The organism is Pradoshia sp. TA40_28 (assembly GCF_059694525.1).
Map to the genome: position 1 here is coordinate 1 of NZ_JCATZO010000003.1, position 395,250 is coordinate 395,250.

At 38.5% G+C, this 395,250-nt stretch carries 376 protein-coding genes, 1 tRNA gene, 1 other RNA gene, 1 pseudogene, 1 riboswitch and 7 other annotated features; of the genes and pseudogenes, 73 read left to right on the forward strand and 306 right to left on the reverse strand.

The genetic code is table 11. The annotated features are described in order from the left end of the window. The coding region (locus AC58NB_RS04090) for an MBL fold metallo-hydrolase (protein ID WP_497425553.1) at window positions 1-611 on the reverse strand (611 nt) is incomplete at its 3' end. Between the two features lie 218 nt (window positions 612-829). Between AC58NB_RS04090 and AC58NB_RS04095 the strand changes: the two genes are divergently transcribed. Next, entirely contained in the window at window positions 830-1,003 is a 174-nt protein-coding gene (locus tag AC58NB_RS04095; protein WP_497425554.1) for a DUF2759 domain-containing protein, read from the forward strand. A 95-nt stretch (window positions 1,004-1,098) separates the two neighbouring features. On the opposite strand, the gene AC58NB_RS04100 is transcribed toward AC58NB_RS04095, so the two are convergent. From AC58NB_RS04100 to AC58NB_RS04120, 5 genes are all read right to left on the reverse strand, one after another. Further along, entirely contained in the window at window positions 1,099-2,265 is a 1,167-nt protein-coding gene (locus AC58NB_RS04100) for a M14 family metallopeptidase (protein ID WP_497425555.1), read from the reverse strand. A gap of 21 nt (window positions 2,266-2,286) precedes the next feature. After that, the gene (locus AC58NB_RS04105; RefSeq protein WP_497425556.1) at window positions 2,287-2,484 is read right to left on the reverse strand and encodes a hypothetical protein; all 198 of its coding nucleotides are present in this window, start codon (window positions 2,482-2,484) and stop codon (window positions 2,287-2,289) included. Between the two features lie 298 nt (window positions 2,485-2,782). Next, complete coding sequence (locus tag AC58NB_RS04110; protein ID WP_497425557.1) at window positions 2,783-3,829, reverse strand: DUF2332 domain-containing protein; 1,047 nt, start codon at window positions 3,827-3,829, stop codon at window positions 2,783-2,785. A 367-nt stretch (window positions 3,830-4,196) separates the two neighbouring features. Further along, entirely contained in the window at window positions 4,197-5,171 is a 975-nt protein-coding gene (locus AC58NB_RS04115; RefSeq protein WP_497425558.1) for an ROK family glucokinase, read from the reverse strand. A 5-nt stretch (window positions 5,172-5,176) separates the two neighbouring features. Continuing rightward, on the reverse strand, window positions 5,177-5,398 hold the full coding sequence (locus tag AC58NB_RS04120) for a YqgQ family protein (protein WP_497425559.1): 222 nt from the start codon (window positions 5,396-5,398) through the stop codon (window positions 5,177-5,179). Window positions 5,399-5,619: 221 nt separating this feature from the next. Here AC58NB_RS04120 and AC58NB_RS04125 point away from each other — a divergent pair, with 221 nt between their 5' ends. Next, complete coding sequence (locus AC58NB_RS04125) at window positions 5,620-6,495, forward strand: hypothetical protein (RefSeq protein ID WP_497425560.1); 876 nt, start codon at window positions 5,620-5,622, stop codon at window positions 6,493-6,495. Between the two features lie 7 nt (window positions 6,496-6,502). On the opposite strand, the gene AC58NB_RS04130 is transcribed toward AC58NB_RS04125, so the two are convergent. From AC58NB_RS04130 to AC58NB_RS04160, 7 genes are all read right to left on the reverse strand, one after another. Next, window positions 6,503-8,038 carry a rhomboid family intramembrane serine protease gene (locus AC58NB_RS04130; RefSeq protein ID WP_497425561.1) on the reverse strand — a complete coding sequence of 512 codons (1,536 nt, stop codon included), beginning with the start codon at window positions 8,036-8,038 and terminating at the stop codon, window positions 6,503-6,505. Window positions 8,039-8,120: 82 nt separating this feature from the next. Next, the gene (locus AC58NB_RS04135; protein ID WP_497425562.1) at window positions 8,121-8,285 is read right to left on the reverse strand and encodes a hypothetical protein; all 165 of its coding nucleotides are present in this window, start codon (window positions 8,283-8,285) and stop codon (window positions 8,121-8,123) included. A gap of 59 nt (window positions 8,286-8,344) precedes the next feature. Beyond that, complete coding sequence (locus AC58NB_RS04140; RefSeq protein WP_497425563.1) at window positions 8,345-9,301, reverse strand: L-lactate dehydrogenase; 957 nt, start codon at window positions 9,299-9,301, stop codon at window positions 8,345-8,347. Between the two features lie 50 nt (window positions 9,302-9,351). After that, on the reverse strand, window positions 9,352-10,140 hold the full coding sequence (locus AC58NB_RS04145; RefSeq protein WP_497425564.1) for a DUF92 domain-containing protein: 789 nt from the start codon (window positions 10,138-10,140) through the stop codon (window positions 9,352-9,354). Next, complete coding sequence (locus AC58NB_RS04150) at window positions 10,133-10,696, reverse strand: 5-formyltetrahydrofolate cyclo-ligase (protein WP_497425565.1); 564 nt, start codon at window positions 10,694-10,696, stop codon at window positions 10,133-10,135. Before AC58NB_RS04150 ends, AC58NB_RS04145 begins: the two co-directional genes overlap by 8 nt. 70 nt (window positions 10,697-10,766) lie before the next feature. Then, complete coding sequence (gene rpmG / locus AC58NB_RS04155) at window positions 10,767-10,916, reverse strand: 50S ribosomal protein L33 (protein ID WP_497425566.1); 150 nt, start codon at window positions 10,914-10,916, stop codon at window positions 10,767-10,769. 60 nt (window positions 10,917-10,976) lie between these two features. Next, on the reverse strand, window positions 10,977-11,549 hold the full coding sequence (locus AC58NB_RS04160) for a hypothetical protein (protein ID WP_497425567.1): 573 nt from the start codon (window positions 11,547-11,549) through the stop codon (window positions 10,977-10,979). 222 nt (window positions 11,550-11,771) lie between these two features. On the opposite strand from AC58NB_RS04160, the gene AC58NB_RS04165 reads away from it, so the two are divergent. Then, on the forward strand, window positions 11,772-12,134 hold the full coding sequence (locus tag AC58NB_RS04165) for a hypothetical protein (protein ID WP_497425568.1): 363 nt from the start codon (window positions 11,772-11,774) through the stop codon (window positions 12,132-12,134). Then, on the forward strand, window positions 12,131-12,592 hold the full coding sequence (locus AC58NB_RS04170) for a hypothetical protein (RefSeq protein WP_497425569.1): 462 nt from the start codon (window positions 12,131-12,133) through the stop codon (window positions 12,590-12,592). The genes AC58NB_RS04165 and AC58NB_RS04170 overlap by 4 nt, the downstream gene beginning before the upstream one ends. A gap of 41 nt (window positions 12,593-12,633) precedes the next feature. On the opposite strand, the gene AC58NB_RS04175 is transcribed toward AC58NB_RS04170, so the two are convergent. Next, window positions 12,634-13,026 carry a hypothetical protein gene (locus tag AC58NB_RS04175; RefSeq protein ID WP_497425570.1) on the reverse strand — a complete coding sequence of 131 codons (393 nt, stop codon included), beginning with the start codon at window positions 13,024-13,026 and terminating at the stop codon, window positions 12,634-12,636. Window positions 13,027-13,229: 203 nt separating this feature from the next. Between AC58NB_RS04175 and AC58NB_RS04180 the strand changes: the two genes are divergently transcribed. After that, the gene (locus AC58NB_RS04180) at window positions 13,230-13,862 is read left to right on the forward strand and encodes a LysE family transporter (RefSeq protein ID WP_497425571.1); all 633 of its coding nucleotides are present in this window, start codon (window positions 13,230-13,232) and stop codon (window positions 13,860-13,862) included. A gap of 84 nt (window positions 13,863-13,946) precedes the next feature. On the opposite strand, the gene phoU is transcribed toward AC58NB_RS04180, so the two are convergent. The 9 genes from phoU to AC58NB_RS04225 all read right to left on the reverse strand — a co-directional run bounded on the left by phoU (window position 13,947) and on the right by AC58NB_RS04225 (window position 23,664). After that, window positions 13,947-14,609 (reverse strand): phosphate signaling complex protein PhoU, encoded by a 663-nt coding sequence (phoU, locus tag AC58NB_RS04185; protein WP_497425572.1) that lies wholly within the window; start codon window positions 14,607-14,609, stop codon window positions 13,947-13,949. Window positions 14,610-14,636: 27 nt separating this feature from the next. Then, entirely contained in the window at window positions 14,637-15,437 is an 801-nt protein-coding gene (gene pstB, locus AC58NB_RS04190) for a phosphate ABC transporter ATP-binding protein PstB (RefSeq protein ID WP_497425573.1), read from the reverse strand. 34 nt (window positions 15,438-15,471) lie between these two features. Further along, window positions 15,472-16,386, reverse strand: coding sequence for a phosphate ABC transporter permease PstA (gene pstA / locus AC58NB_RS04195; RefSeq protein ID WP_497425574.1), 915 nt, complete (start codon window positions 16,384-16,386; stop codon window positions 15,472-15,474). After that, on the reverse strand, window positions 16,383-17,270 hold the full coding sequence (gene pstC, locus AC58NB_RS04200) for a phosphate ABC transporter permease subunit PstC (RefSeq protein WP_497425575.1): 888 nt from the start codon (window positions 17,268-17,270) through the stop codon (window positions 16,383-16,385). The genes pstA and pstC overlap by 4 nt, the downstream gene beginning before the upstream one ends. A 77-nt stretch (window positions 17,271-17,347) precedes the next feature. Further along, window positions 17,348-18,229 carry a phosphate ABC transporter substrate-binding protein PstS family protein gene (locus tag AC58NB_RS04205; RefSeq protein WP_497425576.1) on the reverse strand — a complete coding sequence of 294 codons (882 nt, stop codon included), beginning with the start codon at window positions 18,227-18,229 and terminating at the stop codon, window positions 17,348-17,350. 670 nt (window positions 18,230-18,899) lie between these two features. Beyond that, on the reverse strand, window positions 18,900-20,981 hold the full coding sequence (locus AC58NB_RS04210; RefSeq protein ID WP_497425577.1) for a peptidoglycan D,D-transpeptidase FtsI family protein: 2,082 nt from the start codon (window positions 20,979-20,981) through the stop codon (window positions 18,900-18,902). Between the two features lie 94 nt (window positions 20,982-21,075). Further along, window positions 21,076-22,284 carry an MFS transporter gene (locus AC58NB_RS04215; RefSeq protein ID WP_497425578.1) on the reverse strand — a complete coding sequence of 403 codons (1,209 nt, stop codon included), beginning with the start codon at window positions 22,282-22,284 and terminating at the stop codon, window positions 21,076-21,078. Between the two features lie 165 nt (window positions 22,285-22,449). Next, window positions 22,450-23,058: a superoxide dismutase gene (locus AC58NB_RS04220; protein ID WP_497425579.1), complete on the reverse strand. Its 609-nt coding sequence runs from the start codon at window positions 23,056-23,058 to the stop codon at window positions 22,450-22,452. Between the two features lie 123 nt (window positions 23,059-23,181). Beyond that, window positions 23,182-23,664, reverse strand: coding sequence for a DUF456 domain-containing protein (locus AC58NB_RS04225; RefSeq protein WP_497425580.1), 483 nt, complete (start codon window positions 23,662-23,664; stop codon window positions 23,182-23,184). 154 nt (window positions 23,665-23,818) lie between these two features. Between AC58NB_RS04225 and AC58NB_RS04230 the strand changes: the two genes are divergently transcribed. The 3 genes from AC58NB_RS04230 to ispG all read left to right on the forward strand — a co-directional run bounded on the left by AC58NB_RS04230 (window position 23,819) and on the right by ispG (window position 26,397). After that, the gene (locus AC58NB_RS04230) at window positions 23,819-24,610 is read left to right on the forward strand and encodes a DUF1189 domain-containing protein (RefSeq protein ID WP_497425581.1); all 792 of its coding nucleotides are present in this window, start codon (window positions 23,819-23,821) and stop codon (window positions 24,608-24,610) included. 255 nt (window positions 24,611-24,865) lie between these two features. Continuing rightward, window positions 24,866-25,159 carry a protein YqfZ gene (gene yqfZ / locus AC58NB_RS04235; RefSeq protein WP_497425582.1) on the forward strand — a complete coding sequence of 98 codons (294 nt, stop codon included), beginning with the start codon at window positions 24,866-24,868 and terminating at the stop codon, window positions 25,157-25,159. Between the two features lie 116 nt (window positions 25,160-25,275). Then, on the forward strand, window positions 25,276-26,397 hold the full coding sequence (gene ispG / locus AC58NB_RS04240) for a flavodoxin-dependent (E)-4-hydroxy-3-methylbut-2-enyl-diphosphate synthase (protein WP_497425583.1): 1,122 nt from the start codon (window positions 25,276-25,278) through the stop codon (window positions 26,395-26,397). Between the two features lie 45 nt (window positions 26,398-26,442). Here the strand turns inward: ispG and AC58NB_RS04245 are convergent, their stop codons facing one another. Then, window positions 26,443-26,811: a hypothetical protein gene (locus tag AC58NB_RS04245; protein ID WP_497425584.1), complete on the reverse strand. Its 369-nt coding sequence runs from the start codon at window positions 26,809-26,811 to the stop codon at window positions 26,443-26,445. Window positions 26,812-26,972: 161 nt separating this feature from the next. On the opposite strand from AC58NB_RS04245, the gene AC58NB_RS04250 reads away from it, so the two are divergent. Further along, complete coding sequence (locus tag AC58NB_RS04250) at window positions 26,973-27,569, forward strand: 5' nucleotidase, NT5C type (protein ID WP_497425585.1); 597 nt, start codon at window positions 26,973-26,975, stop codon at window positions 27,567-27,569. 25 nt (window positions 27,570-27,594) lie between these two features. On the opposite strand, the gene AC58NB_RS04255 is transcribed toward AC58NB_RS04250, so the two are convergent. From AC58NB_RS04255 to AC58NB_RS04265, 3 genes are read right to left on the reverse strand one after another with little or no spacing between them, the layout of a single operon-like run. Beyond that, window positions 27,595-28,026, reverse strand: a complete 432-nt coding sequence (locus AC58NB_RS04255; protein ID WP_497425586.1) for a Fur family transcriptional regulator — start codon at window positions 28,024-28,026, stop codon at window positions 27,595-27,597. A 14-nt stretch (window positions 28,027-28,040) separates the two neighbouring features. Next, window positions 28,041-28,874 (reverse strand): metal ABC transporter permease, encoded by an 834-nt coding sequence (locus tag AC58NB_RS04260; protein WP_497425587.1) that lies wholly within the window; start codon window positions 28,872-28,874, stop codon window positions 28,041-28,043. 15 nt (window positions 28,875-28,889) lie between these two features. Continuing rightward, window positions 28,890-29,645 carry a metal ABC transporter ATP-binding protein gene (locus AC58NB_RS04265; protein WP_497425588.1) on the reverse strand — a complete coding sequence of 252 codons (756 nt, stop codon included), beginning with the start codon at window positions 29,643-29,645 and terminating at the stop codon, window positions 28,890-28,892. A 147-nt stretch (window positions 29,646-29,792) separates the two neighbouring features. Between AC58NB_RS04265 and AC58NB_RS04270 the strand changes: the two genes are divergently transcribed. After that, the gene (locus tag AC58NB_RS04270; RefSeq protein ID WP_497425589.1) at window positions 29,793-30,050 is read left to right on the forward strand and encodes a DUF2624 family protein; all 258 of its coding nucleotides are present in this window, start codon (window positions 29,793-29,795) and stop codon (window positions 30,048-30,050) included. Window positions 30,051-30,086: 36 nt separating this feature from the next. Here AC58NB_RS04270 and AC58NB_RS04275 read toward each other — a convergent pair whose 3' ends face one another. Together AC58NB_RS04275 and AC58NB_RS04280 are read right to left on the reverse strand one after the other, a co-directional pair. After that, window positions 30,087-30,983, reverse strand: a complete 897-nt coding sequence (locus AC58NB_RS04275; RefSeq protein WP_497425590.1) for a deoxyribonuclease IV — start codon at window positions 30,981-30,983, stop codon at window positions 30,087-30,089. Window positions 30,984-30,997: 14 nt separating this feature from the next. After that, on the reverse strand, window positions 30,998-32,296 hold the full coding sequence (locus AC58NB_RS04280) for a DEAD/DEAH box helicase (protein WP_497425591.1): 1,299 nt from the start codon (window positions 32,294-32,296) through the stop codon (window positions 30,998-31,000). Window positions 32,297-32,509: 213 nt separating this feature from the next. Here AC58NB_RS04280 and vrrA point away from each other — a divergent pair, with 213 nt between their 5' ends. Next, window positions 32,510-33,109: a VrrA/YqfQ family protein gene (gene vrrA / locus AC58NB_RS04285; RefSeq protein WP_497425592.1), complete on the forward strand. Its 600-nt coding sequence runs from the start codon at window positions 32,510-32,512 to the stop codon at window positions 33,107-33,109. A 147-nt stretch (window positions 33,110-33,256) separates the two neighbouring features. Further along, window positions 33,257-34,198 (forward strand): 4-hydroxy-3-methylbut-2-enyl diphosphate reductase, encoded by a 942-nt coding sequence (locus AC58NB_RS04290; RefSeq protein WP_497425593.1) that lies wholly within the window; start codon window positions 33,257-33,259, stop codon window positions 34,196-34,198. Between the two features lie 362 nt (window positions 34,199-34,560). Here AC58NB_RS04290 and AC58NB_RS04295 read toward each other — a convergent pair whose 3' ends face one another. Beyond that, on the reverse strand, window positions 34,561-35,682 hold the full coding sequence (locus AC58NB_RS04295) for a Nif3-like dinuclear metal center hexameric protein (protein ID WP_497425594.1): 1,122 nt from the start codon (window positions 35,680-35,682) through the stop codon (window positions 34,561-34,563). Next, window positions 35,682-36,389, reverse strand: coding sequence for a tRNA (adenine(22)-N(1))-methyltransferase (locus AC58NB_RS04300; RefSeq protein ID WP_497425595.1), 708 nt, complete (start codon window positions 36,387-36,389; stop codon window positions 35,682-35,684). The genes AC58NB_RS04295 and AC58NB_RS04300 overlap by 1 nt, the downstream gene beginning before the upstream one ends. A gap of 201 nt (window positions 36,390-36,590) precedes the next feature. Between AC58NB_RS04300 and AC58NB_RS04305 the strand changes: the two genes are divergently transcribed. Genes AC58NB_RS04305 through AC58NB_RS04315 form a run of 3 tightly spaced genes read left to right on the forward strand, consistent with a single transcriptional unit; the run spans window position 36,591 to window position 39,303 of the window. Next, entirely contained in the window at window positions 36,591-37,394 is an 804-nt protein-coding gene (locus AC58NB_RS04305; protein ID WP_497425596.1) for a GDSL-type esterase/lipase family protein, read from the forward strand. Between the two features lie 3 nt (window positions 37,395-37,397). Beyond that, a complete protein-coding gene (locus AC58NB_RS04310) occupies window positions 37,398-38,318 on the forward strand; it encodes an ABC transporter ATP-binding protein (RefSeq protein WP_497425597.1) in 921 nt (306 codons plus the stop codon). Then, the gene (locus AC58NB_RS04315; RefSeq protein ID WP_497425598.1) at window positions 38,311-39,303 is read left to right on the forward strand and encodes an ABC transporter permease; all 993 of its coding nucleotides are present in this window, start codon (window positions 38,311-38,313) and stop codon (window positions 39,301-39,303) included. The genes AC58NB_RS04310 and AC58NB_RS04315 overlap by 8 nt, the downstream gene beginning before the upstream one ends. Window positions 39,304-39,344: 41 nt before the next feature. On the opposite strand, the gene cccA is transcribed toward AC58NB_RS04315, so the two are convergent. From cccA to gpr, 33 genes are all read right to left on the reverse strand, one after another. After that, a complete protein-coding gene (cccA, locus tag AC58NB_RS04320) occupies window positions 39,345-39,701 on the reverse strand; it encodes a cytochrome c550 (RefSeq protein WP_497425599.1) in 357 nt (118 codons plus the stop codon). A gap of 385 nt (window positions 39,702-40,086) precedes the next feature. Beyond that, the gene (gene rpoD, locus AC58NB_RS04325) at window positions 40,087-41,220 is read right to left on the reverse strand and encodes an RNA polymerase sigma factor RpoD (RefSeq protein ID WP_497425600.1); all 1,134 of its coding nucleotides are present in this window, start codon (window positions 41,218-41,220) and stop codon (window positions 40,087-40,089) included. A gap of 37 nt (window positions 41,221-41,257) precedes the next feature. Then, the gene (gene dnaG, locus AC58NB_RS04330; protein WP_497425601.1) at window positions 41,258-43,075 is read right to left on the reverse strand and encodes a DNA primase; all 1,818 of its coding nucleotides are present in this window, start codon (window positions 43,073-43,075) and stop codon (window positions 41,258-41,260) included. A 41-nt stretch (window positions 43,076-43,116) separates the two neighbouring features. Next, the gene (locus AC58NB_RS04335) at window positions 43,117-43,608 is read right to left on the reverse strand and encodes a YaiI/YqxD family protein (RefSeq protein ID WP_497425602.1); all 492 of its coding nucleotides are present in this window, start codon (window positions 43,606-43,608) and stop codon (window positions 43,117-43,119) included. Between the two features lie 245 nt (window positions 43,609-43,853). Continuing rightward, entirely contained in the window at window positions 43,854-44,660 is an 807-nt protein-coding gene (locus AC58NB_RS04340; protein WP_497425603.1) for a pyruvate, water dikinase regulatory protein, read from the reverse strand. A 42-nt stretch (window positions 44,661-44,702) separates the two neighbouring features. Further along, the gene (ccpN, locus tag AC58NB_RS04345) at window positions 44,703-45,341 is read right to left on the reverse strand and encodes a transcriptional regulator CcpN (protein ID WP_497425604.1); all 639 of its coding nucleotides are present in this window, start codon (window positions 45,339-45,341) and stop codon (window positions 44,703-44,705) included. 137 nt (window positions 45,342-45,478) lie between these two features. After that, entirely contained in the window at window positions 45,479-46,861 is a 1,383-nt protein-coding gene (locus AC58NB_RS04350) for a glycine--tRNA ligase (RefSeq protein ID WP_497425605.1), read from the reverse strand. 292 nt (window positions 46,862-47,153) lie between these two features. Further along, window positions 47,154-47,906, reverse strand: a complete 753-nt coding sequence (recO, locus tag AC58NB_RS04355) for a DNA repair protein RecO (protein ID WP_497425606.1) — start codon at window positions 47,904-47,906, stop codon at window positions 47,154-47,156. 29 nt (window positions 47,907-47,935) lie between these two features. Next, window positions 47,936-48,079 (reverse strand): YqzL family protein, encoded by a 144-nt coding sequence (locus AC58NB_RS04360; RefSeq protein ID WP_497425607.1) that lies wholly within the window; start codon window positions 48,077-48,079, stop codon window positions 47,936-47,938. A 700-nt stretch (window positions 48,080-48,779) separates the two neighbouring features. Beyond that, on the reverse strand, window positions 48,780-49,700 hold the full coding sequence (gene era / locus AC58NB_RS04365; protein ID WP_497425608.1) for a GTPase Era: 921 nt from the start codon (window positions 49,698-49,700) through the stop codon (window positions 48,780-48,782). A 302-nt stretch (window positions 49,701-50,002) separates the two neighbouring features. Further along, window positions 50,003-50,386, reverse strand: a complete 384-nt coding sequence (locus tag AC58NB_RS04370; protein ID WP_497425609.1) for a diacylglycerol kinase family protein — start codon at window positions 50,384-50,386, stop codon at window positions 50,003-50,005. Then, a complete protein-coding gene (ybeY, locus tag AC58NB_RS04375) occupies window positions 50,370-50,840 on the reverse strand; it encodes an rRNA maturation RNase YbeY (RefSeq protein ID WP_497425905.1) in 471 nt (156 codons plus the stop codon). Before ybeY ends, AC58NB_RS04370 begins: the two co-directional genes overlap by 17 nt. Before the next feature lie 14 nt (window positions 50,841-50,854). Continuing rightward, window positions 50,855-53,005 (reverse strand): HD family phosphohydrolase, encoded by a 2,151-nt coding sequence (locus AC58NB_RS04380; protein WP_497425610.1) that lies wholly within the window; start codon window positions 53,003-53,005, stop codon window positions 50,855-50,857. A gap of 152 nt (window positions 53,006-53,157) precedes the next feature. After that, the gene (locus AC58NB_RS04385; RefSeq protein ID WP_497425611.1) at window positions 53,158-54,135 is read right to left on the reverse strand and encodes a PhoH family protein; all 978 of its coding nucleotides are present in this window, start codon (window positions 54,133-54,135) and stop codon (window positions 53,158-53,160) included. Window positions 54,136-54,138: 3 nt separating this feature from the next. Further along, window positions 54,139-55,326, reverse strand: a complete 1,188-nt coding sequence (yqfD, locus tag AC58NB_RS04390; protein ID WP_497425612.1) for a sporulation protein YqfD — start codon at window positions 55,324-55,326, stop codon at window positions 54,139-54,141. Between the two features lie 16 nt (window positions 55,327-55,342). Then, window positions 55,343-55,627 (reverse strand): sporulation protein YqfC, encoded by a 285-nt coding sequence (gene yqfC, locus AC58NB_RS04395; protein ID WP_497425613.1) that lies wholly within the window; start codon window positions 55,625-55,627, stop codon window positions 55,343-55,345. 556 nt (window positions 55,628-56,183) lie between these two features. After that, window positions 56,184-56,738 (reverse strand): YqfB family membrane protein, encoded by a 555-nt coding sequence (locus AC58NB_RS04400; protein ID WP_497425614.1) that lies wholly within the window; start codon window positions 56,736-56,738, stop codon window positions 56,184-56,186. Between the two features lie 37 nt (window positions 56,739-56,775). Beyond that, complete coding sequence (gene floA / locus AC58NB_RS04405; protein ID WP_497425615.1) at window positions 56,776-57,774, reverse strand: flotillin-like protein FloA; 999 nt, start codon at window positions 57,772-57,774, stop codon at window positions 56,776-56,778. A gap of 30 nt (window positions 57,775-57,804) precedes the next feature. Then, window positions 57,805-59,121 (reverse strand): NfeD family protein, encoded by a 1,317-nt coding sequence (locus tag AC58NB_RS04410; RefSeq protein WP_497425616.1) that lies wholly within the window; start codon window positions 59,119-59,121, stop codon window positions 57,805-57,807. A gap of 133 nt (window positions 59,122-59,254) precedes the next feature. Further along, window positions 59,255-59,704 (reverse strand): GatB/YqeY domain-containing protein, encoded by a 450-nt coding sequence (locus tag AC58NB_RS04415; RefSeq protein WP_497425617.1) that lies wholly within the window; start codon window positions 59,702-59,704, stop codon window positions 59,255-59,257. Between the two features lie 14 nt (window positions 59,705-59,718). Continuing rightward, entirely contained in the window at window positions 59,719-59,892 is a 174-nt protein-coding gene (gene rpsU / locus AC58NB_RS04420) for a 30S ribosomal protein S21 (RefSeq protein ID WP_066105253.1), read from the reverse strand. Between the two features lie 249 nt (window positions 59,893-60,141). Continuing rightward, window positions 60,142-61,494: a tRNA (N(6)-L-threonylcarbamoyladenosine(37)-C(2))-methylthiotransferase MtaB gene (gene mtaB, locus AC58NB_RS04425; RefSeq protein WP_497425618.1), complete on the reverse strand. Its 1,353-nt coding sequence runs from the start codon at window positions 61,492-61,494 to the stop codon at window positions 60,142-60,144. A gap of 5 nt (window positions 61,495-61,499) precedes the next feature. Continuing rightward, complete coding sequence (locus AC58NB_RS04430; RefSeq protein ID WP_497425619.1) at window positions 61,500-62,246, reverse strand: 16S rRNA (uracil(1498)-N(3))-methyltransferase; 747 nt, start codon at window positions 62,244-62,246, stop codon at window positions 61,500-61,502. Window positions 62,247-62,452: 206 nt separating this feature from the next. Next, on the reverse strand, window positions 62,453-63,391 hold the full coding sequence (gene prmA, locus AC58NB_RS04435) for a 50S ribosomal protein L11 methyltransferase (protein ID WP_497425620.1): 939 nt from the start codon (window positions 63,389-63,391) through the stop codon (window positions 62,453-62,455). Window positions 63,392-63,413: 22 nt separating this feature from the next. After that, entirely contained in the window at window positions 63,414-64,535 is a 1,122-nt protein-coding gene (gene dnaJ / locus AC58NB_RS04440) for a molecular chaperone DnaJ (protein ID WP_497425621.1), read from the reverse strand. 156 nt (window positions 64,536-64,691) lie between these two features. After that, entirely contained in the window at window positions 64,692-66,515 is a 1,824-nt protein-coding gene (gene dnaK, locus AC58NB_RS04445) for a molecular chaperone DnaK (RefSeq protein ID WP_497425622.1), read from the reverse strand. Between the two features lie 36 nt (window positions 66,516-66,551). After that, window positions 66,552-67,073 (reverse strand): nucleotide exchange factor GrpE, encoded by a 522-nt coding sequence (gene grpE / locus AC58NB_RS04450; RefSeq protein WP_497425906.1) that lies wholly within the window; start codon window positions 67,071-67,073, stop codon window positions 66,552-66,554. Between the two features lie 123 nt (window positions 67,074-67,196). After that, window positions 67,197-68,231: a heat-inducible transcriptional repressor HrcA gene (gene hrcA, locus AC58NB_RS04455; protein ID WP_497425623.1), complete on the reverse strand. Its 1,035-nt coding sequence runs from the start codon at window positions 68,229-68,231 to the stop codon at window positions 67,197-67,199. Window positions 68,232-68,334: 103 nt separating this feature from the next. Beyond that, complete coding sequence (gene hemW / locus AC58NB_RS04460) at window positions 68,335-69,465, reverse strand: radical SAM family heme chaperone HemW (protein ID WP_497425624.1); 1,131 nt, start codon at window positions 69,463-69,465, stop codon at window positions 68,335-68,337. A gap of 97 nt (window positions 69,466-69,562) precedes the next feature. Beyond that, entirely contained in the window at window positions 69,563-71,398 is a 1,836-nt protein-coding gene (lepA, locus tag AC58NB_RS04465; protein WP_497425625.1) for a translation elongation factor 4, read from the reverse strand. Between the two features lie 155 nt (window positions 71,399-71,553). After that, complete coding sequence (locus tag AC58NB_RS04470; RefSeq protein ID WP_497425626.1) at window positions 71,554-71,886, reverse strand: DUF3679 domain-containing protein; 333 nt, start codon at window positions 71,884-71,886, stop codon at window positions 71,554-71,556. Window positions 71,887-71,905: 19 nt separating this feature from the next. Then, the gene (spoIIP, locus tag AC58NB_RS04475) at window positions 71,906-73,084 is read right to left on the reverse strand and encodes a stage II sporulation protein P (protein ID WP_497425627.1); all 1,179 of its coding nucleotides are present in this window, start codon (window positions 73,082-73,084) and stop codon (window positions 71,906-71,908) included. A 70-nt stretch (window positions 73,085-73,154) separates the two neighbouring features. Continuing rightward, entirely contained in the window at window positions 73,155-74,246 is a 1,092-nt protein-coding gene (gene gpr, locus AC58NB_RS04480) for a GPR endopeptidase (RefSeq protein ID WP_497425907.1), read from the reverse strand. Window positions 74,247-74,508: 262 nt separating this feature from the next. On the opposite strand from gpr, the gene rpsT reads away from it, so the two are divergent. Beyond that, window positions 74,509-74,775: a 30S ribosomal protein S20 gene (rpsT, locus tag AC58NB_RS04485; RefSeq protein ID WP_497425628.1), complete on the forward strand. Its 267-nt coding sequence runs from the start codon at window positions 74,509-74,511 to the stop codon at window positions 74,773-74,775. Window positions 74,776-74,918: 143 nt separating this feature from the next. On the opposite strand, the gene AC58NB_RS04490 is transcribed toward rpsT, so the two are convergent. The 3 genes from AC58NB_RS04490 to AC58NB_RS04500 form a co-directional block, all read right to left on the reverse strand. Beyond that, complete coding sequence (locus AC58NB_RS04490) at window positions 74,919-75,680, reverse strand: hypothetical protein (RefSeq protein WP_497425629.1); 762 nt, start codon at window positions 75,678-75,680, stop codon at window positions 74,919-74,921. 312 nt (window positions 75,681-75,992) lie between these two features. Continuing rightward, window positions 75,993-76,145 carry a hypothetical protein gene (locus AC58NB_RS04495; protein WP_497425630.1) on the reverse strand — a complete coding sequence of 51 codons (153 nt, stop codon included), beginning with the start codon at window positions 76,143-76,145 and terminating at the stop codon, window positions 75,993-75,995. A 170-nt stretch (window positions 76,146-76,315) separates the two neighbouring features. Continuing rightward, on the reverse strand, window positions 76,316-77,803 hold the full coding sequence (locus AC58NB_RS04500) for an MFS transporter (RefSeq protein ID WP_497425631.1): 1,488 nt from the start codon (window positions 77,801-77,803) through the stop codon (window positions 76,316-76,318). Window positions 77,804-78,020: 217 nt separating this feature from the next. On the opposite strand from AC58NB_RS04500, the gene AC58NB_RS04505 reads away from it, so the two are divergent. Then, window positions 78,021-79,304, forward strand: coding sequence for a glycoside hydrolase family 18 protein (locus tag AC58NB_RS04505; protein ID WP_497425632.1), 1,284 nt, complete (start codon window positions 78,021-78,023; stop codon window positions 79,302-79,304). Window positions 79,305-79,372: 68 nt separating this feature from the next. On the opposite strand, the gene holA is transcribed toward AC58NB_RS04505, so the two are convergent. Next, a complete protein-coding gene (gene holA / locus AC58NB_RS04510) occupies window positions 79,373-80,383 on the reverse strand; it encodes a DNA polymerase III subunit delta (protein ID WP_497425633.1) in 1,011 nt (336 codons plus the stop codon). Window positions 80,384-80,689: 306 nt separating this feature from the next. Here holA and AC58NB_RS04515 point away from each other — a divergent pair, with 306 nt between their 5' ends. Then, the gene (locus AC58NB_RS04515; RefSeq protein WP_497425634.1) at window positions 80,690-80,824 is read left to right on the forward strand and encodes a YqzM family protein; all 135 of its coding nucleotides are present in this window, start codon (window positions 80,690-80,692) and stop codon (window positions 80,822-80,824) included. 48 nt (window positions 80,825-80,872) lie between these two features. Here AC58NB_RS04515 and AC58NB_RS04520 read toward each other — a convergent pair whose 3' ends face one another. The 3 genes from AC58NB_RS04520 to AC58NB_RS04530 are packed head-to-tail and all read right to left on the reverse strand — an operon-like array spanning window position 80,873 to window position 84,438. Further along, window positions 80,873-83,209, reverse strand: a complete 2,337-nt coding sequence (locus tag AC58NB_RS04520; protein ID WP_497425635.1) for a DNA internalization-related competence protein ComEC/Rec2 — start codon at window positions 83,207-83,209, stop codon at window positions 80,873-80,875. Continuing rightward, on the reverse strand, window positions 83,175-83,744 hold the full coding sequence (locus AC58NB_RS04525) for a ComE operon protein 2 (protein WP_497425636.1): 570 nt from the start codon (window positions 83,742-83,744) through the stop codon (window positions 83,175-83,177). Before AC58NB_RS04525 ends, AC58NB_RS04520 begins: the two co-directional genes overlap by 35 nt. Before the next feature lie 46 nt (window positions 83,745-83,790). Then, entirely contained in the window at window positions 83,791-84,438 is a 648-nt protein-coding gene (locus tag AC58NB_RS04530) for a helix-hairpin-helix domain-containing protein (RefSeq protein WP_497425637.1), read from the reverse strand. 85 nt (window positions 84,439-84,523) lie between these two features. On the opposite strand from AC58NB_RS04530, the gene comER reads away from it, so the two are divergent. After that, window positions 84,524-85,354: a late competence protein ComER gene (gene comER, locus AC58NB_RS04535; protein WP_497425638.1), complete on the forward strand. Its 831-nt coding sequence runs from the start codon at window positions 84,524-84,526 to the stop codon at window positions 85,352-85,354. 111 nt (window positions 85,355-85,465) lie between these two features. Here the strand turns inward: comER and AC58NB_RS04540 are convergent, their stop codons facing one another. From AC58NB_RS04540 to AC58NB_RS04575, 8 genes are read right to left on the reverse strand one after another with little or no spacing between them, the layout of a single operon-like run. Beyond that, entirely contained in the window at window positions 85,466-86,218 is a 753-nt protein-coding gene (locus AC58NB_RS04540; protein ID WP_497425639.1) for a class I SAM-dependent DNA methyltransferase, read from the reverse strand. Then, window positions 86,215-86,568, reverse strand: coding sequence for a ribosome silencing factor (rsfS, locus tag AC58NB_RS04545; protein ID WP_497425640.1), 354 nt, complete (start codon window positions 86,566-86,568; stop codon window positions 86,215-86,217). The genes AC58NB_RS04540 and rsfS overlap by 4 nt, the downstream gene beginning before the upstream one ends. Further along, window positions 86,569-87,141 (reverse strand): bis(5'-nucleosyl)-tetraphosphatase (symmetrical) YqeK, encoded by a 573-nt coding sequence (yqeK, locus tag AC58NB_RS04550; RefSeq protein WP_497425641.1) that lies wholly within the window; start codon window positions 87,139-87,141, stop codon window positions 86,569-86,571. Beyond that, window positions 87,119-87,697, reverse strand: a complete 579-nt coding sequence (locus tag AC58NB_RS04555; protein ID WP_497425642.1) for a nicotinate-nucleotide adenylyltransferase — start codon at window positions 87,695-87,697, stop codon at window positions 87,119-87,121. The genes yqeK and AC58NB_RS04555 overlap by 23 nt, the downstream gene beginning before the upstream one ends. A 33-nt stretch (window positions 87,698-87,730) precedes the next feature. Next, on the reverse strand, window positions 87,731-88,024 hold the full coding sequence (gene yhbY / locus AC58NB_RS04560) for a ribosome assembly RNA-binding protein YhbY (RefSeq protein ID WP_497425643.1): 294 nt from the start codon (window positions 88,022-88,024) through the stop codon (window positions 87,731-87,733). Further along, window positions 88,025-88,855 carry a shikimate dehydrogenase gene (gene aroE / locus AC58NB_RS04565; RefSeq protein WP_497425644.1) on the reverse strand — a complete coding sequence of 277 codons (831 nt, stop codon included), beginning with the start codon at window positions 88,853-88,855 and terminating at the stop codon, window positions 88,025-88,027. It abuts the gene before it with no gap. Between the two features lie 12 nt (window positions 88,856-88,867). Beyond that, window positions 88,868-89,974, reverse strand: coding sequence for a ribosome biogenesis GTPase YqeH (gene yqeH / locus AC58NB_RS04570; protein WP_497425645.1), 1,107 nt, complete (start codon window positions 89,972-89,974; stop codon window positions 88,868-88,870). 2 nt (window positions 89,975-89,976) lie between these two features. Beyond that, the gene (locus AC58NB_RS04575) at window positions 89,977-90,492 is read right to left on the reverse strand and encodes a YqeG family HAD IIIA-type phosphatase (protein WP_497425646.1); all 516 of its coding nucleotides are present in this window, start codon (window positions 90,490-90,492) and stop codon (window positions 89,977-89,979) included. Between the two features lie 385 nt (window positions 90,493-90,877). Here AC58NB_RS04575 and AC58NB_RS04580 point away from each other — a divergent pair, with 385 nt between their 5' ends. Then, on the forward strand, window positions 90,878-91,009 hold the full coding sequence (locus AC58NB_RS04580) for a sporulation histidine kinase inhibitor Sda (protein ID WP_066105330.1): 132 nt from the start codon (window positions 90,878-90,880) through the stop codon (window positions 91,007-91,009). A 64-nt stretch (window positions 91,010-91,073) separates the two neighbouring features. Here AC58NB_RS04580 and AC58NB_RS04585 read toward each other — a convergent pair whose 3' ends face one another. From AC58NB_RS04585 to sigK, 3 genes are all read right to left on the reverse strand, one after another. After that, window positions 91,074-91,853, reverse strand: a complete 780-nt coding sequence (locus AC58NB_RS04585; protein ID WP_497425647.1) for a phosphatidylserine decarboxylase — start codon at window positions 91,851-91,853, stop codon at window positions 91,074-91,076. Between the two features lie 167 nt (window positions 91,854-92,020). Further along, window positions 92,021-94,147, reverse strand: coding sequence for an MMPL family transporter (locus AC58NB_RS04590; RefSeq protein WP_497425648.1), 2,127 nt, complete (start codon window positions 94,145-94,147; stop codon window positions 92,021-92,023). 207 nt (window positions 94,148-94,354) lie between these two features. Next, the gene (gene sigK, locus AC58NB_RS04595; RefSeq protein ID WP_497425649.1) at window positions 94,355-95,071 is read right to left on the reverse strand and encodes an RNA polymerase sporulation sigma factor SigK; all 717 of its coding nucleotides are present in this window, start codon (window positions 95,069-95,071) and stop codon (window positions 94,355-94,357) included. A 169-nt stretch (window positions 95,072-95,240) separates the two neighbouring features. Between sigK and AC58NB_RS04600 the strand changes: the two genes are divergently transcribed. After that, window positions 95,241-95,408 (forward strand): hypothetical protein, encoded by a 168-nt coding sequence (locus AC58NB_RS04600; protein ID WP_497425650.1) that lies wholly within the window; start codon window positions 95,241-95,243, stop codon window positions 95,406-95,408. A gap of 460 nt (window positions 95,409-95,868) precedes the next feature. Here AC58NB_RS04600 and AC58NB_RS04605 read toward each other — a convergent pair whose 3' ends face one another. The 6 genes from AC58NB_RS04605 to mtnN all read right to left on the reverse strand — a co-directional run bounded on the left by AC58NB_RS04605 (window position 95,869) and on the right by mtnN (window position 101,832). Continuing rightward, entirely contained in the window at window positions 95,869-96,003 is a 135-nt protein-coding gene (locus AC58NB_RS04605) for a hypothetical protein (protein WP_497425651.1), read from the reverse strand. 334 nt (window positions 96,004-96,337) lie between these two features. Continuing rightward, on the reverse strand, window positions 96,338-98,023 hold the full coding sequence (locus AC58NB_RS04610; protein WP_497425652.1) for an amino acid ABC transporter ATP-binding/permease protein: 1,686 nt from the start codon (window positions 98,021-98,023) through the stop codon (window positions 96,338-96,340). Further along, window positions 98,020-99,744, reverse strand: a complete 1,725-nt coding sequence (locus AC58NB_RS04615; RefSeq protein ID WP_497425653.1) for an ABC transporter ATP-binding protein/permease — start codon at window positions 99,742-99,744, stop codon at window positions 98,020-98,022. The genes AC58NB_RS04610 and AC58NB_RS04615 overlap by 4 nt, the downstream gene beginning before the upstream one ends. Beyond that, a complete protein-coding gene (locus AC58NB_RS04620; protein WP_497425654.1) occupies window positions 99,741-100,121 on the reverse strand; it encodes a YbaN family protein in 381 nt (126 codons plus the stop codon). Before AC58NB_RS04620 ends, AC58NB_RS04615 begins: the two co-directional genes overlap by 4 nt. Before the next feature lie 600 nt (window positions 100,122-100,721). Continuing rightward, the gene (locus AC58NB_RS04625; protein WP_497425655.1) at window positions 100,722-100,934 is read right to left on the reverse strand and encodes a YrhC family protein; all 213 of its coding nucleotides are present in this window, start codon (window positions 100,932-100,934) and stop codon (window positions 100,722-100,724) included. Window positions 100,935-101,136: 202 nt separating this feature from the next. Next, window positions 101,137-101,832, reverse strand: a complete 696-nt coding sequence (mtnN, locus tag AC58NB_RS04630; protein ID WP_497425656.1) for a 5'-methylthioadenosine/S-adenosylhomocysteine nucleosidase — start codon at window positions 101,830-101,832, stop codon at window positions 101,137-101,139. A 151-nt stretch (window positions 101,833-101,983) separates the two neighbouring features. On the opposite strand from mtnN, the gene AC58NB_RS04635 reads away from it, so the two are divergent. Beyond that, on the forward strand, window positions 101,984-102,190 hold the full coding sequence (locus AC58NB_RS04635) for a DUF2536 family protein (protein ID WP_497425657.1): 207 nt from the start codon (window positions 101,984-101,986) through the stop codon (window positions 102,188-102,190). A gap of 819 nt (window positions 102,191-103,009) precedes the next feature. Here the strand turns inward: AC58NB_RS04635 and AC58NB_RS04640 are convergent. Both AC58NB_RS04640 and AC58NB_RS04645 read right to left on the reverse strand, forming a co-directional pair. Further along, on the reverse strand, window positions 103,010-103,696 hold the full coding sequence (locus AC58NB_RS04640) for a YrrS family protein (RefSeq protein ID WP_497425658.1): 687 nt from the start codon (window positions 103,694-103,696) through the stop codon (window positions 103,010-103,012). Window positions 103,697-103,781: 85 nt separating this feature from the next. Next, a complete protein-coding gene (locus tag AC58NB_RS04645; RefSeq protein WP_497425659.1) occupies window positions 103,782-105,563 on the reverse strand; it encodes a peptidoglycan D,D-transpeptidase FtsI family protein in 1,782 nt (593 codons plus the stop codon). Window positions 105,564-105,701: 138 nt separating this feature from the next. On the opposite strand from AC58NB_RS04645, the gene AC58NB_RS04650 reads away from it, so the two are divergent. The 3 genes and pseudogenes from AC58NB_RS04650 to AC58NB_RS04660 form a co-directional block, all read left to right on the forward strand. Further along, the gene (locus AC58NB_RS04650; RefSeq protein WP_497425660.1) at window positions 105,702-105,998 is read left to right on the forward strand and encodes a transposase; all 297 of its coding nucleotides are present in this window, start codon (window positions 105,702-105,704) and stop codon (window positions 105,996-105,998) included. Window positions 105,999-106,058: 60 nt separating this feature from the next. Next, window positions 106,059-106,268 carry a hypothetical protein gene (locus tag AC58NB_RS04655; RefSeq protein ID WP_497425661.1) on the forward strand — a complete coding sequence of 70 codons (210 nt, stop codon included), beginning with the start codon at window positions 106,059-106,061 and terminating at the stop codon, window positions 106,266-106,268. Then, window positions 106,232-107,095 (forward strand): annotated as a pseudogene (locus AC58NB_RS04660) (IS3 family transposase); the annotation flags it as partial. The gene AC58NB_RS04655 and the pseudogene AC58NB_RS04660, both read left to right, overlap by 37 nt. Window positions 107,096-107,164: 69 nt before the next feature. Here AC58NB_RS04660 and greA read toward each other — a convergent pair. The 15 genes from greA to AC58NB_RS04735 form a co-directional block, all read right to left on the reverse strand. After that, window positions 107,165-107,641 (reverse strand): transcription elongation factor GreA, encoded by a 477-nt coding sequence (gene greA, locus AC58NB_RS04665; RefSeq protein WP_497425662.1) that lies wholly within the window; start codon window positions 107,639-107,641, stop codon window positions 107,165-107,167. A gap of 258 nt (window positions 107,642-107,899) precedes the next feature. Continuing rightward, window positions 107,900-108,532, reverse strand: coding sequence for a uridine kinase (gene udk, locus AC58NB_RS04670; protein WP_497425663.1), 633 nt, complete (start codon window positions 108,530-108,532; stop codon window positions 107,900-107,902). Window positions 108,533-108,535: 3 nt separating this feature from the next. Next, window positions 108,536-109,804 carry a peptidase U32 family protein gene (locus AC58NB_RS04675; RefSeq protein ID WP_497425664.1) on the reverse strand — a complete coding sequence of 423 codons (1,269 nt, stop codon included), beginning with the start codon at window positions 109,802-109,804 and terminating at the stop codon, window positions 108,536-108,538. 24 nt (window positions 109,805-109,828) lie between these two features. Further along, the gene (locus AC58NB_RS04680; protein ID WP_497425665.1) at window positions 109,829-110,758 is read right to left on the reverse strand and encodes a peptidase U32 family protein; all 930 of its coding nucleotides are present in this window, start codon (window positions 110,756-110,758) and stop codon (window positions 109,829-109,831) included. Further along, the gene (locus AC58NB_RS04685; RefSeq protein WP_497425666.1) at window positions 110,755-111,414 is read right to left on the reverse strand and encodes an O-methyltransferase; all 660 of its coding nucleotides are present in this window, start codon (window positions 111,412-111,414) and stop codon (window positions 110,755-110,757) included. The genes AC58NB_RS04680 and AC58NB_RS04685 overlap by 4 nt, the downstream gene beginning before the upstream one ends. Before the next feature lie 156 nt (window positions 111,415-111,570). After that, complete coding sequence (gene mltG / locus AC58NB_RS04690; protein ID WP_497425908.1) at window positions 111,571-112,662, reverse strand: endolytic transglycosylase MltG; 1,092 nt, start codon at window positions 112,660-112,662, stop codon at window positions 111,571-111,573. Window positions 112,663-113,013: 351 nt separating this feature from the next. Continuing rightward, window positions 113,014-113,289, reverse strand: a complete 276-nt coding sequence (locus AC58NB_RS04695) for a DUF1292 domain-containing protein (protein WP_497425667.1) — start codon at window positions 113,287-113,289, stop codon at window positions 113,014-113,016. Between the two features lie 15 nt (window positions 113,290-113,304). Then, entirely contained in the window at window positions 113,305-113,724 is a 420-nt protein-coding gene (gene ruvX / locus AC58NB_RS04700; protein WP_497425668.1) for a Holliday junction resolvase RuvX, read from the reverse strand. A gap of 1 nt (window position 113,725) precedes the next feature. Next, entirely contained in the window at window positions 113,726-113,992 is a 267-nt protein-coding gene (locus tag AC58NB_RS04705; RefSeq protein WP_497425669.1) for an IreB family regulatory phosphoprotein, read from the reverse strand. Window positions 113,993-114,156: 164 nt separating this feature from the next. Continuing rightward, complete coding sequence (gene alaS / locus AC58NB_RS04710; RefSeq protein ID WP_497425670.1) at window positions 114,157-116,796, reverse strand: alanine--tRNA ligase; 2,640 nt, start codon at window positions 116,794-116,796, stop codon at window positions 114,157-114,159. 352 nt (window positions 116,797-117,148) lie between these two features. After that, window positions 117,149-118,201 carry an AI-2E family transporter gene (locus AC58NB_RS04715; RefSeq protein ID WP_497425671.1) on the reverse strand — a complete coding sequence of 351 codons (1,053 nt, stop codon included), beginning with the start codon at window positions 118,199-118,201 and terminating at the stop codon, window positions 117,149-117,151. Between the two features lie 167 nt (window positions 118,202-118,368). Next, window positions 118,369-118,500 carry a YrzQ family protein gene (locus AC58NB_RS04720; protein ID WP_497425672.1) on the reverse strand — a complete coding sequence of 44 codons (132 nt, stop codon included), beginning with the start codon at window positions 118,498-118,500 and terminating at the stop codon, window positions 118,369-118,371. 33 nt (window positions 118,501-118,533) lie between these two features. Continuing rightward, window positions 118,534-118,722 (reverse strand): YrzR-like zinc ribbon domain, encoded by a 189-nt coding sequence (locus AC58NB_RS04725; protein ID WP_491075946.1) that lies wholly within the window; start codon window positions 118,720-118,722, stop codon window positions 118,534-118,536. Between the two features lie 88 nt (window positions 118,723-118,810). Then, a complete protein-coding gene (recD2, locus tag AC58NB_RS04730; protein WP_497425673.1) occupies window positions 118,811-121,237 on the reverse strand; it encodes an SF1B family DNA helicase RecD2 in 2,427 nt (808 codons plus the stop codon). Window positions 121,238-121,253: 16 nt separating this feature from the next. Beyond that, on the reverse strand, window positions 121,254-121,910 hold the full coding sequence (locus tag AC58NB_RS04735; protein WP_497425674.1) for a tetratricopeptide repeat protein: 657 nt from the start codon (window positions 121,908-121,910) through the stop codon (window positions 121,254-121,256). A 280-nt stretch (window positions 121,911-122,190) separates the two neighbouring features. On the opposite strand from AC58NB_RS04735, the gene AC58NB_RS04740 reads away from it, so the two are divergent. Next, entirely contained in the window at window positions 122,191-122,898 is a 708-nt protein-coding gene (locus AC58NB_RS04740; protein WP_497425675.1) for a GDSL-type esterase/lipase family protein, read from the forward strand. A gap of 422 nt (window positions 122,899-123,320) precedes the next feature. Here AC58NB_RS04740 and AC58NB_RS04745 read toward each other — a convergent pair whose 3' ends face one another. The 4 genes from AC58NB_RS04745 to cymR form a co-directional block, all read right to left on the reverse strand. Then, complete coding sequence (locus AC58NB_RS04745; protein ID WP_497425676.1) at window positions 123,321-126,008, reverse strand: cation-translocating P-type ATPase; 2,688 nt, start codon at window positions 126,006-126,008, stop codon at window positions 123,321-123,323. Window positions 126,009-126,098: 90 nt separating this feature from the next. Continuing rightward, window positions 126,099-127,214, reverse strand: coding sequence for a tRNA 2-thiouridine(34) synthase MnmA (mnmA, locus tag AC58NB_RS04750; RefSeq protein WP_497425909.1), 1,116 nt, complete (start codon window positions 127,212-127,214; stop codon window positions 126,099-126,101). A 20-nt stretch (window positions 127,215-127,234) separates the two neighbouring features. Further along, on the reverse strand, window positions 127,235-128,377 hold the full coding sequence (locus tag AC58NB_RS04755) for a cysteine desulfurase family protein (protein ID WP_497425677.1): 1,143 nt from the start codon (window positions 128,375-128,377) through the stop codon (window positions 127,235-127,237). Between the two features lie 37 nt (window positions 128,378-128,414). Beyond that, complete coding sequence (gene cymR / locus AC58NB_RS04760; RefSeq protein WP_497425678.1) at window positions 128,415-128,837, reverse strand: cysteine metabolism transcriptional regulator CymR; 423 nt, start codon at window positions 128,835-128,837, stop codon at window positions 128,415-128,417. 260 nt (window positions 128,838-129,097) lie between these two features. Here cymR and AC58NB_RS04765 point away from each other — a divergent pair, with 260 nt between their 5' ends. Further along, window positions 129,098-130,384: a replication-associated recombination protein A gene (locus AC58NB_RS04765; protein WP_497425679.1), complete on the forward strand. Its 1,287-nt coding sequence runs from the start codon at window positions 129,098-129,100 to the stop codon at window positions 130,382-130,384. A 141-nt stretch (window positions 130,385-130,525) separates the two neighbouring features. Here the strand turns inward: AC58NB_RS04765 and AC58NB_RS04770 are convergent, their stop codons facing one another. The 5 genes from AC58NB_RS04770 to AC58NB_RS04790 form a co-directional block, all read right to left on the reverse strand. After that, window positions 130,526-131,287 (reverse strand): tRNA threonylcarbamoyladenosine dehydratase, encoded by a 762-nt coding sequence (locus AC58NB_RS04770; RefSeq protein ID WP_497425680.1) that lies wholly within the window; start codon window positions 131,285-131,287, stop codon window positions 130,526-130,528. 337 nt (window positions 131,288-131,624) lie between these two features. Then, window positions 131,625-131,811: non-coding RNA, 6S RNA (gene ssrS / locus AC58NB_RS04775), on the reverse strand. Window positions 131,812-131,849: 38 nt separating this feature from the next. Further along, a complete protein-coding gene (gene aspS, locus AC58NB_RS04780) occupies window positions 131,850-133,628 on the reverse strand; it encodes an aspartate--tRNA ligase (protein WP_497425681.1) in 1,779 nt (592 codons plus the stop codon). Between the two features lie 14 nt (window positions 133,629-133,642). After that, window positions 133,643-134,917: a histidine--tRNA ligase gene (gene hisS, locus AC58NB_RS04785; protein ID WP_497425682.1), complete on the reverse strand. Its 1,275-nt coding sequence runs from the start codon at window positions 134,915-134,917 to the stop codon at window positions 133,643-133,645. A 99-nt stretch (window positions 134,918-135,016) separates the two neighbouring features. Next, window positions 135,017-135,251: a binding site (T-box leader), on the reverse strand. Between the two features lie 55 nt (window positions 135,252-135,306). After that, window positions 135,307-135,483, reverse strand: coding sequence for a hypothetical protein (locus tag AC58NB_RS04790; RefSeq protein WP_491075958.1), 177 nt, complete (start codon window positions 135,481-135,483; stop codon window positions 135,307-135,309). A gap of 138 nt (window positions 135,484-135,621) precedes the next feature. Here AC58NB_RS04790 and AC58NB_RS04795 point away from each other — a divergent pair, with 138 nt between their 5' ends. After that, the gene (locus AC58NB_RS04795) at window positions 135,622-136,875 is read left to right on the forward strand and encodes an N-acetylmuramoyl-L-alanine amidase family protein (RefSeq protein WP_497425683.1); all 1,254 of its coding nucleotides are present in this window, start codon (window positions 135,622-135,624) and stop codon (window positions 136,873-136,875) included. Window positions 136,876-136,956: 81 nt separating this feature from the next. Here AC58NB_RS04795 and dtd read toward each other — a convergent pair whose 3' ends face one another. From dtd to AC58NB_RS04830, 7 genes are all read right to left on the reverse strand, one after another. Next, entirely contained in the window at window positions 136,957-137,400 is a 444-nt protein-coding gene (gene dtd / locus AC58NB_RS04800) for a D-aminoacyl-tRNA deacylase (protein WP_497425684.1), read from the reverse strand. Between the two features lie 11 nt (window positions 137,401-137,411). Beyond that, the gene (locus AC58NB_RS04805; protein WP_497425685.1) at window positions 137,412-139,607 is read right to left on the reverse strand and encodes a RelA/SpoT family protein; all 2,196 of its coding nucleotides are present in this window, start codon (window positions 139,605-139,607) and stop codon (window positions 137,412-137,414) included. Window positions 139,608-139,844: 237 nt separating this feature from the next. Next, window positions 139,845-140,357 carry an adenine phosphoribosyltransferase gene (locus AC58NB_RS04810; protein WP_497425686.1) on the reverse strand — a complete coding sequence of 171 codons (513 nt, stop codon included), beginning with the start codon at window positions 140,355-140,357 and terminating at the stop codon, window positions 139,845-139,847. Next, window positions 140,348-142,717 carry a single-stranded-DNA-specific exonuclease RecJ gene (recJ, locus tag AC58NB_RS04815; RefSeq protein ID WP_497425687.1) on the reverse strand — a complete coding sequence of 790 codons (2,370 nt, stop codon included), beginning with the start codon at window positions 142,715-142,717 and terminating at the stop codon, window positions 140,348-140,350. The genes AC58NB_RS04810 and recJ overlap by 10 nt, the downstream gene beginning before the upstream one ends. Window positions 142,718-142,787: 70 nt before the next feature. Next, complete coding sequence (locus AC58NB_RS04820; RefSeq protein WP_497425688.1) at window positions 142,788-143,078, reverse strand: LapA family protein; 291 nt, start codon at window positions 143,076-143,078, stop codon at window positions 142,788-142,790. Between the two features lie 268 nt (window positions 143,079-143,346). Then, window positions 143,347-145,614, reverse strand: coding sequence for a protein translocase subunit SecDF (secDF, locus tag AC58NB_RS04825; protein WP_497425689.1), 2,268 nt, complete (start codon window positions 145,612-145,614; stop codon window positions 143,347-143,349). A gap of 236 nt (window positions 145,615-145,850) precedes the next feature. Then, a complete protein-coding gene (locus tag AC58NB_RS04830) occupies window positions 145,851-146,159 on the reverse strand; it encodes a post-transcriptional regulator (RefSeq protein WP_497425690.1) in 309 nt (102 codons plus the stop codon). A 133-nt stretch (window positions 146,160-146,292) separates the two neighbouring features. Here AC58NB_RS04830 and spoVB point away from each other — a divergent pair, with 133 nt between their 5' ends. Next, window positions 146,293-147,858: a stage V sporulation protein B gene (gene spoVB / locus AC58NB_RS04835; RefSeq protein ID WP_497425691.1), complete on the forward strand. Its 1,566-nt coding sequence runs from the start codon at window positions 146,293-146,295 to the stop codon at window positions 147,856-147,858. 9 nt (window positions 147,859-147,867) lie between these two features. On the opposite strand, the gene AC58NB_RS04840 is transcribed toward spoVB, so the two are convergent. Further along, window positions 147,868-148,518 carry a DUF421 domain-containing protein gene (locus AC58NB_RS04840; RefSeq protein ID WP_497425692.1) on the reverse strand — a complete coding sequence of 217 codons (651 nt, stop codon included), beginning with the start codon at window positions 148,516-148,518 and terminating at the stop codon, window positions 147,868-147,870. 191 nt (window positions 148,519-148,709) lie between these two features. Between AC58NB_RS04840 and AC58NB_RS04845 the strand changes: the two genes are divergently transcribed. After that, on the forward strand, window positions 148,710-149,066 hold the full coding sequence (locus tag AC58NB_RS04845) for a TIGR04086 family membrane protein (RefSeq protein ID WP_497425693.1): 357 nt from the start codon (window positions 148,710-148,712) through the stop codon (window positions 149,064-149,066). Between the two features lie 42 nt (window positions 149,067-149,108). On the opposite strand, the gene yajC is transcribed toward AC58NB_RS04845, so the two are convergent. The 10 genes from yajC to safA all read right to left on the reverse strand — a co-directional run bounded on the left by yajC (window position 149,109) and on the right by safA (window position 157,545). Beyond that, a complete protein-coding gene (gene yajC, locus AC58NB_RS04850; RefSeq protein ID WP_497425694.1) occupies window positions 149,109-149,390 on the reverse strand; it encodes a preprotein translocase subunit YajC in 282 nt (93 codons plus the stop codon). 37 nt (window positions 149,391-149,427) lie between these two features. Further along, window positions 149,428-150,567: a tRNA guanosine(34) transglycosylase Tgt gene (gene tgt / locus AC58NB_RS04855; RefSeq protein ID WP_497425695.1), complete on the reverse strand. Its 1,140-nt coding sequence runs from the start codon at window positions 150,565-150,567 to the stop codon at window positions 149,428-149,430. 23 nt (window positions 150,568-150,590) lie between these two features. Continuing rightward, the gene (gene queA / locus AC58NB_RS04860) at window positions 150,591-151,619 is read right to left on the reverse strand and encodes a tRNA preQ1(34) S-adenosylmethionine ribosyltransferase-isomerase QueA (protein WP_497425696.1); all 1,029 of its coding nucleotides are present in this window, start codon (window positions 151,617-151,619) and stop codon (window positions 150,591-150,593) included. Then, entirely contained in the window at window positions 151,616-151,738 is a 123-nt protein-coding gene (locus AC58NB_RS04865) for a hypothetical protein (protein WP_497425697.1), read from the reverse strand. Before AC58NB_RS04865 ends, queA begins: the two co-directional genes overlap by 4 nt. Window positions 151,739-151,786: 48 nt before the next feature. After that, window positions 151,787-151,993: a DUF2905 domain-containing protein gene (locus tag AC58NB_RS04870; RefSeq protein WP_497425698.1), complete on the reverse strand. Its 207-nt coding sequence runs from the start codon at window positions 151,991-151,993 to the stop codon at window positions 151,787-151,789. Then, on the reverse strand, window positions 151,990-152,991 hold the full coding sequence (gene ruvB, locus AC58NB_RS04875; protein WP_497425699.1) for a Holliday junction branch migration DNA helicase RuvB: 1,002 nt from the start codon (window positions 152,989-152,991) through the stop codon (window positions 151,990-151,992). The genes AC58NB_RS04870 and ruvB overlap by 4 nt, the downstream gene beginning before the upstream one ends. Before the next feature lie 13 nt (window positions 152,992-153,004). After that, entirely contained in the window at window positions 153,005-153,616 is a 612-nt protein-coding gene (gene ruvA / locus AC58NB_RS04880) for a Holliday junction branch migration protein RuvA (RefSeq protein WP_497425700.1), read from the reverse strand. Between the two features lie 154 nt (window positions 153,617-153,770). Then, entirely contained in the window at window positions 153,771-154,319 is a 549-nt protein-coding gene (locus AC58NB_RS04885) for a BofC C-terminal domain-containing protein (protein ID WP_497425701.1), read from the reverse strand. 593 nt (window positions 154,320-154,912) lie between these two features. Further along, window positions 154,913-155,881 carry a phosphotransferase gene (locus tag AC58NB_RS04890; protein ID WP_497425702.1) on the reverse strand — a complete coding sequence of 323 codons (969 nt, stop codon included), beginning with the start codon at window positions 155,879-155,881 and terminating at the stop codon, window positions 154,913-154,915. Then, on the reverse strand, window positions 155,878-157,545 hold the full coding sequence (gene safA / locus AC58NB_RS04895) for a SafA/ExsA family spore coat assembly protein (RefSeq protein WP_497425703.1): 1,668 nt from the start codon (window positions 157,543-157,545) through the stop codon (window positions 155,878-155,880). The genes AC58NB_RS04890 and safA overlap by 4 nt, the downstream gene beginning before the upstream one ends. Before the next feature lie 172 nt (window positions 157,546-157,717). Between safA and AC58NB_RS04900 the strand changes: the two genes are divergently transcribed. Further along, entirely contained in the window at window positions 157,718-158,251 is a 534-nt protein-coding gene (locus AC58NB_RS04900; RefSeq protein WP_497425704.1) for a transcription repressor NadR, read from the forward strand. A 113-nt stretch (window positions 158,252-158,364) separates the two neighbouring features. On the opposite strand, the gene pheA is transcribed toward AC58NB_RS04900, so the two are convergent. The 30 genes from pheA to AC58NB_RS05050 all read right to left on the reverse strand — a co-directional run bounded on the left by pheA (window position 158,365) and on the right by AC58NB_RS05050 (window position 184,990). Next, window positions 158,365-159,213: a prephenate dehydratase gene (pheA, locus tag AC58NB_RS04905; RefSeq protein ID WP_497425705.1), complete on the reverse strand. Its 849-nt coding sequence runs from the start codon at window positions 159,211-159,213 to the stop codon at window positions 158,365-158,367. Window positions 159,214-159,284: 71 nt separating this feature from the next. Further along, a complete protein-coding gene (locus AC58NB_RS04910) occupies window positions 159,285-159,737 on the reverse strand; it encodes an ACT domain-containing protein (protein WP_497425706.1) in 453 nt (150 codons plus the stop codon). Window positions 159,738-159,776: 39 nt separating this feature from the next. Continuing rightward, window positions 159,777-161,066: a GTPase ObgE gene (obgE, locus tag AC58NB_RS04915; protein ID WP_497425707.1), complete on the reverse strand. Its 1,290-nt coding sequence runs from the start codon at window positions 161,064-161,066 to the stop codon at window positions 159,777-159,779. A 41-nt stretch (window positions 161,067-161,107) separates the two neighbouring features. After that, complete coding sequence (locus tag AC58NB_RS04920) at window positions 161,108-161,638, reverse strand: Spo0B C-terminal domain-containing protein (protein WP_497425708.1); 531 nt, start codon at window positions 161,636-161,638, stop codon at window positions 161,108-161,110. 227 nt (window positions 161,639-161,865) lie between these two features. Beyond that, on the reverse strand, window positions 161,866-162,156 hold the full coding sequence (gene rpmA / locus AC58NB_RS04925; protein WP_066105513.1) for a 50S ribosomal protein L27: 291 nt from the start codon (window positions 162,154-162,156) through the stop codon (window positions 161,866-161,868). A 15-nt stretch (window positions 162,157-162,171) separates the two neighbouring features. Beyond that, window positions 162,172-162,495 (reverse strand): ribosomal-processing cysteine protease Prp, encoded by a 324-nt coding sequence (locus AC58NB_RS04930; protein ID WP_497425709.1) that lies wholly within the window; start codon window positions 162,493-162,495, stop codon window positions 162,172-162,174. Between the two features lie 10 nt (window positions 162,496-162,505). Continuing rightward, complete coding sequence (gene rplU, locus AC58NB_RS04935; protein ID WP_497425710.1) at window positions 162,506-162,814, reverse strand: 50S ribosomal protein L21; 309 nt, start codon at window positions 162,812-162,814, stop codon at window positions 162,506-162,508. A gap of 13 nt (window positions 162,815-162,827) precedes the next feature. Continuing rightward, window positions 162,828-162,901, reverse strand: a sequence feature (ribosomal protein L21 leader region). A gap of 48 nt (window positions 162,902-162,949) precedes the next feature. Beyond that, window positions 162,950-164,446, reverse strand: a complete 1,497-nt coding sequence (locus AC58NB_RS04940) for a ribonuclease E/G (RefSeq protein ID WP_497425711.1) — start codon at window positions 164,444-164,446, stop codon at window positions 162,950-162,952. A gap of 57 nt (window positions 164,447-164,503) precedes the next feature. Beyond that, a complete protein-coding gene (locus AC58NB_RS04945) occupies window positions 164,504-165,346 on the reverse strand; it encodes a M50 family metallopeptidase (RefSeq protein WP_497425712.1) in 843 nt (280 codons plus the stop codon). A gap of 16 nt (window positions 165,347-165,362) precedes the next feature. Then, a complete protein-coding gene (locus tag AC58NB_RS04950) occupies window positions 165,363-166,154 on the reverse strand; it encodes a peptidoglycan DD-metalloendopeptidase family protein (protein ID WP_497425713.1) in 792 nt (263 codons plus the stop codon). A 110-nt stretch (window positions 166,155-166,264) separates the two neighbouring features. Further along, on the reverse strand, window positions 166,265-167,068 hold the full coding sequence (minD, locus tag AC58NB_RS04955) for a septum site-determining protein MinD (RefSeq protein WP_497425714.1): 804 nt from the start codon (window positions 167,066-167,068) through the stop codon (window positions 166,265-166,267). A gap of 2 nt (window positions 167,069-167,070) precedes the next feature. Beyond that, window positions 167,071-167,754 (reverse strand): septum site-determining protein MinC, encoded by a 684-nt coding sequence (minC, locus tag AC58NB_RS04960; protein WP_497425715.1) that lies wholly within the window; start codon window positions 167,752-167,754, stop codon window positions 167,071-167,073. Window positions 167,755-167,831: 77 nt separating this feature from the next. Next, window positions 167,832-168,347: a rod shape-determining protein MreD gene (mreD, locus tag AC58NB_RS04965; RefSeq protein WP_497425716.1), complete on the reverse strand. Its 516-nt coding sequence runs from the start codon at window positions 168,345-168,347 to the stop codon at window positions 167,832-167,834. Further along, window positions 168,344-169,216, reverse strand: a complete 873-nt coding sequence (gene mreC, locus AC58NB_RS04970) for a rod shape-determining protein MreC (RefSeq protein ID WP_497425717.1) — start codon at window positions 169,214-169,216, stop codon at window positions 168,344-168,346. Before mreC ends, mreD begins: the two co-directional genes overlap by 4 nt. Window positions 169,217-169,269: 53 nt before the next feature. Next, a complete protein-coding gene (locus tag AC58NB_RS04975; protein ID WP_497425718.1) occupies window positions 169,270-170,286 on the reverse strand; it encodes a rod shape-determining protein in 1,017 nt (338 codons plus the stop codon). Between the two features lie 162 nt (window positions 170,287-170,448). After that, entirely contained in the window at window positions 170,449-171,138 is a 690-nt protein-coding gene (gene radC, locus AC58NB_RS04980) for a RadC family protein (RefSeq protein WP_497425719.1), read from the reverse strand. A 38-nt stretch (window positions 171,139-171,176) separates the two neighbouring features. Beyond that, on the reverse strand, window positions 171,177-171,737 hold the full coding sequence (locus AC58NB_RS04985) for a Maf family protein (protein WP_497425720.1): 561 nt from the start codon (window positions 171,735-171,737) through the stop codon (window positions 171,177-171,179). Between the two features lie 171 nt (window positions 171,738-171,908). Beyond that, the gene (locus tag AC58NB_RS04990; protein WP_497425721.1) at window positions 171,909-172,862 is read right to left on the reverse strand and encodes a hypothetical protein; all 954 of its coding nucleotides are present in this window, start codon (window positions 172,860-172,862) and stop codon (window positions 171,909-171,911) included. A 95-nt stretch (window positions 172,863-172,957) separates the two neighbouring features. Further along, a complete protein-coding gene (locus AC58NB_RS04995; RefSeq protein ID WP_497425722.1) occupies window positions 172,958-173,437 on the reverse strand; it encodes a type II secretion system protein in 480 nt (159 codons plus the stop codon). 31 nt (window positions 173,438-173,468) lie between these two features. Further along, on the reverse strand, window positions 173,469-174,245 hold the full coding sequence (locus AC58NB_RS05000) for a hypothetical protein (protein WP_497425723.1): 777 nt from the start codon (window positions 174,243-174,245) through the stop codon (window positions 173,469-173,471). Continuing rightward, window positions 174,242-174,880, reverse strand: coding sequence for a hypothetical protein (locus AC58NB_RS05005; RefSeq protein ID WP_497425724.1), 639 nt, complete (start codon window positions 174,878-174,880; stop codon window positions 174,242-174,244). The genes AC58NB_RS05000 and AC58NB_RS05005 overlap by 4 nt, the downstream gene beginning before the upstream one ends. Further along, complete coding sequence (gene pilM, locus AC58NB_RS05010; protein WP_497425725.1) at window positions 174,880-175,875, reverse strand: type IV pilus biogenesis protein PilM; 996 nt, start codon at window positions 175,873-175,875, stop codon at window positions 174,880-174,882. Before pilM ends, AC58NB_RS05005 begins: the two co-directional genes overlap by 1 nt. A 23-nt stretch (window positions 175,876-175,898) precedes the next feature. Beyond that, on the reverse strand, window positions 175,899-176,648 hold the full coding sequence (locus AC58NB_RS05015) for a prepilin peptidase (protein ID WP_497425726.1): 750 nt from the start codon (window positions 176,646-176,648) through the stop codon (window positions 175,899-175,901). Continuing rightward, the gene (locus AC58NB_RS05020) at window positions 176,648-177,106 is read right to left on the reverse strand and encodes a prepilin-type N-terminal cleavage/methylation domain-containing protein (RefSeq protein WP_497425727.1); all 459 of its coding nucleotides are present in this window, start codon (window positions 177,104-177,106) and stop codon (window positions 176,648-176,650) included. The genes AC58NB_RS05015 and AC58NB_RS05020 overlap by 1 nt, the downstream gene beginning before the upstream one ends. Window positions 177,107-177,220: 114 nt before the next feature. After that, window positions 177,221-178,429, reverse strand: coding sequence for a type II secretion system F family protein (locus AC58NB_RS05025; protein WP_497425728.1), 1,209 nt, complete (start codon window positions 178,427-178,429; stop codon window positions 177,221-177,223). After that, a complete protein-coding gene (locus tag AC58NB_RS05030; protein ID WP_497425729.1) occupies window positions 178,430-179,470 on the reverse strand; it encodes a type IV pilus twitching motility protein PilT in 1,041 nt (346 codons plus the stop codon). 14 nt (window positions 179,471-179,484) lie between these two features. Further along, entirely contained in the window at window positions 179,485-181,146 is a 1,662-nt protein-coding gene (locus AC58NB_RS05035; RefSeq protein ID WP_497425730.1) for a GspE/PulE family protein, read from the reverse strand. Between the two features lie 35 nt (window positions 181,147-181,181). After that, complete coding sequence (locus tag AC58NB_RS05040; RefSeq protein WP_497425731.1) at window positions 181,182-182,564, reverse strand: VanW family protein; 1,383 nt, start codon at window positions 182,562-182,564, stop codon at window positions 181,182-181,184. An 18-nt stretch (window positions 182,565-182,582) separates the two neighbouring features. Further along, window positions 182,583-183,440: a PRC-barrel domain-containing protein gene (locus AC58NB_RS05045; protein WP_497425732.1), complete on the reverse strand. Its 858-nt coding sequence runs from the start codon at window positions 183,438-183,440 to the stop codon at window positions 182,583-182,585. Between the two features lie 29 nt (window positions 183,441-183,469). Further along, the gene (locus AC58NB_RS05050) at window positions 183,470-184,990 is read right to left on the reverse strand and encodes a hypothetical protein (protein WP_497425733.1); all 1,521 of its coding nucleotides are present in this window, start codon (window positions 184,988-184,990) and stop codon (window positions 183,470-183,472) included. A gap of 137 nt (window positions 184,991-185,127) precedes the next feature. On the opposite strand from AC58NB_RS05050, the gene AC58NB_RS05055 reads away from it, so the two are divergent. The 3 genes from AC58NB_RS05055 to AC58NB_RS05065 are packed head-to-tail and all read left to right on the forward strand — an operon-like array spanning window position 185,128 to window position 187,818. Continuing rightward, window positions 185,128-185,595, forward strand: a complete 468-nt coding sequence (locus AC58NB_RS05055; protein ID WP_497425734.1) for a prepilin-type N-terminal cleavage/methylation domain-containing protein — start codon at window positions 185,128-185,130, stop codon at window positions 185,593-185,595. Beyond that, on the forward strand, window positions 185,592-186,215 hold the full coding sequence (locus AC58NB_RS05060) for a pilus assembly FimT family protein (protein WP_497425735.1): 624 nt from the start codon (window positions 185,592-185,594) through the stop codon (window positions 186,213-186,215). The genes AC58NB_RS05055 and AC58NB_RS05060 overlap by 4 nt, the downstream gene beginning before the upstream one ends. Before the next feature lie 10 nt (window positions 186,216-186,225). Continuing rightward, the gene (locus AC58NB_RS05065; protein ID WP_497425736.1) at window positions 186,226-187,818 is read left to right on the forward strand and encodes a hypothetical protein; all 1,593 of its coding nucleotides are present in this window, start codon (window positions 186,226-186,228) and stop codon (window positions 187,816-187,818) included. 38 nt (window positions 187,819-187,856) lie between these two features. Here AC58NB_RS05065 and AC58NB_RS05070 read toward each other — a convergent pair whose 3' ends face one another. The 5 genes from AC58NB_RS05070 to AC58NB_RS05090 all read right to left on the reverse strand — a co-directional run bounded on the left by AC58NB_RS05070 (window position 187,857) and on the right by AC58NB_RS05090 (window position 198,581). Further along, window positions 187,857-188,759 (reverse strand): ankyrin repeat domain-containing protein, encoded by a 903-nt coding sequence (locus tag AC58NB_RS05070; protein ID WP_497425737.1) that lies wholly within the window; start codon window positions 188,757-188,759, stop codon window positions 187,857-187,859. A 74-nt stretch (window positions 188,760-188,833) separates the two neighbouring features. After that, the gene (locus tag AC58NB_RS05075) at window positions 188,834-192,298 is read right to left on the reverse strand and encodes an Ig-like domain-containing protein (protein ID WP_497425738.1); all 3,465 of its coding nucleotides are present in this window, start codon (window positions 192,296-192,298) and stop codon (window positions 188,834-188,836) included. 384 nt (window positions 192,299-192,682) lie between these two features. Beyond that, entirely contained in the window at window positions 192,683-194,404 is a 1,722-nt protein-coding gene (locus tag AC58NB_RS05080) for a sensor domain-containing diguanylate cyclase (RefSeq protein WP_497425739.1), read from the reverse strand. A gap of 116 nt (window positions 194,405-194,520) precedes the next feature. Then, window positions 194,521-195,831, reverse strand: coding sequence for a bifunctional folylpolyglutamate synthase/dihydrofolate synthase (locus tag AC58NB_RS05085; protein WP_497425740.1), 1,311 nt, complete (start codon window positions 195,829-195,831; stop codon window positions 194,521-194,523). 98 nt (window positions 195,832-195,929) lie between these two features. Then, window positions 195,930-198,581, reverse strand: a complete 2,652-nt coding sequence (locus AC58NB_RS05090) for a valine--tRNA ligase (protein WP_497425741.1) — start codon at window positions 198,579-198,581, stop codon at window positions 195,930-195,932. A gap of 68 nt (window positions 198,582-198,649) precedes the next feature. Then, window positions 198,650-198,888 (reverse strand) — a binding site (T-box leader). 216 nt (window positions 198,889-199,104) lie between these two features. Here AC58NB_RS05090 and AC58NB_RS05095 point away from each other — a divergent pair. Continuing rightward, window positions 199,105-199,296, forward strand: a complete 192-nt coding sequence (locus AC58NB_RS05095; RefSeq protein WP_497425742.1) for a YszA family small membrane protein — start codon at window positions 199,105-199,107, stop codon at window positions 199,294-199,296. Window positions 199,297-199,411: 115 nt separating this feature from the next. Here the strand turns inward: AC58NB_RS05095 and ysxE are convergent, their stop codons facing one another. The 8 genes from ysxE to hemA all read right to left on the reverse strand — a co-directional run bounded on the left by ysxE (window position 199,412) and on the right by hemA (window position 208,668). After that, a complete protein-coding gene (gene ysxE / locus AC58NB_RS05100; protein ID WP_497425743.1) occupies window positions 199,412-200,440 on the reverse strand; it encodes a spore coat protein YsxE in 1,029 nt (342 codons plus the stop codon). 192 nt (window positions 200,441-200,632) lie between these two features. Then, the gene (locus tag AC58NB_RS05105) at window positions 200,633-202,108 is read right to left on the reverse strand and encodes a LysM peptidoglycan-binding domain-containing protein (RefSeq protein ID WP_497425744.1); all 1,476 of its coding nucleotides are present in this window, start codon (window positions 202,106-202,108) and stop codon (window positions 200,633-200,635) included. A gap of 300 nt (window positions 202,109-202,408) precedes the next feature. Beyond that, the gene (gene hemL / locus AC58NB_RS05110) at window positions 202,409-203,698 is read right to left on the reverse strand and encodes a glutamate-1-semialdehyde 2,1-aminomutase (RefSeq protein WP_497425745.1); all 1,290 of its coding nucleotides are present in this window, start codon (window positions 203,696-203,698) and stop codon (window positions 202,409-202,411) included. A 27-nt stretch (window positions 203,699-203,725) separates the two neighbouring features. After that, complete coding sequence (hemB, locus tag AC58NB_RS05115; protein WP_497425746.1) at window positions 203,726-204,715, reverse strand: porphobilinogen synthase; 990 nt, start codon at window positions 204,713-204,715, stop codon at window positions 203,726-203,728. 16 nt (window positions 204,716-204,731) lie between these two features. Continuing rightward, window positions 204,732-205,511, reverse strand: coding sequence for a uroporphyrinogen-III synthase (locus tag AC58NB_RS05120; protein WP_497425747.1), 780 nt, complete (start codon window positions 205,509-205,511; stop codon window positions 204,732-204,734). Further along, a complete protein-coding gene (gene hemC / locus AC58NB_RS05125; RefSeq protein WP_497425748.1) occupies window positions 205,512-206,444 on the reverse strand; it encodes a hydroxymethylbilane synthase in 933 nt (310 codons plus the stop codon). A gap of 13 nt (window positions 206,445-206,457) precedes the next feature. Beyond that, a complete protein-coding gene (locus tag AC58NB_RS05130) occupies window positions 206,458-207,288 on the reverse strand; it encodes a cytochrome C assembly family protein (protein ID WP_497425749.1) in 831 nt (276 codons plus the stop codon). A gap of 18 nt (window positions 207,289-207,306) precedes the next feature. Beyond that, entirely contained in the window at window positions 207,307-208,668 is a 1,362-nt protein-coding gene (hemA, locus tag AC58NB_RS05135) for a glutamyl-tRNA reductase (protein ID WP_497425750.1), read from the reverse strand. A 284-nt stretch (window positions 208,669-208,952) separates the two neighbouring features. Between hemA and AC58NB_RS05140 the strand changes: the two genes are divergently transcribed. Then, window positions 208,953-209,438: a hypothetical protein gene (locus AC58NB_RS05140; RefSeq protein ID WP_497425751.1), complete on the forward strand. Its 486-nt coding sequence runs from the start codon at window positions 208,953-208,955 to the stop codon at window positions 209,436-209,438. Between the two features lie 128 nt (window positions 209,439-209,566). Here the strand turns inward: AC58NB_RS05140 and yihA are convergent, their stop codons facing one another. From yihA to lonB, 3 genes are all read right to left on the reverse strand, one after another. Then, window positions 209,567-210,148 carry a ribosome biogenesis GTP-binding protein YihA/YsxC gene (gene yihA, locus AC58NB_RS05145; protein WP_497425752.1) on the reverse strand — a complete coding sequence of 194 codons (582 nt, stop codon included), beginning with the start codon at window positions 210,146-210,148 and terminating at the stop codon, window positions 209,567-209,569. Beyond that, window positions 210,145-212,469 (reverse strand): endopeptidase La, encoded by a 2,325-nt coding sequence (gene lon / locus AC58NB_RS05150; protein WP_497425753.1) that lies wholly within the window; start codon window positions 212,467-212,469, stop codon window positions 210,145-210,147. Before lon ends, yihA begins: the two co-directional genes overlap by 4 nt. Window positions 212,470-212,710: 241 nt before the next feature. Beyond that, a complete protein-coding gene (gene lonB / locus AC58NB_RS05155; protein ID WP_497425754.1) occupies window positions 212,711-214,375 on the reverse strand; it encodes an ATP-dependent protease LonB in 1,665 nt (554 codons plus the stop codon). A 506-nt stretch (window positions 214,376-214,881) separates the two neighbouring features. Here lonB and AC58NB_RS05160 point away from each other — a divergent pair. After that, the gene (locus AC58NB_RS05160) at window positions 214,882-215,004 is read left to right on the forward strand and encodes a hypothetical protein (RefSeq protein ID WP_497425755.1); all 123 of its coding nucleotides are present in this window, start codon (window positions 214,882-214,884) and stop codon (window positions 215,002-215,004) included. Window positions 215,005-215,076: 72 nt separating this feature from the next. On the opposite strand, the gene clpX is transcribed toward AC58NB_RS05160, so the two are convergent. The 13 genes from clpX to AC58NB_RS05225 form a co-directional block, all read right to left on the reverse strand. After that, a complete protein-coding gene (clpX, locus tag AC58NB_RS05165) occupies window positions 215,077-216,342 on the reverse strand; it encodes an ATP-dependent protease ATP-binding subunit ClpX (RefSeq protein WP_497425756.1) in 1,266 nt (421 codons plus the stop codon). A 402-nt stretch (window positions 216,343-216,744) separates the two neighbouring features. Then, on the reverse strand, window positions 216,745-218,034 hold the full coding sequence (gene tig / locus AC58NB_RS05170; RefSeq protein ID WP_497425757.1) for a trigger factor: 1,290 nt from the start codon (window positions 218,032-218,034) through the stop codon (window positions 216,745-216,747). Between the two features lie 165 nt (window positions 218,035-218,199). Beyond that, entirely contained in the window at window positions 218,200-219,207 is a 1,008-nt protein-coding gene (locus tag AC58NB_RS05175; RefSeq protein ID WP_497425758.1) for a tetratricopeptide repeat protein, read from the reverse strand. 135 nt (window positions 219,208-219,342) lie between these two features. Further along, complete coding sequence (gene leuD, locus AC58NB_RS05180; RefSeq protein WP_497425759.1) at window positions 219,343-219,933, reverse strand: 3-isopropylmalate dehydratase small subunit; 591 nt, start codon at window positions 219,931-219,933, stop codon at window positions 219,343-219,345. A gap of 1 nt (window position 219,934) precedes the next feature. After that, window positions 219,935-221,359 (reverse strand): 3-isopropylmalate dehydratase large subunit, encoded by a 1,425-nt coding sequence (gene leuC, locus AC58NB_RS05185; protein ID WP_497425760.1) that lies wholly within the window; start codon window positions 221,357-221,359, stop codon window positions 219,935-219,937. A 44-nt stretch (window positions 221,360-221,403) separates the two neighbouring features. After that, complete coding sequence (gene leuB / locus AC58NB_RS05190; RefSeq protein ID WP_497425761.1) at window positions 221,404-222,513, reverse strand: 3-isopropylmalate dehydrogenase; 1,110 nt, start codon at window positions 222,511-222,513, stop codon at window positions 221,404-221,406. A 21-nt stretch (window positions 222,514-222,534) separates the two neighbouring features. Beyond that, window positions 222,535-224,073 (reverse strand): 2-isopropylmalate synthase, encoded by a 1,539-nt coding sequence (locus AC58NB_RS05195; RefSeq protein WP_497425762.1) that lies wholly within the window; start codon window positions 224,071-224,073, stop codon window positions 222,535-222,537. After that, entirely contained in the window at window positions 224,060-225,094 is a 1,035-nt protein-coding gene (gene ilvC, locus AC58NB_RS05200) for a ketol-acid reductoisomerase (protein WP_497425763.1), read from the reverse strand. The genes AC58NB_RS05195 and ilvC overlap by 14 nt, the downstream gene beginning before the upstream one ends. Before the next feature lie 27 nt (window positions 225,095-225,121). Continuing rightward, a complete protein-coding gene (gene ilvN / locus AC58NB_RS05205; protein ID WP_497425764.1) occupies window positions 225,122-225,640 on the reverse strand; it encodes an acetolactate synthase small subunit in 519 nt (172 codons plus the stop codon). Continuing rightward, window positions 225,637-227,364, reverse strand: a complete 1,728-nt coding sequence (gene ilvB / locus AC58NB_RS05210; protein ID WP_497425765.1) for an acetolactate synthase large subunit — start codon at window positions 227,362-227,364, stop codon at window positions 225,637-225,639. Before ilvB ends, ilvN begins: the two co-directional genes overlap by 4 nt. Before the next feature lie 93 nt (window positions 227,365-227,457). Continuing rightward, window positions 227,458-227,700, reverse strand: a binding site (T-box leader). Window positions 227,701-227,982: 282 nt separating this feature from the next. After that, window positions 227,983-229,839, reverse strand: a complete 1,857-nt coding sequence (locus tag AC58NB_RS05215; protein WP_497425766.1) for an ABC transporter ATP-binding protein — start codon at window positions 229,837-229,839, stop codon at window positions 227,983-227,985. Further along, window positions 229,829-231,562 carry an ABC transporter ATP-binding protein gene (locus AC58NB_RS05220; RefSeq protein ID WP_497425910.1) on the reverse strand — a complete coding sequence of 578 codons (1,734 nt, stop codon included), beginning with the start codon at window positions 231,560-231,562 and terminating at the stop codon, window positions 229,829-229,831. Before AC58NB_RS05220 ends, AC58NB_RS05215 begins: the two co-directional genes overlap by 11 nt. Before the next feature lie 182 nt (window positions 231,563-231,744). Further along, complete coding sequence (locus tag AC58NB_RS05225) at window positions 231,745-233,094, reverse strand: APC family permease (RefSeq protein ID WP_497425767.1); 1,350 nt, start codon at window positions 233,092-233,094, stop codon at window positions 231,745-231,747. 330 nt (window positions 233,095-233,424) lie between these two features. Here AC58NB_RS05225 and AC58NB_RS05230 point away from each other — a divergent pair, with 330 nt between their 5' ends. Beyond that, on the forward strand, window positions 233,425-234,237 hold the full coding sequence (locus AC58NB_RS05230; RefSeq protein ID WP_497425768.1) for an SDR family oxidoreductase: 813 nt from the start codon (window positions 233,425-233,427) through the stop codon (window positions 234,235-234,237). A 177-nt stretch (window positions 234,238-234,414) separates the two neighbouring features. Here the strand turns inward: AC58NB_RS05230 and AC58NB_RS05235 are convergent, their stop codons facing one another. Further along, window positions 234,415-235,449, reverse strand: a complete 1,035-nt coding sequence (locus tag AC58NB_RS05235) for an LLM class flavin-dependent oxidoreductase (protein ID WP_497425769.1) — start codon at window positions 235,447-235,449, stop codon at window positions 234,415-234,417. 162 nt (window positions 235,450-235,611) lie between these two features. Here AC58NB_RS05235 and AC58NB_RS05240 point away from each other — a divergent pair, with 162 nt between their 5' ends. From AC58NB_RS05240 to AC58NB_RS05250, 3 genes are all read left to right on the forward strand, one after another. Continuing rightward, window positions 235,612-235,881: a DUF1292 domain-containing protein gene (locus AC58NB_RS05240; protein WP_497425770.1), complete on the forward strand. Its 270-nt coding sequence runs from the start codon at window positions 235,612-235,614 to the stop codon at window positions 235,879-235,881. 535 nt (window positions 235,882-236,416) lie between these two features. After that, window positions 236,417-237,979, forward strand: coding sequence for a lipase family alpha/beta hydrolase (locus AC58NB_RS05245; RefSeq protein ID WP_497425771.1), 1,563 nt, complete (start codon window positions 236,417-236,419; stop codon window positions 237,977-237,979). A gap of 183 nt (window positions 237,980-238,162) precedes the next feature. After that, a complete protein-coding gene (locus AC58NB_RS05250) occupies window positions 238,163-239,380 on the forward strand; it encodes an NAD(P)/FAD-dependent oxidoreductase (RefSeq protein ID WP_497425772.1) in 1,218 nt (405 codons plus the stop codon). 65 nt (window positions 239,381-239,445) lie between these two features. Here AC58NB_RS05250 and AC58NB_RS05255 read toward each other — a convergent pair. The 11 genes from AC58NB_RS05255 to AC58NB_RS05305 form a co-directional block, all read right to left on the reverse strand. Next, window positions 239,446-239,519 (reverse strand) — tRNA-Arg (locus tag AC58NB_RS05255). 175 nt (window positions 239,520-239,694) lie between these two features. Continuing rightward, window positions 239,695-240,207 carry a metallophosphoesterase family protein gene (locus AC58NB_RS05260; protein WP_497425773.1) on the reverse strand — a complete coding sequence of 171 codons (513 nt, stop codon included), beginning with the start codon at window positions 240,205-240,207 and terminating at the stop codon, window positions 239,695-239,697. Then, window positions 240,204-240,809, reverse strand: a complete 606-nt coding sequence (locus AC58NB_RS05265) for an XTP/dITP diphosphatase (protein ID WP_497425774.1) — start codon at window positions 240,807-240,809, stop codon at window positions 240,204-240,206. The genes AC58NB_RS05260 and AC58NB_RS05265 overlap by 4 nt, the downstream gene beginning before the upstream one ends. A gap of 46 nt (window positions 240,810-240,855) precedes the next feature. Continuing rightward, complete coding sequence (gene rph, locus AC58NB_RS05270) at window positions 240,856-241,593, reverse strand: ribonuclease PH (RefSeq protein WP_497425775.1); 738 nt, start codon at window positions 241,591-241,593, stop codon at window positions 240,856-240,858. Between the two features lie 145 nt (window positions 241,594-241,738). Continuing rightward, window positions 241,739-242,809 carry a GerMN domain-containing protein gene (locus AC58NB_RS05275; protein WP_497425776.1) on the reverse strand — a complete coding sequence of 357 codons (1,071 nt, stop codon included), beginning with the start codon at window positions 242,807-242,809 and terminating at the stop codon, window positions 241,739-241,741. 149 nt (window positions 242,810-242,958) lie between these two features. Beyond that, window positions 242,959-243,777, reverse strand: a complete 819-nt coding sequence (gene racE, locus AC58NB_RS05280) for a glutamate racemase (RefSeq protein WP_497425777.1) — start codon at window positions 243,775-243,777, stop codon at window positions 242,959-242,961. 278 nt (window positions 243,778-244,055) lie between these two features. Further along, complete coding sequence (locus tag AC58NB_RS05285) at window positions 244,056-244,280, reverse strand: helix-turn-helix domain-containing protein (protein ID WP_066108719.1); 225 nt, start codon at window positions 244,278-244,280, stop codon at window positions 244,056-244,058. A 115-nt stretch (window positions 244,281-244,395) separates the two neighbouring features. Beyond that, window positions 244,396-244,866 (reverse strand): acyl-CoA thioesterase, encoded by a 471-nt coding sequence (locus tag AC58NB_RS05290; protein ID WP_497425778.1) that lies wholly within the window; start codon window positions 244,864-244,866, stop codon window positions 244,396-244,398. Window positions 244,867-245,306: 440 nt separating this feature from the next. After that, entirely contained in the window at window positions 245,307-246,068 is a 762-nt protein-coding gene (gene sdhB / locus AC58NB_RS05295; RefSeq protein ID WP_497425779.1) for a succinate dehydrogenase iron-sulfur subunit, read from the reverse strand. A 2-nt stretch (window positions 246,069-246,070) separates the two neighbouring features. Further along, window positions 246,071-247,831: a succinate dehydrogenase flavoprotein subunit gene (sdhA, locus tag AC58NB_RS05300; protein WP_497425780.1), complete on the reverse strand. Its 1,761-nt coding sequence runs from the start codon at window positions 247,829-247,831 to the stop codon at window positions 246,071-246,073. Window positions 247,832-247,887: 56 nt separating this feature from the next. After that, the gene (locus AC58NB_RS05305) at window positions 247,888-248,505 is read right to left on the reverse strand and encodes a succinate dehydrogenase cytochrome b558 subunit (RefSeq protein WP_497425781.1); all 618 of its coding nucleotides are present in this window, start codon (window positions 248,503-248,505) and stop codon (window positions 247,888-247,890) included. Window positions 248,506-248,911: 406 nt separating this feature from the next. Here AC58NB_RS05305 and AC58NB_RS05310 point away from each other — a divergent pair, with 406 nt between their 5' ends. Next, window positions 248,912-249,373, forward strand: coding sequence for a YslB family protein (locus AC58NB_RS05310; protein ID WP_497425782.1), 462 nt, complete (start codon window positions 248,912-248,914; stop codon window positions 249,371-249,373). 241 nt (window positions 249,374-249,614) lie between these two features. Here the strand turns inward: AC58NB_RS05310 and uvrC are convergent, their stop codons facing one another. The 11 genes from uvrC to zapA all read right to left on the reverse strand — a co-directional run bounded on the left by uvrC (window position 249,615) and on the right by zapA (window position 262,571). Continuing rightward, window positions 249,615-251,402, reverse strand: coding sequence for an excinuclease ABC subunit UvrC (uvrC, locus tag AC58NB_RS05315; protein WP_497425783.1), 1,788 nt, complete (start codon window positions 251,400-251,402; stop codon window positions 249,615-249,617). 126 nt (window positions 251,403-251,528) lie between these two features. Beyond that, window positions 251,529-251,843 carry a thioredoxin gene (gene trxA / locus AC58NB_RS05320; RefSeq protein ID WP_497425784.1) on the reverse strand — a complete coding sequence of 105 codons (315 nt, stop codon included), beginning with the start codon at window positions 251,841-251,843 and terminating at the stop codon, window positions 251,529-251,531. Between the two features lie 181 nt (window positions 251,844-252,024). Continuing rightward, window positions 252,025-253,005, reverse strand: a complete 981-nt coding sequence (locus AC58NB_RS05325; protein WP_497425785.1) for an electron transfer flavoprotein subunit alpha/FixB family protein — start codon at window positions 253,003-253,005, stop codon at window positions 252,025-252,027. 86 nt (window positions 253,006-253,091) lie between these two features. Beyond that, window positions 253,092-253,865: an electron transfer flavoprotein subunit beta/FixA family protein gene (locus AC58NB_RS05330; protein ID WP_497425786.1), complete on the reverse strand. Its 774-nt coding sequence runs from the start codon at window positions 253,863-253,865 to the stop codon at window positions 253,092-253,094. 126 nt (window positions 253,866-253,991) lie between these two features. Further along, complete coding sequence (locus AC58NB_RS05335; protein WP_497425787.1) at window positions 253,992-254,765, reverse strand: enoyl-CoA hydratase; 774 nt, start codon at window positions 254,763-254,765, stop codon at window positions 253,992-253,994. A gap of 37 nt (window positions 254,766-254,802) precedes the next feature. Beyond that, window positions 254,803-255,384, reverse strand: a complete 582-nt coding sequence (fadR, locus tag AC58NB_RS05340; RefSeq protein WP_497425788.1) for a fatty acid metabolism transcriptional regulator FadR — start codon at window positions 255,382-255,384, stop codon at window positions 254,803-254,805. A gap of 126 nt (window positions 255,385-255,510) precedes the next feature. Next, window positions 255,511-257,214, reverse strand: coding sequence for a long-chain-fatty-acid--CoA ligase (locus AC58NB_RS05345; RefSeq protein WP_497425789.1), 1,704 nt, complete (start codon window positions 257,212-257,214; stop codon window positions 255,511-255,513). 346 nt (window positions 257,215-257,560) lie between these two features. Next, complete coding sequence (locus tag AC58NB_RS05350; protein ID WP_497425790.1) at window positions 257,561-259,915, reverse strand: endonuclease MutS2; 2,355 nt, start codon at window positions 259,913-259,915, stop codon at window positions 257,561-257,563. 28 nt (window positions 259,916-259,943) lie between these two features. Further along, a complete protein-coding gene (polX, locus tag AC58NB_RS05355; RefSeq protein ID WP_497425791.1) occupies window positions 259,944-261,659 on the reverse strand; it encodes a DNA polymerase/3'-5' exonuclease PolX in 1,716 nt (571 codons plus the stop codon). Between the two features lie 107 nt (window positions 261,660-261,766). Next, on the reverse strand, window positions 261,767-262,309 hold the full coding sequence (locus AC58NB_RS05360) for a CvpA family protein (RefSeq protein ID WP_497425792.1): 543 nt from the start codon (window positions 262,307-262,309) through the stop codon (window positions 261,767-261,769). A gap of 7 nt (window positions 262,310-262,316) precedes the next feature. Further along, complete coding sequence (gene zapA, locus AC58NB_RS05365) at window positions 262,317-262,571, reverse strand: cell division protein ZapA (RefSeq protein WP_497425793.1); 255 nt, start codon at window positions 262,569-262,571, stop codon at window positions 262,317-262,319. Between the two features lie 171 nt (window positions 262,572-262,742). Here zapA and rnhC point away from each other — a divergent pair, with 171 nt between their 5' ends. Further along, window positions 262,743-263,696 carry a ribonuclease HIII gene (gene rnhC / locus AC58NB_RS05370; RefSeq protein ID WP_497425794.1) on the forward strand — a complete coding sequence of 318 codons (954 nt, stop codon included), beginning with the start codon at window positions 262,743-262,745 and terminating at the stop codon, window positions 263,694-263,696. 588 nt (window positions 263,697-264,284) lie between these two features. Further along, window positions 264,285-264,911, forward strand: a complete 627-nt coding sequence (locus AC58NB_RS05375; RefSeq protein ID WP_497425795.1) for a hypothetical protein — start codon at window positions 264,285-264,287, stop codon at window positions 264,909-264,911. Window positions 264,912-265,519: 608 nt separating this feature from the next. On the opposite strand, the gene pheT is transcribed toward AC58NB_RS05375, so the two are convergent. The 3 genes from pheT to AC58NB_RS05390 form a co-directional block, all read right to left on the reverse strand. Further along, the gene (pheT, locus tag AC58NB_RS05380) at window positions 265,520-267,934 is read right to left on the reverse strand and encodes a phenylalanine--tRNA ligase subunit beta (RefSeq protein WP_497425796.1); all 2,415 of its coding nucleotides are present in this window, start codon (window positions 267,932-267,934) and stop codon (window positions 265,520-265,522) included. A gap of 22 nt (window positions 267,935-267,956) precedes the next feature. Next, on the reverse strand, window positions 267,957-268,994 hold the full coding sequence (gene pheS / locus AC58NB_RS05385; RefSeq protein WP_497425797.1) for a phenylalanine--tRNA ligase subunit alpha: 1,038 nt from the start codon (window positions 268,992-268,994) through the stop codon (window positions 267,957-267,959). 380 nt (window positions 268,995-269,374) lie between these two features. Beyond that, the gene (locus AC58NB_RS05390; RefSeq protein WP_497425911.1) at window positions 269,375-270,106 is read right to left on the reverse strand and encodes a TrmH family RNA methyltransferase; all 732 of its coding nucleotides are present in this window, start codon (window positions 270,104-270,106) and stop codon (window positions 269,375-269,377) included. Window positions 270,107-270,235: 129 nt separating this feature from the next. Here AC58NB_RS05390 and sspI point away from each other — a divergent pair, with 129 nt between their 5' ends. Continuing rightward, window positions 270,236-270,445 carry a small acid-soluble spore protein SspI gene (gene sspI / locus AC58NB_RS05395; RefSeq protein ID WP_497425798.1) on the forward strand — a complete coding sequence of 70 codons (210 nt, stop codon included), beginning with the start codon at window positions 270,236-270,238 and terminating at the stop codon, window positions 270,443-270,445. Between the two features lie 58 nt (window positions 270,446-270,503). Here sspI and AC58NB_RS05400 read toward each other — a convergent pair whose 3' ends face one another. From AC58NB_RS05400 to AC58NB_RS05510, 23 genes are all read right to left on the reverse strand, one after another. Then, complete coding sequence (locus AC58NB_RS05400) at window positions 270,504-271,592, reverse strand: M42 family metallopeptidase (protein WP_497425799.1); 1,089 nt, start codon at window positions 271,590-271,592, stop codon at window positions 270,504-270,506. 269 nt (window positions 271,593-271,861) lie between these two features. Continuing rightward, window positions 271,862-272,545, reverse strand: coding sequence for a TVP38/TMEM64 family protein (locus AC58NB_RS05405; protein ID WP_497425800.1), 684 nt, complete (start codon window positions 272,543-272,545; stop codon window positions 271,862-271,864). Then, window positions 272,505-272,777 (reverse strand): DUF1294 domain-containing protein, encoded by a 273-nt coding sequence (locus AC58NB_RS05410; RefSeq protein ID WP_497425801.1) that lies wholly within the window; start codon window positions 272,775-272,777, stop codon window positions 272,505-272,507. The genes AC58NB_RS05405 and AC58NB_RS05410 overlap by 41 nt, the downstream gene beginning before the upstream one ends. Window positions 272,778-272,837: 60 nt before the next feature. Then, window positions 272,838-273,197 carry a 50S ribosomal protein L20 gene (gene rplT, locus AC58NB_RS05415; RefSeq protein ID WP_066108802.1) on the reverse strand — a complete coding sequence of 120 codons (360 nt, stop codon included), beginning with the start codon at window positions 273,195-273,197 and terminating at the stop codon, window positions 272,838-272,840. Window positions 273,198-273,229: 32 nt separating this feature from the next. Continuing rightward, on the reverse strand, window positions 273,230-273,430 hold the full coding sequence (gene rpmI, locus AC58NB_RS05420; RefSeq protein WP_049669916.1) for a 50S ribosomal protein L35: 201 nt from the start codon (window positions 273,428-273,430) through the stop codon (window positions 273,230-273,232). Between the two features lie 22 nt (window positions 273,431-273,452). Beyond that, entirely contained in the window at window positions 273,453-273,956 is a 504-nt protein-coding gene (infC, locus tag AC58NB_RS05425) for a translation initiation factor IF-3 (RefSeq protein WP_497425912.1), read from the reverse strand. A gap of 66 nt (window positions 273,957-274,022) precedes the next feature. Then, window positions 274,023-274,153: a sequence feature (ribosomal protein L20 leader region), on the reverse strand. A gap of 316 nt (window positions 274,154-274,469) precedes the next feature. Further along, complete coding sequence (thrS, locus tag AC58NB_RS05430; protein WP_497425802.1) at window positions 274,470-276,398, reverse strand: threonine--tRNA ligase; 1,929 nt, start codon at window positions 276,396-276,398, stop codon at window positions 274,470-274,472. Window positions 276,399-276,771: 373 nt separating this feature from the next. Then, window positions 276,772-277,626 carry a putative sporulation protein YtxC gene (locus AC58NB_RS05435; RefSeq protein WP_497425913.1) on the reverse strand — a complete coding sequence of 285 codons (855 nt, stop codon included), beginning with the start codon at window positions 277,624-277,626 and terminating at the stop codon, window positions 276,772-276,774. Window positions 277,627-277,884: 258 nt separating this feature from the next. Beyond that, window positions 277,885-278,826, reverse strand: coding sequence for a primosomal protein DnaI (gene dnaI, locus AC58NB_RS05440; RefSeq protein ID WP_497425803.1), 942 nt, complete (start codon window positions 278,824-278,826; stop codon window positions 277,885-277,887). Between the two features lie 18 nt (window positions 278,827-278,844). Continuing rightward, a complete protein-coding gene (locus tag AC58NB_RS05445) occupies window positions 278,845-280,221 on the reverse strand; it encodes a replication initiation and membrane attachment family protein (RefSeq protein WP_497425804.1) in 1,377 nt (458 codons plus the stop codon). 72 nt (window positions 280,222-280,293) lie between these two features. Continuing rightward, complete coding sequence (gene nrdR, locus AC58NB_RS05450; protein ID WP_497425805.1) at window positions 280,294-280,752, reverse strand: transcriptional regulator NrdR; 459 nt, start codon at window positions 280,750-280,752, stop codon at window positions 280,294-280,296. Window positions 280,753-280,915: 163 nt separating this feature from the next. After that, window positions 280,916-281,296: an adenosylmethionine decarboxylase gene (gene speD / locus AC58NB_RS05455; RefSeq protein ID WP_497425806.1), complete on the reverse strand. Its 381-nt coding sequence runs from the start codon at window positions 281,294-281,296 to the stop codon at window positions 280,916-280,918. Between the two features lie 298 nt (window positions 281,297-281,594). Beyond that, a complete protein-coding gene (locus tag AC58NB_RS05460; protein ID WP_497425807.1) occupies window positions 281,595-282,623 on the reverse strand; it encodes a glyceraldehyde-3-phosphate dehydrogenase in 1,029 nt (342 codons plus the stop codon). Window positions 282,624-282,806: 183 nt separating this feature from the next. Further along, on the reverse strand, window positions 282,807-283,403 hold the full coding sequence (gene coaE / locus AC58NB_RS05465; RefSeq protein WP_497425808.1) for a dephospho-CoA kinase: 597 nt from the start codon (window positions 283,401-283,403) through the stop codon (window positions 282,807-282,809). A 16-nt stretch (window positions 283,404-283,419) separates the two neighbouring features. Next, window positions 283,420-284,058, reverse strand: coding sequence for a sporulation membrane protein YtaF (gene ytaF, locus AC58NB_RS05470; RefSeq protein ID WP_497425809.1), 639 nt, complete (start codon window positions 284,056-284,058; stop codon window positions 283,420-283,422). A 68-nt stretch (window positions 284,059-284,126) separates the two neighbouring features. Further along, window positions 284,127-284,957, reverse strand: coding sequence for a DNA-formamidopyrimidine glycosylase (gene mutM / locus AC58NB_RS05475; protein ID WP_497425810.1), 831 nt, complete (start codon window positions 284,955-284,957; stop codon window positions 284,127-284,129). A gap of 14 nt (window positions 284,958-284,971) precedes the next feature. Further along, complete coding sequence (gene polA / locus AC58NB_RS05480; RefSeq protein WP_497425811.1) at window positions 284,972-287,599, reverse strand: DNA polymerase I; 2,628 nt, start codon at window positions 287,597-287,599, stop codon at window positions 284,972-284,974. 293 nt (window positions 287,600-287,892) lie between these two features. Then, complete coding sequence (gene pnpS / locus AC58NB_RS05485; protein WP_497425812.1) at window positions 287,893-289,659, reverse strand: two-component system histidine kinase PnpS; 1,767 nt, start codon at window positions 289,657-289,659, stop codon at window positions 287,893-287,895. Further along, window positions 289,656-290,375 carry a response regulator transcription factor gene (locus AC58NB_RS05490; protein WP_497425813.1) on the reverse strand — a complete coding sequence of 240 codons (720 nt, stop codon included), beginning with the start codon at window positions 290,373-290,375 and terminating at the stop codon, window positions 289,656-289,658. The genes pnpS and AC58NB_RS05490 overlap by 4 nt, the downstream gene beginning before the upstream one ends. Window positions 290,376-290,555: 180 nt before the next feature. Next, entirely contained in the window at window positions 290,556-291,494 is a 939-nt protein-coding gene (mdh, locus tag AC58NB_RS05495) for a malate dehydrogenase (protein WP_497425814.1), read from the reverse strand. Window positions 291,495-291,557: 63 nt separating this feature from the next. Then, on the reverse strand, window positions 291,558-292,829 hold the full coding sequence (gene icd, locus AC58NB_RS05500) for an NADP-dependent isocitrate dehydrogenase (protein WP_497425815.1): 1,272 nt from the start codon (window positions 292,827-292,829) through the stop codon (window positions 291,558-291,560). 154 nt (window positions 292,830-292,983) lie between these two features. Further along, entirely contained in the window at window positions 292,984-294,099 is a 1,116-nt protein-coding gene (gene citZ, locus AC58NB_RS05505) for a citrate synthase (RefSeq protein WP_497425816.1), read from the reverse strand. A 318-nt stretch (window positions 294,100-294,417) separates the two neighbouring features. Next, window positions 294,418-294,876, reverse strand: a complete 459-nt coding sequence (locus AC58NB_RS05510; RefSeq protein ID WP_497425817.1) for a DUF441 domain-containing protein — start codon at window positions 294,874-294,876, stop codon at window positions 294,418-294,420. Window positions 294,877-295,037: 161 nt separating this feature from the next. Between AC58NB_RS05510 and ytvI the strand changes: the two genes are divergently transcribed. After that, entirely contained in the window at window positions 295,038-296,168 is a 1,131-nt protein-coding gene (gene ytvI / locus AC58NB_RS05515) for a sporulation integral membrane protein YtvI (protein ID WP_497425818.1), read from the forward strand. Between the two features lie 52 nt (window positions 296,169-296,220). Here ytvI and AC58NB_RS05520 read toward each other — a convergent pair whose 3' ends face one another. From AC58NB_RS05520 to accD, 5 genes are all read right to left on the reverse strand, one after another. After that, a complete protein-coding gene (locus tag AC58NB_RS05520) occupies window positions 296,221-296,613 on the reverse strand; it encodes an FxsA family protein (RefSeq protein ID WP_497425819.1) in 393 nt (130 codons plus the stop codon). Window positions 296,614-296,742: 129 nt separating this feature from the next. Continuing rightward, on the reverse strand, window positions 296,743-298,503 hold the full coding sequence (gene pyk / locus AC58NB_RS05525) for a pyruvate kinase (RefSeq protein WP_497425820.1): 1,761 nt from the start codon (window positions 298,501-298,503) through the stop codon (window positions 296,743-296,745). Between the two features lie 29 nt (window positions 298,504-298,532). Beyond that, complete coding sequence (gene pfkA, locus AC58NB_RS05530; protein WP_497425821.1) at window positions 298,533-299,492, reverse strand: 6-phosphofructokinase; 960 nt, start codon at window positions 299,490-299,492, stop codon at window positions 298,533-298,535. Between the two features lie 284 nt (window positions 299,493-299,776). Further along, window positions 299,777-300,754 (reverse strand): acetyl-CoA carboxylase carboxyl transferase subunit alpha, encoded by a 978-nt coding sequence (gene accA / locus AC58NB_RS05535; RefSeq protein ID WP_497425822.1) that lies wholly within the window; start codon window positions 300,752-300,754, stop codon window positions 299,777-299,779. Next, entirely contained in the window at window positions 300,754-301,617 is an 864-nt protein-coding gene (accD, locus tag AC58NB_RS05540) for an acetyl-CoA carboxylase, carboxyltransferase subunit beta (RefSeq protein ID WP_497425823.1), read from the reverse strand. The genes accA and accD overlap by 1 nt, the downstream gene beginning before the upstream one ends. A 115-nt stretch (window positions 301,618-301,732) precedes the next feature. Between accD and AC58NB_RS05545 the strand changes: the two genes are divergently transcribed. Further along, window positions 301,733-301,897: a hypothetical protein gene (locus AC58NB_RS05545; RefSeq protein WP_497425824.1), complete on the forward strand. Its 165-nt coding sequence runs from the start codon at window positions 301,733-301,735 to the stop codon at window positions 301,895-301,897. A gap of 136 nt (window positions 301,898-302,033) precedes the next feature. Here the strand turns inward: AC58NB_RS05545 and AC58NB_RS05550 are convergent, their stop codons facing one another. The 3 genes from AC58NB_RS05550 to dnaE form a co-directional block, all read right to left on the reverse strand. Beyond that, window positions 302,034-302,675 (reverse strand): FadR/GntR family transcriptional regulator, encoded by a 642-nt coding sequence (locus tag AC58NB_RS05550; RefSeq protein WP_497425825.1) that lies wholly within the window; start codon window positions 302,673-302,675, stop codon window positions 302,034-302,036. A gap of 6 nt (window positions 302,676-302,681) precedes the next feature. Then, window positions 302,682-303,920: an NADP-dependent malic enzyme gene (ystJ, locus tag AC58NB_RS05555; protein ID WP_497425826.1), complete on the reverse strand. Its 1,239-nt coding sequence runs from the start codon at window positions 303,918-303,920 to the stop codon at window positions 302,682-302,684. Window positions 303,921-304,022: 102 nt separating this feature from the next. After that, entirely contained in the window at window positions 304,023-307,379 is a 3,357-nt protein-coding gene (gene dnaE / locus AC58NB_RS05560) for a DNA polymerase III subunit alpha (RefSeq protein WP_497425827.1), read from the reverse strand. A gap of 183 nt (window positions 307,380-307,562) precedes the next feature. On the opposite strand from dnaE, the gene ytrH reads away from it, so the two are divergent. Then, window positions 307,563-307,898, forward strand: coding sequence for a sporulation membrane protein YtrH (gene ytrH / locus AC58NB_RS05565; RefSeq protein WP_497425828.1), 336 nt, complete (start codon window positions 307,563-307,565; stop codon window positions 307,896-307,898). Next, entirely contained in the window at window positions 307,868-308,395 is a 528-nt protein-coding gene (gene ytrI, locus AC58NB_RS05570; protein WP_497425829.1) for a sporulation membrane protein YtrI, read from the forward strand. The genes ytrH and ytrI overlap by 31 nt, the downstream gene beginning before the upstream one ends. A 47-nt stretch (window positions 308,396-308,442) precedes the next feature. Here ytrI and AC58NB_RS05575 read toward each other — a convergent pair whose 3' ends face one another. Continuing rightward, window positions 308,443-309,387, reverse strand: a complete 945-nt coding sequence (locus tag AC58NB_RS05575; protein WP_497425830.1) for a DHH family phosphoesterase — start codon at window positions 309,385-309,387, stop codon at window positions 308,443-308,445. 158 nt (window positions 309,388-309,545) lie between these two features. Here AC58NB_RS05575 and AC58NB_RS05580 point away from each other — a divergent pair, with 158 nt between their 5' ends. Further along, a complete protein-coding gene (locus tag AC58NB_RS05580) occupies window positions 309,546-309,848 on the forward strand; it encodes a YtpI family protein (RefSeq protein WP_497425831.1) in 303 nt (100 codons plus the stop codon). Between the two features lie 78 nt (window positions 309,849-309,926). Here the strand turns inward: AC58NB_RS05580 and AC58NB_RS05585 are convergent, their stop codons facing one another. From AC58NB_RS05585 to AC58NB_RS05595, 3 genes are all read right to left on the reverse strand, one after another. Next, window positions 309,927-311,234 (reverse strand): DRTGG domain-containing protein, encoded by a 1,308-nt coding sequence (locus AC58NB_RS05585; RefSeq protein ID WP_497425832.1) that lies wholly within the window; start codon window positions 311,232-311,234, stop codon window positions 309,927-309,929. A 59-nt stretch (window positions 311,235-311,293) separates the two neighbouring features. Continuing rightward, complete coding sequence (locus tag AC58NB_RS05590; RefSeq protein WP_497425833.1) at window positions 311,294-311,542, reverse strand: hypothetical protein; 249 nt, start codon at window positions 311,540-311,542, stop codon at window positions 311,294-311,296. A 202-nt stretch (window positions 311,543-311,744) separates the two neighbouring features. Further along, window positions 311,745-312,422, reverse strand: a complete 678-nt coding sequence (locus tag AC58NB_RS05595; RefSeq protein WP_497425834.1) for a metal-dependent hydrolase — start codon at window positions 312,420-312,422, stop codon at window positions 311,745-311,747. 132 nt (window positions 312,423-312,554) lie between these two features. On the opposite strand from AC58NB_RS05595, the gene AC58NB_RS05600 reads away from it, so the two are divergent. The 3 genes from AC58NB_RS05600 to AC58NB_RS05610 all read left to right on the forward strand — a co-directional run bounded on the left by AC58NB_RS05600 (window position 312,555) and on the right by AC58NB_RS05610 (window position 314,779). Next, entirely contained in the window at window positions 312,555-313,646 is a 1,092-nt protein-coding gene (locus AC58NB_RS05600) for a M24 family metallopeptidase (RefSeq protein WP_497425835.1), read from the forward strand. Between the two features lie 252 nt (window positions 313,647-313,898). Beyond that, entirely contained in the window at window positions 313,899-314,369 is a 471-nt protein-coding gene (locus tag AC58NB_RS05605) for a universal stress protein (protein WP_497425836.1), read from the forward strand. A 215-nt stretch (window positions 314,370-314,584) separates the two neighbouring features. Next, window positions 314,585-314,779: a hypothetical protein gene (locus tag AC58NB_RS05610; protein ID WP_497425837.1), complete on the forward strand. Its 195-nt coding sequence runs from the start codon at window positions 314,585-314,587 to the stop codon at window positions 314,777-314,779. 174 nt (window positions 314,780-314,953) lie between these two features. Here the strand turns inward: AC58NB_RS05610 and argH are convergent, their stop codons facing one another. Then, window positions 314,954-316,327 carry an argininosuccinate lyase gene (gene argH, locus AC58NB_RS05615; protein ID WP_497425914.1) on the reverse strand — a complete coding sequence of 458 codons (1,374 nt, stop codon included), beginning with the start codon at window positions 316,325-316,327 and terminating at the stop codon, window positions 314,954-314,956. Continuing rightward, entirely contained in the window at window positions 316,324-317,532 is a 1,209-nt protein-coding gene (locus AC58NB_RS05620) for an argininosuccinate synthase (protein ID WP_497425838.1), read from the reverse strand. Before AC58NB_RS05620 ends, argH begins: the two co-directional genes overlap by 4 nt. 228 nt (window positions 317,533-317,760) lie before the next feature. On the opposite strand from AC58NB_RS05620, the gene AC58NB_RS05625 reads away from it, so the two are divergent. Next, a complete protein-coding gene (locus AC58NB_RS05625) occupies window positions 317,761-318,075 on the forward strand; it encodes a hypothetical protein (RefSeq protein WP_497425839.1) in 315 nt (104 codons plus the stop codon). 122 nt (window positions 318,076-318,197) lie between these two features. Here AC58NB_RS05625 and AC58NB_RS05630 read toward each other — a convergent pair whose 3' ends face one another. From AC58NB_RS05630 to sppA, 8 genes are all read right to left on the reverse strand, one after another. After that, window positions 318,198-319,034, reverse strand: coding sequence for an EcsC family protein (locus AC58NB_RS05630; protein ID WP_497425840.1), 837 nt, complete (start codon window positions 319,032-319,034; stop codon window positions 318,198-318,200). A gap of 457 nt (window positions 319,035-319,491) precedes the next feature. After that, entirely contained in the window at window positions 319,492-320,679 is a 1,188-nt protein-coding gene (locus AC58NB_RS05635; protein ID WP_497425841.1) for an acetate kinase, read from the reverse strand. Between the two features lie 204 nt (window positions 320,680-320,883). Then, window positions 320,884-321,870, reverse strand: coding sequence for a class I SAM-dependent methyltransferase (locus AC58NB_RS05640; RefSeq protein WP_497425842.1), 987 nt, complete (start codon window positions 321,868-321,870; stop codon window positions 320,884-320,886). A 177-nt stretch (window positions 321,871-322,047) separates the two neighbouring features. Next, complete coding sequence (gene tpx / locus AC58NB_RS05645) at window positions 322,048-322,548, reverse strand: thiol peroxidase (RefSeq protein WP_497425843.1); 501 nt, start codon at window positions 322,546-322,548, stop codon at window positions 322,048-322,050. A gap of 128 nt (window positions 322,549-322,676) precedes the next feature. Next, window positions 322,677-323,147 carry a GerW family sporulation protein gene (gene ytfJ / locus AC58NB_RS05650; RefSeq protein WP_497425844.1) on the reverse strand — a complete coding sequence of 157 codons (471 nt, stop codon included), beginning with the start codon at window positions 323,145-323,147 and terminating at the stop codon, window positions 322,677-322,679. Between the two features lie 35 nt (window positions 323,148-323,182). Next, on the reverse strand, window positions 323,183-323,809 hold the full coding sequence (locus tag AC58NB_RS05655; protein ID WP_497425845.1) for a DUF2953 domain-containing protein: 627 nt from the start codon (window positions 323,807-323,809) through the stop codon (window positions 323,183-323,185). Window positions 323,810-324,321: 512 nt separating this feature from the next. Further along, window positions 324,322-324,807: an RDD family protein gene (locus tag AC58NB_RS05660; protein ID WP_497425846.1), complete on the reverse strand. Its 486-nt coding sequence runs from the start codon at window positions 324,805-324,807 to the stop codon at window positions 324,322-324,324. A 12-nt stretch (window positions 324,808-324,819) separates the two neighbouring features. Beyond that, window positions 324,820-325,821, reverse strand: coding sequence for a signal peptide peptidase SppA (gene sppA, locus AC58NB_RS05665; RefSeq protein WP_497425847.1), 1,002 nt, complete (start codon window positions 325,819-325,821; stop codon window positions 324,820-324,822). Window positions 325,822-325,946: 125 nt separating this feature from the next. Here sppA and AC58NB_RS05670 point away from each other — a divergent pair, with 125 nt between their 5' ends. Next, a complete protein-coding gene (locus tag AC58NB_RS05670) occupies window positions 325,947-326,747 on the forward strand; it encodes an NAD kinase (RefSeq protein ID WP_497425848.1) in 801 nt (266 codons plus the stop codon). Between the two features lie 45 nt (window positions 326,748-326,792). On the opposite strand, the gene mbcS is transcribed toward AC58NB_RS05670, so the two are convergent. The 5 genes from mbcS to ezrA form a co-directional block, all read right to left on the reverse strand. Continuing rightward, window positions 326,793-328,379 carry an acyl-CoA synthetase MbcS gene (gene mbcS, locus AC58NB_RS05675; protein ID WP_497425849.1) on the reverse strand — a complete coding sequence of 529 codons (1,587 nt, stop codon included), beginning with the start codon at window positions 328,377-328,379 and terminating at the stop codon, window positions 326,793-326,795. 193 nt (window positions 328,380-328,572) lie between these two features. Continuing rightward, window positions 328,573-328,773, reverse strand: coding sequence for an alpha/beta-type small acid-soluble spore protein (locus AC58NB_RS05680; RefSeq protein WP_066109002.1), 201 nt, complete (start codon window positions 328,771-328,773; stop codon window positions 328,573-328,575). 87 nt (window positions 328,774-328,860) lie between these two features. After that, window positions 328,861-330,063 (reverse strand): tRNA uracil 4-sulfurtransferase ThiI, encoded by a 1,203-nt coding sequence (gene thiI / locus AC58NB_RS05685; RefSeq protein WP_497425915.1) that lies wholly within the window; start codon window positions 330,061-330,063, stop codon window positions 328,861-328,863. Further along, window positions 330,063-331,208, reverse strand: a complete 1,146-nt coding sequence (locus AC58NB_RS05690; RefSeq protein WP_497425850.1) for a cysteine desulfurase family protein — start codon at window positions 331,206-331,208, stop codon at window positions 330,063-330,065. Before AC58NB_RS05690 ends, thiI begins: the two co-directional genes overlap by 1 nt. 130 nt (window positions 331,209-331,338) lie before the next feature. Further along, window positions 331,339-333,033, reverse strand: coding sequence for a septation ring formation regulator EzrA (gene ezrA, locus AC58NB_RS05695; RefSeq protein WP_497425851.1), 1,695 nt, complete (start codon window positions 333,031-333,033; stop codon window positions 331,339-331,341). Window positions 333,034-333,225: 192 nt separating this feature from the next. Here ezrA and hisJ point away from each other — a divergent pair, with 192 nt between their 5' ends. Then, window positions 333,226-334,038: a histidinol-phosphatase HisJ gene (gene hisJ / locus AC58NB_RS05700; protein ID WP_497425852.1), complete on the forward strand. Its 813-nt coding sequence runs from the start codon at window positions 333,226-333,228 to the stop codon at window positions 334,036-334,038. A gap of 16 nt (window positions 334,039-334,054) precedes the next feature. On the opposite strand, the gene refZ is transcribed toward hisJ, so the two are convergent. Beyond that, entirely contained in the window at window positions 334,055-334,687 is a 633-nt protein-coding gene (gene refZ / locus AC58NB_RS05705) for a forespore capture DNA-binding protein RefZ (protein ID WP_497425853.1), read from the reverse strand. Window positions 334,688-334,902: 215 nt separating this feature from the next. Here refZ and AC58NB_RS05710 point away from each other — a divergent pair, with 215 nt between their 5' ends. Further along, window positions 334,903-335,382, forward strand: a complete 480-nt coding sequence (locus tag AC58NB_RS05710; protein ID WP_497425854.1) for a GAF domain-containing protein — start codon at window positions 334,903-334,905, stop codon at window positions 335,380-335,382. A 46-nt stretch (window positions 335,383-335,428) separates the two neighbouring features. Here the strand turns inward: AC58NB_RS05710 and AC58NB_RS05715 are convergent, their stop codons facing one another. After that, window positions 335,429-337,300: a sensor domain-containing diguanylate cyclase gene (locus AC58NB_RS05715; protein WP_497425916.1), complete on the reverse strand. Its 1,872-nt coding sequence runs from the start codon at window positions 337,298-337,300 to the stop codon at window positions 335,429-335,431. Between the two features lie 414 nt (window positions 337,301-337,714). Here AC58NB_RS05715 and rpsD point away from each other — a divergent pair, with 414 nt between their 5' ends. After that, window positions 337,715-338,317: a 30S ribosomal protein S4 gene (gene rpsD / locus AC58NB_RS05720; protein WP_497425855.1), complete on the forward strand. Its 603-nt coding sequence runs from the start codon at window positions 337,715-337,717 to the stop codon at window positions 338,315-338,317. A gap of 302 nt (window positions 338,318-338,619) precedes the next feature. On the opposite strand, the gene AC58NB_RS05725 is transcribed toward rpsD, so the two are convergent. The 3 genes from AC58NB_RS05725 to tyrS all read right to left on the reverse strand — a co-directional run bounded on the left by AC58NB_RS05725 (window position 338,620) and on the right by tyrS (window position 342,287). Next, window positions 338,620-339,405: an FxLYD domain-containing protein gene (locus AC58NB_RS05725; protein ID WP_497425856.1), complete on the reverse strand. Its 786-nt coding sequence runs from the start codon at window positions 339,403-339,405 to the stop codon at window positions 338,620-338,622. An 879-nt stretch (window positions 339,406-340,284) separates the two neighbouring features. Next, window positions 340,285-340,821 (reverse strand): dihydrofolate reductase family protein, encoded by a 537-nt coding sequence (locus tag AC58NB_RS05730; protein ID WP_497425857.1) that lies wholly within the window; start codon window positions 340,819-340,821, stop codon window positions 340,285-340,287. Window positions 340,822-341,021: 200 nt separating this feature from the next. Then, a complete protein-coding gene (gene tyrS / locus AC58NB_RS05735) occupies window positions 341,022-342,287 on the reverse strand; it encodes a tyrosine--tRNA ligase (protein WP_497425858.1) in 1,266 nt (421 codons plus the stop codon). Between the two features lie 52 nt (window positions 342,288-342,339). Next, window positions 342,340-342,573: a binding site (T-box leader), on the reverse strand. 148 nt (window positions 342,574-342,721) lie between these two features. On the opposite strand from tyrS, the gene AC58NB_RS05740 reads away from it, so the two are divergent. Next, window positions 342,722-345,649: a transglycosylase domain-containing protein gene (locus AC58NB_RS05740; RefSeq protein ID WP_497425859.1), complete on the forward strand. Its 2,928-nt coding sequence runs from the start codon at window positions 342,722-342,724 to the stop codon at window positions 345,647-345,649. Window positions 345,650-346,131: 482 nt separating this feature from the next. On the opposite strand, the gene AC58NB_RS05745 is transcribed toward AC58NB_RS05740, so the two are convergent. After that, window positions 346,132-346,455, reverse strand: coding sequence for a GNAT family N-acetyltransferase (locus AC58NB_RS05745; RefSeq protein ID WP_497425860.1), 324 nt, complete (start codon window positions 346,453-346,455; stop codon window positions 346,132-346,134). Window positions 346,456-346,631: 176 nt separating this feature from the next. Then, complete coding sequence (gene acsA / locus AC58NB_RS05750; protein WP_497425861.1) at window positions 346,632-348,350, reverse strand: acetate--CoA ligase; 1,719 nt, start codon at window positions 348,348-348,350, stop codon at window positions 346,632-346,634. Between the two features lie 273 nt (window positions 348,351-348,623). On the opposite strand from acsA, the gene AC58NB_RS05755 reads away from it, so the two are divergent. The 3 genes from AC58NB_RS05755 to AC58NB_RS05765 are packed head-to-tail and all read left to right on the forward strand — an operon-like array spanning window position 348,624 to window position 351,081. Next, on the forward strand, window positions 348,624-349,256 hold the full coding sequence (locus AC58NB_RS05755) for a GNAT family N-acetyltransferase (protein WP_497425862.1): 633 nt from the start codon (window positions 348,624-348,626) through the stop codon (window positions 349,254-349,256). A 35-nt stretch (window positions 349,257-349,291) separates the two neighbouring features. Next, window positions 349,292-349,939, forward strand: coding sequence for an acetoin utilization AcuB family protein (locus AC58NB_RS05760; protein ID WP_497425863.1), 648 nt, complete (start codon window positions 349,292-349,294; stop codon window positions 349,937-349,939). After that, on the forward strand, window positions 349,936-351,081 hold the full coding sequence (locus AC58NB_RS05765) for an acetoin utilization protein AcuC (protein WP_497425864.1): 1,146 nt from the start codon (window positions 349,936-349,938) through the stop codon (window positions 351,079-351,081). Before AC58NB_RS05760 ends, AC58NB_RS05765 begins: the two co-directional genes overlap by 4 nt. Window positions 351,082-351,296: 215 nt before the next feature. Here the strand turns inward: AC58NB_RS05765 and ccpA are convergent, their stop codons facing one another. Then, window positions 351,297-352,295, reverse strand: coding sequence for a catabolite control protein A (gene ccpA, locus AC58NB_RS05770; protein WP_497425865.1), 999 nt, complete (start codon window positions 352,293-352,295; stop codon window positions 351,297-351,299). 335 nt (window positions 352,296-352,630) lie between these two features. Continuing rightward, window positions 352,631-353,716, reverse strand: coding sequence for a bifunctional 3-deoxy-7-phosphoheptulonate synthase/chorismate mutase (locus AC58NB_RS05775; protein WP_497425866.1), 1,086 nt, complete (start codon window positions 353,714-353,716; stop codon window positions 352,631-352,633). 204 nt (window positions 353,717-353,920) lie between these two features. Between AC58NB_RS05775 and AC58NB_RS05780 the strand changes: the two genes are divergently transcribed. Continuing rightward, complete coding sequence (locus tag AC58NB_RS05780; protein ID WP_497425867.1) at window positions 353,921-356,098, forward strand: cell division FtsA domain-containing protein; 2,178 nt, start codon at window positions 353,921-353,923, stop codon at window positions 356,096-356,098. Window positions 356,099-356,118: 20 nt separating this feature from the next. On the opposite strand, the gene ytxJ is transcribed toward AC58NB_RS05780, so the two are convergent. Genes ytxJ through AC58NB_RS05795 form a run of 3 tightly spaced genes read right to left on the reverse strand, consistent with a single transcriptional unit; the run spans window position 356,119 to window position 357,690 of the window. Further along, window positions 356,119-356,445 carry a bacillithiol system redox-active protein YtxJ gene (gene ytxJ, locus AC58NB_RS05785; RefSeq protein ID WP_497425868.1) on the reverse strand — a complete coding sequence of 109 codons (327 nt, stop codon included), beginning with the start codon at window positions 356,443-356,445 and terminating at the stop codon, window positions 356,119-356,121. 40 nt (window positions 356,446-356,485) lie between these two features. After that, on the reverse strand, window positions 356,486-357,157 hold the full coding sequence (locus tag AC58NB_RS05790; protein ID WP_497425869.1) for a YtxH domain-containing protein: 672 nt from the start codon (window positions 357,155-357,157) through the stop codon (window positions 356,486-356,488). 29 nt (window positions 357,158-357,186) lie between these two features. Beyond that, window positions 357,187-357,690: a DUF948 domain-containing protein gene (locus AC58NB_RS05795; protein WP_497425870.1), complete on the reverse strand. Its 504-nt coding sequence runs from the start codon at window positions 357,688-357,690 to the stop codon at window positions 357,187-357,189. A 166-nt stretch (window positions 357,691-357,856) separates the two neighbouring features. On the opposite strand from AC58NB_RS05795, the gene AC58NB_RS05800 reads away from it, so the two are divergent. Then, window positions 357,857-358,972 carry an aminopeptidase gene (locus tag AC58NB_RS05800; RefSeq protein ID WP_497425871.1) on the forward strand — a complete coding sequence of 372 codons (1,116 nt, stop codon included), beginning with the start codon at window positions 357,857-357,859 and terminating at the stop codon, window positions 358,970-358,972. Window positions 358,973-359,020: 48 nt separating this feature from the next. Here AC58NB_RS05800 and murC read toward each other — a convergent pair whose 3' ends face one another. From murC to AC58NB_RS05825, 5 genes are all read right to left on the reverse strand, one after another. Next, window positions 359,021-360,322, reverse strand: coding sequence for a UDP-N-acetylmuramate--L-alanine ligase (gene murC, locus AC58NB_RS05805; RefSeq protein WP_497425872.1), 1,302 nt, complete (start codon window positions 360,320-360,322; stop codon window positions 359,021-359,023). Window positions 360,323-360,628: 306 nt separating this feature from the next. Then, complete coding sequence (locus tag AC58NB_RS05810; RefSeq protein WP_497425873.1) at window positions 360,629-363,700, reverse strand: DNA translocase FtsK; 3,072 nt, start codon at window positions 363,698-363,700, stop codon at window positions 360,629-360,631. A gap of 116 nt (window positions 363,701-363,816) precedes the next feature. Then, window positions 363,817-364,626, reverse strand: a complete 810-nt coding sequence (locus tag AC58NB_RS05815; RefSeq protein WP_497425874.1) for a DUF1444 domain-containing protein — start codon at window positions 364,624-364,626, stop codon at window positions 363,817-363,819. A gap of 89 nt (window positions 364,627-364,715) precedes the next feature. After that, window positions 364,716-365,048 (reverse strand): thioredoxin family protein, encoded by a 333-nt coding sequence (locus AC58NB_RS05820; RefSeq protein WP_497425875.1) that lies wholly within the window; start codon window positions 365,046-365,048, stop codon window positions 364,716-364,718. 43 nt (window positions 365,049-365,091) lie between these two features. Continuing rightward, window positions 365,092-366,294, reverse strand: coding sequence for an MFS transporter (locus AC58NB_RS05825; protein ID WP_497425876.1), 1,203 nt, complete (start codon window positions 366,292-366,294; stop codon window positions 365,092-365,094). Between the two features lie 229 nt (window positions 366,295-366,523). Here AC58NB_RS05825 and AC58NB_RS05830 point away from each other — a divergent pair, with 229 nt between their 5' ends. Continuing rightward, entirely contained in the window at window positions 366,524-366,967 is a 444-nt protein-coding gene (locus AC58NB_RS05830) for a YtoQ family protein (protein WP_497425877.1), read from the forward strand. 245 nt (window positions 366,968-367,212) lie between these two features. Here AC58NB_RS05830 and AC58NB_RS05835 read toward each other — a convergent pair whose 3' ends face one another. Then, on the reverse strand, window positions 367,213-367,737 hold the full coding sequence (locus tag AC58NB_RS05835; protein ID WP_497425878.1) for a DUF84 family protein: 525 nt from the start codon (window positions 367,735-367,737) through the stop codon (window positions 367,213-367,215). A 69-nt stretch (window positions 367,738-367,806) separates the two neighbouring features. Further along, window positions 367,807-368,883 (reverse strand): M42 family metallopeptidase, encoded by a 1,077-nt coding sequence (locus tag AC58NB_RS05840; protein WP_497425879.1) that lies wholly within the window; start codon window positions 368,881-368,883, stop codon window positions 367,807-367,809. A 199-nt stretch (window positions 368,884-369,082) separates the two neighbouring features. Between AC58NB_RS05840 and AC58NB_RS05845 the strand changes: the two genes are divergently transcribed. Then, window positions 369,083-369,403 (forward strand): hypothetical protein, encoded by a 321-nt coding sequence (locus tag AC58NB_RS05845; RefSeq protein WP_497425880.1) that lies wholly within the window; start codon window positions 369,083-369,085, stop codon window positions 369,401-369,403. A gap of 52 nt (window positions 369,404-369,455) precedes the next feature. Here AC58NB_RS05845 and AC58NB_RS05850 read toward each other — a convergent pair whose 3' ends face one another. Beyond that, window positions 369,456-370,307 carry a YtnP family quorum-quenching lactonase gene (locus tag AC58NB_RS05850; protein ID WP_497425881.1) on the reverse strand — a complete coding sequence of 284 codons (852 nt, stop codon included), beginning with the start codon at window positions 370,305-370,307 and terminating at the stop codon, window positions 369,456-369,458. A gap of 66 nt (window positions 370,308-370,373) precedes the next feature. Beyond that, window positions 370,374-371,009, reverse strand: coding sequence for a tRNA (guanosine(46)-N7)-methyltransferase TrmB (gene trmB, locus AC58NB_RS05855; RefSeq protein ID WP_497425882.1), 636 nt, complete (start codon window positions 371,007-371,009; stop codon window positions 370,374-370,376). Between the two features lie 147 nt (window positions 371,010-371,156). Here trmB and AC58NB_RS05860 point away from each other — a divergent pair, with 147 nt between their 5' ends. Next, complete coding sequence (locus AC58NB_RS05860) at window positions 371,157-371,459, forward strand: YtzH-like family protein (protein WP_497425883.1); 303 nt, start codon at window positions 371,157-371,159, stop codon at window positions 371,457-371,459. Here the strand turns inward: AC58NB_RS05860 and AC58NB_RS05865 are convergent. The 6 genes from AC58NB_RS05865 to pepV all read right to left on the reverse strand — a co-directional run bounded on the left by AC58NB_RS05865 (window position 371,447) and on the right by pepV (window position 378,762). Beyond that, the gene (locus AC58NB_RS05865; RefSeq protein ID WP_497425884.1) at window positions 371,447-372,223 is read right to left on the reverse strand and encodes a phosphotransferase; all 777 of its coding nucleotides are present in this window, start codon (window positions 372,221-372,223) and stop codon (window positions 371,447-371,449) included. The two genes, AC58NB_RS05860 and AC58NB_RS05865, sit on opposite strands and share 13 nt — an antisense overlap. Before the next feature lie 143 nt (window positions 372,224-372,366). Beyond that, window positions 372,367-374,502 (reverse strand): type I pullulanase, encoded by a 2,136-nt coding sequence (gene pulA / locus AC58NB_RS05870; RefSeq protein WP_497425885.1) that lies wholly within the window; start codon window positions 374,500-374,502, stop codon window positions 372,367-372,369. A gap of 5 nt (window positions 374,503-374,507) precedes the next feature. Then, window positions 374,508-375,470: a diacylglycerol/lipid kinase family protein gene (locus tag AC58NB_RS05875; RefSeq protein ID WP_497425886.1), complete on the reverse strand. Its 963-nt coding sequence runs from the start codon at window positions 375,468-375,470 to the stop codon at window positions 374,508-374,510. Continuing rightward, window positions 375,448-376,446, reverse strand: a complete 999-nt coding sequence (locus AC58NB_RS05880; protein ID WP_497425887.1) for an NERD domain-containing protein — start codon at window positions 376,444-376,446, stop codon at window positions 375,448-375,450. The genes AC58NB_RS05875 and AC58NB_RS05880 overlap by 23 nt, the downstream gene beginning before the upstream one ends. 108 nt (window positions 376,447-376,554) lie before the next feature. Beyond that, window positions 376,555-377,118 (reverse strand): RNA 2',3'-cyclic phosphodiesterase, encoded by a 564-nt coding sequence (gene thpR, locus AC58NB_RS05885; RefSeq protein WP_497425888.1) that lies wholly within the window; start codon window positions 377,116-377,118, stop codon window positions 376,555-376,557. 234 nt (window positions 377,119-377,352) lie between these two features. Continuing rightward, the gene (gene pepV / locus AC58NB_RS05890) at window positions 377,353-378,762 is read right to left on the reverse strand and encodes a dipeptidase PepV (RefSeq protein WP_497425917.1); all 1,410 of its coding nucleotides are present in this window, start codon (window positions 378,760-378,762) and stop codon (window positions 377,353-377,355) included. 387 nt (window positions 378,763-379,149) lie between these two features. Between pepV and AC58NB_RS05895 the strand changes: the two genes are divergently transcribed. After that, entirely contained in the window at window positions 379,150-379,371 is a 222-nt protein-coding gene (locus AC58NB_RS05895) for a DeoR family transcriptional regulator (protein WP_491076163.1), read from the forward strand. 56 nt (window positions 379,372-379,427) lie between these two features. Here the strand turns inward: AC58NB_RS05895 and AC58NB_RS05900 are convergent, their stop codons facing one another. Then, window positions 379,428-380,144, reverse strand: a complete 717-nt coding sequence (locus AC58NB_RS05900; protein ID WP_497425889.1) for a pseudouridine synthase — start codon at window positions 380,142-380,144, stop codon at window positions 379,428-379,430. Between the two features lie 72 nt (window positions 380,145-380,216). Here AC58NB_RS05900 and AC58NB_RS05905 point away from each other — a divergent pair, with 72 nt between their 5' ends. Beyond that, window positions 380,217-380,432, forward strand: coding sequence for a hypothetical protein (locus tag AC58NB_RS05905; protein WP_497425890.1), 216 nt, complete (start codon window positions 380,217-380,219; stop codon window positions 380,430-380,432). A gap of 63 nt (window positions 380,433-380,495) precedes the next feature. Here AC58NB_RS05905 and AC58NB_RS05910 read toward each other — a convergent pair whose 3' ends face one another. Beyond that, entirely contained in the window at window positions 380,496-382,118 is a 1,623-nt protein-coding gene (locus tag AC58NB_RS05910; protein WP_497425891.1) for a putative polysaccharide biosynthesis protein, read from the reverse strand. Window positions 382,119-382,321: 203 nt separating this feature from the next. Between AC58NB_RS05910 and AC58NB_RS05915 the strand changes: the two genes are divergently transcribed. Further along, a complete protein-coding gene (locus AC58NB_RS05915; protein WP_497425892.1) occupies window positions 382,322-383,581 on the forward strand; it encodes a BaiN/RdsA family NAD(P)/FAD-dependent oxidoreductase in 1,260 nt (419 codons plus the stop codon). A gap of 19 nt (window positions 383,582-383,600) precedes the next feature. Continuing rightward, window positions 383,601-384,062, forward strand: coding sequence for a VanZ family protein (locus AC58NB_RS05920; protein ID WP_497425893.1), 462 nt, complete (start codon window positions 383,601-383,603; stop codon window positions 384,060-384,062). A gap of 185 nt (window positions 384,063-384,247) precedes the next feature. Here AC58NB_RS05920 and AC58NB_RS05925 read toward each other — a convergent pair whose 3' ends face one another. From AC58NB_RS05925 to AC58NB_RS05945, 5 genes are all read right to left on the reverse strand, one after another. Continuing rightward, window positions 384,248-384,433: a sporulation protein Cse60 gene (locus AC58NB_RS05925; protein ID WP_497425894.1), complete on the reverse strand. Its 186-nt coding sequence runs from the start codon at window positions 384,431-384,433 to the stop codon at window positions 384,248-384,250. Window positions 384,434-384,491: 58 nt separating this feature from the next. Next, window positions 384,492-384,800 (reverse strand): rhodanese-like domain-containing protein, encoded by a 309-nt coding sequence (locus AC58NB_RS05930; RefSeq protein WP_497425895.1) that lies wholly within the window; start codon window positions 384,798-384,800, stop codon window positions 384,492-384,494. Window positions 384,801-384,866: 66 nt separating this feature from the next. Continuing rightward, window positions 384,867-387,278: a leucine--tRNA ligase gene (leuS, locus tag AC58NB_RS05935; RefSeq protein WP_497425896.1), complete on the reverse strand. Its 2,412-nt coding sequence runs from the start codon at window positions 387,276-387,278 to the stop codon at window positions 384,867-384,869. 76 nt (window positions 387,279-387,354) lie between these two features. Further along, window positions 387,355-387,576 (reverse strand) — a binding site (T-box leader). Between the two features lie 582 nt (window positions 387,577-388,158). Continuing rightward, on the reverse strand, window positions 388,159-388,284 hold the full coding sequence (locus AC58NB_RS05940) for a hypothetical protein (RefSeq protein ID WP_497425897.1): 126 nt from the start codon (window positions 388,282-388,284) through the stop codon (window positions 388,159-388,161). 112 nt (window positions 388,285-388,396) lie between these two features. Further along, window positions 388,397-388,660, reverse strand: coding sequence for a YtzC family protein (locus tag AC58NB_RS05945; RefSeq protein WP_497425898.1), 264 nt, complete (start codon window positions 388,658-388,660; stop codon window positions 388,397-388,399). A gap of 179 nt (window positions 388,661-388,839) precedes the next feature. On the opposite strand from AC58NB_RS05945, the gene mnmL reads away from it, so the two are divergent. Continuing rightward, a complete protein-coding gene (mnmL, locus tag AC58NB_RS05950; RefSeq protein ID WP_497425899.1) occupies window positions 388,840-389,814 on the forward strand; it encodes a tRNA modification radical SAM protein MnmL/YtqA in 975 nt (324 codons plus the stop codon). Further along, window positions 389,804-390,370, forward strand: a complete 567-nt coding sequence (gene mnmM, locus AC58NB_RS05955; protein WP_497425900.1) for a tRNA 5-(aminomethyl)-2-thiouridylate-methyltransferase MnmM — start codon at window positions 389,804-389,806, stop codon at window positions 390,368-390,370. Before mnmL ends, mnmM begins: the two co-directional genes overlap by 11 nt. Before the next feature lie 40 nt (window positions 390,371-390,410). Here the strand turns inward: mnmM and AC58NB_RS05960 are convergent, their stop codons facing one another. The 5 genes from AC58NB_RS05960 to AC58NB_RS05980 all read right to left on the reverse strand — a co-directional run. Further along, complete coding sequence (locus AC58NB_RS05960; RefSeq protein ID WP_497425901.1) at window positions 390,411-391,202, reverse strand: ABC transporter ATP-binding protein; 792 nt, start codon at window positions 391,200-391,202, stop codon at window positions 390,411-390,413. Further along, on the reverse strand, window positions 391,196-392,248 hold the full coding sequence (locus AC58NB_RS05965) for a FecCD family ABC transporter permease (protein WP_497425902.1): 1,053 nt from the start codon (window positions 392,246-392,248) through the stop codon (window positions 391,196-391,198). The genes AC58NB_RS05960 and AC58NB_RS05965 overlap by 7 nt, the downstream gene beginning before the upstream one ends. A gap of 177 nt (window positions 392,249-392,425) precedes the next feature. Beyond that, a riboswitch (cobalamin riboswitch) is annotated at window positions 392,426-392,569 on the reverse strand. Between the two features lie 40 nt (window positions 392,570-392,609). Further along, a complete protein-coding gene (locus tag AC58NB_RS05970; protein WP_497425918.1) occupies window positions 392,610-393,614 on the reverse strand; it encodes an LLM class flavin-dependent oxidoreductase in 1,005 nt (334 codons plus the stop codon). Between the two features lie 46 nt (window positions 393,615-393,660). Then, on the reverse strand, window positions 393,661-394,734 hold the full coding sequence (tbcS, locus tag AC58NB_RS05975; protein ID WP_497425903.1) for a tetraprenyl-beta-curcumene synthase: 1,074 nt from the start codon (window positions 394,732-394,734) through the stop codon (window positions 393,661-393,663). Between the two features lie 24 nt (window positions 394,735-394,758). After that, the coding region (locus AC58NB_RS05980) for a serine aminopeptidase domain-containing protein (RefSeq protein WP_497425904.1) at window positions 394,759-395,250 on the reverse strand (492 nt) is incomplete at its 5' end.

Sequence of the window (395,250 nt, forward strand, 5' to 3'; positions counted from 1 at the left end):
TTCATCTCATCTTCAATAATTGTTTCCGGTCCATGCCCTGATAAACAGAGCGTTTCTTTTGGTAACGTACATAATCTTGTACGAATGCTATCCATCAATTGTTGATGGTTTCCTCCAGGTAAATCCGTTCGGCCAATGCTCATTTGAAAAAGTGCATCACCTGAAAACACAAGCGCTTCATCTTCGTCATAATAAGAAATACTGCCCGGTGAATGTCCTGGTGTAAACAATACCTTCAATTTAAAATCGCCAATCTCCAGGAGACCTTCCTCTGAAATTAACTCCTCTGCGGGAGCAGCTTTAATCTCACCCATTTGGAAAAATTGAGAACCGTTCAATGCCGGATTTATTAACCACTCAGCTTCTTTTTTATGTACATAAGCCGGAATGTCAAAGACTTCTCTAATCCTGTCAATTGCCCCAATATGATCAAAATGGGCATGTGTTAACAGGACCGCAATCGGATTCCATTTCTTTTCGCGAATGATCTGAATCAGCTTTTCAGCTTCTTCACCTGGATCGATGATTAAACACTCGCCATTCGGCTGAGCATATAAATAACAATTTGTTTGCAATGGTCCCAAAGGAATCCGTTTCCACGTTTTTTTCATGTCTTTCCCCCTGTTAGTATCAATCAGTTTCTTTTATTTTACACAACTAAAGCTTTCGTATAAAGAGTCTTACATGCTATTACCATCTCTTTTTGGTTAATTTATAATATCTCGACAAATTGTCTGAAAAGAATTAAACTATTATTGAATGCATTTATTTTACAATTTAAAGATTTATTGGGTTTTATTACCTGGTAATTCCAGAGGGGGTAAGTAAAATGGGCTTGGTAATCATTTTTGGTTTAGTTGCCATTCTGGCTATCTTCGCATTAATCAGCGCCTTTAAAAACAAAAACTTTCTTGGAATAGTTTTCGCCTTAGGTACTGTTGTTGTCTTTGGCTGGTTTGCCATCATGACCTTCCTTAGGGATGGCTATCCTGCAGTACATTAATGAATACGCTTCACCACCCATTACAAAAGAGGAATCCATTAACCTGGATTCCTTTTTTACAGCCTACAGAACAACATTCCCAACTTTTGAACAGACTATAAGTAAAGACAGGCATTTAAAATCGGCTTTGTATCTTGATAGATTTGATTAAATTGAGATAGTGGAAGTGGATTTATCCCTTTTCCCAGCTCTAACGTAAAACCAGGCTTTTTATAATGGTCAATAAACCAATCCTTAAAACCGGCATGGCTATCAATATAACGAACAGCTTTGTAGCCGGAGCGAATGACAAACTCCCTTGCCATAATAGAAGCAATCTCTGGTTCCTGCCCCTCATATCCCCAGTAAAACTCTTCGCCCTGAGTGTGCAATGAAACCACACGATCAAACTGCTCATTCTGTACAAGCGCCACTAATGATTTCACTTCACTTTCCGTCAATGGTTCTTTACCAGGAAAGTCCCTTGCTGCCGGTCCTGTTGGCTTCTTTCTCTTTTTTTCAATCTCCCAGTTCGCCGGAAATTGATTATTTAAATCAACGCCCCTGATATTCGCTTTCCAGCCTAGAAATTCTTCTTTACCATTATTCATCTTCTTTAAATCTTCTTTTAGTTTTTCCGGTGGCCCGTTTAAAACTAAATCCACACCATCTGGATTGGCCATTATAACCAGCGACAAATTGCACTCTTGAAAAATCTCCAGTGCCGTACATACTCCGAAAGTAGAACCGGTCGTCAAAGCTAATAAATATTCATTCAGCCATTTCATTAAAATCAAACTGGTAATCCATTCATTAGCATGCATGGATGCGTTCATATGAACTTTTTTAGGACCAATTCCAATACGCAATTCCCATATATCCTGGCCTAGTTCAGATTTCCCGATTGATTTCCTACTCAAAAATGGATAGATGGTTCCGAGAACCTCCATATCATTTATACATTTACTTGATGGATAAGGACATGTCTGATCAACGATACTGTGTTGAATTTTAACAGGTAGTCGAATAGATTGGTTAGCATTCTCACCCTCATTCATCATAGGATTGGCTATCTGAATTCTTTCAAATTCATCAGGCTGCGTTAAATCCAATGAAGAAACACTCTCTTCCCTTGTCCAATATCCAGGTATATGAACCATATCGTCCGGTAGCAATTCATTTCCACTGATATGTAAATTGCATTCACGCAAAACAGAAATCGGGATTGTAAATAAAACGGCCAATCTGGATAATAAGTCAGGTTTTTTTATGATGACTTTCATTGAATCACATCCTTTTTATATTCATTTTATGAATACTACCAACAAAAAATTCAGATGCATATGATTATGTATAGATTGGTTAATGACAGGTCCATCATTCATTTTATTCATTTTCACCGTTAGCGAGCTAAAAGATGCATCTTGGTGTGCATTAAACTTGGTATAGGTAATTCTTGGGTGGTGCATAAACGCTTCGTAGCTGGGATATAACCGTTCCATAGGCGGGGCTTTCTCCTGGACTTCTCCTGGACTTGACATGCCTTTACCTCGGTATAGCCTCTCCATAGGCGGGGCATAGCCTCTTTACACTGGACTTCTCCCGGACTTCATCAGCCTTTAATACACCTATTCCTCACCCTTCACGTACCTTTGCCAAGTATGGATATAACCTAGTATAGGTTTGAGGATGGGGGCCATAAAAAGAAGACATTCATCCTCTACGGATCAATGCCCTGTTTTATGGTCTATCAAGATTATTATCTATATAGATCAGCTGCCCCAAAGCAATATCTTTTTACTACTGATTTATGGTCAGCTTATTTTCCAAAAGCCATTCAAACCATCGTCCGTGTCCGTCGGTGGCTGCAATGATATTTTGGCTTTCCATGCCCTCGAAATAATAATCCAGGTGCAAAAACTGATCCTGAATATTATTGTAAAGGTGGAATACATCTCTTTTCTCTCCAATCGCTTTGACAGCTTGCAGCAAATTCTCTTTTACTTCTAGTGGCATTTGGTTTGCAACGTGCGTATGAAAAATACAAACCACACTTTCCTCTGGAATCATCTCAACATACTTAGATAATAAACGTATTCCGTCCCCTTCAACCAAATTTACTGGACATTCTTTTATATAGCTTGCCGCTTTTTCAAACATAAATAATCTTTCTTTATGTTCGGGCCATATTAAAGATTTAAGCCATAATTTCTCTTTTTCATCATTTAAATGGATAGGATTTAAATCCAAGCCAATTCTGGTTGAAACCGGAGGTGGGGTGACTTGGAGGGTTGGTATATAATTTCCTTTTATCTCTGCGGTAATTGTAAGTCTGGAATCTGTATTGCTGTAAATGCCATTTTCCCCGTATGTATATGAATAGTGATCAAAAAGAAGTTGTAACCCTGCACTTGTACCAATTTCGACAAGGGCTAATGGTTTCTTCGCTATCTCATAAATTTCACAAAAAGCAGGGTAAAGATATGCGCATCTTCGAACTTCATTTGTTTGAACTAGTCTGGTTTTCAGAATCGATTCAATTTCCTCTTGATAGGTCATGCAAAAATCCTTAAAGTGTCCAAATGACACCTTATATGATTTTGGATGCTCTACGATACTGGGATAATACTCTTTTAGCGCGTGTTCTTTTCCTTTTAATAAAAGATAGTGGACTGCTCCAAATAGAAGGTTTGGAATAGGTTGTTCATCTCGTGCAGTTTTGGCTATCTCAAGGATAGGATCATCCATAGCAATTTTTATAGATAAATACTCGTATAATCTGCTGGAGCCTTTACATTCCCTTTCCGCAAAATTCAAAAAGGCTTGAGAAGCTACTCTATTAAACAAATCAAATCCCCCTTCAAGGCTAAATTATCAAAATTCCCCACCTTCACTTCATCTTTTAAAGCTCATAATCAACAAGACTTTAGTTAATACAATCTCTTCTTGTTCATTTTATATAATCGTTGCTTCAGAAATAATATGCTTCGGTATATTCTCTATATAAACCCTCCCATCGATTAATCCAGGTCATACGCAATTCTAAAATTAAATTCGTCAATTCGTTTTCAATATCCTTCTTAATCAAAGAATCAATTCATCCGAGCCAAATAAAAAAAAGCACTTCACCAAAATAGTAAAGTGCTTTGCAAACGTATATTGTATGAACGTTTAATCATCAGGGTTAACCTGCTCCATAAAAGGGTTGTTTGACTTAGATCTCTTCACCTAATTGCTGCATCATTAATCCGGCTGCGCCGATAACGCCCGCATCATTTCCAAGAGAAGCTACTCTAAGTTTAGTCGATGCCGCTACACGTGGAAAGGCAAATTGCTTAAAGTATTTTTCAATTGGTTTCAAGATAATATCACCGGCCCTTGAAACACCGCCGCCGAATACGATGATGTCCGGATTGATTATATTGCCGACATTGGCTGCCGCAAGACCAAGGTATTTGGCAACCTCATCGAGAACATCGAGACTTGCCTGGTCTCCCTTTACAGCACACTCAACCACGTCTTTAGATGTGATTAAGCCTTTATCGTTAAATACAGCTGAAATAGCCGAATCTGGATTTTTCTTAACCATTTCTAAAGCGAGTCTTACAATGCCAGTCGCTGAGGCAATCGTTTCAACACAGCCTGTCTTTCCACAATTACAAGGTGCTCCGCCTTCTGGTTTAACTGTGATATGACCTAACTCTCCCGCTGCCCCGCTTGTACCATGGATTAAATGTTTATTAGTAATTACACCGCCGCCGACACCGGTCCCAAGAGTGATACAAACAAAATCATTTGTCCCTTTTCCTGCTCCCTTCCAAAATTCTCCGAAGGAAGCTACATTTGCATCGTTGTCCACGATTGCCGGTATCCCCAATTCTTTTTCAAGCAATTCTTTTAAAGGATAGTCCTGCCAGCCAATATTCACAGCCACATAGATTGATCCAGTTTCAAAATTAACCGGCCCAGGTGCTCCCATACCAACACCTATTAAATTACCATCTTGCCATTCTTCCAGTTTCAATCTGACCGACCTGCCGATATCAGAAACGATATGAAGGCCACCTTCTTCTTTTCTGGTCATGATTTCCCACTTATGTACAATGACTCCTTCTTTGTCAATGAAAGCAAGTTTAATCGTCGTACCGCCAATATCAATCCCAAGTAACCAATCTTGTTTCCCCAACATTTGATTCACCTTTTCGATTGTTTTAGTTTTTGTTTTTCCTTTTCATATGCTATCTCTTGTTTCAAGATTAAAATGGCCGTTTGATAATCTCTGATTTCAATCAATTGAGAGTGAAATAGCTCCCGTACTTCTGCTTCCATCATTTCAAGATCAGCTAAACGATCACCCATGTATATGATAGTTCCAAACCTCTTTAAATATTGTTGAATTTCATATACAGATTTCATTATGTCTCATTCCTTCCTGATTCTCTCTAAGTATAGCTGAATTTGATTGTTCTCCTCAAGATACTTTCTGTCATTCCAGTCATTTTGACATTTATAAACAAAGCATATGTAGTTGGTGTTGAACATATATTCTAGGACAAAGCATCAGGTTATCTTCATTTTGTCTTCCTTTTTTCAGATATATACGTGAGGCTAATTCATAAAGTGGGGAGAGAATCCTTTTGAAAAAATATATTGGTTATCTAACTGTCGGTTTATTACTGTTGTTTACCTTTACTTGGTGGGAACATCTTTATGTACAAAAAGACTTGGCTATCATTAAGTATTTTCCGCTTAATCAAGAGGCTATGTTTAACAAGACGGATTCTTCCTTGACCTTGCAAAAACAGGGTCAAGAGAATGAACAATATGAAGTTTTACTCTCAACTGAGTCAATTTTGAATCAAAAAAGTTATCTAAGACAGGATTTTTCACTTTTATTTCAGAATGGTCGGTTAAAGGAATATACAAAGGATTGGGAGCAGAATACTGATCGAATTACACAGCAGAAAACAGTGAAAGCTCAAGAATCTTCCTTATTTCAATCCATTACGATTCATTATGCGGAGATTCATACAGATAACGATACGCCAACCAGTTCATTTAAATTAACAGATAGCAACCTCTTTGTAATTGCTTCACGCTACGGGCCCATTAAATCATTTCAGAACCCGGAAACCGACGAACAAAAGGAATGGGCATTTACTTTATCTTCAGTAAGCAATTCCAGGCTCGCTAAAGTACTCGATCGTTATACAGGCGACAAAAAGCTCGATATTACAAAGTATCAGGTTATCCCCCTGACAAAGTTGCCGACCGAAGGAAAAAAACTATTAGCCGGATATACAGATGAGAAGCGACTGGAGATTACGGAGAAGCTTTGGGAAGCCTTCTATACGATTTATATTTCAGGAATCAAAAAACAAGATGGCACTATCATTGATCCAATTGACAGTACCATCCCATTGATTTTGCGCAAACAAGATACAAATAAGCTAATCATTCTTATTCAGGATAAATCCGGCTATATACATGAATTTTATCAACTTCTCCCTTAAAGATAGATTATAGGGATTTGAGCGTATTCAGTATAGCTTTATAGTCTTCATTATCCGGTTCCTGATCGACTGCTTTTTGGATATACTCTTTCGCTTTATCCATCTGTCCCCACTGCCAATAAATCAGTCCAACATCATAATACGCTTCAGGGAATATTTCTCTTTGCTCAATTGCTTTTAGAAAAAGCTGCTCTGCCTTCACTAAATCTTTATCCTGATATTTGATATATCCCGCCAGAAAATAGGCTTCTGGAGCATTTTCTTCATCAAGATAGTCATCAAGCAGGTCGTATGCTTTGTCATATTCCTTTGAATTGACATATTCTTGGGCAAGCGTGACATCATTTTGATAATTATGTCCATCTTCATTTGCGGCATAACCATATCTCACAAAACCGATTGTTAACAACACGGTTAGCACCAATGCAGCTAGTTGGAAAGGCAACTTACGGTTTTTCGGCAATCTGACAATAGCCGCTGCAAGAAAACCTCCAATCAAGCCTCCTATATGACCGGCACTATCAATGGCATCTGCGGAAAAAGTAATAACCAGGTTTATAATCAGAATAACGATGACATTCCATCCCATTGTTCTAAAAAAGAGAGTGGGATGGAGAATACCAAACAATAATAAGGCCCCAAGCAATCCAAATATCGCCCCGCTGGCACCCGCAGACAAATTGGGCACCAAAATAAAACTGGCTACTGAACCAATAAAGCCGGCGAAAAAGTAAATGATTAAAAATCTAAAGCTCCCATAAATCCGTTCCACAATAATCCCAACAAAATATAAGCTTAATGTATTCAACACTAAATGTGTAAGTCCAATGTGAAGAAAAATAGGGGTGAAAAATCTCCACCACTCCCCTTGCATAATCAGCGGGTTATATTTTGCACCAAACTCGATGAGTGTTTGAGGATTTGTGCTTCCACCCCTCATTTCCAGTAAAATAAATATGAGGACTTGAATGGCCATTAATAGATAGGTGAAGATTGGTTTTCCATAGGAGAAAATTTGTTCATCCTGCTTCACTTTTTGATAAGAAACAGACATGGCTTCCTGTTTTAGGTCTTTTATTTCCTCCTCAACTATGGAATGATAATCCCTATCAGCTAATTCGAGTGAAAAGCCAAGAAATTTTTCTACATCCCCTATATGCTCTTGTGCAGAACCCGTTTGAAAAATCAGAGTGTCAACTGTAACTTTTGCATGTTTGGCATCTGAATACCTTCCAACAATATCCGAATAATCATCTACCGGAGCATATTGACTTATATAAAGTGACTTAACGGTCAGTTCCTTTTTGGAAAGAAACTTACGAATCTTTTCAGCATTATGCAGTACAAGATTCCGATCTTTCTTCACTTGATTGGACCAGCCCAAATCCTCCCTTTTTATACGGATAACTGGGTCTACCCGACTGGATTGATTTTCAAGCCATATTTCCTTGTGGTCAGTGGAAGCAGATATAAATCGATATCCTTTCTTTATAATCAATTGATTAATAAAGGACCAATAGATATATTCTTCTTTAAAACTCACTTATTCCCCTACTTTCTCTCCTCTTATAAGCTCTCTATGTCTATTTTATCATTACGCCATATGAACGGAAATACTACATATCTTATGATTGATTTGATTGATTTTGAACCGTTTTAAAAATCGGCAGTTCCATTAAAACAGCTAAAATCATATTACGCATTACTTTATTTTTCATAATGGAAGACCTGTTTTGAAACATCATATACCCTATTATGCCAGAGACAAAAACAATTAAAAAATTCTTCATAAAAAAATCCCTCCTGTATTACCATATAGTTTGGAGAACAGGAGGGATTTTTATTCTACTTATAATAATTCATTAAGAATCGGGTTCATCGTTTCCTTCAATACTTTAACAGAATGAGAGAACTTTTCTTGTTCATCAGTTGATAATTTCAACTCAAGTATATCTCCAACGCCCTCACGATTTACAATTGCAGGAACACCGACATACACATCATCTTCTCCATATTCCCCATCAAGGAAAGTGGATACTGTTAAAATGCTATTTTCATTCTGAAGGATGGCTTTCGTAATCCGAACCAGACCCATGGCAATCCCATAGAATGTTGCGCCTTTACGATTAATAATTTCATATGCTGCATCACGCACATTTATAAATATCTTATCGAGATCTTCCATAGATTGATCAGATTTACTGCCAATTAGTTCACTTATGTTCTTTCCTCCAACATTTGCGTGGCTCCATACCGGCAATTCTGTATCGCCATGCTCCCCAATGATATAGGCATGAACATTTCGAGGGTCCACTTCAAAATAGTCACTTAACATAAAGCGGAATCTGGCTGTATCGAGGATTGTACCGGAACCAAGAACACGGTGTTTAGGAAGCCCTGAAAATTTCCATGTTGCATAAGTAAGAATATCAACCGGGTTAGCAGCGACAAGAAAGATCCCATTAAATCCATTGGCCATAATTTCTCCAACAATAGATTTAAAGATTTTCATATTTTTTTCAACTAAATCGAGACGTGTTTCACCAGGCTTTTGATTCGCTCCTGCAGTGAGTACAACAATATCTGCATCTTTACAGTCAGAATAATCTCCAAACCAAATTTTCGTTCTATTCGGAGCAAATGGAGTTCCATGGTTTAAGTCCATTGCATCGCCTTCAGCTTTATCCTTATTCAAATCAATTAAAACAAACTCTTCCGTAATCCCCTGGTTTAACATAGCGAATGCATAACTGCTTCCAACAAAACCTGTACCCACCAGAACAACACGATTTACATTTTTTTTCATTACAAAAACCACCTTTTTTCCAATACATATAAACTCTTTATACTGTAGTATTATGTGAAACTATGCCAAGTTATTATACATAGAACACTGCTAATAACAATCGAGCTTATATTCACAATTTCATTATCAATCCAGTTAATTCCCTTTCTTTTAATGGTTTGGTGATTACAGTGTTGAGTTCTCTCCGTATGGACTGAGCATACCGGGCATATATATTCGACTTGTAAGAAGGCACCTATAAGGGTATCAAGTAGGCTTCCCATAAATCCGAACACACCCAGCAAGATAAGCATTGGCAGTGACAGATTAAACATAATAATGGCTGCTAATGCAATAAATATAGAGCCTCCAAGCCCAGCAAGAGAACCAAGCACTGAAACTGCACCTGAAGTACCTGGCTCGCATCTTTTCAAACTGATCAAATGAATTGGATTGGATTTACTGAGCACCCCCAATTCCGATGACCATGTATCAGATGTAGCTGCCGCAATCGATGCAATAAAAGCAATTAACCAGATTTGAGAACCGTCAGATATAAAATAAAGAAGAGAATATATTCCAGCAGGAACACCATTAGCGGCCACCTGAGCCCAATTCCGCCTGCTTCCGTTTGTTAGTTTTTGATCAAGCACCTGTTTCCTTCTCTTTTTATAGCTTGAAAAAAAACTTGATGAAGAAAAAAACAATCCTATAAGAAACAACCCTTCCCATCCAAAACCTATCACAATGGAGACACCTACTAGAAAGGCTGCCAAAGCACCTGATTTATTCAGGGCATTAAGCCGATAGGCTCCGTACGAGCATAAAGCAACAAGCACATAGATGATTAAATCAACCACAATTTATTACCCCTTGATCTGTAAATATATAGTCAACCGGAATATCAAATTCTTCCGTCGGAATATCGTCCCTTACTTGCATCGTAAAGGCAAGCGATATTTTTATTCTCTGATAAGAGGCTAGGTAACGATCATAATAGCCCCCTCCAAATCCAACACGATATCCCGCTTTTGAAAAAATAAGTCCTGGAACTACCATGACATCAATTTTTCCAGCCTCTACCTTTTGACCTTTATCCGTTTTAGGTTCTTTTAAACCATGATATACGGATTCCAATATCGTACTTGGATCATACTTATAGAAATCCATCTGTTTGTTGTACGGTTCGCATTTTGGTATTACGATCCTTTTCTTTTCTTTCCACGCTCTTTCGATAATCCCGTGCGTTTCAATCTCAGGAAACCTAGAAATCGTGATTCCAATCGTATGAGCCTTTTTCCATATGTCATGTTGAAATAATGAATCAATAATTTGGTTCGTATATGTATCACGCTCGTCTGTCGGACATTCCATAAGCAAACGACGATAAGTTGTTCTCAACTCTCCCTTTAACATTACATTAAATCCCCTTATGTTCTATATTATTCCATAAAAAAAAACAACAGGAGAGTACCTCCTGTTGCTTTTATTTTGTTTCGCGGTGCGTAGTTGTACGTTTCTCTCTTGGGCAATATTTTTTAAGCTCAAGACGATCAGGATTATTACGTTTATTTTTTGTGCTGATATAATTACGCTCACCGCACTCTGTGCAAGCTAAAGTAATGTTTACACGCATGTGAGTCCCTCCAGTTCATTCAAAACTTCATTTTATACGACTTTTCTATAATATCACCTTTCATTCATAAATGCTAGTCTGATTTTTAACCAAGTAATCAAGAAGCATCGCTTCCTCTTTATTGCTGCCCGTAATCATCCAATTGGAAACGCCTTTTTTCACTCCTGGTTCCAACGAAAATTTGTACATTGTTGTGCATATAACCAGACCTCTAGCTAAAGGGGAATGAATGATTTGGCCGTCCTCCATCGATTGATATACCGCTTTTTTATGTTTCCTCTCCATAATCGAAATAGACGCATAGTTACTTCCATTTAGTAAACTAATGGTCTGTTTACCGTACAAATAAATAAAAGAATCTGCAGGACTATAAAAACTTGCTGAAACTTCCTGAAAAGCCTCATGGACAAAAAATATTTTTATTTCGTGTTCCTGATCGCCATCATTTTTACAGATTACATCTACTCTTTCAAAATAATCATTATTTGTTAATTGAACTGCAGTCGAAATCTCACTATGCTGTGCAGGATCTTTATGCCACAAATAAGGGACAATGGATCCAGAGGCATCATCAGCAAGCTTTGTACACATAGTCCTTTTTGTATTTTGATATAAATAGTTTAACTGGTCCAAGCAGTCCCACCTCTTTCATTCTTCTTACACGTTCATATATCCACTAATATCTTCCATTAAATCCTAACACCCTCTGAACCGTATGACAATGAACGCATATTGTCGAAGAACAACTATCTACCTCCAAATTATGAGCAATCTTTCCTTTTTCATAAATTTTTACCAAATCAGGGAGAGAATTGTTGTAAAATAAGAGGTGGAGTTTGAATTGGGAGGGACATCATGTTAATCACTATCATAAGTTTATTTTCTCTTTCCACTTTACTGTTTGTCATTTCGCTATTTTATAAAGGGCGGGATGTAAAAGTTGAAAAAGAGATTGAACAGCTATCACTGGATTATATACAGGAAATGTATCAAATAAAGAAACGTCTTCGGGTCTTAGAGGAAGAAATCATGCATGAGGATACGGTAACGGAATCCTCTTTTCTAAACACTTCCTTACCCATACATGAAGTCATTCAAAATCAAGTCGTCCATTTATCCAAACAAGGATTATCGATTGATCAGATTGCCAAGCAATCTGCCTTACCGATAAACGAGGTCATCCAAATCCTGGAGAACCAGGGAGGCGATTTCCAATGAACCGATCATACGTTTCAGGAACCGCTGCTGGTATTTTTATAGCCACAAGCATATTTACGGCTTGTTATCTTTTTGAAGAGCAATCAGTAGATAAAAGGGAGCCTCTTACAAAAGAGGCAGCCCAAAAGATATTACTAGAGGATGGGAATCATATTTTGTCCAAAAGAGATTGGGAAACCTATCAAACGGATCTTCGCACTCTTTCGAAACTAAAGTCAGAAATGGATCAAAACAAGAAAGAAGAGACTGCGTCCGTTATTTTGACTGTAAAGCCCGGAATGTCTTCGACGGAAATGATCAGTCTATTAGAAAAGAAACAGGTAATACCGGATATCAAAACCTTTTCCGATTATCTTGACAAACGAGATCTCACCAAGAAGATTCAGGCAGGAACCTATACGGTCTATCAAAACATGGACTATGCAGCTTTAGCTGCCGTTTTAACGAAAGGAAAATAGCTTTTAGGTACAGGTCACTTTCTATTATTTAATCAGCTCTGTTAGACTGGGATGACCTTTGCAATCGCATCCCAGATTTTTCTGTTCTGATCGATACTCTCTTCCCCTGAATCAATGATATCTGTCTTTTTAATCAAATCATTCATTGCCTTATCAACAAAGTCAGGTAAAGGCAATGTTTTAATGGCCTTGGCGATTTTTTCAGGATAGATATGACCATAGATTTCTATAGCCATAGAAAGCTCGGACACAGATAACTCACGTCCGTATTTCTGCTGATAGTTCTCTTTTAATTTCCTCGCCAGTTGAACGGCTGCTTTAGGATTTGGAATGACAGTTTTTAATGATTCATTATTGTCTATATGAACAGTCTTATCACTGAGAAAGTAGTTTATCGATATTCCTCCCACTGTTACCGTATCTCTTTTCTTCATCTTGACCTTCCCTTCTTTTTATAAATTGTTATTTCCTTATATCCAAGTTAAGAGGATATAAACCTTTTTACTAGTTGCCTAAAAATAAGCTAAACTGCGTCTTACATTACGATCTATTTATAAAATCAATAAATTTTGTTATACTTCTCCTCTTTTCCTCATAAATATGTACAAGTTAAAGACACATAAGATGGAGTGAAAGCGTGAGCGGACATATTTTATTTAGTTATTTTGTATTGGGAATAACATTGGCGGCACCCATTGGTCCAGTTAACTCAGCCAGAATAGATAAAGGCATAAAAAATGGCTTTTTTCATGCTTGGATTGTTGGTTTAGGGTCTATGATTGCGGATGGAATATTCATGCTATTGGTCTATTTAGGTTTTGTACAATTTATTACGATTCCGTATGTCCAGATTTTCCTGTGGCTCTTTGGAGGATTTGTCCTAATTTATACCGGAATAGAAAGTATCATGAGGGTAAATACTCTTACCTTTGATGATTATCGTACGAAAGATACGCTGGCAAGGTCCTTTTTAACAGGATTCATCATGTCTATTACAAGCCCGCTTTCTATTCTTTTTTGGATTGGAATATATGGTTCTGTTCTCGCAAAAACTGTCACGACCTATGGAACAAGCTCACTTATTGTTTACAGTTCTATGATTTTTCTTGGTTTAACCTTTTGGGATATTATCGTTGCCTTTTTAACAACCGGATTTAGAAGATTCTTAAATGAGACAAGCCTGAAAGGAATATCAGCAATCTCTGGTCTATCTCTATTGGGGTTTGGGGTCTATTTCGCTTATCAGGGCATCAAAGCATTATTTTTGTAAAAGCCCCCTTCTAAATGGCATGCTTATAAAAAAAATGGAGTTCCTATTATAGGAATCTCCATTTTTTATAATCATGAACCATGATCAGGATTCATTTAAATGATAATGTCTGCCCTTAATCATATAGAGGGTTTCTTCAGCCATATTTGTAATATGATCACCAATTCTTTCATAATGGCGGACAATAAACAATAACTGAGAATTTTCATTAACCGTAGTAGACTCAGGATGCTTCATCTCAAGTATCTTACGAATTTCCTGTCCATATAAATCATCTACCCTGTCATCGAGCTCAGCCAGTTCCTTAGACAGGAGAATATTCTCCTCCATAAAGGATTCATTAAACATGTTGAGCATCTCCATACAAGTGTCATGCATTTCTTTTACCGCTTCATTGACAAACGGCTTTTCTTCTTTTGATAGGCGGATAGCCGTTTTGGCAACGTTCTTTCCATAATCTCCAACACGTTCGATTTCAGAAGCAATTTTAATAGCTGAAACAATATGTCTTAAATCTGTTGCAACAGGTTGTTGCTTGGCAATCATCAGGATAGCCAGTTCATCAAGCTCTTCTTCCATTTTATCAAGTTTCTTATCCTCTTCTATAACGGATAAGGCCAGCTCTACGTCTTTTGTGAGTAACGCTTTGTATGCTCTGTCCAATGCAGATGAGGCAAATCGTTCCATTTCAATGACTTTTAGCTTTAATTCCTTAAGCTCACTCTCGAATTTTTCTCTTAAAACCATTTTCATTCTCCCTTCGAAATGATTTGCTTATCCGAAACGTCCTGTTATATAATCCTCTGTTCGCTTGTCATGTGGATTCGAGAAAATTTTATCTGTCTTATCATATTCTATGACTTCTCCATTTAAGAAGAAGGCTGTTTTATCAGATATACGTGCAGCTTGCTGCATATTATGTGTAACGATAATAATACTGAATTTCTCTTTCAATTCCTGTACAAGTTCCTCAACTTTTAAAGTAGAAATTGGATCTAATGCTGAAGTCGGTTCATCCATCAAAATGACATCAGGAGAAACTGCTAGACATCTTGCTAAGCAAATACGTTGCTGCTGCCCGCCAGAGAGTCCGTTGGCATTTGTATGCAACCGATCCTTAACCTCATCCCAAATTGCTGCACCACGTAAGCTTTTTTCTACAATTTCATCTAGTTCTTTTTTATTTTTAACGCCATGAATTTTTGGTCCATATGCTACATTTTCATAAATTGACTTTGGAAAAGGATTCGGTTTTTGGAACACCATCCCAACATTCTTTCGTAATTCCTCAACCTGATAATTCTTATCAAATATATTCTGTCCTCGGTATAATACATTGCCTGAAGTACGTACACTTGGAACTAGTTCGATCATTCTATTTAATACTTTAATGTAAGTAGACTTCCCACAACCCGAAGGACCAATGATGGCTGTTACTTCATTCTCGTTAACGGCAAGATTTATATTCTTTAATGCATGGTTCTCACCATACCATAAATCTAAACCTTTTGTTTCGTAGACAAGTTTGCTATTGTTTTCTTTCACTGCCGGTTTAGCTTCTTTTACTTCTATCATCTAAAGTCCCCCCTAGGTAAAATGATGATTTCACTTATAACACAGATGCTTTTTGTTTTCTTTTACTTCTTCCGCCTTCAAAATGTCTTTGAATGACATTTGAGAATAGACGTGCAAGGATATTAAAGATTAATACCATAATAATTAATACGGCTGCAGATTTTGTTGCAATTTCTGCTGCATCCGGAACAATTCCTTCAGAATTCAACTTCCAAATATGCACTGCCAATGTTTCCGCAGGTCTGAAAATATTAAAAGGGTTAACCGGGCTTGTCAAATCGGCTGCCGTATTCAATATCGGAGTTGTCAACCCAGCTGTAAAAATCAACGCTGCTGCTTCACCAAAAATACGGCCTGCTGCCAAAATAATACCTGTTATTATTTGAGGCATTGCTGTAGGCAAAGCAATTTTTACTATCGTTTGCCATTTGGTTGCCCCAAGCCCGAGACTCGCCTCTTTAATACCAGCTGATACTTCAGAAATAGCTGCTTCACTGACACGTGTTAAACTTGGCAAATTCAAAATCGTTATGGCAAGTGCTCCTCCAATGATGGTGTAGCCCCAGCCCGTAGCAGTTACAAATACTAATAGGCCAAACAAACCAACTACAATAGATGGAAGTGATGCCATTGTATCAATACATAAGCGGATAAATGATAGTAACTTTCCTGGTTTAGCGTATTCCGCTAAATAGATACCTGCCCCAAGTCCAAGCGGTACCGAAATAATCAAGGTAATGACTAACATGTAGAACGAGTTAAACAATTGATATCCTATTCCACCACCAGCAACCATATTACTGGATTTTCCCGTTAGAAAAGCAGGATCCCAAAAGCCCCAGCCCTCTTTAAGAATTTGAAAAACTAAGAAACTCAATAAAATAACAACAAAAACAGCTACTATATAAAAGATGCTCGTCCATATTTTATTTACCGTTCTAGCGTTCATTTCTGGGCACCTCTATTCCCGATAAATCGAATAATCATGATGAATAAGAATGACATGAATAAAAGAATTAGTGCCAAACTCCATAGCGCATTATTCCAAGCAGTTCCATTCAGCGTGTTCGACATGTCCATCGTTAAGATACCTGTAAGTGTTGCCGTCGGATCAGTTAAACTGCCAGGTAATTTTATCGTATTTCCGATAACCATCTGAACAGCCAACGCTTCACCGAAAGCACGTGCAAGCCCAAGGACAATCCCTGAATAAATTCCATTCTTTGCAGCTGGAATAATAACTCTGCTGATTGCTTGCCATCTAGTGGAGCCAAGTCCATAGGATGCCTCCAAAAGTTGTGCAGGTACATTTTTCAATGCATCAGCTGTAAGTGTTGCAATAGTAGGTAAAATCATAATACTTAGTACAATAATACCCGCTGCCAAGCTGAATCCCACTCCACCAAATGTGTTTCTTAGGAATGGAACTAACAAAGTCACACCAAGCAAACCATATACAACAGATGGGATCCCCACTAGCAATTCAAGGACTGGCTGCAGAACTTTCTTACCAAATTTAGGAGAGATAAAATTCATGAATATTGCCAGTGCTATAGCAATAGGTGCACTAATAAGGATTGCACCCAATGAAACAAGAATGGAGCCGACAATAAAAATTAATGCCCCATATTTCCCTTCACTTGGACTCCAATTTGTTGAAGTTAACATTTCCACTAAGGAGATATTACTAGTTGTAAATGACTGTATGCCTTTTCCAGTTATAAACACTATGATTGCCATTGTTGTTATAACAATTAATAGACCACATAATGTGACTAGAATTCGTCCGATATATTCACTTTTCCAATAGTTAATTGGTTTATGATCCTTCAAAGATTTCCCTCTCCCTTCCAGCAAAATGACAGGAACAGGACTGACTTAATCAGTCCTGTCTTTTCTTTAGGGTTGATTTATTTTTCAAGCATTGTCATTGGAATATAGCCCAATTTTGTAACAACTTCTGCAAATTCATCACTCTTTATGAACTCTAAATATCCTTTTACAGCTCCGTCTGCTTCACCTTTCGTTACCATGTATTCATAAGACCAGAAAGGATAGCTTCCAGCTGCTACATTTTCAGCAGTAGGTTCCGCTCCATTTATTTTGACTGTTTTTAAGGATGTATCTTTTCCTTCAGTCATATAGCTCATAGCAAGATAACTAATAGAACCAGGTGTGGATTGAATAGCTTTTTCTACTGCCCCGTTGGAATCTTGGTTTGTTCCTATAGAATCATTAATGTTAACATCTTGCATAATGGTTTTTTCAAATGCATAACGTGTACCTGAAGATCCTGGTCTGTTGACAACATTAATATCCAAATCCGCTCCGCCAACTTCTTTCCAGTTTTTGATCTTGCCAGTAAAGATTCCTTGAATTTGTTCAATTGTTAATTCTTCAACGTTTGTATCTTCATTCACGACAATTCCATACGCAATACCAGCAACTTTATGGTCTACCAACTCTTTTGCCAATGCTTCATCTTCAATCTTATCTGCTGAAGGAAGATCAGAGTTACCAATATTCACTGCACCACTTGCTACTTGATTAATACCTGTTCCGCTTCCCCCGCCTTGAACAGTTACCGAAACATTCGGGTTGTTAGCCATAAATTCATTTGCTGCTTCATCAGCCAAAGGCTGTAAAGCTGTAGAACCGGCTGCATTTATTGTTCCTGAGTACCCTTCTTGAGAGGAACCACCTTTTTCATTTTCATTATCGTTTCCGCAAGCCACCAGCAATCCTATCATTAATAATAAAGTGATTATAAATGTTGGTTTTCTTTTAAACATTTTAATCCTCCTGTTTACTCTTTTTTTAAATTTAAGTACTTTATCCTACACATTCAATAGTAATAGCCGAATTTAAATACGGTATTAAGGAATTGTAAATTCTGTGTAAAGATACGATTATTTATTGTAAATGATTGTTTCCATAATCCAGTCCTAACAATCACGTAACGTTCGATAACCTCCTCTAATCCCTCATTCATTTTATTGGGTAAGTTAAATACATCCTTTTATGAACTACCTAACTGATCGTGATAACAGCTTACTTATATATTGGTTATACGATTTTTTATACTGATTCACTTGTAGATATACTCTCCTTATAAAGAGATTTCATTCTTTAATTTAGGTTAAAGATTGAGGGGAAGATATCTTTTTTGGGAGTAAATAATATTTATAAATTCAATTACGTCGGGGAAGAAAATACAAGTCATATCATGATTTGTCGATATCCTTGAGCGCTAAGCGTATTCTTTTGTTATTAATTAAACCGTAAACCACTAAAAAATACTTATAGAGGGGAGTATTTGAAGTTTTTTAATCAAATAGATAAAAAAATGACTAAACGGCCTTTGCAGGAGTGCATCGGTAGTTTAGTCATTTTCTTTATTCCAAATATCTGCTTAATAGATTAGTTCACACGGGTGAAACTTCTCTATTAATCTACTATTTATTATTGTTTAGCACGTTCTTCTTTTAAATCAAAGTATTTTTCGTAAACTTCTTTCGCGATCTCAAGGTTCATCTTATGACCTGAAGAATTTTGATAAGCCCATGGTACTACAACGCTCATGGCAATTTCCGGATTTTCAGCTGGAGCGTATGTAACAAAGGTTATATTATAGGTTTCTGGCTGTGTAGTGCCCGCTTCCCATTTAGGACCATCGTAGAAGGCTTCTGCTGTACCCGTCTTACCGGCCGGCTTATAGTCAGCATTTCCAAAATAAGAATAAGCTGTTCCCCCAGTAGATTGGGTTACTTGCCTGAACCCTTCTTGTACACGTTCAATCCACTCAGGTTTCATAGGAAGAGTATTCAGCACTTCCGTTTTGACCTCTTTAATAACCGGTCCAAGTGTCTCACCTTTTTCATCATCCACTGGTTCACGTACTTGTTTTAAAACATGTGGTTTAATACGGTTCCCGCCATTGGCAATAGTTGAGACGTATTGAGCCAGCTGTAATGGTGTATACGTATCGTATTGGCCGATGGAAAAGTCCATTAATAGACCAGGGCCCTGCGATGATCCTTTATAGCCAATTTGTTCACCCGGTAAGTCTATTCCTGTTTTCACTCCTAAACCAAATTGGTTGTAATAATTCCTCATTGTAGCAAATGCTGAATTATCAACTCTTAAGGATGCTCCCGGAACATAATTACCGTTACCTAGCGCAATCGCAGTTTTAAACATGTATACATTGGAGGAAACTTTAAGTGCTTCAATATCGCTAATATTACCAAAGTTCTTCCATGATTTTTTGTCAGGTGTTCCTTTAATTTTCATTGGACCATCATAAAGGACTTGTCCAGGTTTTATAGCACCCGTTTGATAACCTGTTAAAATGGTGGCTCCCTTAACAGAAGAACCCATGGCATAGGAGGAAGTAAATGTTCCCAAAGCCATATCATTCATTTGCATCTTCCCGTTATCATCTGCAGCATATTGCTTACCAGCCAAGGTTAGAATTTCCCCGGTATTTGGATTTGTTACAACAACAAACGCACGATCCAGGTATTTTGTATTCCCGCTTGCTTTCTTTTCTTTCAGTTGCTTTTCAATAATCTCTTCAGTAGCTATCTGAAGGTCCATATCAACCGTTAATACAAGATCTTTACCTCTTTGCCCTTCGGATATAACTTCCGTACTGACAATATCACCGGATGAATTCGTTACATTCCTAATTTTTTCCTGCTGTCCGCGTAATAAATCTTCGTACTGCTGTTCTAAGTATGATGTACCAACTCTATCATTTCGACTATAGCCTCTCGCTAAATAATAGCTTGTTTTATCAGATGGCAATCCTTCACTCGAACTTGATACTTTACCTAAGACAGATTTAAGAGTATTCCCATACTCATATTTACGCTCCCAATCCGTTGTTGTATCAACACCTGGAAGAGATTCAATCTGTTCATTTACTCTTGCTACTTCTTCATACGTTGTTTCATTATTCTTAACAATTTGCGGAGTTAAATAATAGCCGGAAATAAATTTACTATAGATTGCCAGCACTTCTAATTCACTTTCACTGTAATCGATTTCCTTCTCAGTAATGCGATCGAGCTGCAATTTATAAATATCATCATCAGTGAGCTTTCCATCACTTAGTTGTTGATATTCTTCTTCCGTAATTTTCTTCTTAGCCGCTTCAGGATTATTTAGAATCCAGAAATCTTTCATATCTCGTTCACGAACTTTATCTGTACTAACCTCAATTAGCTTGGACAGTTTTTCAGCTGTTTCTAGCATTTCTTCACTTGACGTTTTTTGTGTTCGTGTGTACGTTATGGCATATAAAGGTTGATTATCTACAATGGTTTTTCCATAACGGTCATAAATTTTTCCCCTCGGCACAGAATTGCTTACTGTTACATCTTCTGTCCGCTCTATTTCACGTTTATAGTCATCTCCATAAACAATCTGAACGATTCCTAAACGGAGTATTAATGCAGAAAACATCACAAACACTGCAAAAAATAGTAAATTCAGGCGAACAGGTACATGTTTTTTCTTTTTCTTTTTTCTGACTTTCAATGTCCCCATCCCTTCTAACAACGCATTTCTTATCATTTTATTATCAATTTTTAAAGATTAACAGAAGTAAAAGATTCCAGCAATAAAAAATAACTTACATCTTAATATCCTTCATAAAATAATAAACAAAGATATGTCCGGACCCCAATAACAACAATAATATTTTAATCCCCGTACTTTCAGGCAAGGTTTTTATAAATAAAATAAAAACGAGAATCGAGACGGCTCTTCCCAAATTTAAAAATAACTCACGGACTACGATATATTCAATCCGGTGTTCTCTCGCTTTCCATGACCGCCCTATTACATCATACGTGACAGACATGTACGGGACAAGCAATAAGGGATAGGCAACAGCGAGAATAGAACCATATGTAAGTAATTTAGGGAATGACACCTGGTAAATCAGAAAAAAGATAGCACCGTACAGAAATAAGGCTCCAGCCAGCATGGACCATTTACGGTAGGGAACCTTTAAATACCTGCTGACTAAAAAATAGGCCACAAACGATATGGCTGAATTAATGAGACCGAATGTGCCTAGAGCCATTTCACTGCCCGTTTCGACAAATACAAAGACAGATACAATAAATAGAAACGTCCCTTCTCTGAGCCCTTGCGAAAAATTGGCGTACGTGATTCTACCCCAGTCCTTGTTATGTTTTCGTTCTTCTAAAATACGTATCAGCCTAAACTTTCCATCCGCTGGTCTGCCTTTTAATAAGAAACTGATAAGGACGGCCACGATAAACAAACATAACGAAAATCCAAAAATGAGCAGATAACCATTATTATCAGTGAAAACGGTAATGACATACCCGGCAAAAAAAGGACCGATCATTCCTCCAATTGATCCAGTTATCCCTTGGAGTCCATTAAATGTATCTCGCGTCTCAGGTTCAGTAATTTCAAACGTCAGTAAGTTATAGGCAAGCCAATAAAAGCCATATCCTACTCCAAGTAATCCACCAATAATAATTAAATAAAGTGGAACCGTGGAACTTAAGGTAAGGACCGCTAAATAAAATGCAGCTAAAAATAAAATCCCTAACCTAAGGACAATAATACGATCAATTCGTTTAGCTAATTTTCCGGCCAGTATAAAGGTAAATCCCTGAAGGAAAACAACTGATAAATTATAAATTCCCAGGTTGATTAGAGCCTCTGATTGTTTCCATAAATAAATATTTACGAATGTGTTTGAAAGTGCTGTACTTAACGAATAAAGGGCTCCAATTAACAAAAGTATGTAAAGTTCCTTATTGGCTTTTATTTTATTGACAAATTGATTATCGATTTTCATAAAAAACTCCCCTTCAGTTAACGGTTAGTTTTCCAGTAGATAATCGTGTTATGTAGGTTAAAGTTATTTGGTAATTCTTAACAATCCTGTTTGTTATTTTTAGAACACAAAAGGGATACAGAAAACGAAGCGAGTCCGTTTTCTGTATCCCTTTGAGTTAAGCATTTATTTTGCTGCTTTATAGCGTTTAGAAACTTCATCCCAATTTACTACATTCCAGAAAGAATTAATGTATTCAGGACGACGGTTTTGGTAGTTTAGGTAGTATGCATGCTCCCAAACATCTAAGCCAAGAATAGGAGTTTTTCCATCCATTAATGGGGAATCCTGATTAGCAGTACTGTAAAGATCTAATTCACCATCTTTAACTGTTAACCAAGCCCAACCGGAACCAAAACGAGTAGTTGCAGTTTTAGCAAACTCTTCTTTAAAGTTTTCAAAAGTTCCAAATTTAGCTGCAAGAGCTTCAGCTAATTCTCCAGTAGGTTCTCCACCGCCGTTAGGAGATAGAATTTCCCAGAATAATGTATGGTTAGCGTGTCCACCACCATTATTTCTAACAGCCGTACGAATGCTCTCGGGTACAGAGTCAATGTCAGCTAGAAGATCTTCTAAACTTTTAGCTGCCAATGCTTCCTGTCCTTCTAAAGCATTGTTTAAGTTAGTTACATACGTGTTATGATGCTTTGTGTGGTGAATATTCATTGTTTCTTTGTCGATATGAGGCTCCAGTGCATCATATTCATACGATAATTGTGGTAAAGAATAAGTCATAATTCTCTTCCTCCTAATAATTGAATGTAAGCACTTTCGAGCAATTATGTAAATTAATATGTTACGAAAGTCTATACCTTTAGATTAGCAATTGAATCCGTTTATTTCAACCTTTATGCCTTATCATAATACACGGATAAAGAAATACACAATCATGATAATCTGAATAATAAATTTTGTAATCACACTGCCGACAAATCCAAGAACGGAACCTGTACCGATTTTAAGAGCATTCTTTAACGATTGTTTGTGCACCAACAATTCAGCTAAAACGGCACCTAAAAACGGACCTATTACAATGCCGAGAAAAGGAATCACAAACGGACCAACCAGTAATCCTATTGTACTACCCCATACCCCTGCTTTTGAACCTCCGAATTTTTTTACTCCATATAAATTAGACAAATAATCGGCTCCAAACAAGAGTAAAACGAACATTCCCTGTACGATCCAGAAAAACCAAGAAAATGGTTCAAATGAGAAGAATACACCATATAAAAGCATTCCTCCGACTATAAATAGGACACTCGGAATTACAGGATAAACCAATCCGATAAAACCAATAATAAACACCAGCCAAACTACTAACCAATACAACCATTCCATCTACATCACTCCTCTTTTGCATAATTAAATACCCAATCCATAAAATCTAACACATTTTTTCGAGTTCATTCGTCAGTAAAGCAGATCCTTCTTGTCATCTCGACATAACCCGGATAGAATAAAGAATGAAACTCAAAAAAAGGTGTTGTAGCCCATGAATATATTCTCACAATTTATTAAAAGCCTATACTCGCCGAAGCATATTGCTTCCTTCCGCTTTCAGGGTATTGGCAAAACGATCCTCTATGCTTTTTTACTATCTTTGTTAACTATTTTACCATCTGCTACTTATCTTACGAATTATATCCTTGAGGGGACAGATCGTATGGCAGAAGCATTAATCACAGATTTCCCTGATTTCGAAATTAAAGATGGCAGACTATACTCAGACGAGAAACTGCCTGTCATTATTGAAAAGGACACAGTCACATTTCATTTTGACAGTACTGGCAGCCTAAAGGCAAATGATATTACTAATATGACTGATATCGATATCGGAATTCTCCAGGATGAACTAGTCCTCTCTGCAAATGGCCAAACACAAACTCTTCCTTATTCAATGATATCAGGACTCGAATTGAATAATGAGAAGACAAGCGATTTTATTAAATCTTCAAAAGCATCCCTTTACATACTAATCGGCCTTTGCATTATCATGATGTATCTGTTTACAACGGCTATCTTCTTCTTGGAGATTACACTTCTGGCCTATATCGCCGGACTATTTATCACTTCTATGGATAGGAAAGCTACCTTTGGACAACAGTGGAGATTGGCCACCTACAGTTTTACTTTAGCGGTTACGTTCTTTACCTTTATGAATTTTATTCAGGTACCGGTGATTGGAGACGTCTATGTTAAATGGTTTATCACATTAATGATGATCTACCTTTCTGTAAAAGAAATGCCAATTCCAAAAAGTAAGCAAAAAACAATACAATCTTAAACTAAGAAACCCTTCCGAATTCCTGCGGAAGGGTTTCTTTATGTCCAGAAATAGAATGATATGGATGAAGCTGATAGGTTTAAGTTATTAACAGAATACTGAACCCCTACGGAAATTCTACACTTACTTATAAATGTATTTACTGGCTATGCTACCAAAAGTAAAAAGGACTAAAAGGAATTTTCAAAAAAATTAATTCTATTATCTCTACTAACTTCATATAATCTAGTAAACGATGGAAGGAGAGCGATAAAGATGAAGAAAATACTCCTTTTTGTTGGCTTTTGTTTAGTAGCCTACTCCATTTATTTTGATATAAACATCGGTACACTCCCTGCCTATTCCTCCGAGAATATGGATAAAACAGACGAAAACTACTATAATATAAAAGTAGAGCCTGGAGATACTGTTCTTTCTCTAGTAGAAAAAAAAGAAGGGACACTTCCAGTACCGATTGATCAAATTATCGAAGACTTTACGGTATTAAATGATGGCATAAATCCTGAAGAAATAAAGATTGGACAAACTTATCGTTTCAAAAATTACTAAAAAGCCAATTCATAATCCACTTTATTGTTATTTTAGCCTAAACGCTGATACAATAATTTAGAAGTTAATATATATATTGGTATTGAGGCAAACAGCCTAAAAGGAGAGAATGACCAGTGAATGAACTAATACATCGTACAAAAACCCGCCCTGTAAAAGTGGGTCCACTAACAATCGGTGGCAACGATGAAGTTATTATACAAAGTATGACGACAACGAAGACACATGATGTAGAAGCGACTGTCGCGGAAATTAATCGCTTGGAAGAAGCGGGATGTCAAATTGTACGCGTGGCTTGTCCTGATGAACGCGCTGCCCATGCAATTGCAGATATCAAGAAGCGTATTAATATACCTTTGGTAGTAGATATTCATTTTGACTATCGTCTGGCCTTAATCGCGATTGAAGGCGGAGCAGATAAAATCCGTATCAATCCCGGCAATATCGGAAGACGTGAAAAAGTGGAAGCTGTTGTGAAAGCAGCCAAAGCAAAAGGAATTCCTATCCGCATTGGCGTCAATGCCGGGTCATTGGAACGTAAAATCCTTGAAAAATACGGGTATCCAACAGCTGATGGTATGGTTGAGAGTGCTTTGCACCATATAAAAATACTTGAGGACTTAGACTTCCACGATATTATTGTATCTATGAAAGCATCTGATGTTCGCTTGGCAATTGAAGCCTATGAAAAAGCAGCACAGGCCTTTGATTATCCATTGCATCTTGGAATTACTGAATCAGGAACTTTATTCTCCGGAACGATTAAGAGTGCAGCAGGTATTGGTGCATTATTAAGTAAGGGAATTGGGAATACACTGCGTATTTCTTTAAGTGCTGATCCGGTTGAAGAAGTAAAAGTAGCCAGAGAACTCCTAAAGGTTTATGGTTTATCAGCTAATTCAGCTACGTTAATATCTTGCCCTACATGTGGACGTATTGAGATTGATCTAATCTCCATTGCCAATGAAGTGGATGAATATATTCAAAAAATTAAAGCCCCAATTAAAGTGGCCGTATTAGGTTGCGCTGTTAACGGGCCTGGTGAAGCCAGAGAAGCCGATATCGGTATCGCTGGAGCACGTGGAGAAGGCTTATTGTTCCGTAAAGGAAAAATTGTCCGCAAAGTACCAGAAGCAATTATGGTTGAGGAACTAAAAAAAGAAATCGATGTCCTTGCCGAGGAGTATTACGAAAAACAAAGACTTGAAAAAGAAAAAGCAAGCTTAATACAAGAATAATGAAAGGAGCTGGTAATACCAGCTCCTTTTATCATGCTCCACTGTTTAGAAAAAGGGATATACCAATAAGCCCGCTATAACTGAAAAGCCACCAATCACAATGGCAGTAATCCCCATAAAGCGTGAATCCGCTTTTGTCGCAAAGATTCCCACAACAATCCCAACTGTCCCAAAAATGACAGGCAGAATAAAGAGAGAGGCAATGGACAAGGCTAACGCCAATATACCAAAGCTGTTTACAGTCTTAGTGGCTCCGTTGCCATCTTTTTTGTGACTATGGCGGTATTCGGCAGGATGGATGAATTCAGCTGAAGTTTCCTCGTTACAGTTGAGTTTCTGATAAGCTGATTCATTAAGGCCATTCATACTATTTCTATTGTGCTGTGAACTTGTATGTCTTTTTGAGGTTGACAATTCAAATCCCCGCCTTCCTATAATGGAGCTTTTATAGTTTACTCCAATAGACGTGAACTCATAAGTAAGGATTGTTTCATGAATCTACAAATTTTAGAAAAGCAATTTGTCGCTTTTTGATGTAAACTACAGACAACTATATTTTCTGGAGGAAATGCTTAATGTCTAAACCCATACGCTTTGGAATCGATATTGATGGAACTGTCACATGTCCGGATTCCATGCTTCCTTATATTAATAAATCCTTTCAACTAGAACTTACTTTAGAGGATATTACCCAATATGAACTATACCCATTTGTAAATGTACCCGTGAATGAATTCGATCAATGGTTTCAAAAACATGAGCCCATCATCTATTTAGAATCTCCTATTGCAAAGCATGCAAAACAGGTTTTACAGGAGTGGAAAGATGTATTTGAATTGTATTTTATCAGTGCGAGAAACGAAACCTTATTACCCGTCACTAAACAATGGTTCAGCAAAAATGATCTGCTTTACCACCATATTGAACTAATTGGTACACATAATAAAATTGCAACCGTAAAAAAACATAAGATTGATCTATTCTTCGAGGACAAACATGATAACGCTGTGGCCATTGCAGAAGAATGTGGAATTCCAGTCATCTTATTTGATACCCCCTATAATCGGATGGACATTCCGAAGAGTGTCATCCGTGTAGACAATTGGATGGATGCCTATCAGTGGGTAAATGAGTGGACAAAGGGATTGGATAACGAAAAAGAGCCATTCTAGAATTTAAAGAATGGCTCCTCAATTTTTAGGATGGATGTACATTTTCTTCTAAACAATCCGGACATTTTCCGTATATTTCAAATTTATGACCTGAAATATCATATCCTTTAAAGTCCTCTGTGATTCTTTCCATAGGACATGCATTTACATTACGGGTTTTCCCACATTCCATACAGATGAAATGATGATGATGATGATTCCCAACACAAGCAAACCGGAATCTTTTTTCTCCTGAAAGTTCAGTTGTTTCCAGAATCCCTAAATTTGCATACAATGATAAATTCCGATAAATTGTATCATAGCTCATACCCGGGTATGAGCTTTTTAATTGTTCAAGGACTTCTTTGGCTGTTAAGTAACGATTGCTCTTCGAAAAGAGTTCTAGCATATCTTCACGCTTCTCAGTGTATTTGTAGCCTTTATCTTTCAAAAGTTGCATTGCTTCTTTAACATCCATCTTATGATACCTCCTTACGCTGTCATTCTCCATTTCTTCATTAAAATCGTGATTAAAAGAATGATGATTGCCAATACAACGATTGTACCACCGGGAGCCAGATTTAGGTAATAGGATGTAAATAATCCTCCTATCACTGCCAATTCTCCAAAAAGGATGGAAATAAAAATGGTTTGTTTAAAACCCTTTGCTACTTTTAAAGCAGCTGCAACCGGTAAGGTCATTAAGGAAGAGACAAGCAGAACACCCACAATTCTCATGGATATGGCAATAACTAAAGCAACGAGAACGATAAAAATAAAGTGAATGGCTTTAGCTGGGATTCCGGAAGTTTTGGCATGCTCTTCATCAAAGGATAAAAGGAATAATTCCTTATATAAAAATATAACGAGTGCGATAACAGCAATACTGATCGCTAGAACAATCCATAAATCTGTTCGGCTTACTGCACTGACACTGCCGAATAAATAGCCGAATAAATCTGTTGTGAATCCATTTGCAAGCGAAATAAAAATCGCTCCCAACCCTACTCCTCCGGAAAGAATGATGGGAATAGCTAGTTCCTGATAATGCTTGTACACAGAACGAAGTCGTTCTATAAAAAGGGATCCCGTTACCGAGAAAGCCATTCCCATATATAAGGGGTTCATCGTACCAAGAGCAGGTACTTCCTTACTTAGTAGCAAACTGAACGCAATTCCAGTCAGGGTAACGTGGCTAAGAGCATCGGCGATCAAAGAAAGTTTTCGAACTACAATAAATACACCCAGCAACGGAGCGATAATCCCGATGACAATCCCCGCAAGGAAGGCGTTTTGCAGAAATTCATATTGAAACATTGATAACATACTACTTCCTCCAAATTAATGGTCATGTGTTATGGTATAAACATCATGGCCATAAAAAGCTGACATATCCTTATCATCCAAATGTTCATATTCACATGTATTCCCATGAAAATGTAATTGTTTATTTAGACAAGCAATATGAGTGACCTTTTCCGTAATCGTACCTGTATCATGAGTGACCAGAATAAGTGTCAATCCAAGGTTACGGTTTAAATCGTATAGTAGGTCATAAAAATTAGTAACATTCTTTACATCTACACCAACTGTAGGCTCATCCAAGATCAGCAAGGCAGGATCGCTGACCAGTGCTCTTGCAATAAATATCCGTTGTTGCTGACCACCCGATAATTCTCCAATTGGTCTCTTGATGAAATCCTGCATTCCCACTTCTTTAAGCGCTTTTACTACTTTTTGACGATGGGTCTTGTTATAGAAACGAAAAAGTCCTATTTTTTTCGTCAACCCGCTTGCTACCACTTCTTCCACTGTAGCCGGAAAACCACTGTTAAAGGAGTTGGCTTTTTGTGATACATAGCCAATTTTCTCCCAATTTTTGAATTTGTTTATTTTCTCACCGAACAAGAAAATTTCACCTTGCTGTACTTTATTTAACCCAAGCATCAGTTTCAGCAATGTTGACTTGCCCGACCCATTGGGCCCGACAATAGCGAGGAAATCTCCATCCTTTACGGATAGATTAATATCCTCAAGGACGTTTTCTCTCTCATATTTATAACTGACATGTTCTATTTTAATTAAGTCATTATTCATAATCGGCCACCTGTTAATAAGAATGATTACGATTTATCTCCAGTAGTATACAGGACAATTACAGTAAAGTAAACCCATTTACTTAATATTGTATAATTTAGTTCACTTTTTTCTTGTCTATTCATATGGTAAAGATGGGGTGGTAATTTGAAGCTATTTGAGAGCATTGTCAACTTAAAGATCAATCGTATCACTGCCAGTGAATTGCTAGATTTTGCAGGGCAGCAGGGTCTAACTTTATCAAAAACGGAAGCCGAGGATATAACTAAACTAATCCGTGGAAAATCCATTAATATTTTTGATCAGACTGAACGAAAACAGCTCCTAACAAAAATAGAAAAAATTACAGGCGCTAAGAAAGCTAAACAAATCGAGAAAATATTTCATAACATGACTGGAAATTAAAAAGGAAGCAGTACAGATTACTGCTTCCCCCTTTTTTTATACCGTTTGCCCCAGTATGGAAGCTTGAAAATCTACCCAAGCTCCATCTCTTAGCATTTCAATTTCATATTTATACGGTGCTTTTTTGTTTGTTTTATCCGTTCCGACAAATGGAGTCTCCAATATTTTGGGAACAGAGCTTAATTGCGGATGATGTACAATGTAATGAAGAGGTTGAAAACCAATCTTTCCATAACCGATATTTTCATGTCGATCTTTTCTCATTCCACATTCGTTTTTACTATCATTAATATGCAGAACTTTAATACGATCTACTCCCACAGTTTTATCAAAATGGTTTAAAACGCCATCAAAATCATTCACAATATCATAACCCGCATCATGTGTATGACAAGTATCAAAGCAAACACTCAGCTTATCGTTGTGTGTAACGCCATCGATAATCATCGCCAATTCTTCAAAACTTCTTCCACACTCTGAGCCCTTACCAGCCATTGTTTCTAATGCGATTTGGACTTTTTGATCCGGGGTAATCACTTCGTTTAGTCCCTCGATGATCTTTTTAATACCTACTTCTGAACCTTCTCCAACATGAGCACCTGGATGCAATACTATTTGGTAGGCTCCCAGAGCTTCTGTCCGTTCGATTTCCGAACGAAGGAAATCAACACCCAATTGGAAAGTAGCGGGATTTACTGCATTACCGATATTGATAATATAAGGAGCATGGACCACGATATCACTCATCCCATTTTCCTCCATATGCAATAAACCTGCTGCAATATTTAAATCCTCGATTTTCTTTCTTCTTGTGTTTTGAGGAGCGCCTGTATAAATCATAAAAGTATTGGCACCATAAGAAGCTGCTTCTTCACTTGCGCCTAAAAGCATTTTCTTTCCGCTCATGGAAACATGTGATCCAATTTTTAGCATCCATCTGACCCCTTTTATCTTTTCTTTAAGCGTCTTTCTCTCTTTTTAATTTTTTCTACTTCAGCTTTCACTTTCTTTTTATAGCCAGGCTTTACTTTACGCAAATGCTTAGAGAATTTGCCATATTGCTTTACTTCGCCGGCTGCTTTAGCTGAACTAGTTTTGCGTTTTTTACGCTTATTACGATCGTCAATTTCAACCCATTCGCCTTTTACAACATCACGGTTACTGAATTTCACACCCATGGATTCGAGTTTATTCAGAGCTTGGTCATCCTTCTCTTCATAAAGGGTAACCGCCACTCCGGACATCCCTGCACGTGCTGTACGACCGCAGCGATGAATATAGAAATCCAAATCCTGAGGAAGTTCATAGTTAATCACATGGCTTACACCTTCAATATCAATTCCTCTTGCTGCTAAGTCTGTCGCTACAACATATTGATATTTAAGCGCATTGATCTCTTTCATAACCCTTTTTCGTTCTCTCGCCGGCAGGTTACCATGTAGTCGGCCAACCTGCATTCCTTTTTCTAGCAGAGCATCTGCCAGCTCATCTGCATTTTGTTTTGTGTTTGCAAAAATTAGCACTAGGAAAGGATTTTGAAGTTCAAGAATTGCCTTAACCAATTGAACCTTTTCACGGTGTCTGACAGGAACAAGAATATGTTCGAGTTTTTCAACAGATACTTTTGTCGGATCCACATGGATATGTTTTGGATTGTTCATATACTTTTTCAAGAATGGTTGGAGTTTTTCTGGAATCGTAGCAGAAAATACAAGCATTTGCAGCTTAGGCGCCATTCTTGCAGCGATTTTATCCACATCTTCCATAAATCCTAAATCGATCATTAAATCAGCTTCATCAACTACTAAAATATCGGCAGAAAAAACGCTCAACGCATTTTCTTCCGATAAATCTTTAATACGACCAGGTGTACCGATCACAAGTTGTGGTTGAACGGTGAGCTTCTCAATTGAACGTTGTTTATCTGTTCCACCTACATAGCTTTTTATATGAATTTGTTTATCTTCAGGAAATTTCTCATTCAAAGAAACAGCAGCTTTATAAATTTGGGCCGCTAATTCTCTCGTCGGTGCCGTAATTACAGCCTGTACTTCCATCTTTTCCTGATTGATTTTAGCCATGATCGGCAATAGAAAAGAATGGGTTTTTCCAGTGCCAGTTTGTGACTGCCCTATAATACTCTTACCGCTAAATACAGCTGGAATGACTCTTTCCTGTATGATTGTCGGCTCCTTAAATCCTACCTTCTCAACAGCTTCCAATACATATTCGGGTAACTTAAACATTTTAAATGAACTCATTTTTTACCAACTTTCTGACATGCTTACACGCTTTTTAGCAACTATCCTTCTCATATTACCTTATGTGAAGGACTAATAACAAGTTTTTGTGGATTAAAAGCCTATTCTTTCATATATTCGCACTTTACCGTCCCTGCCTGACATATTCTATTATGTGTACCTAAGTAAAATAGACCAAAAAAAGAAAGGAGGGAAAGTATGCCACCCATGAGGCCACCTATTTTTGGCCCGCCACGAGCCGGTTTTATGAGAGGATCTGCACCACAATTTAATACAAGAGGATTTTTTGGCCCCCCAATGCCGAGAGGAGGAGGGTTTCCCCTCGGAGCAACTAGAGCACCTAAACAAAGCGGGGGATTCCTGGCATCGTTATTTGGCAGAGGCGGAGGTTCCGGTTTAGCACAACAGGGTGCCAGTACAGTCGCAAAAGCAACCGGCGGTGGGTCTACTCTGTCCAATTTCATGAATAGTACACAAAAGGTATTGGCTGCAGGTGAACGAGTTGTCCCAATGGTTCGCCAGGTTCAGCAATATGGACCGCTTATCAAAAATCTACCATCCATGTGGAAAATCTATCGTGGATTAAGCTCGACTACAACGGAAGAAAGTGTTGAGCATTCAGCTGAATCAAGCAAAATAGAGTCATCCAGTCACTATGAAACCTCTTCTTCTTTTAAAAGTTCTAAAAAAACAAGGGATGAATCCAGCCATATGGAAGTATCAACCGAACTTCCAAAAAGCTCATCTGAGAAACCTAGAGCTCATGTAAAGCCATCCGTTCCAAAACTTTTTATCTAATCATACAGCGCCCCTAAAGAGGAGCGCTTTTTACATAGGCTCTATCTTGAGGATTTCTTTTTGTAAGTTTTCAATTGCTCGCTTATAATATATAGAAACACTCCATCTGTTAAACAGACCAAGGAGCAAGGAGGCTTTTTTTAATCAATGAAAGTAGTTAAAATTTCCCCAAGAGGATATTGTTACGGCGTTGTTGATGCGATGGTTATCGCCAGAAATGCCGCTTTAGATAAAACTTTACCCCGACCTATTTATATTTTAGGCATGATTGTCCATAATCAGCATGTAACGGAAGCATTTGAACAAGATGGGATTATCACACTTGATGGTAAAGACCGTAAAGAAATTATTGAGAAGGTTGATTCAGGTACCGTCATCTTTACTGCCCATGGTATATCCCCTGAAGTACGAGAGATTGCTAAGAAAAAGGGACTTGTAACGATTGACGCAACCTGTCCGGACGTTACAGCTACTCATAATTTAATTGAAGCAAAAGAAAAAGAAGGCTATGATATCATTTATATCGGTAAGAAAGGACATCCTGAACCTGAAGGCGCTGTTGGTGTAGCACCCGACATTGTACATCTTGTGGAGCACAAACAAGATATCGATGACCTTACCATTAATAATGAGAAAATCATTGTGACCAATCAAACAACCATGAGCCAATGGGATGTTGCAGACTTAATAGAAGAAGTGAAGAAAAAGTATCCTGCAGCAGAAATTCATAAAGAAATTTGTATGGCCACTCAAGTACGTCAGGAAGCTGTAGCTGAGCAGGCAAAAGATTTGGATGTGCTCATTGTAGTTGGAGATCCTAAGAGTAATAACTCCAACAGATTGGCACAAGTATCTGAAGAAATTGCCCATACCAAAGCGTACCGGATTGCTGATGTCAGCGAGTTGGAAATAGATTGGATCAAAGATGCTCAAGTAGTTGGTGTAACAGCAGGAGCATCCACGCCAACACCGATTACCAAAGAAGTCATTACATTCTTGGATCAATTCGATTCGGCTGACCCCTCAACATGGAAAACAGAAAAGAAAGTACCTCTTTCCAAAATATTGCCTAAAGTAAAAGTGAAATAAAAATTATTTGTGAAAATAGCTAAAAAGAAAAAAGGACCAGGGGGTCCTTTTTCTTTTGTTTAATCTAGTTCTGGGCCTAACCGCTCGAGTCATAAGTGTAGCTGCTGCGGAGGCCAACAGGACGTTGGTCACAAAGGCGTTGCCACACAACGTGGCGTTCTTAGCCTTTGTTCCTTGATTCACTCCCTACGCACCTCCTCTTATGCTTGTCGCGGCTGAGCAAGGCCCTTCAGCCTTTTATGTAATCTAGCTTCTACGGCTAGAAGTTCAGGACATAAGCATGACCTCTTCAGGAGGAAAGTACACCTCCTTCCGAGCCCCTGTCTTATGCTCCTCGCTCCTGAGCAAGGCCCTTCAGCTTTTTAAATTACCCGAAATGGATTTGTATCGATTGCGGATGAAATAAATTCAACTTCATAGCCAGAGTCTTTGCATAGGGATGTCATTTTAGTGGAAACGCCCTGTTTCATAATTTTTTCTACATTATGGCCTGGGTCAATGATGTTCATGCCTTCCTGCTTAAAATCAACAGCTGTATGGTAATAAATATCACCGGTAATAAAGACATCCGCACCGGCAAATTGTGCTGTTCTGACAAATTTATCACCGTCTCCGCCTAACACTGCCACCTTTTCCACAGTGGCATCGAGATCACCGATTACTCGAACAGAAGTCACATCCAGTGCCTGTTTGACATGCTCAGCATACTCTCTTAAAGACATAGCCTTTGAGATGGCTCCAATTCTACCCAGTCCATATTCCTTGCCTGTCTCATTTTCAAGAGCATATAAATCATATGCTACTTCTTCATATGGATGAGCTTTCAACATCGCTTTTACTACTTTGTTCACAGAAGGCTCCGGTACCACAACCTCTACCTTCACTTCTTCCACCTTTTCCATTTCTCCAGCAGTACCGATGTACGGATCGGCCTCTTGCTCTGGCTTAAATCTACCTGTACCAGAAAGCGAAAAGCTGCAATGACTGTAATTGCCCAAATTACCCGCTCCAGCTTTTCCTAATGCTTCACGAACCTTATCTTCTGCTGAAACAGGTACATAAACAGCTAATTTATGGAGCTTTTCCCGACGGGTCACTTTCAACACAGAAGTATTCTCAAGTCCCAGCGCATCTGCCAGCATATCATTGACCCCGCCCTCAGCGATGTCAAGATTCGTATGCGCCGCATAGAGAGCAATATCATTTTTTATTAATTTTTCAATCGTTCTCCCAGCCGGCTGATCAGGAATAATTTTTTTTAATGGACGAAAAATTAATGGATGATGGGCAATGATTAAATCAATGCCATGATGAACAGCTTCGTCAACCACTTCTTCCGTTACATCTAATGCTACCATAACTTTCTTTATCTTCTTGCCAAGACTGCCGACCTGCAATCCGATTGGGTCTCCATCCTCAGCTAAATATTTGGGAGAAAAGCTTTCAAAAAGCTGGATGACTTCATAACCATTTGGTGTCTTCATTATTGAAGCGCCTCCTCTACCAACTCTATTGATTTTTGAATTTCTTCTTTCTTTTCCTGAGTTCGTTCGTTTTTACTGGATTCTATTTGTTTCACTATCCTATTCCAATGCTTTAACTCCATTGTCCACTTTTTCATAAAGATTGAATTCTTTTCCTTTAATAAAAATGGTCCCATTAATTCTGCTGCTTCAAAAGGCAATCCTTGATAAGAATTCATAGGTTCTCCTTTTTCTGCCACTAAAATTTCATATATTTTTCCGTCCTCTTCCAGGATTTCTTCCGCCTTCAATTCCCATCCCTCAGCAATCAGCCATTTTCGAATAAACTGAGCACCAATATTAGGTTGGAGAATTAACGTCTCTCTCCCTGAAAGGTTTAATTTTCCATTTTCCAAAATACTCGCTATTAAAGAACCGCCCATTCCGCATATGGTTATGGCTGTCACTTCTCCAGGAGATATAACTTCCAACCCATCTCCTTTACGAACAGAAATAGCGTCTTCTAGCTGAGATTCCCTCACTTGGCTTAACGCAGACTGAAATGGACCTTCCACTACTTCTCCTGCAATGGCTTTTTGCACGATGCCTTCTTTAACCGCATAGCAAGGGAGATAAGCATGGTCAGATCCAATATCGGCCAAAACACTTCCCTTTGGTACATAGGAGGTTACACGCGTTAATCTTTTTGATAATTTATCTACATTCATTACTTCATACTCCACTCTTAATAGGAATTCATTTATTTCTTTAGTATAAGAAAACTCATCCCCTAATGCAAAGGACTTTCTTTAGAATACATATTTCAGCTAAAAATTCTCCTGCTTATTCCAATATTTTGGTTTAATAGAGATAGGAACGTGAAAACTGAAACTATATCAACATCTATACTAGCTAAAGCAGGTGATTAAATGAGAAAAAGGTGGGTTACCGGCACAGTCCTCATCATTAGTTTACTGACAACTGTTCTATTAATCGCAGGATTTATTCAGGGTACTCAAGCAGTTATACACCCTAAGGAGATTACTCAACATAAAACGGAAAAAGAGAAAGAGCCACTTACTAAAAAGGACAACGAAAAATTAACTATTGTTGCTTTTGGCGATTCTTTAACTCGAGGTGTTGGCGATGATAGCGGAGATGGATATGTAAAAAGATTAACCACTAAATTAACAGAAGACTATAATCAAAAGATTAGCCTATCCAACCTCTCAGTCAGCGGAGCTAAAACAAACGATTTACTAACTCTTCTTAATACTTCAGGCACCGAGCATACTCTTAAAAACGCTGATTTAGTAGTTATGACAATTGGAGGAAATGATCTCTTTCCCGGTGTCGAAACATTAACAACTAACCTCGCTGAATATACACCCGATACAAATACTTTTGTTACTAATAGCAAGAAAATTATCGAGACTATCCGCTCTCATAATACGGATGCACCCATCTATTGGATCAGCCTGTACAATCCTTTTGAAGAATTTAAAGAATTAGGTGATACGTCAAAGTTTGTTATTGATTGGAACCACCAATTGCAAATCCTTGCTACGCAATATCCAGAAATACATATCATTCCAGTCTTCGACTTATTTCAAGGCCAAGGAAAAAACTTTTTATACACGGACCATTTTCATCCAAATAAAAAAGGCTATGAAGCTATTTCAGAACGATTAATTCAGTCCATAGCAAGTCAACAACAGTTGGGAGAGGATTGATTTATGAGTCAACCTGTATTGAAAGTCGATCATTTAACCAAAGTCATTAAAGGAAATCACCTTGTTGAGGATATCAGTTTTGAAGTTAAGCATGGAGAGGTTTTTGGATTTTTAGGTCCTAACGGCGCTGGTAAGACTACTACGATCCGCATGTTGGTCGGTTTAATCAAACCGACCAAAGGAACTATTACAATCGATGGTTACAACCTACGAACATCATTTAAGGAGGCCATGCGCCAGGTAGGGTCCATTGTTGAAAACCCTGAGCTGTACACCTATTTGACCGGCTGGGAAAATCTCAAACAATTTTCCCGTATGCTTGGTGATATATCGGATAACAGAATTGAGGATATTATTCGGCAGGTAAATCTTGAAAGCAGAATACATGATAAGGTTAAAACCTATTCTCTAGGCATGAAACAGCGCCTTGGAATCGCACAAGCTTTACTCGGAAATCCGCAATTATTAATCCTTGATGAACCTACTAATGGGCTGGATCCATCAGGGATTCGAGAATTGCGTGAATTTGTCCGCAATTTGGTAGAAACAAAAGGAATCAGCGTATTTATTTCCAGTCACTTATTAAGCGAAATTCAATTAATGTGTGACCGGGTAGCAATTATCAATAAAGGAAAAATGATTACTGTCTCTACCGTTAATGATTTACTTGATCAATCCAGAGACAGAGTCGAGTGGAAGGTTACTCCCCTCAATAAGGCATTCGATTTATTAAAAACAAATGAACACATCCATGATTTACAAATAAAAGAAGATTTGCTTGTCTGCAGCTTACCAGCGGAGTTAATCAGTACGTATAATCGATTCTTGATTTCTAGTGGGATTGATGTACATTCCGTATACAAAAAAACGTTAACCTTAGAGGATCTATTTATGGAGCTGACAGGGGGGAACAATCATGATTGAATTCGGTAAACTCGTATTTAACGAAGCAGAAAAAATAATTAAAAAGCGGCGTATTGCGGTCATCATCTTAATCCTGCTCGTGCTGATTCCCATTTTCCTTTATGCTCAAAACCAACAAATAAAAGAAACGGAAAAACGCCTAGGAACTGATGACTGGCGCGTAGTTCTTCAGCAAAGAATTGTCGAAGGCCAGAATCGTCTCAGCAGTACCGGTATATCAGAGGAATGGAAGCATTATTTAAGCATCCAGGTTAAACAGCAGCAATACTATTTAGAACATGATATCAATCCCAGCTCTCCTGGTGCCCCGACGTTTGTCAGGGAGTTTCTAAAACAGGGGATTGGCATGTTTATTCCTTTACTTGTGATGATTGTAGCGATTGATATGATCAGTGGGGAGCGCAGTGATGGTACGATTAAATTACTGTTAACCCGTCCTGTGAAAAGGTGGAAGATTCTTCTAAGCAAATACGTGACTTTGCTTCTTTTTATTTCCCTCATTGTTTTAATTGTTATAGCCATGGCTTATTTGTTAGCTGGAGTATTCTTTGATTTCTCAGGCTGGAAATTACCGATTGCCACGGGGTTCGAATTTGTTAACGGTAATTTAATTACCGATTCGATTCAGCTTATTCCTCAATGGCAGTATATATTAATGTCAGCAGGACTTGTGTGGTATGTCAGTGTAATCGTCGGTACAATTGCTTTCATGGTCTCTGTACTGATTCGCAATACACCGGGAGGTATGGGCGTGATGTTTGCCTCCCTCATAGCAGGAGCTATTTTAAAAGGATTTGCGACAGCTTGGGACGGAGCAAAGTATATTTATAGTGTGAATATGGAATTAATCGACTATCTTTCAGGAACCATGCCTATGATTGATGGAATGACCTTGCCGTTCTCCCTTTCCATTTTAGCATTATGGGGACTCGGCTCTCTCCTTATCTCCTTTATCGTGTTTACACGGCAAGATATGCTTAGTTAATGCATAAAAAAAACCCATTGCCTCTGCAATGGGTTTTTTCCTTATTTTAAGCCTGCAATAAATTCGACCATATCGTCGACCTTATCTTCAGGTACAAGCCCACCAGGCATCATTCCTTTACCGTTCACGACACGATCTTTAATGTGTTCTTTGTCCGTAACGCCTATTAATTTAGGACCGGCTGCACCTTCATAATTACCGCCATGACAGGAAGCACATTGTTGCTTATAAATATCTTCCGGTTTATCAGAACTTGCTGTTTGTTCTGTTTTTTCGCCGCCTTCTTTCTCTTTGGCCATTTTATCAGCGTCACCAAGGCCTTTAAGTGATAAGAAAAAGACTAATGTAATACCCATTACCATAATTAAAATGTATGGCATAAATGCATTGTTTTTCATAGTAGTTCCCCTCCCCTATGTAAATACTTTAACCATCATCTTACATTTACCCTTCTCCATTTTACTGTAAAAACCAAATTTGGAAAAGTTATAACTTTTATTTTCTGCAAAGTTTTCCAAATATTAAAAAGCTCAGATCAAAATTCGCGAAAGTTCATCAATCATAAAGATGAGTAATCCCTCCAGGTTTTAAATATATCTTTTTAGAATTCCTTGATAAATACCATTGATTCTTTATTATCTGATTACAAGTAAAATGACCCTCCTACCGTATTGATTCAGTTATTTACGCAAAGGGTTACCCTAAAAATGCCTATCAAATAAAAAAACAGCTCCATCCCAATTTCTGGGTGGAGCTGTTTTTTATATCTATTTATGATATATTCTATTCTAAGAAATCCTTAAGACGTTTACTGCGACTCGGATGACGTAATTTACGAAGAGCTTTCGCTTCGATTTGTCGAATACGCTCACGTGTTACGCCAAATACTTTACCAACCTCTTCCAATGTGCGGGTTCTGCCATCATCTAACCCAAATCGTAGACGAAGAACATTCTCTTCACGGTCTGTTAAAGTATCCAATACATCTTCCAGCTGTTCTTTCAGTAATTCATATGCCGCATGATCAGAAGGAGATGTAGCGTCTTGGTCTTCTATAAAATCACCCAAATGAGAATCATCTTCTTCTCCGATTGGCGTTTCTAAAGATACAGGCTCTTGAGCAATTTTAAGAATTTCACGAACTTTTTCTGGTGTTAAATCCATCTCTTCAGCTATTTCTTCCGGTGATGGTTCACGTCCTAAATCCTGAAGGAGTTGTCTTTGAACACGGATTAGTTTATTAATGGTTTCTACCATATGCACAGGAATACGGATCGTTCTGGCTTGGTCAGCAATTGCACGAGTGATGGCTTGTCTGATCCACCATGTTGCATACGTACTGAATTTAAACCCTTTACGATAGTCGAATTTTTCAACCGCTTTGATTAATCCCATGTTCCCTTCCTGAATTAGATCAAGGAACAGCATACCGCGGCCTACATATCTCTTAGCGATACTGACTACTAGACGAAGGTTTGCTTCCGCCAGACGTCTTTTTGCTTCTTCGTCGCCTTCTTCAATACGCTCTGCTAAAACAATTTCTTCTTCCGCAGATAATAAATCAACGCGACCTATTTCTTTAAGATACATGCGTACAGGGTCATTTATTTTAACACCTGGAGGAACGCTTAAATCATTCAAGTCAAACTCTTCCTCTTTTTCAAGCTCCTGAGTTCCTGGATTATCATCATCACTTTCGTTCACTATATCAATACCTTGCTCTCCAAGATATTCATAAAATTCATCCATTTGTTCAGAATCAAGTACGAAGCTGGAAAGTCTTTCTGCTACATCCTCATAAGTAAGTTTACTGCGCTTTTTCCCTAGCTCTGTAATAAATTCTTTTACCTGATCTAATGTCATTTCTGTGTTGGTATCTACTTCTTTTTCTTTGGAACGTGCTGACTTTTCAGCCATTTGTTCCCCTCCTTCTCAATCCACTTCTTATTTCACGTCATAAAGAATTTCTTAACGAAATGAGCTCGATTCCCAATTCGACGGCACGTTTTGTATCCTGTCTTCTTGTAGCTTCGAGTTGTTCCGCCTCCTTTTCTTTAATGACTAGTAATTTTTGATATCTGGTAATTTGGTGGACATAATCATATAGTTCCTGTTCGCTTGGATCGTGATTATACGTCATCATTTCAATTTCTGTAACAATTTTACGCAAATTCGGATCTGGCAGGAAGTGCAGAAACAAACTTGTATCTGCTTCATGATCTTCCTCATAAAATGCGAATAAATACGTAATGATTGCCTGATGATCATCTACAATCATTTGATTTTCTCCAAGCAATTTTTGAATACGAAATGCGAGTTCACGATCATGGAGCATTAAGGCCAGTAATGTTTCTTCTGCTTTTACATAAGCAGGTTTCATCCGAGTTTCTTTACGCATTGTTGGATATGTTTGCTTTTGAACATTCGGACTTGGAGAGTTTTTTGCCTTTTTATTATATTTACCCACTTTGCTCTGTTGATTAAGCAAAGAATCGAGAGAAAGTGTGAATTCTGTAGCAATTTGCCTTAAATAAAATTCTCTTTCGACTTCACTATCAAGTTTTGCTGTTTCACGAAGGACAAGATCGATATAATCCATCTTATCGCCTTCGTTTGCAAAGTTTTTCCCTCTTTTATGGTAGATCATTTTAAAAGAGATATACGTATGTGCGGCCCCTATTATATCATTTTGGAATTTTTCTTCTCCAAATTCCTTGATATAGTCATCGGGATCATACCCATTTGGCATGATTGCGATTTTTACCTGACAGCCGCTTTCCCGGATCAAATCAGCTGTTTTATTTGCTGCCTCTATCCCAGGAGCATCCGAATCATAACAAACGATTATGGTATCTGTACTGCGCTTGAGCAATTGAAGATGCTGTTCAGTTAAGGCTGTCCCCATGGTTGCAACACCATTATTGACCCCTGCACGGTCGGCAGATATACAATCAGCGAATCCCTCAAACAAGATAGCTGCCCCTTTCTTTCGTATAAAGGGGCGAGCAAGATGATAGTTGTATACTATTTTGCTCTTGTTAAATAGAGGTGTCTCGGGACTATTCAAATACTTTGGTTCATCTCCGGCTGCAAGAGCTCTTCCAGAAAAAGCGATTGTTTTACCTTGCCGATCAAAGATCGGAAACATAATTCTGTTCCTAAACCGATCAAAATATTTTTGTCCGTCTTCTTTTTTAACCAACAATCCCGCCTTTTCCATGCGTTCGATTGAGAAATTCCGCTTTTTTAAGAAATTATGCACATAATCCCAGGAATCAAGTGAATACCCTATCTGGAACTTTTCTATGGATTCCATTGTAAATCCGCGGCTAAGCAGATATTCAAGGGCTTCCTGACCCTGTTTTGTATTTACGAGCAAATGATGGTAAAATTTCCTTAAAAGCTCATGAGCTTCCTTCATATCGTCCAGTTCATGGCGAGGCTTTGTCCCATCAGGAGATTCATTTTCATGAATATCTAGAGGAATATTAGCCCTTTCAGCCAGACTTTTTGCAGCTTCAGTGAAGGAATATCCTTCTATGTCCATTAAAAATGTAAATACATTCCCTCCGGCTCCACATCCAAAGCAATGGAAGATTTGCTTATCCGGGGCGACAGAAAACGATGGACTGTTTTCATTATGAAATGGACATAGACCAAAATAATTACGACCTTGTTTTTTCAACTGAACATATTCACCAACGACATCAGCGATATCATTTTTAGTGCGTATTTCGTTCACTATCTCTTCTGGAATTAATTGGTTTTTCAAGTTTTAACACCTATTTCATAATAAGCATGAATAAATTAATTCTATATCGGTCCCTGAAATCCTTCAATTTTCGACAATATTTTTTTAAATTCCGCCGAAAATTTTATTTTATCCGGGTTTTTTATTTTCTTTGGCCCTTTTTCATATTTACCGGATCTTCTCGCTTTTGCATTCAAATGTCTGGTTTCAAGAAATGTATCAATTTTATCTTCTGTTATCTCTATTCCCCTTGAGGTTAAAACATATGCATGCTTAGCAAGACATCCTGCTGCCAGTCCAATATCTTCTGTTATAACAATATCATGCCGCTTTAAATGATTTAATATATATAAATCTGCCGCATCTCTTCCGGGTTCTACCCACTTCCAGGTGACATCGGGATAACGGTCTGTAGTATTCGTATAGGCTGCCACGAAGTTAATCTCTACTTCATATGGTTTGCATACGCTCAAAACCTCTTCTTTAACCGGGCAGGCATCCGCATCTACAAAAACCGTAAAATGACTCTTCCTTTGTATTTCTACATCTCTCATCTTAATCCTTCTTTTTTCTAGACTGATTATACGTTTGTCGAATTATTTTTTTTAGGACTTCTTGACTTTTTGTTTTTTAAAAGCTTATTCTAGTTTATTCCTTTATAAATAACTCTAAACCTGATGAAGGGCATTTTATCACAATTTTTTATTATAGAATAAAACTTGTCAAATTGCTACACTTTTCACTCGGAAAATAAAAATGTATATTTTACATGTAAAAAACATGCTTCCGCATGCTCTTTTTATCGTTGATTATTAATGATATTGACAATAATGTTCGCTGTTTCTTCAACTGCCTTATTGGTCACATCAATAATCGGACAATTAAGCCTTTTAACAATGGCTTCGAAGTAAGCCAACTCTTCTTTTATGCGATCCATATTCGCATATACCGCACTATCGTTAAGTCCTAAAGATTTTAAACGCTCTCTTCTGATATTGTTCAATTTTTCACTGCTAATATGTAACCCAATGCACTTATTAGGATTTACCTGGAATAGTTCTTCCGGAGGTTCAACTTCTGGAACAAGCGGGACATTTGCAACTTTAAATCGCTTATGTGCCAAAAATTGTGATAAAGGAGTTTTTGAGGTTCGTGACACACCCAACAGCACGATATCAGCCTTGATAATTCCTTTTGGATCTCTGCCATCATCATATTTCACTGCGAACTCAATCGCTTCTACTCGCTTAAAATAATTTTCGTCTAACTTTCTTACCAGTCCTGGTTCATTTAACGCTTGCTCTCCAAACTTATTTTCAAGTGTATCAATAAAAGGACCAATGATATCATAGGCAATCACATTTTTTTCTGCTGATTTTTTAGCCATATACTCTCGTATTTCCGGCTTTACCAAAGTATATGCAATGGCTGCTTGATCCATTTCTGCCAAGCTTAATACCTCATCAATTGTAGAAATGTCTTCCACAAATGGAATTCGCTTAAGCGTTATATTTAAATTGCTAAATTGACTCACTGCCGCCTTTGTCACAAGATCAGCTGTTTCTCCCACTGAATCCGAAACCACGTATATGATAGATTGATTCATTGTCTCCTCCAGTAATGAATAATTTCTTTTTATCAAAATTGGTTAATGGTCGTCTCGAGCCAAACCAACAAACGCCTTCGTAATGTTTGTTTTAGTTAGTCTCCCTATAACTTCTAAGCCTTTGGGACTTTTCTTAACAACCGGAAGGGCATCAATTTGCTTTTCGATCAATTTTTCAGCTACATCAATTAGCAAATCTTCTTTTGTACATACCGTAATATTTGGCATCCGTGTCATAATAATATGTACGGGTATACTGCTTAATTCCTGTTGACCGAGACTAGCTCTTAATAGGTCTTTTCTGGAAAGGACACCTACCAGAAGCGATTCTTTATCCACAACAAATAATGTACCCACATCTTCCAAGAACATGGTGCATATCGCATCATACACAGAAACCCCATCGCTGACGACGATCGGAATCGATTGATAATCTCCTACCAACAATTTTTTTAGGTTATCAGTAAGCAGCTGTGTTTCTGTCCTGCCTGTATAGAAATATCCCACACGTGGTCTGGCATCCAAATAACCGGCCATTGTCAAAATTGCTAAGTCCGGACGTAAGGTTGCCCGAGTTAAATTTAGTTGATCAGCAATATGCTCGCCGGTAATAGGTCCATTGTCCTTAACAATTTGGAGGATTTGTTCTTGTCTTTTGCTTAGTTCGATCTTATTCACCACCCTAAACTGCCCTTATACAAAATGATATATAAAGTTTATTATAAACTATTTATCCATGATGTGTAATAAATCATCTTAATTTAAAATAGCCTGCCCAATAAGGGAATACCGCATTCCCTCATTGAGCAAGCTTTAGGTTAAAATTTGATTTTTGATTGTAAAAAGACTGGAAGTTCTTCGATACTGATGCGTGTTTGCTCCATTGTATCACGATCACGTACGGTTACTTGATTGTCCTCTACTGAATCAAAGTCATATGTGATACAGAATGGTGTACCAATTTCATCATGACGACGGTAACGTTTACCAATGGACCCAGCTTCATCATAGTCTACCATGAAGTCCTCTGAAAGTTTTGCAAAGACCTCTTTTGCTCTTTCAGAAAGCTTCTTGGACAATGGGAGAACAGCAGCTTTAAACGGAGCCAATGCTGGATGTAAATGCATCACTGTACGGGAAGTGCCATCCTCAAGCTGTTCTTCTTCATACGCATCAATTAAGTATGCCAATGTTACACGATCAGCTCCCAAAGAAGGCTCTATGCAATAAGGAATATATTTTTCATTTGTTTCTGGATCCAAATAATTGAAGTCTTCTCCTGAATACTCCATATGTCTCTTCAAGTCAAAGTCTGTACGGGACGCAATACCCCAAAGCTCTCCCCAACCAAACGGGAATTTATATTCGAAGTCAGTAGTTGCATTGCTGTAATGAGAAAGTTCTTCGTCTTCGTGGTCACGAAGGCGGAAGTTTTCTTTTTTCATTCCTAATGATAGCAACCATTTCTCAGCGTAATCTTTCCAAAATTGGAACCATTCCAATTCAGTTCCTGGTTTGCAGAAAAACTCTAATTCCATTTGTTCAAACTCACGAGTACGGAAAGTAAAATTCCCTGGTGTAATTTCATTACGGAAGCTCTTCCCAACTTGGGCAATTCCAAAAGGTAATTTCTTTCTCATTGTACGTTGTACATTCTTAAAGTTAACAAAAATACCTTGCGCCGTTTCTGGACGGAGAAAAATTTCATTTGTACTGGATTCTGTTACACCTTGGAATGTTTTGAACATAAGATTAAATTGTCTGATTTCTGTAAAATCCTTCGCTCCGCAATCAGGACATGCAATATCATTCTCTTGGATTAGTTCTTGCATTTTGTCAAAAGATAATCCATCAACAATCATTTCTGTGCCCTTAGCCTGCAAAGCATCTTCAATCAATTTATCCGCACGATGACGAGCTTTACATTTCTTACAATCAATCATCGGATCATTAAAGTTTCCGATATGACCGGAAGCCTCCCACGTACGTGGATTCATTAAAATAGCAGAATCAAGACCTACATTGTATGGAGATTCTTGAACAAACTTTTTCCACCATGCTTTTTTAATATTATTTTTCACCTCTACGCCAAGAGGGCCGTAATCCCAAGTATTCGCAAGACCTCCATAGATCTCAGAGCCCGGGAAAATAAATCCTCTGTGCTTTGCGTGTGACACAATTTGATCCATCGATACTGTCATATTCGTATCTCTCCTTTATACAAAATAAAAAACTCTCATCCCTATGCTTTAATAGCATAGGGACGAGAGTTAACCCGCGGTTCCACCCTATTTGCCGGATTTCCGGCCACTTTGTAATGCGTTACTCCAGAGTGCCTTCTTTGGTTGATATGTTCCGGCTTACACCTTCCCGGACTCGCTTAGCATATCGTACTCCAAATACTACTTTCCTTCACTGTAACTACATATTAATTTATCTCACATTCTATACAATAATGACCATCATTGTCAATACAATCACTAAAAGCAATGGTTAAATATCACCTTTGAATTTATTCATTTGCTTCAGAAAACGCTTTGCTTTAAATTCGACACCTAAATACTCTCCATAATATGCATCAAGGACTTTTCTGATTTCCTGTTTGGTCTCTTCTTTTATCGAAATTGTGCCCAGTCGATTTAAATCCATATAATACAAGATACGCAAAATCCGCACAACAGCCGGCGATATCTTAATTTTATAAGGATCTATATGGTCACACCGGTGGCACAATAAACCACCTTCTCTTACAGAGAAGACAAACGTTCCATCCTGCGCTCCGCAATTTACACAACGGTTTAACTCAGGAGCGAATCCAAAAACGTTCAGCATTTTCAATTCAACAATATTCATGATAATTTCCGGATCATATTCTTCATCAATGTAATGGAGCGATAAATAAAAAAGATCATACAAAGATGAATGAGGTTTTCTCTCTTCTGTACCTTTATCCAATAATTCCGCAATAAAGGCTGCATAGGCCGTTAAGAAAATATCCTCCCGGATGGAACGGAAGGATTCAATGGTTTCAGCCTGCTGTAATTGCCCCAGCCCACGGCTTCCTTGAAATAAATATGTACCATAATGGAATAATTGAGTGACAGCTGCAAAGCGACTATTTGGCTTTTTCGCTCCTCTTGCCATCACTCCAATTTTCCCAAACTCTCTGGTATACAACGTAATAATTTTATTTGTCTCACCATAATCAGTACTGCGAATGACTATTCCTTCGCATTTTGTCAGCACGTCACTCACTCCAATATGACGGCAAGTTATTAATTTATAGGGATTTCCACTTCTTCGTATTCCTCTTTAATCACTTCAGATTGGCCTTCATTCTGTCTTTCTAGTTCCTTAAAAAGAAGATAAGTATCCACACTGCCGGTTTGTCTAAAAACATTCCAGGTAAAGTTAATCATACTTATACCACCTTTCGTTGATAAAGATTACTTTCGTCCTTATCTACGATTAGCTTCACCAACCTGAATAAAATCATGTGATTAAAAATTTACTAATTGAATTTCCCCCTCATTGCCGAATAAAATTAATTTTTTCAAATATGCAAACAGAATGTTGGTTAGGAAGACTTTTCCATATTTTGGTGTTGGTCTTTGTTCCTTGATACATGTTTCTGTCTTATCTCTAAAACTCCTGCTTGTCGAGAGTAAGGGCAAGGTCATCCTGCCCTTTATGCAATCAAGCTTCGACTCCTAGCTCCTCGAGGTCATAAGTGTAGCCACTTCGGGAGGAAAGGTCACCTCCCTACGTGCCTCCTCTTATGCTTGTCGGAGGCCTACAGGATGCAGGTCACAAAGACGTTGCCACACGATGTGGCGTTCTTAGTCTTTGTTCCTTGATACAGCCGTCTCAGCATCTTAATTAATCGAGCTTCAGGGCCTAGGAGCTCGAGTCATAAGCAAACTCTACGGGAGAAGGACCCTCCCTTCGAGTATTCGTCTTATGCTTTTCGCTCCTGACCAAGGCCCTTCAGCATCTTTATTCAATCGAGCTTCGACGGCTAGGAGCTCAGGACATAAGCATAGCCACTGCGGGGAAGAACCCATCCCCTACGTGCCTCTGTCTTATGCTCCTCGCTCCTGACCAAGCCGTCTCAGCATCTTAGTATTCATCCTCCCTAAATCCGATATCTCTTAAATGGGAGGCTTTGTTTCTCCAGTCTTTTTGGACTTTTACCCATAGTTCAAGGAATACTTTTGATCCTAATAGGTTTTCGATGTCTGTGCGTGCGCGTTGTCCGATTTCTTTAAGCATAGCCCCTTTTTTGCCAATAATGATTCCCTTTTGAGAATCACGTTCGACAATAACGGTTGCCATAATGTGGACTGTTTCTGATTTTTCTTTTCGCTCGATTTTATCAATCACAACTGCCAGAGAATGAGGTACTTCTTCTCTTGTTAGATGCAGCGCTTTTTCACGAATCATTTCAGAAATAATGAACCGTTCGGGGTGATCTGTGATTTGATCAGCCGGATAATAATGAGGTCCCTCTGGTAAATAAGCATTTATTTGCTTGATCAATGTTTCAATGTTATTTCCCTCAAGTGCGGAAATCGGTACAATTTCTGCAAAATCATATTTTTCTTTATATGAATCAATAATTTTAAATAATTCATCTGGGTGAACTAGGTCAATTTTATTAATGACAAGGAAAACAGGTGTTTTATATGATTTTAACTTTTCAATAATGAATTCCTCGCCGCGTCCAAAACCTTCTTCTGCATTCACCATAAATAGAATGGCATCTACTTCCTGCAAGGCGTTAGAAGCTACCTTCATCATAAAATCACCAAGCTTATGCTTTGGTTTATGGATTCCCGGTGTATCAATAAATATGATTTGACTATCATTCGTTGTCAGTACACCTTGAACTTTATTGCGTGTGGTTTGAGGCTTATCACTCATAATCGCAATTTTTTGTCCAATGACCTGATTGATAAAAGTTGATTTGCCCACATTTGGTCTTCCTATTATGGAGACAAATCCTGATTTAAACTGTTTAGTATTGGTTGTATTAGTCATGTAAATCCTCCGGTGTAAAGGCTTTTAGGCAGCAGCTCTTGAACTATAGTTTTCACTAGATAGCTTAAATATTTGTTCAATAATTTAGCATATCATCTGTCGACATGCGCTTGCATAGCGAAAACAGACGCTCCGTATAGCCACTTACCGCCAATTATTTTTATTTGTTCGTCCATGAGAAAAAGCCGAAAAGCAGCTATTCTTTCAGCGGTATTTTTCAATGCTCCAGCCAGGAACAAACAGCACTCTTTTTACTCATTCCATAACATCTAATTATCCATATCTTACTTTCTCTTCTTCATTTAAACAAGCATATACCAAATCTTTGGCAGAAAAATAATAAGACCCACGATAACAGAATAAATAGCATACACCAATACCGCTCCGGCAGCTAAATCCTTTGCTGTCTTCGCGAGAGGATGATACTCTCCTGTTACAAGGTCAACCACCTTTTCAATGGCTGTATTAATAAGTTCCAGCATTAGCATTCCAACAATCGCTGTGAGCACAAATAACCACTCTATCTTACTAATCGAGAAGTAAAAAGCCGCTATACAAACCATGATAGCGGCAGTCAGATGGAACTTAAAATTCGCTTCTTTTTTTGCTCCATATATAATTCCCTGCCAGGCATACGTAAAGCTTTTAAAAAATCGATACAGCGTCTTCTTATCTTGCAAGCCCATACTGATCCAATAATTCTTTTTGTCGTGAGAACATTACTTTCTCATCTTTTTCGTTCATATGATCATAACCTAGCAAGTGAAGGAAGCCGTGGATAGCTAAAAAGCCTAGTTCACGTTCATAAGAGTGGCCATACTCCTCAGCCTGTTCTCTCGTACGGTCAATCGAAATTATAATATCCCCAAGGACGGCCGGGACATCCGTGCCCTTAATTTCGATTTCTCCCTCTCCCATTTCCTCCATAGCAAATGAGATAACATCCGTCGGAGCATCTTTTTGACGATATTCTTTATTAATTTCATGAATTCGTTCGTTATCCACAAAAGTTATAGAGACTTCACTGCCCTCTTTTACCTTTTCCTGAATGGCTGCAAATTCAAGCAGATTTGTGACAAACTCTTGTTGTTCTGCAGTTACTTGTTCTGTTTCATCTAAAATATCAATAGTTAGAATCAATTCATCCACCTTCTCTACTCTTTTTCTAATTCTGGATATTCAATCCGGTTATGAAAGATGCCAGCTAACGTTTCACAGAATGACTGGCTGACCTTCTCCAGTTCCTTAAACGTTAAATCGCATTCATTTAACTGTCCATCATTCAGTCTATCAGCAATTATTGACTTTACAAGCTTTTCGATTGTTGCTTGCGTAGGGGATTTCATCGATCGCACAGCCGCTTCCACACTATCAGCAATTCCAATAATAGCTGCTTCCTTCGTTTGCGCTTTTGGTCCCGGATATCTAAAGTTTTCTTCCTTAACCTCAGCTCCCGCTTCACATGCCTTATGATAAAAGTATTTTAGCAAAGTTGTCCCATGATGTTGCTCTACAATATCTACAATCTCTTTAGGCATCTTATATTTTTTTACCATTTTGGCGCCATCTGTTACATGTGACACAATAATCTTTGTACTTTTCTCTGGCGACAAATGCCCATGAGGATTCTCGATATTGATTTGATTTTCGATAAAATAATACGGTCTCTTTGTTTTTCCGACATCATGATAATAACAACCTACTCTGGCAAGTAAACCGTTGGCACCAACCGCTTCACAAGCTGCTTCTGCCAGATTGGCCACCATGACACTATGATGATATGTCCCTGGAGCCTCCGTCAATAATTTTCGTAAAAGTGGATGATTTGGATTTGATAATTCAATCATCCTAATAGAAGAGAATATACCAAATCCTGTTTCTATAAAAGGAAGAATACCAATGGTAAAGACTGCTGAGATTACTCCTGAAGCAATCGCTGCTACATGTATCATAATATAATTAATGCTGCTTCCGCCAATCCACATCAACCCTAAGACCATGACTAAATTAATAATTGAATTAATCAGGCCAGCTCGGAGTATACTGGTACGCTCTACTCCTTGTTTTAAAAGAAGGATTCCCGATATACCGCTTACAAGAATGTAAATGCCCATGGTCACATTCACGGTCCCTGACAATTCCTCTTTAAACATAATGCTACCGATCACAGAAAGTACGACCGTTATTCCCACAGCATAGCGTTCTCTCATTAGAATTGTGACTAGCATCGCAGACATCGCAGCCGGAAAAAAGTAAGCAATGGTTTCATGACTTAATCCAACAAATATATGAATAATCTTCATTACTAGTAATGCCAACAAATAAATGATACTGAAAATGTATAGATTATCCCGATGTTTCACATTCACATGTTCAGATTTTGTAATCGTAGGTCCAAACATGATATATACACCCGCAAAAACCACGATAATAACAGCTGCCAATCCAACATAAGGAAGAAGCGAATTTTCACTATTTAGGAGACCTACCAGCTTTAACTGGCGATAGACTTCTGTATCAATTAAATATCCTTCCTCGACAATAATCTGCCCTTGAAGAATTCTGACTGGTTCAACAGATTCACCAGCATTTTCTCTTGCTTTCTCCGTTGACTCAGGATCAAAAAAAACATTTTGAATAATGGCATATCTTCCCAAATCAATGGAGGCTGATTTCAATTTAGCCGGAAGACTTGTGTATTTAATCCCCTCTTCGACTTTCTTTTTGGCATTTTCCACCTCATTGGCCCTAATGCCATCTTTCATCATTTCATTGATGCTCGTGATTGTAATGTCTTTAGCAATGGATAGATCAGATAAGGTTGATCCAAGGAGATTAATCAACGTTTCATCTGATAAGTCTTTATTGACATTGTCAGTTAATTTCCCTCTTAAATCAGCCACATAATCTGCAGGCTTTGATAATGTAAGTGCCGCATTCTCCTGCCCTTTCTTCACCTCTTGATTTTTCAAACCGGCAGTAACTACACTCTCTGCAGACGAGTAAATGTCATTTATTAATTTGACTCTCTTTTTTACATATTCCTTATTTACTGTATAAACATCTTCAACACTATTTATAGCTTTTTGCTGTTTTTCTTTTGTCTCAACAGGATCTTCTATTGTTTTTGGAGACCGAATAGTCGTTTCAGCCACATTATAGAGTTCAACATCTAGTTTTTCCGGTTTGACGCTCCCGAATAAAAAAATAAAGGAAACGATCGTCATTAATAGAAGCATACTTATCTGTAAAGCTGGCTTAGATACCCAATTTTTGATAGAGCTGACTATGTTTTTAAATTTCATACGTTCCCCTTTCTGACGGAGAATATTTATCTATGTATAATTTTCTAACACTTTATGTAATAATAACAGGTTTTACGGTTTGTTTCACTCAGAACTGTATAATTGAAAGATAATAATAAAAAAGCCACAGTTGATCTGTGGCATGTTTATTCTTATTTTGACTCGTGAGTTTGTTCAACGTTTTCATATGCCTGGATAATTTTTGCTACGAGCGGATGTCTAACCACGTCCGTTTGGTCTAAGTGGATAAACTTAATGCCTGAGACATCTTTTAAGATTCTTTCAGCCGCCCTCAATCCAGATTGCACACCACGCGGCAGGTCTATTTGTGAAGTATCACCAGTTACCACTATTTTTGAGCCAAATCCAAGTCTTGTCAGGAACATTTTCATTTGAGCCTGAGTTGTATTTTGTGCTTCATCAAGAATGACAAAAGCATCATCAAGTGTTCTGCCCCTCATATAAGCTAAAGGTGCTATTTCAATTGTTCCGCGTTCAATAAGCCTAGTTGTTTGCTCCAATCCAAGTATATCGTGAAGCGCATCATACAAGGGCCTTAAATATGGGTCTACTTTTTCCTTTAAATCTCCTGGTAAGAAACCCAGACTTTCACCTGCTTCGACAGCAGGTCTTGTTAAAATAATTCGTTTAACATGGCCATTTTTCAAAGCAGTTACAGCCATGACGACAGCTAAATAAGTTTTCCCCGTTCCAGCAGGACCAATCCCAAATACTAAATCCTTGCCTCTTATAGCAGAGATGTATTCTTTTTGACCTAAAGTTTTTACACGGATCGATTTACCCTTAGCACTTCTCGCAACTTCCTCATCATATAAATCAGCGAAGTACTCCAAAGTACCGCTATTCGATAAATTAATGGAATAGACAACCTCGCGAGGGCCAACCTTAATTCCTTTACGAATGATAGCTAATAGCGTTTGCAGTATATTATCTGCTTTTTCCAAGTTCTCTGGGATACCGGACACACTGATTGTTTCACCTCTGGAAACAATATTGACATCCAGCTCGCTTTCCAATATTTTTAGATTGCTATCATTTACACCAAACAGTTCAACAGCCTCATTTGGTGATTCTAATTGTAGATTAATCAATTTAGACTTTTCTGACATGCCTTAGTCTCCTTGAATCATCGGTTGTCCGATTGCAATATTTTCTAAAACTTGATAATGTATAGTCATTTTAACTTTACCATTGTCAAGCCGGTTTTTCAAAATTTTTTTATTCATGATTCTGGCTCCATCAGGGGCAATCTTGAGAACATCTTTTTCCCCCATCTTCAAAGCCTGCTTTTCTGCTTCAGGTTTCGTATATACTCGGGTAACCTTTTCCTTACTGCGATATATTTTTTTATGATAGGTGATTGGAAGGTCCCACTTAAAAAATTTAAATCTTTTTCGGTCTTCTTCCACTTCATACTCTTTGAAATCATGATGACCAAATCCCCATATGGGCACTTGAACGTTACCAAAGCTAAGATTGTATTTATTCTTAGCATCACCATTAAACACATATAAATTCGTCTCAAGCGGTACTTCCACACTTGTTTTATACCAGGCTTCCGCCATGACTTTTCCTTTAGCCCCAACAAATTTCTGATTGTCTTCTTTTCCAATAAATCCACTGACAAGGATTTGCCCTTCGGTGACAACCTGGTTCTTTTCAACCAGCCCTTGTCCCCTTTCAACCATCGTTTGAACAATTGTTGCTTTTTTGGACGAAACAAGATTTACATATAAATCAGCAGGATTTTTTTCGGGTTGCTTTTTTTCAACCACCTGAAAATGAAAGGTCGTCCCTTCCAACTGCACACCTATCCAGGTGATAGCAGGCACCCGTAAACTGAGTTCTTTTTGAATGTCTTCCATATCACCCACCGTGAACTGGAGCTTGCCTACTTTTATATTCATTTTATCCAATTCTCTTTTTACCTGATGTTCAATCGCTGGACTTGCGCCTTCTATTTTGATTCCCCAAATCATATTGGATAGAATAAAAATAATAATAAAAAACATCATAACTCCAACAACCAAGCCACTATATTTTTTTAACTTTAAGGCAAAAAAAGGCCCTCCTTTCCTTTCTAAAAAAGAGACCTTGCACTCACTATTCCTAACCGACCTCCTTAACTTAGGAAGATCCTGCAGCTTCATATAAAAAATAACCGTTTCCGTGCCCATATTTTTTGCATTCCAAACTTGAATCCCCTCTTTGATCATTTTGTTAATTAATCGTTCTATGCCTCGTCCTTTTATTTGCACCTTAATATACCCAGTAATCGTATTCGTCCAATGATTTTTCATAAGAACCTCCTATAGGTTATTCTTCAAGAAAGTAAACCTGATCAATTTTCCCTTCAAGTAAGATTTCTTCCGGAAGAATCGTTTTTAATACAAAGTCGTGACCTTTGACAAGGAGTTGTCCGTTCTTAAGCAGTAATCTTAATTCCTGGTCCGAAAACGTAAGTAAGCCTTTATGATTTTCTATGTAAATATGGATTTGACCCACCATTGTGATTCTCGGTAAATCCATCATGATATCCTGGGGCAGGTCCATTGCGGCCGTGACCCACCTTTTTAAACGATAACCCCATGCACGAGCCATAAAGAAACCTCCCTCTCCCCATACTAATTCTGGTCATTAGTTATAAGCTATGGTCAGTAAAATCACTTCATTATCATACCTATTCTAAAAGAGCCCATAAAATGCTAAATTAAACATTCCTTCTCCATACTACATATGTTGAAAAAGGATTCCCCAGTCATTCTTTTCAATCTAAATACACTTAAACCGCAATCATAATATGCGACTACAATTGGGTAATTAGATCAATAAATAGTAAAAGAGAGGTTTTTGAAAGGAAAATTCTATCTATTTAATCCACGAAGGTTTAAAGCGAGGCATAGATCGGTCTAATTTTTTTAAATATAATAATATAATTAAACCTATATCTTAGAATGGAATATCGAGAGAAGGATTTGATATTAAGAGGTTACTACCGTCAAAAATCTTACAAAATACAATATAAAAAATACTGGTATAACATATACCAATAAACGCGGGAAGTGCCAAAACCTGCGTTTTTTTTGTACTTCTAGTATCATTAGCTAAAAAAAAGCTGCAGACAAGAACTCCAAAAAGGTTCTGTCTACAGCTTTCTTTATCTAATCTGTTTTCTTCTCGAACGAGGCGGACCCAAGATTTCCGACATAATAAACGCTTCCTGCAGGTCGATGTTACGTACATCAAATCCCTGCTTGACAGGCTTTACGTGTGTTTGTTGAGTTGCCTGTTTTACCGCTTTCTGAACCAATGGCTTGAATTCCTTTGGAACACGTATCTCAGCCTGTGTTTCTTTTATAATAACCGGCTTCTCAGCTTGTTTTACTTTTTTCTGCTGTGCCTCATATTGCTCTTTAATCGTTTGAGCAAGAGAGGTTGCTTCTTTTTCAAAATCAGGACGTTGGCTTACGGACTTTTTAAGTTCCCCTTCACGTTCCTGGATTTTTTTGCGAATGTCTTCATCATGATTGCGTACGACTGTTTGCGCTGGGCCCCTAACAGGTTCGCTTTTGTTTATTGGAGGAGACGTATATTTTCGATTCGGTTTTTCGTCAGGCTCCTCCGTTCCTTTATTCCTTTGAAAAAACCAACTTATTAAAGATATTATCAAAAACAAGATAATGGGATTATCCCAAATAGCTCCTATAACCATGAATAGGACCTCCTTTTCCGGCTTTCAGATAGGGACATTAATCATTATCCGGATTGCGATCGTCCTTGTTGGCTTTGCCGATGGATTCTCTCATATGCGTATCAGAAGCAAGGTTTTGATAGTTCATATAATCCATAACGCCCATATTGCCCGCTTTGAAAGCGTGAGCGATAGCAAGCGGTACTTCAGCTTCAGATTCAACAACTTTCGCTCTCATCTCTTCTACTCTTGCTTTCATCTCTTGTTCTTGCGCAATTGCCATGGCACGACGCTCTTCAGCTTTCGCTTGGGCAATCTTTTTATCTGCTTCTGCTTGTTCTGTTTGCAGTTCTGCACCAATGTTTTTGCCGATATCCACATCAGCTATATCAATGGATAAAATTTCAAATGCTGTTCCAGCATCCAGCCCTTTACTCAAAACAGTTTGAGAGATACGTTCCGGATTTTCCAAAACAGTTGTATGGCTTGCACTGGAACCTATCGTGGAGATTACACCCTCACCAACCCTGGCGATAACAGTCTCTTCCCCTGCACCCCCAACCAAACGTTCAATATTGGCACGTACAGTGATTCTTGCCTTCGCTTTCACTTCAATACCATTTATAGCTACACCTGCAATAAACGGCGTTTCAATGACTTTAGGGTTTACACTCATTTGTACCGCTTCTAGTACGTCACGGCCAGCTAGATCAATTGCAGCACAACGTTCAAATGTTAAATCAATATTGGCACGATGCGCAGCGATTAATGCATTAACTACCCGATCAACATTACCACCCGCTAAATAATGACTTTCCAATTGATTTGTCGTTACGTTTAAACCTGCTTTAGATGCTTTAATTAAAGGGTTGATTACACGGCTTGGAGATACGCGACGCAATCTCATCCCCACTAATGTAAATATACTCACTCGTACTCCGGCAGCAATCGCAGAAATCCAAAGCATAACCGGTACAAATGTAAATAGTACTGCCAATAAAATGATTACTAATGCGATGGCCACAAGAGTAAATATAGATGCTGATGTTAATACCATTACGTTAAAACTCCTTCCATACTTTTATTATTATGAATCTAATGGTCTTACTACTATACGGGAACCTTCTGTTTTAATTACTTTAACATGTGTTCCCTTTATGATAAAGCTACCTTCACTTACTACATCAATTCTTTCTCCTTCAAGCAATAGCGTTCCGGAGGGTCTTAAATCAGTGACCAGAATACCTACTTTTCCAATTAACTCATTACGATTAATATTTGATACATAGCCGCTCTCTGTATCCGTCGAATCAGTGAGAATGATTTTATCAAAGGCCGTCATTCTTTTCCCGAATACTTTAATTAAGAGGACAATTGCTATAAATCCTGCAATCAAGGCAATTAATATAGCTATTGACATATGCTCCACATCTCCCGCAGCAAGATAGAAACTTGCTATTATTGCTATAAAACCAATGACGCCTACAATACCGCCAGGAAGGAATATTTCCAGTAAAAGTAATCCTATACCAACTATAAATAGAATGAGCGATTCATATCCGGCCAAACCTGAAACCATATGTCCATAAAAGAACAATAAAATAGATGTTAAACCAGCAAAACCAGGTAAGCCAAATCCAGGCGAATAGAGTTCAACAATAAGGCCTATGGTTCCGATTGACAATAGGATAGGGATTACAATCGGATTCGTAAGAAAACGTGCAACTTTATCAGCAAAGCTTTCTCCAAAATGAATCAGCTCTGCATCTTTATATCCTAATGTTTTCAATAAATCCTTCTGGTTTTCAACCGTACCTTCACTATAGCCAACCTTTAAAGCCTGATTTGCTGTTAGTGTAAGCAATTTCCCTTTTTCAGCTCCATACTCTGGCAAATCAATGTCTTCATCTGCCATTGCTTTCGCATAAAGAGGATCCCTTCCACTGGATTCAGCAGCCTTTTGCATATTCGCAAGCCAATAGGACTGTGCTTTTTTATCGGCTGCATTACCATCAGATGTGATAACAGCTGCCGCACCCATTGTACCACCGGGCACCATATAGATTTCATCAGCGTTCAAAGAGATAAAAGCACCTGCAGACAAGGCTCGGTTATTGACAAAGGCGACCGTTTTTAATTCGGTATTTGCAAATATCTCACCAATTTCATCGGCTGCATCTACCGCTCCGCCAGGTGTATTAATATCAAATATAATTGCCTTCGCTCCATCTTTTTCTGCAGTTGCGATCGCTCGTTTTAAGAAATTAGATAGCCCTTTTTCCACCTCATCCTGCAGAGGTACTATGTATACTTTATCTGTGTTCGCATTTCCTGACGGTGGACCTAAGATTCCAGTTAAAAAAAATGCAAAGATGAGGATAAATGTCCACCATCTTTTCCTCATACCTTTTCACCTCCTATCCTCTATTTTTTTGTCTATAATTCATTATACGTTATTATTATGCATAAGTTTCACAATACTTTTAGTTAATAGGATATAAAAAACCCGCAAATAGAATTTGCGGGTTTTAAACGTCTTATTTTGTAAGATTTTGCAGTACAAGTTTATTGACTAAAGATCCATCAGCTTTACCCTTCACTTTTGGCATGACTGCGGACATTACTTTGCCCATGTCAGCCTTGGAAGTGGCATTCGTCTCGGCAATCGCTTGAGTAACAATCGCATTTAACTCATCCTCGGATAATTGCTTTGGCAGATATGCCTCCACAATTTCGATTTCTGATTGAAGCTTTTCGACCAAATCCTGGCGTCCTGCTTTATCAAATTCCTGGAGGGAGTCTTTGCGTTGCTTTAATTCGCGAGAAAGTACGGTTAACTCTTCATCTTCGGATAATTCTTGTTTACCAAGCTTTATTCCTTCATTTTGAAGAGTAGCCTTCACCATTCGGATGACGGAGAGCTTGTCTTTTTCTCTGTTCTTCATAGCTTGTTTCATATCGCTGTTTAAACGCTCAACAAGACTCATTAAGGGCACCTCTTTTAGAACTTGCGTTTTCTCGCAGCTTCAGACTTTTTCTTACGTTTTACACTAGGTTTTTCATAGAATTCGCGCTTTCTTACTTCCTGCATAGTACCTTGCTTGGAAACTGTGCGTTTGAAGCGTCGAAGAGCATCTTCAAGCGATTCGTTTTTCTTAACGACTGTTTTAGACATCTCTTTCCCTCCCTCCGAGCACAACAACTCTAATTTCCTACACATAGAAGGAAACCATGTACCATCAAATTATAATATATGTCTCATTCAAGGTCAACTGTTATTCCTATATTCGTGTAGGTTAATTAGTTAATAATTTTTAAACAGATTAAAATAGTTTAAATCTGTCATTAATTATATACCTCAACCGAAAAATATCAAAACGGGCGGATACAAAGAATTACTCTGTATCCGCCCGCCTTTTAATCATTATGAATTAACGACAGCTTGTTCGACCGTGTCATCCAGAACTCGCACAAATTGTCCTTCATTGTACGGATAGCCAGCTTTCGTGATTTTTACTTTAACTATTTTCCCTACCATTTCTTCTGTAGCAGGGAACACTACTTTCAGATAGTTATCTGAATAGCCTTGGTATAAGCCCTTTGCCTCTCCATCTTCAAATGGTTCCTCTGGAATCACTTCCAGAACTTCATTTTCATACTGAGAAGCATATTCTTTGGCAAGCTGCTCTGATAAAGATATTAAACGGTGTACACGATCATTTTTTACATCTTCGTCTACTTGATCTTCCATACGGGCAGCCGGAGTACCAGTCCGTTTTGAATAAGGGAAAACATGCAGTTCAGAGAAACGTTGATCCTTAATAAAATTATACGTTTCCATAAACTCTTCTTCTGTTTCACCTGGAAAACCAACAATCACATCTGATGTTATAGCTAAATCAGGAAGAATCTCACGCAATCTATCTAATCGCTCCGCAAAGAATTCAGAAGAATATTTACGGCGCATACGCTTAAGAACAGTATTTGAAGCTGATTGTACAGGAATGTGCAAGTGAGGAACCACTTTGTCAGATTCGCGCAATACTTCAATGACTTCATCTGTTATTTGAGAGGCCTCAATGGATGATATCCTGATACGTTTCAGTCCATCTACCTTTTGATCCAATTCTCTCAATAACATAGCCAGATTATAATCCTTCAAGTCTTCACCATAACCACCAGTATGAATACCGGTTAAGACTATTTCTTTATAACCTGCTGCGACAAGCTGCTGTGCCTGGCGAACAACTTCCTGAGGATCACGAGAGCGCAGCAAGCCGCGTGCCCAAGGAATAATACAAAATGTACAGAAATTATTGCACCCTTCCTGAATTTTAAGAGATGCCCGCGTCCGATCTGTGAATGCCGGCACGTCCATTTCTTCATAAACTCTCGTTTTCATGATATTTCTTACGCCGTTAATAGGTTGTCTTTCAGTTAAATACGTATCAATATAACCTATTAGTTTATCACGATCCTGCGTACCCACTACAATGTCCACGCCGGGAATTGCCATAATTTCTGCCGGTGAAGTTTGTGCATAACAGCCTGTTACGCAAATAACAGCATCCGGATTCTTCCGTACTGCCCTTCTAATAACCTGTCGACTCTTCTTATCCCCAGTATTTGTAACGGTACATGTATTAATCACATAAACATCTGAGCGTTGTTCAAACTCTACTCTTTCGTAACCTGACGCTTGAAACAGCTGCCATATTGCTTCTGTCTCATAATGATTGACTTTACATCCTAATGTATGGAACGCTACAGTTGCCATTCCCTTCACCTCGCTAATTCTAATTGATAAGATATGGCTGACAAAGCGTATAAAGGCGCCGTTTCTGTACGCAAAATACGAGGGCCAAGACCGCATGTTTGAAAGCCGTTTTCTAAAAGTAGATTTATTTCTGCAGAATCCAAGCCACCTTCAGGGCCAAATACAATGATAAGCGATTGTCCAGGGACCATCCTTCCAATCGTATTAACCAATTGAGCTGCTTCCCCTTGCTTTGCATCCTCTTCATAAGCTACCAGCTTATAATCATAAGCCTTGGCAAGGTCAAGCAACCTGCGTAAGTCTACAGGGTCAGATATCTCAGGGATTTCTGTCCTATGAGATTGTTCTGCAGCTTCTTTCGCTATTTTCCGGAGACGTTCTGTTTTTTTTCCAGCTTTTTTAGAATCCCATTTTACAATAGAACGAGTTGCATTAAAAGGGATAAAGGAATATGCACCCAGTTCTGTCCCTTTTTGGATAATCCATTCTAGTTTATCCCCTTTAGGCAAACCGTTCACAATGGTTACATGTATCGGCAATTCTTTTGATTCCTCTATCCAATCTATGATGCGGCCAGTCAGAGCTTTTTCGTGAATGGATTCTATTTTAACGATCGCCGTCTTTTGATCAATCACCACATAAAACGTATCTCCCTCAGACATACGCATTACCCGGGTCATATGGTGAAAATCATCTCCGGTTATCGTTACTTCGTATTGATTATCTAATTTCTCGATAAAATATCTCTGCATGGCCAGCACCTTTCTGTCCTTTAAAATCAATAGTGTCTAAGGTATTACTTCAAAAAATTCACATAGGCATCAGCCTACTCAATGCGAATCTGCTGGAGACTTATAACTTCATTTCAGTCGGAGTTTAAACTCCGACTGAAATGTTTATCAGATTCCTTACATTCAACTCCATGACATTCCCTAAAGGCGGGAGATGAATGCTTTATTCAAGATTTACGAGCTGTGATAGAAACCCAGTCTTCCATCGTCATAACGTCTTCAATTACGAGTCCGGATTGCTTAATAGCTTCTTCTACTTCATGACGTTTTTGTTGGATGATACCGGATGATATGAAAGTACCACCCGGTTTAAGCACTCTGGCTACATCATCTGTACAACGAACAATGATTTCAGCTAAGATATTGGCTACCACAATATCGGCTTCAAAATCAATCCCTTTTAAAAGATCATTTTGTTTGATCGTAACCTTATCATGGACTTTGTTTAATTTACAATTCACACGGGCACTATTGACAGCGACTTCATCTAAATCAAGAGCCAAGATTGAATCGGCTCCAAATTTAGCTGCCGTAATGGTGAGGACACCTGAACCTGTTCCCACATCAATAACCTTCATACCTGGTTTGACCGTTTTTTCAAGCGCTTGAATACAAAGTACAGTTGTTGGATGTGTCCCCGTACCAAATGCCATACCAGGATCCAATTCAATGATTTTCTCATCCGTGTTGACTGGAGTATATTCCTCCCAAGTTGGGACAATAGTTACCTGTTCAGAGACCTTTACTGGATGGTAATACTTTTTCCATGCAGTAGACCATTCTTCCTCATTAACCTCACTGATTGTTACTTCGTTATGACCGAGATCGATATCATATTTGATCAAATTATTGATAAGATCTTTGATCCCATCTACTGTGTCCCCAAGGAAACTTGTGACAGGAAGATAGGCTTTTACAATTACGCCTTCTGTAGGAAAATCAGCAGGATTCAGTTGATAGATTTCTCCGAATACATTCTCCCTTTCACGAACCAGTTCAAGCGGATCCTCAATCACTACCCCACTTGCCCCAGCCTCATGTAATATATTCGATATTGGTTCGATCGCTTCATTTGTTGTATGAATACATAATTCGGACCATTTCATCTTCTACCAACTCCTACCTTTATTATTCACCTTTTATTGCTCTTTTCACTTTCGCAAAGAAACCTTCATCATTTTCATCCAATTGACCATGACCACTGATTTCTGCGAATTCGCGAATTAGTTCTTTTTGTTTATCGGATAATTTTGTTGGTGTAACAACTAAAATGCGGATATGTTGATCACCCTGTCCATATCCTCTTACATTTGGAACACCTTTTCCTTTTAAGCGGAAACGAGTACCTGTTTGTGTCCCCGCAGGAACTTTCAGCTTCACTTTGCCATGCATGGTTGGAACTTCGATCTCATCACCCAACGCAGCCTGCGCAAAAGTAATTGGCATTTCACAGTAAATATCGTCTCCGTCACGTTCAAAGAATTCATGCGGTTTGATTTGGAATACCACATATAAATCTCCTGAAGGTCCGCCATTAATACCAGGCTCACCTTTACCAGGAACGCGCAGCTGCTGACCATCATCTACACCGGCAGGCACTTTAATTTGAATTTTATTGCGTTTTTTCACAACGCCTTTACCATGACAAGTACCACATTTATGTTTAATAAATTTACCTGTACCGCTACAGTGCTGACATACTCTTCGATTGACAATACGTCCGAATGGAGTATTTTGCTCTACATTTAATTGGCCTGTACCATTACAATGTGTACATGTTTCGGGTTTTGTACCAGGTTTGGCTCCGGATCCTTTACATGTATCACATTCTTCTTCTTTTGGAATTTCAATGGTTGTTTCTGTACCAAACACAGCCTCATCAAAAGTCAGCGTCATTGTATATTGCAGATCTGCACCTTGACGCGGTGCATTTGGATCTCTTCTTCCGCCTCCGCCAAAGAAGGAATTGAAAATATCTTCAAAGCCGCCGAAGCCTTCAAAGCCGGCTCCGCCTCCGCCAAATCCCTGTGTAGGATCCTCATGACCAAATTGATCATATCTTGCTTTCTTTTGGTCATCGCTTAACACTTCATAAGCTTCCTGAATCTCTTTGAATTTATCCGCTGCATCTGCTTCTTTATTGAGGTCAGGGTGATATTGCTTGGAAAGGCGGCGATATGCTTTTTTCAACTCATCCTTCGAGGCATTCTTGCCAACCCCCAACACCTCATAATAATCCCGTTTGCTCATTCCTCACACTCCTGATTCTATATAGTCCGTCGTTTCACATAAAAAACATTTTACCACTTGACTTAGCCGTGGCGCAATATAAACAAAAAATGGCGAATCCGTTAAAAAAAGCCAAAGTCAAGGCTAGCCTGACTTTGACTTTTTTACGTTCAATGATTATTTTTTGTCGTCGTCAACTTCAGTAAATTCTGCATCTACGACATCATCAGCCTTACCAGCACCATCTTGGCCTTGTTGTTCTGCAGCTTGAGCAGCTTGCTCATATAGTTTCACGCTAAGAGCTTGTACAATTTCTTGTAACGCTTCTTTTTTCGCTTTCATTTCCTCAAGATCATTTTTCTCAATTGCTGCTTTTAAAGCATCCTTAGCTTCTGTTGCTTTTTGAACTTCAGCTTCGTCAACTTTACCTTCAAGATCTTTAAGTGTTTTTTCTGTTTGGAATACTAAAGCATCAGATTCATTACGTAACTCTGCTTCTTCCTTACGTTTCTTATCTGCTTCTGCGTTTTCTTCCGCTTCTTTAACCATACGTTCGATTTCTTCATCACTTAAGCTTGTAGCGGATTGAATCGTAATCGCTTGTTCTTTATTAGTGCCTAGATCTTTAGCACGTACATTAACGATACCATTATTATCGATATCAAATGTTACTTCAATTTGTGGAATACCACGTGGTGCCGGTGGAATATCAGTCAATTGGAAACGGCCAAGCGTTTTGTTATCTGCTGCCATTTGACGCTCACCTTGAAGAACATGGATATCAACGGCTGTTTGGTTATCAGCTGCTGTAGAGAAAATTTGAGATTTGCTTGTTGGGATTGTTGTATTACGGTCGATTAAACGAGTAAATACTCCACCCATTGTTTCAATACCAAGAGATAAAGAAGTTACATCAAGTAATACAACATCTTTAACGTCACCGGAAATAACTCCACCTTGGATAGCAGCACCCATAGCTACCACTTCATCAGGGTTTACACCTTTATGAGGTTCTTTACCAGTTTCTTTTTTAATAGCTTCCTGAACAGCAGGAATACGCGTAGAACCACCAACTAAGATAACTTTATCGATTTCAGCTGGAGAAAGGCCTGCATCGCGAAGAGCCTGACGAGTAGGTCCCATTGTTCTTTCAACTAAAGAAGCTGTAATTTCATTAAATTTCGCACGTGTTAACGTTATATCCATGTGTAATGGACCAGCTTCACCGGCAGTAATAAACGGTAAAGAAATTTGTGTGGATGTTACACCGGATAAATCTTTTTTCGCTTTTTCAGCAGCGTCTTTCAAACGTTGAAGAGCCATTTTATCTTTAGAAAGATCAATACCATTTTCTTTGCGGAATTCTTCGATTAAATATTCCATTACAGCGTTATCGAAGTCATCTCCACCCAGGCGAGCATCACCAGCTGTGGAACGTACTTCAAATACTCCATCACCCAACTCAAGGATAGATACGTCAAAAGTACCGCCACCAAGGTCAAATACTAGGATTTTTTGATCTTCATCTGCTTTATCTAAACCATAAGCAAGTGCAGCTGCTGTTGGTTCGTTGATAATACGCTCTACTTCTAAACCGGCAATACGGCCAGCATCTTTAGTTGCTTGACGTTCAGCATCATTGAAGTAAGCAGGAACAGTGATAACTGCTTTTGTTACTTTTTCTCCTAAGTATTCTTCAGCGTAGGATTTTAAATATTGAAGGATAATCGCAGATACTTCTTGTGGAGAATAGTCTTTTCCTTCGATATTTACTGTATAGTCAGTACCCATGTGGCGTTTAATGGAGCTGATTGTATTTAAGTTTGTAATAGCTTGACGCTTTGCTACTTCCCCAACTTGACGTTCTCCGTTTTTAAAGGCAACAACGGATGGAGTAGTTCTATTACCTTCAGGATTTGGAATAACTTTTGGTTCTCCGCCTTCTAATACGGATACACAAGAGTTAGTCGTTCCTAAGTCAATACCAATAATTTTGCTCATTTACTTTTACCTCCTATAATATGTAGCACTGTTTGTTTATTGATTCACTTTTACCATTGCTGGACGAATGACCCGGTCTTTTAATTTATAGCCCTTTTGGAATTCTTCCACAATAATATTTGAACCATATTCTTCGTTATTATCCTGCATAATTGCCTGATGAACATGAGGATCGAATTCTTTACCTACGGATTCTATTACCTCTACACCCTCTTCTTGCAAGGCCGTTAAAATACTAGTTAAAACCATATTCATACCTTGCAGGATAGGCTTAGTTTCATCGGTTTCTGTTGTACTTTGAATCGCTCGATCAAAGTTATCGATAGCAGGCAATAGATTAGTAACAAGAGATTGTGCTCTGTACTTTTGCGCTGCTTCCGCATCTAACTTGACACGGCGGCGGTAGTTTTCAAAATCTGCATAAAGGCGAACATATTTACCTTCAGCTTCTTGTAATTTCTTTTCAAGTTCAGCTACTTTGCTATCCCCATTATTTTCAGAAGCTTCCTCAACGGTTTCACTTGTTTCAGCGGTTTCCTCTGAGGCTGTATCATTCATTTCATTTTTTCCTGCTTCATCAAAAATCTCTTCAATTGTTTCATTTTTATTTTCAGACACTGCTTCTCACCTCCCTGAAAGTATTGATGTATATACGTTAAAGCAGTATTACTACTATTACCGTTACTTTTTATTTTGATACTGTTTTGTCAGCATCTCAGTTAAATCATTCGAAAAGAATGATAATAAACTCATTACTCTGGAATAATCCATACGAGTGGGACCAAGAATTGCAATTGTTCCTAAATTCTCGTCTCCAATGGAATAGGTTGTACTGATAATACTGCAATTTTCGAGCGCCAGATTATTATTCTCGGTGCCGATTCTCACATTAATTCCTTCTCGTGTTTTGCTAACCAGGTCATACAAATCTCTTCCTTGTTCCATAATATTGAAAATTGCCTTCACTTTTTCAATATCATGAAATTCAGGTTGACTGAGCATATTCGCTTTCCCACCAAAGAACAGTTTTTCATTCTCAGGTAATTGCAATGAAGTTGCTAACATTTGTAGAACCATATCGTAATTTGTAATATGCTGTTTTAATAAAACAGCCACTTCCCTGAATATCTTATCTTTGAGTTGCAGCAAAGGTACACCGCTCAATCGATCGTTCAGGATATTAACCACTCTCTCCATTTCATTCATATCAAATCCAGGAGGAAGATGAATCATTTTATTTTCAACATGACCAGTATCAGTCACGATGATCGCAATTGCCTTAGTTTTATCAAGCGGTACAATTTGGATTCGACGTAAGTGGTTCTCTAGAACAGCAGGTCCAAGCACGATTGCCGTGTAATTCGTAATTTCCGATAGAATACCGGCCGAACGTTGCACAATTTTTTCTAACTCAAATAATCTCTCTTTAAAAACAGATTTAAGCTTTAGAATATCATCCTTTTGTAGCTGCTGCGGTGATACAAGATGATCCACATAGTACCGATACCCTTTTTCAGAGGGAATACGCCCTGAAGAGGTATGTGTTTTTTCGAGATACCCCATTTCCTCTAAATCAGCCATTTCATTTCTGATTGTGGCAGAACTTAGTGAAATACCTTCTTTTTTGGAAATATTTCTGGACCCCACAGGTTGGGCGGTAGAAATAAAATCATCGATGATCACCTGTAAAATTGCCAGTTGTCTATTTGTTAACATCGATAATCACCTCTGTTAGCACTCTTTACTGCTGAGTGCTAAGTCTATAAATAAAGTATCAAAACCGTCGTTAAGTGTCAACGGTTATGATTATGTTTTTTAACTATAATAAAAATGCTTGAAATACTTCATTACCCATTAATTTACCGGACTGGGTTAATTTAATTCTTCCATCCGAAAGCTCCAATAATCCCTGCATAATCATCTTGTTTATTGTTTCCCCAAATACATCGTTTATGTCTGCAGAAAATCGTTTTTGGAACAATTCAGGGGAAACCCCCTCCATCTTCCTCAGTCCCAAGAACATTTCTTCTTCCATTTGTTCCTTACGTGTTACCGTAATTTGTTCAATAATAGGCTTCCTGCCATCCTCTATAGCATTCATATATTTCTTCAATGGTCCATGATTATGATAACGGACAGCTTCCAGGTATCCATGTGCACCTGCACCAAGGCCATAATACTCTTCATTATTCCAATATACGAGGTTATGTCTGCTTTCATATCCTTTTCTTGCAAAATTGGATATTTCATATTGACTATAGCCAGCTTCCTCTAATCGTTGCATCACGTATTCATACATTGAAGCTTCAGCATCCTCACCCGGCAAGGATAATTTGCCTTTATTGAGCATAATATAAAATACCGTCTTCGGTTCAATGATTAAAGAATAGGCCGAAAAGTGAGGAAGATCTAACTTTAAAGCCCTGTCAATTGTATCTTCCAGGTCACCTAGAGTTTGTCCAGGCAAGGAGTAAATCAGGTCAATGCTAATATTTTCAAACCCTTCTTCTCTCGCCATGTCAATCGTTTCATACACATCTTTCACATTATGTGCACGGCCAATCTTTTTCAATAATTCCTCATTGAATGATTGCACACCTAAACTTAGTCGATTAACACCAGCTTCCTTCATGATCCTTAGCTTCTCTTTTGATAAATCACCAGGATTAGCCTCAACCGTGTATTCATAATCAGCACTTAGCTTTATTTTTTCCTTCATGGAAAACAGCAATTGTTCAAGCTGTGAAGGTTCCAAAGCAGAGGGTGTACCTCCTCCAATAAAAACAGTGGACAAAGGTTCATTTTGAGACAAATCATATAAATCCATTTCCTTTAATAAGGATTGGATATATCCATCCACTGGCTGATTTTGAATAAAAAATTTATTGAAGTCACAGTAGTGACATATTTGTGTACAAAATGGAATGTGGAGATATAAACTTTTAACCAATTCCAACACCCCTTTCTTATTTCAGCGAAAAACCGCTATACCTATCATAATAAAATAGAGGCCAGAACAAAAATGTCTGGCCTGCTCATTTGATATTTTATTTTTTCGAATTGGAGTCATCCATCTTCAGAACAGCCATAAACGCTTCTTGTGGAACTTCTACAGAACCAACTTGCTTCATGCGTTTTTTACCTTCTTTTTGTTTCTCCAATAATTTACGTTTACGTGAAATGTCTCCACCGTAACATTTTGCAAGTACATTCTTCCTCATTGCTTTAATTGAAGAACGCGCAATAATTTTATTGCCGATTGCAGCCTGTATAGGCACTTCAAATTGTTGTCGAGGAATAAGCTCCTTCAACTTTTCTACAATAATCTTACCACGTTCATACGCAAAATCTCTATGAACGATAAAGCTCAATGCGTCAACGGTTTCACCATTTAATAAGATATCCATTTTAACCAGTTTAGATTCTTGGTAGCCAATTAACTCATAATCAAAAGAAGCATATCCTTTTGTATTTGATTTTAATTGATCAAAGAAGTCATAAACAATCTCGGATAATGGAAGTTCATAAATAATTGTCACGCGGTTCTCATCAGCATATTGCATATCGATGAAATTCCCACGCTTCAATTGACATAGCTCCATAATCGCACCGACAAAATCATTTGGTGCCATCAAGGTAGCTTTTACATATGGCTCCTCAATACTTTCAATCTTTTGTGGATCAGGCATATTGGATGGATTATCAATATTAATCTCACTGCCGTCTGTCATTTTAACCTTATAAATTACGCTCGGAGCTGTCGTAATCAAGTCAATATTAAATTCACGTTCAATTCTTTCCTGGATAATTTCCATGTGCAATAACCCTAGGAATCCGCAACGGAATCCAAATCCAAGTGCTTGGGAGGTTTCAGGTTCATATTGCAGAGAAGAATCATTAAGCTCTAATTTTTCAAGCGCTTCTCGTAAGTCGTTAAATTTTGCAGTATCAATTGGATATAAACCGCAATAAACCATTGGATTCATACGGCGATATCCCGGTAATGGTTCTGTCGCGCCATTTTTGGCATTCGTGATTGTGTCCCCGACTTGTGTATCGCCGACATTTTTAATTGCCGCAGTCAGGAATCCAACATCACCCACTGTTAATTCATCGCATAATGTTGCTTTTGGAGTGTGGACACCCACTTCGAGAACTTCAAATTCCTTACCAGTTGCCATCATTCTGATTTTATCGCCTGGTTTAACCGTTCCCTCCATTACACGAATGGATACAACGACTCCACGATAGGCATCATAAAGTGAATCAAAGATCAATGCTTTTAAAGGAGCCTCTGGATCACCCGTTGGAGCAGGTACTTTTTCTGCAATTTGTTCAAGAATTTCTTCAATCCCGATACCAGCTTTTGCAGAGGTAAGGACAGCTTCTGATGCATCCAGACCAATCACATCTTCAATTTCACCTCGAACACGTTCCGGATCTGCACTCGGCAAATCAATCTTATTAATAATCGGCAAAATCTCTAAATCATTGTCTAAGGCCAAATAAACATTGGCCAAGGTTTGTGCTTCAATTCCCTGTGCAGCATCGACCACTAACACAGCGCCTTCACAGGCAGCCAAACTTCTGGATACTTCATACGTAAAGTCTACGTGTCCTGGAGTATCAATTAGATGATAAATATATTCTTCACCATCTTTTGCCTTGTATTTTAATTGAACAGCATTCAATTTGATTGTAATTCCGCGCTCTCTTTCCAAATCCATAGAGTCAAGAAGCTGGTCCTTCATCTCTCTGGACGTTAGAGCATTGGTTTTTTCTAAAATTCTGTCCGCTAAGGTCGATTTCCCATGGTCAATATGGGCAATAATCGAAAAGTTACGGATCTTGCTTTGTCTCTTTAGCCGTTCCTGATTATTCATTCTGTTCACTCCTGTTACTTTCAAACACAGATATTACTGATTATAGCAGAAAAAAATTCAAACCGTAAACGGTTTAGGAAAAATGAGGGGAATTAAATACAAATAAAGAAAGCTCGCGGAGTATAAAAGCGGTCCGTACGAGCTCTATTCACTCATTATTCCTCTGATATAATGTCGGCCATTCCTTGGAATAGACCAGTAAAAGCATTAGATATTCCTTTCCCCGCACTCGATAAAACATTAAATGCTTTCCATTCTTCCATTTCTTTCTTCTTTTCTTCCAGGTCAGTTGTAGATACCTGGTTTCCAAGAACAGTGGCATTAATCTCTCCATCCTCCTGTTTATCGATTGTAAAAGCTTCATACATTTTGGGGTCATCATACCCTTGCATTTTTTTCATATTTTGATTAGCCAATTGCATTCCCAGTATGACCCCGAAGAGAAGGAGAAAAAAAAGCATACTTACTTTTAAAATAAATTTACCCATCTCAAGCAATCTCCTTTACTTATTCTGCCACTTCCCCCTGTACAGACTCGGCATTCCAATAGTGCTCAGCCAATGCACCCGCCAATACGTCCATTGATGCATTTAATTCATTTAATGTATTGTCTACTCCGCCAGCTTCCACTAACATTGCATTTCCAGATAAATCCTGATTAAACTTTCCATTCGTTCCTGCGCCTCTTTTTTCAAAGACCCCGCGGCTTAAACCGGGATATTTCTCGGAGATTTTCTTGTGTATTTCCTTAGCCAGCTTTAAGTTCTGTTCATAATTAGGGTTTTCGCCACCAATAATGAAGCATAATCTAGCATATGCTTTGCCATCGATCGTGACGGTCGTCACTTTTTTTCGCTGTGAATCACGATGAACATCAATAAAATATTTGATATTTTTATCCGTGGCTATTACTTCTTCCACCAGATTTCGAGCTTGGCTGTAAGAACTTCCATATTGCAGCCCTTTCTTGTTCAATATGGCATTAACATCCGTCTTATCTACCTTTGACAGAATGCCTTTCGCTTCCAAAGACTTTTTCAGTTTTTCACCCACAAGCGTTACATTTGCTTTCGAATGAAAGGCTGAATCAGGATTAGTTACTCCTTTTAATAAAGGAAGGTACGATTCTCTTGTATGTGAAAAATAAATATACATGACTTCTTCTTTTGTTTTTTGTAGAGGAGATTGAGATGGATTCGTCTTTTCAGGCTCTTCTTCCTTTACAATCTCCTCAGTCTCTGTATCTTTTTCCATAGCTTCCTCTGATGGACCAGATTCAATTGGCATATTTGTATAATTGGTTCCTTCGCCTGCTACTAATATTTCTCCATCGAACAAGGAATATCCCGGTAACTCATGACCTAGTAAACTGCGCGGATCATTCAATGAAATATTTGTTAAAGATTGAAATATTTGAGTCGTAACTGAATCCGTTTCTTCATCTGGGTAGGATTGTAGGAAATACATATTCCCTTTCCCTAAATATTTGTACAAGAATTTCCCTGGAACTTGTCCGGCTGCTTCATTAACCGAATCGGAGCTAGGTCGATATTCCGGTTTGAGTGATGTCAGTAATCCAGTTATCAAAAAAAGTACAATCATTGTAATAAGAATGAAAATGATTAAACGAATAGTGGTGGCTGCTTGAAGTGCTACTACGAAAAAACTAGTTTTTTTGGCTTTCATGGTTCCACCCTTTCAGGAAGCATTCTAGTAAATTGTATGCTTTGATAGAGTAACTAGAACCATAACTAGATTAATGTGTGTAATAGCCCGTATTATCTTGATTTATTGCCTCATGTAATGCCGCATTCATTCCATTAGCTATAAGATTTGCCATTTCTTCTATGAATACATCGACTTCCTTTGGCGTAACCATTAAATTATGTCCCAAAGGGGAAAGCACTTCACGTATCAGCATTCTCTTTTCTTCATCGGAAAGTGTACCTACAATACCAAGAAACGTCTTTTTGTGCTCCTCTTCAGGCAAATCTTCTTCCGTTAATTTACGTTTCTCTCCAAAAGTCATCCCAGCTGGAGTAAGAGCACGAGAAGGACGGTCTCCTTCTTTTAACTCTCGTCCAAAGTGTTTCAAAATATAATCAATCGTATCTGAGGTGATGGATACGGCATCCACTACTGTCGGTACACCGATTGAGATAACCGGTACTCCCAATGTTTCCTTGCTAAGTTCTTTCCGCTTATTACCCACGCCGGATCCGGGGTGAATCCCGGTATCTGTAATTTGAATCGTTGTATTTACACGCTCTATCGAACGAGCGGCCAACGCATCGATTGCAATGATAAAATCTGGCTGTATATTTCCTACGATCCCTTTGATAATATCGCTTGTTTCAATTCCCGTAACACCCATAACTCCCGGAGATATAGCGCTGACCGGACGAAACCCTTTGGAAACAGCTTCAGGTTGAAATTTAAAAAGGTGTCTAGTCACAATCAGATTATCCGTCACCGTCGGCCCTAGCGCATCTGGCGTTACATGCCAATTTCCCAACCCAACAACAAGACAATGCGCTTCTGAGGTTAATCCCATTCTTTCGATTAGATAAGCCAGTTGTTTAGCAAATACAGCTTCCACTTTTTTTTGGAGCTCGGAATCCTGTTCACGAATCCCCTGAACTTCCATAGTTATATAAAAACCCTCTTTTTTCCCTACTTGTTTTTCGCCTTCTTTTGTTATTTCAACATGCGATAATTTAATTCCGTCCATTTCTTTCTCTTTTAAAATGACTCCTTCAATATTAGATTTGTTCGGAGCATCTGAGAGTGGAATAGCCAGTTCACGTGCCTCTATAGCTAGATCTGTCCTAACTTGATACTGACTCATATCTAAATCTTTATTCAAACGATTACCCCCTGTAATGATCTATAAGAGGTATTTTTACCTTATTACTTCTTTCTCATTCTTTTAATTATGTAAAGATCCCATGCTTAACAGGAAAAACCATTTATTCTAATGGTTTTTTTCGATTTGATGCATCTGAGTATTGCATAAAGACATACATTTTGATAGAATATCATATGTTGTGAATGTTATTTGATTAGAATATCGAGTTGACATAATCTCGGTTCTTCTGGAGGTGAATAGAATGGCTAATATCAAATCAGCTATTAAACGCGTTAAAACTAACGAAACTGCTAGAGCTAACAATATCGCTCAAAAAAATGCAGTACGTACAACCGTTAAAAAAGTAGAAACTGCTATCGCTACTAACGATGCTACTACTGCTAACGAATCTATCGTTGCTGCTGTTAAAGGACTTGATAAAGCTGCAACTAAAGGCTTAATCAGCAAAAATGCTGCTGCTCGTAAAAAATCTCGTCTAATGAAAAAAGTAAACCAACTAAACGCTTAATGAAACGTACCCTCTAGAGGGTCGTTTTTTTTTATGTCATATGATGAAAAATATTTACGTACTTCAAAACAGAATCCAGCAAGGATAACCCGCCTTTTATATAACAAAAACCGCCTATCATTAGGCGGTTTAATACTTTATATTCAATTATTCTCCCCTAATTCATCAAATATTCCAATCTTAAACTTCACTTTTCCATTGTCATTTTCATACACATCTAACACAAACATTTTGTAACTGCCGTAATTTTCATCAAAGAAATCTCTTGCGCTTTTTGGCATATAACAAATTTCCTCAAAGCCTATTTCTAACGTGTCCTTTTCCTTCTCAAAATCATGGTCCATATTTACTTCATCACCCACGTTATAGATCTCTGTAATGGCATATTCATCCTTATGCGTGACAGTGAATGTTTTAACGGGTTTATCGTCTTTGTAATAGTCCCATTCCGTTCTATCAGCTTCATTACAATAGTTGCATTTTCTATAGCCCATTTTCTCTGCCTCATCTATTGTTGTTACTTTCCAACCCTCAAAATTTTCTTGATATTTTGCGGGCCAGTTTTTAAAACAATTAACGTGTGTATGATAAGTTTTTCCGCCGTCAGATATCAAGCAACTATGGGTGTCATTAAGTGTTAAGTTAAGATTATATTCCTTAGTAGTTCCATCAGGAATTGTAACTGTAACGGTTTCTTGTTTCGGCTTTTCAATCGGCTTTAATTGTTCAACAGGTTTAACGGGCTTATGCTCTTGTATTACGGTTTCACCCTGTGTAGTTTCTAGTTTCATTGATTCAGTATCAAGCTCCGTTTGTTGATTTTGATTTACTGCGCGTTCTTTTGAGCGCTTAACATATAGATAAGTAACCAAACCCAAAAACAAAAGTAAAATAACTCCAAGCATTTATAACATCTCCTCGAATATAATCAGACTGAAAAAGCGATTCTGTTATTTATTATTGCTTATTATATCGAGTCTTATAAGTTCTTTTATATAGCCCTGTTTGTTTGATACTTGGTTAAGCTTTACCAATCAAAAAATCAACCACTCCAATTATAGGTCCAATATAAAAAGGCACCAATTTCGTCTTTTTTTGCAGTATTTTATATCCTTTTTCTGCTAACCTAACCCTTCGTATTATCAGGTTGACCAAGGTAATTGGTTGACCTTATATTGTTGTTCTTTCAGCTTTTTAAAATCTTAATAACTTTTACACTATGGACGTTCGTTTCTCTTTTTAATCTCATCACTTATCTCCATCAAGGTAAGCAAAATTAAGAAGAGCATCATAAAATTAACTAGTTCTCCTGTAAAAAATGCCAATATAGCAATCAACGAAATCCAAAGCCAGAAGTATTTTCTGTTCATAAGACCCATCCCCATTTTTCTTTATTAACTTTTAAATTCGACACTAAATAAGCAACATCCTTCTTCCGCTAAATGCCCGTTAGTTAAAGACAACTTATTTAATATAAAATCTAAGCTTTTTAGGCGTATAAAAAAACAGGAGCCTGACAGCTCCTGCTTAAAGATTCTATTTATCCCTCAACACTCTCTTTTACAGTATCCGATTTCGGTTGCTTTGCCTGCACATACATAACCATTGCACAAACAAGCAGGATAACTCCAATTAAGCTGAATTGCACCGTTATGGAAACAGGTAGTAGACCAAGACCTGAAGATCCAGCCACAACCCCTAATGAAAATAACGCATAAAAATAGCCATATGCCTTTCCACGCATCCTCTCAGAAGTCGATTGAACCAATAATGAATTGATGGCAGGAAATAAGAAAGCAAATCCTACCCCATATAAAACCATGATAGAATAAAGGCCAATTAATTCACTTGATTGTCCCAGTAAAACTTGGCTGATTCCTAAGCATGCCAATCCAATCGAAAAACTGACTAACGGTGGAATTCGATCAAAGAATTTATTCGTCGGCAAGATAAATATTGCAACAGCCACCACTCCAAATATACTCATTAACGTACCGCTTAACCGTGAACTATAACCTAGTACATCAACGTGTAAGGGCAATAAATAGGCAAGGGCCCCTTGCGAAAACATTAAAAAGAATGCTCCCGTATAAGCTTGTAGGATTCCTTTATTGAAGATGAGTTTTTCCCTATTCTCCGCTTTATGCTGTTTCGATCCAGCACGGGTTCTCAAGAACAACAACGTGGCAAGCAAAAGAACAATCCCAACTACAGCAATGGTTGTAAAAACAAATGGCACGGATGTCTTGCTGGCCATAATACCGCCATACGCAGGGCCGCAAATGGCTGCCAATCCAATAAATGAACCTGTCACTGCACTTTGACTTCCCTGTTTCTTACTATCCATTTGGTTCGCTAAGTATGTAAAAGCAGCAGGTACAATTAATCCTCCAAGAAAACCATGAAGGAAACGCACGACAATCAGTCCAGGCACATCGTTTACGAAATTATAAAGCAGTAAAGAAACGCTTGTTGTAAGCAAGCCTGTACATAGTACAATAAAAACTCCATATTTATCCGTAAAAATTCCCGAAAGTACATTCCCGAAAGTATTGGTCAATGAATACATTCCCACAACAAATCCTGCCACCATTACACTTGCTCCAAGTGAGGTAGCATATGTACTCATAACTGGTAGCTGTGTAAATAGATCAATAAACGTAAACATAATAATGGCATATACAATCCACAACTTTGGAAAGGGCTTTACAGTGTAAAATGATTGATTCTTTTTCAACCAAACATCAAAATAAAAATTACCGAACGGGATGAACGCAACTAATAGGGCCAATAAAGACCACCCAATATTCCACTGTATACGAATTTGGGTATAAGCTATAGCTATTAAATATCCTATAAATATCCCACCATGAATGGAACCGGCAATCGTGACGGCAAAAGGCAAATCCGCCCAATATTTAAGCGGCATAGCTATTCCCAATAACACGAGTAACGAAATCCCGTCTATGATTCCCAAAATCCGTAAAAAGGTAATTGGGTGTAATATGATATTCTTCTTACTCAACATGACTTCACTCCTCAACGATGCAACAATCTATTCATTAATAAAATTATAATCTATTCGTTATACTAAATTGAATTAATTCGCAAACTTTCAAGTTAAAAACGTGAACAAATAAAGAACTTTCTGTTTTCTATCTCACTAGCGCCAATAGCCATTTTGGTTATTCTTATTCCTTTCTCTACATACATTGAATAAAGAGACACTGAAAGGAGAATAAGGAATGCAAATACATGTTGTCAGACAAGGAGAGAGTGTTTATTCCATTGCGCAGACCTTTAACACGACAGCCGAACAGATTATCTCTTCAAATGACTTAGAAAATCCAAATGATTTGGTTATAGGTCAGGCACTTGTTATCCCGATTACAGGGAGCTATTACTTTGTGCAGACAGGAGATAGCCTATATACAATTGCCCGGAGGTTTGGTACGACTGCTCAACGACTTGCAGAAATAAATAATATTTCTTTAAACACGCCATTAACTGTCGGGTTGAGACTGTATATCCCTCCAATCCCTAGACGCGAAGCTGAATTTAATGCCTATGTGGAACCAAGAGGAAACACTGTTTCCCCCAATTTGGAACAACAAGCAAGGATTGCAGCACCTCATCTTACATACTTATCGCCATTCAGCTATCAAGTTCAACGCGACGGTACGTTAAAAGCCCCTCCCTTGGGTGAATTTCCGACGATTGCTCGGGAAAATAATAACGTACTGGTCATGGTCGTGACCAATTTAGAAAATGATGCATTCAGCGATGAATTAGGTGCACTTATTTTAAACAATACGGATATTCAAAATAAATTGCTTTCCAACATTGAAGATACTGCCAGAGCTCAAGGATTTAGAGATATTCATTTTGATTTTGAAAGTCTTAGAGGTGAAGATCGGGAAGCTTATACAAACTTCTTAAGAAGGGCAAAGGAAAGATTTTCACCGCAAGGATGGCAGGTTTCAATTGCGTTGGCTCCAAAAACAAGTGCAACCCAAACAGGTAAGTGGTATGAAGCACATGACTATAGGGCGCAAGGAGCAGTAGTAGACTGGGTTCTAATCATGACGTATGAATGGGGTTACAGCGGCGGACCTGCCCAGGCAGTTTCTCCAATAGGCCCTGTTCGCCAGGTACTTACTTACGCAATTTCTGAGATTCCTTCACGAAAAATAATGATGGGACAAAATTTGTATGGGTATGATTGGACACTTCCGTTCGTACAGGGCACCACGGCCAGAGCGGTATCACCCCAGCAGGCAATTGACATTGCACGGCGGAATAACGCACGTATTCTATATGATAATAATGCACAGGCTCCCTATTTTAGATACCGGGATGCAGACGGGAAAGAACATGAGGTTTGGTTTGAGGATGCCAGGTCCATTCAAGCCAAGTTCAATCTTGTAAAGGAATTGGATCTACTGGGGATGAGCTATTGGAAATTGGGATTATCATTTCCTCAAAACTGGCTTTTACTAGAAAATAACTTCATAACCGTTAAAAGATAGAATTATCCATACAAAAAGGTATCATGCAATAGCATGATACCTTTCGCTTTTTACCTGCTCGATCGTATTTAAGATTTTAATATAAACAATTCTAAAAGGATTTCTTTATCTCCGGCGCCACTCTTCATTCTAAAGTCAAGTTCGGCCAATTCAGCCAGAGCACGCATAAGCTTCATTTCAGAAAAATCATTTACACGCTTCAAGGCAAGTTTAACCGGATAAGGACTCATTTTTAATTTAGAAGCGATTTGCTGGGCACTATATCCTTGGCCCGATAACTTTTTCACCTGCAAAATAATTCGATATTGGCGAGCGATCGCAGCCAGTATTCGAATAGGCTCTTCTTTTAATATCAATAGCTCTTTGTATAAAAGAATAGCTTCTTTTTTCTGACCATTCATAATGTAATCAACTAGATCAAAAACATTCTGGTCAAAGCTTTTCGGAACAAGTTTGTTGACCATTTCCTTGTCAATTTCCTGTTCGACAGTCGCATACAAAGCAAGCTTTTCCAATTCTCCGGCCGCCATCATTAAATGGTTCCCGGTCAAAGATAATAAGGTTTCCACCGCTTCAGGTGAGATTTTCACTCCCAAAGATTTAGCATTTGCCATTATCCATTTAGATAATTCCTTTTCATATAAAGGTTTCGCTTCCAGGACGGCGGAATTACGTTTCAATTCCTTCGTTATTTTCTTACGCTCGTCCAGTTTTGGATATGGAGCAATAAAGATGGCAATCGAAGTTGGTGAAGGATTGGTCAAATAACTTTCCAATCGCTTTAAATCATGATCCACCTTTTCTTTTTTTCTTTCAGCCGTCAAAAATGTAGGATTATGTAAAATAACAACCCTGCGCTCCCCGATGAATGGTAAAGTCTCCAATTCCTCTATGGCTAATTCTACAGGAGTTTCCTCTAAATCAACTGTTGCCAAATTGAACTCTGCTTCATCCGCTGATAAAGCATGCTCACAGATTAATGCTTTTGTCTTTTTTATAAAATAATCTTCTTCTCCATATAATAAATAGACAGGACTAAACCGTTTACTTTTAATTGTATTCCATAAATCTACTACCACAATAATCGCCTCTGTTTATAATTTGCTCCTTTCATCCTAATCGTAGCCATCCATTTTGACAAGTATTACAATAGGAACCGGAAAAAATTAACCGGTTCCCAAAATCTATATCAACGCCTTCTTGCCGGTCCCGGAATGCCAAACAAGAAAGCGAAAAAGCGCTATAGATCAACCTCAACTCAAATTTTTCTTTTTTTATGAAATATCTATTTGTAAAATATAAGGATAAATTTATATAAATTTGGATATTGTGGATTTTTTTACCCAAATGTTCTATACTGAAAAAAGTAGTCGGGGGGTGGATTAATGAACGAGTTTGAAAAGAATGTACAATCAAAGACAAATGACGTATCAGATTCCATCGTGGGATTTGTTGTATCATTTGGTTTTTTCGCTACAATGTTTATTGTCGCCATGGTTATACAATTAATCGGTAAATAGTTCATTTTTCAGGCGGCCTCTTGGCCGTTTTTCATTTCTTAGCATATTCTATGGCCTTTGAGTAGAAAGCGTTCCTTCTTTTTTTACCTTATACTTATACTGAATGCTGCCCTGCATATCCGTTCTGTAAATGCTAATTTCTTCATTATTAAGTAACTCAATGACTTCCTCATGCGGGTGCCCAAAACGATTATTCCTACCTGACGATATCACAGCTATTTTTGGATTAACCGCTTTTATAAACTGTTCTTTAGAAGAGTTTCTGCTGCCATGGTGGCCCACTTTTAATATATCCGCTTTCAATTCCGTCTTATTTTCTAGAAGAATGCTTTCACCGGGTTCTCCCAGATCTCCGACAAACAACCAATCTATTTGATTGATGTGCGCTTTTATAACAACTGAAGACTCATTCTTTTCTTCAACTTTATCTAACGGCGAAATAATGGTGAAGTTAGCGTCCCCTGTACTCCAACGCATCCCAGCTTGGACTTCTTTAATGGGGATTTGATCATTAATTGCTTCTTTTATGATATCCGTCTCCAAAAACTCCTTACGTTGTTCAAATGGAATCAAAATCTCCTGAACCTCCAATGCTTCTGCGATAGCTAGTGCGCCTCCTACATGGTCTTGATCCGCATGTGTAAGGATTAATTTATCAATCACCTTAATCCCTTTACTTTTTAGAAATGGCAAAATAATATCTTCTCCAGGATCGAACTGCCCATTTTGCAAGGCCCAATCCTCTTTCCCAAACAAAGTGGCTCCACCTGTATCAATAAGATATGTCCCACCATTTGCAGGTAATTGAATGAAAATAGAGTCTCCCTGCCCCACATCTAAAAAGGTTATCTCCCCTTCCTTTGAAAAACGTTGATCATTATATTGATAACAGAGTAATAGAGACGTAATCAGGCAGACTGTGAATAGCCATTTCGAACGGATCTCTATTACAATTAAAATGGTTACAAAACAAAGTACGATTAATGCCAAGATTAGATTGGGAGGTTTTCCAAATAACAGCGTCGTAACAGGGAAAGCAGACATAAACGCAGTAGATTTCTCCAATAAATGATAGATAGAGTCCAGCAGCAGCAATGCAGGTTGAGATAGAACACCCAAATGAACAAACAAATAAACCCCAATGGTTAGCGGAAACAATAAATAGGTAAACAATGGAACATAAATCAAGTTGGAAAGGAAGCCAATGAGGGAAATTTCATAAAAATGATAGAGGATAATTGGAAGGGAAATCATTTGGCATATTGCCGTCATAACCAGCAGATTTACAACAGGTGAATGATACCTTCTCTGAAAAATTCTAGTTGAAAGTATCAAACCATACGTCAGCAAGAAAGATAGCTGAAAGCCTATTTGGAATACTTGAAAGGGGTTTATGAGTAAATAGCCCATTAAACAAATCGTTATTGTTTTAAAAGCCGTCAAACGCAATCCGAAAAATTGACCGAACATAAATACGGCAGCCATTACGCATGCTCTGACAATCGACGCTGATAACCCGGTGATGACCGCATAAAAAGGGAGTAAACAAGCCAGCAATAAGTATGTATGGCTACGAGTTAAACCTAACCGTAAAAAGACGTAAAATAAAATAGCTGTCACTAACGCAACTTGCATTCCAGATAAGGCTAATATATGAACAATCCCAAGCTCTTTAAATTGATTATATAAATCCTCCGATATATCCGCCTGTTCTCCAAATATAAGCGCTTTAGTAAAGCTGGCGGAGGTACCTGAATACAACTGGTCAATTCGCTTTAACTCACCCTCTCTCATTTGAGCCAGTTTCACAAACAAATTACTGTTTTCTCCGGAAATATCTTCTTTATTCTCTATATCCAATATCCAATGGGCTCTATTAAATCTTAAATAGTTAAAAAAATCAAATCCATTCTCAACTGTCGCATGAGTTGGTTTTTTCAGTTTACCGGTTACACGGAAGGTTTTACCGGTAAGAACCATATTATTAAGTTCATTTGCCTCATCTTCATGATTCAATCGATAGGTAATCCAGATATTTTCCTTATCTGAAAGTTTTGCGAGGCCGCTAACACGGTCCCCATTTATTTCAGGATAGGAAGAAAAAGTGATTTGGAGTTGGGTTTCTTTCCCTGTCAAGAGACTGGTATTTGTATGGTTCCAATAGGAGCTATGCGCGTAGAAAATAGCGAAGATAACAAACAGGATTATAGAATGCTTAATCGAAAATCTTTTTAGGATAACACAAAATAAAAGGACCAGTAAAAGAAAGAAGAATTTATTGAAATAAATGGGTGCTGTAACCGCTGAAATAGTGATCACAGCACAATAAAATAAAAATCGATTGCTCATATCAGTCAAATTGCGGGAATAAATGGGCCGTCTCATCCATATAACGAGCAATTTCCGAGTCAGAAGCGCCTCTTTCTTTCAGCTCATTAATCAGATCCATGACAAAGTTCATTTTCTTTGTATCATGGAAATCAACCCATTTTTCATCGACAATTACTTGTTTAACGAGTACACCTGCCTGCTCAAATAATTCTTCAGCATATGGATGATTCTTATAGGCTTCCGCATAATAAATTGTTTTAATTCCAGCTTGGATTAAAGCTTTGCAGCATTGCAGACAAGGAAAGTGCGTAACATAGATTTCTGCACCCTCAGTTGGTACGCCAAATTTAGCACACTGTAATAAGGCATTCATCTCAGCATGAATGGTCCGAACGCAATGATTGTCAATAACATAACATCCCTCATCCACACAATGGACACCGCCGGCAATGGATCCGTTGTATCCACCGGCAATAATACGATTATCTCTTACGACTGTAGCTCCTACCATTAATCTCGTACATGTACTTCTTAATGCGAGTAAGTGGCTTTGCGCCATAAAATATTGATCCCAAGAAATACGTTCCATCTCTCTCTCCTCCAATGAACTTTCCTACACTTTAACAAAAATTTAATTACTTTACAGTTATTAATTCCTTTAGCTTTTCGAATGTTTTATCTCCTATACCTGTCACTTCTTTTAAATCTTCCACATTTTTAAATGACCCAAGCTCTTCTCGTTTCTGCAAAATAGCAGTCGCTTTGCTTGGACCAATTCCCGGAAGTTCCTGCAATTCTTCAGATGTCGCTTTGTTTAAATTTATTGTACCATCTGTTTGATCCGCTGCAACATTTCCGGAGCTTTCCGCTACCGTTTGATTGGAGGTATCCACCTGTTCTCCTTTAGTTGGAATATAAATGACCATCTCATCTTCAACAAGTTGTGCCATATTCACTTGTTTACTATCAGCTTCATTTTTAAATCCTCCTGCCTTTTGAATAATATCTGTCACTCGATCTCCTGTTATAAACTCATACACTCCAGGTTTTTGTACGGCGCCTTTCACATCAACCTTATAAGTATTAATTACTTCAGGCTCTGCTGTCGTGAGCTTTTCAGCTTCCTCATTCTTTACTTCACTTTCTTCCGTCCAATTGATTGCACTTTCCGGTTGCTCTTCCTCGGATTGTGTATTCCAAAAAAAGAGTGCTCCACAGGCTACTCCTGCTCCTGCTAGCAAAATTCCATTTCGGCGGATAAACTGTACGATTTGATCATTCATTTATTTTACGCTCCTCTTCATAATTATTTGTTGTTTGCATAAATTGGTTAGAAGATCAGGATATTCTTTCATAAGGAGGGGTTATATGATTACCGGTATTATTGGCACTGGTAATATGGGGACCATCTTGCTTCAAAGCTTTATTGAGTCTTCTGCAGTGAGAGCACAAGATTTACTAATATCGAACCGAACTCTACATAAAGCCCAGTCCTTGGCTGCTGGATTTCCGGGAATTAATGTGTCCCAATCAAGTAGTGAACTTGCAAAAGAGGCTGATTTACTATTTTTATGTGTAAAACCACACGAAATGTTTCCCTTAATTAAGATTCTTGAACCTCATTTAACATCAGAGAAATGCTTAGTATCCATCACAAGCCCAATCTCCATTAAGCAATTGGAAGCTACCGTTCCCTGCTCTTGTGCTAGGTTTATTCCATCCATCACAAATCGAGCTCTAGCAGGTGCGACACTTCTGACATTCGGTGAATCCTGTAGTCCATCGTGGCGGAATCATCTACAGAATATGGCATCTGTTATTTCAAAACCCTTGGAAATTGATAACGACTATACACGAGTTTCTTCTGACATTGTAAGTTGCGGACCGGCATTTTTCAGCTTTATTGCAAGGCAATTCATTGAAGCAGCAGTCGACCATACGGGAATAAGCACTGAGGCAGCCACCCAATTAACCGAATCTATGCTCATTGGGCTCGGCGAATTATTGTCACAAAAGCACTATTCGTTACCTGCTTTGCAAGAAAAAGTTTGTGTTAAAGGCGGAATTACGGGTGAAGGAATCAAAGTATTAGAGAATGAGTTAGGTGATGTTTTTAAACATGTCTTCCAGGCTACACATCGCAAATTCGAAGAAGATTTAAAGGGGATTGAAAAACAGTTTGGGGCTTCATACTATTAATTAATTCTAACAAGGTTTATAAATATCCTTTACGAAAATACATGTAATTATGAATTTATTGTGTCTAATACAATAAAAAACCAGGGACAATTTGTCTCCTGGTTTTTTACCTTATTTTCTTTTACAAACGAAAAATATTCTTTCCGCTTCCTCAAGGGAATTCCCTCCGAAATCACCCATCAATTCAACGATATTGAATCCAATTTCATCAAGCCATGCTTTATACATCTCGATAGGGTATGTACGTTGAAAATGGTCTTCGTCAAATCGGCTATACGCCTCAGTATCCTGATCATATACAAAGAAAGTTAACTCATGCACGACACTGTGTGGCACATCCACACCCTTCCAGGCATTCCAGATAAACGAAATATCATCTCCGTTATCTGCATAAGTCTGATCATTAAATAAAGTAGCCATTTTATGAACCGAATGGACATCGAATATAAACAGCCCATCCTCTTTCATATGATTCAATACACCTGAAAAAGTAGCCTTCACATCATTTTCATCGGCAAGATAATTTAAGGAGTCACAAAAGATGACAACTAAATCGTATTTCTCGAGTCCATCCAAAGCTCTCATATCCTGGTGATAAAAAGGGATATCCAGCTGCTTCTCATTTGCTTTTTGAATCGCAACAGCGAGCATTTCTTCTGATAAATCAACGCCAGTTGGATGAAAGCCAGATTCTTTCAAGCGGATCGCAAGTTCTCCAGTACCACATCCAATATCAAGAATGGTTCTATCATCTAATTGATATTTTTGAGTGATTTTTTTTACAAACTCTACCCATTCTTGATAAGGAGCGTCTTTCATTAAATAATCATAAACATAAGCAAAGTTTTGATAACTCAAATTCATATGTTAAGTTCCTGTAAAGAAACTTGCGGGGCATCTCCCCATAACCTTTCCAATTTATAATAGGAACGATCATCTTTATGGAAAATATGTGCTACCACATCACCCATGTCTACAAGAACCCAGCGTGCTTCATCAAAACCTTCCATTCTGCGGACTGTAGCTCCAGTTTCTTCTACCTTTTCCTTCATTTCACGTGCTATAGCTTGTACTTGTTTGTCTGAATTCCCGTGGCAAATAATGAAGTAATCAGAAATTAAAGAAATACCTTTCATATTTAAAATAAGGATTTCTTCTGCTCTTTTATCATCAGCAGCTTTTACAGCAACTTGTAATAATTCTTTCCCATTCATTTAGTTGTTCCTCCCTATCTGCATTGCAAGATCGTTATAGGCATGGAAGGTGTCCGGATAGATCATTTGATTTTTTTTAATCAAAAATGTGATCGTATTTCCCATTGCCTGAAGCACAGCTTGATCCAGGCTTTTCATCGCCATCGCCCTCACTTCTTCTACTCCAGGGAAACTTCTCCCAGGCTCTATATAATCAGCTAAATAAATTATTTTATCAAGCAAACTCATTCCGACACAGCCAGAAGTATGGTTTCTGATAGCTGAAAGGACTTCCTCATCATCAATATCTGCTTCTTTCTGAACTAAAACAGCTCCGACCGGTGCATGCCATAATTCTGAATTATAGTCCAAAAGGTCCTGTGGCAGATTCTCATTTTTAATGATTCCTTCCATTTCATCCAAAGGGCGATATTTAGCGTAATCATGCAGGATTGCTGCCAATTTCGCTTTCTCTGTATCAGCTCCATAACGCTCTGCCAATTCCTGAGCACTTTCCATAACACCCAATGTATGAATATATCTTTTGTCAGGCAATTGCTTCCTAACCAATTCAAGTGCTTTTTTTTGATCCATATAAACGATTCTCCTCAATATATAGCTTTACCGCTTCAGGCACCAAATAGTTGATTGTCTTTCCCTTGCTTATTTTTGTACGAATCCAAGAAGAGGAAACAGCAATTTCCGGAACATCCACCATTTTGACTGGATAGGATGTTTCAGTACTGTACCCCGGCCGTCGAACACCAATAAAACGGACTAATTGACTTAATTCGTCTATATCTTTCCACTTAGGTAAGTATTCAATCATATCGGCACCGATAATGAAATATACTTCTGAATCGCCTTCCCGTTCTTTAATAAGTTTAATGGTATCTATTGTATACGATGGCCCAGTTCTTTCCCATTCAATCGTATCAATGGTCAAATATGGATTCGTACCAATTGCTAACGTAAGCATATCAAAGCGTTCTTGATTTGTCGTTGATGTCTTCGTTTTATGAGGGGGCACATTATTGGGCATAAAACGTATCTCATCCAAACCCATATACTCCCTGACTTCATCAGCAATGATTAAATGTCCGATATGAGGTGGATCGAACGTTCCGCCCAAAATGCCAATTTTCTTCATAAATTTAGACCCCCCTCCTAAAAAGTAATTGGGTTATGATGGTAGAATAATTTGTTTGTTTTCTTTTGACTCTTTATATAAAACAATTGTATTGCCGATAATTTGAACCAATTCCGCTTTTGCACCTTTAGAAAGCTGTTCAGCCACAGTATCACGGTCTTCTTCACAGTTTTGAAGTACGCTTACTTTTAAAAGTTCTCTTACTTCCAAAGCTTCGCCAATTTGTTTAATCATATTTTCATTCACGCCGCCTTTACCAACTTGGAATATTGGTTGAAGAGAGTGTGCCTTTGCACGTAAAAATCTTTTTTGTTTACCTTTTAACATTTATGATCCTCCTAATTGTTGTAACACTAATTGTTTCATTCTATTTGTATCTGGTGTAATACCTGTCCATAACTCGAAAGCAAGCGCTCCCTGGTTCACAAACATATCCACACCGTTTTGAATCTTATTGCCGCGCTCTTTTGCCTCTTTCAACATTTTAGTTTGAAGAGGATTATAAATAATATCACATACAATAGCGTCCTGGCTCAATTCTGCCAAAGAAAGTGGTGATACATTTCCTTCTGCCAAGCCAACCGAGGTTGTTTGAATAATAATATCATACTGGGCGAGAGAACGTTCCGCCTCTTTCAGGCTAATGGCACTTGAACTTATTGAACCCTGATAATCAGACAACAACTGTTCGGCAGAGGAGACCGTCCGATTGGCAAGATCAAGTTTAGCAACACCTGTTTTGGCTAAAGCAAAATAAATTCCCCTGGCTGCTCCGCCAGCTCCAATGATTAACACGTTTTTATCAGCTATTCTCTCTGCTATGGAGAGGAGGCCTTTCACAAATCCAGGTCCGTCTGTATTGTACCCGTATAAACGCCCGTCTCTATTGACAACAGTATTAACAGCTCCAACCTCACCTGCAAATTCGTCCAATACATCGATATAAGGAATAATACGACTTTTAAAGGGAACCGTCACATTAAAACCACCAGCCCCCAAAGCTTTTAGTCCTTGAACCGCTTGTTTTAAATCAGTATCCTCCACACAAAAAGGCAAATAAACTCCATCGATTGAATGTTTTTCAAATGCATCATTATGAATGAGCGGAGACATTGAATGCTTGATAGGATTCCCTAACACGCCGAACAGTTTAGTCATTTTACTCTCCCTTTAAATCAATGATTTACGAATTGTCACTTGTACCCCTTTTGGAACATGCGCTGCTATTACTGCACCCGGCTTATTAATTGTCACCCAGCCCAGACCTGAAAAGACGATATCTGTTTTTCCTTCTTTTATAGAGAATTGATGAGCAACAAGTGGTGGGAATTCATCTAATTCAGAAGGGTTCGGCGGTACCAATAAATCGCCTGCATGTGTTTTATATAATTCATCCGCTTTTTCCAGTTTCGTCCGATGGATATTAAGATCATTGGACAAATAACAGGTAAACGAATTTCTTTCACCCTGGATAAAATCAAATCGAGCCAAACCACCGAAGAAGAGTGTTTGCCCTTCATTTAATTGAAATACTCTTGGTTTTATCTCTTTTTTCGGAGTAATTATTTTCAAATCTTCTTTCCCTACATAATGGGCCATCTGGTGATGATTAATGATTCCTGGCGTGTCGATCAGCGCTTTTTCATCATCTAATGGGATTTCAATGATATCAAGAGTTGTTCCTGGGAAATACGAAGTTGTGATCACATTTTCTTCTCCGCTTCCCTGCTTAATAATACGATTGATAAAGGTTGATTTCCCTACATTTGTACAACCAACGACGTATACGTCACGTCCCTCACGCAATTCCTCAATACGCTGCATCGCTTCTTCAATACCATGTCCCTTGGCACCGCTGACAAGCATGACATCCACAGGCTTTAAGCCTAATTCAGCCGACATTTGTTTCATCCAAGCAATAAGCTTTTTAGGTTTTACTGATTTAGGTAGCAAATCACTTTTATTACCAATTAAAACTACCGGATTATGGCCGACAAATCTCTGTATACCAGGAAGCCAGCTTCCATTAAAATCAAAAATATCAACTAATTTTACAATCAAAGCCTCTTTGCTTCCAATTCCATTCAGAATTTTCAAGAAATCGTCATCCGTTAGGGATACATCCTGAACTTCATTATAGTGTTTAAGTCGGAAACATCTTTGGCAAATGATTTGTTCTTTTTGAAGAGAGGAAGCAGGTGCATATCCTAAATCATCAGGATTCTCCGTTTGAATGGAAACACCGCATCCTACACAACTTATTTGTTCCTTTTCCAATTCTAGTCCTCCCATGTTATCTGTCCCTTTTTACGGAACCAGGTTAATATTCTGCGTTCAATTTTACGATTTATTTTAGTAGTCCATGCATCTGTTTGAGCAACAGGAACTACAAGGATAGTTTGAAATCCATTACGATTACCACCCAGTACATCTGTTAAAAGCTGATCACCAATTACCACTGCTTCTTCTCTTTTAATACCCATAATATCTACAGCTCTTCTAAAAGCAGCACCCATAGGTTTCTTTGCTCTAAAGATAAATGGAATTTGTAGTGGGTCGGCAAATGATTTTACACGGAGTTCACTGTTATTGGAGACAATTGTCACTTGTATGCCGTTTTTCTTCATCATTTCAAACCAAGTTATCAGTTCAGGCGTGGCAAGTGGGCGGTCCCATTCCACAAGAGTATTATCAAGGTCTGTAATAATCCCCTTTATTCCCTTATCTTTTAGTTCCTGAGGTTTAATATCAAAAATACTTTTAACATGTTGGGAAGGTAAAAATGCTTTTATCACTCTATACACCTCTATTATTCTTTATCACCGCTATCCATCATAACGGAAATTTTAATTTATGTCATAGCTAATTAGCTAAATTTGATGAAAAGTGTGGTCAAAATGAAAAACCTTTCGACATATTACGTCAACGTTTAAAATTGTGGATAAGTTTATTCACATCACTAACATACTGCACTTCCTATATTCAGTACGATTTCCTCAAAAACTTACAGATACACACATTTTATCCACAAGTTATACACTAATCATTGTGGATAACAGAACGGTTGTTCCACTCCCCTGATTCTGTTAAATTAAGGATACACCAAGGCAAACTACTAATATACTGTCGTTGCCACCCGTTTAGAACAGTAAATTGGAGGTGAAGCCGCAAGGCAAAAAAATGCAAAAATTACCAGATGATCTATTGATTGAATCGTACTACAAAGCGAGGCATTTAAACTTAAGTCAAGAATTTATCCGTCTTATCGAGAGAGAAATTGACAGGAGATCCTTATCTTATAAAATATTTTAAACTAAAACCACCGAACAAATGGTATCTAATGCCCTGGTTTAAAACCAGGGCGAGATCTTTTTATTTATTTTATATACCCTATTGTTTCTCCAACATGTACCGGTTGTGGTAATTCACCAGTTATAGACGGATTGAAGGTATTCTTTTCAAACAAAAGAACTACAGTAGAACCGAAAGAAAAATAGCCGATTTCTTCCCCTTTACGTAAAGTATCTCCAGAATGTGTTCTCTCTATTGAATTTACAAACATGGCACCGACTTTTACTACTGACAGAAAACCTCCAGTATGCCGGACTTCTGTGATCTCACGATAATTTTTTGATAAAGGTTGTTTTCCTAACGTCATACCCCACTTATTAACTGGATATGACTTTTGACCAAGAGTAGAGATACGCGTTACCATTCCATCCACAGGAGAATGGATACGATGGTAATGACTTGGACTTAAATAAAGAACCATATATCTGCCGCCCAAATATTTATCGGCCTCCTTAACATTCCCAAGCATTTCCTCTACCGAATATACCTTTCCTTTTACTTTAAAAGAGGAATCTTCACGGATAATCCCACTGTCTTCCAATACGGCATCTACTGGACTGACAACTGTCCCTTCAGCATGATTTATTTCGCGCGCCCCCTGTATTAAAGATCTGGTAAAAAAGTCATGCAGGGATGTATATTCATGGATAGGGCGATCCATTTCATCTAGATTGATTTTATATTGCTTAGCAAATGATGGGACAATTTTTCTGCTTACGTTTGAAGTAGCAAATCTCCTTAAAAGCGAAGAAGTCCATTTGCCATTCGTCAATTCGATTAATAATTGATATAATTTTTCCTTCACGTTCTTCACCTATTTCTTAGTAATGAATGGGCATTTATGTTGGATAGAGAATTAACAAAAACACCCATGACGTTTCAGGGTGTTTGTCTCTACTTAGTTTACTATTCCTTGAAAGGAAGGGAAAGATTTTTCTTTCTATTATGCTAAGTATATGATCTCGAATATTCCTATCTCCTCTTTGTAGGCAGCGGAATCCACCAATTCCATTTTCCCATCATCTTCAATAATATGGGGACGAGGATTAACCGAATAATCGTGGCATCCAATAAAACTGCAACAGCCAAAGTAAAACCCAATTGCTTAATCTCTAATACACGCGTCAGGATAAATGAAGTGAACACGATCATCATAATGAAAGCAGCCTGGGTAATAAAGGGGCCTGTATATTCGATTCCCTTTGCAATGGACTCTTCATTATCGAAAGAGGTTTCCCATTCCTCTTTAATTCTCCCCACTAAAAACACTTCATAATCCATAGATAAACCAAACAATATAGCGAATGTCAAAACTGGTAAATAAGACTGTAAATATCCAGGTGATATAAACTGGAACCCGCTCTCTCCCCATCCAAACTGAAAGAAAGCCACCGTTATTCCGCATGCTGCTGTTACACAAAGAATATTTAATAGGATAGCTTTTACCGGTATGAGTAAACTTTTGAAAGCAATCACCAAGAAACAATAGGATATCAATAAAACAATAACGATAACGATGGGTGTTTTTTGCATTGTTTCTTCATGCAAATCATTTATTTGAGCTGTAAGTCCGCCAATATAAAGAGACTCTTCATTTATTTCTTTTTGGAAACGTTCACTTATTTTAGTGACAAATGCTTTTGCTTCAGCGGAATCAGGGGCATATTTCAAGGTAATCATGACAGGCGCTACATTAAAATCCTCATTCACCAAGAACTTGGTATACGGTTTTAGTTCAGGTATTTTGATTAATTCCAATAACTCACTGGATTGTTGACTGCCTGACACGTGATTGGCTAAATCTGTTATAGAAGATACCACTTGGACCTCATCATAGGTTTTAAGGATATCCGTCACCGCGGCAATTTCCTGTAGCTCGTCCGTACTAAATTGCTTCTCAGCAGCTTTTTTAACCAAGAGAACCGGTGAATACAACCCAGAAACAAACTCTCTCTCTAATAGTGCATTTCCCTTACCTGATGGATAATCCTTTAAACCGTCTTGATTCAGCCCTATACCTAACTGGATCTTTAATAATGGTGCCGTTAGTACTACAAGGATTATAATCGTGCCAATTAAATAGGGGATGGCGTGCTTCATAATATGTTTTGTCCATCGATACATATAATTTCTTGTCTGATTCGATTTTTTCTTTATAAATGGGATAGAAAAGCTATTCAGACGATGCCCAAACAAACACAATAATGAAGGTAAAAAAGTGAGTGTCAGCAGGATTAATATGAATAAAACAGCAAACGTGCCGACTGTTAAATTCAGAAATAATTTAGCATGAACAAGAGGTAGCCCGATTAACGAAATCATTACCGTCATACCTGATAAAAATATGGACTTTCCACTTGTGGCGATGGCTATGGCGATTGCTTCATGTAAATCTGTCTTCTGGAGTTCCTCCCTGTATCTCATAATCAAAAATAATGAATAATCAATTCCGATCCCAAGTCCTATCATCGTGACTACACTTGGTACAATAATATCGAAATCCTGATACCCTGAAACACTTAAACATCCAAAGGTAATGACCACAGACATTACGCCCATAATAATTGGAATTAATGCTGCTGTTAGGGAACCAAAGGCCAGTAAAAGAACCACCAGGACAAAAGGCATGCCTATCTTTTCAGCATAGGAAAGATCCCGCTTTTCCATATGGGTTAAATCTTTTATCGTCGGAGTGGCACCTGTCAAATATTGCTCCAAGTCACCTTTATTCGATTCCAAATAGGTACGGATTTCATCAATTGTCCCTAATGTTTGATCTTTATTTCCTTCAATGAAAAGTACAGCATAACATGTATGCAAATCTAATGAAATTTGGTCTGCCCCGTCTATAATCTGATCCTCCAGCGGATTTGCAAGGACTGTTACCCCATCTATTTTTTGAATATCTGCCAGCACATTGTCTACATGATTATAAAAATTATTTTCATTCACATCCTGCTTATCAGAATGGAAGATAAGAAAATTTTGTTCACCCATATCTTTTGTAAATGCGTGTTCCATTAAATGATGAGTTCGTTCAGATTGTGAGCCACTTACATTCAACTGCGGAGGAGTGAGATGATTAAAAAAAGAAGGCATTAAGGTTATGCCACCAATGAATAGCAGCCCCCAAATAAATAAAATTATTTTATAGTATTGGGTTACCTTGCAGCCAAATCGGTAAAAATAGGATGCAGAGTTCGGAGGTTTAAACCTTCGCATATTGACACCTCGATTTCTTATAAGCGTGTCACTATTATTTCCTATCATAAAAAAAACTGAGCAAGTATCTTTTGCCCAGTTTTACTATTTTTTCTTCCTTTTTTCCTTCTCTGCCCGATAAAATTCATGGAACATTTTCATTAATGCTCTTTTTTCAATTCTCGAAACATAGCTGCGGGAAATCCCCAGTTCTTTAGCAATCTCTCTTTGCGTCTTTTCTTTTTTTAAATCCAGGCCAAACCTGCCAACGATTACTTCTTTTTCACGGTCATCAAGTATGTCAATATATTGCTTTACTTTTTCGAGTTCCATATTAAGTTGGATCGTGTCAATGACATCCTCAGACTCAGATTTTAAAATATCAAGTAGGGATATTTCATTCCCTTCTTTATCCTGGCCAATTGGGTCATGTAGAGATACATCTTTCTTTGTTTTTTTAATCACCCGTAAATGCATCAAAATTTCATTCTCTATACAACGCGCCGCATATGTAGCAAGTTTGGTGCCTTTACCTGAAGAATAAGATTCAATGCCCTTGATTAAGCCAATTGTTCCGATTGAGATCAGATCTTCTGTATCCTCCCCGGTATTTTCAAACTTCTTCACAATGTGAGCTACAAGCCTCAGATTATGTTCGATTAGTAAATTCCTTGCCTCCGCGTCTCCTTCCGCCATCCTTTCAATACATTCTCTTTCTTCCTTTGCTGATAAAGGTTGAGGAAATGCATTATTTTTAACATAGGAGACGAGAAATACTAATTCCTTAATAAAATACCCAAACGCTGCCAAAACCCCTGCCATTAAAGATCAGCTCCTCACTGTTTCAAACAGGTAGATTATTAGAATGTATGACAACAGCCTCTATCCCTTGCATGTCCTTTATGAAATAAGATATTTATTTTATGCCCAATCCCTTAAGATATTTCCCCATACAATAGTAATAATCTTTAGTATATAAGGAGGTGCATTTATGTACCCTTATCCTTATGGGGGACCCAGATACGGCTGGGGCTGTCCTCCGCCGCCCTGCCGAGGTGGATTTGGAGCCGGATTTGCCATTCTAATCATCTTGTTCATCTTATTATTTCTCTTTGGTTTTTGGGGTTTCTGTAGCGGCGGTTACTTTGGACCAAAATAAAGAAAAAACTTATGCTCTGCATAAGTTTTTTCTTTATTTATAATTCTATTGTTGTTATATCAGCTACAATGACAAATGTGATGGTAACAGCAGTAGCAACACCCATTACAAATAATAACATGGTAACCAACCCCTTATCTTTTCTATTAAACTAAATTTAACATATAGAGGGTTAGTCCAAATTAGCATGATGTGAAGAATAATTGACTAACTATTTACAGTAATGTGAACTTATAAGTTATGCACTATCTTTATTAATCCAGAAATATTTAGATACTTTTAAAATGATATTATTCATCACATTTTACCCCTACTTTCCGATTGTTTTATATTTAGCAATTTATATGAATCTTTTAGGATACAGGTTGTTTCTCTTTCAGTAAAACAACTTGCTTTTAAAAGAACATTACATACAAATGAACAAGCACACTTTGTCCAAGCTGATGAAAATTGAAAATGCTTAATAAAATTTATTAAGCATGGTCATTTTACGGTCAAGCATTTCATTTTCAGCTTGACGCATTGAAACATAGTCAGAATGGTCCCATTTATTAGATTTAATTGTGACAGTGAACAGAATCATATTGATGGTCACTTGATTACCTCCTTGAACTTTACCAATGGTTGTTTTTTAGCACACTTTGTCAATATATTCATCACATCCTCAGGATAGAACTAAAATATATAAAAATCCTATAGGTATATTGCTTATTTTTACCAAAACAACTCCATTACAGACTTATGAGTAAAAGTATCTGTGATAAATGTCCATATTTCAGGACTTATATCATTACAAAAAAGCTGCAGAGGATGTTCTGCAGCTTTTATCACTTTATCCTTATTCTGTTATTTACTGCATGGATTAGACCATGCAAGTTCTTTAATGAGGCTAAGTACTCCACTATAGATTTTCTTCCCGGTATTATTGGTTATGCATCTTTTTTATAGGACTGGTATTCCATTTCGGTAATCTGACCATCACTCACCTCAAAAATACGATCTGCCATAGCCAGAACCTCCGCATGATGGCTGATAAGTATAACCAACTTTCCACCAGCATGAGCCTTAATTGTCTGGAGAATATAAGATTCATTCAGTGCATCAAGATTTGTTGTAGGCTCATCCAAAATGAAAACAGGCGCATCATCCAGAAACAATCTTGCCAAAGCTAATCGTTGCTGCTGACCACTTGAAAGATTTTCACCGAATTCCTGGAGATGAGTTTCCAAACCATCCGGAAGATCTTTTACAAATTGATCTAATCCAGCCTTCTTACAAGCATCCCAAATCTCTCCATCAGTATATTCCTTATAAACAGCCAGATTCCTTCGTAATGTATCCGAAAAAACGATTGTATGAGCATCAACCATACTGAACTGCTTCCGATAAGATTCGGCACTATACTTCTGTATCGATATTCCATTCACTAAAATAGCACCATGAGTAACCGGAATATCACGTAATAGCAATGAAATCAAGGTTGATTTACCAGTACCGTTATCTCCCTTAATCCCAATGATTTCTCCCAATCTCCATTCCAGATTAACATTTTTATATAAAGGATGGTTCTTGTCATAGCCAAATTGGACATGTTCATATTTAATATCGTCAATAACTGTAAGTTCCTTGGAACCTTCCTCCATTACTTCCGGAGTAAGATTAATGATTCCCAATACTCGCTTGGCACTAGCAAAAGTATGAACCAGGCTTGCACTAAGCTGCGATAAAGCAAGCGCGGGGCCAAACGAAGAAAAAAGCAATAACATAGCCAAAAGCCCTGTATCAGCATCAACTTTGCTTTGTCCATACAAATAAACGGTCATACCAATTTGTAAAAATACCGAAAGATATAAGGCCCCATCCGTCAAAGCTTTAAGCAAACCTTCATGTTTCTTAAGTGACAATGTAGAATCATTTAAATCCTCACTATATCTATCAATTTGATTCATCGTCTGCTTTTCCTGGCCAAAAATATATAACTCTTTCAATCCCTTTAATCGGTCAAGTATATATTGACTTTGTATGCCAAAGTGAACTCGATATGATTCACCAGCATTTCTACCGCTCCGGTATATACTTTTTGGTACGATATAGCTGATCAACACATAAGAGAATAAAGCTACAACGGCGTACAATGGATGCAATGTCCAGAAAATCGCTAAATAAACAATCCCTGTTGTCAGGCTAATGCATACAGGGGCGACCGTATGCGCATAAAACACTTCCAGCAGCTCTACATCCTTCGTGATGACATTCATAAGCTCTCCTTTTTGAAACCCCATTAACTGCCTATTCCCGAGCTTCCCAAGAGCAGTAAATATATGAGATCTTATAGTTGCCAGAAGCCTGAAAGCAATATAGTGGGTCATATATTGCTCACAAAGACGAAAAACGGCGCGCAGTACACCTGCCGTAATAATCATGATCAATAACAACTTGCCATCTCCATAATCCTTAAGTCCCATGGCATCCACTAAGGCCATACCTCCAACAAGGCTAATAGCTGAAACCGCCAAATATCCTAATGTACCAAGAAGAATGGTCAGCATCATATGCGGTAGAAGCGGTTTTAATATTTTCAATAATTGGATTAGATTTTTCCCGCTTTTTATCATGCTAAACACCTTCCGACTAATTGTTGCTCTCTAAATAGCTCTGCATATACATGTCCATTATTCATTAGTGTTTTATGATTACCTTGTTCAGCTATTTTTCCATTGGAGAACACATAAATTTGATTTGCCTCAACCAATCGTTGCAACTGGTGGGTGATTACGATGACTATTTTCCCTTGGCTGCTGATTTGCTTAATTATAGAAAAAATATCATCCTCACTTTTACGATCGATATTTGCAGTTGCTTCATCAAAAATAAGTACTTTGGGATTTTTCAATAGCATACGGGCTATCGCTAATTTTTGGCGTTGACCACTTGATAGATTAGTCCCCCCACTTTGGATTTGATAATGAAGCTGTTCTGCAAACTGATTCAGCTTTACAAACCTAAGAATTTCTTCTGCTTCTTCTTCCTCCAGTGTTGATTTTGCCATCATTAAATTAGAGAGAATTGTACCTTCAAAGATATGTGAACGGTTACTGACACAGCCAATTATCCGATGCACCTGATCAATCGGCATTCCTTCCAGTGTTGTTCCACCTATTTTGATTGATCCCTCGTCTGGCTCAATGAACCGTTGGAGGATATGTGTAAAGGTCGTTTTTCCTGCACCAGAAACTCCTGCAATCCCCGTCACTTCACTCTGTTTGATAATGAGATTGCAATCCTGCAAAGCAGACTTATCAGACTCTGGATACATATAGGATATATGATTAATATATAAATCTCCTGAGATTTCTTCATCAACAGATGATACCTCTTTTGGAGAGTCAATCTGTAGAATAGAGGACAACAAATTCAACGCACTGGTTCCATTCATCCCAACATGAAAATAGGATCCCAGCAAACGAAATGGTACAAAAAATTCAATCGACAGCAAGGCAAATCCTATAAAACCTGTTAGACTTAAGTTTCCATTTTTATACGCAATAATAGAACAGACTATCCCCATAGCTGCTCCCAAATAGGCGATCAAATCCATGATCGTGATAGATTGCAATTGCATTCGGAGCACCTTCATGGTCATACGGCGGAAATCCTCTGCTTCCTTATTCATGATTTCTCCATATTCATGCTCTCCATTATAAATTTTCAATGTGCGCAGCCCGTCTACACCTTCAACGAACCTTTTACCGACATCCAAGTATTTGTTCCAATATGTTTTAAAAATCCTCTTGCCAATTTTCACACCAGCTACAATAGCTACGGGTATTAAAAACCCACTAATCAACAGCATAAGTGCAATTTTCCAATTATACCTTGCCATTATGACAAATAGAAGGACCGGAGTCAGCAGACTATAAAAAAATTGAGGCAAATAGCGACTGTAATATACATCTATATTCTCAATACCTTCAACCGCCAATTGGCTCACTTTACTGATTTCCAGTTTGGTAATGTCCTGGGGAGTTAATGAAAAAAGCTTCTCAAACAGCTCTCCCCTTACCTTATGTTTAAGCTCAAATGAGGTATAGTGAGTTAATTTCGTCGAGTAATAGTGACAGACGAATTTTACAGCTAAAATTAACCCAATATATAAAATATAATACATGTCTAAGTCAGTCTCACGAGTGTAAAACAGGGCAGTAAATAAATGAGCAATCTCAAATGAAAGCACAATATTTATTGCCACATTTAATAATTGTAATAGCGTGATTTGAACCAAAACAGGTATGATTCCATACTTTTTTGCATAAATCATCATTTCTTTTTGGATCATAACTTCACTTCCTCTTGATTCTTTACAGTAGGAATTTTTATAAAGACAATCAATTTAACAACGGCCAACACACAAAGAATAATGCGAACGTGCAAATGATCCACCAATAAACCGCTGATAACCAATAAAACATATACCGTCAGCAAAATTTTTAATTTTCTTTCTAAGGTGAGCCCTCCCTCTCTCTGGTAGCTCACAACATATTTTTCATAGAATGCCTGTTTTTTTAACCAGACTTCACATTTTGCTGAATTACCAGCAAATAAAAATGCTGTAAGCAATAGAAAAGGAGTGGTAGGTAAGATCGGAAACACAATCCCAATTAGACCAAGCAGTAGACTTAGCCATCCTAATCCTAGCAGAATAATTTTTTTCATCTTTCTCTCTCCTACCAAATATGAATGAGTACTAGCCAAACGATAGAGCTTAATGCTGATGCAGTATGAATGGCAGTAGATTTTTTTTGTTTATATGCAAAAGGGATTAGCGCAGTCAGAGCCATGATAAGCATATAGATTATGTATCCAAACTTATCTGAATTCATTTGAAATAAGTATATAAATATACTTATTAATGTTATAATCCCACTCCATTTGTGAACAAATTTTATTCGTACATTTTCTTTAAATAAGTATACGACTCCAAAAACTAAGCATATTAAAAGAGAAATCTTATGTATAGCCAGTAACATCAATCAAAACCACCTATTTTATTATTTTAATATAATTATATTAGTGATAATGATTATCAATGTCAATAATAGATTTACCATACAGCGACAAAAGATGATCGGAATTTACCAAGATACAACTTTGCTGATATCAAAAACTTTACTGTAAGCCTCAATCAATGATTATCGATTTTATTTGATAGGCTAATCCTTCCAATTTAGTTTTCAAATTTAACAGACATACCTTTTTATTTTTACAACAAAAAAGCCAACTCACTATATGGAGTTGACCTATCATTTATAAAAACTATTCTTCATCTTGTATTAATTTCCCATACTTTTTCGATAGAGCAAAAAATAACGTGGATAATGCCAATACTCCTGCAGTAGCAAAAGTTAAATATTCTTTCACAACTTCACTCATATCTTCTTTTGGTAATATGGATCCCAAAAAAAGAAAAACAGCGAAAATAAGGAGCGTTGTACCAAAACGTTTATAATCTATCATTTTTTCTTTCAAGGGAACTACCACCTTTCTATTAAAACTAGTAATACAGTAACATGTTATCTCCTATACTTCTAATATAAATATATGGAAGACAAACCATTGCTCATTGCACGATCATACTATTCAACTAAGTTGTAAGATTAACCAACCGTTTAGTATCTGATTAGTGAGTATTAAAAAACTCTGTCTCGGGTGTAAGACAGAGTTTTTGATATTAGGCTAATTCTTTTACAATACCCATTGCCAGTTGAGCTGAATGCAGAGCAGCTTTTTCCAAGAATTGATCAAATGAGAGGTCGGATTCTTTCCCAGCGATATCACTTAATGCTCGTGTGACAACGAATGGAATATTAAATTGAAAAGCTACCTGAGCAATAGCTGCCGCTTCCATTTCAACAGCCTGTAATTCTGGAAACTTTTCTCTGACAAAACGTACACGCTCAGGATCAGACATAAATACATCACCAGTCGCTATTAAGCCTTTTCCAACGCCTACTCCCTCAATACTTCCTGCAACTTTCTCCGCAAGCGCTACTAGGCTTTCATCTGCAATAAAGGCTGCTGGCAATTGAGGAACCTGACCATACTCATAGTCAAATGCCGTAACGTCCACATCATGGTGACGTACCTCAGTTGAAATAACCATATCTCCTACGTTTAAGTCGGGATTATAGCCACCTGCAGAACCTGTGTTTATGATATAGTCAGGCTTGTATTTTTCAAGCAGGACTGCTGTCCCCATTGCTGCGTTGACTTTTCCTATACCGGATTTCAATAAAACAACATCAACCCCATACATCTGCCCGGATGTATATTCAGTATTGGCAATGACAACAGACTCGGCATTCTCTATATTCTCACGCAAATATGCAACTTCTTCTTCCATTGCACCTATGATAGCAATTTTCATCTATATAGCTCCTTTAAAATTAAAAGTTAATGACAATAGTATCATAATACCACAATTCTTCCTCAGAAACAGGTACTCATTTCTGTCTCGGAACTAGTGTATTCGTTGTATTTTTGATAGACTAAATTTGAAAATGAAGGAGGCATAAAACGTGGAATTTAAATTAGACCTGATCGAAGACAAAGTGGAATTTTTTGAGGCTTCCTCTCTTCAAGACCTTGAAAAGAAAATCCAACAAAAAATAGATCAAAACAAAGCAATCATGCTATCTGTACATAATGTATCCCACCAAATCTACACCACCCCCGAAGGCAAACCAACCTACACAGCAGCAGTACACTATAAACTAAAAAGCTGAAACGGCTCGCCCAGAAGCGAGGAGCATAAGACAGGGGCTCAGAGGGAGGTGTTCTTTCCTCCCGCAGAGACCATGCTTATGTCCTAAGCTTCTAGCCCGTTGAAGCTAGATTAACTAAAAAGCTGAGGCGACTGCTCAGGAGCGACAAGCATAAGACGAATACTCGGAGGGAGGGTTCTTCTCCCGCAGAGTATTTGCTTATGACTCGAGCTCCTAGGAGCCGAAGCTGGATTAACTAAAAAGCTGAAGGGCCTTGCTCAGGAGCGAGGAGCATAAGACAAAGGCACGTAGGGGATGGTCTCCCCCGCAGTGACTTTGCTTATGTCCTGAGCTCCTAGGCCCTGAAGCTGGATTAACTAAAAAGCTGAAGGGCCTTGATCAGGAGCGAGGAGCATAAGACAAAGGCACGAAGCGAGGTGCTCTTCCCTCGCGCAGAGTATTTGCTTATGTCCTGAGCTCCTAGGCCCTGAAGCTAGATTAACTAAAAAGCTGAAGGGCCTTGATCAGGAGCGAGGAGCATAAGACAAAGGCACGTAGGGGATGGTCTCCCCCGCAGTGACTTTGCTTATGTCCTGAGCTCCTAGGCCCTGAAGCTAGATTATCTAAAAAGCTGAGGCGACTGGGCAGCTCCGACAAGCATAAGAGAAGTCACGTAGGGAGGGTTAAGGGCCAAAGACTAAGAGCGTCACTTCCTGTGTCAACGTCTTCATGGCCTACATCCTGTAGACCCTCGAGGGAGCATAAGACAAGCCTGTATTAAAGCTAAATAAAACAAAAAGGGCTGCCATTTTTGGCAGCCTTTTAAAGTAGTGTAATAGGTTAACTTGCTTTATCATTCTTAAGAAGTTTTTCTACCTTCGTTGGTTTCCATCCTTCTCCATCAACCCATTGGATATATACACGATATGTGCTTGATCCATCTTTAGGAGATACGGTTCCAATGGCTTTATTTGGTTCACCGCCATTTTCTAAATACCATAGAGTCATATTGCTTTGGTCGATGCCTGCACCATAAGCAATAGCACGTTCCATTTCATTCCAATCTGTGGAACCTTTTTCATATTGCGTCACATGCTCTCCGCTTTGTTCTGTCCCAACGGGTTTCCATGAAGGATCAGAGTATGCTTCTTCAACGTTTTCGTCAGATCCTTCTTCTTCAACTTTCTCTGATTCTACTGTATCCGTATCTTCTTCTGATTTTGAAGAGTCTTGATCCTTCTCTTGATCCTGACTTCCTTCTTCCTCATCCTCAGTGGATTGCTCATCCTCATTAGTTGCTGTTTCCTGGTTGTCCGCTTCCTCTTCTTTATTACTTGCCGATTGTTCATTCGCAGAATTTGCATTTGTTTTCTGACTTACCGGTTCATCATTGTTTCCTAAAAATATAGCAGCTCCAACCACGATAATAAGGAGAACGACAACTGTAATTAGTATATTGTAGACTTTATTTACCTTTTTATCCTTACGTTTAGTCATACGCGAAGAATATTTATCTTGCCTATCCATATACACTTCCCCCTAATATTTTTAATAAAGATTATTTTAACATGGATAGGTAAACACTAAAAGTTATTCTATTTTTCGCCATATATTATTCTGTTCCTCTTTTTTGATTAATGGCATGGATTCCGTTGACCATTTGCAAATACAAAGGGGTTACTGCACCTGAATTTCCAACAGTATCTAAATTGACAATCACCATAGCATACTTTGGTTGGTGAAATGGAAAATATCCAGCAAACCATTTATTATACATTTGTTTTGATTTATCTTCTTTTACACCAATTTCAGCTGTCCCTGATTTACCGGCAACCTCATACTTGGCCGTATTTAGATTTCCTGCAGTCGCATACTTCCCGGTCGTTGTAACGACCCCCCTTAATAATTGCTGTACTTTACTGGCTGTCATTTTCGAAATGGTTTTACCCTCTATCCCCTTTTCTTTAAATGAGGCAATGGTTAATCCATCATGGTCTACTGCCTTTGATGCAGCCCTCGCCATTTTCCTTTCACCCCCTCTGGCAATCGTGGCCATCATATTGGCGATGGCTAGAGGAGTCACTTTAACATTTAATTGGCCAATCGAAGTATTAGCTACAAAATTTTCGTCTTTATTCATGGATGATTCTGACCATATAACACCGACTTTTTCCTCCGGCAGTTGTTTAATGACAGATGTATGGAACACACTCCCTGTCCACCCATTAAGATTGATTAAACCGAGTCGTTCGGCATATTGTTCCATGAGATTTGGATTTTTTTTTGCCAATTCTTTTCCCAATACTCCAAACACCTGATTGCTGCTTAAGGCAAAGCCAGTTTTAAAATCGATACTTCCGAGTAACCTTCCAGAATTTATATCTACAGGCCGATCTAAATGATCTAAATTACCGTTAAATTGTCTGCCATTCAGAGGCAACCCTTCTTCTATGGCAGCCGCCGCGATAACCGTCTTAAAGACTGAACCGGGAGTCTGAGGCATAATCATTAGATTATGGTTGCCCATACTATTTGTTTTTTCATGCCCGCCCGTCACGGACGCCATGGCCAAGATATCATTGGTCTTTACATCTAGAAGGACGATTCCACCTTTTTTCATTCCATTATTTTTAGCTATTTGCTCTGCAAGTCTTTGATAATCCTGATCGAGGGTAGTTTGAATATTAATTCTTTCACCAGATTGACTTTCATCTAAATATCGGATATCTACCCCAAACATAGGCAGGCCATTAGCTGCTTTATGATAAACCAATTTTTTACTTCCATTTCCTTGTAAAAAAATCTGAAAAGCTTTTTGCAATCCAGTTTTCCCCACTTTTGTTTGATAATTTACTGGAGTAAATCCATTTTCATTTGCAGTATCAATGTCTTCCTTATTTAATGTTAAGGAGCCAAGAAGATGTCCTGCTGGCGGATTAGAAATTTCTCCTTTCTTCTTTACGCCAATAATTCCCGGAATATGAAGATTGTTAATTTGTACGATTTGACCTGCTGTTAATTCTTTTATGGTTTCATTTTCAAAAATAAATGGTTCTTCTTCTTCCTCAAGCCTTTTCAACAATACTTCTTTATCGACCCCAAGAATGGCTGCCAATTTATCTGCAGGCCATTGTAAATGTTTAACGAATGGGAACATCACCAGAACCGATTTTTCTTGATAAGAGATTGGCTTACCCTCTCGATCAAGGAATCCACCTCTTCCATCGTCCAAAGTAATTTCATCTATTCTTTGTTTCACGCTATTTTCTAATAAATTTATCCCATGCTTAGAATATTCCTTTGGCTTTACTAACTGTATATGAATGAGCTGGGCTGTTAATAAGCTAAACAGTACTAGAAAAACAATTCCAATCCCTATTATTCTTTTTTTCATAAACACACCCCTTACCCTACCAGTTTCGACGGGGCAAGCTTATTTCAAACCAGCTAGAATAAAATAAAAAAGCACCCTTAATTGTGCTGCACCCCAAAAGTTAGAGTGAAAAAAATCTAACTTTTGGGGTGTTTATTTATGGCTAAATATGATGAGAGTTTTAAATTACTGATTATCAATGAATATCTAGAGGGAAAATTAGGATATAAGCTTTTGGCTCGAAAGTATGGCGTTAAGTCTCATACCCAGATTGTAAGATGGGTGAAAATCTATGAAAGATTCGGAGAAGAAGGATTGAAAAGGAAGAAACAAAAGAGTGGTTATTCTGTTCAATTCAAGGTAGATGTATTAAGCTTTATGAAAAGAAAAGGTTTTTCAGAAATAGATACTGCCCTGCATTTCGGAATCACGAATCCTCCAATGATTAATATGTGAAAGAAGGCTTTGCATGAGGGTGGAACTGAAGCACTGGATAAACCGAAAGGACGGCCACTCATGTCTGATAAAGCAAAGAATAAGAGGATAAATAAAAACAAAGAACAAAAAGATATGACGTACGAACAAAAATTGGAGCGAGAAAATGAACTCCTTCGCTTGGAGAATGATTACTTAAAAAAGTTGAGAGCTTTTCGGATGGATCCGGAAGGCTATCTCGAAAAGCACAGACGGCGTTATCATTCGAACTCAAAGAAAACTACCGATTAAAAGATGTGTTACAGATTGTTGATTTACCTGAGTCCACTTATCATTATCATATAAAAATGATGGATAAAGAGAATCCAAATCAGGAACTTGAAGAATGCATTCAAACTATTTTCGGAGAGAATCATGGTAACTATGGATACCGTCGAATCCACTTGGAATTGAGGAACAGAGGAATTCAAGTGAATCATAAGAAGGTGCAGCGTCTCATGAAGAAACTTGGGCTCAAAGGAGATAAATTCCGAAGGAAATCACGCCGGTACAGTTCTTATAAAGGAAATGTTGGTACCGTTGCTAAAAACCGTATTCAACGACGTTTTCACACGAATGTTTGCCATCAAAAATTGACCACAGACATGACCGAGTTTAAATGTAAAGGTGGCGTAGAGCTTTACCTAAATCCCATCATGGATTTATTCAATGGCGAAATACTTTCTTATGGAATAGGCCAGCGTCCAACCTTAGAAATTGCCTTTAAGCCTCTTGAAGAAGTGTTGGAAATTGTAAAAGGCAATCCCTACAGAACAACAGTTCATTCTGATCAGGGATGGCACTATCAACATAATGCATGGGTGAAAACTCTTAAGAATAACAAGGTATTCCAAAGTATGTCCCGGAAAGGGAACTGTTTGGATAACGCACCAATGGAAAACTTTTTTGGTTTATTGAAACAAGAGATGTATCACGGAGAAGCATTATGTTCTTTTGAGGAACTTGAAAAGATGATTAAAGAATATATCCATTATTATAATTACAGACGTATTAAAGTAAAATTGGCTGGCATGAGCCCGGTTGAATACCGTCTTCACACCAGCCAATTAGCTGCTTAATAAAAACTCTAACTTTTAGGGGTCACATCATAATTGGGCGCTTTCTTGTGATTTTCTTTAAAGTTTAGATTATTGAACGGAAACGATAACGACTTCCATATCACCACCAGGAGTTGAAACTGTTACTTCATCACCAGGTTTTTTACCCATTAGGCTGCGGGCAATGGGAGAATCGTTTGAAATTTTAGACTCAAATGGGTCTGCTTCAGCAGAACCGACAATTGTATAAGTTTCTTCTTCACCGTCAGGCAGTTCTTTAAATGTTACCGATTTGCCCAATGTTACTTTTCCATCCTGTGTTGCATCGGACTCAATAATTTGCGCATTTCGAATCATATTTTCGAGTGTGGTAATACGTCCTTCTACAAATGCTTGCTCTTCCTTAGCAGAATCATACTCGGAGTTTTCAGATAAGTCCCCAAAACTGCGGGCAATCTTAATCCGTTCAACTACCTCTTTACGTTTAACTGTTTTAAAATGTTCTAATTCTTTTTCTAACTTTTCTTTTCCTTCTTTAGTCATAGGAAATACTTTTTCAGTACCCAAAAAATTTCACTCCTTCTGTACTTTCACCCTGCACGATCTGCTTTTAGGTGATCCATGTGTATATATATGCACTTAACAACTATGTATATACCGTATTGTTGGTATAGGAATTGCGCGTTCATATTCGAACGCGCAATTTGCACTCATTGTTAGCTTAGTTTCTTTTTATAGATTTGTCTATTGATTTTATCAAAATTTTTTCAAAAATGGATAACTTTTTTGTTATTTTACTGGTAATCCATATAAAACAATACTATCTTAGATCATTGATTTTTGTTCTAATATGGTTTGGATTTTAGTTACCATTAAATCAATAGCCACATGATTGTGTCCACCCTCAGGAATGATAATATCCGCATAGCGCTTAGTTGGCTCTATAAATTGATTGTGCATAGGTCGAACCACAGATGTGTATTGTTCAATCACAGAGTCAATCGAACGGCCTCGTTCTTTTATATCACGCATTAGGCGACGGATAATACGAAGATCTGCATCGGTATCTACAAATAGCTTAATATCCATTATATCGCGTAATCGCTCATCTTCAAGTACTAAGATTCCCTCAAGGATAATAACATCCTTTGGTTCAACCCGAATGACTTCACTGGAACGTGTATGCATAGCATAGTCATAGACTGGCTTTTCAATTTCTTCGTATTTGAGCAGTTTGTTAATATGCTCCAGCAAAAGATCATTATCGAAAGCCAATGGGTGATCATAATTCGTTTTTAATCGTTCCTCAAAAGGTAGATGGCTTTGATCTTTATAATAATAATCTTGTTCAAGGATCATGATGGAATGGCCCTTGAATTGTTCATAGATTGCTTTAGTTACACTCGTTTTCCCCGAACCCGAGCCTCCTGCAACCCCAATTACAATTGGCTTAGTCATTTTTTAGTTCTCCTTCCTCATCATATCATATGGATGAACCGGTTGATTTACCTTCAAACGGACTGTCATAAGCGGGTGTCTGGCAGCATCTAATTCATTGCCATCCTCATCCCAGATTGTACCGACTGTTTGAGTGAAGTTTTCGATATTAGGTCCGAAAAATTCAATTTCATCTCCCGGTTTAAAGTAATTTCTTTGCTGTAATGTGACTATAGATGTATGCTCATCATACGATAAGACAAGTCCAGCAAAATCATGTGTAGTTTTATTATTATGATTGCCAAACATTTGCTCTTTATGGCTTGGTACACCTTCAAAGAAAGCAGGAGCTGTTTCACGATTCGCACACTTATCGAGCTCTCTAATCCATTCTTCTTTAAAGACGAAGTTGTCTGGGTCTGCACAATAGGCATCAATGACCTTACGATATACACTGACAACTGTTGCGATGTAGTGAATGGATTTCATACGCCCTTCGATTTTTAAGCTGTCAATTCCCATTTCAATCATTGTTGGAATCGATTCAACCAGCTTTAAATCCTTAGGACTCATCGCAAACGCTTCATCTTCTTCTTCAAATAATGGTTTCTCACCATCTTCAGTATTGGCATATAAGTGATAATCCCATCTGCATGATTGACAGCAGCCGCCTCGGTTAGAATCACGAGCTGTCATATGGTTAGATAGCGTACAACGCCCGGAATAGGCAATACACATGGCTCCATGAATAAAGGTTTCTATTTCAATATCCACCTTTTCTTTCATAAGCTTTATTTCTTCCCCACTTGTTTCACGCGCCAACACGACACGGTCCAGCCCTTCTTCTTTCCAAAACTGTACAGCTTTCCAGTTTGATAAAGATTGCTGTGTGCTCAAATGAATCTCCAGCTTTGGAGCAGCCTTTTTACATGTCTCTATGATTAATGGGTCAGCCACAATTATACCTGTTACACCAGCCTCCTCAATACCTTTTAAGTACTCAGGAAGACCTTCGATGTTCTCATTGTGTGCAAAAATATTAGTTGTTACATAAATTTTTGCCCCATATTGCTTGGCGAACTCCACGCCTTCCTTCATTTCTTCTAATGAAAAGTTACCGGCATTGGAGCGCAGCCCATACTCCTGACCACCGATAAAGACGGCATCAGCACCATAACGGACAGCAATTTTCAACTTTTCCAGGTTACCGGCAGGAGCCAGTAATTCCGGTTTTTTTATAATAACGCGTTTCCCGTCAATGACTTGAGAAATTCGATTTTCTGACACGGACATTCTTCGGTCATCCTCCATTCCCTGTTAATATACAGTCTCTTTAAAAAAGAAACCTGTATCCAGCATTCTGTTTGCCGGTTGAAGTTCTTCAGCTTTTTGCAGCAGGTCATCCTTTTTATCTTCGTATAGATCCGGATTTACCGCATATAAATCAATCGCTTGGCGATACAATTTAGTAACCTCGATAATATAGTCAGAATCTTTTAGGATCCCGTCAATTTTAAAGGAGTCCACACCAGCTTCGAGCATTTCTGCCAATTCATCGATAATGCAAATGTCATTTGGACTCATAATATGAGTGCCATTTTCATCTTCAAAGATCGGATACTTGGCATTACGCTCCGGATCATGTAAGAATAAACCTTTATCATTCTTTAAACTATCCACTTTCATATTGCGACCCTGATAATTAAAATAATTACCGATAAGGGTACGCTTTGATTGGAACATCGCTGTCATTCCATGCACCTGTACTTCAATTTCAACTTCTGCATGTTCTTTGATTTCCACGATGGCATCCATATTAATTTCCCGGGCAAGGACCGCACGTTTGGCCCCTTTAGTTCCCCAGTAATTACAAGTGAACCAGTTAGTGGCCGTCGTTTCTGTATTCCAGTGAAGAGGTAAGCCTGGTGCTACTTCACGCGCTGCCATCAAGACAGCAGGGTCGCCAAATATAACCGCATCTGCATGATTTTCATCCAGAAATCGTAAATAATCGGATAACTCGTCCACTTTCTCATTATGAAAAATGGCATTCATGGCCACATATACTTTTTTACCTTTTGAATGAGCAAGACGGATTGCTTCTTTAACAGCCTCTCTGTCAAACTCTCCTGCTAATCTAAGCCCATAACGCTGTTCACCAATAACAAATGCATCTGCACCTGCTTCAATTAATGGAATTATATCTGCTGTCGTTTTGGGTGTAACTAATAGCTCAGGTTTTTTCATGCCCTTTCACCTCGTTTAATACTGATAGCCAATCCATCCCCAACTGGTAGTATAACTGTATCAAAGTCTTCTTTGTTCATGAGCCATTCATTATAGCCTTTAATTTTATTAACTAAGTTCTTTGTGCGCTTTGAATCAATCTCTTCCTGGTCAAGAGCAACCAAGCCTTTAAACAAAACATTATCAGAAAGGATGATGCCCCCCTGATTTAAATATTTTTCATATATTTCAAAGAAGCGTTTATATTGTCCTTTAGCAGCATCAATAAATATACAATCAAAAGGTCCCTCGGGAGATACGAGCGTCTCAGTCTCAAGCGCATCGCCTTTCACAATGTTAATTCTGTTACCCATGTCTGCTCTTTCAATAAATTGGTGCGCTTTTTCTATTCGTTCTTCATCTCTTTCGATTGTAAGTATAGAAGCACCTGGCAGAGCGTACGCCATTCGTAAAGCAGAATAACCGATGGCCGTCCCGATTTCCAAAATAGTACGTGGTTTTTGGATTTTTAGAATCTGTAACATAGACTCCATACCGGTTAACTCCATAATCGGAACACCATTATCCTTAGCGTACTCTTCCATTTCACTCAACAATGCATTACGAGAAGGTACAAGAGTCTGTATATATTCATCAAGATTCTTATTCATCCTCATTCCTCCAAACCCTTTACTTTGCTTAATTCAAAAAAATGAGAAAGCCTCCTGGCTTTCTTTACATACAAACACTATTTTAGGCACTTTGAATATTTTAGCATATTTAGGGGAAAGAAGCGAAACGTTTCTTTATATCCATCGTTCCCCTCAATATGGTTAATTATTCGTGATATGTTCGGCTTTATCTTTATTATGCTCTTCCAGTGTTTTGTTAAAAAGTACTTCTCCTGATTTCGTTGCAAGGAAGTATAGATCATCGATATCAGCAGGCTGTAATGCTGCCTGAATCGATGTTTCACCTGCATTGGCAATAGGTCCCGGAGTTAACCCTTTATTACGATAAAGATTATAAGGTGAATCGACTTCTAAATCTTTGTAGGTAACCCGATCCTTATGTTCACCCAATGCATACAGAACGGTTGGATCTGTTTGCAGGGGCATATCTTTTTCTATTCTATTTTTAAAAACAGCAGATATTTTATCCCGATCCACTTTTGCCGTTGCTTCTTCTTCAATTAAGGAAGCCATTGTTAATAGAGCGTGCGGTGTCCATTTCCCCTTAGCCATTTGATCCTTATACTTCATGATGATATCGTTGGACTTTTTGATCATTTGGCTGACAATTGACTCAACACTTGGGTCTTCCTCATAGAAGGAGTAGGTTGCCGGATATAAGTATCCTTCTAATGGATATCTGATATCTTTATTAAGGATTTCATCCGTTAATAAATCCGGATAAGTATTCATCATTTCCTTTATAAATCCATTTTTATTGATGACGGCTAAGACATCTTTAGACTTTTTCCCTGTTTTATCAGCGATAATTTCCGAAATTTGTTGCAGGTCTCTACCTTCAGGAATGGTGATCCGATAAGTTTCGGCCACTCTTCCATTTTTGATATAATCGATAATTTCCTGAATCGTCATGGATTGTGATAAATCATAGGTTCCGGCTTGGAAACCAGATTCATTTTTAAACTTAACATAGTATTTAAATACTTTTGCATTTTTGACGACTCCATTATCCTCTAATGTCTGAGAAATCAAACTGATTCCGGATCCGCGCGGAATTTCCACCTTAATTACATCTTTATTCTCCGGATCTACAGGTTTTAATGCAGAGGAAATGTACAAGTATCCGCCAAGTCCAGCCAATGCCAAGATTAAGATGCCCACGGCCAGCGAAATAGCAACAATCTTTCTCACAACTTTAGCTTCACTTTGTCTCTCAAGAAGCTTTAACCTCATTTGTTCTTTCTTCCAATTCTTTTCGTTATCCAAAAGTGATGCCCCCTTAAGGCATTTTATTACAATAGCCCTCTTTATTTATTGCAAATATTAGCGGAATCTGTCAATGCTTATCATAATACATTTTCCGAGAAGTGCAAGATAATATTAAAATACTTCATGAATAGACATTTACTTTTTTATAACATAATATCTTTTCTATCATTAATTGTCGACCATTCGCATACATAATTCCCCTTAATTATAAGGGTCTTCATTTGTTCATTTATAATCCTTAAATTATTCTGCAAAATTTGCATTATCCATAAAAAAACTCTCCCGACAAAGTCGGGAGAGTTTTTTTATGGATGTTTATTCTTCTTCGTCGTCAAAGAACGTGTTAATAACTTCTTCAACCATAGCCCATTCTTTATCATCTTCTATATCATTTAAAGTTCCAACTTCACCTGTTTCATCAGGAATAAAAGAAGCTACATGGATGAGGTCATCATCTTCTTCGCCTTCATTTCCTACTGGTGCGAATACTACGTATTGTTTATCATAATCATCTAAATCAAAAGTAAGCAAAATTTCATGTAACTGTTCGTTACCGTCTTCATCAATAATTGTTATCATATTCTCTTCCATGTGATCACCTCAAAATTATTTGCTGCCGCTGTCTAAATATCCTTGCAGAATAAGTGTAGCGGCCATTTTATCTATTACTTTTTTACGTTTTTTACGGCTGACATCCGCATCCAATAAAACGCGTTCTGCGGCCATTGTGGTTAACCGTTCATCCCACAAAACGACTGGTACCTTATATCGTTTCTCAAGCTTTGAAGCATAGTGTTGGCTCGCCTCGCCTCTCGGACCGATTGTCCCATTCATATTCTTAGGCAAACCTACGACAAATTTGTCCACTTTATAAGGTTTTAGAATTTCATCTAAACGTTTCAGGCCTAATTGATTTTTCTCTTCGTCTATTGCTATGGTTTCCAAACCTTGGGCAGTCCATCCCATTTCATCACTGATGGCGACTCCCACAGTTTTACTCCCCACATCAAGACCTACAATTCTCATATTATCCCTCTCGTTGGTGCTCTAAATAAGATTTGACCAGAACTTCTATAATCTCATCTCTTTCAAGCTTTCTAATAAGATTCCGTGCATCTTTATGACGCGGAATATAAGCAGGGTCTCCTGATAAAAGATATCCTACAATCTGATTAATAGGGTTATAACCTTTTTCATTCAAAGCATTATAGACTTCCATTAAAACATTCCTTACATCATGTTCGAAGGAATCATCCGGGAAATTAAATTTCATTGTTTTATCAAATGAACTCATTTCAACGCACCCCGCTTTCATTCAAAAAAGCTATATTACCTTGTTCCTCTTATTGTACACTAATTAAACCGAATAATAAAATTCGAATGATTACTTGACTAACCTGAGATAGGCTGCCCTTCGAATTTTAATAAATGAAGGGGGAAAACTGTTTGCCCCCCTTTTTAGCGGTTAACCAATTCTTTTACCAACTCAAGCGCAGCATCTAAATCAGCAGGGTTTTTACCGCCTGCCTGTGCCATATCAGGACGTCCGCCTCCGCCGCCTCCGCAGCGCGCAGCAACCTCTTTAATAATTTTTCCTGCATGATATCCTTGATCAATTAAATCTTTCGTCACAGCCGCAATCAGGTTTACTTTATCTCCTTGTGTACTGCCAAGGACAATAATAGAAGAACCAAGCTTTTGTTTTAATTCATCAGCCATATTTCTCAGATTATTCATATCCTGTGCTTGTACCTTTGCAGATAAGACCGTTACACCATTGATTGTTTCAGCTTTGGATTGGATATTTCCTGCTTCTATATTCGAAAGTTTTGCTGCTAAAGATTCGTTTTCTTTTTGCGAATCTTTTAGTTCACCTAATAAGGAATCAATTTTTGCCGGCAAATCTTTTGGATTTGCTTTTACCTTAGCGGCTGCCTGACGAAGAACACCAATTTGTTCTTTTAATTGCAGGTAAGCAGATTCGCCAGTTACGGCTTCAATTCTTCTTGTACCTGCGCCAATTCCGCCTTCAGATACAATTTTGAAAAGTCCGATCGTTGACGTATTAGGTACGTGGCAACCTCCGCATAGCTCCAAGCTATAGTCTCCCACTTGAACAACACGTACAATATCACCATATTTCTCACCGAATAGAGCCATTGCACCCATTGCTTTTGCTTCGTCAATCGCTTTATTTTCTATCGTTACGTCTATACTCTTCCAAATTTTATCATTAACGATTTGTTCAACTTGTTCAAGTTCATCTTCCGTGACTTGTCCAAAATGAGAAAAATCAAAACGAAGTCGATCCGGTCTAACTAATGAACCAGCCTGGTTAACATGCGTTCCCAGTACATCTTTTAATGCCTGATGCAAGAGGTGTGTTGCCGTATGATTTTTAATGATCTTACGACGATTAGCTTCATCCACTATCGCTTTGCCTTGCATACCTTCCTTTAGCAGTCCGTATTCCACAATAACTGTATGCAGGTTTTGACCATTCGGCGCCTTTTGAACATCTTTTACGAATACTCTTAGATCATCGCCTTCAAAGAATCCCTTATCCGCAATCTGACCGCCGCTTTCCGCATAAAAAGGCGTTTGATCCAATATGATTTGAACTTCCTCTCCAGCCATGGCGTCATCTACTTTTTCACCATTTTTGATGATAGCTTCCACTTTGGCAGGGCATTGCAGAGTTTCATATCCGACAAATTTACTTTGTACTTTGATGTCTCCTAAGATACCGCTTTGTACCTGCATAGAATCCACATCTTGGCGTGCAGCACGCGCACGTGTCCGTTGAGCGTCCATTTCCATTTCGAAACCTTTGCGGTCAATCTTCATGCCCTCATCTTCAGCGTACTCTTCTGTCAGTTCAACAGGGAATCCATAAGTATCATAGAGACGGAATACATCATATCCATTTACTGTATCGCTTCCTCTTTTCTTCTCAGCTACAATAACTTCAGAAAGAATCGCTAAGCCATCATGCAATGTTTCATGGAAACGTTCCTCTTCATTACGGACAACCTTCGCAATAAAATCTTTTTTCTGTTGAACTTCCGGATAATAATCAACCATGATCTCTGCCACTACTGGTACCAATTCATACATAAACGGCTTATTAATGCCAATCTTTTTAGCAAAACGAACCGCTCTGCGTAGTAATCTGCGTAATACATACCCGCGACCTTCGTTTGATGGAAGCGCCCCATCACCTATTGCAAATGCGACGGTACGAATATGGTCAGCAATCACACGAAACGCCACATCTTTTTCTGGGCTTGTTCTGTATGTTTGACCAGAAATTTCTTCTGTTTTATGAATAATTGGCAGGAATAGATCCGTATCAAAGTTTGTGTCACCATTTTGGAAAATGGATGCCATCCGCTCAAGCCCCATGCCTGTATCTATGTTTTTCTTCGGCAATTCTGGATATTCGCTGCGCGGGATTTCAGGATTTGCATTAAATTGAGATAACACAATATTCCAGATTTCAATATAGCGGTCATTTTCAATATCTTCTTCTATTAAACGAATTCCAATATCTTCAGGATCGAATTTTGTTCCGCGGTCAAAGAAAATTTCAGTATCAGGTCCAGATGGGCCCTCACCAATTTCCCAGAAGTTATCTTCAAGCGGAATTAAATGATCATTTGGAACCCCTAAGCTTCTCCACACATTATAGGTATCCTTATCGGCCGGATAGTAGGTAATATAGAGTTTATCTTTTGGCATTGCAAACCAACGCTCATCCGTTAATAATTCCCAGCCCCACTTAATGGCATCTTCTCTGAAATATTCACCGATTGAAAAGTTACCCAGCATTTCAAAGAAAGTATGGTGTCGTGCTGTTTTCCCAACATTCTCAATATCGTTTGTTCTAATCGATTTTTGAGCATTCGTTATCCGAGGGTTATCTGGGATAACTCGGCCATCAAAATATTTTTTTAATGTCGCTACACCGGAATTGATCCAAAGCAGGGTCGGATCTTCTACCGGTACTAATGATGCACTCGGTTCAATTCTGTGACCCTTTTCCTGAAAGAAATCTAAAAACATTTGGCGAATTTCTGCCCCAGTCATATACTTCATTTGATTGACTCCTCCTTTTTTATACACAAAAAAGCCCTCATCCCAAAAACAGGGACGAGAGCTTGACTCGCGGTACCACCCTGATTACGAAACATGATTGTTTCGTCACCTCAGAAACCTTAACGCGGTTTAAACGGCGGGGTTTGCCCGCACTCCGGATTAGCGTTCTGCTTCTCTTCTTCCAAAGTCTCTTTCAGCCAGGGAGACTTCTCTCTTCATGTAAATAGAATTTACATTACGGAAGGGTTTAAGCATACTCGGTCCATCAACATATTTTAAATATATCCGTTATAGTTTGGATTATAGTCATAAGTGTTTTCTTTGTCAATGTTTCACAGCGATCGATTAAGAATTATTCATCTAACATTTTACTATGAATAATGGCAACTTTTAAAAAAGCCAAGATAGGAACAGCCAGAATCAAACCAAGAGTCCCGCCAACCTCTCCACCCACGAGTAAAGCAAAAATGATAATAAGCGGATGAAGTTTTAGCGTTTTCCCCATTATGATTGGTGAAATGACGTTCCCTTCAAGGAATTGAAGTACAATAATGATAATCGCCACCTTGATGACCATACTCGTTGAAATGGTAACAGCTACAAGCAATGCCGGGACAGCACCAATCAATGGTCCGAAATAGGGTATAATATTTGTCACTCCAATTATTATCCCCAGCAGTAAAGGATAATTCATGCCAAATAACCAAAAGAGAATAGCTGCGAAAGTTCCTATAATGGAACATACTAACAACTGTCCCCGAAGGTAACCACCTAATGAATGGTCAATATCTACTAAAAACTTTTTGATTTTGCCTCTTGTATTTTTAGGAAATAGCTTCAATCCAAAGGTGATAATCCGATCAGCATCTTTCAACAAATAAAAGGATATGAGCGGGATGAGTACCACTAATAAAAAAAAATCTGAGAGTCCACTTAACGCTTCTATCAACACAGTAACGAACGAACTTAATTTCATTTCCATGGAATTGATGATTTGCTCCAAGCGTTCATGCAATCCAAATGGCCAGCTCGATGTTTGTGAATTAAAACGAGTAATATAACTTCGATATAATTCTGCCATTTCGGGCGCTCTTTCAGCCACGTCAATCATTTGGTTAATGAACACAGGGATCCCCTTGTATAGCCCATACCCAACCGCACCAAAAAATACCAGGTAGATCAAACCAATAGCGAACCCTCTATGAATTCCTTTTCGGTGCACTTTCTCCACAAGAGGGTGAAGGAGGTAACTAATAAAAGCAGCAACAATAAATGGGGCTAATGCAGTCATAAAGATATGTATAATCGGAAGCCAGATCGGCCTGAGCAAGTAAAAAACAAATAAGACGATGAATAACAATAGTAAGAAGCCGAGTCGATAAAACCATTTTACCTGTATGTTCACATTTCCCACCTCCATTCTATTTTCCTTATGTTAGAAGAAAATATGTATTGGAGTCTGTGGAATCTTATTAATTTCTGTTTATCCAACTGTCTAAGAGTGCAAGCAATTTATAAAAAAAGGTTTAAAAGGCGGAATATCTCCTACCTTTTAAACCTTTATAAAGTCACTTAAAAAGACTTCATGATTGTTCGTTTTATCTTTTTCATGTTGCGACCTGAAAGCATTCCATTATTGGACATGCTTCGATAAATCGCCACTCCTGCACCTAAGGTTATTAACGACGAAACCATTTTGTTCATTGCAATTCACCTCATATTTATAGGAAGTACGAATCAAAGACTCATTTGTCGATCTTCTTCACTAAACAAATCATCCAAGGAACTCAATAGCCCATCTTCTTCCACCTGATGGACATGCATGATTCCTTTTTGGATGGATAATTCCACAAAGCAATTCCAGCAATAATATTGATTAACACCAATTTTACCAATATCTTTACTGGAGCAATTAGGACATTTCATAACAATCACCTCATAAAAAAATTATGTGTATTGTCAGTTTGTCCATTGAATGCAGAATTCATTCAGATTAAAGACCAACATTTGTAGTTTATCCACTTACCATAAAATCATAAGGTGTAATGTTTTCCATTCCAATCATCGGATCAGTCTGAAATAGCTTTTGCTCATATGTCATTTTACTTTCATTAGAAGTCTCTTCTTCCCCGTTCTGATGTTCAGATTCGACCACCTTTTCCTCATCTCGGAACCCTTCTTGCAGTTTTTCTAGCAACGTTGTTCTCCGTTCTTCCTCACCACTGCGGCCAACACCATAACGCAAGGCATCCTCTTCACCACACAAAATCAAGAAATTTTTACTCCTCGTGATTGCTGTGTAAATTAGGTTTCTCCTTAGCATTCGGTGATAGCTCTTTACAACCGGCAAAATGACGATTGGGAATTCACTCCCCTGTGATTTATGAATCGAACAGCAATAAGCATGGGTAATTTGATTAAGTTCCTGGCGCGTATATTTTGCTTCAATCCCGTCAAAAGAGACAAAAATTTGATCTTGCTTATCTTCGTTCTCTTTTGCATAAATAATCGCTATAATTTCACCCATATCGCCATTGTAAATCCCATTCTCTGGCTGATTCACTAATTGGAGTACTTTATCTCCAACACGGTACACGACATCTCCAAAAGCCAATTCTCTCTTTTTCTTATCGCGATTATCATTGAGGATTTCCTGAAGCAGCACATTTAGAGCATCAATTCCGGCACTTCCCCTGTACATGGGGGCAAGGACCTGAATATCACGCGCCGGGAACCCCTTTTGACGGGCATTGGCGACTACCTGTCTAATTACATCAGCAACCTGGTTTGTGGAACAAGAGAAAAAGGAGCGATCGCCTTGTTGTTTCCGTATGTCCGGGGGCAATTGCCCATTCTTAATGGCGTGCGCAAGTTGAATAATAGAAGAACCATCTTCCTGCCTAAATATAGATTGCAAGCGTGTCACAGGAATGACCGATGATGCAAGCAAATCCTTCAAAACCTGGCCAGGTCCTACAGAAGGCAACTGATCCTCATCACCTACGAGAATAACTTGCATATCGTCAGGCAAGGCTTTAAAAAGTTGGTTGGCCAGCCAAATATCTACCATGGACATCTCGTCGACAATTAAAAGCCTTCCGCTGATTGGATTATCTTCATCACGCTGAACATCGGAACCATTCCAGCCAAGCAAGCGGTGGATGGTCACTGCCGGAAGTCCTGTAGATTCCTTCATCCGTTTTGCTGCACGCCCTGTTGGAGCCGCTAGTACAAATGGAAATGGATTTTCATTATTATAATCTTTCGGATCAAGGGATAAACCATGCAATTCCGAATAAAGTTCAACAATACCTTTAATAACTGTTGTTTTCCCGGTACCAGGTCCTCCTGTCAGGATCAGCATGGGTGAATGCAAGGCTTTAAAGATTGCATCCTTTTGCTCTTCAGCATATTCCATCCCAATCCGCTCTTCAAGCTTCCCAAGCTCCAGCAAAAATTCAGATTCAGGGAATTGATCGGCATACGAGTCCTGGGACATAATCCGCTTAATATTCGTTACGATCCCTTTCTCTGAAAAGTAGAGAGACGGCATGTAAAATCTCTTCTCTTCCCCAATAATTTTGCCTTCCTCACCAAGTATGATCAATTGTTCGGTAATTTGCTCAAAGCTGATGGTCACATTCTGATTTTGTTCCAATAAGGCTTTTACACTAATCAGCAGTTCTTCAGCCTCCGTATACGAATGCCCATCCTGTACACAGGATCTATCCAATGTATAGAGGATCGCTGCTTTAATACGTGAAGGATGGCTTCCTCCAATGCCGAGCTGCAATCCAATTTCATCCGCGCGAGTAAATCCAATCCCTTCAATCGTTTCGACCAATTGATAAGGATTTTGCTCAATGATTGTCATCGCGTCCTGTTTATAAACCTGATAGATTTTCATAGAAAGCTGAGGACCAAACCCCAAATTGGATAGATGAATCATAATTTGTTCAAGACCCTGATTGGCAGCGAGTGTATCATACAAATGCTTCGCTTTCTCACCGCTCAGCTTAGGGATGTCATCCAATAGAGATGGATTAGCTAATATTTTAGAAATAGCTTTCTCCCCGAGTTTATCAACAATCGCTTCAGCAATCTTTTTCCCGATGCCCTTAAAAAGAGAGCCGGATAAGTAGGCAATCACCCCATCCTTTGATTCTGGAACTTCACGCTGAAAACTATCGACATGAAATTGAATCCCAAACCTGGGATGCTCTTTCATTTTTCCGTAAAACGTGTATATTTCTTCCTCGTGGATAGGCGGAAAATATCCGGTAATCACCGCTTCTTTTTCGTCATAATTAAGATTTGTTTCTTTCACTCTGATACGTACAACTGAGTATAAGTTTTGTTCATTATGAAAAATGGTAACCAATTGCGTTCCTTTGATGAAAGGTTTGTCATTGTCAGAAAGGACGAACGACTCTTGTTCCACAGGAAGCACCTCCCGTTTATAACAGTTCCTTCATTTGTTTTAGTCCATTCAAAGCAAGGATATGGTCTGGCTGAATCTCAATTGCTTTTTCAAAATAAGAGATCGCTTTATCCGCATCTCCCTTAATTCCACCATAAGCCACACCTAAATTAAAATACGCATCTGCATGTGACTCATCAATTTCAAGCGTCTTATTCCACGCATCAATCGCCATATCATACATCTCAGCACCTGCCAAAGCCAATCCATAATGGAACTGAGCTTCTGCATCCGATGCATTTAGTTCAACACTTCTTTGAAAATAAGGTAAAGCCAGTTTTGGCTGGTCTAAATGAAGAAGACATAATCCCAGCATAAACATCACATCCGCTGTTTCAATTCCTTTTTTAATAGCCAATTCAAATTGATCCTTCGCTTTCACCAAATCGTCTAGCTCATAATAAATACTGCCCAAACCGTAATAAGCAGTCGCAGCATCTGCATCAAGTTCGATTGCCTTTTCAAAAAACTTAATCGCTCGCTGATTATCGTTCATTGATGCCAGTACATTGCCGAAATTGATGAATCCAACTGGGTCATTTGGATTTTCTTCTATCATTTCAGTGAAGACCTTTGCAGCATCCTCCCATTTTCCTTGTTCCATATATTGAATACCTAATTTGTTTTTGTCCATAACGTTCACTCCTACATTCCTAACTGAATGGAAATAGTATACCACAAAGTAACAAACAGTTGACCTGCCCTGCTGGCACGATTCTTGAAAGATTAGAAAATGAGACTACATATAGCATCCTCCATTAATAACCAGATACTAATCACTTTTATATTCTAAAAGATCACCGGACTGACAGTCTAATTTCTATCTGGATAATTAAAATACACATTTTGTTCCAAAACTAAGTTTTTTGGGTAGAAGTATTACTTAGCGGGAGAATGATATAGGAGTGAAGGGTATGAGAAAATTTTATTATGCAGCAGGGCTTTTGCTCATCATTGGATTGGTGTATATGGGATATGCCTACTTTTTAGATGAAAAGATTAAGCCCAACGAGGAACACGTCATTTTGGCTTTGGGTGATTCCTTAACTTATGGGGTGGGAAATCGCAACGAGGAAGGCTATGTCGGTCAGCTTGAAAAAATATTGAAGGGGGAATCTTTTAATGGCGAGTATCAAATTAATAACTATGGAATCCCTGGCCAAGAGTCAGAAGGAGTAATAAAGCAATTAGCTAATCCTAAAATAAACGAGAAAGTGAATGAAGCGGACTCTATCATTTTATTTATAGGTACCAATGATTTACGTACAAGTTTAGGCGGAGATTTTCAAACCATCGATCAGAAAGTTATAAAAAGAGAAAAAGAAGATTACCTTGATAATATCATGACCATTTTGAAAGGCATTCGTCAGCTCGATGAAGATGTCCCATTTATTGTGGTCGGATTATATAACCCTTTTCCGAATGATAAACAACTGGATTCAATTTTAGAAGACTGGAATCATAACTTAAAAGAAACAACTAGCCATTATCCATCCATTACCTTTGTACCAACAGATGATTTATTTCAGGATAAAACAAAAAAAGACTATTTCAGTGATGCTCTCCATCTAAATCACAATGGATATCGTCTTATTGCTAATCGAATCAGCAAGGAAATATAGAAGGTTATAGAGTTAGTCTATAGTCTTAGATTGTAGACAAAAAGGAATTCAGAATGGCTGTAGGGAGCCGTTTTCTGAATTCCTTCTTTATTTTTGGCTTTTTCATGATGGATATAACTAGCCTCCATCTATTTTTTAGGCCCTATATAGTTAATTATATTTGTTAAAAACACAGAGAATTTCTTTCGTACACCGAAAAATCTCATATAGAACGCAGTGTCCTATTTTCTGCAGAATGGGTGAGACTCCTGCGGGAAGAACAAGCGTATCAAGACCCCACAGCGCTTAAGCGCGAGGAGGCTTGATGCTTGCCCGCGGAAAGCGAGCCCATTCTGCAGAAAATAGTGTTAACGAAAAAGGAAAAAACTGCAGACCACGTCTCCCTAATATAGGGATTTTGTCTACAGTCTGTTGCTATGGAGTTACTCCATAGCTTTTCTTCTGTCATAGAGCCTTAAGAAGCCCTTAACAATTTCATTTACGACAATAGTTCCAAGTGTACAGAAGAAGATTAGGATCCATTCTCTCAGGCCAATCGGTTCAATCTTGAGTAATTTGGCAAAAGGCTCGATATAAACAACTGCCAATTGCAATAAGATGACCCCTATGACAGACCAATTTAAATATTTATTGCTAAACACATCTGTTTTCCAGATTGGTTTGCGTAAATGTCTGACATTATATACTTGCATGTAGCTAATAAAGGTTAGTGCCATAAAGGCAACCGTTTGTCCGACTCTTAGTTCATGGGCTGTAAGCTCATTAAATTGTAAATTAAATATAGAATCAATTCCAGTAGCCCATTTCAATCCAATTAGGAAGGCTAGGAGAGAGGCTACACCAATCAACAAACCATTTAAAATCAGAAAGATAACTGAATCCTTGGTGAAAATCCCTTCTTTCTTGGGCCTTGGTTTATCCAGCATAACATCCTTATTCTTATCTACACCAAGCGCAAAGGCTGGAATAGAATCACCAACTAAGTTCAGCCATAAAATATGGACGGTCAGTAATGGTGTCGGCCAGCCAAGCAAGATGGCAAAGAAGAGCACAAGCACTTCACCAAAGTTACTTGTAACAAGGAAAAGAACCGATTTTCGTATATTAGCAAAAATATTCCTGCCCTCTTCAACCGCCTTTATAATCGTGGTGAAATTATCATCCATTAAAACCATATCAGAGGCACCCTTGGCAACATCTGTACCGGTTTGCCCCATAGCAACCCCAATATCAGCTGTTTTTAAGGAAGGCGCATCATTAACACCATCACCGGTCATGGAAACAATATGCCCATTTTCTTTAAAGGCCTGTACGATTTGGACTTTATGCTCCGGTGATACCCGGGCGAATACGCGTGTATCGACCGCAGCTTCCTTCAGCTCTTCAGGTGTCATTTGATTTAATTCTGCCCCCGTGATAACTTTATCAGATTCCGTTATTCCCAAACGCTGCGCAATCGCAATCGCTGTTTGCGGATGATCACCCGTAATCATCGTTACTTCAATTCCTGAACGGTGGGCTCTTTCAATTTGAAGCTTTGCTTCTGGACGAGGCGGATCCATTAAGCCTACCATTCCAAAAAACGTCAACCCATTTTCTATTTCTTCTTCATTCAAATTAGTAATTGCTTCAGCCGTAACTTTTTTTCCTGCCAAAGCCATGACACGAAGAGCGCGGTTGGACATCTCCATCACAGCTTGATTGATCTTATTTATGTATTCTGGCGTCATTTTTACTATTTGGCCATCTAGTTGAATAGTGGTTATTCTCTCTAGCAGGATATCTACTGCACCTTTTGTCAGTACCATGTATCCATCGCCATCTTTATGTATCGTCGTCATTCTTTTTCTCGTTGAATCAAACGGAATTTCAGCCACACGCGGAAATTCTTTGTCTAAACTAGACTTTGTGTAACCATTCACATGTGCAGCTTTAACAAAAGCCACTTCTGTCGGGTCACCGGTTTCTTCCGGTTCATAAGTGGCATCCGAGCATAATGCCAATTGATTAATCACCCTCTGGTCATCCGCAGAATAGGGTACATCTTCCTCTAAAACTTTTAAATTAACATAACGCTCAACGACACTCATTTTGTTCAAAGTCAGTGTTCCTGTTTTATCTGAACAGATCATGCTGACCGAACCCAAAGTTTCAACTGCCGGAATTCTTCGTATAATTGCCCTTTGCTTAATGAGACGCCTTACCCCAAGCGTTAAAACAATGATTACCATAGTCGATAAACTCTCAGGTATCGCTGAAACAGCCAGGCTTGTGGAAATCATGAACATTTCTCCAGGATTTCGTCCCTGCATTAACCCTACAATGAACATAACGACACAGACGGCAATGGCACAATAGCTTAATTTTGTCCCGAGCTGATCTAAATTTTTCTGTAAAGGAGTTTTGCTGGATTCAGTGCTGTGAAGCATTTCAGCTATTCTCCCCACCTCTGTGTTCAATCCGGTGGCAGCCACAATACCAACGCCTCGGCCATTTGTAACCTGAGTAGACATGAAGGCCATATTACGAAAATCGCCAAGTGGCTGATCAGGGTTTTCCAGATTCCAATTCTCATCCTTATCTACCGGAAGACTCTCACCTGTTAAAGCAGATTCTTCAATTTTCAAGGAATGGGATTGAATGATTCGAATATCAGCCGGTACTGTTCTCCCGGCTTCCAGTAAGACACAGTCACCGGGTACGAGCAAGGATGCATCTATCTCTCTGACATTCCCTTCTCTTTTTACCAATGCTTTCGGTGCTGCCAACTTTTTTAGTTCGTCTAATGCATTTTCTGCTTTTCTCTCTTGGACTACACCAATAATAGTGTTGATTATAATCACAAATGTAATAATTAAACCGTCACTCACTTCACCCACTACAAATGAGAATAAAGCGGCAACCATCAATATGTAATTAAGTGTATTATGTAATTGCAGTGCAATCATTTTCAATAATGAATTTTTTTGCTCTACCCCGAATTCATTTTTTCCATATTCTTTTAATCTTGCTTCTGCCTCTTTTTCTGTTATCCCCCTTTCTACATCCGTATCGAATACTTGGAGAACTTCTTTTTTGGAAAGTGAATAATCGTACTTCTTCACATCCATCTTTCATCACCTGCATATGTATATTTTAGAGAACGTAAATAGCCTGTTTCTTTACGAAACAGACTATCCACATTCAATTAGCTATTTTATTTACCCAACATAATCAAGCTTTAAACCTTTTTTATAAACTTTATCGATGGTACCTCCACCCAGACAAACTTCACCGTCATAAAAGACTGCGGCTTGCCCCGGAGTCACCGCTCTAATAGGTTCAGCAAAAATAACTTCTGCTTGATTGTTATCCAGTACTTTCACGGTTACTTTATTATCTGCCTGACGATATCTGAATTTAGCCGTACATTCAAATATATCACCTGGTTTTCTTTCAGAGATCCAGTTCATTTTATCTGCGATAATGGAATCGGAATAGAGGCTGTCATGGTGAAAGCCTTGCTCGACTAGGAGAATATTTTTTTCTAAATCCTTCCCAACCGCAAACCACGGTTCGCCGCTTCCGCCAATTCCAAGTCCATGGCGCTGTCCCAATGTGTAATACATAAGTCCATCATGCTTACCTTTAAGTTCCCCGCTCATCGTTCTCATCTCGCCAGGCTTGGCAGGCAAATATTGACCAAGGAATTCCTTAAAGTTACGCTCACCAATAAAACAGATTCCTGTGGAATCTTTCTTAGTAGCCGTTGGAAGACCAGCTTCCAGAGCGATTTCTCTGATTTTCGGCTTATCATATTCACCAATCGGGAACATGACTTTGCTTAATTGTTCCTGAGTTAATTGGTTAAGAAAATAAGTCTGATCCTTATTTTCATCCAATCCTCTCAACATTTTATATTCTCCATCCAAATAAGCTACACGGGCATAATGTCCTGTCGCCAGATAATCTGCCCCCAAATTCATCGCATGCTCAAGGAAGGCTTTAAATTTAATTTCTTTATTACACATAACATCAGGATTTGGTGTGCGACCCGCCTTATATTCTTCAAGGAAATAGGTAAACACTTTATCCCAATATTGTTTTTCGAAATTGACCGCATAGTAGGGGATTCCGATGTGGTTACAAACACGGATGACATCTTCATAGTCTTCCGTAGCTGTACAAACGCCGTTTTCATCAGTATCATCCCAGTTTTTCATAAAAATTCCTACAACGTCATAGCCCTGCTCTTTTAACAGATAGGCTGCAACAGAAGAATCCACTCCACCGGACATTCCGACAACGACTCTAGTTTCCGCTGGGGATTTCATTATATACTTCACCTCGAACCTTTCTACTTCACTAATCGATTAATAACACCTACAGCAATCTTCGCTGCTTTTTCTACTTCTTGTTCCGTATTTCCCTGGCCAAAACTGAAACGTATTGAATTTTTCGTACGCTCGGAATCTTTGCCAAACATAGAGACGAGCACATGTGATGGTTCAATCGAACCAGCTGTACAAGCAGACCCACTCGAAACAGCTACACCCGCCAAATCCATATTGACTAAAAATGCCTCGACATTCGATCCTGGAAAACTAATATTCAAAACATGCGGCAAGGAATCGTCCAGCTTACCATTAATGGAATAGGCAATGCCTGATTCATCAAATACCTGTATCATGATTTTTTTAAAGTTTTGGTATTGCTTTGCTTTCGTATCCCGTGTGTGAGATATCAACTCAGCTGCCTTTGCAAAGCCAACTGCACCAGGCACATTTTCTGTTCCAGCCCGGCGTTTTCTTTCCTGTTCGCCACCAAGAAGCAATGGTTTAAATGGTACGCCTTTTCGTGCATATAAGAAGCCAATACCTTTCGGACCATTAATTTTATGTGCGGAGACACTTAAGAAATCGACAGCTAGTTCACGAACTGAAATAGGAATGATTCCATATGCCTGTACTGCATCAGTATGAAATAATGCCTGATGATTTTCTAATAGCCGGCCTATTTCCTGAATCGGCTGTATGGAACCCACCTCATTATTTCCGAACATAATTGTAACTAAAATCGTATCCTCACGTAAAGCTGATTGAACGGACTCAACCGTAATTAACCCCTCTTCATTGACAGGCAGATACGTAACCTCGTATCCCTCTTTCTCAAGTGCCTGACATGTATGGAGGACAGCATGATGTTCAATCTCTGAAGTGATAATATGCCTTCCTTTATCCTTCATGGCTTGTACACTGCTCATTATTGCTGCGTTATCCGCTTCAGTACCACCGCTGGTGAAGATGATTTCATCTATTTGCGCACCAATACTTTCAGCCAATACTTTTCTTGCATCATCAATTAGCTTTCTCGATTCTCTGCCGAATTGGTGAATGCTTGATGGATTTCCGTATGTTTTCTTCATAATCTCCGTCATCACATCAATAACTTCTGGATGCATAGGCGTTGTCGCTGCATGATCCATATAAATCCGTTCCATGGCCTATACCTCCTTTGCCAAACAAAAATTCTTTATATTAAATGTAGAACATATATGATTGAGTAGCTTCATCATCCTCTTCATAGGATGCCAAATCTTCCAAAGTTGTATGATCCAAAACATCCTTAACAGCATCTCTGATTTTAATCCATAATTGCCGTTTAACGGGTTCTTCATCCTCAATGCCTTCAACCGGTGTAATCGGGCCTTCAAGGACTCTAATCACATCACCTGCTGTAATCTCATGTGGATCTTTCGTTAATTTATAGCCGCCATAGGCGCCCCTGACACTTTTTACAAGTCCTGCATTACGCAAGGGGGTAACCAATTGTTCCAAATAGTGTTCGGACAAATCATTTGATTGTGCTATTGATTTCAGGGAAGTAGGACCTTCTCCATGTTTCTTAGCTAATTCAATCATTATGGTAAGTCCATATCTTCCTTTGGTCGATATTTTCATTTCTTAGCACCTCAGCCTTACATTTAGTCTACAAAAGTATACCATACCTTAATTCATTGCCCATATTCAATGGCTCAACACAATTCTTATTCATTTTTTTCTCTTTTCTCTTTAATCATAGTAAAAAAAACCAATCTCGACTATAGGAAATCTCATGAAAGAGTGAAATTCTCTACTTTTTCACACAAACGAAAATATAGGAATACGATCGGTTTATCGATATAATGAAATCATCTGGAAGCAAAGTGGAGGTAATTTAGGTGAACACTGAACCACTCGCATATCGTATGCGCCCCAAAAACTTAGATGAAATCATTGGTCAAAAAGATTGCATAGGCAAACAAACCAGTTTATATAAAATGATTAAAAACGGACATGTCCCTTCCATGTTGTTATACGGTGAACCCGGAATTGGAAAAACATCTATTGCTTACGCGATAGCTGGAACAACCAAAATACCCTTTATTGCATTAAATGCAACCACCGCTGGCAAAAAAGACATTGAAGCAGTTGTGGATGAAACGCGTCTGACCGGACAGGTTATTCTATTTCTCGATGAGATCCACCGATTCAATAAGGCACAGCAGGATTATCTTCTTCCCCATGTTGAACGAGGAGATATTATATTAATCGGAGCCACAACAGAAAACCCCTTCCATGATGTCAATCCGGCTATACGGAGCCGTTGCGGTCAAATCAAGCAACTTAAACGGTTATCTGTAGAAGAAACCATCACATTGCTTCAAAGAGCTTTGGCTGATGAAAAAAACGGACTGGGTAAAATGGATATTAGAATCACTGATGAACAAATAAAAAAAATGGCCCTTAACTCAAATGGAGATGCCAGAAAAGCACTGACACTGCTGGAATCTGTTGTGTACTCATCAACGAGAGATGAGGATACCTATATCATTGAGGATGAAATCATTGATGATTTAGGTGGAAATATAGGGGTTTATGGCGATAAAAAAGGATCAAACTTTTATAATCTGTTATCTGCCCTGCAAAAGAGTATAAGGGGAAGCGATGTTCATGCTGCTTTATATTATTTGGCTCATCTTCTTGAAATCGGTGACTTGGTCGCAGTCAATCGTCGGCTCCTAGTCATTGCCTATGAAGATATCGGTCTCGCTAATTCTTCTGTCGGAAATAATGTATTGGCAGCTGTAACCGCGAGTGAACGACTCGGGCTTCCTGAAGCTCGAATCCCGCTTTCAAATGCGGTCGTGGAAATGTGTCTGTCATCAAAATCTAATTCCGCCTATAAGGCACTGGATCAAGCAATTGCCGATATTCGAAATGGCAAAGTTGGAGAGATTCCTAAACATTTACGTGATACCCATTATTCCGGTTCCAAAGAGCTCGGGCATGTTGGATATAAATATCCTCATGATTACCCGATCGGTACATTCGGCGGCTGGGTAAAACAAGACTATCTTCCGGACAATTTAAAGGGAACAACCTATTATGAACCGATTGAATCCGGCGAGGAGAAACGATTAGCCGCCATTTATGAAAGACTGGAACAATTTAAACATAAACAGTAAAAAAGATTGGCTTCCATTGTACTGCACCCCAGAGTTTGAATCTCTTTTTGGGGGTCACAACAACATGGAGGCCAATCTTTTTTATGCGGAGGAAATATCGCTCTTTAGTTAGCCATACTTCCATCCTACCTTATTATTTCGTTAATCATTTACACGTTTAATTTTTACTTCTTTCAGCGCTTCTCTTACGACCCAGCTTGCTGCAATCAACCCTGCTGTAGATGGAACAAATGCATTGGATGAAGGAGGAAATTTAGCTTTACGTATATCAGCATCCTGATTACCGACCACTTTTGTTACTTCATCAAATGGTACGATTGGGCTTTCGTCAGAAAAGACAACTGGAATCCCTTTTTTGATTCCTTCTTTCTTTAACCTCGTACGAATGACTTTCGCTAATGGATCTGTATGTGTTTTGGATATATCCGCAATTTTAAAGCGAGTTGGATCCATTTTATTGGCAGCGCCCATACTAGAGATAATGGGTATATTCCTTTTTAAACATTCTTTCATCAAGTGGATTTTATAAATAATAGTATCAGAAGCGTCAACCACATAATCAGGTTTATACGTAAAGAAATCCTCATATGTTTCCTCTGTATAAAACATCTTTAATGCAATCACTTCACAATCCGGATTGATATCTAGAATACGTTTTTTCATCGCATCTACTTTTTGTTCGCCAACAGTGGATAATAATGCATGAATTTGCCTGTTAACGTTTGTGATATCAATATCATCTTTATCTACTAATATTAAGGTACCTACACCGGAACGTGCCAAGGCTTCAGCGGCAAAGGAACCTACACCGCCAACACCGAGAATTGCTACAGTTGTGTTTTTTAATATTTCCAGGCCATCTTTTCCGATCGCCAATTCATTACGTGAGAATTGATGCAACATGAATAGCTCCACTCCAATTTCATTTTCATATTTATTTGTTTTAATTTCCTATAATTTCTTCCCTAAACATTTTGAGCTTTTTCCAAGCGAATCTTTTACCTTGTATTTTATACGACCCGTTTTACTGTCGTAAAATACAGTTCTGCTGACTAATCAATGCACTGCTCACTATTCGTACTTTTCCATACAAACGTTTCAACTTATCGATTTATAATACCATACTTTCCTACTAGGAATGAATGGATTTATTATTCAACAGTATACAGGGACAAATATTTTTTAAATAAAAAACCCATTGCAGCAGATGCAATGGGTTCAACCATTCGTTTGTATGTATAGACGTCCCAAATTGTGCCGTTTGATGCCTGGTGCTTTGGCCCGCCCTCGGCAGGTGGGTGTCCTGTTCCTCTATATTGCAAGTCCTCCACGAAAAAGGCATTTGCGCAAGTGGTAAACCCGGACTCCCGTTAATAGAAATGTTCGGTCAAAACAAAAAGGATGCATAACGTACACTTCAGGACGTCTATTTGATTGATTTTATTTTATCAAATTCAGATTATTTTTACAAGTTTGTTTTCGTTTTTGAGACCTTTAGACTAAGTTCTTTAAGCTGGCTGTCTGATACTTCACTAGGCGCATTAGTCAACAGGCAGCTGGCACTTGCAGTCTTAGGAAACGCGATGGTATCACGTAAGTTGGTACGACCTGCGAGCAACATAACCATACGATCCAATCCTAATGCAATTCCACCATGCGGAGGAGTCCCGTATTCAAATGCTTCCATTAAGAATCCAAATTGCTCATTTGCTTCTTCAGGCGTGAAACCAAGCACTTTAAACATTTTTTCCTGGATATCCCGTTCAAAGATACGTAAGCTTCCGCCACCCAATTCATACCCATTTAACACAAGGTCATAGGCAATCGCTTTTACTTCACCAGGATTTTCATCAAGCAATGGAATATCTTCTCTAACAGGCATCGTAAACGGATGGTGTGCTGCATAATATCTGCCATCTTCTTCTTTATATTCAAGCAACGGCCAGTCTGTTACCCATAGGAAATTAAATTTACTTTCATCAATTAAGTTTAAGTCTTTACCTAATTTATTTCGTAAATTACCTAGAGCGTCAGCTACAACAGATTTTTTATCAGCAACAAATAGCAGCAAATCTCCTGCTTCAGCACCAGTAACCTCGATTAAACCTTTACCATCTTCATCTTGGAAGAATTTCGCAATAGGTCCCTTAAGACCTTCTTCTTCCATCTTCATCCAAGCAAGACCTTTTGCTCCATAACGGGCAGCAAATTCACCCAAAGCATCAATGTCTTTTCTGGAGTAATTGGAAGCAGCACCTTTTACGTTCAGTGCTTTAACCTGCCCACCAGATTCCACAGCACCTGCGAACACTTTAAAGCCAGAATCTTTAACGACATTACTCACATCAATTAATTCCATTGCAAAACGAGTATCTGGTTTATCAGATCCATAACGGCTCATTGCTTCGTCATATGTCATCCTTGGCAATGGCAAAGTAAGATTCATACCCTTTACATCTTTCATCACTTTTGCCATCATGCGTTCCGTAAGGTCCTGGATATCTTCCTGACTCATAAAGCTTGTTTCAATATCGATTTGTGTAAATTCTGGCTGACGGTCTGCACGCAAGTCTTCATCACGGAAACAGCGCGCCACTTGATAATAGCGTTCGATTCCAGAAACCATCAACAATTGCTTGAAGATTTGTGGAGATTGTGGCAATGCATAGAATTCACCTTCATGTACACGGCTTGGCACCAAGTAATCACGTGCGCCTTCCGGTGTGCTCTTTGTTAAGATTGGTGTCTCAATATCTAGGAAACCTTCTTCGTCCAAAAAGTCTCGCATAGCTTTGGTAGCTTTATGTCTCATTTTAAATGTCTCAAACATGACCGGACGACGAAGATCCAAATAACGATAAGATAAACGAAGATCCTCAGATACTTCTTCGTTATCCGTAATCGCGAATGGAGGGGTTTTGGATTCGTTAATAATCGTTACCTCTTCCGCCTGCAATTCAATGCTGCCCGTTTTAAGGTTACTATTTATCGTACCCTCTTCACGCGCCACAACTTTTCCTCGTACGCTCAGTACATACTCACTTCTAATTTTTTCAGCTAGACTTAAGGCTTCAGGTGATAAATCTGGGTTAAATACAACTTGGACAATCCCTGTACGGTCTCTTAAATCGATAAAAATCAACCCGCCAAGGTCACGTCTTTTTTGGACCCATCCTTTGACAGTGATTTCTTCCCCGATTGCTGTTACCGGTACTTCTCCGCAAAAATATGTTCTTCCGTACACTGTAATTCCTCCTCTTATTTTCCCAGTTTAGTATTTAATTCTGCTACTAACTCAGCGAGACCCACTTGCTGTTGCTCACCGGTTTGCATATTTTTTAAAGATATTTTATTTTCTTTCAGCTCATCTTCTCCAAGGACAGCCACAAATTTGGCATTTACGCGATCAGCCGCCTTAAATTGGCCTTTTGCTTTTCGGTCGGAATAATCTTTTTCAGCTGAAATTCCATTGCTTCGCAACTCATCTACGAGTTTCACAGAGTAATCCTTTGCTTCATCGCCAAGCGATACAATAAAACAATCCACACTTTTTTCTACTGGCAGCTCTATCTTTTCAACTTCAAGAGCGGATAACAATCTTTCAATACTTAAGGCAAATCCAATACCTGGAGTTTCCGGTCCTCCTACTTCCTGTACAAGCCCGTTATAACGACCGCCTCCACAAAGGGTTGTTATCGCTCCAAATCCTTCAGAGTCCAGCATAATTTCAAAAGCTGTATGATTATAATAATCAAGCCCCCGAACCAAGCCCGGATCCACGACATATGAAATTCCGATTGCATCTAAGTATGCTTTCACCTTGTTAAAATATTGAGTAGACTCATCATTCAAATAATCAATAATGGAAGGTGCGTTTGCCATTAATTCGTGATTGCGGTCCTCTTTACAATCCAGTATTCGCAAAGGATTTCGTTCCAATCTATTCTTACAGTTCGGGCAAAATTCCTCAATACGAGGCTTAAAGTGTGCAATTAAGGCTTCTCTGTGTTTCGTACGGCTTTCTTTATCTCCAAGACTGTTTATGACAAGCTTTAGATTTTTTAACCCTAGCTTTTTATAGATATTCATCGCTAATGAAATAACTTCTGCATCAATCGCTGGATCAGAACTACCCAGAGCTTCTACACCAAACTGTACAAATTGTCTGAAGCGCCCTGCCTGTGGACGCTCGTATCGGAACATTGGTCCAATATAAAATAATTTAACAGGCTGAATCGCATTCCCATACATTTTATTTCCGACAAAGGAACGAACAACAGCTGCCGTACCTTCCGGGCGCAACGTTAAGCTACGGTTTCCCTTATCCGTAAATGTATACATTTCTTTTTGCACAATATCCGTCGTATCTCCTACACCTTTTTCGAATAACTCTGTACTTTCGAAAATCGGCGTGCGTATTTCTTGATACTGATACACGGAACAAATTTCTTTAGCTACTTCTTCAATATACTGCCATTTTTCTGATTGACCAGGAAGGATATCCTGGGTACCCCTTGGTATTTGGACGGCCATATCAAACTTCCTCCTTAAACTGCAATCTATAACAAATTCCAATTGGCATGGCTTGGTAATTTTAGGTAAAATAAAAACAACTCCCAGTCCCATGCATATGCAAGGGACGGGAGTTGTTGCCCGCGGTGCCACCCTAGTTGGAGCATAAAAAAAGCTCCCACTTTTACAGTTAACGCCTGTTTAACGTTCATCCCCTACTAGAACTTACGTTTTTTCAGGGCGAAACCTACGGTGTGTTCGTTCATAAAGGCACATGTAGAAGTGTTTTCAGCCTAAGACACTTCTTCTCTGATCATGTGTAATCTAAATTACTCTTCACCATCATTGGTCTGTAATATATGTATTTTCATTTAATTAATATTACGAAGTAACTTCCTTATTGTCAACCCTTAAGAACGCTCAAGTTTCTTTTTTAATTGTTTTACATCTCTGATGGACAAGCCAAATTCTGAAGCAAGCTCCATCATGGAATTATTCTGTTCCTTAATTAAAAAATCATGAAAATCTACACCAAATATTTGATTACTTGCATTTTGTGTGATGGATCCTTTTTCACTGTATCTCATAACAATACACCCCTTATTGGTTTAACTACAAATGGTCTTACTCAGTATTCCCGACTGTCTAATGTATCTTTCATAAAAAAAATATTTTTCTTTTTTAAATGACCATGATTTGATTATTAAGAAAAGGAATGATTCATATTGAAAAAAACCATATTCATTTTTTTAGGTATCGCACTCCTATTTACACCGTTGAAAAATAGTACGATGATTGCACAAGCAACAATGGAAAAAGCTGTGGTTAATGGGCAATCCGCTTATGTTCGGACTGGACCTACAATAACCGATCCAATTATCGATGAGATTTATTCAGGCAGCGAGTACAATGTTGTTGATACAAAGGGAGATTGGATCAAAATTAAACAAAGTGGCTTAAAATCAGGATGGGTTTTTGAGCGGCTTGTGACAGGCTATGAGAAAGCAGACCTCTCGTCCGATTCAGGCATTGTTACGGCAGATGGTCTGCGGATTCGGACTGGCCCCGGTACTGAGTTTAAGGTACTTGGTAATCTTCCCATTGGCACAGTCATTCGGATTTCAGAGGTACGAAATGGTTGGATCTCTTTCACCTATGAGGACAATCAGGGTTGGGTTAACAGCCAATACATAGAGCAGCATCTCTCACAAGAATCATCAAAGAAAGTTAGGATTACAGCTTCGGAATTAATGGTTCGGAAATCTGAAACATCCTCTAGTCCAACCATTGGAAAGGTACAGAAGGATCAGGTCTATACTGTACTCGACCAAAAAGATAACATGTATAAGATTAAGCTTCCTTCTAAAAAAGCTGGATGGATTCCAAGTTGGTACGCAGGTTCTGAGGGCGAACAGGATATTATTCTTCAAAGAGAAGGATTAAAGGGGAAAACCATCATACTCGATGCTGGACATGGAGGGACTGATAGTGGAGCATCCGGACCAGCCGGTACATTGGAAAAGAATCTAACGCTTTATTCCGTAAACCTTGCCTATGAAAAATTGAAAAGAGCGGGAGCAAATGTCATCATGACACGCTCAAGCGATCGATATGTCACATTAAACGCCAGAGCTAATCTTTCCTATATGAATTCAGCCGATGCCTTTATCAGTTTTCATTATGATAGCAATCATAACGGCAATAAAAGTGGTATAAAAACGTATTATTACTATTCCTATCAAAAGAAACTGGCCGCAACCATCCAAAAGCATTTACTTCAAAATAATATCGCCTTAAACAATCAGGGCATTAAGCAGAGTAGCCTTTTTGTGTTACGCGAAAACCGGCAGCCGGCTATTTTACTGGAATTAGGGTATATCAATAATCCTGCAGAGGAAGCTTTTATGCAAACGGAACATTATCAGGAGACCATCACAGACGGTCTTGTAAACGGGCTTGCTGCTTACTTTACTAATTAGGTTACATGCAAAAGAAAAGCACTCCATTCATTAGATTTATATCTAAGAAATGGAGTGCTTTAGAGTCGAGCTCTTTTTGTTTTAATTTTTACTTTCTAGGATAAGTGTTACAGGTCCATCGTTGATAAGCTCTACATCCATCATTGCCCCGAATTTACCCGTCTCAACTTTTATCCCTTCTTCTCTTAACATCGCATTAAATACTTCATATAATCTTGCGGCTTCATCCGGTTTGGCAGCTGCCATAAAGTTTGGACGTCTTCCTTTGCGGCAATCACCATACAACGTAAATTGTGAAACCGATAAAATTTCGCCGCCCACATCAAGCAGTGAATGGTTCATCTTCATATTGTCATCTTCAAATATTCGAAGATGGACAATTTTATCAGCAAGGTAGCGGCAGTCTTCTTCCGTATCTTCATGCGTGACTCCAACTAATAACACCAATCCTGAAGTGATTTCACCAACTGTTTCACCGTCGACACTCACTGATGCAGCCTTTGATCTTTGTAATACCACTTTCATTTCCTTGGCCCCTAACTCATAATTCGTCTTACAGAATAAATGTCAGAAATCTGTTTAATACGATCTACAACCCTTTGTAAATGGCTAACATTAAAAATGGCTATAGACATGGTAATGGTTGCACTTTTATTTCGGTCTGTGCGTCCTGAAACGGCCGTAATATTTGTTTTTGTTTCATTTACTGCCTGAAGTACTTCATTTAGCAAACCGTTGCGGTCAAATCCATTTATTTCGATGTCCACATTATATTCTTTGCGAACGCTCTGACTGCTTTCCCATTCAACCGGGATGATACGTTCTTGGCTTTCTTCATCCAAAACATTAACACAGTCTGCTCGATGGACTGAAACACCGCGTCCTTTAGTGATGTATCCAACAATTTCATCACCCGGAACCGGATTACAACAGCGTGATAATCTAATTAGCATATTGTCAATGCCTTTTACACGTACTCCGGAATCTTTCTTCTTCGTTTTCGGGATCATTCGCAATTCTGATACGGCATCAACCAAACTTACTTCCTGATCCTTCTCTCTCTTTTTACGAAGCTTATCCGTTAACCTCGTCGCAATTTGAGCTGCTGTGATACCGTTATAGCCTACAGCTGCATACATGTCATCTTCATTCGCAAAATTGAATTTTTCTGCGACTTTACGCAAGTTCTCAGTTGTACAAACTTCTTTCACATCAAAATCCATTGCCTTAACTTCTTTATCAACCAATTCTTTGCCTTTTTCAATATTTTCTTCCCTGCGTTGCTTTTTAAAGAATTGTCTGATTTTATTTCGTGCCTGTGAAGTTTTAGCCAGCTTCAGCCAATCCTGACTTGGACCATAGGAATGTTTAGATGTGAGTATTTCAATAATATCCCCAGTTTTCAGTACATAGTCCAATGTAATCATTTTCCCATTTACCTTGGCGCCTATCGTTTTATTCCCGATTTCTGAGTGAACACGGTAAGCAAAATCAATCGGTACAGATCCTTTAGGAAGCTCATACACATCGCCTTTTGGTGAGAAAACGAAAACCATATCCGCAAATAAATCCAATTTAAGAGATTCCATGAATTCTTTTGCATCGGTGGAGGCATCCTGGAATTCGACAATCTCTCTAAACCAATCCAGCTTCTTATCCATACGTTCTGTAGAGGTTAAATCTTTGCCTTCTTTATATGCCCAGTGTGCTGCAATCCCAAATTCAGCTGTTCTGTGCATATCTGTCGTCCGAATCTGCACCTCTAAAGGTTCACCCTTTGGACCGATAATTGTCGTGTGAAGGGATTGGTACATATTTGCTTTCGGCATGGCTATATAATCTTTAAAACGACCAGGCATTGGCTTCCAGCATGTATGAATGATCCCAAGAACTGCATAGCAATCTTTAATACTATTTACAATAATACGAACGGCCATCAAATCATAAATCTCTTCAAACTGCTTATTTTGAATAGCCATTTTTCGGTAGATACTATAAATATGCTTCGGTCGTCCAAAAATATCGGCCTGAATAGAAACTTCAGTTAGCTTTTCTTTCATTCGGATAATGACATCGGATAGATATTCTTCCCGCTCCGCCCTCTTCTTTTTCATCAAATTCACAATACGATAGTATTGCTGAGGGTTTAAATAACGGAGAGCTGTATCTTCGAGTTCCCATTTAATCGTTGAAATACCGAGTCTATGCGCAAGTGGAGCAAATATTTCAAGCGTTTCATTGGCAATTCGGCGCTGCTTTTCAACAGGCAAATGCTTCAAGGTCCGCATATTATGCAGCCGGTCCGCCAATTTAATCATTATCACACGGATATCCTTAGCCATTGCTATAAACATTTTCCGATGATTCTCAGCTTGTTGCTCTTCCTTCGACTTATATTTAATTTTCCCAAGTTTCGTTACACCATCAACCAAAAGGGCTACTTCGTCGTTAAATGTTTCCTCAATGTCTTCCAGTGTTACAGATGTATCTTCTACTACGTCATGCAAAAATCCGCTCGCAACCGTAAATGTATCCATCTCTAAACCAACCAGGATCGCAGCAACTTGTATTGGATGAATAATATAAGGCTCACCTGATTTACGATATTGCTCCTTGTGAGCTTCTTTTGCGAATTCATACGCTTTTTCTAAAAAAGCCACATCTTTTTCATTCATATACTTTCTTGCATTATCAAAGACCTGCTCAGCCGTATAAATTTGCTCATTTGCCATGAAATCACCTTTTACTCCGTATTTCCACGTTTCCGCTTATAATTTATTATCTATGTTAAATTATTATCTATGTTAAACCAAATAGGTTAATCGTCAAAAAAAGAGGATTGGTTCTATTATCGTCAAAAAAAGTTTTCTTGTAAAGTAACGAACAAGATTTAATCTGATGTTTCGCTATTATTCGCACGTAAATAATATAAAAAGCGTTCTAATAAATAGAACGCCATTACTATATGCTTAATATTCCATTAATGTGAGGATATCATAACCGGCAAGTTTTTCTCTGCCTTCAAGGTATGTTAACTCAACTAAAAATGCTAATCCAGCCACAATTCCGCCAAGACCTTCAACTAACTTAATAGTGGCTTCCATTGTACCGCCTGTCGCCAATAGATCATCTGTAATCAAAACTCTCTGACCTGGTTTAATTGCATCTTTATGGATAGCTAACACATCTTTACCGTATTCTAAACCATATTCAACCTTAATCGTTTCTCTTGGAAGCTTACCTTCTTTACGCACTGGCGCAAAACCGACTTCCATAGCATAAGCAACCGGGCAGCCAATAATGAATCCGCGTGCTTCCGGCCCTACAATAATATCAATTTCTTTTTCCTTAGCAAACTTTACAATTTGATCGGTAGCATATTTATATGCTTTCCCATTATCCATAAGCGGAGTAATATCTTTAAATTTAATCCCCGGCTTCGGCCAATCCTCTACAATCTGTATATATTGTTTTAAATCCATTGCTCAGTTTCCTCCTTGTTTTCCTTACGGGAACGAATCAGGTTGCTGAAGTATTGAAAAAGCTGATTGAATGGCGCATATAAAAGTTCTTGTTCCAAAGCCATTCTTGCTTGTCTTTCCTGATAGGTTTTGGATTCCTGCAGATCCCGTTTCATACTACTTCTTACCAAATCGATGAGTCCGTTTCTTATTGTAACAAACTCTAGTTCAAAAAACACCTTTGTCATAAAATCAATATTTTCTTTAGACCAGCCCTTGTGAATAATCAGCATGGAACGCAAATCCTCAAATTGAATAGGTCCTTTTTTGGCCAGTAAGGCATAATACCATTTAAATTGGTCTCTTGTTGGAAATGCAGAAAAATAATCATTTTGAGTGGTCCGAAAGTAAATATACACTCTATTTGGCATTTCTCCAATAAAAAGTGCTTCTAATAAATCTTTTTGTGGTGGCAAATCTGCTAATATCACCTGATAGCCGTCTAATGATTCTTGTTTAGCGGCTTCCAAAGATGGTATATAGACAATTCGATCATTCTCTTTAGTATATTCCGGTAACCACTGTTTACTCTCTTCCTGGAAGAGAATGATTTTGCGTTGCTCCGGTACTGCCTGCAATTGAATTTTTCCATTTCCACTTCTGCAATCAAATAATTGCCAATTCTTCACGGCTATATCCTGTAAAAATAATTGTGGCTTTTTCACATTATTCCACTCATTTATAGCTAGTTCACCGATCACAGAGACGCTGGCTTGCGGAGATAAATGCTCCATAATTTCTCCCAGTCCAAACCCAATGCTGTCCAGGTCAATTCCGTTTTGCTCAATCTGAAGTTTAAGGTGCGTCTTATCCGCCCCAATTTTTCGGGAAGATGTCACCAGCGCATCCTCAATTAAGATCTTTGGTTTTGGATTTTGCATTCCATATGGAGCAAGCTGGGTCATTTGTTGAATGAGAGTTAATGATATTTCTTCGAGTGAAATTAAGCCATCAATCTCTGTTACAGGCTGGAAATCATCTTCCGTTAGAGTCTGATTGGCCTGGTCGATCAAGCGTTTCCTTAATACATCAACATCTTCTATTTTTAAAGTCATACCAGCTGCCATTGGATGCCCGCCAAAATGAGGAAGCAATTCTCTATTTAAAGATAAGTTCTGAAAAAGGTCAAAACCTCTAATGCTTCGTGCAGAACCTTTTGCCGTTCCCTTTTCACGATCGATACTTAAGACAATCGTCGGTCGATAATATTTTTCTACAAGCTTACTAGCTACAATCCCTACAACTCCAGTATTCCAGCCTTCATGAGCAATAACGAGCACCGGATTATTTTCAGGTGGATAATGCTTTTCAACGATCTCGATGGCTTCCATTGTCATTTCTTTAACAATCGATTGCCTCTCTTTATTCAGCAAGTCTATTTCATCTGCAATTAAATCTGCTTCTGCCTGATTTTCTGTAAGTAAAAGGTGTACAGCTGGATCCGCTGACTCCAATCTTCCTACAGCATTTATTCTTGGCGCTAATCCAAATCCGATGGAATCCTCATTAAAAGCTTCTCGCTGAATGCCTGCTTTTTGACAAAGTGCAATAATACCTGGTCTTGTTGATTTTTTTAACGCCTGGATTCCTTTAATGGCGATCAATCTATTTTCATCGTGAAGAGGAACCAAGTCTGCCACCGTTCCAATTGCAGCGATTCCAATCAATTCATCCGGCAATTCACCTAATAAAGCATGGGCCAGCTTCATCGCCACACCGGCACCGGCCAACTCAGAAAATGGATACGTTTCACCGGGTTTCTTCGGATGAAGGATTGCTAGTGCTTCCGGTAAAACCGGACCCGGTTCGTGGTGATCCGTTACAATATAATCCATTCCTAATTCTTTCGCTAACTGGGCTTCACTAATACCTGAGATACCGCAGTCTACCGTTATAAGCAAAGTCGTACCCTGTTCTTTAATGGTTCGAAAGGCCTGGTCATTTGGTCCATAACCCTCTGTAAATCGATTCGGAATATACCATGACACCTGCTCAGCTCCCATTAGTTTAAGAGCAAGCATTAAAATCGTTGTACTGCTGACACCGTCTGCATCATAGTCTCCAAATATAGTGATTTTTTCATCATTTTTTACAGCTTTAACAATCCTCTTTACAGCCTCTTCCATCCCAGAGAGTAAAAAAGGATCGTAGAAATCTTGCTGGGCTGCATACAAAAAAGACCGTGCCTCTTCAACGGTCTTTATACCTCTGTTGACCAATAAAGTAGCCACAATACGCGGCTGTTTTAGTTCATGCATAAATAAATTTATAGTTGTTTCATCGGCTTTCTTTACAAGCCAACGAGTTTTTGATTGTAACATATTGTCACCCCTGACCTATCTATTATAAAAAATTTCAAACAAAGGTTCAATGAGTGATTCTAAATAAATATTATTTTGGCTGAATATAAGAATCATCTTCTGGTGTCTCCTCATTCAAACTTTTATGTTCTTTTTTTAATTCTTTCATCTGTTTAGTTAAAGTAACAATCCGAACAGCCATTACAGAACCCACAATAATTCCACCCATGGCAACAGACCCTAAAATGACCAGGATCAAAGGCCAATGTGCCGTTCCAATAACATAATTAACATCTACTTTGTCCACATTGACAACGGCAAAAACAGCCACAATAATGGAAAAAACAATCCCAAGTATCACATACCATTGAAGTTTTTTCATGATCTCGTACTCCTTTTTTATGAAGATTTTATTTGGATTATGACAATTTAGATTAAGAATAAACGTATATAGTTTTAATTCCCTTATCTCCAAGGGAAAAAACAAATTAGAATAAATCTTTTCAAGTCTATTAATCACCTAATCATTTCTTATATACAGAAGAGAAAAGCAAAAGCTTTATCTAATGACGGATGTGTTTTGTTTGGCAATCCTTATAAAAAACAAAGCCCTATTCCAAAAGTATGGAATAGGACTTTGTTAAATATCATTATACTTGCGGTTCATCGGTATTAATACGTTTTTCTTTGTATGTTTTGATAATCCCTTTCTTCTTCAACTCTTTGCCTTTTAAGATTCCATAAATAGGTGCTGCAAGCAGAATAGAAGAATACATACCTGTTACCAAACCGATTAATAGAGCAAGGTTAAAATTAAAGATTGATTCGCTTCCAAGGAACATCATCGCCAACACAGTAACTAACACGGTTAGAACTGTATTGATAGACCTTACCATTGTTTGGCGAACACTGATATTGATAATCTCATTAATTTCTTCCTGAGTCTTGATGCGTTTTTTCATTTGCATATTCTCACGAATCCGGTCAAACGTAACGATTGTGTCATTAATTGAATACCCAATGATCGTTAAAATAGCGGCTATAAAGGTTAAGTCCACTTCGATTCTAAAAATACTAAATATCGTTATAATCATAAACGCATCATGCAAGAGTGCCAATATAGAAGGAAGAGCCATCCTCCATTCAAAGCGGAGCGTCGCATAAATGACAATACCAACTGAAGCGATTGCTACGGCAATCATCGCATTTTTGGCTAACTCCTTACCAATTGTAGGGGATACCGTACTGATATTTGGATTATGCCCGTACTTGGAATCAAAGTAATTGCTTAATTCTGCAATTTCATCTTTTGTAAAGACATCTTTCGTCCGCACGACAGCCGACTTATTACCCTCACCTGCCATAACAATATCTTGCGAATCAATTTTGTTCTCAGTAAGATCTTTTTGGATTTCCTCTACTGATAGTTCTTTATCAGCATTGATTTGAATTCTGGATCCGCTGGAAAAATCGATACCTGTATTTAATCCATTTATAAATAAGGATCCAATTCCAATAATGGTTAACAGAATGGAAAAGATAAAGAATTTCTTAGCAGGCTTAATGAAATCCCATTTATCAAATTTGGTAGGTAAATATTTATCCTTTTTAAATTCATTTAAATCATGAATATCGTGTTTCTTAACTCCGAACCAGCCTGGGCGATTGTTAAGGAAGTTACTGTTCACCCATAAGGACATAATCAATCTTGTACCGTACACAGCTGTTATAAAGCTGACTAATATACTGACAATCAAACTGGTTGCAAAGCCTTTGACTGAACTTATTCCGAAAAAGAATAGAACTGCCGCTGCAAGCAAGGTTGTAATATTAGCATCCATGATTGTGGCTAAAGAGTGTTTATTCCCCTCTTTATAGGCTGCTTTGATGGAACGACCCTTGCGAATTTCGTCCCGAATCCGTTCATTTGTAATAATATTCGCATCTACTGCCATCCCTACCCCTAGTATGAGAGCAGCAATACCTGGCAGTGTAAGGACTGCATTCATCCAATCAAATACGAGAATGACTAAATAAATATAGGCAGACAATGATACAACCGCAATCACGCCTGGGAAGCGGTAATAAGCAACCATAAAGATAAAGATTGCCAAGATCCCAACAATTCCGGCTAAAAGAGTATTATTTAATGCTTCTTCCCCAAATTTAGCACCGACAGATGTTGAATAAATCTCATTTAATTTAACTGGAAGGGCACCTGCATTTAAAATTTCTGCGAGGTCTTTAGCCTCTTCTACAGTGAAGTCACCTGAAATAACGGCTGTATCTGAATTGATCACTTGATTCACGTTTGGTGCTGAAATAAATTTAGGATCTTCTTTTGTTATCTCTTCTTTATATGAATCTTTTCCCTCTTCAAAATCCAGCCAAATAGCCAATTGATTCTCTGGCGCCATGGCTAATATTTCACTTGTTACTTGTCCAAATTTTTTCGCATCTTTTAATTGGACCTGTACAATCGGTTGATTGGTTTGACTATCAAAGGATTGGCTCGCTCCACCTTCTTTTAAGTCCCCGCCATCCATTCTCACTTTATCGTTTACATCACGAAAAGTTAAATTAGCTTGCGTGGAAAGAAGTTCCCTTGCCTTCTCTTGATCATCTACACCTGCAAGCTGTACACGAATTCTATTTCCGCTTTCAACTTGAATGCTTGGCTCACTGACTCCGAGAACATTGATTCTTCGGTCCAATGCGCTGGCAGTAGCCGCCATTGCTTTTTCATCAATCTTTTGTCCATCTTTTGCCGGCTCCACTTTATAAAGAACTTCAAACCCGCCCTGTAAATCAAGACCCAGCTTGATATTTTGCATAATATTAGAAGTTGTTCCAACAAAAGTAACTCCTAATACGATTACAATAAGGAAGAAAGCCAGGATTCTACTTCTTTTAACCATTATGTAAATAGCCCCCTAATCAAAATTTCCCGATTGAAGCAGCATGGAAGGACGCTACTTTAATAAAACGTGATTATCCGAAATACTTCGGTTTCTATGTTTTATTCCAGTTGTTTCAATCTTTTAAATTTAATTTTACCGTTCTTATTATGAAAGATAGAATACAAAGTGTCAATTTGATTCCGTACAATTTGGTAATTAATGTATGTAAATCACTATGTAATCTTACCGAAAAATTAAGAAAATAGATCCTTGAATTCTTCCAGGCCTGAAGCCATATTTTTCTTCATAGCCTCTCCTTCTCGCAATGCCTCTATCGTGGCATAATTCATATAATCTGCCACTTTAATACTCATGATATCCTGAAAGACCTCATGTGATCGTATTTCTGGATTAGGTTTCTTCCACTTTTTCTTCGTCAAATACATCCAAATATCGTTTCTTTTAACTTCCGGATAACCTAACAACTGAAATTCTTCCTGTTTACTTTTTAAAGCGGGTAACATCTCTGAACGAAATTTTTCATACGGATGCTGTTTATCCAATTTCATCTTCCTCCAACCTTCAATTTCATGGATTTCACACTTTATTGTGTGAAGCTTGTCATGGTTAGTCCATTTGCATGCATATAAATTAATTGTATATGATTGTGGCTTGTTTGAGAAGGAGGGGAATTGAATGTCCAAGTTTATAAGGGGAACTGTCATCTTATTGATTGCAGGATTCATTACGAAGATCTTAGGATTTATTAATCGAATTGTGATTGCCCGCTTTATCGGAGAAGAGGGCGTCGGTCTATATATGATGGCATTGCCATCATTATATCTGGTGATTGCAATCGTACAGCTTGGAATGCCCATTGCTATCTCAAAATTTGTGGCAGAGGCATCGGCAAAAGGGGATCATCAAAAAACAAAGAAAATACTGGTTGTTTCCTTATGTGTGACCGGAAGCCTATCGCTTATTTTCACTCCTCTGTTATTTATGCTTGCTCCCTATCTATCAACTCATGTATTTACAGACTCCCGTACTTTACTGCCGTTATTGGCAATTGCACCTATCGTTCCAATTACGGCTGTTTCAGCTGTCTTGCGCGGATACTTTCAAGGGAAACAAAATATGAAGCCGTATGCGATCTCAAATATTATTGAACAAGTTGTACGCATTTCGATGATCGCAGCAATGACGAAAGCCTTTTTGCCCTATGGAATTGAATATGCTGCTGCAGGTGCCATGATTGCTTCTGTCATTGGGGAAATTGCCTCTTTGCTCTATTTAATGATGATGTTTAAATTCAAAAAGAAATTTAAGCTTAGAAATCAGTTTTTCAGCTATGTTTCATCTGGTAAAGATACACTAAAGGAGCTTTTATCAATTGCTATTCCTACTACTGGGGGCAGAATGATAGGGTCGATTACGTGGTTTATCGAACCGATTGTTGTGGCAAGAAGTCTTTTGGCAGCAGGGGTTGCGACAGGCATGGCAACTGCACAATATGGTGAACTAGCAGGATATGCTGTACCCTTACTCATGCTCCCTTCCTTTATCACCCATTCCTTGGGAACCTCATTGGTTCCTGCTGTCAGTGAAGCCTATTATAAAGGCAATATTAAACAGGTAATTCATCGATTGCAGCAATCACTGCGATTTGCTTTTTTAAGCGGTTCTCTTGCCCTCGTTACTCTGTATGTATTAGCTGAACCAGTCATGCAGGTCATGTATCATAATAGCCATGCCAGTATATATGTAAAATTTATGGCTCCCTTTTTTTTACTCTTCTTCTTCCAGGGGCCCCTACAGGCTACTTTACAGGCCCTAAATATGGCTAGAGCAGCGATGTTTAACAGTCTAATTGGCTCAGTTATAAAGATTATCCTTATTATAACGCTTGTAACCCAGCCGAATATCGGGATTATGGGAGCTGCCATCGCCATTTGTGTATCTACAGTTTTAGTTACACTTTTACATTTTGCTACCGTTATGAAGAAAATCCACTTAACGATTTATTTGCACGAATACATTATGGCCCTCGTCGTTATGACCATTTCTGGATTAATTGGACATATGCTCTTTGAACAATGGTCAGACGGTTTCCCATTAATCCAACGTTTAATTCTGTCTGCAGCTGTTATTGTATCTGTCTTTGCTATAGGCTGTTTATTGACAGGCTTAATACGTAAAAGAGAAATCAGAAGAGTCCCTATTATCGGTCCTCTTTTATCAAAATTTGCTTTATTTCCTTAATAACCCATACTAATCCTGCTTAATAATAAATAATTCACCATCTTCTATACTGCAAAAGAGGATTTGTTTAGGATTTGAATATCCTTTTTTATCCAACTCTTGCGTGAGCCAGCTTTCTGACTTTCCGATCTCTTTTAAATTTTGGTTCTGGATGATCCCATCTTGAATGAGAGGAAAGATGAGGCCTGGCTTACTATTCTTTTTGTTTGATTCCTTTTTATAAATTGATAATTTTCCGGAAGGCTCAAAGATCGCGTATTCAACATCACTCATTTTCTCCACTTGCTCGTTGCGTAATTGCATAAGCAAATCATCAAAGTTATACCGAAGCTTTCTCATTGCGTTTTTATCAATTCTCCCTTCATGAATAATAATAGATGGCTTTCCATCAACCAGTTTACGGAAGACTGGCCATTTAAGTGCTATAAAGGCAAACATAATTTGTATGACAGATAAAGTCGCTATTGGTAAAATCGATTTCCACATACCATCGTTTGGATTTTCAATTGCTATAACCGCTATATCCGCCATCATCATAAAAACAATTAAATCAAGTAGACTAAGTTCCCCTATTTCCCGTTTTCCCATAATCCGGAAAACAAACAAAATAATAAGGTATATAAGGCCCGTACGACCCATGATTTCAAGAAATTCAAGCATATCTATTCTCCCCTTTAATGACATACTCCAATTAGTGTGCTGTTAAAATGCAAAAAATAGTCATTTAAATAACTGGTTGTACAAAAAAAACATTCTAAAAAAAATAAATCAGAATAAATTATGTATTAAGACATGAATAGATTTAAAAGGGGTTGATTTAAATCGGAACAAAAAACTTTGGTTCAGCCATCATGTATGGAGTTGTAACCATCTTTATTATGGCTGCTTTATTTAGCTTATTATTTTCATTGCTGCTCAGATTCACCAGTATTTCCGAATCATCATTAACGTACATCATCATGGCGCTCTCCTTTTTAACATTGTTTATTGGAGGATTTATTTCCGGTGGAAAAGGTAAAAAACAAGGATGGCTGCTTGGAGGTGGTACAGGCCTTATGTATACCTTAATTGTTTTCCTCTATCAATATCTTGGTCTTGACACCGTTTTCACATCCACCCAGCTTATCTATAATGGTTGTTTTATAATTACGGCAATGATGGGTGGAGTATTAGGTGTAAATATGAGCGGAGGGCCTGCAAGAGAGTAAAAAAAGAACCTAGCCATAAGGCTAGGTTCTCTCTTTTACATATTAGTTTTCTGTTACTGGGCTCTCTTTTTTCTCAACTAATTGAGAAATACTTCTTCTCTCAAATGTTAGACGAGAACCGTCTGGACTCTTGATGATAACAGTGCCTTCATTAATAGAATCAACAGTTCCATGAAGACCGCCAATCGTCACGACTTTATCTCCTCTTTGCAATGCTGCTTGCATTTGGTCAGTAGCTTTTTGTCTCTTTTGTTGAGGGCGAATTAATACAAAGTAGAAAAACACCAACAGTAAGATTGGTAACAAAAATTGTGATAGTACCATATTATTTTCACTCCTTTCAATACTTTAATAGGAATGGTTAGAAGTTTTTTGCATTTGGTTTATTGAACCCATAGTTCTCAAAAAATTCTTCCCTAAAGTCTCCAAGCCGATCTTCTCTGATAGCTTGTCGAACTTGCTCCATTAAGTTTAGCAGAAAATATAGATTATGATAAGAGGTTAAGCGAATTCCGAATGTTTCGTCACATCTGATAAGATGGCGAATATACGCTCTTGAGTATGTTTTACATACATGGCAGTCACAATTCGGATCCAATGGACCAAAGTCCATAGAATATTTAGCATTCTTAACCACTAATCTTCCTTCAGAAGTCATCAATGTGCCATTGCGGGCAATTCGTGTCGGCAATACGCAGTCAAACATATCAACCCCACGTATAGCTCCATCGATTAAGGAATCCGGAGAACCCACACCCATTAAATAACGTGGCTTATCAGACGGTAATAATGGAGTCGTGAATTCAAGAGCACGGTTCATAACATCCTTCGGCTCACCAACACTCAATCCACCAATAGCATATCCAGGGAAATCCAATGATACTAAATCTTTGGCACTTTGACGGCGAAGATCTTCATATTCTCCCCCCTGCACGATACCAAATAATCCTTGATCATTTGGCCTTTCATGTGCCTTTAGACATCGTTCTGCCCATCTGGATGTTCGCTCAACCGATTTCTTCATGTATTCGTGTGAAGCTGGGTATGGTGGACATTCATCAAATGCCATCATAATGTCAGAACCTAAAATATTTTGGATTTCCATCGCTTTTTCAGGGGATAAAAATAATTTATCACCGTTTAAATGATTTCGGAAATGTACGCCTTCTTCTTCAATTTTTCTGAATTGACTCAGACTGAATACTTGGAAACCGCCGGAATCAGTTAAAATCGCACGATCCCAGTTCATAAATTTGTGCAGCCCACCGGCAGCTTTAATGACTTCTGTCCCAGGGCGTAGCCAAAGATGATACGTATTTCCCAAAATAATATTTGCACCCATTTGCTTCAATTCTTCCGGTGACATCGTTTTAACTGTAGCCAAGGTTCCTACAGGCATAAAAGCAGGTGTTTCAAAAGTTCCATGTGGTGTATGGACTCGTCCCAAACGGGCTCCTGTTTGTTTACATGTTTTAATTAATTCATAACGGATTGCTGTCAATCGTGATACTCCTCTCAAAAATCTTACTTAATAAACATTGCGTCGCCAAAGCTGAAAAATCTATATTGCTCACGAACGGCTGTGTTGTACGCATTTAATACATGTTCACGCCCTGCAAGAGCACTGACCAACATAATTAATGTGGACTTAGGCAGGTGAAAATTCGTGATCATTCCATCAATTGCTTTAAATGTAAATCCTGGGTAGATAAAAATATTAGTCCATCCACTTGCTTCTGCAAATACACCATTATAATCCCGGGCAATTGTTTCAAGCGTACGCGTGGATGTTGTTCCTACCGAATAGATTTTGCCGCCCTCTTCTTTAATTCGATTTAGCAGCTCAGCTGTTTCAGCATTCATTTGATAAAATTCTGAATGCATATCATGTCCTTCAATGGTGTCGGATGAAACCGGACGAAACGTTCCAAGTCCAACATGAAGCGTAATAAAAGCTAAATGAACGCCCATTTCTTTAATCTCGGTAAGAAGTTCTTCCGTAAAGTGAAGTCCAGCTGTTGGCGCTGCTGCCGATCCTTCTTCTCTCGCATATACAGTTTGATAGCGGTCTTTATCAGATAATCGCTCTTTTATATATGGAGGTAACGGCATTTCACCTAATTCTTCTAATACTTCATAAAAGATACCTTCATATTTGAATTCAAATTCTCTGCCGCCATGCTCCATCTCTTTAACACAAACTGCTGTAAGCTGGCCATCTCCAAACACTACCTCCGTTCCAACACGTATACGTTTGGCTGGCTTGGCAAGTGTTTCCCATACATCTCCTTTAATTTGTTTTAAAAGAAGCAGCTCTATATGGGCACCCGTATCTTTTTTCTCACCATGCAATCTAGCCGGCAATACTTTTGTATCGTTTAGGACAAGGCAATCTCCAGGTTTTAAAAATTCTTTAATATTCTTAAATTGAGTATGGTTAAGATGACCTGTTTCTTTATCGAGGACCATTAACCTGCTTTCTTCACGATTTTCAAGCGGGGTTTGAGCAATTAATTCCTCAGGTAAATGAAAATCAAATAAATCTACTTTCATGGTGACACTTCCATTTCTTTACTAGTAATCAAGCAGCGTGTATGGTGGGGGATACTTTCATATCGATCCATAAGCCAATCTGCTTCATGCTTACCATTTATGGGAACTGATCTCTCCATCCATTCCTTTTGCAACCTTGGTGCAATGGGGAATCTCGGAACAAACATTCATTTAAAACGGTTGATGATATAGAATAATCCAGATAATACAATACTGACAATAATAGATGTCATAATCGGAAAATAAAATGTAGTATTACCTTTTTTCATCAAAATATCACCAGGAAGACGTCCAATTTTAATGAATTGCATGAGAAAACCAACCACAAAAATGGCCACACCTATCATCATAATCGTTTTTGGCAAATGATTCATGAATTTGGCACTTCCATATTGAAGTGGCGATAGACATGTTCCGTCACAATTCGACCCCGCGGGGTACGCTGCATAAATCCAATCTGCATCAAATATGGCTCGTATACATCTTCTATCGTGCCAGATTCTTCACCTATAGTGGCTGCAATTGTATCCAATCCCACAGGTCCGCCTTTAAATTTCTCTATGATACCCAGCAATAATTTTCTATCAATCTGGTCAAGGCCAACTTTATCAACCTGCATTAGTTCCAATGCATAATCAGCTAAACCAAACTGAATATCTCCATCGCCTCGTACCTGTGCAAAGTCACGCACTCTTCTAAGCAGCCTGTTTGCGATCCTTGGAGTCCCTCTAGAGCGACGGGCAATTTCGTTCGCCGCTGATTCTTCAATCACGGTGTCGAGTACTTGGGCAGTACGTGTAACAATCTCCTGCAATTGGTTCTCCGTATAATACTCCAGTCTCGAAATGACTCCGAAACGGTCACGCAACGGCGCGGATAAAGCCCCAGCCCTTGTTGTTGCTCCCACAAGGGTAAAAGGAGGTAAATCCAATCGCACAGAACGCGCCCCCGGTCCCTTACCGATTACGATATCTAGACAAAAATCCTCCATCGCAGGATACAAAACTTCCTCAACAGACTTTGGCAGACGATGAATTTCATCAATAAATAGAACTTCACCAGGTTGAAGAGAGCTTAAAATAGCCGCTAAATCACCTGGACGCTCAATAGCTGGTCCTGAGGTTGTTCGAATTTGTACTCCCATCTCATTGGCAATGATGGTAGCTAAAGTTGTTTTCCCGAGCCCCGGTGGCCCGTACAACAATACATGATCAAGCGCCTCTTCTCTCATTTTGGCTGCTTCAATAAAGACACGGAGATTTTCCTTTACTTTATCCTGCCCAATATATTGTTCAAGTGTATGGGGTCTCAGACTAAATTCAAACGCCTCATCCTGATTTTGAGCTTCCAGGTCCATGATTCGTTCATCCAAGTTTCTCCACCTCCTATTTCAACATTAGCTGTAATGCGCCTTTAATATATTCCTCTGTCGTTTTCTCTTCTTTTTCAAGCTTCGGCACTACTTTTTTAACTTCCTTCTCAGAATAACCAAGTGCCTGCAAGGCAAGCAACGCTTCCTCTAATGCTATATTCTTAGTTGAATAGCTCAATTCTTTGCCATCAGCAGTTTGGAATAAATCAGGGAATGCATCCGGAGAAACATCCTCCAGTTTTCCTTTTAAATCAAGTATCATTTGTCTAGCTGTTTTCTTCCCAATACCCGGAAATTTAACAAGGAATTTTTCATCTTCTGCTTCAATAGCCTCTACGACCTGATCGACTCTTCCGCTCGCAAGTACAGCCAACGCACCCTTTGGACCGATGCCTGTAACATTCAATAATTTAATAAATAATTTCTTTTCTTCTCTTGAATTAAAGCCGTACAGTGCCTGCAAATCTTCCCGTACATAATAGTGTACATAAATTTTCTTTTCCTCGTTTGTATTGGAAAACACAAACGGATTGGGGGCATGAATTAAATAACCAATCCCATTCGCCTCAACTACTATATATTCAGGACAGACATAGTCTATCCGACCTTTAATAAAATCGTACAATGTCTACCTCTCCTCTAATTCGACTGTAAACCATTGTACCACACTACAATTAACCATCATACACCAGTAGCACAAATGTTTGATTTTTAAGGAATGATTTTTAGGTGAACGACCAAAAGAGCTGTCGCTAAAGTGACGATCAGCTCTTTTAATATTATTGAAGCGTTTTGGAAGCCGGTGTGGAATAGGCTTTATACACTTCTAAAAACTTAAGGTATCTTTCTTTGTTTACGACTTTGACTCCGCTCTGCAATTCCGATTTTTTATTGGTCTCCAGCTTCTTTAAATCAATTTGATAGAAAGATTGAATGATTTGTTCCTTCGCTGGCTTACCATTGAAAATCGTAATCGTTCCATCAGACTTAATCCCAAAATATCCGTTTCCCTTTAACAAAGGGGAAATATCATCAACATAGGTTTGAAATACAAGCTGCTCATCATTTTGATCTACCAATAGCCACTTATCATATTTTCTCCAAAAATCATCCATTGAAATAATGGTTTCTTCAATTTTCTCTTCGCTCATCTCTCCATCCAAATAAACACGCTGAAGTATGACTGTTCGCTGGATTGGAGCCTTACCAAGGACCGAACTATCCTGACCAGAATCGATTCTATCCGCCACACTTACGTGATCATTCATACCTGGGATAGCCATCAAACAAAACAAACACGCCACCAGGAAAAAGTACCGCCCATTCATCTAACCCACCTCACTAAGATGTATAATCACAACTCAGTATCCCCAAAAAATAGAAAATAATACAAAGTGCTGAGGCGACTGTACAGCTCCGACAAGCATAAGGAGAGGCGCGTAGGAAGGTGCCCTTTCCTTCCGTAGTGGCTATCCTTATGACCTCGAGGAGCTAGGAGCCGAAGCCGGATTATACGAAAAGCTGAAATGGCTCGCCCAGGAGCGAGGAGCATTAGACGGGGGCTCGGAAGGAGCTGTTCTTCCCTCCTGTAGAGACCATGCTTATGTCCTGAGCTCCTAGCCATTGAAGCTGGATCTCACGAAAAGCTGAGGCGACTGTTCAGGCCCGACAAGCATAAGAGGAGGTGCGCAGGGAGAGCGTCTTTTCTCTCCCGTAGTGGCTATCCTTATGACCTCGAGGAGCTAAGCGCCGAAGCCGGATCTTATGAAAAGCTGAAGGGCCTCGCTCAGCCTCAATAAGTATCCTAGCCTTCAGGCATTTTTTTATCAGTTCCCCACAAAAAAGATGAACATCCACGATGCCCATCTTTCAATCATTATTGGTTCCTTCACTGTTCCTTACGTTTTTGCGCGATTCTTTTTTACAAAAGCCCTATCTTCGACTTTAATTCTCTAAAAAAATAGATTCTCTTAGGTAAATCTTCCACGGTAATATCCCAAAGGGAGTCGAGACGACGGTTGGAGCTCCATAATTGATCACGACAGATGCGATTCCATTCCCTGTATATATCAGTTGGAAAACATAGTCCTAATAGAAAAAAAGGATTCTTTCGATATTTTTTAAACTGAGGAAAAGAAAGGATCTCTTTCAATGAGCAATTATTATAAATTAGTAATCTGTTCGCATACTGTAAATAATCAATCATAGGCGGAGCTTTTGCCATTAAATCAAAATCGATAAGGAGAAGCTCTCCATCATCTTTTCTGAAAAAATTATGATGGGCCAGGTCACCATGTATAATGACTGGTTCTTCCTCCACATCCTCCAGTTCATATGGTCCCATCTTATTTAAGACCCATTCTCCCATTCTTAAATATTCTATTAGCACAGATTCAGGAATGACTCTCTTCAAAAGTTCAATATTCGATGAAAACTCTTCTATTCTCTCTCTCCATTTCGAAACTTGCGAAAATGTATACTTTTTCATCGTTAAATCATTGATTACTAATTCAGATGCCTCATGCATCTTCGTTAACAATGCCAAACCCTCTAAGCGTTCAGAATAACTTTCATACGTAAAGGACCTTGGATGCTTCGTTAAATACTCCAGAAATCCGATTGATTTCTCTTTACACCCAAACGGCTTTATTTTATCCGAAAATGTATAGGCTCCTTTGAATCCCGTTTTTTGTAACTTCTGCAGGAATTCAAGTTGCATAAGTAATCTTGTTTGATTCACAAATTGTTTGGCCATAAATATTCCCTTATTCGTGCTCACCTTGATGAGCTTTGGCTTTATTGTCTCCATCTCATAAACTTCAATTTTTTGCTGGTTCAAATAAGTAAGGAGGCAGCCTTTAAGACTGCCTCCTTCCTGAGCTCCCATCATGATTGACCTTCTTGCTCACTACTTTCTTCCTGTGTCCTGGGCATATCAAATGCTGCCGGTTCGATATGCGGTATCACATACTGAGCATCGGGATTAAAGGAAGGAGATACTGATTCAAACTCCTGACCCCAATATCTTTGGTGAAATTGAGCATCCTGGTAATACGGTTGTTGAGCAGCCTGCTGGTACATCGGCTGTGTCATGCCTTGTTGTGTGAATGGGTTCATTGAATGAGACATATCTTGCCCTTGTTGTGAAAATTGGTTCATCGATTGAGGCATATCTTCTTCTTGCTGTGAAAATTGGTTCATCGAATAAGACATATCTTGGTCTTGCTGTGAAAATTGGTTCATTGAATGAGTCATATCTTGCCCTTGCTGTGGAAATTGGTTCATTGAATGAGACATATCTTGCCCTTGCTGCGGAAATTGGTTCATCGAATGAGTCATATCTTGCCCTTGCTGCGGAAATTGGTTCATCGAATGAGTCATATCCATTCCTTGTTGCTGGAATTGATTCACCGGCTGATAAAAGGTTCCCTGTGTTCCTGAATCTGTACAGCCGCACCCTTGTGGTACATAGCCATCAAACGGAACATATTGCTGTTGTTGCTGATGATGATAATCCATCATATGACTTGAAGATTCCATCCCATAGGGTGATGATTCAAAACCATAATGCCCATATCCCGGCTGTTGATAGTAGCCTTGTGTGCCTTGTACAGGGTATTGACCGTAAGGGGACATAGTTCCGAATGGATAAGAACCTTGCTGTTGATGATAGTATTCTTTCTGCATTCCCATCATATGGCTTGATTCATGGTGTCCATGGTGGAAACTGGAGCTATCATCCATATCCTTACCATGCCCCCAGTGAGACTGTTGAAAATTGGGTTGCTGATAAGTCGGTGCAGCCATATATGGTTGATTGAAGTAAGGTGTTGGATAGCTCATAGTTGGATACATCATAAACGGCGCGCAGCAAGGATCATAATACGGAATTATTGGCGGGCAATACTCTGGCATATACTGAGGCATTGGCGTACAATATTCCTGTTTATATTGCGGCATTGGCATTGGTTTTTCCATCTTTTTCGGTTTCTCTTTTACGATTGGTTTTTCTTTGAAAATTGACTTCTCTTTGACTTTTGGTTGTTCCTTAATAATCGGCATAGGAGGTGGTGTCTGCAATTCCATTTTAGACATGTTCATTAAATAATAGTTATTGATATCAATTTCAGGTATGACAGGCTTTACGCTGGCCTGTGGAGCAACGTATGGCATTTTGGGCATTTCTTTAATAGGCTTTTCTTTTTTAATATCCATCTGTTGAGTTGGCATCTCCTTCACTGCTTGTGGTGTCTCGATTGGCATTTCTTTTGGCTTGCTTGGAGCTGTATTCATCTCGGGCTTTATGCTTTCTTTCACATTTGCACTCCCGCTTGTAATTGGAGCCTCTTTAATTGTTCCAAAATTTACTTTCGTATCGTTCCACTTTTTTACTGATGCAGATGTATTTTCAGGTATCTTGATTTTCATGCCGGCCATTAGCATTTCCGGATTGCTAAGCTGCGAATTCATTTTCTTTAGCGTTTCATAACTCACTCCATATTTCTTAGCAATCTTCCATAATGTATCACCCTTTTGGACGATGTGTATCTTCACGCATAATCCCTCCTTACGCATATGTCCATACATACTATGATTGATTGGGCAGATTGCCATTGATTCATGAAAATTTATGCGAATTTGTTTCTGTTTATGAAGGAAATTCCATATGGTACAATGTAGATAAGCATATTGTTAAGGCTCATCAGGAGATAAGGGGGCAAAGAAGATGCAGAAAAAATACACGACAGAAGAACGACGCCAAGCCATCCTAAGCATTTTAAAAGATCGTCGCGAACCCATTACGGGCAGTGAGCTTTCCGCTATTTGTTCAGTCAGCCGTCAAATAATAGTTGGGGATATTACTGTGTTAAAAGCACGGAACGAACCGATCATTGCCACACCAAGCGGATATATTTATATAAATAAAATTGATCCAAGTATGGAACGGAAAACATTGGTTATCGCAAGTTTGCATACTGCCGAACAAGCGGAAGAAGAATTATTGCTGTTAGTGGATTGCGGAGTTACGGTGAAAGATGTCAAAGTAGAACATCCCCTATATGGAGATCTGACCGCTCCTATCATGGTCAGCAATAGAGACGAGGTTCGACAATTTATCTCCAATCTAAAAAATACGAACGCCACTCTCTTATCCCAGCTAACCAATGGGATCCATCTGCATACAATCGAAGCGGCGAGTGACGAAAAGCTTCAGCAAGCTGTACGCGCATTAAAAGAAGCAGGATTTTTGAAAGAGTAAGTGGAACAATTCGTTTACGGACTAAAACACAGGCAAATTTAAGAAAAACCTATACGTTAAGGACCCCTGCTAATATGTAGCAGGGGTCCTTATTTCATATAAATGAAGGCCTATCAAAAACTATAATAACTGCCCATAACTTTCACTTTACAGCCTAAGGCTTCCATTTCAGCAATGGCACCTGGCAGCAGAATATCATCCAGCTTCTGATCGACATCTATGATAAAGAAATAATTGCCTAGACCGGTTTTTAATGGTCTGGACTCTATTTTGGAAAGATTCAGCTTCCTCCAGGAAAAAGCCGATAACACTTGGTGTAAAGCGCCGGCATGGTCTGCTGGCAACAACACCATAATCGTCGTTTTTTCCCCTTTTTTTTGAATCGTAACCAGGTTATCCGGTAATGGCTTATGTCCAAGAATAACAAACCGTGTTTGATTATGAGAATAGTCATGAATATCCCACTTAACAATCGATAGACCATATTCTTCAGCTGCCATTTCATTTGCAATTGCCGCAGTCAGTTCCTCCGGATGCTCCTGAATATAGCGTGCAGCTGCAGCAGTGGAGGTTACATTTTCACAGCGTACACCTTTCATATCTCCATGAAGATATTTATGGCATTGAGCAATCGCGTGGCTATGCGAAATAATCCGCTCCACTCTATTTAACTCATTGACATAGGTAGGGTGAACCATCATATGCTGACGGATAGGAGCTAAAAACTCTCCGACAATGGGAATGCGCACTTCATGAATTAAATAATCAAGCGTGATGTTGACTGATCCTTCCAATGCATTCTCCAATGGAACAACAGCATAATCAGCCAGATTGTTTTCCACTGCGTCTATGCATTCAGGTATTGTCATAAAAGCCTGCCTTTGTCCATCTGGAAATAGTTTTGATGCTGCTAAATCACAGAATGTTGCTTTTGGCCCTAGATAGGCAACTCTTACGTGCATAACGTTCTCCCCCTGCTTTTTAGCCTCTCTGTCTATCTGTCTATGTATATTACTTTGTTAAATCTACTCATTCAGGCTCCGGAACCTAAAATTTCAACCTTATCCACGAAATCCAGTCTTTTTAAACGGTTAATGAATTCATTCATTTCCATATGCATCTCACCAGTATTTAACGACAAGGTTACATTTGCACGTCCCTGAATCGGGATAGTCTGATGGATGGTCAGCACGTTGCATCCTGAGGATGCAACGATACCGAGTAATTCAGAAAGCGTGCCTGATCTGTCTTCCAAATGGAAAAATAGCGTAATAATTTTTTCTTTTACAACAGAATGAAATGGAAAAACCGTATCTCTATATTTATAAAATGCACTTCTGCTCAAATCAACGCTTTTAACAGCATCCCAAACAGAAACGGCTCTTCCTCTTTCTATCATCTCTTTAGCCTGCAGGGTTTTCTGCATTGCCTCAGGCAACACATCTTCCCGGACTAAAAAAAATTTCTTATCAGCGTTATTATGCAAGCAAGTTCACCCTCTTTGAAACCATCCTAAGCTTTATGTTTAATCGACAAATTCAAATTCATATTCCATTAAACGAACAATATCTCCATCTTCTGCACCGCGTTTTCTGAGTGCATCATCTACACCCATTGCTCTTAATTGACGGGCAAAACGATTAACGGATTCATCACGGCTGAAATCTGTCATCTTGAACAGTTTTTCCAGCTTATCACCAGTTACGACAAAAGTGCCATCCGGTTCTCTCGTAATAAAGAATTCTTCTTTTTCAGCCTCGTGTTTATAAAGGACACGATGGATACCACCTGTTTCTTCTTCATGCTCAAGCGGGAATTCAGGAGTCTCTTCAATCTTATCAGCAACGGCAAATAACAATTCACGCAAGCCTTCGTGAGTAACAGAAGAAATCGGAAAAACTGGAACATCGTCTTTCAGCTGTTCTTTGAAAGCTTTTAGATTCTCTTCAGAATCTGGCATGTCCATTTTGCTTGCTGCGATAATTTGAGGCCTTTCTGTTAAGCGTAAATTATACTCTTCAAGCTCTTTGTTAATAGTTACATAATCTTCATAAGGATCGCGGCCTTCTTGACCTGACATATCAATAACATGGACGATTACGCGTGTCCGCTCTATATGGCGCAGGAATTGATGCCCAAGCCCAACCCCAGCGTGTGCTCCTTCGATAAGTCCAGGTAAATCTGCCATAACAAAGCTACGACCATCACCTGTTTCCACAACACCCAGATTAGGAACAATTGTGGTGAAATGATACTCGGCAATCTTCGGTTTTGCAGCTGACACAGAAGATAGCAATGTTGATTTTCCTACACTTGGGAAACCAACCAAACCTACATCTGCCAATAACTTCAGTTCCATGATAATATCACGCTCTATACCCGGTTCGCCCTTCTCAGATAATTCTGGAGCTGGGTTAGCTGGTGTAGCAAAACGAGAATTTCCACGTCCGCCACGTCCGCCTTTTGCAATAACGGCACGTTGACCGTGTTCAGTTAAATCGGCAATGATTTCTCCTGTATTAGCATCTGAAACAACTGTACCTGGAGGAACTTTTACGATCATGTCAGGTGAATTCTTACCATGCTGATTCTTAGACATCCCATGTTCCCCACGAGGAGCTTTAAAATGCCTTTTATATCGGAAATCCATTAATGTACGCAGTCCTTCTTCTACTTCAAAAACAACGTTCGCTCCATGACCGCCGTCTCCGCCAGCAGGACCGCCTTTAGGTACATACTTTTCTCTACGGAAAGCGACCATTCCATTGCCGCCATCTCCACCTTTAACGTAAATCTTGACCTGATCCACAAACATGGTGGTAACACCTACTTTCTGCTTTTACAACTCTTTGTTTGTTATCTTACCGTGATTTCAAAATAAAAAGAATTAATATCCTCTGTAATACCAGATATATTTAAAGGTTCTGTCACCTGTAAACTATTTATCAACTCTTCTTTATTGTTTACCTGTCCCTGAAAATCAAAACCAAACTTTAATGCAGCTTCGTCTGTCTTGCTGATTAGTATCGTTAAATGAAGAATATCAAATGTATCCATTCGCTGATTCACTTCATTGAAAAGAGTCTTCATCCAGTTAGTTATTAATTCATCATATTCCGGATAACCTTTTAGATCGTCCACCATCTCATATGTAATATCAAACGTGTAATGAAGCCAATTACCTGTTAACAATAGTTCAGCCAGCAATGGCATATTTAGATTTGAAATTTTCGCTTCCTGCTGTGCTTCTATAATTATTTCATCCACAAGACCCGAAACTCTATCCATTTTACCTAATGCCATATTTCCTTTGATCAGCTGTATTTTATTTAGCCAATCATGACGTACATGCCTCAGTAATTCTACAGTCGTCCATTTTGTTTCCATCTTCATACATTCTCCTGTCGGATTGGAATAATGAGGTCCTGAATGATTCGCAAGTCATCTTTTACAGTATAACAAATTTAACGAAATCTCAGGAGAGGAATTTATTCGCGCGTCAGTAAATAACTTTGGGGTAAATACGGGAGTATAATGGCTTCAACCAAAAAACTCATATCTAAAAAAGAAAACTCCAACCAACAAGGTTAGAGCTTCTTTTGACTGTTACTTTATTATGCTTCTTGTGCTACTGGGTATACGCTGACTTGTTTCTTGTCACGACCCAAACGCTCAAATTTAACAACTCCATCAATTTTAGCGAAAAGAGTGTCATCTCCGCCACGGCCAACATTCAAACCTGGATAGATTTTAGTACCACGTTGACGGTAAAGGATAGAACCACCACTTACGAATTGTCCATCAGCACGTTTAGCGCCAAGACGTTTAGAAATGGAGTCACGACCGTTCTTTGTGGAACCTACTCCCTTTTTGGAAGCGAAGAACTGAAGATCCAATCTTAACATGTATTCCACCTCCTGTTAGCTAATAATAATTTTCATGTATTTACCATAGTCACGTTCAATCGTTTGTAAGGAAACAAGCATGCCTTCAAGCAGTAATTGAACCTTGTCATCGCTCTCCGTTTCCGGAAAACGGACTTCAAGGAATCCGCCATCTTTACCTGCTTGTTTAATGATCGGCTCAACAGCAGTCAAGCTCATCACGGCATTCACAGAACCAAAGGCTACTGCAGATACCCCCGCACAAACGATATCCTGACCCTTTTGTGCAAAATCGGCGTGTCCTGATATACTGAACGAAGCTATTCGTTCACCAGTTCGCACTACCTTCACTTTAATCATACGCGTCGCCTTAGAAGCTAATCTTTTCGATTGTTACTTTTGTGTAAGGCTGACGGTGACCTTGTTTTTTACGGTTGTTCTTTTTCGCTTTGTATTTGAAAACGATGATTTTCTTTTGTTTGCCGTGTTTTTCAACTTTACCTGTTACAGTAGCGCCTTCAACAACAGGGCTTCCAACTTTCACATCTTCTCCACCTACAAAAAGAACTTTATCGAAAGTAACGACGCCACCTTCTTCAACGTTTACTTTCTCAACGTAGATAGTTTGACCTTCTTCTACTTTCACTTGCTTTCCACCAGTTTCGATAATTGCGTACATACCTGCACCTCCTTAATTGTCTAAGACTCGCCAACGACAGGCGCCATAATAGGACTTACTACCTGGCATGAGCGGTTGTAGCATGCGGTGCTACAAACATAACATAAAAATTCTATCATAATCAGACAAACATTGTCAATCATGATTTATTAATAGAGCGATAACGGGTTTTGTTTTATTCTGTTCCTCTGTTCGTTTAATGCGATTTTCAAGATCCTCCTGATTACCTAAAGCCCGAATTTCAAATAGATTGGCCCCTGTCACGCTGCCTTCTGTCACCAAAATATTTTTACTATACGATAAGATATGCTCCTTTAACTCGTGGACATGGACAGAAAGATAGGTGTATAAAGAGGGAGCAGCTACAATCCATACAGAATCATCCATACTGTATTTTACCGTTTCTAACTGACGCTCCAGTTCATATATGGCTCCCATGCGATTTTGTATTAAACCCGTTCCTCTGCACTCCAAACAGTCCTCTAGCATCAATTCATATAAGTCCGGTCCTTCTTTTTTACGTGTGATTTGCATAAGCCCGAGCTCTGTAAACCCAATGACTACAGAACGTAACGGATCGTCCTTTAAAGCATCTTCCATAACCGCCGTCACTTGATTTCGATCGGCCATTGATTTCATGTTAATAAAATCAATCACGATAATTCCGGATAAATTGCGCAGAATGATTTGTCTTCCGATTTCTATGGCCGCTAGTATGTTCGTATCAAGAATGGTTTTATTCAGATCATGCTTTCCGATAAACTTGCCGGTATTCACATCGATGACATGCATAGCTTCTGTTTTTTCAAAGAGTAGATAGGAGCCATTTGAAAGCCAAACCACTTTCTTAACGGCCTTTTCCATTTCTCCGGCAATGCCCAGTGAATCAAACAAATCTATTTTATCTTTGTGAAAATGCAGTTCCCAGTTTTCGGGCAGAACAGTGCGAGCGAGCTGCATACCTTCTGTGGAGTTCGTCCATAATTCCCCGTTTGAATCATTTGACCAGCCTCCCACTAAGCTCAGGATGCGGTTCTGATTACTTATGAGCGCCGGCGCTTTACTTTTAGATGCAGTTTTCTGTAATTGCTCATACCGTTCACGCAATCCAGTAAGTTTGGCAACAAATTCCGCTTCATCCACATCAAGAAATTTGGTTCGTATAATGACCCCTTCATCTCTCTGCAGATGCTTGGCTGTTATCTGCTTCCACTTCTGGACAGTCTTCTTATCCGCCTTTTTAGAAGTGCGCACAAAATGCTCTCCCTTTATGTAAACCATTTCCGGAGAAGAAATTTCAATTAAGGCACTTATCTTAGCTCCTTTCGTCCCCTCCGGATCTCGAAGAATACGTACAAGCAGCTTTTCACCTTGCTTCACAAACACTTTCGCTTGACGATCCATATGATATTGCGGCGTCTCTTCAAATGGCAGATAAGCATTTTTCTCAAATCCAATATCAACAAAGGCAGCATTCATACCCGGTACTACTTCACGAACGATTCCATTATAAATATTACCTGCAAAAGGTCCCTGCCCTTCTCTCTCAATATGAATTCTCATTAGTTTATCAGTTTGTAATAAACTGAGACGTCGCTCCGCCCCTTTATAATCCAGCACTATTTTATTCATAAGAAAAATCCTCTCATTTGCTCATTAATCTTACTTTAACGAGTCATGAGAAGAGCGTCAATAAGGATACAATAGTTCTCCGATGGGCCGATGAGCAAGTTTTGTGGTAAAACAAGCATGCAATAATTCTGATTCATCAAGTTTCCCTACTTCTTCATCCTTGTGTTTCACAATAATAATATGCTTATTGTCCCTGCGAAAATCCTCCAGTATTTTGTAAATCAACATATCCTTTTCGGCTTCCAAACGCGATATCCCTCGAATATCCAGATTATGTCCGTAATGCCTTTCCATTAAAAATCGCATAAAAACAAATTGGCGGTGTTTCCACTCCTTCCAAAGTGAAAAGATAAGAAAACCAAAGACCATCCACCAATTCACATTAAGTGGATTAACAGCGAGTAATCCAATCAAAGCAAAGAGCAGACTTACCCCGGATATCATAATAATCAGGCGGTGTGCATGCAAAAAAGGCAAGCGCTTGCTTAATAAAACAAACAATGCTTTTCCTCCATCAAGAGGCCAAATGGGAGCCAAATTTACAAATAAAACAATGAAATTAAAAAGAATTAAACTCGTATACATATATTCAGAAATAAAACCATTTACATAGAAAATATAGGTGATTCCCAGAATCCATATATGCTGCACGGGACCAGCGGCTAATACAATCAATTCCTCCTGCCAGGGACGGTTTCCATGTTCATCCGTCTCCAACTCTCCTCCAAAAGGCAAAAGTGTAACAGATTTTATTCTCCAACCAAATAGCTGCGCTGCAAATGCATGACCCAGCTCATGACATAACACAACCATAAACATTAAAAGCAATTCAGTAAATCTTGCTGTTAGCACACCTAAAGCAAGTAAAGCCCATGTCAGAGGATGTATACGTATTTTCATCAGCACAGGCCAGATGTTATTCAAATGAAATCACCTCATTAGGGTCAATAAACTTTCCATTAGCTTTTAATGCAAAGTAAAACTCCCCCTTATCCGGCTCATCTGACGGTGATACTCTCCCTACCTTGGCACCCTTCTTAATCTCCTCGTAAAGACTCACATTTATTTCTTGGAGGCGAGCATACCATGATTCACTTTTATCTGGATGCTGGACAATGACCGTTTTTCCGTGTGTCTCCTTTTCCCCGGCATATATGACAACCCCCTCTTTAATGGTATCAACGGAGGCACTATTAGATGTCTTAATTAAGACCCCCTGTCCATCCTTGACAAAGCCCTGCATAATTGTGCCTGTAGCCGGTGTTGCAAAACGATTATCAGAAGCGGAGTTATCAGACCCATTAAGCGAATCTTCCGGCAAGAAAGCAAATGGTTTACCAATGGTATCCTCAAACCAGTTAGATACTGTAGCAAATTGAAATTCCTGTTGATAAGCCTTTTCCAGAGCGATTTTCGCTGTCTCTGTCCACGGAGCGGATGTCCGATAGATAATGGCCATACATAAAACCAGACAAACAGAGGCGAGTATACGAAATAATATCCAATCTTTGTTTATAAAAGGCGGTTTTGTATGTTGATGGATTCCCTCTTCGTATACAAAGACATTTTCAGCTCCCCATTCTTTTTCATCTTCCACTTCGGGCCAGGAAGGTCGTTCATTCTTATTAACCGTAATCATTCTTTCCCGGTTTTTCCTTCTCTCTGCAATACGTTTGCGGACATCTGAGCTATTTCGGCTGCCCATCATTTCACCTCTCCATACAGCTCTTTTCTAAAAGATATGTAGGATTGGACCAAGCTATGCTATTAAACACACAAAAAAAGGATCTCTAAAATGATTAGAGATCCTTCCCGATATTACTTAACACCAAATAATTTTTTTATACGCGTAAACATTCCTGTTTTTTCATCTTCAAGCGGTTTAAGCGGTATAGACTCACCCAGGATACGACGGGCAATGTCTCGATAGGCAATAGATGCTCTATTATTTGGATCAAACACAATTGGCTCTCCCTGGTTCGATCCTTTTATCACATCATCGTCATCTACTACTATTCCAATTAAATCGATAGATAGATGAGTTGTTATTTCATCAATATCAAGCATATCGCCCATTTTTAGCATATGGTTACGAATACGATTTATAACCAATTTTGGAGATTCAACATTAGGTTCTTTCTCCAATAAACCAATAATCCGATCTGCATCTCGGACAGCTGAGGTTTCCGGTGTCGTTACAACAATCGCCTTGTCAGCACCGGCTACTGCATTCTTATACCCTTGTTCTATACCGGCCGGACAATCAATTATAATATAATCGAAATCCTGCTTTAGAGTATCAATTAATTGTTTAACCTGCTTTGGATTAACTGAAGTTTTATCCGCTGTCTGTGCTGCAGGCATTAAATATAGACGGTCATCAAAACGTTTATCTTTCACGAGTGCTTGATGGATTTTACATCTTCCGTCAATTACATCTACCAAATCGTAAATAATACGATTTTCAAGACCCATTACCACATCCAGATTTCTCAACCCAATATCTGTATCAACCAGACAGACTCTTTTCCCCATTAACGCTAAGGCAGTTCCAACATTGGCTGAAGTAGTTGTTTTCCCTACTCCACCTTTACCGGATGTTATTACTATGGCCTCTCCCATGGCTATACGCCCTCCTCAAAAAAGGATAAATTAGGTCTCACTTTACATAAAACTTGTAATCTATCAAAAATCATCTCACCAGATTGATTTAAATAAGCACATTCCATTTTGTGGTCATCATGCTCATTATAATCAAAAGAGTTATATAAAACATCTCCAATAACGATTTGGGATGGCCTGAATACAGATGCAGATACGACGCATTCCTTATTCCCATATATACCTGCCTGAGCCTTCCCTCGCAGTGTTCCCATAATGAATATATTACCGCCGGCTCTAACAGTCGCTCCAGGATTCACATCTCCAATTAAGAGCAAGTCACCCTTTACTTCCATAATTTGACCCGATCGGACCATTTTCACTACTTTTGTCACAGCGACTTCTTCAGCCAACCTCTTGGATTCTTCAAGTAGAATAACATTCGATTGAACGTTTTTTACAATCATATATCCCTTTTTTTCTACTAAATCCACAAGCACTTTCGCTTGTTCATCCGACAAATATCGATTACCGGTATGTATCGTAACATGAATACTCGATGTTGGCTCAATCGTTGAATTATGAATAGACAATTTTTCATCCAGATCTTTTAGTGCATCAGAAAGGGATGAATGATCATCAATAACAATCGTTAAACCTTGTTTACTTCCTTTGATCATAACATGCTGAACATTTTTCTTTCCCATGACGTCGTGCTCACCTCAATGCAATTTAATTCGACATGAGCGCTGACAAATCCTTTTTTTAAAAGAATCATTCCCGTTTAAATATCTTCTTCAACAGTCCATTTCTTAACCCATTTCGCTAATACATAAGCAAGGAGGATTAGGAAGATCAGATTCAAAATTAGGGTAGGCAGCAATCTCATACGTGCAAATTCAATGAACGTCAACGAAGTATAACCAATTAAGGTATTTACCTCATAGACGATAATTTCTAAAACAGATATAGCAAGCAAACATACAGATGAGACAATTCCTAGATTATGCTGCAGTACTTTCATCAATTGACTTGATAAGTACACTACTAACGGCAAAGTGAACAAATATACACCCAGCACTTCTGTATATACGACATCATAGAAGATACCCATTACAAAAGCATACAGGATTCCGAGGTTCCTCTTTCCATAAACACTTAAAAAGACTAAAAAGATGACAATAAACCTCGGTACCAATACGAAGGGTGTTGTATATAATTTCGCCGAAAAGATTTCAACAAAAATCCCCTCGGATATAAAAACAAGAACAGCTAAAAGGAAGATTTTGAACCTTATCACAGGTCATCCCCCTCATTGCTATCTGTTTCTACAGTAGTCATTGTACGTTTGACAATCATTACATTATTTAGATCATAGAAATTCGCTGCTGGCTTAACCAAGGCGGTTTGTGTCAATCCATATTGATCAATGATGACTTCCTCTACTTTCCCTATAACTAATCCTTCTGGGAAAACACCGCCAAGTCCGGATGTTGTAACATTCTCACCTTTTTTAATTTTAGCATCATAGTGAAGCCCTGTTAATAATAAGGCTTGCTTATCTTCGTCATATCCCTGAATAAAGCCATAAGATGGCGTTTTGCCCTGTACTTTAGCAGAAATACGATTTTGCGGATCAAGAGCAGTCATCAATTGTACCGTAGAGGTAAATTGAGAAACACTTTTGACTTTTCCGATTAATCCTTCCGCGGTGATAACAGCCATGTTTTTCTTAATGCCATTTACACTGCCTTTGCTGACAGTTAATGTTTCATGCCATCTTTCCGGGCCTCTGCCAATGACAGTAGCGTGAGCGACAGTATGATCACTTAAATCTTCTTTTTTCTTCAGTATATTACTTAATTCTTCATTTTCTTTTTTCAAATCATATATTTCTGTTTCAAGCTTCACATACTCTTCCAGGCGTGATTTAAGATTCTTATTTTCTTCATATGTATTCCTTAAATCAGATAGATTCTCAAAAAAGCCCGCTACAGCAGAAGCGGGCTTATGGAATACAGTTTGAACCAAGCCGGCTGAATCCTTCATAAACTGTTCAGGCCAGCTCAAATCATCCCTTTCCCGAAGTGAGAACCCAATCAAAGCCACCAGAAAGATGATGCTAATCAGCAAGATAATCAATTTTTTGTTTAAGAAAAATTGCGGCATTTCCTTGCTCCTCTGTCATTATTATCCTCTTTCAGGATTTGTGCGTTCTATTTTTATCTTGAATCTTTAACTTTTGACTTGAACAGATGAATATGATCAAGAGCCTTACCAGTACCGATTGCTACACAATCCAATGGATTTTCAGCAATAAGAACAGGCATTTTCGTTTCTTCACTAATTACTTTATCTAAGTTACGTAATAATGCTCCACCACCTGTTAATACAATACCGCGATCCATGATATCAGCAGCAAGTTCCGGCGGAGTTTTTTCAAGTGTGTTTTTAACTGCATCGACAATCGAATAAACCGTATCATGTAAAGCCTTTGCAATTTCATCCGGCGTGATTTCAATCGTTTTCGGAAGACCTGTTAATAAGTCACGGCCACGAATCTCCATGTTCTCAATACCTTCCGGCTCTCCAGCAGAACCAATTTCAAGCTTAATAGCTTCAGAAGTTCTGTCTCCGATCATCAGATTGTAATTCTTACGGATAAAGTTAATAATCGCTTCGTCCATCTCGTCCCCTGCGATGCGAATAGATTGGCTAGTCACAATACCGCCCAGAGAAATGATAGCTACTTCCGTTGTACCGCCACCGATATCAACAACCATGCTGCCTGTAGGTTCCCAAACAGGTAGGTTTGCCCCAATTGCAGCTGCAAATGGTTCTTCAATCGTATAAGCATCACGTGCACCAGCTTGTCTTGTTGCATCAACAACAGCTCTCTCTTCAACAGCTGTAATTCCGGATGGAACGCATACCATTACATATGGTTTACGTGCAAACAAGCCTTGATTCTTTAATGCTTGTTTCATATAATACTTCATCATCGTTGCAGTTGTATCATAATCAGCAATAACGCCATCTTTCATAGGGCGAAGCGCCACTACGTTACCAGGTGTACGACCGATCATGTTTTTTGCATCATTTCCTACAGCAACAATCGATTTTGTATCCGTTTGAAAGGCAACAACTGAAGGCTCACGGACTACGATGCCTTTTCCTTTTACATATACAAGTGTATTGGCAGTTCCTAAATCAATTCCTAAATCTCTATTTCCCAGCATCTTTTAATATCTCCCTTTCTGAAACATATTCCATATTAGGTACGAATTTTTTATTTTTCTTTTTCATGTCAAAAAGTCAATTTCTTTCGGCAATATGATGAAAAACAATTCTATAAAAAGCATACGTAATATTATAGCTTATCCTCATTTGAATTCCTAGTATTATAAATATCCTTTTTCTTTAAGACTTACATATTTTTTCTCTCCGATTACCAAATGATCCAAAAGTTCTATTCCCATAATTTTTCCGCATTCAGCCAGACGTTTTGTTACTTCAATATCTTCACGACTTGGAGTGGGGTCTCCTGATGGGTGGTTATGCAGACATATAATAGATGCTGCAGATCTGCGGAGAGCTTCTTTGAAGACTTCACGGGGATGGACAATAGAGGCGTTTAAACTGCCGATAAAGACGGTCTGTTTATGGAGTATTTGGTTTTTCGTATTCAAATAAATACAAACAAAATGTTCCTGCGATAAAAAACGCATATCATTCATACAATAATTAGCACAGTCCTCCGGCGAACGAATCACATAACGCTCTTCATTCGTCAAATTGTTAATTCTTCTGCCTAATTCCATTGCTGCAGCAAGCTGCACAGCCTTTGCTTCCCCAATACCTTTAATGCTGGTCATTTCTTCTATGCTGGATTCTTTCAAAAGCCGTAAACCGCCAAACTTAGCTAACAGCTGATTGGCAAGATTCATGACGGAATCTTCTTTTGTTCCAGTTCTTAAAAGCAGTGCCAGTAACTCTTGGTTTGACAAACTTTCTGGTCCAAATTGGATAAATCGCTCTCTTGGGCGGTCATCCTTTGGATAGTCTCTTATCATAATTTGCGTTGTATCCATCCATATCCTCCATTCCACTGACGGAGTGAGGTTGTTTCTTAAGGATGCATTAATTTTTCAAGTTCCCTCTTAAGTCTGGAAACCGGGAGCCCTACAACTGTGAAGTAATCACCTTCTATTCTCTTCACCAGCAAGGAACCAAATCCCTGTATACCGTAGGATCCCGCTTTATCAAACGGTTCTCCGGTCAATACATATTGTTCGATTTCTTCTTTTTTTAGCGGCCAGAACTCTACATCTGTTTTCTCATAAAACAAGATAGAATCTTGACCTCTTAATAAGGCGACTCCTGTATAAACTTGATGGACATTACCGGATAGTCGAGTCAGCGTGGAAATGGCTTCTTCTTTATTCTTCGGTTTGCCCAGGATATCACCATCCATAACTACAATAGTATCTGCGCCTATCACTACGGAATCACGGTTAGTTTCAGCGACAACAGTTGATTTTATGCGTGCCAATTCCATCACTATTTCGTGTGGTTCCATTCCATCCTGATAGGTTTCATCTGCGTAACTTACTTTCACCTGAAAAGGTATATTCAGCATTCCAAGTAATTCTTTTCTTCTTGGGGAAGAAGAAGCTAAGATTAAATCCATTTCGCCACCTGCCATAAGAATTTGTATAGATAGGGAGATACATATTCATCCTAACAGAATACGACACCATTCTCAATTCCGGATTACTTTAAAAGCAAATAAAAAAGAGTGCCTTTTTTATCAGGCACTTTTTAGCGTACGAAATGTCTTAATTATTTCCCGGAAAATACATTAGAGCTTATACCATTCATTATGAAATTGAAGAATACATTTTTGAAGCTGCATTAAGGTTGATTCCTCAGGGTTAGATTGATAGGAAGACCATGTTTTATTCATACTTTCACTTAAATTATGCAAATTTTGTAGTTCTTTCGGAATATTTTCGATTTTAATTGATTTAATAGCAACCTTTCCACTTGTTTCATTATGTAAAAGTGCGCCTGATACTAATTTAGTATAAAGACTCGTATTATCAATCATATTTCGGATGATTTCCGCTTCTTTACCAGAATAGGATTTTTTTGTTTCTCCTTGAAAATGTATTTCTTTCCAATACGTTTCGACGCCTCCTTCTTTATATAAGAGAGCCAGCTGTTTCGTCTCTTCTAGAGTAGAAGCTGCTCCTATATAAATGAAGTATTTATCCTCCTGTTCAAAAATGATGGTTGGAATCCCGTCATTTTCAATAAGGGTGGCGCGTTGTTCAGCTGCCTGTTTACTTGAATATACCCCTCCCTGTACGACAAAGGCATTTAAATCTTTATTTATTTTTTGTTGGCCCTGCGGCACTGTTTTTGAACCGACCGCTGGAATAGATTCCTGTATTTTTACGGTCTCCTCTTCCCCTCCAAACAACACAATTTTTAAAACGACAACGCCAAAAAATGTTCCTGTAATAAGAGCAATCAGGACAGGGATCCCTGTTGCCAGTACACGTAATTTATTCAGTTGAACATACTTAATAAAAGCCGGTTTTTTTGAGGACTTTGATTTTGGCTCTTTTTTTTCAATCGATTTATCATCGGGCACTATCCAAAGAGGCGGCTGTTGCTCCTCTTCAACAGTGCTGGCGATTTCCTCAAAGACATCCAATATATCTGGATCTTCACTTGGAATCCATTTATATTCTTTTTTTTCGCCATTTACGTTTACTATAATCGTTCGTTCCCGGGTTGGCTTATCCATTCCATTGCCTCCGCGTTTTTTGTTCATCTTATCATTCCGTCAAAAAAAAAGAACAAGACTCTTGTCGTCTTGTCCAAAAAGGTTTCGCCAAATTTCTAGTTATCCCTATCCTCTACATTTTCTTCTTTTATGTCAGCGATAGGCAAAGGCAGGTAAGCGTCATCTTGCTTTTCTCCGCACAATTTACGTTCAATGCCCATTAAACAAATAGATACGGCTTTTCCATCTTTAAAGGCTACATAAGAATCAGCAGAACTTTCCAACCCCCATTTTTCACCAGTATCTGGATCTATAATAACATCCAAAAACCCAGAGAGTACGAGTTCCGTATACGTTACGATCTCGTTAACAGGTTCCTTATGGAATTCTTTATTTTTGTAATAGACTGTACCGGCATTGCGCATGATATACGCATTGGAAACAAATGCCTGAGTTCTTGCCTTTTGGATGACATTCCCAATCACCAGGACAGTAACAGCTGCTATGATCCCCAGAATGACAATAACCGCCAGCAACTCAATTAATGTAGCCCCATTCTCGCTTGATTGCCATTTGCCGTTCTTTTTATTTACCATTTATGTCACGACCTGATTGTTTTCTATTAAATTACTCATTGTCTATTTTTGTATCTTCATAAACATCTGGAGCAATACTTAACGGATTATTTTTATCTGCCGGAAGCGGTGTCTCCATATCAGGCAAATGTTTTTGCAGATCTATCAAATCCGGAGAATAAAAAGCAGATAGGCCTAATGTATATACAAGGGGCTCCATGTTCTGTTCGATGGATGTTACTTCTTCAGTACCTACAAAATCTATGCTGTCTACTTTTATTATTCTTTTGGAGGATTCCATTGTCTCAATAAATGATTCAATTTCGGTATAGGTATCCGCCTGAACTGTCACCTTAACTGCTAACTTTTTAACACCTTGCGGCAAAGGTAATGGAGCTTCTGTCATTTCTTCTTCTGGATTTGCTGAGTCAGCTGTATCGGGTTCTCCGGTGGCATCAGCTGTTTGAGCAGACTCTGTTTCTTCTTCTGCTGTAAGGTCTTCCTCTTTTACTTCCATTTTTAAGATCAAACTAGCAGAAATAACTTCTGCTTTTTCTAAATCAAGGATTAATTGATCACCCAAGGGTTTGACCGGTAGTTTTTTTTGCAACTCCATCGTTGATTGATAGGTTGTTCCAGCTGAATGGTTCATCTTTGCAGATAAAGAATCTAATACAGTTTGCTGCAGCTCCAATTCGGTCTTCTTTGTTTCAACGCTAGATTTCATAGGAGCAATCTGCAGATTATATAAACCTGTAAATAGTAATAGAATGGCGGTACATACTCCAACCAATAAAAATACTTGTATTTTACTTAATCGCCAACTCATTCAGACTTCACCTCTTCTTCAGAGGGCAGGTTACCGTCAGCCTTCAATTTTTTTACTTCCAGTAAATTAAGAGTAAGCTCAAACGTCCCAATATATCGAGGATCATAGTTTAGTTGATCTGTGTTACCATCTTCACTTTCTTCTGCCTCTTCTTCCACTGGTGCTGCTTCAAGTGAGTTGACCATCGCATTACTAATGACACTAGTTGATGATAGTTCCTTCAGATAATAGGCAGCTTCTTCAGCCTTATCAAACCTTACCTCAATTTTAATCGACCCATTCTCTGCATATGAAAAAGATTCGATAAATCCGCGTGCCGGTAAGAATCCAATTAAATGCCTTAAAAGCGGTACCGTTTTGGTGGGGTATTGATTTGCCCAATTAACCTTTTCAGTTAATAATGTTACAGAATTGCTGTTTTCCTGAGATACTACCTTCTGTTGTTCCATTTCAATGGTTTGAGCGGTCATTTCATATTCTTGATCCAACGCATTCAATTGGCTTTGATTAGTTTGATATTGCCAAAAATAGAGAATTCCGCAAAGAATTCCAGCAAAGACTGCTGTTAGAATAATTAAGATGACCCCCAGGCTTTTGCGCTCTTTTTTTGGCAGTAAGTTAATTTCTACAAGCATCATCTCACTCCTTTAAGAGCCAATCCCCCTGCTAAATAAAAGGGCTCCGGCAATTCAGGTTCCTTGTTGGATTGTAAATATCCCTTTGGAATAGTCACCACAGTTTGTTCATATCTCTTTTTTATGTCAGAGATCACTTCATCCAGAAATGGGTGATCGCCTGTTATAACTATTTTAGTAACTTTATGCTGCTCCAGACTCAATGAATACTGATAAAAGCTCAAAACACGATCAATCTCTGTATACGTATCCTCTAACAATTGCATATAATCTTCCGTGTCTCCCCTGAATGCCATGATTTCTTTCTCTGCTTCTACACGTGAAGGTTCCCATTCACCACTCGTCCCCGTAATAGGGATATTTTTCATAAATATCGGCTTATCATTTATAAAAATACTGGAATTAACGGTTTGAAGATTAAATTCAATTAATAAAAGATGGTCGTCTGATTCACTTTCTCCTGCATGGTAAAACAGTCTGTACAACGACAATGGAGATATATCTGCTTCTATAGGGTAAAGCTGGGATTTTTCAAGTAAAGCCGCGTACTCAGATACTACCTCTTCTTGCGCTGCAAAGAGGAGGATTTCCTTTTTTTCCTCTGTCTCATTAAATAGAACGATATCAAAGACAGGCTCTTCAAATGGGAGATGAATGCTCGTTCCCATTTCTAAATACAGATACCCTCTTATTTCATCCTCTTTAATATCCTTAGGAATGGAAACCTTACGTATAACCAAGCGGGAGTCCGGCACTAAAAATCGTACCTGACGCTTATGTATTTTCCATTTGGCAACACAATCACTCAAAATATCCTTAAGAAGGTCAAAATCAGTAATAATGCCATCCTTTATAACACCGGCAGGTAAAAAATGCTCACCGCATTTGTGGACAATCGGTGGGTCTAGCTGCTTAAGTTCTACATAACGAATCACATGGTCTTTTAACACCAGGTTCACAACCCGATTGCTGCCTGAAAATAAAGTTAAAGCCATCATAACTTCTCCCTTCTATCCAATCATAAAAATTGTATATACCAGTCTAACAGGGACTCCCCAAAAAAGTAGGCCACCAGCGTGCCAATGACGATAAACGGGCCAAATGGAATCGGCTTACTGCGTTTCACAAGACCGAGCAGCATGCCAATCACACCAAATATTGCCCCAAAAAAGGCCGAGAATAGAAAGGCAAGAATAACTCCCTTTATGCCCATAACAAAACCAATCAAAGAGAATAATTTTATATCTCCGCCACCCATGCCACCTTTGCTGACCACAGCGATCAATAGCGGGATTCCAAATCCAGCGATTGCCCCTACTAAACCGTCCCACCATGGGTCCAACGGTATAAATATCCGGATAAACAAAAAAACAACTGTAAAAAACAGCAGAATTTTGTTCGGTATAAGCATGTATTTCAAATCTGATATAAAAATGATGACCAGCAGGGAAATAAGTGCCCATGCCGCAAACAATTCAATAGTCCAGCCAAGCAGCATCGGAGCTGCCAAGAATAAGCAGGCTGTTGTCAGTTCCATAATCGGATAAATAGGAGAAATGCCTGCTTTACACTCACGGCATTTCCCCCCTTGAAACACATATGAAACTACTGGGATGAGCTCTAACGGTCTCAAGGTATGACCGCAGGTCGGACAAGCCGACCTTGGAGCCACAATCGATTCTTTCGCTGGAATCCTCAATCCTACCACATTATAAAATGAACCAAAGATGAGGCCGGTGAGGAAGATTAAGAGATAGAGAGTAAACATTATGGTAATGTAATATCTCCTCTTTCAAGTTCACCTGCGACTTTTCCTGCAGAAGCAGCTTTGATATAACTATGGTCGGCAGCTGATTTTAATACAACAATATACTTAGGAGCTTCCGTACCAGTTTTTTTGGTATAAGTTACAGTAGATTTGGCTTTATCATATGTTACTGATTTGTTACTTGGATCAAGTAAATTCTCTAAATAACCGCCTTTTTCAAGCTGGTCAAAGGTAGCAGGTACAGAATCTGCATTTCCATTCTCCGCCACATACATTCTCATTGCATTGGCCGCTTGCTTTGCATTTACCACATGCGCATCCTTCTCACTGTTTTTCATAATCGTTCCAATCGCTGGGATGGCAATCGCAGCAATAATTCCAAGGATGACAACAACTGCTAAAAGCTCAACAAGCGTAAAGCCTTTTTCGTTCTTCACGTGCTTTTTGAATAATTTCATTTTAATTTTCCTCCTAAAAGCATTTAGTATAATAGTCCAAACGTTCTATATATCTTACAATATATACTATATTTTGGTAGAAATAAAGACATATTTTTATATTTTTGCATATATTTACCCGCTTATTTGATTAAACATAGTAAACATCGGTACGATAATAGCTAGGACAATAGTACCAACTAAGGAGGCAAGGAAAACAATCATCAAGGGCTCTATCAATGCCTTCAATGTATCTGTGCTGGCTTCGACTTCTTTTTCGTAAAACTCCGCTACTTTTGTAAGCATCGCTTCAAGCGACCCGGTTGTTTCCCCTATGGAAATCATCTGCGTGATCATCGGCGGAAATGCCCAATGTTTTTTCATTGGCACTGTAATTGACTGGCCTCTTTCCAATGAATCTCTTGATGCCAGTACAACCCTTCCGATTACTTCATTCTCAACCACCTGTTCCACCAACGTCATCGATTCCAATATTGGCACGGAACTGGAAAACAAAGAACTAAGCGTTCTGGTCATACGGGCAAGTGCCGCTTTTTGCAGCATGCTGCCAAAGATGGGTACCTTCAATAAAAAATAATCCAAATAATACTTAGACTTCTTATTTTTCTTAATTAAGAGGATGGCCCCAGCAAATAAAAGAATAAAGAGGACAACAAAGTACCAGCCTGTTTGCATCATATTGCTGGCATTAAGGACAAATTGCGTTATCGCAGGAAGTTCTCCGCCAAAATCGGCAAACATACTTACATATGTAGGCACAACTTTCACTAGCAAAAAAATCACAACTGCAATCGCTACGATGGCGATCACTATTGGATAGGCAAGCGCAGATGAAATCTTTCTCTTTGTGTCATGCTGTTTCTCATAATGAATGGCTAAACGGTCGAGCGTATCATCAAGATTACCGCCTATCTCTCCTGCACGAATCATATTGATGACCATAGGCGGAAATATTCTTTTATGTTTTGCTGCCGCTGTCGATAGAGGCTGTCCATCGCGAAGATCTGTCTCAATGTTTTGCAAGGTTCTAGATAGTGCCTTACTATCTGTTTGCTGAGAAAGAATATTCGTAGCTTCGACTACCGAAACTCCAGCTTTTATCAACGTGGAGAACTGGCGTAAATAAATAACAAAATGCTGAAGTTTAACAGGATTACCAATGGCAATATCCTTTGTTAGCAGTGTTTCAGGCATCTGAGCTATTTCAATCACGCGTACATTTTCTTTTTTTAGCTTCTCCATCGCTTCGCGTCTGTTTACTGCATTTATCACGCCAGACCGCTTGCCTTTTACATCACGGCCGGTATATTTAAACCTCGCCATCTACTCCACCTTTTCCTTAAGAAATGGAGCAGCGGATTCTCTTGTGATAATCCCGGCTGTTACCAGTTCCCGAATATTGCTATCGAGCGTATGCATCCCCTGAGCTTTTGATGTCTGCATGATATTCATGATTTGATGAATTTTTTCACTTCTAATTAGATTCGAGACAGCTGAGTTATTCATAAGAATTTCTGTTGCAGATCGGCGTCCGCTTTTATCTGCAGTCGGAAATAATCTTTGCGAGATAATCGAAATAAGCACATTGGCAAGCTGAATACGAACCTGCGCTTGTTGGGCTGATGGGAATACGTCAATTACCCTGTCAATTGTCGATGATGCAGAAGAGGTGTGGAGCGTTCCGAGTACCAAATGGCCCGTTTCCGCTGCTGTAATAGCTGTATGGATTGTCTCCAAATCTCTCATTTCTCCTACTAAAATGACATCAGGATCCTGCCTGAGCGCAGACCTCAAACCATTGGCAAAGTTATTAGTATCAAATCCAATCTCACGTTGGTCGATGATACACCCATTATGCTTATGCAAATACTCAATCGGATCTTCCAGCGTAATAATATGCTTTCTCATCGTTTGATTCATATACTGAATAAGCGCTGCCAGCGTCGTTGATTTACCGCTGCCTGTCGGACCCGTCACTAACACAAGTCCCTGCGGTTTATGGGCAATTTGTTTTAAAACCTCCGGCAGCTTCAATTCTTCCATAGTCGGAATCTGGGTAGGCACAATTCTGATGGCCATTGCTACACAGGAGCGCTGAAGATACGTATTAATCCGAAAACGGGATAATCCCGGAATGCCGTATGAAAAATCGAGCTCTCCCTTTTCTTTAAAACGGTCCCACATCTCCTCTGGCACAATCGCCCTTGCCATTCCTTCCGTATCCTCTGGACGCAACGATTCCTTACTGTATCGCTTTAATTCCCCATTAATTCGCATGATCGGGGGAACACCAACCGTTAAGTGAATATCTGATGCTTTGAACTCATATCCAGCTCGAAGCAAGCTATCAATCTTTTTATCCATCTATTGCCACCCCCCTATTCAAGAACAGCTACACGCAACACTTCTTCCGTCGATGTTAATCCCTGTTTTACTTTAAGCAGGCCGTCATCAATCAGGAAAACAGTCCGATGCTTGATCGCCAGTTCCCTTAGCTTTGTAAAGGATTCTCCGTTCATGATCACTCTTTTCATCTCATCGTTTAAAACGAGAATTTCATGAATGGCGATCCTTCCTTTGTATCCGGTCATATTACACGAAGAACACCCTTTGCCTCTTTTAACAGAATCTATTTTCATGCCTCTTTTCGCAAAGATCTCAATCTCTCTTTTCGTAGGTTGATGGTTCTCACCGCAATCCCGGCAAACACGCCGAACCAAACGCTGTGCCACAATACCACTGACCGATGAAGCAATTAAAAATGGTTCCACTCCCATGTCCATTAATCTGGTTACCGTGCTGAGTGAATCATTGGTATGGATTGTGCTTAATACGAGATGGCCGGTTAAAGAGGCACGTATCGCGATTTCAACCGTTTCCTTATCCCTTATTTCACCCACCATGACGATATTGGGATCCTGCCGCAGGATCGATCTCAACCCAGCGGCAAACGTCATTCCGACATTTGTATTAACCTGAATCTGATTGACACCTTCGAGTTGATACTCGACTGGATCTTCAATCGTGATAATATTAACCTCTTCAGTATTTAATTCGTTTAAAGCCGCGTACAATGTGGATGACTTCCCTGAACCAGTGGGTCCTGTTATTAACACAATTCCAGCTGGCTGCTCAATCATTGTTTTAAACCGTTGCATATTTAAATTGTTAAACCCAAGACGGTTCAAATCATTTAACGAGCTTCCCAAATCGAGAATCCTCATGACGATCTTTTCTCCAAATACCGTAGGCAAGGTCGATACACGTAAATCGACAGGGTGGAAATCTAAATTTATTTTCATTCTTCCATCCTGTGGAATTCTGTACTCAGTTATATCTAAGTTCGCCATAATCTTTATTCGAGCCGCCAAAACACTTTGCATGGATTTGGGCAATGTTCGCTCTGTCCGGAGAACTCCATCTACACGATAGCGGATCATCACTTTTGTCTCATGAGGATCCAAGTGAACATCACTTGCTCTTTGTGAAACAGCATTGGATAAGATCTGATTAACAAGCTTCACAATGGGCGAATCCTGATCCGTAATCTTATCATCTTTGCGAATATCGGTATCATTTAAATCTCCGAGCAGTTCCTCAATCCCTTCATCCTCGTCATAATATTTGGTAATTGTCCGCAGAATATCGTCTTTCGTAGCGATCGCTGCAATGATTTGAAAACCTGTCGCTAACCGTAAATCATCTATCGCATAGAAATCCATTGGATCAGCCATCGCCACATATAATTTTTCTCCTTCTTTTTTTAAAGGAATAAGAAGGCTTCTTTTCGCAATTTCCTTTGGTACTATCGCAAATAAAGTCGGATCGAACGGGTATCTGAATAGACTAACATGTGGTATGCCTAACTGAAATTCAAGTACTTCTATTAATTGCTGTTCCGTAATATATCCTTTTTGTAAAAGAACATCTCCAAGCTTTTCACCTTTTGTCTTAATCTCCAGCGCATTTTGAAGCTGGTCCTCTGTAATTAAACCCGCTTCCACTAACAGATCACCTAAGCGTTTTCGGGTTTGTGACATGATCCCATCTCCAATTTCATTAAATTTCCGTTAAACTATTCATTCTTTTTATCTGAAGCATCCTGTCCTTCTTCAACATCCTCTTCTATTGGTTTCGTATCCTCATCCTCTGCAGGTTCGTCTTCTTCAATCGGCTCTTCATCATTTTGTTCGCCATCTTCAGCCGGATTCTCATCCTTACCTGATTGTTCTTCCTCCGATCCCTCAGGAGCGGATTCTGAATCCTCTGCGTTATCTGATTCTTCTGGAGGCAGCTCTACCTCAGGTTCCTTTAATCCTGTGACGATTACCCGATGAATCGGGCCATAGAAATCATCAGAAAGGACTTCAGACAGAACTTCTTTCCCTTTTTCATCAATCGTCTTTCTGACGATCTTGATGAGCAATCCATCTGTACCTTCAACAGATACTTTACTGTCATTCTCCTTAAGCAAGGCACTGTACTGTTTGATCGTTTTTGGTTTGAATTTTGTTTCATCTTCCTTCACAAGATTGTATGTATATAAGAAGGAATGACCTTTCAAAGTCACAACCAGTTTACTCCCCTCCAGGGAAAAATGAAGAGTATAGGTTGTATCATTCGGGTTGGAAAATATCAGATCTACCTGCTTATCCAGATCCATTCTAGCTTCATACCCCAACTTGGCGTAATCTGGTAATTCACGGCTGATATTCCTCTCCAGAATAGCAAAGTTAGTAGGCATGATTGCTTCATATACAGCAGATGCAAATATGCTGGATGAAACCTTATCTTTTTTTGTTATATTGGCAGCTTTAATCGTCTCAATAAGGGACACTTGCGTTTTAGACGGTATTTCAATTTCAGGAACTGCTGTAAGTAAAAGACGGATTTCTCGTTCGCGGTCCTCTACACTAACGCTTGCCTTTGAAATTGTCTCCATCTGTTCAGAAGACCCCTCCAGATACTTTTCCATTTGAAAAACCAGCGGGCCCTGGTCAAGCATGGCAGCACTGGCCAGTAAATCAGCCGACAGTTTGTCCTTATCAATATGTTCGATCGCAAGCTTACTAGATAAGATGGGAATGAAGTCCTCAATCGCATTCTTCCTAAGCTCTACCTTCATTCCATTCTGTTGTCCTGAGTGTGCCTGTTGAAGTGTTTTCTCTCTATTAAATAGGAAGGAATCTGTGTTAAAAACAGTCTTTGTTTCCTTATAGGTAAACTCGATAAGACTATCTTTCATCCACTTTTCTGTCTCTTTCGTAATTAAATCATTTGCCTCAGCTATCGTTTTATTTGAAACATCTACAGAACCTACTGTTGTATTTGCCTCAAAATCATGCTCCGTATCCATAATGTTGTTGATTGCCAGCGAGCCATAATGAGAGAATCCAAGCATATATGCAGTAGAGAACAGTAAGATAATAAATACTTTACTAATGTGCTGCTTTCTCATAGCCAGGCTCCTCTCTAGTTAGCTAATGACATTCATCGACAATTCAACTACTACGGATGGCCCTTCGTTTTGAGCTGTTTCAACATCCGTTGCAGTTAGGTTTGTTCCTTTTGCAAATAAAAGTTCACCTTGGCCATTTAGAATATCCTTGCTTACCGTTTTCCCTTGTAGTAATTCTATTTGCTTTTCCTTTAGAGCTTTTTCGCTTTCAGATAACTGCTGATACAAAGATACACTTGCCTCTGCTTCCGCTTCCGTTTTTACAGCTGACACATCGGCCTGTGCTTCGTTTATTTCTACAACAGGTATTTTTTTGGGCTCAATTACTTCAATTGCCTCTTCGATTTTCCCTACAATTGGCTCTATTTCTTCGCCCACTTCTAACTCTTCAAGATGTTCAATATAAAAATCAGATGCATTTTCTACAACTACTAAAATATCTTTTCCAAATGTTAATACAGCTTCGGCTTTCAGAATGACATCCTTACCGCCAATACCGAGCTGCATACCGATGATATTTCCATTTTCTTCATCAATGAAATACTCAGAAATCTCACCGAGCAACTGTCCTTTTCTAGTCATAACCTTTGTATTGGTAATTTTGATTTTTTTATTCACCAACGTGTTTGCGATAGGAATTTCATTCAAATCAATCACGGCATTATCATTTTCAACCGTAATCGCATATTCACCAATCCCAATTACCTTTTTAAATGGAATGGCTTTTACACTTACTTGCCAATCCTCATGTTCAATCGTAAGAAAATCAACAGAACCCTTTTCCGGATTAATAACGATTGATTTAACATTCCCAATTTGATTGCCTTCGGAAATACTGATAATTGGTTGACTAATAATTTCTAAACTGTTCTTCATTAATGAGACACTTCCCTATCTGTTTTGTTTTATTCACAATATGTTTGGTATAAATAATCGAGTTGTTCAGCGAGAATAGGATACTGTTCAAACCGTTTCCTCAGTTTGAGCAGACTATGCTTCAAATCCTCCCATTTTTCCTGGGCGATATAATGATCGAGTAGTAATGTACTAAATTGGTAATACGTTTGATCCGGTAATTCATCTGTTAAATATCCTTTAAGGAATGATTCATATTCATTCTCCGAATAAGTCATTTTTGCCAATTTCATTTGATAAAAGAATGTATCAAACAATTGCCCCTGCAGTGCACTTTGTTCAGCTGTTGGTTGAGTTACCTCAAGCTCCTCAATATCCTCCAAGTGAATGGGTTCAGCTTCCATTTCAGGCGAATCACTGTCCAATTCATTATCTTGTGTTAATTCCTCTTCCAGAGTCGCTGTATGATTGTCAGAAAGAGATTCTTCCTCTTCTTCCTTACTCAGTAGTGGCCATTCAGCTGTTTCAACGTTCTCCTCCGCCTTCATTTCCTCAGCATTTACAACCAGCTCTTCTCCCTGCTTCGCGACTAGTGGGGATACGACCTCATCTGAGTGTTCAAGGATTGTCTTTTCATCAGTAGAACGATCTTCTTCTATTTCATCAATGATCAGTGGTAAATCCTCTTCAAATACATGAATAATCGGATCTACTGCCGGTTCTTCTACTATCAAGTCTGTAGATACTTTCAAATCCTCGTCTTCATCCTCTATATAGATTTCAATATCATCCATATAATGAACTGATAAATCATCCGATGGTGTCAATTCATCTCTATTCAAAAGAAAATCGACCTCGTCTTTCGTCAGCGATCCAAATGGTTCCGTCTTATCAGGACTTGAAATTTCTTTCTCCTCCCTATATATCGGATCGGAAATCTCAGATTGAATGGTTTCATCATTTACATTTCCACGATCCATCTCATCATCGTTCTCCAGTACTGGTTCTTTCTGAAGCAACTCAATGTCTTCATCCCAATGGATAACCGGTTGATCCATCTGTCTAGTTGTTTCTTTCGGTTGCTCCATCTCCAGGTCCATTATCAGATTTTCTGGCGAATCCAAAAAGTCACTCTCTGAATGAATGACATCTTTCATGACTACCGTATCACTATCTTCTGATTTTTTTTGTTCAGGCCGGACTTCCAGATGATCACTTCCATCTTTTGAAAGCTTTTGAAGCCCAATGTTATGTATCAAATCATCTCTTTCGTCTACTTCCACCTGAGGTTCATCACTTTTATAATCTGTAAGATCATTTCCCTCCTGGTCAAAAATGAGCCCTTCAAATTTTTCTCCCATAAAAAAAGTCATAACAAGAACGATAAGAAGCAAGATCCCTGCCGTCTGCCAGAGGGGGAAATTCATATTTGTATATATCCCAGTTAAAGCGATAATGATAGCTCCAAATATAATGATCATTTTCCCTTTAGACGTCATTCCCAGTGGCAAATACATAATGATTGGAATTAACAAAATCAACGATGCTAAAACCAATAAATAACTCTCCAATCCCACCACTCCTTCTTTTGACAATATCTTGCAAAACATATTATTTTTATAAATATAAGAAATAATACCTATTAATTACAAATATTTACTAGAATCATTGTATAATAAAGTAAGAAATATTAAAAGAAGGTGTGCCGATGAAAAACAAGAATATTTTTTATATCGAACGCGGTTTTACATTGGTAGAGGTTCTTTTGTCCGTTACCATTCTTGGTATTATTTTTTTAAGCATAGTAGCCTTGTTCAACAATACGTACGACTATAGTAAACGAAATGAATCCAAAACGGTCGGCATTAATGTAGCCAGGAATATACTGAATTATATAGAAAACCAGGACTTTAATACTATTAAAAATACATATTTTCCTACCAATGGTGGAACTGAAGAAATTAAGATTACAAGAAGTTCTTGTGACAAAAGCCCTCTTCCTGCAGATTCATGTGAAAACATGTTGAAAACGGTCGTTAATAATGTGACATTTGAAGCCACTATCACACTGACAAAACATCCTGAAGCTAATCTGCAAAATTATTTAATTCCGGTTGAAGTAAAAATAAACTGGAACGATCGTGAAACAAGCGTGGAGGGAGTATTGAAAAAGTGAAAAAATTCATTTTATCGGAGCGCGGTGTTACCCTTGTCGAATTACTAGTAACGATTTCTCTTATTTCATTGTTTGGCACAATTATGTACTCAGTGTTTTTAACCGGTGTAAATCTTTATCAAAAGATTGAGGTAGAGGGACAATTACGTGATGACGCTGATTATATTGCAACGGCTATTTTAAATGAAATGTACAGCAATTCTCCGAAATCAGTGAAAGCCTTTAAGGATTCTTCTACCGGCAAAGAGGGAATTATCCTGGTCAGAGCCAATCAGAAAAACGTAGATGGCTACCTCGTTGAGGAAGATACATCACAGCCGGAGAAAACAATTAAAATCTACTTCGATCAAGATAAATTTGTCATTGAGAGCAATAGCGGAACAACCCAGGAGATAAAAACAGTGGATATTGAATCGAAGTTCACTACGATCCATAACGGCTCATCAAATCCGACCAAATCTATGATTACTCTCGGTTCGGATGGTCAATGTAATGCAGGTTCCACGGAATGCCAACATGGTACGATTCAATTAAAGCTCGCCCTGAAAGGCAAAAATGACTTCAAAAATTCCCTTATTAATTCTAAACCGCTCGTACTGGAGAGCTCGTTTGGCTTTTAGGAGGATCCAAATGATACTAAAAAATGAAAAAGGCTCTACATTAATACTCGTTTTATTAATCTTCCTAGTCCTTACCACCCTCGGTTTGGCCATAGCCAGTGCCACGATAAACAGCGGCAAGCGGACAGAACTACGAGAAGAAGATATCACCGAAAATCTGGATGCTCTGCGCGATTTAAAAGAAGGTGTGGCAACCGTTGAGTCCTTTGTAGCTATGAATGGCGCTGATTTAATTAATCTCCCTGCGAAAAAAGATTACGACATCGCAATTGAAAAGTTTATAAAGGACGAAAATGCATCGAAGAGTAACCTTTATAAAATCGAGGATAAAACAACAGATCAAAGTAGTTATACAAAAATTTTACAGATCAGCAGTTCCGCCTATTCTCAAAAAGTATATATCACAGCAACACCGAGTTTTCTTAAGTACGCACTCGGATCAAGAGAAAGCCTCACCTTAAACGGCTCCCCATTAATCGAAGGAAATATCTATTCAAAAAAGACACTCTCGATTAGTAATGAAGCCAATTATATTTATGATTCAGTACCTAACAGCGAAGATACTTCACTGCCCGCTATTAAATCAGCGTCAAAAATCCACCTTGGTAATAAAATGCAGCCGATATCCTTGTGTTCTTCCGGCGATTGTTATACTGAAAGCCTCCAAGGTCAGCTTCCAATCTTTGAAAAAAACAGTACATACTGGAGTAATTTAACGATTGATCATTTGGAACAGGCATTCTCATCAGATGAAAAGCCTATATACGAAGATGAAACCATTCAATTTATCGATGTGGATATCCATCAATCCTTTATAGAAAAGCTAAGTGTAGCCGGCTTCTCCCCACAAGCCTTACAGGGGACTACAGATGGGGAAAAGAACAAGCATATTATCAATCAAATTAATGCTGGGCAATCAAATTTAGGTATTAAAAAAATCGATGATTTTCAATCGCTTGATAAAGATCATACATCCACGGCATTTTTGTATGCAGGTGATGCCCGAATAGATGTGGATGAAATCAATCTACAGGATCATCAATGGTTGATTATTGATGGAAACTTGTTTTTAGAGAGCGAAGGAAACAAAACCATGAATGTGAAAGGTAATATATTGGTAACCGGGAATATCAGTATAATAGGCAATTTAAGCTTTAATTCCGTCATCTATTCACTTGGTGATACAACGTTAAATAATATTAATATAACATGTTATCAGAATAGCTGTGACCAAGGGAATACCGGAGAAGTCCTCATCTTGATGACACAGGGCCAATTAGAAGTTTCTATCATCAATCCATTCAAGGATGAAGCTGATCAAATTAATGGGTATCTATATACAGCTTCGGAAGCAAATATCTATGCGGTCGGCTCTCTTCTTCGCGTGGAGGGAGGTATATTCTCCAAGGATAATCTGGTTATAAACAGCTATCGGGGGAGTGCAAAGGAAACAGGCCGTATTAATTTTACGTCTAATCAGGATAAACTGATCTCAAGGTTACAGGTGACAAACAATAAACGATTATTTTTAAATCAAACACAAGGACTTCCAAAGGTTAATGGATTAGAAGTCATTACAGACAGAATTGAAAAGATAAAATGACCTAACTAAAAAACCCGTTGGTTCCGCACCAACGGGTTTTACTGTTCCACTAAATTCACGATTTCAGTATGATTCCATTCCTTCGCCCAGATAGCAGCGGTCTTATTCTCCTTATCTTGAATAGATGGATCTGCCCCTGCTTTAAGCAGCATCTTTACAAAATCAATCTCACCATATTCACTGGCATACATGATTGCTGTTTTTCCTTCATTATTTTGTTCATTGATTAATCCGGGTATTTTTTTTAGAAGCACATCCAATAATTCTTCCCGCATATTGATGACAGCAGCCGTAATAATCGTATTTCCTTCTTGATCTTGCACTCTCAGCAATTCAGGATCCTTCTCTTCCAATAGAGTAATAACCTCTACATGTCCCTCCTGCGAGGCAATATAGGCAGGTGTTTCCCCCTCATGATTAGCTTGGCCCGGATCCAAACCTTCTTTCATCAACAACCCAGCGATATTCTCTACTCCACGCAAAGCGGCTATATGCAAGGCTGTATTACCGCTACTATTCGTATCATCCAGTTTATCTTTATGATTCTTGATGGCTACAAGAAACGTATCATAGGCTTCTTTATATGCCTTTTCATCGTCGGGATCGCCGATTGAAAAGACAAGCATAACAAACAATGGATTGTCAGAGTGGGGTGATACATCTGCTCCGTGCTCCAAGAGTACGCCGGCGATTTTATAATTCTGATTCATAATGGCTAAATCAAGTGGTGTTATTCCCTCTTTATTCGTCTTTAAGGAAGTATGTTTATTTGAAACCAATTCTTTTACTCGATCTAAATTACCATTGGCAATGGCCTCTGTCAGTTTCTCCTCATTCTCTTTTTTCACTTTTGCATTACTTTTTTCAGTAAAGCTGAAGATACCAATAACGACAGCCAATAGTAGGATTGCAGATACCGATAGAATGATCTTCCTTTTCATATAAGTTGTCTCCCCCGAGCTCTTCCTTAAAGAAATGGACTCACTCTAACATGCAGAATGAGTCTTCTCCTTAATTAATATTTTGAATTGCCGTTTCCATTTTCTCCGCTTCCAGGTGCTATAACATTCACTTTAAGATCTGCCGTATAGTGGATTCCTAAATCATCTATAAGTGTAATCTTAACCACTGTTTGACCGATTCGATTTCCGGTAAATTCGCCATCTGCGTTAATGGATACGTAATAATCATCCGCACTCTTATATATTCTGGATGTAATGTTTGTTGCGTCTTTAGGTACAGGATCATAATAATTAATGATAGAAAGAGTTTCACCTTTTTCTATTTCAACTTCCTCTAGAACACTAATTCCTTTAAGAGGCTGCCCGACATTTACAGTTACCTCTGTTGAAGCATTACCATCCTCAGAGGATACTAATACCATACCTTTTCCGGTACCTACTCCTTCAACTTTGCCATTCTCATCTACGCGTACAATATCAGGATTCAAAGACTTCCAAATAAGTTTCTTATTTGTAGCATTATCTGGACCTACATCATACGTAAGCTGATATTTATCAAATTTATTGATTGATAGAGGGTTTGGTGTGATTTCAATCCAGCCTACTTGTACTGAGGTAACCTTAATGGCTGCTGTTTTTCTAATCAATTCACCGTCTTTTGTTATGCCAATGACAGTTAGAATTGTATCTCCCTGTTTCAGACCTGTAATAGTGAAGTTTTCTTTATCGATGGATGCAATCGTTGGATCACTCAAAGTTAAGGTAAGGCTGTCTCTGTTTTCAGCGGGATCTGTTTTAATGGATAAGCCTTTTGTTTCCCCAACTTGTACATCCATATCTTCTACACTTATACTGTTCACATATTTGCGAACCGTAACATCTGCCTCTTTTTCCATTACTTTTCCAAAGACATCCGTTACTTTTACTTTTACCTTCGTCTTCCCGTCTTTTAAAACTTTTGCTGCACCTGTCTCAGGGTTAATGCTTATAATGTCTCCATTACTCCCTTCTGACCATTCGATACTTTTAATCCCTGCATTACTCGGAACTAAATCAAGATCAAGCGAAAAATTCTTATCTACATCCTTACTTAATTCAAACGTTGCAGGGAAAATAACTTTCTCTAGACCATTTTCAGCAACAAGTGTTAACTGGTTAAACTGGACATTCTCATCTTTTTTGAGAGCATTCTTATAACGTAGCGTCGAATCCTTTAATATATATTCTTGTTTCTCAGTTGGTTTTACATTAACCGTAAACGTAACAGGTTCCGCTCTAAAAATAGTTCCTACTTTTTTATAAACGATATTATTTAATGTTTGTGTATAGATTAGTCCTGACGTAAGTGTGCCGCTTGTTTTTCCTGACCCGCTGACTTCCATATCCGCAGGCAGTTTTTCCGTTAATGTCACATCATTTAAGGTGACAGTTGTTCCACTAATTGCTTTAGCAAGCTCTCCTGTTATATCTTGTGGCGTAATTGTATAGGTAATCTCCGTATTCTCATTAACCTTAATTGGGTTAGAGGCTTGAACAGTCCGGTTAACTTGAAGATTCGTCTTCAGCTTGACCACTTTCACAGTTAACTCTTTAGTTGCTTTGGCACCTTTGGCATCAATCGCTTCGATTCGGATAGCAGCATTTCCTCCCTCAGGTAAACCATGAGGGATTGGCTGAACGATCGTCGTACCATTACTTACATTCTTTTGTTCAAATACAAGCTTGTTATTAACATAGACCTTGGTTGCAATCTTTTTATCCCTCAAATCAAAATCCTGTATATTATAGGCAAGTTCAATATTTTGATTAGATGGAATTAGATCATTCTCATTTGGAGAAATAACCGTTATCATTGGCGCATGGTTCGATCCTAAAAAGGCCCGATACATGGTGTTTATGAATAGCTTCTGCTCCCAATCAGGAAATCCCGTATTTGTATGACCGGTTCCAGAATACGTAATATTCCCTTTGGAATACGTATAGTAATGATTCCAGCTGTCATTTTCATCGCGGATATTACTGGAATCCTTATTTGGTGCCTGATCACTTTTAATGTTATACCACGGGATGACACTCATATCTTCAAGATTTAAGGTAAAGTATTGATTATGTGTAAGAGCAATATCTTTTGCGTAAGGTTTTTTTTGACTTCTTTCTTTTTCCATATTATATGGATAACTTGTCATAATTCCGCTATTTACATTCGCAGTGGAAGTAGAAGGATACGGGGCATTATAGCCCAAATTCGTTTTGGGATCGATTTGGCCTGATATTGCTTTAAAATTATTCAGCCAACGGTTATTTGAATTACTACCCCTACCTTCTTTTTCAAAAATCGTATCATGCGTAAACATAACGCTTTGTTCCGAGCTAATAAATGTCTCTAATGAAGTGGATGAATTTTCATTTAAGTTGGTATTGTTATACTCATCACCAAATCCAAAAATAACCATATCGTATTTTCCGTTAATTTGCGTATGCGAATTGGTACCCGTTGAAGCATTAAACTTCTCCATGTTAGTGACATCGATATTAATTTTATATTCGTTCGTTTTCTCTAAGTAGGATTGGTTCATGTTGCCGGGCTTTAACAAACTGCTATTATAATTAGTATTCGGGGTAACCTGCAGGACTTTCAGTTCAACGGTTTGATCGACAAACTTAATCATTCCTTTTTCATAGTCCTTAAATCCCGTACCATTATCGATTAGTTCAAGCTTCCAATAACGGACTCCTGAATAACCCTTCGGTAATTGAAACGTGATTACGCTATTTTGTGAGGTGACTGGTATTTCTTTGACAATCTCATCAGTACTATATTGATCATTAAAATCAGAATCAATCGATAACCGAGCCTTTAAATCCCTGGACTCAATATTCACAGGCTTTTGCACCGTAAAATTAAAGCCTAGATTGTCACCATCCTGATAAGCAGTTGTTTCACTTGGTTTTGTGGTGAGTGAAAACCTCGGGCCCGTTGAGTTAGTATTACCTAGAAATGAATTTATCTCTTCTCTGGGAAAATCGTGCCAGAGTATGAACCGGGTATAGGTAAATACATTTGGTTTATTTAGAAAAGATTCTAACTGCCCCAATATTCCCTTATGAGAGTATATAGTATTACTATTTAATATGACCGGCTTGCCCTTATTGATAAAACTATTAATAATTTCCTGTAATTTTAAACTAGTAATATCGTTCTGTATGGATGTTGTATTATGATTTTTATCTGTCACTTTGGTGTGCGAATATGTTCCTTCCATAATAGCAATCATGTCATATTTTCCATCTAACTCTTCTCGTAATGCCACAAATTTTTTCATAGGCATTGACGTATACTCATAATTGCTCGTTCCTAAAAAATCTTTCAGTTTAGAAGGGTAATTATTTATATTGTCGTATATCTCCAAAACTCTTATTTTTGGAGTACTTTTCGCTCCCTCCGCGACATGAGGAGCCTGAATTACAGTTGAAAATAAAATGAAAAAAATGATCACGAGCCTTAGCCCTCTTTTCATAAAGCCACCTCCTAACTTGTTTTTTAAATAGAATCTATTACGCAACTCATACAATTTACCTATTTTATTACTTATCATTATACAGTCTTTACCATTATTTTGTATATTTTTCAAAAATATTTTATCCCTCTTTTATAGATGTAGATAAACCTTTATCCATTTGATTTACAAAGAATGGATCGGACAACTATTCGTTATCTAATAATAGTAAAACTACTCGATGTGAGCATTAGTTTAATAGACTCTCCAGCTCGCTTTCATATATAAATATAATCAATTGTTTGATATATAAAACAATTGATTATGATGCTCTCCCAAAATTAATCGTTTTTATTAACAAAACAAGACGTATTCTCCATCCTAAATAGGCAGAATACGTCTTGTTTATTTACTATATTGTGCAACCTTGTTACGGCCAGCCTGTTTTGCTCCTGTATACATGGCTCGGTCTGCATGGCGGATTAACGATTGAGGATCATCCGCATCAAATGGAGCCGTTGACACTCCAATGGATGCCGTCACTCTCACTTTAATCTTTGTGCGATCATTGCCCAAATCTGATACTAGTTCATATGGTTTTGTACCAATTTTTTGACGTGCCAGTTCGGCAAATTGATAGCCTTCTTCAATGCCCGCACCAGGGAGTACGAGCACGAATTCTTCACCGCCATATCTGGCTGCAATCCCCTTATACCTAACAAGAGAGGTTAAACGTTCTGCTACCTGGCATAGCACATCATTTCCACTCAAGTGCCCATAAGAATCATTTATTGCTTTAAAATGATCCAAATCTATTAATATAAGGGTCAATTTATCTAATTTTTTATCCCTAATCAAGTTAAACTGGTCTTTTAAGTAATCTTCAAGGTAATAGGTATTATAAAGCTTCGTTAATGAACAGCGTTCGCTTTTTGCTTTTGTTTCCTCATAATGTTTTGCATTTTCATAAGCTGAGGCAAGATAGGAGGAAAGGATATCAGCAATCATTAGCTGATTTTTTTCAAAGAAGTTTTTTCTCGAAGAAATATAGAGAACAATCCCTTCCATTTGCTCCCCCTTTAAAACAGGGACAATTAATATACTTTCTGCCCAATCCGGCATCCCATTATTTCTATATTTCTTTAAGGAGGCAGAGTTGTGAATTAATAAGGATTGTTTCGACTTCCATACTTCCCCTATCAAACTGTCGGTTGCGGAGATTAAATTTAAGTGAGGCGTACTCAGCTCATTCTTACTTTCAAAGCGTAGCATACGAAGGTGATTATTTGTCTTTGCATCTATACCAAAAATATAGGTTTCCTCCACTGGAAAAATCTCAGTAGCTTCATTGATAAATAAATCTAGTACTTGCTTGATTTCCAATCTATCCGTTAACCTGTGGCCAATTTGGCTGGCTTTTTGCAAATCTTCATTTACTTTTCCAGCCTGATAATACAATCTCATTACCATAGCCAGGCTGACAAGCGGTATACCGACAATTATGATGGATACCAAACCCAATTCCTGATAGGTTGAATACAATAATAAACCGATCGGAAAGATGATAATACTGGATACTATATCTGCAACCTGATCTTTTGCAACGAACTCTACTTTTGTTTCGTATACAAATAGGTCTATTAATAAAGCACATACAAAATTCGATAGAAACCAAACTATTTGATGAATGACAATCAATGAGAATATACTCAAATCCAATAAATTTAGATCGGAATGCTGACCACCAAGCCAATAGTATATTAAACCGCTTGTTACTGAATTGATGAAAAACATCAGGGAATTCATAGGAATGCGGAAAAATTCCTCTTTATTTATTTTTATTCGATAAAGGATTGTCATTACCCCGATTTGCGAAAGGACAATCTCCACAAACAGTCCGTACTGAAGGAAGATAGCCAACGATACTCCCTGAAGGAGAAAAATCGGCATTCCATTTATCATAATAGGATAGTAGGTAATAATGCAAAGCAGTAATAGGAACAAAATAATATCTATTGAAAATAGGTTTCCTATTACTGGGTACTCTGTATAAGAAATAAAAATACCTGTAGGGACGATCAGAAGCCACAGTATCCAAATAATGAAGCGTTTTTGTCTAGTAACCATTACCGTCCCTCCTTGCAGGTAATTTTATCCATCATATGTCACATGTTATCAAAAATTCTGACATTTGTCATATATATATTGGGGTAAACAGGTCTTATGGAGGATTGTTGTTCATTTCAAGATTTATGGCTGAAATTGCTTATCAGATAGGGACGTATAGCCGCTAAGAAATATAAGGAACCTGTGACTAACACCATGTCGTCCTTTTCCATTTTAGCTACTATTCTATTCAGACCTTCTCTCCAATCCTTTTGGATAGCTTTATGCGGGTGCCCGCTATTTGAGAAAAGCTCCTCAGCCTTATTCATTCGTTCTAATGGCATTTCCGTAAAGGTTATACTGGCAGCCCTCTTTTCAATCAAATGGATCATTTCCTTATAGTCTTTATCTTTTAAGGCTGCAAATAAAATATGTATATTCCGTTTTGGATAGCGATCTTCAATAGTCGATAGCAAGGCCTTTATACCTGAAACATTATGGGCACCGTCTAAAATGACAAGCGGCTTGCTTGATACAATTTCAAAACGACCTTTCCATCTGGCAGATGCCAGTCCTTTCCTGATACTTTCCTCTCGTATTGGAAAGCCACACGTCGTGCTTAACACCAATGAACTGATCACAGCAAGTGCCGCGTTCTCAACTTGATGGCTCCCAAGCATACCAATGCGCAGACTTTCCAATAGATGCCCCTTCCATTCCACCGTAAATACTTCCTCATCCATAGGCTGCATATGATTTAGGACTTTAAAATCTTTTCCAGAAGCATATAAAACTGCATTCATATGTTCTGCTTTTTTTACTATCGGATCAAGGGCTTCTTGAGCTCTTACACCAGTAATAACAGAGATTCCTTCCTTGATAATTCCAGCTTTTTCTGTTGCAATTTCACTTAATGAATTCCCCAAAATATTCGTATGTTCTAACGAGATACTCGTAATTACTGATATAAGCGGTTCAATTACATTTGTGGAATCGAGCCGCCCACCTAGACCGGTTTCAATAATCAGGATGTCCGGCTGCTCATTCTTGAAATGTAAAAAAGCCAAGAGCGTGGTTACTTCAAAAGCGGTCAAATAATCTCCGTTTTCCTCTGCTTCATTTAATACGGGAATAACTGAATTCAGTAAATCTACTAATTGATTATCTGTAATCATTTCTTCATCAATCATAATTTGTTCATTTAACTTTTCAAGATAGGGAGATGTAAAAGTACCGACCCTGTATCCTTCTGAATTCAGGATATTTTTCAAATAGGTAAGTGTAGATCCTTTTCCATTGGAGCCCGCAATATGTATACAGGGGATGCTTCGTTCAGGATTTGACAACTTACACAGAACCTTTTCCATTCGTTCCAGTCCAAAATTCATTCCAAGTTTAGCAGTACGATTTGCAAGGAATTCCTCTGCCTGTTGATAATTTTGTATCATTTTTTCACTCCCTAACCATTTTTGGCTTCTATAGTAGTATGACATCATTCAACAAAAACACCCTGTTCAAATGCTTCGAACAGGGTGCAGTCTGATTTTTAAGCCAATTCTTCTAAATCTTTTAGACGAGCTTCCACAGCCTCACGTTTTTCAACATAGTCTGCCAGTTTAGCTCTTTCCTCTTCTATTACCTTTTCAGGCGCTTTTTTCATAAAGCCTTCATTCGAAAGCTTTTTCTCAATTCGTTCCACTTCTTTTTTCCATTTATCAAGTTCTTTTTGAAGACGTTTTTGTTCTTCTTCAATATTTAATAGACCTTGCAACGGAAGAATTAATTCAACGCCGGTAACGATAGCTGTCATTGCTTTATCGTCAACTGGGATATCCGTACCGATTGTTAATTCTTCAGGGTTACAGAAGCGTTCAATATAGCTGCTGTTCTTTTCTAAAACAGCCTGTGTTTCTGCATCTTTGGCTTTCAAAGAAAGTTTGATTTTTTTGCTGAGTGGAGTATTCACTTCTGCACGTATATTACGAACTGTACGAATGATTTCCACAAGCAATTTCATTTCATCAGAAGCTTTATCATCTGTTAAGTCTGGATTTACAACAGGCCATGCAGCTGTTGTGATGGACTCACCCTGATGAGGAAGGTTCTGCCAAATTTCTTCCGTAATGAATGGCATGAACGGATGTAATAATCTCATTGTTTGATCCAGTACATAGGCCAAAATAGAACGTGTTGTAAGCTTAGCTGCCTCGTCTTCGCCATACAGAGGAAGTTTCGCCATTTCAATGTACCAATCACAGAAATCATCCCAAATGAAGTTGTACAAGGCACGACCTACTTCACCGAATTCGTATTTATCTGCCAATCTTGTTACGGTTTCAATGGTTTCATTTAAACGAGTTAAAATCCATTTATCAGCAACAGATTTTTCACCTGTTAAATCGACTTCTTCATACTTCAGACCATTCATATTCATTAAGCAGAAACGGGAAGCATTCCAAATCTTATTGGCAAAGTTCCAAACAGATTCTACTTTTTCATAGCTGAAACGTAAATCCTGACCAGGTGAGCTTCCAGTTGTTAAGAAATATCTCAGTGAATCCGCACCATATTTCTCAATAACCTCCATTGGATCTACACCATTGCCAAGTGATTTACTCATTTTTTTACCATTTTCATCACGTACAAGGCCATGAATCAATACATCTTTAAACGGACGCTCTCCAGTAAACTCGATTCCTTGGAAAATCATTCTTGATACCCAGAAGAAAATAATGTCGTATCCAGTTACAAGCGCTGCTGTTGGATAGTAACGTTTAAAGTCTTCTGAATCTGTATCTGGCCAGCCCATTGTGGAAAACGGCCATAACGCAGAACTGAACCATGTATCCAACACATCATTATCCTGAGTCCAGTTTTCGATATCTGCAGGGTCTTCCATTCCAACGTATACTTCACCAGTTTCTTTATGGTACCAAGCTGGAATACGATGTCCCCACCATAGCTGTCTAGAAATACACCAGTCATGAATATTATCCATCCAGTTCAAGTACGTTTTTTCAAAACGTTCCGGTACGAATTCTACTTTACCTTCTGTTGATTGCAATTCAATTGCACGCTCAGCCAAAGGTCCCATTTTAACGAACCATTGTGTGGATAGATAAGGTTCTACTACGGCACCGCTTCTTTCAGAGTGACCAACCTGATGGATATGCTCTTCAATTTTGAACAATACCCCTTGATCCTGAAGATCTTTAACAATTTGCTTACGGCAATCGAAGCGATCCATCCCTTCATATTTACCTGCTTTTGTATTCATTGTGCCATCTTCATTCATCACTAGAATACGTTCAAGATTATGACGGTTTCCTACTTCAAAGTCATTAGGATCATGTGCCGGTGTAATTTTAACAACACCGGATCCGAAATCCATTTCAACATACTCATCGCCAACGATTGGAATTTCTCTTCCTACAATCGGCAGGATAACTGTTTTTCCGATTAGGTGTTTATAACGATCATCTTCTGGGTGCACAGCAACTGCTGTATCACCAAGCATTGTTTCCGGGCGAGTCGTTGCCACTTCAATATGTCCGCTGCCATCAGCAAGAGGGTAGCGCATATGATAAAAGGCACCTTTAACTTCTTTATGAATTACTTCAATATCAGATATCGCTGTTTTTGTGCTTGGATCCCAGTTAATTATATATTCACCGCGGTAAATAAGCCCTTTTTCATAAAGTTTAACGAAAACTTCACGAACCGCTTTTGAAAGCCCCTCATCCAGAGTAAAACGTTCGCGTGAATAATCGAGGCCTAAGCCAATTTTTGCCCATTGTTCACGGATATGGGATGCGTATTCTTCTTTCCATTTCCATGTCTCTTCAACGAATTTTTCACGTCCTAAATCATAACGAGAATTACCTTGATTACGAAGTTTCTCTTCTACTTTTGCCTGGGTTGCAATTCCGGCATGGTCCATACCTGGCAGCCATAAAACGTCATACCCTTGCATTCTTTTCATTCTTGTCAAAATATCCTGTAATGCCGTATCCCATGCATGGCCCAAATGAAGTTTACCCGTTACATTTGGAGGAGGAATGACAATCGTATACGGTTGTTTTTGTTTATCCTGTCCTGCTTCAAAGAATTTGCCCTGTAACCACCAGTCATATCTTCCTTTTTCAATTGACTGCGGATCATATTTGGTTGGCATTCCAATATCCGTTTGGTGCTCCATATTTCATTCTCCTTTTTATTCATACTTTGGTGAAAAATCCAATAAAAAAAACCGTTTCATCCTCTGTAAAAAAGGACGAAACGGTATGTCTCGCGGTACCACCTTTGTTCCAACACAAATAACAGTAGTGTTGACACTTCATTCCTTTAACGGTTCTTCACCGGTTATCCGCTACTGGTTTACACGTTCACAGAAAACAGCTCCTGGGCGACCTTCTGCGATTACGGTCACTGAAGGAATCTTGCAGCCGATGGATTCCTCTCTCTTACAGTCTTCATCACATACTCTTCCCGTTCAAAGCTTTTACTCGATATTCTATTTAGTTAGAAATCATTTTTTTAATACTGTTATCATACATAAGTATACATCTACTCGTCAATCATTGTTGACCATTTTTTTATTTTTTATTCAGCCGCTTGACGCCTGCAGCTGCATCAAATTTTGGAATGATGTAGATTCGTTCCTTATGGACAGTCACCCATTAAGGCAATATCTTATAACCTATCATAAAGGGGGAATTTACATGCGAAAAAAGGTGAATCAATATAAGATGCCTCCATGGGTCCGGAATACAAGAAATATCCTACAGCAATTCTCAATACCATTCGCTGTCTTTCAAGGGATCAGAACCTTCTTTTTTCCAACCACTTTTGATATATTCCTTTTATTTTTACTGATTGGTCTTGCATTAGCTTTTCACTTTGACATTCTCTAATCTCTTTAAATCTTTAGTTTAGACCAGGTGGAATCAACCTGGTTTTTGTATGGTGTGACTATCATCAGCTCGGTAAGTGGGGGATTAATATTCCTGTGCAATCCATTCATCATCTTTATTGATTCGTTTCAACCTTCGACTTTTTACTTTCTTCTATCTGCTCCATTCTCATGATAATATATTCAATATTTTTTAATAACCAATACTGCCTTTGGAATTTCCGACAAAATTGCAGCTCATCCTGTTTATCTTTTTTTCTCGCATATTGTTCAACCACCTTGATACAATTAGCTGGATAAGCCAAATAAGATAAAAATAAGTTCAATTCTCCTTCCTTAAACGGGAAATACCTCAGATACAGATAAATCCAATCCACGATTTCCTCCCCCTGGATTGGATACGTTTTTAACTGTTTAACCACGAACGGTAATAGGTCAAAATAGGGAGGAGCCGTTTTCGTTTGTTCAAAATTGATAAAATGACCATATCCATTTTCGCTATATAAAAAATGGTGAATCGATACGTTTCCATGTGTGACAACACTGCGTACTTTTTCTTCTTCCTTTGTAATCTCAAACCAAACCTTGAGTTTATCTAATGAATACGTCAAAGCCTGGGATAAGTCATAAAAGCACATACAAAATAATTGTTCAAAAGGGGACATATACCATTTCTTTTCGATTGAAATAACCATTTCACGGATAAATTCCTTCTGTTCTTCCCATTCCTTGACTGTTTTTTCGAAATGCTCTTCCCTTTCTTCTTTCGTCGTGCTAATCTCCTTAACGGATAATGTGTGCATTCTAGCCAGTTCCCTGAACATTTGCTGATGTCGTTCTGTTCGTTCCTCCACATGTTCATCCGGCAGCCAAGGCATAAGATAACTGATTTTATCACGTGTTAATACGCCATATCTTCCATCTTTTGCAGGAAAGATGGGTACAATACGGTTATATCCGTTTTGATAAAGGTTCTGTACATTTTTGATAAAATCGAATCCTTTGGTAGCCGGGATGGTTTTAACTGCAAATATACCATTATTCGTATATACTTTCTTTACCTTTCCAAAATCCTCATAAAATTCAAGTTCCAATTGATAATTTTTCAGAAAATCAGTCATCCATTCCTGATCTTTTCTTAACATCCCTATGGCACCCTTTCTGCTTGTGCCTTTTTGGAAATCTAGCTAAATCAACAAGGCTCTAGTAATTGTCTAAAAATCAGTACGCATATACTCTTTTCTTTTAAAAAAACACCTGAACATCAGCTCTACTTTATAGATATCTACTAAAAAAGCAGAGCCATTAATGCTGTGCTCTGCTGTTAACTGAACCTATTATTTATAAGAAGCAGCAGCTTCAGGTATATAAATCACCTGACCAGCTTTAAGATCAGTTGCTAATTCCAGTCCATTTATTCTTGAGATATGCTGGACACTTGTTTTATATCGGTTGGCTAGAAGTTCAATACTGTCCCCGTGCTGAACAATACATACTCTAACTTTTGCTCGCTGGGTTTCTTCCTGCTGTGTAAATAAATCATAGAGGGGTGAATTAGGTTTATCTTCCGTTTGATCTGTGTTCGTATTTTCATTTTCTCTTTTTTTCTTTTCTGAAGAGTGTTCATTTGAACGGTATTGTTTCTCAGCATACTTATTGTATGCCTGCTTTTCTTTCGTTTCACGTACCTTGGATACACTCGTTTCCGCTTCTTCTGTAGATTCTGTTAAATCCGGCTGTTCTTCCATGTGAGATTGTGGATGGTGTACTCTGTTATCCACTGAACTTTCCTCAGATTCAGATAGGTTATTCAAGGACGATCCTTCATTTAATTTGGGCGGCTCTTCGTCAAATGCAGGATCACTTGGAATTGAAAACGATTGCTTTACATCCTCCTGATTCTCTCGATTAACTACTGGTTCTCGTTCAAACGCAAAAGGAGAGTATTCCTTCCCCTCTGATTCTTCATCTGACAGGACCTCATCATCTGTTTTTTGTTGATTAGCTTGGGGTGATAGTTTTGTTTCCACATAAAAATGGTTATCTAATTCATCATAAGGATCTGCAGGCGGCGTAAAAGGAGTATAACTATCGAGAAATTGTTCAGATGGTTCAATCTGTTTTTTTGACTCATGCCCATCTTCTACTCTATCTTCAACAGAATTCAATCGGTATAAAGGTTCTTCCTCCTGTTCGTCCTCTTGCTCATAATGAATGTCTGCCTGAATGGTAATTTCCTCTGCAGACTCTTCTTCCGCTTCAACCGCTTCATTCCATAGATGCGGATGCTGTTCTTCCACGTATCTTTGTGATGTTTCATTTTGATAATGTGATGTTTCCTCTCGTTCCTCTGTCTCTGCCACTTGCTGCTGTTCATGAGGAAGATCCTCATATACTCCCCCAATCCACAAATCTGCTGTAATCTGTAGATATCCTTTTTCCGGCAGCTTATAATCAAATGTATGAACACCTACATTAAGTTCATCCATATCCCGGACTCTTTCTGCAGGAATCGTAATATCGACTGGAAATTGCTGGTGAAATTCATATAAATGGTGCTCCCCTTGGTCGATTACAGAAACATAACGCCGAAACGGATCATCCTCTCCCTCTTCCTGTTCATTTGCTTCAGCCGGCTTATACTCCCCCATTAAATCCAGAGTACCTTTAAGAATGATATACTGTTCTACTTGATGAGCTGAAACATTTGGTTCAAGTGAGATCGAATAGAGTTCATCAACTTCCTGTCCTCTTTGGAACCACACACTCTCTTCTAATGAAAATCGTAATAACGATGTATTTTCCTCAGACACACATTTTCCTCCTTCCAGCCCTTTTCATCTAAATGCCATTATCAACCTATGCGTAAGATGCAGAAAATATGTTCTTTCTTAAACGTATGCCCAAAAAAATAAAAAATCTCCAGAGTTAACACTCTGGAGATCCACTAGATAAGTCATTTTATCCCGTTCACACTAGCCGTTATGACTCCTACTTCAAACGTTAGCAGAAGCACAATAACGGGTAAGTGAGAGATTAACGCCAGTAAGAACCCGGGTTAGTTTAACTAATGCACGAAAGGGATGAAAGCTCCGCCATACATTAGTTGAACTTTATCGTTTAATTGCTTTAAACGCTTTTTGAGCTGCCTGTATAGTTCTTTGAATGTCTTCATCACTGTGTTCAACAGAAAGAAAGATTCCTTCAAATTGCGAAGGTGGTAAGAAGACACCATTTTCCGCCATTTCTTTATAATACTCCGCAAAAAATTGAAGATCCGATTGTTTAGCAGACTCGTAATCTGTAACAGGTTCATTCGTGAAAAAGAAGCCAATCATGGAGCCTGCACGGTTACAAGTTAATGGTACATCATACGTTTCAGCTGCTTCTTTAAACCCTGCCTCTAAGAAGTCCGCTTTCTTACCAAACTCTTTATACGTATCTTCAGTTAGCTGTATTAATGTTTCATACCCTGCAGTCATCGCAATCGGGTTACCTGATAATGTTCCGGCTTGGTAGATCGATCCACTTGGTGCAATTTGACTCATAATTTCTTTCTTACCGCCAAATGCTCCTACTGGAAGTCCACCACCAATTACTTTTCCAAGACAAGTTAAGTCTGGAGTGACATCAAAATGCCCTTGTGCACATTGATAATCAACACGGAAACCAGTCATAACTTCATCAAAAACTAATAAAGATCCGTGAGTCTCAGTGATATCTCTTAATCCCTGCAAGAAACCTGGCAGTGGAGGTACCACTCCCATATTGCCTGCAACTGGTTCTACAATAACGGCTGCGATATCATCACCAAATTGCTCAAAGGCAACTTCGACACTCTTAAGATCATTGTACGGAACCGTAATCGTATTCCGCGCAATACCTTCCGGAACTCCCGGGCTATCAGGCAAGCCTAATGTAGCAACACCAGAACCTGCTTTAATGAGCAATGAATCCCCATGCCCATGATAACATCCTTCAAACTTAAGGATTTTATCTCGACCGGTGTACCCTCTTGCCAAACGAAGTGCACTCATGGTTGCTTCTGTGCCCGAGGACACCATTCGTATCATTTCAATGGAAGGCACACGATCAATGACTAGCTGTGCCAATTTATTCTCCATTAGTGTTGGCGCACCAAAGCTTGTCCCTGTTTCAGCAACCCGTTTAATAGCTTCTACTACCCGATCGTTTGCATGGCCAAGAATTAGAGGGCCCCAGGAAAGAACATAATCTATATATTCATTGCCATCAATATCATAGATTTTTGATCCTTTTCCCTTTTCCATAAAAATCGGATCCATATTAACTGATTTAAAAGCACGAACCGGACTGTTTACACCGCCTGGTAATAAATTTATAGATTCCTGGAATGCTTTCTTAGAATTTTCATATGAACGCATATGCTGCAATCTCCTTTATATATGGAATTAATTAGATTCTTTTAACCATTTAGCTGCATCTTTTGCAAAGTAAGTAATGATTAAATCTACACCGGCACGTTTCATACCAGTGAGCATTTCCATTACAATGGCTTTTTCGTCGATCCAGCCATTTGCACCTGCCGCTTTAACCATCGAATACTCTCCACTTACATTATAAGCTACAAGAGGCAGATTTACTGTATTCTTCACATCACGAATGATATCAAGGAAAGCAAGAGCCGGCTTCACAATGAGGAAATCTGCCCCTTCTGCGACATCAGATTCAGCTTCACGCAGCGCTTCAATACGATTCGCATAATCCATTTGATAGGATTTTCTATCACCAAATTGGGGTGCCCCGTTTGCCGCTTCACGGAATGGACCATAAAATGCAGATGCGTATTTAACCGCATAGGACATGATTGGAATGTGCTGGTAGCCTGATTCATCAAGACCCTGGCGAATCGCAGCCACAAATCCATCCATCATATTAGAAGGAGCAATAATATCAGCCCCAGCTTCTACCTGGCTGATAGCTGTTTTTACAAGCAACTCAAGGCTTTCATCATTTAAGATTTCACCATTTTCAACCATTCCACAGTGACCATGACTTGTGTATTCACATAAACAAGTATCCGCAACAACCAGGATTTCAGGATAATTTTCTTTTACGAATCGAATGCCTTTTTGGACAATTCCATGTGTATGAAATGCGCCAGTTCCACATTCATCCTTATTTTCCTCATTCGGTACACCAAAGAGAATAACAGATTTAATGCCAAGTGAAACCACTTCATCCATTTCCTCTTTCAAGCGATCCATTGAAAATTGATAGATTCCAGGCATGGAAGAAACTGGATTTTTTTCATTTGTTCCTTCTGTAATAAAAATTGGATAAATAAAATCATCTACATGCAAATGAGTTTCGCGCACTAGCGCTCTCATTGTTTCATTTCTTCTTAATCTTCTGTGTCGATTAAATTCAATATTGGCCATTTTAGGAGCCTCCTTATTATGAGTAGTACTGCGCTAATTCTTTCAACATATCATCAATGGTATATTGCTTTGGACATAAAGTGACAGTCATACCAAACTCTTCTGCTCTTTTTTTCGTGACCGGCCCAATGGCGACGATTACTTTATCTGTCATAGAGGTAAATAAATTATGTTTTTTCGCGATTTTCACAAAATTATTAACAGTCGAAGGGCTAGTAAATAAGAGAATATCAACCTTTTTATTGATAAGTGAATCTACTAATGCTTGTTCACTTTCAGCGGGCATACGGTTAGAGTAAATAATTGACTCTTCTGTATGTATTCCCGCAGCTTTCAATCCATTAAATAGGTAATCCCTCGCCAAGTCACCCTTTAAAATAAGGACTGATTCCCTCTTGTCCACTACTTCCATAAACGAAGGCAAAAAGGATTCAGCCACATATTTCGGCGGGATAAAAGCAACCTCCAAGCCATGTTTTTCTAAAGCTGCCTTTGTTTTTTTTCCTATAGCAGCTATTTTTGGATAGATTCCTTCGTAATCCATCTCGTTCATCATCTCACAAAATAGATCAACTCCCGGCTTGCTTGTAAAAACGAGCCAGTCAAAGGAATTTAGTCTATTCAACTTTTCCTTAGCCAACTTAAGCTGAACTGAATCAGGCTTTTGAAACGAAATAAGAGGTACCTTAATTGGTACCCCTCCATGCTCAGCAATCATGGCACACAATTGTTCGGCCTGCGATTCTTCTCTTGTAACCAGTACACCTTTATTCCGAAGAAACATGGAATGCTTCATTTAGCTTTCCATCTCCTCTTTAACCTTTTCAATTAATTCCTTTGCCCCTCGCTCGATCAGACGATTGGCTGCGGTCGTACCTAATGTCTCAGGATTATTACCGGAAATTTGTTCACGATAAATGGTACTTCCGTCAGGCGATCCGACAAGAGCCTGGAATTGTAAAGTTCCTGTCCCATCTTTAAATGCAAACCCTGCAATTGGGACCTGACAGCCACCCTCCATTTTATTCAGGAAGACTCGTTCTGCTGTAACAGCTTCTTTTGTATCCTGACAAGTCAATTTAGCTAATTCCTTCAATAATTCATGGTCATCCGCTCTGCATTCAATTGCCAGTGCACCTTGACCGACTGCTGGAATGCACGTATCTTCATCCAGGAAATCACTGACGATATCTTTTTTCCAGCCTAATCTAGAAAGACCAGCTGCCGCCAAGACGATAGCATCATAGTCTTCGTCCTTTAATTTTTGGATACGTGTATCTACATTTCCTCTAATCCACTTAATGTTTAAATCCGGACGTTTAGCTAATAATTGAGCGCTCCTTCTTAAGCTGCTTGTCCCAACAATCGCACCTTCAGGCAATTCTGCGAGTGTAAGATTATTTTTTGAAATGAGCACATCACGATGATCCTCACGTACCGGAATACAACCAATCGTTAGTCCTTCCGGAAGTTCTGCAGGCATATCCTTCATACTATGGATGGCCATATCAATTTCACCATCAAGCATGGCTTGCTCAATTTCTTTTACAAAAAGGCCTTTTCCTCCCACTTTAGAGAGAGTCACGTCTAATATTCTGTCACCCTTTGTCACGATTTCTTTCAATTCGAATTCAAACGGTAATCCAAGATTCTTCAATTGGTCGATGACCCAATTAGATTGTGTCAATGCCAATTTGCTTCTACGTGAACCAATAATAATTTTTCTCATGATTTACCCTCCATCAATAGACATGAAATGCTGATATGCTGCCGAAAAAGAAGAAATTCACTAATACTAATAAGAATGAACCAATATTCCAATAGGCAAGTGATTTTCCATAAATCCGGTTGTTAACTTTGAGATATAAATAGATTCCATATATGATTAGGCAGGCAAATGAGCCAAGAATTTTACTATCATACCAATTAATATCCGAAACTATTATATAGGCCCATTCAAGACCCAGTATTAATGATAATAATAACATTGGTACACCGATTGCTACCAGTATATAAGACAGTTGTTCCAGTTTCGCCAGATCTCCCAACCTGTTCAGCCTTTTTCCCCATTTCTTTCGCTTTAACAGATCGTACTGTATTAAATACAAAATAGAAAAGACAAAAGAAAGAGCAAACGCTGCATAAGATAGAATGGCAACTGTAATATGAATCATAGAAAGCTCAGATAACACCTTTGTTTGCGCTTCTGCCGTAGAATAGGACTCTAATGTTGAGAATATATGAATAACCATCAACCCAAACCCTATCACGTTTGTAAAAAACATAAAAAAATCTGTCCGTAAGAACTGGTTTAGGATGAGTGAAAAGGTAATCAATATCCACACGTAAAAATATAATCCTTCAAATAAGGTTAGAACCGGGAATCTTCCCACTTCAAACATATATAGACACAAAAAAATTGTTTGCATCAACCAAACAATCGAAAGAAACCAGAAGGCTGCCTTATGAGCCTTCCGATTATTTTGTAAAAAATCTATGAAATAGAATAAGACACTAAGTCCATATAATATAATTGTAATTTCTTGCAATCTATTTAAATTGATATCAATCATATATCCCATCCTTGCTTATTATGGATGTGACACCATTTTTAAGACAGGTCTACTTTGCTGCGCCGTTTTTTTTGATTCAAAAGGCACCGGAGTCTTCTCTTCCTGATCTTGTATAAGTTCATCAATTTTAAAGATTGAGACAAATGCCTTTAAAGCAGCCTCTGGATTACCCATTTCTGCAATGTCTTTCGCATAAAGAATCGGGTCCTTAAGCATCTGATTGATTATACTCTTCGTATGCTTATTAATAACCTTCCATTCTCTTTCGCTTAACCCAGGTAATTTACGATGCATACTTTCCATTGTTTCCGCTTGGATCTCCAACGCTTTCTCACGTAATGCTGAAATAACCGGAACAACACCAAGCATTTTGAGCCAATGATTGAATTCAACAATCTCATTTTCAATCATAATCATAATTTGTTCTGCTGCTTCTTTTCTTTCTGCCAGGTTTGCCTGTACAATTCCCTCTAAATCATCTATATCATAAAGAAAGACGCTGTCAAGCTCCATCAATTTAGGATCTAAATCACGTGGAACAGCAATATCAACCATGAAAATAGGTCGTCCTTTTCTCAAGATATTAATATTCTCCATCATTTCTTTTGTAATCACATATTCTTTTGATCCAGTCGAACTGATTAAAATATCTGCATCAAGCAGGGCACATTGCAGTTCCTGAAGCTTTTTTGCCTGACCCGAGAATCTGGAGGCTAATTTTTCGGCTTTTTCTAAAGTTCTGTTAATAACAGTTACTTGATTGGCACCACTGCCATATAAGTTTTCAATAGCAAGCTGGCCCATTTTGCCTGCACCAACAATTAAAATTTTCTTATCCTGAAGCGAACCAAATATTTTTTTACCGAGTTCAACCGCTGCATAGCTGATTGAGACCGCATTTTTATTAATTTCCGTTTCAGAATGAGCTTTTTTGGCAAGCGTAATCACTCGTTTAAACAGATTATTAAACAATACACCAATTGTATTTTCTTCCTGTGCCTGCTGGAAGCTCTTCTTCACCTGCCCAAGAATTTGAGTCTCTCCCAACACCATGGAGTTCAATCCACAGGCAACCTGAAATAAATGATTGACTGCCCCATCCTGTTCATAAACATATAAATAGGAAGAAAGTTCATTTTGATCGATTGAGAACCATTCTGCTAAAAATTCTTTCAGATAATATCTACCTGTATGTAGTTGATCAACTACTGCATATACTTCCGTCCGATTACACGTAGAAATGATAATATTTTCTAAAATACTTTTTTTGTTACTTAATACTTTCATTGCTTCCGGCAGTTGTTCCACTTCAAAGCTGACTTTCTCACGGATTTCAACAGGAGCGGTTTTATAATTAAGACCAACAACAATTATATGCATTTCCCCTGTCACACCCCCATCTGAGCATATTCTTTTGCAAGTATATCATTGGCGTACTTGTAATATTTTACATAATTGTGAACATTTTCGTAACTTTTTATCAATGTATTCATTTAAATGAGAAATTTCATGAAATAAAAAAAACTGATATAATCAATATATAATAGATTCAATCTTCATTACCAAATAGTTTCTCACACTGTAGTATGTGTAAATTAAATCACTAATTGTACATTATCAAAGATTAGAATAATTATCAATAATAATAAACCGGGAGAATACAAATGAAAGAATACCGTTATTTTTCAAGCATTATTTTCATTGGTTTTGGTCTTTTTTATTTTTTAAAGTCGATCAACTATCCCCTTTTATCACCTTATTATTCATGGGGATCTCTTTGTATTATTATCGGCATAGCCTTCCTTGCCGAAAGTAAGTTTGGCAATCAATCTGACTTTATATTGCCTGGGATACTGTTTACGGGATTTGGTTTACACCAATACATAGCAGCACAACTGGAATATTGGCCTGCTGAGCATACTGTTCTATTTTTATTGATTAGTTTGGGGTTTCTATTGATTTCTTTAAAGAAGGGAATCGGAAAGGGATCTGGGATTTTATTTCTAGTTGTAGCCATCATCTTTATATTTCACGAGAAATTACTCACCACGCTCGGCTTGGTCGGTTATATCGATTTCTTTAATCATTATTGGCCAGTTTTCCTGATGCTCATTGGAGGCGTCGTTTTATTTAAAAAGAAGAAAAAATAAAACAGCTTGCACGGCAACTCAACTTTAAGGTTGAAGGAAAATCGAATTAAATTTTTGGGCAAAACCTACATGGTCAAAGCTAATAAAAAGAGCTGCATGATTAACATGCAGCTCTTTTGGCATCTATTTTATATGCGCGCCTGTATTGCGTTCCAGGCAGTATCTTTTCCAAGACCAGTTTCTGAAGAGAACAAAATCACTTCATCACTTTTAACCATATTCAGTGTATCTTTCACGATTTTCAGATGCTTTTGCCATTTACCTTTTGGGATTTTATCCGCTTTTGTTGCAATAATAATGCAAGGAATTTCGTAATGTTTCAGGAAATCATACATCATTACATCATCCGCAGATGGTTTATGGCGAAGATCAACGATTAAAAGCATCGCACGTAAAGGCTCACGTGTAGTGATATATGTCTCTATCATCTTTCCCCAGGCTGCACGTTCAGATTTGGATACTTTTGCGTATCCATAACCAGGAACGTCTACGAAAAATAATTGTTCATTAAGCTTATAAAAGTTCAATGTTTGTGTTTTACCTGGTTTAGATGATGTACGAGCCAACCCTTTTCGATTAAGCATTTTATTAATAAAAGAAGATTTTCCTACATTAGAACGTCCAGCAAGAGCAAATTCCGGAAACCCTTCTGTCGGATATTGCTCCGGTTTAACAGCACTCATCACAATCTCTGCTTGAGTAATTTTCAACTTTTTCCACCTACCAATGCATGTTGCAGCACTTCATCAAGTTGTGATACAAATACGAATTCTAATTCTTCACGAACACTTTCCGGAATATCATCAATATCTCTTTCATTATCAATCGGACAAATGATTTTCTTTAATCCTGCCCGGTGAGCACTCAATGATTTTTCCTTTAATCCGCCAATCGGCAATACTCGGCCACGCAATGTTATTTCACCGGTCATCCCTACTTCCTTACGGATTGCTCTACCCGTAAGCGCTGAAATTAAGGCAGTCGCCATTGTAATACCTGCAGATGGGCCATCTTTTGGAACAGCTCCTTCAGGAACATGAATATGAATATCATATTTCTCATAGAAATCCTTGTCAATGCCAAATTCTTCAGCCTTGGAGCGAACATAGCTAAATGCCGCCTGTGCTGATTCCTTCATGACGTCGCCAAGTTTACCGGTTAACACAAGTTTGCCCTTACCTGGAGATAAAGAAACTTCAATCTGAAGTGTATCTCCGCCAAATGTTGTGTAAGCTAGTCCAGTCGCTACTCCAACCTGGTCTTCACGCTCTGCTTCCCCATGACGGAAATAAGGTTTACCCAGGAATTCTGTTATGACTTTTTCAGTGACAATTACTTTTTTCTTTTCGCCTGATACAATTATTTTAGCCACTTTGCGGCAAACAGCTGCGAGTTGCCTTTCCAACGTACGAACCCCGGCTTCTCTTGTATATTGCCTGATGATCTTGATAATGGCATCCTCTTTCATTTGGAGCTGGCTTTTTGTTAACCCATGGGCTTTAATTTGTTTAGCCAACAGATGATCTTTAGCAATATGGAGCTTTTCAATTTCAGTATAACCAGAAAGATTAATAATCTCCATACGGTCGCGCAAAGGCGCTGGAATCGTTGCTAAATCATTGGCTGTTGCAATAAACATGACATTGGATAAATCATAGGTTTCCTCAATATAGTGATCGCTGAACGTATGATTTTGCTCAGGGTCGAGTACTTCAAGCATAGCTGAAGAAGGATCTCCACGAAAATCATTGGACATCTTATCGATCTCATCCAGCAAGAAAACTGGATTAATGGTTCCCGCTTTTTTCATCCCTTGTATAATACGTCCAGGCATAGCACCTACATATGTACGGCGATGTCCACGGATTTCTGATTCATCGCGGACTCCCCCAAGAGAAACACGGACAAAGTTACGATTCAGAGATTTGGCAATAGATTTTGCCAAACTTGTTTTACCCACACCAGGAGGTCCTGCCAGGCAAAGAATAGGTCCTTTTAAGGAATTAGTTAGCTTTTGAACCGCTAAATATTCAAGAACACGCTCTTTAACCTTTTCCAAACCATAATGATCTTTGTTTAGGATGTTTTCAGCCTTCTTTATATTCAGGTCATCTTTTGTTGCATTAGACCATGGAATCGCAACAAGCCATTCAATATAATTACGAACAACCGCACTCTCAGCAGAGGTGGAAGGAATTTTTTCATAACGATCCAGTTCCTTAAGAGCTGTTTCCATTACTTGGGCTGGCATGCCTGAATCCTTTATCTTCTCAGCCAATTCGGCGATTTCAGCAGCCTTTCCTTCTTTATCACCCAACTCTTTCTGGATCGCTTTCATTTGTTCACGTAGATAATATTCCTTTTGCGTACGTTCCATTGACTTTTTAACACGAAGACCAATTTTCTTTTCGAGATTCAATACTTCTTTCTCATTATTGATTAAACTAATCACTTTGTTTAATCTTTCTTTTACATCAATGGTCTCGAGTATTTCTTGCTTTTCTTTCAGCTTAATTGGCAAATGAGATGTCACAATATCAGCCAGTCTGCCGGGTTCTTCTATATCTTCAGTTGAATTATATGTTTCTGTTGTCACTTTTTTTGAGATTTTTATGTACTGTTCAAAGTAATTCAACAAAGTTCTCATCAAAGCTTCTGTTTCTGGATCCTTTTCCGTTGAATCTTCTATGAGTTCCAGCTTTGCCGTGAGGAAATCACCATCATCCTCATAGGATACCATTTGTGCTCTCGATAAACCTTCTACCAATACACGAATTGTTCCATTCGGGAGTTTAAGCATTTGTTTTACTTTAGTGAGCGTACCCATTTCATATAAATCATCTTCACTAGGTTCATCTGTAGATGCTTCCTTTTGAGTCGTTAAAAATATCAAATGGTCATCTACCATCGCTTTCTCTAGCGCCTGAACAGATTTTTCCCTTCCAACATCCAGATGGAGAACCATCGTCGGGAAAACAAGCAATCCGCGAAGCGGTAGGAGGGGAACGTTTTTGTCCATAGTGTTTGCCATTTGTTGCACCTCCAAAACATGCTAATATATGTATTATTCATAGACCTTTTACCAATTTTATCGTATTTACTGGTTTGTGTCTATTTGGGACGATAAACGTAACCATGTTACTTTTCTTCCCTATTTCCAAGTGTATGTAACATCTTTTATATTAATTTTAAGATAACATCCTTTTCCTGAAAATATGCAATGTAGACGAAAAAAAGGCTCGCTCTATGCAAGCCTTTTAATTTTTGCTTTATTAGCCGCTTTCCCTTTCGGATCGTGGCATATTTTCGATGATGTTATCGATGGCAGCTGTTCGATCGAATACGTGTTGAAAAACTTCCTTTAAGTGCTTAACTGGTCTGATTTCAATATTTTCAACTTGGTTCAACAGAGCTTGTGTATTCTCTTCAGGTATGAGAACGACATCTGCACCCGCTAACTTAGCTGCCGTCACTTTCGTAAACACACCACCCACTGGTTTAACCTTCCCGTGAATACTAATTTCGCCTGTCATCGCCACATTATTTTTCACCGGTATTTGATAAATGGCGGAGTAAATACCAACAGCCATAGCTACACCTGCCGATGGACCATCAATCGGTATTCCACCGGGAAAATTAACATGGATATCATATTGATCAGCTGGGACGCCAATCGTTCTTAAGACGGTAACTACGTTTTCAATCGAGCCCTTAGCCATGCTTTTTCTTTTAATCGATTTACCGGCACTATTAATACTTTCTTCTTCTACAATCCCTGTAATATTAACAGATCCTTTTTCCTTCGCATCAATAACCGTCACTTCGATTTCAAGCAATGCCCCTGTGCTCGGTCCAGTTACGGCAAGACCATTCACAACCCCAATAGCTGATTCTTTCGCAATAAAGCTTTGATATCTTGGAGACATTTGGCTTGATTGCACAATCCACTCAATGTCTTCATCTTTAATATAGTCTCTATTTTCTGTAATCGCTAAACCTGCAGCACTTTGAACCATATTTACTGCTTCACGCCCATTACTGGCAAAATTACCTATCGTATTAAGCCCATCAATATTAATATCCAAAGAAACGCGCTTTGCAGCATTTTCAGCAACCCGCTTCAATTCTTCTTGATTTAACTCACGAAAGAAAATCTCCAAGCATCTGGACCGGATTGCCGGTGGAATTTCAGAAGGCGTCCTCGTAGTAGCTCCGACAAGTCGAAAATCAGCTGGTAAACCATTTTGAAAAATTTCATGTATGTGTTTAGGAATATTCGGATTCTCTTCATTATAATAGGCACTTTCAAAATGAACTTTTCGATCTTCCAATACCTTCAATAATTTATTCATTTGTATATTGTGCAGTTCTCCGATTTCGTCAATGAATAAGATACCGCCATGAGCATTCGAAACCGCCCCCTGTTTAGGCTGAGGGATTCCTGCCTGCCCCATCGCTCCAGCGCCTTGATAAATAGGATCGTGGACAGAACCAATAAGTGGATCCGCAATTCCTCTTTCATCAAACCGTGCTGTTGTAGCATCCAATTCTACAAACGTAGCTGTTTGCCTGAATGGAGATTTCATATTTGATTTGGCTTCTTCCAAAACAAGTCTAGCAGCGGCTGTTTTTCCGATTCCAGGCGGTCCATAAATCAATACATGCTGTGGATTTGGGCCACAAAGTGCTGCTTTTAACGCTTTGATTCCATCCTCTTGCCCTATAATATCTTCAAAACGTGCTGGTCTTACTTTTTCAGAAAGCGGTTCAGTCAAGGAGATAGACTTCATTCGATGAAGCTGATCCATCTCCTTCTTAGCTTCCCTATCAATCGATACCTTCTGTACCCTTTGACCCTTCAACAAATTTAAAAAATACAATCCGATCACTATCCCAAAAAACAACTGGATAATGATAACCACACCCGTCCAACTCATATAAGCACCCTCCTGAAATCACATCGTTGAGATACAAGCTAGTATCTCCCTAGAAAGGAAGGAATAAACACTAAAAAGTTGAAACGACTGTACTAAGGAACGAAGACTAATTCGCCACATCGTGTGGCAACGTCTTCATGACCTACATCCTGTAGGCCTCCGACAAGCATAAGACAAATGCTCGGAGGGAGGGTTCTTCTCCCGCAGAGTATTTGCTTATGTCTCGAGGAGCTAGGAGTCGAAGCTGGATTGACTAAAAAAGCTGAAGGGGTACGTCAAGGAACGAAGACTAATTTCGCCACATCGTGTGGCAACGTCTTCATGACCTACATTCTGTAGGCCTCCGACAAGCATAAGACAAATGCTCGGAGTTCTTTCCTCCCGCAGAGTATTTGCTTATGTCTCGAGGGACTAGGAGTCGAAGCTGGATTATCTAAAAAAGCTGATACGATTGGTCAGGAGCGTTGGCCGGATTTTGAGCAGAATCGGCTGGATTAGCGTGAGGTTTGGCTGGATTCTTGGCTGAATCGGCTGGATTAACCGAAAGTTTGGCTGAATTCTTGTATAGTTTGGCTAAATTCCCATCCACTTCAGCTCTTTTCACAATTTATATCAGCTTTACTCTATAAAAAGTTTACTCCATTTAACAAAAAAGAGGCCAATCACATTGTGATTAGCCTCTTTTACAGATTATATCTTTATCAAGCGGATGTTTTCTTCTCAACTGTTTCAGTTGTTCCATCAACAAGAACAATTTTTGGGGATTTGCCTTCTGAGATTACATCAGCTGTAATGATACATTTTTTAATATCATCACGAGATGGAAGTTCGAACATTACATCCAGCATGATTCCCTCAATAATGGAACGAAGTCCACGGGCACCAGTTTTACGCTCAATTGCTTTTTTGGCAATTTCCAATAACGCTCCATCTTCGAATTCAAGTTCAACATCATCAAGTTGAAGCATTTTTTGGAATTGCTTAACAAGAGCATTTTTAGGTTTTGTAAGGATTTGAATTAATGCTTCCTCATCTAATTGCTCAAGCGTCGCAATTACCGGCAAACGTCCGATAAATTCTGGAATTAATCCAAAACGAAGCATGTCTTCAGGAAGAACTTTTGTTAATAAGTTCTTATCTTCAACTTCTTCTTTAGCTGCTCCTGATCCAAAACCGATAACTTTTTGGCCAAGACGGCGTTTAATAATCGGTTCAATTCCATCAAATGCGCCACCGCAAATAAATAGAATATTCGTTGTATCAATTTGGATAAACTCTTGATGCGGATGCTTTCTTCCACCTTGTGGCGGTACACTCGCAACCGTACCTTCAAGAATTTTTAACAATGCTTGTTGTACACCTTCACCTGAAACATCTCTAGTAATAGATGGATTTTCAGATTTACGTGCAATTTTATCAATTTCATCAATGTAGATAATACCTTTTTCAGCTTTCTCTACATCATAATCCGCAGCTTGAATTAGTTTGAGTAAGATGTTCTCCACATCTTCACCCACATAACCAGCTTCAGTCAATGAAGTAGCATCAGCAATGGCAAATGGTACATTTAACAATCTTGCTAAAGTCTGGGCAAGAAGGGTTTTCCCACTACCTGTAGGTCCAATTAAACAAATATTAGATTTAGATAATTCTACATCTTCAATTTTGCTATTGGAATTTACACGTTTGTAGTGATTATAAACAGCTACTGCTAAAGATTTCTTAGCATCTTTCTGTCCAATGACATACTCATCTAGGATATCTAAGATCTCCATTGGTTTTGGTATATCTTTAAGCTCAACTTCTTCTTCAGTACCCAATTCTTCTTCTACAATTTCAGTGCATAGCTCTATGCACTCATCACATATATAAACACCTGGACCCGCTACGAGTTTTCGGACTTGTTCTTGAGTTTTTCCACAGAAAGAACACTTTAATTGTCCTTTCTCATCATTAAATTTAAACATAGTTTCACCCCTTGGTATTATGGACTCTATCATGAAATCTGCAATTTTCTACGGTCAGATTAACAAATGAAGGGTATGTAAGGATTGTAACACACATTGCCCCATTTAAGGTAAGAAAAAGGCCGTACTCATTTTCCATACTAAATGTCCCTTATGTATATGTACATAATATCCATTCTTGACTTCTTTCAACCCTAAAAATCAAAAATGGAAGAGTTTTAAATCCTATTTATTTAGTTAATCTACACTGAATTCAGGAAAAAAGCAATTATGTATGTGTTAAAATATTTCGATTCGAAAAGTCGAATCATCTCGAAGCGTGGCCTCTTAATTATGTAAGGATAGTATGTATAAAACAAGGCACGATAAAATCGCACCTTGTTAAGTTAACCTTTATATTTATTAAGCTTCTACAGTTTTGCTGTTTTCAACTAATACGTCGATTGCTTTTCTTACTAAAAGATCACCTTTAACACTTTCAGTACCGCCAAGCGCTTGGATGATTTGTTCAGCAGACAAACCGTATTGCTCAGACATTGCTTGTACTTCTGTGTTGATTTCTTCTTCAGTTACTTCGACATTTTCTGCTTTGCCAATTGCTTCAAGAGTTAAGTTGATGCGTACACGCTTTTCAGCTTCCTCTTTCATTTGCTCTTTAAGTGCATCTTTATCTTGGCCAGAGAATTGGAAGTACATATCAAGAGTCATACCTTGAGCTTGAAGGCGTTGTTCAAACTCTTGAACCATACGATCTGTTTCAGTTTCGATCATGGCACCTGGAATATCGATTTCAGCATTTTCTGCAGCTTTTTCGATAACAGTGTCTTTTACATGATGTTCTGCTTGATGTTTTTTAGACTCAACTAGACGAGTTTTGATTTTTTCTTTAAGAGCATCCAATGTTTCTACTTCTTCATCAACATCTTTAGCAAATTCGTCATCTAATTCAGGAAGTTGTTTTGTTTTGATTTCATGAATTTTCACTTTGAATACTGCTGGTTTGCCTGCTAATTCAGCAGCATGGTATTCTTCAGGGAAATTAACTTCAACGTCTTTTTCTCCGCCTACTTCAAGACCAACTAATTGATCTTCAAAACCTGGGATGAAAGAGTTGGAACCAAGTTCTAAGGAGTAATTATCTGCTTGTCCGCCTTCGAATGCTTCGCCATCAACGAATCCTTCGAAGTCTAAAACAACAGTATCACCTAGTTCAGCTTGTCCTTCTTCTTTAATTACAAGCTCAGCGTTACGTTCTTGTAAAGTTTTGATTTCTTGGTTAATGTCTTCTTCAGTTACTTCAGTATCAACTTTAGTTACTTCAATACCTTTGTATTCGCCAAGTTTAACTTCTGGTTTAACTGTAACAGTTGCTTTAAAAATAAGAGCTTCGCCTTTTTCCATTTTCTCGATATCGATTTCTGGACGGTCAACTGGCTCGATGTTAGTTTCTTCGATCGCATTAGCGTATGCTTCTGGAAGAATAAAATCTAAGGCATCTTGATAAAGAGATTCAACACCGAATTTCTTTTCAAATAATGCACGAGGCATTTTCCCTTTACGGAATCCTGGCACTTGTACTTGTTTAACCACTTTTTTGAATGCTGAATCTAAGCCTTCGTTTACTTTTTCAACAGGTACTTCAACAGTTAATACACCGCTGTTACCTTCAAGCTTTTCCCATTTTGCAGACATGGTTTTCCCTCCACTATATATATTTCCTAATAATCGTCTTCTCATAACACTTTTGTTATGTGCAACCAGATTTATTGATTTTAGGTAGTACAGCCATACTGTACCTATGCATATTGCAACCACTATATTATAACATAGGTTTCCTACGTTTCAAGACTTGGACCCTCAAATAACAGGGAAAGTCATCCCCTCTAAATTCCTTATTTCTTCTATTATTGTATTTACACTCGAATTGGATTCCTTCAACTGTAAACCATACGCCTCCGAAACAATTCGGTAATAGGCTTCTGACCAATCCCCAAGATTGGTTATGTTCATTGGGTAAAGCAAGATATTATGTCTTTTGACCATATCCATGGCTTGCTCAAACATAATCGGATTATTATTTTCCAATCTATCACTTAAATCCTTATGTATTTCCGACAAAAAAAGCGTTTGCTCTATACTCGGTAAATCCATAACATTTACTGTTAGGGTTTGTCCGAATTTATCCACCTCGACAACCCGATCAACTTCCTGCTCTATTAATAACGTTAAAGCAAAGGTTTTCAAAAATGGATGTTTTTCTTCTATTAGAAATTGGCAAAGCAATCCTACCCATGGTCTAATATTTTGGCCGGCTAGTGTAGATAACATAAAAAATTGCTCTTCAACTGTTCCATTTCCGAGGATATGTGTCAGTTCCTCTTCTTGGATTTGTTTAGATTCATCTTTAAATTCCTTATATTCTTGTTCTTCTTCTCCGCCCTGCTCAACAATCCGTTTACTCATGGCTAAAAGATGCTCTAACGATTCAACCCTACCCGCGGGTACTTGATCTTCCTCCAACAATGCTTCCACAACGGAAATAATCTCCCGATGCTCATTCAACTGGAGAAGTATCATTAAATAGATATTGATAACATGAAAATATTCCCCGATTCCATTACCCATCATCTTTTTCACTATGGCTTTTGCATCTTGATAATGACCCAGCTGTACCAATGATAGCGCTAAACCAATATTGATATCTTCATCGTCCGGTTCTATGTCATAAGCCTGTCCAAAAAATTCACGGGCATTGTTAAATTTTTTTTCCTCCATGGCTTGCATCCCCTTTTTCAGGAGCAATTGTGCCAGATTAGGAAAAGGAACTACCTTTTCATTCCTTGGTTCAATCTTTGTGTTCTTCATAACAAACCGCCTTGATTTTTGAATTGATTGTCGTTAGTTTAGCATGCATTTACACGAAAAACAAAACATTCCCATATTATAAGCTTTCTATCATTTAAAAATATAGAAAACAGGCATAGACCGTAACCTCATGGTCTATGCCTGTTTCCTTTGTTCATATTGATCAATTTCCTCACTATATTGCAGTGTTAAGGAAATCTCATCCCATCCATTAATCAGCATATTCTTCCAGTATGGGTGTATATCGAATCTAGCTATGACTTTTTCCCGCGCTCTCAATTCTTGATTAGGCACATCAACCGTCAAATGGATGGCTACTTCCCTTCGTATAAATTCTTTAAGAGAACTCAAAGTTCCCTTATCTAAGGTAATAGGCAAGATCCCATTTTGGAGACAGTTTTGGTGAAAAATATCTGCAAATGATGAAGCTACAATGACTTTAAAACCATAGTCACCAAGTGCCCAAGGCGCATGTTCACGAGAGGATCCGCAACCGAAATTATCACCTGCGACTAAAATGGTTGCCCCTTTCGTCTCAACTTGATTCAGCTCAAAATCTTCTCTTTCTGTCCCATCTGCCTTAAACCGCCAATCAAAAAACACATACTTTCCAAAGCCGGTGCGTTCAATTCTCTTTAGAAATTGTTTCGGAATGATTTGATCTGTATCAACATGATCCCGATCGAGAATGACGGGTTTCCCTGTATACACTGTCATCTTTTCCAAACTAATGACCTCCTTTTCCGAAAACCAAAGGCTTCGCTGACCCTCTGACATCTACAAATTTCCCGTAAATTGCCGCCGCTGCTGCCATACGAGGAGACACTAAATGCGTTCTTGCCCCACTGCCTTGTCTACCTTCAAAATTCCGATTTGATGTAGAAGCACAATGTTCGCCCGCCGGCACAACATCAGGGTTCATACTTAAACACATGCTGCAGCCCGCTTCTCTCCATTCAAATCCAGCTGCTTTGAAAATGGTATCCAATCCTTCTTCCTCTGCTTTTTTCTTAACGGCCTGTGAGCCCGGTACCACCATTGCTCTAATTCCCGCAGCAACCGTTTTGCCATTAATGACCTCAGCCGCTTCTCTTAAATCCTCTATTCTGGAATTCGTGCAGGAACCGATGAAAACATGCTGAACAGGGATATCTGTAATTGCTTGACCTTCTTTTAATCCCATATATTCAAGTGCACGTTGTAAAGTTTTGGCTGCTATCGGCTCCAGTAAAGTTGAAACTGGAATATTCCCGGTTACTGGACTGCACATCCCTGGATTTGTTCCCCAGCTGACCATCGGAGAAATATTTTCTCCATTTATGTAGATTACTTTGTCATATGTTGCATCTTCATCACTGGCCAATTCTGACCAATGCTTACAATAGTCTTCAAAATCCTCCGGCTTTGGTGCATATTTACGCCCCTTCATATAAGAAAAAGTCGTTTCATCCGGACTAACCAACCCAGCACGTGCACCGCCTTCTATTGACATATTACACATGGTCATTCGCTCTTCCATCGACATATTCCGTACAACTTCTCCTGCATATTCCAGAATATAGCCATTGCCAAAATGAGTACTGTTTTGGGAGATGATATAGAGAATGACATCCTTTGCCGTAACCCCTCTATGGAGCTTACCGTTTATTTCGATTTTCATCGTTTTAGGCTTGCTTTGCCAGATTGTTTGTGTTGCCAAGACATGCTCCACTTCACTTGTACCTATTCCAAATGCCAAGGCACCGAATGCTCCATGGGTAGATGTATGGCTATCGCCACACACAATCGTTTTTCCTGGCCACGTTAAGCCCAAATCTGGACCGATAACATGAACGATTCCTTGATCTTCACTATCCAGCCCAGCTAAAGGAACAGCAAATTCCTCACAATTTCGTTCCAGAGCTGTCATTTGCCTTTTTGCAACCTCATCTGTAATGACATAGCGATTAACCGTGGGGACATTGTGATCCATTGTTGCAAAGGTTAAATCGGGCCTGCGTACCTTTCTTTTCTTTAGGCGAAGACCCTCAAATGCCTGAGGAGATGTCACTTCATGCACGAGATGCAGATCGATGTATAATAAATCTGGTTTCCCCGCCTCCTTGTGTACTATATGATTTTCCCAGATTTTATCCACTATCGATTTACCCACATAGATCCCTCCTCATTTTAATGATTACTCTTCTTATTACACGATTACGCGTACGCTCCCATAATGTGAAAGATAGCGTCCTTCTGCAATATTTCTTCCCTAATAGCTTTAGCCATTTCCGTTGTTGATAAGGCTTTGCTGTCGCCTGATAAATCCATGGTATGTTTACCGGAGTCCAATACATTTTTAACTGCTTGCTCCACCATGTTTGCCTCTTTTTCCAATTGGAAGGAATGACGAAGCATCGATGCAACAGACAGAATCATGGCAATCGGGTTAGCTTTATTTAGACCTGCAATGTCCGGGGCAGAGCCATGAATTGGTTCATATAGATGCAGACCATTTTCAGAAAGACTTGCGGAAGGGAGCATTCCAAGCGATCCTGTTAATACACTCGCCTCATCACTTAAAATATCTCCAAACATGTTCTCCGTCACAATCAGGTTAAACTGCCTTGGATTACGGATAAGCTGCATCGCCGCATTGTCTACAAGCATATGTTCAAGTTTCACTTCCGGATACTCTCTCGCTACTTCCTCAGCTACCTCTCTCCACATTCGGCTTGATTCCAATACATTTGCTTTATCTACAGATGTCACTTTCCCTTTTCGTTCCTTTGCCAATTCAAACGCGAGTGTGATAATCCGCTTTACTTCTTCCCGCTCGTAATACAAGGTATCAACAGCAGCTTCCATGCCATTATGATAGCTACGTTCACTCGGTTTACCAAAATATAACCCGCCTGTTAGCTCTCTCACGATTAAAAAGTCTGTCTCCTCAATAATTTCCTTCTTCAAAGGTGAAGAATCCTGGATGCTGGCGTAATAATTAATAGGACGTATATTCGCGTATAAATTCAACTCTTTTCGAATCTTTAATAACCCTTGTTCAGGACGCATTTCCGGTGGGTTATGATCCCATTTAGGACCTCCGACAGCGCCGAGCAACACGGCATCATTTCGTTTGCACAATTCAATCGTTTTACTTGATAAAGGAGTTCCCTCCGTATCAATGGCTGACCCGCCAATATGTCCATATTCAAAGGTGAATTCATGCCCAAATCGTTCACCAATAGCATTGAGGATTTCGAGGGCTCCCATCATAATTTCCGGTCCAATCCCATCACCCGGCAATACAGCAATGTTCTTTTTCATTATCGAAATCCCCCTTATTGATTAATTTGTTATGGCCATCGATTGGTGTTCTTCTGTTAAAATTACGCGGTTAATAGCATTTAAATAGGCTTTAGCCGACGCTTCCAAAACATCCTGAGCTAATCCGCGTCCGCTCGTTTCTACTCCTCGATAATTAACCTTTACAAACACTTGTGCCAATGCATCTCTGCCGCCGCCAACTGATTGAATACGGTAATCCTGCAGCTTTACTGGTTTCTGGATGCAGCGTTCCAGCGTATTGTATAAGGCTTCAATACTTCCTGCTCCAGTTGAAGCTTCCTGAATTCTGTCATTATTTACTCCTGACAACGTAACGGTAGCTGTTGGAATTTGATTGGTGCCATATTGTACTTGAATTGAAATTAATTCATAATAACGATCCTCTTTCGTTACTTTTTCCTCCAAAACTAGCGCAACAATATCTTCGTCTGTCATTTCCTTTTTACGATCAGCCAGGTCTTTAAAGACTTTGAAAAGCTGATTGACTTCTTCATCTGATACATGGAAGCCCAACTCATCCAATTTTGTACGGAATGCATGTCGGCCAGAATGTTTACCAAGTACCATGGAATTAGAGCTTAATCCAACTAACTCCGGTTCGATAATTTCATAGGTTGTTTTCTCCTTTAGCACCCCATCCTGGTGTATTCCTGATTCATGCGCAAAAGCATTCTTTCCGACAACTGCTTTATTTGGTGGAATTACCATTCCTGTTAATTTACTGACCAGTTCACTTGTTCGTTTAATTTCACCAAGCACGAGGCTTGTTTCTGCCTGATAAAAGTCCTTTCTTGTATATAAACCAAGCGCGACTTCTTCTATGGAGGTGTTTCCGGCCCTTTCACCTATTCCATTGATCGTTCCTTCAATTTGAGTCGCTCCAGCCAGAATGGCTGCCATGGAATTGGCAGTTGCCAATCCTAAATCATCATGACAATGGGCAGATAAGGTCACTTTATCAATTGATGGAACATGATCTATCAAGTATTGGAATACTGCACTGTATTCTTTCGGTGTGATATATCCGACTGTGTCTGGAATATTAATAATTTGCGCACCCGCTTTGATAGCTTCTTCTACAATCCGAGCGAGGAATGGGAGCTCCGTGCGGCACGCATCCTCAGCTGACCACTGAATAACCGGAAAATACTTCGCTGCATAGCGAATCGATGCCACAGCAGCCTCCACTACCTGATCCTCTGTCATTTTCAGTTTATACTGTCTGTGTATCGGTGAGGTTGCTAGAAAAACATGTATTCTCGGATCGATGGTTTGCTTCAATGCTCCCCATACTGCATCGATATCCCTTTCCACCGATCTTGCAAGACCTGTGACCGTTGAATTTTTGATTAGATCAGCAATTTTTTTAACCGATTCAAAATCTCCTGTAGAAGCAGCGGGAAATCCGGCTTCAATAACATCCACACCGAGTTTCTCCAATTGTTTGGCTATCTCCAGCTTTTCTGTCAAATTTAGAGTAACCCCTGCAGACTGTTCTCCATCGCGCAATGTCGTATCAAAAATGCTAATTTTTTGCACTGCTGACCACTTCTTTCTGTTTCTTTTGTTGTTGCTGCTGAATGAATGGCATCATTTGACGAAGCTCTCTTCCAACTTGTTCGATTTGATGTTCATTTTCCTGAGCCTGTGTTGCGTTAAAGACTGGTCTGTTCACTTGATTTTCAAGCAGCCATCCTTTTGCAAATGTACCATTCTGGATTTCTTTTAATACTTGCTTCATTTCTTCTTTAACTGCAGGACCGACTACACGTGGGCCTGATACAAAGTCTCCCCATTGAGCTGTATCGGAAATAGAATAGCGCATCCCTTCCATTCCGCCTTCATACATGAGGTCAACAATTAATTTCAGTTCGTGCAAACATTCAAAATAAGCAAGTTCAGGCTGGTAGCCTGCTTCAGTCAATGTTTCAAATCCCGCTTTAACTAAAGATGTTAAACCACCGCATAGAACTGCCTGTTCACCGAATAAATCTGTCTCTGTTTCTTCTTTAAAGGTTGTTTCAAGTGCTCCTGCCCTTAGTGCTCCAATTCCTTTTGCATAGGCTAGTGCCACCTCAGTCGCTTCCCCTGATCTATCCTGGTGGATGGCAAACAATGCCGGAACGCCAGCCCCCTGTTCAAAGGTCCTTCTTACTAAATGACCTGGCCCTTTTGGTGCCACAAGAGATACATCAACAAATGTCGGAGGAACAATTTGATGATAATGGACGTTAAAACCATGAGCGAACATAAGTGTGTGACCTTCCCGCAAAACTGGTTCAATTTCTGCTTTATATACTTTTGTTTGATGTTCATCCGGCAGGAGAATCATGATCACATCCGCTTCTTCACTTGCTTCCCTTACAGACTTAACTTCGAAGCCATCTTCCACTGCCTGATTCCATGATTTCCCTTCACGTAATCCTATTACTACATCCGCACCACTATCCCGTAAGTTTTGTGCATGAGCATGACCCTGTGATCCATATCCAACAACCGCTATCTTTTTATTTGATAACACTGCTTCATTTGCCTCATTTTGATAGTACATTTTTGCCATAATTGTTCTCTCCCTTATCTTTTTTATTTAAACAATGGAATAATTCTTTGTTCCTTGGTTCCCCATTTGAGTGGAACGGGCAAAAGCGGTCGTACCGGTTCTCGCCAATTCCTTAATTCCATACGGCTTGATCAATTCGATAAATGCCTCAATTTTATTCGATTCGCCAGTTATTTGGATCACAAGGCTTTCCTTGCCAATATCAATAACAGAAGCTCTGAAAGGTTCTATGAGAGAGTAAATCTCATTTCTCGATTGAGGAGTTGCTGTTACTTTTACAAGCGCCAGCTCCCGAGCTACAACGGATTGATCCGTTATATCCTGTACCTTAATCACATCTATTTGTTTATTTAGTTGTTTGGTCATTTGTTCAGCTATCTGGACAGATTCAACATGTACGATACAGGTTATTCGCGCCCTTTCTTCCATTTCTGATTGCCCTACCGTAATACTCTCTATGTTATAATTCCGTTTTGAAAATAAATTGGTAATCCGGTTCAGCACACCCGGTTTGTTTATAACGGTTAAAGTGATGATTCTTTTCAACTTTTCTTCACCCCTACCATTTCATTAATTCCCTTTCCAGGTGCAACCATTGGATATACATTTTCTTCAGGTTCCACAAAAACATTGATTAGGACTGGGGCGTGTTTACTGAATTCTTCACGAAAGATATTTTCCGCTTCTTCTTCTGTTCGCACATCATATCCTTTTATCCCATACGCTTCTGCTAACTTGGCGAATGATGGCTGGAATTGGAATACACTTTCTGAGTATCGTGACTCATAGAAAATTTCTTGCCATTGACGAACCATCCCGAGAGATCCATTGTTTATAATGATAATTTTGACCGGCAAATTATGTTCGGCTATAACAGCAAGTTCCTGAATGGACATTTGTATACCTCCATCACCATTTACAGATATAACCAAATCATCCGGTTCAGCGATTTGTGCACCAATGGATGCCGGTAACCCAAAGCCCATTGTGCCAAGTCCTCCAGAGGTTACCCATGCATTTGGCCGTTTAAATGGATAGTACTGAGCCGCCCACATTTGATGCTGCCCAACATCCGTTGTCACAATGGCATCCCCTTTACTCATTTCATAAATCATTTCCATCACTCTCTGTGGCTTAATATACTGACCGTTCCCCTTTTCATAATAGAAAGGTGCGTCCTCTAGCCATGACCGGATTTGTTGCCTCCAGGCCTCGTTATCAGATTGTTTGCCATTCTGCTTGATTAACTGTTTCAGAGCATGTCTGGCATCTCCTACAACCGGAATGGCAGTCGGAACATTTTTACCGATTTCAGCAGGATCAATATCAATATGGGCAACCATTGCATAGGGAGCAAATTTTGATAGATTGCCTGTTAAACGGTCATCAAATCTAGCCCCAATATTGATTAATAGATCACTTTCAGACAACGCCATATTGGCTGCGTATATTCCGTGCATTCCGCCCATCCCAATATATAAAGGATGATTAGGAGGAAAACTGCCAAGACCGAGTAATGTATGGACAATCGGGATGTTCTGCTGCTCTGCATATTCTAGTAAGTACTTTGAGGCTTTCGCATGAAGGATTCCTGCTCCTGCCAGAATAACTGGTTTCTTCGAAGAGCTGACAGCCTCCACAAGTTTTCTGATTTGTAGATAATTTGGTTCATACTTTGGCTGATATCCCGGCAGATGAATCGTTTCGGGTTCCTCCTCTACCACGATGAGCTGAGCCATATCTTTCGGGATATCGATAAGGACTGGCCCCGGCCTCCCAGTTGCAGCAATATGAAAGGCTTCTTTCACGATTCTTGGAATATCTGCTGTATTTCGAATTTGATAGTTATGCTTTGTAATTGGAGTTGTAATTCCTAAAATATCTGCTTCCTGAAAAGCATCTGTTCCAATTACTCCTGTACCAACCTGACCAGTAAAGACCACTAGAGGCAAGGAATCCATCATGGCATCTGCAAGCCCTGTAACAATATTGGTTGCTCCCGGACCTGAAGTTGCAATGACAACCCCAGGCTTTCCACTTATCCTTGCATATCCTTCAGCTGCATGGATGGCACCTTGCTCATGTCTCGGTAATATGTGTTTCATGCCTGCATTGAAAAGCGCATCATAGATGGGCAGAACGGCGCCTCCCGGATATCCAAACAGAACCTCCACTCCTTGCTTTTTTAGAGCGTTGACCAACATCTCGGCTCCGCTGATTTTCATTTCAGTTACTATTTTTTTCTCAGCAAGAGCTGTTTTCTCCAACATGGAATCTACCTCCTGATTAGTGATAGGCTCATTTGCCAGGTTCGTTTTAATAAAATAAAAAAGCCTCCTCATCCCATACGTTTCTAAATGAAACGCAGGGATGAAAAGGCTTGTTTTCCCTTCCATGGTACCACCCTAATTCACGATCGCCATTTCGATCATGCACTCTTTGATTTTGATAACGGGTTAATCGGTCAACCCGGCCTGCATTACTAAAAGGTTTCATACAGACGCTCTAAGGGGAGTTCATAGTTGGAAACAGCTCCGATTCTCAGCACCATCGGCTCTCTGTACCTGTTCAACCCAATTATTACTTATCCTTATCATTGCTTGTTCTTATTAAATTTTATTTAGATACCCGATTAAAACACTTCCAAATACCACCTGTTTTGTTATCTTGTTGAAATTTATAATACGACCTTCTGGACATATAGTCAACTGATTTTTCTAAATTATTAGACTATTTAATTTATTCTGAATACTTGTATGCGCTTTCATTGTCTTCACCTAGCGTTTTTCTGTTTTTTATTTTTTTAGAGCTTATTCATATGTTTATATGTCTAAGTGGCTGTCATTTAAATAAAAAACCTGCGAACGATTTCCGCAGGTTTTATCAGTCTATGAAGTTTGGATATTTTTGTACTGGCTTTCATACATTTCGCTATATCGACCATGATGACGCAGCAATTCTTCATGCGTTCCACTCTCTTTTACTTGACCATCGTCGATAACCATAATCGTATCTGCTTCACGAATTGTACTTAACCGATGCGCAATGACAAAACTGGTACGACCTTTCATCACTTTACGCATAGCATTCTGAATCGCTAGTTCTGTTCTTGTATCGACACTGCTGGTTGCTTCATCCAGAATCAAGATAGCCGGATCCTTCAATATTGCCCGGGCAATAGCTAGCAGTTGCCTGTTTCCCTGGCTTAAATTGGCTCCATTTTCCGAAAGTATCGTATCATACCCATTTGGTAATCTCGTAATAAAATAGTGAGCATTTGCTGTTTTAGCAGCCCTGATCATTTCTTCATCTGTAGCATCCAATCGGCCATATTTAATATTTTCTTTAACGGTTCCCGTAAATAAATACGTATCCTGCAGCACAATCCCAAATGTATCTCTTAAGCTCTCTCTTGTATAATCACGAATATCTACTCCATCGATTAAGACGCTCCCCTCAGATACCTCATAAAACCTGGTTAAGAGATTCGTAATGGTAGTCTTTCCTGCACCAGTTGGTCCGACTAAAGCGTTGTGGCTGCCCGCCTTAGCTTCAAAACTGATATTTTTCAAAATGGGATGGTTCTGATCATAACCAAAGGATACATTTTTAAAAACTACATTTCCCATTGAATGCAGGAGAGGGACCGCATGCTCGCGATCTTTTGTTTCTTCATTTTCATCAATCACCTGAAATACACGTTCCGCACCTGCCACGGCAGATTGAAATACATTAAATATATTAGCCAAATCATTTAACGGTCTAGTAAACTGTCTAGAATAACTGACAAAACTGGCAATGACACCTATCGTTACAGCCTCGTTAACAGCAAGTACCCCACCCACAATTGCAATCGCAGCAATCCCTAAATTATTTATGGCATTCATTAGGGGCATTAAATAACCAGACCAGATTTGCGCCTTCCTGCCTGATTCAAACAGGTTTTCATTTATCGCCTCAAAAGTCTCAACTGCTTGTTTTTCACGGTTGAATGCTTTAATGATCAATGTTCCGGATATGGATTCTTCTATATGTCCATTTAACCTGCCTAAATGCTTTTGTTGCTCGCGAAATAAAACACGCGTCCGCTTGGCTATCATTTTGGTCAATAGATACATAAACGGAACGGTAATGCATGCCGCGACAGTCAGTATAGGACTTAAAGTAAGCATCATAATAAATGATCCTGTAATGGTGATTACTCCACCCATTAATTGCGTCGTAGATTGTGAAATACTGCTAGAGACATTGTCGATATCATTGGTTACTCTGCTCATCATATCCCCATGGGCATGTGAATCAAAATAACCAATTGGCAATGTAAGAAGTTTATGAAATAACGTGCTTCGGAGTCCGTGGACCACCCGCTGTGAAACTTTAGCCATCATCCAGCCTTGAAAAAGATTCGATATTCCGTCTGTTACGTAAACTGCTGCTAAAATGAGAATCATAATATGCAGCAGGTTTAAATCAATTGGTTCTGTCGCAATCAGATCGACGGTCTTTCCAATCCAGTAAGGTACAAATAGGCTAATGGAAGAACTAATAACAACAAACGCAAAAATAATCCAAAGATTTTTCTTTTCTGTCCCAAAAAAACCCCATATTCGTTTTAGAGTTCCCGTAAAATCCTTTGGTTTTTGCACAGGAGCAAAACGACCCGCACCGTGGCCATGGCCTCTGCCTCCGGCTTTTGGCATCTCAGGCTGTGAAGGCTCGCTGCCATTCTCCATTTTATTTGCCATGGCTCATCATCTCCTCACCTATTTGTGAACGTATAATCTCTTGATAAACAGGATTATGGTTCCTAAGCTCTTCATGATTCCCAATCCCCGCGATTCTTCCATTCTCCATAATGATAATTTTATCCGCATCCATAACAGAAGTAATTCTTTGGGCAATTAAAAAAATAATTGAACCTTGCGTTCTTTCCTCCAATGATTCCTTCAATTGTTTTTCTGTAACCGCATCTAGCGCGCTCGTTGAATCATCCAAAATTAATACAGAAGATTTTTTCAATAATGCCCTTGCAATCGATAGTCTCTGCTTTTGACCACCTGATAGATTGATTCCGCCCTGTCCAAGATGTGTCTCGTATCCATCTGGTAAAGCCTCTATGAACGAATGAGCACATGCGGCCTTGGCGGCCTGAACCACTTCTTCCATACTGGCATCTTCCTTACCCCAAAGAATATTTTCTTTAATCGTCCCTGTAAATAAGACCGATTTCTGAGGTACATACGCGACAGACTCTCTCCATATGGCCGGATCGATTGTTTGAATATTTATTCCATCCTTATAAATGGCACCTTTAGACGGTTCATACAAACGTGGGATCAGCTGAACCAGACTACTCTTTCCTGAACCTGTAGATCCGATGATTCCCACTGTTTCCCCAGGTTTCACATTAAATGTAACATCTTTGACTACATAATCTTCCGTTCCAAAGTATGAAAAACTGACTTGGTTAAAAAAGATGCCTTCATTATGGTCATTTTTCTCTTCCATATCTGGATTTTTTGGTACATCTTCTGTATTAAACACTTCTCCAATTCTTCCGGCTGACACCCTTGCCCGTACAAAGAAATTGAATATCATTGAAATCATCGATAAGGAAAACAATATTTGAGTCATATAATTCACATAGGCAACAATTTGTCCAACCTGCATTTGTCCATTATTAATATTCCATCCTCCTACTAAAAGGACGAGTACGATGCCAAAATTCACTGTTAGCATAATCCCTGGATTAAAAATAGACATGACCCGATTCGCTTTAATAGAAGTGGCAGCCAAATCATCATTACGTTCTTCAAATCGTTCTTTCTCAAACTGAGAACGATTGAAAGCTCTGATGACACGAATTCCAGATAAATATTCTCTCATCACGCCATTCAGTCGATCCGTCACTTTTTGTACTCGGATAAAGAAAGGAAAACTGAGTTTCAGATTCAGCATTATGATTCCAGCAACAATCGGAATAATAATTAATAGAATCCACGAAATAGAAGCATTTAAACGGACTGCCATGATAATGCTCCCTATACAGATTAATGGTGCCTTCACCATAATTCTCATCAATCCATTCACAAAAACTTGCACTTGTGTTACATCATTTGTAAGCCTCGTGACAAGAGTGGCCGCTTCAAACCGGTTCATTTGCACAAGTTTTAGAGATTGAATTTTTTTATATAAATCGGAGCGAAGTTCGGCTCCCATTTTTTGCGAAATATTGCTGGAGATTATATTCCTGCTTATTGCCCCCAATGCACCTATTGCCGTAACAACTAGCATCACTCCGCCCATTTCCAATACAAATGAAAGGTCTTTATTTGCTACACCTTTATCAATCATCGTTGCTAATATCGTAGGCAGAAGCAAATCACAAATGGCCTCAACCATTAAAAATAGAATCGCAACCGTAAATAAAACTCCATATTTCTTTATATACTTGCGTAAATATCCCATACCTTCACCTTTTTTCATATACAGACATATGACTACATCCTTATTTTGCTAAAACCTTTTCAATCATACAAGCAAAATGCCCAGTTTACCTCTACTTTTAAAAAAGCAGACTAAGAGCCATGTAAAAGTAAAGATAAAAAAACACACGGAATTTTCATAGTGAAATTCCGTGTGTTTAGTACTTACATATTTGATTTCTTTAGATAAAGATATACCGGGTACCCCAATGCCGTAATGGCTAAACCAATTAGAGAATATAGGGTATCCGTAAAGACCGTACATACCAATATATATACTCCGCCAATGATTCCGACAAGCGGAACAACTGGGTAGAAAGGAACCCGATAAGTGGGAACCAAGTCCTTACGCTTTTTACGAAGAATGAAAACCCCGTAAATGGCCATAACAAAGAAAATCCAAGTAGCAAATAAGGCCAGTGTAGATAATGTATTAAATGATCCAGATAAAATATAAATAATCGATAAGGCCACTTCAAAAATAAAGACATTAATCGGTGTACTTGTACGGCTTTCAACACGCCCCATAACATGATGGAAAGGGAAAATTTTGTTTTGTGCCATCGCAAATGGCACTCGGACACCTGTCATTAAATATCCGTTCAATGTACCAAAGATAGAGATTAGAATTCCTATCGAGATAATCGCTGAGCCGCCGCTACCAAAAAGTATGAGAGCAGCATCCGTTGCTACTTTTTCTGTCGAAACAATCTCCTGAACAGACATGACAGAGAAAAAGGCTACGTTTATTAGGACATATGCAGCAATAATAATCGTCATTCCAAACAAAATAGAGCGTGGTAAGTCGCGCTGAGGATTTTTCATTTCTCCAGCCATATTTCCAACACTCACCCAGCCTTCATAGGCAAACAACGTTCCTAGGATTGCTGCACCAAAACTGGTTAGGGTAAAGCTATGAACAGATTCTTCCGAGAATAGTGACGCTGTTTCTTTCCCCATTCCATGAATGATTCCAAACACGATAATAGCAATAATTGGAATCATTTTAGCTATCGTAGAAATGAACTGAATCCTGCCTCCAAGTTTAGTTGAAATGATATTTAGTGCGGCCACAAATACTAAAATACCAATCGCTAACAATTTTTGTTGGAGGTCTGTCATAGGCATAAAATACGTTGCTTGTGTAGCAAAAACAATGGACAGCGCCGCCAAAATACCTGGTATATAGATCAACGCTTGAACCCATCCAAATAGGAAAGCAACTTTTTCTCCATAAAGCTCCTTCAAATAAGCAAATACCCCACCTGTCTCCGGTATAGCTGAGCCAATCTCAGCCAACGTAAGAGCAGCTGCCAGGGTAATTAATCCTCCAAGCAGCCAAGCTATAATAGCTGCAATTGGAGAACCGGCGCTTTCCAATACTGGAGTAGCTTTAAAAAATATACCTGATCCAATTACAACCCCAACTACAATGGTTAAGGCTTCTTTCAAACCAATTTCCTTCTTTAAAACAGCTCCCGCTGCATAGATGTTCTTCTTTTGATGTTTTGCCATGGCTAAAGTTATCCTCTCAAATTAAGTTCCTCATTTCACATATTCAAAATGTTATCTGAAAGAGAGAAGTTATTCAAGAGGATATTGATGAATTGATGATATTAATATAGCAAAAATCCAATAATTTAATAGATGTCTCCTAAATTATTCTATACTATAAAATTTATAACAAATCATTGCACCTTCCTCTATTTACCACCACATATTTATTACCATATTATTTAGCAGAAAAAAGAACGCTTCCAATAATCACAAAATTCGTTCACTTAAGTGTTCGCTTCCTTCTAAAAAAGTTATAATAAAATTGAATAACAAACAGGGGGTTTAATCATGGAAAAACAAGTTTATGTCATCACAGGTGGATCAGGCGGAATGGGCAAAGCTACGGCTGAATTAGTCGGCAAGAAAGGAACTGTTCTTCTGGCAGATGTTTCAAATGAACGTTTAGTTCAAACAAAAGAGGAATTAGCCACAAAAGGAATTAAAGATGTACATATCCAAACAGTTGATATTACTTCCAGAGAAAACGTAGAAGCTTTAGCAGAAAAAGCTGCTGAACTTGGTACTTTAAAAGGATTGGTACATACAGCCGGACTATCGCCTACAATGGCAGATTCTAGACGAATTACAGAAGTTAACCTCGTAGGTACAGGTATTGTTTTAGAAGCTTTCCTCCCTTACGCTACAGAAGGAACAGCTGTTGTATGTATTTCATCCATGAGTGGATATATGCCTCCACGCCAAGGTCCTTATATTGATGTACTAAAACAGCCATTAGCAGAAAATGTGGTGGAAACAATGGAGCAATTTGCTCAAGGGAACCCAGGAGCTGCATACAGCTTATCTAAATTAGGTGTACAATTAATTGTGGAAGAACAGGCATGGACATGGGGAGAAAAAGGAGCACGTATAACTTCTCTATCTCCTGGTACAATCAATACCCCAATGGGCCGCCAAGAAGCATCTAAACAAGCAGAAATGAAAAAGATGCTTGAAATAACACCTTTACGTCGTGAAGGAGAAGCCAAAGAAATTGCTACTGCTGTAGAATTTTTACTAAGCGATGCAGCTTCTTATATTACAGGCATCGACTTACGTGTAGATGGTGGTACCGTAGCTAATCTAGCAAAACAAAATAAATGATATGACTAATTTTAGATTGCCCTAAAGTTCATAATAGATAAATGATAAGAGCCTCTGTTACACTCATCGAAACGTAACAAGGCTCTTTTACATTACCAATAAATTCAATTATCACATTGAAAATAAAAACATCGTACCCAAACGGTTTAATGAACCGTCAGATACGATGTTTTTTATTTATTTTTCGTCAACGACTTCTTTTAATATTTCGTAGGAACGCTTTTGTTTGTCCTCATCAAAGATATAGGATACAGCCATGATTTCGTCCACATTATATTTTTCTTGGAATTGGATTAACTGTTCACGGATGGAAGCCTTTGATCCCAGCAAAGTGACACTGGACATCGATTGAGCCATTTGCTTTTCAGGACCCCGCCATAACTCATCCATATTTTCAACTGGAGGACTTAATGGATTTTTTGTCCCACGCACCACGTTTAAGAAAAATTGTTGCATAGTTGTAGATTCCAATTCTGCTTCTTCATCACTCTCGGCAGCAATCACATTCAGGCAGACCATCATATAAGGAGCACTTAGGTATTCAGATGGCTGGAAGCGACTTCTATAAATGGAGATAGCCTCTTCTAAATAAGTTGGAGCAAAATGAGCTGCAAATACATATGGCAGACCCAATTTAGCTGCAAGTACAGCTGATTCCGTAGAAGAACCTAAAATATAGATAGGTATATTTGTATCGACACCAGGGTACGACCTTACGTAACCCTGCGTCTCTTCCGGTCCCAAATAGGTTAATAAGGAATGTACGTCAGAAGGAAACGTGTAAACGGAATCCTTTTGCGAACGTCTTAGGGCATTAGCCGTCATCATATCTGTACCAGGAGCTCTACCCAATCCTAAATTTAATCGATTAGGATAAATTGTAGCCATCGTACCAAATTGCTCGGCAACAACTAACGGGGAATGATTAGGCAACATAATTCCACCGGATCCCACCTCTATTTGATCTGTGTGTTCCAAAATATGTTTAATTAATATGGACGTCGCAGAACTAACCATAGTCGGTGTATTATGGTGCTCAGCCACCCAGTACCGCTTATATCCCATTTTCTCCGTAGCCTGCGCAAGATCCACCATAGAATCAATCGCACCTTTTGAATCCTGACCTTTTCGAATAGGTGCTAAATTTAATACTGAAACAGGTATATTTATATTAACAAGTGTATTTGACATGATTTGTTTGAATCCTTTCATAATAAAGTTTCCATTTAATAGTAACAAGGAATTCGTGATAAACAAATAATATTGCTTGAACAAGCATTTTGGCTACAATAAATCCTAATGACTCAATAGTTGTTTTTCATTTCAATAATCGATATACTAAGCGGACAAGTAATAGGATAAAGGAGTAATCAAATGGCTAAAATTGAAGTAGGAGAAATCCTCATATTAGAAGGCGAAAATGGGCAAGAGGAAGAAATTGAAGTACTTGGCACACTAGAGATAGATGATTCTGAATATGCAGTTGCCGGCCTTGTAGAAGAAATTAAACGCGAAACAGAAGAAGATATGGAAATATTCTTCTTCAAAATTGACGAAGACGGTGAACTTCACGAAATCGAGAGTGACGAAGAGTTCCAAAAGGTTGCAAGCGCACTTGAAGAGAATATGAAACACTCTCATTAATTTGCAGAAGAAAGGTTGTCAAAGTGCTTAAGCGCTTAAGGGCAACCTTTTTTTCTTCTTAAAAATATGCCAATAAAAATGACTGAACACAGTAATGAAGCACCCAACATCCTTGCTTACTTCTCCCCCCTCCATAGGTTAATCAGAAAATACCTATCTCAATTCACTACTTAGCATTAGAAAGATAAGGTTATCATCCCCTTTGATCAATGACTTTAGTAGAGAATCGAACTATAAGCCTACTTACTATCTAATCACACCAGTAAATTTAACCCGACTCTTTTAAAAAATAAAACAATTTTGTGTTTTTATTTGATAATGATGTATATTTAAAAGAATAAGAGCAGACTTAACCGCCTCGTACTAACACTTTTTTGATAAATGTAATTCATCAAACAGTAGAAGCCCTCTATGAATCTAGCAACAAACCCACATTAAAACTTATGATATCCTTTGAGCCATTTGCTCCAGAATAAGCAGCCTTAAGTCATCATAGAATTTTTGTATTAAAACCTCACTTGAATGGAGGAATATTATGAAAAATAGTGTCAAGAAGCAATTTGGAGTTATATTATCAGCAGCTCTACTTTTTCTGCCCCTCAGCCAGCCTACCAAAGTCATAGCCGGTAAGCTAAAGCCACCTGACGAAACCTTTACACCGGGCCAATGGTTCTTGGGTGATAAGCCGCCAAATTATAACTCTGCAAAACCTCCGATTGTTTTTATCCAAGGGAAAAATGGCAGTTCAACCAGTTGGTACGGTGAAACGGAATATCATGGCGTGAATGATATGTATACAAAGGCGTATGAAGCCGGATACCAAACTGCTTTTGTTCAGCTGTATGATGCAGCCGGAAACGGGTCAGAAAATCAGTATACGAACGGAGAATTGCTTGCATCGATGCTGGCCGATATCTCGCGCCACTTTGACGGTCAGAAAGTCAACATCATCGCTCACAGCAAAGGCGGACCAGATACTCAGGCAGCGCTTATCCATTATGGTGCCCACCCCTATGTTGGCAGGGTCATCACATTAGGCTCACCACATCGTGGCTCGGAGCTGGCAGACTTATCAAATAGCTGGTATGCAGGTTGGCTTGGGGATTTGCTAGGTCAAAATGATGCCGGAACTTACTCTTTACAGGTTGGCGAAATGGCCAGATTCCGTTCTGTCACAGACGGCCATACGAACAGAAACAAGAATAAATACTATACCGTGGCAGGAACGGACCATGGACCGGCTTTATCTGCTCTATCCTTAGGAGGTGCCTATTTATCTTCCTACGGTGCTAATGATGGATTGGTCACCGAAACAAGCTCCAAACTACCCTACGGTACACATCTGTTCACGGATAGCTCGATTGACCATGATAATATCCGAATGGGCTCTAAGGTATTTTCACGAATTGAACCTTACTTGCGTACGGCTACTGTCACACAAACTAAAATCACAACCGATCTTCCCAATCAATATGAAGCGGCCATCCAAAACACATCTTCCCACTACATTCATGGGGATGCCTTAGCCAAAAGTCAACTTGTAAAAAAAGAGATCTATATCCCAGAAAAAACAACCGGTAGAATCTCGATCTATACGGCCCGCTCATCTACAGGTATTGAATTAATTTCACCGAATGGTACCGTCGTTCCCGCCTCCAAGCCGATTGTCGATCAGATGCTCTTTTCCGGTGCTAGCTTATATACCTTTAATAATAAAGACTTCACCCCTGGTATATGGGCTGTACAAATACAAGCAAAGGAAGCGGATGATGCCTATCTATTGGCCTCTACCTTTGACGAAAAGGATGTATATAAACTAGAGATGTCCGGAACAGGCAAAGCAGAGCAAACTGGATTCACCATTCACACTCCTAAAAATGCAAAAACAAGTAGTATGACTATTAAAGTAATTGATAAAGATGGGGTTGAGTTAACACAAGACATCTTGCCGAAGGCCACTATCGGAGCCGATTTCTCTGCTACACTGCCAAAGGTTCCGACACCCGGTGTATATAATATGACGATTGATATCACGACCAAACACCCTAACGGAGAAGAATCTATACGTACCTTAGTGAGATCTGTTTACATTGATTAATTAGAAACACCCTCTTATCTTTATCAGAGGGTTGTTTCTTTTTTACTTATTCAGATTATAAAGTGATATGTTGCAATTCTTCACATTTCAATCCATATCATAACTCGGCATTTTACTACGGGAATATTTTGATTTCACGAGGGAATTCTATGCAAATCATCCCTATTTAAAGGAGCAAGAATTATGAATCTACAGAATGGCAAATTTTATTGGCAAACAACTTATCCTGATCCTCCTTCATACCCACCCTTGGAGGAAAATCTAATTTGTGATGTTCTGATTATTGGTGGAGGAAGTTCAGGGGCTCAGTGCGCATACCTTTTATGCAATAAAGGACTTAAGGTAGCAGTAGTAGATAAACGAAGGATTGGCACCGGCAGCACAATGACCAACACCGCCCTCCTTCAATACTTAGGAGATAAGATGTTGTTCGAATTGGTCCATTCCTTTAGTGAAGAATCAGCCATTTACCATACAAAATTATGTGAACAAGCCATATCTGAAATTGAAGCAACGTCGAAAAAACTAAATATAGATTCCGAGTTTAAACGAAGGGATAGTCTCTATTATGCCAGCGATCCTCAAGGAGAGGAGAAATTACAAAATGAATACAAATATTTGGCCAAGCACGGCTTTGATGTGGATTTGCTTAACGAAGAACAAATTAAAGAGCGATACCCTTTCTCCAAACAATCAGCCTTGTATATTCATAAGGACGGGGAAATTAACCCATTTAAATATAATCACGGCCTGCTTCAGGCAGCTCATCAAAATGGCGTACAAATATTTGAGGATACAAAAATAACAAGGAAAGAATTCACTGATGATCATGCTATATTTCATACTGATCGCAATCATTCCATTACAGCAAAAAATGTTATCATTGCTGCTGGCTACGAAGGGCTTGAGTTTAAAAAAGATAAAGATTGTCTTCTGACCAGCTCATATGCTGTTATTACCAAACCGGTTGAGAATCTTCAGCAATCTGAATGGTACAAGCAAACATTAATTTGGGAAACAGCACGCCCATATATCTATATGCGCACAACTGCAGATAACCGGATTATCATTGGAGGACTGGACGAAAACACAATCTATCCTGAGAATCGTGATTCAAAAATTATTCATAAAAAAAAGAAACTGATTGAAGAATTTAACAAACTATTTCCCAACATAAGAGTTGAACCTGAATATTATCTTGGAGCCTTTTATGGCGGTACACATGATGGACTTCCTCTTATCGGTCAATATGATGAATTTCCTCACTGCCATTTTCTATTAGCCTATGGAGATAACGGACTTATCTATAGCAGTATCTTGTCTACAATTATCACAGAAATCATCACAAAAGGTTCCCATCCAGCCTTTCCTTTATATAGTTCTAAACGAAGGGGTAGTTAATCCATCTTATAAAATGCAAAAGAGGCAAAACCCTTTATAAAGGTTTTGCCTCTTTCTTTAGTTAGCGTCCCAGGAGAGATTCGAACTCCCGACCGACGGCTTAGAAGGCCGTTGCTCTATCCAGCTGAGCTACTGGGACATGTTATAATTTTTTTACGTTGTCCTTAAGACATTTATTATTATATAATCACTTTCTTTTTAAGTCAATAACTTTTTTAAAAAAGTTTTTTAAAAGTTTTTAGTAGTGAAGGGAAGGGATACTCACAATCCTGATCTGAATATTCCCTTCACTTACTATACAACTTTTTTTGAATTTAGGAAAGTGTTGTTTTCAATTGCCAGCCTGGTAATTTTTCCCCCGACAGCGTGTAAAAATCAACGATCGCATTCTGGCCTTGTTTTTCTAGAATGACATAGGTTTTATACTGACTTCCTCTTGGCAGACGAATGCTTCCGGGATTAATATATAGGCAGTTATCAATGTTTTCAGCTCCTGCTACATGCGAGTGGCCAAAACAGATGACATTTGCACCCAGTTCTTTCCCTTTCAAGCTAATATTCATCAGCGTAGATTTAATATTGTATAAATGCCCATGTGTCACGAGTATCGACCAGTCTTCAAGATGTGCAGTTAAATCTTCCGGAAAATCTTCGCCGAAATCACAATTTCCCCGCACAGTTTGGTAACCCTGAATAACTCGATCATCACGTGATAGCTCTGAATCGCCGCAATGAATAAACAAATCCACCTCATCTTTATGTCTCTCATGCAAAACGTTCAATTCTTCCTCTAAGCCATGACTGTCACTGACAATTAAACATTTCATAGGAATTCATCCGCTTTTTCATTTATTACTTTTTCTAATTCTCTCAAAGCATTCGCACGATGGCTGATTTTATTTTTTTCTTCCGCTTTCAGGTTAGCCATCGTTGTTTGTTTTTCCGGCACAAAGAATACAGGATCATATCCAAAGCCATTTACGCCATCCGGAGCCTCAGCAATGGTTCCCTCACATGTTCCAGATACCGTAATTGGGTCCATATTCGGTCCAACCAATGCAATCGCACAATAAAAACGTGCAGTTCGTTTTTCAGCGGGAACACCCTTTAATTCTTCGAGAATCTTTTCATAATTGGCCCGGTCATCTTTTTCAGGTCCTGCATAACGGGCTGAAAAAATACCTGGACGGCCATTCAACGCATCAATGATCAAACCAGAGTCATCAGAGAGAACAGGCATATTCAGTAGCTCAGAAATAGCATTTGCCTTTAAAAGAGCATTCTCTTCAAACGTACTTCCCGTCTCTTCCACATCGATTGCATTTTCAATATCCAACAAGGTTATAACCTTTATCCCTTTCGGGGAAAATAAAGCTTCAAATTCTTTTGCTTTTCCTTTATTTTTGGTAGCAATTAAAACGGTTTTCATATTCACCTTCTCCTCCCAAGAGAAAAAGCGTATACATGGGTACGCTTTATTGAATTTTGGCTGCTATTTCTCCCAACGCCTCTTGTTGTACAGTGAATAATTGCTTCATACCTTCACTAGCAAGGTCCAGCAATTCATTTAATTGATTTCTGGAGAAAGTAGCTTCTTCACCAGTTCCCTGAAGTTCCACGAATTCCTCTGCACCTGTCATAATGACATTCATATCCACCAAAGCCTGAGAGTCCTCATGATAATTCAAATCAAGAACCGCTCCAAACTCTTCAATCATCCCGACGGATGTGGCAGCAAGATAGTTTTTAACTGGATAGGAGTTGATTTTCCCTGACTCCTGAAGCTTATGCAATGCAATGGCCATCGCGACGAATGCACCCGTAATCGAAGCTGTTCTCGTTCCGCCATCTGCCTGAATAACATCACAATCAATCCAGATTGTTCTCTCCCCAAGTGCTTCCAAATCCACTACCGCACGTAATGCACGCCCGATTAAACGCTGAATCTCCATCGTACGCCCGGTTACTTTTCCTTTTGTTGATTCACGCATAGTCCTTTGTTCTGTTGCTCGTGGCAACATCGAATATTCGGCAGTAATCCATCCCTTACCTTCTCCACGCATAAATGGCGGTACACGGTCCTCTATACTGGCGGTACAAATCACCTTTGTATCACCAACACTGATTAACACCGAACCTTCCGGGTGTTTAATATAATTTGTTTCTATATGTACGGGTCTTAAATCATTTTTCTCACGACCATCAAATCTCATAAGTACCTCCTAAACTGTGTGCATCATGCTAAGTGTAGCATACCCTAATTTAATAAAAAAGCACCCTGTGCAAACATCATAGCCAATTTTGTCCAAATTAAAAACAGGCAAGTTCCTGTATGGAACTTGCCCATCTTTCTGATTATTAGTATTTTCCAGTGTTAACGGTTTCAGGACGTGTCACTGGTTCAGTCAGCTTCTTGCCATCTTCCTTAAGAAGTTCTTTCTCTCCGTTTACCTGGATGGCTACTTTTTTAATGTCGCTTTGTTCAGTCAAGGATAGAACTAACTCATTCAATAAATGGCCGGAAACAATTTTCTCCTCGTCATCAAAGCTTGAATAAATAGATTCATTGAAATTAAGCGTCACTACGCCGTCTTCTATTTTAGGTTCGTCCAATAGAGCTGCATCTGGCCTGAATTCAGTTACAAGCGGTGAGGAATAACCAGGACCTTTAATCAGACTGCTGACAACAGCTTCCACATTATCTTTTTCCTGATTGCTGATCCTTTTTGTCACCGGAACATAATAATAGTGATCTGTTTCACCTGACATATAATAAACTGTAACGGGACGAGTATTCATAATATCTGTCGACTCTGTATGGTCATTGTTAATTCCCATCAATCTTGAGGTACCGTCTTCAATGGCTGTTTTGTTAACAGGCATTTCTTTTAATGCTTTCCCTTCAATTTGTAAATTTACTTTATCTACGTTATCAAATTGTGTTAACGTCCATGTCACTGATTCTAGTATTTTCTTTTCATCCTCTGCCTTATATCCCTTAAACTCTTTAGAAAAATCAACCGTGGCTGCTCCATCTTTAATATCTACACTTTTCACAGCTGTATCTGCCGGTAAAACTGCTTTAAATCCATTTGGAAGCATTTCTGTTACCGGACCGTTCGCCACTAAATATTCAATCGCCTGTTTCGCTACACTTTCTGTATTGGGCAATGGAATCGTTTGAGGCACAATAAATCCATTTGAGTCCATTAAATATAATTCCGTTTGGATCTGCCCTGCTTCTTCAGCCGTATTCGCATCTTCCGAGTTCACGGCTTTTTCACCTTCCCCCTCTTCCTTTAAATACGTAACATCCTGCGGCGGATCAATTTCTTCCTTTTTTGGTAAATCGAACAAGCCGCAACCTGACACTAAAACAGATGAGATGAGTACCGTAGCGACTAACATTGATTTCGTACGTAAAGGCATACACCATTCCTCCTAAGACTGTTTGTACTACATATATACGGAGCTTGGCTCATTTTATACCTTTATAAGCAGAAAAATTCAAAAACCCCTATGCAATACAGAAAGGCTTTTCAACACTTCTGGATGTGCATAGGGGGCTATATTATTCTTTATCCTAAGAACAGCTCTAGCTTGGCATGTTCTACTGTTTCAACCGCTTCTCCTAGCCATGAGTAGGCAATGGATTTAAACATTCTTCTGGAGCCTGTCGTATAGAACTTATAGGTTGGTTGATGATTTCCCTTGTTGAGCATACCTGCATGCTCTAATAAGACACTTGCTTCTCTCGCCGTTTCTTCACCGGATGATATAACCGTCACATAAGATCCCATATAATTTGAAATAGGTTCTGTAAGCAATGGGTAATGCGTACAGCCTAAAATTAATGTGTCCATACTTCTATTTTTTAATGGCTTTAATGTTTCGGCTACAATTTTTTTAGCAATGGCACTGTTCCATTCACCACTTTCAACCAGCGGGACAAATTTAGGACATGCAAGACTTTCAATATGAACTCTTGGATGAATGCTTAATAATGCCTTGTTATAAGCTTTGCTTCGTACCGTTCCCTCTGTTCCAATGATACCGATATTTCTTGATTTTGATACATCAATCGCTGCTCTTGCACCAGGTTGTATAACACCCAGAACCGGAATAGGCAATGTTGCCCTCATTTCCTCAAGCACCGCAGCTGTTGCAGTATTACAGGCTATAATTAACATTTTTATATTCTTCATTTTCAAAAGGAAATTAGCCATTTCCCAGGTAAACTTGCGTACATCCTCCATAGGCCGAGGCCCATATGGACATCTAGCAGTATCACCTAAGTATACTAAGTTTTCATTTGGGAGCTGCCTGATAAATTCTTTAAAAACCGTTAAGCCGCCAACACCCGAATCTATAAGTCCTATTGGGTTTTCTCTATCCAAATCAGATCGCCTCTATCTATCTTTTGCTTACACTCTAGCTCTATTTTTTAAAACGGATTGTCTATAACTTTATCATTAGTTTGTCCGTTTTCCAATTATAATTAGACACAAAAATAGAGTAGAGAGTCAAACCACTCACTTTGCATTTTACAATGACATGTATAGTGATTTGCTATTCGCTACTCTTCCTAATTTATGGACTCATAAAGGAATTGTCAAGAACAATGGTAATTAGATCAATTGCTACATATACTTTTAAATAAGACCATCAAATGATCTTATAACTCCAATTCACCCATTCGAAGTAGTTCTACGACCGCCTGTGAACGGCCCTTTACGCCCAATTTTTGCATCGCATTGGAAATGTGATTTCTCACAGTTTTCTCACTAATAAAGAGGTCCTTGGCGATATCTTTCGTTGTTTTGTCCTGTACCAATAACTCAAATACTTCTCTTTCTCTTTTTGTGAGTAAAGGTTTATGAGTGAAATCGTTCTCCTTCAACTATTGTAACCCTCCTTGCTACCAGCCATAACCTTAGGATTGGGTATATATTTAGTCACGTTAGTGTATGTAACTGGTCGATCAGGAGTGACTATATTTAAGATTGAATATGCTTTTAAGATTGATGCTGTTTCTTCAATTTAGCAGAAAATAACTCCTTCATTTCATCGGTCCAAGCTACTGGCTTACCGGTGAACCTGGAAATTTGGACAACCGTTCCACGTCCTGTAAAACAAGGTACCTCGTCCTCTCGTACACCGAGATAATGAATATCAACCGAAGAATTGCCTATTTTATATGCCTTCACTTTAATATCCAGTTTCTCATCGAAAAAAACTTGAGAAAGATAATCACATTGAAGATCCGCCACAACTGGGATTGTTTCCTGTTTTGTATCCACCCAATCCTGCATTAACCCAAGACTTTTAAAATACTCAATTCGAGCTTGTTCAAAATACGTAAAAGGAACCGTATTGTTCAAATGCCCAAACATATCAGTCTCTGAAAATCGTACCTTTACTGGAGATGAAAAAGTAAATTCTCCTAACCATTCCTCCATATTTTCGATATATGTAATTTTACTCATACAAAACACACCTTCCCACAATAATGAATGACTATTCATTCATTATACAGAAAAAATTACCATATGTAATTATTTTACTGACAAATAGTGTATGTTTTTACCGATAACTAGGTGAATGCAGTAAATAAGTTAATTTCCAGTTATGGTAGTTAAACACTACACGGAAATATATATTAATAATAGATTCGAGTTCATAAGCTATTGAAATCATGAAAGCAAATTAATCAACCCTAACGAAAAGGCCGTCTTTCACAATAGGAAAGACGGTCTTTTCGTTATTCTACTCTTATTTCAGTATGTCTGGTTAATGGTGACTGTAAGTCTATTGTGAAAAACGAACAATCTATCATATAGGTTATCTACTATTTGGACCAACAGATTCATACCATATGCTTTTATCATTTCTCTTGCAGACAGCTTAGACAACAAAGATAATAATCTTAAATTTTGTCACTTCCAAAGAAATTTTTGAAAGCTTGGACATTCGTGTCACGATTTAATGCCGCAATCGATGTAGTCAAAGGAATCCCTTTCGGACAAACTTGGACACAGTTTTGAGAATTACCACAATCCTGGATTCCTCCATCACCCATCAATGCATTCAGACGTTCTGCTTTCTGCATCTCACCTGTTGGATGAGCATTAAATAAACGAACCTGCGATACAGGTGCCGGTCCTATAAAATTGGACTTACTATTTACATTCGGGCAGGCTTCCAGACATACCCCGCAAGTCATACATTTAGATAATTCATAGGCCCACTGACGTTTTTTCTCAGCCATACGAGGTCCTGGACCCAAATCATATGTACCATCGATTGGGATCCATGCTTTTACTTTTTTAAGTGAGTCAAACATTCTGCTACGATCTACCTGAAGGTCACGGATAACCGGGAACGTGCGCATAGGTTCAAGCACGATTGGCTGTTCAAATTGATCAACCAGGGCTGTACAGGATTGACGCGGCTTTCCATTAATCACCATGGAACAGGCACCGCAAACTTCTTCCAGACAGTTCATATCCCAAGTAATCGGGCTTGTTTTCTTGCCATCTTTTGTTACCGGGTTACGGCGTATTTCCATTAAAGCGGAGATGACATTCATATTAGGTCGATAAGACAGCTCGAATTCTTCAAAATAAGGCTCAGAGTTCGGGTTGTCCTGGCGTTGTACTTTAAATAGCACTTTACTTTCAGTTGCCATGATTAATTTGCCCCCTTGCTCTTAGAGTAGTCACGTTTACGCGGCTTAATAAGTGAGACATCAATGTCTTCGTAATAAATATTTGGTGCAGATTTACCATCTACAAAGTCAGCCATTGTCGTTTTCATAAACTCTTCGTCATTTCGTTCAGGGAAGTCCGGTTTGTAATGAGCACCGCGGCTTTCATCACGCTGCAGAGCACCCAGTGTAATGACACGTGCAAGTTGAAGCATATTGTATAGCTGGCGTGTAAAGGATGCTCCCTGATTGCTCCACTTAGCTGTGTCGTTAATATTGATATTTTCCCATCTTTCAATCAGTTCCTGAATTTTTTCATCCGTTTTTTGAAGCTTGTCATTATAACGAACGACCGTTACGTTATCTGTCATCCATTCACCCAGTTCTTTATGGATGGAATACGCATTTTCTGTTCCGTTCATGGACATGATCCGATTCCATTTTTCCTTTTCAACATTCTCATGTTGTTCGTATAAAGAATCAGGTAAGGAATCAGCGCTTCTAGCAAGTCCATTTACATAACGTACAGCATTTGGTCCTGCAACACTTCCTCCATAAATGGCGGATAATAAGGAGTTCGCACCTAAACGGTTAGCCCCATGTTGGGAAAAATCACATTCACCAGCTGCAAAAAGACCAGGTATTTTCGTCATTTGATCAATATCAATCCACAATCCGCCCATCGAATAATGGACAGCCGGGAAGATTTTCATTGGCAATTTACGAGGATCTTCACCAGTAAATTTCTCATAGATTTCAATAATTCCGCCTAATTTAATATCGAGCTCTTTTGGATCCTTATGAGAAAGATCCAAGTAAACCATGTTCTCACCGTTGATTCCCAGTTTTTGATTCACACACACGTCAAAAATTTCACGCGTTGCGATATCACGAGGTACAAGATTTCCATAAGCAGGATACTTTTCTTCAAGGAAGTACCAAGGCTTCCCATCTTTATATGTCCAAATACGTCCGCCTTCTCCACGAGCAGACTCACTCATCAAGCGAAGTTTGTCATCTCCTGGAATTGCCGTTGGATGGATTTGAATAAATTCTCCATTAGCATAAGTTGCACCCTGTTGATATACAATCGCCGCTGCTGAACCAGTATTAATGATGGAATTCGTTGATTTACCAAAAATAATACCAGGACCTCCAGTTGCCATAATAACGGCATCCGCGCGGTAAGATTTTATTTCCATAGAAGTTAGGTTTTGAGCTACAATTCCTCGGCATACCTGTTCATCATCAAGTACGGCTCCAAGGAACTCCCAGCCTTCATATTTCTGAACAAGACCTGCCACTTCATAACGGCGAACCTGCTCATCCAATGCATACAGTAATTGCTGACCTGTTGTAGCGCCTGCAAATGCCGTTCTGTGGAATTGAGTCCCTCCGAACCTTCTAAAGTCCAGTAATCCTTCCGGCGTACGGTTAAACATAACACCCATACGGTCAAACATGTGAATGATGGATGGAGCGGCATCACACATTGCTTTTACCTGTGGCTGATTAGCCAGGAAATCACCGCCATAAACAGTATCATCAAAGTGTTCCCAAGGTGAATCTCCTTCACCCTTTGTATTGACCGCTCCATTAATACCGCCTTGGGCACAAACGGAATGTGATCTTTTAACGGGTACGACTGAAAAAAGTTCTACTTTATGTCCTACTTCGGCGATTTTGATGGTAGCCATTAAACCAGCAAGACCGCCGCCGACTACGATTATATTCCCTTTACTCATAAACCGACCCTCTCCTTATTAAACTAGCAGACTTACCTGCTAAGCTATTACATTGTTTAAGCCATGTTGATAAATGCCAGCAGTGTGCGAATGGACATAAAAGCTAAGAATACAAAAACTCCAAGAGTTATATATGTAAATATTCTTTGGGATTTTGGCGTTACGATAAGTCCCCATCTTAACGCAAATGACCATAGCCCGTTTGCAAAGTGAAATATTGCTGAAAGTACACCTACCATATAGAACACAATCATAAATGGATTAGAAAAAATTTCTACCATCATATCCGCATTCGCTGTGTCACCTAATGCTACCTGTACTCTCGTTTGCCAAACATGCCATACGATAAAGATAACAGTTAGGATACCTGTAATCCTTTGTAAAGCAAACATCCAGTTACGGAAATAGCTGTAACTTCCCACTGAATATTTTGCCGTAAATGCAATATGAAGACCTAATACAGCATGGAAAAGGATTGGCAAATAAATTACTACAATTTCCATTAAAAGCCTAAAAGGTAAATCATGCATAAATTCAGCTGCTTTGTTGAACGCTTCAGGCCCTCTTGTCGCAAAATAATTGACCAATAAATGCTCAATCAAAAAAAGCCCGATTGGTAATACCCCTAACAACGAATGTAACCTGCGTAAATTAAACTCGCGACGACTCTCCATAGTTACCCTCCCTCTGAAAATGAAAAAATAAAAGTATAGCTTTGGATAAGGACTTAGCCTTAAATAATTGCTAGCAGGTTTTCATTATTGCCGCAACCATCTAACTTACCATCCATCTAAGATGCCAAAAACACTTTCCTGCAAAATTAATAGATGAATAGTATAAAAAAATAAATAATTCCACATATTCTTACAATTATGTGACGGTTTTATTGTACTCCTTTCTACCAAAATGCGTCAAGAAAACGGATACAGAGATTTCCTTTTTCTCCTGATAAATTGAAAAATTTGGATTTTTTTCTATTTCTATATATTACCTATCAAATACTTAGTAGAAAATGTATATTTATCCTTGCATCCACTCCCCTATATATAGCTATAATAATGTATGGAAAGAGGGGGAAGCATGGCAAAAGAAGATAAGTTAGAGTCAGAGGAAATGACACCTGTCACCGACAATGAGCCGTTAATACCTGCATTCGGGTATGAGATAATAAGAGAGTTTCTTTTGGAGGATTTACTAGGAAAAGAAGGCCCTCAAATTCTATATTGGGCTGGCAAGCAACTTGGACGTAGATTTCCATTATCAAGTCCAGAAGAAATTATCACATTTTTTCATAACGCCGGATGGGGAGATCTCCAACTTGTAAAGGAAACAAAAGATGAATTAAAGTGGGAGCTTTCTGGTGAATTAATCCAACGTAGATTTTCAATTAACGAAAACACCAATTTTCAATTAGAAGCAGGCTTTCTTGCCTATCAAACAGAGTATCAAAGAAGAGTGGTCTCCGAAAGCTATGAGGAACAGAAGAAACGAGCGAAATTAGTTTACTTCACCGTGAAAAGCGATAATAAAGATATGATCTAAACTAGGCTTTATTTCATCAAAGTACCTATGCCAGTTAATCATGTATGCTAAGTAAAAGGGGAACTCTTGCAGGGGTTCCCCTACTATTTTATCGTTTAACCTCTATTTCCCTTCAGGATGAAGGTGGTAAATAACTATATTATCTTTCGTGTTAAAATTCTCCATAAAAACACCCCTAAATCTCGCTAACCATTTAGGGGCAGTTCCGTTTGCAAAATCCAAACGTGTTACAATTCTATTTTTAACTATTTTTTTGTTCATCATTTAGTTTTTCCAATAAGGCTTGTGCACTCGCTGCAGGAATTCCAAGCTGAGTAATTTCCTCAAATGTGGCTTCCTTCATCTTTTTAATGGATCCAAAATGCTTAAGCAATTGTTTTTTCCTCTTCTCACCAATACCAGGTACCCCATCGAGTAAAGATTGGAAACTGGATTTCCCCCTGATCTGGCGATGGAAGGTAATTGCAAAACGGTGTACTTCGTCTTGGATTCGCTGCAAAAGATAAAATTCCTGGCTCGACCTGCTGAGCGGAACAAATTCTAAAGGATTTCCGTATAGCAATACAGATGTCTTATGTTTATCATCCTTTGCCAAGCCTGCGACCGGAATTTCCATTCCATACTCATCCTCAATCACTTCACGAACTGCTTCAATATGGCCCTTGCCTCCATCGACAATAATCAAATCAGGAAAAGGAAGATTCTCCCGGAGTACTCGGGCATACCTTCTTCTGACGACTTCTCGCATAGAGTCATAATCATTTGGACCAATGACCGTCTTAATTTTATATTTTCGATATTCCTTGCGTTCAGGTTTCCCATCAATAAATACAACCATTGCGGAAACAGGATCAACACCCTGAATATTTGAATTATCAAAGGCCTCAATTCGATGCGGTGTATGGATTCCCATGATTTCCCCTAGGTTTTCAATGGCCTTAATGGTACGTTCTTCATCTCTTTCAATTAAAGAAAACTTCTCCTGCAGAGCGATTTTTGCATTTTTAACGGCAAGCTTCACTAAATCCTTTTTCGCTCCACGCTTTGGCTGGGCCACTTTTACATCAAGTAATCCTTCTGCCAATTCTAGATCAACATCATCAGTCAGGAGTACTTCCCTTGGTTTAAAATGATTAGCTTTTGAGTAAAATTGTCCTAAAAAAGTAAGCAACTCATCAGAAGGATTATCATAAATAGGAAATAACGATACATCTCTCTCAATCAATTTTCCTTGGCGGACGAAAAAGACTTGGACACACATCCATCCTTTATCGACCGCATACCCAAATATGTCTCGATCTGTTAAATCACTGAAAACAATTTTTTGCTTTTCCATCGTTGCTTCAATATGAGCAATTTGGTCCCTTAATTCTTTAGCACGTTCAAAATCTAATTCTTCAGATGCCTTATACATATTAGCTTGCAAATCTTTCTTAATGTCCTTAAAACCGCCATTTAAAAAGCTCGTAATTTCATCTGTAATCTGTTTATATTCATCTTCTCTGACCACTTTTTCGCAAGGCGCCAGACATTGGCCAATATGATAATACAAGCATGCTTTAGCAGGTAATGTCGTACACTTCCTCAGTGGATACAGCCTATCCAATAGCTTTTTAGTTTCATTCGCTGCGTATACATTTGGATATGGACCAAAATATTTCCCCTTATCTTTTTTCACATTTCTAGTGATAATCAATCTGGGATGCCTTTCCGAGGTTAACTTAATGAACGGAAAGCTTTTATCATCCTTAAGCATGATATTGTATTTGGGGTCATATTTTTTTATGAGATTCATTTCTAATATCAATGCTTCCATATTAGAAGATGTAACTATATATTCAAAGTCTTCAATTTCCGAAACAAGACGTTGTGTTTTCCCATCATGAGAACCAGTAAAATAGGAACGAACCCTATTTTTTAATACTTTAGCTTTTCCGACATAGATAACGACATTTTGTCGGTCCTTCATTAAATAACAACCAGGCTGATCAGGTAACAAGCTAAGCTTATCTTTTATGTGTTGGTTCAAAAGGGTCCCCCCTCTACAAAAGTTTAAGTTTCTATTATTATAAACGGATTTTACAATTAAAGGAGGTAATAATACTTTCCATAAGAAAAAAGACTCCGGTCGTCCGAAGTCTTTTTACATTAAACCTTAAGAATGCTTGGTAATCAAATTAACAAGTGCTTCTTTTGGTTGGAATCCGATCACTTTATCTACCACTTCTCCATCTTTAAACAGGATAAGCGTAGGAATACTCATAACACCAAATTTAACAGCAGTTTCTTGATTTTCGTCAACATCTAGTTTAACGATCTTGATTTTGCCATCTAATTCAGCATCAATTTCTTCTAATACAGGTGCGATCATTTTACAAGGTCCACACCAAGGTGCCCAAAAATCAGCTAAAACCAAGCCTTCGCTTGTTTCCGTTACGAATGTTTGATCTGTTACATGAGAAATTGCCATGTTTGTTACCTCCTAGTACTTACTTTAAGTAAACTATAAGTGAGTATACCACTGTTCTATTTAGGATGCTACTGTCCTGCTTAATTATCCTTAATTTCTACCTATTATCGGCAGCCCATTTGATCATTAATCGGAAAAATAGGGCGGCACATAGGCCACCCTGTTTTTGCCGACTTGATGATTAAGATTTTACCAGAAGATTTTTGACCTCTTCTGTTAATAAAGGAACTACTTCAAACAAATCCCCAACAATGCCGTAATCAGCCACTTTAAATATATTGGCCTCTGGATCTTTATTAATAGCGACAATCACTTTGGAATTGGACATTCCTGCTAAATGCTGAATAGCACCCGAGATACCACATGCAATATAAAGATCTGGTGTTACAACCTTACCTGTTTGGCCAATTTGCAGGGAATAATCACAGTAATCAGCATCACAAGCTCCGCGTGAGGCTCCAACTGCACCACCAAGAACATTTGCCAATTCTTTAAGCGGTTCAAATCCCTCTTCACTTTTCACTCCACGGCCGCCTGCAATGATAACTTTCGCTTCAGACAAGTCTACTCCCTCAGTTGCTTTTCGTAATACTTCCTTAATAACAGTACGCAAATCCTTAATATCTACAGATAAAGATGAGACATCACCAGTACGGGATGGATCATGCTCGAGCGGGTCAATATTATTCGGACGAATCGTTGCAAATACTAATCCATCTGTTACGATTCTCTTTTCAAATGCTTTTCCGGAGTAGATTGGACGTGTAAATACAATATTACCACCTGCTTCTTCTACAGCAATTGCATCTGAAATAAGACCTGAACTTAATTTACCGGCGATACGTGGCGCCAGGTCTTTCCCTAACGATGTATGTCCAAATATAATTCCCTCAGGAGATTCCTGTTCGATAATAGCTAATAAGCCCTGAGTATAGCCGTCTGATGAATATTGTTTAAGCTGCTCATTCTCAACAACAATTACACGATCCGCTCCATAATGAATTAATTCTTTGCCGATCTCTGCAACAGATTCTCCTCCGAATACAACGCCTACAACCTCTCCACCCTCAGCAACTGTCTTAGCTGCCGCAATTGCTTCAAAGGACACATTACGAAGAGAAGAGTCTCTTGTTTCACCTAAAACTAAAATCTTTCTAGACATAATTTTACCTCCCGTTATTTTTCCCTTTGTGTTCGTTGCTATCTGTCACTTTCATCAATGAAATGAAAGATCCCTTTTAATCTTAGTTAAATGACTTTTGCTTCCGTACGGAGAAGGGTAACCAGTTCCTTCACTTGTTCAGGAATTTCTCCTTGTAGGACTTTACCTGCCTCTTTCTTAGGCGGCAAATAAATCTCGATACTCTTTGTTTTAGCCTCAACATCATCTTCATCAAGGTCAAGATCATCTAATTCCAATTCTTCAAGCGGCTTTTTCTTCGCTTTCATAATGCCCGGTAAGGATGGATAGCGCGGCTCATTTAATCCTTGTTGAGCTGTGATTAATAAAGGTAGGGAGGTTTCAATAATTTCAGAATCACCCTCAACATCTCTGGTAACGGTTACATTTTCACCGTCAATTTCAAGTTTAGTTACTGTTGTTACATAAGGAATATCAAGCAAGCCGGCTACACGCGGTCCAACCTGACCGGAACCCCCATCAATTGCAACATTTCCTCCAATAATCAAATCAACCTCTTGTTCTTGCAAATATTCAGCCAATATTTTCGAAGTTGTATATTGATCTCCATCTTCCACATCATCTTCGACATTTATAAGAACTGCCTTATCAGCTCCCATCGCAAGTGCAGTTCTCAGTTCCTTCTCAGCATCTTCACCGCCAACAGTCAAGACAGTCACTTCACCGCCTTGTGCATCGCGGACCTGGATGGCTTCTTCCACTGCATACTCGTCGTATGGATTAATGATAAATTCAGCACCGTCTTCTTGAATACGGCCATTCGATAATGATATTTTCTCCTCTGTATCAAATGTCCTTTTTAGCAAAACATAGATATTCATGTAAGGCCCTCCTATTGTTCGTATTAATTTTGAAGATTAAGAAAATATAATATATAAAACTCCTACTCTCCAAAGTTTTCACTTCGAAGAAAAGATGTTACTCCAAAAAGATTCGCTATCGGATGCTTATTTTCCTTTAAATACCGGTAAACGTTTTTCTAAAAATGCCTGAATCCCCTCTTTAGCATCTTCAGTCACAAATATTTTACCGAATTGAACCGCTTCCTCATCTACCCCTTTGTAATACTGTTCATGTTTGGCATAGTTAATCAGATGAATCGCTTTTTCAAGGGCAATTGGGCTTTTTCTTGCCATTTTACCGGCAATCTCTTTAACAGCTTCCATTAGCTCTTCATCCTTAAAGGAATGATTTGCAAGTCCTGCAGCAACGGCCTCCACACCGGAGATTGGTTCAGATGTAAACATCATCTCAGCAGCTTTGGCAGTTCCCACATAACGAGTGAGCCTTTGAGTTCCTGCAAAGCCAGGAATAAGGCCTAATTGCAACTCTGGTAAGCCTAGCTTAGCTGACTCAGTTACGTATCTCAGATGACAGGACATGGCGAGCTCCAGCCCGCCACCTAATGCAGCCCCATGAATCGCAGCTATAACAGGCTTCTTAAACCGTTCAATTCGTTCGAATAATTCTTGGCCTCTTTTAGATAACGTAGAAAAATCTCCTTCAGTTGTAACTGTTGTAAATTCTTTAATATCAGCACCTGCTGAGAAAAATTTTCCTTTCCCATAAAGAACAACTACCCGAACATCATCCTTTTGCTCTATTGAATCAAACATAGCAGATAAATCATGGAGAAGTTCAGAAGCTAGTGCATTAGCAGGCGGCCTGTTTATTGAAACATAGGCCACCTGATTCTCCTCGTAAACATGTAGTGTATTCATGTGATATTACCCCTTTATATGACATGGTCTATCTCATTTAAGCACCCAACCCATTGATTATTAATTGATGAACTGGTTCAGCTTGCTCGTTTAGATTATATTTTTGTTCATTCATTATCCAAGTCGTAACAATTTCGTCTAAAGTACCGAATACCATATGGCGCGCCAGACGAACATCTAGATCATTCTTAAATTCACCTTGTTCAATACCAGTAATCAGAATTGAATCAACAAGCTTTAAATATCCCTTTAGAACATCGTTAATTTTGTACCTTATTTCTTTATTGGATTGCCGTAACTCCAGCTGCGTGACGATAGCCAAGTGCTTATCCTCAGAAAGAATCTCAAAATGCTTGCGTACAAGCACCAACATTTTTTCTTTTGCACTGGATACCCGTGACATCTCTTCTTCAATACTGGATATGAAAATCCCCAATTTATCTTGAAACATGGAAATCAAAATATCTTCTTTATTCTTGAAATACAAGTAAATCGTACCGTCTGCTACACCCGCCTGCTTTGCTATCTTGGAGACTTGTGCTTGATGGTAGCCGTTTTCAGCTATGACAATAACGGCTGCATCAATGATCTGTTTGTATTTTGGGCGGTCTTTTTTCATTTCTTTCTTCCTCCTCTAAAATGAATGAATAATCATTCATATTTTTATATTAGAGTGGGAAAATTATAAAGTCAAGTGAAATCACTTCTTATCCACTTGATGATAAGAAAAGTACGTATGATCTAATTAAGCTTCTCTTTTATCGATTTTTTGTTGGTTTTGTTTTTCTTCCTCAACCAAAACACGCCGCAGAATCTTACCAATTGCTGTTTTTGGCAGTTCATTACGGAATTCATAAACACGAGGTACCTTAAAGGAAGCCAAATGCTTACGACAGTACTCATTCAGTTCTTGCTCGGAAGCTTTAGCATTTTCCTTCAGCACGATGTATGCTTTGACTGTTTCTCCGCGATACGGGTCAGGCACTCCGGCTACTACGACTTCCTGAATCGCTTCATGCTCATACAAGACTTCCTCAATCTCACGTGGATATATATTAAAACCACCTGCAATAATGATGTCCTTCTTACGATCTACGATATAAAAGTATCCTTCTTCATCCATATAACCCATGTCTCCAGTTAATAACCAGCCGTTATAGAAAGAGCTTTCTGTTTCTTCAGGGCGTTTCCAATATCCTTTCATGACTTGTGGACCCTTGATCGCCAATTCACCGACCTCTCCCGGTGGCAACGGCTCTAAAGTTTCAGCAGAAAGAATAGCTGCATCTGTACTTGGCCACGGCAAACCTATACTTCCCTTCACACGCTTATTACCCCATAATAGGTTTGCATGAGTAACCGGTGACGTTTCTGTTAATCCATATCCCTCCACCAATTTTCCACCAGTGAGCTTTTCAAATTTCTCCTGGACATCTACTGGAAGTGCTGCTGAACCGCTTATACAGGCATCAATAGATGATAAATCATAGTTTGAAATATCCGGGTGATTCAACAAACCGATATACATGGTTGGAGCACCTGGAAATAAGGTCGGCTTTTGTTTCTGGATGGTCTTCAAAGTCGTAACCACATCAAATTTCGGCAATATAATCATTTCATGACCTTTCATAATTGAAAGAATGAGAACGGTAGTCATCCCATAAACATGAAAAAAAGGTAATATACCGAGGACTTTTTCTTCTCCTTCTTTATATTTATAAAGCCAGGCATCGCACATTTTTGTATTGGCTACAAGATTATCGTGTGTCAGCATGACTCCTTTAGGAAAACCTGTTGTTCCCCCTGTATATTGAAGCAGAGCAAGGTCTTGTTCCGGATTGCCTTCATATTCTATTTCCGTTTTAGGGGATGTTTTCAGAATTTCTGACATGAGGTGATGATTGCCTTTATGCTCAACCTTGACGACCATACTATATTGTTTCTTTTGTACATACGGATAAAATAAATTCTTCGGAAATGGTAAAAAATCTCTAATGGGAGCTATGATGATATGTTGCAATTCTGTATTTTTCATGACACTCATGACGCGCGGAAATAAAATATCCAATGTCACTATGACCTTAGCACCAGAATCCTGCATTTGGTATTCAATTTCTCTTTCCATATACAAAGGATTCGTTTGAACCACTACAGCACCCGCAATTAATGCTCCATAATAACTAATGACCGACTGGGGTGTATTGGGCAGCATGATGGCTATCCGGTCGCCCTTTTCAATACCTAATGTTTTCAAATAATGGGCAAATTGCAGGGCATACTCATACAATTTCTTGTACGTAATCGACGTTCCCATAAAGTGAATAGCTTTCTTCGTTGGATATTTGCGAGCAGACTGTTTTAAATAATCCTGTATTAAATTATGTCCATACTCGATGCTTTTCGGGATTTCTTCTGGATAATGCTTAAACCATGGTTTTCCTTCCGACAATGTAAAAACCTCCCTTAAAAAGCTAAATCTCCTAGTTAATTATAGTATAATGATTTTTACGTGACAATATTTTACTAATATTCTGTCAACTTAATTTCATTTTTCTGGTACTTTTCGCCTAAACTAATGAAACTCATGCAATTAGGACATACATCTTCTATATGCTTGCTGATGCCTTTTTGCCTATTGTATAAAAAAAGAGCTTAAACAGTGGGTTTCCCAACTGTTTAAGCTCTTTTCATGCGTAGAAAGCCATGTATATGATCCCGACAAGGATAAATAAAGCAGATACCACCAACAAAATCTTCCCCAGTGTTTCCATGGTTTCCTCCCACATACTTCTCTCTTATTTCAGTTCTACAATTGTTACTCCAATTCCGCCTTCAGATGCTTCCCCAAATCTCATCGATTTGACGGAACGGTGATTTTTTAAATAGTCTCTGACTCCCTGCCTCAGAGCACCTGTTCCTTTTCCATGAATAATGGATACACGCGGATAACCGGCAAGCAGGGCATCATCAATATATTTTTCTACCCTTGATAAAGCATTTTCGTATCGCTCACCGCGGAGATCAAGCTCCAGATTTACGTGAAAGTCTTTCCCTTTAATCTTAGTAATGGTCTTCGTCTCAACTGGCTTCGGACTCTTTTTAAATTCGAGATCCTTTTCATTTACTTTCATTTTCATAATACCCACTTGAACATTCCATTCATGATCAGATACTTTTTCAAGTAATTGACCGATTTGTCCCCATGTGAGCACTTTAACTTCGTCACCAGGTTTCAGTACCCTCTCCGTTGAAGTTACTTGTTTTCTGACCTTTTTGGATTCTTCCGGTTTAGCTTCATTCAGTCTTCTCTTAGCATCAATTAATTCATGTTCTTTTACTTCAGCGCTTTTTTCAATTCGGAGTTGTCGCAAATCCCGGATGACTTCCTCCGCTTCTTTTTGCGCTTTTTCTATCAGTTGCCTTGCTTCCTGTTTAGCTTTTTCAATCAGAGCGTCTTTTTTATCCTGATACTCCATTAATTGTTTTTGCAAATCTGTATGCAAACGTTCTGCATCCTTCAAGTATTCTTCCGCTTCCTGCCAGTCCTTTTCGGCTTCTTTACGGGAGGTTTCTAATGATGCAATCATGTTTTCAACCTTATTGGACTCTGCTCCGACCATTCCGCGAGCATTGCGAATAATCCGATCGTTTAATCCTAACTTCGTAGAAATCTCAAAAGCATTGCTTCGCCCTGGTACTCCAATCAAAAGACGATATGTTGGACTAAGCGTTTCAACATCAAATTCCACACTCGCATTTCTGACACCTTCTTTATTATATCCATAGGCTTTTAATTCAGGATAATGAGTAGTAGCAATGACTTTTGCTCCACGTGTATGGGCTTCATCCAGAATAGATATAGCAAGTGCTGCCCCTTCTTGAGGGTCCGTTCCAGCACCAAGCTCATCAAATAATACGAGCGATTCATAATCCAAGGTCTCAAGGATTTCAACAATATTTACCATATGAGAGGAAAATGTACTCAAGCTCTGCTCAATAGACTGTTCATCTCCGATATCAGCATATACGGATTTGAAAACAGCTAATTCAGAACCGTCCATAGCTGGTACATGTAAACCTGCCATTGCCATCAATGTACAAAGACCGACCGTTTTTAACGTGACCGTTTTACCACCTGTATTTGGCCCAGTGATCACCATAGTCCCATAAGTCTCTCCAAGGATGATATCGTTAGCAACTACTTCTTCTCTTGGAATAAGTGGATGTCTTGCCTTTTTAAGCTTAATGATTCCCTGATTGTTCATAATCGGCATGGATGCATGAATGGCTTTGGCATATTTCGCCTTCGCAAATGCAAAATCAAGCTTAGCCAGAATCGAGACATTCAGTAAGATGTCCTCCGCATGCTCTCCCACCACATTTGATAGCATGGTTAGGATACGTTCAACCTCTCTGCTTTCTTTCACACGAATGTCCTGCAACGTATTATTTAATTGGACAATGGACTGCGGCTCAATAAACAGCGTTTGTCCTGACGCAGATTGATCATGAATAATCCCGCCGTAATGACTTCTGTACTCCTGTTTGACAGGAATAACAAACCGATCATTTCGAATCGTTACAATCGTATCTGATAACATCTTAGCAGCATTACTGGAACGAATCATACTTTCCAGCTTTTCTCTAACTCTGGCTTCATTTGTACGCAATTGCTGACGTAAATGTCTCAGCGTATCACTGGCTGAGTCCAGAACCTCTCCATTGTCGCCAATTGCCATATTTATATCTTTTTCTAAATCATTTAGACTTACTAATTGGTCTTTATATTCATAGAGAATAGAAAGTTCAATCTCCGCTTCCTGCATATCTTCCAAAAATCTGCGTAAATTTCGACCTGCTCGAAGTGTACTGGAGGTTTCCATTAATTCTACTGGACTAAGGACCCCGCCTATACGCGCACGTTTAATATGAGAACGAATATCAAATATTCCCCCAAGCGGTACATTGCCCTTTAAGCGGTACAACGTCGCTGCCTGGTCTGTTTCAAATTGAGAACGCCTCACCTCTTCTAAATCGGTGTTCGGCGTTAATTGTTCACTTAAATTCTTTCCCAAGCTGGAAGATGCATGCTTTTGTAATTGAGCAATGATCTTTGTAAACTCGAGTGTTTTAAATACTTTATCTTGCATGGAGAAAGATCCTCCTTACCTTTTTCTGTTAGTCTCTACCGAGGAATCTTAAAAAGTCATCCTCCGATTGAGTGTTTAATACGGTTTCTTTCTTTAACCAACCACGCTGGGCATTCGCTACACCCACATCTATATTCTCCAGCATATCAATGCTGTGTGCATCTGTATTAATAATGATCTTCACACCGGCATCCTGAGCTTTTTTAACATTCTCCGCTGCTAAATCAAGACGATTGGGATTTGCATTTAACTCAAGCGCTGTATTGGTTTCTTTAGCCAGTTGAATGAGTAAATCCATATCCACTGCATAACCGTCTCTGCGCCCAATAACTCTGCCTGTTGGATGTGCGATAATATCTACGTGTTTATTTCTTAATGCTGTTTTCAAGCGTTCCATAATTACTTCCTGCGGCTGTGAGAAAGAGGAATGAATAGAAGCAATCACAATATCCAATTGTTCCAGGATCTCATCATCAAAATCTAAGGTTCCGTCTGGAAGTATGTCCATTTCAATCCCAGATAAGATCATGATGTCATCATATTCCTCATTCAATTTCCTGATTTCTTCTTTTTGTTTCAGAACTCTCTCAGGTGTCAACCCGTTTGCCACTTTTAAATATTGAGAATGATCGGTAATTGCCATATAGCGGTATCCTTTGGCACGACAAGCCTCCACCATTTCCCTTAATGTATGGGAGCCGTCACTCCAGGTCGTATGCATATGAAGATCACCTTTTATATCCTCCAGAGAAATCAAATCATAATCAGCATGAAACTTTTCAATTTCAGTTCCATCTTGTCTAATTTGCGGAGGAATATAAGGCAAGCCAAAATGGCCGAATAATTCTTCTTCACTATCAAATGTTTTTACTTCCCCAGTTTCTAAATTCTCAACGCCATATTCGCTTACCTTTTCACCGCGTTCTTTCGCTAATTGTCGTAAACGTACATTGTGGTCTTTAGAACCGGTAAAATAGTGCAATGCTGTTGCAAACTCAGCTGGCTTTACCATTCTGAAATCGACTGCAATTTCATAATCATATGCTAAAGCAAGAGACACCTTAGTATCACCTGCTGCAACAATATGGTCAATATTTGTAAGGGAAAGGATCTGCTCCTTCACACTTGATGGATTGTCCGTCGCTATAATGAAGTCCAGATCTTTTATCGTCTCGCGTCCACGCCTTACACTGCCGGCTCTCGAAAAGCGAATAATATCTTCCATTGCCTGCAGTTTCATTTCGATATCTTCCACAATCGGAAGCATAACAGCCAAAGGCAGACGATCTGGTTTGGTCCCCATTGTTTTAATGGCTTCTAATATATTTTCTTCAGACTTCTTACCAAAGCCGGCCAGTTTACTGACCTTCCCTTCCTCACAAGCTTTTTGAAGTTCTTCAGCATTTGTTATATTTAGTTCTTTATAAAGCTTGGCAATCTTCTTTCCACCAAGGCCTTGCAGACGTAGAAGAGGAATTAACCCTTTCGGCACTTCCTCTTGCAGCTCTTTGAGTACCTCTGAGGAGCCTGTTTCGATATATTCTGTAATGACAGCTGCTGTTCCTTTGCCAATACCGCTCAATTTTGTAAAATCATCTATCTCAGTCAAACTTCGCTCATCCACTTCCAGCGCCTGTGCCGCTTTCCGGAAAGCAGATACTTTAAATTGGTTTTCTCCCTTTAATTCCATATATATGGCTACTGTTTCCAATAATTTTATGACATCTTTTTTATTTACGCTCATATCTGGCACCTACCCGTTTATTCATTTTAAAAGATACCTATACCCCTCATTATATACAAGCTAAATTCAGATACTAAAAAGAATGACTTCCCTGTTGGAAGAGGAAGTCATGAAAATGGATGGAACCACAACTTTGTTACCCAATCAGATAAGAATGGAGTGTCCATAATAATTGTTTTCGCTAAAGAAGAGTTTTGAATCATATTTTGCAAGGATTCAATAGGCAGCATAGCAAGAATAAATAGAATAATAAACGCACCTAAATAGGTTTCTACAAAACCTAAAGCCCCGCCCGCCAATTGATTAAATTGTCGTAAAAGAGGCAAATGTGCAAGAAAGTCCAGCATGGATCCTATTATTTGCAAGACGATTTTAACAGCTATAAATAAGATGAAAAACGCAATTGCATTATAGAAGGCTGAGTCTAAATCACCTATATTGAACAGCATGTTAAGGGTCGAATCAGAATCTGCAGATGATGGAAATGGGACCCACATTTCAAGCTTCGGACCAAGATCTTTATAAAATAATTTAGCTACTACCAAGGCAATAATAAAACTTAACAAGTGAACGAGCTGTAAAATCAGTCCCCTTCTTAAGCCAATAAAAAAACCCATGGTCAAAGCTATTAATATCAATAGTGTAACCATAATATCCTCATTTCTTCTGTTGTTTTAATTCTAATTCTAATCCTTCAATTTTCTCTAATAACTTATAATATTCATGCATGGCATTAACCGCAGTTAATACAGCCAATTTTGTCGTATCCAAGTTCGGGTTTTTTTGACCGATTTCGCGCATTTTATCATCCACCGAGTGGGCAACTTGTCGTAAATGAAAAGTTGATTCATCCCCTACAATGGTGTATTGTTGTCCATATATCTCAACGTTTACCCTGTTTTTATCAGACAAGGTGATTGCCTCCAATCATAAACATAAAAATCCTGTCTACTATCATAACATGAAAACCAAATTCTTGGTATTACTTGATAAAAACTACTATCATTCATAAAAATATCATATACATAAAGTTCCGTCCTTTTATTTGAAAGGACGGAATTTTAGCTAAAGAGGAGTAGAAAAATGGCGAATACTGTTATTGTTGTATCAAAAGAAACTCTCTTAAAAATGAAGGCCCATTATATTGATTCTCTAGTACCCAAAACACCACCCGGAGCGGTTTTCTCAGCTAAACGGAATGGAATGACGATAACTGGCTATCAATCAGGTAAGGTTTTATTCCAAGGAGCTGTTTCTGATTCAGAAGTAAGCAAATGGAGTAATGGAACAGTCAGTGCTACTAAAAAAAATTCACCAGTTAAAAAAAGAAGTGTATCCGACCATATCTATCGGCCTCCCCATACAATCAATGAGTTAAGTATTATTGGAACGGATGAAGCGGGAACTGGCGATTACTTCGGTCCGATAACAGTTGCAGCTGCCTATGTTAGCAAGGAACACATTCGGGAACTTGAAAACATGGGAATACGTGATTCCAAAACAATACGCGATCCACAAATATTAATCCTCGGTAAAAAAATTACAGGGATGATCCCATACAGTCTGCTTGTGCTAAAAAATGAGAAGTATAATAGCCTGCAGCAAAAAGGGATGAGCCAGGGAAAAATGAAGGCCATGCTCCACGAGCAAGCCATCACCCACTTACTAACCAAATTAGAAGGAACAAAACCAGACGGTATTCTCATTGACCAATTTTGTGAACCCGATATTTATTTTCGACATACCAATACGAACGGAAAACGTGAAGTGCCTTTATATTTCAGTACAAAAGCGGAAGGTATATCCACAGCTGTTGCGGCCGCATCCGTCATTGCCCGCTATGCTTTCTTAAAGCATATGGATCTTCTTAGCGAGCAGGCAGGAATGACCATCCCAAAAGGAGCCAGCTCAAAAGTCGATGAAACTGCTGCTGTCTTTATGGCTAAAAAAGGAGAAAGCCAATTAAACGCCTTCGCTAAACTCCATTTTGCTAATACAGAAAAGGCACGAAAACTCGTAAAACGAATCGGACTATAACCAAAGACTCGGCCAGAAGCATGATTGCTTTAGGACCGAGTTTTTTTATGCTGAAATTGATTAGAAACGATTTTTCCAGGTCCTGGATAGGCTGTTTTTTCTAAAAACTAACATCGGATAGACAGCTTGAACTGATCTTACAAATAATCGAGCCAACTTCAACCATAATCCAGCCAATCTTGGTTGAAATCCAGCCGATCTCCACCTGATTCCGGCCGATTCAACTCATAAATCGGCTAATCGCCTTATAGAGAGATAAAAACCACCCTGCATATAGGTAATTTCATATCATGGATCCTTTTTAGCTGAAAAATTAATCTACACAACCCTGCTTTATGATATCTAACTTCAAATAGACGGCTATCGAGCCGAACTTACAAATAATTGAGCCAACTTCATCCATAATCCAGCCAATCTTGGTTGGAATCCAGCCGATCTCCACCTGATTCCGGCCGATTCAACTCATAAATCGGCTAATCCTCAACCATTTAGTAAACTCGATTAAAAACAAAGTAAAACTTACCAGTTTACTGCCTTGCTTAAGGGGAATAAGAAAGCGAATTTTTATAGGAAAGAGGTAAAACAGTAATGGAGAATGTGGTGGTAAGTTTTTTTAAGGTTGAGAGTGAAGCCTACCAGGCTTTATCTGAGCTAAAAAGAAGTCATGTACTCGAAAAAGATTTTGTCCTCTCACAAGCAGTTTTACTAAAGAAAGTTGATGGGGAAATTATTGTAAAAGACGGCTTCAATACTGGCAGTCAAACAAGTGATGATACCCTGTTAGGCGGACTTATTGGAGGGGTTCTCGGATTACTCGGCGGCCCAATTGGCATTCTATTGGGTATGGGTATAGGTGCGGGCTTTGGTTCCTTAATAGATTTAAATGATGCTAAGGCTGAGGATGGTTTGCTATATACTGTCTCTACAAGAATGAAAGAAGGAGATATAGCAGTGATAGCAGTTATACAAGAAGAAGAGGAATCCTCCTATAATAAAATAATCAATCCATATGATACAGTTATTGTCAGATACCGCGCGAGTACTATTCAGGATGAATTAGATCATGCCCGTCGAGTACAGAAAGAATTAGAACACGAAGCAAAGCTAAAAATGAAAGAAAAGCGTTCAAAAGAGCGACGTGAAAAAATCGAACAATATAGCACTAAATTTAAAGAGGAATTCAATCAAATTAGAGAAAGGCTCATTGTAAAATAAAAAGAATGCGATCCATTGGCTTTTTTTTGTAAACCTCGATTTGAATGGTTCGGTCGTCTAAATTTACATAAACAAAAAAAGATTGCTGTTGCAGCAATCTTTTTTTATTGGATGTATCACTCCATAATTAGGGGGAGCTGACTATCATCTCTAAACGCCTATAAGAATAGGTCACAAAGACGTTGCCACACAATGTGGCGTCCTTTAGTCTTTGTTCCTTAGTACAGTCGTCTCAGCCTTTCGGCAGATCCAGCTTCTAGGCCTAGGAGTTCGGGACATAAGCATAGCCACTACGGGGGAAATCTCCCCTTCGTGCCTCTGTCTTATGCTCCTCGCTTCTGGGCGAGCCGTTTCAGCTTTTTCAAGTGATCCAGCTTCCGTGGCTAAAAGCTCGGGATATAAGCATAACCTCTGCGGGGGAAACCGTCCCCTCCGAGCCTCTGTCTTATGCTCCTCGCTTTTGACCAAAGCATTTCATCTTTTCGTCAGATCTAGCTTCTACTCCTAGTCCCTCGAGTCATAAGGATAGTCACTGCGGGAGAATAACACTCCCTACGTGACTCTCTCTTATGCTTTTCGGGCCTGAACAGTCGTCTCAGATTTTCTTGTTACCCTCTCAATTGTGCTCCTGCTTTTTCTTCTACTGCTGAGAGGACTTTGTTGTGGGCTTTGGTTACTTCTTCGTCTGTTAGTGTTTTTTCTGGATCGAAGTATTTTAGGGAGAATGCTAATGATTTTTTGCCTTCTTCCATTCTCTCTCCTTCGTATAAGTCGAATAAGTGGACTTCTTTTAATAGTTTTCCGCCCGCTTCTTTGATGATCGTACTGATTTCCCCTGCTACCGCTTCGGAATTTACGACTAACGCAATATCACGTGTTATAGATGGGAATCTTGGGATAGCGGTATATTGAATTGGTTCTTGTTCTACAGTTAATAGTTTTAAAAGAGACAATTCAAATACATAGGTTTCTTTTAAGTCTTCTTTTTTTTCAACTTTCGGATGGATTTGACCAACGAAACCAAGTAACTCTCCATCTAAAAGCAATTCAGCTGTACGTCCTGGATGCATTCCTTCTATAACCGCCTGTTTCCATTCAATACGTTGCTCTACACCTAACTTGCGGAATAAACCTTCAAGGATTCCTTTTACGACATAGAAGTCTACTTTCTTCTTCTCTCCTTGCCATAAATTCATGTTCCATAGACCTGTTACTGCACCTGCAAGATGTTCTTTTTCTTCCGGAAGCTCTGCTTCAGACGTTTTAAGGAAAACAGCACCTGTTTCATAAACAGCCATATTTTCATTTTGACGCGCTACATTATGTTTTAAAACATCCAGCAAACCAGGAATCAGGCTCAAGCGAAGTGTGCTTCTTTCTTCACTCATTGGCATTGCCAAACGAATACTTTCACGTTGCTCCAATGTATACATAGTTGCTTTTTCAGCAGATGTTAAAGAGTACGTAACATTTTGCATTAAACCGGCTTCTTCCAAATAACGGCGTACAACGCGGCGCTTCATTTGATAAGGAGTTAATACACCTGGTTTTGAAGCACTAACCGGTAATGTTTTTGGAAGATTATCGTATCCGTAAAGCCTTGCTACTTCTTCAATAATATCTTCCGGAATCGTAATGTCTCCACGACGTGTTGGTACAGTAATAACAAATTCTTCTCCATCCACTTTCATTTCAAATTGAAGGCGCGTTAAAATATCCTTCACTTCGTCCACAGATAAAGATGTGCCCAGTACCTTATTAATTTTTCCAAGACTGATGCTAATCACAGCTTCTTCAATCTTCATATCATTAAATTCTGCTTCACCTTCAAGCACTGTTCCGCCAGCAAGCTCTGCGATTAATTCAGCTGCACGCTCTCCTGCTGCACGTACGCGATTTGGATCCACGCCTTTTTCAAAACGAGCACTTGCTTCTGAACGTAGGCCAAAGTCTTTGGAAGCTTTGCGTACAGGACCACCTGCGAAATAAGCTGCTTCCAGTAATACAGTTGTTGTTTCATCTACAACCTCAGAATTTGCTCCTCCCATCACACCTGCAAGAGCAATAGCTTCTTTTCCATTCGTAATGACCAGATGATCATGGCTTAACGTACGTTCTGCTTCATCTAGTGTTGTTAGCTTTTCACCTTCCTGAGCCATACGAACGACGATTTCCTTAGATTGCAAACGGTCATAATCAAACGCGTGCAATGGCTGACCATATTCAAGCAAAATAAAGTTCGTAATATCAACCACATTATTATGTGGGCGTATGCCGCTCTTCATTAATCGGCTTTGCAGCCATAATGGAGATGGACCAACTTTTACATCTTTAATTACTTTCGCAATATAAAGAGGATTTTGTTCAGGTGCATCTACTTTCACCGTCACATAGTCTTCTGCTTTCTCAGAGCCTGTTTTTACATTTACTTCAGGTAATTTAACTTCTTTACCCAAAATAGCAGCTACTTCATAAGCTACACCAAGCATGCTTAAGCAATCAGAACGGTTTGGTGTTAAACCCAATTCAAGGATATGATCGTCCAATCCTAATTGTTCAAGTGCATTCGTACCAGGAACAACATCTTCTGGGAATACAAAAATACCTGTGCTGAATTCTTTTGCCACTACTTTAGCTTCAATCCCTAGCTCCTGCAAGGAACAAATCATCCCGTGGGATGCTTCGCCGCGTAGCTTGCTCTTTTTAATTTTAAAGTTACCCGGTAAAACAGCCCCTACTTTTGCGACAGGAACTTTTTGTCCAGCTGCCACATTTGGTGCTCCGCACACGATTTGAACAGGTTCTTCTTCACCGATATCCACTTTACATACACTTAATTTATCCGCATTAGGGTGTTGCACTTTCTCAAGTACATGTCCGATTACCACATTTTGAATCACTTCAGCAGGAGATTCTACACCCTCTACTTCAATCCCGCTGCGTGTAATTTTTTCTGCCAACTCATTGGCATTGATTCCATCTAAATCAACATAATCCTGTAACCATCTATATGATACAAACATCACTTTTCCTCCTATCTAATTCTTACTCGTGACGATGAAATTGATTTCCGAAACGTACATCATTTGTATAGAAATGACGAATATCATCAACGCCATATTTCAGCATGGCGATTCTCTCTACACCCATACCAAATGCGAAACCTGTATATTTTTTGGAATCAAATCCGGCCATCTCCAAAACATTCGGGTGAACCATACCTCCGCCGAGGATTTCAATCCAGCCCGTTTGTTTACAAACTGAGCAGCCTTTTCCACTGCAAATTTTACAAGAGATATCCATTTCAACTGAAGGCTCAGTGAATGGGAAAAAGCTTGGACGAAGACGAATTTCACGATCTTCACCAAAGAATTTCTTCGCGAATACTTCGAGCGTTCCATTTAAGTCAGCCATTGTGATATTCTCATCTACCACAAGACCTTCGATTTGCATGAATTGATGAGAGTGAGTAGCATCATCATTATCACGACGATATACTTTACCAGGACAGATGATCTTAACCGGTCCCTTACCTTCATGCTTTTCCATTGTACGAGCTTGTACAGGCGATGTATGTGTACGCATTAAAATTTCTTCTGTAATGTAGAAGGAATCCTGCATATCACGGGCAGGATGGCTCTTAGGAAGATTCAATGCTTCAAAATTATAATAATCCTGCTCTACTTCCGGACCTTCAGCCACTGTGTAGCCCATTCCAAGGAAAAGGTCTTCCAATTGTTCCGTAATTTTTGTTAACGGATGATGGTTTCCCTTCTTAACAGGTGCACCTGGAAGAGTGACATCAATTTGCTCTTTTGCCAATTTTTGGTTAACAGCCTCTTCCTCTAATGCATGTTGCTTTTCTTCAATGGCAGATGCAATGGCTCCTCTGACTTCATTGGCAAGTGCACCGATTTTTGGTCTCTCTTCCGCAGAAAGGCTGCCCATTCCTCTTAATACCTCAGTGATAGGCCCTTTTTTCCCAAGATACGCAACACGAACATCATTCAAGCCTTTAAGATCAACAGCAACCTGCACTTTTTCCAAGGCTTCCTGCTGCAATGCTTGTAATTTCTCTTGCATAATAAAATCCTCCTATTCAAACTTTGATGAAAACCAATAAATGAAAACAACAAAAAACCCCGCCCCCAAAAAGGGACGAGGTTATCATCGCGGTACCACCCTTGTTAACGTCCTATTTGTGCAGGAACGCTCGCTTCATTCAATAACGGCATATTTGCCGGCTAACCTTTACACAAGTCTTTTGGCCTGTGGTCCCGGTTGCAGCTCCGGGGGTGAATTCACTTGTTTGCCTTATCCATAAAAACGCTCTCAGTCTCAGGCGTCTTTTTCCTGTATGGTGGTCAAACAGTTACTTAGTCCCCATCTTTGCTTTTCATCATCCAATTTTATTTACTCATTATAATCTATATTGCCGCGAGTTTCAAACGTTCATTCACTCTTTATTTCAGGCCATACATTAAAATTCCGGCTGCTACAGCCACATTCAATGATTCACTTTTTCCGTAAATAGGAATATATACATTTTGATCTGTTTTTGCTAAGAACTCTTTGCTGACGCCACTGCCTTCATTACCAACAAGAATCGCGAAACGATCTGCTTTACTAATTTCTCTGTAGGGCTTTGCTCCCTGTAAAGCAGTGCCATATACTTTTACACCTGATTGCTGTAAGTTTTCAATCCATGTCTCCAGGTTGCCTTTAAGAATGGGAATATGGAATAGGCTCCCTTGTGTGGAGCGAACCACTTTCGGGCTGTATGGATCCGCGCAACCGTCACCAAGGATAACCGCATCAAAGCCCGCTGCATCTGCCGTACGAATCATGGTTCCAATATTGCCTGGATCCTGAACACGGTCGATTAATAAAGCTGTCGAAATATCCATTTCCAAGTCTGAAAAAGTTGGTTTCTTACAAACAGCCGCTATCCCTTGTGGTGTGTCTGTATCCGCAATGGCTTTAAAAATATCTTTATGTACGGTATACAATTCAACAGCTTTCAAATCCCATGTGAGTGGTAAATCAGTACCTTCCTTTAAAATGAGTTCTTCCACTAACCCATGTGCTAAAGCCTCTTCCACTAAATGAAACCCTTCCACAAGGAACAGACCACTTTTATCTCTGTCTTTTTTTGTTAAAAGTTTTTTCCAATGCTTTACACGTGCATTTTGCATAGATTCAATATATTTCAATATGGTCACCTTCTTATTAAACGTTCTTTCATTATAGCCGAAATTCCATACATAGAAAAAGGAAAGAATAGCAAAACTAAAGTGAGACTAGAATTAGAGGAGGGAATATACATGAATTTGAATCTAAGAAATGCAATTATCCACAATGTAACAGGCAATACTCAGGATGAGCTCGAAGCTACTATTGTAGATGCTATCCAAAGCGGCGAAGAAAAAATGCTGCCAGGTCTCGGTGTCTTATTTGAGCTTATTTGGCAAAAAGCCTCCGACAATGAAAAAAACGAAATGCTCCACCTTTTAGAAAGTGCGCTTAGTAAATAATGAAAGAACGATGACGGAGCCTTCTCCATCATCGTTCTTATATTTTCAGGGCAGTTGCTTAATCAAACACAATCTTATTCACCATTTCTTGGTTCAAACGTTTAATCAGCTCGACAATAAGAGTCACCGTATTTTCATAATCATCACGGTTTAAAACTCCCGCATTGGAATGAATATAACGCGTAGGAATCGTAATCGCAATGGAGGGGATTCCTGTGCCGCTCACATGAAATGATCCAGCATCTGTTCCCCCGCCAGGTATATGATCAAATTGATAAGGGATATTCATTTCTTCTGCTACACGTACAATAAATTCTCTCAAGCCTTTATGAGTAACCAAGCTTGCATCATATAAAACGAGTCCCGGTCCGTCGCCTGCTTTCGTTAAACCGTCTTTTTCAGATAATCCAGGTGTATCGATTGCCACACCTACATCTACAGCAATCGCAATATCTGGCTGAACATAATTAGCAGCGGTTTTAGCACCACGCAGTCCAACCTCTTCTTGAACAGTTCCCACACCAAAAACAGTATTCGGATGGGTCTCTCCTTTTAAACGTTTCAATGCCTCTATCGCAACAGCGCACCCAATCCGATTATCCCATGCTTTGGCCATTAGCATTTTTTCATTTCTCATGACTGTAAATTCACAATATGGAGTAACCATATCTCCTGGCCGGATTCCCCATTCCAGCACTTCATCCCGACTTGCAGCTCCTATATCAATGAACATATGTTTGATATCTGCTGGTTTCTTTCTTGCTTCAGGCGTAAGGATATGAGGCGGCTCAGAACCAATCAAGCCCGTAATTTGTTCACCCTTGGAAGTGGTGATCGTTACACGCTGAGAAAGCATAACCTGAGACCACCAACCCCCAATTGTTTGGAAAAAGATGAAGCCTTTGTCGTCAATACGGGTAACCATAAAACCAACTTCATCAAGGTGCCCAGCAATCATAATCCGCGGACCATTAGACTCGCCTGTTTTTTCTGCAACCAGACTTCCGATTCCATCATACGTGATTTTATCGGCATACGGTTCAATCAGCCTTTTCATAACTTTTCTCGGTTCCTCTTCATTACCTGCAATCCCATTTGCGTCAGTTAACTCTTTCAGCATAGTGAGCGTATCATCAAGATGTTTCATAAAGAGTATCCTCCTTAAATATGTATCTCATTTTATATGTTTTATCTGCTTATCTTATTATTATACATAAGTCCTAAAAACTTTAGGAAGATCTCATAACCTCATTAGCCTCTATTATGATTGAATCAGCACTCTTTTAGCCTATCCTTCATACCTTCTTCTTTGTTTCGAAACCTTTATTCACGCTATAGCTTTAACAACTTTTTTCAAAGATCTCATTAAAAAAAGCCTGCCAAACTTATCCCCGCTGATAAGTTTAACAGACTGCCTCAGGTATGACTAAAGAATTCACTCCATTTGATAATAACCTTCTTTTCTCTGAGAAAAAAGAGCAGGAGAACCAATGCCGTAAGGATAATTAACATCATTGTTGGCGAGAACTTGGCAATAGAATGGCCAAATACCGTATAAAAGAATGCCAATGGAATGTTAGACCAGAAAACTGCTTTTGCATAATCAGCCAAGCCTTTACTGTTCCCAATCAAATAAAAGTTTAAGAGATGGAAATGAATAAAGGGAATCAGTCTTAAAACACTTGCCTGTTTCACATTTATCCTGCCTCCAAATTTCAACGTACGTTCATCGAGCTTTTCTAGCTTACGCTGCAATTTCGGCATTTTAATAATCATAAAATAAAATACAATTGATGATAGCCATAATCCAATTAACGATAATAGAGTGCCGAAAACGGCACCAAACAAAATCCCGCCTGCCATGCAAACAACGGCTACCGGAATAAAAATATATTGCCTTACTATATGGAAAACTACAAAGATAAGAGGCGACCAAAAACCGCCTGCCTCAATAAAAGCAAGCAACATGGTGTAGTCGTAGTCCATATTTACACCCCATTCTGCCTTACTATGATGATTAATACTTGGCTTACTTATTAATATATGTTCACTTGCATATTTATGACTGTATAGACAAAAGAATACCGACAATGATGACATCTACTATCGCCAATACAGGAAATCCCACTGTAAAAGCTATATGTTTTGTTTTATGGCGAAATAACTGCATTCCCAGAGTTCCGCCAATCGCTCCTCCAACCAACGCTAGAATCCATAACGTTTTCTCGCTTATACGATATTGATTACTTTTAGCTCGATTTTTATCTATTTTCATCGTTAATAGTAAGGCCAAGTTGATCATGATAAAATAACCTATCAGTATCGCTTTCATATTGTCCCCACTCCCCATATAAAAAGGCGCTCTCAAACCTTTGAGAAGCGCCTCTTATCATTATTTATTAAGTTCTTTTTTAGCTGTCTCTGCTAATTGAGCAAATGCTGCTGCATCGCTAACTGCAAGCTCAGCAAGCATTTTACGGTTTACTTCGATACCAGCAAGTTTCAAACCGTGCATTAAACGGCTGTAAGAAAGACCGTTGATGCGAGCTGCTGCATTGATACGAGTAATCCATAATTTACGGAAGTCGCGTTTCTTTTGGCGACGATCGCGGAATGCATATTGCAAGGATTTCATTACTTGTTGATTAGCAACTTTGTATAATGTATGTTTTGAACCGAAATAACCTTTAGCTAGCTTTAATACTTTTTTACGACGTTTGCGCGTCACTGTACCGCCTTTAACACGTGGCATATCTAATTCCTCCTAAAATTGAGCGTTCTCAATTACTTGATATTGTCTAATAGATGACGAATGCGTTTGAAATCTCCGGAACTAACCATTCCACTTTTACGTAATTTACGTTTAGCTTTAGTAGATTTGTTAGCGAATAAGTGGCTTGTGTAAGCATGGCTGCGCTTAAGCTTACCAGAACCAGTTTTTTTGAATCGCTTTGCAGCGCCTCTGTGAGTTTTCATTTTTGGCATGGGAAATTTCCTCCTCGAAACATTACTTTTCGTTTTTCGGTGCTAAAATCAAGAACATGCTACGTCCGTCCATTTTTGGCGCTGTTTCCACAGTAGCCACTTCTTTACATTCCTCTGCAAAGCGAACTAACACGCGCTGCCCGATTTCTTTATGTGTAATAGCCCGTCCTTTAAAACGTATGCTTGCTTTCACCTTATCTCCTTTTTCAAGGAACTTAATAGCGTTGCGAAGCTTCGTATTAAAGTCATGCTCGTCGATAGTTGGGCTTAAACGAACCTCTTTTAAACTAATCGTTTTTTGGTTTTTTCTAGCTTCTTTTTCCTTCTTCTGTTGCTCGAAACGGAACTTTCCATAGTCCATAATACGGGCGACAGGAGGCTTTGCGTTCGGTGCAACCAGCACGAGATCCAAATTCACGCGTGTAGCAATTTCTAATGCTTCATTGCGGGATTTAATTCCAAGCTGCTCACCATTTTGATCAACTAGACGTACTTCCCGGGCACGTATGCCTTCGTTTAAGATCATGTCTTGTTTGCTAATAATAAGCCACCTCCAAGATTTTTTAGCAAATTGTACTTCACAATGCTTTTTAACATATAAAAAAGGCCGGTGCATGCACACCCGCCCATAAAAAGACATACCGTCTGATTATATCAATTGAACCAGTTAACTACTCTAAAAAGCGTCAAACAGGTGAGAAGCGGGTGCTTCTGCTTACTTATGTGTCGTATTTAATTTGCTCACTAAAAATCATTTTAACATGTTTCGCTGTATAATGTCAATAGAAGCTCATTCGTAAATGACAACAAAAGTTATTTTATCAAATAAAGTACTCTGTGGCAAGAGGTTTTTGTATAAAGATTAAAAAGCGAGGAATCTGATAATGCTTATTTCTTTTTAACAGGCTTGTTCAACTTTTACTTCTAAACAATCGTCAATATCTAATAAGACTCTACTATTAAAGAAGCATCAAGATCCCGGTATTCCAATAAAAATAGGGATCTACCTGAATGGTAGGTCCCTATTTCTTCTAAGAAATTATTTCAATTCAGCTTTAATCATAGTCAAGAACTCATCAAATGGCATCGTTTCTGATTTTTGTTCACCATACTTACGTACGTTAACTTTGCCGTTTTCCTGTTCTTGATCTCCAACTACAAGCATGTAAGGGATTTTTAACATTTGAGCTTCACGGATTTTATAGCCCATTTTCTCATCGCGTAAATCTACTTCTACACGCAAACCTGCTCGTTGTAGTCCAGCTTCAATTTCTTTTGCATAATCAAGATGGACATCTGGAGAAACAGGAATAACCTGAACCTGAACTGGCGCCAACCAAGTAGGGAAAGCTCCTTTGTATTCTTCAATCAAGAACGCAACGAAACGTTCCATTGTTGAAACAACACCACGGTGAATAACCACCGGACGATGCTGCTTGCCATCTTCTCCAACATACGTAAGATCAAAACGCTCAGGAAGCAAGAAATCAAGCTGTACTGTGGAAAGAGTTTCATCTTTTCCAAGCGCAGTTTTCACTTGAACATCCAATTTAGGTCCGTAGAAAGCTGCTTCGCCTTCAGCTTCGTAATAGTCAAGGCCCATCTCGTCCATCGCTTCTTTCAGCATGGATTGAGCTCTTTCCCACATGGCATCATCATCAAAGTATTTTTCCGTATCAGCCGGATCACGGTAAGAAAGACGGAAGGAGTAGTTTTCCATTCCGAAGTCTTTATACACTTCAAGGATTAATGTAACGACACGTTTGAACTCATCTTTAATTTGGTCAGGTCGTACAAACACGTGAGCATCGTTCAATGTCATTCCACGTACCCTTTGCAGGCCTGCCAATGCACCGGACATTTCATATCTATGCATGGTTCCTAGTTCCGCAATACGAATCGGAAGTTCACGATAGCTGTGAATATCATTTTTATAAATCATCATGTGATGCGGGCAGTTCATCGGACGAAGAACTAACTGTTCATTATCCATATCCATTACCGGGAACATATTTTCCTGATAGTGATCCCAGTGACCGGATGTTTTGTATAGATCTACACTACCCATAATTGGTGTATAGACATGGTCATAGCCAAGTTTTTGTTCCTTATCTACAATATAGCGCTCAATGACACGGCGAATTGTAGCACCTTTTGGAAGCCATAATGGAAGACCTTGTCCAATTAATTGGGAGTTCATGAATAAATCAAGCTCTTTCCCAATTTTGCGGTGGTCACGCTCTTTCGCTTCTTCTAACAGGCGTAAATGCTCGTCCAAATCTTCTTTCTTGAAGAATGCTGTTCCATAGACACGTTGAAGCATTTTATTATCGCTGTCTCCACGCCAGTAGGCACCCGCAATATTCAATAATTTAAATTCTTTAATTTTGCCAGTTGAAGGTACATGAACTCCACGGCAAAGGTCAAAGAATTCACCTTGTTCATAAATAGTGACTGTTTCATCTTCAGGAATTGCATCGATTAATTCCAGCTTATACTCATCGCCAATTTCTTCGAATAGACGTTTCGCTTCAGCACGGCTGACTTCTTTACGTACAATGTCAATGTTTGCATTAATAATTTTCTTCATTTCTTTTTCAATTAGAGGAAGATCTTCCGGTGTAATGGAGTTTTCTAAATCCATATCATAATAGAAGCCACCTTCAATAACCGGACCTACGCCAAATTTCACATCTTTGTAAATACGTTTAACTGCCTGTGCCAATAAATGCGCTGTACTGTGGCGCAATACTTCCAGAGCTTCCGGTTGGTCCGGAGTTACAATCTCTACTGAGGCATCCTCTGTGATTTCTCTGCGTAAATCATACAAAGCACCATTTACTTTACCTGCAATTGCTTTTTTCTTTAATCCAGAACTAATGGAAGAAGCAATTTGCTCAGTTGTGATTCCAGATTCAAATTCCTTTACCGCACCATCTGGAAATGTTATTTTAATCATTTCAGCCATGTGAGCCACTCCTTTTTTCTACATAATAAAAAGCCCGTCCCTTAAAAATATAAGGGACGAGCTATCGCACACTGCATAATAAACCCGCGGTTCCACCCAAATTCCGGCGCTGATGTCCAGCTGTTCCGGCACTTGTATCTTTTAACGGAGTTCCCGTCAGCCAATAATCACATTATTGTTTTCCTGGCTGAAGTTCAAAGGTGGTAAGTATTTCAAGTCTATGAGGAAGCTTGCAGCCACTGGCTCCCCTCTCTGTACACAGCTTTTTAAAACACTCATATCCTTATCGTAACCTATCGATTATAAAACTTGTATGTAGGTTATTATAAAAGCTAATGAGGACAAAAGCAAGATTGATTCTTTTTCTTTTTTATTATGAACGTTCTTCTACCTGTTTAACCTGCTCATAAAAATAACTCATACGGAATAAAAGAATTCTTTCTTCAAAAATCTTTCTCAGCGTCGCGATAATTCGATTATCTTCATCATCTGCGTATATATGAATTCGTTTTGGGGCTAGCGAAACAAGTGGTGCGATGGTATTTGAATCTATAAACATCGGATTCTCCGCCATCAATTTACGGTCAATCGCTTTTAGGATATCTTGTTTTGAAATCCGTTGAAAATGATGATTATAAAATTGAAACTCCTCATGGTAGACTAAATGAATTTCCTCAACCTGTGCATCCCGCTCTCCAATTAACCCCCTCAATACAGAGATAAATTCCTGATAATCCTGTTCGAGTTTGTATTCGTCGATAGCATATCCAACCAACGAGACAAGCGATGACTGAATATCCTTAAAACGAAAATTCCATAATGATTGAAACGAAAAGTCGATCTTCTGTTCAACTACTTGTCGCAGGAGTACCTTTACCTGATCTTTAAGTTGATCTGGAAGATAATAATCTCCGCAATAGGCAGCTTCACCATCCCACATGAGCAATGCCATTTCTGCAATTTGGCCAATTTCATCTTCATCCTCATAGAAATATCGTTTCCGAATCACATCCCGAATTTTATATTCTAGATGATAGGTAGAGAAAAATGTATATAAAGCCTCAATGAGTGCATGACAAAAAATTTCCTCTTGATCCGGATCCCAAAGAAAGGAGACAGACTTTTGACCATCTTCATTAACAGAATAAATTGCCTGTCGAATAAAAAAATCGTTTTTCTTAAATCGAATCTGCCAAGTATTCTGTTCTTCCTGTGAATCAAAATACATCGTAAGCAACCCTATCCCTCCAGACTATCGGAACTCCTAGTTTTATATATATGGGACAGGGCAATCCTTTAGAATGAATGGATAAAATTAGATGAAATAAAAGCATCAAGACAAATGGATATAATTTCTTCATCTTTTCGTTTAATTTGATTTAATTTATAACAATGGGTTTACTCATAATTTATCGGTCAGCGAATGACAAAAAGAAGAGGCAGTCCGTTTGGCGGTCTGCCTCTTTGATCATTTTTCATTTTACTTTTAATCTCTGCGATTTTTGCCGTCCATTTCAATCGGAACCGTCAAATTACGGATTCGCTCCATAATTCGTTTCCCTTTAACCCGTTCTTCTTCTCCACGCTGTGAATACGTGAAATGATGTTCCAATTCTTTGATATTGAAATTAGAAGTAAAGAAGGTTGGAAGGTTCTCATGCATTCGGTATTGAAGAATAGGACCCAAAACATCATCACGTGACCAAGCACTCATCGTTTCGGCTCCAATATCATCAATCATCAAAACAGGAACATCCTTTAAAGCATCCACTTTTTGATTATAGGAATTTTCCGCGAATGAGCCTTTTAATTCTCTTAAATATTCCGGCCAATACACGATATGGGACGATACACCTGCTTCAGAGAGTGCATTTGCAATGGCCCCAAGCAAATAGGTTTTACCTACCCCAAATTCACCATATAAATAAAGACCTTTATGCCGAACACCATTTTTATAGGAGTCAACAAAATTCTTCGCCTTTTCAACCGCTTCTACACGTGCTTCAGTCGTAAAATCATCCCAAATTAAATTAGAAAAAGAAGCTTCCACAATTTCTTTTGGAACATGGCTGGCATGAATCAGCTTACGCAGCCGATTTCTCTCTTCCTGTATCCGTTTTTTATGACAAGGTTCATAGGTAACATCAATCCGCTTTCCTTGAATAAACAAACGCGGAGTATGCCCCGAAATAATATTTTTACATTCGGATAAAGACGGACAGTGATCACATGTCTTTGTTTGCATCGAAAACTCATAGAGCTTATTCATACTCTTCTCAATCATGTCGCTTGTCAGCTCGCTGCTGTGTTCATTTATAAATAAACGGACATCGGGATCTTTTAAGACGATATTCCTCATTTCATCCATTCTTTTTTGAAAGCTTTCACGATTTCCGAGTCTATTTAATGCATCCTGTATATTTCTCATCACTGCACACCTCCTGCTTTATTTAGTATTTTCGTTTTGTAATTTTTCCTTTAATTTTCTTACCCGCTCAGCAATTTCGCTGGACTGGGCAACCGGTTCTTTCTTCTTCGTTTCATCCAGCCATTCAGGAATGATTTCCTTCCTGCCACTATTCGTTGGACGGCGTGTAGATTTATTTGTCTTCGTTTTCTTATCCTGAGCCCAGGTTTGATATTTCTTATGTTCACTCAATGCGGTTTCATACGCTTCACGCACAGTCGTGATATTTTTTCTTGCCCAATGCGATGCAATTGTTTCCACATAATTTGGTTGCAATTTCATATCTGATTTTAACATGACATAATGCAGAAGGACATTGACTACACCCGGTGGAAGCTTTTGATTGACCATAACTTTTTCTACTAAGGCCAGGTCATTGTCTGAAGGCATTGCTCCTTGTGAAAGACTGACTAAAAATTCCAATGGAGAAGTCGTTTCAAAGGTATATAGCAAATGTTCCTCCGGTGTTTTTGGCTCTACGATCGTACGCTCATACTCTGGCTGTTTCCGTTCAATCAATGTTGGCATTTCCTCACCGTGATTAATGTGGAAAAATTCTCGAGCACAGTTTCTAAGCTCGTCTATATCAATTTCATTATGTTCATTTTGGCATCTTAAAATCAATTTGCTCATATCAACCACGCTGATTTTATATAAGAAAGAGAGCATCGCAATAGCTTCAATCACATTGGGAGTAAATGCTTTTCTAGATATAAAACTATTTTTAAGAGTGGCGAATAATAATTCGAAATCGAATTGTTCAATGAAATTATGCGTGTAACCCGGTGGTTCTTTTGAAAAGAACTGAGTTTTTGCATCTGACTCTGGATTGACCATTTCTCTTGGATTGCGAAATTCTGATGCGAAAACCTCGCTGAATGACTGGGTAATCTCCTCATAATCGTCCGGAATTCGTTTATCCGCAAACATGGAGAGCAGTCGTTCATAATGCCTGGATTCAAGCTTTTGTTTCAGATAAATAGGCAGCAAATCATCATGAAAAAACTGGTCCGGACTTAAAGGGCACAAGATTTCATAAATAAAAACATTTCCTTCAGGCGTAGCCTTTTTGTATGTCTTTAACAATCCAATTCCCTCAAGCCTTTTACGATATTGAAAGATCTCATCCAACGGCAGACCCAGTACATCCATTAACCAACGGTGTGTCGTTTGTTTGGAGTACATATTACCTGTATTCACTTCATTTAATAAGGTCAAATACAAAGAAACAGCCAATCCTCCAACTAATGGCTGATATAAATATTGAATGGATTTATGATCCATTTCCGATAATTTTTCTTTATATAATACGACATATCTATCTTTAGGATTTACAAACATCCATGAAAATTGCATTGTCTACAAACCTTTCGTACTTCAGGGTTTTATAGTTGAAAAAAGAGCTAAAGAAACTGTCTTCAGCTCTACTTAATCCTCTTTTTTAATTAATTCTTTCAACTCATCAATGAACACATTTATATCTTTAAATTGGCGATATACGGAAGCGAAACGTACATAGGCAACTTCATCCACCTCTGCCAGCCGATCCATAACCATTTCACCAATTAAATCACTTTTTACTTCAGAAAATCCCTGATTTCTTATTTCTTTTTCTACCTCTGTCGTAATTTCTTCCAACTCTTTTAAGGCAACATGTCTTTTTTCACAAGCTCGAATCAAGCCTCTTAATATTTTTTCTCTGCTATATTCTTCCCGTGCGCCATCTTTTTTTACAACAATCAACGGTATTTCTTCTACTTTTTCAAAAGTTGTAAAACGGTAACCACAGGATTCACATTCTCTTCTTCTTCGTATGGAACGTCCTTCATCCGCAGGGCGGGAATCCAGCACTCTTGTCCCATTATGTTGGCAAGTTGGACATATCATATAGATTAGCACCGTCCTTTTCTATAGTTCTATCTTATTAAAACAAATCAAATAGGACAAGTCTGTTTGCATAAAATGCTATTTTTTATCCTGAAAGTGGTTATTTACACATAAAAAAAAGAGATGCAAAAACATCTCTTTTATACTCTCTATTACTCATCTATTATAAAGCTTTGGCAAGAACTGGACTGACAGCAACAGGACCCATGCCACGAGGAATCTCAATAAATTCTCGTGTTTGTGCGTTTAAAGACTCAGCGATGTAATCAGCAGCTACATTTGGATCCAAATCCCCACATGTATATACATCGATACTGGCATACCCATGCTCCGGGAAGCTATGAATGGTTAAATGCGATTCAGAAATAATAACTACTCCACTTACACCCTGAGGAGCAAACTTATGAAAAGCTACTTCTCTAACTTCAGCTCCCGATCTTAGAGCTGCATCTACGAATATTTGTTCAATTTGATTAACATCATTCAATTTAGATAAATCACAGCCCCATAGTTCAGAAATGACATGACGACCTATTGTTTCCATGTTCCATTTCCCCCTTTAACATTTAAACGAATTTTGATTGCCTTCGTTTCTGGCCAATACTACCACGGGGGAAAGTTAGTCCTGAGAGGTCCTAACCCTTTAAGTAGCACTGCCAGGATGATGAAGTTTACGAGATTTAGTATATATGGTTTATATTTCAATTGCAATAATACTCTTCAATATTAGTTAATAATTTCCACTAAAATAAAAAGTTTTTTTATCCTATTACAATCGTCCAAACAGAAAAGGCCTGTGTCGCTAAAGAGCGCACAGGCCTCAATCGGAAATTCTTCCGTATTTAACTCACCTTTACCTTGTTCTCCTGAAGCAGTCGAGCCACATGATTTACTAATTCCACGACACGACATGAGTAACCCCATTCATTATCATACCAGGCAAGTACTTTCACTTTATTTGCACCAATGACTATTGTGGAAAGGGCATCTACAATAGCAGAATGCGAGTTAGTATTAAAGTCGACTGAAACAAGTGGTTCTTCGCAATACTGTATAATACCGGCCAAGGAGCCTTCAGCAGCTGTTTTAAATGCTTGATTGATTTCATTAACAGTCACTTCTCGTTTGAGATCAACTACTAAATCTACTAAAGAGACATTTGGCGTAGGCACTCTTAATGCCATCCCATGCAATTTTCCTTTTAACTGAGGAAGAACAAGCGCCAGGGCTTTGGCCGCTCCCGTGGTAGTAGGAATGATACTTTGTGCACATGCACGCGCTCTACGTAAATCTTTATGCGGATTATCAATATTATTTTGATCATTTGTATACGAATGTATAGTCGTCATCAATCCATTATCGATGCCAAATTGTTCGTCCAACACTTTTGCAACAGGTGCAAGGCAGTTGGTTGTACAGGATGCATTGGAAATGACATAGTGTTTATTAATATTCAAATCATTTTCATTCACACCCATTACAATGGTGATGTCCTCATTTGTACCTGGAGCTGTTAATACGACCCGTTTCGCACCGGCATTTAAATGAAGAGCTGCTTTATCACGATGATTAAATTTACCAGTAGCCTCTATTACAATATCAATCTCGAGCTTTTTCCATGGCAGAAACTCTGGATTACGATTATTAAGTAAAAGAATTTTCTTCCCATTTATCAACAAATGATCATCCATAGCACGTACATCACCATTAAATGGACCATGATTTGTATCATATTTAATTAAATGTGCCAGTGTTTCAGGCGGATAACTGGCATTAATGGCTACAATATCAAGATGCTCATCCAATACAGCCTTTCGGAAGACCATTCTGCCGATCCGACCAAACCCATTGATAGCAACTCTTGCATTCATTTCATTTCCCCCTATATAAGTTATACTTTTCGCGTAAAATCATGTAAATAGTATAACACATTAAAAGAAATACCGCATAGTTATAACACCCATTATTATCCATATTATAAAGCTTTTAGTTAAAATATACAAAAAAAGGCTATCTAAAAAGGAGATTTTCTCCTTTAGATAGCCTCGTTATATTCAAATACCTAATTGTTTAATCAGCTCATTGAGTTGCTCTTCAGTTTCACAGAATGGCCCGTTATTATCTACGATATAATCAGCCAATTCTTTCTTATCATCAATTGGTATCTGCGCCTTTATCCTAGCGAGTGCTTCTTCCTCGCTAAAATGATCCCGCTCCATTACTCTTTTTAATTGAACTTCCGGCTTTACATACACTAGAATGACACTCTCTACCATATAGGTCAAATTACTTTCATACAATAATGGTATATCCAAGAAAACCAAATCTGCTCCCTGATGCAACGCTTTTTTCGTTTCTTCGATCATCCATTTTCTTACTGCTGGATGAACGATTTCATTTAACATTTGACGTTTTTCGGAATCAGAAAAAACAATCGAACCTAATTTTTTCCGATCTAATGTCCCATCGGATAAACAAATGCTTTTCCCGAAAACCTTAATGACTTCTTCCAATGCCGGCATACCGGGCTCAACGACTTTTCTTGCTGCGATATCTGCATCAATAACAGGGTAGCCTTTGGAAATAAGCCATCTGCTGACACTGCTTTTTCCACTGGCAATTCCGCCTGTAACTCCGATTATTTTCCCCATATCATTCCATTCCCTATTAAATTATTTTGGTTAACCCAAGAAAAATTAGTACGAATCCTGGAATAAAAGAAAAGACTTTCGCCATAAATGAATCCTTAAGATATTTACCCGCCTTAATCCCCAATGTCATTAATAAAGCACTCATTCCAAAACAGAGGATTACTTGAATAAACAAAGGGTAATGAAGAATGCCAGCACCTATTCCAGCTCCAAATCCATCCAACGATAGAGCTAAACCAAGAAAGAAAGCTTCTAATCCAGTAATGGTGCCTGAACGATCAAAATCGGCACTTAATGGCTTTTTAAGTATATGAATAACCAGCCCGATAGACTTTATCTCCAGCTGAAACAAGGTTCTTTCATCCACATATGGACAAGGCTCTTCATTCCGCTTAAAGTAACTCGTAAGCGTCCATATTCCCAGTCCCAGTAAGATTATGCCTCCCAGCTTTCCAGTCCAGGATTGTGCCATAAAATGCTCACTTAATGATCCCATCAACATGCCGAATGCCAAGCTTAATGCTGAGCACCCGGCAATGATGAGGATGGAGCGAAACGGTATACTCACTTTTCGCATTCCATAGGTCATTCCTACCCCGCAACTATCGAGACTTACGGCCAAGGCCAATAACAAAATTGAAGCTATGTGCTCCATTCATAGGGGCTCCTTTCCATACTCAATACCCTACTATATGAAAGGAGCCCATATTATGTTCATATCCACTAGGCTAATGGCTGACATACTGGACAGTAGACTGTCCCTCTGCCTCCAACAATGATTCTTTCCATAATTGTTCCACACCGTTTACATGGCTGCCCTTTTCTCGAATACGCAAACAATTCGAGTTGAAACATGCCCATTTGACCTTGGGAGTTCACGTAGGAACGTACGGTGCTCCCTCCCTTTTCGATAGCGGTAGCCAGAGTTTCTTTAATGGAAGTATATAGTTTTTCAATCTCTTCTTTTGTTAGACTCGATGCTGACCGTTCAGGATGGATACCTGAATGAAACAGGGCTTCATCTACATAAATATTGCCAAGGCCTGCAACCACTCTCTGATCCAATAAAACTGTCTTGATAAAACGATTGGTCTTACTAAGTGCCGCGCTTAAATATTCAGGTGTAAATTCATCTGAAAAAGGTTCAGGCCCCACCTTTGCAAGCGGAAGAACATCTAATTCTGTCCCCTTTGAATGCAAATGCATCGTACCAAACTTCCGTACATCTCTGTATCTTAACTCTGTATGATCTGTAAATTTGAATATCACATGTGTATGCTTATCAGTGGGCTCCGTTTCCTCGTAGAGCCCATATTTGCCTTCCATCCGTAAATGAGAAACTAGACTATGATCATCTAAATGAAAGATCAGGAATTTGCCGCGTCTCCCAATCTTATGAATGGTCTGCCCCTTAAGCAGCATCCGAAACAATTCAGTGTCATCAGGTTCTTTTATAATTTTTCCCCATCGTATATCCACATCTTCAATTGTTTTTCCAAGCACCAATACTTCGAGGGTTCTCCTAATTGTTTCAACCTCTGGTAATTCAGGCATTCTCATCCCCCCCTTTACTTAGCATCATACCAAGTGTTTCCAAATGAATAATCTACTTTTAATGGAACTGATAATTCCAACGCCTTTTCCATTTCTTCCGGAACAATTTCCTTTAGAATATCCAATTCCTCAGGCGGAGCTTCAAAAATCAATTCATCGTGCACCTGAAGCAGCATACGCGTCTTTAAATTCTCTTTCTTTAATCTGGCATTCATCCGAATCATCGCCAATTTAATAATATCAGCTGCACTGCCCTGAATAGGTGTATTCATGGCTGTTCTTTCTGCAAAACCGCGGACATTGAAATTACGATTATTAATTTCAGGTATATATCGGCGACGTTGCAATAAGGTACTCACATACCCTTTTTCCTTCGCTTCTTCCACAATATCCTTCATATATTGCTGAACACCAGGGAAACTCTCTAAATAACGTTCAATAAATACCCCAGCTTCTTTTCTCGTGATTCCAAGACTTTGCGAAAGTCCATAATCACTAATGCCATATACAATTCCAAAGTTCACCGCTTTAGCCTGTCTTCTCATATTCGAGGTCACTTGGGTTGCATCCACATGGAATACATCCATAGCCGTTCTAGTGTGAATATCCATATCTGTGTTAAATGCTTCTATCAGGTTTTCATCTCCTGCGATATGAGCCAGAACACGCAGTTCAATTTGGGAATAATCCGCCGCAAAAATCACCCAGCCATCTTCCGAAGGAACAAAAGCCTGTCTGATTTTTTTACCTTCTTCCAACCGGATCGGAATATTTTGCAGGTTCGGGTCTGTAGAGCTTAATCGTCCCGTTTGTGTCAGTGCCTGATTGAACTTCGTATGAACCTTCTGATCTTCATGAACGACTTTCAACAATCCCTCTATATACGTAGATTGGAGCTTACCTAATTGTCGATAATGGAGAATTTCCCTGACAATAGTATGCTTGCTCTCCAGTTTTTCTAGAACATCTGCAGAAGTCGAATAGCCTGTCTTTGTCTTTTTAATAATAGGTAAGTTTAATTTTTCAAAAAGGATGACTCCAAGCTGTTTAGGTGAATTAATATTAAATGACTCGCCTGCCAGATCATAAATTTTAGCTTCAATATCCTTTAATCTGCTCGCAAGCTCCGCTCCCATTTCTTTTAGTCGATTAACATCTACCTTCACACCTGTGATTTCCATTTCAGCGAGAATCTGTGCCAGCGGCAGCTCCAACTCCTGAAGTAAGCCCATTTGGTTAAATTCCTCAAGCTTTCTCTCCAGGCTTTCTTTAATAATTGTTAACGATAATGCTTTACGCGCAATATGCTCCCCTACTTCAGCAATTGGCGGAATCGAACGTTTTGCCCCTTTGCCATAAAAGCTTTCATCTGTTTGGATATGACCGGCATTATGCTTTTTAGCAAGATCTGCCATATCTACTTCTGGTTCTGCAGGATTTAGAACATAGGACGCCAGATACACATCAAATTCAATCCCTTTTAAAGCAATACCATCATGACTTAATGCAACAATGCTCTGTTTGGCATCATACACTGTTTTTTTGTATTCTGGATTTTCTGCCCACTCTTTAAAAAGAGGTGATCCCACAGCCTTGTCCTTTTCGATAAAGAAAGTCCCATTTTCATTAGATATAGCTAAACCAATGACTTCAGCTGTATGATAATTCGGGTCAAGCAGCTCCAGATAGATTGAAGAATGTGCTGTCAGCATTTCTTCCGTCACTTCTTCTACTGCACGATAATCAATTTCTTCAAGCTCGGTTACTTCTTCATGAGCAGCTGGTTCCATTTTTTCAATTAAAGTGGCAAATCCCAATTCTTTATAGATTGACAGTAATTTTTCCTGATCTGCCCCCGCATAATCAAGTGTTTCAAGTTTCACTTCAATTGGAGCATTCGTTTCAATTGTTGCTAGTTGCTTACTTAAAATAGCCTGATCCTTAAATTCTTCCACTTTTTCTTTTAATTTTTTCCCGCTGATTTCTTCTGGAGAAGCTACAACTTGCTCAACTGATCCAAATTGATTTAACAATTTCAATGCCGTCTTTTCCCCTACACCTGGAATTCCAGGGATATTATCTGATGCATCTCCCATCAGCCCTTTTAAATCAATAATTTGATTTGGCGTTAAATTGTATTTTTCTCGAATATGCGCCGGTGTATAATCCTCCATATCGGTAATACCTTTACGAGTTATACGAACCGTCGTTTTATCGGTAGCAAGCTGAGTTAAGTCTTTATCACCAGAAATAATTTGAACCTCATACTCCCCTTTTTCAGCCTCAAGAGCTAGTGTTCCAATAATATCATCGGCTTCATAATTCGTTAATTCATAACGGGCAATACCGTACGCATCTAATAGTTCACGAATGAACGGAAATTGCTCTGATAATTCAGGCGGTGTCTTTTGACGCCCACCCTTATATTCTTTATATGTACTGTGTCTGAAGGTTGTTTTCCCAGCATCAAATGCAACTAAAATATGAGTTGGATTTTCTTCTGAAATAATTTTATTGAGCATCATCGCAAAACCATAAATGGCATTTGTGTGGACGCCCTTGTCGTTATTTAACAATGGCAATGCAAAAAACGCCCGATAGGCAATACTGTTTCCATCTATTAAGATTAATTTTTTCTTCATGGCTACCTCCAGTATCCATCTATATTTTCTTTATTGAATAGCTTATTTAACTAAAATAATTATGTTTTATTTGTTTTTCCCGCCTAATTTAATTATCATAGCAGACGCAACCAACGAATACTTATTTCATGTTTTTTTGCCCTTCTGATAAAAAAACGTCACTTCTCCTTGTCCACTCTATTTTATCATGACTAGAGTTTGAAAGAAAAATGACGGTTCTTTTTGGGTATTGGGTTTTAAAGCCTTACGTTATCCCTTCATGATTACCATGCAATTCTATTGGGTAGTAGTTCTTACCGTTTCGATTGGAATTTAGGAAGGATAATCGTAAAGGTAGTACCCACATTCTTTTGACTTTGAATCGTGATCTCTCCGTTATGTGCCTCTACAATATGTTTAGCAATGGCCAGTCCAAGCCCCGTTCCTCCCGATTCCCGACTACGGTCTTTATCAACCCGATAAAACCTTTCAAATATTCGAGGAAATTCCTTTTCTTCTATTCCGATACCGGTATCCTCTATGGCAATATATACCTTATCAGAATCCTCATTCGCAATAATTCGTACTTTACCATTTGGAGGTGTATAGGATATCGCATTATTGACAAGGTTTATACAGACTTGTTTAAGCCGGAATGCATCTGCTTCACAAATAACCGGCTTGCTAAATTCCTGTAATTCAAAATCAATATGTTTCTTAGATGCTTTTTTCTCAAGCATGGTATAGGTGTCTGTCAGAACAGGAATAATATCAATTTCCTGTAAATCAAGTTGGAAGTCTTGTTGTTCGACTTTTGAAAGTTCCAGTAATTCTTTGATCAATGCCTGCAGCCTGTCACTTTCCTTTAGAATAATAGATAAGAAATGCTCTAAAGCCTGAGGATCATGCATAGCTCCATCAAGGAGAGTTTCCGAAAATCCTTTAATGGATGTAACAGGGGTATTTAATTCATGAGAGACATTGGCTACAAATTGTTTTCTTACAGATTCTAATTTTTTTAGTTCCGTAATATCATGAAAAACAAGTAAAATCCCTTTCCACTCATCTTTAGGTCCCATAATTGGCGCACCGTATACTTCAAAATTCTTCCGCTCAATTCCAATGGTCAAAACAATTTGTTTCTTTAACTTTTGCTCGGCCATAAAGATTTCTTCAATGATGGTATTTATTTCTTCATATTTAATCACTTTATAATAGAGTTCAGATAAGTAATCTTCCTCATCTACCTTGAAGAGATCCATATAGGCATGGTTAATCATACTGACGAACCCTTTTCCATCAATCAAAAGCAAGGCGCTCCCCATGTTTTCAATCAGTGTACTCAATCTGTCTTTTTGAATTTCATGAGCAATTTTCATTTCCTGAAGATTTCGAGCAACTATATTAATGGAATGACTAAGTATGCCAGTTTCATTATTTCTGCCCACGTATGAACGTGCCCGATAATTGCCTCTTGTTAATTCTAGAGCTGCCTTCACGGCACTTTCAATGGGGATGGCGAACTTCTTAATCAGCTGATAGACAAATAAGCCGATCATCACACAGGCAAATCCCAAACAGCCAATCAGTATAAACCACACTTTTGTATAGAGAATGGAATCTTCATTCACGGCCAAGATGAAATAGCCTATATCTCCATTGGTCATTTGAAATGCATCACCATAGTAATAGGATGGTCCTGTTTTGATTTCCGTTTTGGTCCCTATTTGTTTGTCTGTTTTTATATCTTCCATAAATGCAGATAGAGAAGCAGGTTCTCCCCATTCATTCCATCCTACTGGCTTCTCTGTCTTATAGAGTATATCCCCATCTCCCTCCATAACCAGGAATGAAGATTTCAAATGTTTGTTCAACTGTTCGAATTTCGTATCTAACGAATTGCCAACTTCTGTTTCATCCAAGTATAGGCTTAACAGTTGTCCTTCTTCCTTAAGATGGCTCAAAACAGACTTATCATAATAATAAAGAAACAACTTTCCAATTAATAAGCCAAAGCATAGAAGCAGGATAACCGTGACTGTTGCTATTTCTGCTGTTAGTTTAAGCTTAAATTTTTTCATCCTCTGGGTTCCTCAAGTTTATAGCCCAATCCGCGTACAGTTTTGATATAAAGAGGCTTTTTCGTCTCTTGCTCAATCTTTTCTCGCAGATGGCTAATATGCACATCCACAATTCTTGTATCACCAGCGAAATCATAATTCCATATCACATTAAGAAGCTGATCCCTTGTTAGCACTCTTGATTTATTTCTGGCCAGAAACTCTAACAGCTCAAATTCCTTCGGAGTGACCTCTAATAGCTCTTCCCTCAAATATGCTTCATATCTATCGGGATAAATCTTCAACTCTCCAATGGTTATGATATCTGCTTCTTGTTTCTCGACAGTATTTTCCCCCGTGGAGGATCCCATACCGGCTCTTCTGAGAAGGGCTTTTACACGCGCAACTACCTCTCGCGGGCTAAATGGTTTCGTCATATAATCGTCTGCACCCAGCTCAAGACCGAGCACTTTATCAAACTCTTCATCCTTAGCTGTTAACATAAGAATTGGCGTCATTATTTTATTTTGTCTTAAGATTTTACATACTTCTATGCCATCCAGTTTTGGCAGCATTAAATCCAAGATTATTATATCTGGCGACTCAGCCATAGCCATTCGTTTACCTGTTTCCCCATCCATTGCATGAAGTACCTGATAGCCAGCTTGTTCCAGATTATAAGTTAATAAAGTAATAATTGATTGTTCATCTTCTACTACAAGGACTTTTTTATTCATTGGCCCCTCCTGTAACTTTTTTCACCATACTATTCATTATATAGGAACAAACGATTTTGGGTAGTCTCTGGTATTTACACGAAATGATTGGATTATTTTAGTACACCTCTTCGTTCAGTATTCCCTTAAAATACAAAAAATCGGAGAATAGAATACCCCGATTTTTTAAATAGTATAAAATTAGGCAAGCACAGACATAACAGAACGCACTGCTTCTGCAGATTTATCAAGCGCTTTTTTTTCATCTTCCAGTAACTCAAGCTCAATCACTTTCTCAATACCGTTCGCACCCAGAATAGTAGGAACACCTAAATAAATTCCATTATATCCATATTCACCTTCCAAGTACGCAATGGCAGGGATTACTCGGCGCTGATCCTTCAATATGGCCTCAGCCATCTCAACAAGTGAAGCTGCCGGTGCATAGTATGCACTACCGTTACCCAAAAGGTTAACAATTTCTCCGCCGCCTTTTCTTGTACGTTCAACGATCTCCTCCAACCGTTCCTTTGGCAGGAGCGTTTCTAGCGGGATTCCACCGGCATAGGAATAGCGTATAAGAGGTACCATATCATCGCCATGTCCGCCCAATACAAACCCAGTTATATCCTTAACCGATAATTGTAATTCCTCAGCAATAAATGTACAGAATCGTGCTGTATCCAATACGCCTGATTGGCCAATCACACGATTTTTAGGGAAGCCGGTTTCCTTAAATACCGTATAGGTCATTGCATCAACTGGATTAGTAAGAACGATGATATAGCTATGAGGAGAATATTTTACAATTTCTTTTGCTACAGAACTCATAATCTTTTGGTTTGTCTGAACAAGGTCATCCCGGCTCATTCCTGGTTTACGTGCAATTCCAGCCGTAATGATAACCAAATCGGAATCTTTTGTATCTTCGTAGTTAGAAGTTCCCGATATGGATGCATCAAATCCCTGCACAGGTGCTGCTTCCGCCATATCCAAAGCTTTCCCTTTTGTTGAATTCTCCATTTGTGGAATATCAACCAGCACAATATCTCCTAATTCTTTTTGAGCTAAAAGAAAGGCTGTTGTTGCTCCTGTAAAACCACTGCCAATGACAGATATTTTTTTCCGTTTATAAGACATTCTTATTTACCCCCACTTTTAAAAGGAGCAATCCATTAATTGGATCACTCCCTTCATAAACTATTAATCCATATTTTTAATTAATTCATCAGCAAATTGTGAACATTTCACTTCACTCGCCCCATCCATTAAACGGGCAAAGTCATATGTAACCACTTTTGATTCAATCGTTTTTTCCATCGATTGAGTAATTAAGTTAGCAGCCTCATTCCATCCAAGGTGCTCAAGCATTAGTACACCTGAAAGGATGACGGAGGATGGATTTACTTTATCAAGACCAGCATATTTAGGTGCTGTACCATGTGTTGCTTCAAAAATGGCATGCCCTGTTATATAGTTAATGTTGGCGCCAGGTGCAATTCCGATTCCTCCAACCTGTGCTGCAAGAGCATCGGAAATATAATCTCCATTTAAGTTCATAGTAGCTACTACATCAAATTCCTTTGGTCTTGTTAAAATTTGTTGAAGGAAGATATCTGCAATAGAATCTTTCACAATAATTTTGCCGGCTGCTTCTGCATCTGCCTGAGCTTTGTTAGCCGCCTCTGTACCTTCAGCATCTTTAATGCGGTCATATTGTGCCCATGTGAACACTTGATCACTAAATTCTTCTTCAGCAACCTCATAACCCCAATTTTTGAATGCTCCTTCTGTATACTTCATTATATTACCTTTATGAACAAGGGTAAGTGATTTACGCCCTTCTTTAATTACATAGTTCAGCGCCGCTCTTACAAGACGTTTTGTTCCTTCTTCAGAAATCGGCTTGATGCCAAGTCCAGAAGTCTCAGGGAAGCGGATTTTAGACACTCCCATTTCTTCACGAAGGAAGGTTAATAGTTTTTTAACCTCATCAGATCCCTTTGCATACTCAATTCCTGCATAAATATCTTCTGTATTTTCCCGGAATATAACCATGTCTGTATCCTGTGGTCTTTTAACTGGTGAAGGAACACCATTAAAATAACGAACCGGACGCAGGCAAGTATATAAATCAAGTTCCTGGCGCAACGCTACGTTTAAGGATCTGATTCCTCCGCCAACCGGCGTTGTAAGCGGCCCTTTAATCGCAATCAGATAATCCTTAATGACGTCAAGCGTCTCTTTAGGCAGCCATTCTCCTGTCTGTTTAAATGCTTTTTCACCAGCCAATACTTCTTTCCAAATAATTTCTTTTTCCCCATTGTATGCTTTGTTTACTGCCGCTTCTAATACTCTGGACGCAGCTGCCCAAATATCCGGACCTGTTCCATCTCCTTCAATAAACGGAATAATTGCCTGGTTTGGTACTTGCAGTACTCCATCGACGACTGTGATTTTTTCTCCCATGCTCATTCAAATCCCCTCCAACATCAATATACAAGGTTAGTGAAACCTTTTAGTTTCAACTAACCTCTTCTCTAAATCTATAAATTTAAGTATAACTTTCAAAAAGTTTTTTAACAAACCATACTATTGGTAACTATCAGATTATTTTAGATATTTAATTTTAACGGGCCTCAATTGGGATATATTTTTGCATACCCGGTCCCACGTATTCAGCGCGCGGGCGAATCAATCGATTATTTTCATATTGCTCCAGAATATGGGCAATCCAGCCTGACATACGGCTGACCGCAAAAATCGGTGTAAATAAATCATGATCTATCCCAAGACTGTGGTATACAGAAGCAGAATAGAAATCAACATTTGGCGGGAGCGGCTTTTGTGAGGTAACCAACTCTTCAATTTTGGCAGACACTTCGTACCATTTTGGTTCGCCTGTTAGATTTGTCAGCTTTTGCGACATTTCACGAAGGTGCTTAGCTCGCGGATCTCCATGTCGGTAAACGCGGTGACCAAAGCCCATTATTTTTTCTTTATTTGATAATTTAGTATTTATATAGGCATCAACATTTTCAACAGACCCAATTTCAGTCAACATTTTCATAACCGCTTCATTGGCCCCCCCATGCAAAGGACCTTTTAAGGCACCAATTGCAGCTGTGACACCCGAATAGATATCTGAAAGGGTTGCCACGCATACACGGGCAGTAAATGTAGACGCATTCAATTCATGGTCAGCATGTAACACCAAAGCTTTGTTAAATGCTTCGATTTCAATCTGCTCTGGCTCTTTACCATTTAACATATAGAGAAAATTCTGTGCATATCCAAAATCTTTACGCGGTGCAATAGGTTCTTTTCCTTTACGAATACGTGAAAAAGCTGTCACAATAGATGGAACTTTAGCTTGCAGACGTACTGCTTTTCTAAAATTCGCTTCTTCATCCATAATATCGGCTTCTTCATCATATAATCCCAATAAAGATACAGCTGTTCTTAATGCACCCATTGGATGTACCTGATTAATCGGATACATTTTGAAATGTTCAATCAATTCATTAGGCAGTCCTGCATTTACAGCAAGTTGATTCTTCAAATCTTCCAATTCTAGCTTATTAGGTAATCTGCGATGCCATAACAAATAAATAACCTCTTCAAAACTTGCATTATCAGCCAAATCATCGATATCAAATCCTACATATGTCAATGTATCATCGATAATAGAACTGATTGAAGATGATGTAGCCACTATCCCCTCAAGACCTTTTGTAACTGACATGATTCATCTCTCCTTTGCTAGAAATCTCCCCTGTGTTCCTGATTTTCAGTTGATGAATTGGGTAATCTCTTCCCTGTAATGTATGTATTAAGCTTTCATCACATTTATATCTCTTACTTGTAAGTAAGCGTTATCATAAGAGCATAAAAATTACCCAGCTTCCCCCTCGATGAACGATTGCTCAGAATAACAATAGATTTCACATGAATTTTTTTACAAAAATGTGAAATCTATGTCTTGTTTTCAATTATAAACAATTATGTGGAATTTGTGAAATGAAAACGCCTTACAAAATTCTAAAAACATTCTTTTTTAAAGCTATCTAAATAAATTAATAAACTGCATAGCTAGATAAGCAATACCCGCTCCGATTAACGGTCCTACAGCAACTCCATTAAACAGACCGACAGCAAGGACTGTCCCAAAAACAAGCGCTACTGTTATATGTGGATCATCTACCAATAGCTGCAAACCATTCTTTGCAATTAATGCAACCGCAATTCCCGACAGCATGGCAATCCAGGCATATGGTGATTTCATGGCATCCGCTAATTGCTTAAATCCTATATTTCCGGTGGCAATTGGAACTAATACAGCAATCGTAATAATCGTAACCCCCCAATTAATTCCCTTCGCCTGAATTTGGCTGAAAAACTTACCATCTAAACCAACTAGTTTCATGACAATTAAAAAAAGTGCTGCAAACGTAAGAGAACTATTTTTTGCGACTAATCCTATAGCCAGTAATACTATTAAAAATATGTATGGACCATACATGTTGTCTCATCCTTCCTATTGAATAATATATCGATATAAAAGTCCTCAAAATATAAGTCAGACTATTTCAAAAAATGACTCTTGTGGCAATATATGAACTTCCCTTCGACTCTCGTAGATACTATAATTAAAATCAGATAGCTAAATAAAGGAGAACATTAATGAAACTTGAAAACCTTTATAAAGTTCTACGCTTTGTAATTGTTATTGTTGGGATATATCTAGCCTTCTATTTGCTGCTTCTTACAGCTAAATATACGTACCCTTTTATCATTGGCTTAGCATTTGCCTATCTACTTAAACCCTTTATCGGATTTTTAACGAATAAACTAAAACTACCAAGAGGCTTTTCAGTTATACTCTCTATCCTGGTTTCTGTTGCTATTATTGCAGGTTTAATTACTTTTCTTGTTTCTGAAGTGGTTGCCGGTATCACTTATTTGTCAGAAGTATTACCCGAACATTTAAATACAATGATTGTATTTACTCAAAATTACTTCACAAATCATATCCTTCCACTCTATGAAAGTATTATATCCTTTTTTAATACCCTCGATACCGGACAGCAGGATACCATTCTGTCTAATATTGAGCAAATAGGAAAAAATGCAGGCAATACTATTGGATCAATGCTTCAGTCATTTTTAGGGTTCATTCCTGTTTTAATCGGTTGGCTCCCAAGTGTGGGCACAGGAACGATCTTTACTTTGCTGGCCACCTTTTTCATTGCAAAGGACTGGGATAAATTACTTCATTATAGTGAAAAAGTTCTTCCAAATAAAGTAATGTACAATTTAAAGAATGTGCTTAAAGAATTGGAAAAAGCATTATTTGGATTTATAAGAGCGCAGCTCACTTTAATATCCATAACCGCGTTAATTGTACTTGTAGGTTTATTGATACTGCGGGTGAATTATGCCATTACAATCGCCCTTATTATCGGTTTTGTTGATTTATTACCTTATCTGGGTACTGGATTAGTATTTGTCCCATGGATCATTTATGAACTGATTATTGGCAACTTCGGACTGGCAATTGGACTTGGTATTTTATATACAGTGGTAATTGTCCAAAGGCAATTCATGGAACCGAAAATCCTTTCCACAAGCATTGGCCTTGATCCACTATCGACATTAGTATCTATATTCGTCGGATTTAAATTGATTGGCTTTTTAGGCTTTATTGTCGGGCCTATTGTCTTAGTCATCCTGCGCTCATTATATAAATTACATATCCTTCAAGATTTAAAAAACTATATAATGGGCCATAAACCTCCCATTAGTCCAAATTAAATGGAAGAGGCTGCACCTAACGATTTTTTGTCGCTAGAAGCAGCCCCCTTATTTATCGAATAATGGTAATCGTCTTCCGTGTTTTGCTCATATACTTTGTAAGCAATGTATAAAGGATTGGCTTAAATGCTTTCCTTGTATAGGGAATAAGCAATAGGAAACCAGCAAGATCACTAATAAAACCAGGTAGCAAAAGCAGGAAACCCCCGAACAGAATACAAATCCCATTAAATACTTCTTCACCTGGCATAAAACCTTTACTCATTTGTTCCTTTGCACGCCGAATAGTCTGAAGGCCTTGTTTTTTAGCCAGATATACTCCAATTATCCCAGTAAAAAAAATAAGGAAGACTGTCCAGCCAATTCCTAAATAGGAACCGAAAACCAACAACACAATAATTTCGATAATCGGTATAAGAATGAACAATATGGTTGAGAGTTTCATTCATAACCTCCTAATTGTTTGTATACGCTATTCCCTTTAGTTTAACTTATATCATGGGGTTTTAGATTTAAAAAAGAGCTGTTTAAATAGCAAACAGCTAAACAAACAGCTCCATTTTCATCATGCTTATTACAGAATTCCTGTATTACCTTCGTAAATACGACCACTGCGGCTATCTACTGTGATAACTTGGTTATCTGTGAATAGGCTTGTCGCATTTTCAACTCCAACAATAACTGGAATACCTTGGCTTAATCCTACAACAGCAGCATGGCTTGTTAACCCGCCTTCTACTGTTACCAATGCTGCGCATTTTTCAATCGCTGGCATCATGTCTTTATCAGTTGCATTTGTAACTAGGATAGATCCTTCTTTAACTTTAGCAATCGCTTCTTCCGCACTGTTTGCAATCACAACTCGACCGGAAGTAGATTTTCTGCCAATTCCTTGAGCACTCGCTAACACAGATCCAATTAGATGGATTTTCATAATATTTGTTGTACCAGATTCATTCACTGGTACACCAGCTGTGATAATAACCAACTCACCTGGTTTTACCATGTTTTGTTCTGTAGCTGCTTGTACCGCATTTTCAAGCATATCATCAGTTGTTGTTGTACTAGTACCTAAAATTGGGTAAACACCAGATACTAATGCCAATCGTCTCATAACTCTTTCATCAGAAGTGATGGCAATAATTGGCGTTTTAGGACGGTAACGAGAAATAACACGCGCCGTTGAGCCGCTTTGTGTTGGTGTAATAATAGCTGAAACATTTAGGTTTAAAGCTGTATGAGCTACAGATTGTCCAATCGCATCCGTCACACTATAATCATGATCTTTACTGCGAGCAGATAGGATTGCCTTATAATTTAAAGCAGTTTCTGCTTTACTTGCAATATTATGCATCGTTTGAACCGCTTCAACCGGATAATGGCCGGCAGCTGTTTCACCAGAAAGCATGATTGCATCTGTACCATCAAAGATTGCGTTCGCTACGTCACTTGCTTCCGCACGCGTCGGACGTGGGTTACGTTGCATAGAGTCAAGCATTTGTGTAGCCGTAATAACTGGTTTACCAAGTGTATTGCAGCGTTTGATTAAATCTTTTTGAACAAGAGGTACATCTTCAGCTGGAATTTCCACACCAAGATCTCCACGCGCTACCATTAGACCATCAGAAACCTGTAAGATTTCTTCAATGTTTTCTACGCCCTCATGATTTTCGATTTTAGGGATGATTTGGATATGACCAGCATTATGCTTTTCAAGTAATTCTCTGATCTCAAGAACGTCTGCACCTCTTCTAACAAAGGAAGCAGCAACGAAATCAACGTCTTCCTGAATACCGAAAACGATATCTTCAGCATCTTTTTGTGTAATCCCTGGTAATTTCACAGAAACTCCTGGTACGTTTACACCTTTTTTGTTTTTAATCATTCCAGTGTTAAGAACTTTTGTATAGATTTCCTTTTTAGCCTTATCCAAACCTGTTACTTCAAGACCAATTAAACCATCATCCACTAAGATTCTGGATCCTTCATGAACATCATCTATGAGACCTTCATAAGTAATTGAGAATTTCTCTGGAGTACCAAGTACTTCAGTCATAGAAATCGTGACGTCTTGACCAGCCACTAATTCAAATCCATCATTCTCCATATTATGTGTGCGAATTTCAGGACCTTTTGTATCAAGTAAAATCCCTACTGTTTTACCAGTTTCTTTAGCAGCTTGACGAATGGTTTGAATTCTTGCACGATGTTCTTCGTGGCTACCATGAGAAAAGTTAAGACGGGCAACGTTCATTCCTGCCTCCATTAATGCTTTTAACTTTTCTAATGACTCACTGGCTGGTCCAATCGTACATACGATTTTTGTTTTACGCATGTTGTATCCTCCTATTTACTATTTCTTAATTAAATTGAAAGCTCTTGAGATAATTCATACATTTTTTTGTCAATCGCATGAGGGATCTTTAACGCTTCAATTATGTCATAGTCGACTAATTTATTATTAACGATTCCTACTGCGCGACCGCCTTTTCCTTCAAGAAGCAATTCAACAGCATTTGCAGCCAACCTACTGGCTAATACGCGATCAGTCGCTGTTGGTGAACCCCCACGCTGAACATGTCCTAAAACAGTCACGCGCGTTTCATGGCCAGTACGTTTCTGGATTTCTTCACCAATTTCCATACCACTGCCAACACCTTCAGCAACAATAATAATACTATGTTTCTTTCCTCTATCATGCCCACGCTGTAGCTTATTAATGATATCAATCATATCATAGTTTTCTTCAGGGATAAGAATAGATTCCGCCCCACCGGCAAGTCCTGCCCATAATGCAAGATCTCCGGCATTTCTTCCCATAACCTCAATAACATATGTTCGTTCGTGTGAAGTAGCTGTATCTCTGATTTTATCAATAGAATCAATAACTGTGTTCAAGGCTGTATCAAATCCAATAGTGAAATCTGTTCCTGGAATATCATTATCAATCGTTCCAGGTACACCTATACATGGAAATCCATGCTCTGTTAATGCTTTGGCTCCACGATAAGACCCATCTCCACCTATAACGACAAGTCCTTCAATTCCAAATTTCTTTAATTGTTCAATTCCCTTTAATTGGACATCTCTTTCCTTAAATTCAGGACAACGAGCTGTATACAGCATCGTTCCACCTCTATGTATAATATCTCCTACTGATCCAATCTCAAGCTTTTTAATGTTCCCGTTCAGAAGGCCTTGATATCCGTTATAAATTCCATAAACCTCTACACCATGGAATATCGCTTTTCTTACAACGGCACGTACCGCAGCATTCATGCCTGGTGAATCTCCCCCACTTGTTAATACACCTATTCTTTTCATGATATCACCCCATGTTTAGTATTATCCTCATTGAGTATACATCTGTAATAGACAGACAGAAACACAAAATCACGAAATATAAGTTGTTACCTTTTTATCATAATCGCATCCTTATTCTATGATAACAAAATCCTTTCGTAAAGCCCCTTGTACCATGGAATTTTTTATGCAAACGCTACCATGTTGAATGTTTTTCATTATTTTCAAGGGAATTTTAAAAAAATGGACATTACGTGTATTTTTCCCCAAATTATAAAAAAAGAAACGTACATATATATGTACGTCTAATGATTTGTTACAAATGGAGTCGATAATTCGTACTTCCCTATATTTTTATATTTATCGTATCTTTTATTGACTAATTCCTCGCCGCTCATTTCTTTTAGAGAATCCAGCGACTTTCGTAAAATTTCATCTATCTTCTCTGCCTGGTCTTTAACCGAACGGTGGGCTCCGCCAAGCACTTCCGGTATAATTTCATCAATAATACCGAGCTCCTTCAAATCAGGTGCCGTAATCTTCATCGATTCTGCCGCTTTTTTTGCCATGGACGCATCTTTCCAGAGGATGGATGCAGCACCTTCAGGAGAAATGACGGAGTAGGTTGAATTCTCAAGCATATGTATATGATCGCCTACACCAAGTGCCAATGCTCCACCACTTCCGCCTTCACCAATTACAATACACACGATTGGTACTTTTAAACCAGCCATTTCGAATAAATTCCTAGCAATAGCCTCACTTTGTCCACGTTCTTCTGCCGCTTTACCCGGATAAGCTCCCTTTGTATCAATAAAACAAATTATAGGTCTTCCGAACTTTTCTGCCTGCTTCATCAATCGCAAAGCTTTTCTGTATCCTTCTGGATGAGGCATTCCAAAATTTCGGCGTATATTATCTTTTGTGTCTTTACCCCGCTGATGGCCAATTACGGTCACAGGCATTCCATGATACTTAGCTATACCACCTACTATTGCTTCATCGTCACCAAAAAGCCGATCCCCATGACACTCAAAGAATGACGTAAATAATTGTTCTATATAGTCGCAGGTCGTAGGCCGCATGGAATACCTGGCTATTTCAACACGATCCCAGGGTTTAATATTTTGATACAAATCTTTTTCCAATTGCGCCAGTCGTTCTTCCAGCTTTTCTATTTCTTCTGTAAAATCTCCGTCCGAATACGTAGTCATTTTCTTTAATTCATTTATTTTTTTTTGAAGATCCTGTATCGGTTTTTCAAATGACAATTCTCCCGGCATTATTGATCCCCTCCTGTTGTATGAATATCAATGATAGTAGCCAATGTATGCTTCATTTCACACCTGGGTACTACTGCATCTAATTGACCGTGTTTTAACAGGAATTCAGCCGTTTGAAAATCCTCCGGTAATTTTTCATGGATTGTTTGTTCGATAATACGACGACCCGCAAAGCCTATTAAAGCACCGGGTTCTGCAAGATTATAATCTCCAAGTGATGCGAAACTCGCTGACACTCCACCGGTTGTCGGATGAGTCATAACCGATATAATCAAGCCTTTCCGTTCACTAAAACGGTTTAAAGCCGCACTTGTTTTCGCCATTTGCATGAGACTTATAACTCCCTCTTGCATTCTGGCTCCACCAGAGGCAGTAAAGATAATAAATGGTACTTTTAATTCATCAGCTTTTTCAATGGCTCTTGTAATCTTTTCACCTACCACAGAACCCATACTGCCCATCCTAAACGTTGAATCCATTATGGCGACCACAGTGGTCTGACCACTAATTCGACCTACCCCTGTTACTACAGCTTCATTTTGATTTGTTTTCATTCGATCGCTATTTAACTTTTCTGTATAATTAGGGAAATTTAATGGATTTCCAGAAATCATCCCACGATCATACTCCTCAAATGAGCCTTCATCCAATAAGCTGTTTAAACGTTCAACTGCATTCATCGGGTGATGATACCCACATTTTGGGCAAACTTTATCATTCTTTACTATTTCTTTAGAGTATTTAATATTTTTACAGGAAGGGCATTTCGTCATAATTCCTTCTGGGACATCTTGTTTAGCTTGCTCTGAAGGAATAGTTGCATACTTCTTCTTTTTTGTGCGAGAAAACATGTCTTTCAACAAAACTCTCGATCCCCTTTCATATTGCAGTACATCAATGGCCCAGCAATACATCTGACTTTGATTACCAAACCACCCTGTCTATTATACCTGCCATCCCTTCAGATATATACAGACTATGGTAATAGTACAAACTACTTGCTTAATTTCCTTTTCTTATCTGCATGCAGAAAACGAAATGTCTCTGACATTCCTATCTATTCCAGCTTTCAAGCCATTCTCTAAAAAAGCAGAAGCAGTGAAAATAAATGGTACTTATTCAGTCTTTGATCATCTCGAATAACAAAAAAACCTTCCCCTCTCTCAATCTTTGGTCCTAGTATAGAGACTCATTGAGTGAAAAGATCTGTAAGGTTTATGATTTTGGCCCTATATAGTTTACAAAACGTACCTATATAAGGCCAATAACTCAGAGTTGTTTATTCACTTTTCGCATAACCCCTAATTTTTGTTTCATAAATTTCGAGTGCTTCATCTTTTTGACCATTTTCAAGTGCATTTGCTAAAATGATATATTGCTTTCGATCCTTAATAAGAAATTCATAACCAGATGCTTTGCAATAACTGTTTACCGTTTTCCATATTCGTTCCATCAATCGATTTTCAGTTAATCTGGCCAATCTAGAGAAGTAGGCCTCATCAGTAAATGTATTGTTTTTGGCCCAAGTATATAAATCTTTACTAGCCTCTGGATTTTTCCGATTAAATTCAGCCATTATTCGTATACAATCTTTTTCTAACAATACTTTCACTTCAATAAGATCTTTCTTCGTTTTACCTTCTAAAACAAAGAATGAGCCCAGTAATTCTACAAGCTTATGCTCTTGGAAATCATGGATAAACGTTCCTTCTCCTCTTCTCGTTTCAATCAGCCCTAAAAGCTCCAGTGCTCTCAAAGCTTCTCTTACTGAGGAACGGCCAACATTTAAACGATCAGACAGTTCCCGTTCAGAGGGAATTTTATCTCCTGAAACAAGATGATCTTCTTCAATCATTTTTTGCAGTTTGCGAACTATTTCTAGATATACTTTGGACTGTCCCTCAACTTGCTGCTGTTCCATCTGTCATCACTCACTTTTTCCAATAGAGGATAGTAATTCAGTCTTCTTTCTGATTTCTTCAGGGTCCACTTTTAATCTTGCAACCCCTGTTTCCATTGCCGCTTTTGCAACAGCTGCAGCTACTGCAGGCGCAACCCGTGGATCAAAAGGAGCCGGTATGACATAATCCGCATGCAATTCTTCATCTGCAATCAGACTGGCAATCGCCTCAACAGCTGCAACCTTCATCTTCTCATTAATATGAGTTGCCCTGACATCAAGAGCCCCTCTAAAGATTCCAGGGAAGGCTAAAACATTATTTACCTGGTTCGGAAAATCTGATCTTCCGGTTCCGACAACAGCAGCTCCCGCTTCTTTAGCCAAACTCGGCATGATTTCAGGTACTGGATTTGCCATTGCGAAAATGATTGGATCTGGGGCCATTGATTTAACCATTTCTGGTGTCAATGCGCCGGCAACCGATACACCTATAAAGACATCTGCATCTTGAATGACATCTTCCAGGCTTCCTTCTAAATGAGCTCTATTCGTATACTTAGCCACTTGTGCTTTAACCGTATTCATACCATATGGACGTTCTTCATAAATGGCTCCTTTGCTATCACACATAATTAAATCGCGTACACCAAAGTTATAAAGAAGTTTAATAATAGCTATACCGGCAGCCCCTGCACCGTTCGCTACCACTTTAATCTCAGACATTTTTTTATTGGATAGTTTCAAGGCATTAACCAAACCAGCCACCGTTACAATGGCTGTACCATGCTGATCGTCATGGAAAACGGGAATATTCGTTTCCTTTTTAAGTCTTTCTTCAATGACAAAACAGTTTGGAGCAGCAATATCTTCTAAATTGATCCCGCCAAAAGTAGGTTCAAGTAATTTTACTGTCTCTACAATTTTATCAACATCGTTCGTATTTAAACAAATCGGAAATGCATCCACTCCAGCAAATCCTTTAAAAAGTAATGCTTTTCCTTCCATTACCGGCAATGCTGCTTCCGGACCAATATTACCAAGTCCCAATACTGCTGTTCCATCTGATACAACAGCCACCATATTACCCTTAATAGTATATTCATATACTGCCTCAGGCTTATCATGAATAACTTTACATGGCTCGGCTACACCAGGAGAATATGCAAGACTTAAATCGTGTGCATCCCGCAATGGTACCTTGGCTACTGTTTCCAGTTTCCCTTTATTTACACGATGCATATGCAACGCTTCTTCTCTTAATGTCAATTACCTACACCCCTTTTTATGATATAAAGACAATTTCATCCATTTTTGGTCAGACCTGAAATTATATTGTAAATATATCACAATATTCAGTCTTGTACATAGTTAATCTTCTTTGATTAAAACATTTCCTTCCCCTATAATTCCTTCTAAATCCGTTAATAAGGCAGGTGTAGGATTAACCCAGTTTTCTCTGGACAACTGTATCGTTTTTGCCTCTTTTTCATAATAAACATATACTTTGGTGTTTCCTCGGTATCGATTTAAAATGTTTCGAATGGTGGTTAGTGTTTTACTCGTTTGAACATTCGGAGCAACCTTTATATATAAAGATTTAAACAGTTCCTTTATTTTAGGAGTATCATTCTCTAAATCATACAGATTTTGAATGACAAATTGTTTCTTGCCATTTCGCTCTTCCAGTTTTCCTTCCAGTAAAACTAAACTTCCTTCTTTTAAAATGGACGAGTATTGCTTGTACACATTTGGGAAAGCAACTGCCTCCATATCTCCCGTTTCGTCGCTAAGAACCAGGAATGCCATACTTTCGCCTTTTTTTGTACGTATTGATTTAACAGATTGTATATAAGCACCAATGAATCCTGTTGAGTTCAACGAAAACTTAGAAAGAGGTAGTGCACCTGCATTTTTCAATATCGGTCTGAACCCACTGATGGGATGGTCAGATAAGTATAAGCCAAGGACTTCTTTTTCTTTCTGTAATTTTTTATCCGTTGGCATCGAATCTACCACTATATATTTTGGCTTAATAAACATATCATCTGCATCAAAAAAGCCGCCTTCTTCCGAATCGGGACGAACCAACTCGGCATGTTCCAATGCCACGTCGATACTCGCGAGAATGCTGGCCCTGTCCATGTTAAACTCGTCAAATGCACCGGCATAACATAAATTTTCCAATATTTTTCTATTTATTATACGTGATGGAATACGTATACAGAAGTCAAATAAATCTTCGAATGGACCATTCTTTCGTGCCGCGACAATTTCTTTTAAGACAGATGCTCCAATTCCCTTCACAGCTGCTAAGCTATAGCGCACTCCTTCTTCTCCTTCAAGAATAAAAGGGAAATGGCTTTTATTGATTGAAGGTGGAAGAACAGCATACTCTTTCGATTTTAATTCCTGAACATACTGAGCTATTTTTTCATCGTTTCCAATCACGGATGTCATTAACCCTGCCATAAAGCTTGAAAAATAATTTGCTTTTAAATAGGCCAATTGATAAGCAATCAAGCTGTAGGCAACCGCGTGGCTTCTATTAAATCCATAGTTTGCAAACCGGACGATTAAGTCATAGACTTCATTAGCTATATGATGTTCATATCCTTTAGAAGTCGCCCCATTTACGAAATGAACTCTTTGTTCATCCAGCACATCTTTTTTCTTCTTACTCACAGCTCGTCTCAGTAAATCTGCTTCTCCTAAACTGAATCCGGCCATCGTGGAAGCAATCTGAATAATTTGCTCTTGATACACAATAATCCCGTAAGTAGATTTAAGAATCGTTTCTAATTCAGGAATCGGAAATGCGATGGGCTCATTTCCATGTTTTCGATTGATAAAGGTAGGGATATTATCCATTGGACCAGGTCTGTAGAGAGCATTAACTGCCACTAAATCTTCGAAGACAGTCGGTTTTAGTTTTTTGAGGACATTTTGCATGCCAGAGGATTCGAACTGAAAGATCCCTGAAGTTAATCCCCTGCTTAATAATTCAAATGTATTCGTATCATCCAATGGAATCTGATTTAATGTAATCTTTGTGCCTGATAACCGATTAATCTGTTTTACAATTTGATCAAGTAAGGTTAAATTTCGAAGTCCTAGAAAATCCATTTTTAAAAGGCCGATTTCTTCTAAAATCTCCATCGGGAATTGCGTCAAATAGACGCCCTCATGCCCCTCTTGAATCGGAATTAAATCCGTCAGCGGCTGATCGGTAATAATAACTCCCGCCGCATGTATGGAGGTATGCCTTGGCAGACCTTCCCATTTTCTTGCAATTTCATAGATTTGTTTGTGAAGAGCTGACTCGTTTATCCATGAACGGAAACGACTAGATTCAGATTCGGCGGTTTGTATGGTTAACCCGTTAATAGAAGGCAAGGAACGAGAAAGCATATCCAGCTCCTTCGTATTTAATCCACATACTCTGCCTGCATCCCGCAAAGCTGCCTTTGCTCCAAATGTACCAAATGTGATAATTTGCGCCACATGGATAGGTCCATATTTATTTGCTACGTAACGGATTATTTCTTCTCTGCGATTATCTGGAAAATCGATGTCAATATCAGGCATTGTCACCCTTTGCGGATTCAGAAATCTCTCAAATAAGAGGTTGTATTTGATCGGGTCTACATTAGTAATTCCAAGTACGTAGGCAACCATCGACCCTGCAGCCGATCCACGTCCTGGTCCAGTAAGAATTCCTTGTCTATTGGCATGATTCATAAAGTCCCAAACAATCAAGAAGTAATCACTGAATCCCATAGATGAAATAACAGACAATTCAAATTCCAACCGTTCATAATGCTTTTTATCTGGATTCGAATAACGTTTTGCGAATCCTTTCTTGCAAATTTCCGTCAAATACTGATGAGCTGACAAATCATTTGGAACTGGGAACTTTGGAAGTAACCTTTGATGGAATTCCAATGTTACTTGGCATTGTTCAGCTATATGAATCGTATTTTCGAGCGCCTCCACATCGGATGAATACCATTCCATCATTTCAGAATGACTAGCAAAATGCTTCTTTTCATCCATAGGCAATTCGACATAATTAAGTTCTTCTACTTTTAGATTGTTTTTCAAACAAGTTAAAGCCTGATAAGCCAGTGAGTCTTCCTCTTTCAAATAACAAATATGTTGAGTTGCGACAAGCTTGGTGTTTGTATGGTCAGCCAATCGCTTGATCAGCTCACGTCCCATATCGTCTGTATGGGATTTAGGTAATGTAAGATAGAAAGAATGATTGCCAAACAATTTTTTATATTTTAACAGGATCTTCTCTGCCTCACTGTCACGCTCTGTAAGCGCACTCTCAATTTCCCCTTCTCTACCAGGAGAAATGGCAATAAGACCTCTTGCATATCCTTTCAGCCATCTGAATGGTAATCCATTCGGTGACTTTGTTTGAATCGCACTCGATATTTTCATCAAGTTATGATATCCCTCATTATCCTTCGCTAGCAAAATAAGAGGGTAGCTTTTATGCTCTTCATCGTCAAATATATCTGCAGTCAAACCGATAATAGGCTTGATTCCTTGGGCCATGCATTCCTTGTAAAAAGACACGGCCCCATACATAACATTACGATCTGTTAGTGCTATACTGCTGAAACCATTATTCTTCGCCGAGGTAACAATATCTTTAATCGATAACGTACTCTCGAGAAGACTATAAGCGCTATATACATGAAGATGGATTAATGACATTCTTTTGTCACATCCTTAATTAACATTTTAGTAAGTAGGAGAAATTTTCTCTTATCTCTATTATAGAAGTCCAATGCCTAAAAAGAAAATATGTTCGGTGAAAGTTGGATAACTTTTTGGTCAAGTACATATTGATTATCCCGCCCTCATATATATGTAAAAAAAACAAAAAGGACGAGGATGATGAACCAAGCTTTTTTACCTGCTTTTATAAACAGTTTTTTTATATCATTTGGTGTTTTATTAGGCGGATCATTAATCGGAGGACTCGCTGCTTTTATAACCGGTCAACCACCCTTAACTCACGTATTCCGCCTTTCCGAAGGATTGAGAATTTGGGCTATTGTAGCAGCTATCGGCGGAACATTTGATGCAGTATATTCATTTGAACGAGGCATCTTTCACGGAGCAACCAAAGATTTATTCAAACAAATTTTGATAATTATATCCGCCCTTGGAGGTGCTCAGGCCGGCGCTCTCATTATCCAATGGCTGACACAGGAGCACTTGAATCCATGAGAATCCCACCGTATTATCGCAACCCCCTATGGCAGCGTTTTTTTGCAGGAATGATTATGGGAGCGATCATTAGCTGGGCTCTTTTTTTGTATATGTTTGGTGACCTGCAGGAAAAACAGATTCAGTTGATAGAAACACAACAGAATGCCATTAAAGAATTACACGATGAAGTGGAAATATGGCAAAATGAATATGAAATTTTGAATAAGAAAAATGAAAGTAAATTACTCGTACAGGATCTATCTGTCCGTATAACAAATTATAAAAAATATAGACTAGACCCGCTCAGTATCTTTGAAGTAGAGCAAAGCATCAAGAAAGATTTTGACAGTTTATTAGGCAAAGATTTGGAAAGCGTCAGCCGCGGAAAAGAGCTCCTTAAGAGAGCTGTCATTAATAAAAATATCAAAATAAACGGTAGAAACTACCAATTAGAAGTCAAAGAATTAATTATTTACACACATATCGAAATTGATCTATCGATAAAACAAATTTAAAAACAGCCAGGCACACCAATTGGGTACCTGGCTGTCAAACGTATTATTTAGGCTAAGTAGTCAGAGCAAACCTGTACGAGATCTTGAATGACATGATCCATATCGTCCCAATTGTAAATAGTAGCTCCAGATGCCATAGGATGGCCTCCTCCATTGTATTTCATGGCTACTCCATTAATGACAGGACCTTTCGATCTTAGGCGAACACGTATTTCCTCATTTTCTTCTATAAAGAATACCCATGCATTGATTCCCTTTACAGACCCTAATGTACTAACGAGCAAAGAAGCTTCGGACGGTTTTACACCGAATTGGTTCATCGTTTCCTGCTTAATAACGACTACACCTACTCCTGAATCCATTATTTTAAAGTTTTCAAATACATATCCATTCAGGCGGACGACCGCTTCATCTACATCATACATGCCATTATAAATGTCTGAGCGATCAAATCCATATTGTATTAGCTCACCTGCATACAGGAATGTTTTATCAGACGTGCTTGGATAAAGGAATCTTCCCGTGTCACCAACAATCCCTGCATATAATAAGCGTGCTGCTTCTTGATTCATATGTAAACCTTTGTCTTTTCCATACTCAAATAATTCATAAATCATTTCACTGCAAGAGCTGGCTGATGTATCTACCCATAAAAGATCTCCGTATGGATCCTCATTTGGATGATGGTCTATTTTAATGAGCATATCACCTTTCGTATAACGCTGATCACAGACCCTTGCCTGATTGGCTGTATCACATACAATGACCAAAGCCCCTTCATAAACTTCATCAGAAATCACATCAAGACGCTTTAAAAAATGGAGAGATTCCTCTTCTTGCCCAACCATAAAAACCTTTTTTTCCGGGAAAGAATATTTAATGATTTCACCTAATCCACATTGTGAACCATAAGCGTCAGGGTCCGGTCGGACATGCCTGTGCAGAATAATTGTTTCGTACTTTTTAATCGCCTCTATAATCCGTTCTTTCATCGCTATTCTCCTTTTTCTAATTGCTTATTTATGTATTCCATTCGACTGGCCTTCCTATATAAATAAAAATCCTATAAAGGTACAGAAATCCATAATTGGTACATTTTTTCAACTTCTTGTACAATATAGGAATACAAACCATTTGGAGGCACCAGCACATGAAAATATTCGTATTTTTAATTGTAATGTCTTTTTCTTTCTTTATTTACTATAAGACAAAGTATTTCAGAACCAAGCTGCCCATGCAAAGGGCCTATTTAACCGGGAAATCCTCAATTGCGTTAGGATTATTTGTAGCTCTATTTGGCCTTAATCAGCTATTCCTCTTTGATATGGCTGTTACCTATATCGTTGCTGCCATCTTCATCCTAGTAGGTGGAATGAGTGTTTATAACGGTATAAAAATGTATAAACATTATGCTCCCCTGGCTGAAGAGGAATATCAGGCAGCTATGAAATAAGGTATCACATTGAATTAATCTTTTAATAAGGAAAATTGCCTTTATAGCTCCTATAAAGGCAATTTTTTATATAACAGATTACGTTCTCTCTAATAATTGGCATGTCATCATCGCTTTTCCGACTAATTTGCCATCATTGAAGACTTCTATATCAACTTTTCCAAACTTCCTGCCGATCTCCAATACCTTTGGAACGATTTTCAGCTTGCTCTCAAGCTGCACAGGCTTAAGGAAATAAACCGTCATATTTTCAACAACCAACTCACCACGTTTATATCCACGCATGACTCTATTTGTCGCTTCAATGACCATTGCCGTAAATACGCCATACGATATAGTCCCTAAGTGGTTAGTCATTTGCGGCGTCACTTCACACTGATAAATATCCTCACCTTGAACTACTGTCATTTGATTCGCTATAACATCGTCAATTGTTTCTCCAACCTGCGGCTGGCGCTGACTCATTTGCAGTGCCTTCAGAACATCTTGTCTGCTTATGATTCCAATTAACAGATTACGATTATCCACGACTGGCAGTAATTCAATACCTTCCCAAACCATCATATGAGCGGCTGAAGCTACACTTGTCTTTTCCCCTACAAAAATTGGATCTTTAGTCATCACCTTTTCAATCTGCACGGAAGCTTCCTGTCCAAGAATATCCCTGGATGTGACCATTCCCTGTAAACGAAGATTTTCATCGACTACCGGGAACCGGCTGTGTTTTGTTGTTCTATTCAGCTCTGTCCAACGTTCTATTGTGTTGCCCACTTTCAGTACTTCTGTTTGCTCAATTGGAATAAGAATATCTTCAACAAGTAATATTTCCTTTTTGATAAGCTGATCATAAATTGCCCTATTAATCATAGTGGCAACCGTAAAGGTATCATAAGAAGTAGAAATCACGGGCATTTGTAACTCATCAGCCAGCTTTTTAACAGATTCTACCGTATCAAACCCACCGGTAATGAGAACAGCTGCTCCTGCTGTTAACGCAAGTTCGTGCGCCTTAACACGGTTCCCGACAATTAGAAGATTGCCCGCCTCTGTGTAACGCATCATCGCATCCAGTTCCATAGCACCGATGACAAATTTATTCAGTGTTTTATGAAGCCCCGTTCTGCCTCCAAGTACCTGACCCTCCACTATATTGACTACCTCAGCAAATGTCAGTTTCTCTATGTTTTCTTTTTTCTTTCGTTCAATACGAATGGTTCCAACTCTTTCAATCGTACTGACATACCCTTGATTTTCTGCCTCTTTAATTGCTCGATAGGCGGTACCCTCACTAACGGTCAGTGCTTTTGCAATTTGCCGTACCGAAATTTTTTGACCGATTGGAAGTTCATCAATATATGCTAGTATTTGTTCATGCTTAGTAGCCAAGCTATTCACCCTTTTTCGTTATCCATTATTACTATTATAATGGGAAACGCTCCATTCAATCAATGTAACCTTTTATATTGCTTGGAAATAAGGGGTTTTTTTGCATTTTTTGCCTGTACGGTTGTCCGTTTTTCCCCCTCTCTATAAAGAATAGCTGATAGATTCCCACCCAATACACTAAATGCCAGTACAAGCCATGCGGATGAAAAAAGACTTTCTTCCATACTCCCTTCAAATGATAAATAGGGAAGCGCCCATATCATCATGGCTAAACTGCTTACCAAACAGATTCCATAACGGATTTTCATTGATTAATCCCTCCTATAGAATAAATATATGAATAAACGAAAAAAAAAGAAGCACACATAAAGCTCTAAGATCATACAGGAAACTAATTTGAAATATGAAGGATTTTGGATATGTCTTTAAAGGAAAATAGCCATACCATTACAATCAAAAAGGTATTGGATTTACATCCAATACCTTTTTAGCTCCTATCATTTTGTCTCTTTATAATTCAATAGACTCTCCCGGATTTAACACCTGAACAAGATTCTTTTCACATAAGGATGCAAAATAATAGGGATCCTGCTTAATAGGAGGAAACGTATTATAGTGGATAGGAACTACTTGTTTAGGATGAAGAAATTCTGCAGCCAAGGCAGCATCCTCAGGTCCCATAGTAAAATTGTCTCCGATCGGTAAGAAGGCCAAATCAATAGGATGACGATCCCCAATCAGCTTCATATCTGAAAACAGCCCTGTATCTCCAGCATGGTAAACTGTTTTTCCTTCCGCAGTAATCAATAGTCCAGCAGGCATTCCGCCGTAAATCAATTGGCCATTTTCCTCGAATCCCGTTCCATGAAAAGCTTGGGTCAGTTTAACTCTGCCAAAATCAAAGTCATAAGCTCCTCCAATGGACATGCCATGTGTTTTTACACCTTTCCATCCCAGGTATGTACTTAATTCAAAATTACAAATAACAAGTGCATCATGTTTTTTTGCCAACTGGACAGTATCACCCAAATGATCATCATGTCCATGGGTAATTAAAATATAATCTGGTTTTACATCCTCCACTGTTAAATCCGTCAATTCATTTCCCGTTATAAACGGATCAATCAGCAATTGCTTCCCTTTTGTTTCAATTTTCACAACGGAATGTCCATGATAGGATACCTTCATTTCATTCAGTCCTTTCTGTATTTTCCAAGTAAAATACCCTCTTTTTTTAGTTTTCTAACAATTTACTTTATATCATATAATTGATACGCTACTGACATAGTAACATTTAAAAAAATTAAATGGAGGGACATTATGAGCAACCTAAACCAACTGGCAAATTGGCTGACTGAAAAACAGGCAGATGCTGCTTTTATTACATCTACAGAAAACGTATTTTATCTGAGCGGGTTCTATAGCGACCCTCATGAACGTTTATTGGCTGTACTCGCCTTTCCTACTGAAGAACCTATTTTAATTTGCCCCCAAATGGAAGTGCCAGATGCAAAACAAGCTGGCTGGCGCTATGAAGTACTCGGAATATCTGATACACAAAATCCTTGGGAAATGATTAAGGAAACATTAAAAAAACGAAATATTAACATTCAAACACTAGCAGTTGAAAAAGAACATTTAACAATGGAACGTCTTGAAGGACTTAATTCCATTTTAAATCATCCTACATACTTATCAGCGGAAGAAAAAATGCGCCAACTGCGAATGATTAAAAGTCCATCTGAGTTAAAAATCATTAAAGAAGCTTGTCGCCTTGCTGATTATGCCGTGAAAATTGGAACGGAAGAAATTGCAGAAGGTAAAACAGAAATGGAAATACTGGCTGCATTAGAGTATCAATTAAAAAAGGAAGGCGTATCGGAAATGTCCTTTGCTACAATGGTACTGACTGGTGAAAATGCCGCTTCTCCTCACGGAGTTCCAGGACAAACTAAAGTCAAAAAAGGCGACTTGGTCCTCTTTGACTTAGGTGTAGTCGTAGATGGATATTGTTCTGATATCACACGCACAGTTGCTTACGGGCAAATAAATGATGTTCAGAAGGAAATCTACAACACTGTACTCGAAGCCCAAATTGCTGCTGTTGAAGCCTGCCGACCTGGTAAAACCTGCGCCGAAATCGATTTAACAGCCCGTAATATTATAAGAAACAAAGGCTATGGTGACTATTTCCCTCACCGTCTTGGTCATGGACTAGGTATCAGTGTGCATGAATATCCTTCCCTAACCGAAATAAACAACCTGCCTCTTCAGGAAGGAATGGTCTTTACAATCGAACCTGGTATATACGTTCCTGGGAAAGCCGGTGTACGGATCGAAGATGACTTGTATGTGACTGAAAACGGCGTGGAAATACTTACTAAATTCCCGAAAGAATTAGTTACTCTATAATAATCCCCAAACAGCGAGAAACCCTCGCTGTTTTTTATTTTATGAAAGATAGAATCATATACACAGGGTAAGAAACTTTTCAATCACAATCACCCTAATAATTATTTTAAAATAATTATCTCTGCAAATAGAACATCTGATTTTGTATTATTTTCAGAAATTCCACTTCTTTTCAAAATATGTTCATATAATTTTCCGACTTTTCGTGTAATTTGTAGTATAATATAAATATACTTAAAGGAGGAGATTAATATGGCAATATCCTATAATAATATCCTTGTGGCAGTTGACGGTTCACAGGAAGCAGAATGGGCGTTTAAAAAAGCAATTGACGTGGCTAAAAGAAATGATGCCAGGTTAGTATTAGCTCATGTTGTCGACAACCGTACCTTTGCTGCAGTTGAGGCGTACAGCATTTCCATTTCCGAGAGTGCTGAACAATATGCAAAAGACCTTTTAGAAGAATATAAACAAATGGCACTTGATGCCGGCGTAAGAGATGTAGCCATTAGTATTGAATTTGGCTCTCCAAAAGTGAAAATTCCTAAAGATATCGCGAAATCATTTAATGTGGACCTAATTATATGTGGTGCTACTGGTTTAAATGCTGTTGAGCGTTTCTTTATCGGAAGTGTGTCCGAACACATTATTCGCTATGCAAAATGCGATGTAATGGTTATTCGTTCCGACGAAAAACCTGCTGAACAAAAAGTAGCAGAGTAACCCAATATAAACATCCAGAAATCCCATGTCTTTTACACATGGGATTTCTTTTCGTATGAATGGATACGATTCAAACAAATCTTTTGAACTACATGAATATATATTTGAAGATGTGGAGGGTGTAACTGGATGGCTGTTTGATGATACACCACCACAACTTTTTAAAAAAAGGGGTTCGTCTGTTAAAAAACTTATCTTAGCCGGGAGGCACTGTAATGGTTAGAAGCAAGAGGGAATTTAGATTTCGCGAAGCCATTTTCACGGGTTTATTTGTCGGTACTATACTTACCATTGCTGGATTTTTAATTGAATGGGAGAAACCAATATATGCCGGCCTTTTTGCTGGCATTACGGCTCTCATAGGTGGGAAGGTAGCTGGTATGATTTTTAGGGATAGGAATTCAAAATAGGAGGAGCGGTATCATTTTGCTTCCTATTTTCCGAAAAAAAGAGCGGATAGCCCGCTCCTCATTTCCTATTTTACATGTCCCTGCAGAAGAAATCCTAAATAGCTCCCTTACCTTTGTGAGTCCTACTCCCAAAAGTATGTTTAATAGCTTTTCGGCCTCCTGCCGGATTAACTATTAATCAAATATACTCTTAGCTTGATCAATAGCCATTCTCACCTGGTTAAAACCTGTTCCACCTGCGCTGTTTCTTCTTCTCACAGCCTCTTCCGGTTTCAATGCTTCATATACATCTTCTTCGATAAGATCAGATGCTTCTTTAAGAGTTTCGAGTGGAATATCGAGCAGGTAATATCCTTTTTGTATACAAAAAAGGACTAATTTACCGACGATTTCATGAGCCTCACGAAAGGGGATTCCCTTTGTAGCTAAATAATCAGCCAGTTCGGTCGCATTTGAAAAATCATTGTAAACCGCTTCCTTCATCACATCGGTATGAACCTTCATGGTCTCGATCATTCCATTAAAAATCTTCAAAGATCCTTTTACCGTTATGACAGTATCGAACATCCCTTCCTTATCCTCTTGCATATCCTTGTTGTAAGCAAGCGGCAAGCCTTTTAAGAGTGTTAATAAGCCAAACGTATTTCCATATACACGGCCTGTTTTCCCCCGAATCAGCTCAGCCATATCTGGATTTTTCTTTTGAGGCATAATGCTCGAGCCTGTTGAAAAAGTATCATCTAACTCGATAAAATGAAACTCCTGACTGGACCATAATATAATTTCCTCGCTGAATCTGGACAGATGCATCATGATTAAGGAGGCATTATTCAGAAATTCTGCGATAAAGTCACGATCACTTACCGCATCCAAACTATTTTTATATATTCCGTCAAACCCCATTAACTCAGCAGTCAGTTCACGATCAATCGGAAATGTGGTACCTGCCAGAGCACCTGCACCAAGTGGAGAGAGATTAATTCTCTTTAAGCTGTCCTGCAAACGATCCTTATCACGCTGAAGCATCCAAAAATACGCCATAAAATGATGACCTAATGAAATTGGCTGAGCTCTTTGCAAATGAGTATATCCCGGAACAAGTGTCTCAATATGTTTCTCAGCTACCTGAACCAGCGTTTTTTGGAATTCCGTAATTTCATCAATGATTTCTGAGACCTGGGCTCGTAAATATAAATGCATATCAGTTGCTACCTGATCATTACGGCTTCTGGCCGTATGCAATTTTCCTCCAACCGGTCCAATTTCATCTATAAGTAATTTCTCTAAATTTAAGTGGATATCTTCATATTCTACCGAAAAAGATAGCTCTCCTTTTTCCGCCTTTGCTTTTAAAGAGTTCAGCCCATTCTTAATTAACTGAACCTCTTCTTCTACTAGAATTCCACAGGCACCAAGCATCGTCACATGGGCGAGGCTTCCTTCAAGGTCTTCCATCACTAATTCCTGGTCAAAAGAGATGGAGGCGCCAAAGGTATCAATCCATTCTTCGGCCGTTTTCGTAAATCTGCCTCCCCAGAGTTTTTTCACACGGACACCTTCTTTTGCATATGAACCTGGCTGTTCACTTTTGTAGGTAATCCCCATAAATTGATAAAGCCAACCGCACTTCCGTGGTCAAATTCATCCGCTGAGGTATAGGTTGCCAGATTTTCATTATAAAGAGAGTAATCAGATTTCCGACCCTCTACAATGGCATGCCCTTTAAATAATTTAACGCGAACGACACCCGTTACAAAGCTTTGAGATTGTTTCAAAAAGGCAATCAGAGAATCTTTCAGCGGCGAGAACCATAGCCCTTCATAAATAAGCTCTGTTAATTTCTTTTCAATGACCGGCTTAAAGTGTGCCAGTTCTTTTACCATTGTTAAATCTTCAAGTTCCTTATGCGCTTTAATTAATGTCAGGGCACCTGGACATTCATATATTTCTCTTGATTTAATTCCAACCAGCCGATTTTCCACATGATCAATTCTGCCAACGCCATGTTTACCGGCTAGATGATTAAGATTTAGAATCAGTGTGGATAATGGATATTCTATGCCATTTAAGGCAATAGGTACTCCTTCTTTAAATGTGATCTCTACCATATCAGGAGTATCAGGTGTATGTTCAAGAGCTTCAGTTAAATCATATGCGCCTTCCGGAGGAGCTGCCCAAGGATCTTCAAGAACACCGCATTCATTACTGCGTCCCCATAAATTTTGATCAATTGAATAGGGACTATCCAAATTAATCGGAATTGGTATATTGTTTTGTTTAGCATATTCAATTTCCTCTTCACGAGACCAGCCCCATTCCCTGACAGGAGCAAATACTTTTAAATTTGGATTTAAAGCTTGAATAGACACTTCGAAACGTACCTGGTCATTCCCTTTACCAGTACAGCCATGTGCAACAGCGACGGCATTCTCCTTTTCCGCTACTTCTACCAGCTTTTTAGCGATTAACGGTCTTGATAAAGCTGATATTAAAGGATATTTGCCTTCATACATCGCATGAGCCTGAAGAGCGATCAAGGCAAAATCATTCGCGAATTCTTCCTTTGCATCTATAACATAAGAAGTACAAGCACCAACCTTAATTGCTTTCTCTTTTATAAAATCTAAATCTTTACCTTCTCCTACGTCCAGGCAGCATGCCACAACGTCATATCCCTTTTGTTTTAACCAGGAAATAGCAACCGATGTATCTAATCCCCCTGAATAGGCAAGAACTACTTTATCTTTATTCATGAACGTTCCCCTCCGATGTATATTTATTCAATAAATAATATTTTTATGCATTAGAATATGTTATTCACTTTACCAACAATATGTTACTTTTTCAAGTGTTAACTGAAAATTTATTTTTACCTGAATTGTTTATCGGCAATTTTAATCTTTATAAAAAAGAAATTAGTATATAACTGCCCAATTGTGTAAACTATTTTTATGAACTAAATGTTGAGGGGGAGAGTTACGATGGACGATTTTTTTATTTACAATGAACGTCTCGGAATACCGATTCCTAGCTTAAAACAAGACTTTTCTGTTTACTCATTAGGGGTGCAAGATGCTATTTTTATTCATTGGGAACAGATTAGAGGAACAATTCCGGAACGTATAGCAGAATTGGAAAGAATGATTAATCATAAATTAAATCTCTTAAATGATGAGGACGATTTTGAAGCAGCGTGTACCCTTAATTATGAAATTGCTGAACATGCTTCAATCATTAATGATTTATGGATTTGGTACCGAACCAATCAAAATATAACAGGTAAGACGCATTTATAATGAAACTATTCACTCAAAAAAACCGCCCTTAATTTAGGACGGCTTCTACTTATTTTATTCATATATTATGCAATTCTATCTTTGCTAGAAGAGTTTCACACTTTGTTGATATGTAACTCTAATCAAGAAAGGCTCTCTTTCTCACTTAAATATCGGTATTTATAAAATTTATCAGCGAAATCTGTCACTCTTTTAGTTAAACGGTAATTTGCACCCGATCCAATTGCCGCACTGATAACCGGGAATCCCTTGAAGACTTTTTTCCTGAAGAAATATATAGCCATAACCTTCATCATTTGTTTAATAGGCTGGTCAAACCAAAATACATTACTCATCTCTTCCTCCCCTTCATAAAAATAAGATGGAGGGTGTTTCAAATCTTCCATTAAGTTTTCCCAAAAGTACTTTTGCATCCGATCAGGCATTGTACCTGCATGGAATACCTTTAATGAAAGCATAATTTCATAAGGTGTATTCATTTCAAAACCATATGAAATACCAACCAGCTGAATGCTTCTTAAGTTGATCACCATTTGAGCTGGCAAATCTGCTGCCAGAACCAGGCCGCCATTAATAGCCGAAAAGCCCCCCTGAATAAAAGAATATAGCCGATGTTTGGCCACTTGCTGTTCAGCAATATAGGAGAGCTGATCAATGGAAAGATCCTTTAAGTCACTCAATGTAGATATGTTTTCATTAAAAATACGTGCATTTGTGACGATTCGATTTCGTGCATCCGTCTGAAATTGAGACTCATGAATCATGGCATGAAGATGAAATAGCCAATTATCCATTTTAGAGAAAAGTTCCTGTTGTGTACTTTCCGGCAACAGCCTGAACATATTCTCAATCCAACGATCATAATAGGTTTCAAAATCAGTTGGTTCACTCGCTTTCATCTCTGCTTCCCATTCTTTTAAATCCATCCAAATTTCCTGATCTCGTTTAGTAAACGCCAAATGATCACCTCTTTAAATGGTCTATTATAAAAAGTATATCACAAATCGTCCCTTTTCCTTCATTGCCTAAATGCTTGCAGTAGTGATGCTGTTTTAGAATGATCATAAAGTCCCAATTTAAGACTGTAGTTCAGTGTTTGATTATTTAAAATCTTATCTGCAGTTTCTTTGTTTGCGCTTCCCTCTTCTATTCAGTCAAGTGTCACCAATTTGACTGAATAGAAGAGGGAAAGCCAAAGATGATATGGAAGAGTATATTCAAAAGCTTATAAGAAGAAAGACGAAATGAAGAACCCAGATGAATGAAGATATTCCTAATTTTACTGTATATAAATTTGAAAATTCCTTAAAATAAATAAGGAATTCAGACTATGGCCTAAAAAGACCATTTCTGAATTCCTTTTCCATTAGCTTCAAAGGAGAATCACTATTCGTAATTTCCCTTTTCAGCCAGTTATTAATGTGTTAAACGTACTACATCACGGGCAATCATTACTTCTTCATCTGTTGGGATGATGATAACTTTAACCGGTGAATATGGATGATTCACAAATTGCTCTTTTCCACGTACATTGTTTAAAGCTGGATCCCAATATACGCCCATGAATTCCAAGCCTTTTAATACACGTGCACGGATTTCAGAACTATTTTCTCCGATACCTGCAGTGAAAATGATTGCGTCTACACCATTCATTTTTGCTGCATAGGAACCGATATATTTGTGAATACCGTCGGCAAATTTAGATATAGCCAATTCAGCACGCTCGTTACCTTCTTCAGCAGCTTGTTCAATATCACGTAAATCGCTGGAGAAACCGGACACACCAAGCATACCGGATTTTTTATTAAGAATATTGATTACATCATCAGCTGTTTTTCCTGTTTTAGCCATTAAGAATGGAATTAAGGCAGGATCTAAGCTTCCGGATCTTGTTCCCATTGTTAAACCTTCTAATGGAGTGAATCCCATTGTTGTATCGATTGATTTTCCGCCTTCAATTGCTGTAATACTTGCTCCATTTCCTAAGTGGCAAGAGATTAAGCGCAATTGCTCAAGAGGACGTTTTAATAACTCTGCTGCACGCTCAGATACATATTTATGAGAAGTTCCGTGGAAACCATATTTACGGATTCCGTAATCTTTATAATAGTCATATGGTAAGCTGTATAGATAAGAGCTTTCAGGCATTGTTTGGTGGAATGCTGTATCGAAAACAGCAACTGCTGGTACGTTTGGTAATACTTCACGGAAAGCTCTGATACCAGTTGCGTTCGCACGATTGTGAAGTGGCGCTAATTCAGCCAAGTCTTCAATTTGCTCTAAAACTTCGTCCGTAATAACGGCAGAATCCTTAAAGATTTCTCCACCATGTACGATTCTGTGTCCAATTCCTTCAATCTCTTCAAGAGAATTGATGATTTTATATTCAGTAAGCTTTTCAAGCAAAAGCTTTACGGCAACAGAATGGTCAGGTATTTCTGTAACCATCGTTTTCTTTTCTCCATTTACCGTAATTGTAAAAATGGAGTCTTGAAGTCCGATTCTTTCTACAATCCCTTTTGTGATTACAGTTTCCTCAGGCATCTCAAATAATTGAAATTTTAAAGAGGAACTTCCTGCATTAATCGCGATTATTTTTGACATATATTCTCTGCTCCTTACATTTGTGAATAGACATAGATGTTACACGGTAACTGATTATTTATAGGTTCTCGATTCCAATTAAAACATTGAAACAGCGTTCTCGCAAGCCGAAATTCATTTGTTACCGTTTTCACAATAATATTATTTTATTTCAACTATTCTAACTTGTCAAAAAAATTAATGATGGTAAATGGTTGACTTTATTTACTTTTCTTCTTCTATCCATGCATCAATTTTCTTTAACATGGAAGCTGTCGCTTCTCGATCAGATAGTTTTGGCATATTGACGAGCAATACCTGTTTTGGTGCTTTTATATCATTCCCTTTTTTCTGCAGGATAAGAATACTTTTCGACGATTGCTTCGATTGGAATAAACTTTCAGGCAACTGGATCATTCCCTGAATAAATCCCTCTTCGCTAATAAATTGATGGAGCGCTTTAGCCTCTGACGTGTTGAAAAGATCGTTAGGAACTAAAAAGAATAAATAGGCCCCATCTTTGGAGTACATAAAGCTTTGTTCAATTAATAAATGATGAGCATAGGACATTCCATTTTCTGATTTCAATTTAAAATCAGCTGCTCGTTGATCGTTTGGATAATAACCGATAGGCAAATCACAAACAATTGCATCAGCAGGATTAATAAATAATGGTTGTAAGCTATCCTGATGCAAAAATTGGATAGGGTGCCCAATTAGATTAGCTCCGCAGTAGGCCAACCTTATTAACGTATCATCTACTTCAACACCTGTAGCATCTACTTCTTTTTTATCTAGTGTATTTAAAACAGAGAACAGAAGGTTGCCTGTTCCAACTGCCAAATCTGTTATGGATAATGATGCTTGTTTTTTTGTGAACTTTTCAAGCAGGTAAGCAAACAAGAATCCCAATGCATCTGGAGTCATTTGATGATTGGCCTGAACATTCGTTCTCATGGATTTCAACACGGCCAATTGCCAGCCTTTCCGGATATCCTCTTTACTAAATTGTTCTAAAGGCTTATCCTGATAGCTATTCTTCAATCGTTTGACTGCCAGTTCACTTAATTCCTCCTGAAGTACAGCATTATGGAACCAATTTTCACCTGTTTCCGCGATTGCTTCCATTTCAGTAATCCCAAGTTCGTCTTGTATTATCTTTGCAGTTGATGTTATTAATTCGTATATAGTTTCAACATTTGTTGTGATCATTATCATTTCCTCCAGCTTTTGCACATTTACTTTCCCCATTGTAGTATTACGTTTCCTAAAGAACAAGTCTAATCATTCATTAAACAAAGAAGACTGATCAATCGGCAAAAAAACGCCCCTTAATGTTAGAATATCTGTCTAACTTCAAGGGGCAGTTCATTGCTTCTATTTTAAAATTTATTTTGCTGTTTTTGCCGCTTCCAATGCCGCTTCATATTGCGGATGAGTAGTGCCTTCCGGAACATACTCCGCATAAGTTATTTTATTAGCGCTGTCGATAACGAAGACAGAACGTGCTAACAAACGTAATTCTTTCATCAATACTCCATATGCTTCTCCAAAAGAAGCATCACGGTGATCAGAAACAGTCATTACATTTTCCAAACCTGCTGCTGCACACCAGCGTTTTTGAGCAAAAGGAAGATCCATACTTACTGTCAATACTACAACATCTTCTAATTTTGCTGCCTCTTCATTGAATTTTCTAGTTTGCGCGTCACAAACGCCTGTATCCAAAGATGGTACGACACTAATAATTCTAATTTTCCCGTCTGTATCCTTTAAGGTTACCGGGGATAAGTCATTTGCCAACACTGTAAAATCTGGTGCAGAATCACCTACTTTTATTTCTTTACCCACTAAAGTAACCGGATTCCCTTTAAATGTTACTGTTGCCATACTAATTCCTCCTTAAATCCCGATATTTTCTCTTCCTTCTTAAGTATAGAGATATTCAGACTTTTTGTAAAAAAATAACCACATTCTATTAAGAAATGTGGTTACATTAAATTAATTCTGATGAATAATCACATGAAACTGTTCCCAGCATCATCGGAAGAAGGATTCGATGAAGACTGATTGGAGTCATTTTTTTTATTGTTATCCCCCATCTTCGAAATCATCGATCCCACTTTGTCCATCGCAACCGGAGCAGACTCCAGTATTTTCTCGATTAGATGAGTGCTTTCATTTAGATGAAGCATTTTTACCCCTTGTGCATTAACAATCAGAAAAGCAATCGGTGTAATGGAAACCCCGCCTGCGCTTCCCCCGCCAAATGGATGACGATGCCCTTCGCCTCCAGCTCCCTGGCTGCCCCCACTGATATGATAGTCGCTGCCTCCGGCTGCATAGCCAAACCCAACCTTCGACACTGTCATAATCACACTGCCATCAGGAGTTTCTACGGGATCACCGATAATCGTATTAACATCAATCATACTTTTTAAATTTTCCATTGCTGAATTCATTAGGCCTTCAATTGGATGATTGGACATTTTAAAACCTCCTGCATTTTTTGCATTAGTATTTTTCATTTTCTTAGCAATAAACGTGCCAGCTTCCAACCTGCATGTATAGTTTTCGCCATTCGCAGCTGAGCTATGCATTCTATTTTAGTTTCAAATGGTTTCTTGACCGAAAAATGCGGAATAATATCAATTTTAGGATGTACCATTAATAAAAAATATTCGCTGATGATGGCGATCATCCCACCAGATAGGCTCCATAATGCACCGGTTGCCAGTGCTGTAGTGGATGCCTCTCCAGTACCGTAATGAATGTCCATTTGTAAATCTGTTATTTGTATTTTTGAAGTGATTCTTTTTGTAGCTAGTTGATAGCCTTTCAATTGTGAGAGCATATCCTTTAAATGTTGAAATGCAGCTTGAACATCCTCCATAGATAAGGATTCATTAGTAAAGGATGTTTGCTTATGTTGGCGATAGGTACTTTCTTGGTAAGAGGAAGGTTCGTATTTTTCATCAGGCAGCTGTATCTCTTTAGAATAACTAATTAGCCCTTTCCATAATCGAATTTTAATAATAGCCCTGTCTTTTTCCTGATTGTGATAATAGTTAATATGTATCGTTACTTTCGATAATAAAAAGATGGATATAAGGATTAGCACAACCAAACCAATCAGTAATAAAAGCTTCATCGTTTATATCCCTCCCAATACGTTATCAAACATGCAGTATGGTCAAGAATGACAGCTTTTAAACGTCCCTCCCTCTATTTTTTCACTCAGGCAGCAAAAAAGACCCCCTTTATAAAAAAAGGAGTCTCAGATTGTAGACATAAGGAATTCAATTCATTTGCGTATGTTTAGGCTACATTCTAAGTCATCACTTTGGTAAATAATAGCTATCTAATATTATAGAAAACAGAAGATTTCCGTCTTATACCTTGGGAACTCCTTATAACGCAGTGACCTATTTTCTGCAGAATGGGCGAGACTCCTGCGGGAAAAACAAGCGTATCAAGACCCCAGCGCAGAGCGCGAGGAGGCTTGATGCTTGCCCGCGGAAAGCGAACCCATTCTGTAGAAAATAGCGTTAACCGATGAGAACTCTGAAAACAAAAGACTGCAGACAAGGTCCTCTAAGATCTGGACTTTGTCTACAGTCTGAGACCCTTTCTTAAAAGTGAGGAGTCTTTTAAATCTTACTGTTATTTATTACGCGCTTCTAACACAACCACCGTATCACTGAACATATCATGAAAGCCCTGCTTTTTAGGATTGAAGGCAATAACGATATAACCAAGCATAAGCACTGCGGAGATATATCGGCCAATCCATTCTCTAAAGATTATCGTTTTCCAATCTAAAGGCGTTCCAACCAGCGACACCACCTTTAAACCCATAACCATTTTCCCAAGAGTTTGGGCTAAAAATTTAGAAGTTAGAATAAAATAACCAAAAAATACAATAGAATCAACAATGGTATAGGCTGAGAAGATACCCGTATCATCCATAGAAATATCAAGCAACCTGAAAATCGGATTAATAAATAGTCGACTTATACTGCCTATTACAATAAGATCGATGAGATAGGCCCAAAATCTCATCCAAAAACCCGCACGTTGATGATTTAGAACAGAGTCAGGAGGCTGTATCTGTTCGTCTAAAGTCAGTTCTTCTTGATAATCTTCCATTTTCCACCCTCCTTAATTCGCAGAATATAAATACATCATCCGTGGCGATTGATTTTCAGTCATTAACCCTTTAATCGTGCTTACCTCATCATTAGTGCCTACCCATTGTTGCATTTTCATCGAAAATAATGAGCCCAAGCTCTCTGATCCGACTAAACGAACCACTTGGGCCCCTTTTAAATTCTCATTCTTTTTCATATCGGAAATAGCATCTTCCAAATACCCAAGCTCATCAACTAAATTAATCTCCATCGCTTGACGGCCATCATATATACGTCCGTCAGCAATTTTTCTTACTTCATCCTCAGGCATGCTTCGACCATCCGCAATGACCTTCACAAATTGATCATAGGAGCTGGTTACCATCGACTGGAGAATTTCCTTCTCATCCTCCGTCACTTCTCTGAACGGATTCATTAAATCCTTAAACTTCCCGCTTTTAATAGTGACCATGTCAATTCCATACTTTTCAGCTAATCCCTCGAAGTTATAGCTTTGCATGATGACTCCAAGTGAACCTGTCATTGTTTCAGGACTCGCAAATATCTTATCGGCTGGTGTTGAAATATAATACCCGCCAGATGCAGCCTGCGCACCCATTGATACATAAATCGGTTTCTTTGTTTCCTTTTTAATTTGCCTTAATTTATTATGTATTTCTGCACTTTCCACAACACCGCCACCCGGGCTGTTCACTCGTAAAATAATACCTTTCACCTGATCATTGTCCTTAATGGCATTCAATCGTTCCATAAAGGATCGGTGATTATAGGCTGCAGTTGCAAAATAACCTTCTTCTTCACCCGTATCCTGAATGACTCCTTCTACATCCATAACAACGATTTGACTGTTGACATCCCCTTCTTCAATGATATCCTCCTCAAATAAAGTATCCTCAAATAGGCCTGTCATAGCAGACTCTTCACTAGAAAGTGATGAGATCGTATTCATAAGAACCGATACAAAAAATATCACTGCGGCTATTCCTAATGCCAACCATCTTTTTTTACTCATACTTTTTGTCCCCCAATCTTACATAAGTAGTTTAAATGTTCATATTATTCATGATAAAATTATTATATCACCAAATTGGGTAAAATTAGTATTTGAAATACCCAAACCTACAAGGAGGGAACAAGATGGGCGAGCGCAGAAATATTTTCTTTTATTACAAAGAGGGGCAAGAAATGTTAGAAAGAATCAACACGTTAAAAGAAAACATAGTTAACTATGGGTTTACGACCGTTGATGAACATAAAGATGCCAATATCATTGTCAGTATTGGAGACGATGGTACGTTTCTTCAGGCAGTACGAAAAACAGGTTTTAGAGAGGACTGCTTGTATGCAGGCATTTCACTGAATAAACAATTAAATATGTATTGTGATTTTTATATTAATGATACTGAAAGTATGGTAGAAGCAGTCACCAAGCCCATCATTGAGGTGAGAAAATATCCTACAATTGAAGTAGCCATCGATAATGAAATTAGTTTTGAATGCTTAAATGAATGTACCTTCCGTTCGGCATTAATCAAAACACTTGCTATAGATGTCAAAATTGATGATATCTTCTTCGAGACATTCCGTGGTGATGGAATGATTATTTCTACACCTACAGGAAGTACAGCCTACAACAAGTCAGTTAATGGCGCAGTTGTCGACCCATTGCTTGACTGTATGCAGGTGAGTGAAATTGCATCAATGAATAATAATCATTATCGTACTCTTGGTTCTTCTTTTATTTTGGGGCCGCATCGTACTCTCTCCCTTCAAGTAAAAGATATTGAAAACGATTACCCGATTATTGGGATGGATAATGAAGCCATGAGTATCCAGGCGATCGATCGATTAGATTTTAAATTAAGTGGAAAATATATTAAAACCGTTAAGTTAAGGCATAATTCTTTTTGGGAAAAAGTACAAAGAACATTTCTATAAAGCAAAAAAGGATGATTCTTTTACGGATCATCCTTTTTAATAAAATTATTGCAGTTTAGATAGCTCGGTTTCCATGTTTCTTAACTGGATGCGCATGATTTTACCGCTGATTGTTTTGGGTAATTCCTCAACAAAGGCAATCTTCCTTGGATATTTATAAGGAGCAGTCAGTTGTTTCACATGGTCTTGGAGGTCCTTAATTAATTGAGGACGATCGGGATCCACCCCTTTCTGCAAAACAATGAACGCTTTTACCACTTGTCCTCTTACATCATCCGGGCTGCCTATAACAGCACATTCTTTCACATCAGGATGCTTAACCAATGCATCCTCTACCTCAAATGGTCCGATTGTATAGCCCGAACTGATGATAATATCATCACGTCGCCCTTCAAACCAAAAATACCCATCTTCATCTTTTTTTGCCTTGTCTCCAGTAATATAAAAATCCCCTCTAAACTGCATGGCTGTACGTTCAGGATCCTTATAGTACTGTTTGAATAATGCTGGGGTTTTAATATGGACCGCTATATCACCAACTTCTCCAGTTTGACAAATTCGTCCCTCATCATCAATGATTTCAACTATATTTCCCGGAGTGGGTTTTCCCATGGATCCCGGCTTTATATCCATCCCCTTCATGACACCAACAAGAAGCGTATTCTCTGTTTGTCCATATCCATCACGAACCGTAACTCCAAAATATTTTTGAAATGTATCTATTACCTCTCTATTTAGCGGTTCTCCTGCAGAGACAGCGCTGTGTAAGCTACTTAAACTATATCGGTCGAGGCTGTCTACCTTTGCCATTAATCGATATTCCGTAGGCGTACAGCACAAAACCGTTATTCTATGCTGATCAATTAATTGTAAATATGTTTCTGCTTCAAATTTACCATGATAAATAAAGCCTGTAGCTCCCGAACCAAGGACTGATAAGAATGGACTCCAAATCCACTTTTGCCAACCAGGCCCTGCTGTAGCCCATACAACATCCTCTTCTCCGATTGACAGCCAATTTGATGCCGCGGTCCTAAGATGTGCATATGCCCAGCCATGAGTATGTATGACTCCTTTGGGGTGCCCCGTGGTACCAGATGTATAGGATAAAAAAGCAATCTGATCTCTGCTTGTTTTTACTAGTTCTAACTCCTCAGAAGCATGTCCCATTCGTTCATCCAACTGAATCCAGCCTTCTTCATCACCATTAATGACAAATGACTTAAGAGATTCCTTCGCTAGTATATCTGTGAATAAAGAGGTATAGGGGCTATGAACAATGACTGCCTTGGCTTCCGAATGGGTCCTTCGATAAACAAGATCCTGTTTTCGAAGCATTTCTGAACATGGTATGACCACTGCCCCAATTTTCAGTACCGCCAAATAAGTTACATAGGCTTCAATTAAGCGAGGGATCATAACCAACACTTTATCTCCCTCCCTTATCCCTTCCTCCATCAAAATGTGACCAACTTTATTTACTTTTTTAATTAATTCCCCATACGTAATTTGTTGCTTTTTCCCAGACTCATCCTCCCAAATTAAAGCTGTTCTGGAGCCATCCTTTTTATATTTCTCCACTTCACTGACTAAATTATATTGTTCCGGTGCGATCAGGCTGTGATTTTCCATCTCCCTTTCCTCCTCTAAACAAATAATGGTAATCATTTTCCATTATACATCCATTTACAATAAATGAGTCAGAAAATTCAAAATGATGTCCCGCTCGGAAGAATTTATCATCCCAAGTTTAAAGAGTGGGCAAGAATGGCCACAAAAAAAGAAAGCGGATTTAAAATCCGCTTTCTGTAGCCATATTATTTAATTATCTGGAGAATCCTCCACCCAATTGTTGCTCAGCCATTTGAACAAGACGTTTAGTGATCTCTCCACCAACAGAACCGTTAGCACGAGATGTTGTTTCTGCTCCAAGTTGTACTCCAAACTCAGAAGCGATTTCGTATTTCATTTGATCAAGAGCTTGTTCAACTCCTGGTACCAAAAGATTGTTTGAGTTGTTAGACATGTGTTTTTCACCTCCTTGTGATAATAGAGTGTGTAAAAACACATATCTTCATTCCAGATTTAGAATGGTAATTGTTCACAAATAATTCTAGAATAAATCCTCTGTTTCTGACTTCTCCTTTTGACCTGTGAATATCAACATTTCCGTATTCTCAAGCGCCTCACTAATCAGTGGATCAAAGTCGACAAAGCTTTCGTAATGACCGACTTTTTCTCTTTTTGGCTTTGTTTTTGGGTTAGAAGGTGTAAATACTGTACAGCAATCCTCATAAGGACGTATCGAAATATCATGAGTTTCAATTTTTTCTGCAATCTCAATAATATCCGTTTTATCCATTGCAATAAGCGGTCTAAGAATCGGGGTATTTGTCACCTCGTTTATAGTATACATACTTTCCATCGTTTGGCTGGCAACCTGCCCCAGACTTTCACCCGTTACAATCGCAAGCCCATTTTGTTTCTCCCTGATAGCATCTGTGATTTTTAACATCAATCTGCGTGTTGTTGTCATTGTATAGTTATCGGGTATTTGTTTTTGAATCAACTTTTGAATTTCAGTAAATGGGACAACATGTAAGACCATTCGACCATTTACTTCTGCCAGCTTATTAGCCAGATCAATTACCTTTTGCTTTGAGCGCTCGCTTGTGAAAGGAGGACTGTAAAAGTGCACACATTCAATCTCCACTCCCCTCTTCATGGTCAAATAACCAGCGACAGGGCTATCAATTCCTCCAGAAAGCATAAGCATAGCTGAACCGCTGCTTCCAACTGGCAAACCACCAGCACCAATGATTTTTTCACCAGTGATATAAGCGGCATCTTTTCTGACTTCCACTCTCAATTTCAAATCAGGATTGTGGACATCAACCTTTAGTCCGTCTACATGCTGTAAACAATAGCCCCCCACTAATCCATTTAAATCATATGTTGAATATGGAAATGTTTTATCAGCACGTTTAGCATCAATTTTAAATGTACGGATTTCCCTGGTTAAATGATTGATATAAAATAAGGCAGATTCCTGAATTGCAGAAATTTCTTTTTCTACTTTCAGTGCCGGACTTACGGAGGAAATTCCATATATTTTTTTAACAATATCCAAAATCGGCAGGTAATCTGCACCTTGTAAGTGAATATACATTCTCTCATGCTGTGCCTCAATACGAACTTCGGGATAATCTACCAATGCATTTTTTATATTTTTACGTAACTTAGCAATAAAGCCTTTACGGTTTCTTTTCTTTAATGTAATCTCACCGTAGCGGATTACGATATGATCAAATTTTATCATTTCTTTCTTACCTCACTTAACATTTGGATGGCTCTTTCAATTTCTTTAAGCGCTTTGTCTATTTCTTCGAGCGAATGATCATAGTCCAAACTGATTCTTATAGAACTACTGGCTATTTGCTCATTTTTTCCCATAGCAAGAAGTGTTTGGCTAACCGTTTTTTTCTTCGATGAACACGCACTATTTGTGGATACATAGATCCCAAACTCCTCCAAAGTATGAACGAAGGTTTCTGATTTAAGTCCAGGAATGGAAAAATTAATAATATGCGGAGCTGCATGTTCTATAGGTGAATTAATAACAACATTCTCCATACAGGATAGACCCTGCAGGATCCGGGAACGCCATTCGTTCATTCTAACAATGCCTTCCTTGCTCTTTTCTTTTACCATTCTCATGGCTTTAGCTAACGATACAGCACCAGCCAAGCTTTCCGTGCCACTGCGCAGCCCTCTTTCCTGGTTGCCCCCTGACATTAAGGGTGAAAGTGTAACTCCTTCTCTTGCATAAAGAATTCCTGTTCCTTTCAGTCCATGGAATTTATGTCCTGATAAAGAAAATAAATCAATATAAGCATCACGTAATGATAGTTCAACCTTGCCAAATCCCTGAACTCCATCTACATGATAATGTATTTTAGGATAATTCTTTAGGAGATCCCCAATTTCATAAATAGGTTGTATAGTGCCTACTTCATTATTAACATGCATAACCGACACCAAAATGGTATCTTCACGTATGGCTTCCTTTACTTGTTCCAATTCCACTCTGCCATCTTGATTGACAGGCAGATAGGTTACCTCATATCCGATTTTCTTTAACTGTTCGAACGGGTTTTTTACGGAAGGATGTTCAACGGAGGAAGTAATAATATGCTTCCCTCTATTTTGATAATTTTCAGCTATCCCTTTAATAGCTAAATTATTGCTTTCAGTCCCTCCTGAAGTAAAGATAATTTCAGTACCCTTAACTCCCAGAAGACTCGCAACCTGCTCTCTTGCCTGTGTCAGCAGCTTTTCAGACTTACTTCCGAAACCATGCAAAGAGGAAGGATTACCCCAATAGTCTTCTGAAACTTTTTTAAAGGAATCAATAACTTCCTTATAGGGTTTTGTTGTTGCGCTATTATCTAAATAAATCATGCTTTTTCCCCTTCCTATCAATAAGAAAATGTAGCATATCCCGTCCTGTTTATAAAGTAATTTTCTCTATTGGCTACATCTTATGCCGAAATAACAAAGTAAAAGACCAGACTGGTAAGTCCAGACTGGTCTATACATTGCTATGTTCAAGATACTCTTGAATTTTTTTTAATGAACCAGGTTCTACTTTCTCAATTGCTTCAGCAGCTTGCTCCAGGGCATCCTGGTATTGATAATTGCGGAATTGCTTTTCTGCTTCCGTCAGTGCAACAGCGACTGTTGGGTATTGTCTCCTATATCGGTTTCCATATTGGATCACCTTCTCAGCCATCAGCACTTGTTCAGTTAATTCAACAGTAGCCTCCTGAACACGACTAACCGCTACACTTGCAATATCAAGATGGTGCATGACCGCATTCATATTCAATGGCTTTTCTTCTAATTTCCCCATAACTTCCGCAATACTTTCTTTTGCTTGCACGACCATTAATTCATAGGATGTCGGCATTCCAGGAATATTGCTTGATTTAATGATCCTTAAAGATTCAGCCATGCTTTTTTGCAGCTTTCTGATCAATTCTCTTGATTCCATTTCATCCTTGCGAAGAGTATTCAATTTCTCTTCAAATTCCTTTTGTAAGCCTTCCAGTGTTTCCAATTTGGATTCTAGCTCGATGATGTCCTCTTTCAATGCTGTATAAGCGGTCTCTTTTTCATATATTTTTTCTTTGAGCATTTCCCATTTTGATTTTAAGGTAATCAGCGTTTTGTCGATATTAGATCGCGCTTCCAGCTCTTTTTCAGGCATTTGATAAATTTGTTTAACCAAATTAGTCTCTTCATCAAGCCTATCTAGCTGATCAATGGATTGATCCAGTTTTTGCTGATACAAATCTTTAACGGATAACACATACTGACGGGCCATAACCTCTTTTTCCAGAAGGTCATAATAAGATTGAATGGACTCATTTAATTCTTCAATCCCCTTTGCGGCTTCTTCAATATTGGCGTCCGCAATGTAAGTTCTGTATTTCTCCAAATCCTGTTCCATTTTTTCAATTTCCGTCTCAAAATACATATGACCCAGTGGGTATCCTTGCTCACACATTTCCGTGTATCCCATTTTGAGTTCATGTAAAAGTCCTGGTATATGTATTTGGCAATGACCAATTAAATCAGGGATAACATCTAATTTCTCTTTTAGATTTTGTAATTTCGCCTGGATTCCAAGCACCTGCTCTCTGGCTTCAAGATAATCGCCTGAATCTGTCTGATTCGTGAATATTTGAAAATCATGAGCGAGTTTTTCAAATTCCTCTTCAAGCTTTTCCGCTGCTTCTCCAAAACTATGACGATGTGCCAATAGTCGTTTCTTTTCTTCACGGTAAGCCATTAAAAGCTCTTCTACCAGCTTTTTATTTTGTTCCTCACTGCCCACAAGTTCATTCAATTCATGAAGCATAGCCGAGAGTGTAATCTCTATTTCATCAATAACGTGCTCAATTTGTCTTTGAACTTGTACTGACTTATTGAACCGGTACTTGTCCGCATATTCCTCTGCATCAAAAAGCAAAGTTTCAACCTCGGCAAGTCGATCCGTTTGGATAACATCCCACTCATTGCGCCATCTTTCAAACATTCTTTCTGTTTGCCCAGTCATATTCAAGCTTTTTACTCGGGCTAGTTCTTCGGCGATTGGCCTGTTCATGATGTCTATTTTTTTATCTGCAAGTCGATCTATTTCTCTGTAGTGCTTCTTCCTTGCCAATATTCCAACAATAAAAGCAATGAAGATAATCACCAGTATCCCTATCACATACTTCATATGAAGCCTCCTATTCAAAACGAGACAAATAATATATAAATAAGTTCATATCAATGATTTAATGATAACATGGTATAAAGTATTTTTAACTAATAAAATCTACTTTTTCTACAAAAAATTGTCCATTGCTCTCTTTTAGTGTCCAGAAATGATAAGGAATTAAAAAAATATGTCGAAAAGGAGGCCTTTTATATGAGGATAAAGGACGGACATGTACATACCCCATATTGCCCACACGGAACAGATGAACCTATTTCTGCTTATATCGAAAAAGCAATTGACCTAGGGTATGAAGAAATTACCTTTACAGAACACGCTCCTTTACCTAAAGGATTCATCGATCCGGCACCTACACGTGATAGTGCCATCCAAATGGAAGAGTTATTCACATATATAGAGGAAATAAAGCGCTATAAACAGAAGTATGAAGCGAAGATTACCATTAATATCGGGCTGGAAATGGACTACATAGAAGGCTGGGAAAGTGAAACAAAAAAATTTCTTAATGAAATTGGTCCTTATTTGGACGATTCCATCCTATCTGTTCATTTTTTAAAGAATCAAAACCAATGGTTCTGCCTGGATTACAGCGAGATAGAATTTGGTACGATGATTAAACAGTATCAGTCTGTCGATTTATTATATAAAGCCTATTACCAAACCCTTCAAAAATCGATTATAAGTGATTTGGGCCCATTTAAGCCTAAACGGATTGGCCATATTTCTTTGATAACAAAGTTCCAGAAAAAGTTCCCAAGCAAAGAGAATATAGAGTCCTATTTACTGCCGATCCTTTCATTAATAAAAGAACAAGGGTATGAACTGGATGTAAATACTGCAGGTCTTTTTAAACCCTTATGTGGTGAAATATATCCCCCCATCCCTTTTATTCAAACAGCGATAAACATGGGGATTCCTCTCTGTTATGGGTCTGACGCTCACCACCCAATGGATCTTGGGAGAGGATTAGATACACTAGATCCTAAAATCTTTGACTTACGATAAATCGTTGAGCATCCGATCAGCTAGGAACCGGACAATTGCGGTCCTCAAATAAACAGTCTTTAAGAAAACGTTCAATTTCTATTTGATAGGTGTTTATAAAGTATAATTCGTTCGGGAATAGTTGCCAAACCTCAATGAAATACTGGGCCTGAATAAAGGGTTCATTCAGCAAAGCTTTTAGCTTCATAACGAACATAGACGAATTAACCTTTTTTAATTCACCGCTATCCATTCCGGCATCAAGAAATAAATTAATATAGAATTTTTCTTTCGATAAATACGTGGTATATATTTCTCTGTTCAAACTTGAGTCTACTGAAATTTCTCTTAATACAAGACGAGTTAACAAGTACTTATCTCTGTAATATCGCAAACAAAATTTGGTATACTTTAAGATACATTCTCTGGGACCAATTATAGGAAGTTGCTCAGCTATACTCTCAATTCCTTTCGTATAACCTTCAAAAAAATCTGTAAAGCAATATTCCAAAAGTCCTTGTTTATGCTGAAAATGGTACGCAATATTAGCTGAATTACCTCCAGCACGACGGGCAATGTCCCGGATTGAAGTGGCCGAGTAGCCCTTCATATAGAATAAATAGACAGCCGCTTCAAAAATATCATCTTTTTTAGTAGATAATTTATCCATAAATTCATTTCTCCCTTTGATGATCATTTTATTAAGAATGTTGGATAATAAAAACTGTCTTTACATGCCAAACAGGTCTTTCACCGGATTTCCCTTATATGAACTAGTTCTTCTTTTAGGGGACTTATCCTTCAATAACTTATCGACAAAAAAACCAATACTGACTATGGTTAGATGTTATTCTCAAGAGGGATGACAAGGAAAGGAGAATGATGATGTTTCAAGCCGAAAAATATACAAAACCAAAATCACAAAACTATCAATTGGTCGTAAAACAACTTAAAGCACTAATTGAAGGGGAAACAAATTTAATAGCCAATTTGAGCAATGCATCCGCCTTATTGAATCAATTTTTAGATGATGTAAACTGGGTAGGGTTCTATCTTTATGAGGAGGAGCAGCTTATTCTTGGTCCATTTCAAGGTCTACCAGCCTGCATACGAATTCCTTTAGGTCGAGGAGTTTGCGGAACAGCAGCTGAAAATAAAGAGATACTCAGAGTCATGGATGTTCATCAATTTCCCGGACACATTGCCTGTGATGCTGCGTCTCAGTCAGAAATAGTGCTGCCAATACTGAAAGATGGCCGTCTTATCGGTGTACTCGATATAGACAGTCCATCAAAGAACCGCTTTGATGAAGAAGATGAAATTGGTTTAAAGCTATTTGTTGATACACTAGTTCAATCCATCTAATAAACAAAAGGGCTAAGCTCCGTTTTCCGGCTTAGCCCTTTTTCTATCAACTGGAAACAACTACTTGATTTTTACCCGATCTTTTAGCTGAATACAGGGCGTCATCTGCCCGTTGGAAAAGAGTTTTAATTGTATTATTTGTATTCTGATTGGATTCCCAATAGGATACTCCACATGAGATGGTAACCGGGGGATTGGTTTCTTTCCTTACTGTTTCAACTAGCCTCTCCGCAACCGCCTCTCCCGTACTTCTCGTTGCTTTCGGAAGGAAAATGGCTAACTCTTCTCCTCCCCATCGAGTACCTATATCCGTTTCTCTAATACTATTTTTAATTAAATCTGCCACCTGAATAAGGACTTCATCCCCCGTTTGATGTCCATATGTATCATTTGTCAGTTTGAAGTCATCGATATCAATTAATATAAAAGTTCCTTCAGTTTCAGAATGAATTAATTCAAGCATTCTTTCTTCAAGATAATTTCTCGAATATAGACCTGTTAAATAATCTGTGATCACCATCTTTTCTAGTTTTTCTCTTAAAATAGAGTTAACAAAAGCCATAGAAGAATGATGAATTAAAGATTGCATTAATTTAAACATATCAAATGTAAAATGATACGGGGTTCGATGAAGGACGATGCAAAATCCATCCATTTTCCCACTATGAATCATCGGAAAAGCCATTAGTGATTTATAGTAGCCATCCTGCCCGACTTTATCGGAATCCATGTCCCCAATATACAAAGCTTCTCGATCTTGTTCCAAGCTGGCTTTAACATATTGAACATAGTATTTAGATGCGTCTTCATTGAAAAAAGGTGAACTTCCTGGCACAAGTTTTGCCTGTCTATTATTAATCATAAAAAAGCCAACTTCATCCGCCAGAAAAGATTTGTTAATTTGTTTTTTCATATAACTAACGGTTTCACTAAGTCTTAAATTAGAATTAAGACGATGAGATGTTTCATTAATTAAACGTAAATCGGCAATTAAACGTTTCGACTGCTCATATAATTGAGCGTTTTCAAGTGCTCCTCCTGCTGTATTAGCTAATAGTGAGATAAATTCAATCTCATTATCCGGGAAGATAACTGTTTCTGGTGTAATGACCTGTAAAACACCATAGACTCCCTGCTTCCCTAATAAAGGAGCATACAAAACAGAATTATTCATTTCTATTGCATCCTCAATTTGAACACAGCCAGAAACGTAAGCCTGCATGGCTGATAAATTCTCCCCGTCCATTTCAAGACTTTTGATCGGAAGATTTAATGTATGATCACTATCCTGTGACATTAATAAATAATACACAAAAGAGGGGTATACTTCACGCAGCGTTTCAATTACCTCAACCAAAACGGAATGCATATTCATTGAGGAATGAAACTCAGTTGTAATCCTTTGCAAGAGCTTATACCGTTTCTCTTCTTTTTTTCTATTTGAAATATCGATTGCTTTATAAAGCAATTCTCCTATTACATTCTTCAGTTCAGAAAAATCAATTCTAGTTTCACTTCTTATCTCTCTATTTTCAGAAAGAACGACAAACAGTCCCAGTAATTCGCCATTGTAATATAAGGGAATACCAAGAGCATTTGAGGTATTATTTAAGGATAAACACGCTTCCTCGCACAATTCTTTTCGCGATGAATTCAGCACTGTATCAAGCGCTATTTTGTTAGCAAATTGATTTTGACGACCCGTCACTGAAGCTACCTTTTCCAAGTAAACCCTTTCTTTCCATGGGTCGTTAAAATAACACGCGATCTCATCCACCATTAGCAATTCCAGCAAGAAGTCTACCATTTTATTTGTAAATCTTCCTAAAAAGAGATCATTATCATCTTCAATCATACAGTCTACAAATATGCTTTTTATTTTTAATTCCCAATTCAGACTCAATTGATTATCTACCATCACATTAATCAACACCTGTGGTTATCTTTCATCCCATGATTCCATGGAATTAGATAGATTTTTTAAAACTAATACTTTATACCTATTTTACCAATATATGCTAAAATAAGCACTACTTTCTTTCAATAATAATGACTTTTTTTATTTTACCTTTGGAGAGTACATTGATTTGTATCATTCCCAATCCAGAGAATCCCTTGACTTATGTTCCAATTAGTTATACAATACTCTTTGTGTAAAATATCGCAGCTTATGTTCACATCTTTATGTGTTCATTTCATTCCTCTAACAAGAGGTGTATCTTGTAACCCGCTGCTGCTAGGGCGAAGGTACATGAAAATGAAATGGCAGTAATGTTTGTAAACAGCGGTTTTTATTTTACAAAAATAAAAACATTCAAGGAGGAGTCCTCTTATGGCTCGTTATACAGGTCCAAGCTGGAAATTATCCCGTCGTTTAGGTATTTCCCTAAGCGGTACAGGTAAAGAATTAGAAAAGCGTCCTTACGCTCCAGGACAACACGGTCCTAACCAACGCAAAAAGCTTTCCGAATACGGTTTGCAATTGCAAGAAAAACAAAAACTTCGTCACATGTACGGTGTGAACGAACGTCAATTCCGCACAATCTTTGATCGTGCTGCTAAATTACCTGGTAAACAAGGTGAAAACTTCATGGTTCTTCTTGATTCTCGCCTTGATAACATCGTTTACCGTTTAGGTTTAGCTCGTACTCGTCGTCAAGCTCGTCAGCTTGTAAACCACGGACACATCTTGGTTGATGGACGTCGCGTTGACATCCCATCTTACCGTTTAGCTCCTGGTCAAGTTATCGGCGTACGTGAAAAATCCCGTAACCTTGATATCATCAAGGAAGCAATCGAAGTTAACAACTTCGTTCCTGATTACCTAACTTTCGACGCTGAAAAGTTAGAAGGTACTTTCACTCGCTTACCAGAGCGTTCTGAATTACCAGCTGAAATTAACGAAGCTCTTATCGTTGAGTTCTACTCTCGTTAATTAATACGCTTAGTAAATAGCGTATATAAAAACCCTAGAAACCTTATGGTTCTAGGGTTTTTATTTGTTTTCTATTTTTAAATACCCTCAATAATTCTCCAAATAGTTGGTTAAGCTAAAAATTGTGGATAAACGCTGGATTTTAATTTTATATAAAAACAATATTAAATTAATAAATCCTTATAAAAAAAGCATTAGAATTTCTTCTAATGCTTTTCATAGTTTTTTCTTCAATATTAATTATGGAGTTCCTTTTGCATCTTGCTACGAATTTATCAGGAGCTAATTTTTTTGTTTATTACTTATTTTAGCGTAAGATAGTCTAACGATAATTCAAAAGTTGCTGTATCTTCTGGAAGGTACGTTAGTTCAACTTTTTGTTTTGTTCCTGGTGTGAAATTTTCAAGATAAATAGAATCATTACCAACTACGATACCATCGCTATCTTTAAATTGTACATCATAATGAAGTGATTCAAATTCAAAATTAGATGTATTCTCAACAATTGCAGTATACATAAGATCACCATATTCATCTGTTGTTTTCTTGAATACGATTTCTTGTCTAAGTTCCTCTGCATAGCTATTAGCTTCGTTTTCATTCTCGATCACGGTTGCTTGTTGCTTGAAGTCTTTATACGTTTGTTGAAATTCTTCTTCAATTATTACATTATATTCATCAACTAATTTTATAAGTGCAGGTTTTCTCAGTTTTTCTGATTTCTCTCCATACTCCAATTGTAACTCCCAATCATCTGTTTTAAACATTTCGATTTGATATTTAGCACCTTCAACATACTGATTGCCTAATTCTTTTAACTCTTTATCTTCAACATTAGAGAGGCTTTTCTCTATCGTCTCCAATTCTTTTTCTAAAATCTTAACATTTTTTTCATAATATTTTTCATCTTTTTCAGAATCATCTAGCTTATCCTGTTCTGCCCATCTATCGTTAATAGCTTTACTAAATTCCTCGACAAATACATCATCAGGAGATGTTTTATCTTCAGCTTTATCAGACTGATTAGAACATCCTAATACACTGATTACCATTACTAGTGCGAGTAATAAACTAAAAAGTTTGTTCATTTTCTTCTCCTCCGCTAAATTTTAATCATCTTTATTTTATTTCCCGAATAACATTATTTCAATATAATGTTTTAATTTCCATTTCTTTATTCATTTATCATTTCTTAGCTTACTTGAACGTTGAAAAACCTCTTAATAATAGTTATTTCCTGGAATTCACGCTTATAAGAATTAATGAAAACTAAGAAAAATTAGTAGAAGTAGATGTCTTTAATATAGTATTTTTTACAAAAGCTCTATTAAAGGATACTGTTGATTTTTAAAGTAAAAAAAAAGAGAACTCCATAGTATTTTGGAGTTCCCTACTATTCTTCTCTTCTTCGATAGTTCCTAAAAAAACTGATGTACCCTTTTTCTCTTCTCTTTTTTACAAAGTAGCTGCCATTGGTTTATGTTCAGGTAGAGGTTTGGCTTGCAACACAGCATAAGAAACTGCGCTTACTTCCTTATATCTTCGTCGCATAAAAAAAAGAGCTGATACCACAGCCCATCATTAAGAGAAAAGCATTTATTAGTTTAAACGTTCATCCTTTTTTTGATCAACGTATCTGTTTGCTTGGTAATCTTTTAATGCCTTCCGTGCAAAAAATACTGCCTAAAATCCCGACCAAAACGCTAGATGAAAGGATTTTTAATACATAATAAATACCAGTACCTGCGATAAAATCTAGAATCAAATATTTTTTAATTGTTGAAGCTTTAATGGTATAGAAAATAAATTGATTTTGTGTCTTCACTTAGTTATCACACCCAAATCATTTTTCCTAAGATATGATTAAATAAGATTGTCTTATTCCGTTATCCTGCCCTCTCTATAAAACAAAAAGGAGATGATCAACAGCCCATGATAAAAAATGCAACCTCCGTTAATAACACCCCTTATTTGTTTTTAATGACATAATGGAGTTCTGCAAACTGATTAAAATTTCTCACCCTCTTCAATGTAAGGTCTACTTGATAATCCCCCTCTTTAAATAACAGAATACCACTGCCAAGTATAGTTGGTGCAAGCGTTATGATGAGTTCATCCACCAATTTTTCTTTCATGAAATCATGTAATAATTCTCCCCCACCGACAATCCATATGTTCTTGCCATCTTGTTTTTTAAGTTTATCAATAAATTTAGTTACATCTTCATTAATAAATTTCACATCTTTGGTATCCTTCATTGAAGACCTTGTAAATACATAGCACTCTTTATCTTTATATGGATATTCCTCTAGATCTTGTTTCATAAGCCAGTCATAAGTCCGTTTACCAAGTAAAACGGTATCGACTTTTTCATAAAACTCAGTGAATCCATTATCACCTTCACCTTCAACATTGAATAGCCATTCAAGAGAATCATCCTTTGTGGCGATATATCCATCTAAACTAGAAGCAATAAATAACACTAAATTTCTTTTTTGACTCATAGACCCACCTCCAAAACAAAAATCACATTCGTTTCTATACTTATTAAGTATATTCTCAGCACTGTATCCTTCTGCTCCCCTACCACTCTAAGAAGTTCAACAGGAGAGGTATAAATCCTCCACAAAGACGTTAAGAAAACCTTTATCTTGTTCCCTACAATAAAAGGGCTGTCAGATAGACAGCCCTCTTTGATTCATTCTTAAACGTATTGGATCAGTGTATATTTCTTTTTACCGCGGCGAATTACCGTAAATTGTCCTTCTAATTTATCAGCCTCTGTCATCGTATGAGTAAGGTCTGTGACTCTTTCTCCGTTGATGTAGATAGCACCATTTGTGATATCCTCACGCGCCTGACGTTTAGAGGAAGAAATTTTTGCATTTACAAGTAAATCTACCAATAATAATTCTTCATTGCTGCTAACTTCAAAACTCGGAACATCCTTGAAGCCTTGGCGAATTTCTTCTACAGATAGTTGTTTAATATCCCCGCTGAATAATGCCTTAGAGATATTGATGGCTTGTTGTAAAGCTTCTTCCCCATGTACAAGCTTAGTTACTTCTTCAGCAAGCGCCTTTTGAGCCGCACGTTTTTCCGGAGCTTCAGCAACTTCTTTCTCCAGCGCTTCAATTTCTTCTTTGCTTAAGAATGTAAAGTATTTAATGTATTTAATAACATCACGATCATCTGTATTAATCCAGAATTGGTAGAACTCATAAGGAGACGTTTTCTCACGATCTAACCATATCGCTCCGCCTTCTGTTTTACCAAATTTAGTCCCGTCTGATTTCGTAACAAGTGGAACTGTTAAACCAAATGCTTTTGCATCTTCCTTCGTTTTACGAATCAATTCCAGTCCTGCCGTAATATTTCCCCACTGGTCACTTCCACCGATTTGCAAACGGCAACCTTGTGTTTCGTATAACTTAAGGAAATCAAGAGATTGCATAATCATGTAGCTAAATTCGGTAAATGAAATACCTGATTCAATACGAGATTGTACTGAATCTTTTGCAAGCATGTAGTTAAGACCAAAGTTTTTACCAATATCCCTTAGGAAGGTAATTAAGTTCATATTGCCAATCCAGTCATAGTTATTGGCCATGATTGCTTTATTCTCGCCAGTTTCAAAATCAAGGAAACGGGAAAGTTGATCTTTGATGCGTGCAGTCCATTGATGAACAACATCCTCCGTGTTTAACGTACGCTCTGCCTTTTTACCACTCGGATCTCCAATCATTCCTGTTGCTCCGCCAACTAATGGGATTGGCTGGTGCCCAGCTAACTGGAAGCGTCTCAGGATTAAAATAGGCAGCAAATGGCCTATGTGCAAGCTATCCGCGGTTGGATCGAAACCGGCATATAATTTAACGCTTTCTTCCTGTAATAATTTTTCCAAACCCTCTTCATCAGTAAATTGATTTACCAGACCTCTGAAACGCAAATCATCTAAAATATTCATCATTCTCCACCTCTTACTATTTAAAATAATATAAAAAAACGCCCCTTCATTAAAATGAAGGGACGATTAACTATCGCGGTACCACCCAACTTGCGAAACATGACAACTGTCTCGCCGCTTATCCTTTTAACGGAAAGGTTCCGGCATTCGCTACACAGCTTTATACAAAGCTTTCCCGAATGCTGCTCGAGGAGGTAATTCATTATTCCGCTTGTACCGGTTTACACCAACCACCGGCTCTCTATAACATTGGCGGACTAACTACTGAGATCCTGTCAAACGCATCAACTATAAATTATAGGTTATGCTTTTTTTACCATAATAGCAAGCTACTTGTCAAACCCAATAATTGTATTGTTTGTTATTAGAATGAAACTATACCTACCAAAACCATAGCTTGTGCTATAATGTATGTGATTTGTTGGGAGAGTGAATAAATGAAAGATATATTTATAAAACTTAAAGAAAGGCTTGCACCATTGTATGACTACATAACCAAGCCAGCTGTAAAGCGAAATGCACGTATATCCTATCATGTTATTTGGAATTATGTGTTGATCTTCCTGATTGTTTCTATGATTGGGATTGCTTTTGCAGGCGGCGTTGGGGCCGGTTACTTTGCATCAATGGTAAAGGATGAACCGATCCGAAGTAAAGAGCAGCTCGTATCGAGTATGTCCAATTATGAAGAAACATCTGAGATTTATTTTGCAGGCAATGTATATATGGGAAAGATGCGGTCAGATTTAGAGCGCGAAGAAGTTAAACTAGAAAATGTTTCTGATCATGTCAAAAAAGCATTAATTTCTACAGAGGATACCTATTTTTATGAGCATGAAGGTGTGGTACCTAAAGCCATTATTCGAGCTTTACTACAAGAAGTGACCAATTCTTCTGTCCAATCAGGAGGAAGCACACTAACACAGCAATTAATTAAACAGCAAATATTAACAAATGAGGTTTCCTTTGATCGTAAAGCTAAGGAAATTCTGTTGGCACTACGTCTTGAGAAATTCATGAAGAAAGATGAAATTCTAGAATCCTATCTTAATATTTCGCCATTTGGCCGTAATTCCTCTGGCCGTAATATTGCCGGTGTCCAAGCGGCAGCGGACGGTATTTTTGGCGTAAATGCGAAAGATTTAACTCTGCCGCAAGCAGCCTTTATTGCAGGATTGCCAAAAAATCCATACCTTTATACACCATTTACTCAATCTGGTGAATTGAAGGAAGACCTTACTCCTGGTATTAACCGTATGAAAACTGTTCTGAAAAGAATGTATACAAATGATGCCATTACAAAAGAAGAGTATGAAACTGCATTAAAATATGATATTACGAAAGACTTTGCCAAAAAACAGGCATACCCTACTGAAAAATACCCATTCTTAACCTATGAAGTAGAAAAAAGAGCAATTGAAATTATGATGCCGATATTGGCAAAGCAAGATGGTCTTTCAAATAAAGATTTAGAAAAAGACGACAATCTTTATAAGCAATATTACACGTTAGCCGATCAAGCGATTCGACAAAATGGCTATCAAATCCATACAACTATTAATAAAAAAATGTATGACAATATGAAACAGGTCACTGAGAGTTTCCCATATTATCAGGGTACTAGACAAGTGACCAAGAAGAATCCCGATACTGGAGAAACCTATATAGAGAATGAACCAATTGAAGTTGGCGCCATGTTGATTGAAAACACTACCGGAAAAATTCTCAGCTTCGTTGGAGGCCGTGATTTTGAACGCGAGCAACTAAACCATGCTACATCAGCTATTCGTTCCAATGGATCTACGATGAAACCATTGCTTGTTTACGCGCCAGCCATGGAATATGGAGTCTCTTATCCTGGTAAAACCTTGGTCAATGCGCCTGTAAGTATTCGTGGTTGGAGTCCAGGAAACTATGCTGGCGGCGGAATTACTGGTATCTCCACTGCACGTGAAGCATTAAAACGATCCTATAATATACCGGCAGCGGTGCAATACGCTGAAATCATTAATCGCAACCCGGTAACCTATCTTGAAAAAATGGGCTTCAGCTCCTTAGAAAAGGCGGATTATACAAACCTTGCCATGTCATTAGGGGCATTAACCAGAGGGGTAACCGTAGAAGAGAATACGAATGCCTACGCTACATTTGCAAATGGCGGACAATTCGTAGATAGCTATATGATTGATAAAATAGTAGATTCGAATGGAAAAACCATTTATCAACATAAAGCGGCGAAGACAGAAGTCTTTAGTCCACAAACAGCCTATTTAACAATTGATATGATGAGAGATGTCATCAGCTCCGGTACAGCAGCCGGCTTAAATAGTAAATTGAAGTTTTCAGCCGATTGGGCCGGCAAAACAGGTACGAGTCAGGATTACAAGGATGCTTGGATGGTCGCAACCAATCCGAATGTAACATTTGGCGTTTGGATGGGATACGATTCTAATGGCTCTGTAGATACATCAGGTATGAGCTATTCAAAACGAAATCAATCCTTATGGGCACAGTTAATCAATTCTGCTTATGATGTTGAGCCTAATTTAATCGGAACTTCAAAACGGCACCAAATGCCAGGTGGAATTGTAACCAGATCCTATTGTACGCTGACTGGGTCGTTAGCTTCCAAGTCCTGTGCAGATGCCGGACTCGCAAAATCTGATTATTTTAATGCCAAGTATCTTCCTTCCTCTGGTATCGGCAACCTGCCGACATCAAGTGAGAAATATGTATTCATTAATGGGAAGAAATATGTAGCACTCGATTCTACACCACAGGAATTTACTGAAACTGGTCTTGTTGTCAATGCTGACTTTTCTGGCGTTACAGGTGCAAAATACCTTATTGATAAATCAAGTATGACGCCAAAAGGGTCTGATTTTGAAAATATGATCGTTAGTGGTTCGAAAATGAATGATAATGGAAAAGCTCCTGGAGCACCATCAGTTACTTCAAAAGAGAATGTCATTAGCTGGAGTTCTCCTGGAGATTCTGATATAGTCGGCTACCGTGTATACGCAAATGGCAGCAAAGTGGCCAGTATCAAAGGGAATGACTCGCTCAGCTATAAAACGGATGGTAAAGGAAAGTATTACATTACTGCAGTGGATATAGCAGGTAAAGAATCTGCCCCATCCTCCATGATTGAATATAAAGCAGAGCCTAAAGCTAAAGAAGTCAAAAAAGATACGTCAACAGATAAGAAAGAAACTACAAAAATAACAGATAAAAAAGAAACAAATGACAAGAAAGAAACTACAGATAAGAAAGAGCCAAAAGTGAACGAAGAAACAGAACCTGCTGAAGAGCCAGTACCTGCTGAAGAGCCAGTACCTGTGGAAAATTCAGAAGAAGAAGAATAAAATTAGAGGCTGTTCCATGTCGATTTAACCAGACTTGGAACAGCCTTTTTCTATATTCTAAGATAATCGTATAATAAAAATTGTTACTTTTAGATTTTTTGGTTGTGTAGGAGAATATTTACAGGTAAAATATGTAAATAGTTCGATTGGAGGATAATGATATGCAGATAAAAAGTTTTATCGTGACTTTTGGGTCGTTTATAGTGACAACCATCCTACTTTATTTTCTTGGACATCTGTTTATTATATCTTGGTTACAGATGCAATATGAATACAGAAATGTTTCAAATGAGTTCTATCTTTCAATAGGGTCATTCGTACCCATCCTTATCGGTTTAATAACAAGCTTTATGGCTGAAAAGTTATATACATACAGGTATACAAATACAAGATAGTAAATCTACATCAAATTTTTACACATGATTTCCCCTGGTAATTCATCGATCGTACAAACCATATTCGCTTCTAAATCCAAAGCTAATTTAAATTTTTCTCGAAGGGATATTAGTTGGGTCGATAATTGCTTTTAGTTTCTTCAATTTTGATTTCTTAGCTTTTTCGATTAATGTTTTGGCAATTCCCGTTCCATAGCCTAAACTCCAATATTTTGGCAATATTCTATATCCAATTTCAGCTTCTTTAAGCCATTCTTCTACATGACTCAGTCCAATAAATTCACCAACATTGTCAAAGATTTTATATGTACCAAAGTTTTCGTTTTTATATTTCTCATTACACTCTACTAACTTATGAAAATTTACTTGAGCTTCCTCAAAAGAAATCGAATGTTCTGTTATTTGAGCCATAACCTTCTCATTTCATACAAGGCTATAATAATCCTCAAAAAAAGATTTCTTGAAACTTTACCAGTTTAATATTCATTATCTTTTTCCCTATAATTAAAAATATATAGGCTGAGGCTTAATAGAAAATAAAAAGAGGTGTTCATAAGGTCATCGAAACCTTATAAACACCCTTGTTTTTAATCTTCCATTGTTGATAAGTCACCTGTAGGCAATTCAAGCTCCCAGGCTTTTAATACCCTTCGCATAATTTTACCGCTGCGTGTTTTTGGCAGCTTGTCCTTGAACTCAATCTCTCTTGGTGAAGCATGAGCAGCAAGCCCTTGTTTAACAAATAGCCTAATTTCTTCTTTTAGTTCATCCGAAGGCTCGTATCCTGATCTAAGGGCAATAAACGCTTTAATGATTTCCCCTCGTACTGGATCCGGTTTTCCGATTACTCCGGCTTCAGCAACAGCCGGATGTTCAACCAATTTGCTTTCAACCTCAAATGGTCCTACCCGTTCTCCAGAAGTCATAATAACATCATCAATTCTTCCTTGGAACCAAAAGTAGCCATCTTCATCCATATAAGCAGAGTCCCCTGAGACATACCATCCAGATGGCATAAAATAGGATTCATATTTTTGTTGGTTATTCCAGATTTGCCTCATCATAGATGGCCATCCTTTTTTAACCGCTAAATTACCCATTCGGTAAGGCGGCAACTCATTCCCTTGGTCGTCCACAATCGCAGCCTCTACTCCAGGTACCGGTTTCCCCATAGAGCCAGGTTTTATCTCCATACAAGGGTAATTACAAATCAGCTGTGCTCCAGTTTCTGTCATCCACCATGTATCGTGAATCCGTTTTGAGAATACTTTTTGCCCCCATTTAATAACTTCAGGGTTTAAAGGCTCCCCAACACTGAGTACATGACGAAGACTCGATAAATCATATTGTTTTACAATCTCATCCCCAGCTCCCATCAACATACGAAATGCGGTTGGAGCACTGTACCAAACGGTCACATGGAAATCCTCAATTGTTTGATACCAGGCTTCAGGACTGAATCGGCCACCTGTTACAACGGAAGAAGCTCCATTCAGCCACGGTGCAAATATTCCGTAAGCCGTCCCTGTAACCCAACCTGGGTCTGCTGTACACCAATAAACATCCTCTTCTTTTAAATCAAGAACCCATTGCCCCGTTTTCAGATGTTGAATCATGGCATTATGAGCATGCAGAACGCCCTTTGGCTTTCCTGTAGAACCGGACGTATAATGGAGAATCAAACCATCTTCACGATCCACCCATTCTATCTCTAATTTTTTTGAAGCTTTTTCATATTTATCGTTAAAATCAATATATTTACCATTCTCTTCAACTTTATCGCCAACTACAAAAATATGTTTTAAATTTGGCAATTCATCTGCAGGTATTCTGGAGACTAATTCAGGAGTTGTGACAATTACACTTGCCTCACTGTCTTCTAGGCGGTCTTTAACCGCTCCTTCCATGAATGCTTCAAATAGAGGTCCAACAATAGCTCCTAATTTAATAGCACCAAGAACAATAAAATACAATTCTGGTGATCTTGGCATAAAAATAAATACCCTGTCACCTTTTTTTACATGGCCGGATTCCTTCAGTACATTTCCTGCCTTATTCGATAAATCTTTCATATCACTATATGTATACTTCTCATAGCGATTAGGGTCTTTATAATATAATGCTACCTTATTGCGCCTGAAATTTTCAGTGTGTCTATCAATACATTCGTATGCTGCATTCACTTTTCCCGTGGTATGCCAAGAGAATTCCTGTTCTACATCCTTCCAGTCAAATGATCTATAAGTTTCCTCATAGTTCGCTAAATTATAATCCCCTTTTTCAACAGAAAGCGCTTCCAGTTTCATAATTATTCCCCCCTGATCAAAGATAATATAGTGATAGTATAGTATAAAATCCATTTTATCTCAATTTTTAAAATATTTAATAACTTACACCAATATGTTACAATTTTGTTAATTGTAGTGTCTTTTAAGAAAATACAATCTTTCATCAGAAAATAGCCCAAAGAGGTTTCTTAATTTCCACTACTGATGACGTAAAAAGTTCATAACATGAATCGTTTACAGATTTTAAAGTACTGTATAATAGCTTTAAAATGTGACCTGGGTGGTGTATGAATGGAGCATAAAAAAACATATTATTCGAAAGAATTTAAAACGCCTCGTGGGCCGCTTGTTATTGAGGGTCCAGTCTCTCATAATCAATTGGAGGATCTTCATTTTCATGAAGGCCTTGTAGCCTTTAGAATTCCCGAAAAACAACATAAGGCTTTAATCCAAATTAGCAGCCTTCCTGAAGGCCGAATTATTATCGCAAGGGATCGTGATGAGATTATTGGATACGTTACCTATTTATATCCTGACCCTCTTGAGCGATGGTCAGAGGGGAAAATGGAAGATCTGATTGAACTGGGCGCTATTGAAGTCATCCGTGAATATCGCGGCTGTTCAGTTGGAAAAAATCTACTTCGGGTAGCTATGATGGATGAGTGGATGGAAAATTATATTATTATTACAACAGAATATTATTGGCATTGGGATTTAAAAGGAAGCGGCTTAAATGTATGGGAATACCGGAAAATGATGGAGAGAATGATGAGTGCGGGTGGATTGGAATGGTATGCTACCGATGACCCTGAAATTTGCTCTCATCCGGCTAATTGTTTAATGGCCAGAATCGGAAAAAATGTAGATAAAGAAAGCATTCAAAGATTCGATCAATTAAGATTCATGAATCGGTATATGTATTAACACACACCATTTATTGATCTTAAGGGGGGATACTAGTGATTATTGAAGATATCATGATCAAAGATGTAATTACACTACAGAATAACGCCACACTCCAGCAGGCAATTGACCTGGTAAAACAAAAAAAAATCAGGCATATACCTATTGTAGATGATGCACAGCAATTAATCGGCCTTTTATGTGATGTAGATATCCGCTCTGCAACTCCATCTATCTATCATTTAGATGAATACAAGGAGGATCTTTTAAAACCAGTAAGCGATATCATGATTACCGATGTCTATACCGCACATCCACTTGATTTTGTTGAAGAAATTGCCTTTGTATTTTATGAGCAAAAGATATCCTGTATGCCCGTAATCAAGGAGAATAAATTAGTTGGAATCGTTACGGAAACTGATCTTCTGCACACGTATGTAGAACTGACAGGTGCCAATCAGCCTGCCTCCCAAATAGAAGTAAAAGTCACCAATACACCCGGAACCCTCAGTGAAATTGCGGAAGTTATTAAAGGGCAAAATTCAAATGTGAATAGCATTTTTATTTATCCGTATAATGAAGACCCTGCTTTTAAAGTTCTGGTCCTGAGAATTCAAACAATGAATCCTCTTAAAATCGTTCAAGGGCTAAAATCGGCCGGATATGAGGTATTGTGGCCGAATATTCCGGAGAACAACCTATGAAGGAAGCTTCATTTATTTATTCATCCGATTTACTTTCCTATAAATTTAATGATGAACATCCTTTCAACCAAAAACGTCTGCAAATAACAGTGGATTTATTAAAAAAGATGGATGCCCTTAAAGAAGAAGATTGTATCAAACCAAGAATGGCTACTGATGAAGAGTTAAGTCTAGTGCATGATCTGGAATACATCAATTCTGTTAAATTAGCTGGCCAAGGTAAACTAGATTCTGATAAAGCATTAAATTATGGGATTGGCACTGAAGATACACCTATATTTCCCGGAATGCATGAGGCAAGTGCCTGGCTTGTTGGAGGTACATTGTCTGCCGTTGATGAAGTAATGGAAGGCCGTGCCCAGCATGCTTTGAATCTAGGCGGCGGTTTGCACCATGGGTTTAGAGGTAAAGCCTCTGGATTTTGTATTTATAATGACAGCTCTGTTGCTATTAAGTATATGCAGAAAAAATATAACGCAAGAGTACTTTATGTCGATACGGATGCCCATCATGGAGACGGGGTTCAATGGACTTTTTATGATGATCCTTCTGTTTGCACCCTTTCTATTCATGAAACCGGGCGTTACTTATTCCCGGGAACCGGTAATATTACTGAGCGGGGGAATGGTAAAGGGTATGGCTATTCATTTAATATCCCTCTTGATGCCTTTACAGAAGATGAATCCTGGCTCGATTGTTATGAGAAATCCTTTCAGGCTGTTATTGAATTTTTCCGACCAGACGTTATTCTAACGCAAAATGGTGCGGATGCCCATTACTATGATCCTTTAACACATCTATCTGCCACTACAGCTATTTATCAATATATACCTATGCTGGCCCATAAGCTTGCGCACCAATACTGCCAAGGAAAATGGATTGCAGTTGGAGGCGGAGGTTATGATATATGGAGAGTAGTACCCCGTGCATGGTCCTTAATTTGGCTTGAAATGACCAATAACCCTAATCGTTCAGGTCAGTTGCCAAAGGAATGGAATAATCATTGGTCAGCTTTAGCACCTGTGGCATTACCAAGTACATGGGAAGATCCACCTGATATGTATAAGCCTATTCCTCGGAAAGCTGAAATCACAGAAAAGAATGCGAAGACCTTGGACAAGGCACTTTACACCATCTCATAACCTTTATTGATACGGCAAATCATTAGGTTTACTTTATAGGATAAACCACGGACAAACTTTCATTACTTAACTAAAGCTTATAAAACTGGTCACAAGCATCATGCTACACACACCAAAAGATGAGGACTAAAATACCATGTATACAAACCACTATATTAAATAAAGCTGAACCATTTGTAGGAAAATTCACAAAATGGCTCAGCTTTTTTTTATTTTTATTTTGTTGAGTCTCTTTCTTCAATTCTGTATGGTAGAATCACAGTGGATTCATCCACCTCTTCCTTGTTCATTAACTTTGTCAACAAACGCATTGAAACAGCACCAATATCATATAAAGGCTGAACAACTGTGGTTAGACGCGGACGCACCATTAAAGATAATCTCGTATTGTCAGAGCTTATTACTTCAAGATCATCCGGTATAGAGATTCCTCTATCCTGTGCTGCATGGATGATACCAAGAGCAGCTTCATCTGAAATGACAAAAATAGCGGTCGGCTTATCTTCTAATTCCATTAATTGGTTTAAAGCTTCAATACCATCATCATATGTTGAGTCTGTTTCCACTACATACTCCTCATTGTATGGAAGATTAGCTGCTTCTAATGCTTTACGGTATCCCGGCAACATTTTTTTCTCTATAATTGCATTCTGTAAAGGACCTGATACCATCGCAATTTTCTTATGTCCTTTTTCAGCAAAGGATGTTATGACATCTACTACTGCTTGTTCATAATCAATATTAACAGATGGAATTTGAGCTGAATCTTCAATTGTTCCAGCCAATACAATCGGAACGGACGATCTTTTAAACTCTTCAATGTGTTGATCCGTAATATTGGAACTCATAAAGACAAGTCCATCCACCTGTTTCCCCAGCATGGTTTGAATCAAATGCATTTCTTTATCTTCATTTGAATCAGAATTGCTTAAAATAATATTATATTTATACATGGTGGCAATATCTTCTATGCCCCTTGCCAGCTCCGCATAAAAAATACTGGAGATATCCGGAATAATAACCCCAACTGTTGTTGTTTTTTTACTTGCCAGTCCACGTGCCACGGCATTTGGTCTGTAGCCAAGTCTTTCAATTACTTCATTTACTTTTTTACGTGTTGCCGGTTTCACATTTGGATTACCGTTGACAACCCGTGATACAGTAGCCATAGAGACACTAGCCTCCCGCGCTACATCATAAATTGTAATATTCATTTTTTACACCGCCCAACTCTCTCTTATCTTACCCTAATAGTATTGAATTAAGTACCATTTAGTATGTTATTATAATACTCTACCCTCTAAATTCGTGCAAATAAACACTTTATTAATATTCTTACTATTGTATACATAACTGAACATGTATTTTAATTTTATTCACCGAGGCTGATCCTTCTTTTCTTTGCAAGACTGTATCTGCCTAAACATCATTATACAACTCACACCTAGAATGGATCTCTCTTAGATTTATTCAAAAGATGAATTCCCCAATCTTTTTATGTAATGATAGATGAATGAAAAAGAGCTGCTAGGGTAAGCAGCTCTTTTTATTATACTCTAATACCGGTATTTTGAGTGAATTGCTTTATCTCTTTTACAAAGGTATCAAACTGGTCGAAGTCCATTTGTTGTGCTGAATCAGACAGGGCAACCGCCGGATCTGGATGAACTTCGGCCATAACGCCATCTGCTCCGATTGCCAAAGCAGCCTTAGCTGCCGGAATTAACAAATCCCTACGTCCTGTAGAATGCGTTACATCCACCAATACAGGTAAATGAGTTTCTTTTTTTAGAATAGGTACCGCTGAGATATCCAGTGTATTTCTTGTAGCCTTTTCATATGTCCGAATACCGCGTTCACACAATATAATATTACCATTTCCCTGTGCCATTATATATTCAGCTGCATTAATAAACTCTTCAATCGTTGCTGCCAGCCCTCTTTTTAGCAGAACGGGTTTATTAACCGCTCCCGCCGCTTTAAGTAATTCAAAGTTTTGCATATTGCGTGCACCGATTTGGATGACATCAATATACTTAACCGCAGTCTCAATATCTGCTGGGTTTACGATCTCGCTTATGACAGCCAGGTCGAATTCATCAGCGACCCTTTTCAGGATTTTCAATCCTTCTTCTCCTAAGCCCTGGAAATCATAAGGTGATGTTCGTGGTTTATATGCTCCGCCTCGAAGTAATTTATATCCTTTATCCTTAACAGCTTTTGCCACTGTCGCTACTTGTTCATAAGATTCTACCGCACAAGGGCCAAATACAAAAGATGCTTGTCCATTACCAACCTTCTCACCCTTTATATCAATAATCGTATCTTCTGGATGTTTCTTACGGGAAACAAGCAGCGCTTTACGATGGTCGTCCTCCTGTAATTCAAGGCTTGCTTTAAAAATCTCTTTAAATATATGTTCAATCGTTGATTTTTCAAACGGTCCATCGTTATTTTGGATAAGTGTATTAAGCATTTCTCTTTCTCTGACAGGATCGAAACGATATTGGCTTTGTTTCCCTTTTAATTCACCAATTTGTTGTACAACTTTTCCTCTTTCGTTAATAAGCTGTAATAATTGTAGATTTAAATTATCCAATTGATCTCTTAATTCATTCAATTCCTTATTACTCAATATCACTCATCCTCTCTGTTCTGCTTCCCGAGTTTTAGCATGGCTCGTAACAAATTATAAAAATTTCGAACCCGCTTAGTAAAATATTTTACATTTCAGTATATAATTGAAACTATTATAACGGATTAAAACCAAGTTGTCACTATTAAACCTTTAACCATAAACCGCTTTTAAGTATTAAAGCGTAAAAGGAGAGACGAATCCTTGACTAAAAAAATCTTTGCTCTCGATATTGGAACGCGCTCAGTCGTAGGAATTATATTAGAAATACGCCTGGATAAATATGTGGTTACAGAAGTATTAATAAGAGAACATACCGAACGTGCCATGCTGGATGGACAAATTCATGATGTCATCGCTGTCTCCAACGTTATACTCGATATTAAGCTTACATTAGAGAAAAAGCACGGCCCTCTTACTAAAGTATGCGTAGCAGCGGCAGGACGTGCTTTACGCACAGAGATTGGGAGATCTTCTATAAACATAACAGGCAAGCCTATTCTTTCTGCCGATGACCGTATCCATCTTGAATTAGCTGCTGTACAACAAGCCCAATTTAAGGTGGCTGAAAAAGAAGATATCCTAAATAATTTTCATTATTACTGTGTAGGCTATTCCGTCCTTCACTATTATCTTGATGGACAAGAGATTGGTAATTTACTTGATCAAAAAGGGGACTTGGCCGAGGCAGAAATTATTGCTACTTTCCTCCCCAGGGTGGTTGTTGAATCCTTATTTGCCGCTTTGAAAAGAGTTAATCTTGAACTCGAAGCCCTTACTCTAGAACCAATTGCCGCTATTCATGTTCTTATACCTCCTTCTATGAGAAGACTGAACGTTTGCCTCGTTGACATTGGAGCCGGAACATCTGATATAGCAATCACGGATGATCGAACCATCATCGCTTACGGAATGGTCCCGGTCGCAGGAGATGAAATAACAGAAGAGATTAGCGATACGTATTTACTTGATTTTCCAAAGGCAGAAGAGGTCAAGCGATCCATTACTGAAAATGAATGGATTAACATTCAGGATATTCTCGGTTTTGAATCGGAGATACCAAAGGAAGATATGATTACAGCCATCTATCCTGCCATTGAAAAGTTAGCAGATTCCATTAGTCAGGAAATTTTACGTTTGAATAATGCCAAGCCTCCTCAAGCTGTTATGCTGATTGGTGGAGGTAGCTTAACACCTCGTTTACCCGATATTCTGGCAGAGAAATTAAACCTGCCTGCCAATAGAGTCGCTCTGCGTGGAATAGACGCTATTAACCATTTAGAATTGGAGACTGAACTTAAAAAGGGACCTGAGTTGGTTACCCCGATTGGAATTGCCATTTCTTCAGAAGTAAATCCTATTCATTATGTCTCTGTTGAGGTTAATGGTATTCCTGTTCGTTTATTTGATTTAAAACAACTGACCATAGGAGATGCCTTGCTAGCGGCAGGACTGCAGCTAACAAAGCTTTACGGGAAACCTGGGGATCCAAAGGTCGTAAGTATTAACGGCAGAAATATTACGATACCAGGTAGTCACGGCGAACCACCTCTAATTAAAAAAAATAAGGGATACTGTCCATTGGATGCTGCATTAACTCCGGGAGATCAATTATGGATAGAAAAAGGGAAAGATGGCACAGAAACCTCTGTTAGTTTAAGTGAATTACTTGATGAACTGCCTAGCAGAAAAATTTTTATAAATGAACAAGAATACGATATACCGTGCTCCTTATTCATTAACGGATTTCCTGCTGTTGGCCATGAGGAAGTACACGATGGGGATCAGATTCTATTTAAAATGCCGGATACCGTACAAGAGGCATTGAAGTTTGCTGGATTGGATTCTATATTGGATGAACTTATGTCGTTCCACCTATTTATCAATGGCCAACAAGAAAGCTTCCCTTCATTATCAGGTTCCGTCTATGTTAACGGCAAGGCTGTGTCGTTTACTCATCGGATATCCGATCGTGATCATCTTACCTTAATCCGCAGAAATCCGGTAACGGTCAAAGATTTAATAGCTGTCTATCATACCGATGCGGGAAATCAGATCTCTGTAACTTTTAATAATCAACCACTTACTTTAACTAATAAATCCTATACGGTATATAGAGGAGATACGATCTTAAGTGAAACAGATATTCTTTTAAATCGAGAGTCCATACAAATAAAACGCGAAAAAGTATCCTCTTTTATTTTTCAAGATCTTTTTAAATACATTGAAGTAGAATTACCAAAGGAAAATCCGGGTGGTTTTCATCTTATGCGCAATAAACAGGAAGTTACGTTTTACGATGAAATTCGTAACGGAGATCAATTGGAAATTGTCTGGTTCCATACAAGTCCATCAACAATAAATAAACCGGTAAGGAACTAAACTCCTTACCGGTTTTCTAATTAGATATACTCTTTAATTGCTTGTTCCAGATTTTCAGCTGTAATTCTTCCATGAGAAGTATTCCACACTGCCTCACTATTTTTAAACAAAATAGCTTGGGGTGATTCATGCTTGATCCCTGTCAAATCTCGGACATACTCAGATAGTGGTTTGGCTTCCTGCACAGCCAGATAGGCTGTTTCAATAGCAGGATGTTCTTCAACAAAATGTGAATATTCATCAAAGGCTGCTCCACTGATGGGACAGGTAAGGCTATGTTTCAGAAGCAGAAAAACATTATTCTCCAAAAGTTGCTGAAATTCCTCTTGGTTATCAATCTTTTTCATCATTCTTCACCCCATTTTCGTTTATCCTCTGAAACCAAGGTTATTTTTTATTTGTGTTATTTTTAGAATTGGCTGATGCATTCCCTTTATTGCCGTTTAATTTAGTTGAATTGGATCCAACATTAACTTTTACAGTATTATTTGAACTGTCAGATGGTGTTTTACCAGAGGACGTATTCCCACTGGCTGTTGAATTGAATCCAGTTTTTTCAGATGCATATGTTTCTTCTTTGGCCGTATTTTTACTATCTACGGTTTCTTCTCCCACATACACATCATCTGGAGAATCTACAACCACATTACTTTCTCCCGTTTTATCCGTAGGATTTTCTTCTGTATCTGAAGATTGGCTGTCACTATCCTCGTTTGTAGTGTTACCAAATTTTTTCCTAACTGCCTCTGTTATTGGTGCACCTTTTTCTTTCGCTACAGAAATCCATTCTGTCCCTTTTTCAGTTGCCGTTTGTTTAAGCGCAATCCCTTTTTCAGTTGCCGTTTGTTTTAAAGCAGTTCCTTTTTCCATCAAAGGAGCGCCTTTTTCCATTAATGCATTGCCTTGTTCAGTTAAATCACTGCGAAGCTCTTTACCCGATTTAGGTGCTAAAAATAATGCTGTAGCTGCTCCCACAAGTCCTCCAACAATAGCTCCTACTACAAAATCTTTTGTAGACATTCCATTATCTTGATTCATGTTATCGATTTTATTATTCATTCTTAAACATCTCCTTTTTTTATGGTTGATTAAGATTGAGAACGTTGATATCTGGTTTCTTGTGTTGGCAATGTAACATCTGTATGAACTTCTGATGTAGAATATACTTCTGTTTTCTGTTCAGCTTTATGTTTTTTCCACTTATTCACAAGCTCGATGCATACATTTCCCCATTGCACTACCTGATTGATTTTTTCGTTATTTTGACTTGCAGCTAATTGAACGCGGTTTGTAACCTGATCAATAGTTTGATTTACTCGCTGGATTGAACCTCCCACACCTTTCACAGCATCTACCACTGTATTAAGTTCCTCTGATTTATGCTGAATATCTTCTGCCAGAGCGTTGGTTTTATGTAGCAACAACGTTGTCTCTGTTGTAATACCCTGCATTTGGGTTTCCAAGCCTGTCAGCGTACTGGAAACGCTCTCCATTGTTGTTTTAAGGGATTCTAAAGTTCTTGAAAGATAAATAACCAGTACAAGGAACGCTATGGCAATCACAGCCACACTTAAATATAAGATAATTTCCATCGTCTTCACTCCATCTCTGAATTATAATTAGTTTTTACCCTTTATTGCTTTATTTAAACTATATAGTAATTTATTCTCCCCTACAATATTCCTTCTTTCTTAATATTTTCAGTAAAGTAAGATACAATATAATAAGATTGTAGTTGAAGTTTGAGAGGAGAATTATATGAGGGATCCCAGAATTCAGCAATTAGCTCATAATTTAATTAACTATTCAGTAAAGTTGCAAAAGGGAGAAAAAGTGCTTATAGAGAATTTCGGTATCCAACCAGAATTAGTAAAAGCACTGGTACAAGAATCATATCAAGCAGGTGGATACCCTTTCGTCTCCACAAAGGACCAAACCATAGAAAGACAGCTTTTATTGGGTGCTACAGAGGAGCACTATAGCCTAATCGCAGAATTCGAAGCACAGGTTATGAACAAAATGGATGCTTACATTGGTCTGCGTGCAGGTGATAATATTTCTGAACATTCTGATGTTCCAGCTGAAAAAATGAAAATTTATGGTCAAACCGTTCAAAATCAGGTACATAGAGATATTCGGGTACCGAAAACTAAATGGGTAGTCCTTCGTTATCCGACTAATTCGATGGCACAACTAGCCAAAATGAGCACAGAAGGCTTTGAAGATTTTTATTTTAATGTATGTAACTTGGATTACGCTAAAATGTCTAAAGCGATGGACAGCCTGGTAGATTTGATGAATCAAACTGATAAAGTACGCATTATTGGTCCAGGTACTGATTTGCATTTTTCCATTAAAGACATCCCAGCTATTAAATGTGCAGGTGAACGCAATATTCCAGATGGAGAAGTATATACCGCCCCTGTACGCGATTCTGTAAATGGAACCATTACGTATAATACACCGTCTCCGTACCAAGGCTTTACATATGAAAATGTATGCTTAACATTTGAAAACGGAAAAATTGTTAACGCCACAGCTAATGATACGGAGAGAATTAACAAAATTTTCAATAGTGATGAAGGTGCACGTTATATCGGCGAATTTGCAATAGGCGTTAATCCCTATATTACGATACCAATGCAGGACATTCTATTTGATGAAAAAATCGATGGCAGCTTCCACTTCACACCGGGTCAAAGCTATGAAGAAGCACCAAATGGAAACCACTCCAGCATCCATTGGGATTTAGTGAATATCCAGCGTAAAGATTATGGAGGCGGCGAAATTTATTTCGATGATCGATTGATTAGAAAAGATGGCAGATTCGTCATCCCAGAATTAGAAAAACTAAATCCTGAAAATCTAAAATAAACAAAAAACCCTTCAAGTTCGTTATCTTGAAGGGTTTTATTAATGCATTTATTTTGTTATAAGATTTTCATAGGCAGCCTGCACTTTTTGAATATCTCCGGCACCCATAAATAGTAACACACCATCTTGATGATTTTTCAAGATAGATGGGTCCTCTTCCTGAATAATCTCAGCACCGTCCACCTTATTACAAAGATCTTTCACGGTTAGCTTTCCATTCAGCTCTCTTGCTGACCCAAAAATTTCACATAAGTATACTTTATCAGCTTCTTTTAAGCTTTCAGCAAAATCATCTAAAAACTTTTGAGTTCTGGAGAAAGTATGTGGCTGGAATACAGCTACAATTTCACGATTTGGATATTTTTGTCGAGCTGAATCAATGGTTGCCTTAATTTCTGTCGGGTGATGGGCATAATCATCAATTAAAATTTGCTGATCAACTTGCTTTTCAGAAAAACGTCTTTTAACGCCTGTAAACGACATTAAACGTTCCTTGATGATTTCTACATCAATGTCCTCATACTGACAAAGTGCAATCACAGCAAGAGCATTTAAAACGGTATGACGACCAAACATTGGAATCGTAAATGTCTCATAATAATTATTTCTTACATGTACATCAAATGTTGTCCCAGCCTCTGACGTAACAATATTTTTAGCCTGAAAATCATTTTCTTCATTAAACCCGTAAAAAATGACTGGTACTTTCGCCTGGATTTTTTGTAACTGCTCATCATCGCCACAAGCAATAATCCCTTTGTTTACTTGTAGTGCCATCTCTTGAAAGGCAGAGAATACATCTTCCAGGTTCGCAAAGTAATCCGGATGATCAAAATCAATATTGGTCATGATCGCATAGTCAGGCTCATAGGATAAGAAGTGTCGACGATATTCGCAAGCTTCAAAAACAAAGTACTTAGAATTTGCCTTTCCCTTGCCTGTTCCATCACCAATTAAAAATGATGTCGGCTCAGCTCCGCTGATAACATGAGACATTAAGCCTGTAGTCGATGTTTTTCCATGTGCACCTGTGATGGCTATGCTCACGAACTGTTTAAGAAAATCTCCAAGAAAACGTGGATAGCGAATGACTGGCAAGCCGAGTTCTAAAGCTTGAACAATCTCATCATGACTGTCAGGAAATGCATTGCCCGCTATAATCGTCATGCCTGGCTTAATATTCTCTTTATTAAATGGCAATATGTTTATGCCGGCATTTTCAAGCGCAATTTGAGTAAAAAAACGTTTTTCATAATCAGAACCCTGTACTTGATATCCCATATCATGCAGGATTTGGGCTAACGCGCTCATCCCGGATCCTTTTATGCCTACGAAGTGATAAACTGTCATAGAATGAACCTCCAACAAACGTCAATGCTGTATAACAGTATATGACGGTCTCTTTTTTTTGCTATTTGCAATTTGCCTGCTTTGCCTTTTTAGGCTTTACTAAATAGTATTTGTAGTTAAAGCAGTAAAATAACTGTTGAAACGAACAACAAGTATACATTTCATTAGTTAAAAACATAACCTGTATGATTATAAACCTATATATCAGTTTCGTACAATTTTTATCTCTATTTTTTCTTATATATAGTATGGCCTTTTTTGGCAAATACTCACAATTAAATTATTATACAATACTTTCTTCCTATTTTAAAAAGGAGAGTGAGATTCATGTATAGCTTCTAAATCAGATTCTGATATGAGTACATCACGTGGTTTGCTTCCTTTTGATTCGGATAGAATTCCTTCTCTCTCGAGCATATCAATTAGCCTCGCTGCCCTGTTATACCCTATCCTAAAACGCCTTTGCAGGCTGGATATCGATGCTCCACCCATCTCAACTGCAAATTCGCACACTTCGTAATAAAGTTCATCCTTTTCTTCTATATGTTCACTTGTTTTCACCAATTCATTCGGCTCAAACATGTAGGATGGTTTTGCCTGATTACTTACATGTTTCACGACATTCTCAATTTCATCATCCGTTACAAAGGTTCCTTGCAGTCGGACTGCTTTAGAAGTGCCATTTTCTAAGAATAGCATATCGCCTCGGCCCAGCAATTTTTCGGCTCCGCTTTGGTCAAGAATTGTCCGTGAATCGACCTGAGAAGAAACTGAAAAAGCTATTCTCGTAGGAATATTTGCTTTTATCAAGCCTGTAATAACGTCTACGGACGGCCGTTGTGTCGCCACCAGTAAATGAATTCCGCATGCCCTTGCCTTTTGTGCAATTCGGCAGATCGCTTCCTCCACGTCAGCTGGAGACATCATCATTAAATCAGCCAGTTCATCAATCACGATTACTAAATACGGAAGCTTATGCTCCATTTGCCCGGATGCCAGCACCTTTTCATTATATCGGACAATATCTCTGGCACCTGAATGGGCAAACAGCTCATATCTCCGATCCATCTCTTCCACCGCCCATTTCAGGGCCGCAGTTGCAGCTTTTACATCCGTAATAACCGGCGCTGCCAGATGAGGAATATTATTATATGGCGCAAGTTCCACCATTTTCGGATCAATCAATAAAAGTCTGACATCAGATGGATGCGATTTATATAATAAACTAATTAAAACTGAATTAATAAAGACACTTTTTCCGGATCCCGTAGAACCTGCGACTAAACCATGAGGCATTTTCTTTAAATCCGTCGCAATTGCATTACCGGAAATATCTAATCCAACTGCAACCGTAAGTGGAGAAGAATTTTCGATAAATGATTTTTCCTCTAAAACCTCACGCAAATAAACAGGTCTTGTATTTATATTTGGAATTTCAATCCCAATCATTCTTTTTCCAGGAATCGGTGCTTCTATACGGATATCTTTCGCAGCCAGGCTTAATTTTAAATCATCATTTAAATTGGTGATTTTGCTGACTTTAACACCTGGCTCTGGCTGGACTTCAAATCGTGTGACAGAAGGACCTTGAGAATAGGTGAATACTCTGGCCTTCACATTGAACTGTTCAAGTGTATCATCAAGCAATTGAGCTTGTTCAGCAAGCCAGTCTGCATCTTCCTCAATATCCACCCTTGGATTTAATATGGATATATGTGGATATTCATAATTAGTCAGTTTTTTTTTAGGAGACTCCTTAATCTCTGTCTCTTTTTCCGTATTTGTTTTTGGATAGCTAGTAGCAGCTCTATGATTTTTATCATTCTTAAGCATTAATACATTAAAAGGGATGTGCTTTCTACGCTCTTTAATGCGTTTTTCCCTTTCTATCCTGCGTCTTTCTTCTTCATCCATAACAATAGCCGGCTCTTCTACTGTACTATTTTGTTCTGAATGTGTAATTTCATCAGAAAGACTTTCACTATTCTCCAGTGGGTTAGAGCTGCCTGAATCATTGATTTGATTCATTGACGGTTCTTTAAATGGAGTTATGGATTCTGTCACAATCGATTCATTTAGGCCTTCATAGCCAGGCTCCTCGTCCTGTCTATCAACCGGACTGACATTCTGTTTATTTTCCTCAAAGGGGATAATTTCCATGTTTATTTCATTTTTTACTCTTTCCAGCTGATCTTCTTCATTATCCATTCTAATTTCAGAAGAAAGTTGACTGATACCAGTATCTGGCTGTTTATCATTTTCTCTGAGAGATTGTTCTGTTTTCTCCGTCATGGAATTAATTTCTTCTACATTTTCAACTACACTAATCTCTGAAGACTGAATGGAGATATTCTTTTCTGATTCCTCCAAATCGTATTCCAGCTTTTCAACATCAATTGGTTCCTTAGCATCATTCTGGTGATTAAGCTGTATGGATTGGATCTCCTCCTGCTCTTCCATCTCTAGATCAGTATCCAACGTCGCAAAATCCTCTACCAAGATTTCTTCGTTAGAAATCTCTTCTTCATGGATTGCTTTATCTTCTAATGCATAATCAGCGTTGACAAACACTTCATTCATTTCTTCTATAATTTGATCCTCGCCTACTGATCCCCACTCCATTTCACTCGTGGCAGCAACCTCTCCAGGTTTTACTGGAATGGAAATGATAGATTCTGGATTCTTTTCATTCTTCATCTCTATAGAATTTAACCCTTTATCACCATCTTGGTTAGATGTATATGAGTTAACAGTGTTGTTATCTACAGAACTCTGTACCTGCTCAGGATTTTGCGTTATATCATCCTGTACCGTCTTTTCAATTGGACGCTCTGGCTTTTCCTGCAAAGGGCTCTCTTTCTTACCATGCATTTTAGCAAGTACGGAATCCAATGTCGTTTCGGATGGCAATTCATATTCGACCGCTTTATGGTTTTTAGTCCCCGACTGCCTATTTTGAAAACCATAGATTGGCGATGGAATTTCTGTTCGTCTAAAAGGTATCTTATTCTGCATGATTTTGTTTTGTTTCGGTTCTGGCTTTTCGATGACGGCTTTTTTATAAGGCATCTTCACAGAGGGAACAACCGGAGACTTTACAGACTCCCTCACAAACCTTTCCTTCTTATCGCCCAATTCTTTTTGCTTCTTTTTTTGTTCTTTTAATTTTAGTAACTCTTCATCTGAGATTAATGGAAATTTGAAATTATTCTTTGGATATTTATATTGGATTTTAGCTTCAATATCAATTTGTTTTTGTGTTTTTTTTCCTTGTTTAGGTTTAGGTACTTTTTGAATGGTTTCAGGGCTATTAGGAGGTTCTACTTCCTCCTCTACATCCTCATAGAACCAATCAACAATTTTTTTGAAAAAGCTCATAGCCTTCCTCACACTTTCTATTGTTGTTATAAATTACTATTACAGGTTTCTATTTTATCAAAAAATTAGCGCAGTTAAGACACAATCCTTTTAATTGGTATCAATTTCCTAAAAAATTATTGATCTTCCTTTGGCCTGTTTTTTGCTAAAATAAAAATTGGCTCTAGTTCGCCATTCTCATAAAGGAACGGAAGAGCAGTAACCGGGACATTTCCATTTGTGAAAAAGTGCATATTCATTTGTGCCAGAATGTCATATCCTGCATCATTTTGTATGTCTGCAATAATTAAAACATCCTGATGTGGAATAGCCACTGCCATAGTACCTTTCATTTCTTCCTTCCATTTTTTCATTTGCGAATCGATAAGCACTCTCGAAGCATCATAGCCATCGTTATGGTTTATAAAGTAAAAGTCATTTCCACGCACACTGTCTTTTTTAGAGTTAATCGGCAGTGATCTTACATTAAACATAGCCATTGAACGAATAGACTCCTGATCCCATCCTTCTTTACTCATTAGCTCTGCATCAATTAACCTATACGTATTACCCAAATCTAAAGCATAATAAACCCTTGTTTCTGCTGTATGCTCATCCGTGATAAAAGGTATATTTTCACGAGACTCCAAAGGAAATGAGGTTGAACGGATAACTGGGTAAATCAATTTCTCCTTACCCTTTAATGTTTGTTCAGTCCCCATCACTTTCGTTGATTCTTTTATATAATAAAGTACCTCATCAATTGCTTTTTGACCGGATTGTTCATATTTGGATACAAGCGGTGATAACGCAATAGTTATTCCCTTGCCAGTCTCTTTATTTTCAATTCTTAATTCCTCATTATCACGATTATAGGTAAAGCTTAAACCTCTACCAGCTAAACTTTCCATGAGGCGAGTTTTCATTTTAATAGTTGTCATTTTCATAGGGATTCCTCCTTACCATTACTATAGCCTAAATAAACGCTGGCTGCTAAAAAAAAAGCCCCCATATAGGGGGGGAGTATAATAGTTTATCATAATGATGCAATGAAATCTTCAATTTGTTCCTGTGTTTTACGATCTTTATTTACATATCGTCCAAGCTCTTTTCCATTATCAAAAGCTATGAAGCTTGGTATCCCAAACACATCCAACTTAATGCATAGGTCAAGAAATTTATCTCGATCTACGTAAATAAAGGTATATTCTTGATGTGCAGTCTCAATATCTCCTATAAATGGTTCAATGAATCTGCAGTCCGGGCACCAATTCGCAGAAAATAAGAGCATCACTTTCCCGTTTGACATCAATTCATTATAATGCTCCATACTTTCTAATTTCTTCATATTCATCGTCATCCTTTCCATTTCCTCTTGTATAAATTATCATACCCAAATAGGCAAAGGATTTCTATTCTAAGGTTATATTTTTCGTTTCCTTACCAAGAATTAATACCGACATCATCCCAATAATGATAGAAATACTAAAAAGGAGAAAGATTTTTTCAATGGATGTATTGGAGGCCAGTAAGTTCCCAACTGCGAGCGGTCCAAGAATACCACCTATTCTCCCCACCGCCGCCGCCATACCTGTGCCAGTACCTCGTATAATAGTCGGATATTGTTCTGGCGAATAGGCATATAGCGCTCCCCATGCTCCCAGGTTAAAAAATGATAGCAAGCAACCTGAGATCATTAAGGCAGTTAAAGTTTCTGCACTGCCGAAGAAATAAGCACTTACAGCTGTACCGAACAAATAGGTTACCAATACAAATTTCCGTCCGATTTTTTCAATGAACCAGGCAGCTGTAAAATAACCAGGTAACTGCGACAAGGTCATAAGGACAACGTATTGGAAACTTTTTATCAGGGTAAACCCTTTTAAGACCATAACACTCGGAAGCCACAGAAACATCCCATAATAAGAAAATACGACACAGAACCAAAGAATCCATAGCATAAGAGTCTTTATAGCGTATTCTTTATTCCACAATGTCTTAAGTGAATTTACAACAGACATTCTCTTCTTTTCCTTCACCAGTTGAAACTTCTCAGAGTCAGGAAGGTGTATCCTTAAATAAATGGCATATAAAGCCGGAATCGCACTGATTAATAAGGCAATTTGCCAGCCATACGTTGGTATGACAAAGTAAGATATAAGTGCAGCGACGAGCCAGCCTACCGCCCAAAAACTTTCGAGCAGCACGACAATTCGTCCTCTTTTGCTTTCCGGTACACTTTCTGAGACTAAAGTGGACGCTACCGGTAATTCTCCGCCCAGCCCCATTCCAATGATGAATCTAAAAATCAGAAAAATCGACAAGCTTGTTGTCAATGCTGAAAAACCGCTTCCCAACGAAAATAATAATAACGTAATAATTAAAACATTCTTTCGTCCAATTCGATCAGCCCAAATGCCGAACACTAGAGCCCCTACTGCCATTCCTATTGAATTCACGCTGCCAATCCAGCCCATTTGTTCTGAATTTAAATTCCATTCTTTTTGTAGTGCGGCAATAATGAATGAAAGCATTCCTACATCCATAGCATCAAAAAGCCAAGCCATCCCTGCGATTCCTAGCAATTTACGTTCCTTGATCTTCCCTTTCTCCATTCCGTTATCCTCCCTAAAACACCTTATTTACCATAAGTTGTTAAATTATATCTCTATTCTGAAGATTAACTCCTGTCATGACACCTGTCAATACCAATATATCTCATAGAAGAGCAGAAGTTATTGCAATCTATATAATTTTTTATAAACATCGCTCATTCTCACATTTCAAGTAATCGCTTTCTTTGATAAGATGAATAAAAGTACGAAAGTTGAAAGGAGTATAAACATGACATTAACCATTTATCTTGCGGGAGAAATCCATAGCTCCTGGAGAAAAGAAATCAAAGAGAAGGCGGCAGAGAAGCAACTTCCAATTCTTTTTAAAGGACCTAATGAAAATCATGACCTCTCAGATGAAATCGGAGAAAAAATACTAGGTACACAACCCAATTCTATTTTCAAAGATCAGGCAGCTTCCTCTATTAATAATTTAAGGACAGAGCTTTGGATCAACAAGGCTGATCTAGTGATTGCCTTATTTGGAGAGAAGTATAAACAATGGAATACTGCAATGGATGCAAGTATGGCTATCACCTTAGGCAAGCCGCTGATCCTTATTAGACCAGAATCTCTTCACCACCCTCTTAAAGAACTTTCCAGAAAAGCAAATGTTACAGTCACAGACGTGGATCAAGCTATTTCAATACTTGAATATATCCTTGAGGAATAAAAATAAGGAAAGACCGCCATTTGATCTAATTCGGCGGTCTTCTACTGTTTCTACAGGTTTTAAGTAGTTAGCTATGGTATGATTCTAGTAAAATCATATGTAAGGTGAGAAATCCTCATGAAAAAAAGTCTTTTTTCCCTATTGGTATTTATTATTTTGGCCCTCTTCTCTACCAAAATAAAGGAACATAATGAAGTTCTACAGTTATCAGAAAATGAGAAGTACTAATAAAGCTAGTCATGTAGCTATCTTCTTTGTTCTTTTACTTGATATTCATATTGACCAACCAATAATTCAATAATATGCTCAAACATTCGATCTCTTTTAATGCGGCCATTTGAGAAGATGCCTACTGCTCCTTCTGACTTTCGGATATCCTGTTTCTTGGTATATTCATCCATCACTGGTCCAAGCTCTCTACCTGAATATAGCTCATCAGCTATTTCATCAGGCAATTTAATTCGTGCGCCTCCACTTACAAAACTTTTAGTCTCATTTGTGACAAGAGCACCCCAATTGCAAATAAACAACCCATATGGAGTTTTCACCACTCCACCTTCAAGTCCCAGTCCAAAATCCGCCTGTGTTTCTCTCATGGCATTTTTGGCCCTATTTAGTGCACCCTCTATCGTTTCTTCATCTGAAAAGGGCTGCTCACTTACTTCAGATGGTACTTCGATGGAAATAAGCTCAGCTGATAATTCCCGGCCAGCTAATTCTCCAGCTTTTATTTTCGCCGGATTTTTAGTACCAATCGCAATTTTAACCATATAAATCTGCAATCCTCCCTTAAAAAAGAAGGCAGATGGTTGCCTCTGCCTTCTCTTTCGAACCTTTTATTAACCGTTTTGTTTGATTGTTTCAACTGTTGTTTTATCACAACTCTTAACTAATTTAACCATTAGTTCCTTAGCTGCGGCATAGTCATCTACATGCAAAATAGATGCATGAGTATGAATATAGCGTGAACATACACCTATAACAGCACTTGGTATACCACGATTTGTAATATGTACTTGCCCTGCATCTGTTCCACCGTTCGGAGCTACAAAATATTGATAGGGGATTTGGTTGGATTCAGCGGTATCCAATATAAATTCTCTCATCCCTTTATGCATAACCATGGTGCGGTCATAGATTCTCAGTAACGGGCCTTTTCCAAGATAGCCAAAAACAGATTTGCTGCCTGACATATCATTGGCAGGGCTGGCATCACATGCAAAGAAAATATCTGGATCAATCATAGTTGCTGAAGTTCCGGCGCCACGTGTACCAACTTCCTCCATGACGGTTGCACCGCTGTAGAGTATATTAGGTAACGTCTCATTTTGAAGCTCCTCTAGTAATTCGATTGCCAATCCACATCCATACCGATTATCCCATGCTTTGGCAAGGATTTTTTTAGGATTCGCCATCGGAGTGAATTTACTGTACGGAATAATTTGCTGACCCGGTCTCACTCCCATTGCGAGTGCATCCTCTTTATCGTCTGCACCAATATCAATCAGCATATTACCAATTTCCATCGGTTTGGATCTTTGAGCATCACTCAGCAAATGCGGCGGGATTGAACTGACCACTCCAATAATAGGTCCTGATTCTGTATATACCTCTACTCTTTGAGCCAGTAAAACCTGCCCCCACCAACCGCCGAGAGTTTGAAAACGCAGCAAACCTTCAGGAGTGATAGATGTCACCATAAACCCAACTTCATCCATATGTCCCGCTACCATAATTTTTGGTCCTTGTTCATCTCCGCGTTTAACTCCAAAGATACTGCCAAGGCCATCCTGGATGATTTCACTTGTGTATTTCGATAATTCCTTTTTCATAAAGGCTCGTACTTCATGTTCAAATCCAGGTGCTCCCGGAAGTTCGGTAAGAGTTTTAAATAAATCTAAAGTAGACTGCTTCATATATGGATCCCCTTTACCCTATTATTTTCATTTATATATATTCCATTCTACAAAACCGTACTACTAAATACCATAGAGAGGGTTGTACCTGGTTAAAAGATAGCATCATTTAAGCTTAAAATGTATAATGAATGGGAATAGATTAACCAAGCAAAAATGTAAGATCAAAGCTATTACCGATTTGATTGGAGGAATATAAATGAATTGGAAAACATTTATTTCAGGTGTTGCAGCCGGTTTTGCAGCTGGTTATGTCGTTAAGGAATTAACAAATCAAAGCAATATGGCTTCGCCTGAAAAGATTTTGTCTACTATTAAAAGTACGCTTGGTCAGGACGGAGAAACAATTAGAGGTTCCTGGATTATGATGAAACCTGAAAAGTATACAAAAAACGAATTAGAATATGATGTATACAAAGGTGGACTTACGAAGCAAGAAGGTATTGATTCTACACAGTATGAATTTATAGCTGATGCTACAACAGGTACGATCATTGATTTTTATGAACAAGTTAGATAAAAGGACAAAAATACCCCGCTTCCATTCAACCGAATGAAAGCGAGGTATTTTTTTAGCGATTTCGCTTGCGTTTTACTTTTTCTACGATTTCTTTTCCGGTGATATCCCATTTGATTGCACGGTACATATAATCATGATAAAAAGTGAACCAGGCTTGATTTTGAATCCCTTGTTTAATCCATTTCTCTTTAGCAAAAATAGAGTCCATCGGATAATCATCATAAGCTAAAACCCATAGAGGGTTCTGATGAGCATGAGTCGGCATAAGATCGCCCATGTGAATCAATTGCTCATTCCCATCTTCAAATACGATAATACTATGGCCATCGCTATGTCCGCCTGTATGGATCATCCGCAGCCCTTCTGTGATCTGTACTTCCTTTTCAAATGGTTGGACTTGAGAAACAATCGGCTTCCAGTTTTCTTCCCAGTACGTATTACGAGAACGTATATTGGGATTTTTCATTTCATCCCATTCAATTGTTGACGTATAGATCATGGCATTGGAAAATAAACTGACCAATTGGCCATCCTGTAAACCGGTCAAGCCACCTGCATGATCAAAATGCATATGAGTCATCAAAATGGCATCGATATCCTCGTAAGTCATTCCAAGAATATTCAAGGATTCTTCAAGCTTAGACTCTTCAGTGACACCATAATTCCTAATTTGTTTGTCTGTTAGTTTTCCTTTTCCAAGACCGGCTTCAATTAAGTAATTTTTATGTTCTGTCTGCACTAAGATGGGGTCTGTCCTTAACTCTATTTGATTTAAATCATTAACAGGATAACGTCTTGACCACAATGGTTTGGGAACCACTCCAAACATGGCTCCACCATCCATATGTGTATCTCCGCCATTTAACCACGTTAATGTAAACTTACCAAATCGTAAAGTCTCCAAACCCTTAGCCCCCTTAATTATTATGACTGGACAGATCTTACTTACATGGTACCTGTCGTTACACGATTAATAGGATACTTCACAACGGTAGATTGGATTACCTTTTGCCGAGAATTTCTGTTCATACTCCGTCATGATATTGCCTTCCATATCGCTATTGTGTAAATCCAGACTAACCTCATTTAATGTCATTCCATATTGAGAAAAGCTTACAAGAGAATATTCGAATAATCCTCTGTTATCTGTCTTAAAATGAATTTCGCCATGTTCAGGTAAAATTCCTTTATAAAGATCAAGGAATGTCTTATACGTTAATCTTCTCTTCGCATGACGTTTCTTCGGCCATGGATCAGAGAAATTCAAATAAACACGAGAAACTTCCCCCTCCTCGAAAATATCTGGAAGTTCTTGCGCGTTCACATTCAGCAGTTTCACATTCGGAAGATTAGATTCTAACAATCGGTCAAGCGCCGTTACAATGACACGCTCTGCCAATTCAATCCCAATATAATTAATATTTGGATTTTGTGCTGCCATGCCATTTATAAATTGCCCTTTACCAGTACCTACTTCTATATGAATGGGATTATTATTCCCAAATACCTCATTCCAAGAACCCTTTTTTGTAGCTGGCTCCTGAATGCAATAATAAGGATTGGCCATAAGCTTATCCTTAGCCCATGGTTTATAACGTTGTCTCAATTTCGTGCACCTCCGCTAAAATACGTAAAAAAAGAGTAGCATAACATTTTATAAAATACCACTCTTCTTTTAAACAAAATAAAAACCGGCCTATGCCGGTTAACCTATGAATAAATTTTGTTAAACCTTCACAACCTAAAAATGAATATGAAGAGAAGGGTTGTGGATAATTTGCCTTTATCACAAAATCATCATTGGATGTTAGTAAAAGATATTTTAAATAATCATCAAGAGGATTGCTGCGGTTCACAATCTGAATGCGAACAGCTGGAGAGAACCGTTAAGTCTCTAATGATTCAATCCGGACTTGATGAAAATACAAAAAACGTCCTTGATGAAATCTACCAGTACAGCCAAAGCGGCATCCATGCCGCAAACCTGGAAAGTCATATAGAAGCACATCAGCAACAACTCTCAGGTTGGGTTCATGATATTGATCAATATTCCTGAGCAAATTTCAAATATTCGATATACCGGTTCATTTCATGCAACCGGTTTTTTCGTTTATGTAAAACGATATTTTGAATAGTCTGCGCCAGTACATACCATTTCATTCTTAGTTTAAGGTCTGCAGTGAGTTGCAATCCGTATTTGGAAAGCCACTCCATCCAATTCTCCTGTTTCACATAAGAATACAAAAGCATACCAATATCCATGGCTGGATCTGCAATGATTGCGCCATCCCAATCAATCAAATATAACTCCCCCTTGTCGTTTAAGAGGATATTATTATGATTAATATCACCATGGCATACAACTTGCTGATCGTTGTTGACATCCTGTATATGTTTTTCCATAAACTCAATTATATTTTGAATACTTGGATGATCTCCTAATTCCTTATCAAGGGAGTTTTTTACGGAATTTAGGATTTGTGTAGGCGTTTGGGCTGTTTTACCGAGGCGCTCGAGCATGTTTAATAAAGGTTTGGATAGATGGATTTTCTGAAGTAATTCAGCTACAGCCTCTTCACTCATTTCAGTCGGGAGTAATTCCCTTCCATTCATCCATTCCTGAGCAGTAATCACATCTCCATTTTCAAGCCTCTTGGTCCAAATCAGTTTTGGTACTATTCCTTCAGCTGAAAGTACAGCTAAGAAAGGAGATGAATTCCTTTTTAAAAATAACTTTTGTTCATCATGCCTGGCAACAAACGCTTCACCTGTTGCCCCTCCAGCAGAGGTTATCTCCCACTCTCGCCCTAAATAATCCATGGTATTCACCTTCAATAATCTTTTCTTTTTCTGGCACAGTTTTATATAAAAATAAAAAAGACAGCCATTGACTGCTTTTCTCCAATAGCCATCTTCTTAAATTTTAGTAGGTTTGGGATACATTCGTCAAGTGTTCCTGTCCATTATTCCTGAACAAATACATAAGTTCGCAATGGTTCAAGGGTATATTCTCTTACGCTATCCCCGATGATCCTGTCTCCTTGCTCATTATCACAGCTATCACAGAGAATATCCCATTCGATATCACCAGGTAGTGTAATCGTTGTTTCTGATTCAGCATGATGGAAAATAACCAATATATTTTTCCACTTTCCATAATCTCCAACATTCTCATACATCAGCGTATGGCAATTTGTACTAATATCCACCATTTTTGTATGGCGCTCTAATTCTTCGCGTGTTCGGAAGCGAAATGCACCATGACTTTTCCGAATTTGTATTAAACATTTTAAATAAGTAATCGTTTCATCATGCTCTTCTCTTAGATCCCAATTTAATTCATTAATCCAATCGGGTGAACAGTAACTATTTTCGATACCATGCTTAGTTCTAAAGAACTCCTGTCCGCTATGCAAAAAGGGGATTCCTTGAGAAAGCAAAACAATACTCGTCGCAAACCGATGACGCCGCTGTCTGATTTCATTTGATTCTATACCATTGGCCAGCTGGAGTCGGTCCCATAACGTGTGATTATCATGAGATTCCACATAATTGACGGATTGTGTAGGCATTAATGGATATTCAGAGCTTTTATTGGTTACAAGCTGAAAGAAGTCACTTGGCTCAACTTTTTTACCGGAAATGTAGCCCACATCTTTTAAATCAAAATTACTTCCTTTAATGGTATCTCTAAAACGGTCATTGAAAAATCCTATTCCTCTTAATTTTGAAGCATTGGCAATCGTTGATTTTTTTTCAGCTGGAAGCGCAGTATGTAAATCCCAGCCTTCACCCAAAAGGATTGCATCCGGTTTAACTTCCCTGACAACCTGTTCGATTTCTTTCATGGTGTCGATGTCAATTAAACCCATTAAATCAAAGCGGAATCCATCTACCTGGAAATATTCCAACCAGTATTTCACAGAAGAAACAATGAATTTACGCACCATAAACCTTTCTGAAGCCACATCATTTCCACAACCACTGCCATTTGCAGGCATTCCGTTTGCATCATAACGGAAATAGTAGCCTGGAACTATTTTTTCGAAATTAGATAATTCTTTTTCGAACATATGATTATATACAACATCCAAAATGACACCAAGACCATTTTTATGGAGACTTTTAATCAGTGCCTTTAATTCCTCTATTCGATTGAATGGCAGATGCGGATTAGTACTGTAAATCCCTACCGGTGAATTAAAGTGACGGGGATTATAGCCCCAGTTATACTCCTTACCAATGATAGTCTCATCCATACCAGAGAAATCATTAACTGGTAAAAGTTCAATATGAGTCACTCCAAGTTCTTTCAAATAACTAATCCCGGTTGAATACCCTTTATTTGTTTTCGTATTTTCCTCAGTAAACGCTAAGAATTTCCCTTTAGCATTCATCCCGCTATTTTGATGATGAGAAAAGTCACGTACATGCGTTTCATAGATGATTGCATCCACATGGCTTTCTAAAGGTGTAATCTGATAGGAATGTCTTTCAATCTGTTCCGGGTCTATAATGGCACTGTATTGGCCATTTACAGATACAGCTTTTGAATAAGGATCGGTTGCCTCTCTCCAAATGTGATTGACACGCACGAGATAGGTATAAAAATAGTCCTTTAAGTCATTATGAATGGTTAGTGACCATACACCGCGGTCACCGCGCTGCATAGATACTGTCCCTTTTTCTGCACCAAAATCATTGATTAGCTTAACCTTTACATTGGTAGCCGTCGGTGCCCAAAGTTTAAAAACTGTCTTTTCTTTTGTATAGACAGCCCCTAAATCATCTCCATCATATTGATAATATTCATCAAATTCCGGGGTTCTGATTACAGCCCCCGTACGGAGGCTAAAAGCCATGCCTTTATCGTCCTCTATTTGATACTCTTCACCGAGCGGTATTTCAAAAGGAGCATTACATACATATTTTATGTAATGCTCTATTTTAATGACTTCCTCAACTTGTAATGCCCCAATTTTCTGACCTTCGAAATAGATAGTAAATACGGGAGTTTCGTTATTGCGATAATTTAGTGGAATTAATATCGTAATCCGATTTAATGCGTCCAAAAAAGCTGAAAACCTATCTGAATACACAATGTTCACTCTCCTATAGCTGCAATATTTACTTTGTGATGATGCATATCAACGATTATCTCGTTATTGCCAATATAATCGCCGTCTGCATGGATAGGTGCTGGTTTGTCAGATGAAAGTTTAATTTGTTTCCCTTTCAACTCCTGTACTCCTCTTATTTTTAAATGGCCGCCCCATAATACCGTCACGAACATCGAAATAAGTTTTATCTTGGAAATATTATGTACGATTATAATATGAAAAAGCCCGTCATCTGGTTTCGAGTTTGGTGAAATCTTTATCCCGCCTCCGAAATAGGGCTGATTGGATATCGTAACAAGCCAAACATTAGTGAAAGTCAGGTCCTTGCCATCTAATGAAAGAGAAACATTAGATGGTTTATAGGTTAACCATTTAAAGAAAAAGAAATATAAATAAACAAGCTTCCCAGCACCAATTTTATTAAAGTAATATTTAGATTTTGACTCATTTACAGCTTTTGTAACAGCTGCATCCAATCCAATACCCAAACTATTAACAAAGTAACCCTTTTTGTCAGTTTTATAAGATCCGAGATCAATAGGATTCGTTTTATTACTATTTTGATATAGATTTAGCCATGCTTTTACAGGATCCTTATCAATATTGTAGCCCCTTGAAAAATCATTACCGGATCCTGCTGGAATATAAGATAATCTGGCATTCTTATACTCTACAGCTCCATTAATGACTTCATGAATCGTCCCGTCTCCCCCTACTGCAACGATTAAAGCATCACTTTTTTTCTCCAAAATTCCCTTTGTCATTTCACTAGCATGCCCTTCATATTCCGTATACCTAAATTGATAATTGATATTTTTCTCATCTAAATCTTTCTGTACCTTTTTCCAGATTTTCAAGCTTCCCCTATTCTTCGCGGCAGGATTTATAATGAAATGAAACGTTTCACTATTCATTAAAGCTTCCCTATAAACCGCTCTCTCTATCAATCCCTTCCACCTCCTCTTCCAAATCCATCCTGATTTTATAGGCAGTACTGCAATAATCCAGTAGGACCTGCGCTGACTTAAGCTGTTGGTTCTTAATTGGAGACTGATTATTGCGCATACCTTCAAACCATTTTGGATAAGATCGCTTATCAATCATCATCTCTGTATGAATGGCGTTTACATCATCTATATACCCATTGCGGCAAATGATTCCTTTCCTAACAGGCATTTCAATCTCTTTGTTGCTTAAAATCCGAGCAATGATTCTTTCCATACGATTTATGGATATATACGGATTCAATACTTTTTTATCAGCCCGGTTATGATGCCTTCTGGTCCAGAACCTTCCCTTGTCCGCCAGAAATACAGCATCCTCTTCTGCTTCAAGAAATGTTAAGCACCAAATTTCCGTTGGTGTCATCAACAGAATATCCAGTTCAACCGGCGCATTTTTCAGCTGGAAGACAGGCTTATAAAGAATTAGGCAATTATCAGGGAAGCTTTGCAGAAAATAACGTAGTCTATTATCATGCATATAATTGGCATTGACGACTGACTTTTCTCTTAGTGTTGAACTGGCCCATTTAAGCTGATAATGAAAAATTCGGTCTAAAAATTGCTGTTTCAGATCATTTTCTGTACGTGGAAGGAATCTTAAAAATCGACCCAATTCCTGTTCTGGTCTTGCATTCGTTTGTTCTTCCTTTAGGGAGAGAGAGTTCCCCCCCTTAACTCTAGTAAACATTTTCCTGAACTTTTCCGGAAGCAGCCTTTTTTTGACCACCAGTTCATTCTGTAGGTCATGGGAGTCAGAATCCTCGGCACCAATCAACCAATCATTGATATCTCTATTTTCATAGGCTTGTTTTAATTTGATCCACTGTTGTTTCTTTAAACGTACATACTGAGAAGAATAATGATAAATATCCTGTTCATAACGGGATACATAATCCTGCAGTTTAATCAATTGTCCCATCCCGTTTTCCCCTTGCTCTTTTTTAATCTTTGTTTATTGTTATTCAGCTGTTCCGTTATGATAGGCTGAAAACCTTTCATAACCATTTATCTATAATTAGTTGAAATATCACTCTGTAAACGGAATTCGCACAATCGGTTCGTATTTAGGGATAGATTGGCTATTCGTTTGATAAAGGACAAGATGTTGCACCTTAAATTCAGGTATGAAGGGAAGTGAATTTTCAATCTGTCCAAAGCTTTCTGTGTCCATATCTTCTAGACATCGTCTCGCTATCGTGATATGCGGAGAAAATGGCTTCTTATCCAGCTTGAAACCGATACGTGAGCAAGCATTCCATACATCCTGCTGCAGTTCATATAAAAACGACTGCTTCTTTACACCTGCCCATAGAATTCTTGGTCTGTTCTCAACCCCGAAAATACCCAATCCTTTTATGGCCAAGGGGAAGGAAGCCTGATGTTGTACCCCAGTTTGTACTTGCTGCACCGCATTTTCCAACATTTCCGGAGACGCACTGCCAAGGAACGCTAATGTTATATGATAATCACTTGGATGAACCCAGCTTTTATATGAATACATCGATTTGAGCCCATTGGTCCAATGACCTAACGACTCTTTTACCTCTTGGGGTAACTCGATCGCAAAAAAATAATGTTTCTGTCTATTCATCGGTTTATCTCCTCTATATTTTAACATAATGTTAGCTATGCCATTTTAACTGTTTTGACAGTTTAGAAAAATGTTCATCTGTTTAAAAGTAGCTCAATGTGAAAAGAGTTCAGAGATATTATTCCCCGAACTCTTCTCCATTTACTTCAATTTTCAACATTCATTTTCAATTTCAGCAAGCAAGACATCTTGAAACTGTCTTGCTGTAACATACGGGTTCTGTATCGTGTTAGATTATCTTGTTAATTCGTAGATGGCCTGTGCATACATTGCTGTTGCTTTGACTAAATCATCAATCATAATATATTCGTCTTTTTGATGGGCTACATCTTCTCTCCCTGGGAATAGCGGGCCAAAAGCGACTGCGTTTTTCAATGCACGTGCATAGGTTCCGCCGCCAATTGCCAATAATTCTGGTTCTTCACCGGTATGTTCCTGATAGATTTTTTGCAATGTTTGAACCAACTCGCTATCAGAATCCACATGGTGAGGTCCCAAATGGGTTTTCATATTGGCTGTAAACTGATGCTCCGCAGCAATTTGCACGATTTTTTTCCATCCATTCTCAAAATCATATGTAACAGGATAACGCAAATTGAAAGCAATCTTTCCGAATTGCCCATTTTTATAGGCAATAATTCCATAATTGATTGTTAAATCTCCAGTAATATCATCAGAGTAAGCAACTCCAAGCTTTCTTCCTCTTGACTCCGTGCTTAAATAATGATGAATGAAATTAAAAAATACCCGGTCATCCCCTTGTAAAGGCATAGTGATAAGAAAGTCGGCAAGCTTAAGCCCCGCATTCAATCCAGAATCAGGTTCCATGCCATGCACCGAAATTCCTTCAACGGCAAATGTCATTTCATCATTTGATACCGTATACGAACCATTTAAATCATGATCTTTCAGGTATACATCAAATTTTTCTTTCCACTCATCTGCTTCATTGGAGCCTAGAGAAATAATCGCTTTTGCTGATTCAGGAACCATATTAAAACGCTGGCCAGCTTCAAAACTTTTTACAACCAAAGAATCAGTCTCTGCTTTTTGAGATCCCATGTCCAAGGTAAAATCTGCAATTCCTTTTTCAGCATAAATAATCGGAAAATCTGCATCTGGCACAAATCCAACTGTCGGCATTTCTTCTTTTTCGAAGTAATGATCCATACAGCGCCAATCACTTTCTTCATCTGTCCCCAAAATTAATCGAACCCTTTTATTTAAATCGATTCCTAATTCTTTCACAATCTTCATAGCATAATAAGCAGCCATGGTTGGACCTTTATCATCGATCGCACCGCGCGCAAATATTTTACCATCTCTAATTTCCGCTGAATAAGGATCACTTGTCCAACCTTCTCCCTCAGGTACAACATCTAAATGTCCAAGAATACCGAGTAATTCATCTCCACTCCCCATTTCCAAATGGGCTCCGTAGTTATCAATATTTTTAGTCATAAACCCATCTTTCTCTCCAAGCTGAAGCATAAAATCAAGCGCTTCTTTTATTCCGTGTCCAAAAGGAATATCGGGAGTGGATGTAGACTCATCAAGTGTACTTTTAATCCGGAGTAGTTTTTGAGTCTCGGCAATCAAATCATTTTTTCTCATCTCGACTTCTTTTTGCCAATTAACTGTCATTCCATATTTCCTCATTTCATTTTTTATAGTCTTCATTACCGTTATTATAGCGAATTTACGTATCTTTAGCATTTTTTGTTGAACCATTTCGCTGTGCCTTCTATACCCTATAATAGGAAGAAATAATTTCTTTTATAGAATTGTCATAGTGCCTGTTTCATATAAATAGATATTAATTAAACGAATTTTCATTTAATTTTTGTTGGAAAATATGGATTTAAAATTTTGAGAGGGGTATTATATTACTAGAAGGACTCATCTTTTTAAGTCCACATACAAAAGGAGTGCTGTATAGGTGATAACTTAAAGAAGTGGGATGGTTAACAACCTTTTATACCTGCTGGTTGGAATGTTGCCATTGAAAACTTATCCATAAGGAGTGGTTTTTTGAAACCTTCAACAAACCGTATGCTTACTAGAATTAAGTCCATTTATATGTTTATCGTTCATAACGGTACCGTAACAACTCAGGAGTTAGTGGATGAATTTGGAATTACCCCACGTACTATTCAGAGGGACTTAAATGTGTTGGCCTATAACGAACTTGTTGTCAGCCCTAGTCGTGGAAAGTGGACCACCACTCAAAAGAAAGTTAAATTAACCTCGTAATGATTTACACAGCTTTTCCTAGTAAAAAGAAGACCGCTTTTTTAACGGTCTTCTTTTTACGGAGTACGTGTATTTAATAAATTGATCTCTTCGTCTGTCATTTCTCTATACTCTCCCAGCTCTAATCCCTCATCTAAGCTAAGTTCGCCCATCTTAATTCTTTTCAAATAGACTACTTTTTTGCCTACCGCTTCGAACATACGTTTAACCTGATGATATTTACCTTCTGTAATGATGACTTCAATTTCTGATTTTAGACCGCTTGAGAGAATCGTCAATTTTCCAGGCTTTGTTACGTATCCATCGTCCAACGTAACTCCTTCGGCAAACTGTTCAATATCATCTTCGGTTACTTCCCCTTGAATTGTGGCGTAATATGTTTTAGGAACGTGTTTTTTGGGAGCAAGTACTTCATGAGCAAGATGCCCATCATTTGTTAGAACCAACAACCCTTCTGTATCCCGGTCCAATCTTCCAACTGGAAATGGCTTCTTGATCGCATCTTCCGGCTCCAATAAATCCAGCACAGTTTTCAGCCTGTCGTCTTCTGTTGCAGAGATATATCCAGCCGGTTTATTCATTAACAGATAGATATATTCTCTGTAGAAAACTTGTTCACCATGAACCGTAATATGGTCTTTATCCGGGTCAACATGCTTTTTAGCATCTGTAATTTTCACATCATTACACAATACTGACCCCGATTTAAGCAATTGTTTTACCTCTTTCCGGCTCCCATAACCGGAGTTAGCTAATAATTTATCAATTCTCATCTATCATTCACCCATTTTTCTTTTTTGAATAGACTGTTGCTGAATATCTTATTAAAGGAGTGTTCTAAATTTATGGATTATCAGCAACAACCCTCTAACGATCAAGATAACAGACAACAACAACCAGCCGGTTTTTTCCCCGGACCAGGAGGCTTATTTCCCGGCTTTGGAGGCATTAACGCCCGTTTAGATCGACTTGAAAGCCGTATTGATCGTCAACAGCGTCAAATCGATCGCCTTGATCGGCGCCTATCTCGACTCGAGCAAGCTTTTGGTATGCGTTTTTAAATTATGAGAAGGGCCTGCTTTCATTAAGCAGGCCTTCCATAAAGATTTACTTGACTCACTTGATTAGTTGCTTCTAACGAAACGCTTCAATCTCAGTTTGCGTAACAGCCCATCCGTTCGCTCACCAAATATAACATGTAATAAACCACTTTTTACAGATAAGAAGAAGTAAATCAAGACACCGATAGGAACCGTAATCGCTACCCTAAAGACAGCAACCATTTGTCCTTTGGAACCAACCCATGCTGCCAGAAGATGATCCAGTATCCCCACAACTAAAGCCATAATGATGGCAAATATAAGTGATAACAAGGCCCTTCTCAACACGCTTTTAATTCGATATCCAGTAAAGTAATAGATGACATATAAATTAATCAGCGTACAAACCGCATATCCAATCGCAGTAGCATAAACCGCTCCCCTTGTTTCAAACATTTTGATCAAAGGGATATTAAGGCTTAGCTTTACCAGTATTCCTGTCAGTAAACTAAGGACTGTAAAGCGTTGTTGGTTAATCCCCTGCAAGATAGCTGCTGTAACGGAGAATAAAGCAAATAGGATCGCAACCGGTGCATAGACCTTCAGTACTTCTGAACCTAAATCATAAAATCCATAAAACGAACCGTATACGCTGTCAGATAGAACACTTATACCAACAACAGCCGGTATCAAGATAAATAGCAGCGTCTGGAAGGTTTCTGTTAATTGTTGTTTGTATAGCTTCCAATTCTTTTCAAAAAATGATTTTGTGACGCTTGGGACAATGGACAATGAAAAAGCGGTAGCCAGTGTCATCGGAATAAGGACAAGCTTTTGAGTATTTACATTCAAAACACCAAAAGCCACATCCGTCGTTTCTTTTAGTCCAATGGATACCATTGCCCTATTAAACGTAACCGTATCAACCATTTGGAATAAAGGCATTGCCAATCCAACAAAAATAAATGGGATGGAGGAAACAATGATTTCTTTATAGATTTCTTTTAGGGATATATCTATTTCATTTTTACCCTCACTCATCAGCTGATCGAGATGGCGTTTCCTCTTTTTCCAATACCACAAAAGAACCATTAATCCAGATATTGCTCCAATAAAAGCTGAGAATGTAGCCACACTCATAGCCTGGACAACATCTCCGCCAACCACATTTAAGACAATATACGCCCCAGCCAGCATAAATACAATCCGGATGATCTGCTCTATAACCTGTGAAACAGCCGTTGGCCCCATCGACTCATATCCCTGGAAAAAACCACGTAGTAAACTTTGTGATGGTACCAAAATAAGGGCGAAGCTTACCGCTCGAATAACCGTTGTAACCTCTTCAATGGAATATTTTTGTGTATCCATCATGGCGGCGAGTCCCGGCGCGCTCACGTACATAATGAGAAAAGCAGTAATCCCCGTCATCATCATAATTTTGCGGCCCGATTCAAAGAGCTTACGTCCTACTGCATATTCCCCCATAGCATTGTATTTCGCAACGAATTTGGCGACAGCAAGTGGAATGCCAGCTGTTGCAATACTGATAAAAATCGTATAGGGTGTATAAGCAAAACCATATAATGCCATTCCTTCCGTACCGACAATTTTATTAAAAGGAATAACATAGAACAATCCAAGCATTTTCGATAAAACCATACCAATTGTTAGAATAAAAGTGCCTCTAATAAGTTTCGATGACATGTAACAATCCCTTTCACTCTTTCCCTTAACATGTAAGAAATATATTTTCATGATTCTTTATGTTTATTTGTTCACTAATCTGTAGTTTACTCTTTTCTTCGCTTTTTGACAATTGAACATCAATTCGGTCACGACTTTTGCCTTATTAGTAAAATCACTTATAATAGAACCATATTAGTATGTTTTAGAAATGAGATGGAATAATGAAATATGATGTAATCATTATAGGTGGAGGCCCATCCGGCTTGATGGCAGCCATTGCGGCCGCTGAAAACGGTGCCTCCACTTTACTGCTAGATAAAGGATCCAAACTCGGCCGGAAACTGGCCATTTCAGGCGGCGGCCGGTGCAATGTCACCAATCGTCTGCCAATTGATGAAATTATTAAGCATATTCCCGGAAACGGCAAGTTCCTGTACGGAGCATTCTCTGAATTTGATAATGAAGGAATCATTTCTTTCTTTAAGAAACTAGGTGTCGAATTAAAAGAAGAGGACCATGGCAGAATGTTCCCGGTTAACGATAAAGCCCAATCTGTTGTAGATGCTATGCTCAGTCGTTTAAAGCAATTGGGAACCGATATACGCACGGATTCGCCAATAGCAGATGTTCTGTATGATTCAGGCAAAGTGATTGGCGTTAAGACACGAACGGGCGAAATAATTGAAGCCGACTCCGTTGTCATCGCTGTTGGCGGTAAATCCGTTCCGCACACAGGATCAACTGGGGATGGCTATGCCTGGGCTGAAAAAGCAGGACATACCGTAACGGAATTGTTCCCAACTGAAGTCCCTTTAACGTCCGGTGAAAATTTTATCAAACAAAAAGCATTGCAAGGTCTTTCACTGCGGGATGTCGCTATCAGCGTTCTTAACCCTAAAGGAAAATCATTAATTACCCATCGAATGGATATGATTTTCACACATTTTGGTCTATCCGGTCCAGGTATATTAAGATGCAGCCAATTTGTTGTGAAAGCCTTAAAAAAATGGAATCTTAAAGAGGTTATTGTCCAAATCGATGCTCTGCCTGATCTTAATGAAGAACAAGTATTTCAACAGATTATTAAAACGATTAAATCTGACGATAAAAAAGCAGTTAAAAACAGTCTAAAAGGTCTGTTGCCTGAAAGGTATTTATTATTTTTATTGGAACGAAATCATATTGATCCTTCCTCACAAGGGGCAACTATAGCACATGAGAAATGGCGTGCTTTTAGCAGCGATATCAAAAAGTTCCCTGTCCGCGTCAATGGTACTCTTTCTTTAGAGAAGGCTTTTGTAACAGGCGGTGGAATTTCTGTTAAAGAAGTTGAACCTAAAACAATGGCTAGTAAATTAATGAATGGCCTATATTTCTGCGGAGAGATTTTGGATATCCATGGATATACCGGCGGCTATAATATTACCTCCGCATTAGTAACAGGTCGTTTAGCCGGATTAAATGCTGCAAGAAAAAAATAAGGTAGGAAGGATGGTATCTTTGCAGAATATAGCCCGAACGATTAAAAACAATAAGCTGACTACTCCGCTTATTTATGTCATGTTTACACTCTATTTAGCCATCCTTTCTTATCTGTTGTTTTTTGGATACTATAGACAAATGGTTAAAGTAGAATCTTATAATCTTGTTCCTTTTAAAACGATTAATATGTATATTACTTTTGCTGATTACTTCTCATTTAAAGTATGGTTTACAAATCTATTCGGTAACGTATTAGCCTTTATGCCATTCGGCTTTCTTTTGCCAATTGTCTTTAAAAAGCCTAGAAATATTTGGTCCATTACGTTTATATCCTTCTTGTTTTCATTATTGGTTGAGACAATGCAGCTAACTTTTCATGTCGGCGGCTTTGATGTTGATGATATCTTGTTAAATACAATGGGCGGTTTTTTGGGATATTTAATTTATAAGCTCATTTACAAGCTATTTAAAAGACAGTAAACCAGTAAATAAGAGAACACTCTAAGTAAGAATACAATCAAAAAGAACAGATAAAGAAAACGGGCTTTGTTTTCTTCTATCTGTTCTTTTTTGGATTTAGCAAGCGGCGTATGTCGGCTGTTTTGAGCGAGAGGGTCGAGGATCTTCCTCTTTCATATGAGTACATCCGGATTAAAGTTCGATATTTATTTTTTATAAATGACCATGGCACTGAAACAGTATATTTGGTCTTCCTCATCCTCTTCACCGAAAGCCGCAATATTATATTTGATATCTACGAGTCTGTCTTCATCTATCTGTTCAAGGAAATGATTCATCCCCTTTTCCAAATCTTTTTCGTGCTCATAATCAAACATTTTCACTTGGATCACAGCAAAGATTCCTCCTGTTTTTATCTATCTTTGCCGATTTTTTTCATTTTTATACTATTCAGAATACAAGTTCCCCTTGCCAATCTATCATGCCGCCTTCCATGGATGCTGCTTGATAGCCCTTTTCCTGTAGAAAATAAGCTACATTCTCACTTCTGACCCCTGCACGGCAAATGATAATATGCTCAATCTCTTTATCAAGCTCATTAAGTCGCTCTGGAATTTCTCCCATTTTGATTTGAACTGCACCGGGAACCATCCCATTTATCACTTGATAATCCTCACGTACATCGATAATGGATAAATTTTCGCCATTTTCTATTCTTACCTGCAGTTCATCTGGTTGAATAATCTTTATGTCTTCCATCTAAAAATCCCCCTTATAAAAAAGACCGTCTTACGCTTATGATAATCGTAAGACGGCCAACATTCATTAATTTGCAACGATATTAACTAATTTACCAGGAACAGCAATCACCTTGCGGATTGTTTTGCCATCGATTTGCTCTTGAACCTTCCCATTTTCCATTACGATTTTTTCCATCTCTTCTTTCGTAATGCCGGCAGGTACCTGAAGTTTAGCTCTCATTTTACCGTTTATTTGAATAACAATTTCAATTTCATCATCTACCAATTTGGACTCATCATATGCAGGCCATGAAGCATAAGCAAGTGTTTCATTGTTACCAAGTCTGCTCCAAAGTTCTTCAGTCATATGAGGACAAATAGGTGATAATAGTTTCACAAAACCTTCCATATACTGAATTGGAAGAATTTCCGCTTTATAGGCTTCATTAATGAAGACCATCATTTGTGAAATAGCCGTATTAAAATGTAGAGCTTCTAAATCCTCTGTTACTTTTTTAACGGTTTGATGATAAACCTTCTCAAGATGAGTATCCGTGGATTCAGTAATTTTATCATTTACTGTACCGTCATCGTTGATAAACAATCTCCAAACACGATCAAGGAAACGTCTGGAGCCGTCAAGTCCGTTTGCAGACCAGGCAATCGATGCATCAAGCGGTCCCATGAACATTTCATATAGACGAAGGGTATCAGCCCCATGGCTTTCCACGATATCATCCGGATTTACAACATTACCTTTTGATTTACTCATTTTTTCATTATTTTCGCCTAGAATCATACCTTGGTTAAATAGCTTTTGGAATGGTTCTTTTGTTGGTACAACCCCAATATCATACAAGAATTTGTACCAGAATCTCGCATAAAGCAAGTGAAGCACGGCATGTTCCGCTCCACCAATATACGTATCTACCGGCATCCAATGCTTAAGCTTTTCAGGGTCAGCAATTGCGTCCGGATTTTTCGGATCGATATAGCGCAAGAAGTACCAGCAGCTGCCCGCCCATTGAGGCATTGTATTTGTCTCACGTCTTCCTTTACGCCCATTTTCATCCACTACATTTACCCACTCTTCAATATTGGCAAGTGGAGATTCACCTGTACCGGATGGTTTAATTTCTGTTGTTTTCGGAAGCATAAGCGGCAGTTCAGATTCTGGTACAGCGGACATCGTGCCATCTTCCCAGTGAATAATTGGAATAGGCTCGCCCCAATAACGCTGACGGGAGAAGTTCCAGTCACGCAAACGGTACGTTACTTTCTTTTCACCAATTCCTTTTTCCTCTAGCCATTCAATCATCTTGCTAATGGCTTCTTCTTTATTTAGGCCGTTCAAGAATTCGGAGTTTACATGTACTCCTTCACCGGCATAAGCTTCTTTTTCAATATGACCACCAGCAACAACTTCACGGATTGGCAGATCAAATTTCTTAGCAAATTCATAATCGCGTTCATCATGGGCAGGAACGGCCATAATCGCGCCTGTTCCATAGCTCATCAATACATAGTCAGCAATCCAGATTGGAATCTCTTCGCCATTTGCTGGATTGATGGCATAGGCTCCTGTAAATACGCCTGTTTTCTCTTTTGAAAGCTCTGTTCTTTCCAAATCACTCTTAGATTGAATTTCCTTTTTATACGCTTCAACAGCTTCTTTTTGCTCTGCTGTTGTTATTTTATCCACAAGTGGATGTTCAGGGGAAAGGACGGAATACGTAGCCCCAAACAATGTATCAGGACGTGTTGTGAATACTGTATAGGATTCTTCAGTATCCTTGATCTTGAATGTTACAGATGCTCCTTCTGAACGGCCGATCCAGTTACGTTGCATATCCTTAATGCTTTCAGGCCAATCCAATTCATCAAGATCCTCAATTAAACGATCCGCATAAGCCGTGATTTTCAAAATCCATTGACGCATTGGCTTACGGATAACCGGATGTCCGCCTCGCTCACTTTTCCCATCAATAACTTCTTCATTGGCTAAAACGGTACCAAGTGCCGGGCACCAGTTAACCGGAATTTCAGCCATATAGGCAAGCCCTTTTTCATATAATTTTAAGAAAATCCATTGTGTCCATTTATAGTACTCTGGGTCTGTTGTATTAATTTCGCGGTCCCAGTCATAAGAGAATCCAAGAGATTTGATTTGACGAGTAAATGTACCAATATTTTTAGCTGTAAACTCTTCTGGATCATTCCCAGTATCAAGTGCATATTGCTCTGCAGGTAATCCAAATGCATCCCAACCAATTGGATGAAGTACATTATATCCCTGCATACGTTTTAGTCGGGATAAGATATCCGTTGCTGTATATCCTTCAGGATGCCCTACATGAAGGCCTGCTCCTGATGGATATGGAAACATATCCAATGCGTAAAATTTACGTTTCCCAACACTATCAGTCGTTTTAAATGTTTTGTGTTCTTCCCAGTAAGATTGCCATTTCTTTTCAATCTCTTTGTGATTGAAACTCATCCTAATTCCTCCTACATTGTTTAAAATTGCTGTACTAAAAACTTCTAAAACAATAAAAAAAGCCACTCATCCCTAAAAAAGGGACGAGAGGCTGTCATTAACTTCCCGCGGTACCACCCTGATTGATGCACACATTCGCATCCGGCTCAACTCTTTAACGCAGATATACGGCAAACCTTACTAGTCGTTCAGGCCTGCAACTCCAGGGTGAGTTCATAATGTGTCCTGTTGACTTGCACCATCCGTCAACTCTCTAGAAAGAAACACCATTACTACTGATCCCTATCAATGTTATTTAGAAGATATATACATACATTGTATGTAAATCAGGTAAAAAGTTCAAGTCTATTTAGACTGTTTTTTCAATCATTGACCAAATTAGCTTTGATTATACAGAGTTAATGTAAATTTATATGTACGCTATGTACTCCCTCCAATCGGACTAATCATATCTGCCGAACGGATTACTCCTACATTTGGCGCGTAATCTATACTTAGCTGGATTATGCTCTTATTTCAAGCACATACTCCTTCTTCGGCTGGATTTTCCGCAAATTCGGCCGGATTATTTATCTATTCGGCTCTATTTCCTTGTCGATTGGCTGGATTATGCTCTCATTCGGCTGAATTACTCCTATTTCAGGCACATACTCCTTCTTCGGCTGATTTTTTCGCAAATTCGGCTGGATTATTTTTCTATTCGGCTCAATTTCCTTGCGATTGGCTGGATTATGCTCTCATTTGGCTGAATTACTCCTATTTCGGCACATACTCCTTCTTCGGCTGGTTTTTTCGCAAATTAGGCCGGATTATTTATCTATTCGGCTCTATTTCCTTGTCGATTGGCTGGATTATGGTCTCATCCGGCTGGATTACTTACTCATTCGTTGAATACTTTGCAAAAACAAAAGGCACAGTCATCATAGACTGTGCCTGCCGTTGTATTTGCACGGCTTTGGATGAACTGTTGCTCTGTTTCGTTTTCGACGACTACCCGGATGTTCATTACATCTGGGCGAGTTTACGTGATCCTCGCTTGAGTCACCACCGATTTATAAATACCTTAGTTAAAGTAATTTCCATAGTTCGTCAGAACGCTCACAATAGTGAATATCCTTTTAGCGGCCTCTTACAACCATCGCGTGCTGAATATCCTGCACCTGAATTTTCATTCGGTTCAGTTGGTCACGTTGCTGGTCATTGGCACTTTGATCCATCGCGTTTAATTCATTATATGAATTTTCAAGACCGACTAATGCCTCAGTATATTCTTTATCATTGTAATGCTCCTGTCTCGCATAATGATTATATTGCTTTTCTGCGTATTCAATCGCATTTGCACAACGCTCCAAACACTCGTCCATGGATTTTCTTGTAGCCATAGATACCCTCTCCTTTTAACATTGGATTGGTTCACAAAAGCTCATCCATTATCCATTATGCCCTGATCAAATGGATTTTAGTGTAACTTCAAATAATAGCTAATTGGAAAGTATAAACTAGCGTGGTAAAATGAGAGTTATGCTCTTACTCAAAGAAATACTAACTAGGGGGTTTAAGAATGAAACAGGTTAACCCTTTTCAATATGCAAATGACAATAAACGTTATCATACATGGAATTACCATCTTCGCAATCAATTTGGCCACAAGGTATTTAAAATTGCTCTTGACGGTGGATTTGATTGTCCAAATCGTGACGGTACAGTCGCATTTGGTGGATGCACCTTCTGCAGTGCAGCAGGGTCTGGGGATTTTGCCGGTAATCGCGCTGAGGATCTGCAAAAGCAATTTGCTGATATAAAAGAAAAAATGCATCAAAAATGGAAAGATGGAAAATATATGGCCTATTTCCAGGCTTATACCAATACCCATGCACCAGTTGAAGTCTTACGTGAAAAATTCGAAACTGTCATGAACGAGGAAGGTGTAGTTGGCTTATCTATCGCTACTCGCCCTGATTGTCTGCCTGATGATGTTGTAGAATATTTAGCTGAATTAAATGAACGTACGTACCTTTGGGTTGAGCTAGGCTTGCAGACTGTTCATGAAAAAACGGCAAATATCATTAATCGTGCACATGATTATCCAACTTATGTGGAGGGAGTAAACAAGCTCCGTAAACATGGAATACGCGTATGCAGCCACATTATTAATGGGTTGCCGCTTGAAACTCCTGAAATGATGATGGAAACTGCTAAAGAAGTTGCTAAACTCGATGTTCAGGGGATTAAAATTCACTTATTGCATCTGTTAAAAGGCACTCCAATGGTGAAACAGTACGAAAAAGGAATGCTAGAGTTTTTATCACTTGATGATTATGTCAACCTTGTCTGTGATCAGTTGGAAATCCTTCCTCCTGAGATGGTTATTCATCGTATTACGGGCGATGGCCCGATTGATTTAATGGTTGGACCGATGTGGAGTGTTAATAAATGGGAAGTGTTGAATGCGATTGATGCTGAATTGAAGCACCGTAATAGCTATCAAGGAAAACTCTATATCCCTAATAAGGCTGCTGTGACATATGAAGCTTGATCGCATTCTCCCATTCGCAAGAATCCTACTAGAGAAATCTGTAAAGCCAGGTGATATTGCCATTGATTGTACAATGGGCAATGGGCATGATACCGTGTTTTTAGCAAATTTAACCGGTCCGGATGGACATGTATACAGTTTTGACATTCAGCAAACTGCTATAACTAAAACACAGGAGAGACTCATCTCAACCGGGCTTCAGGAACAGGTAACATTGATTCATGCTGGGCATGAGCGTTTGCAGGAATTTGTCCAACCCGATCGACCAGTGACAGGTGCTATCTTTAATTTAGGGTATTTGCCAGGCGGTGACAAAGAAATTATCACGATGGCTCCGACTACCATTCAAGCCGTCACTCAATTGCTCGAAATGATGGAACCAGAAGGTATTATTGTTCTCGTGATTTATCATGGGCATCCAGGCGGAGATCTCGAACGTGACGAAGTGATTAAATTCGTTACAGAGCTTCCACAGGATATGGCTCATGTACTGCAATACCGATTTATGAATCAAAAAAACAACCCACCATTTATTATCGCCATTGAGAAACGTTAAAAAAGTGTGAGTACTTATACTCACACTTTTTTCATAGAGTTCATTTATAAATCTCAGGGGTAAAAAAGATTTGCGGTTTTCCGGCGATTGGATGAGGGCGGCTCACCAGTTCCACTTCATATACAGATGAGAGTAACTCTTCATCGAGGAGTAACTCAATACTGCCATCCGCCACTTTTCTTCCATTTTTAAGCAAAGCACATCTGTCTGCATATAAAGCCGCCATATTTAAATCATGCAGAATGGCAACAACCGTTAACTCTTCCTCAATCTGAAGTCTCTTCAGTAAATTCAATAAATCAATTGTATGCTTAACATCCAAATGATTTGTAGGTTCATCGAGAAACAGGAGCTTTGGCTGTTGGGCCAGCGCTTTTGCTAAAAGGACCCGTTGTTTCTCTCCACCACTTAACGCTGAAAAATAGGTATGCTTAAATTTCAGTGTATCTGTTTGGGCCAGACACTTATCTACAATAGCGTAATCCTCAGTTTGATAATGATTAAAAAATCCTTTTCCCTGATAAGGATATCTTCCGAGTAAAACAATTTCTTCCACTGTAAAATCCAAACTCACTACATGTTCCTGGCTTAGCACAGCCGCTATTTTTGCTAATTCTCCGGCTTTATAGGAGGATGTTTGTCTACCTTGGATCGTTGTGGTTCCCGCTTTATATTCCATTTTCCCCAATATACTTTTAATCAGCGTTGTCTTTCCGCTTCCATTTGGTCCAAGAAGTGCAAAAAACTCTCCTTTTTCTACCTTTAATGAAAAATCCTGGAGCACCCGTTTATTTTTATGATAGCCTGCACTGAGGTTCTCTACATTTAACATGTCAAATTCCTTCTTTTTATCCGTTCTTTAATTAGTAAAATCGTAAATATCGGTGCACCAATTAAAGCCGTAATTACACCAATAGGCAATTCCTGTGGATTGATGATGACTCGAGCAATCATGTCAGCCAATATCAGATATCCTCCCCCGATGATCATCGATAAAGGAAGTAAATGCCTGTGGTCAGCACCCGATATAAGGCGAACTAGATGTGGAATGACCAATCCGACAAAGCCGATTGCTCCTGATACGGCAACTGCCGCACCTGTTAATAGGCCGGCACCTATAATGATCATGATTTTCTTGCGTTTCACGTTAATCCCATTGTATTGAGCAGATTGATCTCCAAGTGCCAATCCATTTAGTTCCCGGTAATGATACAGAATAATAGATGCCCCTATTACGAAGAAAGGAATTAGTATACTGAAGTGCCCCCAGTTTTTCATGGCCATGCTGCCCATAAGCCAGTTCAATACTTCTCTCATCTGATCTCCTGATGATAGGGCAATGATTAGAGAAACCAGCGCTCCAATAAATGAATTCATAATAATACCCGCTAGAATAATGGTTTCATTTGCATAGGTTACACTAGCTGCCCTTGTAATACCAAACACGACCAGCAAGGTTATAAAACTGAACACTATTGCAACAAGCGGCAAAGTGAAGTGACCAAAAAGAGCTATTTCTATATTAAAAAATAAGACGACCACTGCACCAACTGACGCTCCGGACGAAACACCAATGGTATATGGATCAGCGAGTGGGTTTTGCAGAAGTCCCTGGAAGGCAGCCCCTGCCAGAGCCAAACCCGCTCCTACAAATAATGCAATCAATACTCGTGGTAAACGTATATTCCAAATAATCATTTCAATATTTTTGGGACCTGTATAGAAAGATTCCTGACCGGTTATATTTTTTAAGAGGATCCCAATTATATCTTTAATCGACATGTCCACGCTTCCTATAAACAGGCCGAGCAATGCAGCTAACAGCATAAATAGGATACTCACTGTATAAATACCGGTTGTTCTTTTTTTATTTTTCATTTCTAAACTTCAATTCCTCTTTACTCCAACGGCGAACCTCGGATTATTCTTACACTTGTTCGAATTATATCTAACCGTTTCAAAACACAAAAAATCCTTAGCTCTGTAGGTATTGAGCTAAGGATTCACTTTTTTCCATTGTGAATACAATAAGCCTACTTTTCCCACCGAAAAATAAGTACAGTAACTTTAAAAGCAGGTTTCCTGGCTTATACTAATCAATTCCTGATTTAGTAATTACAGTAGCGGGGGCTGCAACGGCCTTTAACCGTTTTCCCTTTCACCCTCAAGATTCGAGGCACTTTTAAAGTATATAATTTGATTTCATTTTCATTTTTAAAGATTGACTGCCACTCAACTATCATCCTATAAGCCCGGCTTCTTTGGCAATTAATTTAAATGACTTTACTTTTGCCTCATAGGAATGAGTAATCGTTACAAGCATTATCTCATTTGTGTTGAACCGTTTTCTAAGCTCTTCTATTTTTTTCATAATCGTTTTTGGGGACCCGATAATCATTTTTCTTCTATTATAATCAATTCGCGCCGTTTCAAACTGAGACAAAGCCATTTCGTGAATTTCATTCGGGTGCGGAGTTCCCTCCCGGATAATTCCCTGTGAAAGAAATAGTAAGGATAAATCTAAAGATCCAGCCAAATATTCTGCCTCTTCATCTGTATCTGCACATATCGTAAATACGGTAACCATCCCTAAAGGTCTCTGTCCAAAATCGGATGGACAAAACGTTTCATAGTAATGCTTCATATTTTCTTCTGCATATTCACTGTTAATAAACAAAGCAAAATTATATGGTAACCCTTTTTGTGCAGCAAGAGAGGCACTTGATGAACTTGATCCAAGCATCCATAATTCCGGAGGAGCTTGAATAACAGGAGTGGCTGCTAATCCATAAAGAGGATGTAACTCAGGTAAATGATCATATAAATACCAAGTTAATTCATCCACCTGAACAGGAAACCTGTGAAGATCACTTAATCTGCCTTCCTGTAATGCACGCGTTGCTCTTGGCATCCCGCCAGGAGCTCTGCCGATGCCCAGATCTATTCTTCCTGGAGCTAAACCTGACAATACTCTGAAATTCTCCGCCACTTTATAAGCACTATAATGAGGTAGCATTACTCCACCAGTGCCGACTCTTAGCTTAACGGTTTGAGCAGCAATCCATGTCGCAAGGACTTCTGGCGATGAGCCAGCCAACCCTTGGCTATCATGATGTTCACTTACCCAAAATCTTGAATAACCCAACTCCTCAGCCAATTTTGCCAGTTTGACTGTATTAGCAAGCGCCTGCTCTGAAGGTTCTCCGACAGAACGTGGTGACTGGTCTAGAATACTTAACTTTATCCCATCCGTACCATCCCCTCACGATAAAATGCTATTATACTGGTCTTTATTTCTTTTTCATCCTTTTAAATGCATGATACAGCTTACTGTTCCAATAAAAGAAATACGCTGATTTGCCAGCTAATTTCAGCAGATTTCGGGTATACTGCCTAACCGCTTTCTGGCTCTTAACCTTGGAGTCGGCTAAATAAATACCCATTAACCCTTGATTAATCATCCTATGGAACTTACTATCTGGTATTTTCATGACATCTTCATTAGCTTGTTCAACGAAATAAGATAGCCTCTCAATCATTTGCTCTTCCGTATCATAATAGAAGCAGAAGTTCAAATCATTGCCAAGACGATCTTCCTCCTGATCAATAAAATAATCCAGCATAATATGCAATCCTTGAACATATGGGAAATAAGAATCATATATATCCCTTGCCATTTGCTCTGTGAATTCTGGACGGTAAGCATAGGAAACTAAGCAAAAAATACCTAATGTAGATCCTGCACAAGCGCTAAATTCATACCATGTTAAATCTTCTGGAAGCTCGTGTTTATTCTGACTGTACCACGTTTCTAATCTATGTACCCGCTCATCCCACTTAACATGCTTATGTATTTGTAAATCGCAATAATAGGAGCAAAGTTTTTTCAAATAAGGCTCTATATACCTGTAATGCTCCAGTTTTACTAAAATAGACTGACAGGTATGTACCAAATCTATTAAATACCCTCCGTCATCCTGATCCTCTCTAAGATCATAGTAATTCTGTGTCGAGCTCTCTGGATTTAGGGCATCCTTCATAGATTGATGTAATAAAGCAAAATCGTCAGGATCAAGCGATGTACTGCGGTCACATAAATTATCAAGATAATCACTGATCGTTTGATATGCTACAATAAATCGGATTACATCCTCTTTTCCTGCACCTGCAGCGAGAGCTAATATAGATCCTCCCTCACAATGAAATGTTTTATGGGCGATACTGGCCAGGGCCTGAGTACGCAGTTCTTCATTAGGGATTTTTTCAGCTTTTGCCTGCCACCCCGTCAATTCTCGATGAACAACTGGAAATATACCTCGGTATACTTCCTTTACCAGACCAATATCACTTTTGGGCAACTTCATATATGTTCCATCTCCTTAGAATCCTTAAACGATATATCCTATATTCCGTAATCGTGCTTCAATAAAACTCTTTGCATATAGGAATACATCTTCTCTCTCTGGCTCATTAAAAATTTCATGATATAGCTTCGGCCATTCTTTATAATGTTTTTCAGATGCCGGAAAGTAGTTAAACCATTCTCTTACCATAGCCTTGTCCACTATTTTGTCATCCCCAGCCTGCATAACAAGAACAGGAATATCCGGGAAATCTTCATAAAAATCAAAGGCTTCCTTCATAGCCTTTACTAATTCACGATACCACCTGACAGATACACTTGTAACGTAAAGTGAATCATTTAAATCAAACTCAATGACTTCAGGATTTCTGGTTGCCATTTGTACCGTTAGACCTGATGGTTTTTTATATGTAGGATAAACAAGATTTAACACACGAGACATCGTTTCAAGATATTTTGGAGGATGAACTAATGTTCCAAAGCAAGGCGAAGACAGAATGACTCCTGCTAAATTGTG

Coding starts and splice junctions, on each gene's coding strand:
- AC58NB_RS04095 (WP_497425554.1), top strand. CDS start 830: ATGGGCTTGGTAATCATTTTTGGTTTAGTTGCCATTCTGGCTATCTTC.
- AC58NB_RS04100 (WP_497425555.1), bottom strand. CDS start 2,265: ATGAAAGTCATCATAAAAAAACCTGACTTATTATCCAGATTGGCCGTT.
- AC58NB_RS04105 (WP_497425556.1), bottom strand. CDS start 2,484: ATGGAACGGTTATATCCCAGCTACGAAGCGTTTATGCACCACCCAAGA.
- AC58NB_RS04115 (WP_497425558.1), bottom strand. CDS start 5,171: ATGTTGGGGAAACAAGATTGGTTACTTGGGATTGATATTGGCGGTACG.
- AC58NB_RS04120 (WP_497425559.1), bottom strand. CDS start 5,398: ATGAAATCTGTATATGAAATTCAACAATATTTAAAGAGGTTTGGAACT.
- AC58NB_RS04135 (WP_497425562.1), bottom strand. CDS start 8,285: ATGAAGAATTTTTTAATTGTTTTTGTCTCTGGCATAATAGGGTATATG.
- AC58NB_RS04140 (WP_497425563.1), bottom strand. CDS start 9,301: ATGAAAAAAAATGTAAATCGTGTTGTTCTGGTGGGTACAGGTTTTGTT.
- AC58NB_RS04150 (WP_497425565.1), bottom strand. CDS start 10,696: ATGTTAAAGGGAGAGTTGAGAACAACTTATCGTCGTTTGCTTATGGAA.
- rpmG (WP_497425566.1), bottom strand. CDS start 10,916: ATGCGTGTAAACATTACTTTAGCTTGCACAGAGTGCGGTGAGCGTAAT.
- AC58NB_RS04165 (WP_497425568.1), top strand. CDS start 11,772: ATGTTAATCACTATCATAAGTTTATTTTCTCTTTCCACTTTACTGTTT.
- AC58NB_RS04170 (WP_497425569.1), top strand. CDS start 12,131: ATGAACCGATCATACGTTTCAGGAACCGCTGCTGGTATTTTTATAGCC.
- AC58NB_RS04175 (WP_497425570.1), bottom strand. CDS start 13,026: ATGAAGAAAAGAGATACGGTAACAGTGGGAGGAATATCGATAAACTAC.
- phoU (WP_497425572.1), bottom strand. CDS start 14,609: ATGGTTTTAAGAGAAAAATTCGAGAGTGAGCTTAAGGAATTAAAGCTA.
- pstB (WP_497425573.1), bottom strand. CDS start 15,437: ATGATAGAAGTAAAAGAAGCTAAACCGGCAGTGAAAGAAAACAATAGC.
- pstA (WP_497425574.1), bottom strand. CDS start 16,386: ATGAACGCTAGAACGGTAAATAAAATATGGACGAGCATCTTTTATATA.
- AC58NB_RS04205 (WP_497425576.1), bottom strand. CDS start 18,229: ATGTTTAAAAGAAAACCAACATTTATAATCACTTTATTATTAATGATA.
- AC58NB_RS04215 (WP_497425578.1), bottom strand. CDS start 22,284: ATGAAAATCGATAATCAATTTGTCAATAAAATAAAAGCCAATAAGGAA.
- AC58NB_RS04220 (WP_497425579.1), bottom strand. CDS start 23,058: ATGACTTATTCTTTACCACAATTATCGTATGAATATGATGCACTGGAG.
- AC58NB_RS04225 (WP_497425580.1), bottom strand. CDS start 23,664: ATGGAATGGTTGTATTGGTTAGTAGTTTGGCTGGTGTTTATTATTGGT.
- AC58NB_RS04230 (WP_497425581.1), top strand. CDS start 23,819: ATGAATATATTCTCACAATTTATTAAAAGCCTATACTCGCCGAAGCAT.
- yqfZ (WP_497425582.1), top strand. CDS start 24,866: ATGAAGAAAATACTCCTTTTTGTTGGCTTTTGTTTAGTAGCCTACTCC.
- AC58NB_RS04250 (WP_497425585.1), top strand. CDS start 26,973: ATGTCTAAACCCATACGCTTTGGAATCGATATTGATGGAACTGTCACA.
- AC58NB_RS04255 (WP_497425586.1), bottom strand. CDS start 28,026: ATGGATGTTAAAGAAGCAATGCAACTTTTGAAAGATAAAGGCTACAAA.
- AC58NB_RS04260 (WP_497425587.1), bottom strand. CDS start 28,874: ATGTTATCAATGTTTCAATATGAATTTCTGCAAAACGCCTTCCTTGCG.
- AC58NB_RS04265 (WP_497425588.1), bottom strand. CDS start 29,645: ATGAATAATGACTTAATTAAAATAGAACATGTCAGTTATAAATATGAG.
- AC58NB_RS04275 (WP_497425590.1), bottom strand. CDS start 30,983: ATGCTAAAAATTGGATCACATGTTTCCATGAGCGGAAAGAAAATGCTT.
- AC58NB_RS04280 (WP_497425591.1), bottom strand. CDS start 32,296: ATGTTTAAGTTACCCGAATATGTATTGGAAGCTGTTGAGAAGGTAGGA.
- vrrA (WP_497425592.1), top strand. CDS start 32,510: ATGCCACCCATGAGGCCACCTATTTTTGGCCCGCCACGAGCCGGTTTT.
- AC58NB_RS04290 (WP_497425593.1), top strand. CDS start 33,257: ATGAAAGTAGTTAAAATTTCCCCAAGAGGATATTGTTACGGCGTTGTT.
- AC58NB_RS04295 (WP_497425594.1), bottom strand. CDS start 35,682: ATGAAGACACCAAATGGTTATGAAGTCATCCAGCTTTTTGAAAGCTTT.
- AC58NB_RS04300 (WP_497425595.1), bottom strand. CDS start 36,389: ATGAATGTAGATAAATTATCAAAAAGATTAACGCGTGTAACCTCCTAT.
- AC58NB_RS04305 (WP_497425596.1), top strand. CDS start 36,591: ATGAGAAAAAGGTGGGTTACCGGCACAGTCCTCATCATTAGTTTACTG.
- AC58NB_RS04310 (WP_497425597.1), top strand. CDS start 37,398: ATGAGTCAACCTGTATTGAAAGTCGATCATTTAACCAAAGTCATTAAA.
- AC58NB_RS04315 (WP_497425598.1), top strand. CDS start 38,311: ATGATTGAATTCGGTAAACTCGTATTTAACGAAGCAGAAAAAATAATT.
- cccA (WP_497425599.1), bottom strand. CDS start 39,701: ATGAAAAACAATGCATTTATGCCATACATTTTAATTATGGTAATGGGT.
- rpoD (WP_497425600.1), bottom strand. CDS start 41,220: ATGGCTGAAAAGTCAGCACGTTCCAAAGAAAAAGAAGTAGATACCAAC.
- AC58NB_RS04335 (WP_497425602.1), bottom strand. CDS start 43,608: ATGAGAGATGTAGAAATACAAAGGAAGAGTCATTTTACGGTTTTTGTA.
- AC58NB_RS04340 (WP_497425603.1), bottom strand. CDS start 44,660: ATGAATCAATCTATCATATACGTGGTTTCGGATTCAGTGGGAGAAACA.
- AC58NB_RS04350 (WP_497425605.1), bottom strand. CDS start 46,861: ATGACAGTATCGATGGATCAAATTGTGTCACACGCAAAGCACAGAGGA.
- AC58NB_RS04360 (WP_497425607.1), bottom strand. CDS start 48,079: ATGATTAACTTTACCTGGAATGTTTTTAGACAAACCGGCAGTGTGGAT.
- era (WP_497425608.1), bottom strand. CDS start 49,700: ATGACTAATACAACCAATACTAAACAGTTTAAATCAGGATTTGTCTCC.
- AC58NB_RS04370 (WP_497425609.1), bottom strand. CDS start 50,386: ATGGGCTTGCAAGATAAGAAGACGCTGTATCGATTTTTTAAAAGCTTT.
- AC58NB_RS04380 (WP_497425610.1), bottom strand. CDS start 53,005: ATGAAATTTAAAAACATAGTCAGCTCTATCAAAAATTGGGTATCTAAG.
- AC58NB_RS04385 (WP_497425611.1), bottom strand. CDS start 54,135: ATGTCAGAAAAGTCTAAATTGATTAATCTACAATTAGAATCACCAAAT.
- yqfD (WP_497425612.1), bottom strand. CDS start 55,326: ATGAAAAATCATTGGACGAATACGATTACTGGGTATATTAAGGTGCAA.
- yqfC (WP_497425613.1), bottom strand. CDS start 55,627: ATGGCTCGTGCATGGGGTTATCGTTTAAAAAGGTGGGTCACGGCCGCA.
- AC58NB_RS04400 (WP_497425614.1), bottom strand. CDS start 56,738: ATGGTTATAGGAGCTATTTGGGATAATCCCATTATCTTGTTTTTGATA.
- floA (WP_497425615.1), bottom strand. CDS start 57,774: ATGGTATTAACATCAGCATCTATATTTACTCTTGTGGCCATCGCATTA.
- AC58NB_RS04410 (WP_497425616.1), bottom strand. CDS start 59,121: ATGAGGAAAAGATGGTGGACATTTATCCTCATCTTTGCATTTTTTTTA.
- AC58NB_RS04415 (WP_497425617.1), bottom strand. CDS start 59,704: ATGAGTCTTGTTGAGCGTTTAAACAGCGATATGAAACAAGCTATGAAG.
- rpsU (WP_066105253.1), bottom strand. CDS start 59,892: ATGTCTAAAACAGTCGTTAAGAAAAACGAATCGCTTGAAGATGCTCTT.
- mtaB (WP_497425618.1), bottom strand. CDS start 61,494: ATGGCAACTGTAGCGTTCCATACATTAGGATGTAAAGTCAATCATTAT.
- AC58NB_RS04430 (WP_497425619.1), bottom strand. CDS start 62,246: ATGCAGAGATATTTTATCGAGAAATTAGATAATCAATACGAAGTAACG.
- prmA (WP_497425620.1), bottom strand. CDS start 63,391: ATGAAATGGTCCGAATTATGTATTCATACAACAAATGAAGCGATCGAA.
- dnaJ (WP_497425621.1), bottom strand. CDS start 64,535: ATGAGCAAACGGGATTATTATGAGGTGTTGGGGGTTGGCAAGAATGCC.
- dnaK (WP_497425622.1), bottom strand. CDS start 66,515: ATGAGCAAAATTATTGGTATTGACTTAGGAACGACTAACTCTTGTGTA.
- grpE (WP_497425906.1), bottom strand. CDS start 67,073: ATGAATGATACAGCCTCAGAGGAAACCGCTGAAACAAGTGAAACCGTT.
- hrcA (WP_497425623.1), bottom strand. CDS start 68,231: ATGTTAACAAATAGACAACTGGCAATTTTACAGGTGATCATCGATGAT.
- lepA (WP_497425625.1), bottom strand. CDS start 71,398: ATGAATAATCAGGAACGGCTAAAGAGACAAAGCAAGATCCGTAACTTT.
- AC58NB_RS04470 (WP_497425626.1), bottom strand. CDS start 71,886: ATGGGTAAATTTATTTTAAAAGTAAGTATGCTTTTTTTTCTCCTTCTC.
- spoIIP (WP_497425627.1), bottom strand. CDS start 73,084: ATGAAAGCCAAAAAAACTAGTTTTTTCGTAGTAGCACTTCAAGCAGCC.
- gpr (WP_497425907.1), bottom strand. CDS start 74,246: ATGAGTCAGTATCAAGTTAGGACAGATCTAGCTATAGAGGCACGTGAA.
- rpsT (WP_497425628.1), top strand. CDS start 74,509: ATGGCTAATATCAAATCAGCTATTAAACGCGTTAAAACTAACGAAACT.
- AC58NB_RS04490 (WP_497425629.1), bottom strand. CDS start 75,680: ATGCTTGGAGTTATTTTACTTTTGTTTTTGGGTTTGGTTACTTATCTA.
- AC58NB_RS04495 (WP_497425630.1), bottom strand. CDS start 76,145: ATGAACAGAAAATACTTCTGGCTTTGGATTTCGTTGATTGCTATATTG.
- AC58NB_RS04500 (WP_497425631.1), bottom strand. CDS start 77,803: ATGTTGAGTAAGAAGAATATCATATTACACCCAATTACCTTTTTACGG.
- AC58NB_RS04505 (WP_497425632.1), top strand. CDS start 78,021: ATGCAAATACATGTTGTCAGACAAGGAGAGAGTGTTTATTCCATTGCG.
- AC58NB_RS04515 (WP_497425634.1), top strand. CDS start 80,690: ATGAACGAGTTTGAAAAGAATGTACAATCAAAGACAAATGACGTATCA.
- AC58NB_RS04520 (WP_497425635.1), bottom strand. CDS start 83,209: ATGAGACGGCCCATTTATTCCCGCAATTTGACTGATATGAGCAATCGA.
- AC58NB_RS04525 (WP_497425636.1), bottom strand. CDS start 83,744: ATGGAACGTATTTCTTGGGATCAATATTTTATGGCGCAAAGCCACTTA.
- AC58NB_RS04530 (WP_497425637.1), bottom strand. CDS start 84,438: ATGAATGATCAAATCGTACAGTTTATCCGCCGAAATGGAATTTTGCTA.
- comER (WP_497425638.1), top strand. CDS start 84,524: ATGATTACCGGTATTATTGGCACTGGTAATATGGGGACCATCTTGCTT.
- AC58NB_RS04540 (WP_497425639.1), bottom strand. CDS start 86,218: ATGAATTTGAGTTATCAAAACTTTGCTTATGTTTATGATTATTTAATG.
- rsfS (WP_497425640.1), bottom strand. CDS start 86,568: ATGAATGGGAAAGAATTATTACAAGTTGCTGTAAAAGCTGCTGATGAT.
- yqeK (WP_497425641.1), bottom strand. CDS start 87,141: ATGGATCAAAAAAAAGCACTTGAATTGGTTAGGAAGCAATTGCCTGAC.
- AC58NB_RS04555 (WP_497425642.1), bottom strand. CDS start 87,697: ATGAAGAAAATTGGCATTTTGGGCGGAACGTTCGATCCACCTCATATC.
- yhbY (WP_497425643.1), bottom strand. CDS start 88,024: ATGTTAAAAGGTAAACAAAAAAGATTTTTACGTGCAAAGGCACACTCT.
- aroE (WP_497425644.1), bottom strand. CDS start 88,855: ATGACTAAACTGTTCGGCGTGTTAGGGAATCCTATCAAGCATTCAATG.
- AC58NB_RS04580 (WP_066105330.1), top strand. CDS start 90,878: ATGCAAAAATTACCAGATGATCTATTGATTGAATCGTACTACAAAGCG.
- AC58NB_RS04590 (WP_497425648.1), bottom strand. CDS start 94,147: ATGCCTTCTTTTTTTAATCATCTCACTCCTCCGCAGTTGAATGTAAGT.
- sigK (WP_497425649.1), bottom strand. CDS start 95,071: ATGGCAGGGGTTTTGGCAGCGTTTGGGTATTTTATTAAGGAATTAGTA.
- AC58NB_RS04600 (WP_497425650.1), top strand. CDS start 95,241: ATGTACCCTTATCCTTATGGGGGACCCAGATACGGCTGGGGCTGTCCT.
- AC58NB_RS04610 (WP_497425652.1), bottom strand. CDS start 98,023: ATGATAAAAAGCGGGAAAAATCTAATCCAATTATTGAAAATATTAAAA.
- AC58NB_RS04615 (WP_497425653.1), bottom strand. CDS start 99,744: ATGATCCAAAAAGAAATGATGATTTATGCAAAAAAGTATGGAATCATA.
- AC58NB_RS04620 (WP_497425654.1), bottom strand. CDS start 100,121: ATGAAAAAAATTATTCTGCTAGGATTAGGATGGCTAAGTCTACTGCTT.
- mtnN (WP_497425656.1), bottom strand. CDS start 101,832: ATGAAAATTGCTATCATAGGTGCAATGGAAGAAGAAGTTGCATATTTG.
- AC58NB_RS04640 (WP_497425658.1), bottom strand. CDS start 103,696: ATGGATAGGCAAGATAAATATTCTTCGCGTATGACTAAACGTAAGGAT.
- AC58NB_RS04645 (WP_497425659.1), bottom strand. CDS start 105,563: ATGAAAAAAAGAATAATAGGGATTGGAATTGTTTTTCTAGTACTGTTT.
- AC58NB_RS04650 (WP_497425660.1), top strand. CDS start 105,702: ATGGCTAAATATGATGAGAGTTTTAAATTACTGATTATCAATGAATAT.
- AC58NB_RS04655 (WP_497425661.1), top strand. CDS start 106,059: ATGTCTGATAAAGCAAAGAATAAGAGGATAAATAAAAACAAAGAACAA.
- udk (WP_497425663.1), bottom strand. CDS start 108,532: ATGACTAAGCCAATTGTAATTGGGGTTGCAGGAGGCTCGGGTTCGGGG.
- AC58NB_RS04675 (WP_497425664.1), bottom strand. CDS start 109,804: ATGTCCGTGTCAGAAAATCGAATTTCTCAAGTCATTGACGGGAAACGC.
- AC58NB_RS04680 (WP_497425665.1), bottom strand. CDS start 110,758: ATGAAAAAACCTGAGCTATTAGTTACACCCAAAACGACAGCAGATATA.
- AC58NB_RS04685 (WP_497425666.1), bottom strand. CDS start 111,414: ATGAGGATGAATAAGAATCTTGATGAATATATACAGACTCTTGTACCT.
- mltG (WP_497425908.1), bottom strand. CDS start 112,662: ATGAGGTTAAAGCTTCTTGAGAGACAAAGTGAAGCTAAAGTTGTGAGA.
- AC58NB_RS04695 (WP_497425667.1), bottom strand. CDS start 113,289: ATGGAAGAGAATATGATAACAATTATTGATGAAGACGGTAACGAACAG.
- ruvX (WP_497425668.1), bottom strand. CDS start 113,724: ATGAGAATTGTAGGTCTTGATGTGGGGAGTAAAACTGTGGGAGTCGCC.
- AC58NB_RS04705 (WP_497425669.1), bottom strand. CDS start 113,992: ATGAGTTCATTTGATAAAACAATGAAATTTAATTTCCCGGATGATTCC.
- alaS (WP_497425670.1), bottom strand. CDS start 116,796: ATGAAGTATATGACTGGGGCAGAAATTCGCCAAATGTTTTTAGATTTC.
- AC58NB_RS04720 (WP_497425672.1), bottom strand. CDS start 118,500: ATGAACAAAATGGTTTCGTCGTTAATAACCTTAGGTGCAGGAGTGGCG.
- AC58NB_RS04725 (WP_491075946.1), bottom strand. CDS start 118,722: ATGAAATGTCCTAATTGCTCCAGTAAAGATATTGGTAAAATTGGTGTT.
- AC58NB_RS04735 (WP_497425674.1), bottom strand. CDS start 121,910: ATGGACAAAAACAAATTAGGTATTCAATATATGGAACAAGGAAAATGG.
- AC58NB_RS04740 (WP_497425675.1), top strand. CDS start 122,191: ATGAGAAAATTTTATTATGCAGCAGGGCTTTTGCTCATCATTGGATTG.
- AC58NB_RS04745 (WP_497425676.1), bottom strand. CDS start 126,008: ATGGATGTGAAGAAGTACGATTATTCACTTTCCAAAAAAGAAGTTCTC.
- AC58NB_RS04755 (WP_497425677.1), bottom strand. CDS start 128,377: ATGGAACGGATTTATATGGATCATGCAGCGACAACGCCTATGCATCCA.
- cymR (WP_497425678.1), bottom strand. CDS start 128,837: ATGAAAATATCGACCAAAGGAAGATATGGACTTACCATAATGATTGAA.
- AC58NB_RS04770 (WP_497425680.1), bottom strand. CDS start 131,287: ATGTTGCATCAATTCTCACGTAATGAATTGGCGATCGGAAAAGATGGC.
- hisS (WP_497425682.1), bottom strand. CDS start 134,917: ATGGCCGTCCAAATACCAAGGGGTACCCAGGATATCCTTCCTGGTCAA.
- AC58NB_RS04790 (WP_491075958.1), bottom strand. CDS start 135,483: ATGAGATACAGTGAAAAAGGATCCATCACACAAAATGCAAGTAATCAA.
- dtd (WP_497425684.1), bottom strand. CDS start 137,400: ATGAAAGTGGTATTACAAAGATCAAAGGCTGCATCAGTGAGTGTCGAC.
- AC58NB_RS04805 (WP_497425685.1), bottom strand. CDS start 139,607: ATGGCAAATGAGCAAATTTATACGGCTGAGCAGGTCTTTGATAATGCA.
- AC58NB_RS04810 (WP_497425686.1), bottom strand. CDS start 140,357: ATGGATTTAAAACAATATATACAGATTGTAGAGGATTGGCCGAAGCCG.
- recJ (WP_497425687.1), bottom strand. CDS start 142,717: ATGTTACAATCAAAAACTCGTTGGCTTGTAAAGAAAGCCGATGAAACA.
- AC58NB_RS04820 (WP_497425688.1), bottom strand. CDS start 143,078: ATGAAAAAACTTCAATGGTATGTGATACTTGGGATTGTTTTTTCCATT.
- secDF (WP_497425689.1), bottom strand. CDS start 145,614: ATGGTTAAAAGAAGTAGAATCCTGGCTTTCTTCCTTATTGTAATCGTA.
- spoVB (WP_497425691.1), top strand. CDS start 146,293: ATGTCCAAGTTTATAAGGGGAACTGTCATCTTATTGATTGCAGGATTC.
- AC58NB_RS04840 (WP_497425692.1), bottom strand. CDS start 148,518: ATGCTTGAATTTCTTGAAATCATGGGTCGTACGGGCCTTATATACCTT.
- AC58NB_RS04845 (WP_497425693.1), top strand. CDS start 148,710: ATGTATGGAGTTGTAACCATCTTTATTATGGCTGCTTTATTTAGCTTA.
- yajC (WP_497425694.1), bottom strand. CDS start 149,390: ATGGTACTATCACAATTTTTGTTACCAATCTTACTGTTGGTGTTTTTC.
- queA (WP_497425696.1), bottom strand. CDS start 151,619: ATGAAAGTAGATTTATTTGATTTTCATTTACCTGAGGAATTAATTGCT.
- AC58NB_RS04865 (WP_497425697.1), bottom strand. CDS start 151,738: ATGGAGAGATCAGTTCCCATAAATGGTAAGCATGAAGCAGATTGGCTT.
- AC58NB_RS04870 (WP_497425698.1), bottom strand. CDS start 151,993: ATGAATCATTTGCCAAAAACGATTATGATGATAGGTGTGGCCATTTTT.
- AC58NB_RS04885 (WP_497425701.1), bottom strand. CDS start 154,319: ATGAATGGGCGGTACTTTTTCCTGGTGGCGTGTTTGTTTTGTTTGATG.
- AC58NB_RS04890 (WP_497425702.1), bottom strand. CDS start 155,881: ATGATGGGAGCTCAGGAAGGAGGCAGTCTTAAAGGCTGCCTCCTTACT.
- AC58NB_RS04900 (WP_497425704.1), top strand. CDS start 157,718: ATGCAGAAAAAATACACGACAGAAGAACGACGCCAAGCCATCCTAAGC.
- pheA (WP_497425705.1), bottom strand. CDS start 159,213: ATGCACGTAAGAGTTGCCTATCTAGGGCCAAAAGCAACATTCTGTGAT.
- obgE (WP_497425707.1), bottom strand. CDS start 161,066: ATGTTTGTGGATCAGGTCAAGATTTACGTTAAAGGTGGAGATGGCGGC.
- AC58NB_RS04920 (WP_497425708.1), bottom strand. CDS start 161,638: ATGGAAACAAAATGGACGACTGTAGAATTACTGAGGCATGTACGTCAT.
- rpmA (WP_066105513.1), bottom strand. CDS start 162,156: ATGTTAAGATTGGATCTTCAGTTCTTCGCTTCCAAAAAGGGAGTAGGT.
- AC58NB_RS04930 (WP_497425709.1), bottom strand. CDS start 162,495: ATGATTAAAGTGAAGGTAGTGCGAACTGGTGAACGAATAGCTTCGTTC.
- rplU (WP_497425710.1), bottom strand. CDS start 162,814: ATGTACGCAATTATCGAAACTGGTGGAAAGCAAGTGAAAGTAGAAGAA.
- AC58NB_RS04940 (WP_497425711.1), bottom strand. CDS start 164,446: ATGAATAAAATAGTGCTGGATTATAAAGGGGCGGAGCGACGTCTCAGT.
- AC58NB_RS04945 (WP_497425712.1), bottom strand. CDS start 165,346: ATGAAAATACGTATACATCCTCTGACATGGGCTTTACTTGCTTTAGGT.
- AC58NB_RS04950 (WP_497425713.1), bottom strand. CDS start 166,154: ATGATGGGCAGCCGAAATAGCTCAGATGTCCGCAAACGTATTGCAGAG.
- minD (WP_497425714.1), bottom strand. CDS start 167,068: ATGGGAGAGGCCATAGTAATAACATCCGGTAAAGGTGGAGTAGGGAAA.
- minC (WP_497425715.1), bottom strand. CDS start 167,754: ATGGGAAAGAAAAATGTTCAGCATGTTATGATCAAAGGAAGTAAACAA.
- mreC (WP_497425717.1), bottom strand. CDS start 169,216: ATGCCGCAATTTTTCTTAAACAAAAAATTGATTATCTTGCTGATTAGC.
- AC58NB_RS04975 (WP_497425718.1), bottom strand. CDS start 170,286: ATGCTGGGAAATAGAGATTTAGGAATTGATTTAGGAACTGCCAATACA.
- radC (WP_497425719.1), bottom strand. CDS start 171,138: ATGGATACAACGCAAATTATGATAAGAGACTATCCAAAGGATGACCGC.
- AC58NB_RS04985 (WP_497425720.1), bottom strand. CDS start 171,737: ATGGATTTAATCTTAGCTTCTTCTTCCCCAAGAAGAAAAGAATTACTT.
- AC58NB_RS04990 (WP_497425721.1), bottom strand. CDS start 172,862: ATGGATAAGCCAACCCGGGAACGAACGATTATAGTAAACGTAAATGGC.
- AC58NB_RS04995 (WP_497425722.1), bottom strand. CDS start 173,437: ATGGTAAATAAAAAGAACGGCAAATGGCAATCAAGCGAGAATGGGGCT.
- AC58NB_RS05000 (WP_497425723.1), bottom strand. CDS start 174,245: ATGAGTTGGCGATTAAGTAAAATACAAGTATTTTTATTGGTTGGAGTA.
- AC58NB_RS05005 (WP_497425724.1), bottom strand. CDS start 174,880: ATGCTTGTAGAAATTAACTTACTGCCAAAAAAAGAGCGCAAAAGCCTG.
- pilM (WP_497425725.1), bottom strand. CDS start 175,875: ATGGCTTTAACTTTATTTTCAGGCAGCAATCGGGTTGTGAACCTGGTG.
- AC58NB_RS05015 (WP_497425726.1), bottom strand. CDS start 176,648: ATGTTTACTCTCTATCTCTTAATCTTCCTCACCGGCCTCATCTTTGGT.
- AC58NB_RS05020 (WP_497425727.1), bottom strand. CDS start 177,106: ATGAAATTATTCAAAAAGCACGTGAAGAACGAAAAAGGCTTTACGCTT.
- AC58NB_RS05025 (WP_497425728.1), bottom strand. CDS start 178,429: ATGGCGAGGTTTAAATATACCGGCCGTGATGTAAAAGGCAAGCGGTCT.
- AC58NB_RS05030 (WP_497425729.1), bottom strand. CDS start 179,470: ATGGATAAAAAGATTGATAGCTTGCTTCGAGCTGGATATGAGTTCAAA.
- AC58NB_RS05035 (WP_497425730.1), bottom strand. CDS start 181,146: ATGTCACAAACCCGAAAACGCTTAGGTGATCTGTTAGTGGAAGCGGGT.
- AC58NB_RS05040 (WP_497425731.1), bottom strand. CDS start 182,564: ATGAGAAAGCAGCACATTAGTAAAGTATTTATTATCTTACTGTTCTCT.
- AC58NB_RS05045 (WP_497425732.1), bottom strand. CDS start 183,440: ATGAAGAACAGTTTAGAAATTATTAGTCAACCAATTATCAGTATTTCC.
- AC58NB_RS05055 (WP_497425734.1), top strand. CDS start 185,128: ATGAAAAACAAGAATATTTTTTATATCGAACGCGGTTTTACATTGGTA.
- AC58NB_RS05065 (WP_497425736.1), top strand. CDS start 186,226: ATGATACTAAAAAATGAAAAAGGCTCTACATTAATACTCGTTTTATTA.
- AC58NB_RS05070 (WP_497425737.1), bottom strand. CDS start 188,759: ATGAAAAGGAAGATCATTCTATCGGTATCTGCAATCCTACTATTGGCT.
- AC58NB_RS05075 (WP_497425738.1), bottom strand. CDS start 192,298: ATGAAAAGAGGGCTAAGGCTCGTGATCATTTTTTTCATTTTATTTTCA.
- AC58NB_RS05080 (WP_497425739.1), bottom strand. CDS start 194,404: ATGGTTACTAGACAAAAACGCTTCATTATTTGGATACTGTGGCTTCTG.
- AC58NB_RS05085 (WP_497425740.1), bottom strand. CDS start 195,831: ATGATACAAAATTATCAACAGGCAGAGGAATTCCTTGCAAATCGTACT.
- AC58NB_RS05090 (WP_497425741.1), bottom strand. CDS start 198,581: ATGGAGCACCAAACGGATATTGGAATGCCAACCAAATATGATCCGCAG.
- AC58NB_RS05095 (WP_497425742.1), top strand. CDS start 199,105: ATGCGAAAAAAGGTGAATCAATATAAGATGCCTCCATGGGTCCGGAAT.
- ysxE (WP_497425743.1), bottom strand. CDS start 200,440: ATGTTAAGAAAAGATCAGGAATGGATGACTGATTTTCTGAAAAATTAT.
- hemL (WP_497425745.1), bottom strand. CDS start 203,698: ATGCGTTCATATGAAAATTCTAAGAAAGCATTCCAGGAATCTATAAAT.
- hemB (WP_497425746.1), bottom strand. CDS start 204,715: ATGGCCAATATTGAATTTAATCGACACAGAAGATTAAGAAGAAATGAA.
- AC58NB_RS05120 (WP_497425747.1), bottom strand. CDS start 205,511: ATGAAGCATTCCATGTTTCTTCGGAATAAAGGTGTACTGGTTACAAGA.
- hemC (WP_497425748.1), bottom strand. CDS start 206,444: ATGAGAAAAATTATTATTGGTTCACGTAGAAGCAAATTGGCATTGACA.
- AC58NB_RS05130 (WP_497425749.1), bottom strand. CDS start 207,288: ATGATTGATATCAATTTAAATAGATTGCAAGAAATTACAATTATATTA.
- hemA (WP_497425750.1), bottom strand. CDS start 208,668: ATGCATATAATTGTTGTTGGTCTTAATTATAAAACCGCTCCTGTTGAA.
- AC58NB_RS05140 (WP_497425751.1), top strand. CDS start 208,953: ATGAAAGAATACCGTTATTTTTCAAGCATTATTTTCATTGGTTTTGGT.
- lon (WP_497425753.1), bottom strand. CDS start 212,469: ATGGCAAACACTATGGACAAAAACGTTCCCCTCCTACCGCTTCGCGGA.
- lonB (WP_497425754.1), bottom strand. CDS start 214,375: ATGAGTTGGACGGGTGTGGTTATCATTATCCAGTTGTTTTTTGGGATA.
- clpX (WP_497425756.1), bottom strand. CDS start 216,342: ATGTTTAAATTTAATGATGAGAAAGGACAATTAAAGTGTTCTTTCTGT.
- tig (WP_497425757.1), bottom strand. CDS start 218,034: ATGTCTGCAAAATGGGAAAAGCTTGAAGGTAACAGCGGTGTATTAACT.
- AC58NB_RS05175 (WP_497425758.1), bottom strand. CDS start 219,207: ATGAAGAACACAAAGATTGAACCAAGGAATGAAAAGGTAGTTCCTTTT.
- leuB (WP_497425761.1), bottom strand. CDS start 222,513: ATGAAAAAGAACATTGCTGTATTGCCGGGTGATGGGATTGGACCGGAA.
- ilvC (WP_497425763.1), bottom strand. CDS start 225,094: ATGGCAAAAATGTACTATCAAAATGAGGCAAATGAAGCAGTGTTATCA.
- ilvB (WP_497425765.1), bottom strand. CDS start 227,364: ATGTTGGAGAAAACAGCTCTTGCTGAGAAAAAAATAGTAACTGAAATG.
- AC58NB_RS05215 (WP_497425766.1), bottom strand. CDS start 229,839: ATGGCAAATAAAATGGAGAATGGCAGCGAGCCTTCACAGCCTGAGATG.
- AC58NB_RS05220 (WP_497425910.1), bottom strand. CDS start 231,562: ATGGGATATTTACGCAAGTATATAAAGAAATATGGAGTTTTATTTACG.
- AC58NB_RS05225 (WP_497425767.1), bottom strand. CDS start 233,094: ATGGCAAAACATCAAAAGAAGAACATCTATGCAGCGGGAGCTGTTTTA.
- AC58NB_RS05230 (WP_497425768.1), top strand. CDS start 233,425: ATGGAAAAACAAGTTTATGTCATCACAGGTGGATCAGGCGGAATGGGC.
- AC58NB_RS05235 (WP_497425769.1), bottom strand. CDS start 235,449: ATGAAAGGATTCAAACAAATCATGTCAAATACACTTGTTAATATAAAT.
- AC58NB_RS05240 (WP_497425770.1), top strand. CDS start 235,612: ATGGCTAAAATTGAAGTAGGAGAAATCCTCATATTAGAAGGCGAAAAT.
- AC58NB_RS05245 (WP_497425771.1), top strand. CDS start 236,417: ATGAAAAATAGTGTCAAGAAGCAATTTGGAGTTATATTATCAGCAGCT.
- AC58NB_RS05250 (WP_497425772.1), top strand. CDS start 238,163: ATGAATCTACAGAATGGCAAATTTTATTGGCAAACAACTTATCCTGAT.
- AC58NB_RS05260 (WP_497425773.1), bottom strand. CDS start 240,207: ATGAAATGTTTAATTGTCAGTGACAGTCATGGCTTAGAGGAAGAATTG.
- AC58NB_RS05265 (WP_497425774.1), bottom strand. CDS start 240,809: ATGAAAACCGTTTTAATTGCTACCAAAAATAAAGGAAAAGCAAAAGAA.
- rph (WP_497425775.1), bottom strand. CDS start 241,593: ATGAGATTTGATGGTCGTGAGAAAAATGATTTAAGACCCGTACATATA.
- AC58NB_RS05275 (WP_497425776.1), bottom strand. CDS start 242,809: ATGCCTTTACGTACGAAATCAATGTTAGTCGCTACGGTACTCATCTCA.
- AC58NB_RS05290 (WP_497425778.1), bottom strand. CDS start 244,866: ATGAGTAAAATTACATATATCGAAAATATGGAGGAATGGTTAGGAGAA.
- sdhB (WP_497425779.1), bottom strand. CDS start 246,068: ATGGCAACTGAAAGTAAAGTGCTATTTAAAGTACAACGCCAGGACAAC.
- sdhA (WP_497425780.1), bottom strand. CDS start 247,831: ATGAGTAAAGGGAATATAATCGTAGTCGGCGGCGGTCTTGCTGGTTTA.
- AC58NB_RS05305 (WP_497425781.1), bottom strand. CDS start 248,505: ATGGAGAGTCGTCGCGAGTTTAATTTACGCAGGTTACATTCGTTGTTA.
- AC58NB_RS05310 (WP_497425782.1), top strand. CDS start 248,912: ATGGCAAAAGAAGATAAGTTAGAGTCAGAGGAAATGACACCTGTCACC.
- trxA (WP_497425784.1), bottom strand. CDS start 251,843: ATGGCAATTTCTCATGTAACAGATCAAACATTCGTAACGGAAACAAGC.
- AC58NB_RS05325 (WP_497425785.1), bottom strand. CDS start 253,005: ATGTCTAGAAAGATTTTAGTTTTAGGTGAAACAAGAGACTCTTCTCTT.
- AC58NB_RS05330 (WP_497425786.1), bottom strand. CDS start 253,865: ATGAATATCTATGTTTTGCTAAAAAGGACATTTGATACAGAGGAGAAA.
- AC58NB_RS05335 (WP_497425787.1), bottom strand. CDS start 254,765: ATGAATACACTACATGTTTACGAGGAGAATCAGGTGGCCTATGTTTCA.
- fadR (WP_497425788.1), bottom strand. CDS start 255,384: ATGAAAAAAGACCGCCCAAAATACAAACAGATCATTGATGCAGCCGTT.
- AC58NB_RS05350 (WP_497425790.1), bottom strand. CDS start 259,915: ATGCAAGATAAAGTATTTAAAACACTCGAGTTTACAAAGATCATTGCT.
- polX (WP_497425791.1), bottom strand. CDS start 261,659: ATGAGCGTAAATAAAAAAGATGTCATAAAATTATTGGAAACAGTAGCC.
- AC58NB_RS05360 (WP_497425792.1), bottom strand. CDS start 262,309: ATGGTTACACTATTGATATTAATAGCTTTGACCATGGGTTTTTTTATT.
- rnhC (WP_497425794.1), top strand. CDS start 262,743: ATGGCGAATACTGTTATTGTTGTATCAAAAGAAACTCTCTTAAAAATG.
- AC58NB_RS05375 (WP_497425795.1), top strand. CDS start 264,285: ATGGAGAATGTGGTGGTAAGTTTTTTTAAGGTTGAGAGTGAAGCCTAC.
- pheT (WP_497425796.1), bottom strand. CDS start 267,934: ATGTTTGTATCATATAGATGGTTACAGGATTATGTTGATTTAGATGGA.
- pheS (WP_497425797.1), bottom strand. CDS start 268,994: ATGCAAGAGAAATTACAAGCATTGCAGCAGGAAGCCTTGGAAAAAGTG.
- AC58NB_RS05390 (WP_497425911.1), bottom strand. CDS start 270,106: ATGCAAAATGCACGTGTAAAGCATTGGAAAAAACTTTTAACAAAAAAA.
- sspI (WP_497425798.1), top strand. CDS start 270,236: ATGAATTTGAATCTAAGAAATGCAATTATCCACAATGTAACAGGCAAT.
- AC58NB_RS05400 (WP_497425799.1), bottom strand. CDS start 271,592: ATGAAACATCTTGATGATACGCTCACTATGCTGAAAGAGTTAACTGAC.
- AC58NB_RS05405 (WP_497425800.1), bottom strand. CDS start 272,545: ATGTCATCATTGTCGGTATTCTTTTGTCTATACAGTCATAAATATGCA.
- AC58NB_RS05410 (WP_497425801.1), bottom strand. CDS start 272,777: ATGAAAGCGATACTGATAGGTTATTTTATCATGATCAACTTGGCCTTA.
- rplT (WP_066108802.1), bottom strand. CDS start 273,197: ATGCCACGTGTTAAAGGCGGTACAGTGACGCGCAAACGTCGTAAAAAA.
- rpmI (WP_049669916.1), bottom strand. CDS start 273,430: ATGCCAAAAATGAAAACTCACAGAGGCGCTGCAAAGCGATTCAAAAAA.
- infC (WP_497425912.1), bottom strand. CDS start 273,956: ATGATCTTAAACGAAGGCATACGTGCCCGGGAAGTACGTCTAGTTGAT.
- thrS (WP_497425802.1), bottom strand. CDS start 276,398: ATGGCTGAAATGATTAAAATAACATTTCCAGATGGTGCGGTAAAGGAA.
- AC58NB_RS05435 (WP_497425913.1), bottom strand. CDS start 277,626: ATGTATTTTGATTCACAGGAAGAACAGAATACTTGGCAGATTCGATTT.
- dnaI (WP_497425803.1), bottom strand. CDS start 278,826: ATGAGAAATATACAGGATGCATTAAATAGACTCGGAAATCGTGAAAGC.
- AC58NB_RS05445 (WP_497425804.1), bottom strand. CDS start 280,221: ATGCAATTTTCATGGATGTTTGTAAATCCTAAAGATAGATATGTCGTA.
- nrdR (WP_497425805.1), bottom strand. CDS start 280,752: ATGATATGTCCAACTTGCCAACATAATGGGACAAGAGTGCTGGATTCC.
- speD (WP_497425806.1), bottom strand. CDS start 281,296: ATGGAAACAATAGGTCGTCATGTCATTTCTGAACTATGGGGCTGTGAT.
- AC58NB_RS05460 (WP_497425807.1), bottom strand. CDS start 282,623: ATGAATGCAAGAGTTGCTATCAATGGGTTTGGTCGGATCGGCAGAATG.
- coaE (WP_497425808.1), bottom strand. CDS start 283,403: ATGGGGAAAATAATCGGAGTTACAGGCGGAATTGCCAGTGGAAAAAGC.
- ytaF (WP_497425809.1), bottom strand. CDS start 284,058: ATGGAGCACATAGCTTCAATTTTGTTATTGGCCTTGGCCGTAAGTCTC.
- mutM (WP_497425810.1), bottom strand. CDS start 284,957: ATGCCTGAATTACCAGAGGTTGAAACAATTAGGAGAACCCTCGAAGTA.
- polA (WP_497425811.1), bottom strand. CDS start 287,599: ATGAAGAAAAAATTAATCTTAATAGATGGAAACAGTATTGCCTATCGG.
- pnpS (WP_497425812.1), bottom strand. CDS start 289,659: ATGAAAAAATTTAAGCTTAAACTAACAGCAGAAATAGCAACAGTCACG.
- AC58NB_RS05490 (WP_497425813.1), bottom strand. CDS start 290,375: ATGAATAAAAAAGTCCTTGTAGTAGAAGATGAACAATCAATTATTACT.
- mdh (WP_497425814.1), bottom strand. CDS start 291,494: ATGTCTTATAAACGGAAAAAAATATCTGTCATTGGCAGTGGTTTTACA.
- icd (WP_497425815.1), bottom strand. CDS start 292,829: ATGAGCATGGGAGAAAAAATCACAGTCGTCGATGGAGTACTGCAAGTA.
- citZ (WP_497425816.1), bottom strand. CDS start 294,099: ATGTCAGTTACAAAAGGTCTTGAGGGGATAGTGGCTACATCATCTTCA.
- AC58NB_RS05510 (WP_497425817.1), bottom strand. CDS start 294,876: ATGTATGGTCCATACATATTTTTAATAGTATTACTGGCTATAGGATTA.
- ytvI (WP_497425818.1), top strand. CDS start 295,038: ATGAAACTTGAAAACCTTTATAAAGTTCTACGCTTTGTAATTGTTATT.
- AC58NB_RS05520 (WP_497425819.1), bottom strand. CDS start 296,613: ATGAAACTCTCAACCATATTGTTCATTCTTATACCGATTATCGAAATT.
- pyk (WP_497425820.1), bottom strand. CDS start 298,503: ATGCGTAAAACAAAAATCGTATGTACGATTGGACCAGCCAGTGAGTCA.
- pfkA (WP_497425821.1), bottom strand. CDS start 299,492: ATGAAAAGAATAGGTGTATTAACAAGTGGGGGAGATTCACCAGGCATG.
- accA (WP_497425822.1), bottom strand. CDS start 300,754: ATGCCGGGAGAATTGTCATTTGAAAAACCGATACAGGATCTTCAAAAA.
- AC58NB_RS05545 (WP_497425824.1), top strand. CDS start 301,733: ATGGTAATAGTACAAACTACTTGCTTAATTTCCTTTTCTTATCTGCAT.
- AC58NB_RS05550 (WP_497425825.1), bottom strand. CDS start 302,675: ATGGAACAGCAGCAAGTTGAGGGACAGTCCAAAGTATATCTAGAAATA.
- dnaE (WP_497425827.1), bottom strand. CDS start 307,379: ATGTCATTAATCCATCTTCATGTATATAGCGCTTATAGTCTTCTCGAG.
- ytrH (WP_497425828.1), top strand. CDS start 307,563: ATGAACCAAGCTTTTTTACCTGCTTTTATAAACAGTTTTTTTATATCA.
- ytrI (WP_497425829.1), top strand. CDS start 307,868: ATGGCTGACACAGGAGCACTTGAATCCATGAGAATCCCACCGTATTAT.
- AC58NB_RS05575 (WP_497425830.1), bottom strand. CDS start 309,387: ATGAAAGAACGGATTATAGAGGCGATTAAAAAGTACGAAACAATTATT.
- AC58NB_RS05580 (WP_497425831.1), top strand. CDS start 309,546: ATGAAAATATTCGTATTTTTAATTGTAATGTCTTTTTCTTTCTTTATT.
- AC58NB_RS05590 (WP_497425833.1), bottom strand. CDS start 311,542: ATGAAAATCCGTTATGGAATCTGTTTGGTAAGCAGTTTAGCCATGATG.
- AC58NB_RS05595 (WP_497425834.1), bottom strand. CDS start 312,422: ATGAAGGTATCCTATCATGGACATTCCGTTGTGAAAATTGAAACAAAA.
- AC58NB_RS05600 (WP_497425835.1), top strand. CDS start 312,555: ATGAGCAACCTAAACCAACTGGCAAATTGGCTGACTGAAAAACAGGCA.
- AC58NB_RS05605 (WP_497425836.1), top strand. CDS start 313,899: ATGGCAATATCCTATAATAATATCCTTGTGGCAGTTGACGGTTCACAG.
- AC58NB_RS05610 (WP_497425837.1), top strand. CDS start 314,585: ATGGTTAGAAGCAAGAGGGAATTTAGATTTCGCGAAGCCATTTTCACG.
- AC58NB_RS05620 (WP_497425838.1), bottom strand. CDS start 317,532: ATGAATAAAGATAAAGTAGTTCTTGCCTATTCAGGGGGATTAGATACA.
- AC58NB_RS05625 (WP_497425839.1), top strand. CDS start 317,761: ATGGACGATTTTTTTATTTACAATGAACGTCTCGGAATACCGATTCCT.
- AC58NB_RS05635 (WP_497425841.1), bottom strand. CDS start 320,679: ATGTCAAAAATAATCGCGATTAATGCAGGAAGTTCCTCTTTAAAATTT.
- AC58NB_RS05640 (WP_497425842.1), bottom strand. CDS start 321,870: ATGATCACAACAAATGTTGAAACTATATACGAATTAATAACATCAACT.
- tpx (WP_497425843.1), bottom strand. CDS start 322,548: ATGGCAACAGTAACATTTAAAGGGAATCCGGTTACTTTAGTGGGTAAA.
- ytfJ (WP_497425844.1), bottom strand. CDS start 323,147: ATGTCCAATCATCCAATTGAAGGCCTAATGAATTCAGCAATGGAAAAT.
- AC58NB_RS05655 (WP_497425845.1), bottom strand. CDS start 323,809: ATGAAGCTTTTATTACTGATTGGTTTGGTTGTGCTAATCCTTATATCC.
- AC58NB_RS05660 (WP_497425846.1), bottom strand. CDS start 324,807: ATGGAAGATTATCAAGAAGAACTGACTTTAGACGAACAGATACAGCCT.
- sppA (WP_497425847.1), bottom strand. CDS start 325,821: ATGAGTAAAAAAAGATGGTTGGCATTAGGAATAGCCGCAGTGATATTT.
- AC58NB_RS05670 (WP_497425848.1), top strand. CDS start 325,947: ATGGGCGAGCGCAGAAATATTTTCTTTTATTACAAAGAGGGGCAAGAA.
- mbcS (WP_497425849.1), bottom strand. CDS start 328,379: ATGGAAAATCACAGCCTGATCGCACCGGAACAATATAATTTAGTCAGT.
- AC58NB_RS05680 (WP_066109002.1), bottom strand. CDS start 328,773: ATGTCTAACAACTCAAACAATCTTTTGGTACCAGGAGTTGAACAAGCT.
- AC58NB_RS05690 (WP_497425850.1), bottom strand. CDS start 331,208: ATGATTTATTTAGATAATAGCGCAACAACAAAACCCTATAAGGAAGTT.
- ezrA (WP_497425851.1), bottom strand. CDS start 333,033: ATGAAGTATGTGATAGGGATACTGGTGATTATCTTCATTGCTTTTATT.
- hisJ (WP_497425852.1), top strand. CDS start 333,226: ATGAGGATAAAGGACGGACATGTACATACCCCATATTGCCCACACGGA.
- refZ (WP_497425853.1), bottom strand. CDS start 334,687: ATGGATAAATTATCTACTAAAAAAGATGATATTTTTGAAGCGGCTGTC.
- AC58NB_RS05710 (WP_497425854.1), top strand. CDS start 334,903: ATGTTTCAAGCCGAAAAATATACAAAACCAAAATCACAAAACTATCAA.
- AC58NB_RS05715 (WP_497425916.1), bottom strand. CDS start 337,300: ATGGTAGATAATCAATTGAGTCTGAATTGGGAATTAAAAATAAAAAGC.
- rpsD (WP_497425855.1), top strand. CDS start 337,715: ATGGCTCGTTATACAGGTCCAAGCTGGAAATTATCCCGTCGTTTAGGT.
- AC58NB_RS05725 (WP_497425856.1), bottom strand. CDS start 339,405: ATGAACAAACTTTTTAGTTTATTACTCGCACTAGTAATGGTAATCAGT.
- AC58NB_RS05730 (WP_497425857.1), bottom strand. CDS start 340,821: ATGAGTCAAAAAAGAAATTTAGTGTTATTTATTGCTTCTAGTTTAGAT.
- tyrS (WP_497425858.1), bottom strand. CDS start 342,287: ATGATGAATATTTTAGATGATTTGCGTTTCAGAGGTCTGGTAAATCAA.
- AC58NB_RS05740 (WP_497425859.1), top strand. CDS start 342,722: ATGAAAGATATATTTATAAAACTTAAAGAAAGGCTTGCACCATTGTAT.
- AC58NB_RS05745 (WP_497425860.1), bottom strand. CDS start 346,455: ATGGCTCAAATAACAGAACATTCGATTTCTTTTGAGGAAGCTCAAGTA.
- acsA (WP_497425861.1), bottom strand. CDS start 348,350: ATGAAACTGGAAGCGCTTTCTGTTGAAAAAGGGGATTATAATTTAGCG.
- AC58NB_RS05755 (WP_497425862.1), top strand. CDS start 348,624: ATGGAGCATAAAAAAACATATTATTCGAAAGAATTTAAAACGCCTCGT.
- AC58NB_RS05765 (WP_497425864.1), top strand. CDS start 349,936: ATGAAGGAAGCTTCATTTATTTATTCATCCGATTTACTTTCCTATAAA.
- ccpA (WP_497425865.1), bottom strand. CDS start 352,295: ATGAATATTACAATTTATGATGTAGCGCGGGAGGCTAGTGTCTCTATG.
- ytxJ (WP_497425868.1), bottom strand. CDS start 356,445: ATGAAAAAGATTGATAACCAAGAGGAATTTCAGCAACTTTTGGAGAAT.
- AC58NB_RS05790 (WP_497425869.1), bottom strand. CDS start 357,157: ATGAATAATAAAATCGATAACATGAATCAAGATAATGGAATGTCTACA.
- AC58NB_RS05795 (WP_497425870.1), bottom strand. CDS start 357,690: ATGGAAATTATCTTATATTTAAGTGTGGCTGTGATTGCCATAGCGTTC.
- AC58NB_RS05800 (WP_497425871.1), top strand. CDS start 357,857: ATGAGGGATCCCAGAATTCAGCAATTAGCTCATAATTTAATTAACTAT.
- murC (WP_497425872.1), bottom strand. CDS start 360,322: ATGACAGTTTATCACTTCGTAGGCATAAAAGGATCCGGGATGAGCGCG.
- AC58NB_RS05810 (WP_497425873.1), bottom strand. CDS start 363,700: ATGAGCTTTTTCAAAAAAATTGTTGATTGGTTCTATGAGGATGTAGAG.
- AC58NB_RS05815 (WP_497425874.1), bottom strand. CDS start 364,626: ATGAAAATGACAACTATTAAAATGAAAACTCGCCTCATGGAAAGTTTA.
- AC58NB_RS05820 (WP_497425875.1), bottom strand. CDS start 365,048: ATGGAAAGGATGACGATGAATATGAAGAAATTAGAAAGTATGGAGCAT.
- AC58NB_RS05825 (WP_497425876.1), bottom strand. CDS start 366,294: ATGGAGAAAGGGAAGATCAAGGAACGTAAATTGCTAGGAATCGCAGGG.
- AC58NB_RS05830 (WP_497425877.1), top strand. CDS start 366,524: ATGACATTAACCATTTATCTTGCGGGAGAAATCCATAGCTCCTGGAGA.
- AC58NB_RS05835 (WP_497425878.1), bottom strand. CDS start 367,737: ATGGTTAAAATTGCGATTGGTACTAAAAATCCGGCGAAAATAAAAGCT.
- AC58NB_RS05840 (WP_497425879.1), bottom strand. CDS start 368,883: ATGAAGCAGTCTACTTTAGATTTATTTAAAACTCTTACCGAACTTCCG.
- AC58NB_RS05845 (WP_497425880.1), top strand. CDS start 369,083: ATGAATTGGAAAACATTTATTTCAGGTGTTGCAGCCGGTTTTGCAGCT.
- AC58NB_RS05860 (WP_497425883.1), top strand. CDS start 371,157: ATGAAGAGAAGGGTTGTGGATAATTTGCCTTTATCACAAAATCATCAT.
- AC58NB_RS05865 (WP_497425884.1), bottom strand. CDS start 372,223: ATGGATTATTTAGGGCGAGAGTGGGAGATAACCTCTGCTGGAGGGGCA.
- AC58NB_RS05880 (WP_497425887.1), bottom strand. CDS start 376,446: ATGGGACAATTGATTAAACTGCAGGATTATGTATCCCGTTATGAACAG.
- thpR (WP_497425888.1), bottom strand. CDS start 377,118: ATGAATAGACAGAAACATTATTTTTTTGCGATCGAGTTACCCCAAGAG.
- pepV (WP_497425917.1), bottom strand. CDS start 378,762: ATGACAGTTAATTGGCAAAAAGAAGTCGAGATGAGAAAAAATGATTTG.
- AC58NB_RS05900 (WP_497425889.1), bottom strand. CDS start 380,144: ATGAGAATTGATAAATTATTAGCTAACTCCGGTTATGGGAGCCGGAAA.
- AC58NB_RS05905 (WP_497425890.1), top strand. CDS start 380,217: ATGGATTATCAGCAACAACCCTCTAACGATCAAGATAACAGACAACAA.
- AC58NB_RS05910 (WP_497425891.1), bottom strand. CDS start 382,118: ATGTCATCGAAACTTATTAGAGGCACTTTTATTCTAACAATTGGTATG.
- AC58NB_RS05915 (WP_497425892.1), top strand. CDS start 382,322: ATGAAATATGATGTAATCATTATAGGTGGAGGCCCATCCGGCTTGATG.
- AC58NB_RS05930 (WP_497425895.1), bottom strand. CDS start 384,800: ATGGAAGACATAAAGATTATTCAACCAGATGAACTGCAGGTAAGAATA.
- leuS (WP_497425896.1), bottom strand. CDS start 387,278: ATGAGTTTCAATCACAAAGAGATTGAAAAGAAATGGCAATCTTACTGG.
- AC58NB_RS05940 (WP_497425897.1), bottom strand. CDS start 388,284: ATGAACATCCGGGTAGTCGTCGAAAACGAAACAGAGCAACAGTTCATC.
- AC58NB_RS05945 (WP_497425898.1), bottom strand. CDS start 388,660: ATGGCTACAAGAAAATCCATGGACGAGTGTTTGGAGCGTTGTGCAAAT.
- mnmL (WP_497425899.1), top strand. CDS start 388,840: ATGAAACAGGTTAACCCTTTTCAATATGCAAATGACAATAAACGTTAT.
- mnmM (WP_497425900.1), top strand. CDS start 389,804: ATGAAGCTTGATCGCATTCTCCCATTCGCAAGAATCCTACTAGAGAAA.
- AC58NB_RS05960 (WP_497425901.1), bottom strand. CDS start 391,202: ATGTTAAATGTAGAGAACCTCAGTGCAGGCTATCATAAAAATAAACGG.
- AC58NB_RS05965 (WP_497425902.1), bottom strand. CDS start 392,248: ATGAAAAATAAAAAAAGAACAACCGGTATTTATACAGTGAGTATCCTA.
- tbcS (WP_497425903.1), bottom strand. CDS start 394,734: ATGAAGTTGCCCAAAAGTGATATTGGTCTGGTAAAGGAAGTATACCGA.